At 59.8% G+C, this 459,207-nt stretch carries 431 protein-coding genes, 4 tRNA genes, 3 pseudogenes and 1 riboswitch (2 of these 439 running past the window's edge); of the genes and pseudogenes, 236 read left to right on the top strand and 202 right to left on the bottom strand.

Annotated elements, in window-relative coordinates; all coding sequences use genetic code 11:
* Positions 1-1,566 carry the 3' portion of a bifunctional phosphoribosylaminoimidazolecarboxamide formyltransferase/IMP cyclohydrolase gene (gene purH / locus BM074_RS07765; RefSeq protein ID WP_027231064.1) on the top strand. 51 nt of this gene lie to the left of the window's left edge, so only the last 1,566 of its 1,617 coding nucleotides appear in the window; the start codon falls outside the window, past its left edge; the stop codon is at positions 1,564-1,566.
* Between the two features lie 11 nt (positions 1,567-1,577).
* Here the strand turns inward: purH and BM074_RS07760 are convergent, their stop codons facing one another.
* The 5 genes from BM074_RS07760 to BM074_RS07740 form a co-directional block, all read right to left on the bottom strand.
* Complete coding sequence (locus tag BM074_RS07760) at positions 1,578-2,972, bottom strand: MFS transporter (protein ID WP_175498927.1); 1,395 nt, start codon at positions 2,970-2,972, stop codon at positions 1,578-1,580.
* A 245-nt stretch (positions 2,973-3,217) separates the two neighbouring features.
* Positions 3,218-8,008 carry an NAD-glutamate dehydrogenase gene (locus tag BM074_RS07755; protein ID WP_091920918.1) on the bottom strand — a complete coding sequence of 1,597 codons (4,791 nt, stop codon included), beginning with the start codon at positions 8,006-8,008 and terminating at the stop codon, positions 3,218-3,220.
* Between the two features lie 107 nt (positions 8,009-8,115).
* Positions 8,116-8,748, bottom strand: a complete 633-nt coding sequence (locus tag BM074_RS07750; RefSeq protein WP_091920916.1) for a TPM domain-containing protein — start codon at positions 8,746-8,748, stop codon at positions 8,116-8,118.
* 3 nt (positions 8,749-8,751) lie between these two features.
* Positions 8,752-9,543 carry a TPM domain-containing protein gene (locus BM074_RS07745; protein ID WP_244532775.1) on the bottom strand — a complete coding sequence of 264 codons (792 nt, stop codon included), beginning with the start codon at positions 9,541-9,543 and terminating at the stop codon, positions 8,752-8,754.
* A gap of 128 nt (positions 9,544-9,671) precedes the next feature.
* Positions 9,672-10,262 (bottom strand): LemA family protein, encoded by a 591-nt coding sequence (locus BM074_RS07740; protein ID WP_228019349.1) that lies wholly within the window; start codon positions 10,260-10,262, stop codon positions 9,672-9,674.
* 161 nt (positions 10,263-10,423) lie between these two features.
* Here BM074_RS07740 and BM074_RS07735 point away from each other — a divergent pair, with 161 nt between their 5' ends.
* The 4 genes from BM074_RS07735 to BM074_RS07720 are packed head-to-tail and all read left to right on the top strand — an operon-like array spanning position 10,424 to position 12,763.
* Entirely contained in the window at positions 10,424-10,672 is a 249-nt protein-coding gene (locus tag BM074_RS07735) for a hypothetical protein (protein ID WP_027231059.1), read from the top strand.
* A gap of 55 nt (positions 10,673-10,727) precedes the next feature.
* Positions 10,728-11,609, top strand: coding sequence for a pyridoxal kinase PdxY (pdxY, locus tag BM074_RS07730; protein WP_027231058.1), 882 nt, complete (start codon positions 10,728-10,730; stop codon positions 11,607-11,609).
* Between the two features lie 60 nt (positions 11,610-11,669).
* Entirely contained in the window at positions 11,670-12,338 is a 669-nt protein-coding gene (locus tag BM074_RS07725; protein ID WP_027231057.1) for a carbonic anhydrase, read from the top strand.
* Positions 12,339-12,346: 8 nt separating this feature from the next.
* Entirely contained in the window at positions 12,347-12,763 is a 417-nt protein-coding gene (locus tag BM074_RS07720; RefSeq protein WP_091920910.1) for a DUF4440 domain-containing protein, read from the top strand.
* 54 nt (positions 12,764-12,817) lie between these two features.
* Here BM074_RS07720 and BM074_RS07715 read toward each other — a convergent pair whose 3' ends face one another.
* A complete protein-coding gene (locus tag BM074_RS07715; RefSeq protein WP_091920908.1) occupies positions 12,818-13,636 on the bottom strand; it encodes a lytic murein transglycosylase in 819 nt (272 codons plus the stop codon).
* A gap of 306 nt (positions 13,637-13,942) precedes the next feature.
* On the opposite strand from BM074_RS07715, the gene BM074_RS07710 reads away from it, so the two are divergent.
* From BM074_RS07710 to BM074_RS07685, 6 genes are all read left to right on the top strand, one after another.
* Entirely contained in the window at positions 13,943-14,236 is a 294-nt protein-coding gene (locus tag BM074_RS07710) for a BrnT family toxin (RefSeq protein WP_244532747.1), read from the top strand.
* Positions 14,229-14,525 (top strand): BrnA antitoxin family protein, encoded by a 297-nt coding sequence (locus tag BM074_RS07705; RefSeq protein WP_174208241.1) that lies wholly within the window; start codon positions 14,229-14,231, stop codon positions 14,523-14,525. The genes BM074_RS07710 and BM074_RS07705 overlap by 8 nt, the downstream gene beginning before the upstream one ends.
* A 247-nt stretch (positions 14,526-14,772) precedes the next feature.
* Complete coding sequence (gene ffh / locus BM074_RS07700) at positions 14,773-16,359, top strand: signal recognition particle protein (protein ID WP_091920902.1); 1,587 nt, start codon at positions 14,773-14,775, stop codon at positions 16,357-16,359.
* 2 nt (positions 16,360-16,361) lie between these two features.
* A complete protein-coding gene (locus tag BM074_RS07695) occupies positions 16,362-16,679 on the top strand; it encodes a chorismate mutase (protein ID WP_027231051.1) in 318 nt (105 codons plus the stop codon).
* Positions 16,680-16,690: 11 nt separating this feature from the next.
* Entirely contained in the window at positions 16,691-17,110 is a 420-nt protein-coding gene (gene rpsP, locus BM074_RS07690) for a 30S ribosomal protein S16 (protein ID WP_091920900.1), read from the top strand.
* A gap of 154 nt (positions 17,111-17,264) precedes the next feature.
* A complete protein-coding gene (locus BM074_RS07685; protein ID WP_091920898.1) occupies positions 17,265-18,842 on the top strand; it encodes an alkaline phosphatase D family protein in 1,578 nt (525 codons plus the stop codon).
* A 3-nt stretch (positions 18,843-18,845) separates the two neighbouring features.
* Here the strand turns inward: BM074_RS07685 and BM074_RS07680 are convergent, their stop codons facing one another.
* The gene (locus BM074_RS07680; RefSeq protein WP_091920896.1) at positions 18,846-19,454 is read right to left on the bottom strand and encodes a TetR/AcrR family transcriptional regulator; all 609 of its coding nucleotides are present in this window, start codon (positions 19,452-19,454) and stop codon (positions 18,846-18,848) included.
* A 103-nt stretch (positions 19,455-19,557) separates the two neighbouring features.
* Here BM074_RS07680 and BM074_RS07675 point away from each other — a divergent pair, with 103 nt between their 5' ends.
* Positions 19,558-20,298, top strand: coding sequence for an SDR family oxidoreductase (locus BM074_RS07675; protein ID WP_091920894.1), 741 nt, complete (start codon positions 19,558-19,560; stop codon positions 20,296-20,298).
* Between the two features lie 9 nt (positions 20,299-20,307).
* Here the strand turns inward: BM074_RS07675 and BM074_RS07670 are convergent, their stop codons facing one another.
* Positions 20,308-20,697, bottom strand: coding sequence for a DUF983 domain-containing protein (locus BM074_RS07670; protein ID WP_091920892.1), 390 nt, complete (start codon positions 20,695-20,697; stop codon positions 20,308-20,310).
* Between the two features lie 191 nt (positions 20,698-20,888).
* Between BM074_RS07670 and BM074_RS07665 the strand changes: the two genes are divergently transcribed.
* Positions 20,889-22,259: an aminotransferase-like domain-containing protein gene (locus BM074_RS07665; RefSeq protein ID WP_036813600.1), complete on the top strand. Its 1,371-nt coding sequence runs from the start codon at positions 20,889-20,891 to the stop codon at positions 22,257-22,259.
* A gap of 15 nt (positions 22,260-22,274) precedes the next feature.
* Here the strand turns inward: BM074_RS07665 and BM074_RS07660 are convergent, their stop codons facing one another.
* Both BM074_RS07660 and BM074_RS07655 read right to left on the bottom strand, forming a co-directional pair.
* Positions 22,275-22,844: a methylated-DNA--[protein]-cysteine S-methyltransferase gene (locus BM074_RS07660; protein WP_051614714.1), complete on the bottom strand. Its 570-nt coding sequence runs from the start codon at positions 22,842-22,844 to the stop codon at positions 22,275-22,277.
* A 64-nt stretch (positions 22,845-22,908) separates the two neighbouring features.
* Positions 22,909-23,682, bottom strand: a complete 774-nt coding sequence (locus BM074_RS07655) for a DeoR/GlpR family DNA-binding transcription regulator (RefSeq protein WP_027231044.1) — start codon at positions 23,680-23,682, stop codon at positions 22,909-22,911.
* Between the two features lie 376 nt (positions 23,683-24,058).
* Between BM074_RS07655 and BM074_RS07650 the strand changes: the two genes are divergently transcribed.
* The 6 genes from BM074_RS07650 to ppa all read left to right on the top strand — a co-directional run bounded on the left by BM074_RS07650 (position 24,059) and on the right by ppa (position 32,399).
* Positions 24,059-24,976 carry a choline/ethanolamine kinase family protein gene (locus BM074_RS07650; protein ID WP_091920890.1) on the top strand — a complete coding sequence of 306 codons (918 nt, stop codon included), beginning with the start codon at positions 24,059-24,061 and terminating at the stop codon, positions 24,974-24,976.
* The gene (locus BM074_RS07645; RefSeq protein WP_091920888.1) at positions 24,973-27,414 is read left to right on the top strand and encodes a GcvT family protein; all 2,442 of its coding nucleotides are present in this window, start codon (positions 24,973-24,975) and stop codon (positions 27,412-27,414) included. The genes BM074_RS07650 and BM074_RS07645 overlap by 4 nt, the downstream gene beginning before the upstream one ends.
* Positions 27,415-27,662: 248 nt before the next feature.
* A complete protein-coding gene (gene mgtE, locus BM074_RS07640; RefSeq protein ID WP_091920886.1) occupies positions 27,663-29,048 on the top strand; it encodes a magnesium transporter in 1,386 nt (461 codons plus the stop codon).
* A 186-nt stretch (positions 29,049-29,234) separates the two neighbouring features.
* On the top strand, positions 29,235-31,061 hold the full coding sequence (gene typA, locus BM074_RS07635) for a translational GTPase TypA (RefSeq protein WP_027231040.1): 1,827 nt from the start codon (positions 29,235-29,237) through the stop codon (positions 31,059-31,061).
* 130 nt (positions 31,062-31,191) lie between these two features.
* Positions 31,192-31,698 carry a GNAT family N-acetyltransferase gene (locus BM074_RS07630; protein ID WP_027231039.1) on the top strand — a complete coding sequence of 169 codons (507 nt, stop codon included), beginning with the start codon at positions 31,192-31,194 and terminating at the stop codon, positions 31,696-31,698.
* Between the two features lie 161 nt (positions 31,699-31,859).
* The gene (gene ppa, locus BM074_RS07625; protein WP_027231038.1) at positions 31,860-32,399 is read left to right on the top strand and encodes an inorganic diphosphatase; all 540 of its coding nucleotides are present in this window, start codon (positions 31,860-31,862) and stop codon (positions 32,397-32,399) included.
* Between the two features lie 3 nt (positions 32,400-32,402).
* Here the strand turns inward: ppa and BM074_RS07620 are convergent, their stop codons facing one another.
* Positions 32,403-32,732 (bottom strand): DUF167 family protein, encoded by a 330-nt coding sequence (locus BM074_RS07620; protein ID WP_091920884.1) that lies wholly within the window; start codon positions 32,730-32,732, stop codon positions 32,403-32,405.
* Complete coding sequence (locus BM074_RS07615) at positions 32,729-33,019, bottom strand: YggT family protein (protein ID WP_027231036.1); 291 nt, start codon at positions 33,017-33,019, stop codon at positions 32,729-32,731. Before BM074_RS07615 ends, BM074_RS07620 begins: the two co-directional genes overlap by 4 nt.
* A 252-nt stretch (positions 33,020-33,271) precedes the next feature.
* Between BM074_RS07615 and aqpZ the strand changes: the two genes are divergently transcribed.
* Positions 33,272-33,958, top strand: a complete 687-nt coding sequence (gene aqpZ / locus BM074_RS07610) for an aquaporin Z (protein WP_091920882.1) — start codon at positions 33,272-33,274, stop codon at positions 33,956-33,958.
* A gap of 121 nt (positions 33,959-34,079) precedes the next feature.
* Complete coding sequence (locus tag BM074_RS07605; protein ID WP_027231034.1) at positions 34,080-35,321, top strand: MFS transporter; 1,242 nt, start codon at positions 34,080-34,082, stop codon at positions 35,319-35,321.
* Here BM074_RS07605 and BM074_RS07600 read toward each other — a convergent pair.
* From BM074_RS07600 to hemC, 6 genes are all read right to left on the bottom strand, one after another.
* A complete protein-coding gene (locus BM074_RS07600; RefSeq protein ID WP_091920880.1) occupies positions 35,318-36,073 on the bottom strand; it encodes a glutamine amidotransferase in 756 nt (251 codons plus the stop codon). The two genes, BM074_RS07605 and BM074_RS07600, sit on opposite strands and share 4 nt — an antisense overlap.
* Before the next feature lie 11 nt (positions 36,074-36,084).
* On the bottom strand, positions 36,085-36,561 hold the full coding sequence (locus tag BM074_RS07595; RefSeq protein WP_091920878.1) for a tellurite resistance TerB family protein: 477 nt from the start codon (positions 36,559-36,561) through the stop codon (positions 36,085-36,087).
* Between the two features lie 116 nt (positions 36,562-36,677).
* Complete coding sequence (locus BM074_RS07590; protein ID WP_091920876.1) at positions 36,678-38,339, bottom strand: heme biosynthesis protein HemY; 1,662 nt, start codon at positions 38,337-38,339, stop codon at positions 36,678-36,680.
* Positions 38,340-38,354: 15 nt separating this feature from the next.
* Positions 38,355-39,635, bottom strand: coding sequence for a COG4223 family protein (locus tag BM074_RS07585; protein ID WP_091920874.1), 1,281 nt, complete (start codon positions 39,633-39,635; stop codon positions 38,355-38,357).
* A 100-nt stretch (positions 39,636-39,735) separates the two neighbouring features.
* A complete protein-coding gene (locus BM074_RS07580) occupies positions 39,736-40,446 on the bottom strand; it encodes a uroporphyrinogen-III synthase (protein WP_027231030.1) in 711 nt (236 codons plus the stop codon).
* Positions 40,446-41,375: a hydroxymethylbilane synthase gene (hemC, locus tag BM074_RS07575; RefSeq protein WP_091920872.1), complete on the bottom strand. Its 930-nt coding sequence runs from the start codon at positions 41,373-41,375 to the stop codon at positions 40,446-40,448. The genes BM074_RS07580 and hemC overlap by 1 nt, the downstream gene beginning before the upstream one ends.
* A 95-nt stretch (positions 41,376-41,470) precedes the next feature.
* On the opposite strand from hemC, the gene tsaD reads away from it, so the two are divergent.
* From tsaD to BM074_RS07550, 5 genes are read left to right on the top strand one after another with little or no spacing between them, the layout of a single operon-like run.
* Positions 41,471-42,550 (top strand): tRNA (adenosine(37)-N6)-threonylcarbamoyltransferase complex transferase subunit TsaD, encoded by a 1,080-nt coding sequence (gene tsaD / locus BM074_RS07570; RefSeq protein WP_091920870.1) that lies wholly within the window; start codon positions 41,471-41,473, stop codon positions 42,548-42,550.
* Positions 42,547-43,533: an NAD(P)H-dependent glycerol-3-phosphate dehydrogenase gene (locus tag BM074_RS07565; protein WP_091920869.1), complete on the top strand. Its 987-nt coding sequence runs from the start codon at positions 42,547-42,549 to the stop codon at positions 43,531-43,533. The genes tsaD and BM074_RS07565 overlap by 4 nt, the downstream gene beginning before the upstream one ends.
* Positions 43,534-43,565: 32 nt before the next feature.
* The gene (locus BM074_RS07560) at positions 43,566-43,856 is read left to right on the top strand and encodes a YciI-like protein (RefSeq protein WP_027231026.1); all 291 of its coding nucleotides are present in this window, start codon (positions 43,566-43,568) and stop codon (positions 43,854-43,856) included.
* A 12-nt stretch (positions 43,857-43,868) separates the two neighbouring features.
* Positions 43,869-44,297 (top strand): EVE domain-containing protein, encoded by a 429-nt coding sequence (locus BM074_RS07555; protein ID WP_027231025.1) that lies wholly within the window; start codon positions 43,869-43,871, stop codon positions 44,295-44,297.
* Positions 44,294-44,971, top strand: a complete 678-nt coding sequence (locus tag BM074_RS07550; RefSeq protein WP_244532746.1) for a class I SAM-dependent methyltransferase — start codon at positions 44,294-44,296, stop codon at positions 44,969-44,971. Before BM074_RS07555 ends, BM074_RS07550 begins: the two co-directional genes overlap by 4 nt.
* 3 nt (positions 44,972-44,974) lie before the next feature.
* Here BM074_RS07550 and BM074_RS07545 read toward each other — a convergent pair whose 3' ends face one another.
* Positions 44,975-45,508 (bottom strand): L,D-transpeptidase family protein, encoded by a 534-nt coding sequence (locus BM074_RS07545; RefSeq protein ID WP_091920865.1) that lies wholly within the window; start codon positions 45,506-45,508, stop codon positions 44,975-44,977.
* Between the two features lie 129 nt (positions 45,509-45,637).
* On the opposite strand from BM074_RS07545, the gene BM074_RS07540 reads away from it, so the two are divergent.
* Together BM074_RS07540 and BM074_RS07535 are read left to right on the top strand one after the other, a co-directional pair.
* Positions 45,638-46,321, top strand: a complete 684-nt coding sequence (locus tag BM074_RS07540; protein ID WP_027231022.1) for a response regulator transcription factor — start codon at positions 45,638-45,640, stop codon at positions 46,319-46,321.
* Positions 46,322-46,359: 38 nt separating this feature from the next.
* A complete protein-coding gene (locus tag BM074_RS07535; RefSeq protein ID WP_027231021.1) occupies positions 46,360-46,818 on the top strand; it encodes a cyclic nucleotide-binding domain-containing protein in 459 nt (152 codons plus the stop codon).
* A gap of 10 nt (positions 46,819-46,828) precedes the next feature.
* Here BM074_RS07535 and BM074_RS07530 read toward each other — a convergent pair whose 3' ends face one another.
* The 6 genes and pseudogenes from BM074_RS07530 to tesB all read right to left on the bottom strand — a co-directional run bounded on the left by BM074_RS07530 (position 46,829) and on the right by tesB (position 54,341).
* Entirely contained in the window at positions 46,829-47,635 is an 807-nt protein-coding gene (locus BM074_RS07530) for an exodeoxyribonuclease III (protein WP_027231020.1), read from the bottom strand.
* An 86-nt stretch (positions 47,636-47,721) separates the two neighbouring features.
* Positions 47,722-48,276 (bottom strand): annotated as a pseudogene (locus BM074_RS07525) (outer membrane lipoprotein carrier protein LolA); the annotation flags it as partial.
* Between the two features lie 323 nt (positions 48,277-48,599).
* Positions 48,600-51,224: a DNA translocase FtsK gene (locus BM074_RS07520; RefSeq protein ID WP_091920861.1), complete on the bottom strand. Its 2,625-nt coding sequence runs from the start codon at positions 51,222-51,224 to the stop codon at positions 48,600-48,602.
* A 225-nt stretch (positions 51,225-51,449) separates the two neighbouring features.
* Entirely contained in the window at positions 51,450-52,862 is a 1,413-nt protein-coding gene (locus BM074_RS07515) for an ammonium transporter (RefSeq protein ID WP_027231017.1), read from the bottom strand.
* A 23-nt stretch (positions 52,863-52,885) separates the two neighbouring features.
* Entirely contained in the window at positions 52,886-53,224 is a 339-nt protein-coding gene (locus BM074_RS07510; protein WP_027231016.1) for a P-II family nitrogen regulator, read from the bottom strand.
* 247 nt (positions 53,225-53,471) lie between these two features.
* Entirely contained in the window at positions 53,472-54,341 is an 870-nt protein-coding gene (gene tesB, locus BM074_RS07505; protein ID WP_091920859.1) for an acyl-CoA thioesterase II, read from the bottom strand.
* Positions 54,342-54,437: 96 nt separating this feature from the next.
* Here tesB and BM074_RS07500 point away from each other — a divergent pair, with 96 nt between their 5' ends.
* Positions 54,438-55,661, top strand: a complete 1,224-nt coding sequence (locus tag BM074_RS07500; protein ID WP_091920857.1) for a ubiquinone biosynthesis hydroxylase — start codon at positions 54,438-54,440, stop codon at positions 55,659-55,661.
* Between the two features lie 41 nt (positions 55,662-55,702).
* On the opposite strand, the gene BM074_RS07495 is transcribed toward BM074_RS07500, so the two are convergent.
* Together BM074_RS07495 and BM074_RS07490 are read right to left on the bottom strand one after the other, a co-directional pair.
* Positions 55,703-56,743, bottom strand: coding sequence for an aldo/keto reductase (locus BM074_RS07495; protein WP_175498925.1), 1,041 nt, complete (start codon positions 56,741-56,743; stop codon positions 55,703-55,705).
* 26 nt (positions 56,744-56,769) lie between these two features.
* Positions 56,770-57,294, bottom strand: a complete 525-nt coding sequence (locus BM074_RS07490; protein WP_091920855.1) for a hypothetical protein — start codon at positions 57,292-57,294, stop codon at positions 56,770-56,772.
* Between the two features lie 160 nt (positions 57,295-57,454).
* On the opposite strand from BM074_RS07490, the gene BM074_RS07485 reads away from it, so the two are divergent.
* A complete protein-coding gene (locus BM074_RS07485) occupies positions 57,455-57,892 on the top strand; it encodes an OsmC family protein (protein ID WP_027231011.1) in 438 nt (145 codons plus the stop codon).
* Positions 57,893-57,961: 69 nt separating this feature from the next.
* On the opposite strand, the gene BM074_RS07480 is transcribed toward BM074_RS07485, so the two are convergent.
* From BM074_RS07480 to BM074_RS07460, 5 genes are all read right to left on the bottom strand, one after another.
* Positions 57,962-58,741: a succinate dehydrogenase iron-sulfur subunit gene (locus tag BM074_RS07480; protein WP_091920854.1), complete on the bottom strand. Its 780-nt coding sequence runs from the start codon at positions 58,739-58,741 to the stop codon at positions 57,962-57,964.
* Between the two features lie 24 nt (positions 58,742-58,765).
* Entirely contained in the window at positions 58,766-60,598 is a 1,833-nt protein-coding gene (gene sdhA, locus BM074_RS07475) for a succinate dehydrogenase flavoprotein subunit (RefSeq protein ID WP_027231009.1), read from the bottom strand.
* Positions 60,599-60,606: 8 nt separating this feature from the next.
* The gene (sdhD, locus tag BM074_RS07470; protein WP_091920852.1) at positions 60,607-60,990 is read right to left on the bottom strand and encodes a succinate dehydrogenase, hydrophobic membrane anchor protein; all 384 of its coding nucleotides are present in this window, start codon (positions 60,988-60,990) and stop codon (positions 60,607-60,609) included.
* 17 nt (positions 60,991-61,007) lie between these two features.
* Positions 61,008-61,406: a succinate dehydrogenase, cytochrome b556 subunit gene (sdhC, locus tag BM074_RS07465; RefSeq protein ID WP_091920850.1), complete on the bottom strand. Its 399-nt coding sequence runs from the start codon at positions 61,404-61,406 to the stop codon at positions 61,008-61,010.
* 371 nt (positions 61,407-61,777) lie between these two features.
* Positions 61,778-62,251 carry a GNAT family N-acetyltransferase gene (locus BM074_RS07460; RefSeq protein ID WP_027231006.1) on the bottom strand — a complete coding sequence of 158 codons (474 nt, stop codon included), beginning with the start codon at positions 62,249-62,251 and terminating at the stop codon, positions 61,778-61,780.
* Between the two features lie 185 nt (positions 62,252-62,436).
* Between BM074_RS07460 and BM074_RS07455 the strand changes: the two genes are divergently transcribed.
* The 5 genes from BM074_RS07455 (at position 62,437) to queF (ending at position 65,175) form a co-directional block, all read left to right on the top strand.
* Positions 62,437-62,847, top strand: coding sequence for a hypothetical protein (locus BM074_RS07455; RefSeq protein ID WP_091920849.1), 411 nt, complete (start codon positions 62,437-62,439; stop codon positions 62,845-62,847).
* A gap of 77 nt (positions 62,848-62,924) precedes the next feature.
* Entirely contained in the window at positions 62,925-63,635 is a 711-nt protein-coding gene (queC, locus tag BM074_RS07450; protein ID WP_091920848.1) for a 7-cyano-7-deazaguanine synthase QueC, read from the top strand.
* Positions 63,632-64,279 carry a 7-carboxy-7-deazaguanine synthase gene (gene queE / locus BM074_RS07445; RefSeq protein WP_091920847.1) on the top strand — a complete coding sequence of 216 codons (648 nt, stop codon included), beginning with the start codon at positions 63,632-63,634 and terminating at the stop codon, positions 64,277-64,279. Before queC ends, queE begins: the two co-directional genes overlap by 4 nt.
* A gap of 51 nt (positions 64,280-64,330) precedes the next feature.
* Entirely contained in the window at positions 64,331-64,717 is a 387-nt protein-coding gene (locus BM074_RS07440) for a 6-pyruvoyl trahydropterin synthase family protein (protein WP_091920846.1), read from the top strand.
* Positions 64,714-65,175: a preQ(1) synthase gene (gene queF / locus BM074_RS07435; protein WP_091920842.1), complete on the top strand. Its 462-nt coding sequence runs from the start codon at positions 64,714-64,716 to the stop codon at positions 65,173-65,175. Before BM074_RS07440 ends, queF begins: the two co-directional genes overlap by 4 nt.
* Before the next feature lie 66 nt (positions 65,176-65,241).
* Here the strand turns inward: queF and leuC are convergent, their stop codons facing one another.
* The 6 genes from leuC to rimM form a co-directional block, all read right to left on the bottom strand.
* The gene (leuC, locus tag BM074_RS07430; RefSeq protein WP_091920840.1) at positions 65,242-66,651 is read right to left on the bottom strand and encodes a 3-isopropylmalate dehydratase large subunit; all 1,410 of its coding nucleotides are present in this window, start codon (positions 66,649-66,651) and stop codon (positions 65,242-65,244) included.
* 130 nt (positions 66,652-66,781) lie between these two features.
* A complete protein-coding gene (locus tag BM074_RS07425) occupies positions 66,782-67,600 on the bottom strand; it encodes an amino acid ABC transporter permease (RefSeq protein ID WP_244532745.1) in 819 nt (272 codons plus the stop codon).
* Positions 67,597-68,388: a transporter substrate-binding domain-containing protein gene (locus tag BM074_RS07420; RefSeq protein WP_091920837.1), complete on the bottom strand. Its 792-nt coding sequence runs from the start codon at positions 68,386-68,388 to the stop codon at positions 67,597-67,599. The genes BM074_RS07425 and BM074_RS07420 overlap by 4 nt, the downstream gene beginning before the upstream one ends.
* Positions 68,389-68,557: 169 nt before the next feature.
* Positions 68,558-69,004: a 50S ribosomal protein L19 gene (gene rplS / locus BM074_RS07415; RefSeq protein WP_027230999.1), complete on the bottom strand. Its 447-nt coding sequence runs from the start codon at positions 69,002-69,004 to the stop codon at positions 68,558-68,560.
* 205 nt (positions 69,005-69,209) lie between these two features.
* Positions 69,210-69,914, bottom strand: coding sequence for a tRNA (guanosine(37)-N1)-methyltransferase TrmD (gene trmD, locus BM074_RS07410; RefSeq protein ID WP_091920835.1), 705 nt, complete (start codon positions 69,912-69,914; stop codon positions 69,210-69,212).
* On the bottom strand, positions 69,911-70,492 hold the full coding sequence (gene rimM / locus BM074_RS07405; protein WP_091920834.1) for a ribosome maturation factor RimM: 582 nt from the start codon (positions 70,490-70,492) through the stop codon (positions 69,911-69,913). The genes trmD and rimM overlap by 4 nt, the downstream gene beginning before the upstream one ends.
* A gap of 128 nt (positions 70,493-70,620) precedes the next feature.
* Between rimM and BM074_RS07400 the strand changes: the two genes are divergently transcribed.
* From BM074_RS07400 to BM074_RS07390, 3 genes are all read left to right on the top strand, one after another.
* Positions 70,621-71,577, top strand: coding sequence for a tyrosine recombinase XerC (locus BM074_RS07400; RefSeq protein WP_027230996.1), 957 nt, complete (start codon positions 70,621-70,623; stop codon positions 71,575-71,577).
* An 82-nt stretch (positions 71,578-71,659) separates the two neighbouring features.
* Positions 71,660-72,727 (top strand): TraB/GumN family protein, encoded by a 1,068-nt coding sequence (locus BM074_RS07395; RefSeq protein WP_091920832.1) that lies wholly within the window; start codon positions 71,660-71,662, stop codon positions 72,725-72,727.
* A 117-nt stretch (positions 72,728-72,844) separates the two neighbouring features.
* Positions 72,845-73,171: a hypothetical protein gene (locus tag BM074_RS07390; RefSeq protein WP_175498923.1), complete on the top strand. Its 327-nt coding sequence runs from the start codon at positions 72,845-72,847 to the stop codon at positions 73,169-73,171.
* A gap of 70 nt (positions 73,172-73,241) precedes the next feature.
* Here BM074_RS07390 and lpdA read toward each other — a convergent pair whose 3' ends face one another.
* The 9 genes from lpdA to BM074_RS07345 all read right to left on the bottom strand — a co-directional run bounded on the left by lpdA (position 73,242) and on the right by BM074_RS07345 (position 85,096).
* Positions 73,242-74,645 carry a dihydrolipoyl dehydrogenase gene (lpdA, locus tag BM074_RS07385; protein ID WP_091920831.1) on the bottom strand — a complete coding sequence of 468 codons (1,404 nt, stop codon included), beginning with the start codon at positions 74,643-74,645 and terminating at the stop codon, positions 73,242-73,244.
* Positions 74,646-74,692: 47 nt separating this feature from the next.
* Positions 74,693-75,217, bottom strand: coding sequence for a hypothetical protein (locus BM074_RS07380; protein WP_091920829.1), 525 nt, complete (start codon positions 75,215-75,217; stop codon positions 74,693-74,695).
* A 153-nt stretch (positions 75,218-75,370) separates the two neighbouring features.
* Complete coding sequence (gene odhB / locus BM074_RS07375; RefSeq protein ID WP_091920827.1) at positions 75,371-76,669, bottom strand: 2-oxoglutarate dehydrogenase complex dihydrolipoyllysine-residue succinyltransferase; 1,299 nt, start codon at positions 76,667-76,669, stop codon at positions 75,371-75,373.
* A 30-nt stretch (positions 76,670-76,699) separates the two neighbouring features.
* Complete coding sequence (locus BM074_RS07370) at positions 76,700-79,714, bottom strand: 2-oxoglutarate dehydrogenase E1 component (RefSeq protein WP_091920826.1); 3,015 nt, start codon at positions 79,712-79,714, stop codon at positions 76,700-76,702.
* Positions 79,715-79,878: 164 nt separating this feature from the next.
* Positions 79,879-80,793 (bottom strand): succinate--CoA ligase subunit alpha, encoded by a 915-nt coding sequence (sucD, locus tag BM074_RS07365; protein WP_027230990.1) that lies wholly within the window; start codon positions 80,791-80,793, stop codon positions 79,879-79,881.
* A gap of 3 nt (positions 80,794-80,796) precedes the next feature.
* Positions 80,797-81,993 (bottom strand): ADP-forming succinate--CoA ligase subunit beta, encoded by a 1,197-nt coding sequence (sucC, locus tag BM074_RS07360; protein WP_027230989.1) that lies wholly within the window; start codon positions 81,991-81,993, stop codon positions 80,797-80,799.
* Between the two features lie 64 nt (positions 81,994-82,057).
* Positions 82,058-83,020, bottom strand: coding sequence for a malate dehydrogenase (mdh, locus tag BM074_RS07355; protein WP_027230988.1), 963 nt, complete (start codon positions 83,018-83,020; stop codon positions 82,058-82,060).
* A gap of 300 nt (positions 83,021-83,320) precedes the next feature.
* A complete protein-coding gene (gene zapE, locus BM074_RS07350) occupies positions 83,321-84,508 on the bottom strand; it encodes a cell division protein ZapE (RefSeq protein WP_091920824.1) in 1,188 nt (395 codons plus the stop codon).
* Positions 84,509-84,559: 51 nt separating this feature from the next.
* Positions 84,560-85,096 (bottom strand): AprI/Inh family metalloprotease inhibitor, encoded by a 537-nt coding sequence (locus BM074_RS07345; RefSeq protein ID WP_027230987.1) that lies wholly within the window; start codon positions 85,094-85,096, stop codon positions 84,560-84,562.
* A gap of 391 nt (positions 85,097-85,487) precedes the next feature.
* Between BM074_RS07345 and dapF the strand changes: the two genes are divergently transcribed.
* Genes dapF through BM074_RS07325 form a run of 4 tightly spaced genes read left to right on the top strand, consistent with a single transcriptional unit; the run spans position 85,488 to position 89,927 of the window.
* A complete protein-coding gene (gene dapF, locus BM074_RS07340; RefSeq protein WP_091920822.1) occupies positions 85,488-86,381 on the top strand; it encodes a diaminopimelate epimerase in 894 nt (297 codons plus the stop codon).
* Positions 86,381-87,664, top strand: a complete 1,284-nt coding sequence (gene mtaB, locus BM074_RS07335; RefSeq protein WP_091920820.1) for a tRNA (N(6)-L-threonylcarbamoyladenosine(37)-C(2))-methylthiotransferase MtaB — start codon at positions 86,381-86,383, stop codon at positions 87,662-87,664. Before dapF ends, mtaB begins: the two co-directional genes overlap by 1 nt.
* A gap of 17 nt (positions 87,665-87,681) precedes the next feature.
* Positions 87,682-89,259: a signal recognition particle-docking protein FtsY gene (gene ftsY, locus BM074_RS07330; protein WP_091920818.1), complete on the top strand. Its 1,578-nt coding sequence runs from the start codon at positions 87,682-87,684 to the stop codon at positions 89,257-89,259.
* Positions 89,259-89,927: a septation protein A gene (locus BM074_RS07325; protein ID WP_091920817.1), complete on the top strand. Its 669-nt coding sequence runs from the start codon at positions 89,259-89,261 to the stop codon at positions 89,925-89,927. Before ftsY ends, BM074_RS07325 begins: the two co-directional genes overlap by 1 nt.
* A gap of 50 nt (positions 89,928-89,977) precedes the next feature.
* On the opposite strand, the gene BM074_RS07320 is transcribed toward BM074_RS07325, so the two are convergent.
* Genes BM074_RS07320 through ccmA form a run of 5 tightly spaced genes read right to left on the bottom strand, consistent with a single transcriptional unit; the run spans position 89,978 to position 92,832 of the window.
* Positions 89,978-90,580 carry a DsbE family thiol:disulfide interchange protein gene (locus tag BM074_RS07320; RefSeq protein ID WP_091920815.1) on the bottom strand — a complete coding sequence of 201 codons (603 nt, stop codon included), beginning with the start codon at positions 90,578-90,580 and terminating at the stop codon, positions 89,978-89,980.
* Complete coding sequence (ccmD, locus tag BM074_RS07315) at positions 90,577-90,747, bottom strand: heme exporter protein CcmD (protein ID WP_027230981.1); 171 nt, start codon at positions 90,745-90,747, stop codon at positions 90,577-90,579. The genes BM074_RS07320 and ccmD overlap by 4 nt, the downstream gene beginning before the upstream one ends.
* Positions 90,744-91,511 carry a heme ABC transporter permease gene (locus BM074_RS07310; protein ID WP_091920813.1) on the bottom strand — a complete coding sequence of 256 codons (768 nt, stop codon included), beginning with the start codon at positions 91,509-91,511 and terminating at the stop codon, positions 90,744-90,746. Before BM074_RS07310 ends, ccmD begins: the two co-directional genes overlap by 4 nt.
* 47 nt (positions 91,512-91,558) lie before the next feature.
* Positions 91,559-92,224: a heme exporter protein CcmB gene (ccmB, locus tag BM074_RS07305; RefSeq protein WP_027230979.1), complete on the bottom strand. Its 666-nt coding sequence runs from the start codon at positions 92,222-92,224 to the stop codon at positions 91,559-91,561.
* Positions 92,224-92,832 carry a heme ABC exporter ATP-binding protein CcmA gene (ccmA, locus tag BM074_RS07300; protein WP_091920811.1) on the bottom strand — a complete coding sequence of 203 codons (609 nt, stop codon included), beginning with the start codon at positions 92,830-92,832 and terminating at the stop codon, positions 92,224-92,226. The genes ccmB and ccmA overlap by 1 nt, the downstream gene beginning before the upstream one ends.
* 290 nt (positions 92,833-93,122) lie before the next feature.
* Here ccmA and acnA point away from each other — a divergent pair, with 290 nt between their 5' ends.
* The 3 genes from acnA (at position 93,123) to BM074_RS07285 (ending at position 97,532) form a co-directional block, all read left to right on the top strand.
* Complete coding sequence (acnA, locus tag BM074_RS07295) at positions 93,123-95,810, top strand: aconitate hydratase AcnA (protein ID WP_091920809.1); 2,688 nt, start codon at positions 93,123-93,125, stop codon at positions 95,808-95,810.
* A gap of 187 nt (positions 95,811-95,997) precedes the next feature.
* Entirely contained in the window at positions 95,998-96,771 is a 774-nt protein-coding gene (locus tag BM074_RS07290) for a DUF1223 domain-containing protein (protein ID WP_175492318.1), read from the top strand.
* Between the two features lie 389 nt (positions 96,772-97,160).
* Positions 97,161-97,532, top strand: coding sequence for a DUF2794 domain-containing protein (locus tag BM074_RS07285; protein ID WP_027230975.1), 372 nt, complete (start codon positions 97,161-97,163; stop codon positions 97,530-97,532).
* 6 nt (positions 97,533-97,538) lie between these two features.
* Here BM074_RS07285 and BM074_RS07280 read toward each other — a convergent pair whose 3' ends face one another.
* From BM074_RS07280 to BM074_RS07265, 4 genes are all read right to left on the bottom strand, one after another.
* Positions 97,539-98,096 carry a GNAT family N-acetyltransferase gene (locus tag BM074_RS07280; protein ID WP_091920798.1) on the bottom strand — a complete coding sequence of 186 codons (558 nt, stop codon included), beginning with the start codon at positions 98,094-98,096 and terminating at the stop codon, positions 97,539-97,541.
* 151 nt (positions 98,097-98,247) lie between these two features.
* Positions 98,248-99,024, bottom strand: a complete 777-nt coding sequence (locus BM074_RS07275; protein ID WP_027230973.1) for a Bax inhibitor-1/YccA family protein — start codon at positions 99,022-99,024, stop codon at positions 98,248-98,250.
* A 191-nt stretch (positions 99,025-99,215) separates the two neighbouring features.
* Entirely contained in the window at positions 99,216-101,783 is a 2,568-nt protein-coding gene (locus BM074_RS07270; protein ID WP_244532744.1) for an ABC transporter permease, read from the bottom strand.
* Positions 101,780-102,472 carry an ABC transporter ATP-binding protein gene (locus BM074_RS07265; RefSeq protein ID WP_175498964.1) on the bottom strand — a complete coding sequence of 231 codons (693 nt, stop codon included), beginning with the start codon at positions 102,470-102,472 and terminating at the stop codon, positions 101,780-101,782. The genes BM074_RS07270 and BM074_RS07265 overlap by 4 nt, the downstream gene beginning before the upstream one ends.
* 78 nt (positions 102,473-102,550) lie before the next feature.
* On the opposite strand from BM074_RS07265, the gene BM074_RS07260 reads away from it, so the two are divergent.
* Both BM074_RS07260 and thpR read left to right on the top strand, forming a co-directional pair.
* Positions 102,551-103,222, top strand: a complete 672-nt coding sequence (locus BM074_RS07260) for an arylesterase (protein ID WP_027230970.1) — start codon at positions 102,551-102,553, stop codon at positions 103,220-103,222.
* Positions 103,223-103,393: 171 nt separating this feature from the next.
* Positions 103,394-103,990 (top strand): RNA 2',3'-cyclic phosphodiesterase, encoded by a 597-nt coding sequence (thpR, locus tag BM074_RS07255; RefSeq protein WP_091920792.1) that lies wholly within the window; start codon positions 103,394-103,396, stop codon positions 103,988-103,990.
* On the opposite strand, the gene BM074_RS07250 is transcribed toward thpR, so the two are convergent.
* Entirely contained in the window at positions 103,942-104,412 is a 471-nt protein-coding gene (locus BM074_RS07250; protein ID WP_091920790.1) for a low molecular weight protein-tyrosine-phosphatase, read from the bottom strand. The two genes, thpR and BM074_RS07250, sit on opposite strands and share 49 nt — an antisense overlap.
* 134 nt (positions 104,413-104,546) lie before the next feature.
* Here BM074_RS07250 and BM074_RS07245 point away from each other — a divergent pair, with 134 nt between their 5' ends.
* The 4 genes from BM074_RS07245 to BM074_RS07230 all read left to right on the top strand — a co-directional run bounded on the left by BM074_RS07245 (position 104,547) and on the right by BM074_RS07230 (position 107,487).
* Complete coding sequence (locus BM074_RS07245; RefSeq protein ID WP_091920788.1) at positions 104,547-104,936, top strand: YkvA family protein; 390 nt, start codon at positions 104,547-104,549, stop codon at positions 104,934-104,936.
* Between the two features lie 265 nt (positions 104,937-105,201).
* Positions 105,202-105,705 carry an invasion associated locus B family protein gene (locus tag BM074_RS07240; protein WP_027230966.1) on the top strand — a complete coding sequence of 168 codons (504 nt, stop codon included), beginning with the start codon at positions 105,202-105,204 and terminating at the stop codon, positions 105,703-105,705.
* Positions 105,706-105,817: 112 nt separating this feature from the next.
* On the top strand, positions 105,818-107,056 hold the full coding sequence (gene rlmN / locus BM074_RS07235; protein WP_027230965.1) for a dual-specificity RNA methyltransferase RlmN: 1,239 nt from the start codon (positions 105,818-105,820) through the stop codon (positions 107,054-107,056).
* Positions 107,053-107,487 (top strand): hypothetical protein, encoded by a 435-nt coding sequence (locus BM074_RS07230; RefSeq protein WP_091920786.1) that lies wholly within the window; start codon positions 107,053-107,055, stop codon positions 107,485-107,487. Before rlmN ends, BM074_RS07230 begins: the two co-directional genes overlap by 4 nt.
* Here the strand turns inward: BM074_RS07230 and BM074_RS07225 are convergent, their stop codons facing one another.
* A complete protein-coding gene (locus tag BM074_RS07225; RefSeq protein ID WP_027230964.1) occupies positions 107,488-108,129 on the bottom strand; it encodes a LysE family translocator in 642 nt (213 codons plus the stop codon). It abuts the gene before it with no gap.
* A 164-nt stretch (positions 108,130-108,293) separates the two neighbouring features.
* Here BM074_RS07225 and BM074_RS07220 point away from each other — a divergent pair, with 164 nt between their 5' ends.
* The 4 genes from BM074_RS07220 to BM074_RS07205 all read left to right on the top strand — a co-directional run bounded on the left by BM074_RS07220 (position 108,294) and on the right by BM074_RS07205 (position 114,411).
* Positions 108,294-109,112, top strand: coding sequence for a phosphatase PAP2 family protein (locus tag BM074_RS07220; RefSeq protein ID WP_175498921.1), 819 nt, complete (start codon positions 108,294-108,296; stop codon positions 109,110-109,112).
* A gap of 80 nt (positions 109,113-109,192) precedes the next feature.
* On the top strand, positions 109,193-110,896 hold the full coding sequence (locus BM074_RS07215; RefSeq protein ID WP_091920782.1) for an ArnT family glycosyltransferase: 1,704 nt from the start codon (positions 109,193-109,195) through the stop codon (positions 110,894-110,896).
* Between the two features lie 100 nt (positions 110,897-110,996).
* On the top strand, positions 110,997-112,220 hold the full coding sequence (locus tag BM074_RS07210) for an argininosuccinate synthase (protein WP_091920780.1): 1,224 nt from the start codon (positions 110,997-110,999) through the stop codon (positions 112,218-112,220).
* Positions 112,221-112,359: 139 nt separating this feature from the next.
* Positions 112,360-114,411 carry a M3 family metallopeptidase gene (locus BM074_RS07205; protein ID WP_091920778.1) on the top strand — a complete coding sequence of 684 codons (2,052 nt, stop codon included), beginning with the start codon at positions 112,360-112,362 and terminating at the stop codon, positions 114,409-114,411.
* Positions 114,412-114,418: 7 nt separating this feature from the next.
* Here BM074_RS07205 and BM074_RS07200 read toward each other — a convergent pair whose 3' ends face one another.
* Complete coding sequence (locus BM074_RS07200) at positions 114,419-114,841, bottom strand: organic hydroperoxide resistance protein (RefSeq protein WP_091920777.1); 423 nt, start codon at positions 114,839-114,841, stop codon at positions 114,419-114,421.
* Between the two features lie 159 nt (positions 114,842-115,000).
* Between BM074_RS07200 and BM074_RS07195 the strand changes: the two genes are divergently transcribed.
* Complete coding sequence (locus tag BM074_RS07195; protein ID WP_091920775.1) at positions 115,001-115,480, top strand: MarR family winged helix-turn-helix transcriptional regulator; 480 nt, start codon at positions 115,001-115,003, stop codon at positions 115,478-115,480.
* Positions 115,477-116,214: a haloacid dehalogenase type II gene (locus BM074_RS07190; protein ID WP_091920774.1), complete on the top strand. Its 738-nt coding sequence runs from the start codon at positions 115,477-115,479 to the stop codon at positions 116,212-116,214. The genes BM074_RS07195 and BM074_RS07190 overlap by 4 nt, the downstream gene beginning before the upstream one ends.
* Positions 116,215-116,263: 49 nt before the next feature.
* Here the strand turns inward: BM074_RS07190 and BM074_RS07185 are convergent, their stop codons facing one another.
* Both BM074_RS07185 and BM074_RS23430 read right to left on the bottom strand, forming a co-directional pair.
* Positions 116,264-117,298, bottom strand: a complete 1,035-nt coding sequence (locus tag BM074_RS07185; RefSeq protein WP_091920772.1) for an aspartate-semialdehyde dehydrogenase — start codon at positions 117,296-117,298, stop codon at positions 116,264-116,266.
* 104 nt (positions 117,299-117,402) lie between these two features.
* Positions 117,403-117,534 carry a hypothetical protein gene (locus tag BM074_RS23430; protein ID WP_255695232.1) on the bottom strand — a complete coding sequence of 44 codons (132 nt, stop codon included), beginning with the start codon at positions 117,532-117,534 and terminating at the stop codon, positions 117,403-117,405.
* Between the two features lie 337 nt (positions 117,535-117,871).
* Here BM074_RS23430 and BM074_RS07180 point away from each other — a divergent pair, with 337 nt between their 5' ends.
* Entirely contained in the window at positions 117,872-119,758 is a 1,887-nt protein-coding gene (locus BM074_RS07180) for an MFS transporter (RefSeq protein WP_091920770.1), read from the top strand.
* A 70-nt stretch (positions 119,759-119,828) separates the two neighbouring features.
* On the opposite strand, the gene leuB is transcribed toward BM074_RS07180, so the two are convergent.
* The gene (gene leuB, locus BM074_RS07175) at positions 119,829-120,941 is read right to left on the bottom strand and encodes a 3-isopropylmalate dehydrogenase (protein WP_091920768.1); all 1,113 of its coding nucleotides are present in this window, start codon (positions 120,939-120,941) and stop codon (positions 119,829-119,831) included.
* 156 nt (positions 120,942-121,097) lie between these two features.
* Positions 121,098-121,703, bottom strand: a complete 606-nt coding sequence (gene leuD / locus BM074_RS07170) for a 3-isopropylmalate dehydratase small subunit (protein ID WP_027230954.1) — start codon at positions 121,701-121,703, stop codon at positions 121,098-121,100.
* A 156-nt stretch (positions 121,704-121,859) separates the two neighbouring features.
* Here leuD and BM074_RS07165 point away from each other — a divergent pair, with 156 nt between their 5' ends.
* Both BM074_RS07165 and BM074_RS07160 read left to right on the top strand, forming a co-directional pair.
* Positions 121,860-122,741 (top strand): HpcH/HpaI aldolase/citrate lyase family protein, encoded by an 882-nt coding sequence (locus tag BM074_RS07165; protein ID WP_091921546.1) that lies wholly within the window; start codon positions 121,860-121,862, stop codon positions 122,739-122,741.
* Positions 122,742-122,786: 45 nt separating this feature from the next.
* On the top strand, positions 122,787-122,993 hold the full coding sequence (locus BM074_RS07160) for a DUF1737 domain-containing protein (protein ID WP_027230952.1): 207 nt from the start codon (positions 122,787-122,789) through the stop codon (positions 122,991-122,993).
* Between the two features lie 44 nt (positions 122,994-123,037).
* Here BM074_RS07160 and BM074_RS07155 read toward each other — a convergent pair whose 3' ends face one another.
* The 6 genes from BM074_RS07155 to BM074_RS07130 all read right to left on the bottom strand — a co-directional run bounded on the left by BM074_RS07155 (position 123,038) and on the right by BM074_RS07130 (position 126,686).
* Positions 123,038-123,463, bottom strand: a complete 426-nt coding sequence (locus BM074_RS07155; RefSeq protein WP_091921544.1) for a metallopeptidase family protein — start codon at positions 123,461-123,463, stop codon at positions 123,038-123,040.
* Positions 123,464-123,538: 75 nt separating this feature from the next.
* Positions 123,539-124,135 carry a TetR/AcrR family transcriptional regulator gene (locus BM074_RS07150; protein WP_244532743.1) on the bottom strand — a complete coding sequence of 199 codons (597 nt, stop codon included), beginning with the start codon at positions 124,133-124,135 and terminating at the stop codon, positions 123,539-123,541.
* 75 nt (positions 124,136-124,210) lie between these two features.
* Positions 124,211-124,405, bottom strand: a complete 195-nt coding sequence (locus BM074_RS07145) for a Trm112 family protein (protein WP_027230948.1) — start codon at positions 124,403-124,405, stop codon at positions 124,211-124,213.
* A gap of 15 nt (positions 124,406-124,420) precedes the next feature.
* Positions 124,421-125,083, bottom strand: a complete 663-nt coding sequence (locus BM074_RS07140; protein ID WP_027230947.1) for an LON peptidase substrate-binding domain-containing protein — start codon at positions 125,081-125,083, stop codon at positions 124,421-124,423.
* A gap of 59 nt (positions 125,084-125,142) precedes the next feature.
* Positions 125,143-126,123 (bottom strand): thioredoxin, encoded by a 981-nt coding sequence (gene trxA, locus BM074_RS07135; RefSeq protein ID WP_091920765.1) that lies wholly within the window; start codon positions 126,121-126,123, stop codon positions 125,143-125,145.
* Between the two features lie 53 nt (positions 126,124-126,176).
* Positions 126,177-126,686: a prolyl-tRNA synthetase associated domain-containing protein gene (locus BM074_RS07130; protein ID WP_091920764.1), complete on the bottom strand. Its 510-nt coding sequence runs from the start codon at positions 126,684-126,686 to the stop codon at positions 126,177-126,179.
* 200 nt (positions 126,687-126,886) lie between these two features.
* Here BM074_RS07130 and BM074_RS07125 point away from each other — a divergent pair.
* Both BM074_RS07125 and holA read left to right on the top strand, forming a co-directional pair.
* Positions 126,887-126,961 (top strand) — tRNA-Gly (locus BM074_RS07125).
* A 141-nt stretch (positions 126,962-127,102) separates the two neighbouring features.
* Entirely contained in the window at positions 127,103-128,152 is a 1,050-nt protein-coding gene (gene holA, locus BM074_RS07120; RefSeq protein WP_091920762.1) for a DNA polymerase III subunit delta, read from the top strand.
* Positions 128,153-128,170: 18 nt separating this feature from the next.
* Here holA and BM074_RS07115 read toward each other — a convergent pair whose 3' ends face one another.
* From BM074_RS07115 to mnmE, 5 genes are all read right to left on the bottom strand, one after another.
* The gene (locus BM074_RS07115) at positions 128,171-129,055 is read right to left on the bottom strand and encodes a ParB/RepB/Spo0J family partition protein (RefSeq protein ID WP_027230943.1); all 885 of its coding nucleotides are present in this window, start codon (positions 129,053-129,055) and stop codon (positions 128,171-128,173) included.
* 41 nt (positions 129,056-129,096) lie between these two features.
* A complete protein-coding gene (locus BM074_RS07110) occupies positions 129,097-129,891 on the bottom strand; it encodes a ParA family protein (RefSeq protein WP_027230942.1) in 795 nt (264 codons plus the stop codon).
* 54 nt (positions 129,892-129,945) lie between these two features.
* Positions 129,946-130,590: a 16S rRNA (guanine(527)-N(7))-methyltransferase RsmG gene (gene rsmG / locus BM074_RS07105; protein ID WP_091920758.1), complete on the bottom strand. Its 645-nt coding sequence runs from the start codon at positions 130,588-130,590 to the stop codon at positions 129,946-129,948.
* Positions 130,587-132,458 carry a tRNA uridine-5-carboxymethylaminomethyl(34) synthesis enzyme MnmG gene (gene mnmG / locus BM074_RS07100; protein WP_091920756.1) on the bottom strand — a complete coding sequence of 624 codons (1,872 nt, stop codon included), beginning with the start codon at positions 132,456-132,458 and terminating at the stop codon, positions 130,587-130,589. Before mnmG ends, rsmG begins: the two co-directional genes overlap by 4 nt.
* A gap of 139 nt (positions 132,459-132,597) precedes the next feature.
* Positions 132,598-133,929, bottom strand: a complete 1,332-nt coding sequence (mnmE, locus tag BM074_RS07095) for a tRNA uridine-5-carboxymethylaminomethyl(34) synthesis GTPase MnmE (protein ID WP_091920754.1) — start codon at positions 133,927-133,929, stop codon at positions 132,598-132,600.
* 66 nt (positions 133,930-133,995) lie between these two features.
* On the opposite strand from mnmE, the gene BM074_RS07090 reads away from it, so the two are divergent.
* Entirely contained in the window at positions 133,996-136,002 is a 2,007-nt protein-coding gene (locus BM074_RS07090; protein ID WP_091920752.1) for a thioredoxin domain-containing protein, read from the top strand.
* A gap of 1 nt (position 136,003) precedes the next feature.
* Here BM074_RS07090 and rho read toward each other — a convergent pair whose 3' ends face one another.
* The 3 genes from rho to hemE form a co-directional block, all read right to left on the bottom strand.
* The gene (gene rho, locus BM074_RS07085; protein WP_027230937.1) at positions 136,004-137,269 is read right to left on the bottom strand and encodes a transcription termination factor Rho; all 1,266 of its coding nucleotides are present in this window, start codon (positions 137,267-137,269) and stop codon (positions 136,004-136,006) included.
* Positions 137,270-137,471: 202 nt separating this feature from the next.
* Positions 137,472-138,011, bottom strand: coding sequence for a protoporphyrinogen oxidase HemJ (gene hemJ, locus BM074_RS07080; protein WP_091920750.1), 540 nt, complete (start codon positions 138,009-138,011; stop codon positions 137,472-137,474).
* A 24-nt stretch (positions 138,012-138,035) separates the two neighbouring features.
* A complete protein-coding gene (gene hemE, locus BM074_RS07075) occupies positions 138,036-139,067 on the bottom strand; it encodes a uroporphyrinogen decarboxylase (RefSeq protein ID WP_091920748.1) in 1,032 nt (343 codons plus the stop codon).
* 410 nt (positions 139,068-139,477) lie between these two features.
* On the opposite strand from hemE, the gene BM074_RS07070 reads away from it, so the two are divergent.
* From BM074_RS07070 to dnaQ, 5 genes are all read left to right on the top strand, one after another.
* Positions 139,478-140,299 carry a pyruvate, water dikinase regulatory protein gene (locus BM074_RS07070; protein ID WP_091920746.1) on the top strand — a complete coding sequence of 274 codons (822 nt, stop codon included), beginning with the start codon at positions 139,478-139,480 and terminating at the stop codon, positions 140,297-140,299.
* 31 nt (positions 140,300-140,330) lie between these two features.
* A complete protein-coding gene (locus BM074_RS07065; RefSeq protein ID WP_027230933.1) occupies positions 140,331-140,924 on the top strand; it encodes a Maf-like protein in 594 nt (197 codons plus the stop codon).
* On the top strand, positions 140,917-141,753 hold the full coding sequence (locus BM074_RS07060; protein WP_091920744.1) for a shikimate dehydrogenase: 837 nt from the start codon (positions 140,917-140,919) through the stop codon (positions 141,751-141,753). The genes BM074_RS07065 and BM074_RS07060 overlap by 8 nt, the downstream gene beginning before the upstream one ends.
* Positions 141,750-142,337, top strand: coding sequence for a dephospho-CoA kinase (gene coaE, locus BM074_RS07055; protein ID WP_091920742.1), 588 nt, complete (start codon positions 141,750-141,752; stop codon positions 142,335-142,337). The genes BM074_RS07060 and coaE overlap by 4 nt, the downstream gene beginning before the upstream one ends.
* 87 nt (positions 142,338-142,424) lie before the next feature.
* A complete protein-coding gene (gene dnaQ / locus BM074_RS07050) occupies positions 142,425-143,135 on the top strand; it encodes a DNA polymerase III subunit epsilon (protein ID WP_091920739.1) in 711 nt (236 codons plus the stop codon).
* Between the two features lie 47 nt (positions 143,136-143,182).
* On the opposite strand, the gene secB is transcribed toward dnaQ, so the two are convergent.
* Together secB and BM074_RS07040 are read right to left on the bottom strand one after the other, a co-directional pair.
* Entirely contained in the window at positions 143,183-143,689 is a 507-nt protein-coding gene (gene secB / locus BM074_RS07045) for a protein-export chaperone SecB (RefSeq protein ID WP_051614699.1), read from the bottom strand.
* Positions 143,690-143,836: 147 nt separating this feature from the next.
* Positions 143,837-144,322 (bottom strand): FxsA family protein, encoded by a 486-nt coding sequence (locus tag BM074_RS07040; protein ID WP_027230928.1) that lies wholly within the window; start codon positions 144,320-144,322, stop codon positions 143,837-143,839.
* A 178-nt stretch (positions 144,323-144,500) separates the two neighbouring features.
* Between BM074_RS07040 and BM074_RS07035 the strand changes: the two genes are divergently transcribed.
* From BM074_RS07035 to BM074_RS07020, 4 genes are read left to right on the top strand one after another with little or no spacing between them, the layout of a single operon-like run.
* Positions 144,501-145,196, top strand: a complete 696-nt coding sequence (locus tag BM074_RS07035; protein ID WP_027230927.1) for a Tim44/TimA family putative adaptor protein — start codon at positions 144,501-144,503, stop codon at positions 145,194-145,196.
* Positions 145,197-145,216: 20 nt separating this feature from the next.
* The gene (locus BM074_RS07030; protein ID WP_091920737.1) at positions 145,217-146,317 is read left to right on the top strand and encodes a murein transglycosylase A; all 1,101 of its coding nucleotides are present in this window, start codon (positions 145,217-145,219) and stop codon (positions 146,315-146,317) included.
* Positions 146,314-146,865, top strand: coding sequence for a Smr/MutS family protein (locus tag BM074_RS07025; RefSeq protein ID WP_091920735.1), 552 nt, complete (start codon positions 146,314-146,316; stop codon positions 146,863-146,865). The genes BM074_RS07030 and BM074_RS07025 overlap by 4 nt, the downstream gene beginning before the upstream one ends.
* Positions 146,862-147,224: a helix-turn-helix domain-containing protein gene (locus BM074_RS07020; RefSeq protein WP_027230924.1), complete on the top strand. Its 363-nt coding sequence runs from the start codon at positions 146,862-146,864 to the stop codon at positions 147,222-147,224. Before BM074_RS07025 ends, BM074_RS07020 begins: the two co-directional genes overlap by 4 nt.
* A gap of 9 nt (positions 147,225-147,233) precedes the next feature.
* Here BM074_RS07020 and BM074_RS07015 read toward each other — a convergent pair whose 3' ends face one another.
* The 4 genes from BM074_RS07015 to hslV all read right to left on the bottom strand — a co-directional run bounded on the left by BM074_RS07015 (position 147,234) and on the right by hslV (position 150,750).
* A complete protein-coding gene (locus BM074_RS07015) occupies positions 147,234-148,202 on the bottom strand; it encodes a DUF1402 family protein (protein WP_091920724.1) in 969 nt (322 codons plus the stop codon).
* A gap of 163 nt (positions 148,203-148,365) precedes the next feature.
* Positions 148,366-149,673 carry an ATP-dependent protease ATPase subunit HslU gene (hslU, locus tag BM074_RS07010; protein WP_027230922.1) on the bottom strand — a complete coding sequence of 436 codons (1,308 nt, stop codon included), beginning with the start codon at positions 149,671-149,673 and terminating at the stop codon, positions 148,366-148,368.
* Positions 149,670-150,206: a GNAT family N-acetyltransferase gene (locus BM074_RS07005; RefSeq protein ID WP_027230921.1), complete on the bottom strand. Its 537-nt coding sequence runs from the start codon at positions 150,204-150,206 to the stop codon at positions 149,670-149,672. The genes hslU and BM074_RS07005 overlap by 4 nt, the downstream gene beginning before the upstream one ends.
* Entirely contained in the window at positions 150,196-150,750 is a 555-nt protein-coding gene (hslV, locus tag BM074_RS07000; protein WP_027230920.1) for an ATP-dependent protease subunit HslV, read from the bottom strand. Before hslV ends, BM074_RS07005 begins: the two co-directional genes overlap by 11 nt.
* Before the next feature lie 204 nt (positions 150,751-150,954).
* On the opposite strand from hslV, the gene hisB reads away from it, so the two are divergent.
* The 7 genes from hisB to coaA are packed head-to-tail and all read left to right on the top strand — an operon-like array spanning position 150,955 to position 155,589.
* Entirely contained in the window at positions 150,955-151,563 is a 609-nt protein-coding gene (hisB, locus tag BM074_RS06995; RefSeq protein WP_091920722.1) for an imidazoleglycerol-phosphate dehydratase HisB, read from the top strand.
* Between the two features lie 14 nt (positions 151,564-151,577).
* Positions 151,578-152,072 (top strand): DUF2628 domain-containing protein, encoded by a 495-nt coding sequence (locus BM074_RS06990; RefSeq protein WP_091920720.1) that lies wholly within the window; start codon positions 151,578-151,580, stop codon positions 152,070-152,072.
* Positions 152,073-152,074: 2 nt separating this feature from the next.
* Positions 152,075-152,725 carry an imidazole glycerol phosphate synthase subunit HisH gene (gene hisH / locus BM074_RS06985; RefSeq protein ID WP_091920718.1) on the top strand — a complete coding sequence of 217 codons (651 nt, stop codon included), beginning with the start codon at positions 152,075-152,077 and terminating at the stop codon, positions 152,723-152,725.
* On the top strand, positions 152,722-153,465 hold the full coding sequence (gene hisA / locus BM074_RS06980; protein ID WP_091920716.1) for a 1-(5-phosphoribosyl)-5-[(5-phosphoribosylamino)methylideneamino]imidazole-4-carboxamide isomerase: 744 nt from the start codon (positions 152,722-152,724) through the stop codon (positions 153,463-153,465). The genes hisH and hisA overlap by 4 nt, the downstream gene beginning before the upstream one ends.
* Positions 153,462-154,247: an imidazole glycerol phosphate synthase subunit HisF gene (hisF, locus tag BM074_RS06975; RefSeq protein WP_091920714.1), complete on the top strand. Its 786-nt coding sequence runs from the start codon at positions 153,462-153,464 to the stop codon at positions 154,245-154,247. The genes hisA and hisF overlap by 4 nt, the downstream gene beginning before the upstream one ends.
* A 14-nt stretch (positions 154,248-154,261) precedes the next feature.
* Entirely contained in the window at positions 154,262-154,585 is a 324-nt protein-coding gene (locus BM074_RS06970) for a phosphoribosyl-ATP diphosphatase (RefSeq protein ID WP_091920702.1), read from the top strand.
* Between the two features lie 47 nt (positions 154,586-154,632).
* Positions 154,633-155,589: a type I pantothenate kinase gene (gene coaA / locus BM074_RS06965; protein ID WP_027230913.1), complete on the top strand. Its 957-nt coding sequence runs from the start codon at positions 154,633-154,635 to the stop codon at positions 155,587-155,589.
* Here coaA and BM074_RS06960 read toward each other — a convergent pair.
* The 4 genes from BM074_RS06960 to BM074_RS06945 form a co-directional block, all read right to left on the bottom strand.
* Entirely contained in the window at positions 155,576-156,190 is a 615-nt protein-coding gene (locus BM074_RS06960; protein ID WP_091920700.1) for an alpha-ketoglutarate-dependent dioxygenase AlkB family protein, read from the bottom strand. The two genes, coaA and BM074_RS06960, sit on opposite strands and share 14 nt — an antisense overlap.
* A gap of 58 nt (positions 156,191-156,248) precedes the next feature.
* On the bottom strand, positions 156,249-156,707 hold the full coding sequence (gene lysM / locus BM074_RS06955) for a peptidoglycan-binding protein LysM (protein ID WP_091920698.1): 459 nt from the start codon (positions 156,705-156,707) through the stop codon (positions 156,249-156,251).
* A gap of 119 nt (positions 156,708-156,826) precedes the next feature.
* Positions 156,827-157,264: an alternative ribosome rescue aminoacyl-tRNA hydrolase ArfB gene (gene arfB, locus BM074_RS06950; protein WP_091920696.1), complete on the bottom strand. Its 438-nt coding sequence runs from the start codon at positions 157,262-157,264 to the stop codon at positions 156,827-156,829.
* A 93-nt stretch (positions 157,265-157,357) separates the two neighbouring features.
* Entirely contained in the window at positions 157,358-158,971 is a 1,614-nt protein-coding gene (locus tag BM074_RS06945) for a phosphoenolpyruvate carboxykinase (RefSeq protein ID WP_091920694.1), read from the bottom strand.
* Between the two features lie 296 nt (positions 158,972-159,267).
* Between BM074_RS06945 and BM074_RS06940 the strand changes: the two genes are divergently transcribed.
* From BM074_RS06940 to trxA (BM074_RS06885), 12 genes are all read left to right on the top strand, one after another.
* Positions 159,268-159,987 (top strand): response regulator transcription factor, encoded by a 720-nt coding sequence (locus tag BM074_RS06940; protein ID WP_027230908.1) that lies wholly within the window; start codon positions 159,268-159,270, stop codon positions 159,985-159,987.
* A gap of 146 nt (positions 159,988-160,133) precedes the next feature.
* Complete coding sequence (locus tag BM074_RS06935) at positions 160,134-161,921, top strand: sensor histidine kinase (RefSeq protein WP_027230907.1); 1,788 nt, start codon at positions 160,134-160,136, stop codon at positions 161,919-161,921.
* 8 nt (positions 161,922-161,929) lie between these two features.
* Positions 161,930-162,388 (top strand): HPr kinase/phosphorylase, encoded by a 459-nt coding sequence (locus tag BM074_RS06930; RefSeq protein WP_175498919.1) that lies wholly within the window; start codon positions 161,930-161,932, stop codon positions 162,386-162,388.
* Positions 162,389-162,563: 175 nt separating this feature from the next.
* The gene (locus BM074_RS06925) at positions 162,564-162,965 is read left to right on the top strand and encodes a PTS sugar transporter subunit IIA (RefSeq protein ID WP_027230905.1); all 402 of its coding nucleotides are present in this window, start codon (positions 162,564-162,566) and stop codon (positions 162,963-162,965) included.
* Between the two features lie 9 nt (positions 162,966-162,974).
* Positions 162,975-163,289: an HPr family phosphocarrier protein gene (locus tag BM074_RS06920; protein WP_027230904.1), complete on the top strand. Its 315-nt coding sequence runs from the start codon at positions 162,975-162,977 to the stop codon at positions 163,287-163,289.
* A gap of 160 nt (positions 163,290-163,449) precedes the next feature.
* Entirely contained in the window at positions 163,450-164,850 is a 1,401-nt protein-coding gene (gene ahcY / locus BM074_RS06915) for an adenosylhomocysteinase (RefSeq protein ID WP_091921542.1), read from the top strand.
* A gap of 204 nt (positions 164,851-165,054) precedes the next feature.
* Positions 165,055-167,583 (top strand): sensor histidine kinase, encoded by a 2,529-nt coding sequence (locus BM074_RS06910; protein WP_091920688.1) that lies wholly within the window; start codon positions 165,055-165,057, stop codon positions 167,581-167,583.
* Between the two features lie 7 nt (positions 167,584-167,590).
* Positions 167,591-169,102: a tRNA (adenosine(37)-N6)-threonylcarbamoyltransferase complex ATPase subunit type 1 TsaE gene (gene tsaE, locus BM074_RS06905; RefSeq protein ID WP_091920686.1), complete on the top strand. Its 1,512-nt coding sequence runs from the start codon at positions 167,591-167,593 to the stop codon at positions 169,100-169,102.
* The gene (locus BM074_RS06900) at positions 169,102-169,827 is read left to right on the top strand and encodes a nucleotidyltransferase family protein (protein WP_091920684.1); all 726 of its coding nucleotides are present in this window, start codon (positions 169,102-169,104) and stop codon (positions 169,825-169,827) included. The genes tsaE and BM074_RS06900 overlap by 1 nt, the downstream gene beginning before the upstream one ends.
* Complete coding sequence (addB, locus tag BM074_RS06895) at positions 169,820-172,948, top strand: double-strand break repair protein AddB (RefSeq protein ID WP_091920682.1); 3,129 nt, start codon at positions 169,820-169,822, stop codon at positions 172,946-172,948. Before BM074_RS06900 ends, addB begins: the two co-directional genes overlap by 8 nt.
* Positions 172,945-176,442 carry a double-strand break repair helicase AddA gene (gene addA, locus BM074_RS06890; RefSeq protein WP_091920680.1) on the top strand — a complete coding sequence of 1,166 codons (3,498 nt, stop codon included), beginning with the start codon at positions 172,945-172,947 and terminating at the stop codon, positions 176,440-176,442. Before addB ends, addA begins: the two co-directional genes overlap by 4 nt.
* Before the next feature lie 110 nt (positions 176,443-176,552).
* A complete protein-coding gene (trxA, locus tag BM074_RS06885; RefSeq protein ID WP_027230897.1) occupies positions 176,553-176,876 on the top strand; it encodes a thioredoxin in 324 nt (107 codons plus the stop codon).
* 46 nt (positions 176,877-176,922) lie between these two features.
* Here trxA (BM074_RS06885) and BM074_RS06880 read toward each other — a convergent pair whose 3' ends face one another.
* From BM074_RS06880 to BM074_RS06835, 10 genes are all read right to left on the bottom strand, one after another.
* On the bottom strand, positions 176,923-178,251 hold the full coding sequence (locus BM074_RS06880; protein ID WP_091920678.1) for a bifunctional folylpolyglutamate synthase/dihydrofolate synthase: 1,329 nt from the start codon (positions 178,249-178,251) through the stop codon (positions 176,923-176,925).
* A 33-nt stretch (positions 178,252-178,284) separates the two neighbouring features.
* Positions 178,285-179,217, bottom strand: a complete 933-nt coding sequence (accD, locus tag BM074_RS06875; RefSeq protein ID WP_027230895.1) for an acetyl-CoA carboxylase, carboxyltransferase subunit beta — start codon at positions 179,215-179,217, stop codon at positions 178,285-178,287.
* 45 nt (positions 179,218-179,262) lie between these two features.
* Positions 179,263-180,102, bottom strand: a complete 840-nt coding sequence (trpA, locus tag BM074_RS06870) for a tryptophan synthase subunit alpha (RefSeq protein WP_091920676.1) — start codon at positions 180,100-180,102, stop codon at positions 179,263-179,265.
* A gap of 2 nt (positions 180,103-180,104) precedes the next feature.
* Complete coding sequence (trpB, locus tag BM074_RS06865; RefSeq protein WP_027230893.1) at positions 180,105-181,355, bottom strand: tryptophan synthase subunit beta; 1,251 nt, start codon at positions 181,353-181,355, stop codon at positions 180,105-180,107.
* 45 nt (positions 181,356-181,400) lie between these two features.
* The gene (locus BM074_RS06860) at positions 181,401-182,060 is read right to left on the bottom strand and encodes a phosphoribosylanthranilate isomerase (RefSeq protein WP_091920674.1); all 660 of its coding nucleotides are present in this window, start codon (positions 182,058-182,060) and stop codon (positions 181,401-181,403) included.
* A gap of 55 nt (positions 182,061-182,115) precedes the next feature.
* Entirely contained in the window at positions 182,116-182,757 is a 642-nt protein-coding gene (locus tag BM074_RS06855; protein ID WP_091920672.1) for a YdcF family protein, read from the bottom strand.
* On the bottom strand, positions 182,757-183,515 hold the full coding sequence (locus BM074_RS06850; protein ID WP_091920670.1) for a M48 family metallopeptidase: 759 nt from the start codon (positions 183,513-183,515) through the stop codon (positions 182,757-182,759). Before BM074_RS06850 ends, BM074_RS06855 begins: the two co-directional genes overlap by 1 nt.
* Before the next feature lie 102 nt (positions 183,516-183,617).
* Positions 183,618-184,064 (bottom strand): DUF2852 domain-containing protein, encoded by a 447-nt coding sequence (locus BM074_RS06845; protein ID WP_091920668.1) that lies wholly within the window; start codon positions 184,062-184,064, stop codon positions 183,618-183,620.
* A gap of 117 nt (positions 184,065-184,181) precedes the next feature.
* Complete coding sequence (locus BM074_RS06840) at positions 184,182-185,327, bottom strand: benzoate/H(+) symporter BenE family transporter (protein ID WP_091920666.1); 1,146 nt, start codon at positions 185,325-185,327, stop codon at positions 184,182-184,184.
* A 9-nt stretch (positions 185,328-185,336) separates the two neighbouring features.
* On the bottom strand, positions 185,337-186,152 hold the full coding sequence (locus BM074_RS06835) for an alpha/beta hydrolase (protein ID WP_244506661.1): 816 nt from the start codon (positions 186,150-186,152) through the stop codon (positions 185,337-185,339).
* A gap of 204 nt (positions 186,153-186,356) precedes the next feature.
* Here BM074_RS06835 and infC point away from each other — a divergent pair, with 204 nt between their 5' ends.
* The 5 genes from infC to pheT all read left to right on the top strand — a co-directional run bounded on the left by infC (position 186,357) and on the right by pheT (position 191,468).
* Entirely contained in the window at positions 186,357-186,893 is a 537-nt protein-coding gene (gene infC, locus BM074_RS06830; RefSeq protein WP_036813559.1) for a translation initiation factor IF-3, read from the top strand.
* A 241-nt stretch (positions 186,894-187,134) separates the two neighbouring features.
* The gene (rpmI, locus tag BM074_RS06825; protein ID WP_027230885.1) at positions 187,135-187,335 is read left to right on the top strand and encodes a 50S ribosomal protein L35; all 201 of its coding nucleotides are present in this window, start codon (positions 187,135-187,137) and stop codon (positions 187,333-187,335) included.
* Positions 187,336-187,376: 41 nt separating this feature from the next.
* Positions 187,377-187,778 carry a 50S ribosomal protein L20 gene (gene rplT, locus BM074_RS06820; protein WP_027230884.1) on the top strand — a complete coding sequence of 134 codons (402 nt, stop codon included), beginning with the start codon at positions 187,377-187,379 and terminating at the stop codon, positions 187,776-187,778.
* Between the two features lie 111 nt (positions 187,779-187,889).
* Positions 187,890-188,972 (top strand): phenylalanine--tRNA ligase subunit alpha, encoded by a 1,083-nt coding sequence (pheS, locus tag BM074_RS06815; protein WP_091920664.1) that lies wholly within the window; start codon positions 187,890-187,892, stop codon positions 188,970-188,972.
* An 87-nt stretch (positions 188,973-189,059) separates the two neighbouring features.
* Positions 189,060-191,468: a phenylalanine--tRNA ligase subunit beta gene (pheT, locus tag BM074_RS06810; protein ID WP_091920662.1), complete on the top strand. Its 2,409-nt coding sequence runs from the start codon at positions 189,060-189,062 to the stop codon at positions 191,466-191,468.
* Between the two features lie 131 nt (positions 191,469-191,599).
* Here the strand turns inward: pheT and BM074_RS06805 are convergent, their stop codons facing one another.
* Together BM074_RS06805 and BM074_RS06800 are read right to left on the bottom strand one after the other, a co-directional pair.
* A complete protein-coding gene (locus tag BM074_RS06805) occupies positions 191,600-192,367 on the bottom strand; it encodes an aspartyl/asparaginyl beta-hydroxylase domain-containing protein (protein ID WP_162737113.1) in 768 nt (255 codons plus the stop codon).
* Positions 192,368-192,607: 240 nt separating this feature from the next.
* Positions 192,608-193,603, bottom strand: coding sequence for an aldo/keto reductase (locus BM074_RS06800; RefSeq protein ID WP_091920660.1), 996 nt, complete (start codon positions 193,601-193,603; stop codon positions 192,608-192,610).
* Positions 193,604-193,703: 100 nt separating this feature from the next.
* Here BM074_RS06800 and BM074_RS06795 point away from each other — a divergent pair, with 100 nt between their 5' ends.
* Both BM074_RS06795 and BM074_RS06790 read left to right on the top strand, forming a co-directional pair.
* Positions 193,704-194,594, top strand: coding sequence for a LysR family transcriptional regulator (locus BM074_RS06795; RefSeq protein WP_091920658.1), 891 nt, complete (start codon positions 193,704-193,706; stop codon positions 194,592-194,594).
* Positions 194,595-194,631: 37 nt separating this feature from the next.
* The gene (locus tag BM074_RS06790; protein WP_091920656.1) at positions 194,632-195,618 is read left to right on the top strand and encodes a Gfo/Idh/MocA family protein; all 987 of its coding nucleotides are present in this window, start codon (positions 194,632-194,634) and stop codon (positions 195,616-195,618) included.
* 77 nt (positions 195,619-195,695) lie between these two features.
* On the opposite strand, the gene BM074_RS06785 is transcribed toward BM074_RS06790, so the two are convergent.
* From BM074_RS06785 to BM074_RS06775, 3 genes are all read right to left on the bottom strand, one after another.
* Positions 195,696-197,609, bottom strand: a complete 1,914-nt coding sequence (locus BM074_RS06785; RefSeq protein ID WP_091920654.1) for a S10 family serine carboxypeptidase-like protein — start codon at positions 197,607-197,609, stop codon at positions 195,696-195,698.
* 479 nt (positions 197,610-198,088) lie between these two features.
* Complete coding sequence (locus BM074_RS06780; RefSeq protein ID WP_175498917.1) at positions 198,089-199,576, bottom strand: S10 family serine carboxypeptidase-like protein; 1,488 nt, start codon at positions 199,574-199,576, stop codon at positions 198,089-198,091.
* Positions 199,577-200,116: 540 nt separating this feature from the next.
* A complete protein-coding gene (locus tag BM074_RS06775; RefSeq protein WP_091920651.1) occupies positions 200,117-201,277 on the bottom strand; it encodes a zinc metalloprotease HtpX in 1,161 nt (386 codons plus the stop codon).
* A 254-nt stretch (positions 201,278-201,531) separates the two neighbouring features.
* Here BM074_RS06775 and dnaK point away from each other — a divergent pair, with 254 nt between their 5' ends.
* The 10 genes from dnaK (at position 201,532) to BM074_RS06725 (ending at position 211,205) form a co-directional block, all read left to right on the top strand.
* Positions 201,532-203,454 (top strand): molecular chaperone DnaK, encoded by a 1,923-nt coding sequence (dnaK, locus tag BM074_RS06770; protein WP_091920649.1) that lies wholly within the window; start codon positions 201,532-201,534, stop codon positions 203,452-203,454.
* Positions 203,455-203,681: 227 nt separating this feature from the next.
* On the top strand, positions 203,682-204,452 hold the full coding sequence (locus BM074_RS06765; protein WP_091920647.1) for a coiled-coil domain-containing protein: 771 nt from the start codon (positions 203,682-203,684) through the stop codon (positions 204,450-204,452).
* Positions 204,453-204,460: 8 nt separating this feature from the next.
* Positions 204,461-205,009, top strand: coding sequence for a hypothetical protein (locus tag BM074_RS06760; RefSeq protein WP_091920645.1), 549 nt, complete (start codon positions 204,461-204,463; stop codon positions 205,007-205,009).
* A gap of 267 nt (positions 205,010-205,276) precedes the next feature.
* On the top strand, positions 205,277-206,404 hold the full coding sequence (dnaJ, locus tag BM074_RS06755) for a molecular chaperone DnaJ (RefSeq protein ID WP_027230874.1): 1,128 nt from the start codon (positions 205,277-205,279) through the stop codon (positions 206,402-206,404).
* 84 nt (positions 206,405-206,488) lie between these two features.
* Positions 206,489-207,085 carry a phospholipid N-methyltransferase PmtA gene (gene pmtA, locus BM074_RS06750; protein ID WP_027230873.1) on the top strand — a complete coding sequence of 199 codons (597 nt, stop codon included), beginning with the start codon at positions 206,489-206,491 and terminating at the stop codon, positions 207,083-207,085.
* Between the two features lie 46 nt (positions 207,086-207,131).
* Positions 207,132-207,716, top strand: a complete 585-nt coding sequence (locus BM074_RS06745) for an NADPH-dependent FMN reductase (RefSeq protein ID WP_091920643.1) — start codon at positions 207,132-207,134, stop codon at positions 207,714-207,716.
* A gap of 92 nt (positions 207,717-207,808) precedes the next feature.
* Entirely contained in the window at positions 207,809-208,507 is a 699-nt protein-coding gene (gene pyrF / locus BM074_RS06740) for an orotidine-5'-phosphate decarboxylase (protein ID WP_091921538.1), read from the top strand.
* A gap of 23 nt (positions 208,508-208,530) precedes the next feature.
* On the top strand, positions 208,531-208,827 hold the full coding sequence (locus BM074_RS06735) for a DUF1330 domain-containing protein (protein ID WP_027230871.1): 297 nt from the start codon (positions 208,531-208,533) through the stop codon (positions 208,825-208,827).
* A gap of 164 nt (positions 208,828-208,991) precedes the next feature.
* Positions 208,992-210,272: a polyhydroxyalkanoate depolymerase gene (locus tag BM074_RS06730; protein ID WP_091920642.1), complete on the top strand. Its 1,281-nt coding sequence runs from the start codon at positions 208,992-208,994 to the stop codon at positions 210,270-210,272.
* A gap of 318 nt (positions 210,273-210,590) precedes the next feature.
* Positions 210,591-211,205: a transglutaminase-like cysteine peptidase gene (locus BM074_RS06725; RefSeq protein WP_027230869.1), complete on the top strand. Its 615-nt coding sequence runs from the start codon at positions 210,591-210,593 to the stop codon at positions 211,203-211,205.
* A 184-nt stretch (positions 211,206-211,389) separates the two neighbouring features.
* Here the strand turns inward: BM074_RS06725 and BM074_RS06720 are convergent, their stop codons facing one another.
* The 5 genes from BM074_RS06720 to BM074_RS06700 form a co-directional block, all read right to left on the bottom strand.
* Positions 211,390-212,922: a YifB family Mg chelatase-like AAA ATPase gene (locus tag BM074_RS06720; RefSeq protein ID WP_091920640.1), complete on the bottom strand. Its 1,533-nt coding sequence runs from the start codon at positions 212,920-212,922 to the stop codon at positions 211,390-211,392.
* Between the two features lie 112 nt (positions 212,923-213,034).
* The gene (gshB, locus tag BM074_RS06715) at positions 213,035-213,976 is read right to left on the bottom strand and encodes a glutathione synthase (protein ID WP_091920639.1); all 942 of its coding nucleotides are present in this window, start codon (positions 213,974-213,976) and stop codon (positions 213,035-213,037) included.
* Positions 213,977-214,091: 115 nt separating this feature from the next.
* Positions 214,092-214,397 (bottom strand): septal ring lytic transglycosylase RlpA family protein, encoded by a 306-nt coding sequence (locus BM074_RS06710; RefSeq protein WP_051614846.1) that lies wholly within the window; start codon positions 214,395-214,397, stop codon positions 214,092-214,094.
* A gap of 487 nt (positions 214,398-214,884) precedes the next feature.
* The gene (gene uxuA / locus BM074_RS06705; protein WP_027230865.1) at positions 214,885-216,075 is read right to left on the bottom strand and encodes a mannonate dehydratase; all 1,191 of its coding nucleotides are present in this window, start codon (positions 216,073-216,075) and stop codon (positions 214,885-214,887) included.
* Between the two features lie 34 nt (positions 216,076-216,109).
* Positions 216,110-216,880 (bottom strand): GntR family transcriptional regulator, encoded by a 771-nt coding sequence (locus tag BM074_RS06700; RefSeq protein ID WP_027230864.1) that lies wholly within the window; start codon positions 216,878-216,880, stop codon positions 216,110-216,112.
* A 254-nt stretch (positions 216,881-217,134) separates the two neighbouring features.
* On the opposite strand from BM074_RS06700, the gene uxaC reads away from it, so the two are divergent.
* From uxaC to BM074_RS06670, 6 genes are all read left to right on the top strand, one after another.
* Positions 217,135-218,532 (top strand): glucuronate isomerase, encoded by a 1,398-nt coding sequence (gene uxaC / locus BM074_RS06695; protein WP_091920637.1) that lies wholly within the window; start codon positions 217,135-217,137, stop codon positions 218,530-218,532.
* Positions 218,533-218,540: 8 nt separating this feature from the next.
* On the top strand, positions 218,541-220,025 hold the full coding sequence (locus BM074_RS06690) for a mannitol dehydrogenase family protein (RefSeq protein ID WP_091921536.1): 1,485 nt from the start codon (positions 218,541-218,543) through the stop codon (positions 220,023-220,025).
* Between the two features lie 117 nt (positions 220,026-220,142).
* Positions 220,143-221,321: an ABC transporter substrate-binding protein gene (locus tag BM074_RS06685; RefSeq protein ID WP_091921534.1), complete on the top strand. Its 1,179-nt coding sequence runs from the start codon at positions 220,143-220,145 to the stop codon at positions 221,319-221,321.
* Between the two features lie 61 nt (positions 221,322-221,382).
* A complete protein-coding gene (locus BM074_RS06680; protein WP_091920635.1) occupies positions 221,383-222,450 on the top strand; it encodes an ABC transporter ATP-binding protein in 1,068 nt (355 codons plus the stop codon).
* 5 nt (positions 222,451-222,455) lie between these two features.
* A complete protein-coding gene (locus tag BM074_RS06675; RefSeq protein WP_027230859.1) occupies positions 222,456-223,367 on the top strand; it encodes an ABC transporter permease in 912 nt (303 codons plus the stop codon).
* A 3-nt stretch (positions 223,368-223,370) separates the two neighbouring features.
* Entirely contained in the window at positions 223,371-224,216 is an 846-nt protein-coding gene (locus tag BM074_RS06670; protein WP_027230858.1) for an ABC transporter permease, read from the top strand.
* 73 nt (positions 224,217-224,289) lie between these two features.
* On the opposite strand, the gene BM074_RS06665 is transcribed toward BM074_RS06670, so the two are convergent.
* The 3 genes from BM074_RS06665 to BM074_RS06655 all read right to left on the bottom strand — a co-directional run bounded on the left by BM074_RS06665 (position 224,290) and on the right by BM074_RS06655 (position 231,405).
* Positions 224,290-225,816: a UxaA family hydrolase gene (locus tag BM074_RS06665; RefSeq protein ID WP_091920633.1), complete on the bottom strand. Its 1,527-nt coding sequence runs from the start codon at positions 225,814-225,816 to the stop codon at positions 224,290-224,292.
* Positions 225,817-225,950: 134 nt separating this feature from the next.
* Positions 225,951-227,693 (bottom strand): cation:proton antiporter domain-containing protein, encoded by a 1,743-nt coding sequence (locus BM074_RS06660; protein WP_027230856.1) that lies wholly within the window; start codon positions 227,691-227,693, stop codon positions 225,951-225,953.
* A 214-nt stretch (positions 227,694-227,907) separates the two neighbouring features.
* A complete protein-coding gene (locus BM074_RS06655; protein WP_210186472.1) occupies positions 227,908-231,405 on the bottom strand; it encodes a GH92 family glycosyl hydrolase in 3,498 nt (1,165 codons plus the stop codon).
* A 287-nt stretch (positions 231,406-231,692) separates the two neighbouring features.
* Here BM074_RS06655 and BM074_RS06650 point away from each other — a divergent pair, with 287 nt between their 5' ends.
* Together BM074_RS06650 and BM074_RS06645 are read left to right on the top strand one after the other, a co-directional pair.
* Complete coding sequence (locus BM074_RS06650; RefSeq protein ID WP_091920631.1) at positions 231,693-232,652, top strand: NAD-dependent epimerase/dehydratase family protein; 960 nt, start codon at positions 231,693-231,695, stop codon at positions 232,650-232,652.
* A 61-nt stretch (positions 232,653-232,713) separates the two neighbouring features.
* Positions 232,714-233,349 (top strand): LysE family translocator, encoded by a 636-nt coding sequence (locus BM074_RS06645; RefSeq protein WP_091920629.1) that lies wholly within the window; start codon positions 232,714-232,716, stop codon positions 233,347-233,349.
* 4 nt (positions 233,350-233,353) lie between these two features.
* Here the strand turns inward: BM074_RS06645 and BM074_RS06640 are convergent, their stop codons facing one another.
* The 8 genes from BM074_RS06640 to mepA all read right to left on the bottom strand — a co-directional run bounded on the left by BM074_RS06640 (position 233,354) and on the right by mepA (position 240,924).
* The gene (locus tag BM074_RS06640; protein ID WP_091920627.1) at positions 233,354-234,298 is read right to left on the bottom strand and encodes an adenylate/guanylate cyclase domain-containing protein; all 945 of its coding nucleotides are present in this window, start codon (positions 234,296-234,298) and stop codon (positions 233,354-233,356) included.
* Between the two features lie 213 nt (positions 234,299-234,511).
* Positions 234,512-234,596, bottom strand: a tRNA-Leu gene (locus BM074_RS06630).
* Between the two features lie 156 nt (positions 234,597-234,752).
* Complete coding sequence (locus BM074_RS06625) at positions 234,753-235,373, bottom strand: 2,3-bisphosphoglycerate-dependent phosphoglycerate mutase (protein WP_027230851.1); 621 nt, start codon at positions 235,371-235,373, stop codon at positions 234,753-234,755.
* Between the two features lie 24 nt (positions 235,374-235,397).
* A complete protein-coding gene (gene dapB, locus BM074_RS06620; protein WP_091920624.1) occupies positions 235,398-236,231 on the bottom strand; it encodes a 4-hydroxy-tetrahydrodipicolinate reductase in 834 nt (277 codons plus the stop codon).
* The gene (locus BM074_RS06615; protein WP_091920622.1) at positions 236,228-238,057 is read right to left on the bottom strand and encodes an ABC transporter ATP-binding protein; all 1,830 of its coding nucleotides are present in this window, start codon (positions 238,055-238,057) and stop codon (positions 236,228-236,230) included. Before BM074_RS06615 ends, dapB begins: the two co-directional genes overlap by 4 nt.
* A 194-nt stretch (positions 238,058-238,251) precedes the next feature.
* Positions 238,252-239,280 carry a glucokinase gene (locus tag BM074_RS06610; RefSeq protein ID WP_091921530.1) on the bottom strand — a complete coding sequence of 343 codons (1,029 nt, stop codon included), beginning with the start codon at positions 239,278-239,280 and terminating at the stop codon, positions 238,252-238,254.
* A gap of 79 nt (positions 239,281-239,359) precedes the next feature.
* Entirely contained in the window at positions 239,360-239,788 is a 429-nt protein-coding gene (locus tag BM074_RS06605; protein WP_091920620.1) for a methylglyoxal synthase, read from the bottom strand.
* 116 nt (positions 239,789-239,904) lie between these two features.
* Positions 239,905-240,924 carry a penicillin-insensitive murein endopeptidase gene (gene mepA / locus BM074_RS06600; RefSeq protein WP_091920618.1) on the bottom strand — a complete coding sequence of 340 codons (1,020 nt, stop codon included), beginning with the start codon at positions 240,922-240,924 and terminating at the stop codon, positions 239,905-239,907.
* Between the two features lie 125 nt (positions 240,925-241,049).
* On the opposite strand from mepA, the gene BM074_RS06595 reads away from it, so the two are divergent.
* Positions 241,050-242,090, top strand: a complete 1,041-nt coding sequence (locus tag BM074_RS06595; RefSeq protein ID WP_091920617.1) for a zinc-dependent alcohol dehydrogenase family protein — start codon at positions 241,050-241,052, stop codon at positions 242,088-242,090.
* 9 nt (positions 242,091-242,099) lie between these two features.
* On the opposite strand, the gene BM074_RS06590 is transcribed toward BM074_RS06595, so the two are convergent.
* The 3 genes from BM074_RS06590 to BM074_RS06580 are packed head-to-tail and all read right to left on the bottom strand — an operon-like array spanning position 242,100 to position 244,852.
* Positions 242,100-242,969 (bottom strand): SDR family oxidoreductase, encoded by an 870-nt coding sequence (locus BM074_RS06590; RefSeq protein WP_091920615.1) that lies wholly within the window; start codon positions 242,967-242,969, stop codon positions 242,100-242,102.
* On the bottom strand, positions 242,969-244,111 hold the full coding sequence (gene queG, locus BM074_RS06585; protein ID WP_091920613.1) for a tRNA epoxyqueuosine(34) reductase QueG: 1,143 nt from the start codon (positions 244,109-244,111) through the stop codon (positions 242,969-242,971). Before queG ends, BM074_RS06590 begins: the two co-directional genes overlap by 1 nt.
* Before the next feature lie 48 nt (positions 244,112-244,159).
* Complete coding sequence (locus tag BM074_RS06580) at positions 244,160-244,852, bottom strand: glutathione S-transferase family protein (protein ID WP_027230842.1); 693 nt, start codon at positions 244,850-244,852, stop codon at positions 244,160-244,162.
* A gap of 173 nt (positions 244,853-245,025) precedes the next feature.
* Between BM074_RS06580 and BM074_RS06575 the strand changes: the two genes are divergently transcribed.
* Positions 245,026-245,832: an undecaprenyl-diphosphate phosphatase gene (locus BM074_RS06575; protein ID WP_091920611.1), complete on the top strand. Its 807-nt coding sequence runs from the start codon at positions 245,026-245,028 to the stop codon at positions 245,830-245,832.
* 38 nt (positions 245,833-245,870) lie between these two features.
* On the opposite strand, the gene BM074_RS06570 is transcribed toward BM074_RS06575, so the two are convergent.
* Together BM074_RS06570 and BM074_RS06565 are read right to left on the bottom strand one after the other, a co-directional pair.
* The gene (locus BM074_RS06570; RefSeq protein WP_091920609.1) at positions 245,871-246,839 is read right to left on the bottom strand and encodes a complex I NDUFA9 subunit family protein; all 969 of its coding nucleotides are present in this window, start codon (positions 246,837-246,839) and stop codon (positions 245,871-245,873) included.
* Positions 246,840-246,962: 123 nt separating this feature from the next.
* Positions 246,963-247,979, bottom strand: coding sequence for a LacI family DNA-binding transcriptional regulator (locus tag BM074_RS06565; protein WP_027230839.1), 1,017 nt, complete (start codon positions 247,977-247,979; stop codon positions 246,963-246,965).
* A gap of 432 nt (positions 247,980-248,411) precedes the next feature.
* Between BM074_RS06565 and BM074_RS06560 the strand changes: the two genes are divergently transcribed.
* Complete coding sequence (locus BM074_RS06560; RefSeq protein WP_091920608.1) at positions 248,412-248,999, top strand: hypothetical protein; 588 nt, start codon at positions 248,412-248,414, stop codon at positions 248,997-248,999.
* A 73-nt stretch (positions 249,000-249,072) separates the two neighbouring features.
* On the opposite strand, the gene rpsA is transcribed toward BM074_RS06560, so the two are convergent.
* The 4 genes from rpsA to aroA all read right to left on the bottom strand — a co-directional run bounded on the left by rpsA (position 249,073) and on the right by aroA (position 253,666).
* Positions 249,073-250,773 (bottom strand): 30S ribosomal protein S1, encoded by a 1,701-nt coding sequence (gene rpsA / locus BM074_RS06555; protein ID WP_027230837.1) that lies wholly within the window; start codon positions 250,771-250,773, stop codon positions 249,073-249,075.
* 121 nt (positions 250,774-250,894) lie between these two features.
* Positions 250,895-251,554, bottom strand: a complete 660-nt coding sequence (gene cmk / locus BM074_RS06550) for a (d)CMP kinase (protein WP_244532774.1) — start codon at positions 251,552-251,554, stop codon at positions 250,895-250,897.
* A gap of 326 nt (positions 251,555-251,880) precedes the next feature.
* Positions 251,881-252,225: a hypothetical protein gene (locus BM074_RS06545; RefSeq protein ID WP_091920606.1), complete on the bottom strand. Its 345-nt coding sequence runs from the start codon at positions 252,223-252,225 to the stop codon at positions 251,881-251,883.
* A gap of 85 nt (positions 252,226-252,310) precedes the next feature.
* Positions 252,311-253,666, bottom strand: a complete 1,356-nt coding sequence (gene aroA / locus BM074_RS06540) for a 3-phosphoshikimate 1-carboxyvinyltransferase (protein WP_091920605.1) — start codon at positions 253,664-253,666, stop codon at positions 252,311-252,313.
* Positions 253,667-253,900: 234 nt separating this feature from the next.
* On the opposite strand from aroA, the gene BM074_RS06535 reads away from it, so the two are divergent.
* The 4 genes from BM074_RS06535 to BM074_RS06520 all read left to right on the top strand — a co-directional run bounded on the left by BM074_RS06535 (position 253,901) and on the right by BM074_RS06520 (position 256,564).
* On the top strand, positions 253,901-254,290 hold the full coding sequence (locus tag BM074_RS06535; protein ID WP_027230833.1) for a TIGR02300 family protein: 390 nt from the start codon (positions 253,901-253,903) through the stop codon (positions 254,288-254,290).
* A gap of 149 nt (positions 254,291-254,439) precedes the next feature.
* Positions 254,440-254,515: transfer RNA gene (locus BM074_RS06530), tRNA-Ala, on the top strand.
* 144 nt (positions 254,516-254,659) lie between these two features.
* Positions 254,660-255,211 carry a hypothetical protein gene (locus BM074_RS06525; protein ID WP_091920603.1) on the top strand — a complete coding sequence of 184 codons (552 nt, stop codon included), beginning with the start codon at positions 254,660-254,662 and terminating at the stop codon, positions 255,209-255,211.
* A gap of 96 nt (positions 255,212-255,307) precedes the next feature.
* Positions 255,308-256,564 carry an acyltransferase family protein gene (locus BM074_RS06520; RefSeq protein ID WP_091920601.1) on the top strand — a complete coding sequence of 419 codons (1,257 nt, stop codon included), beginning with the start codon at positions 255,308-255,310 and terminating at the stop codon, positions 256,562-256,564.
* Here BM074_RS06520 and BM074_RS06515 read toward each other — a convergent pair.
* Complete coding sequence (locus BM074_RS06515) at positions 256,501-257,265, bottom strand: NIPSNAP family protein (protein ID WP_091920599.1); 765 nt, start codon at positions 257,263-257,265, stop codon at positions 256,501-256,503. The genes BM074_RS06520 and BM074_RS06515 overlap by 64 nt on opposite strands.
* 96 nt (positions 257,266-257,361) lie before the next feature.
* On the opposite strand from BM074_RS06515, the gene BM074_RS06510 reads away from it, so the two are divergent.
* The gene (locus tag BM074_RS06510) at positions 257,362-258,039 is read left to right on the top strand and encodes a TetR/AcrR family transcriptional regulator (protein WP_244532742.1); all 678 of its coding nucleotides are present in this window, start codon (positions 257,362-257,364) and stop codon (positions 258,037-258,039) included.
* Here BM074_RS06510 and BM074_RS06505 read toward each other — a convergent pair.
* Positions 258,036-258,930 (bottom strand): annotated as a pseudogene (locus tag BM074_RS06505) (LysR family transcriptional regulator). The gene BM074_RS06510 and the pseudogene BM074_RS06505 sit on opposite strands and share 4 nt — an antisense overlap.
* A gap of 127 nt (positions 258,931-259,057) precedes the next feature.
* Between BM074_RS06505 and BM074_RS06500 the strand changes: the two are divergent.
* On the top strand, positions 259,058-259,798 hold the full coding sequence (locus BM074_RS06500; protein ID WP_091920597.1) for an SDR family oxidoreductase: 741 nt from the start codon (positions 259,058-259,060) through the stop codon (positions 259,796-259,798).
* A gap of 60 nt (positions 259,799-259,858) precedes the next feature.
* On the opposite strand, the gene BM074_RS06495 is transcribed toward BM074_RS06500, so the two are convergent.
* Positions 259,859-261,784, bottom strand: coding sequence for a peptidoglycan L,D-endopeptidase MepK (locus BM074_RS06495; RefSeq protein WP_244532741.1), 1,926 nt, complete (start codon positions 261,782-261,784; stop codon positions 259,859-259,861).
* 311 nt (positions 261,785-262,095) lie between these two features.
* Between BM074_RS06495 and BM074_RS06490 the strand changes: the two genes are divergently transcribed.
* Positions 262,096-263,061 carry a DMT family transporter gene (locus BM074_RS06490; RefSeq protein ID WP_091920595.1) on the top strand — a complete coding sequence of 322 codons (966 nt, stop codon included), beginning with the start codon at positions 262,096-262,098 and terminating at the stop codon, positions 263,059-263,061.
* A 9-nt stretch (positions 263,062-263,070) separates the two neighbouring features.
* Here BM074_RS06490 and BM074_RS06485 read toward each other — a convergent pair whose 3' ends face one another.
* The 4 genes from BM074_RS06485 to BM074_RS06470 form a co-directional block, all read right to left on the bottom strand.
* Complete coding sequence (locus BM074_RS06485; protein ID WP_091920593.1) at positions 263,071-263,544, bottom strand: SRPBCC family protein; 474 nt, start codon at positions 263,542-263,544, stop codon at positions 263,071-263,073.
* A 4-nt stretch (positions 263,545-263,548) separates the two neighbouring features.
* Positions 263,549-263,881: an ArsR/SmtB family transcription factor gene (locus BM074_RS06480; RefSeq protein ID WP_027230823.1), complete on the bottom strand. Its 333-nt coding sequence runs from the start codon at positions 263,879-263,881 to the stop codon at positions 263,549-263,551.
* An 84-nt stretch (positions 263,882-263,965) separates the two neighbouring features.
* Entirely contained in the window at positions 263,966-264,160 is a 195-nt protein-coding gene (locus tag BM074_RS06475; protein ID WP_036813545.1) for an eL24 family ribosomal protein, read from the bottom strand.
* Positions 264,153-264,644 (bottom strand): OsmC family protein, encoded by a 492-nt coding sequence (locus BM074_RS06470; protein WP_091920591.1) that lies wholly within the window; start codon positions 264,642-264,644, stop codon positions 264,153-264,155. Before BM074_RS06470 ends, BM074_RS06475 begins: the two co-directional genes overlap by 8 nt.
* Before the next feature lie 104 nt (positions 264,645-264,748).
* Here BM074_RS06470 and BM074_RS06465 point away from each other — a divergent pair, with 104 nt between their 5' ends.
* Positions 264,749-265,531, top strand: coding sequence for an SDR family oxidoreductase (locus tag BM074_RS06465; RefSeq protein WP_091920589.1), 783 nt, complete (start codon positions 264,749-264,751; stop codon positions 265,529-265,531).
* Here BM074_RS06465 and BM074_RS06460 read toward each other — a convergent pair whose 3' ends face one another.
* Positions 265,532-266,218 carry a response regulator gene (locus tag BM074_RS06460; RefSeq protein WP_091920587.1) on the bottom strand — a complete coding sequence of 229 codons (687 nt, stop codon included), beginning with the start codon at positions 266,216-266,218 and terminating at the stop codon, positions 265,532-265,534.
* Positions 266,215-268,893, bottom strand: a complete 2,679-nt coding sequence (locus BM074_RS06455) for a sensor histidine kinase (protein ID WP_091921516.1) — start codon at positions 268,891-268,893, stop codon at positions 266,215-266,217. Before BM074_RS06455 ends, BM074_RS06460 begins: the two co-directional genes overlap by 4 nt.
* Positions 268,894-269,073: 180 nt before the next feature.
* Here BM074_RS06455 and BM074_RS06450 point away from each other — a divergent pair, with 180 nt between their 5' ends.
* Entirely contained in the window at positions 269,074-269,367 is a 294-nt protein-coding gene (locus BM074_RS06450) for a Dabb family protein (RefSeq protein ID WP_091920576.1), read from the top strand.
* A 7-nt stretch (positions 269,368-269,374) separates the two neighbouring features.
* On the opposite strand, the gene cueR is transcribed toward BM074_RS06450, so the two are convergent.
* The 4 genes from cueR to BM074_RS06430 form a co-directional block, all read right to left on the bottom strand.
* On the bottom strand, positions 269,375-269,764 hold the full coding sequence (gene cueR, locus BM074_RS06445) for a Cu(I)-responsive transcriptional regulator (protein ID WP_027230816.1): 390 nt from the start codon (positions 269,762-269,764) through the stop codon (positions 269,375-269,377).
* Positions 269,765-269,771: 7 nt separating this feature from the next.
* Positions 269,772-272,273 (bottom strand): heavy metal translocating P-type ATPase, encoded by a 2,502-nt coding sequence (locus tag BM074_RS06440; protein ID WP_091920574.1) that lies wholly within the window; start codon positions 272,271-272,273, stop codon positions 269,772-269,774.
* A 138-nt stretch (positions 272,274-272,411) separates the two neighbouring features.
* Positions 272,412-273,311 (bottom strand): methylated-DNA--[protein]-cysteine S-methyltransferase, encoded by a 900-nt coding sequence (locus tag BM074_RS06435; protein ID WP_091920572.1) that lies wholly within the window; start codon positions 273,309-273,311, stop codon positions 272,412-272,414.
* Between the two features lie 88 nt (positions 273,312-273,399).
* Positions 273,400-273,906, bottom strand: a complete 507-nt coding sequence (locus BM074_RS06430) for a DUF2244 domain-containing protein (protein ID WP_175492314.1) — start codon at positions 273,904-273,906, stop codon at positions 273,400-273,402.
* Here BM074_RS06430 and nth point away from each other — a divergent pair.
* Positions 273,905-274,687 (top strand): endonuclease III, encoded by a 783-nt coding sequence (gene nth, locus BM074_RS06425; protein ID WP_027230812.1) that lies wholly within the window; start codon positions 273,905-273,907, stop codon positions 274,685-274,687. The genes BM074_RS06430 and nth overlap by 2 nt on opposite strands.
* Here nth and BM074_RS06420 read toward each other — a convergent pair.
* Positions 274,680-275,396, bottom strand: a complete 717-nt coding sequence (locus tag BM074_RS06420) for a sulfate transporter family protein (protein ID WP_091920570.1) — start codon at positions 275,394-275,396, stop codon at positions 274,680-274,682. The genes nth and BM074_RS06420 overlap by 8 nt on opposite strands.
* A 154-nt stretch (positions 275,397-275,550) precedes the next feature.
* Here BM074_RS06420 and BM074_RS06415 point away from each other — a divergent pair, with 154 nt between their 5' ends.
* A complete protein-coding gene (locus BM074_RS06415; RefSeq protein WP_091920569.1) occupies positions 275,551-276,543 on the top strand; it encodes an adenosine kinase in 993 nt (330 codons plus the stop codon).
* On the opposite strand, the gene BM074_RS06410 is transcribed toward BM074_RS06415, so the two are convergent.
* From BM074_RS06410 to hrcA, 3 genes are all read right to left on the bottom strand, one after another.
* Entirely contained in the window at positions 276,503-277,183 is a 681-nt protein-coding gene (locus BM074_RS06410; protein WP_091920567.1) for a trimeric intracellular cation channel family protein, read from the bottom strand. The two genes, BM074_RS06415 and BM074_RS06410, sit on opposite strands and share 41 nt — an antisense overlap.
* 112 nt (positions 277,184-277,295) lie before the next feature.
* The gene (gene grpE, locus BM074_RS06405; protein WP_027230809.1) at positions 277,296-278,000 is read right to left on the bottom strand and encodes a nucleotide exchange factor GrpE; all 705 of its coding nucleotides are present in this window, start codon (positions 277,998-278,000) and stop codon (positions 277,296-277,298) included.
* A 66-nt stretch (positions 278,001-278,066) separates the two neighbouring features.
* On the bottom strand, positions 278,067-279,137 hold the full coding sequence (gene hrcA / locus BM074_RS06400; protein ID WP_091920566.1) for a heat-inducible transcriptional repressor HrcA: 1,071 nt from the start codon (positions 279,135-279,137) through the stop codon (positions 278,067-278,069).
* A gap of 127 nt (positions 279,138-279,264) precedes the next feature.
* On the opposite strand from hrcA, the gene rph reads away from it, so the two are divergent.
* The 13 genes from rph (at position 279,265) to BM074_RS06335 (ending at position 290,205) form a co-directional block, all read left to right on the top strand.
* On the top strand, positions 279,265-279,981 hold the full coding sequence (gene rph, locus BM074_RS06395; protein WP_091920564.1) for a ribonuclease PH: 717 nt from the start codon (positions 279,265-279,267) through the stop codon (positions 279,979-279,981).
* A 12-nt stretch (positions 279,982-279,993) separates the two neighbouring features.
* Positions 279,994-280,401, top strand: coding sequence for a VOC family protein (locus BM074_RS06390; protein ID WP_027230806.1), 408 nt, complete (start codon positions 279,994-279,996; stop codon positions 280,399-280,401).
* Positions 280,398-281,045: an RdgB/HAM1 family non-canonical purine NTP pyrophosphatase gene (rdgB, locus tag BM074_RS06385; protein ID WP_027230805.1), complete on the top strand. Its 648-nt coding sequence runs from the start codon at positions 280,398-280,400 to the stop codon at positions 281,043-281,045. Before BM074_RS06390 ends, rdgB begins: the two co-directional genes overlap by 4 nt.
* A gap of 103 nt (positions 281,046-281,148) precedes the next feature.
* Entirely contained in the window at positions 281,149-282,396 is a 1,248-nt protein-coding gene (gene hemW / locus BM074_RS06380; RefSeq protein ID WP_091920562.1) for a radical SAM family heme chaperone HemW, read from the top strand.
* A gap of 12 nt (positions 282,397-282,408) precedes the next feature.
* Positions 282,409-283,308, top strand: coding sequence for a 16S rRNA (cytidine(1402)-2'-O)-methyltransferase (gene rsmI, locus BM074_RS06375; protein WP_091920560.1), 900 nt, complete (start codon positions 282,409-282,411; stop codon positions 283,306-283,308).
* Positions 283,305-283,670, top strand: coding sequence for a YraN family protein (locus tag BM074_RS06370; protein ID WP_091920558.1), 366 nt, complete (start codon positions 283,305-283,307; stop codon positions 283,668-283,670). The genes rsmI and BM074_RS06370 overlap by 4 nt, the downstream gene beginning before the upstream one ends.
* A gap of 371 nt (positions 283,671-284,041) precedes the next feature.
* Complete coding sequence (gene cysG / locus BM074_RS06365; RefSeq protein ID WP_091920556.1) at positions 284,042-285,493, top strand: siroheme synthase CysG; 1,452 nt, start codon at positions 284,042-284,044, stop codon at positions 285,491-285,493.
* An 18-nt stretch (positions 285,494-285,511) separates the two neighbouring features.
* Positions 285,512-285,826, top strand: a complete 315-nt coding sequence (locus BM074_RS06360; RefSeq protein ID WP_027230800.1) for a DUF2849 domain-containing protein — start codon at positions 285,512-285,514, stop codon at positions 285,824-285,826.
* Positions 285,827-285,846: 20 nt separating this feature from the next.
* On the top strand, positions 285,847-287,517 hold the full coding sequence (locus BM074_RS06355) for a nitrite/sulfite reductase (protein ID WP_091920554.1): 1,671 nt from the start codon (positions 285,847-285,849) through the stop codon (positions 287,515-287,517).
* Complete coding sequence (locus tag BM074_RS06350; protein ID WP_091920552.1) at positions 287,507-288,262, top strand: phosphoadenylyl-sulfate reductase; 756 nt, start codon at positions 287,507-287,509, stop codon at positions 288,260-288,262. The genes BM074_RS06355 and BM074_RS06350 overlap by 11 nt, the downstream gene beginning before the upstream one ends.
* Positions 288,259-288,795 carry a DUF934 domain-containing protein gene (locus BM074_RS06345; protein WP_091920550.1) on the top strand — a complete coding sequence of 179 codons (537 nt, stop codon included), beginning with the start codon at positions 288,259-288,261 and terminating at the stop codon, positions 288,793-288,795. Before BM074_RS06350 ends, BM074_RS06345 begins: the two co-directional genes overlap by 4 nt.
* Positions 288,796-288,826: 31 nt before the next feature.
* Complete coding sequence (locus tag BM074_RS06340; RefSeq protein ID WP_091920549.1) at positions 288,827-289,852, top strand: NAD(P)/FAD-dependent oxidoreductase; 1,026 nt, start codon at positions 288,827-288,829, stop codon at positions 289,850-289,852.
* 5 nt (positions 289,853-289,857) lie between these two features.
* Positions 289,858-290,205, top strand: coding sequence for a 2Fe-2S iron-sulfur cluster-binding protein (locus BM074_RS06335; RefSeq protein WP_027230795.1), 348 nt, complete (start codon positions 289,858-289,860; stop codon positions 290,203-290,205).
* Positions 290,206-290,208: 3 nt separating this feature from the next.
* Here the strand turns inward: BM074_RS06335 and BM074_RS06330 are convergent, their stop codons facing one another.
* Both BM074_RS06330 and BM074_RS06325 read right to left on the bottom strand, forming a co-directional pair.
* Positions 290,209-290,772 (bottom strand): L,D-transpeptidase, encoded by a 564-nt coding sequence (locus BM074_RS06330; protein ID WP_174208292.1) that lies wholly within the window; start codon positions 290,770-290,772, stop codon positions 290,209-290,211.
* A gap of 141 nt (positions 290,773-290,913) precedes the next feature.
* Positions 290,914-291,852, bottom strand: a complete 939-nt coding sequence (locus BM074_RS06325; protein WP_091920547.1) for a nucleoside hydrolase — start codon at positions 291,850-291,852, stop codon at positions 290,914-290,916.
* 134 nt (positions 291,853-291,986) lie between these two features.
* Between BM074_RS06325 and BM074_RS06320 the strand changes: the two genes are divergently transcribed.
* Both BM074_RS06320 and BM074_RS06315 read left to right on the top strand, forming a co-directional pair.
* Complete coding sequence (locus BM074_RS06320; RefSeq protein WP_027230792.1) at positions 291,987-292,409, top strand: Hsp20 family protein; 423 nt, start codon at positions 291,987-291,989, stop codon at positions 292,407-292,409.
* A gap of 56 nt (positions 292,410-292,465) precedes the next feature.
* A complete protein-coding gene (locus tag BM074_RS06315) occupies positions 292,466-292,723 on the top strand; it encodes a BQ00720 family protein (protein ID WP_051614838.1) in 258 nt (85 codons plus the stop codon).
* An 18-nt stretch (positions 292,724-292,741) separates the two neighbouring features.
* Here BM074_RS06315 and pncB read toward each other — a convergent pair whose 3' ends face one another.
* Entirely contained in the window at positions 292,742-294,049 is a 1,308-nt protein-coding gene (gene pncB / locus BM074_RS06310; RefSeq protein WP_091920545.1) for a nicotinate phosphoribosyltransferase, read from the bottom strand.
* Between the two features lie 257 nt (positions 294,050-294,306).
* Between pncB and BM074_RS06305 the strand changes: the two genes are divergently transcribed.
* From BM074_RS06305 to preA, 4 genes are all read left to right on the top strand, one after another.
* Positions 294,307-295,470 carry an efflux RND transporter periplasmic adaptor subunit gene (locus tag BM074_RS06305; protein WP_091920543.1) on the top strand — a complete coding sequence of 388 codons (1,164 nt, stop codon included), beginning with the start codon at positions 294,307-294,309 and terminating at the stop codon, positions 295,468-295,470.
* 9 nt (positions 295,471-295,479) lie between these two features.
* The gene (locus BM074_RS06300; RefSeq protein ID WP_091920542.1) at positions 295,480-298,611 is read left to right on the top strand and encodes an efflux RND transporter permease subunit; all 3,132 of its coding nucleotides are present in this window, start codon (positions 295,480-295,482) and stop codon (positions 298,609-298,611) included.
* A gap of 206 nt (positions 298,612-298,817) precedes the next feature.
* Positions 298,818-300,272: an NAD(P)-dependent oxidoreductase gene (locus BM074_RS06295; protein ID WP_091920540.1), complete on the top strand. Its 1,455-nt coding sequence runs from the start codon at positions 298,818-298,820 to the stop codon at positions 300,270-300,272.
* An 11-nt stretch (positions 300,273-300,283) separates the two neighbouring features.
* Positions 300,284-301,594, top strand: a complete 1,311-nt coding sequence (gene preA / locus BM074_RS06290; protein WP_091920538.1) for an NAD-dependent dihydropyrimidine dehydrogenase subunit PreA — start codon at positions 300,284-300,286, stop codon at positions 301,592-301,594.
* A gap of 4 nt (positions 301,595-301,598) precedes the next feature.
* Here preA and rutR read toward each other — a convergent pair whose 3' ends face one another.
* Complete coding sequence (gene rutR / locus BM074_RS06285) at positions 301,599-302,252, bottom strand: HTH-type transcriptional regulator RutR (RefSeq protein WP_091920537.1); 654 nt, start codon at positions 302,250-302,252, stop codon at positions 301,599-301,601.
* 216 nt (positions 302,253-302,468) lie between these two features.
* Here rutR and BM074_RS06280 point away from each other — a divergent pair, with 216 nt between their 5' ends.
* The 9 genes from BM074_RS06280 to BM074_RS06240 all read left to right on the top strand — a co-directional run bounded on the left by BM074_RS06280 (position 302,469) and on the right by BM074_RS06240 (position 311,670).
* The gene (locus BM074_RS06280) at positions 302,469-303,794 is read left to right on the top strand and encodes an omega-aminotransferase AptA (RefSeq protein WP_091920535.1); all 1,326 of its coding nucleotides are present in this window, start codon (positions 302,469-302,471) and stop codon (positions 303,792-303,794) included.
* An 11-nt stretch (positions 303,795-303,805) separates the two neighbouring features.
* Entirely contained in the window at positions 303,806-305,053 is a 1,248-nt protein-coding gene (locus BM074_RS06275; RefSeq protein ID WP_091920534.1) for a Zn-dependent hydrolase, read from the top strand.
* Positions 305,054-305,056: 3 nt separating this feature from the next.
* Positions 305,057-305,518: an endonuclease domain-containing protein gene (locus BM074_RS06270; RefSeq protein WP_091920533.1), complete on the top strand. Its 462-nt coding sequence runs from the start codon at positions 305,057-305,059 to the stop codon at positions 305,516-305,518.
* A 47-nt stretch (positions 305,519-305,565) separates the two neighbouring features.
* Complete coding sequence (hydA, locus tag BM074_RS06265) at positions 305,566-307,020, top strand: dihydropyrimidinase (protein ID WP_091920532.1); 1,455 nt, start codon at positions 305,566-305,568, stop codon at positions 307,018-307,020.
* Complete coding sequence (locus BM074_RS06260; RefSeq protein ID WP_081815795.1) at positions 307,020-307,859, top strand: ABC transporter ATP-binding protein; 840 nt, start codon at positions 307,020-307,022, stop codon at positions 307,857-307,859. The genes hydA and BM074_RS06260 overlap by 1 nt, the downstream gene beginning before the upstream one ends.
* A complete protein-coding gene (locus BM074_RS06255) occupies positions 307,828-308,331 on the top strand; it encodes a GNAT family N-acetyltransferase (protein WP_244532740.1) in 504 nt (167 codons plus the stop codon). Before BM074_RS06260 ends, BM074_RS06255 begins: the two co-directional genes overlap by 32 nt.
* The gene (locus tag BM074_RS06250) at positions 308,328-309,203 is read left to right on the top strand and encodes an ABC transporter permease (protein ID WP_091920531.1); all 876 of its coding nucleotides are present in this window, start codon (positions 308,328-308,330) and stop codon (positions 309,201-309,203) included. The genes BM074_RS06255 and BM074_RS06250 overlap by 4 nt, the downstream gene beginning before the upstream one ends.
* A gap of 352 nt (positions 309,204-309,555) precedes the next feature.
* A complete protein-coding gene (locus BM074_RS06245; RefSeq protein ID WP_091921508.1) occupies positions 309,556-310,656 on the top strand; it encodes an ABC transporter permease in 1,101 nt (366 codons plus the stop codon).
* A gap of 27 nt (positions 310,657-310,683) precedes the next feature.
* A complete protein-coding gene (locus tag BM074_RS06240) occupies positions 310,684-311,670 on the top strand; it encodes an ABC transporter substrate-binding protein (protein WP_027230777.1) in 987 nt (328 codons plus the stop codon).
* 40 nt (positions 311,671-311,710) lie between these two features.
* Here BM074_RS06240 and ilvD read toward each other — a convergent pair whose 3' ends face one another.
* Positions 311,711-313,564: a dihydroxy-acid dehydratase gene (gene ilvD / locus BM074_RS06235; protein WP_091920530.1), complete on the bottom strand. Its 1,854-nt coding sequence runs from the start codon at positions 313,562-313,564 to the stop codon at positions 311,711-311,713.
* A gap of 164 nt (positions 313,565-313,728) precedes the next feature.
* Complete coding sequence (locus BM074_RS06230) at positions 313,729-313,965, bottom strand: Lrp/AsnC ligand binding domain-containing protein (RefSeq protein WP_027230775.1); 237 nt, start codon at positions 313,963-313,965, stop codon at positions 313,729-313,731.
* A 104-nt stretch (positions 313,966-314,069) separates the two neighbouring features.
* Positions 314,070-314,156: riboswitch (glycine riboswitch) on the top strand.
* Positions 314,157-314,362: 206 nt separating this feature from the next.
* Here BM074_RS06230 and BM074_RS06225 point away from each other — a divergent pair.
* The 3 genes from BM074_RS06225 (at position 314,363) to BM074_RS06215 (ending at position 322,451) form a co-directional block, all read left to right on the top strand.
* Positions 314,363-315,637 carry a D-amino acid dehydrogenase gene (locus BM074_RS06225; protein ID WP_091920529.1) on the top strand — a complete coding sequence of 425 codons (1,275 nt, stop codon included), beginning with the start codon at positions 314,363-314,365 and terminating at the stop codon, positions 315,635-315,637.
* 284 nt (positions 315,638-315,921) lie between these two features.
* Positions 315,922-317,850: an autotransporter assembly complex protein TamA gene (locus tag BM074_RS06220; protein ID WP_091920521.1), complete on the top strand. Its 1,929-nt coding sequence runs from the start codon at positions 315,922-315,924 to the stop codon at positions 317,848-317,850.
* Entirely contained in the window at positions 317,847-322,451 is a 4,605-nt protein-coding gene (locus BM074_RS06215; protein WP_091920519.1) for a translocation/assembly module TamB domain-containing protein, read from the top strand. The genes BM074_RS06220 and BM074_RS06215 overlap by 4 nt, the downstream gene beginning before the upstream one ends.
* Positions 322,452-322,886: 435 nt before the next feature.
* Here BM074_RS06215 and BM074_RS06210 read toward each other — a convergent pair whose 3' ends face one another.
* From BM074_RS06210 to denD, 9 genes are all read right to left on the bottom strand, one after another.
* Positions 322,887-323,726, bottom strand: a complete 840-nt coding sequence (locus tag BM074_RS06210) for a fumarylacetoacetate hydrolase family protein (RefSeq protein WP_091920517.1) — start codon at positions 323,724-323,726, stop codon at positions 322,887-322,889.
* A gap of 28 nt (positions 323,727-323,754) precedes the next feature.
* A complete protein-coding gene (locus BM074_RS06205; protein ID WP_027230770.1) occupies positions 323,755-324,507 on the bottom strand; it encodes an SDR family NAD(P)-dependent oxidoreductase in 753 nt (250 codons plus the stop codon).
* Between the two features lie 18 nt (positions 324,508-324,525).
* Positions 324,526-326,328, bottom strand: coding sequence for an IlvD/Edd family dehydratase (locus BM074_RS06200; protein ID WP_027230769.1), 1,803 nt, complete (start codon positions 326,326-326,328; stop codon positions 324,526-324,528).
* A 21-nt stretch (positions 326,329-326,349) separates the two neighbouring features.
* Complete coding sequence (locus tag BM074_RS06195) at positions 326,350-327,249, bottom strand: carbohydrate ABC transporter permease (protein WP_027230768.1); 900 nt, start codon at positions 327,247-327,249, stop codon at positions 326,350-326,352.
* Between the two features lie 22 nt (positions 327,250-327,271).
* Positions 327,272-328,204 carry a carbohydrate ABC transporter permease gene (locus BM074_RS06190; RefSeq protein WP_091920515.1) on the bottom strand — a complete coding sequence of 311 codons (933 nt, stop codon included), beginning with the start codon at positions 328,202-328,204 and terminating at the stop codon, positions 327,272-327,274.
* Positions 328,205-328,277: 73 nt separating this feature from the next.
* Positions 328,278-329,591: an ABC transporter substrate-binding protein gene (locus BM074_RS06185; RefSeq protein WP_091920513.1), complete on the bottom strand. Its 1,314-nt coding sequence runs from the start codon at positions 329,589-329,591 to the stop codon at positions 328,278-328,280.
* A gap of 115 nt (positions 329,592-329,706) precedes the next feature.
* Positions 329,707-330,771, bottom strand: a complete 1,065-nt coding sequence (gene ugpC / locus BM074_RS06180) for an ABC transporter ATP-binding protein (protein WP_091920511.1) — start codon at positions 330,769-330,771, stop codon at positions 329,707-329,709.
* Between the two features lie 64 nt (positions 330,772-330,835).
* Positions 330,836-331,612, bottom strand: a complete 777-nt coding sequence (locus BM074_RS06175) for an SDR family oxidoreductase (RefSeq protein WP_091920509.1) — start codon at positions 331,610-331,612, stop codon at positions 330,836-330,838.
* 3 nt (positions 331,613-331,615) lie between these two features.
* Positions 331,616-332,599: a D-erythronate dehydrogenase gene (gene denD, locus BM074_RS06170; RefSeq protein WP_091920507.1), complete on the bottom strand. Its 984-nt coding sequence runs from the start codon at positions 332,597-332,599 to the stop codon at positions 331,616-331,618.
* A gap of 153 nt (positions 332,600-332,752) precedes the next feature.
* Here denD and BM074_RS06165 point away from each other — a divergent pair, with 153 nt between their 5' ends.
* The 9 genes from BM074_RS06165 (at position 332,753) to BM074_RS06125 (ending at position 342,556) form a co-directional block, all read left to right on the top strand.
* Entirely contained in the window at positions 332,753-333,778 is a 1,026-nt protein-coding gene (locus BM074_RS06165) for a LacI family DNA-binding transcriptional regulator (RefSeq protein WP_091920505.1), read from the top strand.
* Positions 333,779-333,870: 92 nt separating this feature from the next.
* A complete protein-coding gene (locus tag BM074_RS06160; protein WP_027230761.1) occupies positions 333,871-334,635 on the top strand; it encodes a DeoR/GlpR family DNA-binding transcription regulator in 765 nt (254 codons plus the stop codon).
* 73 nt (positions 334,636-334,708) lie between these two features.
* Positions 334,709-336,298, top strand: coding sequence for a glycerol-3-phosphate dehydrogenase (gene glpD, locus BM074_RS06155; protein WP_091920504.1), 1,590 nt, complete (start codon positions 334,709-334,711; stop codon positions 336,296-336,298).
* Positions 336,299-336,376: 78 nt separating this feature from the next.
* Entirely contained in the window at positions 336,377-337,459 is a 1,083-nt protein-coding gene (locus BM074_RS06150; protein ID WP_091920502.1) for an ABC transporter ATP-binding protein, read from the top strand.
* Positions 337,460-337,468: 9 nt separating this feature from the next.
* The gene (locus BM074_RS06145; protein ID WP_091920499.1) at positions 337,469-338,533 is read left to right on the top strand and encodes an ABC transporter ATP-binding protein; all 1,065 of its coding nucleotides are present in this window, start codon (positions 337,469-337,471) and stop codon (positions 338,531-338,533) included.
* Positions 338,534-338,593: 60 nt separating this feature from the next.
* The gene (locus tag BM074_RS06140; protein ID WP_091920497.1) at positions 338,594-339,460 is read left to right on the top strand and encodes a carbohydrate ABC transporter permease; all 867 of its coding nucleotides are present in this window, start codon (positions 338,594-338,596) and stop codon (positions 339,458-339,460) included.
* A gap of 1 nt (position 339,461) precedes the next feature.
* Positions 339,462-340,367, top strand: coding sequence for a carbohydrate ABC transporter permease (locus BM074_RS06135; RefSeq protein ID WP_027230756.1), 906 nt, complete (start codon positions 339,462-339,464; stop codon positions 340,365-340,367).
* 111 nt (positions 340,368-340,478) lie between these two features.
* Positions 340,479-340,760 carry a DUF2160 domain-containing protein gene (locus tag BM074_RS06130; RefSeq protein ID WP_027230755.1) on the top strand — a complete coding sequence of 94 codons (282 nt, stop codon included), beginning with the start codon at positions 340,479-340,481 and terminating at the stop codon, positions 340,758-340,760.
* 71 nt (positions 340,761-340,831) lie between these two features.
* Entirely contained in the window at positions 340,832-342,556 is a 1,725-nt protein-coding gene (locus BM074_RS06125; RefSeq protein WP_091920495.1) for an ABC transporter substrate-binding protein, read from the top strand.
* A gap of 102 nt (positions 342,557-342,658) precedes the next feature.
* On the opposite strand, the gene BM074_RS06120 is transcribed toward BM074_RS06125, so the two are convergent.
* Positions 342,659-343,822, bottom strand: coding sequence for a dihydrodipicolinate synthase family protein (locus BM074_RS06120; protein ID WP_091920494.1), 1,164 nt, complete (start codon positions 343,820-343,822; stop codon positions 342,659-342,661).
* Between the two features lie 217 nt (positions 343,823-344,039).
* Between BM074_RS06120 and BM074_RS06115 the strand changes: the two genes are divergently transcribed.
* From BM074_RS06115 to BM074_RS06060, 12 genes are all read left to right on the top strand, one after another.
* Entirely contained in the window at positions 344,040-345,077 is a 1,038-nt protein-coding gene (locus tag BM074_RS06115; RefSeq protein WP_091920492.1) for a LacI family DNA-binding transcriptional regulator, read from the top strand.
* The gene (locus BM074_RS06110) at positions 345,074-346,075 is read left to right on the top strand and encodes a Gfo/Idh/MocA family protein (protein WP_091920490.1); all 1,002 of its coding nucleotides are present in this window, start codon (positions 345,074-345,076) and stop codon (positions 346,073-346,075) included. Before BM074_RS06115 ends, BM074_RS06110 begins: the two co-directional genes overlap by 4 nt.
* A 17-nt stretch (positions 346,076-346,092) precedes the next feature.
* Positions 346,093-347,694, top strand: a complete 1,602-nt coding sequence (locus BM074_RS06105; RefSeq protein ID WP_091920488.1) for an acyl CoA:acetate/3-ketoacid CoA transferase — start codon at positions 346,093-346,095, stop codon at positions 347,692-347,694.
* The gene (locus BM074_RS06100; RefSeq protein WP_091920486.1) at positions 347,687-348,466 is read left to right on the top strand and encodes an enoyl-CoA hydratase/isomerase family protein; all 780 of its coding nucleotides are present in this window, start codon (positions 347,687-347,689) and stop codon (positions 348,464-348,466) included. Before BM074_RS06105 ends, BM074_RS06100 begins: the two co-directional genes overlap by 8 nt.
* A complete protein-coding gene (locus BM074_RS06095; protein WP_091920484.1) occupies positions 348,466-349,971 on the top strand; it encodes an aldehyde dehydrogenase family protein in 1,506 nt (501 codons plus the stop codon). The genes BM074_RS06100 and BM074_RS06095 overlap by 1 nt, the downstream gene beginning before the upstream one ends.
* 107 nt (positions 349,972-350,078) lie before the next feature.
* Complete coding sequence (locus BM074_RS06090; protein ID WP_091920482.1) at positions 350,079-351,326, top strand: ABC transporter substrate-binding protein; 1,248 nt, start codon at positions 350,079-350,081, stop codon at positions 351,324-351,326.
* Positions 351,327-351,422: 96 nt separating this feature from the next.
* The gene (locus BM074_RS06085; RefSeq protein ID WP_091920480.1) at positions 351,423-352,301 is read left to right on the top strand and encodes a carbohydrate ABC transporter permease; all 879 of its coding nucleotides are present in this window, start codon (positions 351,423-351,425) and stop codon (positions 352,299-352,301) included.
* Positions 352,298-353,179: a carbohydrate ABC transporter permease gene (locus tag BM074_RS06080; protein WP_027230745.1), complete on the top strand. Its 882-nt coding sequence runs from the start codon at positions 352,298-352,300 to the stop codon at positions 353,177-353,179. Before BM074_RS06085 ends, BM074_RS06080 begins: the two co-directional genes overlap by 4 nt.
* Positions 353,180-353,184: 5 nt before the next feature.
* Positions 353,185-354,300, top strand: a complete 1,116-nt coding sequence (locus BM074_RS06075) for an ABC transporter ATP-binding protein (protein ID WP_027230744.1) — start codon at positions 353,185-353,187, stop codon at positions 354,298-354,300.
* A 12-nt stretch (positions 354,301-354,312) separates the two neighbouring features.
* A complete protein-coding gene (locus tag BM074_RS06070; RefSeq protein ID WP_091920478.1) occupies positions 354,313-355,836 on the top strand; it encodes a GMC oxidoreductase in 1,524 nt (507 codons plus the stop codon).
* Positions 355,833-356,597 (top strand): 3-ketoacyl-ACP reductase, encoded by a 765-nt coding sequence (locus tag BM074_RS06065; protein WP_091920475.1) that lies wholly within the window; start codon positions 355,833-355,835, stop codon positions 356,595-356,597. Before BM074_RS06070 ends, BM074_RS06065 begins: the two co-directional genes overlap by 4 nt.
* A gap of 1 nt (position 356,598) precedes the next feature.
* On the top strand, positions 356,599-358,254 hold the full coding sequence (locus BM074_RS06060) for a GMC family oxidoreductase (protein ID WP_091920473.1): 1,656 nt from the start codon (positions 356,599-356,601) through the stop codon (positions 358,252-358,254).
* Between the two features lie 51 nt (positions 358,255-358,305).
* On the opposite strand, the gene BM074_RS06055 is transcribed toward BM074_RS06060, so the two are convergent.
* A complete protein-coding gene (locus BM074_RS06055; protein WP_036813520.1) occupies positions 358,306-358,560 on the bottom strand; it encodes a DUF982 domain-containing protein in 255 nt (84 codons plus the stop codon).
* A 157-nt stretch (positions 358,561-358,717) separates the two neighbouring features.
* Positions 358,718-359,941 carry an MFS transporter gene (locus BM074_RS06050; protein WP_091921506.1) on the bottom strand — a complete coding sequence of 408 codons (1,224 nt, stop codon included), beginning with the start codon at positions 359,939-359,941 and terminating at the stop codon, positions 358,718-358,720.
* Positions 359,942-360,169: 228 nt separating this feature from the next.
* Between BM074_RS06050 and BM074_RS06045 the strand changes: the two genes are divergently transcribed.
* Positions 360,170-360,592: a DUF4864 domain-containing protein gene (locus BM074_RS06045; protein ID WP_091921504.1), complete on the top strand. Its 423-nt coding sequence runs from the start codon at positions 360,170-360,172 to the stop codon at positions 360,590-360,592.
* Here the strand turns inward: BM074_RS06045 and BM074_RS06040 are convergent.
* Positions 360,585-361,220: a transglutaminase-like cysteine peptidase gene (locus tag BM074_RS06040; RefSeq protein WP_051614678.1), complete on the bottom strand. Its 636-nt coding sequence runs from the start codon at positions 361,218-361,220 to the stop codon at positions 360,585-360,587. The two genes, BM074_RS06045 and BM074_RS06040, sit on opposite strands and share 8 nt — an antisense overlap.
* A 663-nt stretch (positions 361,221-361,883) precedes the next feature.
* On the opposite strand from BM074_RS06040, the gene BM074_RS22975 reads away from it, so the two are divergent.
* A complete protein-coding gene (locus tag BM074_RS22975) occupies positions 361,884-362,720 on the top strand; it encodes a hypothetical protein (RefSeq protein ID WP_175498915.1) in 837 nt (278 codons plus the stop codon).
* A gap of 119 nt (positions 362,721-362,839) precedes the next feature.
* Here BM074_RS22975 and BM074_RS23425 read toward each other — a convergent pair whose 3' ends face one another.
* A complete protein-coding gene (locus tag BM074_RS23425) occupies positions 362,840-362,971 on the bottom strand; it encodes a hypothetical protein (RefSeq protein WP_255453086.1) in 132 nt (43 codons plus the stop codon).
* Between the two features lie 183 nt (positions 362,972-363,154).
* Between BM074_RS23425 and BM074_RS06025 the strand changes: the two genes are divergently transcribed.
* Positions 363,155-363,556, top strand: a complete 402-nt coding sequence (locus tag BM074_RS06025; protein ID WP_027230737.1) for a YybH family protein — start codon at positions 363,155-363,157, stop codon at positions 363,554-363,556.
* Positions 363,557-363,584: 28 nt separating this feature from the next.
* On the opposite strand, the gene BM074_RS06020 is transcribed toward BM074_RS06025, so the two are convergent.
* Entirely contained in the window at positions 363,585-364,052 is a 468-nt protein-coding gene (locus BM074_RS06020; RefSeq protein WP_091920469.1) for a DUF2721 domain-containing protein, read from the bottom strand.
* A gap of 86 nt (positions 364,053-364,138) precedes the next feature.
* On the opposite strand from BM074_RS06020, the gene BM074_RS06015 reads away from it, so the two are divergent.
* Both BM074_RS06015 and BM074_RS06010 read left to right on the top strand, forming a co-directional pair.
* Positions 364,139-364,585, top strand: a complete 447-nt coding sequence (locus BM074_RS06015) for a DUF1810 domain-containing protein (RefSeq protein WP_091920467.1) — start codon at positions 364,139-364,141, stop codon at positions 364,583-364,585.
* A gap of 33 nt (positions 364,586-364,618) precedes the next feature.
* Positions 364,619-364,927: an MliC family protein gene (locus tag BM074_RS06010; protein WP_091920465.1), complete on the top strand. Its 309-nt coding sequence runs from the start codon at positions 364,619-364,621 to the stop codon at positions 364,925-364,927.
* 48 nt (positions 364,928-364,975) lie between these two features.
* On the opposite strand, the gene BM074_RS06005 is transcribed toward BM074_RS06010, so the two are convergent.
* The 12 genes from BM074_RS06005 to BM074_RS05950 all read right to left on the bottom strand — a co-directional run bounded on the left by BM074_RS06005 (position 364,976) and on the right by BM074_RS05950 (position 380,461).
* The gene (locus BM074_RS06005; RefSeq protein WP_091920463.1) at positions 364,976-365,758 is read right to left on the bottom strand and encodes a 3-hydroxybutyrate dehydrogenase; all 783 of its coding nucleotides are present in this window, start codon (positions 365,756-365,758) and stop codon (positions 364,976-364,978) included.
* A 25-nt stretch (positions 365,759-365,783) separates the two neighbouring features.
* Positions 365,784-366,542, bottom strand: coding sequence for an acetoacetate decarboxylase (locus BM074_RS06000; protein ID WP_091920461.1), 759 nt, complete (start codon positions 366,540-366,542; stop codon positions 365,784-365,786).
* Positions 366,543-366,581: 39 nt separating this feature from the next.
* Positions 366,582-367,760 (bottom strand): patatin-like phospholipase family protein, encoded by a 1,179-nt coding sequence (locus BM074_RS05995; RefSeq protein ID WP_027230731.1) that lies wholly within the window; start codon positions 367,758-367,760, stop codon positions 366,582-366,584.
* Between the two features lie 175 nt (positions 367,761-367,935).
* The gene (locus BM074_RS05990) at positions 367,936-369,468 is read right to left on the bottom strand and encodes a trimethylamine methyltransferase family protein (protein ID WP_091920459.1); all 1,533 of its coding nucleotides are present in this window, start codon (positions 369,466-369,468) and stop codon (positions 367,936-367,938) included.
* A 43-nt stretch (positions 369,469-369,511) separates the two neighbouring features.
* Positions 369,512-371,071: an ABC transporter substrate-binding protein gene (locus BM074_RS05985; protein ID WP_091920457.1), complete on the bottom strand. Its 1,560-nt coding sequence runs from the start codon at positions 371,069-371,071 to the stop codon at positions 369,512-369,514.
* A gap of 31 nt (positions 371,072-371,102) precedes the next feature.
* On the bottom strand, positions 371,103-372,131 hold the full coding sequence (locus BM074_RS05980; protein ID WP_175498914.1) for an ABC transporter ATP-binding protein: 1,029 nt from the start codon (positions 372,129-372,131) through the stop codon (positions 371,103-371,105).
* Entirely contained in the window at positions 372,128-373,126 is a 999-nt protein-coding gene (locus BM074_RS05975) for an ABC transporter ATP-binding protein (protein WP_091920442.1), read from the bottom strand. Before BM074_RS05975 ends, BM074_RS05980 begins: the two co-directional genes overlap by 4 nt.
* The gene (locus BM074_RS05970) at positions 373,123-374,034 is read right to left on the bottom strand and encodes an ABC transporter permease (protein ID WP_091920440.1); all 912 of its coding nucleotides are present in this window, start codon (positions 374,032-374,034) and stop codon (positions 373,123-373,125) included. The genes BM074_RS05975 and BM074_RS05970 overlap by 4 nt, the downstream gene beginning before the upstream one ends.
* Position 374,035: 1 nt before the next feature.
* The gene (locus BM074_RS05965) at positions 374,036-374,965 is read right to left on the bottom strand and encodes an ABC transporter permease (protein WP_051614836.1); all 930 of its coding nucleotides are present in this window, start codon (positions 374,963-374,965) and stop codon (positions 374,036-374,038) included.
* 70 nt (positions 374,966-375,035) lie between these two features.
* Positions 375,036-377,054: a CocE/NonD family hydrolase gene (locus BM074_RS05960; protein ID WP_091920438.1), complete on the bottom strand. Its 2,019-nt coding sequence runs from the start codon at positions 377,052-377,054 to the stop codon at positions 375,036-375,038.
* The gene (locus tag BM074_RS05955) at positions 377,051-378,337 is read right to left on the bottom strand and encodes an MFS transporter (protein ID WP_091920436.1); all 1,287 of its coding nucleotides are present in this window, start codon (positions 378,335-378,337) and stop codon (positions 377,051-377,053) included. Before BM074_RS05955 ends, BM074_RS05960 begins: the two co-directional genes overlap by 4 nt.
* A gap of 6 nt (positions 378,338-378,343) precedes the next feature.
* On the bottom strand, positions 378,344-380,461 hold the full coding sequence (locus BM074_RS05950; protein WP_244532739.1) for an oxidoreductase: 2,118 nt from the start codon (positions 380,459-380,461) through the stop codon (positions 378,344-378,346).
* 209 nt (positions 380,462-380,670) lie between these two features.
* On the opposite strand from BM074_RS05950, the gene BM074_RS05945 reads away from it, so the two are divergent.
* Both BM074_RS05945 and BM074_RS05940 read left to right on the top strand, forming a co-directional pair.
* Positions 380,671-381,312, top strand: coding sequence for a TetR/AcrR family transcriptional regulator (locus BM074_RS05945; RefSeq protein WP_210186471.1), 642 nt, complete (start codon positions 380,671-380,673; stop codon positions 381,310-381,312).
* 63 nt (positions 381,313-381,375) lie between these two features.
* Complete coding sequence (locus BM074_RS05940; protein WP_091920430.1) at positions 381,376-382,158, top strand: SDR family NAD(P)-dependent oxidoreductase; 783 nt, start codon at positions 381,376-381,378, stop codon at positions 382,156-382,158.
* A 6-nt stretch (positions 382,159-382,164) separates the two neighbouring features.
* Here the strand turns inward: BM074_RS05940 and BM074_RS05935 are convergent, their stop codons facing one another.
* Both BM074_RS05935 and BM074_RS05930 read right to left on the bottom strand, forming a co-directional pair.
* A complete protein-coding gene (locus BM074_RS05935) occupies positions 382,165-382,806 on the bottom strand; it encodes an alpha/beta hydrolase family protein (RefSeq protein ID WP_091920428.1) in 642 nt (213 codons plus the stop codon).
* Between the two features lie 10 nt (positions 382,807-382,816).
* Positions 382,817-383,929: a calcium:cation antiporter gene (locus BM074_RS05930; RefSeq protein WP_091920427.1), complete on the bottom strand. Its 1,113-nt coding sequence runs from the start codon at positions 383,927-383,929 to the stop codon at positions 382,817-382,819.
* 148 nt (positions 383,930-384,077) lie between these two features.
* On the opposite strand from BM074_RS05930, the gene BM074_RS05925 reads away from it, so the two are divergent.
* The 5 genes from BM074_RS05925 to BM074_RS05905 all read left to right on the top strand — a co-directional run bounded on the left by BM074_RS05925 (position 384,078) and on the right by BM074_RS05905 (position 388,418).
* Positions 384,078-384,863 (top strand): LssY C-terminal domain-containing protein, encoded by a 786-nt coding sequence (locus tag BM074_RS05925; protein WP_091920425.1) that lies wholly within the window; start codon positions 384,078-384,080, stop codon positions 384,861-384,863.
* A gap of 236 nt (positions 384,864-385,099) precedes the next feature.
* Entirely contained in the window at positions 385,100-385,615 is a 516-nt protein-coding gene (locus BM074_RS05920) for a DUF992 domain-containing protein (protein ID WP_091920423.1), read from the top strand.
* A 69-nt stretch (positions 385,616-385,684) separates the two neighbouring features.
* Positions 385,685-386,287 (top strand): DUF922 domain-containing Zn-dependent protease, encoded by a 603-nt coding sequence (locus tag BM074_RS05915; protein ID WP_244532738.1) that lies wholly within the window; start codon positions 385,685-385,687, stop codon positions 386,285-386,287.
* Positions 386,288-386,390: 103 nt separating this feature from the next.
* On the top strand, positions 386,391-386,579 hold the full coding sequence (locus BM074_RS05910) for a hypothetical protein (RefSeq protein ID WP_091920409.1): 189 nt from the start codon (positions 386,391-386,393) through the stop codon (positions 386,577-386,579).
* A gap of 150 nt (positions 386,580-386,729) precedes the next feature.
* On the top strand, positions 386,730-388,418 hold the full coding sequence (locus BM074_RS05905) for an arylsulfatase (RefSeq protein WP_091920408.1): 1,689 nt from the start codon (positions 386,730-386,732) through the stop codon (positions 388,416-388,418).
* A gap of 363 nt (positions 388,419-388,781) precedes the next feature.
* Here the strand turns inward: BM074_RS05905 and BM074_RS22970 are convergent, their stop codons facing one another.
* A complete protein-coding gene (locus tag BM074_RS22970) occupies positions 388,782-389,096 on the bottom strand; it encodes a hypothetical protein (protein WP_175498913.1) in 315 nt (104 codons plus the stop codon).
* Between the two features lie 97 nt (positions 389,097-389,193).
* On the opposite strand from BM074_RS22970, the gene BM074_RS05895 reads away from it, so the two are divergent.
* From BM074_RS05895 to BM074_RS05885, 3 genes are all read left to right on the top strand, one after another.
* On the top strand, positions 389,194-389,478 hold the full coding sequence (locus tag BM074_RS05895) for a hypothetical protein (RefSeq protein WP_175498912.1): 285 nt from the start codon (positions 389,194-389,196) through the stop codon (positions 389,476-389,478).
* Positions 389,479-389,584: 106 nt separating this feature from the next.
* Positions 389,585-389,821: a hypothetical protein gene (locus BM074_RS05890; protein WP_139217636.1), complete on the top strand. Its 237-nt coding sequence runs from the start codon at positions 389,585-389,587 to the stop codon at positions 389,819-389,821.
* 169 nt (positions 389,822-389,990) lie between these two features.
* Positions 389,991-390,326: a hypothetical protein gene (locus BM074_RS05885; protein ID WP_091920404.1), complete on the top strand. Its 336-nt coding sequence runs from the start codon at positions 389,991-389,993 to the stop codon at positions 390,324-390,326.
* 403 nt (positions 390,327-390,729) lie between these two features.
* Here BM074_RS05885 and BM074_RS05880 read toward each other — a convergent pair.
* Positions 390,730-390,820: transfer RNA gene (locus BM074_RS05880), tRNA-Ser, on the bottom strand.
* Positions 390,821-391,186: 366 nt separating this feature from the next.
* On the opposite strand from BM074_RS05880, the gene BM074_RS05875 reads away from it, so the two are divergent.
* From BM074_RS05875 to BM074_RS05865, 3 genes are all read left to right on the top strand, one after another.
* On the top strand, positions 391,187-391,510 hold the full coding sequence (locus BM074_RS05875) for a hypothetical protein (protein ID WP_091920402.1): 324 nt from the start codon (positions 391,187-391,189) through the stop codon (positions 391,508-391,510).
* A 190-nt stretch (positions 391,511-391,700) separates the two neighbouring features.
* Positions 391,701-392,696 carry a BMP family lipoprotein gene (locus tag BM074_RS05870; RefSeq protein ID WP_027230697.1) on the top strand — a complete coding sequence of 332 codons (996 nt, stop codon included), beginning with the start codon at positions 391,701-391,703 and terminating at the stop codon, positions 392,694-392,696.
* A gap of 92 nt (positions 392,697-392,788) precedes the next feature.
* Positions 392,789-393,430, top strand: coding sequence for a LysE family translocator (locus tag BM074_RS05865; RefSeq protein WP_210183725.1), 642 nt, complete (start codon positions 392,789-392,791; stop codon positions 393,428-393,430).
* 10 nt (positions 393,431-393,440) lie between these two features.
* On the opposite strand, the gene BM074_RS05860 is transcribed toward BM074_RS05865, so the two are convergent.
* Complete coding sequence (locus BM074_RS05860; RefSeq protein WP_027230695.1) at positions 393,441-393,656, bottom strand: SlyX family protein; 216 nt, start codon at positions 393,654-393,656, stop codon at positions 393,441-393,443.
* A gap of 172 nt (positions 393,657-393,828) precedes the next feature.
* Here BM074_RS05860 and BM074_RS05855 point away from each other — a divergent pair, with 172 nt between their 5' ends.
* From BM074_RS05855 to deoA, 7 genes are read left to right on the top strand one after another with little or no spacing between them, the layout of a single operon-like run.
* Positions 393,829-395,361: an ABC transporter ATP-binding protein gene (locus BM074_RS05855; RefSeq protein WP_091920401.1), complete on the top strand. Its 1,533-nt coding sequence runs from the start codon at positions 393,829-393,831 to the stop codon at positions 395,359-395,361.
* A complete protein-coding gene (locus BM074_RS05850; protein WP_091920400.1) occupies positions 395,358-395,909 on the top strand; it encodes a cysteine hydrolase family protein in 552 nt (183 codons plus the stop codon). Before BM074_RS05855 ends, BM074_RS05850 begins: the two co-directional genes overlap by 4 nt.
* Positions 395,906-397,051 (top strand): ABC transporter permease, encoded by a 1,146-nt coding sequence (locus tag BM074_RS05845; RefSeq protein WP_027230692.1) that lies wholly within the window; start codon positions 395,906-395,908, stop codon positions 397,049-397,051. The genes BM074_RS05850 and BM074_RS05845 overlap by 4 nt, the downstream gene beginning before the upstream one ends.
* Complete coding sequence (locus tag BM074_RS05840) at positions 397,051-398,022, top strand: ABC transporter permease (RefSeq protein ID WP_027230691.1); 972 nt, start codon at positions 397,051-397,053, stop codon at positions 398,020-398,022. Before BM074_RS05845 ends, BM074_RS05840 begins: the two co-directional genes overlap by 1 nt.
* Complete coding sequence (locus BM074_RS05835) at positions 398,022-398,432, top strand: cytidine deaminase (RefSeq protein ID WP_091921500.1); 411 nt, start codon at positions 398,022-398,024, stop codon at positions 398,430-398,432. The genes BM074_RS05840 and BM074_RS05835 overlap by 1 nt, the downstream gene beginning before the upstream one ends.
* A gap of 40 nt (positions 398,433-398,472) precedes the next feature.
* On the top strand, positions 398,473-399,273 hold the full coding sequence (locus BM074_RS05830) for a purine-nucleoside phosphorylase (protein WP_027230689.1): 801 nt from the start codon (positions 398,473-398,475) through the stop codon (positions 399,271-399,273).
* Between the two features lie 6 nt (positions 399,274-399,279).
* Positions 399,280-400,593 carry a thymidine phosphorylase gene (gene deoA / locus BM074_RS05825; RefSeq protein ID WP_027230688.1) on the top strand — a complete coding sequence of 438 codons (1,314 nt, stop codon included), beginning with the start codon at positions 399,280-399,282 and terminating at the stop codon, positions 400,591-400,593.
* Between the two features lie 64 nt (positions 400,594-400,657).
* Here the strand turns inward: deoA and upp are convergent, their stop codons facing one another.
* Together upp and BM074_RS05815 are read right to left on the bottom strand one after the other, a co-directional pair.
* Entirely contained in the window at positions 400,658-401,284 is a 627-nt protein-coding gene (upp, locus tag BM074_RS05820) for a uracil phosphoribosyltransferase (RefSeq protein ID WP_027230687.1), read from the bottom strand.
* Between the two features lie 32 nt (positions 401,285-401,316).
* The gene (locus BM074_RS05815) at positions 401,317-402,336 is read right to left on the bottom strand and encodes an adenosine deaminase (RefSeq protein WP_091920397.1); all 1,020 of its coding nucleotides are present in this window, start codon (positions 402,334-402,336) and stop codon (positions 401,317-401,319) included.
* A gap of 108 nt (positions 402,337-402,444) precedes the next feature.
* Between BM074_RS05815 and ubiE the strand changes: the two genes are divergently transcribed.
* From ubiE to BM074_RS05790, 5 genes are all read left to right on the top strand, one after another.
* Positions 402,445-403,221, top strand: coding sequence for a bifunctional demethylmenaquinone methyltransferase/2-methoxy-6-polyprenyl-1,4-benzoquinol methylase UbiE (ubiE, locus tag BM074_RS05810; protein WP_091920395.1), 777 nt, complete (start codon positions 402,445-402,447; stop codon positions 403,219-403,221).
* 7 nt (positions 403,222-403,228) lie between these two features.
* A complete protein-coding gene (gene ubiB, locus BM074_RS05805) occupies positions 403,229-404,806 on the top strand; it encodes a 2-polyprenylphenol 6-hydroxylase (protein ID WP_091920393.1) in 1,578 nt (525 codons plus the stop codon).
* Positions 404,807-404,873: 67 nt separating this feature from the next.
* On the top strand, positions 404,874-406,256 hold the full coding sequence (gene coaBC, locus BM074_RS05800) for a bifunctional phosphopantothenoylcysteine decarboxylase/phosphopantothenate--cysteine ligase CoaBC (RefSeq protein WP_091920391.1): 1,383 nt from the start codon (positions 404,874-404,876) through the stop codon (positions 406,254-406,256).
* Positions 406,257-406,288: 32 nt separating this feature from the next.
* The gene (locus BM074_RS05795) at positions 406,289-406,765 is read left to right on the top strand and encodes a GNAT family N-acetyltransferase (protein WP_175498910.1); all 477 of its coding nucleotides are present in this window, start codon (positions 406,289-406,291) and stop codon (positions 406,763-406,765) included.
* Between the two features lie 11 nt (positions 406,766-406,776).
* On the top strand, positions 406,777-407,364 hold the full coding sequence (locus tag BM074_RS05790) for a GNAT family N-acetyltransferase (RefSeq protein WP_091920387.1): 588 nt from the start codon (positions 406,777-406,779) through the stop codon (positions 407,362-407,364).
* A 16-nt stretch (positions 407,365-407,380) separates the two neighbouring features.
* Here the strand turns inward: BM074_RS05790 and BM074_RS05785 are convergent, their stop codons facing one another.
* The 6 genes from BM074_RS05785 to dut all read right to left on the bottom strand — a co-directional run bounded on the left by BM074_RS05785 (position 407,381) and on the right by dut (position 411,377).
* Positions 407,381-407,923 (bottom strand): SRPBCC family protein, encoded by a 543-nt coding sequence (locus BM074_RS05785; RefSeq protein ID WP_091920386.1) that lies wholly within the window; start codon positions 407,921-407,923, stop codon positions 407,381-407,383.
* Between the two features lie 17 nt (positions 407,924-407,940).
* Complete coding sequence (locus tag BM074_RS05780) at positions 407,941-408,312, bottom strand: ArsR/SmtB family transcription factor (protein WP_091920384.1); 372 nt, start codon at positions 408,310-408,312, stop codon at positions 407,941-407,943.
* Positions 408,313-408,375: 63 nt separating this feature from the next.
* Positions 408,376-409,380: a proline racemase family protein gene (locus tag BM074_RS05775; RefSeq protein ID WP_091920382.1), complete on the bottom strand. Its 1,005-nt coding sequence runs from the start codon at positions 409,378-409,380 to the stop codon at positions 408,376-408,378.
* On the bottom strand, positions 409,380-410,036 hold the full coding sequence (locus tag BM074_RS05770) for an HAD family hydrolase (RefSeq protein ID WP_091920381.1): 657 nt from the start codon (positions 410,034-410,036) through the stop codon (positions 409,380-409,382). Before BM074_RS05770 ends, BM074_RS05775 begins: the two co-directional genes overlap by 1 nt.
* Positions 410,037-410,855, bottom strand: a complete 819-nt coding sequence (locus BM074_RS05765) for an isocitrate lyase/PEP mutase family protein (RefSeq protein WP_091920379.1) — start codon at positions 410,853-410,855, stop codon at positions 410,037-410,039.
* A gap of 36 nt (positions 410,856-410,891) precedes the next feature.
* On the bottom strand, positions 410,892-411,377 hold the full coding sequence (gene dut, locus BM074_RS05760; protein WP_027230678.1) for a dUTP diphosphatase: 486 nt from the start codon (positions 411,375-411,377) through the stop codon (positions 410,892-410,894).
* 163 nt (positions 411,378-411,540) lie between these two features.
* Between dut and BM074_RS05755 the strand changes: the two genes are divergently transcribed.
* Both BM074_RS05755 and BM074_RS05750 read left to right on the top strand, forming a co-directional pair.
* A complete protein-coding gene (locus BM074_RS05755) occupies positions 411,541-412,350 on the top strand; it encodes a class II glutamine amidotransferase (protein WP_091920378.1) in 810 nt (269 codons plus the stop codon).
* 293 nt (positions 412,351-412,643) lie between these two features.
* Positions 412,644-414,233 (top strand): peptide chain release factor 3, encoded by a 1,590-nt coding sequence (locus tag BM074_RS05750; protein WP_091920376.1) that lies wholly within the window; start codon positions 412,644-412,646, stop codon positions 414,231-414,233.
* Between the two features lie 14 nt (positions 414,234-414,247).
* Here BM074_RS05750 and BM074_RS05745 read toward each other — a convergent pair whose 3' ends face one another.
* Positions 414,248-415,969 carry a long-chain-fatty-acid--CoA ligase gene (locus BM074_RS05745; protein ID WP_091921498.1) on the bottom strand — a complete coding sequence of 574 codons (1,722 nt, stop codon included), beginning with the start codon at positions 415,967-415,969 and terminating at the stop codon, positions 414,248-414,250.
* Between the two features lie 525 nt (positions 415,970-416,494).
* Between BM074_RS05745 and BM074_RS05740 the strand changes: the two genes are divergently transcribed.
* Complete coding sequence (locus BM074_RS05740; protein ID WP_027230674.1) at positions 416,495-418,129, top strand: Na+/H+ antiporter; 1,635 nt, start codon at positions 416,495-416,497, stop codon at positions 418,127-418,129.
* A gap of 5 nt (positions 418,130-418,134) precedes the next feature.
* Here the strand turns inward: BM074_RS05740 and BM074_RS05735 are convergent, their stop codons facing one another.
* Both BM074_RS05735 and BM074_RS05730 read right to left on the bottom strand, forming a co-directional pair.
* Positions 418,135-419,748, bottom strand: coding sequence for a GMC family oxidoreductase (locus BM074_RS05735; protein ID WP_091920374.1), 1,614 nt, complete (start codon positions 419,746-419,748; stop codon positions 418,135-418,137).
* Positions 419,749-419,878: 130 nt separating this feature from the next.
* A complete protein-coding gene (locus tag BM074_RS05730) occupies positions 419,879-420,322 on the bottom strand; it encodes a CoxG family protein (protein ID WP_091920373.1) in 444 nt (147 codons plus the stop codon).
* A 195-nt stretch (positions 420,323-420,517) separates the two neighbouring features.
* On the opposite strand from BM074_RS05730, the gene pgi reads away from it, so the two are divergent.
* From pgi to BM074_RS05705, 5 genes are all read left to right on the top strand, one after another.
* Positions 420,518-422,170, top strand: a complete 1,653-nt coding sequence (pgi, locus tag BM074_RS05725; RefSeq protein ID WP_091920371.1) for a glucose-6-phosphate isomerase — start codon at positions 420,518-420,520, stop codon at positions 422,168-422,170.
* 45 nt (positions 422,171-422,215) lie between these two features.
* Positions 422,216-423,274 (top strand): M14 family metallopeptidase, encoded by a 1,059-nt coding sequence (locus BM074_RS05720; protein ID WP_091920369.1) that lies wholly within the window; start codon positions 422,216-422,218, stop codon positions 423,272-423,274.
* Complete coding sequence (locus BM074_RS05715; RefSeq protein WP_091920367.1) at positions 423,274-424,014, top strand: HAD family hydrolase; 741 nt, start codon at positions 423,274-423,276, stop codon at positions 424,012-424,014. Before BM074_RS05720 ends, BM074_RS05715 begins: the two co-directional genes overlap by 1 nt.
* A gap of 115 nt (positions 424,015-424,129) precedes the next feature.
* Entirely contained in the window at positions 424,130-425,119 is a 990-nt protein-coding gene (locus BM074_RS05710) for a threonine ammonia-lyase (protein ID WP_091920365.1), read from the top strand.
* Between the two features lie 91 nt (positions 425,120-425,210).
* Positions 425,211-427,193 (top strand): PhoX family protein, encoded by a 1,983-nt coding sequence (locus BM074_RS05705; protein WP_091920363.1) that lies wholly within the window; start codon positions 425,211-425,213, stop codon positions 427,191-427,193.
* A 240-nt stretch (positions 427,194-427,433) separates the two neighbouring features.
* Here the strand turns inward: BM074_RS05705 and BM074_RS05700 are convergent, their stop codons facing one another.
* The 3 genes from BM074_RS05700 to BM074_RS05685 form a co-directional block, all read right to left on the bottom strand.
* Positions 427,434-429,683: an alpha/beta hydrolase gene (locus BM074_RS05700; protein WP_091920361.1), complete on the bottom strand. Its 2,250-nt coding sequence runs from the start codon at positions 429,681-429,683 to the stop codon at positions 427,434-427,436.
* Between the two features lie 134 nt (positions 429,684-429,817).
* Positions 429,818-432,007 (bottom strand): alpha/beta hydrolase, encoded by a 2,190-nt coding sequence (locus tag BM074_RS05695; protein WP_091920359.1) that lies wholly within the window; start codon positions 432,005-432,007, stop codon positions 429,818-429,820.
* A 709-nt stretch (positions 432,008-432,716) separates the two neighbouring features.
* Positions 432,717-433,286: a DUF2239 family protein gene (locus BM074_RS05685; protein ID WP_091920355.1), complete on the bottom strand. Its 570-nt coding sequence runs from the start codon at positions 433,284-433,286 to the stop codon at positions 432,717-432,719.
* 141 nt (positions 433,287-433,427) lie between these two features.
* Between BM074_RS05685 and lepA the strand changes: the two genes are divergently transcribed.
* Both lepA and BM074_RS05675 read left to right on the top strand, forming a co-directional pair.
* The gene (gene lepA / locus BM074_RS05680) at positions 433,428-435,236 is read left to right on the top strand and encodes a translation elongation factor 4 (protein WP_091921496.1); all 1,809 of its coding nucleotides are present in this window, start codon (positions 433,428-433,430) and stop codon (positions 435,234-435,236) included.
* A 5-nt stretch (positions 435,237-435,241) separates the two neighbouring features.
* Positions 435,242-435,460, top strand: coding sequence for a hypothetical protein (locus tag BM074_RS05675; RefSeq protein WP_091920354.1), 219 nt, complete (start codon positions 435,242-435,244; stop codon positions 435,458-435,460).
* 83 nt (positions 435,461-435,543) lie between these two features.
* Here BM074_RS05675 and BM074_RS05670 read toward each other — a convergent pair whose 3' ends face one another.
* On the bottom strand, positions 435,544-436,026 hold the full coding sequence (locus BM074_RS05670) for a hypothetical protein (RefSeq protein ID WP_244532736.1): 483 nt from the start codon (positions 436,024-436,026) through the stop codon (positions 435,544-435,546).
* Between the two features lie 227 nt (positions 436,027-436,253).
* Between BM074_RS05670 and BM074_RS05665 the strand changes: the two are divergent.
* The 10 genes and pseudogenes from BM074_RS05665 to BM074_RS05620 all read left to right on the top strand — a co-directional run.
* A pseudogene (locus tag BM074_RS05665) lies at positions 436,254-436,526 on the top strand (SelT/SelW/SelH family protein); the annotation flags it as partial.
* A 112-nt stretch (positions 436,527-436,638) separates the two neighbouring features.
* The gene (locus BM074_RS05660) at positions 436,639-437,595 is read left to right on the top strand and encodes a sugar-binding transcriptional regulator (RefSeq protein WP_091920351.1); all 957 of its coding nucleotides are present in this window, start codon (positions 436,639-436,641) and stop codon (positions 437,593-437,595) included.
* 121 nt (positions 437,596-437,716) lie between these two features.
* Positions 437,717-439,036: an ABC transporter substrate-binding protein gene (locus BM074_RS05655; RefSeq protein WP_091920349.1), complete on the top strand. Its 1,320-nt coding sequence runs from the start codon at positions 437,717-437,719 to the stop codon at positions 439,034-439,036.
* Positions 439,037-439,134: 98 nt separating this feature from the next.
* Entirely contained in the window at positions 439,135-440,007 is an 873-nt protein-coding gene (locus tag BM074_RS05650) for a carbohydrate ABC transporter permease (RefSeq protein WP_027230657.1), read from the top strand.
* 4 nt (positions 440,008-440,011) lie between these two features.
* Positions 440,012-440,842: a carbohydrate ABC transporter permease gene (locus tag BM074_RS05645; protein WP_091920348.1), complete on the top strand. Its 831-nt coding sequence runs from the start codon at positions 440,012-440,014 to the stop codon at positions 440,840-440,842.
* A gap of 18 nt (positions 440,843-440,860) precedes the next feature.
* Entirely contained in the window at positions 440,861-441,862 is a 1,002-nt protein-coding gene (locus BM074_RS05640; RefSeq protein ID WP_027230655.1) for an ABC transporter ATP-binding protein, read from the top strand.
* A gap of 15 nt (positions 441,863-441,877) precedes the next feature.
* Complete coding sequence (locus BM074_RS05635) at positions 441,878-442,654, top strand: L-iditol 2-dehydrogenase (RefSeq protein WP_091920346.1); 777 nt, start codon at positions 441,878-441,880, stop codon at positions 442,652-442,654.
* A gap of 55 nt (positions 442,655-442,709) precedes the next feature.
* On the top strand, positions 442,710-444,188 hold the full coding sequence (locus BM074_RS05630) for a mannitol dehydrogenase family protein (RefSeq protein WP_091920344.1): 1,479 nt from the start codon (positions 442,710-442,712) through the stop codon (positions 444,186-444,188).
* A gap of 1 nt (position 444,189) precedes the next feature.
* The gene (locus tag BM074_RS05625; protein ID WP_091920342.1) at positions 444,190-444,876 is read left to right on the top strand and encodes an HAD family hydrolase; all 687 of its coding nucleotides are present in this window, start codon (positions 444,190-444,192) and stop codon (positions 444,874-444,876) included.
* Positions 444,873-446,456: an FGGY-family carbohydrate kinase gene (locus BM074_RS05620; RefSeq protein WP_175498907.1), complete on the top strand. Its 1,584-nt coding sequence runs from the start codon at positions 444,873-444,875 to the stop codon at positions 446,454-446,456. Before BM074_RS05625 ends, BM074_RS05620 begins: the two co-directional genes overlap by 4 nt.
* Positions 446,457-446,483: 27 nt before the next feature.
* On the opposite strand, the gene polA is transcribed toward BM074_RS05620, so the two are convergent.
* Entirely contained in the window at positions 446,484-449,435 is a 2,952-nt protein-coding gene (gene polA, locus BM074_RS05615; RefSeq protein ID WP_091920340.1) for a DNA polymerase I, read from the bottom strand.
* A gap of 478 nt (positions 449,436-449,913) precedes the next feature.
* On the opposite strand from polA, the gene BM074_RS05610 reads away from it, so the two are divergent.
* The gene (locus BM074_RS05610; protein WP_091920338.1) at positions 449,914-451,302 is read left to right on the top strand and encodes a M20/M25/M40 family metallo-hydrolase; all 1,389 of its coding nucleotides are present in this window, start codon (positions 449,914-449,916) and stop codon (positions 451,300-451,302) included.
* A 17-nt stretch (positions 451,303-451,319) separates the two neighbouring features.
* Positions 451,320-451,937: a ribonuclease D gene (locus BM074_RS05605; RefSeq protein WP_091920336.1), complete on the top strand. Its 618-nt coding sequence runs from the start codon at positions 451,320-451,322 to the stop codon at positions 451,935-451,937.
* 14 nt (positions 451,938-451,951) lie between these two features.
* On the opposite strand, the gene BM074_RS05600 is transcribed toward BM074_RS05605, so the two are convergent.
* Both BM074_RS05600 and BM074_RS22965 read right to left on the bottom strand, forming a co-directional pair.
* A complete protein-coding gene (locus BM074_RS05600) occupies positions 451,952-453,067 on the bottom strand; it encodes an acyltransferase family protein (RefSeq protein ID WP_091920334.1) in 1,116 nt (371 codons plus the stop codon).
* Between the two features lie 346 nt (positions 453,068-453,413).
* Entirely contained in the window at positions 453,414-453,572 is a 159-nt protein-coding gene (locus BM074_RS22965) for a hypothetical protein (protein WP_155810823.1), read from the bottom strand.
* Between the two features lie 180 nt (positions 453,573-453,752).
* On the opposite strand from BM074_RS22965, the gene BM074_RS05595 reads away from it, so the two are divergent.
* Positions 453,753-455,936 (top strand): transglycosylase domain-containing protein, encoded by a 2,184-nt coding sequence (locus BM074_RS05595; RefSeq protein ID WP_091920333.1) that lies wholly within the window; start codon positions 453,753-453,755, stop codon positions 455,934-455,936.
* Between the two features lie 45 nt (positions 455,937-455,981).
* On the opposite strand, the gene glpK is transcribed toward BM074_RS05595, so the two are convergent.
* Entirely contained in the window at positions 455,982-457,472 is a 1,491-nt protein-coding gene (glpK, locus tag BM074_RS05590) for a glycerol kinase GlpK (RefSeq protein WP_091920331.1), read from the bottom strand.
* Positions 457,473-457,592: 120 nt separating this feature from the next.
* On the opposite strand from glpK, the gene BM074_RS05585 reads away from it, so the two are divergent.
* Complete coding sequence (locus tag BM074_RS05585) at positions 457,593-458,342, top strand: SDR family NAD(P)-dependent oxidoreductase (protein ID WP_027230644.1); 750 nt, start codon at positions 457,593-457,595, stop codon at positions 458,340-458,342.
* Between the two features lie 135 nt (positions 458,343-458,477).
* Here the strand turns inward: BM074_RS05585 and xylA are convergent, their stop codons facing one another.
* On the bottom strand, positions 458,478-459,207 hold the 3' portion of the coding sequence (gene xylA, locus BM074_RS05580; RefSeq protein WP_091920329.1) for a xylose isomerase. The gene runs 581 nt beyond the window's last position; only the last 730 of its 1,311 coding nucleotides appear in the window; the start codon falls outside the window, past its right edge; its stop codon occupies positions 458,478-458,480.

Raw genomic sequence — 459,207 nt, 5'->3', positions numbered from 1 at the left:
CGCGCGCTGCTTTCGGTTTCCGACAAGGCGGGCCTGACGGCCCTTGCCCATGCGCTGCACCGCCATGGGGTCGAGATCCTTTCCACCGGCGGCACGTCGAAAGCGATCGCGGCAGAGGGCATTCCGGTTCGCGACGTCTCCGATTTAACGGGCTTTCCCGAGATCATGGATGGACGCGTCAAGACATTGCATCCAAAGGTGCATGGCGGTCTCCTGGCCGTCCGCGACGACCCGGAGCATGTCGAAGCGATGAAGACGCATGAGATAGGCGGGATCGACCTCGTCGTCATCAATCTCTATCCGTTCGAAGACGTCCGCCATTCGGGCGCCGACTATGCCAATATCGTAGAGAACATCGATATTGGCGGGCCGGCAATGATCCGCGCGGCTGCCAAGAACCATGCCTATGTCGGTGTGGTCACCGATCCCGGCGACTATGACATGGTGATCGCAATGCTCGACAAGCATGAAGGATCGCTGCCCTACTCGTTCCGTCAAAGTCTCGCGGCCAAGGCCTATGCCCGCACCGCAACCTATGACGCCGCGATTTCCGGATGGTTCGCCGAAGCCTTGATGACGGAGACGCCATCCCGCCGCGCGATCGGCGGTCACCTGCATTCGGTGATGCGCTATGGTGAAAACCCGCACCAGTCCGCCGGCTTCTACCTGACCGGCGAAAAGCGCCCGGGCGTTGCCACCGCGACGCAGCTCCAGGGCAAGCAGCTCTCCTATAACAACATCAACGACACCGATGCGGCCTTCGAGCTCGTCGCCGAGTTCGACCCGGCCCGTACAGCTGCCGTCGCGATCATCAAGCATGCCAATCCATGCGGTGTCGCCGAAGGGGCGACGTTGAAGGAGGCTTACCTCAAGGCGCTGGCCTGCGATCCCGTGTCTGCCTTTGGCGGAATCGTCGCCTTGAACCGCACGCTCGACGCCGAGGCTGCCGAGGAGATCGTCAAGATCTTCACCGAGGTCATTATTGCTCCCGACGCAACCCCGGAGGCGCAGGAAATCGTGGCGGCGAAGAAAAACCTGCGCCTGCTGGTAACCGGCGGACTGCCCGATCCCCGTGCGTCCGGCATCAGCGCCAAGACGGTGGCTGGCGGCATACTCGTCCAGTCGCGCGACAGCGGCGTGGTGGACGACCTCGAGTTGAAGGTCGTGACCAAGCGTGCACCCACCGAAACCGAGATGGCTGATCTCAAGCTCGCCTTCCGCATCGCCAAGCACGTCAAATCCAATGCCATTGTCTACGTCAAGGATGGTGCTGCAGTCGGCATTGGCGCGGGGCAGATGAGCCGTGTCGACAGCGCCCGCATTGCCGCCCGCAAGGCCGAGGATGCCGCTGAAGCTGCAGGCATCGAAACGCCCCTCACCAAGGGTTCCGTGGTTGCCTCCGATGCCTTCTTCCCCTTTGCCGATGGTTTGCTCTCAGCCGTCGCCGCGGGAGCGACCGCTGTCATTCAGCCGGGCGGATCGATGCGCGATGATGACGTCATCGCCGCAGCCGATGAGCACGGCATCGCCATGGTGTTTACCGGGATGCGTCACTTCCGGCACTAGAGCAAATCTAGTTAGGTAGAACCTCTGGGCATCGCGGCCGGATAGGGCGTTCGCACGAGAATCGCCAATCCGCCCAGAAGGAAAACGATGATGGTCGCCATGCCAAGGCGCGGCGACCCGCTGAACGCGGTTACCGTCGCCACGAGGAAGGGCGCAAGGAAACTCGTCGCCCGACCCGAGAGCGCATAGATGCCGAAATAGCGGCCGGCTTCTTCAACTGAAACACTCCGCGCCATATACGACCGCGACGAAGCCTGGACCGGGCCGAACGCAACACCGATGAGGAGGCCGAAACAGATATAGGCCTTCTCGGCAGGTGTACCGAACAGGCCGCCGCTGTCAGCGCCGGGAAGCGGTATGAAACCGAAGAGCGTGTAGCCGGGCCCGGTCGAAACAATCCCGATCGTAGCGATCACAAGGACGATGAGCGCCGCCACCACAACCGTCTTCGAGCCCAGCATCGCGTCGAGCCTGCTTGCTGCAAGGCAGCCGAAGATGGCGACGACGTTGAGGATGATGCCGAAAATGCCGATTTCGGCGGTAGCCCAACCGAACATCGTCGCGGCGAAGGCGCCGCCAAGCACGACGAGGGCATTCACCCCGTCCTGATAGATCATCCGCCCGACCAGGAAGCGGAGAATGCCAGGGCGCTGGCGCACCTCAGCCAAGGTCGAACGCAAACGCGCAAGCCCGGAGGCAATGGCGGGGCGGATGGGCAAGCCGCGCGCGCCATCGGGCGTGAAGAAGAACATCGGCAGCACGAAGACAAGGTACCACAAGGCGGCGAGCGGTCCGGTTGCGCGGTCGCCCTCGCCGGCTGAGGGGTCGAGCCCAAAAATCGGTTGCAGGCCGAGCATGGTCTTGCCCGTTTCCGGCGACCCGGCCATGAAGGCAACGACGAAGATCAGCGCGATCATGCCACCGAGATAGCCGAGGCCCCACGCAATGTTGGATATACGGCCGATGTCCTTCGGCGCAACGAGGCGCGGCATCATGGAATCGTTGAACACGATCGAAAATTCCGCAGCGATCGAGGCAAGCGAAAAGAAGATGAGCGGTATGATCAGGCCCGAGCCCGGCGCCGCGAACCATAGCATGACGAGGCAGGTGATCTTGATGACGGCGAAGAAGGCGATCCACGGCTTGCGCCTGCCGGTCTCGTCGGCGATGGAGCCGAGCACAGGCGACAGCACGGCGATGAACAGGCCGGATACCGCGATGGCATAGCCCCAGGCAGCCTGCCCCAATGCCGGATCGCTCGCCATGCGCGAGACGAAATACGGCCCGAAGATGAAGGTGGTGACGACCGTGAAGAACGGCTGCGCCGCCCAGTCGAACAGCATCCACCCCCATATGCCGGATTTAGTCGAGGCAGTGGTTTCGCTTGTCAGCGGGGAGGCGGTCATTGGCACGCCCCTCCGCCCCGCCTGAAGCTTCCCCCACAAGCGGCGAAAGCGGGCTTCATCGAGACTGGCGCCATTTTGCCTCCAGGCATTGGTGATTGCGGGCGATAATTCCCTCCCCCTTTTTGGAGGGTCGCCCCGTGCGGAATTTTGAGAAGCTTATCCCAGGCCCGGATTAGTTCAAGCATTCCCCTCCCCGGACCTTCGGCCCGCCCTCCCCCAAGGGAGAGGGCAAGGGGCTACCACGACTACGACAAATCCGAAAGCAGGCCGGCAGCTACGGCGAGTCGCGATACGGTCAAATCACCGCTCTCGACGATGTTCGCCATACGCTGGCGCACTTCGTCGACACGCGCGCCACGGCTGGTCAGCCAATCCTTGGCCGGATCAGCGTTCTTGCCGTGCCGGCTGAGCGCTGCGACGGCGATACCGCGCCGCGCCTGCGAGATCAGGTCCGTCGCGCGGGCAAGTGCCAGGCCGTCATAGTAGTCGGCGACGGAAACCCCGCGTGCGGCGTCTTCGATACGGCCTATACGGAACGCCTCGGAAATATCGAAATAGGCCTTGCCGGCAGTGGCTATGTCGATATTCGCCTGCTGCGCCACCGCCGCTATATCAGGAATGATCGGCGCGACGGACAGGCGTGCCAATTGCGCGGCAAGAGCCGGTGGTGCGCCGAGCGCCGCATTGCTGGCGGTGTCGTCGCGGATCAACCCCAGCATGGAGGCTGGCAACAGCTTCTCTAGTCTTGGCTGCAGCGCGTCACGGGCTTTCTTGATCTCATCGATGGCGGTCGCGAGACTGGCCCCTGCGGTGCCATTACGTAGAACCCATGCCGTCGTCCAGTTCAGCATCTGCGCCACCTTGGCGTAGAAACCGTTCTGCGTGTCCCCTGCCACGGCATTGTCGAGGGCGTCAATCGCGGCAAAGACACTGTCGAGCGAGAAGCCGTCACGCACAATGACGTAGGCGCGCACGATCTCCGGCCCGGAACGGCCCGTAAGATCGGATAGCCGGCTAACGAAGGTCGGGCCGCCGCGATTGATGATGTTGTTCGCAAGCTGCGTTGCGATGATTTCCCGCCGCAAACGATGCGTATGAAGCTCATCGGCAAATCCCGATTGCATTTGCTTCGGAAAATAATCCATCAGCTCGCGATCGAGATAAGGATCGTCGGGCAGGGTGCTTGCCAACAACTGGTCGGACAGCACGATCTTCGCATAGGCAAGCAGGACGCCGAGTTCGGCGCGCGTCAAAGGTATGCCATCGACCTGCCGTTCGGCGAGGGCCTTGTCATCGGGCAAGGTCTCGACCTTGCGGCTCAGAAGCTTTCGCGCCTCGAGGTCGCCGATGAAGCGGGCCTGATAGGCGAGATCGGCCAGGCCGCGCCGCTGCGCCAGCGAGAGAGCCAGGGTCTGCAGATAGTTGTTGCGCAAGACGAGGTCTGCAACCTCTGCTGTCATCGATTCCAGAATCTTGTCGCGCTGATCGCGCTTGAGCTTGCCGGCGCGCATGGCCTGCGCCAGGGCGATCTTGATATTCACCTCCACGTCCGAGGTGTTGACGCCAGCGGAATTGTCGATCGCATCGGAATTGCAGCGTCCGCCAAGCAGGCCGAACTCGATGCGGCCCTTCTGCGTGACGCCGAGATTGGCGCCTTCGCCGATGACCTTGGCCCTGACATCGCTGCCGGTGATGCGGATCGCGTCATTGGCGCGGTCGCCGACTTCCGCATCGCTCTCTCCCATCGAGCGGACATAGGTGCCGATGCCGCCGAACCACAGGAGATCAACCGGTGCCTTGAGAATGGCGGTCATGATCTCGTAAGGTGTTGCCGTCGTCTTGGCGAGGCCGATGGCCTTCGCGGCTTCCTTGGACAGCGTGATCGACTTCAGCGAGCGCGAGAACACGCCGCCGCCCGCCGATATTTTCGACTTGTCGAAATCCTGCCAGCTCGATCGCGGCAGGTTGAACAGGCGCTGCCGCTCCTTGAGCGTCGCCTTGATGTCGGGCTCCGGATCGATGAAAATATCGCGGTGGTCGAAAGCGGCAATCAGCCTTGTCTGCGGCGACAGCAGCATGCCATTGCCAAAGACGTCGCCCGACATGTCGCCGACGCCGACTACGGTGAACGGGGTTTTCTGGATATCGGTTCCGATTTCGCGGAAATGGCGCTTGACCGCTTCCCAGGCGCCGCGCGCGGTAATGCCCATCTTCTTGTGGTCGTAGCCGGCCGAGCCGCCCGAAGCAAAGGCATCGTCGAGCCAGAAATCATGCGCCTGGCTGATCGCATTGGCGGTATCCGAGAATGTCGCCGTGCCTTTGTCCGCGGCAACGACGAAATAAGGATCGTCGCCATCGCGCCGCACCATGTCGGCCGGCGGCACGACGGTCTCGCCGTTCAGATTGTCGGTGACCGACAGCAGCGTAGAAATGAACGTGATATAGGCAGCGCGGCCGGCCTCGAAGATGGCGTTTCGATCGCCGCCCGTGGGCAGGCGCTTGGGATAGAAACCGCCCTTGGCGCCGACGGGCACGATGACCGCATTCTTGACCTGCTGCGCCTTAACGAGACCCAGAACTTCCGTTCGGTAATCCTGGGCGCGGTCTGACCAGCGAAGCCCGCCGCGGGCAACGGGCCCGAAGCGCAGATGCACGCCTTCGACTTCCGGCCCATAGACGAAGATCTCGCGGTAGGGACGGGGCTCCGGCAACTCGTCGAGTGCACGCGGATCGAGTTTGAAGGCGAGAGATGCGCGTTCGCTGCCATCCTCCTCTGGCGAGAAGGCATTGGTGCGGAGCGTCGATTCGATGAGATTGAGGTAGCGGCGCAGTATCCGGTCATCGTCGAGGCTCGGAACGCCTTGCAAGGCTTCCTCGATGGCCGCACGGATCGCAGCCTCCTTACGCTCCGATTGCGCGCCCTTGGCCTTGGCCGGGCTTAGCCGTTGCTCGAAGAGATCGTAAAGCTGACGCGCGATCGCAGGGTACCGATTGAGCGTGATTGCGATGAAATCCTGCGAATAGGGAATGCCCGCCTGCTGCAGGTAGCGCCCATAAGCGCGCAGGATAATGATCTGCCGCGCCGTGAGTTGGCCGCTCAGCGCCAGTCCATTATAGCCGTCATTGTCGGAGGCGCCGCTCCAGATGTTGCGGAAGACGTCCTCGAACAGGGCGCCACTGTCGCGCAGATCGATGGCCGCGCCCGAAGTGCTGACGAGTTCCATGTCGTGAACGTAGAGCGGGCTGGCATCCGCCGCAGGCAAGGCGAATGTCTGCTCGCTGATGACGCGGAAGCCCATGTTTTCGAGCAGCGGAACACGCTGCGACAGGGCAACAGCCGAGCCATAATGATAGATCTTCAGCGATGCCGCATGGGGCCCGTCTGTACGGTGGCGGTAGAAATCGACGAAGAGCGGATTGCTGCGTGAGAGACCAGCAATTCGGCTCGCATCGACGAGCGCCTCATCCGCGGAAAAGTTCTCACGGTAGGAATCAGGGAATGCTGCCGCCAGCGCAGTATATTGCGACGTACCCGTACGGTCGCCAACCTCGGCGACGGCATCGTCCCAGGTACGAACGATGGCGCGGACGCCTTCTTCCAGCATCTCACGCTTGACCTTTGGAAAATCGTCCTCGGCATGACCGATGATGAAGTGGACGCGTGCAAGGTTGCCTTCCGGGAAAGCGGGATAGTAGGCCGAGACATGCCCTTCATAGAGCGCGGCAAAGTAAGCGCCCATTTTTTCGCGCACCACGGAATCGTAGCGTTCGCGTGGAACGAAGACGATGATCGATGCAAAGCGGCCGAAGGGATCGACACGCGGCAATACCCGCACGCGGGGCCGCTCGCCGAGCGCAAGGATGATCTCCGCATAGCGCGTCAACGTCTTGACGTCGATCTGGAACAGGTCGTCGCGCGGATAGCCTTCAAGAACGTTGAGCAGCGCCTTGCCCGAATGGTCTTCGCGATTGAACCCGAGGCGGCTGATGACCGCTTCCGTCTTTGACCGCAAATAGGGGATTTTGAGTACCGAACGCGTATAGGCGCCGGAGGTAAAGAGACCTACGAAACGAAGCTCGCCGGTGATCCGACCCTCCGCATCGAAGGTCTTGACGCCGATATAGTCCATATAGCCGCGGCGATGCACCAGCGACTTCGTGTTCGCCTTGGTAACGATCAAAAGCTCGGGGCCGGTGAGGAAGGCGATGATTTGCGGCGTCGTGGTGACGCCCTGATTGCCGCGTTTCAACACGCGGACATCGGGGTCGCCGAGGATGCCAAGTCCTGTCTTGCGGGAGCGTTCGAGCTCGCCTTGGTTATTATCACCGAGGTAGTCGTATTCGCGCACGCCGAGGAACGTGAAATTGTCGTCACGCAGCCATTCGAGGAAAGAGACTGCCTCGTCGATCGCCGCCTTTTTCATCGGCAGCTTTCCGGTCTTGTAGGCATCGATCGCTTCGCCGAGACGGTCGAGCATCGGCCTCCAGTCGCGTACGGCCTCCCGCACCTGCTTCAGCACCGTCGTGAGCGCTGCGTGCATGATTTCGCGGGAAGGTCCGTCGAGCGCGGGAACGTGGATCTGCATGACGCTGACGCGCGCCACATCCTTGCCTGGCTTGTCGGGTCCTGCCGGGCCAATCGCCTTGTTTGTCTTCGCATCGACATCCATGACGGGGTGCATGACGAGGTAAACAGCGTTTGCCCGGTCGCTTATTTCACCAAGAACGGAATCGAGCAGGAAAGGCATATTGTCGTTGATCAACGTGATCACGGTGACCGGACGGCCGTCGCGATAGACAAGCGACCCCTCGCTCACATCGATGATAGACTGCCCGCTCTTGAAACGTGAGAGTGCCTCCTCGGCAAGCTTCGCCGAAGTCTGGATTGCGCTTCTATCGTAGCCGGCAAGGTCTTCGTCTGGCGCTCGGGCAAAGAGCAACTCTTCGAACAGACCAGCGTCAATCTTCTTGTCTTTGGCCTTGGGTGATTTGGGCTTCGGGGCGGCCTTTCGGTCCAATGCAGTCTGTGAAGCCATCAAAATTCCCCCCTCATTGCGTATTTTGCATGATCATAGCCATTCGGAAGCCGTTTTCGACCCCAAACTGCACCGATGCGGTGAAAATCGTATGACACGCAAGAAAATTACAATTCGACCAGATGGTCATCCAGTTCGTTGATGTCGCCGGGCCTCACCGGGAAATGTTCTTCCAGGAGCAGGCCTGCCTTTTTGATGGCCTTGAGGAAACCGCCGGGCAATTCGTCCCTGCCGGCATGGTCGATCAGAATCGCAACGATATCGTTCCATTCCTGCTGCGCCACTTTGGCGTTGATGCCGGCGTCGGCCACAACCTCCGCATATCGTTCCGCCAGCGAAACAAACAGCAGTACGCCGGTGCGCTTCGTGGTGAGGTGAACATTGCGTGCCAGGAATTGCTGGGAGGCATTGAGGTGGGCGCGGCGATAACGAATATGCTTCGGCACGAGCCACATGTGGAGATCCGGCAGCAGCCGCAACACAAGCAGGGCGGTGACAAGGGCCGACAGGATCGCCAAGCCGAAGACCGGCAGAGTAATCGTATACCAGAACCAATGGGCCGCGACTGCAACGAGCACAGCGGCGAACAATATCCCGCAGGCGACCATGAAGCCGGCAACGAAGAAATAGCTGTCGCTGCGCCGCGCCAGAACTGCATAGATTTCGCCACTTGTCCGGCTCTCCGCCTCGCGAATTGCCGCAGCAATATTGGCATGATCGGCTTCGTTCATTACCTGCATGGCCTACCAGCTCCCCGATGCGCCGCCGCCGCCGGAGGACCCGCCACCCCCGGAGAAGCCGCCGCCACCGCCGCCGCCCGACGACCAGCCACCACCGCCTCCGGTCCAGCCGCCTCCTCCGCCTGACCACCCACCGCCCGATCGCCCGCGGGTGCGATTGTCAAAGCGCATGCCGAGCCATTCGTACTGGCCGGGGCCGATCTTGCGACCAAATGCCGGCGCAAGCACAGCGGTGGCGAAACCGCCGAAAAAGATGAGCGCCCAGATGGTTATGAAAATTACAAAGAACCAGTCAATATCGGAAGTCGGCTCCTTGATATTGCGCTTGGCCCGCGCCTCGACCTCGGCCTTATCGCCGGAGAGCACGGTCAGTATGTCATCGATACCGCGCGCGATGCCTCCGGAATAGTCGCCTGAACGAAAGCCGGGTATGATCGCGTTTTCGATGATCAGCTTGGAAAGAAGGTCGGTCAGCGTGCCCTCAAGCCCATATCCGACTTCGATGCGCACCTTGCGCTCGTTTGGGGCAACGACGAGAAGAACACCATTGTTCTCCTGCTTTTGTCCGATCGCCCAGGAGCGGTAGAGCCGATTGGCATATGGTTCGATCTCTTCCCCGTCGAGACTCGGCACGGTGACGACCACCACTTGGTCGGAGGACTTTGCCTCGTAAACCGCGAGCTTTTCCGTGATTGCGGCGCGGGTAGCGGTGTCGATGATGTTGGCGCCATCGACGATGCGCCCGGTCAGCGCTGGAAGTTCGGCAGCAAAAGCGCTGACCGACAGAAATGCCAGAAGAACTGCCGCGCAAAAGAGCTGCAGCACCGGTCGAATACGTTTCACCTCACGCAACTCCCGGGAGCATATGCGCGTGGCAGCAGCGACTGCAAACATCACACAAGCCCCTTCTTTCCGGCTGATGCCTAGAACTTCACCTGCGGCGTCTGCTTTGCGGAGTCGTCGATCGTGAAGGTCTGGTAAGGCTCGTTGCCGCGGAACCAGATCCAGCTCCAGATCATCGTCGGCATGGTCTTGAGCGAGGTGTTGTAGACGCGCACGGCCTCGATATAGTCGCGGCGGGCAACCGCAATGCGGTTTTCCGTCCCCTCAAGTTGCGATTGCAGGGCGAGGAAGTTCTGGTTCGACTTCAAATCGGGATAGTTTTCGACGACGGCAAGCAGGCGTGACAAGGCGCCGGTCAGGTTCGCCTGGTTGTCCTGGAAGGCCTTGAAGGCGTTGGGATCTGTCAGTGTTTCCGGTGTAACCTGTACCTGGGTCGCCTTGGCGCGGGCCTCGACGACGGAGGTCAGCACATCCTTCTCCTGGGCCGCATAGCCCTTGACGGTCTCTACCAGATTGGGAATGAGATCGGCACGGCGCTGGTATTGGTTGAGCACCTCGCTCCAGGCAGCCTTCGCCCGTTCCTCATTGGTCGGGATGACGTTGAATCCACAGGCCGAAAGCAGCGGCAGGAGAAACGCCACGGCGAGAACGGTGAGCGCACGGCGCGGCATCGCGACTGAAGGCAAATATTGCATCGAAAATCATCTCCCAAAATACGGATACACGGGGCCGGCGGCATCAAAACGAAGCAACGCGAGCCTAGACATTTTTTTCTGCAAAAGGAACTGGCAAAGCGCTATGCTGATTTGCCTTGGAATCGAATGGATGCCTCATGCCCGAACAGAACGACAATCGGCGGCCAGATACTGAATCGAGACGGATTCTTGAGCGTATCGAGCGTGAGACCGCGGTTCATGGCAACGCAATCGTCGGCCGCGCGAAGCGCCATTTTTCTGCACAGGATGCCGACGCCGCCGACCCGATCGAAGTCTGGGGCACGCGCATCGGCCGCCTGCTGGGATTGCTAGTATTAATCGCAATGTTTATTTGGTTGATTGTCTCCATATCCGGAAAGGGATGACGTTCGGCACTGCCGCCGCCCCTTTCTCTCCAATGCCCTCGCACGAGTATTTTCAATGACCGGTTCTGCTGTTTCCTCCAACGCTGTCATCGTCATTTCGAGCCACGTCGTTCGTGGCGCCGTGGGCAATCGTGGCGCAGTTTTTGCGCTGGAAACCCTCGGCCATCCGGTCTGGGCGGTGCCTACGGTCATTCTTCCGTGGCATCCCGGCCACGGGCCCGCCAAGCGCATCGTGCCGGAGCCCCAACAATTCGACGACCTCATTGCCGATCTCGAGCGCGCGCCTTGGCTCGACGAGGTCAGCGCCATCATGACCGGCTATCTTGGCCATGCTTCGCAAGCCGCGAGCGTTGCGCGGCTGGTAAAGACGATCAAGGCACGCAGGAAATCGGTGCGCTATCTTTGCGATCCGGTTATCGGCGACGAGAAAGGCCTTTATGTTCCCGAAGCGACGGCGACAGCCATTCGCGACGAACTGATGCCGCTCGCCGATATCGCTACACCGAACCGTTTCGAACTCGCATGGCTTGCGGGGGCGGATCTTCCTGACAACAAGGCGATCATGCAGGCGGCCCTGCATGCGGGGCCGGGCACCATGCTCGTCACCTCTGCCCATCCGATGATCGCGGGCGGCACCGGCAATCTGCTGGTGACGCATTCGCTGGCCCTGCTCGCCGAGCATCGCCTCGTCAACGGTCCGACCAATGGCCTTGGCGACCTGACGTCCGCGCTTTTCCTCGCAAGGACGCTGTCTGGCCTCGAACCCGAGCAGGTCTTGCAGCGAACCACCGCATCGGTTTTCGAGATCATGGCACGCGCTGCCAAGCGCGGCGCCGACGAATTGATGCTGGAAGCGGATGCCTCAAGTCTATCGACGCCAATGGCCATGACGCAGATGCGCCGACTTGTGCACCCGAGCAAAGGCATCCGGGCTTGAGCGCGATCTTACACCTGAAGACCAATTGATCTTCGCGATGATGAGGACTACAGCAAAGCCATGACCCTGCTTCCCGATAAACTTCTTACCGGCTATCGCAACTTCATGGCGCATCGCTATGCCAATGAGACCTTGCGCTACAGACAGCTTGCCGAAAAAGGTCAAACCCCCGAGACGCTCGTTATCGCCTGCTGCGACTCCCGTTCGGCGCCTGAGATCATTTTCGACACCGCGCCGGGCGAGATCTTCGTGGTGCGCAATGTCGCCAATCTGGTGCCGCCGTATGAACCGGATGGCGAGTATCACTCAACATCCGCCGCGCTTGAATTTGCAGTGCAAAGCCTCAAGGTCAAAAATATCGTCGTCCTCGGCCATGGCCGCTGTGGCGGCATCAAGGCGGCGCTCGATCCTTCCAGCGAGCCCTTGTCGCCCGGCGATTTCATCGGGAAATGGATGAGCCTGGTTGCGCCGGCGGCCGAAGCCATTTCCGCCAACGAGCTCATGACGACGCTGGAACGCCAGACCGCGCTGGAACGTATCTCGATCCGTTACTCCCTGCAAAATTTGCGCAGTTTCCCCTGCATCGACATTCTGGAGAAGAAGGGGCGGCTAACGCTCCACGGCGCATGGTTCGATATTTCGACTGGCGAACTCTGGATCATGAATCCCGAAACCGGCGACTTCGTTCGCCCCGACCCTGAAGAGGTCGGCGCGCCAACCCTGGAGTAGGCCCTTCGATGTTGGCGCGGCTTGTTCTTGCTTTCGCCTTCATCGTTTCGCTGAGTTTTGCTGGCCGCGCGGCAGATAGCCATGAACAGCTGGTCGAACAGTGGTATTCAGCCCTTGCAACCGCCGACCACGCCATGTTCGACAAGCTCCTGGCCGACGATGCAAGGGTGATCCTCGAAGACATAGACTCGATCCAGACGAAGGACGAGTTTCTTGGAAGCCTCGACGAATGGAAGAACGCGGTGCATGGCGCGACCCTGCGCCACCGGATCGCCAGCGCCGGCAACGGGACGGTCACCGTCTTCGTCTGCTATCAATTCCCGAGCAATTCTACCTACATGCGCGAAATCTTCAGTTTCCGCGGCGAGAAGATCATCGAGAGCGCACAGAGTTCAGTCGGCGAGGCCTGCGAAGGGTTCGAATGACAAAGGCCGGCGCGATGGGCACCGGCCTTGAAATTTAGTCTGACGCGAGGCCGGCTATTCGCCGTCGATCTTCGCGCCAATGATTGCGATTGCCTGCTGATAGACGCTTGCCGCGTTCCAGCCCTGGATTGCGGCGAAATTAGCCTGCCCTGGCTGATAGCCAGCGCCTGTCTGCCAGCCGTGGCCGCGCAGGAAATTCGCCGTCGAGGCCAGCGCATCCGCCTTGGATCGCAGGTCGATGCGGCCGTTGCCATCGCCGTCCACGCCGTAGCGAAGGACGTTGAGCGGCAGGAACTGAGTCTGCCCAATCTCGCCGTGCATGGCCCCGACGGAATTGGACGAGAGCGTTCCCTGATCGACCAGCTTCAACGCAGCATTCAGCTGCTCGCGGAAATATTCCGGGCGGCGGCAGTCGAAGGCAAGCGTCGTCACGGCGGAAAGGGTATTCTGGTTACCCATGAAGCTTCCGAAACCGGTCTCCATGCCCCAGATCGCGATCAACGGGCCGGCCGGCACGCCGAACCGGCGCTCGATGCTGGCGAACAAAGCGGCGTTTTGCGCCTTCTGCGCGCGCCCACGCGAGATAATAGTCTGACCGCCGCGCACCTGCATGAACTTGTCTAGCGAATATTTGAAGCTCTTCTGGTTGCGGTCGGCATTGATGGTCTTGCTCGCATAGGAAACGCCATCGAGCGCACTGATGCCCCTGCTGCCAATTCCTTGCGCCTGCGCTTGCTGCTTGTAGGCCTGGACCCATTCCTGAAATCCGGCGGAGTTGTTTCCGCAGGAGGGAGCAGCCTGTGCGGCGCCCGCCATCAAGAGGAGGCCGGCCGTTGCGACCGCAAAAAATCTGTTTTTGGCAACAGATGCCATGAAGATCTCCTTAAAAGTTGAATCGTGGTTGGCCCTATCTGCCATTTTTCTGCAACCGTGTCATCCGGCAGAATCGCGCGCCTTAAGGTTAAAAGGACGCAATTTTATCAAGGTCGTTGTCAATTTCGCAAAAATCGCCCCCTGCCCCATGTGACGACAGACATTGGGGCCACAACCGAGAGTCGGCATTCGCGCGTGTATAAAGCCCTGGCTCCCCGCCCAACATTAGAGAGAAAGGCTTACGGCTGGTGGTCTGCAAGGTTTTCGATTAGGCTTCCATTATAATTTTTGTATATACGATAATCATTGACCAAAAGTGATTTCATGACTAGGTTTGAGTGGGATCCCGAAAAGGCAAACCGCAATTTAAGCAAACATGGCGTCTCGTTTCGGGCAGGCGAGCGTTTTGAATTTCCTTCGGCTCTAGAATTCATCGACGATAGGGAAAACTACGGCGAAGAGAGAGTAGTTTCGATCGGGTTCATTGGCGAGGTTTTACACACAATGGCATATACCGAACGCAACGGGTTGATCCGGATTATCTCGTTGCGAAAATCCACGACCGCAGAGATCAAAAGATATGCAAAAGCCTATGAGTGAAAAGGTTCGCGCTGCACATCGAGCGCGCATTGAAGCCGCCTTGAACAAGATCTCACCCGCGGAAGACGCTGCGCTCACAAACGCGGCATCCGAAGACCCTGACACCGCGCTCATCACTGAACTTACAAAGCGCCGACCCGGCAGGCCCGTGGCGGAAGTCACCAAGACGCCGGTTTCGATCCGTCTCAGCCCTGATGTCCTCGACCACTACCGGTCCACCGGACCCGGCTGGCAGGGTCGCATCGACGATGCCTTGCGTAAGGCTGCCGGCCTCAAGAAGCGGGCGTGACGGTCCTGGACGCGCGCAGCCTTGACTCCCGGGGCGAATTCCTGTTTAAGCCGCGCATCAATCCGCGACGAGTCTGGAACTCCGAGCAGCCGACCGGGACCCCGCAAGGGTTCGACGATCCCGGAGGTCAACACCCGACAGCGCCATGCGCCCTCGGGTGCCTTTTTGCTTTGAGCCATTGGCCAGGGCGCGGTTTGTGCCTACCTTTCGCGGAAACAGGTCCCTGGAAGGAAGAAGGAAAAACTGGATGTTCGAGAGCTTACAGGAACGACTAGGTTCGATATTGAACGGCCTGACCGGTCGCGGCGCGCTGTCGGAAGCCGACGTCGCAGCGGCTTTGCGCGAAGTGCGCCGGGCCCTGCTCGAAGCCGATGTTGCGCTTGATGTCGTCCGTTCCTTCACCGACAAGGTGCGTGCGAAAGCTGTCGGCGCCGAAGTCCTCAAAAGCATCAAGCCCGGCCAGATGGTGGTCAAGATCGTCCATGACGAGCTTGTCAGCATGCTTGGCGAGGAAGGCGTTTCCATCGACCTCAATGCGCCAGCGCCTGTCGTCATCATGATGGTCGGTCTGCAGGGCTCGGGCAAGACCACGACCACCGGCAAGATCGGCAAGCGCCTGACCGAGCGCGCGCGCAAGAAAGTGCTGCTCGCCTCTCTCGATACGCGCCGCCCGGCCGCTCAGGAACAGTTGCGCCAGCTTGGCGTGCAGACCGGCGTAGATACGCTGCCGATCATCGCCGGCCAGTCGCCGGTCGAGATCGCCGCTCGCGCCGTTCAGGCAGCGAAACTTGGCGGCCACGATGTCGTCATCCTCGACACGGCGGGCCGCACCCATATTGACGAGCCCTTGATGGTCGAAATGGCCGACATCAAGAAGAAGGCCAGTCCTCACGAAATTCTTCTCGTCGCAGATGCGCTGACCGGTCAGGACGCCGTCAACCTTGCCCGTTCATTTGATGAGCGCGTCGGCATCACCGGGCTCGTCCTTACCCGCATGGACGGCGATGGCCGCGGCGGCGCGGCATTGTCCATGCGTGCCGTCACCGGCAAGCCGATCAAGCTGATCGCCACCGGCGAAAAGATGGACGCGCTGGAGGAATTCTACCCACGCCGTATCGCCGACCGCATCCTTGGCATGGGTGACATCGTTTCGCTGGTCGAGAAGGCGGCTGAAAACATCGACGCTGAAAAAGCCGCGGCGATGGCCAAGAAGATGCAGTCCGGCAAGTTCGATCTCAACGATCTTGCCGACCAGATCGGCCAGATGCAGAAGCTCGGCGGCATGGGCGGCATCATGGGCATGATGCCCGGGATGGGCAAGATGAAGGACCAGATGGCCGCCGCCGGTCTCGACGATTCCATTTTCAAGCGTCAGCTTGCGATCATCTCTTCGATGACCGCGGCCGAGCGCGGCAATCCCGACATGCTCAAGCATTCGCGCAAGCAGCGCATCGCCAAGGGTTCCGGGACCAGTGCTGCGGACATCAACAAGCTTTTGAAGATGCATCGCCAGATGGCCGACATGATGAAGGCCATGGGCGGCAAGGGCAAAGGCGGCATCATGAAACAGATGATGGGCGGCCTCGGCGCCAAGATGGGCCTTGGCGGTCTCGGCGGGATGGGCGGCATGCCTGACCTCTCCAAGATGGACCCGAAACAGCTCGAAGCCCTGCAGAAGCAGGCGGAAGCCGCCGGCTTCGGCAAGGGCGGCGGTCTGCCTGGCGGGCTCGGCGGTTTGCCGGGAGGACTTGGCGGCATGGGTGGCATGGGCGGAATGCCGCGCCTGCCAGGGCTTGGTGGTGGTTTGCCCGGCCTTCCAAAGAAGAAAGGATAATCATGTCCTCATCATCCCTCCCGAAGGAACTCATCGATCTGCGCGCTTCCATCGACAACATCGATGCGGCGCTTATCCACATGCTTGCCGAACGCTTTCGCTGCACCAAGGCAGTCGGCGTCCTGAAAGCAAAGAACGGTCTTGCTCCGGCCGATCCGGCCCGGGAGAGGCGGCAGGTCGAACGCCTGCGTGCCCTCGCCCAGCAAGCCGATCTCGACCCCGATTTTGCCGAGAAGTTCCTAAACTTCATCGTCAAGGAAGTGATCAGACATCACGAAACAACGGCCGCCGAGGAAAACGGCGCCCCATCTAACACCTAAGGAGAATAACAATGTCACTGAAAATCCGTCTGGCCCGCGCAGGGTCGAAGAAGCGTCCCTACTACCACGTCGTCGTTGCTGACGTTCGCGCCCCGCGCGACGGCCGCTTCATCGAGAACGTCGGTGCCTGGAACCCGATGCTCCCCAAGGACGGCGACCGCATCAAGCTGAATGAAGAACGCATCCAGTATTGGATCGGCCATGGCGCACAGCCGACCGACCGTGTCCTGCGTTTCCTCGACCAGGCCGGCATCGCCAAGCGCGACGCGCGCACCAACCCTGAAAAGGCTGTTCCGGGCAAGAAGGCGCAGGAACGCGTTGCCCTTGCTAAGCAGGCTGAAGAAGATGCGAAGGCTAAGGCCGCTGCGGAAGCTGAAGCCGCCAAGGCCGCTGCCGAAGCTCCGGCTGAGGAAGCCGCTGCCAGCGAGTGAGCTGTCACGCTGCAGTCTTGTTGAAACGGGTGGCTCTGGCCGCCCGTTTTCGTTTTGGCCCGCGATAATTTCACGCGCCTGCAAAAAAACCGAAACAATCCCGGTGCACAAGAGGCGGGTTAGCCAGCCACTTGCATGCCAAGGGAACAGTTTCATGTCGAATCGATTTGCCTACACCCGCCGCAGTTTTCTCACGTCTTCGGGGGCTTTGGCCCTGACCGCTGCTTCCGGCCTTTCATGTCCGGCAATTTCACGCGCCGCGTCGCGCCCGGTGTTCACGCACGGTTTCCAGTCCGGTGACGTCGATTCCGCAACGGGCATGATCTGGACGCGAACCGATCGCCCGTCCCGGATCAACATCGAAGTTTCGACGACGGAAAACTTTGCAGATTCTGTCCGCCTGCCACCGCTCAATGCACTTCCCAATACTGACTTTGCCGCCAAGCAGCTCCTTACCGATCTCGCCTCCGACCAGGAAGTTTTTTACCGCCTCACTGCAGTCGATCTTAACGATCTCAACGGCGTATCCGAACCGATCGTCGGCCGTTTCAAGACCGCGCCGATGTCCAAGCGCAGCATCCGCTTTGCATGGTCGGGCGACACGGTCGGTCAAGGTTGGGGCATCGATGAGACGGGCATGAAGACCTATGCGTCGATCGCCAAGCACCAGCCGGACTTCTTTCTGCATTCGGGTGACACAATCTACGCCGACGGGCCCCTCGTTGAGGAAGTCGATCTGAAGGATGGTACCAAGTGGAAGAACCGCGTCGTCACCGACGAGAAGCGGAAAGTTGCCGAGACACTCGACGAATATCGCGGCCAATGGAAATACAATCTGCTTGACGATCACGTGCGGGCGCTGAACATGGTTTGCCCGACGTTTTTTCAATGGGACGACCATGAGGTGACCAACAACTGGTCGTCCTCGAAGAACCTTGCCGCAGACGATCGTTACAAGGAGAAATCTATTGCGCTGCTGTCGGCGCGCGCGGCTCGTGCCTTTCACGAGATGACGCCCATCCGCTATACGCCTGCGGAGCCGGGCCGGGTGTATCGCAAGATTGCCTACGGGCCCTTACTCGACGTCTTCTTCCTCGACCTGCGTTCCTATCGCGGCCCGAACGGACCCGACATGGAAGAGGCGATTACCCCGGAATCGTCAATTCTCGGCGAACGTCAACTGCGGTGGCTCAAGCGCGAGTTGCTCAATTCGAAAGCAACGTGGAAGATCATTGCTTCTGATATGCCGCTCGGCGTTATCGTCTGGGACAATGCCAAGGACAAGAAGGGCGCTGAGGCAGTCGCCAATGGCGATAATGGTCCGGCCAAGGGTCGCGAACTCGAAATTGCCGATCTGCTGCGCTTCATCAAGACCGCTGGCATCAACAACACCGTCTGGCTGACGGCAGACGTGCACTACACCGCCGCGCATTACTATAATCCCGACAAGGCGCAATTCCAGGACTTCGCACCTTTCTGGGAGTTCATTTCGGGCCCCATCCATGCCGGAACGTTTGGACCGAACGACCTCGACCAGACCTTTGGACCCGAGCTCAAATTCATCAAGGCACCGACTGCCGAGCAAGGTCAGAACGTGCCGCCCTCGGCCGGTCTCCAGTTCTTCGGGCTGGTCGATATCGAGGGCGCCAGCCAGCAACTCACGGTGCGCCTGATGGACCGTGAGGATGTCGAGCTTTACAAGGTCACACTCGACCCTGTTTTCTCATCTTAGAGGCTAACCAGCGCCGGCTATCAGCGAATCCCAGGCCGCCATGGCGGCCTGGGCGGTGCGCATCAGCGTCTCGCGCGACGCGCCGTCGCGGGCGGTGATCGACATACCATGCTGGACCGTCGCGTAGAACTCGGCAATCGGATCGCAATCGACGCTTGACGGTAATTCGCCCTCGCTTATGGCGCGCTCCAGCCGGTCGCGCAGTTTAACAGCGTTGCCAAGGCGTTGTTCCTTCAAAAGAGCGCAGGCCGGTTCCGATCCGCGTTCGCCGTGAAGCGCGCCAAGAACGACAAGGCACCCGTGCGGCTGATCGGGCTGCGAATAGGCGACCGCCGTTTCTTTGAGAAAATTAGCAAAGCCTTCACGCGCCGTGGGCGCTTCCAGGGCCTCCCAGATCTCCAGCCCCACATTCCTTTGGTAAAGTTCAAGCGCCTGCTCGAACAACCCGGCCTTGCTGCCGAAGGCGGCGTAGAGACTAGGCGCGTTGATCTCCATCACCTCGGTAAGGTCGGTCATGGAGGCGCCTTCGTAGCCGCGCGACCAGAATAGCTCCATGGCGCGAGCCAGGGCCTCTTCCCTGTCGAATGAGCGCGGGCGTCCGCGTGGCGGCATCGTTCAGAACCTTTCTGTAGTGATCAATATATAAATGGCTTGACGGTAGAGCGCAAGCATCATAGGTATTTATGTATCGACTATTACATAAAGGAAAGATTGCATGTCCCGTCTCGACAACAAAGTCGCTTTCGTCACCGGTGGTAGTCGCGGAATTGGCGCTGCGATCGCTCTGAAACTAGCGGAGGATGGTGCCGATATTGCCCTTACCTATACCAGCAGCGTGGAGAAGGCCGAGGCTGTGGTCAATTCAATCGAGGCCCTGGGACGCAAGGCAATCGCCATCAAGGCGGACAATCTTGATGCCGCGGCCGTCGAGGCTGCTGTCCAGGAAGCGCACGCCCGGTTTGGGCGGCTCGATATCCTTGTGAACAGCGCCGGCGTCTTCTCGGTGGACCAGATCGAAACGGCGAGCCTTGCGGAGTTCGACCGCGTCATGTCCATCCATGTCCGTGCCAGCTTCGTCGCCTCCAAAGCGGCGGCAGCCCTCATGAGTGCCGGTGGACGCATCGTGTCGATCGGCAGCAATCTCGGTGAGCGTGTGCCGTTTACGGGGCTCAGCATCTATGCCACCAGCAAGGCCGCACTTACGGGCCTGACGAAAGCGCTGGCGCGAGACCTTGGCCCGAAGGAGATCACCGTCAATATCGTCCAGCCCGGCTCCACCGATACGGACATGAACCCGGCCGACGGCGATCATGCCGACGCCCAGCGCGCCCTCATGGCCATTCCGCGCTTCGGCAGGGCTCAGGATATTGCCGGGGTCGTAGCCTTTCTCTCCGGCGATGAAGGTCGCTTCATCACAGGCGCATCGCTGACCGTCGACGGCGGCACCAACATCTGATCGTGCAGGTTAAAGGTCACCCTTGCGAATAAGCTTGCCTTCCTCGGCCTTGTGGAAATATTGCGAGCAGACGAGCCAGCCCTTCAACGGCCGCAACAGGATCAGGCTGCCGAGCAGCGTCAGCGGCAGTGTCGTGATGAGATGCAGCCAGATCGATACTTCGTAGGTCGTCTGCAGCCACAGCGCGAAAAGCATCGCTGGAACAGCAACGATCGTCATGGCGAAGAAGGCGGGCCCGTCGGCGGGATCGGCAAAGGAATAGTCGAGACCGCAGACCTCGCAGGACGGAGCAAGTTTCAGGAAGCCATTAAACAAATGCCCCTGCTGGCATTGCGGGCAACGTCCGAGAATGCCTGTCTTCATCGGATTCTCTGTCGCATGATAGTGAGCGTCTGACATTTGCGTGGCCTTTCGCGGCTGCAGATTGTATGGCACCTACACCCATACAAATAATCGATGTTTAAATTCAATATACGCCGTTTTCGCGAAACTTAAAGCCACGGTTGAGCAATAGCGACAAAATGGCTTGCTATCCTGCAACATCTCACCTAATTGTATGTAACATATATCCATACAATTAGGTGACCTGGATGGCATGGAAGCCCCGAATTGCTGTTGACGCCCGCTACAAGCACCAGGGCCTCGCGGATGCATTGCGAGCCGATATTGCTTCCGGTGCCGTCAAATCCGGCGATGCCCTGCCGCCGCAGCGTGAAATTGCGCGCGAACTCGGCGTTGATCTGACGACAGTAACACGTGCCCTTAACGAGGTGCGTCGGTCGGGCCACATCGAGGGCCGCATCGGTTCTGGCACATTCGTAAAGGCGCCTGCCGTTCAGGCGGCTGTGGCAACACAGGCAAATGAACTCGATTTGACCATGAACATACCTCCGCAACCCGCGGACCTGCCCGCCCGCATCGCAAACGGCATTGGCGCCCTTCTCGCCAATGGACAAAACCGGCTGTTGTCCTACCAGGAAACGGCCGGAAGCGCGTCGTCCCGAGCGGCGGCAGCGTGCTGGCTCGCTCCGCGTCTCGGTGCTGCGCCCGAAAAGGATCGCCTCGTCGTTGCCGGCGGGGCTCAGAGCGCCCTATTTGCCGTCTGCAATCTCCTCGGCCCCGGCACAACCATAGCGGCGGGGGCGGCAACCTATCCGGGACTTAAATCTGCAGCGTCATCCCTTGGTCTCAAGCTGTACCCACTCGCCATGGATGAGGCCGGCATTACGCCAGAAAGCTTCGAGGAATGCTGCCGCAATGAGCCGCCCAAGGCGCTCTACATTATTTCGTCCATTGACAACCCGACCACCGCGACGATGCCGCTTGCGCGGCGGCGGGCCATTGCTGCAATCGCCGCTCGCCATGGGGTAGCTGTCATCGAAGACGATCCCTACGCGGAACTGCTCGACAAGCCGATACCGGCGCTAGCAACGCTCGCCCCCGACCTGACATGGCACATCGCCACATTGTCGAAATGCGTAGCTCCGGCACTGCGCATTGCTTTCGTCGCCTGTCCTTCGGCGCTCGATGCCCTAAAGCTTGGTTCCAGCCTGCGTGCCAGCAATCCGGGTCCATCGCCGCTGCTCACCGCGCTCGCGGCCGATTTCATTCAGACGGGAACGCTCCGTGAGATCGCGACCACCATCAGATCGGAAAGCCGGGAACGCCAGGCCCTCGCGGCACGGATTCTTAAAGACTGGACCTTTAGAGCCGAACCTGGCGGACATCATCTCTGGCTGTCGCTGCCACAGCAATGGCACGCCGGAGAATTTGCCGCGCTCGCCATTCGCTCCGGGCTGGGTGTCGTGCCAGCCTCGGCGTTCAGCATCGGGGCACCAAGCATGGAAGCGGTCCGTGTTTCCCTCGGCGCTGCCCCCGACAGGACCAGATTGGAACAGGGTCTGGTCCTGCTGGATCGCCTTCTGCGCGAGCCGAAGTTCAGCCCTGGTATGATTGTATAGGCGCTGCGACGGTTCTCAGAACAAAGAGCCCTGAGCGGTTATCGGATGAAATGTTGGACGGGTTGCCGTAGCGGCGAAGGTGCGGTGCTCAAGGTCAATGAGGAATCGCTTGCGCCGCTGGCCGCCGCCATAACCCGTCAACGATCCATCCGCACCGATGACTCTGTGGCACGGAACCACGATAGCGACGCGGTTCTGGCCATTGGCGGCGCCGACAGCACGGCTGGCATTCGGGCGGCCCATAGCGCGTGCCATCCCTCCATAGCTCCGGGTCTGGCCGTAAGGTATTTCCCGCAGCCGCTCCCAGACTTCATTCTGGAACGCATTCCCCGGCAGGACGAGCGGCGTTTCAAATACGGTCAATTCCCCCGCAAAATAAGCAGCAAGCTCCGACTCGATCTGATCGAGGACTGCATTTCGCCCCGGCTCGATCATATAGCCATAACGTCGTTGCAACTCATCGACTTCCGAGGCAAGTGCAGGCCGGTCAGCAAATTCGAGCAGGGACAGCCCTTCGCCGCTTGCCATGGCGATCATTGGTCCAAGCTGTGTTTCGATCGTGTCGCGAAGTAAGAGCCTGATCATGTAGCGACCTCCTGATTCGGTCCAGATCGTACCATTCTGCCGAGGCCAGCCAATCCGATTCCTGTCAGGAGTGCGCCGCCGCCGATGCCACGGTCACAGTGGTGCCGGCGGCGTGAAGCGCCTGCACAATGTCGCCCGGGGGATCGCGGTCGGTCACAAGTTCGTCGATGCCGTTAAAGTCGCAAACCTGCACAAGACCGCGCCGTCCGAACTTTGATGCGTCCGTTATCGCTATTGTCCTTGCACCACGCGATAGTACCGTGCGGGCAAACTCTGCCTCTTCGAGGTCGTAGTCCGTTATGCCTCCCGGCGCGTCGAGCGCGCCCACCGAGATGACCGCATGGGCAACGCTGAAGCGGCTGACGAATTCGATAGCGGATACCCCAAAGGCGGCGCCGCTATCGCTGCGCAATTCGCCGCCCGCCATGAACACCCTGTTGCCGTTTACCGTTGCGAGCGTGCGCGCAATATCGGAGGAGTTCGTGACCACCGTCAGGTTGCGGTGCTGCAGCAACTCGCGGGCAAGAAAGCTTGTCGTGGTGCCTGTATCGAGCATCACCGACTCACCATCGCGGATTGTCGCTGCGACCCATTGGGCAATCACGCGCTTGGCGCTCGCATTTTCGCGCATGCGCATCTCGAACGGCGCCTCGCCAATATGCTGCGGCAACCCGACGGCGCCATGGATGCGCGTGAGAACGCCCGAGTCCGTCATGGGCTTGACGTCGCGCCTGATGGTTTCGAGCGAGACGCCGAGCTTGTTGGCAAGATCGGAGATCGAGATCGTGCCTTCCTCTTGCAGTAACCGCCGAATTTCGCCGCGCCGCTTTGCACTCATGCCAAAACCTCAAAATTTGATGCCTAAGCCGCACCATTACCACATATTTTACCAGTATCAGGCGATAAAGCCACATTATGCCACATAAATATGTTGACAGATGCGCGAACTTGGCAGACGATCCCATCAATGGGGTTGGTGGTAGTGCGCGGTTAGACTGGCTCACCATGAGGAGGGCCAATCCTTGCAGGTACCCAAGATACCGCGAGGATCCTGAGTGAAAGTCTTTGCCATAGACGGATTGCCTGTTACCGGAGAGTCCACAACCTTCAGGGGACAGGTTGCCTTCCTCGTGGTGAGTCAGTCTGACCGCGCACTTTTTTTCTGCTCGCCGACCGGCGCATTCCTGCCGGGCCATACACGGTAGGCGTCGCCAATGGCTCCAGCGCCTGACGTGCACCCTGGTGAGCCCGTAGCGCGGCGCATCGCGGCGCTTCCCATCTGGCAAGGCGAGATAAGGATTGCCCTTCTGAAGGGCGGCATCAGCAATGAAAGCTACGTGGTAGAGGACGCAAGCCGCAAATATGTGGTGCGCTTCGGCATGGACTATCCGTTTCACCACGTGTTCCGCCAGCGCGAGGTGATGACCGCGCGTGCTGCGCACCTCGCCGGATTTGCACCGGAAGTCTTTCACTCCGGCGACGGCGTTATGGTGACGGCATTCCTCGGTGCTCGAACCTATGACGCTCGCGATGTGCGTGCCAATATTCCGCGAATTGCCGACATGGTCCGCCAGTTCCATACGCGCATGCCTGAACATATTCGCGGACCCGGATTCATGTTCTGGGTTTTCCATGTCATTCGCGACTATGCCCGCACGCTGGAAGCCGGCAAAAGCCGCTTGGCGCATCAACTTCCCGCCTATCTGGCGATCTCCGACGAAATGGAGGCGGCGCAAAAGCCCCTGCCGATCATCTTCAGCCATAATGATCTTCTCCCTGCCAATATCCTCGATGACGGGGAAAGGCTGTGGCTCATCGATTTCGAATATGCCGGGTTCTCGACGGCGATGTTCGACCTTGCCGGGCTCGCCTCAAACGCAGGGTTTGATGCAGACGAGTCCGAGGCATTGCTGGATGCCTATTTCCGGGCGAGGCCCGATACCGCACTGACCCGCGCGCACGCCGCCATGCAATGCGCCTCGCTGCTGCGCGAGGCGATGTGGAGCATGGTCTCGGAACTGCATCTGAAGGCGCCAGGCGTCGACTACGTCGCCTACACGACCGAGAATTTACAGCGGCTGGACGAGGCGCTGGACTACTACAGAACATTATACGGAAAGACCATATCATGAGCCTGCCAACCCATGCGCAGATCGTCGTCATCGGCGGCGGCATTATCGGCTGCTCGACAGCTTACCATCTCGCCAGGGACCACAAGGCGGATGTGGTTCTCCTCGAAATGGGCCAGCTGACGTCCGGCTCGACCTGGCATGCGGCGGGACTTGTCGGCCAGTTGCGCTCGTCGGCCTCGATCACGCGGGTTCTTAAATATTCCGTCGACTTGTACAAACGCCTCGACGCTGAAACCGGTCTCGCCACCGGCTGGAAGATGACCGGGTGCCTGCGCCTCGCCACCAATGAAGATCGCTGGACTGAGTTTCGCCGGCTGGCGACCACTGCGCGCAGCTTCGGTATGGACATGCATCTGCTTTCCCCGCAGGACGTTAAATCCATGTTCCCGCTAATGGAGGTGGGCGATCTCATAGGCGCGAGCTGGTTGCCGACGGATGGTCAGGCGAGCCCTTCGGACATCACCCAATCGCTGGCGCGCGGCGCGCGCATGCACGGCGCCAAGCTCATCGAGAATGTCCGGGTCACCGGATTTGAGATGGACGACGGCCGCATCGTCAAGGTGAAGACCGACAAGGGCGACATCGCCTGTGAGAAGGTCGTCAACTGTGCGGGCCAATGGGCGCGGCAGGTAGGCGAAATGGCCGGCATCAATGTGCCGCTGCAGCCGGTCAAGCACCAGTACATCATCACCGACAGGATCGAAGGCCTGTCTGCCGAGGCACCGACGATCCGCGATCCCGACCGCCGTACCTATTTCAAGGAAGAGGTCGGCGGGCTGGTGATGGGCGGCTATGAACCGAACCCACAGGCCTGGACGACGGCCGACGTGCCGAACGACTGGCAGTTCCGCCTGTTCGACGATGATTTCGACCATTTCGAACAGCACATGATTGAGGCCATCGATCGAATACCCGCCATGGCAAACGTTGGTGTGAAGCAGATGATCAACGGGCCGGAAAGCTTCACCCCCGACGGCAATTTCATTCTCGGTATCGCACCCGAATGCGCCAACATGTTCGTCGGCGCCGGCTTCAACGCCTTCGGCATCGCCTCGGGTGGCGGCGCCGGCTGGGTGCTGGCGCAATGGGTGGTCGACGGGGAATCGCCGCTTGATCTTTGGGCCGTCGATATCCGCCGATTTTCCCATCTGCACCGCGATCGCCAGTGGGTGCTCGACCGTACCCTCGAAGCCTATGGCAAGCATTACACCATTGGCTTTCCCCATGAAGAATACACCTCAGGCAGACCGGCCATCGTCTCGCCGCTCTATGATCGCCTCAAGCAGCATCGCGCCGTGTTCGGCTCGAAGCTTGGATGGGAGCGGCCAAACTGGTTCGCACCTGAAGGGACTTCGGCCGAGGACATCTATTCCATGGGCCGGCAGAACTGGTTCAAGGCCGTCGGCGACGAGCACCGGCACGTGCGCGAGAAAGTCGGCATCTTCGATCAGTCGTCGTTTGCCAAGTACGAGCTTAGCGGCAAGGATGCCGGCAAGGCGCTCGACTACATCTGCGCCAACGACGTCTCGAAGCCAGTCGGCCGGCTTACCTATACGCAGATGCTCAACACGCGCGGCGGCATCGAGTGCGACCTGACCGTGGCGCGGCTGACGGACGACAGGTTCTACATTGTCACCGGTACCGGCTTCCGGACGCATGATTTCGCCTGGATCCGGGATCATATCGGCAGCGATCTCGATGCGACGCTTGAGGACATTACGGAGTGCTTCGGAACGCTCTCATTGATGGGGCCGGACGCGCGCAACGTGCTGGCCAGGGTGACGACAAGCGACGTTGGCAATGCCGCCTTCCCGTTCGGCCACGTGCGCGAGATCGACATCGCCGGCACCACGGTCCGGGCGCTACGGCTTACCTATGTGGGCGAACTCGGCTGGGAATTGCACATTCCAATCGCCGCGACCGGCGCTGTGTTCGATGCGCTCATGCAGGCGGGCGAGCCTTTCGCCATCAGGCCGGTAGGTTACCGCGCGCTCGAATCGCTGCGTCTCGAAAAAGGCTATCGCGCCTGGGGCAGCGACATCACCCCGAATGACTCCCCCTTTGAAGCCGGCCTTGGTTGGGCGGTCAAGCTCAAGAGCAACACCGATTTTCTCGGCAGGCAAGCGGCGGAAGCCACGCGCAACGGCCCCCTTAAGAAGCGTCTGGCGGGGATCACGGTTATCGACAGGGACGTCGTTCTGCTTGGACGCGAAACGATCCTGCGCAATGGCGAACCGGTGGGCTATCTCACCAGCGGCGGCTTTGGCTATACCGTCGATAGCCCCATCGGTTACGGCTACATCCGCAATGCAGAAGGTGTCGACGACACATTCCTCGCCGAAGGCAAGTACGAGCTCATTGTCGCCAACGAGCCATTCGCCGCAAAGGTCCACATCGAGCCACTTTACGACCCACGCAATGAGCGAATAAGAGCCTGAAGCGGCGCACGAAGATGTGTTCCCTGCCGCTTTCCGCCGGGGCTTGACATTAATCCTGGACAAGACCAAATGACAGCGCGCTGGGTCGCTCGTTTACGCCCAACGTATCTTTCAACCGGAGTTTATCTCTAATGCCCAACGACGACAGTCAAAGTCGATTGTTTGCGCCGTCATCGGCGATCGTGGCCTGTTGAGAGATCAGCTCGCCTCGGTCCCCGTGACGGCGGATCGACAGAAAGGCGAGCAAAATGAACGACCTTCGCTTTACCCAAGGAGTGGTTGATGCCGGTTCGGCACCGGCCGCAACCATTGCCGAACAGCTGGCAACCATGCAGGCTGCCGATGCCGTCGAGCTTCTCAACGAGCTCGAACAGAACGATACCGTCGGCATCATTGCCGAGATGCCGCGCGACCATGCGGTGCTTATCCTTGACCAGCCGGAATTGCATTCGGCAGGCGCCATCATCGAGGCGCTTCCCGACGTCATCGCATGCGAACTGCTCGACGCCATGTCGGCAGACCGCGTCACCGATATCTTCCATGAACTCGATGCCGAGGCGCGGGACCGGCTGTTTCCAGGCCTCGGCCACGAAACCCAGCAGGCCCTTGCAAAACTGCTGCGCTATCCGCCCCATACAGCCGGCAGCCTGATGACGACCGAATTCGTCAGCGTCCCCGCCAACTGGAGCGTTGCGCGCACGCTACAACACATTCGCGAAGTCGAACGGTCCCGCGAGACGGTCTACGCCATCTATGTGATCGATCCGGAGAACCGCAGCCTGCTGCGCGCAGTGGCCCTTCGCCGCCTGATCGCCAGCGAGCCCGAAGCCTCGATCATGACCGTGGGCCGCGACGTTGCGCCGGTCACCGTGGGACCGCTTACCGATCAGGAGGATGTCGCTCGGCTGTTCCGCAAGCACGACCTCCTCGCCGTTCCCGTAGTCAATGACGGCAACCAGATCATCGGCATCGTGACCGTCGATGATGTGATCGACGCCATGACCCAGGAGATGACCGAGGATACGCTGAAGTTCGGCGGCATGGAGGCTTTAAACAAGCCCTATATGCAGATCGGCTTTCTCCAGATGATCCGCAAGCGCGCGGGCTGGCTCGGCGTTCTTTTCCTCAGCGAAATGCTGACGGCGAGTGCCATGCAACACTTCGAGGGCGAACTCGAGAAGGCCGTTGTGCTGACCCTGTTCATCCCGCTCATCATGAGTTCAGGCGGGAATTCGGGCTCGCAGGCGACCTCTCTCTTGATCCGCGCCCTTGCCTTGCAGGAATTGCGGCTGAAGGACTGGTGGCGGGTCGCGCTGCGGGAACTCCCGACCGGCATCGTGCTCGGCACTTTCCTTGGCCTGATCGGCGTCATTCGCATCTCGACGTGGCAGATGCTCGGCCTCTACGATTATGGCGTCCATTGGCATCTCGTCGCGGCAACGGTGGGGACGGCCCTTGTCGGCATTGTCACTTTCGGGTCGCTGGCCGGCTCCATGCTGCCGTTCATCCTGCAGAAGATCGGTTTCGACCCGGCGAGCGCCTCTGCGCCCTTCGTGGCAACGCTTGTCGATGTCACCGGCCTCATCATCTACTTTAGCATCGCCCTGATGATCCTGTCGGGAACATTGCTTTGAAACTGCGCGCGGCGGACGGTTCTCGTTCGCCGCGCACGACCCCCGCGCAGAAGCGCATCTGCATGGCTGCAATGCAGCCCCCAAATGCTTTGACCCCTTTCGCAATTGCGAAAAAACATGTATGGAGCGCGCAAATGTAAAGCGGCGCATCATATGTGGCGTCCCTAATTTTCCAAAGAGAACCCAATGAAACTGCGCAACATCGCGATCATCGCACACGTTGACCATGGCAAAACCACGCTCGTTGACGAACTCCTGAAACAGTCCGGCAATTTCCGCGACAACCAGCGCGTCGCCGAGCGCATGATGGATTCCAACGACATCGAAAAGGAACGCGGGATCACCATTCTCGCCAAGGCCACGTCGGTCGTCTGGAAGGACACGCGCATCAACATCGTCGACACGCCCGGACACGCCGATTTCGGCGGCGAGGTCGAACGCATTCTCAGCATGGTGGATGGCGCGATCGTTCTCGTTGACGCTGCCGAAGGCCCGATGCCGCAGACGAAATTCGTCGTCGGCAAGGCGCTGAAGGTGGGGCTCCGTCCGATCGTCGCGATCAACAAGATCGACCGCCCCGACGCGCGCCACGAAGAAGTCGTCAACGAAGTCTTCGATCTCTTTGCCGCTCTCGACGCGACCGACGAACAGCTGGACTTCCCGATCCTCTACGGTTCCGGCCGTAGCGGCTGGATGGCCAAGAACCCGGAAGGCCCGCAGGACCAGGGCCTTGCCCCGCTGTTCGACCTCGTGCTTGAGCACGTGCCGGAGCCGACCGTCGGCGACGGCCCGTTCCGCATGATCGGTACGATCCTTGAGGCCGATCCGTTCCTCGGCCGTATCATCACCGGCCGCATTCACTCCGGTACCGTAAAGTCGAACCAGCAAGCCAAGGTTCTCCATGGCGACGGGACGCAGCTCGAAACCGGCCGCATTTCCAAGATCCTGGCTTTCCGCGGTCTTGAACGCCAGCCGATCGAAGAAGCCCAGGCAGGTGACATCGTTGCGATCGCCGGACTGCAGAAGGGCACCGTGGCTGATACCTTCTGTTCGCCGGAAGTTACCGAACCCCTGCAGGCGCAGCCAATCGATCCGCCGACCGTCACCATGTCGTTCATCGTCAACGACTCGCCGCTTGCCGGCACCGAAGGCGACAAGGTCACGAGCCGCGTCATTCGCGATCGCCTGTTCAAGGAGGCCGAGGGCAATGTTGCGCTGCGCATCGAGGAATCGAGCGACAAGGATTCGTTCTACGTATCCGGCCGCGGCGAATTGCAGCTGGCGGTCCTGATCGAGAACATGCGCCGCGAAGGCTTCGAGCTTGGCGTGTCGCGTCCGCGCGTCGTCATGCAGAAAGACGAAAATGGCAACATGCTCGAGCCGATCGAGGAAGTTCTCATCGACGTCGACGAAGAATATTCTGGCACGGTCGTGCAGAAGATGTCGGAGCGCAAGGCCGAGATGGTCGAGCTGCGCCCCTCCGGCGGCAATCGCGTACGCCTTGTCTTCCATGCGCCGACGCGTGGCCTCATCGGCTATCAGTCGGAGCTTCTGACCGACACGCGTGGCACCGCCATCATGAACCGCCTGTTCCGCGCCTATGAACCCTACAAGGGAGAAATCGCCGGCCGCAACAACGGCGTTCTGATCTCGAACGATCAGGGCGAGTCGGTGGCCTTTGCCATGTGGAACCTCGAAGATCGCGGCCCGATGATCATCGACGCTGGTGTCAAAGTCTATGCAGGCATGATTATCGGCATTCACTCGCGTGACAACGATCTCGAAGTCAACGTGCTGAAGGGCAAGAAGCTCACCAACATCCGCGCCGCCGGCAAGGACGAGGCCGTCAAGCTGACGCCGCCAATCCGGATGACACTGGAACGCGCCCTGTCATGGATCCAGGACGACGAACTCGTCGAAGTGACGCCGAAGTCAATCCGCCTGCGCAAGCTCTACCTCGATTCCAACGAGCGCAAGCGCTTCGAAAAGAGCAAGACCGCCGGCGCGGCATAAGCCAGCCGGACCAAATATCCAATTGCAGGGGCGGCCATTTGGTCGCCCTTTCTTTTTCGTGAACTCAGCCAAATTTCGGTCGCGATCCCAGTTGCCCAAGGTCGGCCCTCGGGTCTATGGTTAAGAAACCATGAACACCCATGTGATCGAGATAAGACGGGCTGAACTGGCCGACGCCGAGGCGATTTCGGACATTCATGTTGCCGCCTGGAGAGGTGCCTATACCGGCATCATTCCGCATCGCGCGCTCAATACCATGCTGCAGCGCCGCGGATCCGCGTGGTGGGCGCGCGCCATCCAGCGCTCGACGCAAATACTTGTTGCAGACATTGGCGGCGTTGTGGCTGGCTATGCGACCCTCGGTCCAAATCGCGCGCGACAATTGCCGCAGAAGGGCGAGGTCTACGAGCTCTATATCAGGCCGGAATATCAGGGCTTTGGCCTGGGCACACGCCTTCTCGGCGCGGCAAAGCGCAGCCTGGTCGACCAGGGGATGAAGGGATTGGTCGTCTGGGCGCTCGAAGACAATGGCCTTGCCACCTCATTCTACGAGGGCGCCGGCGGCCGCGATGTCGCCGAAGGCGTCGAATGTTTCGAAGGCAAGACCCTGAAGAAACTCGCCTTCGTATGGAATTGACGGCTTCCGCAATGCCAGCCCTTCAGACTAAAGTCGCTAAACTTCTGTACCGGCTGCAAGGCCGGCCTCTCATGCGCTCGCCGCGGCTCAGGCGACGCTCTTGTTGCGCCGGCTCCTAAAAGTCAGTACAGCACTCCCAAACCAACAAGGACTTTGAAAATATGCGCATCGATGCCATTCCTGTCGGCAACAATCCCCCCGAAGACGTCAACGTGATCATCGAAGTTCCGGTCGGCGGTCAGCCGATCAAGTACGAACTCGACAAGGATTCCGGCGCGCTGTTTGTCGATCGCTTCCTGCACACGCCGATGACTTATCCGGGCAATTACGGCTTCGTACCGCACACATTGTCGGATGACGGCGACCCGATCGACGTCCTGATCTGCAACACGCGCGCCCTGATGCCGACCAGCATCATCAATGTCCGCCCAATCGGCGTCCTCGTCATGGAGGACAATAAGGGCCAGGACGAGAAGATCATCGCCGTTCCCTCGCCCCACCTTACCCTTCGCTACGAGAAGGTCCACAACTACACCGACTTGCCGGATATCACGCTTAAGCAGATCCAGCACTTCTTCGAACACTACAAGGATCTCGAGCCCGGCAAATGGGTGAAGATTGGTGACTGGGGCGATGAAGATGCCGCCCGCCAGCTCATCACCGAGGCCATGGAGCGCCACAAGGCCAAGACCGCCTCGTAAAAACTATGCCTTGGGCGATCCCAGCGCTTCGATCTTCGAAGCCAATGCGTGCGGGTCGCCCAGGATTTTTACCTGTTTGAGCCGGGACGTCGCTCCCGCTACGATCGCTACCTCACGCGTGGCAACGCCAAGCTCCCTTGCCAGAAGCTTTTCCAGCGCCGCATTCGCCTTGCCATCCTCGGGGACTGCCCTGACGCGCACCTTCAGGTGAGCGTGCCGATCCGCTGCAAGCTCCACCCCTTCGACCGCATCCTTCGCGGATTTAGGCGTCAAACGTACGAATACGATGACGCCGTCCGTCACCTCACGGAAGCAGCTCTGCCGGTCGATCAAACCAGCAGCGGCGCGATTGTCGTCCACAACAGCTGGCGGATGAAGAAGATGATCAGCAGGAGCACGATCGGCGATATGTCGATGCCTCCGAGATCAGGCAGGAAGCGGCGGATTGGGCGCAGCGCCGGTTCGGTGACGCGGAACAGGAAATCGCCGACAGATGCAACGAACCGGTTGCTCGAATTGATGACGTTGAAGGCGTAAAGCCACGAGAAAATGGCGCTGGCAATAATGATCCAGGTGTAGATATCGAGGGCAAGATCGATGGTGCGGATGAGGGCGAGCATTCGTTTCTCCTAACAGTCACGCCGACATGTAGCGATTGGCCCGGCTAGGGGCAAGAGGCCGTCGTGGTCATGGCGCTTTGCGATGATTATTCATTATACTAACGTAGTATAGATTTAGTACTTGGATGATTACAACCACCCCGCCCCCCTGAGACACACTTGTGTGGGAATATTATTGAATTAAAACTATGATTAATTTTGCTTACATGATTCGATCTATTTTGTTTGGATTTTTTATTTAAGGGGGTTTCCATGTTGAATAAACTATCTGCCGAATTCTTCGGAACGTTTTGGCTTGTACTCGGTGGCTGCGGCAGCGCTGTTATTGCGGCAGCATTTCCAGATGTCGGTATTGGTTTGCTTGGCATTGCGTTGGCTTTTGGTCTTACGGTTCTTACCATGGCCTTCGCCGTCGGCAGTATCTCCGGCGGACACTTTAATCCCGCCGTGTCACTTGGACTTGCCATTGCCGGCCGGTTCGAGTTCAAAGACGTCATTCCCTATTGGGTCGCCCAACTGGCAGGCGCCATCGTCGCTGCCGCAGTGCTTTATCTCATTGCCTCCGGCAAGGCCGATTTTGCCGCTGGAGGGTTCGCGTCTAACGGCTATGGCGATCTTTCGCCCGGCAAATACGGGCTTACTCCGGCGCTGGTGATCGAGATCGTCATGACCGCTTTCTTTCTCATTATCATCCTCGGCGCGACATCGGCTGCGATACCGGCCGGATTCGCGCCTGTCCCCATCGGCCTCGGCCTGACACTGATCCACCTTGTGTCGATCCCGGTCACCAATACGTCGGTTAACCCGGCACGTTCGACCGGTGTCGCCCTGTTTGCCGAGACGGCAGCGCTCAGCCAGCTGTGGCTGTTCTGGGTTGCGCCCCTGATTGGTGCCGTGCTCGGCGCCATCATCTGGAAAGCGTTGCTCGGGAAGGATTGACCTTCAACGTTCCAAGGAGGGCGGCTCGCCGGCCCTCCTTGGATTATTTCGCAATTGCTTATCCCATTTCGGTTCGAACTGGTTTAAAAGGGCCTCCAGATTCCGGAGCCTTTCAAGCAAAATGTCCTCGCCAGAAACGACAGCGGCGCATGACCGCTACGCCGCCTTTCGCCATTCGTCCTTCACGCTCTATTGGCTAGCCCGCTTTTGCGGCTCTTTCGCCATCCAGATTATCAGCGTGTCGGTCGGCTGGCAGATCTACGATCTGACGCGCGATCCGTTCTATCTCGGCATTGTCGGCCTTGTGCAATTTGCCCCATCCCTGCTCCTGGTGCTGATCACGGGCGCCGCGGCCGATCGCTTCGGGCGCCGGCTTATCATGGGGCTTTCGCTCTGCGTCGAACTGGTCTGCGCCGTGCTGCTACTCCTTCTCACCATCGCTCACATGTTTTCGCCGGCACTGGTTTTCGTCATTCTCGCTGGCTTTGGCATTGGCCGCGCCTTCCTCGGACCGGCGTCGGCGTCGCTTGTCGTAAACCTTGTCCCGACCGAGGTTTTCTCCAACGCCGTCTCTTGGAACTCGTCCGCATGGCAGATTGCCGCGATTGTCGGTCCGGTGGTCGGTGGCCTGCTATACGGCATTTCGCCGATCGTCGCCTATGGCATAGCGAGCGCCATGCTTGCAGCCGCCGCCGCCTGCACATTCGCCATTCCAAAGCCGGCCCAGCATACGCTTTCCGAATCTCGCTCATTGCAGACGCTTCTTGCCGGCTTTCACTATATCTGGAAGGAGAAGGTTGTCCTCGGCGCAATCTCGCTCGATCTCTTCGCCGTGCTTCTCGGCGGCGCAGTCGCCCTATTGCCGGTTTATGCCCGCGACATCCTGCAACTTGGCCCCTGGGGTCTCGGCATGCTGCGCGCCGCGCCGGGCATCGGTGCTATCTTGACCGCCGTGTGGCTCACCGGTCACCCGATCCGCGATCACGCCGGAATAATCATGTTTGCCTTTGTCGCGCTGTTCGGCCTGCTGACGATCATGTTCGGCGTTTCGAACATCGCCTGGCTGTCGATCGTCGTTCTCGCCCTGATGGGTGCCGCCGATATGGTGAGCGTCTATATCCGCGAAACGCTGCTGCAATTGTGGACACCAGACCATGTCCGTGGCCGGGTGAATGCGGTCAACATGGTCTTCGTCGGGGCTTCCAACGAACTCGGTGAGTTCCGCGCCGGCATCATGGCATCGCTGATCGGTACCATACCTGCCGTCGTCTTCGGTGGCATCGGCACCGTTGCGGTTGCGGGTCTTTGGGCCTACTGGTTTCCGCAGTTGCGCAAGGCCCGCAATCTTCAAGGCAGAACCTAGAGCAGCCTGGACAGTTTGTTGGACGGGGCCGGAACGCCAAAGATCGTCGCCAGGAAGCCGTGCAGCCAGACCTTGAGCACGGCATCGTGGATCATGCGGCCCTCGAGATGCATCCTTCCATGCTGGGCGCCGCAGAGAGCAAAACGCTCGGACCCGCGAACGACCCACCGCTGCATCATCGCGCGGGTCAGCTCCGCATGGAACTGGACGCCCCAGGCATTGTTGCCATAGCGGAAGGCCTGATTGGGATAGCTCTCGCCTGTCGCAAGCAGCGTGGCGGTCTGCGGCAGCTCGAAACCCTCGCGATGGAAATGATAGACCATCGAGGGCCAATCCATCAGGGCGCTGCCGGCTTCGGTTGCCTGCAGCGGATACCAGCCAATTTCGACGAGCCCTTGCGGGTGCGGCCCAACCCTGCCGCCAAGATGATTGGCGAGCATCTGCGCACCGAGGCAAATGCCAAGGAAAGGCTTGTCCTCGGCGAGCGGGACGGCCAGCCAATCGGTTTCGGTGCGGACGAAATCATCGCGATCGTTGGCGCTCATCGGGCCGCCGAAAACGACGGCGCCGGCATGGTCTTCAAGCGTTTCCGGAAGCGGATCGCCGAGCGGCGGTCTGCGGATATCGAGTGCGAAACCCGATTCGATCAAAAGATGGCCGACGCGGCCCGGACTTGAACGTTCCTGATGCAGTACCGTGAGGATCTTCGGCCGCTGCGGCTGCCTGTTTTCCATCCAGTCCGTCTGGAACATTCGCTCCGATCCTATTCCTCGACAACCGGCTGCTTGGCGCGTTCGGCGGCTTTTTGCTTCATGGTCACGCGATCACGCGTCGATACGCCGATCAGCTCCGCCACGCGCCAGACCACGTTGTCCTCAAGTTCGTGGGCGGTGCCGTCGGCATAGACCACATCCCACATGAGTTCAATGAAACGAATGCGCGCCTCTTCGTCAAGATTGCGCTTGATGATGCTGGTGAAGCTGTAAAGATCGACGGCTTCCTGGTCGGCCTGTTCACCATCGTCGAGAAGACGCTTCAAGGCCTCGCCTTTCAGGCCGTAGGCTTCCGATATTAGCTGCGACACACGCTTGCGCTCGGATTTGCGCCGTTCACCATCGGCGTCCATGACGTGGAACAGAAGCGCCGCAGCTGCCAGCCGCGGATCGTTCTTGGAAAAATGATCCTTGTCGCCTTCGCCGGACGGCAGGGCCTTGAAGAATGTCACGAGGCGTTCGAGCATAGAATATTCTTTCGGCATCTTGTGGGAGGGCAGATCATTTAACAGATAGCGTGGCAGGCATGGTTCTGCCACTGTACATGTTGCCGCAAAAAGCGAGCACGACTACCAACGGGCAACTAGAACAGCCGGAACTTCTTGTTTGCGCGCTCTTCCTGATATTCCGGACGCACGCCCGGATCGTCAGGAACCGGGATGACCAGTTCAGCATCTTTCTGCGGTTTGTCCGGGTTAGGCGGCATTTTCGCTGTTTTTTCCACAGGTTGCGTCTTCGAAGCTGTATCTTCATCTGGCCTTGGAGTGGGCTGAAGTTGGACGATCTCAGCATCGACGACATCCGCATCGTCGCGCGACACCTTTGGGGCGGCATTGTCGCTGCCTTCGATCCTTGGAGGTATCAGCGGCTTCACATCTTCGCGAGGTGGCGCGGATGCCGCCGGAGTTTCGGCCATCGCTTCGTCGAATTCGCGCTGGTAATCGATCACAGGCCCGAGTTGCTCCACTGGAACCTTCCATTCGAAGGCGTTGAGCCTTCCGGTGACAGGCGATGCTGGCGCCCATTGGTCGGAAACATAGCCGTCGGCCGTCCATGCGGGATCGCGAGGCGCCTTGACCGCCCGCGAAAGCCACTGCCGCACGCGGCCCTGGTCGCCGGTTTGCGCTTCCTCGATATCGGCGAGCAGCAGGTAGGCACTCTCGCGCGGAGCACTGCGCAAAACAGCCTCGGCAGCTTCGCGCGCTTCCCTGAGTTCGCCGGCCGCGAGGGCCGCATTGGCAATGGCGAGATTGGATTCCGGATGGTGCGGATAGAGCGCCGCAAGGTGGCGTGCACGTTTCAACCGATCGATGGCCGAATCGCCAAGCCGGGCATGGACGAACGTCTCGGCGACGTCCGGATGCGGCTGTTTCTTCCAGACATATTCGAGGATCTTCGATCCCTTGCGAAGTTCGTTCTGCTGGAACAGCACCTTGGCTGCGATAATCGCAGCCGGGATCAAATCCGGCGCCAGTTTGTTGGCCTCGAGTGCGATCGGCCGTGCGCTGACGGGATCTGCATCGAAAAGGTCTATGGCCTTGGCGGTCAGCAGCGCTGCCCGTTCGCGCTTCACTTGGTCCTTGTCGATCTGCTTGCCTGCCTTCTGCTTCTCCAGCAGCGCCAGCGCTCCGTCCCAGTCGCCGTGGGTTGTCTTCTGGCCGAGTGCCGCCGACGTTGCCCATTCGACATTGGGCGCGAGCTGCGCAGCCTCCTCGGCATAATGGCGCGAGGCATCGCGCGCCCCGAGCCGCTGCGCTTCCAGATAGAGACCGCGCAGGCCAAGCAGCTTCGTTTCGGGATCATCCAGCATCGCCTCGAACTTTGCCCGCGCATCGTCGGCACGCCCTTCGAGCATTGCCGCCTGGGCATCAAGGAGCTTGATCAACGGTTCCTGGTCGACGTTAAGAAGCTTCTCCGCCTGTTTGACCATCCGCAATGCTGTCGGTCCATCGCCGGCACCTGCCGCGATCAACCCGGTCGAAAGCGATTGATAGCCGCGATCACGCTTGCGCGCCCGGAAATGCCGGCGCAAGGCATAGGGTGATGCGACGAGGCTCTTGATCGCCCACCAGGTCAGCATCACAGCGGCCACAACTGCAACAATGGCAGACGCGGCGACCATCAGCGTTACTTTGTATTGCATGCCGCCGAAAGTGACCAACAGATCGCCGGGCCGGTCGGCGAGCCAAGCAAATCCGATACCGAGAAGCAGAACGACAACGATGAATGTAAGAAGACGCGCCATGATCGTCGTGAACTCCTAGTTTGAAGCCGCGGGGGCCTTTGCCCCGGCAAGCGCATCGGACAGAGCCTTCGCAAGCGCCTCGTCGGCCTTCTGCCGGGCCTTCATGGCCTCCGCGAAATTGGCCGAAACTGACTTGGCGTTATCCGGCAGCTTTTCCCATTCGGCTATGGCCCCGCCAAGATTGGCAGAGCCAAGGTTGGCTTCGATGCGCGCCGTGATCGCATCGACGCTGTCGCCGGCAACCATACCAACTGGCCGCGCTTCTACCAGACCTCCGGCGCTCGCCCAGAGTCTGTCGAGAACGCTGGCATTCGGATCGACGGTCCGGGTGGTCGCGACAATTTTTGCCGCAAAGTCGCCGAATTCCGTCGCAAGCGTTCCGACCGTCGGTATCCCCTTGGCAGCAAAGGCGCGCAGGCTTTCGATGTTTTCTGTGGCCGGTGCCACGGCCGCATAGGTATCAAGTTCAGCGGTAAAGGGCGCGCCGCGATCGAGTGCGGCCTTCAATCCGGTGGCGGCCATCGCCAACGCCATATTGGCCTGGCCTGACGTATCATTGACCTTGGCTTCGAGCGCCGCCAACCTGTCGGTTGCAGCCGATGCCTGCTCGACCTGCTGCTGGCTCGCATTGAGTTTGGTCTCAAGCGCCGCGATGCGCGCGTCAATCGCACTCGTATCTGCCGAACCGGCGGCACCCACGCTTTTCTTGACCTCGTCAACACTCTGCTTGATCAGGCTCATCTCATGGGCAAGCGCCGATACCTGTTCCACGGCATTCTTGGAATTTTCCACCGCACCATTGAGCGCCAGCTCAGCGCCATCGCCGAGGTCGGGTGATGGCGGTGTTTTTTGCAAGGCGGCAATCTGTTGTTCGAGATTTGAAAGGTCGGCTTTCGGCGACGGCATCAGTCCCGCCCACTGCAAGGCGGAAACACCCACCAGGGCCACCAAACCGCCAATGACCCCCGCAGCAATCCGGCCGAACTGGTCGCCGGAATTTGGCGCCGGCGCTGGCGGTGTTTCGGTAGCGGACCTCACAGCGCCCGGGCGACCAAACGATTGCTCAGACTCCGCTGAACGTCCCGTCGAAGTTTGCTCGGGCTCGCCCGCATCTTCCGCCGCCTCTAGGATCGGGGTAGTTTGCGATCCAATAGCTGCTGGATCGAAACCCACGGGCTCAGCGGCAGGTGTTTCCTTGGCCTTTGCTTCGGGTTTGCTGACGGCCGACGGCTCCAAATCGATCGTCACCGGCTTGCGGGCGGATTTCGAATGGCGTGGAACGGACGATTTTGCCATGAGCTGTCTCTTTCGTGATCAAAAGCGGGTGAACGCCACGCTAGCAAGGAAGTTCCTGCTGCGAAACGGCCAATATCGGCGAATTGAAGGTGTCTCCTGCTTACGCTTCGCGCATGAGTTGCAACAACGCGCCTTCATCCGGCTTCGATGCGGCGTAAACCCGCCCCTGGTTCCAGTCCGTCAACACGTCGGCAATTCGTTGCGATAAACAGAATATTGCTGTGTTATCAAAGTTTTGAACCAGCTCTGGCCGACTCGCTAAAGCTGCAAATAGTTCGGCGCCCCAACGCGAATAGATCAAACAGGAGTCTATGCGCTTCTGGGCAAAAAAATCGTGCAAAAATTCAGTTGTATAACTGACTGAAACCGTATCGTAGGTCAGACTGCAGCGGAAACGGATTGCGGATTTGCGAAGGCTCTGTTCGAAGTCTGGCGAGCGAACCTTACCAGTCAGATAGAGGAGGCATCCGCCGGAGGGCAGTTCCTCGATCACGATTTGAGCGAGGGTCGCTCCGTCGCCGTCGCCCGTTGTCACCGTTTCAAAACCCCGCGCTCGTGCCGCAGCGGCTGTCGCTTCGCCGACGACAAAACACGGCACTTTTAGGAGCGGGCGCAGCAGTTCGTCGGAGGCTTCACGCAATGCGCTGGCGCTAGTGACGGCGACGGCGCAAAATTTGGCTTTTGGTCTCGATGCGTCGAGAGGAACGATTTTTGTGAGCGGCAATACGAGCGGCAGGAACCCGCTGCACAGCAGGCGCTCGGAGGTTCTGGTCGCTCCGGGCTGGGGCCGCGTGACCAGAACCGTCTTCATCAAAGCCAATCCGTGAAGAAGTGCGCGCCAGCCCGGGCGCGCACGCGCTGGGCCGCGTCTCGGCCAATCTCGGCGGCATCAGCCAGGGCACCCTCGCCAGACACCTCGTGTGCCTCACTGCCGTCGGGCAAAAGGATCATGCCGTGGAAGGAGAGCCTGTCTCCAGAAACGGTGGCAAGGCCGGCGATCGGCGTGCGGCAGGAACCGTCAAGCGCTCCGAGGAACGCCCGCTCGCAGGCGAGTGCTGTCGATGTCGGTAGGTGATTCAACGGCGCGAGCAGGCTATCCACGCGTTCGTCGCCGATACGGCTTTCCACCGTGATCGCGCCCTGGCCGGGGGCTGGCGGAAAGGCTCTCACATCCATAAGTTCGGTCACGACTTCGCCCAATCCGAGCCGCCGCAAGCCCGCATAGGCAAGGAATGTTGCATCCACCTCGCCATCCGCAAGCTTGCGCAAGCGGGTTTCCACATTGCCGCGGAAATTGACGACCTTAAGGTCCGGACGCACGCGCCGGATGAGGGCCTGGCGGCGCAGCGATGCTGAGCCGACGACCGCTCCCTGCGGCAATTCGAGGAGGGTCTTCACCGAACGTCCGATGAACGCGTCGCGCGGGTCTTCACGCTCGAGGAAAATCGACAGATGCAGCCCTTCAGGCAGGAACGTCGGCATGTCTTTCGAGGAGTGGACAGCAAGATCGATCCGGCCGTCGGCAAGCTGCTCTTCGATCTCAAGCGTAAACAGGCCTTTGCCGCCGACTTCGGCCAGCGGACGATCCTGAATCCGGTCGCCGGAGGTAGAAATAACGACGATCTCGATGTCGTCTTCACGCATTCCGTGGTGCCGCAGCAGCCTGCTGCGCGTCTCACGGGCTTGTGCGAGCGCGAGCGCGCTCCCACGTGTACCGATCTTGAGCGTTTTTGTTTGCATTGGCTGCTGTCCGTGTTACGCGATCTCGAATAGAAACGTCTGCCTAGCGAAGTTTTATTCGACCGGCAATGCGGCGAAGGATATCAGGTTTATCTATGCGTGTTCTGGGAATCGAGACAAGTTGTGACGAAACGGCCGCCGCCATCGTCGAGCGCGACGCGGACGGCCGCGGCCGCATCCTGTCGAATGTCGTTCTCAGCCAGATTGACGACCACGCACCCTATGGCGGCGTTGTGCCCGAGATCGCTGCGCGCGCCCATGTCGAAGTCCTCGACCGCTTGATCGGCCAGGCGCTGCATGAGGCGCAGATGTCGCTCGATGATATCGATGCCGTCGCCGCAACCGCAGGGCCCGGCCTGATCGGCGGATTGATCGTTGGCTTGATGACCGGCAAGGCTATCGCCATGGCCGGCCGCAAGCCGTTTTACGCGATCAACCATCTGGAAGGTCATGCGCTAACCCCCCGGCTCACTGACCAGATCGACTTTCCCTACCTGCTGCTGCTCGTCTCCGGCGGACATACGCAAATGGTGCTGGTGAAGGGCCTCGGCGACTATGAGCGGCTCGGCACGACCATCGACGACGCGCTTGGCGAAGCCTTCGACAAGACGGCCAAACTCCTTGGGCTTGCCTACCCAGGCGGACCGGAGGTGGAAAAAGCGGCCCGCCTTGGCGATCCGGCGCGCTTCCTCCTGCCGCGCCCGCTCAAGGGTGAGGAACGGCTCGATTTCTCGTTCTCGGGGCTCAAGACCGCCGTGCGCCAACTCGCCACATCGCTTCAGCCGTTGTCACAGACGGACGTCAACGACATTTGCGCCGCCTTTCAGAGTGCAGTAGCGGACACGCTCGATGATCGCGTTGCGCGCTCGCTTGCCCTGTTTCGCCGCCGCTTTCCGGATGTTGCCGCGCCCGCGCTTGTCGTTGCCGGTGGTGTTGCCGCCAACAAGATTATCCGCGATGGCCTGCAGCGACTTTGCCCCGAGCATGGCTTTCGCTTTATCGCGCCGCCCATGGCGCTTTGCACCGACAACGCCGCGATGATCGCCTGGGCAGGAGCCGAGCGGGCGAAACAGAATGCCGCCGACCCTCTCGACATCGCACCGCGGTCGCGCTGGCCGCTCGATCTGCGGTCTGCGCCGTTGATCGGTGCGGGGCGCCGAGGCGCCAAGGCATGACTTCGGGCGTCAATATCACGGTCTTGGGTGGCGGGGCCTGGGGGACGGCCCTTGCCACGATGGCAGCTGGCAATGGCATGAATGTCCGGCTCTATGCTCGAGATGCGGCGACTGTCGACGCGATCAATATCGACCATCGCAACGAACGCTACCTTCCGGGGATCAACCTTCATCCGGCACTGAGAGCGAGCACCGATGCCGCCTCGGTTCTGGCAAACAGCGACTTCATTCTGTGTGTTGTTCCGGCACAGGCGCTGTCCGCCGCCATTGGTGAATTCAAGGGCAGCATTCCGTCCGGCGCGCCGTTTGTGATCTGCGCCAAGGGCATCGAGCGGACGAGCGGACTCCTCTTGTCGGAAGTCGTTGCGAGAGCTTTGCCCGGCCAGACGATCGCCGCGCTGTCCGGCCCAAGCTTTGCCAGCGATGTCGCGAAGGGGCTGCCGACGGCGGTAACCGTCGCCGGAGACGACCAGACCATCGCAGATCGTATTGCCTCGACGCTTTCTGGCCCGACTTTCCGCTGCTATTCGACGGATGACCTGATAGGGGTGGAGATCGGTGGCGCGCTCAAGAACGTCCTCGCCATTGCAGCAGGGGCGGCGGTGGGGCGCGGCTATGGGGCAAGCGCGCAGGCAGCTCTCGTGACCCGTGGATTTGTCGAACTGCGCCGGATCGGCCAGGCACTCGGCGCCAGGCCGGAGACGATCATGGGCTTGTCCGGTCTCGGCGATCTCATGCTGACCTGCTCGACCCCGCAATCTCGGAACTATTCCTACGGGCTCGCGCTCGGACGCGGCGAAGACCTGTCGGCGAGACCACTGGCGGAAGGCGTCGCAACGGCCGCCATCGCAGCGGAACTTGCCATGAACCACGGTATCGAAGCGCCGATCATCGCCGCCGTTGCGCGGATACTCGATCGTCACATCACCATAGACGAAGCCATGGAAGCGCTGCTTTCTCGGCCGTTGAAGACCGAAGACTAGGCTGCTGGCCTGATGAGAATTGGGAGACATGAATGCTTTACGCACTGCTTTGCAACGACAAGCCCGATCACCTGCAGGTGCGGCTCGATACGCGCGCCGCGCATCTCGACTATCTGGCGGGCCTTGGCGACCGGCTGAAATTTGCTGGTCCCTTCCTCGGCGATGACGCCAAGCCGAATGGCAGCCTCGTTGTAATCGAGGCAGGCGATCTTGCCGCAGCAAAGGATATTGCGGCCAACGATCCTTACGCCAAGGCGGGCCTTTTCGCCTCGGTCGACATTCGCCCATGGAACTGGGCCATCAAAAATCCGGCAAACAGTTAAGCGAGGTCCAATATGGCATTCTGGCTGTTCAAATCCGAACCTGACGCATGGTCCTGGCAAAAGCAGAAGGCTGCCGGCGCCAAGGGTACCGAATGGACGGGCGTGCGCAACTATCAGGCCCGTAACAACATGCGGGCGATGCAGATCGGCGACAAGGGTTTTTTCTACCACTCGAACGAAGGCCTCGATATTGTCGGCATCGTCGAAGTCTGCGCGCTCGCCCATCATGATTCGAGTACGGACGATCCGCGTTGGGAATGCGTCGATATCCGCGCCGTCAAAGACGTGCCGAATCCGGTCTCGCTCAAGGACGTCAAGGCAAGCCCGAAGCTCGCCAAGATGGCGCTTGTCACGTCGATGCGGCTATCGGTTCAGCCGGTCATGCCCGACGAATGGGTCGAAGTCTGCCGCATGGGCGGCCTGACGCCCGCACCGGAATGACCGCTGCGGAGGCGCCTGTTCTCGAGCCTGGAAGCGATCGATTCCGCCGATTTGTGTTGAACAACACAGCGCTGCAATCGCCGCCGCATGTTCCCGAGATCAAGCTTCATCTCGCCGATGAGGCGCATGATCTCTGGCACCGGACCGAAGAGGAACTCGCAACGCTCGGCCTTCCCCCGCCCTTCTGGGCTTTTGCATGGGCCGGCGGCCAGGGGGTGGCGCGCTATGTGCTCGACCATCCGGCGAGCGTAAGGGACAAGAACGTCCTCGATTTCGCTTCGGGTTCCGGGCTTGTCGGCATTGCGGCGGCGCTAGCCGGCGCCCGGCATGTGGTTGCCTGCGACATTGATCCGTTCGCGTTGCCGGCTATCGCACTCAATGCGGCTGCCAACGGCGTTTCCCTGGATGCTCGGCGAGACGACCTGATCGGCAGCGACGGCGGGTGGGACGTTGTCCTCGCCGGTGATGTCTTTTACGACAAGGCGTTTGCAGATCTTTTGATCCCCTGGTTTACCAGCCTGGCTACGCGCGGCGCTGAGGTCATCGTCGGCGATCCCGGCCGTTCCTATTTCCCGAAGAACCTGCTGCATGAGCTCGGCGTCTATACCGTGCCGGTGACACGCGTCCTTGAAGATGCAGAGGTCAAGCGCACCACCGTCTGGCGCTTTGCGTAGCCTTTACCGCCGTACGCGAATAACCGTCTGATCCGACAGGTGCGGCAAGAGCCTGTCCATGTCGCCGCGACTCAAAGCGATGCAGCCTTGCGTCGGCGTATAGCCCCGCCGCGCCAGATGAAAGAAGATGGCACTGCCCTTGCCCCGCCGCCGCGGCCGGATATTCCAGTCCATGACGATACACACATCATAGAGGTCGTCTTCGCGCCACATGGTCTCGTGGCTTGCGCCATAGGGAATACGCACATGTCGGTTGTAGTTGCGGTCGTTGCCGACTTCGCACCACCCGTCATTCCGGCGCAGGGCGCGCAGCTTAAGACCAAGGCCGCCTTGAACGCGCTTGTCCGGGCGCTTGTAACCATGGAGCAATCGCATCTGCGCCAAGGGCGTCCCGCCATCGCCCTCCCGCTTGAAAGCCGTGATTCCACCGCGTCCTAGCGCACAGCGCAGCACCATTCCGCCGGCGATGAGTTGCCCCTGCGTGGCATGACCGGGGCGGGGGCGTACATCGATGATCAGCAACCGCTTTCGACTCATGATTGCCTCATAAAAAGCCTTTTTGTGTCAGACTGATGCGCCTCACAGGCAATATCAAGTCGATCCCCTTTCTTTCCTCCGTAATTCGACTTAAATTCCAATCACTTCTTTGCACTTGCGGGAGATCTGATGACAGCGCGTACTATTCTGATCGTTGACGATGATGCGGATCTGAGAGCCATTCTGGTCGAGCAACTCGGGCTCTACGAGGAGTTCCAGATCATCGAGGAAGACAACGCGACCAAGGGCGTACAGGCTGCACGGAACGGCGTCGTCGATTTGCTGATCATGGATGTAGGTCTGCCCGACATGGATGGACGCGAAGCGATCAAGCTTCTGCGCAAGGGCGGCTTCAAGGCGCCGGTGATCATGTTGACCGGGCACGACACCGATTCCGACACAATTCTCGGGCTCGAGTCGGGCGCCAACGACTATGTGACCAAGCCGTTTCGCTTCGCCGTGCTCCTGGCCCGCATTCGGGCCCAGTTGCGCCAGCATGAGCAGAGCGAGGACGCTACGTTCGTCGTCGGGCCTTATACGTTCAAGCCCGGGCAGAAGATGCTTATCGATGCCAAGGGCGGCAAGATCCGGCTGACGGAAAAGGAGGTCGCGATCATCAAGTACCTCTATCGCGCCGGCGGGAAGGTCATTACACGCGATGTGCTTCTCGAAGAAGTTTGGGGCTACAATTCCGGCGTTACCACCCATACGCTTGAAACGCATGTCTACAGATTGCGCCAGAAAATCGAGCACGATCCTTCGAATTCAACCATACTCGTCACGGAAAGCGGGGGATACAAGCTCATTCCTTGATGCCGGTGGGGCCAATCTAGGTATATGTCTGTTCATGCATGGCAATTGAAGATGATATCCGCATACTGGAGACGGTGGGGCTGTTCGAGACGTTTACGCGCGACCAGTTGCGACTGCTTGCCTTCGGGACGGAACGTCTTGTCCTCAGAGAAGGCCGCGAACTCTACCGCGAAGGTCAGTCTGCCGATTGCGCATATGTCATCGACCGCGGCGAAATCTCGCTTTTTCGCGAGGGCACGACCGGGCGCGTCATTCTGAAAACGGTCGGGCCTGGGGCCGTGCTTGGCGAAATGGCGATCATTGCTCAGACGAAAAGGCTGACAAGCGCCATGGCCGAAGCGGAGACAGAAGTTATTCGCCTCAACCGGTCCCTGTTCCGGCGCATCCTCGAGGAATATCCCGAGATCGCCGCCGCGCTGCACGACAAGATCGCGTCAGATATCAGCGAGTTGATCGACGCGATCACGCAATACGAGCACCTGTTCCAGGAGCGCTAGAGTATCCGTATCAATCCAGATTGAAGCGGGCGATGACCGGGACGTGGTCGGACGGCCGGTCCCATCCGCGTGCCTCGCGCAGGACCGTGATATCCGTCAGGTCATTTTCGAGGTCTGGTGATCCCCAGATATGATCGAGACGCCGGCCGCGATCCGCCGCTTCCCAGTCCATCGCCCGATAGCTCCACCAAGTGTAGATTTTCTCGTGTGGGGGAATGTGATGGCGCATGAGGTCGCTCCAGCCGCCATTCTTGCGCAAGGCTTCCAGGCCTTCGGTTTCAATGGGCGTGTGGCTGACGACCCTCAACAATTGCTTGTGCGACCACACGTCGGTCTCCAGCGGCGCTATGTTGAGATCGCCGACCAGCAGGGAGGCATGGCCGTCGCCATAGACGGCGTTCATCGCCTTCATCTCGTCGAGAAAGCCGAGCTTGTGCTTGAACTTCGGGTTGATCGCGGGGTCCGGCTCATCGCCGCCTGCAGGGACGTAGAAATTATGAATACGCAGGCGCTTGGTTCCTGCGGTGACGACTGTGCTTAGATGCCGGCAGTCGGCGATATCGCAGAAGCCAACCCGTGCCGGCTCCGTCAGCGGCCGGCGCGACAATGTCGCAACACCGTGATAACCCTTCTGGCCGCTGATCTCGATATGGCCATAACCTGCAGCGTACAGCGCCTCGCGCGGAAACAGATCGTCCGGACACTTGGTCTCCTGCAGGCACAGAACGTCCGGCTGATAGTCGCGCAGAAACTGCAGGACGAGCGGCAGGCGCAGGCGAACGGAATTGATGTTCCAGGTGGCAACGGAAAAGGGCATGAACACTCGCGAAAAGGCGTGGGAGGCGCAGCAAAGGTGCTGCGCGGTCATGCCAAAAGATCAACCAGAGTTCAAGCCGCCGGTGATTACTTCTTCATCGCAATGCGTGTGTAGTCGATCTTGAACATGTCGTCAGCGAAACGCACGCCGGTGCGCACATTGGTGATCATGACCGTGGTGTCGAGACCCTGCGCATCGGTGATGGTCCACTGACGCAGATCCGAGGTCTTCGGATCGAACATCATGGTGATTGTGGAGTTGCCGAAGATCGATTTGTCGCCAAGGACAATGGTCGTCATATCGGGCTCTTCCTTGACCGACTTTACCTTACCGCCGGAGAGGTCGATCGAATCGCTGAGAAGCAGCTTCAGCGGCGTCTTCGACAGCGGGTAAAGATCCCAGGTGTCAAGCTTGCGGTTGTTGATTACAACCGACTGTCCATCGGAAATGACGCGGATGGGCGAAGGCTTGTTGTAATTGAAACGAATCTTGCCCGGACGCTCGATGTAGAAGGTGCCTTCCGTCTGGTCGCCGCGCGGGCCGAACTGGACGAAACTGCCGGTCAGGGTCTTAACGCCCGAGAACTTGTTGGCGATTTCCTGGGCAGCACTGACACCGCCGGGCGCAGCTTGTGCCAGCGCCGGCGTTGCAATAGCCACTACTCCGGCAACACATGCGGTACCGACCATCGAGGCGACCGCCGACGCTCTCATAAGCGAGCCAATTGCGCGAAACGGTGCGGTCGTCATCATGGTCATATCTCCTGTCGTCGTCGTACGGTATCTAGAAACCCAGTTTGGCTTCACTGTGGCTAAGAAACGGCACAAACCCGTTTCCGTTCCTCAATGTGGTCCAGCAAGGACGTTACGTAACCGCCCTGCCCCTTATAGATAGGAACTCGCTGGGCAGCATTCCATAACGCCGCAAATTCTTGGTGTTACGGCACGCGCCTGGCATAACGTTCCTAGAACTCGTCATCCTGTGTCGGCACGAGAATTTCGCGCTTTCCGGCATGATTCGCCGGGCCGACCAGACCCTCCTGCTCCATGCGCTCGATAATGGACGCGGCACGGTTGTAGCCAATACCGAGCCTGCGCTGAATATAGCTCGTTGACGCCTTCTTGTCGCGCAGGACGACGGCGACCGCCTGATCGTAGGGGTCGTCCGAATCTTCGAGATTGCTCGTTCCGGCCGGACCAGCACCTTCGTCCTCGTCATCCTCTTCGGTAATCGAATCGAGATATTCCGGCACGCCCTGTAGCTTCAGATGCTGGACAATCTTCTCCACTTCATCGTCGCCGACGAACGGGCCGTGCACGCGCTGGATGCGGCCGCCGCCGGCCATGTAGAGCATGTCGCCCATGCCGAGCAGTTGCTCGCCGCCCTGCTCGCCAAGGATCGTGCGGCTATCGATCTTCGACGTGACCTGGAAGGAGATGCGGGTCGGGAAGTTTGCCTTGATCGTGCCGGTGATGACGTCGACAGAAGGGCGCTGCGTTGCCATGATCACATGGATGCCCGCAGCGCGCGCCATCTGCGCGAGGCGCTGGACCGCTCCCTCGATATCCTTGCCGGCGACCATCATCAAATCGGCCATTTCGTCGATGATGACGACGATATAGGGCATGGGCTTCAAGTCGAGCTCCTCCGTCTCATAGACGGCCTCGCCGGTCGCCCGGTCGAAGCCGGTCTGGACCGTCCGGGCGATGCGCTCGCCCTTCTTCTGTGCCTGTTCGACGCGCTGGTTGAAGCCGTCAATGTTGCGCACGCCCACCTTCGACATCTTGCGGTAGCGGTCTTCCATCTCCTTGACCGTCCACTTCAACGCGACGACCGCTTTCTTCGGATCGGTGACAACGGGCGTCAAAAGATGCGGGATGCCATCATAAATCGACAGCTCCAGCATCTTCGGGTCGATCATGATGAGACGGCATTGCTCCGGCGTCATGCGATAGAGCAGCGACAGGATCATGGTATTGATGGCGACAGATTTGCCTGAGCCCGTCGTGCCGGCGACGAGAAGGTGCGGCATCTTCGCAAGGTCGGCAATGACTGCCTCGCCATTGATGGTCTTTCCGAGTGCAAGCGCGAGCTTGGTCTTCGTCTGTTCGAAATCCCGGCTCGCCAGCAATTCCCTGAGATAAACCATCTCGCGTGTCTGATTCGGCAATTCAATGCCGATGGCATTGCGGCCAGGAACTACCGCGACGCGCGCGGCGATGGCGCTCATCGAGCGGGCGATATCGTCGGCAAGCGTGATGACCCGCGACGACTTGATGCCTGGTGCGGGCTCAAGCTCGTAGAGCGTGACGACCGGGCCGGGGCGAACGTGGATAATCTCGCCGCGCACGCCGAAATCCTCCAGCACGCCCTCAAGCAGCCGCGCATTCTGCTCAAGCGCTTCCTTCGAAAGGCTCGGATTGCGGACGACATTCTTCGGCTCGCTGAGGAAATGCAGGGACGGCATCTCGAAGTCATCCGACTTGATCAGCGAAGCCTGCGCTTCACGTTGAACACGCGCACCAGCCTTCGGTGCAGGCGCTGGGGTATCGATTCGCGCCGTCACCGGCCGTGCCGGAGCAGACCGTGCCGGGGCGGCCTGCGGCGCCCAGTCGTCATCATCTTCGTCGTCATCACTGAATGCTACTGGATCAAATCGCGCCGAGCGTGCGTCGAAATCGTCGTTTCCGATGTCGATCGAAGGAGCCTCTATGCGCGGCGCCGCATCGCCAAAGCCGGGCTCACGGCGGACGCCGTTCGCACCGGCTTTTTGCTTACCGCCTCCAACGTCGTCGAGGAAGTCATCAGCCCGCTGGCGTCCGCGCAGATTGCCTGCGCCGCTATGGCCGGTCAGGCGTCGGAATAGTGCCTTTGCGCTAAGAAACCAGTGGGTCAAGGCGCCGAGGGCAAGCAGACCACCGCCTTCGCGATCGTCCTCATCCTCGTCCTCGTCATCATAATCGTCTTCATCGGCGACGTGGCGCGTCGATTTCTTGGCGACCGGCGGCTCGCTGTCGCGATAGATAATGCCACTGGCAAAAGCGAATACCCAGAGGCTCGGCAATACAAGCACGGCAACGACGATCATTGCCAATCCACCCCGGGGGAACGTGCCGATGAAAATTGCCGGTATCTTCAGGACCATATCTCCGAAGACACCGCCGAGGCCTATCGGCATTGGCCAGCTCGAGGGTATGGCGAAGCAACCTGCCATCGCCGCAGCCATCAACGAAGCGCAGAACCAGGCGACGGCGCGCTTCGGCATACGGTCGATGCTGCGGCCGGTAACGAGAAAGCCGCCCCAGAAGAGCGCGGGCATCAAAGCCACCACCATGGAAAGGCCGAAGAACTGCATACCGAGATCGGCGAACACGGCGCCCGGATAGCCCAGCGCATTGTGGACCGGATTGGATGTCGCGTGACTGAAACTCGGATCGAGGACATTCCATGTCGCGAGGCTTCCGACGGCGAACGCCACGAAGCCAAACAGCGCCAGCCCCCAAAGCAGGAGAATCTGCCGCCGGAATATGGTGGTCAACCCGAGCCGTTCGCCATCGATGGCATAAGAGGCTGAATATCCTTGACGCATGAATGCTTGCCCCGCGTGAATGCATGCCCAGCGGCTGAGCCCCAGCCGCAGATTTGATTCTCACGTTAAGATGCCGATGGTTAAGGGGGCATTAACCATGGGAACCAGTGGGCCAAATTTGCTTCTACTGGCATTGTGACAAGTTTGACCCAAACCAAAATGGGCCCGGAATTTCCGGGCCCATCACACTCATTTGTCAGTACGGCAATGTGCCGCTTCTGCCGATTACATATGGTAGGCGGCTTCACCGTGCGAGGTAAGGTCGAGACCTTCGCGCTCGGACTCAGGCGATGCACGCAGACCGATGACCAGGTCGACGATCTTGTAAAGGATCGCACTGCCGATGCCCGACCACAGCAGCGTCACGAGAACGCCCTTGAACTGTGCCCAGAGCTGGGTTGCTGTGCCGGCATAGGAAGCGGCAAAGTCGGCGGTCGAATAATCGACGATGCCAGCGCCACCAAGAGCCGGGTTGACAAGGATACCGGTTCCAAGCGCGCCGATGATGCCGCCGACGCAGTGGATGCCGAAGACGTCGAGGCTGTCATCATAGTCGAACTTGTTCTTCACCACGGCTACGAAGAAGTAGCAGACCAACGTGACGAAGGCACCGAGGACGATCGCACCCATCGGGCCGACGAAGCCAGCGGCGGGCGTTACCGCAACGAGACCGGCAACTGCACCCGAAGCTGCACCGAGCATCGAGGCCTTGCCGCGCAGCCAACCTTCGAGGATGATCCACATGACCGCAGCTGCGGCCGTGGCGACGAAGGTGTTGATCATGGCAAGTCCGGCATAGGCATTGGCTTCAAGATTGGAGCCGGCATTGAAACCGAACCAGCCCACCCACAGCAGCGAGGCGCCGATCATGGTCATCGTCATCGAGTGCGGTGCCATGATGTCCTTCTTGTAGCCGGCACGCTTGCCGATCATCAGGGCGCCGACAAGACCGGCAATGCCGGCATTGATGTGAACGACGGTACCACCGGCGAAGTCGATCGCGCCGAAGCCGAAGATCAGGCCGGACGGGTCGGAATAGGCGCTCGGGCCACCCCAGAACCAGACCATGTGCGCGATCGGGAAGTAAACGAACGTTACCCAAAGGATGACGAAGAGGATCACGGCCGAGAACTTGACGCGTTCAGCAAAGGCGCCAACGATCAGCGCCGGCGTGATGCAGGCAAAGGTCATCTGGAAGCAGACATAGACCAGTTCGGGAATGGCGACGCCTTTGGAGAAGGTTTCCGACATCGTGGTCACGTCGACGCCGGAAAGAAACGCCTTGGAAAAGCCGCCGACAAAGGCATTGCCGGGGGTGAAGGCAAGGCTGTAGCCGTAGAACACCCAGATCAGCATGACGACCGCTGTGATCGTGAACACCTGCATGAGTACCGACAGCATGTTCTTGGCGCGGACGAGACCACCATAGAACAGGGCAAGGCCGGGAATGGTCATGAGCAGCACAAGGACGGTCGAGATCATCATCCAGGTGGTGTCGCCCTTGTCGACCGTCATGGCGGGCGCTGCAGCGGGAGCGGCTTCCTGGGCGAAGGCGGCGATCGCGCCGAACGCTGAAAGCGCCAGCGACCCCAGAAGGGTAGTGCGCGCTGCAGATTTCAAACTTGGCAGAATTGTCATTATTATCTCCTTGAACCCCTAAATCACAGCGCGTCGGTATTGGTTTCGCCGGTGCGGATACGAACAGCCTGTTCGATGCTGAGGACGAATATCTTGCCGTCACCGATCTGGCCGGTCTTGGCGGCCGTGGTGATGGCTTCAACCGCGGTGTCGACGAGCTCTGACGCGACTGCGATTTCGATCTTCAGCTTGGGAAGAAAGCTGACCGCATATTCGGCCCCGCGATAAATTTCGGTGTGCCCCTTCTGGCGGCCATATCCCTTCACTTCGGTGACGGTCAGGCCCTGGATGCCGACAGCGGTGAGGGCTTCACGCACCTCATCCAGCTTGAACGGCTTGATGATAGCCATCACAATTTTCATTCAACTACCCCTGCGCTAGCGCGGCACCTTCAGAGTGGAATTACCTGAAGGCATGACCGCGTTGGACCCATCGCCTCAAGCATGCGCCATTGGTGACTGGTCAGGAGTATTCAAGTTCCGTGCCAGAATCACATGAGAGATTTAAGTCATTGATATTTAATGTTTATTTTTCACAAATTAGTACTATTGCACATTTTTCCATGCGCGCTGATTAAATAATAGGCAAATGTAAGTGGCTGGTTAAATCTCACACCTTTGCATGCACACGAATTAGGCCTTCTTGCGCCGTCGAGGCGATGAGGGTGCCGTCACGGCCATAAAGAGTGCCCCGGGTAAGGCCCCGTGCGCCTGATGCGCTGGGGCTGTCTGCCGTATAAAGCAGCCAGTCGTCGAAGTTGCAGGGGCGGTGGAACCACATGGCGTGATCAAGGCTGGCGACCTGGAGGTCGCGGTCGAATATCGAGCGCCCATGCGCGTAAAGCGATGTATCGAGCAGGGTCATGTCCGAAAGATAGGCGAGAACGGCTGCCTGCACTGCCCGGTCGGCTGGCACGGGACCCGTCGTCTTTATCCATACGTTTTGCTCCGGCGGCAATTTCTCGCGCGAGAAATAATGCGTCAGCGACAACGGCTTCAATTCAATCGGACGATCCTGCTCCCAATATCTGCGAATGTTTTCAGGTGCATTCTGCAGGTACTGTTGCTTCAGATCCTTGTCGCTTATCAATTGCTCCGGCGGCGTGATATCGAGCGGACGGGGAACCTGATGCTCCAGGCCGCCCTCATCGATCTGGAAGGAGGCTTCAAGCGAAAAGATCGCATGCCCATGCTGTATTGCAACCACACGCCGGGTCGTGAAACTGGAACCATCGCGGATGCGATCGACTTCATAGATGATGGGTACTTTCGGGTCGCCAGCGCGCATGAAATAGCCGTGAAGGGAATGAACGTGGCGCGATGAATCGACTGTCCGCTGCGCAGCGACCAGCGCCTGGCCAATGACCTGTCCGCCGAAGACGCGTTGCCAGCCGACCTGCGGACTGCGACCTCGAAACAGGTTGTGTTCAAGCGTCTCAAGGTCGAGTATGGACAAAAGCTCTTTCATGGCTTTGGACATGGACGGTCATCTCCCTACGAGGCGTTTTACCTGACGCTTGCAACAGGAACGGACCGACAAGTCAAGCGTTTGCAGTAGCGGCAAGAGGAGGCAAACATGGCGCAACGAACCACCGATATTATCATAGCCGGTGCAGGCTATGTCGGCCTTGCAACTGCCGTAGCCCTCAAATCTTCTGCCGCTCATCTTAGCGTCACTGTCATTGACGCGGCGCCCAAGGGTGTCTGGCGCAATGATGCGCGTGCCTCGGCTATTGCAGCCGCGGCGAGTCGCATGCTCGACCGGCTTGGCTGCTGGGAAGAGATACTTCCAGAGGCACAGCCTATCACCGAGATGATCGTCACCGATTCGCGCACATCTGACCCCGTGCGCCCGGTGTTCCTCACATTCAATGGCGAGGTAGAGCCTGGCGAGCCTTTCGCTCATATGGTGGAAAATCGCATCCTTAATGCGTCATTGCGCAAGAAGGCCGAAGCGCTTGGCGTTACTTTTATCGAAGGAGCGCCAGTCGAAGGATTCGAACATGGCGAGGCATATCTCACCGTCCGCCATTCCGGTGACAAAACCCTCGATTCGAGGCTGTTGATTGCCGCTGACGGGGTCAAGTCGCGGCTGCGCGACATGGCGGGCATCAAGACGGTCAATTGGGAATACGGCCAGTCCGGCATCGTCTGCACCGTTAGCCACGAACGCCCGCACCATGGCCGCGCTGAAGAACATTTCCTGCCCGCCGGTCCATTCGCAATCTTGCCGCTCAAGGGCAACCGTTCGTCTCTGGTCTGGACCGAACGGACCGCGGATGCCGAGCGCCTTGTCCAGGAGGATGATTTCCTTTTCGAAGCAGAGCTTGAGCAGCGTTTCGGGCTCAAGCTTGGCGAACTCCATATCGAAGGCGGGCGCAAGGCCTTCCCGCTCGGTCTGACCTTGGCGCGCGATTTCGTCAAGCCGCGTTTCGCCCTCGCCGGCGATGCGGCGCATGGCATCCACCCGATCGCCGGACAGGGGCTCAACCTCGGTTTCAAGGATGCGGCAGCGCTGGCCGAAACGATTGTCGATGCGGACCGGCTGGGGCTCGACATTGGCTCGGTGGCCGTACTCGAGCGCTACCAGACGTGGCGACGCTTCGACACGGTGCAGATGGGGGTCACGACCGACGTGCTAAACCGGCTGTTCTCGAATGACAATTTGCCGGTGCGCGCCTTGCGCGATTTTGGCCTCGGCCTTGTCGAACGCATGCCGCGCCTCAAGGGCTTCTTCATTCGCCAGGCTGCCGGCCTCTCGACCTCGGCGCCAAAGCTTTTGCAGGGTCAGGCGATTTAATGAATGTGCGCGGCATAGGCCGCGCACATTCCGGGCAAAAATCAGAGCGGCCGCGGAAAGCGGCGATGAATAGCTTCGATCTCCGTCAGGATCTCCGGCGAGAGCGTTAAGTCCGCCGCACCGATATCAACCTTCAACTGCTCCATCGTCGTCGCACCAATTATGACCGCGGTCATGAATGGCCGTGTCAGAGCAAAGGCGATGCCGAGCTGCGCCACATCGACACCGTGCTTGTGCGCGAGATCGATATAGGCCCGCACCGCGGGCGCCGAATGCTCATTGTTACGCCACAGGCCGCCCGGCTGGATCGAGCCGCGGGTCCCGTCAGGCACCTTGCCGCCGAGATACTTGCCGGTGAGAACGCCGGAAGCCAGCGAGGAATAGGCAAGCAGGCCAACGTCTTCATGATGGCTGAGTTCGGCAAGGTCGAGATCGAAAGCGCGCTGCAACAAGCCATATTCGTTCTGCACCGAGGCGACGCGCGGCAGGTTCTCCCGTTCGGAAAGCTTGAGCCACTGGCCAATGCCCCAAGCGGTTTCGTTGGAAAGACCGATGTGGCGGATCTTGCCCTCCTTGACCATATCGTTGAGGCCCTGCAGCGCATCCTCGATCTGGACGGGCACCTCGGTCCTGTTCTGCGTGTGCGGCGCATAGTGCCAGCCATTACCGAAATGGTAGTGGCCGCGGGCGGCATAATGCACTTGATAGAGATCAATGTAATCGGTCTGCAGGCGCCGGAGGCTGCCCTCCACGGCTTCGCGCACCGAACGCCGGCTCGGCTTGGCACCATCGCGGATCCAGCCATTGCCGCCACCGGAGATCTTCGTGGCGAGGACAAACTTGTCGCGCTTGCCGGTCTTCTTGAACCACGTGCCGATATAGGTCTCGGTCTTGCCATAGGTCGCGGGACTCGCCGGTATGGCGTAGACCTCCGCCGTATCCATGAAATTGATCCCGTTATCGAGCGCATAGTCGATCTGTCGATGTGCGTCTTCTTCGGTGTTCTGCACGCCCCAGGTCATGGTGCCGAGGCAAATTTCCGTGACGTCTATATCCGTCCGGCCAAGCTTTTTCAGTTTCACGGGGTTTTCCTGTTCGGTGTCGTTGATCAGTTGACTTGAAAGCCAAGCCTTTGCCTGAGCTTTCTGACCCGCTGCTTGTAGTGCTGTGTGGGAGGCACGGCCGCAGCGGTCTCTTCCAGCATATCAAGCAATTCGCACTTTTCCACTTCGCTCAATCTTTGATTGATGAAAGGCGTGGTTTTTTCAATCACCGTGACTGTATCGCCGATCTGGTCGCATGCCCATCGGGCATAGATGACCGCTTCGTCAACCTGCAGGCAATTTGTGACCTTGAGCAGGACTTTTCTGACCGCTCCGGTATGCCGATCGTCGATCATCTCGTCTTCCGAGATAATAGCTAGAATTATGGTAGCGGCAGCATGCACCGGATCGTTGATTGCAGTGAGCGGCGAATTTTCCGCCTGCATCCTGATTTTTCGGCGCCGGAAATGGCCCCTTATCCGCCCGGCCTCATCGGCGATGTCGCTTGCCGCCCTGCCCAGGAACATGAGCCTGTACCACCAGAAAACCCCGCCGCCCAGCAACCCGAGCACAAGCAGAACAATATGCATGATCCAAAAATCCCGCGCAAATTGGCAATCTCTACGTCAAGGCAAGCGCTGGGTAAATTAGTCGATGGAATAATGCCGGGCGGTGGTTATGATGGAAACACCGTGCCGTTTGCGCGGAGCGCTTTTCGATATTACTCCAGATCAAATCAGGGAGATACCAATGGACAGACAGGCAACCGCAATCTGGAAGGGAACTCTCACGGAAGGTTCAGGCACACTCGATACACAAAGCGGTGCGCTCAAGAGCCTGCCCTATAATTTTAAGGCGCGTTTTCAGGACGAAAGCGGCACGTCCGGCACCAACCCGGAGGAATTGCTGGCAGCGGCGCATGCCGGGTGCTTTGCAATGCAATTGTCCCATTTCCTCGCCGAGAACGGCACGCCCGCCGAGAACCTCGACGCCAAGGCCAAGGTGACAATCAGCCCTGCGGCCGGCGGCGGCTTCGAGATCACCAAGAGCGCTCTTACCCTCGTCGGAACAGTTCCGGGTATTGATGACGCGACGTTCGCCAAGCTCGCCGCACAGGCCAAGGCGACCTGCCCGCTTTCGAAGGCGCTCGGTGCCATCGAAGTAACGCTGGACGCCAAGCTGGGATAATCTGTAACCCATGCAATAATAAAACGGGCGCTCAAGGCGCCCGTTTCTCTAGGTTCAACGGCAGTAGCCTCAGATCCGGCGTTCCACCATCATCTTCTTGATTTCGGCGATGGCCTTTGCGGGGTTTAGCCCCTTCGGACAAGTCTGCGCGCAATTCATGATCGTGTGGCAGCGATAGAGCCGGAACGGGTCCTCGAGGTTGTCGAGGCGCTCGCCCGTCGCCTCATCGCGGCTGTCGATGAGCCAGCGATAGGCCTGCAGCAGCACGGCCGGTCCAAGATAACGGTCGCCGTTCCACCAATAGCTGGGGCACGATGTCGAGCAGCAGGCACACAAGATGCACTCATAGAGGCCGTCCAGCTTGGCACGGTCCTCGTGGCTCTGCAGCCATTCCTTGGCGGGTTCCGGCGAGACCGTCTTGAGCCAGGGTTCTATCGAACGATGCTGTGCATAGAAGTTGGAAAGATCCGGCACCAGATCCTTCACCACCGGCAGATGCGGCAGCGGATAGATTTTTACCGGTCCCTTGATCTCGTCCATGCCCTTGGTGCAGGCGAGCGTATTGGTGCCATCGATATTCATCGCGCAGGAGCCGCAAATGCCTTCGCGGCAGGAGCGGCGGAGTGTCAGCGTCGGATCGATCTTATTCTTGATCCACAGCAGTCCGTCGAGGACCATAGGCCCGCAATCGTCGAGATCGACATAATACGTATCGATACGCGGGTTTTCGCCATCATCCGGCGACCAGCGATAGATACGATACTCACGCAGATTGTTGGCGCCCTGCGGCCTGTCCCAGGTCTTGCCCGGACGCATCTGCGAGTTCTTGGGAAGTGCAAGTTCAACCATGATGCCCTAAAGCCTTTCCCTTGCTCAGTAAACGCGCGCCTTAGGCGCGATCTTGGCGAGGCTGATGCCCCCATCCTCTTCCCGGACCAGCGGGTCGAGATGGACCGGGCGGTAGCCGAGCGTGACCTTGCCATCCGGAGCCAGCCAGGCAAGGCTGTGCTTGCGCCAGTTGACGTCATCGCGACTGGGGAAATCCTCGTGCGCGTGGGCACCCCGGCTTTCCTTGCGCGCCTCGGCGGCAACGACGGTCGTCAGGGCATTCGCCATCAGGTTTTCGAGTTCGAGCGTTTCGACGAGATCCGAGTTCCAGATCATCGAACGGTCGGTTACCTTGATATCCGGCAGCTCGCTCCAAATCTTTTCCATGCGTTCCACACCGGACTTCAGCGATTCGGACGTCCGGAAAACGGCAGCGTCCTCCTGCATGGTGCGCTGCATCTTCTCGCGCAGTACCGCTGTCGGCGTTCCGCCGCTGGCGTGGCGCAGGCGATCGAACCGATCCATGATCCTGTCGACGGAGGCGCCGTTGATGTCGGGCACCTTGGCATTGCGGTCGATCACCTCGCCGGCGCGGATCGCCGCGGCGCGACCGAAGACGACAAGGTCGATCAGCGAGTTGGAGCCAAGGCGATTGGCACCGTGTACCGAGGCGCAGCCCGCCTCGCCCACTGCCATCAAGCCGGGCTGGATACGGTCGGGATCTGCTGCGGTCGGGTTCAGTGCTTCACCCCAATAATTGGTCGGAATACCGCCCATATTGTAGTGGACCGTCGGCAAGACCGGGATCGGCTCGCGTGTCAGATCAACGCCGGCAAAAATCTTGGCCGATTCCGAAATGCCGGGCAGCCGCTCATGCAGGACGGCCGGATCAAGATGGTCGAGATGCAGGAAGATATGATCCTTGTTCTTGCCGACACCGCGACCCTCGCGGATTTCAAGCGTCATGCAACGCGAAACCACATCGCGTGACGCCAGATCCTTGGCGGATGGGGCATAGCGCTCCATGAATCGCTCGCCTTCGGAATTGACGAGATAGCCGCCCTCACCGCGCGCACCCTCGGTGATCAGGCAGCCGGCGCCATAAATTCCGGTCGGATGGAACTGAACGAACTCCATGTCCTGCAAGGGCAGGCCGGCACGTGCCACCATGCCGCCGCCATCGCCGGTGCAGGTGTGAGCGGAGGTTGCGGAGAAATAGGACCGGCCATAGCCGCCCGTCGCCATCACCACCATCTTCGCCGCGAAGCGATGGATCGTGCCGTCATCGAGATTCCAGGCGACGACGCCGGTAATGGTGCCTTCTTCATCCTGAATGAGATCGAGTGCGAAATATTCGATGAAGAACTGCGCATTGTTGCGCAGGGACTGGCCGTAGAGCGTGTGCAGGATGGCGTGGCCCGTACGGTCAGCTGCGGCGCAGGTGCGCTGCACCGGAGGTCCGTCGCCATAGTTCATCATGTGGCCGCCAAACGGTCGCTGATAGATCTTGCCTTCCTCGGTTCGCGAGAACGGCACGCCGTAGTGCTCGAGTTCATAGACCGCCGCCGGCGCTTCCCGCGCCAGATATTCCATGGCATCGGTGTCGCCGAGCCAGTCGGAGCCCTTGACCGTGTCATACATATGCCACTGCCAGGAATCCGGGCCCATATTGCTCAGCGAAGCGGCGATGCCGCCTTGCGCCGCGACCGTATGCGAGCGGGTGGGGAAGACTTTGGTGATGCATGCCGTCTTGAGGCCCTGCTCGGCCATGCCAAGCGTTGCGCGCAAGCCGGCGCCGCCTGCTCCGACCACGACCACGTCGAACTTGTGGTCAACGAATGTGTAGGCCTTGCCGGCCGTATTTTCTGTAGCTGCCATAATGTGGCTCAGCCTCCAAAGCTCAGCTTGAGGATGGCAAAGATGCTGACGACGCCAACCGCCAGCGTGAAGAAGGTGTTGAGCATCAAAAGGACGATCTTCGATCCTTCGCCATGGACGTAATCTTCAATGATCACCTGCATGCCGAGTCGCATGTGATATAGGGCGGAAATGATCACCATCAACAGGACCAATGCCGTCAGCGGATGGGAAATCGCGGCTTTCGTCTCCGCATAGCTGGCTCCATGCAGGGAAAGGATCAGTCCGATAAAAAACAGAAGCAGGGGCACGTTGGCAACGGCCGTCAGCCGTTGGCGCCAGAAGTGCTCGGTGCCTTCCCTGGCGGAACCCAATCCGCGAACCTTGCCGAGCGGCGTGCGCATGTCGCCCATCGTTCCGCCTCCTTGTTCTAGGCTATTGTGAATGCGGCGATCCAGACGAGGATCGTCAGCGTGACCGAAAGAATGAGCGAAGCCCAGGCCATCTTGGTGGTGGTTTCTTTTTCGAGGCCGCGTCCCGTATCCCAAATCAGGTGGCGGATGCCGCCGATCATGTGATGAAGGAGCGCCCAGGTGTAGCCGAGCAGAACCAGAAGACCGAGCCACGAGCCATAAATCGCATTGACGAAGTTGAAGTAGTCTTCGCCGATCGCAGCCGCGATCAACCACCAGGCAACCAGCAACGTGCCGACATAAAGCGCCGCACCGGTAACGCGGTGGACGATCGACATGACCATGGTTGGGATTGGCTTGTAGATTTGCAAATGCGGCGACAGGGGCCGGTTTGCGTGTATTGATGACTTGCTCATGGCGTTTCCAAATTGAGCGCCTCGCCTCGAATGGCGGGCAGGGCCGAAAGGCTGCGAGAGGCAATTTAGAAGGGTTTTAATCCGGTTTTTGCACTGCGTCAAAGCCCTTTCCGCACCCTCATGCTGCGAAATGGCGCCAATAGCAAGCACTTATGGTTTATTCATAAAATTCAATCGTTTAAACCGGCAAAATGGCTCCGTCACTGATAGGAACGCCATTATTGTTCACTGCAAAAAATACTTGAATTAGTCTCTCCAGTTCATATCCCTGACGCCGTCCCGAAGGCACCGCGCGGCTATTTTGGTGACGACGCAGCCTGTCTCGCGCGCGACGTGTTACACCGCGAAACAACCATTCGTTGCGGGACAATCTATTGATTGCCAAAGCGTATGATGAAGCTTGTCCAGTCGGCCGGCGCCGCGACCTGCTCGTAGAGCTTGCGACCGTCCTCTGGAATGCGCGGGGCATTAAGCGACAGCTTGGTCCAGCCGCGCTCCTCTGCCTTGTCGGCGAGGACATCGATCAATGCCTTGGCGATGCCTTTGCCGCGGTGATCGTGATGCACGTAGATATGATCGACCTGGCCGGCGCGCATGCCTGAAACCGGCTCCGGCAGATCGTAGAAGATGACAAAGCCCACGAGTTGACCATCGAGGCGCGCACCCGCGATCTCGGCGGCGCGGTCGCGCAACAGGTTTTCGGCGTAGTAATCGTCGGGGCGGCGCGGTGCGCCGCGCTTCAATGCTTGCGCGTAGCTGGCGAGCAGGGGCGCGAACTCATGGGCATGACTGAGATGGAGTTGCGAAATGTCGATTGCGTGTTCGTCGGTGGTCTTCTTGGTCATGTCGGCTTCCATCCCTTGGATCGCACCGGTCGAGCCGGTTTGTTGGCGCCAAGGATTGGTTGATTTGCCGGGCCCGTCAACCAGCAGCCCGGATGAAAATCGATTTGATTAGCAATGGGCAGGTGACAATTGTTAATAAAAGATTAATGCTGCGATCAAGGAAGCTAGCCGACGAGGGATGACAAATGACCTTGATGCAAAGTGTGTTGTTGAAATCGTCAGTTGCATCCGTTGCGCTCGCGCTGTTGCTGGTTCCGCAACTTGCGGCCGCGAACGGCAGTAATGCCAGCAACGCTTATGGCGACGAGTACGGCAACGTCGTACTGCACGAAGAGGGCGGACCAAAGATCATCTTTGTCGGCGCTTCTGCAGCAAAGTCCGATACGCTTGGCCGGGACATCCGGCGAGAGGTTCCGGTCTATAAGCGTGGCAAGGGTCCGGCGGTGATCTCGCCTGTCAGCGATCCACGTGTGGTTGGAACCGTTCCACCTCCCAATACGGGCTGTGACAGTCCGCTCGTCATCCAGGGACGCGGCTATATGTATGGCCTTGATTGGAACGAAACGCCCGTTATCGCGCACCCGGGCTGCGAGTAGACCTTTCTGCCAAGAATTGATTTGCCTTGACGAAGCGTGGCCTGTAATGGGGCCGCTTCATTGTAGGATCGTTTCCAATGGCTCGCAGTTCCGATGGCGCACTCGTTCTGTTCTCGGGCGGACAGGATTCCGCCACCTGTCTGGCCTGGGCGCTCTCACGCTTCGAGAGGGTTGAGACGGTGGGCTTCGATTACGGCCAGCGCCACCGCGTCGAGCTCGAGGTACGCGGTGCATTCCGCGAAGCGCTGACAACCGCGTTTCCCGCATGGGGCAAACGTTTGGGTGACGACCATCTGCTGAACGCGTCGATGGTCAACGCGCTTGGCGCTACTGCGATGACGGCTGACATTGCCATTGCCATGGCGGAAAACGGCCTTCCCAACACATTCGTGCCGGGCCGCAACCTCCTTTTCTTCACGCTTGCAGGTGCTCTCGCCTATCGCCGCGGCCTGCGCGTCATCATAGGCGGCATGTGCGAGACGGATTATTCCGGCTATCCGGATTGCCGAGATGATACACTGAAGGCGCTGCAAGTCGCCCTTTCCCTCGGCCTCGATCGTCGTATCACCATCGAGACGCCGCTGATGTGGCTCGACAAGGCAGAGACCTTTGCCCTTGCGCAGGAACTTGGCGGCAACCCGCTGCTTGATCTGGTGATCGAGTCCACCCACACCTGCTATCTCGGCGATCGCGCCAACCGCCACAGCTGGGGCTACGGGTGCGGTACCTGCCCCGCTTGCGCTCTGCGCGCCGGTGGCTGGGCGAAATTCAAGGCGGAAGCGGCGTGACATACGCGGTCAAGGAAATCTACCTGACGCTCCAAGGCGAGGGCAATCACACCGGCCGCGCCGCCGTGTTCATGCGATTTGCCGGTTGCAACTTGTGGTCCGGTCTTGAGCGGGACCGCGATGAAGCTGTCTGCCAGTTCTGCGATACGGACTTCATCGGCGTCGATGGCCCCGGCGGTGGCAAGTTCAAGACCGCGGATGCCTTGGCTGAAGCGGTGGCGGCGAAGCGGCCGGGCGGCGGCAAGCCTTATGTCATCTGCACAGGGGGCGAGCCACTCCTGCAACTCGACGCGGCGCTGATCGATACGTTTCATGCAAGAGGCTTCGAAGTCGGCATCGAGACCAACGGAACGATCGCCGCGCCTGCAGGGCTCGACTGGATATGCGTTTCACCGAAAGGAACCGGCTCGCTGGTCCAGACTCGCGGCAACGAGCTCAAACTTGTCTATCCGCAGAAGGAGAGCGAAGTTCACCCCTCGCGCTTTACGACGCTTGCCTTCAACCATTTCTATCTGCAACCTCTTGACGTTATCGGTGATCCGGCGCAAACCGCCGCGCATGTGGCATCTGCAGCGGCCTATTGCCTCGCCCATCCGCTTTGGCGGCTGAGCACGCAGACACATAAATTGATCGGCTTGCCTTAGAGACAAGCCTTGGCGGGCGCCTGTATTGCGCCAGAGCTGACCGAGGACAAAATGCGAATTTTTATCGACTTCAACTTTGAAGCGGCGCACCATTTGCCGCATTCCTTTCCCGACGGCCACGTGAACCAGCGGCTGCATGGCCACAGTTTCCGCGCGCGGATCACCCTTGACGGACGACCGGACCCGAAGAGCGGACTGATCACGGACCTCGGCGCAGTGAAATCCTGCGCCGACAGCGCCCGCGAAGAGCTCGATCATCGCTATCTCAATGAAGTTCCGGGGCTAGAGTTACCGACACTCGAGACCATTGCCATATGGCTGTGGCGGCGTGTGGAGCCGGATCTGCCCGCGCTCGTGGAGATCGGCATTTACCGCGACAGTTGTGGCGAGGGCTGCGAATATAATGGCGAGTTCGAGACAAGAAAGGCAGCAGCATGAGCCACTATGCAGATGAGGCAACAATGCTCGGCAAGGATGTCAAGATTCCGCAGCATCCGGATGAAGCCGTGCTTGATGCCGTTCCCAACCCACAGGCCGGAACGCTATTTCTCGCGCGCTTCACCTGCCCGGAGTTCACGTCGCTCTGCCCGGTTACCGGCCAGCCCGACTTCGGCCATCTGATGATCGATTATGCGCCGGGTGAGTTCCTGCTGGAATCGAAGTCGCTCAAGCTCTTCCTGTTCAGCTTCCGCAACCACGGCGCATTTCACGAAGATTGTACGGTGGGCATTGGCAAGCGCATCGTCGACGCCATCAAGCCACAATGGCTGCGCATCGGCGGCTACTGGTATCCGCGCGGCGGGATTCCGATCGATGTATTCTGGCAATCGGGGCCGTCACCCGAGGGTCTTTGGCTGCCTGACCAGGGCGTTCAGCCCTATCGCGGGCGGGGCTGAGCTCCAAAGCCCAAAGGCGCTGCCGACAAAAAGAGCGCCCTCCCCGGAAGGGGAGGGCAACAGCGATTATTTCCAATCGCGGATGTCGATGAAGTGACCGGCGATCGCCGCGGCTGCGGCCATTGCCGGAGAAACAAGGTGCGTGCGGCCCTTGAAGCCCTGGCGACCCTCGAAATTGCGGTTCGACGTGGAAGCGCAACGTTCGCCCGGCTTCAGGCGGTCGTCATTCATGGCAAGGCACATGGAGCAACCCGGCTCACGCCAATCGAACCCGGCTTCCTTGAAGATCTTGTCGAGACCCTCGGCTTCCGCCTGCTGCTTAACGATGCCGGAGCCCGGAACGATCATGGCATCGACGTGCTCGCTGACCTTGCGGCCTTCAACGACCTTGGCGACGGCGCGCAGATCTTCGATGCGGCCATTGGTGCATGACCCGATGAAGACGCGGTCGAGCTTGATGTCGGTGATCGGCGTTCCGGGCTTCAGGCCCATATAATCGAGCGCACGCCACTTCGAGCTGCGCTTCGTCTCGTCGGCGATGTCGTCCGGATTGGGCACGGTGCCCGTGACAGAGACGACGTCTTCCGGCGAAGAACCCCAGGAAACGATGGGCGGAAGTTCCGCCGCATTGAGCACGACAACCTTGTCGAAATGCGCACCCTCGTCGGTGTGAAGCGTCTTCCAATAATCGATCGCCATGTCCCAGGCCTGGCCCTTCGGCGCGCGCGGCTTGTCCCTGACATAGGCAAAAGTGGTTTCATCCGGCGCGATGAGTCCGGCGCGGGCTCCGCCTTCGATCGACATGTTGCAGATCGTCATGCGGCCTTCCATGGACAGGTCGCGGATCGCCTCGCCAGCATATTCGATGACGTAGCCGGTGCCACCGGCGGTGCCGATCTCGCCGATGATGGCAAGGATAATGTCCTTGGCGGTGACGCCTTGCGGCAGCTTGCCGTCGACGCGCACCAGCATGTTCTTGGCCTTTGACTGGATCAGGGTCTGCGTGGCGAGCACGTGCTCGACCTCGGACGTGCCGATGCCATGGGCGAGTGCCCCAAAGGCGCCGTGGGTGGAGGTGTGGCTGTCGCCGCAAACGATCGTCATGCCGGGCAGGGTAAAGCCCTGCTCGGGTCCGATGATGTGGACGATGCCCTGGCGAATATCCTTCTCCGAATAATATTCGACGCCGAAATCCGCAGCGTTCTTGGCAAGCGCCTCAACCTGGATGCGGCTTTCTTCGTTCTTGATGCCGTTGACCCGGTCGGGCGAAGTCGGAACATTGTGGTCGACCACGGCAAGCGTCTTTTCCGGATGACGCACCTTGCGCCCGGTCAGGCGAAGACCTTCGAAGGCCTGCGGGCTTGTCACTTCATGGACAAGATGGCGATCAATATAGAGGAGGCATGTGCCGTCTTCCTGTTGATCGACCAGATGGTCATCCCAAATCTTGTCATAAAGTGTGCGTGGCGCAGTCATAGTTCTATCCTCGGCACGGTTTTGTGCTTTTCAATTATTTCGTGGACATATGCACTTGAGGTCCAGTTACGTCAAGAAACAAGCGAGAAAAGTAATATTCCGGCGACAATGCGCCGCTCTTCGCGCAGGTTCAGCGACGGTCGGACCGCCCCAGTCTTCGTTCGATCCATCGCAATGCAAGGGACAGGCTGATAGTCAGGAGAAGATAGATATAGGCAACGACCGAATAGGTTTCAAAAAAGCGGAATGAACCGGAGGCATAGACTTTGCCCATCTGCGTGACGTCGACCACGCCGAGCACCGAGACCAGCGACGAATCCTTCACCATCGAGATAAAATCATTGCCGTAAGGTGGCAGGATCGTACGGATGGCCTGTGGCATGACGATCAGCCGGAAACGCTGCAACCGTGTGAGACCGAGCGCCTTGGCTGCCTCTATCTGTCCCTTGTCGACCGCCTGGATGCCTGCCCGGAATATCTCGGCAAGAAACGCTGCATAGGCGAGCATCAACGCAATGATCGCCCGCCAAAGCAACGAAAAATCCCGCACCAGGGCCGGTTCGATCAGGCCAGCGCCTTGCAACGGTTGAGAAAGAAAGTTCCACAGCGCAACCAGCGCAGGAGCGCCGACAAAGGCGATATAGAAAAGCAGCACGAGAAGCGGCACGCCGCGCACGACTTCGACGTAGAAGCGCGCAGCTTGCCTTATTGCGATATGGTCCGAGAGGCTCATGACCGCGAGCGCGAGACCGAGCACGGAAGCGAGGCAAAATGCGAGAAGCGACACCCAGACCGTAATCCAGATGCCTTGCGACACGGTCGTGAAAACTTGCCCGTAGATGGGGCTGATGAGAATGGCGATGCCGAGCGCGATGGCAATCGTTCCGGCAACAACCAGCCACCATGGGAAATCCGGCTTGGCTGCGCGCGAAGGTCTGGCGCTTGTCACTGCCCGAGCTTGTAGTCGAGGAACCATTTCTTGTTGAGCGCTTCGAATGTGCCGTCGGCCTTGAGAGCCGCAATTGCCGCATCGACGGGCGCCTTCAGGTCCGACCCCTTGGGAAATATGAAGCCGAAATCCTCGGCACCAAGCGGCCCGCCGATCAGCTTCAGCTTGCCGCCGGACGCATCGACGTAGCCTTTGCCCGCAGTGCTGTCGGTCAGGACGAGGTCGACATCACCCGTCTTCAACGCTTCGATTGTGGCGCCGAATGTCTCGAAGAGCTTGATGCGCGGATTCTGCTCATTGCCGTCAAGCACGTTATAGACAGCGACGTAGAAGTTGGTCGTCCCCGGCTGCGATCCGACCAGCGTGTCCTTTACCTCGGCAAAGCTCTTCGGATCGGTGAAGCGTTTCTCGTCGCTGCGCACGAGCATGAATTGCTCGGATCGCATATAGGGTTCTGAGAAGTCGATCTTCTGCTTGCGCTCGTCATTGATTGTGATGCCGTCCATGCCCATCTGGTACTGGTTGTCGGACACCGCCTGGATCATCGCGTCCCAACTCGTATTGAGATATTCGACCTGGAAGTTGAGCCGCTTGGCGATCTCGTTCATGGCGTCATATTCCCAACCAATCGGCTTGCCGGTCTTGGGATCAACGAACTGCAGAGGCGGGTAGGCGTTCTCGGTAACGACGGCAACCTTCTTGCCGCCAAGGTCAGGCAGGTCTGCTGCAAAAGCGGAAAACGGCAGCGCGGCGAGCATAAGCCCGGCTATCAAAACGGATCGCAACATTATCTCAGCCCCTCGTTCGTCTGAAGCGAAACAGATTTCACCTTGGCGTTGAGCCGTCAATCCCGCAAGGGTCGCAATCCTACTGTCAGTTGTGAACGGGGACAAAATTACTCCGAAAATGAAAAAGGCGGCCCGAAGACCGCCTTGTTCAAATCCATGGAGCCTGCGCTTATTCGGCAGCCGGTGCCTTGGCGACAGTAGCCTCCGAAACGGTCTCGGCAGTGCCGGTAGCCGGAACCGCGGTCTTGCCCTTGCGATTGTCCTTCTTCTCGGCAATGCGGGCAGCCTTACCAGTCAGGCCACGCAGGTAGTAGAGCTTGGCGCGGCGAACCTTGCCGCGGCGAACGAGCTCGACGCCCTCGACCAACGGAGAATAGATCGGGAAAACGCGCTCGACGCCTTCGCCGTAGGAAATCTTGCGAACCGTAAAGTTCTCGTTGAGGCCAGCGCCGCTGCGGGCGATGCATACGCCTTCATAGGCCTGGACGCGGGTGCGCGTACCTTCGGTAACGCGTACGTTGACGCGGACCGTGTCGCCCGGCTTGAAATCCGGAAGGGTGCGCTTGGCTTCGATCTTTGCCTTCTGCTCTGCGTCGAGCTGACGAATAATATCCATCGTCTTCATCCTTTACGTTCTTCTCGAACAGTCAGAGCGCTCGGCACTTGGCACGCAGCACATTTGGCCGCGTTTCTATGCCTCAAGGGAGGCAGGAGCGAATTCACCATTCATTGATTAATGGACCCGGATTTTTCCGGAGTTGGCGGGCAGATACACCATTAAAGCCGGTTTGTCACCTCCGTGCGTCAATCTTTTTGCCCAGCTATCGCTTCGTCCGTTTGCCATGGGCATCCCAGAGGTCTTGCCGCCGCTCACGCGTCAAACGCTCGGCCTCGGCACGCCGCCACTCCTCGATCGCCCCATGGTTGCCGGAAAGGAGAACATCGGGGATACGCCTTCCCTCCCATTCCTGCGGCTTGGTATAATGCGGATGCTCAAGCAATCCCGTCTCGAAGCTTTCAGTCTCACCTGACAGCGCATTGCCCATCACCCCGGGCAAAAGCCTTACGACCGCATCGAGAACGACGATCGCAGCGGTTTCGCCGCCGGAAAGAATGTAGTCGCCGATCGAGATCTCCTCGAACTGCCGCGCTTCGATCAGTCTCTCGTCGACGCCCTCGAAGCGCCCGCACAGGATAATGGCACCCGGGCCGTCGGCAAGCTGGCGCACACGCTCTTGCGTGAGCGGCTTGCCGCGCGGGCTCATGAAAAGTTTGGGCCTGCCATCGGCCACGTGATCGACCGCGCGCCCGAGGACATCAGGCTTCATGACCATGCCTGCGCCGCCGCCCGCCGGTGTATCGTCGACCATGCGGTGCTTGTCGGTGGCAAAATCGCGAATTTGCACCGTTTCGAGCGACCAGGCTCCCTCGTTCAGCGCTTTGCCGGCAAGCGAGATGCCGAGCGGGCCCGGAAACATTTCGGGATAAAGCGTCAGGACCGTGGCGCGGAACCCCTCCCTGCTCATGGCTTGGTGTTTCCCCCGGATTCTCCCCCGAGTTGCCGCCGCCGCTCTTCGGCCTCGTCGGCGTCGGGGATAAGACCCGCGGCCACGGGATCGATGACGACATGCCCCGCCTTCACGTCCACGCCCGGCACGGCTGCCTGCGTGAACGGAATAAGCATCGGGCGCTTGCCCTGCATGGTCAGTTCGAGGAGATCGCCGCCGCCGAAATCGAACATGGCGGACACCTTGCCGAACGTGTTGCCATCGGCGTCTACAGCATCAAGTCCAATCAGGTCGGAATGGTAATACTCATCTTCATCAAGGTCCTGCGGCAACTGCGAACGGTCGATGAACAGCGTCGTGCCGTTAAGCGCTTCCGCCATGTTGCGGTCGTTCACGCCGCGAAAGCGCACGACGACTACGGTTTTCGCCGGACGGATATCGAGAACCTCGAAGGGCCGGCCGGTTTCGTCGTAAAGCATGCCGTAATCGCCAAGCGCCATGGGATCGCCGGTGAATGTTTTCACTCTGAGTTCGCCTCGCGTGCCGTGTGCAGCGCCGATCACTGCCAGTTGCACCGGATCTTTCAACTTTGCCATGATGTTCCGTACTGAAGTTTCGAGTTTTTGGATTAGCCTTTCTACGGCGAAACGCCAAGCAAAACCAGAAACGAACCGGAAAGGACTCCTGTTGCACTATCGCGGCGATGGTTAAAAGGAGCGATGCAATGGGCGCAGTACCGAAGCCGGCCGAGTTTCTCGTCTCCGCCCGTCCGGATCTCGTGGACGCGCGCGAGAACTGGCTGAAATCATTGAAGAACACGCGCCGGCTCGCCGCCAATACGCTCGATGCCTATGAGCGCGATACGCGCCAGTTCTTTCAGTTCCTTACGGGACATCTCGGCGAGCCGCCGGCGCTGAAGGATGTTGCGACGTTGCGGATTGTCGATCTCCGTTCCTTCCTTGCAAGGCGGCGCAATGATGGCGCAGGCGCCCGCACGCTCGGGCGCGGCCTTGCCGGCATACGCTCGTTTCTGCGCTTTCTGGAAAAGCAGGGCATGGCCAATGCCGCCGCATCCATCGCCATCCGTTCGCCCCGCCAGCCAAAATCCCTGCCAAAGCCGCTGACCATGATCGATGCACGGCGCGTCGTTGAAAAGGGCGAACAGCTAAACGAAGAACCGTGGATTGCTGCGCGCAACGCCGCAGTACTGACGCTGCTTTATGGATGCGGCCTGCGCATCTCGGAAGCGCTTGGCCTCGACGGCGGGGCACTCACCGATCCCGACGCGCGTTCCATTCCTATCACCGGCAAGGGCGGCAAGACCCGCATGGTGCCATTGCTACCCGTCGTGCATCGCGCTGTCGCAGAGTATCGCAAGCTCTGCCCCTATGACCTTGCGGAAGGAACGCCGCTTTTCCGGGGCGCGCGCGGGGGCGAGCTTCATCCCGCGATCATTCAGCGCGACATGCAGAAAATGCGCAGTGCGCTTGGGCTGCCTGATACGGCGACCCCGCACGCACTTCGCCACTCCTTTGCGACGCATCTTCTCGGGCGCGGCGGTGATCTGCGCACCATTCAGGAGCTCCTCGGCCACGCCAGCCTTTCGACGACGCAGGTCTATACCGGTGTCGACAGCGAGCGGCTCCTGGAAATTTACGAAAAGGCGCATCCGCGCGCTTGAAATGTCGGGGCAATTCATATTCGAGACAATTTGCAGGTAGAGATTAACACTTTCTCGGCAGGCCCATTGGTAAAAGTCCGGCATGGATAACCAGGATATTTCCGTCATATTCGACCGTATAGCAGATCGCCTGCTCCAGCTGCTGGTGGCACTGAGCTGGCTCTTGCTCGCATCGTTCTTCGTCGTCGCCCTTGGCGCGGCGCGCGCCCATGCGGACGATTTAAGCTGTGGAGGCCACGATATTATCGCTGCAATGGCGAAATCAGAGCCCGCCAAGCTTGAAACATTGCAAAAGCAGGCCGCTGCAACTGAGAACGGTACGCGGCTCCTATGGAAGATTGAAAGGCCCGGCATCAAGCCGTCCTATCTTTTCGGAACCATGCATCTTACCGATCCGCGCGTGCTCAAACTGTCGGACGCAACGCAGGCTGCCTATCAGGGCGCCGATACGGTCGTCATCGAAACCGATGAAGTGCTCGATCCCAAGGCGCAATTTAAAGTTCTCGCCGAGACACCTGAACTGATGATGTTCACGGATGCAACCACGCTCGACAAGCTCATTCCGAAGGACAAGGTCGATGCCGTCAAGGCGGCGCTTCAGCAGCGCGGCCTGACACTTGCCGCGGTCAACCGCATGCAGCCCTGGATGCTGACCAGCATGCTCGCCATGCCGGCTTGCGAGCTCGCCCGCACCAAGGACGGAACCGCCTTTCTCGACATCAAGCTGGCGCGGGATGCGCAGGCGGCAGGCAAAAAGGTTGCGGGGCTCGAGACGATAAAGGACCAGCTCGGCGCCATGGCTTCGCTACCGATGCAGTTCCATATCGATGGTCTCATGGAAACGCTCGCTCTCGGTCCAAGACTGAACGACATCTTCGAGACGATGACCGTCCTCTACACGAAGGGCGAAATTGGCATGATATTCCCGCTAATGCGCTCCGTCTCGCCCGATGGCATCGAAAGCGGCAGCAGCTACGCCGCCTTTGAGGAAACGATGGTCAATGCCCGCAACCGGGTCATGGCTGATCGGGCTTCTCCGATAATAGATCAGGGTAATGCTTTTATCGCCGTGGGCGCCCTCCACCTTCCGGGCAAGGATGGGCTCGTTTCGTTGCTGCGAAACAAGGGCTATCAGGTGAGCGCGGAGTAACCGCGATCCCTCGAGCATGTGTGCATTGCAGCATAAGCAGGCGGCTTTTTGGAACTTATTTGAAAAGTAGCCGTTTTCCTTCCATTGGACGCCCTGAAACGTCATGGAGGACACGAAATGACCTATGATCCGAACCTGCAGCAACGGCCGATAGAAACCGAACCTTTGAACCCGAGAGCGACAGCGAAGTCGGGCTCAGGCGGTTTTCTTATCGCGGGTATTCTGATCGCTGCACTGATCGTTGGCGGCTATTTCTATCTGAACAGCGGTAGCAACGAGATGACCGCACCGGCACCGACTGCGCCCGCTACAACGACAGCTCCGGAACCGGCAAAGCCTGAACCGAACGCGATGGCTCCGGCAACGCCAGCACCGGCGCCTGCCGAAACTGCTCCGGCCCCGTCGACCACGCCGGCACCGGCTGCTCCGGCCCCTGCCCAGTAAGTTTTGGTACTGCAATGAATGCAAAAAGGCCCGGATATCCGGGCCTTTTTTGTAACCTTTGAACGCACCATCACATGTGAATAGCTTTGGCGAAGGTCGCAAGCGCGGCTTCGCGAACTGCCTCGGACATGGTCGGGTGAGCATGTGTGGTCCGTGCCAGATCTTCCGAAGAACCGCCGAATTCCATGAGCACGGTCGCTTCGTGGATCATCTCTCCGGCGCCATAGCCGAGGATGTGCACGCCGAGAACCTTGTCACTGGCCTTGTCGGCCAAAATCTTGACGAAACCGTCGGTGTGGAGCATGGCGCGGGCGCGTCCGTTGGCGGTGAACGGGAACTTTCCGACTTTGTAGTCGATGCCAGCCGCCTTCAATTCTTCCTCGGTTTTGCCCACCGACGCGACTTCGGGTTGGGTATAGACGACGCTCGGGATCGCATCATAATTCACATGGCCGGCCTGCCCTGCCAGGATTTCTGCAACGGCAATACCTTCGTCCTCGGCCTTGTGCGCCAGCATCGGCCCGGCGACAACGTCGCCGATCGCGTAGATGCCCGCAACGTTGGTCTGCCAATGATCATTGATCGAGACGCGCCCGCGCTCGGTGGCAATTCCGGCTTCTTCCAGACCGAGCGCGTCGGTATAGGGCCGGCGCCCAGTAGAAACGAGGACCGCATCGGCCTCCAACGTCTGGGGCTCGCCGCCTTTTACCGGTTCGAAGGTGACTTTCGCGCCCTTTCCAGCCTTCTCGACGCCGGTGACCTTGGCGCCCATCTTGAACTCGATGCCCTGCTTTTCGAGCATGCGCAGGAACTGCTTGGACACCTCACCGTCCATCGGCCCGAGAATCTTGTCCAGGTATTCGACGACAGTCACCTTCGATCCGAGACGGCTCCAAACCGATCCGAGTTCGAGGCCGATGACGCCGCCCCCGACAACGATCAGGCTTTCGGGGACCTTCTGAAATTCGAGCGCACCGGTCGATGAAACAATAACCTTTTCGTCGAACTCGACATTTACACCCGGAATGCCCGCGACATCCGAGCCGGTGGCTATCACGATGTTTTTCGTCTCGATCTCCTGGACCGTGCCGTCGTCAGCGGTCACCGAAACCTTGCCGGCGCCGATGATCTTGCCCGTACCAATGAAGGCATCGATCTTGTTCTTCTTGAACAGGAACGCGACGCCGTTGACGTTGGCCTCCACCGTCGCATCCTTGTGCGCCAGCATGGCCGGCAAGTTCAGTTTCAGCGTGCCGACGTCCACGCCGAGGGTGGCATGGGAATGTCCGGCCTCGTGGAACACCTCGGATGCATGCAGCAGAGCCTTTGAGGGGATGCAGCCGATATTCAGGCAGGTGCCGCCAAAGGTGGCGCGCTTCTCGACCACCGCGGTCTTCAGGCCAAGCTGCGCAGCCTTGATCGCGCAGACATAGCCACCCGGACCCGTTCCGATGACGACGACATCATATGCCATAACTCAATCCTTCTCTTGTGACGCTGTGCGCGATCCGCCCGGCGCGATTACTGCTCGGGCACGCATTCTTTGAAACGAAAGACTTCCCAGGGAAAAGCTTCGACAGGCTTGTCGAGCTTGAAATTGTAGCGGGTCATGGCGCTGGTAAGGTCCGGCAGCAGCAAGGCCTGCGCCGCAGGTTCCTTGGCCTTGGGCAGGAGATCCGCGTCGGCCCCCTCGGTCAGCGCATAGATGACACCCTGCCATACGGTGCAGGCATCAAGCTCCTCACCGGTCTTCGCGGGCGGACACTTATAGGAGATAGTCCCATTCGGCCGGGCAACTTCTTCGGTCCAGGCAACGACGCCATCAAGCCGAAGGTCGGTTTCGTTCAACTGGAGCGAAAACTCGTTGGAGGCATCCTCCGCATCATCGGGAACGCGCTTGAAGGTCAGCGTATAGTCGTCGTCCTTGTCGGTATAGACGGCACGATCCTGCGTGCATGCGGCAAAGGCCGGCGTTGCGAGCAGCGGCATGCTTGCTGCAAGAACAGCGGCGAGATGCAGACAGCGGAGACGCTTCCGGGACCCCATCAGTTCTGGCTCGCCTGCTGGTTTGCGAGCTTGATGCCCAGCCCGATGAACACCAATCCAGTTGCGTGATTGAGTTCGTAAATATAGTGCGACATGCTCATTCTCCGGCCGCAGGACCGCCCACTGACGATCCTGCTTGGTTGAATATTGGCACTAAAGGTCGAGTACGAGACGCTCCGGATCCTCGAGCGTATCCTTGACACGGACAAGGAACGTGACCGCCTCCTTGCCATCGACGATGCGATGATCGTAGCTCAAGGCGAGATACATCATCGGACGGATAACGATCTGGCCGCCGACGACGACCGGGCGCTCCTGGATTTTATGCATGCCGAGAATGCCAGACTGCGGGGCATTGAGAATCGGCGAGGACATCAGCGAACCATAGACGCCACCGTTCGAAATCGTGAAGGTACCGCCCTGCATGTCGGCCATCGACAGCGCGCCATCGCGGGCGGCCTTGCCGAGGCGGCCGATTTCTTTTTCGATCTCGGCGATCGACATCTGGTCGGCGTTGCGCACAACTGGAACAACGAGACCCTTGTCCGTGCCGACGGCGACACCGACATGGGCGAAGTTCTTGTAGATGATGTCGTTGCCGTCGATCTCGGCGTTGACCGCCGGGATCTCCTTCAGCGCATGGGTGACCGCCTTGGTGAAGAAGCCCATGAAGCCAAGCTTCACGCCATGCTTCTTCTCGAACAGCTCCTTATAGCGATTGCGAAGTTCCATCACCGCCGACATGTCCACCTCGTTATAGGTGGTTAGCATGGCAGCGCTGTTCTGCGCATCCTTTAGGCGCTTGGCGATGGTCTGGCGCAGGCGGGTCATCTTCACCCGCTCTTCGCGCGAGGCATCGTCGGCCGGCGAAGCGGGGCGCGCAACGGCCTTTGGCGCTTCGGATGCCTGCTGCTGCGCCGGGACACCCTTGGCGACGATATCGAGCACATCACCTTTGAGCACCTGGCCGCGTTTGCCCGAGCCTTCGACCTGCGAAACCGAAACGCCTTTTTCAGCGAGCAGCTTCGAGGCGGCCGGAGAGGCCGGCATTTCGCTTGGACGGCGTTCGGCAATCGGCGGCTCCCCGGCAACTTCGGCGGTCTTGGCTGCGGCCTCTGCGGTGGAGGCAGCAGCGCCGGCGCCGGATGCCTGTGCGACAGCCGCGGGCTTCGGCTCTTCCTTCTTGGCAGCAGGGGCGGCGGCAGTTGCGCCATCGGCAGCGCCAATCGTGCCGAGCAGCGCGCCGACTTCGACCGTATCACCTTCGTTGGCGGCGATTTCGGCCAGAGCACCGGCAGCGGATGCCGGCACTTCGATCGTCACCTTGTCGGTCTCGAGTTCCACCAAAGGTTCGTCAACGGCAATCGCGTCGCCGACTTTCTTGAACCATTTGCCAATGGTTGCTTCGGTAACGGATTCGCCCAGCGTAGGGACGCGGATTTCGGTAGCCATGTGTTCGCTCTTCCGTTGATCGTCAGTTACTTAGGAACCCAAAGCATCTTCAAGGAATGCTTCGAGCTGTGCAAGGTGTTTGGACATGAGGCCCGTTGCCGTCGATGCGGCGGCGGGACGGCCCGTATAGCGCACGCGCTGATGCTTGGCGTCGATATGTGCAAGGACCCATTCGAGATAGGGATCGATGAACGCCCAGGCACCCATGTTCTTTGGTTCTTCCTGGCACCACACCATTTCCGCGTTGCGGAAGCGGGAAAGTTCGGTGATGAGGGCCTTGGCCGGGAACGGGTAGAGCTGTTCGACGCGCAGGAGGTAAACATCGTCGATACCACGCTTTTCGCGCTCTTCGTAAAGGTCGTAATAGACCTTGCCCGAGCACAGGACGACGCGGCGGATCTTCGAGTCCTTCTGCAACTTGATCGGCTGATCCTTGAGAAGCTGCGCATCATCCCATAGCAGGCGATGGAACGAGGATTCACCGGTGAAATCGCCGATTGAAGAAACGGCCCGCTTATGGCGGAGCAGCGACTTCGGCGTCATCAGGATCAGCGGCTTGCGGAAGTCACGCTTCATCTGACGGCGCAGGATATGGAAATAGTTAGCCGGCGTCGTACAGTTCGCAACTTGCATATTGTCTTCCGCGCAAAGCTGCAGATAGCGCTCAAGACGGGCTGACGAATGCTCGGGACCCTGGCCTTCATAGCCGTGCGGCAGCAGACAGACGAGCCCGGACATGCGCAGCCACTTGCGCTCGCCCGATGATATGAACTGGTCGAAGACGACCTGCGCGCCGTTGGCAAAGTCACCGAACTGCGCTTCCCACAAGGTCAGCGCGCGTGGATCCGACAGCGAGTAGCCGTACTCGAAACCAAGCACTGCCTCTTCGGAAAGCATTGAGTTGATGACTTCGTAAAGAGCCTGGCCCTTCTGCAGATTGTTGAGCGGAATATAGCGTTGTTCGGTATCCTGATCGTAAAGCACCGAATGACGCTGGCTGAACGTGCCGCGCTCGACATCCTGGCCGGAGAGGCGCACCGGGTGCCCTTCCGTGACGAGGGACCCGAATGCCAAAGCTTCAGCCGTCGCCCAGTCGAAACCTTCGCCGGTTTCGATCATCTTGGCGCGGTTGTCCTGGAAGCGCTGGATCGTGCGGTGGACATTGAGACCGGCCGGAACTTCCGCCAACTTCTTGCCGATTTCCTTCAGCGTCTTGACCGGAATGCTAGTCTTGCCGCGCCGTTGTTCATCGGCATTGTCCGCCGTCCGCAGGCCGCTCCAGGCGCCATCGAGCCAATCTGCCTTGTTGGGCTTGTAGGCCTGGCCGGATTCGAACTCTTGCTCCAGCGTTTCGCGCCAGGTGGCACGGATCTTCTCCAGGTCGGCCTCAGTGATCAGGCCTTCCTCGATGAGCTTTGCGGCGTAGAGCTGGACAGTCGTTTTCTGGCTGCGGATCTTCTTGTACATGATCGGCTGTGTGAACGCCGGTTCGTCACCCTCGTTGTGGCCGAAACGGCGGTAGCAGAACATGTCGATCACCACCGGCTTATGGAAGGTCATGCGGTATTCAGTGGCGATCTTGGCAACGTAGACGACCGCCTCAGGATCATCGCCGTTGACGTGGAAGATCGGTGCCTCGATCATTTTCGCAACGTCCGACGGATAGGGCGACGAACGCGAAAAGCGCGGATTGGTGGTAAAGCCGATCTGGTTGTTGATGATGAAATGCACGGTACCGGCAACGCGGTGTCCGCGCAGACCGGAAAGGCCGAGACATTCCGCAACTACGCCCTGGCCAGCGAAGGCCGCATCGCCGTGGAGCAGCAGCGGCATCACCTTGGAGCGTTCGGAGAGGGGGACAACCTCATCGCGCTCGCGTCCGGCAAGGATATCCTGCTTGGCGCGCGCCTTGCCCATGACGACCGGATTGACGATCTCGAGATGCGACGGATTCGCCGTCAACGACAGGTGCACCTTGTTCCCGTCGAACTCACGGTCGGAGGAAGCGCCGAGGTGGTACTTCACATCGCCCGAACCTTCGACGTCGTCCGGTGTATAGGAGCCGCCCTTGAACTCGTGGAAAATCGCGCGGTGCGGCTTGCCCATGAATTGGCTGAGCACGTTGAGGCGACCGCGGTGGGCCATGCCGAGGACGATCTCCTTGAGACCCATCGAACCACCGCGCTTGACGATCTGCTCCAGCGCCGGAATGAGCGCTTCGCCGCCGTCGAGACCGAAACGCTTCGTGCCCTTGTACTTTACGTCGATGAATTGTTCGAAACCTTCCGCCTCGACGAGCTTGGAAAGGATAGCCTTCTTGCCTTCATTGGTGAAGGCAACGCCCTTGTCCGGGCCCTCGATGCGTTCCTGAATCCATGCCTTCTCGACAGGATCAGAAATGTGCATGAATTCGACGCCGATAGTCGAGCAATAGGTGCGCTTGAGGATATCAAGCATCTGCGGGATCGTCGCGTATTCGAGACCCAGCACATTGTCGATGAAGATCTTGCGGTCGTAGTCGGCAGGCGAGAAGCCGTAGCTCTCCGGCGAAAGCTCGTTGTAATCTTCCTTGACCTCGGCGAGGCCGAGCGGATCGAGCTTGGCATGGAGATGGCCGCGCATGCGGTAAGCGCGGATCATCATGATGGCGCGGACGGAATCACGCGCGGCGTGGATGATGTCGCTGTCCGAGGCCGTCAGAACGGGAGCAGCAACGCCATTGGCTACGGCACCGTTGGCGGACTTCGCCTTCAGCTTATCGGTTATGTGCTTTTCAACTTCGCCCCAATTGCCGTCGAGCGCCGAGACGAGTTCGCCATTGCTCGCGATAGGCCAATTCGGCTTTTCCCAGGACGCGCCCTTGGCGTTCTTGATGACGTCGTCCTTTGCATCGTCGAGATTGGCGAAAAATTCCTGCCACTCAGATCCGACCGATGCCGGATCCTTTTCGTACTGGGCATGCAGCTCCTCGATGTAGTGCGCATTGCCGCCATAGAGGAACGAGGTAAGTGCGAAGATGTCGTTGGCCTGTTCTTGACGTGCCATATGTGTGACCGGAGTACCGACTCCGTCTCCCTTTGTGCGAGCTCGCCGGGCCTTCTGAGCCGGAAACGCTCTGGGTTGAGGCCAATCGGGCCCCGGGGATTGATCGGGGCGGCGCCCGCCCCAATCGATAGTTCTCTTCATCAGGCGTCTGGCGCCAGCCGGTGTCAGCCCTTGAGGACCTCGACCAGCGTCTTGCCAAGCTGCGCCGGTGAAGGCGAAACACGGATGCCCGCTGCCTCCATAGCAGCAATCTTGTCTTCCGCGCCGCCCTTGCCGCCGGAAATGACCGCGCCCGCATGACCCATCGTCCGGCCCGCAGGGGCCGTGCGGCCGGCAATGAAGCCGGCCATCGGCTTCTTGCGGCCACGCTTGGCCTCGTCGGCGAGGAACTGCGCTGCATCTTCCTCAGCCGAGCCGCCGATTTCACCGATCATGATGATCGACTTCGTCGCTTCGTCAGCGAGGAACATTTCCAGGACATCGATGAACTCGGTACCCTTGACCGGATCGCCGCCGATTCCGACAGCGGTCGTCTGGCCGAGGCCCTCGTTCGTCGTTTGGAACACTGCTTCATAGGTAAGCGTCCCGGAGCGGGATACAACACCCACCGAGCCTTTCATGAAGATGTTGCCCGGCATGATCCCGATCTTGCATTCCTCAGGCGTGAGAACGCCCGGGCAGTTCGGGCCGATCAGACGCGATGTCGAACGATCGAGACGCGCCTTGACCCGCACCATGTCCATGACCGGGATGCCTTCGGTGATGCAGATGATCAAAGGAACTTCCGCATCGATGGCTTCGATGATGGCTTCGGCCGCTCCTGCGGGCGGCACATAGATCACAGAGGCATTGGCGCCGGTGCGGTCCCTGCCCTCGGCAACCGAGGCGAAGATCGGCAGCTGCGCGCTGGCGCCGGTCGGCAACTTGCCTTCCCAGGTCTCGCCGCCCTTTTTCGGATGGATGCCACCGACCATCTGCGTGCCGTAATAGGCGAGCGCCTGTTCGGTGTGGAAAGTACCGGTCTTCCCGGTCAGGCCCTGAACGAGAACCTTGGTGTCTTTGTTGACAAGAATAGACATGCCTTAGTTTCCCTTCACCGCCTTGACGATTTTTTGCGCTGCGTCGTCGAGGTCGTCGGCCGACGTGACGTTAAGGCCGCTCTCGTTGATGATCTTCTTGCCAAGCTCCGCATTGGTGCCTTCGAGGCGCACCACGAGAGGAACCTTGAGACCGACTTCCTTGACCGCCGCGATAACGCCCTCGGCAATGACATCGCACTTCATGATGCCGCCGAAGATGTTGATCAGGATGCCTTCCACGGCAGGATCGGCAGTGATGATCTTGAACGCCGCCGTTACCTTCTCCTTGCTCGCGCCGCCGCCGACGTCGAGGAAGTTCGCCGGCTCAGCACCATAGAGCTTGATGATGTCCATCGTCGCCATGGCGAGGCCGGCGCCGTTGACCATGCAGCCGATATTGCCGTCGAGGGCGACATAGGCGAGGTCGTATTTCGACGCCTCGATCTCCTTGTCGTCCTCTTCCGAGACATCACGCAGTTCGACAACGTCAGGGTGGCGGAAAAGCGCATTGCCGTCGAAGGAGACCTTGGCGTCGAGAACGCGCAGGCGGCCATCCTTCATGACAATGAGCGGATTGACTTCGAGCAGGCTCATGTCCTTCTCGGTGAATGCCTTGTAGAGCGCCGGGAACAGCGACTCCCCATCCTTGCGCGCTTCGCCGGTGAGGCCATAAGCGTCGCTGATCTTGGCGATATCATCCGCGGTCACGCCCTTTTCAGGATCGATCGCGACGGTGATGATCTTTTCTGGCGTATCGTGGGCGACGGCCTCGATGTCCATGCCGCCCTCGGTTGAAACGACAAAGGACGGACGGCCGACCGAGCGGTCGACGAGGATCGACAGATAAAGTTCACGCTCGATATCGGCGCCGTCCTCGATATAGAGGCGGTTCACCTGCCTGCCGGCGGGGCCGGTCTGCTTGGTAACCAGCGTGTTTCCGAGCATTTCCTTGGCATTGGCAACGACTTCCTCGACCGAGCGGGCCAGGCGAACGCCGCCCTTTGCGTCAGGGCCGAGTTCCTTGAACTTGCCCTTGCCGCGACCGCCCGCATGGATCTGGCTCTTGACCACATAAAGCGGGCCCGGCAGCGTCTTTGCCCATTCTTCCGCCTGTTCGACGGAATAGACGGCAACGCCGTTGGCGATCGGCGCACCAAAAGTGTGCAGCAGACGTTTCGCCTGATATTCGTGAATATTCATTTAGCTGTTTCCTCTCGAAAAATCCCCGCGCGGAGGATTGTTTCAGAATGGTCCGGGGCCGGATTTACTTGAGGTTCGGGGCGATGCCGATGCAGGCTTCGCAAAGACCTGCAACAGATGCGACGGAATTTTCGAAGGCCTTTTCCTCGGTCTTGTTGAGGTCGATCTCGATAACGCGTTCGACGCCGCCTGCACCGATGATGACTGGTACGCCGACATACATGTCCTTGACGCCGTACTGCCCGGAGAGGTGGGCAGCAACGGGCAGAACGCGCTTTTTGTCCTTGAGATAGGCTTCCGCCATCTGCACGGCCGATGCCGCGGGCGCATAATAGGCCGAGCCGGTCTTGAGGAGGCCGACGATCTCGGCGCCGCCATCACGCGTGCGCTGCACGATCTGGTCGAGCTTTTCCTGGCTCGTCCAGCCCATCTTGACCAGGTCCGGCAGCGGAATGCCCGCAACCGTGGAATAGCGCGTCAGCGGAACCATTGAGTCGCCGTGGCCGCCGAGAACGAACGCAGTGACGTCTTCTACCGAAACCTTGAATTCTTCAGCCAGGAAATAGCGGAAACGCGCGCTGTCGAGAACGCCGGCCATGCCGACGACCATGTTTTTCGGCAGGCCCGAAAACTTCTGCAGCGCCCAGACCATCGCGTCCAGCGGATTGGTGATGCAGATGACGAAAGCGCCGGGCGCATATTTCTTGATGCCGGCGCCGACCTGTTCCATGACCTTGAGGTTGATGCCGAGAAGATCGTCGCGGCTCATGCCCGGCTTGCGCGGCACGCCGGCCGTAACGATGACCACGTCAGCGCCTTCGATGGCGGAATAGTCATTGGCGCCGGCAAGCTTGGCGTCGAAATCATCCACTGGCGAAGACTGGGCAATGTCGAGCGCCTTGCCCTGGGGCATGCCCTCGGCGATGTCGAAGAGCACGATGTCGCCGAGCTCCTTGAGCCCGATCAGATGTGCAAGCGTTCCACCGATCATGCCTGAACCGATGAGGGCGATTTTGTTACGTGCCATGCTGGTTGCTTCCTTGATCTGAAGTCTTGACGGACGCCTAAGAACACATTTGGATAGTCAAGCCGCCAGACGGCAAACTTATGACAACATGCCCTTGCGTTGGGACGTTCGAATATTCCTCTTTGAAAAATAACTCAACCGAAAATTTTCACCCCAATAAATTCAATCGTTTAGATTTAACGGGATTTACGTAAACGTCAATTTGTTCTGAGTTTTTCGAGCGCATTCAAGCCTATTTCTATCACGCAGAACTTGTCAGATTGATGATATTGCCGGGAGTTTCAGGCTTCCCCTGGCTCCCTAAACGCCCGCCGATTTCGGCTCTGCACGCGAATGTGTTGTGCCGGTTGCAGCAATATAGTCCTCGCTCTGCATTTCGAAGAGCCGCGATGCCGTGCGGTCGAATTCGAATGCCTCGGTGCCGTTTTTGGCGTGGTAGAGTTGGTCGGGGGTAGCAGCAGCCGACATCACCAAGTGAACCTGGTTGTCGTAGAGAACATCGATGAGGATGATGAAGCGCTTCGCTTCGTTGCGACGAGGGTAGTCGAGGACGGGCACGTCGTCGATGAAGATTGTACGGTAGCGCTCGACAATCGCCATGTAGTCGGCCGCACCGAGCGGTTTTGAACATAGGTCTGCGAAGCTGAAGCGGGCGGTACCGCGAGTCGCTTGCGGGATCGAAACCGTGTGCCCCTTCACTTTCAAACTATCCGGCGTGACAACCGCTCCGTCTGTCGCCGCGTGCCAGGCCGCGTCCATCTGCCGTTTTGTTTCGTCGCCGAGCGGCGAAAGATAGACCGGCAGATGATTGAGCTTTTCCAGGCGGTAGTCGGTGCGCGCGTCGAGACTGACGACATCGACATGTGTCTTGAGAAGCTCCACGAACGGCAGGAACAATTGCCTGTTGAGACCGTCGCGATAAAGATCGTCGGGCGCCACATTCGATGTTGCGACCAGAACCACACCCCGTTCGAACAAGGCACGGAAAAGCCGCGACAGGATCATGGCGTCTGCAATGTCGGTCACCGTGAATTCATCGAAGCACAGAACCCAGGCCTGCTCGGCCAGGGCCTCGGCAACGGGTGGAATCGGATCCTCCTGCTTGGTATCCCCGTTCTTCAGCGCCTGCCGGTGCGCATTGATGCGCTCGTGCACATCCGCCATGAAATCGAGAAAATGCGCGCGTCGCTTGCGCTTTGCCGGAACAAGCTGGTGGAACATGTCCATCAGCATCGTCTTGCCGCGACCCACCTCGCCATGGATGTAGAGGCCCTTGATAAAATCCCGTCGCGGCGCCTTTCGGCCGAAAAGCCAGCCGAGGGCGCTCGATTTCGTAGCCAGACGCGTCGTGGCAAGCTCATGGATCAGCCGGTCGAAGCGATCCGCCAACCGTTGTTGCGCCGGGTCGACCTCGATGTCGCCGGCAGCCGCGAGCGCATCATAGCGCTCGCGGACCGAAGGAAAGACTTTCAGATTGTCGTGCGACATGCGCGGTGCAGTCTCCGCGGGCGCCGGCGGATGCCGGCGCGCCGTGCTTGGTTATCGCGACAGACGCAGCGACTGTCCGCCGGATGTCTGGCCGTCGAAGCTCGACTGGCCCGTAGAATAGAGCTTGGCGACCGTGCCACCCGCCGCATCAAACAGCGTCAGCTGCTTGCCGCTCACAGCCCACGACGAGAGGTTGGCGAGTTCGCCCGGGCAACGCAACGGACCGGCGCGGTAACCCTGGCCGAACTTGGTCTGCGGTGTCGCGATCTTGCAGCTCTGGCCGCCCATCGAAGCATTCCACACACCGGCGACGCTGCCGGCGGTCAAATCCGGCGCATTTTCCGGCGGGATTGCGGCAACCTGGGTGTTTGGCTGGGTACCGGTCCCCGGGGTGCCCGTGGTCGGAGCGGTCGGAAATTGATTTGCGCCACCGGGCGGCGGCAACTGGCTCGAACTCACGCTGCCCGACGGTGCAGGTTGAAGCGGGGCGGGACCCGAAGACACGGGGTCAAGCCGCGAACTCTGGCATCCTGCCAGTACCATGCCTACAGCGGCAACGGTCAGCAAATTGACTTTCAAAGACCCCATAACCTCAGCTCTCCATCTGCGCATTCGAACTCCGGAATGCGATTCCATTTGGCAAATATTAACCGCGATACAAATGTGAACTCGGCGAGATTTCAACCCGCGCATCGAAAAAACAGCCACATTCAAAGCCCAATCGGCGGCAAGAATTCGCGAAAGTAGCCGGAAATGACAATATCGCCACACCTTGCACGTGCTGACGCCCGCATACGTATATTGGCGCCATTAACCAATTCAACCATTTCAAGGTGAATAAAGTCTTATATCGAAACGCTTTGCCCGACGCCTCCGTCCGCGACACCATTGATTACTGGCGGCACTGGCAATTTTCCACCAATTCCGCCATATAGGCCCCATATGAATGGGAAGTGACGGCAACGGGCAAGCAACAGGCATGGCAGGACAGGTGCAATTTGCGAAGATGAACGGCCTTGGCAACGAAATCATCGTTGCTGACATGCGCGGCCGTGCCGATCGCATTGCCCCCCACGCAGCCATTGCACTCGACCATGATCCGGCGACGAAGTTCGATCAGATCATGGCAATCCACGACCCGCGAACCGCCGGAACCGAAGCCTATATCGAGATCATCAATTCGGATGGCAGCCAGGCGCAGGCATGCGGCAACGGTATGCGTTGCGTCGTGCAGGCACTCACCGCCGAAACGGACAAGCGCGCCTTCACATTCGAGACGATCGCCGGAATCCTCACGGCGCAGGAACATGCCGACGGCCAGATTTCCGTCGACATGGGTATTCCGCGCTTCGACTGGCGCGACATTCCGCTCGCCGAACCCTTCCACGATACGCGCCGGATCGAGCTTCAGATCGGGCCGATCGATGCGCCAGTCCTGCACTCGCCCTCCGTCGCGAGCATGGGCAATCCGCATGCCATCTTCTGGGTCGATCAGGATGTCTGGACCTACGACCTCGAACGCTTCGGACCGCTTCTCGAGAATCATCCCATCTTTCCCGAGCGCGCTAATATCTCCATCGCTCATGTGACCAGCCGCAATGCCCTGACGTTGCGCACGTGGGAACGTGGCGCCGGCCTTACGCGCGCCTGCGGTTCGGCCGCCTGCGCCGCCGCCGCTTCCGCTGCGCGTACCGGACGCACCGACCGTACCGTGACCGTTACCGTGCCCGGCGGCCCGTTGCTGATCGAATGGCTCGACAACGACCATGTCATCATGACCGGACCGGCCGAGTGGGAATTTGCCGGCAGCCTCGACCCGCAAACCGGCGCTTGGCAGCGCGAAGAAGCGGCATCGTCGCAGGGAGCCGCCTGATGGGCGTCGACGTCGTCACGTTCGGCTGCCGTCTCAATACCTATGAGTCGGAAGTGATGAAGCGCGAGGCCGATGCAGCCGGTCTCGGCACGCTGGAAAATGGCGCCATCATTTTCAACACCTGTGCCGTAACCAGCGAGGCGGTACGCCAGGCCCGGCAGGCGATCCGCAAGGCCCGGCGTGACAATCCCGCAGCACGGATCATCGTCACGGGCTGCGCCGCGCAGACGGAAGCCGAAGCATTCGCCGAAATGGACGAGGTCGACCTCGTGCTCGGCAACGAGGAAAAGCTCAAGTCGAACTCCTACCGCATGCTGCCTGATTTTGGCGTCAACCAGTTCGAGAAGGTTCGGGTCAACGACATCATGGAGGTGCGCGAAACCGCATCGCACATGGTCGACGCCATCGAGGGCCGCGCCCGCGCCTTCGTGCAGGTCCAGAACGGCTGTGACCACCGCTGCACCTTCTGTATCATTCCCTATGGGCGTGGCAACTCACGCTCCGTCCCGATGGGCGGTGTGGTCGAACAGGTGAAGCGACTGGTCGGCAATGGCTACGCCGAAGTGGTCCTCACCGGCGTCGACATGACAAGCTACGGGCCCGACCTGCCGGGAAACCTGCGCCTTGGCAAATTGGTCAAGACGGTACTGAAATCGGTTCCGGACTTAAAGCGGCTGCGTCTTTCCTCGATTGACTCCATCGAGGCCGACGACGATCTGATGGAAGCGCTCGCGACGGAGCCGCGGCTGATGCCGCATTTGCATCTCTCGCTCCAGTCCGGCGACAACATGATCCTGAAACGCATGAAGCGCCGGCATGCGCGGGAGAATTCGATCGCATTCTGCGCCGAAGTCCGGACGATCCGTCCCGACATCGTGTTCGGCGCCGATATCATCGCCGGTTTTCCCACCGAAACGGATGAGATGTTTGAAAACTCCATCCGCATTGTTGAAGAATGCGGCCTGACAAACCTGCATGTCTTCCCGTTCAGTCCCCGCAAGGGAACGCCCGCGGCCCGTATGCCGCAGATCGAACGCAGCATCGTCAAGCAACGGGCAGCACGGCTGCGCGCGGCGGGCGATGCGGCATACAACAGGCATCTCGACGGGCTCATCGGCACCACGCAGAAGGTTCTCGTTGAACGCGACGGCATGGGACGCACCGAGGGCTTCACGCTCGTCGGCATCGACGGCGGCGTTGCGGGCCAAATAATCGAGCGGACGATCGGCGGGCACGACGGTAACAAGCTGCTGGCAACCGGTCGCGACCGGCGCGCAGCATAACAGGCAAAGCAGCATTCATGGCTCTGGGGTTCATCAAGAAGATTTTCTCCTTCGGTAAGAAGGAGGTCGAAGAGGTTTCCGCAGAAGAACCGCAGGTTGCAGCGGAGGCTCAGGAAAGCCTCGCCGCGCCTGCTGATGACACCGTGGCGTCCGCGCCGTCGGTCGAGGAAGCTGTGGAAGAGGCGGCAGTTCTGCCAGCCGAAGCGCTCGGCGCCATTGAGGTTGAGTCGCCGGTTGCGGACGAGCCCGCGACGAAGCCGGAAACTGTAGCGGAATCCGAACCCGAAATTCTGCCAGAAATTGCCCCAGTCGTGGTCGAGCAGGTCGAAGCCGTAGCGGAAGCGGGCGGGCGGGCCGAACCCGAACATATACCAGCCTTCGAACCACACGCAGTCCCGGTCGAATCCGCGCCCGTTCCCGAGGAACCTGAACCCGAGCCGGAAGCTGCCGACGAACCGTCAGGGATCGCGATCGACATGATCCCTGGCCCGATGGATGACGCGGATATCGAGCCGGTCGAAATTCCGGCTCCGGAAGCGCCAACGGCGGATATCGAGCCCGCGGGAGCCGTCGATACACCGGCACCTGTCGCCAAGCCGTCCACCAACAAAGTGACAGTGACCAGGTTCGTAGAGGACAAGAAGCCGGATGAGCCCTTGCCCGCTGAGCCGGCCAGGCGACTCTCCTGGTTCGAGCGCTTGCGCAAGGGCTTGTCGCGCTCGTCGCAGCAGCTCGGCGATTCGATTGGCGGGATCTTCACCAAGCGCAAGCTCGATGAAGATACGCTGCAGGATCTTGAGGATGTCCTCATCCAGGCCGATCTCGGCATGGAAACCGCCATGCGTGTGACCGATGCATTGAGTGCGACGCGCTATGGCAAGGATATCACCACCGATGAAGTGCGCACCATCATGGCGACCGAGATCGAGAAGGTCTTGGGACCCGTCGCCAAGCCGCTTGAGCTCGACCTATCCCACAAACCGCATGTGATCCTCGTGGTCGGCGTCAACGGTACCGGCAAGACGACGACCATCGGCAAGCTTGCCGCCAAGCTGACGGCCGGCGGCCTCAACGTCATGCTTGCGGCAGGAGATACTTTCCGCGCCGCCGCGATCGAACAGTTGCACATCTGGGGCAAGCGCACCGGGGCGCCGGTGGTATCGTCCAAGCTCGGCGCGGATGCAGCGGGCCTCGCCTTCGACGCCTGGAAGCAAGCCAAGGAAGCCGGCAGCGACGTCCTGATCATCGATACCGCGGGGCGGCTGCAGAACCGCGCGGAGCTGATGGAAGAACTCGCGAAGATCGTTCGCGTGCTCGGCAAGCACGATCCCGATGCCCCGCATACGGTGTTGCAGACGCTCGACGCCACCACCGGGCAGAACGCCCTCAACCAGGTCGAAATCTTCAAGAACATCGCCGGCGTGAACGGCCTTGTCATGACCAAGCTTGACGGCACCGCGCGCGGTGGCATTCTTGTGGCCATATCGGCCAAGCACAAATTGCCTGTCTATTTCATCGGCGTCGGCGAGCAGGTCGATGACCTCGAACCCTTCGCCGCCAAAGATTTCGCCAAAGCCATCGCGGGAGTCGCATAATGGACCAATCAGTATTCGAACGCGACCCGTCGGATCCGGCACACAAGGACGTCAATCCATTCCTCAAGCTGGCGCTTGAGCTCGGCCCGCTCATGGTCTTCTTCTTCGCCAATTCGCGTGGGGAATGGCTGGTCGAACACCTTCCTTTCCTCGCCAATATTGGCGGTCCGATCTTCATCGCGACAGCCTTGTTCATGGTGGCGACGGCGGTCGCCCTCGGCGCATCCTGGCTCCTTTTCCGCACCCTGCCGATCATGCCGCTTGTATCCGGCATCGTTGTATTCGTCTTCGGCGCACTGACTTTGTGGCTTCACAACGAAACCTTCATCAAGATCAAGCCGACGATCATAAACACGCTGTTCGGCGTTATCCTGCTGGGTGGTCTCTTCTTCGGCAAATCCCTGCTCGGCTACGTCTTCGACAGCGCCTTCCGGCTGAACGCCGAAGGCTGGCGTAAGCTCACGCTGCGTTGGGGCATCTTCTTCCTGTTCCTGGCAGTGCTGAATGAAGTGATCTGGCGCAGTTTTTCGACCGACTTCTGGGTCGCCTTCAAGGTGTGGGGCACGATGCCGCTCACCCTCATCTTCACCTTTGCCCAGATGCCGCTGGTCATGAAATATTCTCTCGACCAGCCGGCTGCCGAAAAGGCAGGCAACAAGGGCAAGTAGCTCCACCACACTCCAGCGAAAGACGGGATGATTTACGCTGCGCTCGACGATTATTGATTTGCTTTGAGCGCCGCCTCAATGGCCGGCATCAGTTCGTCGCGGATCGACGTCTCGCTGAGCGGTCCGACATGCTTGAAGGCGACGTTGCCGTCGCGACCGATCAGGAAGGTTTCGGGAACGCCATAAACACCCCATTCGATCGCGGCGCGTCCGCTGTCATCCGCACCGACCACGGCATATGGGTTGCCAAGCTCACGAAGAAAGCCCAGCGCATTCTCGGTCTTGTCCTTGTAGTTGAGGCCGGCAAGCTGAAACCGCTTGTCCTCACCCAATTTCATGAGCAGCGGATGTTCCATTCGGCACGGCACACACCAGGAACCAAAGACATTGAGCAGGGTCACCTGGCCCTTGAAGGTTGTCGGATCTAGGCCGCCGACCGGCTGTCCGTTCCGGGCCAGTCCCGGGATTGCCGGCAGCGACAACGCCGGCGCAGGCTTACCGATCAGCGCCGAAGGGATGACCGATTCATCGCGCCCAGATGCGAGCTGAAAAGCAAAGATCGCGGCAAGGCCGATGAAGATGATCAACGGCAGGAATACGAAAAACGAGTTGCGTTTGGCCCGCGGCGGTTGAAGTCCTTCCTGCTGGCTCAAGGCTGCGCACCCTTCCCCTCGGAGCGGCGACGCACGCCGCGCGACTCCAGCTCACGCAGCGCCCGGTTTTGCAGGCGCTGATCGATGAAGACCCACCCGATCAATCCGGCGAGCGCAATAAATGATACGCCATAGGCGGCTATGATAAACCCTGCGTGGCTGCTCATTGCACCGGCCCCCGGTCGGCATTGCGGGCCGCGACACGGCGCATGGCGACAACCCGGCGGCGCAAGATTTCGTTGCGCATCGCCATCAGGTGCAAGGTGAAAAAGAGGAGCGTGAATCCGATGGCCATGACCAGCAGCGGCCGCAGCAGCGAACCGTCAATGGTTGACCCGCCCATGCGCAAGACCGATGCCGGTTGATGCAGCGTATTCCACCAATCGACCGAAAACTTGATGATCGGAATGTTGATGAAGCCGACAAGAGTCAGGATTGCCGTCGCCCTTGCAGATTTCGCCGGATCATCCATGGCGCGGGTGAGCGCGATGATGCCGAGATACATGAGGAACAGCACGAAGACCGAGGTCAGCCGCGCATCCCACACCCACCATGTGCCCCACATGGGTTTGCCCCAAAGCGAGCCGGTGATAAGCGCAAGAGCCGTGAAGACTGCGCCGATGGGCGCCGCGGCCTTTGCGGAAACGTCGGCGAGCGGGTGACGCCAGACCAGCGTGCCAAGCGCAGCAATGGTCATGATCGTATAGCACATCATCGAAAGCCAGGCGAAAGGCACGTGGATGAACATGATCTTGACCGTCGCGCCCTGCTGGTAATCGTCCGGCGCCTGCATCGACATCCACAGCCCGCCCGCCAGAACGATCAGCGTCAGCCCGGCAAGCCATGGCAGGATCACCCCGGCAAAGCTCATGAACCGCGTGGGGTTTGCCCAGTCGATCCAGCGACCGGTCTTTGAAACAGTCTCACTCATGCTCGTTTCTTAGCTTTCCGGTGCCTGTTGCGCAATTCACCTCTCTGTCAGTCCGCCGACGATTTTAGCGCCGCTGCAGCCGCAAGTGGTCCCAGCACTGCAAAAAACAGAGTAATCGCAGCGAGAATAAGGAAGGGTGCCAGAAACGGCGCGGGATCTTCAACTGCGCCATAGGACGCAGAGACGCCGAAGATGAGGACCGGCACAGTCAGCGGCAGGACTATGACTGATACGAGGAGCCCGCCCCGGGGCAAGGACACGGCGACAGCAGCGCCGACGGCGCCGATCAGGGTAATCGCCGGCGTCCCGACGAGCAGCGTTGCCGTGGTCGCACCAATGGCGGCAGGTTCCATGTTCATGAAGAGGCCAAGCAGCGGCGAGGCGACCACCAGTGGCAGCACGCTGACCGTCCAGTGCGCGAGGCATTTGACCAGCACCGTCAGCGTCAAGAGGTGCCGTTCGGAGGCCATGATCAGGAGGTCGAGCGAGCCGTCGTCGCGGTCTGCCTGGAACAGCCGGTCGAGACCGAGCAAGGTGGCGAGCAGAGCCCCTATCCACAACATAGCCGCACCTATGCGTGCAAGCAGTTTGAGATCGGGGCCAACGCCGAACGGAACGACAGCAATCACGGCAAGAAAAAATAGAACGCCGATGAGGATACCGGCTCCCGATCGTAGCCCAAGCCGTACTTCCCGAACAAAGAGCGCTCCCATCAGGCGGGCGCTCCCAGCCGGAGTTCACCCGCGACCTCGAGGCCAAGCGGAAGATGTGTCGCCGCGATCACGATACCGCCATTTCCAAGGTGCTCCTGCATCAGGCCGGCAAATTGCAGCTCCGACGCCTTGTCCAATCCTGCCGTCGGCTCGTCGAGCAGCCACAGCGGACGGTCGCTGACGAGAAGCCGGGCAATGCTGGCGCGGCGCTTCTGGCCGGTCGAAAGATAGCCGAAGGGAAGATGCGCGATGTCGCCGAGGCCGACCTTGTCGAGCGCGGCGATGACGGAGCGTTTTCCCGCTCCATTGAACGCGCGCCAGAACTGCAGGTTTTCTTCGATGCTGAGCACCGGTTTCATGGCGTTGAGATGCCCAAGGTAGTGGGCAAGCGGCGCCACCTCGTCCGAGTTTTCCGAACCCTCGACCACGCGCAGCGAGCCAGCGGAGCGGGCAAGCAGCCCAGCGATGATTCGCAGGAGCGTCGATTTCCCCGCGCCGTTCGGACCCGTCACCAACAGCGCCTCTCCGGCCGCCACCGTGAAGTCCAGATCGGAAAACAGCGTCTCCCCGCCGCGCTCTCCAGCCAGTTTTTCGGCGACTAACCGCATGTTTTGCCCGCTCTCGTCTATCCCCAATCGCCGCGTGATCATTTCGACGCAGCATGCATTTTTGCCAAATGTCGGTCTGGCACAGATCGGCGAAAAACTCTATATAGGCCTCAACCATGCCAGCGGTCGGTGTGGAAACAATTTTTGGCCGATCTCGGATACGGACACCCGTTGGGGAAACTGTGTCGGGACGGACAGCGGAAATGACTGCACCCGCACCTTAGCGCGTCCTTGAAACGCGGCAAAGGCGTTCGTCCCGGGTTAGGCCGCAGCATAAGGACGAACGAAGAATGTCTCAAATCGACAGTTTCAAATCCCGTAAGACCCTCACCGTCGGGGGCAAGGAATATGTCTATTACAGCCTGGTGGAAGCGGAAAAGAATGGTCTGGAAGGCATCTCCCGACTGCCGTTTTCCATGAAGGTTCTTCTCGAAAACCTGCTTCGCTTCGAAGACAACCGCTCGGTTTTCAAGAAGGACATCGAGAACATTGCCAAGTGGCTCGTCGACCGCGGCAGCGCTGGCGCTGAAATCGCCTATCGGCCCGCGCGCGTGCTGATGCAGGACTTCACCGGCGTTCCAGCCGTCGTGGACCTCGCCGCCATGCGCGACGCCATGGTCAATCTCGGCGGCGATCCCGAGAAGATCAATCCGCTCGTCCCGGTGGACCTCGTCATCGACCACTCTGTCATCGTCGATGAATTCGGCAACCCGCAGGCGTTCAAGCGCAATGTCGATCTCGAGTATGAGCGCAATGGCGAGCGTTACCGCTTCTTGAAGTGGGGCCAGCAGGCGTTCAAGAATTTTCGGGTTGTCCCGCCCGGTACCGGCATCTGCCATCAGGTCAATCTAGAATATCTGGCGCAGGGTGTCTGGACGAAGGAAGAGGATGGCGTCACCGTCGCCTATCCCGATACCTGCGTCGGCACCGATTCGCACACGACGATGGTCAACGGCCTTGGCGTGCTCGGCTGGGGCGTTGGCGGCATCGAGGCTGAGGCATCCATGCTCGGCCAACCCGTCTCCATGCTCCTTCCGGAGGTTATCGGCTTCCGCCTGACCGGCAAGGTCAAGGAGGGCGTCACCGCGACCGACCTCGTTCTCACTGTCGTCCAGATGTTGCGCAAGAAGGGCGTCGTCGGCAAATTCGTCGAGTTCTTCGGACCGGGTCTCGAAAGCATGACGCTGGCCGACCGGGCGACGATCGGCAATATGGGTCCGGAATACGGCGCAACCTGCGGCTTTTTCCCGATCGATGGCGAAACCATCAATTACATGCACATGTCGGGCCGCGACGAAGACCGGCTTGCCCTGGTTGAAGCCTATTCGAAGGCGCAGGGCATGTGGCGCGAGAGCGATTCGCCCGATCCAGTCTTCACCGACACGCTTGAACTCGATCTCGGTACTGTCGTGCCTTCCATGGCGGGACCGAAGCGCCCTGAGGGCCGTATTGCGCTGGAAGGCATCGCTTCCGGCTTCCACGAGTCCCTGCAGAAAGAATACAAGAAGACGACGCAGTTCGACGCGCGTTACGCGGTTGAAGGCGAGGACTACGATCTCGGCCATGGCGACGTTGCCATCGCTGCGATTACCTCCTGCACCAACACCTCGAATCCGAGCGTCCTCATCGCCGCAGGGCTCCTTGCCCGCAACGCGGCCGCCAAAGGCCTGAGGTCGAAGCCCTGGGTGAAGACATCGCTTGCCCCCGGATCGCAGGTGGTTGCCGCCTATCTCGAGAACGCCGGACTGCAGAAGGAACTCGACAAGCTCGGATTCAACCTTGTTGGCTTTGGCTGCACGACCTGCATCGGCAATTCCGGCCCGCTGCCGGCGCCGATCTCCAAGACGATCAACGACAAGGGCCTGATCGCGGCCGCCGTACTTTCGGGCAACCGCAACTTCGAAGGCCGTGTCTCCCCGGACGTTCAGGCGAACTACCTCGCCTCGCCGCCGCTCGTTGTCGCCTATGCGCTCGCCGGTACCGTAACGAAGGACCTCACCACCGAGCCGCTCGGCGAAGATCAGAACGGCAACCCGGTCTTCCTCAAGGACATCTGGCCGTCATCGCATGAGATCCAGGAGTTCATCGTAAAGAACGTTACCCGCGCACTGTTTGCATCGAAATATGCCGACGTCTTCAAGGGTGACGAGAACTGGCAGGCGGTGCAGGCGCCTGCCGGCCAGACCTACGCATGGGACGACCAGTCGACCTATGTGCAAAACCCGCCCTACTTCGTCGGCATGGGCAAGACGCCAGGCAAGGTCAACGATATCAAGGGTGCACGCATCCTGGGTCTCTTCGGCGACAAGATCACCACCGACCATATTTCGCCGGCCGGTTCGATCAAGGCGGCTTCACCTGCCGGCAAGTACCTCACCGATCACGGCGTCGCCCCGCTGGACTTCAACCAGTACGGCACGCGTCGAGGCAATCATGAGGTCATGATGCGCGGCACCTTCGCCAATATCCGCATCCGCAACCACATGCTTGGTGAGAACGGCCGCGAAGGCGGCTACACGATCCATTATCCTTCCAAGGAGGAAATGCCGATCTACGATGCTGCCATGCAGTATCGTGCGGAGAATGTGCCGCTGGTGATCTTCGCCGGCGTCGAGTACGGCAATGGTTCGTCGCGTGACTGGGCGGCCAAGGGCACCAGCCTTCTCGGCGTCCGCGCCGTTATCGCTCAGTCGTTCGAGCGCATCCACCGTTCGAATCTCGTCGGCATGGGAATCGTGCCATTCGTTCTCGAAGACGGCACGAGCTGGCAGTCGCTCAGCCTCAAGGGCGACGAAATCGTCTCGATCGACGGGCTTGCCACGATCCAGCCGCGCCAGAAGACATTCGCCACGGTCACCTATGCCGATGGCAGTGTCAAACAGGTGCCGCTCATCTGCCGCATCGATACGATCGACGAGCTTGAATATCTGAAGAACGGCGGCATCCTGCAGTACGTGCTGCGCGATCTCGCCGCCTGACGCTCCAATGACATGAGTATTGAAGGGCCGCCGGGTGATCGGCGGCCCTTTTGAATGAATGTGAGCCAAAACGTGATCGAATTCACCTCAAAGTGACTTCCCCTTGAAAAGTGCGGCTCCTATCAATCTTCTCGCAATCCTTTTATCCGACAACAATCCCACTCGAATTGGGAAGAGAATTTAACCCGTGTATCTGCGCAAACTTTCCAGACGCTTGCTGATCGGCGCACCGCTCATTGCTGCGGCGGCCTATGTGCTTCCGGTCTGCGCTGATGATGTTGGCAAGAAACCCGAGGGCGTTGTCGAACTCTATACGTCGCAGGGTTGCGGATCCTGCCCTCCCGCGGACGCGGTACTCAAGGAACTCGTCGCGGAAGGCAAGGTCGTCGCGCTCGCCTTTCACGTGGATTATTGGGATTATCGGGGCTGGATCGACACGCTCGCCCTGCCTGAAAACACCGAACGCCAGAATGCTTATCGCGTCGCACTGGGCCTCAACGGCGTCTATACGCCCCAGGTGATTATCAACGGCCGTGTCCACGTCAACGGACAGGATGGACAGAAGATTCGCCGCCGCATCGCCGAGATGCGCGATACCGATTCGGGCCTTACCATTCCGGTCAATATTGCCAAGGCAACGCCCGACCGCCTCGTCATCGATATCGGCCAAGGGCCAGTACCGACAAAACCTGTCCGCGTCCTCCTCGCCTATTTCAATCGCGAATCCATCGTGGCCATTCCGGATGGCGAAAATATCGGGCGTAAAGTCAGCTATGCCAACAGCGTGCGTGCGATGGAAACAGTCGGCATGTGGGACGGCAAGGCCCAGAAGATTGAAATACCGATCAGCGAAATTGCCAGCAAGAAGTCGACAGGATGTGCCGTGCTTCTGCAGGAGATGCTGGGCGAGGGTCAGCCAGGACCAATTATCGGCGCGTCGATCATGGCCGCCAAACAGTAGCCGAAAGCGCTCTCCTAAACAAAAACAGGCCGGATAAATCCGGCCTGAGATATTGGGGCATGTTGCCATTCAGGGAGACTGATGGTTCGGCCCAAACAACCCGTTGGGCGGGGGGCTTGGGGTATCGGACTGTCAAGACCGAACCGTCTCAGACAACATGCGAGGGATGTTGGGTGCGGAATCGGGCGGCAATGCGAACAGAAAATGGCGAGAATGTGTCCAATAATCACCATTGGAGACAGTGCGTATTTCTTCGTGACATCATAGCAAAACCGGTTCCTAACCCTCGTCGTCGCCTTTCGGAAATCATTCCGGACTTGTAAATCGGCGCAGAAAAGGTCACCCTGATGTCATCCAGGTGTCACACGGCATACAAAGGCGGATGATTGATGGACAGCAATGCAGGTGGCGACGAAGCGCAACAGCAGGCAACTTTAATCCCCCTCACACGCAGTAGCGAGTTGCCCGTTACCTTCAACCGGCGTGAACTGGATCAGATCCTTCGAATCTACGGTTTCATGGTTTCCGCTGGCGAATGGCGGGACTACGCCATTGACCACTTGATGGATCGAGCGGTGTTTTCCATCTTTCGCAGGGCCAGCGAGGTTCCGATGTTTCGGGTGGTAAAGAACCCGAAACTTGCCCGCAAGCAGGGCGCCTACAGCGTTATCGCGGCGAGCGGTCTTATTCTCAAGCGCGGCCACGACCTCGACCGCGTTTTGAAGGTGTTCGACAAGGGTTTGAGCCTCGTGCGTGGCTGACGCGTTTTAAGCGTCTTCGCTCCGCAAGGGCGGCTTTCCTGGAAGCGTATGCGCCCCGCCATTCATCTCCAGCTGCATCAGCACAGTATCGAGCCAGCGTCCATGCTTGAAGCCGGAGGCTCTGATTGTTCCGGAATATGTGAACCCTGCGCGGGTATGGAGCCTAACGGAAGCGGAATCCTCGTGGCCATCCCCGATGACGGCGATAAACTGCCGGAAACCAAGGGAGGTACAGTCCTTGATCAACTGGCTGAGCAGTTGCTTGCCCAAGCCCTTTCCCTTAGCGTCGGGCGCGATATAGATCGAATCCTCCACCGACCACCAATAGGCCGGACGCGTGCGGAAATAGCTTGCATAGGCGTAGCCAATCACGGCCCCGTCCAGTTCGGCGACGATATAGGGAAAGCCGTCCGTGGTGATTGCGTGGAACCGCTTCGTCATTTCCGCCTGGTCCGGCGGGTCGATCTCATAGGTCGCCGTTCCGTGAAGGACGGCATCGCGGTAAATTTCGGTGATGCTCGCGAGGTCGGCTGGCTGCGCCGGGCGGATATGAATCTCTGACATTGGCTCTCACAGGGGGAAAATGATCGTGCCCGTTTCATGCACGTCTTTGCCGGCATTTTAAAGTGGAAACGCGTTACTCTGGTGGGGAATTACGCCCAACAAAAAGGGCAGCGTTTCCGCCGCCCTTTTTGTTATTTTCCATGCTCGAAGCCTAGTTGCGGTTACCCAGGAACTGCAGCAGGAACATGAACATGTTGATGAAGTCGAGGTAGAGCCGCAGGGCGCCCATGATTGCCTTGCGGCCATAGGTGTCCGAAGCGTCGCCTTCGTAATACATTTCCTTGATCTGCTGCGTGTCATAGGCAGTCAGGCCTGCAAAGACCAGGACGCCGATTGCCGAGATTGCGAACTGCAAAGCGCTTGATGCAAGGAAGATGTTGACCAGCGACGCAAGGATGATGCCGATCAGACCCATGAACAGGAACGAGCCCATCGCGGACAGATCACGCTTCGTGGTGTAGCCATAAAGCGAAAGAGCACCAAACGACGCGGCGGTGATAAAGAAGGTCTGCACGATGCTTCCCGAGGTATAAATCAGGAAGATCGAGGACAGCGAGAGACCGACAAGTCCAGCATAAACCCAGAATGTGGTCTGCGCGGCAGATACGCTCATCCGCTCAATGCGGAAACTCAAGAAGAACACTGCGGCAAGCGGCGCGAGCATGACAACCCAACGCAGCGGCGAGCCGTAGAGGGCAACACCGAGATTGGTCAGCATCTTGCCGTTCGGCAACTGTGCGGCGGCGAGAGATGGGTCATTGGTTGTCGCGAAATAAACGGTGGCGAGCGCAGCGAGACCGGTCACTGCGAGACCGATGCCCATTAGATTGTAGACCTTCAGCATGTAGCTGCGCAGACCCTGATCGATCCCCGCGTCCACACGCATTCCGGCCGATGTGCGGGCCTGGATATTGCGATAGTCAGCCATGGTTTTCCTCATTTGCTTCGTCCCGTCGGGTGTCGGGTTATTCCCCAGGCGCCGCTGGCGGGACCCCAGCATGCCTTGCGACGAATTATGGGGATTCCTCGGGTCCATAACAAGACCTCAACTACTCAAGATTGCGTGTTAGCGCGCCAAATTATGAGTAAATTGGTAAAAATCGCACTCGTTTAACGATTTCAGAGGTTTCGCAGGATCGGCGCAGCCTTTTGTCCAAGAATTCGCCAGGTTCCGGCAAGCCCAAAACCGACCGTTAAAACGAGCGCGATAATGACGGTCATGACGGCGACTTCGGGCTGGAAATAGGCCGGCAGCGTCATGACCCGCACCACCACGTACCATGCAGCCGCACTGCCGGCGAGAAGAGCGAAAATAGCCGTCGAAAGACCGAGCAGCATATATTCAAGGCTGAAAGCCTTGATCAGCGTGCGCCGGGTCGCGCCAAGCGTTTTCAACACTACAGCATCGTGCACCCTAGCGCGGTTGCCGGCTGCGAGCGCGCCGCCGAGGACAAGAATCGAGGCGATCAGTGCCACCGAAGCTGCGGCGCGAATGGCAACGGCGAGCTGGCCGACGAGTTCGTTGGCAATGGTGATCGCATCCTTGACCCGTACCGTCGTGACCGCCGGGAACGCCTGGGTCACATTGCGCATGACAGCGGCCTCCTCCTGCGGAGTGGAGGTCGGGTCCGTCAAAGTCGCCAGCCAGGCATGCGGCGCGCCCGCAAATGTATTGGGCGAAAAAACCATCACGAAGTTGATCGCGAGCGATTCCCATTGCAGTTGCCTTAGATTGGCAATGCGCGCCGTTACATTGCGGCCAAGCACGTTGACGGTCACCGTATCCCCGACCTTGAGGCCGAGATTGGTCGCCTCTTCCGCCGAGAACGAAACCAACGGTTCGCCGGAATAGTCGGCGGGCCACCACTCGCCCTTGGTCAGCGCCGAGTTTTCAGGCACGTTCTTCGCATAGGTAATGCCGCGGTCGCCGCGCAGGACCCACGCGCCCTCTGGCGCAATGGTCATTTTGGTAACGTCCGTGCCGTTCAAGGCGATGATGCGCCCGCGCAACATGGGAGCGCTGACGATCTTGCCGTTGGGAGCCGATTTCTGCAGAACGCCTTTGAATTCGTCCACCTGGCGGCTCTGTATATCGACGAAGAAGAAATTCGGCGCCCGCTCAGGGAGATTGCCGGCGAGTTGCTGACGCAAGCTGCCATCGATGAGGCCAAGCGTAACGAGAAGCGTCAGGCCGAGCCCCAGTGACAGCACAACCGAGGGAGTAAGCGCGCCGGGGCGATGGATATTTCCGATCGCGAGCCGCAACGCCGTCGAGCGGACACGCGGAGCCCGGCGTGCCAGCCACTGCACGAATACCGAGACGCCGCGCAAGACGAGGAAGGAAAATGCCACCGCGCCAATAAAGATCGTGGCGATCCGCCTGTCGTAAGAAAAATACACAGCAAGCGCGCACAGCACCGCGATGACGGCAGCAGCGGCGATGATGTAGGCAGGCTTTGGCCAGCCTCGCTGCTCGAATCCCTGCTCGCGGAAAAGCGCCGTCGCCGGAACGTCGCGGGCCCGCCCCAATGGGAGAATGGCGAAGGCGAGTGTCGTCAGGAAACCGAACAGGGCGGCCCATGCCAATGCGCCGGGGTAAAAACCGCCTTTGGCCGCTATCGGCAACACGCTCTGCAAGGCATAGCCCGCCACATAGGGGATGATCGCGGCAAGCACGAGGCCGATCGCAATACCGACGAGCGAAATCATCAAGATTTGCGAGAGGTAAACAGCAATGACGAACCAGCCGGGGGCGCCGAGTGACTTGAACGTGGCAATGACCCCGCGTTTTCCATCAATATAGGCGCGGACCGCATTCGCGACCCCGACGCCGCCGACGATCAGCGCCGTCAGGCCCACGAGGGTCAGGAACTGCGAAAAGCGCTCTATATTGGCACTGAGCGAAGGCGCGGCATTTGTCCGGCCCCGAATACTCCAACCGGCTTGCGGAAACTTCTCCTTGGCTTCGTCGCGTATGGCGGTGAGCGCGGCTTCATCGGTCCCCGCGGGCAGCGCAAGCTTGTAGCTGTGCTCGACCAGGCTTCCGGGCTGAACGAGGCCGGCAGCCTCGAGCCCCTGCAGGGATACCATCATGCGCGGCGCAAAGCCGAAGCCGTCGGAAAGCAGATCGGGTTCGTTGCCGATGACCGCCCGCAGTTCGAACTTCGCACCTCCGACCAGAACCTGATCGCCAAGTTTGAGGTTGAGACGGTCGAGCAGAACCTGCGCGACGGCTGCGCCATAGACCCCGTTCACCTCACCGAACAACGTCTTGTCATCGCCCGCCGGCGTTGTCACCAACGACCCGTAAAGCGGATATGCGCCATCGACGGCCTTGAGCTCGACAAGCGACTGGTCCGAGCCATTCGGTAGCCTCGCCATGGACCGCATATTGGCGCTGACCGCTACGCGCCCCTTGCTTTCAAGAAAAGCGCGCTCTTGCGCATCCACTTCACGCTGATTGAGCTGAAACCTGAGATCGCCGCCGAGAATGCTCTGCCCCTGCGAGGAGATGCCGGCGCTGACCGCGTTTGCCACCGAGTTGACGCCGCCGATCGCGGCAACGCCGAGCGCTATGCAGGCAAGGAAAATGTAGAAACCGGACAGGCCGCTGCGCATTTCGCGCAGGGCAAAAGTGAAAGCAAGTTTGAGCGACGGCGCTGTCCCGGACGATGCTGCCTCGCTCATGCGGATTTCGCCAGCTCCGGCGCATCCGCATCCGCTTCGATCCTGCCGGACCGAACGCGGATTTCCCGGTCGCATCGCCCGGCAAGCGCGGCATCGTGTGTGACGAGCACCAGCGTCAGTCCAAGCTCGCGCTGCTTCTCGAACAGGAGATCGGCAATCTGCTTGCCTGTTGCCGTGTCGAGATTGCCGGTCGGCTCATCGGCGATAAGGATTTTCGGCGATGGCGCCAACGCCCGCGCAATGGCGACACGCTGTTGTTCGCCGCCTGAAAGTTCGCCCGGATAGTGGGTCACCCGGTCGGCAAGTCCGACGGCGGCCAGCACCCGTTCAGCAATGGCGAAGGCATCGGGATTGCCGGCAAGTTCCAGGGGAACAGCGACATTCTCCAGCGCCGTCATATTCGGAATGAGATGGAATGACTGGAAGACGATGCCGATATTGCGTCCGCGAAAAGCGGCCGTCGCGTCCTCGTTCATCTTTTCGAGCCTTTCGCCGGCGATCTCGACCGAGCCGGAGTCGACCTGCTCAAGCCCGGCAAGCACCATCAACAAGGTCGATTTGCCGGAGCCCGAGGGACCGACGATACCGACTGACTGGCCCGCGCTGATATTGAGTGAAACCCCCTTGAGCACATGCACCGAGGACGCGCCGCTGCCAAGCGTCAACTCAATGTGATCGAGCGCGATCATGGAATTAGTCACGAATTGACATCCTTTGCGATATGGTCGGCCGAGTCGCCGCAGTTGGTCTGATATGGGTAGCCCGAAATGAGATTCAAACCGTTGATGCAAATACTGGTTTCAATTGGCCTTGTTGCCTTGCCGTCGCTGGCCTTGGCCAATCAAAATGCCGTGTCCGATCGACCGCTCGCGGTCGTCGGTTTCGGTGACAGCCTGATGTCGGGCTTTGAGTTGCCGGTCCAGGATTCCTTCACTGCGCAGCTCGAAAAAGCCCTTAAGGACAAGGGCGTCGACGTCACGATCGCCAATGCCGGTGTTGCAGGTGAAACCACAACCGACGGCCTTTCGCGTCTCGACTGGTCGGTGCCTGACGGCACGGATATGGTGATCCTGGAATTTGGTGCAAATGACGCCCTGCGTGGCATTTCGCCGGAAATCAGCGAGAAGAACCTTGCCGAAATCATCGAGCGGCTGAAGCAGCGCAACGTCAAGGTGATCATTGCCGGGATGCTGGCGCCGCCCAACATGGGCCGCGACTACGAAGACAAGTTCAATTCCATTTTCCCGCGTCTTGCCGCCAAATATGATGTTCCGCTCTATCCGTTCTTCATGGACGGTGTCGCAACGGAAAAATCGCTGCAGCTCGAAGACGGCATGCATCCCAACGCCAAGGGCGTCGCCCGCATGGTCGAAGGCTTCATGCCGGTGATGGAAAAAACCATCGCGGCATCGAGCGAAGCTGCCGGCGGAACCCAATAGCACCATCCTCCGAAAGTTGGACGCGGTGGCCTGAGTATCGGCTCGCCACAACTTCCGGGGGACAATGCGTGTCCAATATGTCGCGCTCCAAGATAATCATAAGGAATGCCTTGCTCCCGGACTCATTCGATGATTCTCTAGAATGACAACTCGATTCGGGGAGGATGCCTTATGCCGCGTCTCTTTACTGCCCTCGAAATCCCGAGGGACGCCGCCCTCTCACTGTCGCTCTTGCGCGGTGGTCTACCAGGCGCCCGATGGATTGACGTCGAAAACTATCACATCACATTGCGGTTCATCGGAGATGTCGAAGGGCATGTCGCTGACGAGATCGCCAATGCGCTGGATCGCATTCGCCGGCCGGAATTCACGCTGAAGCTTTCGGGCGTTGGCGCGTTTGGCTCGAAGAAGCCGCACAGCATCTTTGCCTGCGTATCGCCTTCGCCTGATATCCAGGCGTTGCAGGCAGAGATCGAGCGCATCTGCCAAAGGCTGATGCTGCCGGCCGATCCGCGCAAGTTTACCCCCCACGTGACCCTGGCCCGGCTGCGCAATGTGCGCAACGAAGAGGTCGCTCACTATCTCTCGTCGCGTGGCAATTTCGCGACCACGCCGTTCAAGATCGGGCGTTTCGTCCTGATGTCGTCTCGCGACTCCGTCGGCGGCGGACCCTACATCGTCGAGGAGGCCTGGCCTCTCGAAGCGCCTCGCTCGTCGTTTCAGAACAGCCTGGAGAGGCCCTTCGAGGCAGCAAGGACCATACGGTAGACGCGATCGAAATCGGCGTCGGTTCCATAGTAAGGGTCGGGGATTTCCTCCGCCTCTCCCAGCGCCAATTCATTGAAGAGCCCGGCCGTCGCAGTAGCACCAGCGGGCTGGCGCGCGGCTATGGCCTTCATGTTCCCGCGATCCATGCCGAGGATCAGATCGAAGCTCGCAAAGTCGCCCGGTGTCAATTGCCGGCAACGCTGGTCGGAGATGTCGATGCCGTGGTGACGCGCAACGCGAATCGAGCGGCGATCCGGTGCTTCGCCGGTGTGGTAGCCGTTGGTACCGGCCGAATCTATGGATACGTGGCCGCCCTTGCCTTCGCCTGCAAGCACGGCGCGAAAGACGCCTTCCGCGAGCGGTGAGCGGCAAATGTTGCCGAGACAGACGAAGAGGACGGAACGGTAGGGTGGTTTCACCATAATGGCTTCCGGTGTGGAGAAAGATCAATCGGTCAGGCCATGATGGATATTCTCACGGCGAATTGATCGCAAGTCTTGTACGGCGCATTCGCCTTACCCATGTTGTGTAACCTGAAACCTCAGAAGGAAAAGGGATGGACGACGTCAAGATCGGTGAGATTCTGGAGCCTGGCAGCGAGGAAAAGCAACGCAGCCGCGAGGAGCGCGTGCGCGCGCAGTTCTGGAAGACCGTGCGAAAGGCTGCAAAGGCCGTGCCGTTCCTCGATGAGGTCATCGCCGCCTATTACGCTGCCCTCGACCCCGCAACCCCTACGCGGGTGCGCGGTATTCTCCTTGCCTCGCTCGCCTATTTCGTCCTGCCGCTCGACTTCATCCCGGACTTCATATTCGGTCTCGGATTTACGGATGACGCCGCCGTTCTCATGGCTGCCCTGACCGCTATCCGCACGCACATTACACCGGCGCACCGTGCCGCCGCGAAGAAAGCTCTCGACGATCTCGATCGGGATCCGGCGAAGCGTTGATGGCCGCTACCCAATCACAAGCCCGTGATGTCACAGATCGTCAAAGTGTCGCCGCTTTTCTTTGGCTGGACTTGCGGTGTGGGACTTTGAAAAAAGGACGTAACTTCTAACTCCTGCAATCGCTTTTTTGACCCTGTCTTCACCGTTTGGTAACCCAGATTAAGTCAAATTAAGAGAAGCGAACCGGACAATGCCGCGATCGGATTTTTCCGGGCCATTGCCGGTTCACGAGTTATGAAGTGAACGACAGAAACTGGTAGGTAAAATGTTTGGAAAATCAATCGTAGCGGCGTCTGTCATCATACTTGGCGTGACAGGAACGGCTCTTGCCCAAACCCCGAGTCAGATCAGCCAGTTCAATGCCTGGGGCGCCTACAGCTATCAGCAGGGCAACGGCAAGGTATGCTACGTACTTTCCGTTCCGGTCGACAAGCAGCCGGCGAAGATCGACCATGGCGACAATTTCTTCATGGTCAGCCAGAAGCCGGGGCAGAATGTCAGCTTCGAGCCGCAGTTCAAGGCAGGCTACGAACTGCAGAAGGATTCGAAGGTCACCGTGACCATTGATGAACGCAGCTTCTCCATGTTTACCAATGGCAGCCATGGCTGGATGGAAAACGCCGCGGAGGAGCCCCAGCTCGTCGCCGCCCTGCGCTCGGGCCACAAGATGACGATCAGTGCCGTGTCGAAGCGCGGGACAAAGACGAGTTACGGCTATTCGCTAAAAGGCGTCTCGGCAGCGCTTAAGGCGATAGCCACCTGCAAGTAGCCACTTCGACATCAACAGTTTGCGAAGGCCGGACGCAAGCAGTCCGGCCTTTTGCATGTCGGCCCGGAACGTGATATGAGCCGCGCTTCACGAAAGAACGTTAGAAAATCCCATGTCTGTAGCGCTTGACCTGACACATTCTGTTGCCCGGGATAAATCCCGTGACGCACGCCCGACCGCGGCAGCAGAAATGCCTTCGCTGATCGGTCTGACGCGCGCAGAAATCGGCGAGGCCCTTGTCGCCATCGGCGTCCCCGAGCGCCAGATCAAGATGCGCGTGGCGCAACTTTGGCACTGGCTCTATGTGCGCGGCGTTTCGGATTTTCCCGACATGCTCAACATTTCCCGCGATATGCGCGAGCTGCTTGCGCGCCATTTCACCATTGCCCGCCCCGAGATCGTCGAAGAACAGATTTCCAACGACGGCACGCGCAAATGGCTTTTTCGCTTTCCCCCGCGCGGTGCCGGACGGCCTGTCGAGATCGAGACGGTGTATATTCCGGAGGAAGGGCGAGGCACGTTGTGCATTTCGAGCCAGGTAGGCTGCACCCTCACCTGTTCCTTCTGCCATACCGGCACCCAGAAGCTCGTGCGCAACCTTACGGCTGAGGAAATCCTGGCGCAGTTGCTCATTGCCCGCGACCGCCTTGGCGATTTTCCCGATCGCAATACGCCGGATGGCGCGATTGTGCCGGCCGAGGGCCGCAAGGTGTCCAACATCGTCATGATGGGCATGGGCGAGCCGCTCTATAATTTCGAGAATGTGAAGAAGGCCCTGCTGATCGCCTCCGACGGCGATGGGCTTTCGCTGTCGAAGCGTCGCATTACCCTTTCGACTTCTGGCGTCGTTCCTGAAATCTACCGCACCGGGGAAGAAATCGGTGTCATGCTGGCGATTTCCCTGCACGCGGTGAACGATGACCTTCGCGACATGCTGGTCCCGATCAACAAGAAGTATCCATTGAAGGAGCTTCTTGACGCATGCCGCGCCTATCCGAGCCTCTCCAATTCCAAGCGCATCACCTTCGAATATGTGATGTTGAAGGGTGTCAACGATTCGCTCGATGACGCCAAGGAGTTGGTCCGCCTCCTGAAGGGCATTCCGGCCAAGATAAATCTTATTCCGTTCAACCCTTGGCCGGGCGTCAACTATCAGTGTTCCGATTGGGAACAGATCGAAAAGTTTGCCGATTACGTGAACAATGCGGGCTATGCCTCGCCGATCCGCACGCCGCGCGGCCGCGATATTCTTGCCGCCTGCGGTCAGCTCAAATCCGAATCGGAACGCATGAAAAAGACGGAGCGCCTCGCCTTCGAAGCGGCGATGATCGCCGGGCATGGCGAAGATTGACCCAGCTTCTGCATTGTCTCTTTCGCTTCGCCCTCGCCGTTTTTGGCTTCATCTGCGCAATCATTGCCGCGTCGATTTTCCTGAACATGCTGCTCCTCGGCAGTTCGGAGTGGATCGGCACGGAGGGTCCTTTTCTCTATACGACGGTACCGGTCTTTGCGGTCGTGATCGGCTATAGCGTCTTCGTGCCGTCCGCAATGCTGATCCTGTACGCCGAGTTGACGGGCTGGCGCGATTGGTTGTTCTACGCTCTCGGCGGCGCTGCGACGGCGCTCTTCGTCATCGTCTGGAAATGGCGGCCGCAATCAGAGGATGTCAGCACATTTGCTGCGATCCTCGCCACCGGCGTTGTCGGCGGCGCTGTCTATTGGCTGGTTTCGGGGCGAACGGCGGGGCTTGGAGCACAGCGCGCTCCCCACCGCAATATCTAGCTATTTCGCTTGCGCCATCAGGATCTTCGCGGCAAAGGCCGAAAACACGCCAGCAAACAGCCAATCGGTAATGCGAGTGACCCGCGGGCTTTTCTTGAGCAGCATCGAGAACTTGTCGGCCGCGATAATCATCGGCGAAACCACAGGCAGCGCCATGGGGATGAAGAGCACGCCCAGGAAAAACAGCTTGCCGGGCGCGTGCGGATCACTGGCCGAGACGAACTGCGGCAGGAACGTCATGAAGAAGAGAATAATCTTGGGATTTAGCAGGTTGATACCAAATCCCGTCAGCCAATTCTGGAAGAGCGTGTGCGACTGGCCGATCTTCTTTTCGGGCGAGAAAGCCGAGCCATTGCGGATCGCCTGGAAGGCGAGCCAGACGAGGTAGCCGGCGCCGACGATCTTCAGCGCGAAGAACGCGGTTGGCGACGCGACGATCAGCGCCGAGAGGCCGATGGCGACCATTGTCGTATGGACGACGATGCCGGTGCTGGCGCCGGCAAGGCAGGCAAAGCCCGCTGCCTTCCCTTCCGACAGTGCCCGCCCCACGAAGAGGGTCATATCCGGACCCGGCGTGATGGATAATACGAAGGTCGCGATGGCAAATTGCAGAATTGTGGGCCAGTCTGGAATGAAATTCATAAGAGTACTCCGTCGAAGCGGGCGGAAATTAACGCGAAAGACCGATTTTGGCTATCAGATTTCAGCTGTCCCGACGACACGAACGAAAAAACCTTGCCATAACAAGGGCACGATAACTTCCTCATCACGCCGTAATGCCGTTGCAACATAAGCATTGCACAAGAGTGCTCGAATCATCGGCCGCCAGGGAAGCCATGGTCTACTACCGGACAACCTCAAAGCCATGTGGAACGGCCCAATACGGATTCGGCGCCTGGAGCGAAGCAACTTGCCTTGCAGGGCTCCTGATCCTCTGGATGGCGCTCGCCATCCTGTTCAACAGCGCCCCCGAGTTCGACAAGGACGTCTCATCGATTTTCTTTATCGCCCGTCAATGCGCCAATGGAGCCGCCGGTTCGATATGCGGCGATTTTCCCGCAAGTTCGGTCCACCTGCTGAAAACGCTCCGCCGCGTGTTCTACGCCCTCCCAATGGTCGGAGCGAGCGTCGTCGTCACGATCGCACTACGCGATCTCGCTTCCGGACTTCGATGGAACCACGAGCGTATCCGCATCTCGACCGTGTCGCTGATTACGCTGGCGCTGGGACCCGGGCTGCTGGTGAATGGATACTTGAAAGAGTTCGTCGGCAGGCCGCGCCCGGCAGATTCGCTGCTCTTTGGCGGCGACCTGCCTTTTGTTGCTGCCGCCGAATGGTCGAAGGCCTGCCTTCACAATTGTTCGTTTGTTTCCGGTGAAGCCGCCGGTATTGCATGGATCATCTGCCTGCTGCCGCTTTGGCCGCACCATCAGCGGCAGCGGGTTTTCTGGATCATGCTGGCGATCGTGATCACGACGGATATGCTGCGCGTTGCCTTTGGCCGGCACTATATTTCCGATGTCGTTTTGGGCTCCCTGTCCACGCTGGTCATCTTCTCGGCGGTCGCATGGGCCGGGGAGTTATTGATGCGGAGGTTTTATCCAGGCGTCCGCCCCGCCTTGTAGGCTTCACATCTTTGTATTGGCGGGCATGACCGAAAGCGGCTATGTAGCCCGAACAAGAACAATAGGTGCCAAGAAGAACAATGCCTCAAGACACCATGACGGTTCCCGCGCAACCGGGCCCGTCGAGCACAACCACCTCCAGAACGAAGCTCGCAATATTTCTCGCTCTCGCCTTCATCATCGGCCTGCTTCCGCTCGGCTCAAGCCTGATCCTGCATTTTCCGGACGAACGCTACTACTCGAACGGCGCGGTCATCATGATGCAGAGTGGCGACTATCTGACGCCGCATACCGCCGAAGGTGACGTGCGCCTGAAGAAGCCGCCATTCACCTACTGGATGAGCCTGGCGGGAATGGAGATATTCGGGATCTCCGTTATTGGCTCGCGCTTCTTCTGGCTTGTCGGCGGGGCCGCTATCCTTCTCGCGACGTTTCAGTTTACCCGCATCCTGACGCGCAACGACCAGACGGCGCTGCTCGCCGTGGCCTTGCTCGCTGCCAATGGCGCGTTCCTGCGCGCCAGCTTTAATGCCATACCGGACCTGCCGCTGACCTTGTTCATGCTCCTTGGCTTCATCGGTTTCACTGGCCTTCTTTTCAAGGACGACCGCCAACGGACCTACGCCCTCCTGGCTTATGGCGGCACCGGATTTGCTGTCCTGACCAAGGGACTGCTGCCACTTGCCATGGTTGCCTATGTCATCGCCTATGCGCTTGGCGTCGCCTCGTTGCGGCCGCGCGCACGGCGGCTCTGGCAGCCATCCGTCGTTTTGCCCTCGATGGTCATCTTCGGCGCCTGGTTCGCCTATCAATCCTTCACGGCTTCGAGCGAACTTGCATCCGACTTCGTCGGCGATCAGCTTTCCGAAAAAGTCGCGATCGGGTTTGGCACTTTCGTCGATGGCTTGAGCAGCAATATTGCCGGGCTTTTTCTGCCCGTGCTTCTCTGGCTGGTGATGCTTCTCGTCGGGGCGAGGACAAGTGGCAAGCGTCCGACCGTCCAGTCCATCGGCGCGGCCGCACCGTTCATCGCCGGCTGGATCGTCACGGTTGCCATCATCTTCTCGCTCTCCCGCTATGCGTCGTATCGCTATATCATTCCCGTCATTCCGCTGCTTTGCGTTCTTCTTGCGGTAGCGCTTCAATCCGTCATGGACCAGCGGGCCGATAGTGTCCTTCGCGTCATCCTGCGCATTTCGATGATTTTGATGGCGGGCGCGCTTGCCGTGATCTTGCTGCTCGGCCTGCTCCTCCTGCCGCCAGTCATCGTCGTCGCATTGGCAATCATTGCGGTTGCCGGATTGGCCGGCCTGTGGCTCTACAGCAGGGGTGCAACCACCGAGCGGCTGGCAGCGTGCTTTGCGCTGCTTTTGCTCAGTGCCGCCTTCATCAGCACGCCGGTGCTGCGCGGATTGCTGCTGCCGGATATCGGTGCCGTCATCGCCGCCAAGGCGGGACCGCTGCATCTACCGCAGGATCAGGTGCTGTTCATAGGCTCCCACCTCGACGCGGCCAAACTGCGCCTCTACATGGATCGGGAAGCGCCCTTCCCGCAAATGCGCCGCTTCCCCGAGGCCGGCATTGCGCCCGGCATCAAGCTGGTCATGACCAACGAGCAGCCGGTGGCCGACAAGCTGAAATCATTGGGCTTCAATGTCGAAGAAGTCGTTGGCGGCTGGCGGCGGGTCGAATGGCCACCGTTTTACGCGGCACTTCGGGCTCGCGACCTGATTGGCGCCCGAAACCAATACGGTCAGCGCGGATGGATTGCGACACGCCCATAGAATGCGTCGATTCACCATGGCGCGCTGCTTGCCAACATGGCGCTAACTGTTAAAAGACCGCAACGGAACGCGTGTGGTTCCCGGCATCAGGGATAGCAAAATGAACAAGTGGAAAGACGTCAAGAAAGTCGTGCTGGCCTATTCCGGCGGACTGGACACATCGATCATCTTGAAGTGGCTGCAGACCGAGCTCGGCGCCGAGGTCGTGACCTTCACAGCCGATCTTGGCCAGGGCGAAGAGCTGGAGCCGGCGCGCAAGAAGGCCGAGCTGCTCGGCATCAAGGAAATCTACATCGAGGACGTGCGCGAGGAATTCGTTCGCGATTTCGTCTTCCCGATGTTCCGCGCCAATGCGGTCTATGAAGGCGTCTACCTGCTCGGCACCTCGATCGCCCGCCCGCTGATTTCCAAACATCTCGTCGAGATCGCCGCCAGGACCGGCGCTGACGCGATCGCTCACGGCGCGACCGGCAAGGGCAATGATCAGGTTCGCTTCGAGCTTTCCGCCTACGCGCTCAATCCCGACATCAAGGTTATCGCGCCCTGGCGCGACTGGACCTTCAAGTCGCGCACGGACCTTCTCGAATTTGCGCGTGAGCACCAGATTCCGATCGCCAAGGACAAGCTCGGCGAAGCGCCGTTCTCGGTCGACGCCAACCTTCTGCACTCCTCATCCGAAGGAAAGGTGCTGGAGGATCCGTGGCAGGAAGCGCCGGAATATGTGCACCAGCGCACGATCTCCCCGATGGAAGCGCCGGACCGGGTAACCGAGATCGAGATCGCTTTCGAAAAGGGTGATGCCGTTGCCATCGACGGCAAGCCGCTCTCGCCGGCAACCCTGCTCAAGGCGCTCAACGACCTTGGCCGGGACAACGGCATTGGCCGGCTCGATCTCGTCGAGAACCGTTTCGTCGGCATGAAGTCACGCGGCGTCTACGAGACCCCCGGTGGCACCATTCTCCTTGCCGCACACCGGGCGATGGAATCGATCACGCTCGATCGTGGGGCGGCCCACCTCAAGGACGAGTTTATGCCGCGCTATGCTGAGCTCATTTACAACGGCTTCTGGTTCTCACCGGAGCGCGAAATGCTGCAGGCCATGATCGACAAGAGCCAGGACGACGTGGAAGGCACAGTCCGGCTCAAGCTCTACAAGGGCAATGTCATGGTGTCGGGCCGGAAATCGAAGAAGTCGCTCTACTCGGATGCGCTGGTTACCTTCGAAGACGATCGCGGTGCCTATGACCAAAAGGACGCGGCCGGCTTCATCCGCCTCAATGCACTGCGGCTGCGTACACTTGCCGCGCGCAAGCGCAGCAGCTGAGCCACAAGAGCTTGAAAAGCGGGACCTTTGGTTCCGCTTTTTACTTAGGATCTTATATGTTGGACTTCGCAGCTTGTGACGGCCGCGGGTCCGCCCTAAATGTTTAAAGCCAAATTCCATACTTGATCAGGGAGCTCCCATGTCCACGCAGAAACCGGCCTTCAACCACGCGCTGACGAACTGGACCGGGCCACTTGGACTTCCCGATTTCACGGCATTCAACGACGACGATTTCGCCACCGCCTTCGACGCGGCCCTTATCTCGGACCTTGCCGACATCGATGCGATCGTCACCCACCCCGAAGCGCCGACCATTGACAATACGCTGAAGGCGCTGCAGCTTTCGGGCAAGGATCTCGATCATGTCTCGGCAATCTTCTGGCTGCGCGCGGGTGCGCATACCAATGATACGATCCAGGCTCTGGAACGTGTGATCGCGCCTAAAATGTCGCGGCATGCTTCATCGATCATGATGAATCCACATCTCTTTGCCCGCATCGATTCGCTCTTTGAGCAGCGCGACCTGCTCGGACTCGACGCGGAGACTGACCGCGTCCTCGAAAAGACCTGGAAAGGCTTTGTACGCAGCGGCGCGAAGCTCGATGAACAAGGCAAGGCGCGGCTCGCCGACATCAACGAGCGGCTGGCAAGCCTTGGCGCGCAATTCGGCCAGAACGTGCTCAAGGACGAAGCCGACTGGGCCCTTTTCATCACCGATGAAACGGAACTTGCCGGCCTGCCGGATTTCGTGCGCGACGCCATGCGAGGCGCTGCCGAGGAACGCGGCCGCAATGATGCATGGGCCGTGACGCTCTCGCGCTCGATTATCGAGCCCTTCCTGTCTTTCTCTGAGAATCGCAACTTGCGGGAGAAGGCATTCCGCGCCTGGGCAGCACGTGGCGAGAACGGCGCCGAAACCGACAATACTGCGATTGTTGCCGAAATGGTGAAGCTGCGCGCAGAAAAGGCGGGGCTCCTCGGCTATAAAAGCTTTGCCGCCTATAAGCTCGACGACACCATGGCGAAAACGCCAAAGGCGGTGATGGATTTGCTTGAGCCTGTGTGGGAAAAGGCCAAGGAACGGGCGGCGGAAGAGGAAGTGGACTTGCAGCGCCTCATTGCCGGGGAAGGCCGCAACCACAGGGTCGAGCCATGGGACTGGCGCTACTATGCCGAGAAGCTGCGCAACGAACGCTTCGCCTTCGACGAAACCGAACTTAAGCCTTATCTCCAGCTTGAAAAGATTATCGAAGCCTGTTTCGACGTTGCGACCCGCCTCTTCGGCATTCGCTTCGCCGAAAAGACCGGGATTCCCACCTGGCATCCCGATGTACGTGTCTGGGAGGTGTTCAACCCAGATGGCAGCAAGCGCGGCCTTTTCCTTGGCGACTACTTCAATCGCCAGTCGAAGCGCTCGGGCGCCTGGATGAGCGCCCTGCAGTCACAGCATAAGCTCGACGGCGGCCATGCGCCGATCATCTACAACGTCATGAATTTCGCCAAGCCGTCGAAGGGCGAGCCGGCGCTGCTTTCGCTCGATGGCGCTCGAACCCTGTTCCACGAATTCGGCCACGCCCTGCACGGGCTCTTGTCGGATGTGACCTGGCCGGCCGTATCGGGAACCTCGGTTTCGCGCGACTTTGTCGAACTTCCCTCGCAATTATATGAGCACTGGCTGACCGTACCCGCCATTCTCGAAAAATATGCCGTCCACTACCGGACGGGCGAAGCGATGCCAAAGGCGTTGCTCGACAAGGTGCTGGCCGCCAATACCTTCAACGCCGGGTTCAACACGGTGGAATTTACCTCATCTGCGCTGGTCGACATGGCATTCCACGCCGATGGCACCCCGCCATCCGATCCAATTGAATTTGAAGCCGCCACATTGAAGCAGCTTGAAATGCCGGATGCGATCATCATGCGCCACCGCACGCCGCATTTCACCCATGTCTTCTCGGGCGACGGCTATTCGGCCGGATACTATTCCTACATGTGGTCGGAAGTACTCGATGCCGACGCTTTCAAGGCATTTGAGGAAAGCGGCGACGTGTTCAACTCCGAACTTGCGGGTAAGCTGAAGCAGTTTATCTACTCGGCCGGCGGCAGCCGCGACCCGGAGGAGCTTTATAAGGCATTCCGCGGCAAGATGCCCACGCCCGATGCGATGATCGAAAAGCGTGGGCTTGCGTAAACTCTGATCAGTTAACCGAAAGACGCACGTCGAGATTGCTGCGCGTAGCCTCTGAATAGGGGCAGACAATATGCGCGGCGTCGACAATCTCACGGGCCTGCGTTGCATCGACGCCGGGCATCGTAATGGCAAGGGCAACGTCGAGGCCGAAACCCTTGCCGTCCGCGCGCGGGCCAATGCCAACCGTCGCGGTTACAGCCGTTTCCTCCGAAATTTTAACCTTGCGCTGCGAAGCGACGAATTTGATCGCGCCGAGGAAGCACGCCGAATAACCGGCGGCAAACAGCTGCTCCGGATTGGTGCCGCCAGCACCGTTGCCTCCGAGCTCCTTCGGCGTGGAAAGCGTCACTTCGAGGCGACCGTCTTCGCTCTTGGCAATGCCATCGCGTCCGCCGGTTGCCGTTGCCCTGGTGGTGTAGAGAATGCTCATCGTCGTTACCTCTGGTTGAATTCATTCGACACGCTTTAAATTGCACACAACTTAATTGTACGCAATATGAATTTCGGATATAGATGATAAAAATTAAATGGTGCGCAATCGAAGCACGCCGATTAGATTGTGCTTGCACTAAGAGCAGGAGTTTCCAGAATGAAGAAAACCGCGCCAACTGCATCGGACTCGCTGCTCAAGCTCGACAATTTCCTGTGCTTCGCGATCTATTCGACTGCAAATGCCGTGACCCGCGCCTATCATCCAAGGCTTTCCGCGCTCGGGCTTACCTACCCCCAATACCTCGTGATGGTCGTGCTGTGGGAGGAGGAGAACCAGACGGTCAGGGCCATCGGTGACAGGCTCAACCTCGATTCTGGGACGCTGACGCCACTGTTGAAGCGGCTAGAGGCAATGGACCTTATCACCCGTCGCCGCGACACCGTGGACGAGCGTCAGGTGCTGATCAATCTGACTGACAGCGGGCGCAGCCTCCGTGCAAAGGCAGAAGCGGTGCCGCTCGCGATCGGCAAGGCCTTTGGCTGCACGCTCGAAGACGCCAAATCGCTGAGAACAGAGTTATTGGACATGCGCGACAATCTCATCGCGAGCATCGAGACAAGGGATCAGCCTGCATGAACACAAAGCACAGCACGCCGCTTGAGGTACGCGCATTGTTGTTCGACGTGCTGGGCACCGTCGTCGATTGGCGCAGCGGGATCGCGCGGCAGGTATCTTCTTTCCTTGAGCGTTGCGGCGTCGTTCACGTCGACGCAGCTGATTTCGCCGATACTTGGTCGCGCCTCTACGATCAGGCGACGGACGCGGTGCGCAGCGGCAAACGCCCCTTCGCGCGGCTGGACGTGCTGAATCGGGAAAATCTCGAAGCGGCGTTCAAAGCCGTCAGTATCGAGCCAAAGCTCTTGCCGAGCGCCGACCTCGACGAACTGAACCTCGCCTGGCATCGCCTCGACCCCTGGCCAGACTCGATCTCCGGCCTGACGCGATTGAAGTCGAAATTCATCATCGGGCCACTATCCGGTGGCAATACCAGCCTCCTTCTCGACATGGCAAAGCGCGCCGGACTGCCGTGGGACGTCATCCTCGGATCGGATGTTGTCCAGGTCTACAAACCCGCGCCTCAAGCCTATTTGCGCACATGCGAATTCCTGGGGCTGCGACCTGATCAGGTCATGCTGGTTGCGGCTCACAATGACGACCTAGCCGGAGCGCGTCGCTGCGGAATGCGTACGGCCTTTATTCCAAGGCCAGCCGAGCACGGTCCGTCACAGACCACCGATCTGGCGCCTCTTGACGATTGGGACGTGATAGCCAGCGATCTCGTTGATCTGGCGGACAAGCTCGGCGCATAAAAAAGGGCGCGGTTGCCCGCGCCCTTGATTTCGAAAGTTCCAGTCCCTGTCAGGCTGCGATCTGCTTCGGCTGAATCAGTCCGCGCGCAACGAGCAGTTCGGCGATCTGAATTGTGTTGAGCGCCGCACCCTTGCGCAGATTGTCGGAAACGACCCAGAGTGACAGGCCATTTTCCACAGTGATGTCTTCGCGGATGCGCGAAATATAAGTGGCGTCTTCGCCCGCGGCTTCGTACGGCGTGATATAGCCGCCATCCTCGGCGCGATCGATGACGAGGCATCCTGGCGCATCGCTCAGGATCTCGCGGGCTTCCTGAGCGCTCATCGGGCTTTCAAACTCGATATTGACCGCCTCGGAATGGCCGATGAACACCGGCACGCGCACGCAGGTCGCCGTCAGCTTGATCTTGGGGTCGAGCATCTTCTTGGTCTCCGCAACCATCTTCCACTCTTCCTTGGTGTAGCCATCCTCCATGAAGACGTCGATGTGGGGGATGACATTGAAGGCAATCCGCTTGGTGAACTTCTTGTTCGTCACCGGATCGGCCACGAAGACGGCACGTGACTGTTCGAACAGCTCGTCCATGCCCTCCTTGCCGGCGCCGGAAACCGACTGATAGGTGGCAACGACGACGCGCTTGATCCTGGCCCTGTCATGCAGCGGCTTCAAGGCGACGACCAATTGGGCGGTCGAGCAATTGGGATTGGCGATGATGTTCTTCTTCGTGAACCCGGTAATTGCATCCGGATTCACTTCCGGCACGATCAGGGGCACGTTGGCGTCGTAGCGCCAGGCTGAAGAGTTGTCGATGACGACGCAGCCCTGTGCACCAATCTTCGGCGACCATTCCTTGGAAATGTTACCGCCCGCCGACATCAGGCAGATGTCGGTGTCGGAGAAGTCATAGGTGTCGAGCGCCTTCACCTTCAGCGTCCGGTCCCCGAAGGACACTTCCGTGCCCTGTGACCGCCGCGATGCGAGGGCAACGACTTCGCTTACCGGGAAGCCGCGCTCTTCGAGGATGGTAAGCATTTCGCGGCCCACATTGCCCGTGGCGCCAACAACCGCAACCTTGAAACTCATTTTAGCAATCTCCTGTCCCCTCTCTGCTCTTTGGAAAACCCGCTGGCCGTTGCGGGTCTCACCCCCGGGCCGGACCCGGGAGGGGGCGAGCAGGCCAAGGGAAATCAGACCGTTTTGGTGGTCGTTTTCGCAGTCTGTTTGGCCATGGTGGTGAGGACAGACGCGGGCACGCCAAGGCGTCCGGCGATCATGCCGGAACGGTTCATCAGGGCGAGAGCAATTGATTCGCTTGCCACGAGAGGCGTCTCCATATCCGTCTGTGCTTGTACGCACTTTCGTAAAAGAGTCAATCGCCCGCTCAAATGACAAGAATATGTCGTGTTCCACATGATTTTGGACAATTTACGTAAGGTGCGGGCTTTGCTTTCTTCAATATTTAGTCAACAATTTGCATGTGCATGAGGTGCATGACCTTTGGGGGGAGAAATTCCGGAGGACATTCACCGGCGCATGGTCAACACGAGCCAAGTGCATCGGGGGATATGATCATGCGCAGTGTCGACAGTGGAGAACACCGATTGGGGTTTGCTGTGGGTGTTCTTGGTTCAACTGCCGTTTTCTGGGAGGAATACAATGGCAACGACGTCTTTGGCCGACTCGTCCAGTCGGGGAATGACGCGGGAAGAGAAGAAGGTTATCTTCGCTTCCTCGCTCGGTACCGTCTTCGAATGGTACGACTTTTATCTTTATGGGTCCTTGGCAGCCTTCATCGGCGCGGCCTTCTTCAGCGAATATCCTGAAGCAACACGCAACATCTTCGCACTGCTCGCCTTTGCCGCAGGCTTTCTTGTCCGCCCGTTCGGCGCTCTGGTCTTCGGTCGCATCGGCGATCTCGTCGGCCGCAAATACACGTTCCTTGTGACAATCCTGATCATGGGCCTGTCGACCTTCCTCGTCGGTATCCTTCCAGGATCGGCGAGCTGGGGCATTGCAGCTCCGGTCATCCTGATCGCCCTGCGCATGCTGCAGGGATTGGCGCTTGGCGGTGAGTATGGTGGTGCTGCGACCTACGTCGCCGAACATGCACCGGACAATAAGCGCGGTTATTACACGAGCTGGATCCAGACCACGGCGACGCTGGGTCTCTTCCTCTCGCTCATCGTCATCCTCGTCATCCAGAATTGGCTCGGCAAGGAAGCGTTTGCGGCATGGGGCTGGCGCTTGCCGTTCATCCTGTCCTTTGTCCTTCTCGGCATTTCCGTCTGGATTCGGTTGTCCTTGAGCGAATCGCCTGCCTTCCAACGGATGAAAGAAGAGGGCAAAGGCTCCAAGGCCCCGCTTTCGGAGGCCTTTGGCCAATGGAAGAACGCCAAGATCGCGCTTCTGGCCCTCTTCGGTCTCACCGCAGGCCAGGCGGTCGTCTGGTATTCCGGTCAGTTCTACGCACTGTTCTTCCTGCAGAACGTGCTGAAGGTCGATGGGCAATCGGTCAATATCATGATCGCGATCGCCCTGTTGCTGGGTACGGGCTTCTTCGTCTTCTTCGGCTGGCTATCCGACAGGATCGGGCGCAAGCCCATCATCATGGCGGGTCTTGCACTGGCGATCATCACCTATTTCCCGTTGTTCCATGCGTTGACCTGGGCTGCCAACCCGGCATTGGCGAAGGCACAGGAAACGGTGCGGGCAACCGTTACAGCGGCCCCCGGTGATTGCAACTTCCAGTTCAATCCCGTCGGAACCCGCAAACCGGTCAGCTCGTGCGATATTGCCACCGACTTCCTGGCAAAGAGCTCGATACCCTATGACATCGTAGCGACCGCACCTGCAGGCACACCGGCAACCGTGACGATCGGCAGCGAAACCGTCTCATCGTTCGACGGCGCGACTGCCGGCGCTGATGCTGCGGCGAAGACGGCTGCCTTCACCAAGGGCGTCAACACCGCGCTCCAGGACGGAGGGTATCCGCTGGTCCGCGACCCGGCCAAGGTTGCTGATTCAAAGCTCGATGCCTTTGTAGCGGCCAATCCGAAGCTAGCACTCGACGCTGCCGCCATTCGCGGCGGAACGAAGACCATGGTACCGGTGGCGCAGGCGGTAAAGGACAAACTGATCACCGCTGACGAGGCGGCGGGTGCGACGGAAGTCGCGGTCTTCTCCGTTCCGGGCGCTGGGGCATTCAGAATGGTGGCTGATCCGGCGGCCGTCAATTGGCCGAAGGTTATCGGTATTCTGTTCATCCTCGTGCTCTACGTCACGATGGTTTACGGGCCAATTGCCGCGATCCTGGTCGAGATGTTCCCGACCCGCATCCGCTATACCGGCATGTCGCTGCCCTACCACATCGGTAATGGCTGGTTCGGGGGCCTGTTGCCGGCAACGGTGTTCGCAATGAGCGCTGCCAAGGGCGATATCTACTATGGCCTATGGTATCCGATCGTGATTGCGGCGATGACCCTCGTCATCGGCCTGCTTTTCGTACGCGATACGAAAGGCACGGATCTTCATGCCGTAGAGTGATCCCGCACAAATGAGAAAGCCCGGCGCGATTCTGTCGCGCCGGGCTTTTCTTTTGTTGGTGCGATGCTCCTCAGGCCGCAAGGGCCTTGAACTTGGCGAGAATCGCATCGCCCATTTCGACGGTGCCGACCTTGGTCTTGCCTTCCGACATGATGTCGCCCGTACGGATGCCGTCATCGAGAACGCCGGCAATCGCAGCCTCCAGCCGATCGGCTTCGGCGATCATGTTGAACGAATAGCGCAGGCACATCGCAAACGAGGCGATCATCGCGATCGGATTGGCAGCGCCTGTACCGGCAATGTCCGGCGCGGAGCCGTGCACGGGCTCGTAGAGCGCCTTTCGGCTGCCGGTCTTTGCATCGGGTGCGCCGAGCGACGCCGACGGCAGCATGCCGAGGGAACCCGTCAACATGGCTGCGATGTCGGACAGCATATCGCCGAACAAATTATCCGTCACGATGACGTCGAACTGCTTGGGCCAGCGCACGAGCTGCATGCCGCCAGCGTCGGCCAGCATGTGCTCCAGCTTGACGTCGGAATACTTGGCCTTGTGCGTCGCCGTGACGACCTCGTTCCAGAGCACACCCGACTTCATGACGTTGCGCTTTTCCATCGATGTCACCTTGTTGGCGCGGGTGCGCGCAAGCTCGAAGGCGACACCGGAAATGCGCTCGATCTCGTAGGTGTCATAAACCTGCGTATCGATGCCACGCTTCTGACCGTTGCCGAGATCGCGAATCTCCTTCGGCTCACCAAAATAGACGCCGCCGGTCAGCTCGCGCACAATCAGAATGTCGAGGCCCTCGACCACGTCCTTCTTGAGCGACGAGGAGTCCGCAAGTGCCGGATAGCAGATGGCGGGACGCAGATTGGCGAAAAGCTCCATGTCCTTGCGCAGGCGCAAAAGCCCGGCTTCCGGGCGGACATCGTAAGGAACGCTGTCCCACTTGGGCCCACCCACCGCGCCGAAGAGCACAGCATCGGCGGCCAGCGCCTTGGCCATGTCGGCTTCCGAGATCGCTGCACCATGCGCGTCATAGGCGCTGCCGCCGACGAGGCCTTCATCGAGCACGAACTCGCTGTCAAGTTCGGCATTCATGTAGGCAATGATCTTGCGAACCTCGGCCATTGCCTCGGGCCCAATGCCGTCACCTGGAAGAAGAAGGAGCTTTTTCGATGCCATCAGGGGGAAACCTCTAGAGCGGTTGAATGGAATGGCGGTTCCTTAGCGCAAGTTCGGCAAAGATGGAAAGCGTTGCGCGCAATTTTTTGAAACTTTGGCGGGTCTGCAAATGAAAAGGCCCGCCGAAGCGGGCCCGATAAGCAATCTTAAAAACACTCAAGCCCAGGGGCGCTTTTCCGCATTCGCGGTTTCGAACGTATCGATCTTGGACGCCTTCTCCATCGTCAAACCAATGTCGTCGAGGCCATTGAGCATGCAGTAGCGGCGGAACGCGTCGAGGTCGAAGTGGATCGTGCCGCCATCCGGTCCCTTGATCGTCATCTCCTCGAGATCGATCGAAAGCGTCGCATTGGCGCCGCGCTGCGCATCGTCCATCAATTTGTCGAGATCATCATGGCTGACGCGGATCGGCAAAATGCCGTTCTTGAAGCAGTTGTTGTAGAAGATATCGGCGAAGCTGGTCGAAATAACGCAGCGTATGCCAAAATCGAGTAGGGCCCACGGCGCATGCTCACGGCTCGAACCGCAGCCGAAATTGTCGCCTGCGACCAGAATCTGCGCCTTGCGATAGGCAGGCTTGTTAAGGACGAAGTCCGGATTCTCGCTGCCGTCTTCATTGTAGCGCATCTCGGCAAACAGGCCCGTCCCGAGACCGGTGCGCTTGATCGTCTTCAGGTAGTCCTTCGGGATGATCATGTCGGTGTCGACATTGACGATGGGCAGCGGAGCCGCAACGCCGGTGAGCTTGGTGAATTTGTCCATGGTGTCAGCCTGCAGAATTCCGGAAAGAGACGTATGGTTCGCTTTACACCAGCTTTGCAGCGAATCAAAGCGTTTCGCCTGTGGCACTTTGAGCGCTGCGCCGCTTCACGCAGGATTGCACTTGTCTTGATGCGGCGATCAAGGCACAAAACCGCCATGACGAAACCTTTTCGCCTGCGTCGCTCAGTTCTTTACGTTCCCGCATCGAATGCCAAGGCCCTTGCCAAGGTCGCTTCGCTGCAAGCGGATGCCGTCATATTCGACTTGGAGGACGCTGTGGCTCCCGAGGCGAAAGAGGCCGCACGAGAAAGTCTCCGTAACTATTTCCATGCCCAATCAGCAACCAGAGCGGAGCGGATCATCCGGATCAACGGGCTTGATACCGAATGGGGCGCCGAGGACCTTCTCGCCGCCCGCGCCTGTAGGCCCGACGCCATTCTCCTGCCTAAAGTTCAGACGCCGCAGGACGTGACCAACGTCGCCGAGGTTCTCGACGATACCGATGCTTCGGAAAACATCCGGTTATGGGCGATGATCGAGACGGCCCGCGGCATCCTCAACGTCGATGCAATCGCCGAGCTTGGACTGCGTTCGACCGCGCGTCTTGACTGTCTCGTCGTCGGCACCAACGACATAGCGAAGGAAACAGGAACTCGTCTGGAGAAGGGCCGCGCGTTTTTCGTTGCGTGGCTGATGCAGGTGCTGCTTTGCGCGAGGGCCGGCAAGCTGGATGTCATCGACGGTGTGTTCAATGACTTTGCTGACCTTGCGGGATCCGCCGACGAATGCGCCCAGGCCGCAGCGATGGGCTTTGATGGCAAAAGTCTCGTTCACCCCACGCAGATCGAGCCCGCCAATGTGGCATTCCTTCCCGATGAACAAGCCTTAAGTGAAGCGCGTGCCATTGTCGCCGCCTTTGCGCAGCCGGAGAACGCCAACAAGGGTGTCATCTCGCTCGCCGGAAAAATGATCGAACGCCTGCATCTTGAAACGGCACAAAAGCTCGTGACAAAGATGGAGGCTCTTGGCAAAAATTGAGCGAAGCCGGATCGGCTGGTTTCGCTTTGAACCTGGGAAAACACCATGAAACTTTATCGGCTTCTGACGGGCCCTGATGATGCGAGCTTCTGTCACAAGGTTACGGCCGCCATAAACAAGGGATGGCACATTTACGGATCGCCGACCTACGCCTTCAACTCGGCGACGGGGGTGATGCAATGCGGCCAGGCAGTCGTCAAGGATGTCGATGGCGTGGACTATGAGCCGGGTATCAAGCTCGGCGACTACTGAATCGCTCTAATGCCGGCCCGCGCTTCATCGCCTGCGGCCGGCCTCTACCCGTCGACGGTAGCCTCGATCCGTTCCATGTCCTCATCCGATAGGCCGAAATGGTGGCCGATCTCGTGGATCAGGACATGGGTCACGATATCGCCGAGGGCCTCTTCATACTCAGCCCAATAGTCGAGGATTGCACGCCTGTAGAGGGTGATGCGATTTGTCTGCTGTCCCGTCTGCAGCGAGAAACGCTCACCGATGCCCGTTCCCTCGAAAAGCCCAAGAAGATCAAACGGCGATTCCAAGCCCATATCTTCGACGATCTGGTCCTCGGGGAAATCCGAGATCTGAATGGTGATATCGCCGCAAAGGCTGCGGAAGGTTTCCGGCAGATGTGCATAAGCCTCGATCGCCAGCGATTCGATCTCGCCAAGGGAAGGTGACAATCGGTTACCCCAGTCGGCAGCTTGGTTGCTTCGGGCCATTACAACTCCATGATGACGTTCCGGCATCATATAGTGCGTTTTGCCGCCATATGCGAGGTGTGTGCTTGCCAGCATTCACGCGTTGGATTTGGCACCAAGCAGCAGCCGTTCCATACGCCTGAAGCTTTCCGCAAGCACGGTAGGGTCGCGAAGGCCATGGGCAAGCATAATACCGCCCTGCCATTCAGCCACCGCGTTGCGTGCTATCGCAAGGGCAGTGGATGGCCGAATGCCCGAGCGCCCCAGCTCCCGGCCGATGAAACCGATGAGGAGGCTGAAGGCTTCGGCCGCTCGGCTCGCCGCCTCAGGTGAATCGCGGCGAAAATCCCGGATGCCCAGCGCGATCGGACAACCATGCTCGACGCGGCTCTTGAGCGATTGGGCGAGTTTGTCGATCAGCAGTTGCAGGCGACGCCGGGGATCCTGGTCCGAGGCGACGATCTGGGTCAGCATGTCTTCGGTTTCGGCAACGAAAATGTCCGCGACGCTGCGTGCGAGATCGGTCTTAGTCTTGAAATAATAGTAGATATTGCCAAGCGGAATGCCGGAGCTGACCGCTATATCGGCGAGACTGGTCACGGTATAACCCTGGCGCCAGAACAGCCCCGCAGCCGTCGCAGTCAAAATTTCCCGTTTGTCGTTTTGCCTTGGCATCTGCGCTCGGTCAGTCATTCAACTGACTCGTATTATGGCGCAAAGCCGGCTGAAAGCCAATCGCTGGAACGATGAGACAATCAAGGAAGCCGCCTAATCCTCGATCGGCCGCGCTTCCGATGGAAGCATTATCGGAATGCCGTCACGAACCGGATAGGCAAGATGAGCGGATTTGGAAATCAGCTCGGAGTTCGCCTGATCGTAGGTCAGCGGACCCTTGGTCAAGGGACACACCAGCAGTTCCAGCAGTTTGACGTCGATGGGAGTATCGCGTTTCTCTTCGGCCATTGCGAGGTCCTCGTCCTATTGCAGGCTGCCTTCAAAGCCATCTTCATCCTTGGCGAGGGCTATTTCGGTGATGGCTATAAGCGTCTCTGCCCGGGTCTTGAGGTCGGCGGCTTCGAGCAGCGCCTGCTTTTCGGCCGCGCCGAACGGCGACATCATCGCCAATGCGTTGACAAGTGTCTCATTGCCGGCGCGGGCGATGCCGTCCCAATCCGCTTCCAGGCTGTTGGCGTCGAGATAGGCGCGGAAGACGCGCAGGAGCGCCGCGCGATCGACTTCCGACTCATCGGCTTCGTCGAGATCGGCACGCAAGGGTGCGATCTTGCATTGCCGGAAGGGCGCTCGCGTTCCAAGTTCCTTGACGATACGAAAACGGCAGATGCCTTGAAGCGTGATCAGCACGCGTCCGTCGCCCGTTTCAGCGAAGGAGGTGATTCGACCGAGGCAGCCGACTTCGCACAGCTCCGCTTCTTCACCCTCCTCCTGGTCAAAGCGCGGCTGAATCATGCCGATGATGCGCTTGCCGGAAAGCGCCGCATCTATCATCGCAAGGTAGCGCGGTTCGAAGATATTGAGCGGCAGTTGTCCGCCGGGTAGCAGCAATGCCCCCGACAGCGGAAAGATCGGCACGCTCTCCGGAATATCCTCCAGCGTCCGATAGCGCACGTTTCCTGCCTTCATCATTTTCTCCAAGCCGGATCGGACAAGTCGCGACCGACGGCTATAGTGCCTGATTTTCCTCAGGAAAACAGCAGTGATGACAATTTACGGCGCGCAGTGACGGAAGATGGATCGGTTGGGCCCCACGCGTCGAAAAACTGCAACAGCTGTTTGCGGGCGCCATCGTCGTTCCAGCCACGATCGGCCTTCATGATGGCGAGAAGATGATCGGCTGCCGCATCCCGCTCACCCTTCGCGTTCAGGATCATCGCAAGATCGAAGCGCGCCTGATAATCCTTGGGGTTTGCCTGAAGACTGGCTTCAAGCGCTACGGCATCACCGAGCGTCGCAACCTGCTCGGCAAGCGCAATCCTGGCCTCGGCGGTGCGCACACTCGCATCCTGCCGCTTGTCAGCCGGTACGAGATCCAGGCTCGCCCTCGCCTGCGCCACGTCGCCGAGTTCGACAAGCGCGGTTGCGAGTCCGGCGAGAGCTGCGACGTGATCCGGCACCTCGCCGAGGATGGCGGAATAGATTTGGGCTGCCTCCTCAAAATGGCCTGTCTCCGTCGCCTCGGTTGCGGCATCAAGCGCCGATTGAATAGCGGCGTCCCTGCCGCCATCCGGCGAAGCGATACGGTTGATGAACTCGGTGACTTTGGACTCTGGCAGGGCCCCCATAAAACCATCGACCGGCTTGCCGTCGGCAAAGGCGATAACAGCGGGGATGGATTGAATGCCAAGCTGCCCGGCGATAGCCGGATGATCGTCAATATTCATCTTGACGAGTTTCACCCGTCCGCCGGCGGTCTGCACGGCCTTTTCAAGTATCGGCGTCAACTGCTTGCAGGGCCCGCACCACGGCGCCCAGAAGTCGACCAGAACCGGCTGTTGCTTTGATTCGGCAATCACGTCCTTGGAGAAAGCTGCCGTTGTCGTGTCCTTGATCAAATCAGCGGCGGCCGCCGTACCGTTCGGCGCACTTGCGCCGAACGGTACGCTTGTTGCGCCGGTGGTTGCAGCGCCATAGCTGCTGCCAAACGGGTTGTCAGTGTTGCTCATCAATTTCTCCCGTTCTCCGTCAGGTGTTCGCAAAAGCTCGAAGACACCAGCTATCAGTTTGGGACCGATCCGTCTATTTTCAAGATCAGCGGATCATGTCCGGTCGCCTTGAGGAACGTCAAGAGATCATCGCGACTGATGGAACTCGTAGCATCATTGCTGAGGGGATGTGCGTTGATAGTGTCGTGCTGCATGAGCCCCTCGTCGAGGACCACTCTCACTTGATGCTGACCATCATTGATCACGCCAAAAACGCTCACCGCACCCGGAACGAGGCCAAGATATTCGAGCAGTTTTTCCGGCTTGCCAAAGGAAACACGGCTCGCCGCGCCAATCTTGTTGTGGATCGTTTTCAGGTCGACCTCGGCCTCCTCGTCGACCGTCACCAGGAAGAAGTTGTCCTTCTTGTCCTTGAGAAAGAGATTTTTCGTATGTGCTCCCGGTATCTGACCGCGAAGATCCTGGGCTTCGCCCACCGTGAAGACCGGCGCATGGCGAATCGTCGATATTTCGATGTTGAGTTCGTCCAGAAACTGCAGCAGCTCGTCGAAAGTCTTGGGCATGACAACGTTTTCAAGGGGTTTAGCGGGGGCTTCTGCGTTGTAGATAATGGCTTGATGAAGCGGCCTCAAGCGAAAAGCCCAGTCAGATCAGGGTGTTTTGCCGATTTTTCGCTATATCGTTCAGAAGTTGAAAAAACCCTGTTGCAATTAGCCGGCGCTTGGGCCATATAGGCCCCGCTTCGCAAGACAGACTGGTGCATGCGGGAGTAGCTCAGGGGTAGAGCACAACCTTGCCAAGGTTGGGGTCGTGGGTTCGAATCCCATTTCCCGCTCCAGTTGTCTCAATAATTTGAAGCACTTAAGCAAGGCGTCCTTCGGGGCGCCTTCTTGCTATTTAGGCCCGCCGATCCAACGGTGATACCCACATCAGCCGCTGCGCATTGCAATCTTCAACCAAAGCGGTAAATCCTAGGATCATGGCACAGAAGAAAGCGCACGAGGTCGATTCGTTCCTGAGAAGGCTCGATCGAGCCTATCCCATCATTCTCATCTATGGGCCCGACAAGGGGCTCGTCAGCGAACGCGCAGCCGCATTCATCAGGCTTACGGACCTTTCCCCGGATGACCCGTTTGCCGTAATCCGGCTCGATGCGGATGCGGTTCAGGCAGAGCCCGGAAAACTATCCGACGAAGCCAATACCATTTCCATGTTTGGCGGTGAGCGGCTGATCTGGGTGCGAAATGCCTCCGGCCAAAAGGGCCTCGCCGATGCAGTCGCCCATCTCGCAAAAAACCCGCCGCAAGCGACCTTCATTCTCATCGAAGCCGGCGACCTGAAGAAGGGCGCCGGCCTGCGTGGCATCGTCGAACAAAGCGCCAGCGCCATGGCCTTGCCCTGTTACAGCGACGATGCGCGCAGCCTCGATGGGACGATTGATGAGATGATGACGCGCTATCGACTGCAGATCAGCCTCGATGCCCGTAACCTCCTCAAGGAGAGCCTCGGCGGCGACCGGCTGGCGACGCGCGGTGAACTTGAAAAAATCTGCCTCTATGCGCACGGGAGCGAGCGCATCACCATAGATGACGTGCGGGACATCATTGGCGATGTCAGCGCCGTATCCCATGAAGCGATTATCGACGCTATCATGGTGGGCAATCTTGCCGATTTTACCCACGCCTTTGACCGGGTAATTGGCACGGGCTCATCAAGCTTTCTCATCTTGAGCACCGCGATTCGCCAGTTTCAGTCGTTACAAACGTTACGTTACGGCATGGAAACGGAGGGCAAAAATGCGGGATCGGCCGTTGCGACGGCCAAGCCGCCCGTATTTTTTGCGCGCAAAAAGCTCGTGGAGACGGCATTGCAGCGTTGGTCAACCCTGACGTGTGCCCGCGCCATCGAGCGCTTGCAGAAAACCGTTCTCGAAAGTCGGCGCAATGCGGATCTGGCTGTGCCAATTATCCGCCAGTCGCTCATTGCGCTGGCGGCGGAAGCGGCGCGGGCCGGACGGCCCGGCCGTTAACGGGATTTCGCTCGGAAATCAGCTTTGCAGGCGCCGGCAAACCTCGTCGAGTTGCTCCAGCGTCGTGTAATGAATGCGCACGTCGCCGCCCTTGTTCTGATGATTTACCGTCACGCGCATGCCGGTCACATCGGAAAGCAGCTTTTCCAAAGCCCGTGTATCGGCGTCCTTTTCGCTGTCGCGCTCGGCCCTCGGCTTCGGTGTCGGCGACTCGCCGCCGCTTTGCGCCAAGGCCTCGGCCTGGCGTACTGACAGCCCATCGCGCACGATCTTGTCCGCGAGTGCGCCGGGATTCTCGGCGGTTATAAGCGTACGCGCGTGGCCGGCGGAGAGCGCGCCATTGGTGATCATGTCGCGTACAGGCTCCGGCAATTTCAATAGGCGCAGCGTATTGGCGACATGGCTGCGGCTCTTGCCGATCACTTGCGCAAGATCAGCTTGAGTATACTCGTGATCGTCTATAAGCTGTTGATATCCCATGCCTTCTTCGATCGGATTGAGATCGGCGCGCTGGACGTTCTCGATGATCGCAAGCTCAAGCGCAACGCGATCATTAACCTCGCGAATGATCACAGGGATCGATGCCACGCCGGCGCGCTGCGCCGCACGCCAGCGGCGTTCTCCGGCAATGAGTTCATAGTGATCCGGCGAACCGCTGACGGGACGCACGACAACCGGCTGGACGATGCCGTGTTTGCGGATCGACTGCGTCAGATCCTCAAGATCGCCTTCCGTGAAAAGCCGGCGCGGATTGCGTGGGTTGCGCGTAATGAATTCGATCGGAATGTTTCGGTCCTGAGGCGCCACCGGATGCGATGCGCTTTCCTCGGGAACGCGGTCCATTTCACCGATAAGCGCCGCAAGTCCACGGCCAAGGCGCTTTTTCGAGAGATCTTCATTCATGGTCGTCAACTTTCATAATCATTTCGTCTTCGAATCGATATTCAGGCCGCGCGCAGATGGCGCTCGCGCTGGATGACTTCCGATGCGAGCTGAAGGTAGGCCTGGCTGCCTGCGCATTTCAAATCATAAAGGATAGCCGGGATACCGTAAGAGGGCGCTTCAGAAACGCGAACATTACGCGGAATGACCGTCCGATAAACTTTGTCCCCCATGAACGAGCGTACATCGTCAACCACCTGCGTCGCCAGATTGTTACGGCCGTCATACATGGTGAGGACAATGCCCTGTATATTCAGCTGGGGATTGAGCGAAGCACGAACCTGGCTGACGGTTTCCAGCAGCTGGCTGAGCCCTTCGAGCGCGAAGAATTCACACTGCAAAGGCACCAAGACCGAGTCTGCAACCGCCATGGCGTTCATCGTCAATAGATTCAGGGAAGGCGGACAATCGATCAATATATAGGAATATGGCGAGGCGGCCGGGTTGCCACGGAAGGCCTTGCGCAATCGCGTGGCCCGGTCCGCAGCGTTGGCGATTTCCATTTCGACACCAAGGAGGTCGAGTGTCGATGGAATCAAAGACAAATTCGGAACTGCTGTCACAACCGCAGCGTCCTCCACCGATGCAGTCTGCATAAGTACATCATACGAGGAAACGTCGCGATTTTTGCGATCGATACCAAGCCCGGTGCTAGCATTGCCCTGTGGATCAAGATCGACCACCAGGACGTTCTCGCCAATAGCTGCCAAGGCCGTTGCCAGATTGATTGCGGTGGTTGTCTTGCCAACCCCGCCTTTCTGATTGGCTATGGTAATGATGCGAGTCTGACTGTTCATCACTATCTTCCTGAGCAGAAACCGTATTCCAGAGGCGGACGAATCGCGCGTGTGTTAGACGCGAGGTTCGGTTGGGCGCAGATTGCTGATCTGCAAGATTACCGAATCTTTGTCGACCGCACTTTGGTGTTCTACCAGATCGAAGACCCAATCGTCACGGGTTTCCGCGATTTCTCGCCGGTAATCCCGCCCTTTTTGAAAAAGCGCGGTCGCTCCGCCTCTGAGCCACGGGCCGGCAAGAACGAAGAGGTCACTTAAAGGTGCCAATGCACGAGCCGTCACAATATCCGGCGTTGCGATCTTGCTCCATACATTGTCTATCCGCGCCGCGTGAACGATCCCGGGTGCCTTGAACTGCCCGATCGCGGTCCGCAAGAACGCCGCCTTCTTGCCGTTGCTCTCAACCAGGTCAATTTTTCCGCCATAGTGTTCATTAAGAAGAATTGCGATTACGACGCCCGGAAAGCCTCCGCCCGACCCCAGATCCAGCCACGTCTTTGCATTAGGCGCGAGATTGAATAATTGCGCGCTATCGACAATGTGACGATCCCACAGCTGATCAAGCGTAGATGGGGAGGCGAGATTGATCGCCTTTGACCATTTGCGGAATAGGTCTTCAAACCCGATAAGATCATCGACTGTTTCACGTGAAACAGTGGATAACACTTTTTTTAGACTTGCTTCGCGCTGATCACTCACGCGACGTCTCGAGCGCCTGTTGTCACCTTGCGTATCTGGGTAATGATCAGAGCAAGGGCAGCCGGTGTCATCCCATCAATGCGCTGGGCTTCCGCGATCGACCGCGGCTGTCGCTGTTTCAGCTTTTGCTTCAACTCGTTCGAAAGTCCCGAAGTCGTTGCAAAGTCAACCGACGCAGGAATCACGAGAGCTTCCTCTCGCTCCATTGCCGCGACGTCGGCCTTCTGGCGGTCGAGATAGACAGCGTACTGCGCTTCGATTTCCAGCGCTTCGGCAATGCGCGGATTGAGTTCACCAAGTTCGGGCCAAATCCGCTTGATCCGACCAAGATCAATATCCGGAAATGCCAAGAGATCGTAGGCCGACCGGCGAATGCCATCGCGGTTGAGATGAAGATCATGAGCCGCGGCGGCATTTGGTGTAATCGTCAGGCTCTGAGCAAGTTCACGCGCCGAATCGAGGTCGCGGGTCCGTGCTGCAAAGCGCGCGCGACGCGCAGCACCGAGAATGCCCAGCTTCTCAGCCACCGGCGTCAAGCGCTCGTCGGCATTGTCGGCGCGGAGAGACAGCCGGAATTCTGCACGGGAGGTAAACATTCGATAGGGTTCGCTCACACCGCGGGAAGTCAGATCATCGACCATTACACCGATATAGGCTTCTGTCCGCTGCAGAATAACCGGGTCACCAGCCCCTGCCAGGCGTGCCGCATTCAAGCCCGCTAGCAGACCTTGAGCACCAGCTTCTTCGTAACCCGTAGTACCATTGATCTGCCCTGCCAGAAACAGGCCGCCGATGCGCCGCGTCTGTAAAGCACGGTCAAGTTCGCGTGGATCGATAAAATCATATTCGATCGCATAACCAGGCTGCAACATTGTAGCGTGCTCAAGCCCGGGGATCGTCTTCAAGATATCGTTCTGTACCTCTTCAGGCAGCGACGTCGAAATACCGTTTGGATAGACTGTGTGGTCGTCCAACCCTTCGGGCTCCAGGAAAATCTGATGTCCATCGCGGTCGCCAAATTTGACAATTTTGTCTTCGACCGAGGGACAATAGCGCGGACCAATCCCTTCGATCGAACCTGAGTACATCGCTGAGCGATGCAGGTTCGCCCGGATGATGTCGTGAGTCTTAAGCGTCGTCCGGGTGATGCCACAATCAATCTGCGGGTTAGTGATGGCGTCCGTCATCAGCGAGAAGGGCAGGGGTTCTTCATCCGCCGACTGGACATCCAGTCCGTCCCAGTCAATGGTTCTACCGTCCAATCGTGGTGGGGTGCCCGTCTTAAGCCGACCCAGCGCAAACTCGTGACGCATTAGCGTATCGGAGAGTCCCAGAGCCGGCGCTTCGCCCATCCGACCCGCCGGTATCTTCTTCTCACCGATGTGGATGAGACCGCGAAGAAAAGTTCCAGTCGTCAGCACGACGGCGCCGCAAGAGAGCACGCACCCGTCCACGAGCTGAACGCCAGTCACCTTACCGTCGGCGATGATCAGGTCATTGGCTCCACCCTCGACCACATCCAGATTTGGCTGCTCTGCGATAGCTTGCTGCATTGCCAGCCGGTAGAGCTTGCGGTCGGCCTGCGTTCTCGGCCCGCGCACCGCGGGGCCCTTGCGGCGGTTGAGCAATCTGAACTGAATACCCGCAGCATCCGCCACACGCCCCATCAAGCCATCAAGAGCATCGATCTCTCGGACGAGGTGGCCCTTACCCAAGCCGCCGATGGCGGGATTGCAGGACATAACTCCAATTGTATCCGCGCGATGTGTTACCAGCGCGGTTTTCGCGCCAAAGCGCGCGGAGGCTGCCGCAGCCTCGCAGCCAGCGTGGCCACCACCGATGACGATGACATCATAGACGTCTTGCACGATACATTGCTTTCAGAGATTCGAATCCTTGCCTTGATGGGCAAAACTCAACGTGGAGTCAAGTATGGGCCGCTATACAATGTTTCACGTGAAACATCAGTATTTCGAAAAGCTCGTTTGACTCGATGTTTCACGTGAATCATTTGCCGATGCAGAACTGCGAGAAGACGACATCAAGTATATCCTCAACATCGACATGGCCCGTAATTCGTCCCAGCGCGAAGGAAGCGCGTCGCAAGAACTCGGCCCGCACTTCGAGAGGCGAATTGTCTTGTCTGACGGCCATTTCAAGTTCGTGGCTCGTTACCGCCAGAAGCTCGAGATGACGGCGGCGCGTCGGTAATGGATCACTCAAATTGCCCGCAGCCTCGGCGGCGCGTTTAGCGAAGATCGCGAGCAACGCTTCAAGTCCATCATTGTCTCGTACGGAAATCACCAGATCGCAGTCATCTCGTTTATAGGCCGGGTTCAGGTCGAACTTGGTGCCAACACGCAGCACGGCCGCGTTATCGACATCTCCCGGGAAGTCGGCGGCAGCATTGGAAAGATCGACCAGCGCGACCACCAGGTCGGCGGCCGCGGCGCGTTCTCGTGCACGATTAATTCCGATGCGTTCGACTTTCCCCTCCGTGTCACGCAAGCCTGCCGTGTCCGTCACGAGGACCGGAAGGCCTCCGAGGTCAAGTTTGATCTCAATTAAGTCGCGTGTTGTTCCAGGCTCGTCGGAGACGATGGCGACATCGCTTCCCGCAAGCGCATTGAGCAGACTTGACTTACCTGCGTTGGGCTCTCCTACTATGACCACACGGAAGCCGTCGCGAACAAGAACGCCTCGCTTGCCGTCCGCCACGTGCTTGCTAATCCGTTGGCCGAGTTCGCTAAGTTCGGTCCACACCTGATCCGAGACTGAGCCCGGCACATCCGCCTCGTCGGCAAAGTCGAGTTCTGCTTCGATAAGCGCGCGCGCGCGAATGAGCTCCTGGCGCCAACCCGAATAGAGCGACGCTTGCGCTCCCGAGGCAATGTGCAAGGCGAGCCTCCGCTGCCCCTCGGTCTCGGCAGCAATGAGGTCTGCAAGCCCTTCGGCGACCGTCAGGTCGAATTTGCCATTTGCATAGGCGCGCTTGGTAAACTCGCCGGCCTCGGCCATCCGACAACCCTCAAAGGAGTACATGCAGGTAATCATTGCCTCGACGACCGCCTTGCCGCCGTGCAGATGAAATTCGCCGCACTCCTCACCGGTGAAACTCCTCGGAGGCGGAAAATAGATAACAAGGCCTCGGTCGATAGGATTACCGTCACCATCAACGAATGTTTTCAGCGCAGCCACGCGTGGCGCTGGCAACTTACCGCAGATTGTTTCGATAACGAATCGAGTCTCTGGTCCAGACAGGCGGATGACCGCGACACCGGAAGGCAGTCTGCCACTAGAAAGTGCGAATATAGTCTCGCCGGAGACGCTCTGTTTCATTTTAATCATCCGTACTAGAATGTCTCAATAGCCATTCAAGGCTTCTTCGAAAAGGCTGCAGCGAAGATGACTGAGCAACGAAACCTACTTGGCCAGGAATCAAGCCCTTACCTGCGTCAGCACGCCACGAATCCTGTCCATTGGCGGGCTTGGGGTCCTGCTGCACTCGCCGAGGCACGGGATGTGCAAAAGCCTATCCTGCTATCTGTGGGTTATGCCGCTTGCCACTGGTGCCACGTTATGGCCCACGAGTGTTTCGAAGACACCGAGGTGGCGACTCTGATGAACGAGCTTTTTGTCAACGTCAAGGTCGACCGCGAGGAGCGACCCGACATCGACCAAATCTATATGGCCGCGCTCGGCGCTATGGGCGAACAGGGCGGATGGCCCCTGACGATGTTTCTAACGCCGGAAGCAAAGCCTTTCTGGGGCGGCACCTATTTTCCGAAGCATTCACGCTATGGCAAGCCCGGCTTTCTCGATGTCCTGCGCCTGATCAGCAAGGTGTGGCATGAAGACAGGATTCGCGTCGAACAAAACGTTCAGGCTCTAGTGAATCATGTCAGCAGTCGCCTTGATGCGCGTGCGGAGCCGTCAAAACTTGATGCAGCACTCTTTGATCAATTCGCCAACAATGTCTTCGAAATGATGGACCTCGAGAAAGGCGGCATTGCCGGTGCGCCCAAGTTTCCGAGTGCGCCGTTCATGGATGCTTTATGGCTGTCCTGGCTGCGTACTAGTGCGAAGACCCATCGCGACGCCTTTTTGACCAGCCTGCATATGATGCTGCAGGGAGGAATCTACGATCACCTAGGGGGAGGACTGTCGCGTTACTCGGTGGACGAGAACTGGCTCGTGCCGCATTTCGAAAAGATGCTTTACGACAATGCACAGATGATCCGCCACGCCACCTGGGCATATGCGGCAACTGGCGAAGATTTGTTTCGTGAACGAATCGAAGAGACGGTGGCGTGGCTGGAACGAGAAATGCGTATCGATGGCAGGTTCGCTTCGAGCCTCGATGCAGATAGTGAGGGCGAAGAAGGCCGCTTCTACGTATGGTCGAGCAAAGAGGTGCCGGGCGACGCGGATTTCGAGACCTTCCACGAAGTCTACGATGTGAGCGAAGGCGGTAACTGGGAGGGTAAAAATATCCTTAACAGATTGCGAACGCCTCGATTGGGCAGCGCCCAGGAAGAGGCAGATCTCGCTCGCCAACGGCGCAAGCTTTTTGAGTTGCGCAACGCCAGGCTGAGACCTGGCCGGGACGATAAGGCACTAACCGACTGGAATGGCCTTGCCATTCGTGCGCTTGCCGAAGCTTCGGCTCTATTTGATCGCCCGGATTGGCATACGCTTGCGATTGAAACCTATCGTTCCGTTGCCGAATCGATGGTTGAGGACCGTCTTCCTCACTCAGTCTTGGGAAATTCGCGCCAATTTCCGGGATTGTCGTCCGACTACGGCGCCATGATGAATGCCGCGCTTTCATTGTATCAGGTAACGCATGAGCACGCCTATATCGCCGACGCTCGCCGCTGGCTTGCTGCGCTTGATAATTGGTATCAAGCTCCGGACGGCGGATATGCCCTGACCGCTTCCGATAGTGGCGACGTTATCATCCGCGTGCGCGGGGACCAGGATGAGGCCATACCAAGCGCGACCGGCCAGATCATCGAGGCCATGGCGCGTCTTGCCACGCTATCCAACGACGACCAGCTGCGCGAGCGAACGGAGCGGATGACGGAAGGTGCAATCGGCCGTGTGCTGCAGCAGCGTTTCGGCCAAGCCGGGGTTCTCAACAGCGCCAGCCTGCTGCTCGAGCCTTTGAAACTCACCATTGTGACGCCAACCCTCGATCACCCGCTGGTGGAGACCGCACGGCGTTCTCCCGATCCGCGGCGCAGCGATATCTGGATTGAATTCACCGAAGGCAAGAAGGTCGAACTCATAGGCGGCGGTGGCGATGTCACAATAGAAAAACCCGCGGCCTATCTTTGCCGCGGGTTTGTATGCCTTGCACCTGTAACATCTGCCGAAGCGCTGTCTGCACTGCTTCGACCGGGCAGCTAGGTTATGTATTCATCGAGTCGAAGAACTCGCCATTGGTCTTGGTCTGCTTGAGCTTGTCGATGAGGAATTCTATCGCGTCGGTCGTTCCCATAGGCGCCAAAATGCGGCGCAGAACGAAGATCTTCTGGAGATCCTGGCGCGGAACGAGGAGGTCTTCCTTGCGCGTACCGGACTTCAGAATGTCCATCGCCGGGAAGATACGCTTGTCGGCGACCTTGCGGTCGAGCACGATTTCCGAGTTGCCGGTACCCTTGAATTCTTCAAAGATCACTTCGTCCATGCGGCTGCCGGTATCGATCAGGGCCGTCGCAATGATCGTCAGCGAGCCGCCTTCTTCGATATTGCGGGCCGCGCCGAAGAAGCGCTTAGGACGCTGCAAGGCGTTGGCGTCGACACCGCCGGTCAGAACCTTACCCGATGACGGCACGACCGTGTTGTAGGCGCGGCCGAGGCGGGTGATTGAATCGAGGAGGATGACGACGTCGCGTCCGTGCTCAACCAGACGCTTGGCCTTTTCGATCACCATCTCGGCGACCTGAACGTGGCGGGAGGCCGGCTCGTCGAATGTCGATGATACCACTTCGCCCTTTACCGAACGCTGCATGTCCGTGACTTCTTCCGGACGCTCATCGATGAGAAGGACGATGAGATAGCACTCGGGATGATTGGCGGTAATGGAATGGGCAATGTTCTGGAGGAGGACAGTCTTACCCGTACGCGGCGGTGCAACGATGAGACCGCGCTGGCCTTTGCCGAGCGGCGCGACGAGATCGATCACGCGCGCTGACAGATCCTTGGTGGTCGGATTTTCCAGCTCCATCTTGAAGCGCTCGTTAGGATAGAGCGGCGTCAGATTGTCGAAGTGGATCTTGTGGCGGATCTTCTCGGGGTCTTCGAAATTGATCGTGTTGACCTTGAGCAGCGCAAAATAACGCTCGCCTTCCTTCGGGCCGCGAATGGGACCCTCGACCGTATCGCCGGTCTTCAGCGAAAACCGCCGTATCTGCGACGGCGAAATATAAATGTCGTCTGGACCTGGGAGGTAGTTGGCGTTGGCGGACCGCATAAAGCCAAATCCGTCCTGCAAGATTTCGACGACGCCTTCGCCGATGATTTCGACTTCTTGCGAAGCCAGCTTTTTCAGTATCGCAAACATCAATTCCTGTTTGCGCATGACGCTGGCATTTTCCACCTCAAGCGACTCCGCAAAGGCGAGAAGGTCAACCGCCGTCTTGTTCTTGAGTTCTTGTAGTTTCATTTCCTGCATGTGTGGCGGAACTCTTAATTTTAATGTTGAGAAATGGGAAAGGGAAATGACGATGCCCAAACGCAGTGCCAGAAAAAAGATTTGGCTGAAGATGCTGTGGCGGTATTTCCGGAGAGGAGGCCCCTATCTAGCTAATCCAGCCAGCAAGGGCAAGTGATTTCATGATTGGTTTTGATGCTAGATTAGCAGTTTCTGTGATCAATCAAAATGGCTTTATGATGACCATGATGACGATAATGACCATGAGAAGTGTCGGAACTTCGTTCATCAACCGCCAGAAGCGCTGCGATTTAACATTTCGGTCCTCGGCAAACAACCTTACCGACTTCGAAAAGTATCCATGGACGCCTGAAAGAATGAGAACGGCCAGAAACTTGACGTGGAACCAGCCATCCACATAGGCCGCACTCTTCCAGGCGAGCCATAGGCCCGCAACCCACGTTGCCCCCATTGCGGGGTTGATGATTGCCTTAAGCAGCCGTCGTTCCATGACCTTGAAGGTCTCGGACTCGCTCGACCCCGGCTGAACCGCACAATGATAGACAAACAGGCGTGGAAGATAGAGCATCCCTGCCATCCATGAGATCACGGCGATGACATGGACAGCCTTGACCCATAAATAGGCATCGTCAGGATAGAAAACAACCAGGACCACCAGGCACAGCGCAACAGCCGCGACGATCGCGCGCGGAAGAAGCGGAACGTTGCTTGACTTCGTTTTGCCTGAACCGGAACTGCTCATCGCTCGAACCCCGTGATCGACATATCAGGGCCGCGGAGAAGCGAGGCGCACGCGGTTGATCATCTGCTCCACATGCGCGACAGGGGCATCCGGCGTAATGCCGTGACCGAGATTGAAGATCAGCGGGCCATGTCCCAAAGCTTCGAGAATTGCATCGACACCGTCGTCGAGCGGTTTGCCGCCGGCAACGACCCGTAAAGGATCGAGATTACCCTGAACCGGACCACTACCCTGCAAGGATGACGCCATGGAAAGCGGCACAGACCAATCGAGGCCCAGTGCCGTAACGCCGGTTCGCTCGCGATAATTGGCATAAAGTGCGCCTGCGCCCTTTGGAAAGCCTATAATCGGCACAGTCGGATGAACAGCCCGAACCTTCTCCACGATCCGCGCTACCGGAGCGATGCAGAATTGCTCGAACGACGCTTCGTCGAGAACACCTGCCCACGAATCGAAGATTTGCACGGCATCGGCACCGGCCCCAATTTGCCTGATGAGATATTCGGCTGAGACATCGGCAAGCTCGTCCAGCAATTTCTGAAATGCATCGGGATGGCGATAGGCGAAGAGACGAGCCGGCGCCTGGTCCGGCGTACCGTGTCCGGCGATCATATAGGTCGCAACGGTCCAGGGCGCCCCGCAGAAGCCGAGCAGCGTCGTCTCGTTAGGCAGCTGCTGCCGCAGAAGCCGAACGGTCTCGTAGACCGGCTCCAGGCGATCGGCGGCCCCTCCCGATTCAAGCCAGAATATTCCATCGACATCGATCGGCGTCATCAACGGACCGCGACCTTCTTCAAAACGAAGATCACGACCCAGTGCGTGCGGCACGACGAGAATATCGGAAAACAGAATTGCCGCATCAAAGCCGAACCGACGGATCGGCTGCATGGTCACTTCGACGGCAAGGTCGGGTGAATAGCAAAGGTCGAGAAAGCTTCCCGCGTTCTTTCTGACTTCCCGGTATTCAGGCAGATAGCGCCCCGCCTGGCGCATCATCCAAATCGGAGGAGGGAAGACAGTCTCGCCTCCAAGGACTTTCATCACTTTGCGAACCATCGTTCTCTCCACCCTGTTCTATAAAAAAGAAATTCAGATCTATTTTGGATTTTCTGATTCTTAGAGTCTGTTTGTACTGGGAATTACCGGAATGCCAGAACTTTCCCACAGCTAACAATTGAACGATTAGTCCGGGATAGCCAAACAGATTCTGGAAGGTTTTGTAAGGACTGTCGATTTTATGAATATAATTCAATGGGTTATGTTGAGGGTAACTGTGGAAATTCCTGTGAAGAAATGGCGGACAACCATGGAGAGGTTTTGAATTTCCCCATAGTGCCGCGGACCTGCGAAGCGACGCACACAGGCACGCCCGCTGTGGATGACTTGCCAAGAATTCACATGGCTGCCATCTGTTGTGGCAGGCGAGGCGTTTTATCCCCAGCCATCAACAGAGCGTGGAAATTCCTGTGACGAAACCGGTAAACTACTTCCATCTCCACATGATTTCTGATGCGACCGGAGAGACTCTCATCGCCGCTGGCCGAGCGGCCTCGGCGCAATATGCCCATGCGCGGGCGATTGAGCACATTTATCCGCTGATACGCACGGAAAAGCAGATCCGCCGCGTGCTCGATAGCATCGATGCCGAACCCGGGATTGTTCTCTATACGATTATCGATCAACGCCTTGCGACAATGATCCACGATGGCTGTGCGGCGCTTGGCGTTCCCTGCGTGTCGGTGCTGGAACCCGTTCTCGGAATTTTTCAATCTTATCTCGGCACGCCGGCGGGGAGGCGCGTCGGCGCACAACATGTCCTCAACGCCGAGTATTTCCGCCGCATCGATGCGTTGAACTTCACCATGGAACACGATGACGGCCAATTGCCGCTCGATATGGAGGAAGCGGATGTCGTCCTCATCGGCATTTCCCGCACGTCTAAAACGCCGACAAGCATTTATCTCGCAAATCGCGGCATCAAGACGGTCAATGTGCCGATCGTCGTCGGCGTTCCCATACCCGACGTTCTTGTTCATTCGCAAAGGCCGCTGGTCGTTGGACTTGTCGCATCTGCCGAACGGATATCTCAGGTGCGCCAGCACCGGGTGCTCGGCGCTTCGCAGAATTTCGATGCTGAGCAGTACCTCGATCGCGCCAACATCATCGAGGAATTGACCTATGCGAGGCAGATATGTCATCGCCACAACTGGCCGATGATAGATGTATCGCGCCGCTCCATCGAAGAAACCGCTGCCGCGGTGCTTGCCCTCCGTGCAGAGGGGCGATAACGCAACCAGCAACAATCACGAGGACGACGCCATGGATATTATCCTAGCCTCCAAGAGCCCGTTCCGCGCCACGCTCTTGAAAAACGCCGGTATTAGCTTCACGGCGCAAGCGGCGAATATCGACGAGCGCGCGGTGGAAGCGCCGCTTTACGACACCGGCGCAACACCCGAAGATGTCGCGCTTGTTCTTGCCGAAGCCAAGGCGCTCGATGTAAGCGAACGCAATCCCGGGGCCTTGGTGATCGGGTCGGATCAAACCTTGTCCCTTGGCGATGAGGTGCTGCACAAACCTGCCGACATGGATGCTGCCCGCCGGCAATTGCTCAAGCTTTCGGGCCAGACCCATCATCTGAACAGCGCTGTGGTGCTTGCCAGGGACGGCGAGACCTTGTGGCGACACGTATCGGTGGCCCGCATGACGGTGCGCGATCTCGACCCGGGCTTTATCGGTCGTTACCTTTCTCGTGCCGGCGAGATTGCCCTGCAAAGTGTCGGTGCCTATCAGATCGAGGGCGAGGGCGTGCAATTGTTCGAAAAGATTGACGGCGACTATTTCACCATTGTCGGCCTGCCCTTGCTGCCATTGCTTGTTGAACTGCGCCGGGAAGGTGCCATCGATGGCTGACGCATTGCATGCCTTTGTTGCTGGTTATCCCATTCGCCATTCGCGCTCGCCGCTCATCCATGGCTCTTGGCTGAAGACCCATGGAATTGCGGGTACCTACCGGGCGATTGAAGTTGCGCCTGATAGTTTCGCGAACTTCGTCACCGGGATGCCGGAGGCCGGTTTGGTCGGCGGCAATATTACCCTTCCGCACAAGGAAGCAGCCTTCGCTCTCGCCGATCAGCTCGACGCCGCTGCAGAGGAGATCGGCGCGGTCAACACGCTTTGGTTCCGCGACGGCGCGCTTTGGGGCGGGAATACGGATGCCTATGGCTTTGCGGCAAATCTCGATGCTTATGGCCCGGACTGGGACAAGGGCAGGAGCGCACTTGTTCTCGGCGCGGGCGGCGCCAGCCGCGCCATTGTCTATGCGCTGAAGCAGCGCGGCTTCAGCGATATCCGCATCGTCAATCGTACCCTTGGCCGTGCGCAGGAACTTGCCGACCGATTTGGCAAAGGCGTTAGCGCTCATTCCTGGGCGGCCGTGCCCGAACTGACACGGGATGCCGATCTCATCGTGAATACGACTTCGCTCGGCATGGAAGGCAAGGATGAACTGGAGATCGATCTTGCAAGTGCCAAACCCAACGCCCTGGTCACCGATATTGTTTACGTTCCGCTCGAAACACCGCTGCTGCATGCCGCACGCGCTTGTGGATTGAAGACCGTCGATGGGCTCGGCATGCTGTTGCATCAGGCGGTACCCGGCTTCGAACACTGGTTCGGGAAAAGGCCGGAAGTAACCGCTGAATTGCGCGACCTTGTGCTCGCGGACATGGCAAAGCGATGATCGTGCTTGGGCTCACCGGATCTATCGGCATGGGCAAATCCACCGCGGCGCAGATGTTCATGGATGCCGGAATTCCGGTAAATTCGGCCGATGACGCCGTGCACAGGCTTTACTCCGGCGTCGCCGTGCCCCTGATCGAAGACGCGTTCCCTGGAACGACGGCGGGCGGCACGGTTGATCGCACGAAGCTCTCGTCGGCCGTTGTCGGCAATCCCGAAGCGTTGAAGCGTCTCGAGGCAATCATCCACCCGCTCGTTCGCGACGAAGAAATCAGGTTTCGCGATGAGGCGAGGGAGCGCGGGGAAAAGTTGATTGTCCTCGACATTCCGCTGCTGTTCGAAACTGGCGGCGAAAAGCGCGTAGACAAGGTTCTCGTCGTTTCTGCGCCGGAAGAGGTGCAACGCCAACGCGTCCTCGATCGGCCTGGCATGACGCCGGAAAAGCTCGAAGCAATCCTGGCCCGACAAATGCCCGACGCCGAAAAGAGAAGGCGGGCGGATTTCGTCGTCGACACGCGTTACGATTTTGCTATCACGCGCGCCGCAGTCAACAAGATCATCGCGGCGCTGATCGCTGAGGCGTGAGCCCTCGTTCGTTGAAAAGGGGATACTGACAATCCGGACTTGCCCCACGCGTTGGTTTCATGGAACGTGGGCAAAAAAGGTGAGTCGATGCGCGAGATCATTTTCGATACGGAAACAACCGGCCTCGACCGGCTGGAAGACCGCGTCATCGAAATTGGCGGCGTCGAACTGATCAACCGGTTTCCGACCGGCCGTACGTTCCACGTCTATATCAATCCTGAAGGCAAGGCTGTTCACGCCGATGCGCTGGCGGTTCATGGCATCAGCAACGACAAGCTGCTCGACAAGCCGCTTTTCGCTGGCATCCTGCATGACTTCCTGGATTTCATCGACGGCGCCAAGCTGATCGCGCATAACGCGATGTTCGACATCGGCTTTATCAATACCGAGCTCAATCGGCTTGGTCATCCGCCGATCCATACGGACCGGGTCGTTGATACGCTGGCGCTCGCCCGCCGCAAGCATCCTATGGGTCCAAACTCGCTTGATGCGCTCTGCCGGCGCTATGGCATCGACAACAGCCACCGCACGATGCACGGCGCGCTTCTCGATTCGCAGTTGCTCGCCGAGGTCTATATCGAGCTTATCGGCGGCAAGCAGGCGGCGCTCGGTCTGACCATCGCCGAACAGGGTGACAGCGGCCGCACGGGCGGCGAGTCTCGCGTGATCCTGATTTCGCCGCGCCCAGTGCCGCTGAAGCCGCGCCTGACCGAGGCTGAAATATCCGCCCATGCACAACTCGTCACAAAGATCGGCGAAAAGGCTATCTGGAACGAACGCGTCGCCGTTCATCAATAAAAAACCCGGGACCAGCCCGGGTTCTTCTCAAATCAAACGTAGTCGGCTCAACTGACCTTGGCCTTGGCCTGTTCCTCGGCCATGCGCTGCTGAAACATCTGCGCGAAATCGATCGGATCGATCATCAGTGGCGGGAAACCGCCGTTGCGGGTGGCTTCTGCAATGATCTGGCGCGCAAACGGGAAGAGAAGGCGTGGGCACTCGATGAAGAGCAGCGGCAGCAAATGTTCCTGCGGGAAACCGACGAGACGGAAGACGCCGCCATAGACGAGTTCGGCATTGAAGAGGACTTCCTTGCCTTCGCCGGCCTTGGCCGAAAGTGTCAGAACGACGTCAAAGTCATTCTCGGCAATCGGATTGGCATTGACGTTCACGTTGATGCTGATCCCGGGTGCCTTGTCGCGCGGACGCAGCGAAAGCGGAGCGCCCGGGCTCTCGAAAGAAAGGTCTTTTACATATTGAGCCAGAATGTTCAGCGTCTGCTGCGGGCTCGTACCATTCCCATTGGTCACTTCGTTGCCGTTTTCGGCATTCTCGTCAGGCTTTTGAGCCATTGTCTGGAAACCTTCTTTTGTTGCGTCCGCTTCGGCGGTTATCGATTTGGATGTGGCTCGCTAGCATGTGTGCCTTAGCGAGGCAAGCCGCGACCTCTAATCCTATAGTTCCAGCAGCCGAAGCCCAGAGCCGTAAAACTCGCTGCCTCAAGGTTTCGGGTTCCACGGCGAATCTGGGTCCGGCTTCCTTGAAAAGTCCTCCGGATTAAGATCGATCACCCTGTCCCTCCGACCCGGCGGATCCGAACGCGGCGACCGGCGCATACCGGGCTTGACGACGACGATGCGGTCCTTGACCAGCCGCCAGCCGACATCCCGCACTGCGGGAATGAACAGAAGCAGGCCAATGATATCGGTAATGAACCCGGGCACGATCAGGAGGAAAGCCGCAACGATCAGCATGACACCGTGAACGAGTTCGCGCCCCGGTGTGCGACCGGCTGCCGTCTCGGACCGAATACGCTGGATCAGACCGAAGCCCTGTACACGTAGAAGGAAGACGCCGAGAAAGATCGACAGTATCACCAGGCCCAGCGTTGCGAGGACGCCGATCTTGCTGCCGACGATGACAAATCCGGCAATCTCCAGGAACGGCAAGGCCAGCAGGAGCAGGGGAACGAAAAGCGATCGCAAAACTAATTTACCTTTCAAAGGACATATGGGGATATTATCCATTCCCCGCGTCGATTTCATGCCTATATAGGCAAGCAAGATGAGCATTTGTATGATTGCCATTGGCAATCTATATGAATTTGGTATTTCGGCAGAAGATCGAAGACCCTAACGAACGCTGGGATGAGTGGCAGGCGACATGGAATATCTGGACTTTGGAACGATTTTCTTCTTCGTGGCGGCGGTGGTGATCTTCCTCCAGCTGCGCAAGGTCCTTGGCCGGCGGACCGGCAACGAGCGCCCTCCGTTCAATCCCTATACCCGAACAGCCGAGGTCGATGACAAGTCCAAGCCGAGCGACAACGTTGTTTCGCTGCCGCGTCGCGGCGAAGTGAAGGAAAGCAGCTTCGAAAAGGTCGATGCTGTTGCCAAGCCGGGTACCCCGCTCAATGACGGACTGCGTGCGATTCAGAATGCCGATCCGACATTCGAGCCGGCAAAATTCCTCGACGGGTCGAAAATGGCCTATGAAATGATCGTCATGTCCTTTGCCGATGGCGATCGCAAGACGCTGAAGTCGCTCCTGTCACGCGAAGTGTTTGACGGTTTCGTCGCTGCAATAGCCGATCGGGAGTCGCGCGGCGAAAAGGTTCAGTCGTCCTTCGTTGGCATCAACAAGGCTGATATTATCGGCGCCGAGATGAAGGGCACGGAATCGCACGTGACTGTGCGCATTGTCAGCGAACTCATTTCCGCAACGCTCGACAAGAACGGTACGGTCATCGACGGCGACAAGGAAGCTGTTGCCGAGGTCAAGGATGTCTGGACTTTCGCCCGTGACACACGTTCGAAGGACCCCAACTGGAAGCTCGTGGCGACCGAAGCGGAAGATTAATCAGCAATTGAGATAAAGCCATGCTGTCGCCCCTGTTCAAGCCGGTGGATTTTGCAGATTGCCCCGGTTGGCAAGACGACCACCACCTTCCAGCTTTCGAAGCCTTCCGGCGCTCCGCGCAGCATGTACTGGAAAAGCCCTATAAGAGCGGCTCCCTTGGCATCGGTTTTGAAGCGCTTGCGCCGATTTTTGCTGATTCACGTGAAACATCGGTGGAGACCGACGCGGCAGCGCGGCAGTTCTTCGAGCGCTGGTTCAGGCCGGCCCTTGTCCGGTCGGCGGATGCCGAGGATGGATTTGTAACGGGCTTCTACGAGCCAGAGGTAGTGGCTTCGCCCGTCCGCACCGATCGGTTCACTGTCCCTTTTCTCGGCCGCCCGGCCGATCTCGTCGATGTCGATGACGGCAATCGACCGCAAGGCTTCGATCCCTATTTCGCCTTTGCGCGAAAAACGCCCGAAGGCTTGACCGAATATTTCGACCGACCGGCAATCGAGAGGGGTGCGCTCGCCGGCCAGGGTCTCGAGATCGCCTTTGTCGAAAGCCCGGTTGACGCCTTCTTCATTCACGTCCAGGGCGCCGCTCGCCTGAAGATGACCGATGGTCGCCTCCGGCGGATCACCTATGCTGCGAAAACGGGGCACAGGTTTACCGGTATCGGCAGGATTCTCCTCGAACTCGGGGAAGTTGCGCCTGAAAAAATGTCGATGCAGGCTATCCGCGCCTGGCTGGCGGCAAATCCGGACAAGGCCCAGGCGCTTATGTGGAACAACCGTTCCTACATCTTTTTCCGCGAGGCCGATGTCGAAGATGAAACGCTTGGCCCTGTCGCCGCAGCCAAAGTGCCGTTGACCAACGGCCGCTCGCTCGCCGTTGACCGATTGCTGCATACATTTGGCACGCCGTTCTATATAAATGCGCCGAACTTGAAGGCGTTTGGCGGCGACGGCTTTGCCCGTTTGATGATTGCACAGGACACCGGCTCGGCAATTGTCGGCCCGGCCCGGGGCGATCTTTTTGCCGGATCGGGCGACGCGGCCGGCGAAATCGCCGGCGGCATCCGCAACCGTGCCGATTTTTATGCGCTGGTACCCCGTTCGCTGCTGGCCGCGGCGCGATGAGGAAGCGGCCGCAGGATGGATTCGCCACGCTTGAAGACCGGATCCTCTGGGAGACGGTGGCAAAGACCGCGCGGCCGTTGAAGGGCAAGACCCAGCCGCTCTTTCTCAGCGACGACCCAGAGAAGGAAGCCATCCATCCGTCCGCGCCGGCGAATACAAAGCTGACAGCCATCGGCGCTGCTGCTCCAAAAGCGCCGCCGCCGCATCGTCTGCATCCGATCGACCGTCCGACGCACAAGAAGATCGCGCGCGGGCGCGTCGACATAGAGGCGAGGATCGATCTCCATGGCCTGACGCAAAGCGAGGCATATGGGCTGCTGCTCGGATTTCTGCAAAGGGCGCATTTGCGCAAGCTGCGCTACGTGCTGGTCATTACCGGCAAGGGTTCTTCATTCGGAAGCGACGGCGTGCTGAAGCAGGCTGTGCCACTATGGTTTGCGACGCCGTCGTTCCGCCCGCTGGTCAATGGCTATGAGGACGCGGCCCGCAACCATGGCGGCAGCGGCGCAATCTATGTGCGCATGCGCCGCCTGAGCGATGCGCCATGACGCCGTTCGGGAAAAAACTTCGCGATCTCCGGGGCGAGCGGGGAATCTCCCAAAAGGAAATGGCGAAGGCGATCGGCGTCTCGGCTGCTTACCTTTCGGCACTCGAGCACGGCAATCGTGGCCAACCGACCTGGGACAAGCTGCAGCGCATCATCCAGTACTTCAACATCATCTGGGACGAGGCGGAGGAATTGCAGCGGCTCGCGATGATTTCGGACCCGCGCGTCACCATCGATACCGGCGGTCTTTCGCCGGCAGCGACAGAGCTTGCCAACCTGCTGGCGATCACCATTGCCGATATGGATGATGCGACCGCCCGCGAACTGATCGAGCGATTGAAAACCGTGCCGAAACGCTGAACCCGTAGTCTAGAACAATGCCCGCAGCTGATCGATTTTCTCGTTCACCAGCCAGCCATAATAATTTTCGGCCGGAAACTCAGGCGCCTGGCCATTGGCGATACGCGCGGCGTTGGCGTCGGCTAGCGCGCGCGCGCGTGCATCGGCACCGCCTGTATTGTACAGCGTCGCGGTGACGCCGGGATTCTTGGAAATGTCGAAATCGGCAACGCGGCGGTAGACTTCGATGGAGTGCTTCAGCGTCGCCGCCATGTAGGGCAACGTCAGATCGGGATCCATGATGGTCTTGTAGACCTCGGCCGCGTGGTCGGCATCGAGCTTGGGCAGGCCCGAATACCGATTGACCATATCGGTCATCTGCAATGCGACCAGCGGGCTAAGCTGACCGAGGCCGAAACTCTGGCCGGCATAGAAGGGCTGAAAGAACACAGTGCTGAAACGGTTGTCGGGGAAGCGCTTGCCGCCTACCGTCTTGCCGCGAAAATCATGGTCCCAAACGTCCTCCCGGCAGGTCCACAAACGTAAGCTGTCCTTGAACTGCGCGCATTCCGAAAATTGCGGGCGCTTGACGAAAGTCCCGATGGTCTCGCCTTGATAGTCGAATGCGAGGCCCTGCTGCACGTAGGAAATCGCCTTGACGTAGTAGGTTTGCAGGCGGTCATAGGCGTCGACATTATAGGTGTGCTCGCCGATCAATGCGCCGGCAATGTGAACCGGATCGATGCCATAGGTCCGGGCAACGCTGGCGATCTTCGAGCGCAGTTTGGAGTCCGTTTTCAGCAGATTGTAGATCTTCTGGTACTTGGCTTCGTAGGTGGTGTTGAGATCGCGGGTGCGTTTTGCCGACGCAGCCGGAACGCCAGGCTGGCTGGCATTGCGATTTCCTTCCGGAACGACTGTCACGGCTGTCGCCGTCGGCACGGCCGCAAAAAGCGCGAGCGCAAGGCTCATCGTGAGGCAGATCAGGTGGTTTCTCATAGCGGTCCAGAATTCCGTCGGGCGTTCCAAATAGCCTCTTGCTCACGCGAAAGCCAGAAAAACCTCATCGTCAGCGCCCCGCTCAAAAGAAAAATGCCTCCCCGGCTGGCAGGGAGGCATTGATTCGCATTGCAAAATGCGCCGCTGTCGCACTTGCAGGAAACTAGAGAATGAAGCGCGAAAGATCGCTATTCTTGGCAAGGTCGCCGACGGTCTCGCGGACATATTTGGCGTCGATCGTGTGTTCGGTCCCGGCTTTGTCCGGAGCCGAGAACGAAATCTCGTCAAGTACCCGCTCCATGACGGTTTGCAGCCGCCGCGCCCCGATGTTCTCGACGGTAGAATTGAGGTCCACCGCGATATCGGCAAGCGCGTCGATGGCATCGTCCGTAATGTTGAGCGTCACGCCTTCCGTTTCCATCAATGCGATATACTGCTTCAGGAGGCTAGCCTCCGGCTCGGTCAGGATCTGGCGCATGTCATCGCGCGAAAGCGCACTGAGCTCGACCCGGATCGGCAGACGTCCCTGCAATTCCGGCAAGAGGTCCGAGGGCTTTGCGACATGGAAAGCGCCCGAGGCGATGAACAGGATATGGTCGGTCTTGATCGGCCCATATTTGGTCGCAACAGTCGTGCCCTCGACGAGCGGCAGCAGGTCGCGCTGCACGCCTTCGCGGGAAACGCCGGCCCCGACGCCGCCGTCGCGCGCGGCGATCTTGTCGATCTCGTCGAGGAAGACGATGCCGTCATCCTCAGCCGAACGCATGGCTTCCTTGGTGATCTGTTCCTGGTCGAGCAGTTTGTCCGACTCGTCATTGATCAGAACGCCGTAGGAATCCTTGACCGTGGTCTTCACTGTCTTGGTGCGACCGCCCATGGCCTTACCGAGCATATCGCTGAGGTTGAGCACGCCGATATTGGCGCCGGGCATACCCGGCAATTCAAAATTCGGCATGCCTGAGCCGGTTTCCGCGACCTCGACCTCGATTTCCTTGTCATCGATCAGGCCGTCGCGAAGTTTCTTGCGGAAGGAGTCGCGCGTTGCCGGGCTGGCCGTCTTGCCAACAAGGGCATCGAGGACACGCTCTTCGGCGTTGACGTGAGCGCGAGCCTTCACTTCTTCGCGCTTCTTTTCGCGGACAAGGCCGATTGCGACCTCGACGAGATCACGGATGATCTGTTCGACGTCGCGGCCGACATAGCCGACTTCGGTAAATTTCGTGGCCTCGACCTTGATGAACGGTGCGCCGGCGAGCTTGGCAAGGCGGCGCGAGATTTCGGTTTTGCCGACGCCTGTCGGTCCGATCATCAGGATGTTCTTGGGCATGACTTCTTCGCGCATCTGGCCCTCGAGCTGCTGGCGGCGCCAACGGTTACGCAGGGCGATGGCAACGGCGCGTTTTGCGTCCTTCTGGCCGATGATGTAGCGATCGAGCTCAGAGACGATTTCACGGGGAGAAAATGTTGTCATTGTAATCTCGTTTCATCTGAAGAAAGTTCAGGATTGTCGCGCGCCATCATGAGGGCGGGACCATAGATGGTTGTGCGGGTGTCGAAAGCGATAAAGCCTGCTTTCTTGTAAGCTTTGACCGCGTGGGCGTTGGCCGGATCGGGATCGACGATCACCCGGGGCACGCCCTCTTCGAACAGGAGCGATACGAATTCGTCGAGGAGCCTCGGCCCGTGGCCCTGTCCGATCAGGTCGGGCTCGCCGATGAACTGGTCGAGACCGAGCGTTCCCGTCGGCTGATCCTGATAGGGATGATCGTCCTCCAGATGCGGATCATAGGTCTGCAGATAGCCGATCGCTTCGTCGCCAAGCATGATGATGAAGGGTTCCACCGAAACGCTGTCCATGCTTTCCATGATCAAGGCCATTTCTTCATCGGGGCTCTTGCCCCACCACTTCGCCACATGCGGTTCCGCCAGCCACTCCATGATCATGTTGAGGTGGCGCGGCTCAACCGGAATGAAGCGGTAGTGATAGTGTGGCTCATTCGGCATCGAGACTCTCGAGGGTAACGCTCGTATTGGTGAAAACGCAGATATCCGCGGCGATCTGCATGGCCTTGCGGGCAATTTCCTCGGCGCCAAGATCGGTGTCCGCAAGCGCGCGCGCTGCTGCGAGGGCGTAATTGCCACCTGAACCGATGGCCATGACGCCGAATTCCGGCTCCAGCACATCGCCTGTTCCTGTGAGAGCCAGCGTAACCGATTTGTCGGCGACAAGCATCATCGCCTCGAGGCGGCGCAGATAGCGGTCGGTTCGCCAGTCCTTGGCGAGCTCGACGCAGGCGCGCATCAGCTGGTCGGGATATTGTTCAAGCTTGCTTTCAAGCCGTTCGAGCAGGGTAAAGGCGTCTGCGGTGGCGCCGGCAAATCCGGCAATGACATTGCCCTTACCGATGCGGCGCACCTTGCGTGCATTGCCCTTCATGACCGTGTTGCCGAGGCTGACCTGTCCGTCACCGGCAATGACGACCTTGCCGTTTTTGCGAACCGTAACGATGGTCGTGCCATACATGGTGGAGGGATTGTGTTCTTGCATTGGGTTCTCCTTCAAGCAGGTCCGATTATGCTCCAATTGGCAGCAGGTCGAACCCCTTCTGTGCCACTTATGTATGACGCGGCCGCCGAAATGCAAATGCTGCCGGAATCTGCGCCATCAAAGCATTTGGAGATTCGCCGCCCATGTTCTAGAAGGCCACAATTGAAAGCCAGCTTGCGGATCCATGTGGCGGGAAAACAGTAGATGAGCAGCCCTAACAAACGCACGGCAAAGATCGAGCGGACCACCAAGGAAACCTCGATTGCCGTATCGGTTAATCTGGACGGCACCGGCACGTTCAACGTGGCAACGGGCGTCGGATTCTTTGATCACATGCTGGAACAGCTCTCGCGCCATTCCCTGATCGACATGGACATCAAGGCAGATGGCGATCTTCACATCGACGATCACCACACCGTGGAGGATACGGGCATTGCCATCGGCCAGGCGATCGCCAAGGCTCTCGGCGACCGGCGCGGGATCAATCGCTATGCCTCGCTCGACCTTGCAATGGACGAGACGCTGACCAGAGCGGCGCTTGACGTTTCGGGCAGGCCGTTTCTCGTGTGGCAAGTAGAGTTCTCGGCACCGAAAATCGGCACATTCGATACTGAGCTTGTTCGCGAGTTCTTCCAGGCCCTGTCGCAGAATGCCGGCATCACCTTGCACGTAACGAACCTTTACGGTGCCAACAACCATCATATCGCCGAAACCTGTTTCAAGGCGGTGGCACAAACGTTACGTAACGCGATCGAGACCGATCCTAGGCAGAAGGACGCGATCCCTTCCACCAAGGGTACGCTCAACGGCTAGCGGAGGTTTGGGTCATGGCGAGCTACCTGGTATTGACACAGCGACCAGACAATGGCGGGCGTAATGAGGACAAGACCGTCTTCATCCGCGACGGCTTTGCGTTTCTCGCGCTCCTCCTGCCTTTTGTCTGGCTGCTCTTTCACAAATTATGGTTCGAGGCGGCCATGGTGCTTGCGGCCGGTGTCGCGATTTCGGCGGTGGGCAGCTATACGGGCCACGATGGCGCCGCCGGGCTAATCGGACTTCTGGTATCGCTGCTTGTTGGACTGGAGGCGAACCATTGGCACGCGGCCGCTCTCGAGCGCCGCGGCTTCGAACTTGCCGGGGTCGTCGATGCGCATAACGCAAGCGACGCTGAAACGATCTGGTTTCTCGGAACCGAGCGTTTTCGTCCGGTCCCGGCTAAAAATCCCGTCCCGACCTCCGAAACGCCGGGTTTCGCGGCGACGCCGCGTCCGGCACCGCTCGGCGGAATGGTCGGGCTCGTCAGCCATCGCGGGGAGAATTGAGCATGCGCGTTGCCATCATCGACTATGGCTCCGGCAATCTCCGCTCGGCCACCAAGGCATTCGAGCGGGCATCGCGCGAAGCCGGAATAGATGCGGAGATCGAACTCACAGCGGATGCTGATCGGGTGCTGAGTGCCGACCGCATCGTTCTGCCCGGCGTAGGCGCCTATGCCGATTGTCTCAAAGGTCTTGATGCCGTTCCCGGAATGGTCGAGGCGATCCATGAAGTGGTGATGGACAAGGCGCGGCCGTTCCTTGGCATTTGCGTCGGTATGCAGCTCATGGCGTCGAGCGGGCTTGAGAAGACGATCTCCGTCGGTTTCGACTGGATCAAGGGTGATGTCCGCGAAATGGTCCCTTCCGATCCGGCGCTGAAAATTCCGCAAATTGGCTGGAACACCATTCGCCTGACGCGGCCGCACCCGCTCTTCGACGGAATCAGGACGGGGCCTGAGGGCCTTCATGCCTATTTCGTCCATTCCTATTTTCTCGATGCGGAGCTTGAAAACGACGTGATCGCCGTTACCGACTACGGCGGCAGCGTGACGGCCGCTGTTGCCAACGACAATATGGCGGGGACGCAGTTTCATCCGGAAAAGAGCCAGGCGCTCGGCCTGGCTCTCATCGCCAACTTTCTGAGGTGGAACCCGTGATACTGTTTCCGGCTATCGATCTCAAAGACGGGCAATGCGTGCGCTTGAGGCTCGGCGATATGGAGCAGGCGACCGTTTACAATACGGACCCGGCGGCGCAGGCGAAGGAATTCGAGGACCAGGGCTTCGAGTGGTTGCACGTGGTTGACCTCAACGGCGCCTTTGCTGGCCAATCCGTCAACGGCGGGGCGGTCGAAGCCATCCTCAAGGCGACCAAAAATCCCGTCCAACTTGGCGGCGGCATCCGCACCATCGCGCATATCGAGTCGTGGTTGGCAAAAGGGCTCGCGCGGGTCATCCTCGGCACTGTCGCCGTTCGCGATCCCGCACTGGTTATCGAAGCCTGCAAGGCGTTTCCCGGCAAGATTGCCGTTGGCATCGATGCCAAGGGCGGCAAGGTGGCGGTCGAAGGCTGGGCGGAAGCTTCGACGCTTGGCGTGATTGAACTTGCGCAGAAGTTCGAGGGTGCGGGCGTCGCCGCGATCATCTACACGGATATCGATCGCGACGGCGTTCTGGCCGGCATCAATTGGGAATCGACGCTGCAACTGGCCGAAGCAGTGTCCATACCAGTCATCGCTTCGGGTGGCCTTGCCTCGATCGCCGATATCGTGCGCATGACCATGCCCGATGCGGCACGGCTCGAAGGCGCGATTTCCGGGCGTGCACTTTATGACGGCCGCATCGATCCGGCGGAAGCGCTGACGGTGCTTCGGCAAGCAAGGGAGCGCGCCGCATGACCCTTAAAGCCCGGGTTATTCCCTGCCTCGACGTCAAGGACGGACGCGTGGTCAAGGGCGTCAATTTTGTCGATCTGATCGACGCCGGCGATCCGGTGGAGGCAGCCAAGGCCTATGACGCGGCGGGTGCCGATGAGCTTTGCTTTCTCGATATCACCGCCTCGTCGGACAATCGCGAGACGATTTTCGATGTGGTGGCTCGCACGGCCGAGCAGTGCTTCATGCCGCTGACGGTGGGCGGCGGCGTGCGTACCGTTGCCGACATTCGCAAGCTGCTGCTTGCCGGGGCCGACAAGGTTTCGATCAACACAGCCGCCGTCAAGAATCCCGAATTCATTGCCGAGGCGGCTGACAAGTTCGGCAATCAATGCATCGTCGTTGCCATCGACGCAAAGAAAGTATCAGGCGAAGGCGAGGCGGACCGCTGGGAAATCTTCACCCACGGCGGTAGGCAGGCCACGGGCATTGATGCGGTGGATTTTGCCCGCAGGGTCGTCGATCTCGGCGCCGGCGAAATTCTGTTGACCTCGATGGACCGGGATGGCTCGAAGATCGGCTACGACATTCCGGTGACGCGCGCCATTGCCGATGCGGTCAAGGTTCCCGTCATCGCATCGGGAGGGGTCGGCAATCTCGACCATATGGTCGAAGGCATACGCGAAGGTCATGCCTCCGCCGTTCTTGCAGCATCCATTTTCCACTTCGGCACGTATTCGATTGGCGAAGCCAAGGCCCACATGGCGGCAGCGGGAATTCCGGTGCGCCTTGATCCCATCCACTGAGTTGGAGACGACCCATGAGCTCATTTACCCTCAGTGACCTCGAACGCATCGTCGCAGAGCGTGCGGCCTCCGCCGATGCCGGATCCTATACGGCAAGCCTCTACGCCAAGGGCATAGGCAAGGCCAGCCAGAAGCTTGGTGAAGAGGCGGTAGAAACCGTGATCGCGGCTGTCTCCGGCGATGCCAAGGGGATTGTTTCGGAGAGTGCTGATTTGCTCTATCATCTTGTCGTTGTTCTTGGAATCTCGGGCATCAAGCTTGAAGACGTGCTTGCCGAACTCGAACGGCGGACGGCGCAAACCGGGCTTGAGGAAAAAGCCGCGCGCGGGCAGGGTTAATCGTGTTCCGGTCTTCGACGAGCGAACGGCAGAGGGAAGGGGAAGTCATGGACCAATTGGCACCCAGCGAGTTTTCGCCTTACCGCTTCTACAGTGCGGAGCGATGGGCGGAGTTTCGTGCCGATACGCCCATGACGCTGACCTACGACGAGATCAAGCGGTTGCGTTCGCTGAACGACCCGATTGATCTCGATGAAGTTACGCGCATCTACCTGTCGCTTTCACGCTTGCTGTCGGCCCATGTCGAGGCGAGCCAGCTTCTGTTCTACCAGCGTCGCCGGTTTCTCAACACCAGCGAATCCTTCAAGACCCCGTTTATTATCGGCATTGCGGGATCGGTCGCGGTTGGCAAATCCACGACGGCACGCGTGTTGAAGGAATTGCTGGCGCGTTGGCCGTCGAGCCCGAAAGTCGATCTCGTCACAACCGACGGCTTTCTCTATCCAAACGAGGTGCTTCGCGCCAAAGGCCTGATGGAACGCAAGGGTTTTCCCGAAAGCTACGATGTCGGCATGGTCCTGCGCTTTCTCTCGTCGATCAAGGCGGGCCAGCGCAACGTCAACGCGCCGCTCTATTCGCATTTGACCTACGACGTCCTGCCCGGGCAATTTCAGACCGTCGATGCACCCGACATCCTGATTTTTGAAGGCATCAACGTTCTGCAGGTTCGCGACCTGCCGGAGGATGGAAAAATGGTGCCGTTCGTCTCCGATTTCTTCGATTTCTCTATCTATATCGATGCCGACGAAGAGCAGATCCACAAGTGGTACATAAGCCGTTTCATGCGGCTGCGCGAGACTGCATTCCGCGATCCGACGTCGTTCTTCCATCGTTACTCCACGATCTCAGAAGACGCGGCGCGCGCCATCGGCGAAAGCCTCTGGGCCAACATCAACCTCAAGAACCTGCGCGAGAACATACTGCCGACACGGCCCCGTGCCGATCTTATCCTGCGCAAAGGCGACAATCACTTGATCGAGGAAGTCGCGCTCAGGAAGCTGTAACCCGGCGAAGCGTCAGGTTGATGCGACCAGTGCCTTTGAGCAGCATCGATGTTCCGGGATAGATCCTGTCGACGCCATGATAGGCGAGGCGTCCCTCGCCGCCGAGCACAATGACATCACCGCTCGATAAACGCAGCGACTGCGTCTTATCTGTTCGTTTTGTGCCGCCGAAGCGGAACTGGCAGGCATCGCCAAGCGAAACCGAAACGACGGGTGCGTTGAGATTTTGCTCGTCGCGATCCTGGTGCTGTCCCATCTTGGCGGTGTCCGAATAGAAATTCACCAGACAGGCTTCGGGCGGCATCGGGAATTCGGAGATATGATGCCAGAGCTGTTGCAGGCGCTCGGGAATTGGGGGCCAAGGTTCCCCGGTGACTGGATGCACAGGCTGGTAGCGATAGCCGCGCTCCTTGTCCGTCACCCAGCCAAGCGCGCCGCAATTGGTCATGCGCACGCTCATCTCCTTGCCGGTTTTCGGCATTGCCGGAACACAAAGCGGTGCCCGTGCAACCACCGCCCTGATATCCTCTAACAATGCAGCCTGCGCCGCCTGATCAAAATAATCGGGATAATAGCGAATTCCAGGTGCGAGCAGGATCATCGTTTTGAATGCAAAGCTTGCCGGCCCGGCAGGACCGGGCCGTGCCTAATGAAAGGGGTTATTTGAGTTCTGGAATGCGCAGCACCTGGCCCGGATAAATCTTATCCGGATGGGTGAGCATCGGCTTGTTGGCCTCGAAAATAAGCGTGTTTTTGGCGCCCTTGCCCTTGCCATACTGGGCTTCGGCGATCTTCCAGAGATTGTCGCCCTTCTTGACCGTATAGAACACCGGGGCCTTTTCAATCGATCCGGTCGGCGCATTGTCGATCTTGAGCTCGTCGGTTTCGACCTTGGAGATGCCAAGGGAATTGCCAACGGCGATAATCGCCTTTTCGAGAATTTCGTGGTTGGTCACATTGCCCTTGAGAACGGCCTTGTCGCCCTGAACCACGACCTCGACATTTTCGGTACCGAGCTCGTGGGAGTCGAGCTCCTTCTTCAGGTCTTCGGCCTTTGGCTCGTCGTCGCCGATACCGATTTTCTTGCCTACGGATTTAACGAAATCAAACAGTCCCATAACTGGCTCCTGATAATTGTTCAAACCGACATATGCAGTTGTGGCATTCCGTGAAGGACTTGAAAAGGCTAGAAAATCACCCGAGCAGATTATAGCGTCAGGTATTGGCGACCGAGACTCTAGTCGCCTGATACCCTGCCACGCATCTTCTTTACGTCGGAACGGCCGGATTTCGCCTTGAGGCGACGCTCGATCGAACCTTTCGTGGGTCTGGTCTTCTTGCGCGGCGGTGGCGGTGGCTCGGCCGCCTTGGCGATCAGCGCGACCATCCGCTCGCGCGCATCTTCCCGGTTGCGCTCCTGCGTGCGGAAGCGGCTCGCCTCGATGAGGATATGGCCGTCCTTCGTCGCGCGCTGACCGGCAAGCTTGAGGAGCCGTGCGAAGACTTCGTTGGGCAGGCCCGCATTCGCCGCAAGAAAGCGCAACTGCACTGCGGTCGAAACTTTGTTGACATTCTGGCCGCCGGGTCCAGCCGAGCGAATGAAGCTCTCCTCCAGATCGCTTTCATCGATCCAGATCCGGTTGGTGATTTTGATCCGGGTGCGGCTCTCTTCCATGCCAGATTGGTAACCCAATCTTTGATTCGCGCAAAGCTGCATCAAATGCAAAGAGCCCCGCCGCGGTGGGCGGGGCTCTTAAGAATTTCTGGCCTATTCTGCGGCGACCGGCATATGCGGCGCGGCAGCCCTGATATCGCTATCCACGTGGCTTTCGAATTTGCCGAAGTTGCGAACGAACATATCGACGAGTTTCATCGCCTGGGCATCATAGGCTGCCTCGTCGGCCCAGGTCGAGCGCGGATCGAGGATCGACTGATCGACGCCTGGCACGGAAACCGGCACGTCGAAGCCAAAGTTCGGATCCGTGCGGAACTCGACGTTCTTCAAGGAACCATCGAGCGCTGCCGAGAGGAGAGCCCGCGTCGCCTTGATCGGCATGCGTTTGCCGGTACCGTAGGCGCCGCCAGTCCAGCCGGTATTGACCAGCCAACAATCGACGCCGTGCTCGGCGATGAGTTCGCGCAGCAGGTTGCCGTATTCCGAAGGATGGCGTGGCATGAACGGCGCGCCGAAGCAAGTGGAGAAGGTCGCCTCCGGCTCGGTAACTCCACGCTCCGTGCCCGCGACTTTGGCGGTATAGCCGGAGAGGAAGTGGTACATCGCCTGCGCCGGCGTCAGTTTTGCGATGGGAGGCATGACGCCGAACGCATCGGCGGTCAGCATGATGATATTCTTCGGATGGCTCGCCTTGCCTGTCTTCGATGCATTCGGAATGAAGTCGAGTGGATAGGCGCAGCGTGTGTTCTCGGTCAGCGAACCGTCATTAAAGTCGGGCTGACGGCTTGCGTCCAGAACGACGTTCTCGAGAACGGTGCCGAAACGCTGCGTCGTCGCGTAGATCTCGGGCTCCGCTTCGGCGGACAGACGGATCGTCTTGGCATAGCAGCCACCTTCGAAGTTGAAGACGCCGTGCTCGCCCCAGCCATGTTCGTCGTCGCCGATCAGCGTGCGCGAAGGATCAGCCGACAGCGTGGTCTTACCGGTACCGGAGAGGCCGAAGAATACGGCGGTATCGCCATCAGGACCCTCATTGGCCGAACAGTGCATCGGCATCACGCCCTTGGCGGGGAGAATATAGTTCAATGCCGTGAAGACGGATTTCTTCATCTCCCCCGCATAGGCCGAACCGCCGATGAGAACGATGAGACGATTGAGGTCGACAGCGATGACCGTTTCCGTCCGCGTGCCATGGCGCGCGGGATCGGCACGGAATGACGGCAGGTCGATGATCGTCATTTGCGGCACGAAGCTCGCGAGCTTGTCGCGATCGGGACGGATCAACAGATTGCGGATGAACAGGGAATGCCAGGCAAACTCGGTGATGACGCGGGTGTTGAGCTTGTAGTCGTCATCGGCGCCGCCGACGAGATCCTGAACGAAGAGTTCCTTGCCTTTCGCCTGCGCCATGAAGTCGGCATAGAGCAATTCGAATTTTTCCGGTGAAATCGGAGCGTTGTTGTCCCACCAGACATGTGCTTCGGTGGAACCGTCGCGCACGACGAACTTGTCCTTCGGCGAGCGTCCCGTGTGCTGACCGGTCCGGGCGACCAATGCACCCTGGGCGGTTAGCTGTGCTTCGCCGCGGCGTACGACTTCTTCATAAAGTTCAGCTGCTTCGAGGTTGTAATAAACCGCCGCAAGTTCCTTCAAGCCTGAGTTGCCGAGCGCGATTGACGCGTTGTGGATACCGGTTTCTCTAGTCATGTGTCCGCCGTTGTTAGGGTCAATAGATGCATTCGCCGCATTCTTGCATCATCATACAAGAACGCGGCTACGTCTCGTCAAAAGCAGAAAAATTGAATAGTTTCAAATATTTAATCGATTTAAAGAATTTAAATATTTTTAAATCGGTTTAAGTAAGGGGAAATTTCCGTGCTCTTCCCTTTACGTAAGACAGACCCGGACCGGTCCGGGTGACACCGCCGCGGATCTGTGCCACATTTTGTACCTAATTTGTACTGCACAAGCTGTGCAGACCAATGGCATAAGGAAGGCAGCGCATGAGGGAAGTCCCCGCAATGCAAACAATCGCGCTCGTCGATGACGACCGCAACATTCTGACGTCCGTTTCGATTGCGCTCGAATCGGAAGGCTATCGCGTCGAAACCTATACGGATGGCGCCTCCGCGCTCGACGGCCTGATGGCGCGCCCGCCGAACCTTGCCATTTTCGACATCAAGATGCCCCGCATGGACGGTATGGAGTTGCTGCGCCGCCTGCGCCAGAAGTCCGACCTGCCGGTCATCTTCCTTACCTCCAAGGATGACGAGATCGATGAGTTGTTCGGCCTCAAGATGGGTGCGGACGACTTTATCACCAAACCGTTCTCGCAGCGCCTGCTCGTCGAGCGGGTCAAAGCCGTGCTGCGCCGCGTCGCCGCGCGTGATGGCACGGTCAAGCCCGGTAGCCCGCAAGCGAAATCGCTCGAGCGCGGCCAGTTGGTCATGGACCAGGAACGCCACACCTGCACATGGATGGGCGAGCCGGTGACGCTGACGGTTACCGAGTTCCTGATTCTGCATTCGCTGGCGCAGCGCCCCGGCGTGGTCAAGAGCCGCGATGCGCTCATGGATGCCGCCTATGACGAGCAGGTCTATGTCGACGATCGCACCATCGACAGCCACATCAAGCGCCTGCGCAAGAAGTTCAAGGTCGTCGACGACGATTTCGACATGATCGAAACACTTTACGGCGTGGGCTACCGTTTTCGCGAAACCTGATAGAATAGCCGCGGTATAGGTTAATTGATGGATGGGCTTGAGCGGGCCCTTTGCTTTCACAGGCGTGTGATCCGCTGTAAAACAAGGTTGTCTCGTGGCGCTATGAATGCCATGAGACGCCGCGATCAAGGTTCTTTGAGGAATAAATGGTAGCCGGGCTGCAAAGCGGCAATATTACGCGCAAGAGCGCCGTCATGCGCCGGAAGCGCTCGCTTGCTTTGCGTCGCTTCTTCAAGCCGCTTAACCGCGTCTTCGGCAACTATCTTTTCTCGAGCCTCACGCGACGCATCCTCTTCCTCAACCTCGCCGGCCTCGCCGTTCTCTTGTCCGGCATCATGTATCTCAATCAGTTCCGCGACGGTTTGATTGATGCCCGCGTCGAAAGCCTGATGACGCAGGGCGAGATCATTGCAGGCGCCATTGCCTCATCAGCGACCGTCGACACCAATTCGATCGCCATAGATCCGGAAAAGCTGCTTGAACTCCAGGCCGGCCAAAGCATCACGCCATCGCCGGACGTTCTCGACAATCTCGATTTCCCGATCAATCCGGAACGCGTTGCCCCAGTTCTTCGCCGCCTCATCTCGCCGACGCGCACGCGCGCCCGCATCTACGACCGCGACTCGAACCTGCTTCTCGATTCCCGCCACCTTTATTCGCGCGGACAGGTGCTGCGTTATGAATTGCCACCCATCGATGGGGAAGAGCCCAGTTTCTTCGAGCGTTTGACCAATCGCATGACGAGGCTGCTGCGCCGCAGCGACCTGCCGATCTACCAGGAGCAGCCGGGCGGCAATGGTTCGTCCTATCCGGAAATCGTCAAGGCGCTGACGGGTTCGCCGGCAACTGTCGTGCGTATGACCGAGAAGGGCGAGCAGATCGTTTCCGTCGCCGTTCCTATCCAGCGTTTCCGTGCTGTTCTCGGCGTTCTGCTGCTTTCCACCGAAGGCGGCGACATCGACAAGATCGTCCAGGGCGAACGTTACGCGATCATCCGCGTCTTCACGGTTGCGGCCCTGGTCATGGCGATCCTTTCCCTGTTTCTGGCATCCACCATCGCCAATCCGTTGCGGCGTCTCGCCGCCGCGGCCGATCGCGTGCGCCATGGCGTGAAGAACCGCGAAGAGATTCCGGATTTCTCCGAACGCCAGGATGAGATCGGCCATCTATCGACGTCCATCCGCGACATGACCAACGCGCTCTATGCCAGGATCGAGTCGATAGAAAGCTTTGCGGCCGATGTCAGCCATGAACTGAAGAACCCGCTTACTTCTCTGCGCAGCGCCGTCGAAACCTTGCCGCTTGCGAAGAACGACGAGTCGCGCAAACGCCTGATGGATGTCATCCAGCACGATGTGAAGCGCCTTGACCGCCTGATCACCGATATCTCCGACGCCTCCCGTCTCGATGCTGAACTGGCCCGCGAAGATTCCGAGCATGTCGACCTCAAGATGCTTCTCGGCAATCTCGTGACAGCGGCCCGCGAAGTCCGCCGCAACAAGAAAGACACGCGCATCGAGCTGGTCGTCGGCAAGCTTCCAAACAACCGCAAGGGCTTCTATGTCGTCGGCCACGATCTTCGTCTGGGCCAGGTCGTCTCCAACCTCATCGAGAATGCGCGCTCCTTCGTCCCGATCGAAGGGGGCGTCATTACCGTTTCGCTGCAGCACATGGGTGATCGCATCCGCATTCTCGTCGAGGACAATGGCCCGGGCATCCGTGTGGAGCAGATAGATCGCATTTTCGAGCGCTTCTACACCGACCGGCCTGCCGGGGAGGCCTTTGGCCAGAATTCCGGTCTCGGGCTTTCGATCAGCCGCCAGATCATCGAGGCGCATGGCGGGACGCTCAATGCCGAAAACATTCCAGATCCCAAGGATCCGGAGAATTATCTCGGCGCCCGCTTTACCGCCATTCTGCCAGTTGAGGCTTGATGGCGCGCATGCCGGAAGAACTGATCCATGCAACGGCCCTCATCGTCGCCGACCGCGGCGTCCTGATCGTCGGCCCGTCCGGTGCCGGGAAATCGTCAATAGCGCGGGCACTCATCGAGCGTACCAACGCCAGGGGCACGTTTGCCGCGCTTGTCAGTGATGACCAATGCCAATTGTACCCATCTTCGCGACGTCTCGTCTGTTCGGCACCGGCATCGCTGCGGGGCGGAATCGAGGTGCGCGGGTCGGGGCTTCACGCGGTCGAGCATGAAGGCACTGCCGTCATTCATCTTGTTGTCGAACTCGTCGATAAAGCAGAGGCAGTTCGATTTGCTTGTGAGGAGACGACACAACTTCAAGGCGTCGCAATTCAGCGTCTCCGCCTACCAAAAGGCGAGGTGGAATCCGCTTGCAGGGCCATCGAGGCGTGGCTCTTTGAGCCCCAATGGAAAAAATTAACGAGCTAATCCAGATGGTTGCCCTTTTGCACTGCGGTAAAATGACTATGCGTCTTGGTGGCGCCATTTTTCCACTTGCCTTCGCGATTCGTCCTGCCAGAATGCGACACCTGCCAAACGGGGCATTCAATGCGCGGAAAAAAGCCCAAGCTGAAGGGCGCGGCGCGACAGGAGCAGTTTCAGAATGATCGGACTCGTGCTTGTGACGCACGGAAGACTGGCCGAAGAATTTCATCATGCTGTTGAGCATGTGGTCGGCCAACAGGAATATTTGGAAACCGTATCGATCGGTGCGGATGATGATATGGAACAGCGTCGCCGGGATATCGTCGATGCAGTTGCCCGCGCCGACAATGGTTCGGGTGTTATTATCCTGACGGACATGTTTGGCGGGACGCCTTCCAATCTCGCCATATCCGTGATGGAATCGGGCAAGATCGAAGTGATTGCGGGCGTGAACCTGCCGATGCTTATCAAGCTCTCCAGCGTTCGCCTGACTAATGACATGGCGGCGTCGTTGCGCGAAGGCCAGGACGCCGGTCGAAAATATATTAACGTGGCCAGCCAGGTGCTGACAGCCAAATAGAGGTCATGAATGCGCCTGACTGCAGAAACGACCGGTACGTTCAACCCGGACAACGCGCTTGTGGAGTCATTCGAAATCATCAATCGCCGCGGCTTGCACGCGCGCGCCTCCGCCAAGTTCGTTCAACTTGTCGATGGTTTTGATGCGCATGTCCGCGTCGAGAAAGATGGCATGACAGTCGGCGGAACATCGATCATGGGCCTGATGATGCTCGCCGCTTCGCCTGGTTGCTGCATAAAAGTCAGCGCATCCGGTGTGCAGGCGCGCGAGGTGATGCAAGCGCTCGGTTCGCTGATCGCCGACAAGTTCGGCGAAGAAGCTTGAGCGTCGATAATTAAGATCGCTCAAAATTGGATATGCACGCATAAGGATTTCTTTATGTCCCATTGTGCGGCGCGCCCTAATCTGCTAGTCAACTCCATCTCCGGCCACGCTGTTCAAGCGCGCGGCCATACGGAATTTGCGAAAAATGGAGTTGGCACAGATGGCCGAGAAGCAGGATTATATCGTCAAGGACCTTGAGCTGGCCTCGTGGGGCCGCAAGGAAATCGAGATCGCCGAGACAGAAATGCCGGGCCTGATGGCGAGCCGCGAGGAATTTGGCCCGTTGCAGCCGCTGAAGGGCGCCCGGATCACCGGTTCGCTGCATATGACGATCCAGACCGCCGTTCTGATTGAAACCCTGCAGGCGCTTGGGGCCGAGGTGCGCTGGGCGTCGTGCAACATCTTCTCGACGCAGGATCACGCTGCAGCTGCAATTGCTGCTACCGGCACGCCGGTCTTTGCGGTCAAGGGCGAAACCCTTGAGGAATATTGGACCTACACGGACCAGATTTTCCAGTGGCCGGACGGTCAGCCGTCGAATATGATCCTCGACGATGGCGGCGATGCCACCATGTATATCCTTATCGGCGCCCGCGCCGAAGCTGGCGAGGACGTTCTTTCCAATCCCGGCAGCGAGGAAGAGGAAATCCTGTTTGCGCAGATCAAGAAGCGCATGAAGGAAACACCCGGCTTCTTCACCAAGCAACGCGAAGCCATCAAGGGCGTCACGGAAGAGACGACGACGGGCGTCAATCGCCTGTATCAGCTGCAGAAGAAGGGCTTGCTTCCCTTCCCGGCGATCAATGTCAATGACAGCGTCACCAAGTCGAAGTTCGACAACAAGTATGGCTGCAAGGAGTCGCTGGTCGACGGTATCCGCCGCGCCACCGACGTGATGATGGCCGGCAAGGTTGCCGTCGTTTGTGGCTACGGCGACGTGGGCAAGGGCTCTGCCCAATCGCTCAACGGCGCCGGCGCACGCGTCAAGGTAACGGAAGTCGACCCGATCTGCGCGCTGCAGGCTGCCATGGACGGTTTCGAAGTCGTGACCCTCGAGGACGCAGCGCCGACCGCTGACATCGTGATCACCACGACCGGCAACAAGGACGTCATCACGCTCGATACCATGCGCAAGATGAAGGACATGGTCATCGTCGGCAATATCGGGCACTTCGACAATGAGATTCAGGTCGCAGCGCTGCGCAATCTCAAATGGACCAACATCAAGCCGCAGGTCGACATGATCGAATTCCCGGATGGCAAGCGCATGCTGCTTCTGTCGGAAGGACGCCTGCTCAATCTCGGTAACGCGACCGGCCATCCGAGCTTCGTCATGTCTGCTTCCTTCACCAACCAGGTGCTGGCACAAATCGAGCTCTACAGCCGTGGCGAGAAGTACAAGAACGAAGTCTATGTTCTACCCAAGCACCTCGACGAAAAAGTCGCGCGCCTGCATCTCGACAAGCTCGGAGCGAAATTGTCGGTTCTTTCCGAAGAACAGGCCGCCTATATTGGTGTAACGCCGAAGGGTCCCTTCAAGTCGGACCACTACAGATATTAATTCTCGTTAGTAACGACACAAGATATGGACGCCGGGGGATTGACAAATTCTCCGGCTTTCTTTTTTACCGCCAGTTCTTCCCGTCGATTCGCTCAAGGTTTATTCTAGTGATTCGGGATAGCGCTGTTCCCGGTGGGCCAAGCGATTGAAAAATCGAAGGGAAGGAGCAGCGGGCATTCGCCAGACGGGGTAGCGACGGTTGATATGAAGATTGAAAGCGGTGTTCGCAGGAGACATCCGGCACGGGCATTTCCGGTGCTGAAGGAACTGCGGATCTTGGCGTGCCGCGCCTGCTCCTCTCTCGCAATTCTTTCGGCGTTTTCATTTCCGGCCCGCGCCGAGGATGCTTTTGGCAAGATCAGCACGCCTTTTGGGGTGGAGGTCGGCACGTTCGAGGTCATCCAGTTCGCCATGTTCCTTGGCGCCATGGGTGCCGCCTTGCTCTCGGCAGGCTGGCTGATCCGTGAACGCAGCCGCATTGCCAATGAGAACCGCCAGTTGCGCGACAAGGTCGCCGATCTCAATGTCACGGTGCAGCGCAACGAGGCCATGCTGAATCTGAAGGATCAGCGCATCATCGTCTGGGAAGGTGGATCGAGCACACCCAACCTGATCGGCAATCTTCCGCCGGAGATCGGCGTGCCGGAGCCCCGCTCGCTCTTCCTTGCCTTCGGTCGCTGGTTGCGCGTGGATTCGGTTACCTTGCTCGATCGCTCCATCGCCGCTTTGCGCGAAAAGGCACGCCCCTTCGATATCACCGTCGAAACGACAAAGGGGGCACCGCTGGAAATCCAGGGCCGTACCTCGGGCGGATATGCCATTGTTCGCTTCATCAATGTTGGCGAAGCAAGGGCCGAGCAAGCGCTGCTCAAGACCGAGAATTACCAGTTGAGCGAAGCGATCGGCACCCTGCGCGGATTGCTCGAATCGGTCGACATGCCGGCATGGAGCCGCGATGCCGATGGGCGGCTCAACTGGGCCAATCCTGCTTACGCCAAGGCAGTCGACGCGCGAGAACCGCACGCCGCCGTCAGTGAGGCGCGTGAATTGTTCGGCGCACAGGCACGCGAACGCATGGAACGGGAAAAGGCCGCGTCGCGGCGCTTCAACGAACAGTTGTCGACAGTGGTAGGCGGAGACCGGCGCGTCTTCCGTGTGACCGACGTTGCCGGCACGACGGGCTCGGCCGGTGTCGCCGTTGATATCAGCGAAGTCGAGCTTATCCGCGAGGAATACAAGCAAACCGTCCTCAATCATTCCGACACGCTGGACCAGTTGAACTCGGCCGTGGCCATGTTCGATGCCAACCGCAAGCTGCAATTCTTCAACCAGGCCTTTGCCAAGGTCTGGGGACTCGAAACGGCGTTTCTCGAAAGCCACCCTGACAATTCCATGCTGCTTGACAGGTTCCGCAGTGACGGCATTTTGCCGGAGCAGCCGGATTGGCGTCGTTGGAAGGAACAGGTTCTTTCGGCTTATCATTCGGTGGAACCACAGGAACACCTCTGGTACCTGATGGATGGCCGTACGCTGCGGGTCATCGTCAATCCGCAGCCTAAGGGCGGCGTCACCTGGGTCTTCGAGAATCTCACGGAAAAGCTCGAACTTCAGAGCCGGTACAACACGCTGATCAAGGTGCAGGGCCAGACGCTCGATCACCTGGCCGAGGGTGTGGCCGTTTTTGGATCAGACGGCAAGATCCGCCTTTTCAATCCTGCTTTTGCTTCGCTCTGGTCGCTGAAAAAGGAACAGATCGCGGAAGGCATGCATATTTCGGCTGTCCGGCGGCTGTGCGAACCGGTTTCGGATGCCGTGCACTGGGAAGCTTTCGTGACGACCGTCACCGGGTTTGACGATGAGCGGCAGTCGCTCTCCGGCCATATAGAGCTCAGCACCGGTAAGATATTGTCCTACGCGACGGCGCCTCTGCCGAACGGTCAGACCATGCTGACCTTCGTCAATGTGACCGACTCGGTGCAGGTTGAGCGAGCCCTGAAGGAGAAGAACGAAGCGCTCGAACGTACGGACGAATTGAAGAACGACTTCGTACAGCACGTCTCTTACGAGTTGCGCTCACCGCTGACCAATATCATTGGCTTCACCGAACTCCTGCAGACGCCCATGACGGGGCCGCTGAACGAGAAGCAACGCGATTATCTCGACCATATAGGAACTTCGTCGTCGGTCCTTTTGACGATCGTCAATGATATTCTAGATCTCGCCACCGTCGATGCGGGGATCATGGAACTTGATATCAGCGATGTTTCCGTGGCGGACGCGATCACGACCGCGTCGGAAAAAGTCGCCGACCGGCTGAAGGAACACAATATCCTTCTCGACATCCGCATCACGCCAGGAGCGGGCTCTTTCCGGGCCGACGCCAGCCGGGTGAAGCAAGTGCTGGCAAATCTCCTGAGCAATGCCGCCAACTATGCGCCGGAAGGCAGCACCGTAATCCTGTCCTGCTGGCGCGAGCAGGCCGAAATGGTGTTCAGCGTCGAGGACAAGGGGCCCGGCATGCCGGGCTATGTGCTCGACAGCATCTTCAAGCGATTCCAGCCCTATCCGAATGGCGGGCGCAAGCGCGGCGCCGGATTGGGCCTTTCCATCGTCAAGGGTTTCGTCGAACTGCATGGCGGCACAGTCGATATTGAAAGCGCCGCCGGCAAAGGCACGCTGGTGACATGCCGCTTCCCGCTCGAGGCGCGGACCTTCAGCATCGCTGCCGAATAAGGCGTCCATGGCACCGATCATCGTTCAATTGGCAACGACTGAGGATACTGAGCGGTTTGGACAGGACCTTGCCCTGGCGCTGCGCAAGGGAGACCTCGTGGCTCTTTCGGGCGATCTTGGAGCCGGCAAGTCGACGCTCGCCCGCGGTCTCATCCGCACGATTGCAGCGGACAATGATTACGAGGTTCCAAGTCCCACATTTACATTGGTTCAATCCTACCCGGAATTGCGACTGCCGGTCAGCCATGTCGATCTCTATCGCCTCTCCTCGGCCGAGGAAGTCGACGAACTTGGCCTGGAGGAAGCGCTGGAGGATGGCGTCGTGCTGGTCGAGTGGGCGGAGCGCGCCGGAGGCGCTCTGCCGCGCGAGAACCTTCATATCAAGCTTACCCACGTGAGGGAGGGACGAGAGGTCAGGATCGATGGTGACGCGGCGACACTTGCTCGCGTCGAACGCTCCCTCGCCATTCGCGCCTTCCTTGCCTCGTCGGGCTTTCCAACGGCGGAGCGGCGCTATCTTCTCGGCGACGCCTCGGCGCGCGGCTACGAGACGATTGCCAACGATGGTCAGTCGCCGCTGATCCTGATGAACTCGTCCTACAATCCCGGCGGTCCGATCCTGCGCGACGGCAAGACCTACATGCAGATTGCGCATCTGTCGCAGTCGGTGACCGCCTTCGTCGCGATCGACAAACTGCTTCAAGCAAATGGTTTCTCCGTTCCCGAAATCCATGCCGCCGATCTCGATGCGGGCTTTCTGATTATCGAGAATCTCGGCAACGAGGGCATCCTCGATGCGCAGGGGCTCCCGGTGCTCGGCCGGTATGAGGCGGCGGTGCGCCTGCTGGCCAGATTGCATCAATATTCGTGGCCGCAGGACATCGAAGCCGCTGACGGTTATGCACATCATATCCACCGCTTCGATCGCGACGCGATGATGATCGAGGTCGAGCTCCTGTCGGAGTGGTATGTGCCGCGAATGCGTGGCGCAGCACTCTCGCACGAGTTGAAACAGGATTATGTGGCAGCATGGGACGAAGTCTTTAGCCAACTCAAAGATGCCGAGCTGAGCCTGCTTCTCAGAGACGTGCATTCGCCCAATATTCTGTGGCGCGCCGACCGGAAAGGCATGGACCAGGTAGGGCTGATCGATTTTCAGGATGCGATGATCGGGCCTTCCGCCTATGACGTCGCGTCCCTTGTACTCGATGCGCGGGTGACCATTTCTCCGGAACTGCAGGACCATCTGCTCCTGGCATATCTGGCAGAACGACGGGCCGCCGACGCGAAATTCGATGAAGCGAAATTCCGCAAAGCCTTTGCCATCATGGCTGCGCAGCGCAACGCCAAGATTCTCGGCATTTTTGTCCGCCTCGACGAGCGCGACGGCAAGCCAGCCTATCTAAAGCATCTCCCACGCATTCAGATGTATTTTATCCGTGCGTTGCAGCACGAGGCTCTGGCGCCGATCGGAAATTGGTGCGAGAAGGCCGGCATACTCGATCCGGAGTTCCATTGATGAAATCTCCTCGCACGGCGATGGTTCTTGCAGCCGGTCTCGGTACGCGTATGGCCCCACTTACGCTCACGACGCCAAAGCCGTTGATTAAGGTAGCCGGCAAACCATTGCTGGATTGGGGCCTTGATGCCTTGCGTGCTGCGGATGTCGAGCGCGCAATCGTCAATGTCCACTATCTCGCGGACCAGATTGAACAGCATGTAGCGGGGTACAGGCTGCCGTCGATTATCGTATCGGACGAGCGGGCTGAACTTCTCGATTCCGCCGGCGGCATCGTCAATGCACTGGATCAGATTGGAAACGAACCGTTTTACGTCATCAACGCCGACACATTCTGGATCGATAGGGCGCGCTCAAATCTTGTCCTGCTCGCGGAAGGGTGGGATGATGATCGGATGGATATTCTTCTGATGATCGCGAACAAGTACCAGGCGACGGGCTATGACGGACGCGGCGATTTTCATATGGACAAGCAAGGACGCCTCAGTCGTCTAGGGAAAGACGAAACATCTCCCTATATCTATGCCGGCGCCGCAATCATCCACCCGCGCATCTTCGCCGGCGAGGCGCAAGGAAAGGCGTCGCTCAATCGCTATTTCGACGCGGCGATTGCTGCGGACCGGCTCTATGGCGTGCAGATGGACGGCCTTTGGCTGACGGTGGGTACGCCGGCGGCAATCGGCGAGGCGGAAGCGGCCATCGCCGCACATAAGGTTCATGGTTGAGCGCAGACGGCCGCGGGTATTTTCCACTGCTCCCGGCGTCCCATTTCTGCCGGCGCTGATCGAAGCCATCCAGTCCGGAACACTGATCCCGGGCTTTCCCGCCGACCCTCGCGATCCCATGGCGCTGGCGCGGGCGACGATCTACGTGCCGACGCGGCGCGCGGCGCGAACCTTGCGCTCCCTGCTCGTCGAAAAAAGCCCGGTGAAATCGGCGATCCTCCCCGTCATCCGACCGCTCGGGGATGTGGACGAAGATGCCGCCATGTTCGACATGGGCTCGGAGGCATTCTTCGATCTTTTGCCGCCCATCAATGCGACGGAGCGGCTGCTGCTTCTGGCGAGCCTGGTAAGACCTTGGCGCGAGCGTTTGCCCGACCATGTGCGTGCGCTCTTCGGCAATGAGGAAATTGCCATTCCGGCGACAACCGCCGACGCCATATGGCTGGCGCGCGATCTTGCCGGACTGATGGACCAGGTTGAAACCGAGGCGAGTGGCTGGGCGACGCTTGGCAATATCGTGGCCGAGGACCTACCGAACTGGTGGCAGGTCACGCTCGAATTCCTCGATATCGTCACCGGCGTCTGGCCGCAAATCCTGGAGGAGGGCCGTCGTTCCAATCCCGCTGCGCATCGCAATCGCCTTATCGAACTGGAGGCCGAACGTCTCTTGCGTAGCCCGCCTTCGGGGCCGGTGATCGCGGCCGGTTCGACAGGGTCGATCCCGGCCACCGCCAAGCTGCTTGCGGCGATCGCATCCTTGCCGCAAGGAGCGGTCGTTCTGCCCGGCCTCGATCGCGATCTCGACCCAGCGAGTTGGGATATCCTTACCAAGGTCGACGACAACCCCTCCATGTTTGGCCACCCCCAATACGGCCTGCGCAAACTCCTGGGGGAGCTTGGCATTCTGCGCGATGATGTCGTTCCGCTGGGGACGCCCCAACCCGGAATGCGGGCGCGTGAGCGTCTTGTCAGCGAGGCCATGCGACCCGCCGACACCAGCGAGGCTTGGGCATATCTCGACCGGGCGGGCGGGGCATTTTCCGAAGCCACTGCCGATATCTGTCTGATCGAGGCGGCGAATGAACGCGAAGAAGCGCTCGCTGCCGCATTGGCCCTGCGCGAAGCGATTGAGGATTCGGGTCGTACCGCAGCGCTCGTAACCGCCGATCGGGATCTGGCGCGGCGCGTTTCGACGGAACTCGCCCGCTTCAACATCATCGCCGACGATTCCGGCGGCCATGCACTCCGCGAGACCTTGCCGGCGACGTTGATGCGCCTGGCGCTGGAGACGGTATTCAACCCTGGCGATCCCGCTGCGCTTTTGGCACTGCTCAAGCATCCGCTGACGCGCATCGGCGGGCAGCGCGGCAAGGTGCGCAAAGTGGCAGAGACCATCGAACTCGTCGCCCTGCGTGGAGGGACCGGACGCGCGACCCTTGCGGACCTTGGAGCCTTCTTTAATCACCGGCTCGCGCAAACGAGCGGCACACCCTTCGAACCGATGTGGCTGCGGCACCTGTCAGCGACGGATATCGAGGAGGCGCGAGCGATCTGCGATGCGCTGAGCGGATGCATGGCGCCAATCGTTGCCATGGCAGGTCAGTCCGGCGCCGTCGCCTTGCCCGAAATCATTCATGCGAGTGTTACCGCGCTTGAAAATCTTGTGCGCGACGACAATGGCGATATTTCCGCGCTCTACGAGGGGCCGGCCGGCGAGCAGTTTGCGGCTTTCTTGCGCAACCTCGTCTCGGCCGATACCGGTCTGGAATTTGCGCCGGCCGAATGGCCTGCCATGGTCGAGGCGCTCCTCGCCGGCGAAGTCGTGAAGCCGAAAATCGGCGCCCATCCACGCCTCTTCATCTGGGGCGCGCTCGAAGCCCGCCTGCAAACCGTCGATACAGTCGTCATTGGCGGTTTGAATGAAGGATCCTGGCCGGGCAAGACGCGCAACGATCCTTTCATGTCGCGGCCGATGAAGTCGATCATCAAGCTCGAACCGCCGGAACGACGGACCGGCCTTGCAGCCCATGATTTCCAGATGGCGATGGGCATGGGTATGGTCGTTCTTACCCGTTCGCAACGCTCGGCAAATGCACCGACGGTGGCCTCCCGCTGGCTGCAACGGCTGGATACGGTGCTTGGCAAGGATGCCGGTGCGACATTGCGGCAGCGAGGCGGCAAGTATCTTGGCTGGGCGCGCGAAATCGATCGCGCCGTCGATGAAGATTTCGTCAAGCGCCCGGAACCGAAGCCGCCGCTCGATGCACGGCCGAAGCATTTCTCGGTGACCGAAATCGAAACCTTGCGGCGTGATCCATACGCGATTTTTGCGCGGCGCATCCTGCGCCTGCGCCCGATCGAGCCTTTGATCCGCGATCCCGACGTTGCCGAACGCGGCTCGCTCTTTCATGACATCCTCGCCGCATTCACTGGCGAAAACATCGATCCGATTGATGCCGATGCCATGGCAAAGCTCATGGATATAGGGCGGCGGCATTTTGATGCGAGCGGTCTCCCGGAAGAAATCGACGCGGTTTGGTGGCCGCGATTTCAGATGCTGGTACCGGAGTTCATCAATTGGGAGCGCGGGCGCGCGCAACTCATCGCCGAACGGCATGCGGAAATCGCATCCAAAAAGATCGCGGTTGATTCGACCGGCGTTACCTTGTCGGGGCGCGCTGACCGCGTCGATATCCGACGCGACGGAACCGTCGATATCATCGACTACAAGACCGGTTCGACACCGTCGGTTCGGCAGGCGCATGTCCTGCTGGCACCGCAGCTCGCGTTGGAAGCGGCGTTGCTGGCCCGCGGCGGATTCCATGAGGTCGGGCGGCGCAATGCAACCGACCTGCTCTATGTCCGGTTGAGGCCACGAGGGAAGGTTGTCCCCGAATCGATTCTAGAAACCCGCAACAGCAGGAAGTCCGCGCCGGACCTTGGTGAGTTGGCATGGCATCGCCTGAGCGAACTCTTGAAAGCCTACCGCGACGTCGGCAAAGGATACCTGTCACGCGCCCTGCCATTCAAGGAGGGCGATCTGACCGGCGATTATGATCACCTCGCCCGTGTGCTGGAATGGTCGGCCGGCGGCGCCGACGACGAGGGTGAAGGATCATGAAGAAGCCGCTCGCCATTCCGGTGGAAACCATTCGCGACCAGAACCGCGCCGCCGACCCGAAGGACTCCGTCTGGGTGTCGGCGAATGCCGGTTCGGGCAAGACCCATGTTCTCACCGAACGCGTCATCCGGCTGCTGCTGGATGGGACCGATCCGTCCAAGATCCTCTGCCTGACCTATACGAAGGCAGCGGCGGCGGTCATGCAGAACCGTGTCTTTGCCCGCCTGTCGGAATGGGCGACAATGGATGAGGCAGCGCTCAGCCGCACGATTGAGAAAATCGACGGGGAACGTCCGGGTCCGAAAAGGTTGACGCAGGCACGCCGCCTCTTTGCCCGCGCGCTCGAGACACCGGGCGGGTTGAAAATCCAGACCATCCACGCCTTCTGTGAAGCGATCCTGCATCAGTTTCCGCTCGAAGCGAATATCGCCGGTCATTTCGAATTGATGGACGATTTGATGCAGGTCGCGCTCGTCGGCGAAGCGCGCCGGCAACTTTTGCAAACCGCCCGGCTCGATCACAATGTCGAGCTTGCAGGCGCCTTCGGGGACGTGCTCGACGCGGCCGGTGAATTCGGCCTGCAGGCGCTGCTCGATGAAGCCATCGTGAAACGGCATGACCTCACGTCATTCATCCGCGAAGTCGGCCACGATGGATTGCGTCGCCAGACCTTCTACGGGTACTTCGGTTTTAGAGGCGATGAGGCGGAAGACGAAATAGTCGCCGAGTTCTGGCCGCTGCCTGAACTCGATGATGGGGTGCTCGGGGAACTTCTCGACATTTCCGAAGGCGCCAGGCGCGCAGTCGACTTTGCGTGGCTGATCCGGTCCGCCGAGCAGGCGAGCCGCACCGAGGAACTGGAGGACTTTCTGCGAGAAGCCTTCTACCTGAAATCCGGGGAGCCGGTCAGCGGCGCCAAGCTCGCGACCCGGGCCGTGGTCGACAGGGTGCCCGACTTCGAGGATCGCTTCGAAAGGGCGGCGGAGCGGGCGCGCGGCGGCCTTGACCGCCTCAAGCAATACAGGCTCATCGGACTGACCCTGTCCGCATTCGTGCTGGTGGACGAACTGCTCGGCCGCTATCAGGAAATGAAGCGGTCTCGCGGTCTGCTCGATTTCGACGACCTTATCGTGCGCACGGTCAATCTACTGCAACGCCAGGATGCGGGCCCCTGGGTGCAGTACAAGCTCGACAAGGGCATCGATCACATACTTGTCGACGAGGCACAGGATACGAGTCCCAACCAGTGGAAAGTTATCCGGCTGCTCAGCGAGGAATTCTTTGCCGGCAAAACAGCGCGTGAGATACGCCGCACTCTGTTTGCGGTGGGTGATGAGAAGCAGTCGATCTATTCGTTCCAGGGGGCCATTCCGGAGGATTTTGCCGCTCACGGCAGGGCAACGGAACGCAATGCCGATCAGGCGGATCTGAGCTTCGCCAAGGTCAGCCTCAATTTCTCTTTCCGCTCCGCCCCGGACGTGCTCTCGGCTGTAGACAAGGTTTTTGCAAGGGCCGAAGCGCACCGTGGTTTTGGCCGCGATCATGGATCGACTGTCCACACAGCCATACGCGGCAGCGATCCGGGCGAAGTTGAAATATGGGACGTGCTGACGCCGGACACGACCCCGGAGGTGGAGGACTGGCGCACGCCGGTCGACAGCCTGCGCGCGCCACCCGTGCGGCTCGCCGAGCAGATCGCCAGGACCATCGAACTCTGGCTGAACAACGGCGAGGTGTTGCAGGGGCAGGGACGCAGGCTCGAGGCACGCGATATCATGGTGCTGGTGCGCAAGCGCGACCAGTTCATGCATGCCCTGTCGCGCGAACTGAAACGGCGGCACGTGCCGGTCGGCGGGGCAGATCGGCTGAAGCTGACCGACCACATTGCGATCAAGGACCTGATGGCGCTTGGTCGCTTCATGTTGTTGCCTGCCGACGACCTCTCTCTGGCCGCCTTGTTGAAGAGCCCGCTGTTCAAGCTTGGAGACGATGAACTGTTCGCCCTTGCCCATGGACGCACCGAAAACGAGACATTATTCGACCGGCTGAACAGCCGTGCCGAGGACGACCTTACGTTCCATGCTAGTGCCCAGCGCCTGAAGGAGTGGCGCAGCCGCGCCGATACGCTCCCTGTCTTCGAATTCTACGCCCATATCCTTGGACCAGGCGGTGCGCGGCGCGACTTGCTGGCGCGGCTTGGCCAGGAAGCCGGTGACGTCATCGACGAGTTCCAGAATTATGCGATCGCGACCGAGCGCACCGGATTGCCGGGCCTGCAGGCCTTTCTCGAAACGCTGGAGGCGGCAACGCCGGAGATCAAGCGCGAATTCGACCAGAGCCGCAACGAAGTAAGGATCATGACCGTCCATGCCTCGAAGGGCCTGGAGGCCGCAGTGGTCTTTCTCGTTGATCCCGGCAGCGCGGCTTCGGCCGGCGGACGGAATCCCAACCTCGTCTCCTTCGATATGCGCGAACAGGACGGCTGGCAGGGCAAGGGTTTCCTTTTCGTACCGTCGAAATTCCACGCAACAGCATTCACGGGCACGTTGCTCGATACCTTGAAGCTTCGCGCCGAAGAGGAGTATCGGCGCCTGCTCTATGTTGGGATGACCCGCGCCGAAGACCGCCTGATCGTCTGCGGCTATCGCGGCATAAGACAGGCCCCCGAGACGTGGCACAATCTGGTTGATGCCGGTCTCGGCGATGCGAGCCTGCCGTTCGATCATCCTGTGGAAGGCGTCAACGCGAGGCGCTATCGCATCACCCAGCCCGACGATCGCGATATTGCGGTTCCCGAAGACCGGCCGGCAGCCACCGAGGTCGCGTTTCCCGCTGCCTTCAGAAAGCCGATGCCGCGCGAACTGGGTCTGCCGCGACCGCTCGCGCCGTCAGGCGTGTCAGTAGTGATCGAGCCGGACGATGAAGTCCCGCTGGTCACCGGATCGCCGGTTCTCGCCGGGGATCGCGGCACGTCATCCTTTGCCATCCGCCGCGGCATCGTCATCCACGCTCTGTTGCAGACACTGCCTGATCTCCCCGTTGAACAACGGATGGCAGCGGCGGACCGCTATCTGGCGCGGGCCGCGTTCGACTGGGAACCACAGGAGCTTGACGTGGCGCGGAGGTCGGTATTTGCGATCCTCGACGATGCAAAGTTCGCTGCCGTCTTTGCCGAAGGCTCGCTGGCAGAGGTGGCCGTCATGGGGACATTGCATCTGCGCGGCAAGGACCACGCCGTATCCGGCGTCGTCGACCGACTCGCCGTCGTGGGCGATCGCGTCGTCATCATCGACTACAAGACCAACCGGCCGGCACCTCAAATGCTGGCGAAAGTACCGGAAACCTATGTCGCCCAGCTTGCGCTCTACCGCGAGTTGCTGGCGCCACTTTACCCCGGCAAGACCATCGAAACCGCCTTGCTCTTCACCGAGGGCCCCCACCTCGTCGACATTCCCGAGGCGGCCATGAACGAGGCGCTCGAGCGTCTGCGATAGGCACCCACGTAGACCTTTGCACTGAATCGTGACAAGACCTAGCTTGACGAGTGTGGATAGACTCACCACATGATGTGCAACACATTCAACAAACCTACAAGGAAAAGCCTATGGCTACCGTCAAGATCGACACCAGCAATTTTCAGTCCGATGTAATCCAGGCTGGCCAGCCTGTCGTCGTTGATTTCTGGGCGGAGTGGTGCGGCCCCTGCAAGATGATCGCGCCGGCCCTCGAGGAAATCGCTTCGGAGATGGAAGGCAAGGTCACGATCGCCAAGGTCAACATCGATGAGAATCCGGAACTGGCCGCCCAGTTCGGCGTCCGTTCCATCCCGACCCTTCTGATGTTCAAGGATGGCGAACTTGCCGCCAACCTCGTTGGTGCTGCTCCGAAGAGCAAACTCAGCGACTGGATCAGAAATTCGGCTGCCTGATCAATCCGGACTGCACAATAAAAAACCCGGCCTTATGCCGGGTTTTTTATTGTGGCGGCGTGGCGTTGTCGGAGAGCACTTCGCCGGCAAGATAGAGCGAGCCGCCGATGAGGATGCGCGGCGCGGGCTCGCTGGAGTCCCAGCTATCGCGCAAGATTTTCAGGGCATTCTCCACCGAATGCACCGGCTCGGCGGAAAGACCCGCTTCATTGGCAGCGATTGCCAGCTCGTCGTGGGGGATACCGGCGCCGCTGGAGCGGATCGGCACCGTATAGACGTGGCGCGCCATGCCGGTGAATGCCTGGAAGTATCCCACCGGGTCCTTGGTATTGATCATGCCCGTAATGAGGAAAAGCGGGCGCTGGCTGCGGTCTTCAAGGGTGGCGATCGCCTCTGCGACCACGAGGCCCGCACCGGGATTGTGCCCGCCGTCGAGCCAGATCTCCGAACCGGGTACGGATAGTTCAACAAGCTTGCCCTTGACGAGGCGCTGCATGCGCGCCGGCCACTCCACGGTGGTCATGGCGCGCTCAACGGCCTGTTCGGGAACTTTAAAGCCGGCGGTCCGCACGGCCTGGATGGCCGCGGCCGCATTGGCCAGTTGGTGCCGGCCAAGAAGGTTCGGCAGGGGCAGATCCATCAGGCCGGTATTGTCCTGGTAGATCATGCGACCGCGCTCTTCGAAGCTCAGGAAATCCTGACCATAGACGGCATAGGGACAATCGCGGCGCTCGGCGGTCTCGATCAGGACCATGCGCACGGCTTCTTCGTCCTGCGCGCCAATAACGACGGGGCAACGCGGCTTGATAATGCCCGCCTTCTCGGCTGCAATGAGCTCCACACGATCGCCAAGATAGGGTTGGTGGTCGAGCGAGATCGGCATGATGACGCTGACCGCCGGCTCCGGGATTACATTTGTCGCGTCGAATCGTCCACCAAGACCAACTTCAAGGACAACGGCGTCCGCCGGGTGCTCGGAAAAAAGCACAAAGGTGACTGCCGTCAAAATTTCAAAAACGGTGATCGCCTGCCCCGCGTTGGCTTCGGCAACGCGCTTTACCGCTTCAGCCAGAACCGCATCCTCGACAATCTTGCCGCCGCCCGGCGCACCGAGCCTGTAACGCTCATGCCAGCGCACGAGATGGGGGGAGGTATGCACATGCGCGGTATAGCCCGCAGCCTCGAGCAGTGCGCGAGAGAAGGCTACCGCCGAACCCTTGCCGTTGGTCCCGGCGACATGGATCACCGGCGGGAGTCTCAGATGCGGATTGCCCAACGTGTCGAGCAGGCGTGTGATCCGGCCGAGCGACAGGTCGAAGCCCTTCGGGTGCAAGCCGAGCAGCCGTTCTATTTCCTTTTCAGCATGCGACGACATTGCACATCCGGCTTTAGGTATGGCGCAGCGGCATCAGGAATCGGCCTTGGCCGGAACCGGCAAAGCGGTGGTGGCGAGACCATTCGGCACATCGGTCTCCTCGGCAATTTCCGTCGCCGGCTGGCCCATCATCATCTTGAGGAGCCGGGCAATAGTCGTCTTGAGCTGCGGCCGCGGCACCACCATGTCGACCATGCCGTGGGTTTTCAAATATTCGGCGCGCTGGAAACCTTCCGGCAGTTTCTCGCGGATGGTCTGTTCGATGACGCGCTGCCCGGCAAAGCCGATCAGGGCGCCTGGTTCTGCAATATGGATATCGCCGAGCATGGCATAGGATGCGGAGACGCCGCCGGTCGTCGGATTGGTCAGGACGACGATATAGGGCAGGCCGGCTTCCTTCAGCATTTCCACGGCAACCGTGGTGCGCGGCAGCTGCATCAGCGAAAGAATGCCCTCTTGCATGCGCGCCCCGCCCGATGCGGCAAAGAGCACAAGCGGCTTCTTCTGTGCGATCGCTGTTTCAAAACCCTTGATGATTGCCTCGCCCGCTGCCATCCCGAGCGAACCGCCCATGAAGCTGAAGTCGTGGATCGTGACGACGATCGGCAGACCCTCGATGGTGCCGAGGGCGTTGATGATTGCGTCGTCCTGCCCGGTCTTGGTGCGATGTTCCTTGAGGCGGTCGATATAGCGCTTCTCATCGCGGAATTTCAAAGGATCGATGGCGACCTTGGGCTGCTCGAGCGTCTCGAAAATCCCGTCATCGAAGAAAAAGCGCAGCCGATCACGCGCCGGAATGCGCATGTGGTGGCCGGAAGACGGCACGACCCACTGGTTCTTTTCGAGATCCGTGTGGAAGACCATCTCTCCGGACTCCGGATCCTTGATCCAGAGATTCTCCGGCATTTCACGGCGGCCAAGCATCGAGTTGATCTTTGGCCGAACGTAATTCGTGATCCAGTTCATGATCGGTCCTGTTCTTCCGTCAAAGGTTCAGGTGATTTAGAGCTTCTACTCGGCCGCCGCAAGGCGTACAGCCCTGACGCCGCTGGACAGGCCCTGCACCATGGTGGCAACTGCCTCGGCAGGATCGGCGACCAGCGAGCCATCGGGACGGATGGTATTGGCAACGGCATTGATGATCGCCGTACCGACGACGACACCGTCGGCGGCGCTGCCGATAACCTTTGCCTGTTCTGCGGTCTTGACGCCGAAACCGACGACGACCGGAAGGTCCGTGTGCTTCTTGATCCGCTCGACGGCGCTCGCAACCTTCGACGTGTCGGGAAGCGCCGAACCGGTGATGCCGGTCATCGATACGTAATAGACGAAGCCGGAGGTGTTCTGCAGCACTTTCGGCAGGCGCTTTTCGTCCGTCGTCGGCGTCGCCAGGCGAATGAAGTTGATCCCGGCCTTGATGGCGGGGATGCACAGCTCTTCATCCATTTCAGGCGGCAGGTCGACAATGATGAGACCATCGATTCCCGCAGCAACGGCATCCTTCACGAAGCGGTCGACACCATAAATGTAGATGGGATTGTAGTAGCCCATCAGCACGATCGGGGTCGTATCGTCGCTCGCGCGAAACTGCCCGGCAAGCTCCAGGGTCTTGGTCAGGGTCATGCCTTTTTTCAGCGCCCGCAGGCCCGCAGCCTGAATGGCGGGGCCATCAGCCATGGGATCGGAAAAGGGCACGCCGAGTTCGATGATATCGGAACCCGAGACCGGCAACGACTTCATGATCTTGAGCGAGGTGTCGAAATCCGGGTCGCCGCCCATGAAGTAGGTCACGAGCGCCGGACGACCCTCGGCTTTCAGTGCAGCAAATTTCCTGTCGATACGCGTCGTCATGATCAGATGTCCATTCCAAGCAGTTTGCCGACCGTGTGTACGTCCTTGTCGCCGCGGCCGGATAGATTGACGATCATGATCTTGTCCTGCGCCATCTGCGGCGCGATCTTCACCGCGTGCGCGATGGCGTGGGCGGATTCGAGCGCCGGAATAATACCCTCTACGCGTGTGGTCAGCTGGAAGGCGTCGAGCGCCTCATTGTCAAGGATCGGCACGTAGGAAACGCGGCCCGTATCGCGCAGCCAGGAATGCTCCGGTCCGACGCCCGGATAATCGAGGCCGGCCGAAACCGAGTGGCCGTCAAGGATCTGGCCATCCTCATCCTGCAGGAGGTAGGTGCGGTTGCCGTGCAAAACGCCGGGACGGCCTGCGCTCATCGAGGCACAATGTTCGATACCGTCAAGCCCTCGTCCGCCAGCCTCGATGCCGATGATCTCGACGCTCTTGTCGTCGAGGAACGGGTGGAACAGGCCGATTGCGTTGGACCCGCCGCCGACGGCAGCAATGATCGTGTCGGGCAGGCGTCCCTCCTGTTCGAGGATCTGCTCGCGTGCCTCAATGCCGATGACGGACTGGAAGTCGCGAACGAGTTCGGGATAGGGATGGGGACCAGCGGCAGTGCCGATCAGGTAGTAGGTGTCGTCGACATTGGTGACCCAGTCGCGCAGCGCCTCGTTCATGGCATCCTTGAGCGTGCCATGGCCGGAGGAAACCGGCTTCACTTCGGCACCAAGCAGCTTCATGCGGAAGACGTTCGGCTTCTGCCGTTCGACGTCGGTCGCGCCCATATAGACGACGCAGGGGAGCCCGAAGCGGGCCGACACAGTCGCCGAGGCGACGCCATGCTGTCCGGCGCCGGTTTCGGCGATGATGCGGGTCTTGCCCATGCGCTTGGCGAGCAGGATTTGCCCCAGGCAATTGTTGATCTTGTGGCTGCCGGTGTGATTGAGGTCTTCGCGCTTGAAGTAGATCTTGGCGCCGCCATTGCCGCCCTTATCCTTGGCGAGCTGGCGCACGTGCCGGGTCAGGCCCTCGGCATAATAGAGCTTGGACGGGCGGCCGGCATAGTGCGTGGAAAGCGCCTGAAGCTCAGCCTTGAAGGCCGGATCATTCTTGGCGTCGTCATAGGCCTGCTGCAATTCAAGAATGAGCGGCATCAGCGTTTCGGCAACAAAGCGCCCGCCGAAAATGCCGAACATGCCCTCTTCGTCGGGACCTGTCTTGAATGAATTGGGCTCAACCACCTTGTTCACTGCTCCACTCCGTTCCTGGAATAGTCGCCGAAGCGACTGCCCGCCTTAAGCCGCATCGGCGCTTTTGGCAGCGCGCACGGCCCTGAAAAATTCCTTGATAAGCCCGACATCCTTAACGCCGGGCGCCGATTCGACGCCGGATGAAATATCAATGCCGCCCGGCAATGTCTCCTGCAATGCCTGGCCGATATTACCGGCATTCAGCCCGCCGGACAGAATGTAATCGAGCGAGCCGCCAAGCTCACTCAAGACCTGCCAATCGAACGCGACGCCATTGCCACCCGGCAAGGCCGAGCCTGCAGGTGCCTTGGCATCGAACATCAGCCGATCGGCGATGCCGATGTACGGTTCGATCTGCGCAAGGTCGCCGCGCTCGCGCAGCGAGAAGACCTTGATCACCGGGAGGCCATAACGCGCTTTCACCTGCCGCACGCGCGAGACGCTCTCGTGGCCGTGCAACTGCAGCATATCAGGCGCCATTTCCGAAACGATCGCATCGAGCGCGGCATCGTCGGCGTCAACGGTAACGGCAACGGCCTTTGCTCGGCCTGCGGCGGCGCGGCGCAGACGACCGGCCTCGGCAGGGTTAATATTGCGCGGGCTCTTTGCAAAGAAGATGAAGCCGATATGCGTGGCGCCACCGTCGAGGGCAGCGGCAACTGCTTCGTCGGTTTTCAATCCGCATATCTTCATATCAAGGCTCATGACCCGCCACTCGCATGAAAATGCGCCAAAGTCGAGGATTTTGCATCGGACTCTGTCACAGATGGTGGTGATAGCCCTTCGCGACAAGAAATTCGAACGCATCCGCGACGGATACGGGGATGGATTGCGCTGTCTGATAGCCCTTGATGGGGTAAATCCTCATGCGATGCACGTCGCCGACCATCTCGTTGATAAGGCCCTCAAGCGAATAGGCCGTCGTCGGTTGGTCTTCGAAACGGGTAAGTGGTGCGGTCACCAGCGTTGTAACTTCAGGCCATTGTGCATCCGCCGTGGCGCGGACGCGCCGCTGGGTCTGCGGCTTGGTGACCATAATGACCCGCTGGATATGCTCGCCGGCCATTGATCTGGCAAAGCGGATATTCTCGCCGATATTGGTGGCGTGGGGCTCGATGAGAATGGAGACGGCGGGCACGCCAAGATTGACGGCACGGTGCGCAAACGCCTCTGCCTCGCTGCTTTCATAAAGGTTGCCGGTCCAGTTGCCGGATTTGCCGGTAAAGAGAATACGCGGCGCCAGACCCTGGTGAAACAATGCGGCGCAATGGTCGGCGACGCGCAGATCGTAGCTGCCGAGCCCGATGATCAGGTCCGCCTTGGCGAGCGGATCGTAGATGTGGTGATACTCCCACAGCGTTTTTGCGGCCTGCAAAACCGGCATTGGAAGATCGACTGCCATCAGCTGAAATCGATTGCCTGCAATGCGCCGCCATTGCGCTTCAGCCAGGCCTTGCAGCGATCGGTATCGGGGCAAAGCTCGCCGCACAGCTTCCAGAATTTCGGACCGTGGTTCATTTCCTTAAGGTGTGCGACCTCGTGCGCGACCAGATAATTGATGATCGGCGGCGGGGCCATCATGATGCGCCAGGAAAAGGACAGCGTGCCATCGGAGGTACAGGAGCCCCAGCGGCTTTTCGTATCCTTCAACCGCACCGCTTTTGCGCGTCGGCCGACAGCCGCAGTATGGCGCGCGACGAGCATTTCAAGGTCGCGGCGGGCTTCCCGCTTGAGGAAATCGCCGACGCGGCGGGCAAGATGCGGGCGGTCACCGCAAACGATGAGCAATGGCCCGTCTGGTCCCGGCTCCTGCCGCACCGTGCCGCGCTTGGCGGGTTCGTGAACGATGCGATGCGGCACACCTCGCACCGGTATCTTCACGCCGGGGCGCACCTTGGGCTGGTCGGGCATCTTGGAGATGCGGGTCTCGATCCAACCCTCGTGGCGCGTGAGGAACTTGTCGATCTCTCGCGCCGGCATGCCGGGCGGCACCGTCATGCGCAGCCCCTTGCCACCGGCGTCGATCCGCAGCGTCAAGCGTGTAGCGCGAGGGTTCTCCATCACGCGCAGCGGCAGAACGCGCCCGGCTACCTCATAGCTGCGTTCAGCCGTAAGCGTGGCGGACTTTTTCGGCGGGTTCCGAAACAGGGACAGGATCATTCGGCCACTTTAGTTGATTCGAGGGGTGTCGCCAGCCAAAACAGGAGCGGCGCCGGGACATCCCGGCGCCGCCTCATACAGCAACGAACGATTGAAACAGGGTTATTCGCCGTTGCCTTCATTCACATCAGGAACCGATCCCGAAGACTTCCTGGCGTTGCGATCGGCCATGAACCGGTCGAATTCTTCCCTGTCCTTGGCGCGGCGCAGTTCCTGCGCGTAGGTCTCGAACTCGGCGCGCATCTCTTCGAGCTTGCGGCGTTCCTCGTCGAGGCGCTCCAGTTCCTTCTCGCGCCATTCGTCGAAGGCGACGTTGCCGGTGCCGAACGGACCTCTGCCGAAACGCTGCGAACGGCGATTGCGGCGCCACGCACCGCAAACGTTTTCAGCGGCATTGTTCATTTCGTGTTTGAAACCGCCAAACCGGTTGCCCCAGACAATGTAGGCAAGCATGGCTAAGCCAAGTGGCCAGAACAGCATGAAACCGATAATCATCAGAGCGATGGTCGCCGGGGTCCAGCCTGGCCGGATCAAAGCAGCATTGTTCATCTAAAGCCCTTCCTTACTGAAGAAAGCCCGACCCCGATTGGTCGATCGATTACGACATGGGAAGGAAATTTTGGCTTTTCAAGAAAACGTGACTCCAAATGCGACAAGCCTTTGGAATCAGACCGCTTTCTTTACGTGATCGAGCCAATAGACGAGCAGGCCCGCAACGAGCGCCCAGAAGGCCGCGCCGATTCCCGCGATGGAGATGCCGGATGCAGTGACCGCGAAGGTCACGATTGCGGCAAGGCGCTCCTTTTCTGTCTTGAGCGCGAGCGAAAGCGCGTTGGTAAATGCACCGATGAGGGCGAGGCCGGCGACGAGCGCGATCAGCGGCGCCGGTAGAACCGCGAAGAGCGCGACGAGGGAGGCGCCGAAGATCGCAAATATCAGATAGGAAAGCGCATAGAACGGTCCCGTCAGCCAACGCTTCTGCGGGTCAGGATGGGCATCGGGACCGGTGCAGATGGCGGCCGAGATCGCCGCCATATTGCTGGTGTGCCCACCAAAGGGCGCGCTCAGGAGCGAGACGAGGCCGGTCACCTGCAAAGCCGCGGCCGTCGGCGGCTCGTAACCTGCAGCGCGCAAGACCGCAAAACCCGGCAAGTTCTGCGAAGCCATGGTGACGAGATATAGCGGCAGGGCAAGGCCGATCATGGCGCGCAAGTCAAACACCGGCATGATCAGCGTCAACGTCGACAGTTCAACCGAGGGGACGCTAGCCACGCGCCCGCTGGCAAAGGCGTATATCACGCCGCCGAAAAGCACCGCGAGCACGGCCATGGCAGGGTTATAGAGCCGGGTGACGAAGAACAGCGCCGCCAGCGGCAAAACAAAGAGCGGATCAACCGGTATGGTTCGCGCCGCGCCGATGAGGAAGGCAAAGAGCACGCCGGCAAGCATGCCCGAGGCGATGGAAGCCGGGATCTTCGAGACGAAAGCCGAGACCGGCTTGATCAACCCCGTAAGGATGATGGCAAGGGCGGTGACGATAAAGGCACCAACGGCCTCAGGCATGGTAAAGCCGATCGATCCGCCGATAAGCGCAAGGCCGGGGGTCGACCATGCACTGATGATCGGCATTTTGTAGCGCCAGCTGAGGTAGCCGGTCGCGAAGAACATGGCGAGACAGACGGCGGTGACCCAGCTAGCGGTCTCGGCCTGTGTCGCGCCCAGCGCCTGCGCCGCCGCGATAATCAGCGCCAGTGTACCGCCAAAACCGACGACCGCAGCAACGACGGCAGAAGCAACCACTGAAAAGCGCATGAGGGTGACCTATTGAACGGGCGGGCGGGACTTTGGATGGGTGATGCGATCGACCATTGAAGACACGGTTCGCGTCAGAAGTTCAAGGTCCTGCGGGCGGGAAAGGCGGTGGTCGCCGTCGCGAACGAGGGTGATCGTCACGTCGTCGACGGGAAGATGATCGACGAGTCGCAACGCATGGCGATAGGGAACGTCGTCGTCCTTCATGCCTTGGAGAATGTGAATGGGGCAGTCGGTCTGGATGACGCCCTTCAATACCTGGTTGGTACGCCCGTCTTCGAGCAGCTTCTTCGTGTAGATATAGGGCTCCGGCGAATACTCCGACGGCTCTTCCATATAGCCAAGCTCGGCGATCTGCCGCCGCTGCTTGTTGGTCAGTTGCGGCTCTACCAGTTCCGAGGTGAAGTCGGGCGCCGGCGCAATAAGGACGAGGCCGGCGACCCGTCCGCCTTCACCGACCTTCTGCAGTTCTTCGATGAGGCGTAGGGCAATCCAGCCGCCCATCGACGAGCCGATTACGATCTGGGGCCCGGAGGTGAAATCGCGGAACACCGCCAGCGTCTGTTCGAGCCAGAGCGAAATCGTGCCGTCGCGGAATTCACCGCGGGATTCGCCGTGCCCGGAATAGTCGTGCCGAAGATAGGCAAGGCCACTGCTTGCAGCCCATTGATCGAGCCATTCGGCCTTGGTGCCGAGCATGTCCGAGCGATAGCCGCCGAGCCAGACGAGACCGGGTTCGCCTCCATTCCGCCTGCGGTAGGCAATCTCGATCCCATCGACGGTGTGGAACTGGGGCGGGGTAATGTCCATGAGCATGCCTGTCATCTATCGCTATACTGCCTTTTGCCATGTTCGCACCTGGCAATAAAGCCCGCGATATTGCATAAAACTGAAACAATCCTATGTCTGTCATGGATGATTTATCCCGAAAAAAATGGTATTCGCATGGGCCCGACGCATAGAAGCATTGCGGCGCTGGTCCGACGGTGCTATTTGCGTTGACCGAAATAATTCAAGGAGACTACTGCCATTCGCCGACCCTTTAGAGCACAGGCGGTCCAGAAAGATGGACCTCGTTCGAACCGCGATATCCGCGTACCTCAGGTACAATTGATCGATGCCGAAGGTGAAAACCACGGTATCGTTACCATTCAGGCAGCACTGGCCATGGCCGATGAGGCCGGACTTGATCTCGTCGAGATCGTCCCCAATGCCGAGCCGCCGGTTTGCAAGATCGTCGATCTGGGCAAGCTGAAGTACCAGGGCCAGAAGAAGGCCGCTGAGGCGCGCAAGAAGCAGAAGACAGTCGAAATCAAAGAAATCAAGATGCGTCCGAACATCGATACGCATGACTATGATGTGAAGATGAAGGCGATCAAGCGGTTCTTCGATGAGGGCGACAAGGTCAAGGTAACGCTGCGTTTCCGCGGCCGCGAAATGGCGCACCAGGAACTCGGCATGCGTCTGCTCGACCGGGTGAAGGAAGATACTGTCGAGATTTCCAAGGTCGAGGCGGAGCCGAAGCTTGAGGGCCGCCAGATGATGATGGTGCTCGCACCGCGCTGACAGGCGCTTTCCTCGGATCAAGAGCCGCCTTCGGGCGGCTTTTTCATTTACAATCGGCCTTGATCGATTCAGTTGTTGCGCTTTTTCAGACTTCTGGTAATAAGGCCCCGTTCAAACCGCCCGGCAGGGCATGCCGTGGCGGTTTTGTATGCTTTCAGGCTTTGGTCGGCCTGAAGTGGAAAAACAGGAGCCGCCGTTTCACAGAAACGACTTGGCTCCTTTAGAAGAATGGAGTAGCAAAATGCCCAAGATGAAGACCAAATCTGCTGCCAAGAAGCGGTTCAAAGTAACCGGGACTGGCAAAGTCAAAGCCGCCGCCGCTGGCAAACGCCATGGCATGATCAAACGTTCGAACAAATTCATCCGTGACGCACGTGGCACAATGGTTCTTTCCGATGCCGATGCGAAGATCGTGAAGAAGTTCTTGCCCAACGGCCTCTAAGCCGGGCGCGTTTTTAGTCCTTAAGACAAGGAGATCATATCATGGCACGTGTAAAACGGGGCGTTACGTCCCACGCCAAGCACAAAAAAGTTCTGAAGCAGGCCGAGGGTTTCCGTGGCCGCCGCAAGAATACGATCCGCACCGCAAAGGCTGCCGTTGATCGTTCGAAGCAGTACGCTTATCGCGACCGCAAGAACAAGAAGCGCACGTTCCGCGCGCTCTGGACCCAGCGCATCAATGCCGCCGTGCGCGAGCATGGCCTGACCTACAGCCGTTTCATCGACGGCCTGTCGAAGTCGGGTATCGAAGTCGACCGTAAGGTTCTGTCGGATCTCGCGATCCACGAGCCGGAAGCATTCGGTGCACTCGTCGCTTCTGCCAAGAAGGCGCTTGAGTACCTCAAGAATACCACTCCGAACGCTTTTGAAGGCGCTGTCCACTAAGCCCAGCGCTCCCAAAGCATTTTCGGAAAATTAGACTTGGGAAACCCGCGCTGGCTCGGCTGGCGCGGGTTTTTCGATTTTTGTCATTGACGATCAGACAGGTGATGAACGATGGACGACCTGGTAGAACTGGAAAGCGTGCTTGCCGCGCAGATTGCGGCAGCCAATGACGAAGCGGCCATCGAGGCCGTACGCATTGCTGCACTCGGCAAGAAGGGCTCGATCTCGGAGAAGCTGAAGTCGCTCGGCGCAATGTCGCCGGAAGAGCGCCAGTTCCAGGGCCCGGCCATCAATGGCCTGAAAAACCGTATTACCGAAGCGCTGACGGCCCGCAAGGCCGCCCTCAAGGATGTGGCCATCGCTCTTCGTCTCGAAAAGGAAAAGGTCGACATCACGCTGCCGGTCCGCGCCGCTCCGGTAGAGCGCGGCCGCATCCATCCGATCAGCCAGGTCATCGACGAGATCACGGCAATTTTCGCCGACATGGGCTTCTCCATTGCCGAAGGGCCAGACATCGAGACCGACTATTACAATTTCACCGCGCTTAATTTCCCGGAAGGCCATCCGGCGCGCGAGATGCACGACACCTTCTTTTTCAATCCGGATGCCAACGGCGAACGGCGTGTGTTGCGCACGCATACGAGCCCGGTTCAGGTCCGCACCATGGAGAACCAGAAGCCGCCGATTCGCATCGTTATTCCGGGCAAAACCTATCGCATGGATTCCGACGCGACCCATTCGCCGATGTTCCATCAGGTCGAAGGCCTCGTCATCGACAAGACGGCGAATGTCGCCAACATGAAATGGGTGCTCGAAGAGTTCTGCAAGGCGTTCTTCGAAGTGCCGTCGTTGAAGATGCGCTTCCGTCCATCCTATTTCCCGTTTACCGAGCCATCGCTTGAGGTCGACATCCAGTGCGATCGCTCCGGCAAGGAAGTGAAGTTCGGCGAGGGCAATGACTGGATGGAGATTCTTGGCTGCGGCATGGTGCATCCGAATGTGCTGCGCGCCGGCGGCCTCGATCCCGATGAGTATCAGGGCTTTGCCTGGGGCATGGGCATCGACCGCATTGCCATGCTGAAATACGGCATGCCGGATCTGCGCGCTTTCTTCGATGCGGATGTCCGCTGGCTTTCGCATTACGGCTTCCGCCCGCTCGACATGCCGACCCTGTTTGGCGGCCTCAGCGCGTGAGCGCAGCGCTAGAAAACCTGTTTCCGGTGCGAGCGGCTTGGCCTTGTCGAAACGCTCCAACGCTAAAATCTGAAAACGAGTGAAATCATGAAATTCACACTCTCCTGGCTAAAAGACCACCTCGAAACCGATGCGCCGCTCGACAAGATTGTCGAGACCCTGACGATGATCGGGCTCGAAGTGGAATCGCTCGACGACAAGGCGGCCTTGAAGCCTTTTGTCATTGCCAAGGTGCTGACTGCGGCCCGCCATCCCGACGCCGACAAATTGCAGGTTCTGACCGTCGACACGGGCGACGGCAAACCGCTACAGGTTGTCTGCGGCGCACCCAATGCGCGCGCCGGCTTGATCGGCGCGTTTGCGTCGCCCGGCACCTATGTCCCGGGCATTGATATTACACTGTCGGTCGGCAAGATTCGCGGTGTCGAGAGCCATGGCATGATGTGTTCGGAACGCGAATTGCAGATGTCTGACGAGCACAATGGCATTATCGACCTGCCGGAAGACGCACCTGTCGGCACCAGCTTTGCCGCCTATGCCGGGCTTGACGATCCTGTCATCGAGATCAATCTCACGCCCAACCGTCCGGATTGCACCAGTGTCTATGGCATCGCGCGCGACCTGGCTGCCGCCGGGATCGGCAAGCTCAGGCAACAGGCGATAGCGCCGGTGAAGGGAACGGGAGAGCCTCGGGTTGGCGTCTCGCTCGATGTTGATAGCCACCTTTGCCCGGGTTTCGCCTGGCGCACGGTCAAGGGCGTCAAGAACGGCCATAGCCCACAATGGCTGCAGCAGCGGCTGATCGCCATTGGCCTGCGGCCGATCAATGCGCTTGTCGATATTACCAACTACCTGACCTTCGACCGCGGCCGGCCCCTGCACGTGTTCGACGCCGACAAGGTGAAGGGCGATCTTACTGTTCGCCATGCCAGGGCAGGCGAGGAAATCCTCGGCCTCAACGGCAAGGAGTACAAGCTCGGCCCGGACAATGTCGTCATCGCCGATGCCGATGGGGTCGAGTCGATCGGCGGCATCATGGGCGGCGAACATTCCGGCTGCGACGAAAACACCACCAATGTGGTGATTGAATCGGCCCTCTGGGATGCGATGAACATTGCTCGCACCGGCCGCAATCTCGGCATCATCACCGATGCGCGTTACCGCTTCGAGCGCGGTGTCGATCCGGAGTTCATGATTCCGGGGCTTGAACTGGCAACGCAGCTTGTGCTCGATTTCTGCGGCGGAACGCCGTCGGAGGCGAAGGTCGTCGGCTATGAAGGCCACACGCCGAAGGTGGTCCGCTTCCCGCTATCGGACGTCAAGCGTCTGACCGGCATCGAGGTGCCTGCCGCAACCAGTCTCAACATCCTTTCGCGCCTGGGTTTCGTGCCACAAGGCACGGGCGAGGCTGTGGACGTGATCGTGCCCTCCTGGCGTCCCGATATCGACGGTAAGGCCGATCTCGTCGAGGAGGTCATGCGTATTCACGGCGTCGACCTCATCGAGCCGCAAGCGCTGCCGAGCCATGCGACGGTCAACGGCAAGATTCTGACAACCCTGCAGATCCGCACCCGCCACGCCCGCCGGGCACTGGCCACGCGGGGCATGATGGAGGCTGTCACCTGGTCGTTCATTTCCGAAACGGCGGCCAAGGCATTTGGTGGCGGCCAGCCGGAATTGAAGCTCGCCAATCCGATCGCTTCCGATATGTCGGATATGCGCCCCTCCCTGCTGCCCGGCCTGCTTGCCGCCGCCCAGCGCAATGCTGATCGCGGCTTCAGCGATCTTGCCCTGTTCGAGGTTTCCGGAACCTATGAGGGCGACACACCGGAAGCGCAACGGCGCGTTGCCGCTGGCGTTCGCCGTGGCACCGCCCGTCTCGACGGATCAGGCCGCCATTGGTCCGGCAATGCCGCGCCCGTTGGCGTTTTCGACGCCAAGGCCGATGCGCTCGCCGTGCTCGAGGCTTGCGGCGCGCCGGTGGACAAGCTGCAGATCGAATCCGGTGCTCCCGGCTGGTACCATCCCGGACGGTCGGGGGTGATCAAGCTTGGTCCCAAAGTGGTTCTCGGCACCTTTGGCGAGTTCCATCCGAAGACGCTGGAAACGCTCGATGTCGGCGGCACGCTCTGTGGCTTCGAGGTTTTCATCGACGCTATCCCGGAGCCGAAGCTGAAGGCGACGCGTACCAAGCCCGCGCTTAACCTATCCGATTTCCAGGCGCTTCGCCGCGACTTTGCGTTCATCGTCGACAAGGGCGTTGAAGCTGGCGCAATCGTCAAGGCCGCTCTCAACGGCGACAAGAAGCTGGTGACAGGCGTTCAGGTCTTCGACGTGTTCGAAGGTGCGTCGCTGGGCGCAGACAAGAAGTCCGTGGCGATCGAGGTGGCGATCCAGCCGCAGGAGCGCACGCTGAACGACGAGGATCTGGAGGCGCTTTCGAAGCGGATTGTCGAGAATGTCGCCAAGCAGACCGGGGGCGTCTTGAGGGGATAACCGCCCTCCCCGGACCACGTCGTTTCACTGCTATCGCGGGTCATTTGCGATCCGCCTGGGTCCTCGGGACAAGAGCCCGAGGATAATGGCAGAGTCTATTAGGCGAAGGAGAAGCACAGGCGAACCTTGCCTTACTTCTGAATGACCTTCCAGTTCTTGTAGAATACCGAATTGCTGCCCTTTAGGACGACGCCCATGAAGGCGACGACGGCGGCGAAGAATCCCGGTACGTAGGACGGGCGCAGGATATCGACGAAGAGGCAATAGCGCGTCTGGTCGGTCTGGTTCACTGACTGGTGCATCAGCGTATCATCGAAGATGAAGAGCTTGTCGTCCTTCCAGTAACTGGTGGTGTCGCCGCACCAGATATAGGCCGAGCGGTCATTCATGTCGTTGATATTGTAGAGGACGCGGATCGTTGCGCGCATCGGCCCGAAGTGCTTCGACGTCGAATTCTTCTTGTTAAAGACCGAAACCCCGATCGTCTTCACGAAGTTGTACTTCTCGTAGAACGAAGGCACGTTGGCGAAGCTTGGCTGATCCTTGCCGTACCATTTGAAGAAGAACATGCTGCGCGATTGCTGCTCGGCGCGCTGCTGCAACTGGCCGACGATATTCTCCTTCTGAGTCGCCGTAATCAGGCGCTTCACCTCCGCCTGATAGTCGGAAGGCAGGTCCTGCAGGCGGTAAACGCCCTTGTTGATATAAGGGAGCGAGAGAAGGTCGAGAATGATATTCAGCGGCGAAAGAACCCAGGTGAAAATGCCGTTGCCGAAGAAATACTGCTCGATCACCTGCAAGTTGAGATTCTTGTTGCGCGACAAATCATAGATGCCGCAGATCAGATAGAAGATCACCAGATAGGGTACGAACCAGGCGATAATTGCCAGTACAACCAATCCGATACCCCAGCGCCTAAGCGACTTTTTCGTTGCTTTTTCCATGATGTTCCAGTTGAGCGCCATTATAGATTGGCCAACGGCGCGGCTTGTTGAGACAAATCGATCCTGCGCGATATACAACCGCCGACGCATTTTTAAAAGTGGCGAACGGCGGTTATAGGCACCGGGGGTCGGCAGTCTGTCAAGCCTCTGGAAGGAATGGCAGGGCGCCCTGTCGGAAACGCCCTGCGGTTGCAATCAGCCGTTGACGAGGGCGAGAGCCGCCTCGGTATAGCGCTTGCCGGCAACGCGGTTGGGAGAGAGCGCATCACCGATCTTCGCAAGGTCCGCCGTGGACAATTCGATATCAGCCGCGGCGGCATTCTCCTCGAGGTGCTTGATCTTGCGTGCGCCCGGTATTGGTACGATGAAATCACCCTGGTGCAGCACCCAGGCAAGCGCGAGCTGCGCCGGGGTGACACCCTTGTCGCCAGCAAGGCCCTTCAGCGTGGCGATCAGCACCGCATTGGCATCCATGTTCTCGGCCTGGAAGCGCGGCAGTGTCCGCCGCCAGTCATCCGTTCCGAGTTCGTCGGGCTTGCTGATCGTGCCGGTCAGAAGGCCGCGCCCGAGCGGGCTATAGGGAACAAAGCCGATCCCCAACTCCTTGCAGACTGCAAGAACCTCGTCTTCGGGATCGCGACTCCACAGGGAATATTCGCTCTGAACAGCGGCGATCGGATGCACCCTGTGCGCACGGCGGATCGTGGCGGCACTCGCTTCGGAAAGGCCAAGCGCCTTGACCTTGCCTTGCTTTACGAGGTCGGCCATTGCGCCCACCGTATCTTCGATCGGGACGTTCGGATCAACGCGGTGCTGGTAAAAGAGATCGATCTGCTCAATGCCGAGGCGTCCGAGCGATGCCTCCGCGACTGCTTTCACGTGCTCCGGCCGGCTGTCGACGCCCGCCATGCGGGCTGCGCCCACGCCTTCGTCTGAAATCTTGAAGCCGAATTTCGTGGCGATCACCACCTTGTCCCTGCGGTCCTTCAGCGCCTTGCCGACCAGAATCTCATTCTCGAACGGGCCGTAGACCTCGGCCGTATCGAAGAAGGTGACGCCGATATCCACTGCGTGCTGCAGCGTGCGGATTGCATCGGCTTCCTCCTGCCCGCCATAGGCGAAGCTCATGCCCATGCAGCCGAGACCGACGGCCGAGACGTTGAGTTCCGTTACAAGTTTGCGTTTTTCCATCACTGATCTCCTTGTCTCGTGTGGTGAGTCGAAGATAAGGCCTGTCGGAGTGTTCGATAATTCCTTGTCGATGGCACAGCTTGTTCGATATGGTAGATCAATGGAACGATCCCGCCTGCCGCAACTTGCCGTTTTCGCCAGCGTCGCCGCTTGCGGCGGTTTTCGCGGTGCCGCCAAGGAACTCGGCATAGCGCCATCCGCAGTGAGCCATGCCATCTCCAGTCTCGAACAGGCCCTGGGCGTCAGGTTGCTGGCTCGCACCACGCGCAGCGTCACCGTCACCGAGGAAGGCGCGCTGCTGTTGAAGCGGCTGCGCCCGGCGCTCGGCGAGATCGACCTCGCGTTCGATGCGGTCAAGGAAGCGAATAATCGCGTTGCCGGCAATCTGCGCCTCAGTGTTCCGCCCTTCGCGGCCCACTGGCTGCTTGCTCCGCGGCTCGCCGCCTTCAGCACGGCCTATCCCGGGGTCACGCTGGAACTCAGGGTCGAGGAACCGTTCAATGATATCGTCGCCGCCGGTCTTGATGCCGGCATGCGCCTCGGCGAAAGCCTCGAGCCCGACATGATCGCCGTACCGCTGAGCGGTCCGATCCATGCCAATATCGTCGGGGCGCCTGCCTACCTCGATGAGCACCCGCTGCCGTTGCATCCGCGCGATCTTGCCGCGCATCGCTGTATCCGTCGTCGCTTCGCAAGCGGTCAGGTCTATCGCTGGGAGTTTGAAAAGGATGGCGAGGAGATCGTCATCGATGTGAACGGCCCATTGATCCTTGGCGATGACGGCCTGGTTATTGCCGCCGCTCTTGGCGGTGCGGGGCTCGCTTTTCTCCTCCAGCATATGGCGCAGGATGCGATTGCCGACGGTCGGCTGCGCTGCGTCCTTGAAGATTGGTGCGCGCCATTTCCGGGCGTCTATCTTTACTATCCGAGCCGCCGGCAAATGCGCCCGGCGCTGCGCGCCTTCATTGATTTCTTCCGCTTTACGACCTAGAGCAGTGCTTCCATTCGCCGAAACAGGAGAAGCCGTCATGTTCCGCTGGGGTGTTTTATCAACTGCCAAGATCGGAGTGACAGCCGTCATTCCGGCAATCTGCGACGCGGAAAACGGTGTTCTCACCGGAATTGCCAGCCGCGATCTTGCGAGGGCGCGCGCGGTTGCCGATCGTTTCGGCGCGCCGCATGCATTCGGCTCCTATGAGGATATGCTCGCGTCCAGCGAAATCGACGGCGTTTATATCCCACTGCCGACGGCCCAGCACGTCGAATGGTCGCTGAAAGCCGCCGAGGCCGGCAAGCACGTCCTGTGTGAGAAGCCCATTTCGCTCAATGCCGGTGAAATCGATGCGCTGCTGTCCGCGCGCGACAAGAATGCCGTTTTGATTTCGGAGGCCTTCATGGTCACCTATCATCCGCAATGGCTGAAGGTGCGGGAGCTTGTCGCCGACGGCGCCATCGGTACACTGCGCCAGGTGCAGGCGGCATTCACCTATTTCAACAAGGACGCCAACAATATGCGCAATCAGGTGTCGCTCGGCGGCGGCGCCCTGCCCGATATCGGCGTCTATCCGACGGTCGCGACACGCTTCGTTACCGGCAAGGAGCCGTTGCGGGTCGCCGCAAGCGTCGAGCGCGATCCCGAATTCGGCACCGATCGCTTTGCGAGCGTCCGGGCGGATTTTGACGGGTTCGAACTCACGTTCTACGTCGCCACGCAACTCGCCGCCCGCCAGTCGATCGTATTCCACGGCGACAAGGGGTTTATCGAGGTCCTGGCGCCGTTCAACACCGGCAAATACGATCATGCCAAGATCACGCTGCATAATGCCAACCATAGCAGCGCGACCGAGTTCAACTTCAGCGATGTGAACCACTACCGTCTGGAGGTCGAGGCCTTCGCCCGCGCCGCCAAGGGTGGGAAGGCTCAAATCTTCACGCTGGAGGATTCGGTGCGCAACCAGAAGCTCATCGATGCGATCTACCGCGCCGATAAGAGCGGGGCCTGGGAAACGGTTTGAGATTTTGGCGACTTTAAATAAAAAACCGGCGGTCTCTCCGCCGGTTTTCATCTTTGCTTGCCGCTTGGGCCCGCGTTCTAATTTTTTGAGGCAACGGTAGTTGCTGGTTGCGCCATGTAGAACGCGTCCAGCTCTTTCTTCATCGGTCCCCGCGCCGCCTCCGTATAGTACGTCATGTGGCCACCCTCGAATAGTTTCACGGGTATGATTTTGTCGAGCTTGGCCTGTTTCAACGTTGACTCGCTACCGAAAAAAGGCGTCGACATGTCGTAGTAGCCATGAAGCACCAGCATCTTCAATTTGGGGTCGTGCGCGAGCGCCTGCGTTATTTCGAGCACGCCGCCCGGGTTGCGTTTCATATTAAATTTACAGCCGCAATTTGTGAGGTATTTACCCTCGGTAAAATAATTGAGATATGTCGGCAATCTCGAACTGATGTGGTCGCCGAAAATCGTCTCTTCAAAGAGGTTAACGTCATAGTCATCCGCTTTCAACCGCGTGTCGTAGACCCCGCCGCCGAACCCAGGTACTTTGATGGATATATCGCCGTACTTCGTGAACGCTTCATCTGCCGTCATCGAAGGATCGCCAAAAATATTCCGCAGTTCGGTCAGTGTTGACTCCACCAAAGCAAGTACCTCAGGCGTCTTTGGCTTGTAGGCCAGCGGCTTGCCGCTCTTTCCTCCAGTTCCAGGTTCTTGAACCTTTTCGTTGTACTTCACATATGTAGGCGCGAAGCGTTCCTCGGAGAATTTGCGCAGATAGTCGGCATATTCTTCCAGGGTGCGTTTGCCGCGCCAGCTCTTCGCTGGACCCAGCAAATAATCGACCGTAAAGGCTCTGGTTGGTAAGGTTAGATAGCAACCACCGGACAAATTGAACAGGTCGCATGAACTCCCGTTCAGAAGCGGCGAGTTGAAGACCAGGCCCGTGAGCACCTTTGTCGGTCTGCCGGAAGGATCAGGCTCGTAAAGACTGATGCCAGCGTCTTCCATGAGCGCGCTGGCAAAGGCGATGCGCGAACCGCCCCAGGATTCGCCGTACAGATATTTGGGCGAACTCTGCCGGCTGTTCGTGTTGACGTAGCGTGCTACTAAGTCCCGAACTATAGCTGCGTCCGTGTCAGCGACGTAGAATTCTTCATTCTTGTGCGGCGCGATTGCTTTTGATAGCCCCGTGCCGACAGGGTCGACAAAGACAAGATCCGTATGGTCGAGCAGTGTCTCTGCATTGTCGATAAGCGGAAATTTCAGGTCCTTGGCAAGTTTTGGAATATTGGGCGTGTCTACTTTAAGGCGTTGCGGGGCCCATGAAGCAGTATGCAAATACACAGAGGAAGAACCGGGCCCACCGTTGAAGAAAAAAGTGACGGGACGGTTTTCAGGAGGCAGGTCGTCCCGCGTATAGGACATATAGAAAATCGCCGCCTGCGCGTCTTTCTTGTCTGGGTTTTTGGGGTCCTTCGGCGCAAAGGCGATATAGTGACCGGCCTTGGCGGTAAACCAGACCGTCTTGCCATTGATCGTCATCGAGTGGCGCATCGAGGATGGCGTTTCGTCGACCGGCGCCGTCGCGGTCGCAGGATGGTCCTTTTGATGGAATGCATAGTCCGCCGGAGCAATCAGCGCATAAGCCTCTTCGTCAAGCCCCGCTTCTTTCAGGACGCTTACGGCCTCGTAGGGCTTGCCCGCCTTCATCAATTCTGCGGCCTGCAGCCGGGCGGTGGCGCCGGGATCGACAGTTACGGACGGGGGAACCGGCTGCACTGGTTCGGTGACTTCAGGCACCACCTCTACAGTCGTTTCCGGCGCCACCGCTACCGGTGTTTGCGGCGTCACGGCTTGAGTGGTTTCTGGCAAAGCTGCTGCTTCAAAGGTGCCCGCCGAGGAAACTTCGACGGCGGGCGCCGCACTTGCCGGGGCCGGGTTATGGGAATTGTCGCAGGCAGCGAGGCCTAAAAGTGGAAAAAGGTAAAGTATTTTTAAGTTCATTTGAATTCCCCTATGAATGGGTGAATTCAGCAGATGAAATATGTGATGACAATTCGACCAAAGTCGCGATCTGAATGTTTTTTAGGCAAAAGAGTAAGCTATTTAGGGAAGGTTCTCTGACCTACCAATAGACCGCTGCGGGTGACATGGACTCGCGGGTCGCCGTCCGGCGTATAAAGGCTTGCAGCGCAAGCCTCGCAGTCGGCATCCTTGTCGGCAACGACCGGATGCGTCGCCTGCGTATTGATGAGTGACAGGATCTCAAGGTTGTTGGAGTTCCAGCGTCCCTATTGCTGGCCAATCTGCGGGACTGATCGCGGGCGGGTGCGAATATGCTCCTGCGGCTCAAGCGCCAGTTTGACGAGAATGTCGTCCGGCATCTTTTCGCCGCGCGCCGTAGCTGAACGTTTCGGCGCGCTGCATGCAAACCGGCGGTCGCGCCGCCGGTTTTCATCTTGTTTGCCGCTTAGGCCCAGATTCTAGTTTTGTGAGGCAACGGTCGTTGCTGGTTGCGCCATGTAGAACTCGTCCAGCGCTTTCTTCATCGGTCCCCGCGCCGCCTCCGTATAGTACATCATGTGCCCTCCCTCGAATACTTTCACTGGTACGATTTTGTCGAGCCCGGCATATTTCAATAGCGACTCGGTTTCCAGGAATGTCGTTACTATGTCGTAGTAGCCATGAATGACAAGCATCTTCAATTTGGGATCGAGCTTGAGTGCCTGCGCTATTTCAACGACACCGCCCCTCAAATGATCTTTATAACTGAACATACCGGCACCTTTGATGCCCCTGTCATCGATTGCGCAATCGCAAATATTTGTGAAATATTTATTTTCGTTGAAGTAATTGACGTATGCTGGAAGCATAGTACTGAGGTAATTACCGAAGATCGGCACTTCAAAGAGGTTTACGTCGTAATCGTCGGCTTTGGTTCGCATGTCGTAAAGGCCTCCGCCAAGTCCTGGGACTCTGACGGGTATATCGCCATAGTTCGAGAACGCTTCTTCCACCGTCAGGGAAGGATCGCCGAAAATATTCCGTAGTTCGGTCAATGTTGACTCCGCCAAAGCAAGTACCTCAGGAGTTTTAGGCTGATAAGCAAGCGGCAAGCCGCTCTTTCCTCCAGTTTTCGGTACTTTTTCCTTCTTGTTATACTGCACGAATGTGGGGGCGAAGCGTTCCGCGAAGAACACGCGCAGATAGTCGGCATATTCTTCCAGGGTGCGTTTGCCGCGCCAGCTCTTCGCTGGACCCAGAAAATAATCGACCGCCATGGCTTTGGTGGGCAAGGTCAAATAGCAATCGGGAATATTGAACAATTTGCATTCGTCGCCCGTTAGCGACGGCGAGTGAAAGACGATGCCGGTGAGCAGTTTCGTCGGTCGGCCGGAAAGATCGGGCTCGTAAAGACTGGTACCCGCGTCTTCTATGAGCGCGCCGGCATAGGCGACCCGCGATCCGCCCCAGGATTCCCCGTAAAGGTATTTGGGCGAACTCTGCCGGCTGTTCTTGCTGACATAGCGTGCAACAAAATCGCGAACTATCTCCGCGTCGGGAGTGGGGGCGTAGAATTCTTCTTTCTTGTGCGGAGCTATCGCTTCGGAAAAACCTGTGCCGACGGGGTCAACGAAGACCAGATCGGTCTGGTCGAGCAGCGTATCCGAAGTGTCGATAAGCGGAAATTTCAGGTCCTTCTTAAGTTTCGGAAGATTGGGCGTGTCCATTTTGAAGCGTTTCGGTGCCCACGAAGCAGCATGCAAAAACAGCGCGGGAAACCCTGGTCCACCATTGAAGAAGAAAGTGACGGGGCGGTTTTCAGGAGGCAGGTCATCCCGCGTATAGGACACATAGAAAATCGCAGCTTTCGCGTCTTTCTTGTCAGGATTTTTTGGGTCCTTCGGCGCATAGGCGATATAGTGACCGGCCTTGGCGGTAAACCAGACCGTCTTGCCATTGATCGTCATCGAGTGACGCATCGAGGATGGCGTTTCGTCGACCGGCGCCGTCGCGGTCGCAGGATGGTCCTTTTGGTGGAATGCATAATCCGCCGGTGCAACCAGTGCATAGGCTTCTTCGTCGAGACCCGCTCCCTTCAGAGCTTCCACGGCCTCGTAGGGCCTGCCTGCCTTCATCAATTCTGCGGCCTTAAGCCGAGCGGCGGCGCCTGGGTCGACCGTCACGTCCGGGGGGATCAGCGCCACCGGTGCAGCGGGTTCCGGCGAGACTGCTTCAGTGGTTTCTGGCGGCGCTGCCGGAGGCGATGCCTCAAAGGTTCCAGCCGAGGATACTTCGGCGGGAAGTGCTGCACCTGCCGGGGCCGGGTTATCGGAATTGTCGCAGGCAGCGAGGGCTAAAAGTGGAAAAAGGTAAAGTATTTTTAAGTTCATTTGAATTCCCCTATGAAAAGGCAAATTCAGCAGATGAAAACCGTGGTGACAATTGAACCAAAGTCGCGGTCTGGATGTTTTTTCAGCAAAAGCAGAGTTTATTTTGGGGGGAGGTACCTACCAATAAACCCCGCCGCGGGTGACATGGACTCGCGGATCGCCGTCGGGGGTATAAAGGCTTGCGGCGCAGGCCTCGCAGTCGGCATCCTTGTCGGCAACGACCGGATGCGTCGCCTGCGTATTGATGAGTGACAGGATCTCAAGGTTGTTGGAGTTCCAGCGGCCATACTGCTGGCCAATCTGCGGGACTGATCGCGGGCGGGTGCGAATATGCTCCTGCGGCTCAAGCGCCAGTTTGATGAGAATGTCGTCTCGCATCTTTTCGCCCCGCGCCACAACCGCGCAGGCATCCTTCAAGGCCTGCAACCGCGCCACCCGCGCTTCGGTCAGCGGGTGCGTGCGCAGGACCGAGGGATCGGGTATGCGCCCGCCTGGCAGGATCAGGCTTTCCCAAACCTTGCCTTGCGCCTTTTCGAGCTTCGTCAGCGCATGGGCGAGGCCTTCAGGATCGCCGGTGAGCATGGCGGCACCGAGATCGGCATTAAATTCGCGGGTACGCGAAAGCGCCATTTGCAGGAGGCCGCCGACCGTCGGAGCCACCAGCAGCACCAGAACCCCAAGCCAGGGTATCTGCGGCGTCGATCCGCTGGCGAGCCAGGTAATATTGAAAAGCAGCGAGACAATGCCGATCGTCGACATCAGCGACGTGAAGCGGGAGACCGTGTCGGCAAGCGCCATGACCCGCAAATCTTCATTGCGGATATGGCTTATTTCGTGGGCGAGAACGCCGGTAAGTTCGCGCGCGGTCAGGGTCCTGACCAACTGATCGGTAACAGCGACGACCGCCGTTTCTCTGGAGCCGACGGCAAAGGCGTTCATCATCCTCGAGGGGATGACGTGGAGCTTCGGCACGGCTGCAAGTCCGGCCCGGCGGGCGAGTTCCTCGACGATTGCCAAACCTTGCGGAAATTCCGAACGGGTGACGCGCCGCGCCTTGTACATGGCAAGCACCATTTGCGGGCTGATGCGCCTGATCGCATAAAGGCTGATGCCGCCGAAGACGAGGGCATAGGCAATGCCTGCCGGCCCTGCCAGGGTCCAGGCACAGGCGATCAGCAGCGCAAGGCTGCCTGCGAGCAGCAGCCAGGTGTGCAGCATGTTGATCAATTGGCTGCGGCGATGCTCGGGAATATGGGGGTGGAGCGCGCTTTCGGTCATCCTCGAAATATGGGGTCATCGCCGGATTTGGGCAATAGAGCGCCCCAGACCCGGTTTTTACGACTCTTTTGCAACATTTCCCCCGACAAATGCTGTAGCTTAGAACTTGCATGGCAAATTTACCCTTCTTATATAGCCCCCAACAATGTAAGTACCGCTCGCCTCGGCGGTCCCCTATTGTTGAAACCCCCTAGGGGCTGCTGAATGGAATGCTCGGCAGAGGTCCCAGCAGCCTGCTGAATGGAGATGAAGTAATGGCAAAAGTTATCGGTATTGATTTGGGAACGACCAATTCCTGCGTCGCCGTCATGGATGGCAAGAACGCGAAGGTCATTGAAAATGCGGAAGGCGCACGCACGACGCCATCCATCGTTGCATTTACGGATAGCGACGAACGCCTCGTTGGCCAGCCGGCCAAGCGCCAGGCTGTCACCAATCCGGAAGGCACCGTCTTTGCGGTCAAGCGCCTCATCGGCCGCCGCTTCGACGATCCGACCGTCGAAAAGGACAAGAAGCTCGTCCCCTATCACATTGTGAAGGGCGACAATGGCGATGCCTGGGTTGAAGTTCACGGCAAGAAATATTCGCCGTCGCAGATTTCCGCGATGGTCCTGCAGAAGATGAAGGAAACCGCCGAAGCCTATCTCGGCGAGAAGGTCGAGAAAGCCGTCATCACGGTTCCGGCCTACTTCAACGATGCCCAGCGTCAGGCGACCAAGGATGCCGGCAAGATCGCCGGTCTTGAAGTCCTGCGCATCATCAACGAGCCGACTGCGGCCGCTCTCGCTTATGGGCTTGACAAGAAGGAAGGCAAGACGATTGCCGTATACGATCTTGGCGGCGGCACGTTCGACGTGTCGATTCTCGAGATCGGCGACGGCGTCTTCGAAGTAAAGTCGACCAATGGCGATACGTTCCTCGGCGGTGAAGACTTCGACATGCGTCTGGTCGAATATTTCGCAGCCGAGTTCAAGAAGGAACAGGGCATCGACCTGAAAAACGACAAACTCGCGCTGCAGCGCCTCAAGGAAGCCGCTGAAAAGGCGAAGATCGAACTTTCGTCGGCACAGCAGACGGAAATCAACCTGCCGTTCATCACCGCCGATGCGACGGGTCCGAAGCATCTGACGATGAAGCTGTCGCGCGCCAAGTTCGAAAGCCTCGTCGACGATCTGGTCCAGCGCACGGTCGAGCCCTGCAAGTCCGCGCTCAAGGATGCCGGCCTCAAGGCTGGTGAGATCGATGAAGTGGTTCTCGTCGGCGGCATGACCCGCATGCCGAAGATCCAGGAAATCGTCAAAGCCTTCTTCGGCAAGGAACCCCATAAGGGCGTCAATCCAGACGAAGTGGTCGCAATGGGCGCCGCCATTCAGGCCGGTGTTCTCCAGGGCGACGTCAAGGACGTGCTCCTGCTCGACGTCACGCCGCTTTCGCTCGGCATAGAAACGCTGGGCGGTGTTTTCACCCGTCTGATCGAGCGCAACACGACGATCCCGACGAAGAAGTCGCAGACTTTCTCCACGGCCGAGGACAATCAGTCCGCCGTGACGATCCGCGTCTTCCAGGGCGAGCGCGAAATGGCTGCCGACAACAAGGCGCTTGGCCAGTTCGATCTCGTTGGCATTCCGCCAGCGCCGCGCGGCGTTCCGCAGATCGAGGTCACGTTCGACATCGACGCCAACGGTATCGTCAACGTTTCGGCCAAGGACAAGGGCACCGGCAAGGAGCACCAGATCCGCATCCAGGCATCCGGTGGCCTCTCCGACGCCGACATCGAGAAGATGGTGAAGGATGCCGAAGCCAATGCCGAGAGCGACAAGAAGCGTCGCGAGGCTGTCGAGGCGAAGAACCAGGCGGAAGCTCTGGTCCATTCAACCGAAAAGTCGCTGAAGGACTATGGCGACAAGGTTTCGGCTGAGGACAAGGGCGCCATCGAGACCGCGCTTGCCGATCTGAAATCTGTAATCGAAGGCGATGACGCCGAAGTCATCAAGGCAAAGACCCAGACTCTTGCCGAAGCTTCGATGAAGCTTGGCCAGGCAATGTACGAAGCCTCGCAGGCTGCGGAAGCAGCTGAAGGCGCCGCGGGCGCCGAGGCAGCGGCCAAGGCCGACGACGATGTGGTCGACGCCGATTTCGAAGAGATCGACGAGGACGGCAAGAAGAAGTCTGCCTGACGCCTTCTAAAGAACACACGGAAAAGCCCGGCCTTCGTGCCGGGCTTTTTGTTTGCCGGGTTAGACTTTCGCTCAATTGAGAGCCGAGGAAAATAGGGCTATCACGCCTATTCAATCGGTTGAATTGCTACTGGGAGGGGCAATCGAACCGGGGCCCGTATTTCGGACCCTTGCCCTCCAAGCTATTTCAGCAGGATTCATCGTTGAATCATTGGAGGAAAGTCATTTTGAAAAAGACATTTATCACCGCCCTTCTTGGGTGCACGATGCTCGCCGGCTGCAACAACGGCGACGACAAGGCCACCACCGGGAACGATCAGGGCACATTCGCTTCCCAGATCGAGACGCTGAACACCACCAACGCTGCACTGACAGCACAGGTCGGCGAGCTTAAAGCTGCCAATCAAGGTGCCTCGGACGTTGCAGTCGGGTTGTCCGCGCTTGCTGTCGAGGTAAGCGCGCTGAAGGACGCCAACCTCAAGGCTTCGACTGAGATTGCCGGGTTGTCATCGGAGGTGGGTAACCTGCAAAAAGCGGACAAAGTCGCCGACGCTGCGACGAGTGCGCTTGCCGATCAGCTCAACGATCAAAAGAATACCAGTGAGAAGAATGCGAATTCGCTGGCCGAACTGGCTCGCCAGATCAGCGAACTGCAAGCAGGCGGCAAGATGACCACTGCGTCGCTCGCTGATCTTGCAAAGCAGATCGGCGATGTGAAGACGCAGCAATCGACCTCCGTGACGACGATCGCTGCCCTTTCCAAGCAACTCGATGACTTGAAGGCTGGAACGGCAGCCACGACCACAAGCGTCAAAGAGTTGCAGGGCGCGCTGTCGTCGCTGTCGCAGATCGTCAAGACCGTGAAGCTTGAGACCATGCAGCCGCATATCGCGGATCTGCAGGCTGAACTCGGGAAGATAACCCTTCCCAATGGGGTACCGGCACCAACGACCTCCCGACGTCGATCACCCAGGACAGCAAGGTTCCGAACCCGCTGAAATCGCTGTTGCCGGTCGGCAACTACGACGTCACCGCGAGTACGGCAGATAAAAAGGATGCCATTTTCGATCGTACTTCCGGCACCGCATGGACCAGTAAAGGCGCGGGCTGGATCGAGGCGGCGAAAAAAGCGCCGACAATGATCGATGCCGTATCGCTCTACACCCTGTCGTCATCGACTGATGCGACGAAGGACCCGACGGGATGGATACTGAAAGGTTCGAATGACGGTTTGGTGTGGGTGACGCTCGACACCCGCGAAGGCCAGGGCTTCGCGTGGCGCCGGCAGACCCGTCCGTTCGCGCTGAAGGCGCCGGCTTACTACGCCAAGTATCGGCTGGAGTTCACCGGAACCAACGACGTCTCGATTGCAGAGCTCGAGTTGCTTGGCGCGACAGACGTTTCGGCCGCCCCGACGACCGCATCAACCCCAGTTCCGACGCCTCCCGTGGCACCCACGCCGCCCTCGACCTCTGGAGGCTCGACCTCGTCTGCCGGAGGCGCGGGTGGGGGGCTCGCCGATTCCGGAAAGCTCGACGGCCGGCCTCTCCGTTGATTTCAATGCGCCATTGCGACGCGGCGAAACTCTTGTGAATGAAACGAGACGAGCCCGGCCATTGCGCCGGGCTTTCTCGCCCTTGCGAAGAAAATCAAAAGCAAGGGGGAGATCCTGCCACATTCCCGCGATAATCCGCGAATATGCGGCATTTCTTGCGAATCAATGTAAGTTGGCTATGGCATTCACGGCGGCGAACACCTAAATACCGGCATTAAACAAGCTTCTTAAAGAAGCGTACGCGATTTTCACGGAACGAGTGTCTGGATGAAGGCTGACTATTACGAAACCCTCGGCGTTACGAAAGGCGCTGATGAGAAAGAGCTCAAGAGCGCTTTCCGTAAGCTGGCAATGCAATTTCACCCCGACAAGAATCCGGGAGACGCAGCCGCCGAACACCGATTCAAGGAAATTGGCGAGGCCTACGAGACCCTGAAAGACCCGCAGAAGCGAGCAGCTTACGACCGCTTTGGTCATGCGGCCTTCGAGCATGGCGGCATGAATGGCGGTGGTGGCTTCGGCGGCGCCGGTGGTTTTGCCGATATTTTTGAAGATATTTTTGGCGAGATGATGGGCGGCGGACGTCAGCGCCGCTCCGGCGGCCGCGAGCGTGGCGCCGATCTGCGCTACAATATGGAGATCACGCTCGAGGAAGCCTATACCGGCAAGACGGCGCAAATCCGGGTTCCAACCTCGATCACCTGCGACGAATGCTCGGGTACAGGTGCAAAAGTCGGCACATCGCCCGTCACCTGCAGCACCTGCAGCGGTTCTGGCCGCGTGCGCGCTGCTCAAGGGTTCTTCTCGATCGAGCGCACCTGCCCGACATGCCATGGCCGTGGCCAGATCATCAAGGATCCATGCACCAAATGCTCAGGCCAGGGCCGCGTTACCGAAGAACGCGCGCTTTCCGTCAACATTCCAGCCGGCATCGAGGATGGCACCCGCATTCGCCTGACCGGCGAGGGCGAAGCCGGATTGCGTGGCGGACCGGCGGGCGATCTTTATATTTTCCTCTCGCTGAAGCCGCATGAGTTTTTCCAGCGCGACGGTGCCGATCTCTATTGCAAGGTGCCGATTTCGATGACGACTGCCGCGCTTGGCGGGCAGATCGAAGTTGCGACGCTGGACGGTACGCAGACGCGGGTCAAGATTCCCGATGGTACGCAAAATGCCAAGCAGTTCCGCCTCAAGGGCAAGGGCATGCCGGTGCTGCGCCAGCCTGCCATGGGCGATCTCTACATCCAGATGGCCATTGAAACGCCGCAGAATCTCAACAAGCGCCAGCGCGAGTTGCTCGAAGAGTTCGAGCGCATTTCATCGCAGGATAACAGCCCGCAATCGTCAGGCTTCTTTGCCCGCATGAAAGAGTTCTTCGAAAGTCTAAGCGAGTAGTTTTATTGGATCTTTTCCCGTTGGCGGCCTTGCTTCCGTCACGTGTTGCGGCATAAACTTGTCTAACTGCGACGGAGGATGAGCATGTCGAGACCTTTGGGGAAGAAGCTGGCCGAGAAGTTCGGCGAGGAAATCCGGTTCTTCAAGGGTTGGATGCATGGTCCCAAGGCGGTGGGTTCGATTCTTCCAACGAGTTCGATCACTGCCCGGCGCATGGCGAGCGTCGTCAATCCGCATTCCGGGCTTCCCGTGCTCGAACTCGGCCCCGGCACAGGGGTAATCACCCGGGCTATTCTCAGTCGCGGCGTCGCCCCGGCCAACCTTTATAGCGTCGAATACTCGTCGGATTTTGCCGAGCATCTGCGCGAGGATTTCCCTGGCGTCAACATCATCGAAGGCGATGCGTTCGATCTCGACACCACGCTGGGCGAGAAGCGCGACCAGAAATTCGATAGCGTCATCTCGGCGGTTCCACTCTTGAATTTCCCCGTAAGTGACCGCGTTGCCATCGTCGAGGATCTGCTGCGGCGTATTCCGCACGGGCGGCCCGTCGTCCAGATTACCTATGGGCCGCTTTCGCCGGTGCCCGCCGGGCGCGGCAACTACAAGATTGAGCATCTCGATTTCATTATCCGCAACGTGCCGCCGGCACGGCTCTGGGTCTACCGCAGGGTCGATTGACTCCGCTTAATTGCGCTGCGCTGCCATTTCGATATAGAGGGTTTGAATGCTGCCGAAGATTCTGGTGTTCGCCGGGTCGAACCGTACGGGTGCCTACAGCAAGAAGGTAGCAAACGCTGCGGTCAAGACATTGGCCGAACTCGGCGCCGATGTGACGCTTATTGCGCTTTTCGATTATCCCTTGCCGTTGATGGATGAGGATCTCGAAGAGAAAAAGGGAATACCTGACAATGCCATGAAGCTTGGCCGGCTCTTCGCCGCTCATGATGGCATGCTGATTGCCTCGCCTGAGTACAATTCTTCCATTCCGCCGCTTCTCAAGAATACCATCGACTGGGTCAGCCGTATTTCGAAGGATGGCGACAAGCCGCTCAAGCCCTATTCCGGCAAGGTCGTCGGACTTTGCTCTTCATCCGAGGGCAATTTCGGCGGTGCACGCGGGCTCTATCATTTGCGATCGGTCCTGATGAATGTCGGGACGCAGATCATCACGGAACAATGCTCGGTGATCCATGCCCATGAAGCCTTCGCCGAGGATGGATCGTTTCGCAACGAGCGCACGGCAAAGTCGATGGAACGGGTCTGCCAATCGTTGATCGACCATACGCGCTTTGCCAAATCCCGCGCATAGTCGGCGTTTTGCGGCCGCTCGCGGCAATATCTGTTTTCAATCGGCTGCATCTGTGCCAATGGGATGCGATCAAACAAAAAGGGATGATTGTCATGACGGATGCGGCTTTGCGCGAGCGCCTGATCGTCGGCCTTGACGTGCCGACGCTCGACGTCGCCGAAGAGGTGATCAGCGAACTCGGCGATACGGTTTCATACTACAAGATCGGCTATCAGCTCGCCTTCGCCGGCGGGCTTGGTCTGGCCAGCGAACTTGCCCGTTCCGGCAAGAAAGTCTTTCTCGACATGAAACTTCTCGACATCGACAACACGGTGGCGAAGGCCGTTGAGAATATCGTTAAAATGGGCGTGTCGATGCTGACGCTGCATGCCTATCCGAAAGCCATGCGGGCCGCCGTCGAGGCAGCGCGGGGATCCGACCTTTGCTTGCTCGGCGTGACAGTGTTGACCTCGATGGACCAGCAGGATCTCGTCAATGCCGGCTATGAGCACGACCCGCATACGCTGGTGCTGATCCGGGCCGAACAGGCATTCAACGCCGGCATGGGCGGGATCGTTTGCGCGGCGCCGGAGGCCGAGGCTGTGCGCAAGGTCGTCGGTCCAAAGCTTGCCATCGTCACGCCGGGCATTCGCCAGGCAGGTTCCGCCGCAGACGATCAGAAGCGTGTGATGACGCCGGCAGACGCCCTGCGCGCCGGGGCGAGCCACCTTGTGGTCAGCCGCCCCATTGTCGGCGCGGGCGATCGCCGTGCGGCAGCGGAAGAGATTCTGGCTGAAATGGCCAAGGCATAATTGGACATCAAAGGAGCGAGAAAATGCCCAAGGGATACTGGATCGCGCGGATGGATGTAAAAGACCCGGAACGCTACAAGGACTATATCGCCACAGCGAAACCTGCGTTCGAGAAATATGGCGCCAATTTCCTGGCGCGCGGCGGCGCCTATCACGTGCTCGAAGGGCAGGCGCGCGGACGCAACGTTGTCATCGAGTTTCCCTCGCTCCAGGCCGCGCTCGATTGCTATAATTCGCCGGAATACCAAGCTGCCAAGGCTATCCGCCTGACAGTCGCCGAGGGTGAGATGCTGCTGGTCGAAGGCGCCGAAGCCGGCTAACTGCGGCTACGCCTTTCGATGCGAACATTTTTCTGTTCTCTCATACCTTTGTTGCATTGCAATAGCGGTAAAACCAGCTACGGTCACTGACCCGTCAAGAACATTTTCATATGTGGGCGTCATTGTTCTTGAATTGCAGCTGTGGTGATTGATCGGAAAGTGGAATGTTTTACCAACTTTATGAACTCAACCATGCCGCGCTTCAGCCTTACAGGGCTTTCGCCGATGCCACCAAGCTGTTCTACGATAACCCGCTCAATCCATTGTCCCAGACGGTAGTCGGGCGCTCCATCGCGGCGATGTGTGAGCTCTTCGAGCGCACCACCCGTGCCTACGGCAAGCCGGCATTCGGCCTGCCTACCACGGTGGTTGACGGAGTTGAGACCGACGTCAAAGAGAAGATCGTCTGGAAGAAGCCGTTCTGCAACCTCATCCATTTCAAGCGCGCCCTGCCGGCAAAGCGTGCCGCCGATCCGAGGATCCTGATTGTTGCGCCCATGTCCGGCCACTATGCGACGCTGCTGCGCGGTACCGTCGAAGCGCTTCTGCCGCATGCGGAGGTCTATATCACCGATTGGGTGGACGCCCGCACCGTTTCGCTCACTGACGGCAAGTTCGATCTCGACGACTATATCGATTACGTCATCGAGATGTTCCATGCGTTGGGCGAAGATACGCACGTGGTTGCGGTGTGCCAGCCTTCCGTACCGGTGCTTGCCGCCGTTTCGGTCATGGAAGCCAATGGCGACCGTTTCGCGCCTTCGAGCATGACGCTGATGGGTGGGCCAATCGATACCCGCAAGAATCCGACGGTGGTCAACAAACTCGCCGAGGAAAAGGGCATCGACTGGTTCCGCGACAATGTCGTCATGTCGGTTCCCTGGCCGCATGCGGGCTTTATGCGTGAGGTCTATCCCGGTTTCCTGCAGCTTTCAGGCTTCATGAGCATGAATCTCGACCGCCATATCACGGCGCACAAGGAATTCTTCATGCATCTCGTGAAGGAGGATGGCGACTCGGCAGACAAGCACCGCGAATTCTACGATGAATATATGGCGGTGATGGATTTGACGGCCGAGTTCTACCTGCAGACCGTCGATACCGTATTCGTCCGTCACGCCCTGCCAAAGGGCGAGATGACCCACCGCGGCATCCTTGTCGATCCATCCGCCATTCGCAATGTGGCGCTGCTTACGGTGGAAGGCGAAAATGACGATATCTCCGGCGTAGGTCAGACCAAGGCAGCTCAGACCCTCTGCGTGAATATCCCCAAAGAGATGCGCATGCATTACCTGCAGCCGAAGGTTGGGCACTACGGCGTGTTCAACGGTTCGCGCTTCCGTGCCGAAATTGCACCACGAATCGTCAAATTCGTTAACGATCACGCACGCGTGAACCGCCGGACGAGCAACGTTACGCCGATCGGCAAGCGCGCGGCGGGCTAGAACCTTCGGTCTAGCCTCAGGCAGTGGAGACACAGATCGATTAGTCTGTTCCACGGAAAGAGTGCGAGAAATAATTGTTGTTTTTCAGTGGTTTGAGCAGCGGCTTCGGGCTTCGCCCACAAGGTATGTTGCTTCGGAAGTCATAGAGTTTCGCAGCAATTCCACGTCGGCGCATATCAATCGAACGTGGGGATAGGCGGCTTCTCAAATTTTAACCATATATTAACAATGGCAAGACCGTGGCGCCATTGTGATTGACTCATGTCCCGTCCGGCCATTAACGTTTTGTTAACGAAGGCTGCTGGTGTGGAGTAGGGCATGTTCGGAATGGGGCGGGTTTTGAAGTCGATGGGGATCGCGGCAGCGCTCTTCACGGCCGCATTTGGGGCAAACTCCGCCTCGGCGTCTGAAGCGTTCATGACCACCGGTGGCCTCACCTCACAACCAATCGGTCATTACGAGTTGTGCAAGCGTATGCCGGAAGAATGCTCGATCCGTAGCCGCAATATCATGCCCGAAAAGATGAGCCACGATTTCTGGCAGTTGATCGTCAACGTCAACAGCGACGTGAACCAGAAGATCAAACCGCTCACCGACAAGGAAATTTACGGGGTCGAGGAATACTGGGCCTATCCGGACAAGGTCGGCGATTGCGAAGACTATGTGCTCCTGAAGCGCCGCGACCTGATGCAGCAGGGCATCTCGCCCGCCAATCTGCTGATCACCGTTGTCCGCAAGCCTGATGGCGAGGGTCATGCAGTCCTGACCGTGCGCACCGACAAGGGTGATTTCGTTCTCGATAACCTCGTTGACGGTGTGAAGAACTGGTCGGAGACCGAGTACACCTACCTGAAGCGCCAGGCGACCAACAATACCGGGCGCTGGGTCAGCATCGAAGCTCCGTCCAACATCCTCGTCGGTTCGGTCCAGTAACCGGGCGAGTCCGCGAAACTCGAACTGCCGGACCAAGGGTCCGGCAGTTTTCATTTGCGCCGTCCTTACCTAGGATTCTCGCACCAGAAAGGCGCGGCGGTCGCGCCTGATAAACGTTTCCGCATCTTTCGTGCTGACGCAGGCAAGACGCTACCTGGCTACCCTCAGCAATTCTGCCTCGATCTCACGCTGGCTCGCCCATCCTGTCGGCGATCATGCGATAGGAGATTGCTTCGGCAAGGTGAATGCGCCCGACCGTTTCCTGGCCGTCTAGGTCGGCCAGCGTGCGCGCAACCTTCAGCACACGGTGATAGGCGCGGGCCGAGAATCGCATCTGCTCGCTTGCCTGGTGCAGCAGCGCCATGCCGGAAGCATCGGGTGCGGCGACCGTTTCGATCAGCGCGACGGAGGAATGCGCATTCGTCGTGATCGAGGGAGCGCCGAGTTCTTCGTAGCGCCGCTTTTGAACGGCGCGCGCCCGTGCGACCCGCGCCGCCACTGTGACGCTCGCTTCCGACGCAGCCGGGCGGATGAGATCGCTCGCGCTCACTGAAGGCACGTCGATCCTGATGTCGATGCGGTCGAGCAGCGGCCCGGAAAGACGCGCCTGATAGTCCTGGCGGCAGCGCGGGCCACGCGCACATTGATGGCCGGGCTCGCCCGCCATGCCGCAACGGCAGGGATTCATCGCCGCTACCAGCTGGATCTGTGCCGGATAGACGATGCGGTGGTTGGCGCGCGCGATCAGGCATTCGCCGGTCTCCAGGGGCTGGCGCAGCGAATCGAGGACCTGCGGCGTGAATTCCGGGAACTCATCGAGGAAGAGAACGCCGTGATGGGCGAGCGAGACCTCACCGGGCCGGGCACGGACGCCGCCTCCGACCATCGCCGCCATAGAGGCTGAGTGATGCGGGGCGCGGAACGGACGCCGGTCGGTAAGCTTGCCGCCGAGAAGTTCGCCGGCGATCGACGCGATCATCGACACGTCCAGCAGTTCGCGCGGCAGGAGCGGCGGCAGGATCGACGGGAGCCGTTGCGCCAGCATGGATTTGCCGGAACCAGGCGGCCCGGCCATCAGGAGATTGTGCCCTCCAGCCGCCGCGACTTCGAGCGCGCGCCTGGCGCTTTCCTGTCCGCGGATGTCTGCAAGATCGGGCAGGCCGGTCGCGCTCGTCTGCATGGCCGGCTCGGGCCGGGAGAGAACCTGTGTGCCGCGAAAATGGTTGGCGAGGGCAATGAGGCTGCGCGGCGCAAGGATATCGATTTCGGGTCCTGCCCAGGCGGCCTCAGGTCCACACGGGGCCGGGCATATCAGCCCCCGGTCCTGGCGGTTGGCGGCGATGGCCGCAGGGAGAACCCCCGCCACATGCGTGATGGTGCCGTCGAGCGAGAGTTCGCCAAGGACGACATAGGATTGCAGCACATCGGCGGGGATGGCGCCGAGCCCGGCCATCAACCCCACGGCGATGGGAAGATCGTAGTGACTGCCTTCCTTGGGAAGGTCCGCCGGCGCGAGATTGACGGTCACCTTCTTCACCGGCATCGACAACCCGGATGCATGCAAGGCGGCTTGGACCCGCTCACGGCTTTCAGCGACAGCCTTATCCGGGAGGCCGACAATATGCATGCCCATCTTGCCGGGCGCGATCATGACCTGCACATCGACGGGCTGCGCATCGATACCCTGGAAGGCGACCGTCCGAATGCGGGTGACCATGATTTCGTCCTTGAAAATGCGGGCATGAAAAGAGCTGAGTGCAATAACGCAACATCAGCACATTTCATCCCACATCACAAGAACATTAAGTGAACGGTTCAGGCGGGGAGCCTTAATCGCGTTTGGCCTCGACCGCATCCCAGAACAGCGCGGCAATGTCGGCGCCGCCGAAACGCTTCACCTCGCGTACGCCCGTCGGGGAGGTCACATTGATCTCGGTCATGTAGTCGCCGATCACGTCGATGCCGACGAGAATAAAGCCGCGTTCACGCAAAGCCGGTCCGATGCGCGCGCAGATCTCGCGTTCGCGCTCGGTGAGTTCCGTTTTCTCAGCCCGGCCGCCGACATGCATGTTGGATCGCGCATCGCTATCCGACGGGACACGGTTGATTGCGCCCACGGGTTCGCCATCGATAAGAATGATGCGCTTGTCGCCGGCCCGCACGTCCTTCAGGTAGCGCTGGGCGATGATCGGCTCGCGGAACATCTGGCCGAACATTTCGAGCAGCGAGGTGAGATTGCGGTCACCATCGGCAAGGTGGAATACGCCGGCGCCGCCATTGCCATAGAGCGGCTTGAGGATGATGTCGCCGAACTCCTTGCGGAAGGCGACGATCTCCTGAGGATCCTTGGTGATCAGGGTCTCCGGCATCAAATCCGGAAACTCGGTGACGAAGATCTTTTCGGGACTGTTGCGCACCCAGGCGGGATCGTTGACAACGAGCGTCTGCGGATGGATGCGCTCGAGCATATGCGTTGTCGTGATGTAGTTCATGTCGAAGGGCGGATCCTGGCGGAGCAACACCACATCCATCTCCGACAGGTCGCGGCGGATCGGCTCACCAAGGGTGAAGTGGTCGCCTTCGACATCGCGGACGCTGAGGTCCTCGATACGCGCCGACACGACGCCGTCGCGCAGGCTGATCCGGTCGGGCGTGTAGTGGAAGAGAACGTGGCCGCGCTTCTGCGCTTCAAGGCAAAGCGCGAAGGTCGTGTCGCCGCCGATCCGGATCGATTTGATATGGTCCATCTGGACCGCGACTTGGAGTACCATCGAAAGTCCCCTAAACGAGCAGGAAATGCTCACATGGCGATGTCACGTTCGACGGTCAACGTCAATCCCATCATACGCCAACGCCGCTGGCGCATGCTTGCTTCCAGAGGCCTTATCAGAGCTGAGCCATGCAGATGTTGGTGTGTCCCTGCCCGACAAAGCCGAGCCGGTTGGCGGCACCCTTGGAGAGGTCGATCACACGGCCCTTGATGAACGGCCCGCGATCATTGATGCGCACGACAATGGAACGACCATTGCGCTGATTGGTAACCTTGACCTTCGAGCCGAAGGGCAGGGTGCGGTGAGCGGCGGTCAAATCGGATGGGTTCATCCGTTCGCCGGATGCAGTCTTGGAACGCAAGGCATACCAGGATGCGCCGCCGCAGGCTGAGCCTGCATGTGCTGAAACGGCGCCGAGCATGAGGAATAGCACCGATGCCGAAAGGACGGTGCGGATGCTTGCGATAGATACCATGGTGATGTTCGCACTTGTGGTAGCCCGCGGCAGAACTGCCGGACTGAAGACACACGCATTGAAGATTGACCCCCGGGCAAAAGATCACGGCGTGAGCGAGTAATTGCTTCTATTTTGGAGAAATGTGGCCCTGAGGTGGCCCGCCAAAGCAAGATCGGTCGAGATCAGCGGTAAAGAGCAGCCAAGTTACTAAAAAAGCTTGTCTTAATATGATTCAAAACGTGATCGGAAATGCTTCTCTATAGAAAGGTATTTCTGCCCGTTTGGCAAAATATGGCGATAATGTGATGGATATTCACCGCATTATTGCGCTCTATTTGCCCAGCAGCACAACCAGACTCATGAATATGGTTAAAATGGATTAACTATAAAGAACTAGAACGCCCCGGCTTGGGAAAGCCGGGGCGCAATATTCGGTAAAAAGTGATCGCTTTTAGACGAGAGCTTGTGGATCAAGGGCGTGAATGATGCCGCGAAGTTCGGCAAGGCCGCGCAAGCGACCGATGGCGGGGTAGCCCGGGGTCACTTCCTTGTTGAGATCGTCGAGCATGCGGTGACCATGGTCCGAGCGGAAGATGATGCTGCGCGACTTGTCGCGTTTGCGGTCCTCGGCAAGGAGTTCGCGCAAGACAGCCACCATATCGACGTCGCCTTCGAGATGCGCTGCCTCGTGGAAGGTGCGCCCGTCCCCCTCGCGCGTCGTTGCCCGCAGATGGGCAAAGTGAATGCGGTCGGCAAAGCGCCGGGCGATTGCGGGCAGATCGTTGTCGGCGCGCACGCCAAGGCTGCCCGTACAATAGCACATGCCGTTGGCGGGCGAAGGCACCGCTTCGAACAGCGCGGCATAGTCAGCCTCCGTAGAGGCGATGCGCGGAAGCCCGAACAGCGGGCGCGGCGGATCGTCGGGATGCAGTGTCAGCTTGACACCGAGATCATCGGCGACGGGGGTCACGGCCAGCAGGAACTCGATGAGGTGCTGGCGAAGCTTGTTGGCATCGATACCTGAATAGGCCTCCAGCTTGTCGCGGAACGCCGGAATCGTCAGCGGTTCGGTGGTCGAGCCGGGAAGGGCGCTGGCGATATTGCGGGTAAGATCAGCGATTTCCTGTGCGCCCATGGCGGCATAGAGCTCGGCCGCGATCTCCTGGTCGGCTTGCGAATATTCACTTGCAGCACCCTTGCGTTGCAGGATGTGCAGATCGAACACAGCGAACATGTTGTGGTCGAAACGCATCGCCGTGGACCCGGTCGGCGTGACGTAGTCGAGTTCGGTGCGGCACCAGTCGACAACAGGCATGAAGTTGTAGCAGATGACCTTGATGTCATTGGCCGCCAGAGCTTCCATACTGGCGATCCAGGCGGCAATTTCGTTCTTCGCCATGCCGCCTGTCCGTTTCACGGCGTCTGGAATTGGAATGCTTTCGACCACTGACCAGGTCAGCTGCGAGCGGCCGTCCGGCGTCGATTCGATCATTGACTTGCGCTCTTGAACCTGAGCGGTGGTCCAGGCTTCGCCGATCGGTACGTCGTGCAGCGCGGAGACGATATCGGTCGCCCCGGCCTGACGCACATTATCCAGCGACACGCCCGCCTTCGGGCCAAACCATCGCCATCCCTGACGCATGCATTCCTCCGTAGTGTGTTTTATCTCGTCCGGATCAGATGAATGATTCCGGGTGGCTTTTTCTCAATTCGTCGACATCGGGGATGACGGCGTCGAGGTGCTTCCGCATGGCAGCGCAAGCTGCCGCCACATCATGGGCCTCAATGGCGTTGCGGATGATCCGGTGCTCGGAAAGCACGTGTTCCATGCGCCCCAGAGCGGGAAGGGTCATGCGCCGCGCCCGGTCGATCTGTACCTTCACCGGCTTCAAGTAGCGCCAGATGCCGGGATGTCCCGAAATGGCAGCAATCGCCTCGTGAAAGGCCTCGTCGGCTTCATGGAATGCGCCCATGTTCTGGCGGTCGGCGAAGAATTGCTGCCGCGCCAGAACCTCGTCTAGACGTTCAATGTCCTTAGCGGTCGCTCGCGATGCGGCCCGCTCGACGGTCGCGCCTTCCAGCGCCTGCCGGATGACGACAGCCTCAGGTATAAGCGCAACAGGAATGCGAGCAACAAAGGTTCCGGACTGGGGAAACACGTCGACAAGGCCATCTTCAACGAGGCGGATCAGCGCCTCGCGAACCGGCGTCCGGCTGACACCGAAGCGTTCGGTGAGCACCTTTTCGTTCAGCGGCGTTCCGGGCGTCATCTCCATCGAAACGATGGCTGCATGGAGTTCGCGATAAATGGCTGTCGCCGTGGTGACCCGGGCAACAGGCGCTGCTCCCCCATGCCGAACGGGCCGCACATTGGTAGCGCCGGGCGTGACGATCGTCTCGGACGCCAAAAGGACGACGCTTTTTTCTCCCGCCTGCTTTGCTGCCATTCAAGCGCTCCATTTCCTCATTTTGGATCCTTCAATCCTCAATGATGGAATTCCACCCAATTCCTAGATGCTCCGATCCGCCGCGAAGTGACTTTCCGCGCGCGATCGGGTGTTGACATACTAATATATTATTCTCTAGTGTTCGCCAAGGCCAATACCGGCAAATCTCTGAAGATAATGGCCTCGCGGGCATCGGTACCAAGCTTTGGTGTCACTGGGTCCCGATATTGTAGATGCAGCAAGGAAGTTGAAGAATGGCCCTCAACCCCGACCGGTTGTTTCCAATCGAGCCTGACGCGCGCGCCATCGCGCGGCGCTTGTTCGAGACCGTGGAGCGGTTGCCGATTGTCTCCCCGCACGGCCATACCGACCCGCGCTGGTACGCGGATGATGAAGCATTTCCCGATCCGGCAAGCCTCTTCGTCAAGCCAGATCATTATATTTTTCGTATGCTTTACTCACAAGGCGTGCGCCTCGAGACGCTTGGCGTTGCGCGAAAGGACGGCGGGGCCGTCGAGACGGACGGACGCACCATCTGGCAGACGTTTGCGCGGCATTTCCACCTGTTCAGGGGAACGCCTTCCCGCCTGTGGTTCGAGCATGCGCTCGAAACCGTTTTCGGTATCGATGAACGGCTCAATGAAAAGAATGCGGACACGCTCTACGACCGGATCGCCGAACGCCTGACTGATCCGGCCATGCGTCCGCGCGCGCTTTACAAGCAGTTCGGCATCGAGGTTATTTCGACCACCGACGCGGCAACAGATGATCTTGCCGCACACGATGCGATCCTGCGCTCAGGTTGGGATGGCCGCGTTGTCCCGGCCTACCGGCCCGATGCGGTCGTCGATGCCGCGCAGCCGGCTTTTCGCTCGAATGTGGAAAATTTCGTCGCACTGGCTGGCGTTAATCTCGACTATGCCGGCTACCTCGAAGCGCATCGCCTGCGCCGCGCTTATTTCAAGGCGCGCGGCGCGACATCCACTGACCATGGCCACCCGACGGCCCGCACGGCAAATCTTTCGCCGGTGGAGGCTGCGAGCCTGTTCGATCGCGTTTTGCAAGGAGCCTCTCTTGCCGATGCAGAACTCTTCCGTGCGCAGATGCTGACCGAGATGGCGCGCATGAGCGTTGAGGACGGCCTGGTCATGCAGATCCACCCCGGCTCCTTCCGCAATCATAATCCGGAAATTTTCGGCCGCTTCGGACCGGACAAGGGCGCCGACATTCCGCGCGCCACCGGCTACGTGGAAGAGCTGAAGCCCTTGCTCGATGCATTCGGCAACGATCCGCGGCTGACGCTTATCCTGTTCACGCTCGACGAGACCAGCTACAGCCGCGAGCTAGCGCCGCTTGCCGGGCATTATCCGGCCTTGCGCCTCGGACCGGCCTGGTGGTTCCACGACAGTCCGGAAGGCATGCGCCGCTTCCGCGAACTGACGACCGAAACCGCAGGTTTCTACAACACCGTGGGCTTTAACGATGACACGCGCGCCTATCTTTCGATCCCTGCCCGCCACGATATGGCGCGCCGCGTCGATTGCGCATTTCTCGCACGCCTTGTCGCCGATCACCGGCTTGATGAGGACGAGGCGCAGGAGGTGGCGGTCGAACTTTCCTACCGCCTCGCCAAGCAGGCATACAAGCTTTAGGAATGGACATGACCGAGCAAAATCAACTGTCCGCTGACACGCTGGCTCGCCTCGGCAAGGATGTGCAAAGACCGGCTTACGATCGAAATCAGATGAATACCGGGATTGTGCACCTTGGTATTGGCGCGTTCCACCGCGCCCATCAGGCAGTCTACACCGATGCCGTGCTGGCGAGCGGCGACAATCGCTGGGGCATCCTCGGGGTTTCGTTGCGCAGTGCCGACACACGAGATGCGCTGCAACCACAGGACGGCCTCTATACGGTTGCCGTGCGTGATGGCAGCGGCGATCGTTTCAGCGTTATTGGCAGCATCACGAGCGTTCTTGTGGCGCCTGAAAATCCGCAAGCCGTTTTGTCGGCAATGGTCGAACCTTCCGCCAAGATCATCTCGCTGACGGTAACGGAAAAGGGCTATTGCTATGCGCCCGCGACCGCTTCACTCGACGAAAGTCACCCGGATATCGTCCACGACCTTGCGCATCCCGCTGCGCCGCGTTCGGCGATTGGTTTCATCGTAGAGGCACTCGCGCGCCGTCGTGAAAACGGGACGGAGCCGTTTACGCTCCTGTCGTGCGACAATCTTCCGGCAAACGGCGAAACCCTCAAGCGGGTCGTCCTGCGCTTTGCCGAATTGCGCGATCCTGATCTGGCGACGTTCATCCGCGAAAGCGTCGCCTTTCCTTCGACGATGGTTGATCGCATTGTTCCGGCGACGACCGATACGGATCGCACAATTGTCGAGCGGGCGACCGGGCTGCGCGATGCCTGGCCGATCATGACCGAGCCGTTTACGCAATGGGTGGTGGAGGACCATTTCCCATCCGGGCGTCCCGCATGGGAGAAAGTCGGCGTCACCTTCGTTGAAGACGTCGATGCGTTCGAATTGATGAAGTTGCGCCTCCTTAACGGCAGTCACTCGACTCTCGCCTATCTCGGCTATCTTGCTGGGCACGAGACAGTATCCGACGTGATGCAGGCGGAAGGCTTTTCTGCCTTCATCGAAGCGATGATGGACGAAGAGATTACGCCGACCCTGCCGCCGCTTTCAGGCTTCGACCTTTCGTCCTATAAGGCGCAGCTGCGCGAGCGCTTCCGCAATCCGGCTCTGCGCCACCGCACATGGCAGATCGCCATGGATGGCTCGCAAAAACTGCCGCAGCGGCTGTTGAACACGATCCGCAAGCGCATCGAACAGGGCAAGCCCTTCAAACGGCTGGCGCTCGGCGTCGCGGGCTGGATGCGCTACGCCACGGGGACAGACGAGCGCGGACAGCCGATCGACGTTCGCGATCCGCTGGCAAACGATTTCCGCGAACGCACGCATGGCAAAACCTCGGCCGCCGACCTTCTCGACGCCCATCTAGGGATGCAGCAGATTTTTGGCAAAGACCTTGCGGACAATGATGAGTTTCGCCGCGCCGTGGGCGGGGCACTGGAACAACTGCTACGAGATGGCGCCGCTGTGACTGTAGCAAAAGCTGGAAGAGTCTAAAGCCTTGCTATCCTGATCTGATAGATTAATATATCAAATCTCAAAACAGGCCGGTCCGGGAACCCGGTCGCAGTCTCAACGCAGGACATTGGGAAATCCAAAGGGAGGAATAATATGATCCGCATTACACGCAGACAGGCCATTGGCGGTCTGGCAGCAGTCGCCGCGCTACCCGCCACGCGGCTCTTTGCTCAGTCGAAGCTGGCACTGCCGACTTCGCCGGTCGCGATCAACGTCGCTGACGTCGCCGGCAACCTCGCATTGACGCAGGCCGCAATCGAGAACTATGCGAAGGCGAAGCCGGAACTGGTATCCAAGATCACCTTTACCAAGGCGCCGGCACCCGAACTGCCCGGCAAGATCAAGGCACAGCAGGCGGCCAATCGGCTCGATATCGATCTCGTGCTCACCGGTACGGACGCGCTCTCCGCGGGGCTCGAACAGGATCTATGGATCAAGCTTCTCCCGGATCACGCCGCATCGCTGCCTGATCTTGCGAAAATCTATCTTGAACCGGCTCATCGCATGCTGGCGCTCGGCAAGGACCATGGCGTCGTCGTTACCTATTACCCCTCGGGGCCGCTGCTTGAATACATGCCGGATCGGGTGAAGAAGGTACCGACCACAGCCGAAGAGCTGCTGGCGTGGGCCAAGGAGAACCCGAATAAGTTCCTTTATGCGCGTCCGGCAAATTCCGGTCCAGGCCGTACCTTCCTCATGGGCCTGCCCTACCTTCTTGGCGATAGCGATCCGCGCGATCCGGTCAAGGGCTGGGACAAGACGTGGGCTTACCTCAAGGAACTAGGCCAACATATCGAATACTACCCGACAGGCACCGGCGCGCTGATGAAGGAACTCGGCGAAGGTACGCGCGACATGACGGTGTCGACGACCGGCTGGGATATCAACCCGCGCGTCCTCGGCGTTGTTCCGAAGGAAGCTGCAGTCGCCCCGCTCAAGGGCTTCCATTGGGTCGCCGACGCGCATTACATGTGCGTGCCGAAAGGCGTCGCAGATGAGAAGGTTGCGGTACTCCTCGATCTTATGAGCTTCCTGCTGACGCCCGAGCAACAGGCCTACACCTACGACCAGGGCTACTTCTATCCGGGTCCGGCGGTGAAGGACGTGCCACTTTCCATGGCGCCGCAGGAAAGCCAGGACGCGATCGCCGAATTTGGCCGCAAGGAATATGCCGACTGGATTGCCAACAACCCGATCGAGGTTCCGCTCGAGCCATCGTCGATGGTGGTGGCATTCCGGCGCTGGGATGAGGAAGTCGCAGCCAAGAAGTCATAATTTATTGTTTCATCGGCGCGGCCCGGCGATGCCGGACCGCGCACAGCCATGAGGTTTCCAGATGCTGCTTGCATCATCGCCATTTCGCGAAATTCGTCTCGATCAAATGAGCCGTGCCTTCGGTGCGCATAACGCGCTGAAGAGCGTCTCGCTTTCCATTCGCAAGGGGGAATTTATCGCCCTCCTCGGCCCCTCAGGTTGTGGCAAGTCGACGGCGCTCAACTGCATTGCCGGGCTCCTGGCAACCACGGGCGGCGGCATATTCATCGACGACAAGCGCATCGACACCTTGAAGCCCGAGGATCGCGGGTTCGGCATGGTGTTTCAGAACTATGCCCTGTTCCCGCACATGACTGTGCGCCAGAACATTGGCTTCGGCCTGAAGATGCGCAAAGTCGCGAAGGCCGAAATCGACAAGCGGGTCGAAGAGGCACTGAATCTCGTGCGCCTGCAAGGTCAGGGCCACAAGCTGCCGGGCCAGTTGTCGGGCGGCCAGCAGCAGCGCGTTGCCATCGCGCGCGCCATCGTCATCGAACCTCCGCTCGTCCTCATGGACGAGCCATTGTCGAATCTGGATGCCAAACTCCGGCTCGAAATGCGCGCCGAAATACGCCGCATTCACAATCAGCTCGGCGCAACAACGATTTACGTTACCCACGACCAGGATGAGGCCTTGTCCCTGGCTGATCGCGTCGTGGTCCTGCGCGACGGAGAGATCAGGCAGGTTGGCGTTCCAAGCGATCTCTACGAACGCCCCGATCATCTGGATGTCGCCGAATTCATGGGATACCGCAATCGCCTGACCGGCAAGGTCGTCGCCAAGGAAGGCGACCGCGCAACCGTCACCGTCGGCAATGCGACCTTGACCGGCACCGCCCGTTCATCCCTGAAGCCCGGAGATACGGCCGTCATTGCCGCCCGTGCCGACGATGTCGTTGCCGGCGAAAAATCGGCGCAGACTGTCGAGGCCGTGGTCGAGACGATCGAGTATCGCGGCCGCGAATTTGTCGGGACGGCGCGGACCGCTGGCGGTCTAGAACTTGTTTTCCACGCCGGCCAGACCGCGGAACTCGGCAGTTCCATCTGGCTTTCAGTCGATCCGGCGCGTGCGCTGGCTTTTGCGGCGTGACGGCCATGGCAAGCATTACCGCATCCTCCTCTCCGTCCGAGTATCGCCTGCCGCTGCGCCAGCGGCTGGCGGTGCGCGGCATCGACGGCGTTACGCTTCTGGTCCTGCCGGCATTCTTGTTCTTGCTGGCCGTATTCGTTTATCCCTTCATCTATGGCCTGGTGCTTTCCTTTACACCAAAGGAAGGCGGCCTCTTCGGCAATTATCAGAAATTTTTCTCCGACCCGTTTCTGTACGATACGATCCTGACCACGCTTTGGCTCGCCGTACCGGTGACGATCATAAGCATCGCCATCGCCATTCCGGTTGCCCTGCGGGTGCGGCTGCTCAAGCATCAGCGGCTATTGACGACAATCCTGGTTCTTCCGGTAACATTGGGAACCGTGCTCGTCGCCGAAGGGCTCCTGAACTATCTCGGCCCGCAAGGCTGGTTCAGCCGTACCCTCATCCAGTTCGGCATGATCGACCGGCCGCTCAAGCTCACCAACAATTATTGGGGCGTGTTCGCGTCGTTGATCATCACCGGCTTCCCGTTCACATTCCTGCTGACGTTGTCCTACGTATCGGGCATCGACCCGGCGCTGGAACAGGCCGCCGCCACCCACGGCGCAAGCAGTTGGCAGCGCTTCCGCCATGTCATGCTGCCGCTTCTGGTTCCCGGCCTTGCCATCGCCTTCTGCCTGTCCTTCGTCCAGGCCTTCGCGGTGTTTCCTTCCGCGGTCTTGCTGGGCGCGCCTGCGGGACCGACCCGCGTCATTTCGATTGCGGCTTACCAAGCGGCGTTCGAGCAGTATGATTATTCGATGGCATCGGCGATCGCCATGATCATGGCGGCTGTGCAGCTGTTGATCGTCGTCGCCATTCTCGTCATTCGCAACATGTTCTATCGCGGCTCGACCGCTGGCGGAAAGGGCTGATCCATGATCCGCGACACAACAATTGCTGCAAAGCTCTGGATCACCGCCGTTTGGGTACTGGTGGGCTTCTTTGTCCTCAATCTCCTCGCGATGATCACTACCGTGATCTTCTCTTCCTTCGCCACCCGTTGGCTCGGCACGTGGCTGCCGGCCGGATGGACCACGAAGTGGTATTTCACCGCCTGGACCGAGTTCCAGCTCGGCGACGTCCTGCTCGTCACCTTCCAGATCGTCTTCGCCGTGGTCGCCTTGTCGGGGATACTTGGCGTGACCGCAGCCTACGCGCTGGCGCGCAGGGATTTTCCCGGCAAGAAACTGGTCATGCTGCTCTTTCTGTTGCCGCTGCTGGTCCCGCCGATCACCTTCGGTATTCCGCTCGCAACAGTGCTTTATCAGGCAGGCGTTGGCGGCACGTTCTGGGGCGTGGTTCTCGCCAATCTCGTGCCGACAGTGCCCTTCGTCATTCTGGTCATGATCCCGTTCATCGAACAGATCGATCCCAAGATCGAAGCCGCCGCACGCGTCTTCGGTGCGGGAACGTTCCAGCTCTTCATCCACGTTCTCCTGCCGATGCTATTGCCGGGTATCCTTGCGGCTCTCCTTCTCGTGCTCGTGCGCACCGTCGCAATGTTCGAGCTGACGTTCCTAACCGCCGGGCCGACGAGCCAGACACTTGTCGTCGCGCTCTACTATTCGGTGTTTGCGTCCGGCGTTCGCGCCGTGCAATCGATCGACGCCATGGCAGTGGTCTACATGATCACGACGCTGGTCTGGCTGCTCATCGCACTGCGCTTCGTCAACCCGACGCAGATCGTGGCGCGTGCCAAGCATCAGCAAACAGCCGCCTGACCGTACAGGCAGGAACGAAAGGAAACGGGAGCCATTGGCTCCCGTTTTTGTTTCAATCTCGAAGCCTTGTTGGCTACATCGTTGCGCCAATCTGCCAAGGCACGAATTCCGCATCGCCATAGCCGAGCTGTTCGGACTTGCTCGGCGCGCCGGAAGCAACCTTCAGAACCCGTTCGAATATTTCCTGGCCCTTCGCCTCGATAGAGACACCGTCGAGAATGTCACCGCAATTGATGTCCATGTCCTCGATCATCTGGTTGTACATCGGCGTATTGGTGGCAAGCTTGATCGAAGGCGTCGGCTTGCAGCCATAGGCCGAGCCGCGCCCTGTGGTAAAGGCAAGTACATTGGCGCCGCCGGCAACCTGTCCTGTCGCTGAAACGGGGTCGTAGCCGGGCGTATCCATGAAGACGAGCCCATGGGAAGTGACGGGCTCGGCATAGCCGTAGACGGCCTCGAGCGGCGACGTGCCCGACTTCGCAATAGCACCAAGCGACTTTTCGAGGATAGTGGTGAGACCACCGGCCTTGTTGCCCGGCGACGGATTGTTGTTCATCTCCATCTTGTTGCGGGCGGTATAATCCTCCCACCAGGCAATGATGGATTGCAGCCGCTCGACCGCCTGCGGGTTCGAGGCGCGCTCGATGAGGAGATGCTCGGCGCCGTAGATCTCCGGCGTTTCGGAAAGAATCGCCGTACCGCCATGCTTGACGAGGAGATCAACCGCAGCGCCGAGGGCGGGATTGGCGGTAATGCCGGAATAGCCGTCGGACCCGCCGCACTGCAAAGCGAGCATGAGTTCCGAGGCGGGAATGGTTTCGCGCCGAACGTTCGCGGCGACGGGCAGCATGTCACGGACGGCCGCAATGCCCGCTTCCATCGTCTTGCGGGTGCCGCCGACTTCCTGGATCGTCAGGCTGCGGAACGTGTCGTTCTCAACGATATTATACGTTTCTTTCCAGCGACCGATCTGGAATGCCTCACAGCCGAGCCCGACCATGAGCACGGCGCCGATGTTCGGGTTGGTGGCGTAGCCCCACTGCGTGCGCTTCAGAACTTCGTAGCCTTCGCCGTTCGTATCCATGGCGCAGCCGCCGCCATGGACGAGCGGTATGATGCCATCGATCGTTGGATATTCATCGAGAAGCCCCGACTTGCGCACCGCCTCGGCGATAAATCGCGCCACCGAGGCCGAGCAGTTCACCGAGGTAAGGACGCCGATATAGTTGCGCGTACCGGCACGGCCATTGGCGCGGCGGAAACCCTCAAAGGTGGCGCGCTGCGTCAGCGGCAGCAAACCGCTCCCATGTGGCGCGTGGCCCACATCCGCCTCACGTACGAAATCGCTGTAGTTCAGATTATGTTCGTGCACCCATTGGCCAGGCTCGATCAGCTTTGATGCCGAGCCGATGATCTGGCCGAACTTGCGCACAGGCTCGCCCTCGGCAATGACTCGCGATGCCAGTTTGTGGCCGCGCGGCACCCGATCGGCAACCGTGACGCCCTCGATTTTTTGCCCGGCCTGAAACGAGTCGACGGCAACGACGACGTTGTCGCTGGCGTGCAGCCGCAAATGACGAGGGGCGGTAAGCGTGTCCATGAAATTCTCCAGGTTGAATTAATATATTAGTTGGAGAGGGTAGCAGTTTCAATGCGTCATGTTAGCGTTGCCCGCATCATAGCACCGCGGGGACCTTTCGGGGGCGAGAACTTGTAGCCAATGCGCGGGCTGGTTCAGGTCACATCGAGTGACTGGTCGTCCCGTTTGCGGCGGGAAACGTTCATTTCCGCACGCTCGCGCGCCATGTTGCTCACGGCCTTGCGCAGTGCCGGGTGACGAGACATGAAGACGTTGAAGTCGCGGCGCTCAAGCACGAGGAACGCGCAAAAGTCGACGGCAATAACATCTGCCGTGCGCCTGCCGCCGCTGAGGAGCGCCATCTCACCAAAAAAAGCGCCGGCGTCCAGCCGGACATTGTCATCCGCCAGTTCAACCTCGACCGCGCCGGAAGCAATGAAATAGAGCCCGTCCGGACGATCGCCCTTGCGCAGGACGCGCTCGCCGGGTGATGCGGATTTCGGCCGGAACAGTAGCAAGAGTTCCTCCTGCGAATTCTCGTCGACCTGGGAGAAAAGCGGAAATGTCTCGCAAAGCTGCTGCATCTCCAGCTGGTGCTGCCGGTTGCGCTCGTCATTGGCGGCGCGGATCTGCTCGACCGCGTGATTAAGCTTTTCAAACTTCACCTTGCCGTACGTCGCATACACTGTTGGCCAGGTTGCCTGCAGCTTCTTCTGGATGGCCTCACCGGCGAGCAATACCAGCGGGTTGAGCGTGATCGACAGAATGGCCCCGGCGAGGATAAGGTCCTGCCCCTCGCGGGGAAGCAAGCCAAGCGTGACGCCGAGCCCGGCAAGGATGAAGGAAAATTCACCGATCTGGGCGAGACCGGTCGATATGCGCACGCCCATGCCCAAGGGGTAGCGCAGCACGAGCACCACCAAAAAGGCGATCAGCGATCTGCCGATGATGATCAACACGAGAACGGCGATCACCGCGATCGGCTCGCGAACGATGATCGAGGGATCGAAGAGCATGCCGACGGAAACAAAGAACAGGACGGCAAACGCATTTTGCAGCGGCAGGGAATCGGCGGCGGCACGGTGGCTGAGGCGCGATTCACTCATGACGACGCCGGCAAAGAAGGCGCCGAGCGCAAAGGAAACGCCGAAGATTGCCGCGGACCCGTAGGCGATGCCGAGGGCGAGGGCGAGCACGGACAAGGTGAACAGCTCTGAGGAGCCGGTGCGGGCAACCAGCGTCAAAAGCCATGGCACGACCTTCGGCCCGACAAAGACGGCGATGCCGGTAAAGGCTGCAACCTTGAGCAAGGTGATGGAAATCGTTGTGGCAATCGAAAGATCGCTGGCCGCATGGGCGACGGCATGGCCGCCCAGGACTTCCGCAAAGGCCGGCAAGAGCACGAGAGCCAGCACCATCGCCAGATCTTCGACAATGAGCCATCCAACGGCCACGCGGCCGCCGACGGATTCGATCAGGTTGCGCTCCTCCAACGCCTTCAGGAGCACGACCGTGCTGGCAACGGACAGGCTGAGACCAAAGACCAGTCCGGCTCCGAGACCCCAGCCCCATAGCGACGCAAGGCCCATGCCGAGCAGGGTTGCAAGTACGATACGACCAAGCGCGCCCGGCACGGCAATGCCGCGCACGGCCAAGAGATCAGCTGCGGAAAAATGCAGGCCCACACCGAACATCAGCAAAATGACGCCCATTTCCGCCAGTTGGCCGGCCAGCGACGCGTCTGCCATGAAGCCAGGCGTGTAGGATCCCATGAGGATGCCAGCGACGAGATAACCGACGAGGGGCGGAAGGCGCAGCCTGTCCGCGGCATAGCCGAGGATGGCGGCGAACACGAAGCCAACGGCAACGGTTGCGATCAATGCGACTTCCTGGTGCACCCTCAGCCTTCGATTGTTTGGTGTTTTCCCACGAGACAGGTTGCGGTCGAACAACCGTGCCGCCTCAGGGTACAACCTAACCTTGATGCTTACATGCTGCCATAAAAATTTTCAGATGCGGATAACAGGTACCGGGCTTTCCCACGCCTGAAGCGATCAAGGATGCCGAGACCACGTTACAAGGAAGGGTCGCCGAAACGGCCCCGCCCTGTTCCTATTGGATAAGCTGAACGCCCGGCAGCGGATTGGCTGTCGGCTTCGAGTAGTCGCCGGCCGGGCCCGAAGGCGGCGTCCACTCCGCACCCCATTCGGTGGGAGTGGTGGATAGGTCGAAGTTCAGCTTGCCACCGTCCTTGATCTTGTCGAGCGGAAGCCAGGTGCCCTGATAGGTCGCCCCATTCAGTTTCATCTCCTTGATATATCGGGCGTCTTCAGCGACCGGTGCGGCGTGGCCGAGCATCGCCGGCCGGTCGGTCGAAATGCGCAGCTTCTTCCCGTTCCCGAGCCACATCGAGATACCCTTGAACTGCGGAGTGGAAACCGCAAGACCGGGTTCGGACGGGATCACAGGATAGAGGCCGAGCGTCGCCAGGACGTACCATGCGGATGTGGCGCCCATGTCGTCATTGCCTGGCAAACCGCCTGCGGCCAGCGAGAAGTTTTTTCGCATGATGGTCGGGATGATGTACTGCGCGTATTTCGGTGCGCCTGCCCAATTATATGCCCAAGGCGTCTGGAAGGACGGTTCGTTGCCAATATAGTACGTCGTGCCGCTTTCACTTGCGTTCAGTTGACCACCCTCCGGCTCCTTGCCGAACGGGTTGGCCTTGTCGAGCGCGAACAGGCTGTGCAGCCGCGTCAACGCTGCCTGTTTGCCGCCGAGCTTGTCCATCAGCGAGGCCCAATCGTGGGCGAAGGCCCAGATGTAGTGGGGCTCCGTACCCTCATGGAACACGCCATCCTCCCATACGCCGGCCTTGTTTTTGGCGCGTAGCTTCAACTGACCAGCCGTCGTGTCGAAGATGTTGGACCAGTTCTTCGAGCGCGCATAGAGCTGGGAGATCTGGTCCTTGTCGGTGGATGCTGTCGGCAGCCGCGACAGGAACGATGCGGCAGAGCGATCGGAGGTCACCATCTCGACCGTTGCCGACGATTCCTTCCAGTCCGCGACTGCGTCCGTCGGGATGTAGCCATATTGGAGCCAGTCCGGCAAGGCGGGCTTATCGGCATTACGGCCGACGCTGAGCTTGTCGTTGCACGCGCTCTTGGGGTCGAAAGTCGACTGGATCACATATTTGCGGGCGGTCTCGGTGTCGAATTTCTTGGCGCCGAATACATACGAGCCTGCAACGACATTCAAGCCATGGTCGCCCTGCATCGGGATTGTGTCTTCAGAGCCGTCGACCCAGTGTGGGAACGCTCCACACTGCTGCGCATCGGCGACGAGCGACTGCATCATATCGCTCGCCTCGTCCGGCGCGATGAGAGCGACAAGTTGCGCGGCCGAGCGATAAGTATCCCACATGGAGAAGCCGGAATAGTGGGTCGTATACCCGGCGTCCTTGCCGTCGATCTTGAACCTGTATTTCGACACGTTCTCGACCTCGCGCGCAGGCAGCGACCCGCTCGCAGCTTTGAGATCGGCCTGTTTCATGCTGCGATAGTCGCCGTTGAGATCGCTATACACGGTCGGGCCGCTGAAGACCCGATAGAGGGTGGTGTAGAATTTGGTGAGATTGTTGATCGCAGCCTGTTTGAGATCGGCGCTGGCCAGCCTGTCCGCCTCACCCGGCTTGGCGAGATCGATCTGGATCGTGTTCAACCGCTTGTTCCACATATCGAGCGCCTGCTTGCGCATGTCGTCGAACGACCAGGCGGTGTTTTCGCCTTTCAGGTTTTTTGCTGCATCGCCGAGAAGATTGGCCTTGGCATTTTCGATGCTGACCGAAGAGACGCCGATCTTAATCTGCACCGTCTTGTCCGTATCGCTCAGTGCAAACTGCAGCGTTGCCACGTCACTGCCCGCATCGGCCGTGCCACTGGTGAGGGGCTTATCAAAGGTTGCGTAGAAATAAACCGGTTGGTTCCAGGTGCCATCGCAGAACTTGCTGGCGACAGCGTTCCCGGAGATCGTTCTGGCGTCGACATCGACCTTCAGCCCAGCTTGATCCTTAGGCACACCTGAAGACTTGTTCGAGTTGTTCAACAAGGAATTCAGTATGAAGTAGGCCTTCGTGGCATTGGCATAGGTTACCCGCATCATGCCAGTGCGCGTCGTCGCGGCTGTCTCGACGGTGATGTTGTTATCGAACTTGACCTTGTAGTAGCCGGGTTCGGCGCTCTCATTGTTGTGCGAGTACGAAAGACCCGAAGAGAGGCTCTGCGTCGCCGATTCCGCGGGCAGCATCGCAACGGTACCCTGGCCACGGCAGCCTGGACCATTCAGATGCGTCATGCTGAAGAATTGAATTGAGGAGTCGCCGTAGTAGTAGCCGCCCGAACCATAACCCCAGCCCTGGCTGCTGCCTCTCGTGTCCGGCCCGAAGCTGACCATTCCAAAGGGAGTTTGTGCACCGGGATTGACGTTACCGGAGTGTCCAACTCCGGTGTCGGACATGGACGTCCCGATGAAAAGATTGACATATTTCGTCAGCGGGGCGTCGGAGCGCGGGCGCAGGAATTCGAGGCTTTCTTCCCATGGGCCCGAATAGGGAGCCAGGCGCTTGTCGAGCGTTGCCGTGGTATCGGCGATTTTCTTGGCGAGGGTTTCGAGGGTCTTCGGCAGCGCTTCGAGCTCAGCCGAAAGCTTGGCTGCGGTCTCCTTGTCGCCGCTGGCAAGAGCAGCGCTGACCTTCTCGGTGAGCAGGCGGGCGTCGCTTGTGCCCTTGTCGAATTCGGCGAGCGACGTCTTGAAATCGTCGTTGATCGATGCCGCCTGCTTGGCGAAATCGGCGATCTTGGCCTTTTCGTCGGCCGAGAGGCTGGACATCGCCTGAACGGCGGCAATATCCTTTATCGTCTGATCGAGGCGCGGCAGCAGCGCCGCGAAAGACTGGCGGGCTGCGTCAGCGGCCTTCAGGCGGTCGGAAGCTGCCGGAAAGTCGATGGTGCTGATCTTGGAGGCCGTGGCGGAAACGGTCAGCTTGTGATCGGCTTGCTGCAGGTCGGACAGTGTCGTGAGGCTCGTCTTCAATGCGGCAAGGTCCGATGCCAGCTTGTCGAGCTGTTCCTTGGTGGCTGCCTTCTTTTCGAGCGCGGCAATGTCGGCGCCAAGGGTGGACTTCACCCCGGCGAGGCCGGTGGTGAGCGTATCGAGCTGTTGCTTGGTGGCGGATGACTTGTCGAGGGAGGAAAGGGCGGTGGTGAGCGCGTCAAAGCGCTCCTGCAGCAATTTGAACTCACCGGCCAGCGCCCCGCCCTCCGTCTCGCCTGCACTGGCTTTGGCCTGCAAGGTGGCCAGGTCGGTTGTAATTTTCTGCAGATCGCTCTGCAGTTGGCCAACCGTGACGCTCACCGTGGCCGTGCCGGCAGCCGCCGCCTGCAACTCGCCAACCTTGGCATTGAGCTTGGCATTGTCCTGTTTCAGCGCATCGACATCACTGGCGAAAGTGCTCGATCCTGCACCCTCGGCGTCTTTCTTGTCATCCGAATCGCACCCGGCAAGCATGGAGCAGCCGAGCAGGCCCGCAAGCACGGTCCGCGTTATGGTCATGAATTCCTCCAAATGAATAGGTAAATGAAGCCTTTGTTTAAATCGATTTAGAATATGCGTGAGTTTATAGATCCGCAGGCAATGCCACAGAAGTGGATTGCTGTGCTCTTAATGGAATCAAACGTATATGGCTGCGCCTGGGCCTCCCTTCCCACGCATTCCTCCAGAGTTGGCGACAATAGTCGCGCTGTCATTAAAGCGTCAATTATCCCAAAGTCTAACGGCTCTCCTTCGAATTATTGCAGGCGGGGATTGAACATTGCGGGCCCGCAAAGCAGTCTTGCGGCATGAATAATCGAGGCGACATTCTGGTAACGGGCGCGGCGGGTTTCGTAGGCCGTGAAACTGTAAGACATCTGCTGGCCAAAGACTGGCACGTCCGTGGGCTGGTACGTTCCGAAGTGCGAAAGGAATCTGCGCCGCACGCCCGTTTGTCGCTGCATAAGGTGGGTGATATCAGCGCTATTTCCGACTGGTCGCTACTTGTGTCCGGTTGCCGGGTCGTCATCCATCTTGCAGCGCGCGCACACAAGACCGGCGAATCTCCCGACGCTTCGCAGGCGCTCTTCCGGCGCACCAATGTCGACGCCACGATTGCGCTGGCGCGCGCGGCGCTCGCCGCCAAGGTAAAGCGTTTCGTCTTCGTGAGTTCCGCAGGCGTCATGGGCGATTTTTCGCAACGCCCCTTTACCGAAGCCGATCTGCCGCAACCTGCCAGCGCCTACGCCATGAGCAAATGGCAGGCGGAACAGGCGCTTCAGGATATCTGCCGCCAAGGCGCCATGGAACTTGTGGTTCTCCGCCCGGTCCTCGTCTACGGTCCGGGCAATCCCGGCAATCTGGAGCGTCTCATGCGCTTGATTAAGACCGGCATGCCGCTGCCGCTGGCTTCAGTCGACAACCGGCGCAGTCTGCTCAATGTTGGTCACCTGGCGGCGATCATTGCAGAGGCCGCGCAGTTGCCTGCTGCGGCCGGAAAGACCGTGCTTCTCGCCGATGGCAACGACGTATCGACCCCTGAGTTGTTGCGCGCTTTTGCCGAGGGCATGGGCGTCAAAGCGAGGCTTTTCCCTATGCCCTCTTCCTTCTTGCTCACCATGGCGCGATTGCTTGGCAGGTCGCGCGATGCGGAGCGCTTGCTCGGATCATTGCAGGTCGATACGAAATTGAAAACCGAGCTTTTTGGTGCATTTCCGCGTGATGCGACAATCCGCGGTCTCATCGAAACCGGACGATCCGAACGGTAGCGGCCTTGACATTTGAATAGGCATGAGAGTGTTTTACCTTACGCCGAAGATGGGGGGATAGATGACACACCTGACAGTCCTGGCATTTGCCGTGGTTGCCTTCATTGGCATTGCGACGCCTGGTCCAACCGTGATCCTCGCCCTGACGAATGGCTCGCGCTTCGGCGCCAGGACCGCCTGTTTTGGCATGGCGGGGGCGGTGCTTTCCGACTTTGCCCTCATCGGCGCGGTGGCGCTTGGCCTTGGCGCTCTACTCGCGGCGTCCGAGTTCTGGTTTTCCGTCGTCAAGTGGATCGGCGTCGCCTATCTCACCTTTCTGGGTGTGATGCTGATCCGATCAAAGGGAACGCTCGAACTGTCCAATATAACTGCACGTGCCGCGACATCCGTTTCGGTGCGGTCGGTGTTCCTGAAAAGCTTCGCGGTCGCGGTCACCAATCCCAAGGGCTATCTCTTCTTCTCGGCCTTCCTGCCCCAGTTCGTTGATCCAGCTTTGCCGCAGCTACCGCAATACATGGTGTTGGCCGCAACATTCGCCGCCATCGATTTCATGGTGATGTTCGGGTATGCGATGCTCGGTTCGCGCGCTGCGCGCTTTCTGCGCAGGTCCGGTGCCTTATGGCTCGATCGCGTGTGTGGCGGGGCCATGCTGATGCTGGCGGCTTCGCTGGCATTCTATCGCCGCGCAAATGCCTGAGGGCTTATGAACGGGCTGCGCCCTGCCGGCGCATGGCCCATTTGAGCCCCGCAATCACGGCGAGCGCAAACATCGGCCACACGGCCCAGAATGTGCCTGACCACGAGAACAGATTGATCGCCGCAAGGCCAAGCCCGATGACGGCCAATGTGCCGATGCCGCGGTTGATCGTCCTTGTCCCGCGCACCCAGATCAGCGCCGCCAACGTGGCGAGGGCAAGGATCGGCCACTGCGCCCAGAATTCACCTTCCCATGTTAGAAGATTGATGCCCGCGAGCATGGCGGCAATCACTGCGAGCACGCCGAAGCTGCGCCGGGGCGCCGATTGTGCCGTGGACGGCTCCCTTAGGACTGACTGCAAGGGCGCTGGCCGGGCATCGCGTCCGTAGGGGCTTTCCGGCTGCCGCGGCGCGTCAGCGTTGCCGAGTCCGCCGATACGCACCGCATAACTCGGCACGCCCTCTTCGATGTTCTTCACATTGAGCGCGCCGAGAAAATCAAAACCGACCGCAACCTTGTTGCGCACCTGATCATAGACGGTATGCGAGATGACGATGCCGCCCGGCCGAGCGCTCGCTTGCAGGCGCGCAGCGATGTTGACGCCGTCGCCATAAATGTCCTCGCCCTCGGCGATGACGTCGCCGAGATTGAGCCCAATGCGAAACAGCATGCGGTCACCTTCGGAGCGGTCACCATTATAGCCGGCAAGCTCGTTCTGGACGTCGATCGCAGCGCGCACGGCCTCGACCACGCTCGGGAACTCGGCGATCACGCCGTCGCCCCAGGTATTGATCACACGCCCGCCATGCAATGCGATGAGGCCAGCCATCGCGTCGCGATATTGCTTCAGCGTATCGAGGGTGCCTTCCTCGTCAGCCTGCATCAGCCGGGTATAATCCTGGACATCGGCGGAAAAGATGGTCGTCAGCTTGCGGCGCGTTTCGGACATCGTTCACTCTCGTTGCGAGCGAGCGACTGAAGCAAGAAGGCTCCGGTCACGCTATGAGATATAGCGATTTAAGATGGCCGGGTAAATGCGCAAACGGTTCAAATAGCCGCGACGGTGCTCGAAGGTGGCTCCGATCGCTTGGGTCAGAAGCCCAACGTCGGCCTTAACGACATCGAACGGCCAAATGTCGAATGAAATTGAAATATTGGGAAATGGTGCCCAGAAGAGGACTCGAACCTCCACGCCTTGCGGCACACGGACCTGAACCGTGCGCGTCTACCAATTCCGCCATCTGGGCAGCGGGGTCTCATGTAAGGGGCAGCTTTGAGTCTGTCAATCCATTTAGAGCGCTTCGCGTTTAAATAGAACGCGTTGTGCAATTTCGCGCCCTTTGAGCCTCGTTGGTGCCGAAAAAGGCCGGCGCCAGCGCCAGCCTTTGCTAATCACAACACGGTCAGCCCGCCAGCACTTCCTTCGAGGCGACCGTCGAGTCCGCATTCAGCTTGTAAACGATTGGAACGCCCGTCGCGAGTTCTTGCGAGACGATCTCTTCGCCCGTCAGGCCGTCAAGCGCCATGATTAGCGCCCGCAGCGAGTTGCCGTGGGCCGCAACGAGAACGGTCTCGCCACGCAGGACATGCGGCTGCACGTCGTGCAGGTAATAGGGCCATACTCGCGCGCCGGTATCGCGCAGGCTCTCGCCTCCGGGAGGCGAGACGTCATAGGAGCGGCGCCAGATGTGAACCTGCTCCTCGCCCCATTTGGCGCGGGCATCATCCTTGTTGAGACCGGAAAGATCGCCGTAGTCGCGCTCGTTCAACGCCTGATTGCGAATGGTCTCGAGGCCCGTCTGTCCGACTTCTTCCAGGATATGGTCGAGCGTCGCCTGCGCGCGCGAAAGAACCGACGTATAGGCGATGTCGAATTGCAGGCCTTTCGCCTTCAGGCGCTTGCCCGCTTCGATCGCTTCCTTATGGCCGAGTTCCGTGAGGCCCGGATCGCGCCAACCGGTGAAAAGGTTCTTCAAATTCCATTCGCTCTGGCCGTGGCGGACAAGGACGAGGGTTCCGGACATGGGATTACTCCTGTGAGACAATCGTTATGGGTTGAGGCCGAGCACGTCGAGCATCGAATAGAGGCCGGGTTTGCGGCCCTTGCCCCAGAGCGCTGCCTTGATGGCGCCGCGGGCGAAAATGCTGCGATCCTCAGCGTGATGCGATAATGTGATGCGTTCGCCTGGTCCGGCGAGGATCACCGAATGGTCGCCGACCACCGAACCGCCGCGAAGGGTGGCAAAGCCGATCGCGCCAGCCTCGCGCGGGCCGGTGTGGCCATCGCGAACCCGCACGCTGTGCTGGCCGAGGCCGATATCGCGGCCATCCGCTGCGGCCTCACCCAGCAGCAGCGCTGTGCCAGATGGCGCGTCGACCTTGTGCTTGTGATGCATCTCCAGGATTTCTATGTCGAAATCGTCCGAGCCGAGGGCCTTTGCCGCCTGCTTGACGAGAACGCTGAGAAGATTGACGCCAAGGCTCATATTGCCGGACTTGATGACGACCGCATGGCGCGCGGCTGCGTGGATCTTGGCATCGTCTTCCGCCGAGCAGCCGGTCGTGCCGATGACGTGGACGATACGCGCCTGGGCCGCCAGCTCGGAAAATTCAACTGTGGCGCCTGGGGTGGTGAAATCGAGGACGGCCTCGACGCCGACAAATACACCCAGCGCATCGTCGGTCACTTCGACGCCAAGGGTCCCCACGCCGGCAATCTCACCGGCGTCGCGGCCGATATGCGGCGAGCCGGCCCGTTCCACTGCGCCGGCGAGAACGGCGCCGGGTGTCTCGTTGATAAGACGGATGAGCGTCTGGCCCATACGGCCGCCGGCGCCGACCACGGCAAGCTTCATCGGCGTGGCGGGCTGTTCGGCACTCATGTGGCGGTTCCTGTGATTTCTGCGGGCTGCAATTCGGTATCGTCGATGATGGGCGACTCTTCCTTGCCTTGCAACTGGTAGAAACGCGCATAGACGCCGTTCGGAATGGCAAGGAGGCTGGCGTGCACGCCCTCCTCGACCACGCGCCCGGCCTCCATGACGACGATGCGGTCAGCATTGACGATTGTCGAAAGCCGATGCGCGATGACGATCGTCGTGCGGCCGCGCATCACATAGTCTAGCGCCTGCTGCACGCGTTTTTCAGATTCATTGTCGAGCGCCGAGGTCGCCTCGTCGAGGAGAAGGATCGAGGCGTTGCGAACGATGGCGCGGGCGATGGAAAGGCGCTGGCGCTGTCCGCCGGAAAGGTTCGCCCCGTTTTCGCCGATCTCGGTGCCGTAGCCTTGCGGCTGACGCCGGATGAACTCGTCGGCATTGGCGAGCTTTGCCGCCTCGATGACTTCGTCGTCTGTGGCATCAGGGCGGCCATAGCGAATATTGTCGGCGATCGTACCCTCGAAGAGATAGGGCTGCTGCGACACATAGGCGATCGATTGCCGCAGCGAACGCTTGCTGACATGGGCGATATCCTGCCCGTCAATGAGGATACGCCCGCCATCTATGTCGTAGAAACGCTCGACAAGCCCGAACAGCGTCGACTTGCCGGCGCCCGAAGCGCCGACGATGGCGGTGGATTTGCCGGCTTCCGCCGTGAAGCTGATCCCGTGCAGGACCGGGATTTCTCCATAGCTGAAGCGGACATTGTCGAACTTGACCTCGCCGGAGGGCACGGTGATCGGTACCGCGCCAATGCTGTCGGCCTGCCGCGGCTCGATGTCGAGGATTTCGTAGATCATGCGCGCATTGACGAGTGCGCGCTCGAGCCCGACCTGGACCCGTGCGAGACGCCGCACCGGATCATAGGCGAGGAGGACCGCGGTCATGAAGCCGAACATTGCGCCGGGTGGCTCCGCATTGAGAACGGCGCGGTAGCCGGTATAGGCGATCATCGAGGCGATCGCGAGGCCGGCTATGAGGTCGGTGATCGGCGTCAGCCGCTCTTCGACGCGTGCGATCTTGTTGGAGCGCTCCTCGGCGCGGTTGATCAGGGTCGTCACCTTGCCGCGCAATTGCTCTTCCATCGTGAAGGCCTTGACGATGGTAATCCCCTGCGTCGCTTCCTGCATGGCGCCGAGAAGATGCGAGTTCAGCGTCACCGACTCGCGGTGGATGCTACGCAGGCGCTTTGTCAGGTACCGGACGGTGAGCAGCACCGGCGGCCCGATCAAAAGGGCAAAGAGCGAGAGCACCGGGTCGAGATAGATCATGCTGCCGACCATCGAGACGAGGGTCGGAATATCCTTGCCGACTGTGGTCACGATCAGCTGCAGAAGGTCGCGCACGCCTGAAATGTTCTGGTTTATCCGCGCTGCAAGCTGCGCCGAACGATTGTCATGGTAGAAATCGAGCCCGAGACGCATAAGCTGGTCGAAGATGCGGCGCTGATAGCGCGCAACGATATTGTTGCCGATCTTCGCCATGTAGACCGAATAGATATAGGTGGCGACACCGCGAATAATGAACGCGGCAAGCACGCCGAGGCTGATCGGGATGATCAGGTCCGCACGTTGCTCGTAGTAGATCTTGTTGATCACATCACGGAAAATGATCGCGACGAAAGCCATGGCGCCGGCTGTCGCCAGCATGGCTGGCACCGCGACCGCATACGACCCGCGCTGTTCATAAAGGTTCTCGCGCAGAACCCTTCCGATGACGCGGCGCGCCTCGTTCATATCGATCTTTTTCTTCTTGGTCTGACCATCCATGCAGGCGTCAACTCGCTGGTACAAAAAGACTTCCCGGCAAGGGAAGACCCTTGCCGCTGAAATTGTCCCTATAGCCTTATTGATCCGCCTTGCCTATCGGTTTTGGGCCTCGGCACCGCGTCTGGGCGCCGAGTGTTGCCATTGTGCTGCGGCCTGCGCCTCCCGTGCGGTCGGCGCGAGAGCCACGAGGCGGTTCAGTCGCGGCGCCAGCGGCGTCCTTCGGTCGAGACGCCGAAACGGGTGGGCGTCCGGGAAAAGGCAGAAAGGCCGCTCAACGCCGCCAGGGGATGAGTAATGATATAGACCGGGGTTTCGCGCAGGATTTCGCCGTGCGGCGCCTTATCCTCGAAAGCCTTGCGGAACGAGGGATCCTTTAGCGGCTGCACGATCTTCTGCACGATGCCACCAGCAAGATAGACGCCGCCACGTGCCATGAAGGTCAAGGCGAAATCGCCGGCAAGGCGGCCGAGATAGATGACAAAAAGCGCCAGCGTTTCCTTGGCTTCGGGCGATTCGCCAGAAAGCCCTGCGGCGGTGATTTCCGCCGGCGTCTGCAGCGTCGCGTCAGTGCCGCTTACCTTGCAGATGGCCCGGTAGATATTCTGAAGTCCGCGACCGCAAAGCAATTGCTCGCCGGAAATGCGCCCTTCGATGTGTTCGACATGCGGGAAGATTTCGAGGTCGCGCGCCGTGCGCGGTCCCATGTCCACGTGGCCGCCTTCGCCGGGCACCGGAACCCAGCTATTGCGCGAACGCACCATGCCGGCGACGCCGAGCCCGGTTCCGGGTCCGAGAACAGCCCGGCTGCCATGGGGGTCGCCCGCACCACCGCCGAGCTTTTCGAGGTGCTTCGGCTCGAGGGAGACGACAGCCAGCGCCTGCGCTTCGAAATCGTTGAGCACGGTAATGTCGCTGAGACCGAGGGTCTCCATCATCTGCCGCGGCTTTACGACCCAGGCACAATTGGTGAGGTCGATCTCGTCGCCTTCTACCGGACCGGCGATGGCAAGCACAGCAGAGCGGGGTTGGATCGAAGTATGATCGAGAATGGCATTCTGGATCGCCTCGTCGATTGTCGAGTAATCCGCGGTCTGGATGATCGGGAATTCCTTGGGTTCGGCATTGGCATCCACCAGTATCGCAAAGCGCGCATTGGTGCCGCCGATATCGCCGACCAGAATCGGAAATTTCATGATGTGGTCGGTATCTGCCTGTGTCACCATATCGCTGTCCTCGCGTCGCCCCTTCTTGAGTATGACCATTGGATCATACGCTTTTAGCCTTGTCGCTGCACGCTTGCGCTCAAGTGGCGCTCGCCGCAGTGATTGTGTTGTCTGCTGCGTCATCACGCAGCAAGCCTCGTTTTTGCACCAGAACCTCGGCTGTAGCCCGGTTCAATGCCATTGGAATGTCGTAAACACTGCCGAGCCGCATCAGGGCCTTGACATCGACGTCGTGCGGCATCGGTGACATCGGGTCGACGAAGAAGATGAGCCCGTCAATTTTCCCTTCGGCAATGAGCGCGCCGATCTGCTGGTCGCCTCCGAGTGGTCCGCTTTTGACGCGGCGGATAGTGAGGGATGGGCACGCTTCCTGGATCAATCCGCCGGTCGTGCCCGTGGCAACGATTTCACACGGCGCCAGCAGCTTTTCGTAGGTGCGGGCAAACGCCACTATGTCGGCCTTTTTCTGGTCGTGAGCGATCAGCGCGAGGCGGAAAGGCTGTGTCATCAAATCTCTAACTTGGGTCCGGGCCCTAAATCGATTGAAACCCTATACTCAATTCATGACAGCATGAAAAGGCCGCAGCGAAAAAAGACCGGCTCGCGGCGGAAAGACGATCCGTCTCAGGGCTTCTGCCCGGGAACCGGTACGTCCTCGGGCAGCGTCTCATCGTCCGGCGCATAGGCGGCAGCAGGAGCGGCAGCCTTGGCTGGCGCAGCGACGGTACCGCCGGCGCCATAAGTAACCTCAGCGGCGGAATTCGGTCCGGGTGCATTGAGCACCTGCGCGCAGACCTTGGGCAGGTCAGAAAGCATCATGACGCGCGGTTTGACCGGCTTGGCCGGCTCGGGCTTTTTCTTCCACGGCTCGTCCGTGAACCACCAGGCGAGCGGCTTGCCGCAACCGTCGTCGATGCCGGTCGGCTCCTGCGGCTTGCAATTGGGCGACCCGGCTTGGCATTTGATGCGGATATGGAAATGGTAGTAGTGCCCCCAATAGGGACGGATCTTTGCCATCCAGCTGCGATCGCCCTGGACGGTGTCGCAGAGCTTCTTCTTGATGCCCGGATGGACGAAAATCCGCTCGACCTCCGGATAGCTCGCCGCACGCTTCAAAAGGGCGGCGCGGGACGCCGACCACTTGTCCGGATCGACGAAGAGCGTGTCGCCCTTGAGCATCGATGTGGCCTCGACAGTTTCGCGCTCCTGGTTGGTGAAACGGCGCTTTGGCATTGGGGTCAACCAGACGTCGGCATCGAGCCCAACCTGATGTGAGGCGTGGCCCGTGAGCATGGGACCGCCGCGCGGCTGGGAAATGTCGCCGACGAGCAGGCCAGACCAACCATCCTTGGCCGCGGCATCGCGCGACAAGCGCTCCAGCAGGCTGATCATTCGTGGATGGCCCCAGCGCCGATTGCGCGACAGGCGCATCACCTGCCAGGTCGGCCCGTCAACCGGGAGGGCTACACCGCCCGCAAGGCATCCCTTGGCATAGAATCCGTCCGATTGCGGCGCACCGAGGGTCGGCAACGGCTGCGCGCCGAACAATTGCTTGGCCGGACCGTCTTCTGCAATCGCCCCCGCTGTCATGCCGAGTGAAACGAGCGCGCCAAATATCAGGCGCAACAGGACTTTGGGTGTCATAATCGCTATCCCACAGGTGATCCCGGTAAATTTGCGTCGAGGATCGGGGCTTTATGATGGCCAGATTCGCCGCCAAGTCGCAATATGCGATCGGATCCACACTCTGATTCGAAGGGGTACTTACTATGCGAGCTGTCATCTTCGAAAAGTTCGGCGAGACGCCGCGCGTTGCAAACGTCGCCGATCCACGCCCGGCGGATTCCGGCGTGGTCATAAAGGTCGAAGCCACGGGTCTTTGCCGCAGCGACTGGCACGGCTGGATGGGGCATGACGCGGACATCGTCCTGCCGCATGTGCCGGGTCACGAACTTGCTGGAACCATTGCGGCAGTCGGCAGGCACGTGAAGCAATGGCAGATCGGCCAGCGCGTAACAGTGCCGTTCGTCGGCGGCTGCGGTCATTGCTTCGAGTGCAATTCCGGCAACCATCAAGTCTGTGAGAACCAGTTCCAGCCGGGATTTACCGCCTGGGGTTCATTTGCAGAGTTTGTCGCTGTCGACTATGCCGATACCAACCTGGTCGGCTTGCCGGATTCTCTCGATTTCGCGACGGCGGCGAGCCTTGGCTGCCGGTTCGTCACCTCGTTTCGCGCAATCGTCGATCAGGCCAGGGTCAAGCCCGGCGAGTGGGTTGCCGTGCACGGCTGCGGCGGCGTCGGGCTGTCGGCGATCATGATCGCCACTGCCATGGGCGCCAATGTCGTCGCGATCGATCTTGCCGACGAGAAGCTCGCTTTTGCGAAGGCGCTGGGTGCTGTCGCCATTGTGAATGGCGCCGAGCGAAGAGACGTCGTTGGCGCCGTCCGTGAAATCACCAAAGGCGGCGCGCACGTCTCGATCGATGCGCTCGGTCATCCATCGACCTGTTTCAACTCCGTCGCCAATCTGCGCCGCCGCGGCCGGCATGTGCAGGTCGGACTGATGCTGGGCGACCATGCCCATGCACCGATCCCGATGGACAAGGTCATCGCGCATGAACTTGAAATATATGGCAGCCACGGCATGCAGGCGTTCCGTTACAAGGCGCTGATGGACATGCTCGAAAACGGCAAGCTCGCGCCGCAGAAGTTGATCGGCAAGGAGATCACGCTCGACGATGCTCCTGCCGCCCTCATGGCCATGGATCGATTTGAGGGCACGGGCATCAATGTGATCACGAAGTTCTAGCAGTCCGCGTCAGCGCCAGCTGTCGCCCCGCCACATGGCTGAAAAGGCGGTTCCATAGTCCGGGTAGCGGAACGTATAGCCCAGCGCCTTGATCCTTGCATTGGAGACGCGTTTGTTCTCGCCGTAGAAGGAACGCGCCATTGGTGTGAGCGGCGCTGTCTCGAAGTCGGATTCCTCGGGCGGTTCTACGCCCATCAATTCGGCCGCGTAGGCGACCACGTCCTGCGGTGGCGCCGGTTCGTCATCGGTGATGTTGAAGATGCCCCCCTCGTTGCGGGTCGCGAGAAAGCGGAGGGCCCCGGCAATATCGTCGACGTGAATACGGTTGAAAACTTGTCCAGTCTTGTTGAGCCGGCGCGCGGTGCCGTTCGAGAGATTGACGAATGCATTGCGGCCCGGCCCATAGATGCCGGACAGACGCAGGATGGCAAGCGGCACTTCCCGCCGGTTCGCGAGCTCCTGCCATCCTTTCTCCGCATCGACGCGCTCGACAGACCGGGCGGAGACCGGGTGGCACGGCGTCGTTTCATCAACCCACGCGCCCCCATGATTGCCGTATACGCCCACCGTCGAGAGATAGCCTATCCATTGCAGCTTCGGCATCCCGCGCGCAATGGTCGGCGCGAACTGGGCCAGTACCGGATCGCCGCTTTGGCCCGGTGATGTCGAAACGGCGATATGGGTTACGCTCGCCAGCGTATCGACGATTTCCTGCGAGGCATGGGTCCCATGGAAAAGATAGGGCGTTATGCCGTCCTGCTTAAGCGCGGCGAATTTGCTCGCGTCACGCGTCGTCCCGCCGATAAAGTCCGCTTGACCGGCCATGATCCTGGCGAATGCGCGTGCCGAATATCCGGCCCCGAAAAGAAAAATCTGCATTATTGATTTTTCACAGCATTCCGCCATTCGGTCAAGACGTCCAGGTCGTTCTCATGGGCTGCGTGGCGCATTCGCAAGGCCGAAAGTGGTTCCGGTTCCGAGAGTTCGCCGAGCGCCCACACTGCCGCGCCCCGCACCAGCGGCGAAGGGTCGGCGAGATGCGCTTCCACACGTTCGATGAGTTCCGACCTGCCCGAATTGCCGCTGGCGATCAGGACGTTGCGGATGAAACGATCGCGGCCGATGCGCTTGATTGGAGAACCGGTAAAGAGCTCGCGAAATGCCGCGTCATCCAGGCCAAGCAGCGACGCGAGACCAGGCGACTTCAGATCTTGGCGCGCCTTCAACTTCGCCTCGCGCGCACTTTCGGCAAACTTGTTCCAGGGACACACGGCAAGGCAATCGTCGCAGCCATAGATCCGGTTGCCCATCGCCTTGCGGAATTCCGGCGCGATCGGTCCCTTGTGTTCGATCGTAAGATACGAGATGCAGCGGCGCGCATCGAGCTGATAGGGTGCGGGAAAAGCCTGAGTCGGGCAGGCATCGAGGCAGGCGCGGCACGACCCGCAATGGTCGGAGTCGGGCTCGTCGGCGGGAAGTTCCGCCGTCGTGAAAATCGTGCCCAGAAACAGCCAGGAGCCGTGGCTCCGGCTGACGAGATTGGTGTGCTTGCCCTGCCAGCCGACGCCCGCGGCTTCGGCGAGCGGCTTTTCCATCACCGGCGCCGTATCGACGAAGACCTTCACGTCCGCGCCTGCCGCGCGCGCAACGAAACGGCTGGCGATGCCCTTGAGCTTGCCTTTGATGATGTCGTGGTAGTCCCGGTTCTGCGCGTAGACAGATATGGCCGCCTTGTTCCGTTCTTGGAGAAGCACAAGCGGATTGCTGTCGGGCCCGTAATTCATGGCGAGGACGATGACGGAGCGCACCTCGGGCCATAGCGCGTCTGGGCGCGACCGCCTGAGTGCCGTTTCCTCCATCCAATCCATCGTGGCATGGCGGCCTAGCGCCAGATACTGGCGGAGCCGTTCCTCGGCTTGCGGAATGGCGTCGGGACGCGTCACCGCAACGAGGTCAAAGCCGTGCGCACGGGCCTCATCGATGATGAACTGTTTCAGCTTATCCGGTTGGCCGGCACGCATGGCAAAGTCCCGTGGACCCTTGAACTCGCTAGCTTGCAGCGGTTTGGCTCAGAAATCCAGATCGCCATAATGCGATGCAGGTGGAAGTCCGCGCACGCGGTCGGAAAGCAGAGGCCGGAACGACGGGCGCGATTTCATGCGCGTATACCAGTCGCGTGCGGCCTTGTACTCGGCCCATTTGATCTCGCCGAGATAATCAAGGATCGAAATCGATGCTGCGGCCGCCATGTCGGCATAGCTCGGCGTTGGACCGGCAAGCCAATTGCGGGTCGCCGAAAGCCAGTCGATATATTTCATGTGCTGTGTGATGTTCGAGCGTGCCGCGCGGATGGCGGTAGAGTCGGGAGCGCCGCCGCCCTGTTCGGCCGTCATGTGCAGCTTGAAGATGCGCTCGCGCGCCATATGGCGCGTTACTTCGTTTTCGAGTTTCGACAGGAACCAGTCAATCAGCCGGCGCACTTCGGCGCGGTTCAGCGAATCTTCCGGAAACAGGCGGCGGCTGCGCTTCAGCGCGCCGCGCGTCTCATCGATATATTCGGCGATTACGGAGGCCCCCGAGATCGGCACGTCGCCTTCGGCGAGGAGCACCGGTAGTGTCCCGGCGGGATTGAGCGCCAGGAATTCCTTGCGTCGCGCCCAACTGTTCTCCTCGATCAGTTCCGCCTCGATGTCATATTCATTGAGGATGAGGCGCGCATAGCGTGAGCCGGTGGACATGGGATGATGGAAGAGCGTCAGCATCTTTGTAAGCGGATCTTTCAAACTGGCATTTTATTCGGCGTCGTCGTATTTCTCGGCACCGCTTTGAGTCTGCGCCCAAAGCTATAGGCGCAAGCGCTGCATGAGACAAGTAAACACGATTTCACCAATAGCCGGTTACCAACCGCTCCCGGCGCCGTCATGAAAGCGATATCATGGAATCACAGACGATTGTCGAAGCCCTTTTCCTTGGTCTGCTGGAAGGGTTAACAGAGTTTATACCGGTCTCGTCAACCGGCCATCTGTTGCTTGCCGGGCATTTCCTCGGCTTTGAATCAAACGGCAAGACCTTCGAGGTTTTGATCCAGCTCGGCGCGATTCTGGCTATCCTCACCGTCTATTTCAGCCGTCTCCTCAAGATCGCACGCGATCTGCCGAGCGATCCGAAGACGCGCCGCTTCGTCGCCGGCGTGCTTATAGCTTTCCTGCCCGCCGTGGTCATCGGCGTTCTCGCGCATGACGTGATCAAGACCGTGCTGTTCGAATCGCCGATGCTCATCTGCGTTATGCTGATTCTTGGCGGCCTGATCCTGCTCTGGGTCGATCGCCTCGAACTGAAGCCGCGCTATACCAACGTCATGGATTATCCACTGTCGCTGTGCTTCAAGATCGGGCTTATCCAGTGTTTCGCCATGATTCCGGGAACGTCGCGTTCGGGCGCCACCATCGTCGGCGCGCTGTTGCTCGGAGCGGACAAGCGTTCGGCGGCGGAATTTTCGTTCTTCCTTGCCATGCCGACCATGGCGGGCGCGTTCGCCTATGACCTCTTCAAAAACCGCCATATCCTGACCTTCAACGATGCATCTCTCATCGTGGTCGGTTTTATCGCAGCCTTCATTTCGGGCGTCTTCGTGGTTCGCTATCTGCTCGACTACGTGTCACGCCACGGTTTCGGCCTGTTCGCCTGGTGGCGTCTTGTCGTTGGAACGCTGGGCCTCGTCGCCCTTATCCTCATGCGCTGAGACGGCGGACCTTCAATGGGTCTCCCGTTGCGGGCGACCTAGGCGGGCTTCTGCGCTGAATACTGCCCGTGGACGCGGAAGCGCCAGAGATAGGATGGCAGGATAATCTCGACTGTTTCCGGCTGAATGCCGAGGCCCTCCAGAGTCCGCCCCTCGGCCTTGGCAGCATGCGACACCACATTATCCTTTTGCAGCAGCAGAACCTGGTCTCGCGTCAGCATCGGGTTGGGGAGCATGCCCATGATACGCCCCTGCAGGCGGGCAACCCAGAAGGGAAGCGAGACGAACCAGCGCTTGCGGCCGATCACGCGCAGGACGATGTCGAGGCACTGCTTGAATGTCAGCACTTCATTGCCGCCAAGTTCATAGGTCTCGCCGGGCTTCAAGGCCCCGTCAACGGAGCGCGCAATAACCTCGGCAACATCGCCGACATAGACCGGCTGAAACTTGGTATGTCCGCCGCCGATCAAAGGCAGGAACGGCGACAACCGCGCCATATTGGCGAACTTGTTGAAGAAATTGTCCTCAGGGCCAAAGACGATCGACGGCCGGATGATCACGGCGTCCGGCAGAATATCGCGCACCGCAGCCTCGGCGCGGCCCTTGGTGCTGGCATAGGCCGAGTGTGACTTCAGGTCTGCCCCGAGGGCCGACATATGGGTCAGCGGAACGCCCGCCGCACGGCAAGCCTCGGCGACGGCACGCGCGCCAAAATCATGCACGGTGCCGAACTTTTGATTGCCGCCTTCGAACAGGAGTCCAACGAGATTGATCACATGGTCTGATCCCGCGACGGCGCGATCCACTGACCAGCGATAGCGCAGATTGGCCTGGACAGCCTGGATCTGGCCGACGCCGCCGAGGGGCTGCAGGTGAAATGCGAGCTCCGGATGACGGACCGCGACGCGAACCCGATAGCCGCGCTTTGTCAGCGCACGCACGACATAACGACCAATAAAGCCGGAGCCTCCGAAAACGGTGACGAGTTTTGGCTTGGTGATTGTCATCGAACGCTCCTATGGGAATGAAACTGCGGCCGCATATTTCCAAGCTGTTTACTGCCTTTTTGGATGAAGGCAAAGGGTCGTTGCGCCGCATTCTTCGCGGCGCGTTGCCGCGCTCGCATCCGGTCAGGCCGACATGCGCAGCTTGATTTCCGCATTAAGAAGGATGCGGGAATCCACCGGCAGGGGCGTTTTGGAGTCCTGGTTCTCGCCGAGCTTATTGAACAGCAGTTCGATCGCAAGCCGGCCGATCTCGTTGTAGTTTTGCGCCACTGTCGTCAGCGGCGGACACATATAGCGCGACAGCGGCTGGTCATCGTGCCCGGCGACGCGCAGTTGGCAGTCGGGTCCGCGTCCGACCTTCAGTCCCGCCTGGTATGCAGCAGCCACCACGCCGAACGCGATCCGGTCATTGGCGCAAAATACGGTGTTGGTGGGGAATCCCCCTTCCTTCAGGATGCGCGTCGTCCGGTCGAAGGCATATTTCTCGAAATCCCAATTGGCATGCTCTTCGATTGGAATGGCGCGGGGCTCGAAATTAAGGTCAGTCATCGCCTCCGTATAGGCGTCGCGCCGCTCCAGTGCGTTGTTGTTGACGAGCGCCATGCCGAAATAGCAGGGCGGCTCGCCGGAACGCGTCAGATAATCGACGATCAGCTTGAAGCTCTGGCGATTATTGGTGCCGACATAGGCCGAGGTGGCATCAAGCGGTGAATCGACATAAACGAGCGGAATTGAATCGCCGAGCTTGCGCAGCTTTTCATGATGCGACTGCACGCCGAGAGGGCCGATGATCACGCCCGCGACGTTCATCGACTTGAAGGTCTCGATGGCGCGTTCTTCAAGTTCCGGTTTGCCGTCGGAACTCAACACAAAGGCAAGGTAGCCCGCCTGTTCGGCAATGCCTTCGATCCGGCGCGTCAACGCCATATAAAATGGATCGGTCGAATTCGGCACGATGATGCCGAGTATATTCGTGCGGCGGCGATTGAGATTGACCGCAAAGATGTTGGGCCGAAACCCAGACTGCTTGACGGCGGCCTCGATGATGGCGCGTGTGGAACTTCGGACGGAATTCGGATCGTTGAAATATTTCGAAACCGTCGGACGCGACAGCCCGACGAACTCGGAAAAATCTTCCATCGTCTTGATAGGTTTTTTCACCGTCTGGATTCCCTGCTTGCTGTCAGCTTGCTCTCAAAAAAGCCGGTGCGTGCGGAAATTGCCGCTTATCATCACAATGATTTTTTGCTCAAAACTAAGACGGCGCAATACATCACCTGATTGATGGGGCGCGATCAATTTTTCGGAAAGTTGCAGAGAGCCTCACGCGCGTCAAGATCTTAATTACTCCGGATCAATTCCTGGAAAACATTATCATGAAACTAATTCTTGCGAAGAGGGCAAAGCTAATACCTTTGAGCTATAGAAATATTTCGGATGCCTTTGCAACGGCAGGCACGAAACCTGACACCTTCGCGGGGGGGGGGCGTTTGAGCCCGGTGGTTTGCATCAATCTTCCACTCAGCTAGCATAAAGCTTCCAGTTCATGCTTACGACGGGGGAGGATACGCATTGGAAGGCCGCATACCCGATCCGGAAGTCTTCACCCATGTGCGCGTCATCATCGGCATCATCCTCGGCCTGAGCGTCTCGCGACTGCTGACCGGCGTCGCACGTATCATCCAGCACCCGCAGCGCAAAAACATATTTGCCGTGCATCTCGGCTGGGTGCTCTTTACATTTCTCACCGTCGTGCACTTCTGGTGGTTCGAGTTTTACCTGCACGAACTCGTGCAATGGACTTTCGAGGCCTATCTCTTCGTCATCTTCTTCGCGAGTATTCACTTCCTTGCCTGCGCGCTGCTTTTCCCCGACAGCATGGAGGGCTATTCCGGCTATGAAGACTACTTCATGTCACGAAGGGCGTGGTATTTCGGCATATTGATCGCGATTTTTGTCGTCGATTTCTTTGATACTGCGATGAAGGGCAAGGCGCATTTTGGCTCGCTCGGCCCTGAATATCCCTTCCGCAATCTGTTCCTCATCGCCATTGCGGGCCTTGGCATTTATCTTCGCCGTCCGAACGCGCAGATCGTTCTCGTCTGCCTCGCCCTTATAGTCCAGATCGCCTTCATCCTCGTGCAGTTCGACACGATCTGACACTGCCAGACGCCCATAGAAAAACCCGCCGGCTTGCACCGGCGGGTCATTGGTTTTCGGCTGGAAAAGACGCTTAGTTCTTTTCCTGCTTCTTCAGCGCAGCGCCGAGAATGTCGCCGAGCGAAGCGCCGGAGTCGGTCGAACCGTACTGTGCGACAGCTTCCTTCTCTTCGGCGATTTCAAGCGCCTTGATCGAGACCTGCAGCTTGCGGGTCTTCTTGTCGAAGGCGATGACGCGGGCGTCAACCTTTTGACCGACCGTGAAGCGTTCCGGACGCTGTTCGTCGCGGTCACGCGAGAGGTCAGCGCGACGGATGAAGGTGTCGAGGTCGTGGTCGACCAGACGAACTTCAAGGCCGCCATCGGTGATCCCGGTGACTTCAACGGTTACAACGGCGTTCTTGCGCAGTTCGCCCGAGGAAGCGGCTTCGCCGACCTTGTCGCCGGTAAGCTGCTTGATGCCGAGCGAGATACGCTCCTTCTCGACGTCGACGTCGAGAACCTGAGCCTTGACGACATCACCCTTGTTGTACTCTTCGATGACCTGTTCGCCCGGACGGTTCCAGTCGAGGTCGGAGAGGTGAACCATGCCGTCCACGTCGCCGTCGAGGCCAATGAACAGGCCGAATTCGGTCTTGTTCTTGACTTCGCCTTCGACGATCGTGCCGACCGGGAACTTCTCTGCAAAGGTCGTCCACGGATTGTCGAGCGTCTGCTTGAGGCCGAGGGAGATGCGGCGCTTGACCGGATCCACTTCGAGAACAACGACTTCGACTTCCTGCGTGGTCGAGAGCAACTTGCCGGGATGCACGTTCTTCTTCGTCCAGGACATTTCCGAAACGTGGATCAGGCCTTCGATGCCGGGCTCGATCTCAACGAATGCACCGTAGTCGGTGATGTTGGTGACGGTACCGGTGATCTTCTTGCCGATCGGGTACTTGGCACCGATGCCATCCCACGGATCGCTTTCGAGCTGCTTCATGCCGAGCGAAATACGATGGGTTTCCTGGTTGATACGGATGATCTGGACCTTGACGGTCTGGCCGATCGACAGGATTTCCGACGGATGGTTGACACGGCGCCATGCCATGTCGGTCACATGGAGCAGACCGTCAATGCCGCCGAGATCAACGAACGCACCGTAATCGGTGATGTTCTTGACCACGCCCTCAACGACCTGGCCCTCTTCGAGGTTCTGGACGATTTCGGAGCGCTGCTCAGCGCGGCTCTCTTCAAGAACGGTACGGCGCGAGACAACGATGTTGCCGCGACGCTTGTCCATCTTGAGGATTTCGAATGGCTGCGGGTTGTGCATGAGCGGGGTGACGTCGCGGATCGGACGGATGTCGACCTGCGAACGCGGCAGGAAGGCAACGGCGCCGTCGAGATCGACGGTGAAGCCACCCTTGACCTGGTTGAAGATGACACCGTCGACGCGCTCGCCGCGATTGAACTTCTCTTCAAGGCGGACCCAGCTCTCTTCGCGGCGTGCTTTTTCACGCGACAGAACGGCTTCGCCGAGAGCGTTTTCGATACGCTCGACATAGACTTCCACGAGATCGCCCGGCTTGAGCGAACCGTCCTTGGCCTTGGCGCCGAATTCCTTCAGCGGAACGCGGCCTTCAACCTTGAGGCCGGCGTCGATGATCGCCATGTCTTTTTCGATGGCGACGATACGGCCCTTTACAACATAACCTTCAGCAAGGTCGTTGGTGGCAAAGGACTCGGCGAGAAGAGCTTCGAAATCTTCGCGCGTTGGATTGGCTTGAGACATACATACTCCTGGAGTGTCCGGAAAATACATCGGACACAGCACCGGTGGTTCGTGTTGCGGTTCATTTGCATGCCAACCCGCCCTTTGAAGGGCAATCCGGTGCATGGGATGGCGGCAAATGTTATCGTTTAGAATGCGTGTTTCGCGCCAAGGCCTGATCGATCAGGGTTTTGGCACTGAGAAACGCGGTCTCTATATCCATTTCTGTCGTATCAAGCAAGTGCGCGTCGCCAGCGGGCTTCAGAGGCGAATCGGTTCGGCCCATGTCGCGCGCGTCGCGGCGTCGCAAATCATTGAGGATATCCTCGTACGTCGCCGAACCGCCATTCAACCTGATCTCGTCGTAGCGGCGCCTGGCGCGCGCCTCGGGCGAGGCAGTTATATAGAGTTTTACCGGTGCATCCGGGCAAACCACCGTGCCGATATCGCGGCCATCGAGCACCGCGCCCGGTGAGCGTGCCGCAAAACTCTGCTGTGCAGCGACGAGTGTGCGCCGCACCGCCGGCATCACCGCGACACGCGACGCGCCCTCGCCAATATCGTGGGCGGCAAGGACATCCCGGTCGAGCCTCGAAAGATCAACGCTGCGCGCTGCCTTTTCGGCAAGGAACTCGTCGTCGAGCGGCATGTTCTGGTCCATGAGCGATTTCGCCACCGCGCGGTAGGTAAGGCCTGTATCGAGGTGGTGGTAGCCGTAGGCATCAGCGATACGGCGGGCAAGCGTGCCCTTGCCGGAAGCGGCCGGTCCGTCGATCGCAATCGTGAAATGCGTCTGCGGCAGCGCTGCGTCTTCTTTTTCTTCCTTGTCGAAAGCCCATTGCCAGAGCGCAAACAGCGAGTAGGCAGCCGCAAGAACCAGCGTGATGATCGGGGTGATGCCTATCGTCACAAAAGCAAACCCGCCGATGGTCGACAGCATTGATTCCAGCCAGCCGGGCAGGGTGGCGGCAAAATTCTGCAGTATCGTATCGATGAGGAAAATGAGAACGAACTGAAAGATGAAGAGCCAGAAAAGCAGCGCAAACAGGCCAAAGCGGACCCGAAGGCCCACGCGTTCGACCGCATAGGGAATGGCGACGATGGCAAATGACGTCAGCAGGAAAAACATCAAGCGACCCTTCTCTTGCCCATGATAAAGCCTATGCCGTAGCCGGCGATCGAACCGAGCGCCGATGGCAAGAGCAGAAACTGATAGGGCATCCAATCGCTGGCGCCTTCAGCCTCTGCATTCACTGCACCGGATGCAGTGTCAGACACATTCCACGCATAAAGGAAGATCAAGAGCAAAGGAAGCGCAACCCACAGGATTGTTCTGGCCGTGCCCGGCCATGGCCGGGGCTCCCTGCTGGCGATCGTGCCGGCATAGGCGCTGCGTCCCGCCCAGACCAGGCAGGGAACGCTCGACATGGCGTAGAGGAAATAGACCGTGAAGGCCGAAAGGAGCGCGCTCATTGCCCGAGGCGCTCCCAGTCTGGCGCACGGCATGCTGATAGTCCTGCGGATTGTTCAGATGCAATCATGCGCAATCGGAACCGATCTAGCCTTGCGCGCCGTCTTCGGAAATCTCCGCGCCCATTCTGGTCATCATCTCCATGAACTCCGGGAAGCTCGTCGCGATCATCGTCGCGTCGTCGACAGTCACCGGCTTTTCGGCGGCAAGCCCCATGACGAGGAAGCTCATGGCGATCCGGTGGTCGAGATGCGTCTCGACGGTACCGCCGCCAAGGCCCTTGCCGTCCGGACGGCCGCGCACATTGAGGCTTTCCGGACCTTCCGTGCAATCGACCCCATTGGCTTTCAGCCCGTTGGCGACAGCCGAGAGACGATCCGATTCCTTGACGCGCAGTTCATCGAGTCCGTGCATGAGCGTCTCGCCCATGGCAAAGCTCGCTGCGACCGCGAGGACGGGATATTCGTCGATCATCGAGGGCGCACGTTCCGGCGGCACGCTGACGCCCTTGAGTTCGGACGAGCGCACGCGCAGGTCGGCGACGTCTTCGCCGCCGGCAAGACGCGCGTTGAGAACCTCGATATTTGCGCCCATTTCCTGCAATGTCAGGATGAGGCCGGTGCGCGTCGGGTTCATCAGCACGTTGCGAATGGTAATGTCGGAGCCGGGGACGAGCAGCGCCGCGACCAGCGGGAAAGCCGTCGAGGACGGATCGCCGGGCACGTCGATTACCTGTCCGGTAAGCTTGCCCTGGCCCTCGATACGAATATGGCGGACGCCGTCCTTGTCCGTCTCGACCGAAAGATTGGCGCCGAAACCCTGTAGCATCTTCTCGGTGTGATCGCGCGTCATTACCGGCTCGACCACGGTCGTTATGCCCGGAGTGTTGAGGCCGGCGAGAAGCACGGCTGATTTGACCTGCGCTGACGCCATCGGCACGCGATATGTGATCGGGGCCGCCGCCTTGGGACCGCGCAACGTTAACGGCAGGCGGTCGCCATCCGCGGCCGAGACCTGCACGCCCATTTCTCGCAAGGGATTGAGCACGCGGCCCATCGGGCGTTTCGAGAGCGAGGCGTCGCCGATGAACTTCGTCTCCATCGCATAGGTGCCGACGAGGCCCATGGTCAGGCGTGCGCCGGTTCCGGCATTGCCGAAGTCAAGCGGGGCCTCCGGCTCGAGAAGGCAGCCATTGCCCGTACCCTGAATGATCCACACATCTCCGTCCTTGGCGATCTTCGCGCCCATGGCCTGCATGGCGCGACCGGTGTTGATCACGTCTTCGCCTTCGAGCAGGCCGGTAATACGGGTTTCGCCGGAGGCAAGGCCGCCAAACATGAAGGAGCGATGCGAGATCGACTTGTCGCCGGGGATGCGGATATCGCCCGAAAGGGCCTTCGAGCGACGGGCGGTAGCGGGGCGGGGCAATGAAGTGTGGGACATGGAGCAATCACAATGAAAAGGGCTGGCAGGGTGCGGCCGCGTTGGTAACACAGCTTGAAGATGCGGTCATCTCGCAAATGCATTCGCGTGTGCGGGCTTTTTTCACTTTGACAAATACGCTGAATTGCGTTTATGGGACCAGAAATCCATTTTTGATGAGCGCTTGCATGCACGGTCGGGTTTAGGACCTGAATGTTGACCGGATGCGGGCGCAGCCAGAACGCGAGGCAAAACGTGGCAAATCCCAAACTTGGCACCAAGCGAATTGACCCGGAGACCGGGCAGAAGTTCTACGATCTGAACCGCGATCCGATTGTTTCGCCGTATACGGGCAAGAGCTACCCGCTCAGCTACTTCGATTCGACCGCGGCCGCCGCGCGCGAAGAGGAAGAAGAGGTCGAAACCGAAGAACTCGACGTTGCGCTCGAGAAGCCGGAATTCGTTTCGCTCGAGGATGCGGATGCCGACAGCGGCGAGGATGTTCCGGACCTCGGCGATGATGTCGATGTCGAGGTGGAAGATTCCGACGACGACGATACGTTCCTTGCCGAAGACGAGGAAGACGAGGACGACGACGTCACCGATATCCTCGGCGGCGGCATTGGCGACGACGACGAGAATTGATTTCAAATAATCCTGTTCGTCGAAAATAACCGGCGAACAGGACTTGATCTTCCCGGCGGCGGGAGATAAGTACCCGCCCGGGCAAGGCGCCAGACCTTGCCGAACAGTTTGCCGGTTTACCCGGCGCGGCCTTTCCGGCCGATTGGAATGGGGCCATAGCTCAGCTGGGAGAGCGCTTGCATGGCATGCAAGAGGTCAGCGGTTCGATCCCGCTTGGCTCCACCAAATTTCATAAAACAATCCGATCTCTTTTGGAAATCTCACATCGGAGCACCCGAGCCCAGTTTGGTGTGCCAATGCGATTTGTTAAGAATGCCAGTTTACAACAGGGCGAGTTCTTTCTCCTGAGAAAAACCGCGATCTGTATTTATGACCGACTTCGGCAGGATTGTAACCGTTCTCTCAATGGTCCTGGGGCTGGGGGTGACACGCCTTCTGCTTGGCTTGGTCACTGTGTTCCGCATCCGGCGCGAAAGTCCACATGACTGGGTGTCGCTCGCATGGGCGGCAATCCTGTTCACTATCCAACTTCAATACTGGTGGGCCATTACCCTGCTGCCATCTGTGAAGCCAACGTTTTCTTTCCCAGATTTTATCTTCCTTGTTCTCCTCACTCTGATGCTCTTCCTATCGGCAGCGCTTATGCTGCCGAGCAGAAGTGAGGATGAAAAAAACGGGCTGCGCGCCTATTTTGAACATGACGGGCGATACGCTCTCCTATCGCTGACTGGTTTCCTCCTGCTCGCTTTCCTCGTGAATATTTTCTTTTTCAAATCGTCGCCTTTGTCTGCATGGGCTTTGACGGACGTTCCAATGATTGTACTGCCCGTCGCAACCTTCTTCGCCAGGTCGCGCAAGGTATACGCAGCGCTGACAATTGCGTATTTGCCGCTTGTGGCCTGGGACGTTTATATATCGTGATCGCTTTACGAGTAGATGTGCCGCCCGCACGGGCGTTGCATCGCTCCGGTTTATGTGCGAATGGCGGGTAAATTCTCCATCGTGGGCCGCTCCTGAATGACCGTTTATGCCATTTGGCCATCATTCGTCGCTATTGGCTTGGTCATGCTGCTCGCTTGCCTGCCGGTCTTCGATCGAGCGGGATTCGGTCCAGCCAGGGGTCGGCGCATCGATGCGGTGGATGGGCTGCGGGGATTTCTGGCACTTGCCGTCGTGCTCCACCATTCCATCATTTACTATGAGTTCATGCGCAATGGCGCCTGGGCAGTGCCACCGTCGCGCTTCTACACCCTGGCCGGACAATTGGGTGTTGCCTATTTTTTCGTGATCACGGGCTATCTGTTCTGGGGCAAGATCGTCAGGGCGAGGGGATCGCTTGATTTTGCCAGTCTCATGCTAGGCCGCCTGTTCAGGTTGGGCCCGGTCTACCTGCTTGTCGCCTCGATCGCCATGGCCATCATGTTCGTCAGGTCCGGCGCGCGGCTGAACGTGCCAGCGCCGCAGTTTTTCATGGAACTCGTCCAAAACCTGTCCCTTGGTATCTTTCCGCTTGTCGAGATAAATGGTGCCCCGGGCATAGGCACCCTGACGGCCGGGGTCACATGGACCTTGCAATATGAATGGCTTTTCTATTTCGCGCTGCCGTTCCTTGCAATTTTTGCGCGGCGTGATCGCCTGCACCTGCCCTTCGCGGTGCTCGCAACGATGCTGGCGCTGATTTTTGCCTTGATCTCGCCGGACCGCCAGTTTGCACTCTATTCGCTCTTTGGCTTCGGTATGGTGTGCGCATCGCTTGAAGATGAAAGTTTGGTGCTGCGACTGCATCCCGCGTTTGCGTCGATCGGCATTGCCGCGATACTCGCAGTCATAGGAATGAATTATGAAACATCCTATCGCCCGGATGTGTCTGTCTTAATCGGAGCGTCCTTCTACTTGATGTTAAGCGGCGGCACGCTTTTCGGGCTGCTGGTCGCGCGGCCTTCGATCCGGCTCGGAGAAATCAGTTATTGCATTTATCTGATGCAGGGCCTCGCGCTGTTTTCAATCTTCGCCATTCCGCCGTTGCGTGCATTCGCTCTGGCCGCCGACGCATACTATTTGATCATGATATGCGTGGTCATGGTTGTGCTGGTTCTCGCGGCGCTGGCGGCGCACGTTCTGGTCGAGCGGCCTGGCATCGAACTCGGTCGCAGAATTCAGCGCAGGGAACGCGACTCGGTCGCCGCAGCTGGTGAGCGCCAGCCGCAGGTTCAGCGCAACGCGGAGCGGCCCGTCGGCGAAAGCCTTGCTACGATGGAATCCGCGATCAAATAGCTTTCCAGCGCCTCCTGCACGCGCTGCCATGCAGTGTCGTTTGTCAGTCGTCTGTTGAAATCGGCATGGGCGGCAAGATTGTCGAAGCGCGAAAAGACCACGAAAACATTTTCTCCGAGCCGCACGGGAAGCCGAGAAAAAGTGTTTTTACTGTGCTCCGAAGTCAAAATTGCGATGCGTATATCGCCCATCCGGTCCAGAATCGGCTGCAGTTCATTGCGGTGAAATGAGAGAAACGCGTTTTCGGCGGGTTCCTTCAGTCTATATGTCAATGCCTGATAGATTGCCGGGGAGGGCTGCTCGCAGCCATGCCCGGGTCGGGCATCTGGAAACCTGAAGCCTCCCGAATCGCCTGCGGGATGCAGGAGAAACACATCATCGGAATCGAGCATGGTCGCGTTGGCAGCGTCGCGATGTCTTGTCCAGACGGGCCCGTCATAGAATGCTGTCAGCGCAGCATGCCGTTCTCGCATACCGGAAAATCCCCTTAGCCAGACAAATGCAATAGGATCGTCGAGATCACGGAACTGGCCAATGACACGCATGCCGCAGGCTTCCTGGGTTTCAATGAATTCAGCATCGAAGAGTGTGATCAGTTCGTCGCGTCGCCCTGGATACAACCTGTAGCGGCGTAGCTCCATGATCGGGCTTTGCGCCGGCTCGCCGTCCGTAGGATGGGCGGTTTCAACAGCCGTGAACATTCATCCTCCAAAACAAACAGGGCGTCCTGTTTTAATAAAAGACCGGTTGTCCTGTTTTGTCAATCTCGTTATCCTTGATGGAAAGGAGAACTGATCGTGGCCGAGAACGAACTGAAAACGCGCGGTGTGGCGCCGTCGAGCGAAAAGCATCGCCGCGGAGCCCCGGCCGGGGCTGCTGCAGGCAAGCCGAAGCGCACCAATAATCCGCAGGCAATGCGGGCTCGCATCCTTGATGTTGGCGCGGACCTTTTCCAACGGCACGGCTACAATGCAACGAGCGTGCATGACGTCGTGCGGGCAGCGGGCACCACCGGAGGCGCGCTGCACCATCATTTTGCGACAAAGAAGTCGCTTGGCCTTGCCGTCATCGCCGAGCGGGTGGCGCCGGAAGTCGAGGCGACCGCCATCCAGCCGGTTTCAAATGCATCATCGGCCGCGTCGGGGATACGTGCGGTGTTCAACGGTGTTGCTGATACGCTCGAGCATAACCGGGCAGTGACCGGTTGCCCGCTGAACAACCTCGCGCTCGAACTATCCTTGGCCGATTCGGACTTTCGCGAAGCGGTCAACGCCGTCTTCGATCGTTGGCGCGCCGCGCTTTCCTTCCGCTTGCACGCTGATCATCCGGAAATGGACGAAGCACGCGCGCACGACCTCGCCACGCTCGTGGTTGCCAGCTATTCGGGGGCGATGGCGATGGCCAAGACCAGCCAGAGCGCGGCGCCGCTGCGCGCCTGCGCAACCCAACTCGAGACCTTGCTGCGCAGAACCTAGAGCGGCGCCCTGGCGAATATTTCGGTCAGCCAGTCGGCGAAGACGCGCACGCGCGATGAAAGCTGGCGGTTCTGCGGATAGAGCACCGAAACGATCATTGGCGGTGGCGGGCTACCGGGGAGAACGACGCGCAGGCTTCCTTCAGCAAGTTCATTCGCGATACGATAACGTGGCACCTGGATGAGCCCGAGGCCGGCAATTGCGGATGCGGCATAAATATCCGCGCCCGTCACCGAAACGGGTCCCGGCAAGTTCACCAGTCTGAGACCTGTATGCGTGGCGAATTCCAGCGGAAACGGCTTGCCCGTACCGCTTGAAACATAATTGACGGCCAGATGTCCGGCGAGGTCATCCAAGCTCCTTGGCTCGCCATGCCGGGCAAGGTAAGCCGGGCTCGCACAGGTTACCTGCTGCATTTCGGCAATCTTGCGTCCGACCATGGTGGAATCCTGGAGTTCGCCGGCGCGCAGGACGCAGTCGACCCCCTCCTGAACGAGATCGACAAGCCGGTCGCCTTCGCCGATGCTGAGTTCCAGGGCGGCGTAACGATTGAGGAAATCGGGCAGTGCCGGTATCACGAAATGTCGAGCCAGCGTGCCTTGCAAGTTTACCCGCAAAAGACCCTTCGGCGCCGAGTCGCGGAACGATGCTTCCGCTTCCTCCATGTCGGCGAGAAGGCGCAGGCAACGGTCGTAATAGGCTTCGCCGTCGAGTGTCGGGTTGACCTGGCGCGTCGTGCGGTCGAGCAGGCGCGTACCCAGGCGCTCTTCAAGGCGCTGTATGGCGTTGGTCACCGTCGCGCGCGGAATGTGAAGATCGTCGGGCCGCATTGGTGAAACTGCGCCGCTCGACGATGCGTACGAAAATCTGCATATCGCGAAAGCGATCCATGCCCGCGCCTACTCTCGTTCAATTGTTATAGATTATCGAATAGTCCTGCCAATTATTTGCTAATTATGCAGAAAGCGATTTGCGGCATAGTGGAGCAAATGTCAACGTGACAGAGGAGTTCCATCGAATGGCACAGACCGATAAACGGATTGCAATCATCACGGGCGCAGCGCGCGGTATTGGTGCGGCGGTTGCAGAGCGGCTCGCAAATGACGGTTTTGCCGTCGTCATCAATTATGCGAACAGCGCCAGGGAAGCCGAGGCGCTTGCGGCAAAGTTCAGCAAGGCCGGCCAAAGGGCGATCGCCGTGCAGGCGGATGTTGCCAAGGCTGAGGAAGTGCGCCGCATGTTCGATCTTGTCGAGGCGGAACTCGGCAAGGTCAGCGTTCTCGTCAACAATGCCGGCATCATGAAAGTTCAGCCGCTTGTTGCAACCAGCGACGCGGTTTTCGAACAGCAGTTTGCCACGAATGTTCAGGGCACATTCAACACGATGCGCGAGGCTGCCGGCAGGATGGGCGATGGCGGCCGCATCATCAACTTTTCAACTTCGGTGGTCGGGACCAACCTTCCTGGTTACGCCGTCTATGCCGGTACCAAGGCGGCGGTCGAAACATTCACCCGCATCTTCGCCAAGGAACTGCGCGGCCGCAACATAACGGTTAATGCCGTTGCACCGGGGCCGGTTGCGACCGATCTCTTCCTTGCAGGCAAGAGCGATGAACTTGTCCAGCAGCTCAGCAAGGCTGCGCCCATGGAGCGGCTTGGACAGCCGGATGATATCGCCCGCATCGTCTCGTTTCTCGCGGGTCCCGATGGCGGCTGGATCAATGGACAGGTCGTGCGCGCCAATGGCGGGCTGGTCTGAGCCCAAACAAAAACGGCGGCTGTGAAGGCCACCGTTGCTCATCACGGATTTTTGCAGCCGTTACATGCCGCTGATCGGCTGGAAGCGCGCAATCTGCATGAAGGTCACGGCCTTGCCGGTAAACTTGTTGGCGTCAGCAACAGGCAGTGCTTGCTGGAAGCCGGCGGTATAGACCGTCGTCGGCGCCTTGCGCATCGAGCTGTTGCGCAGAACCGCCGGCACCACCTCTGGCGCTGTGGCGGCGACCTGTTCGGAGGATAACGCCCTATCCGATAGGTCGGAGGACACCTGGATTGCCTTTGCCGTCTGCCCCTGCGCCGCCTGGCGGTGCGGCTTGGCCTTCTTGCTGGTGGTCTTCACGCCGCTGTCGAGCATGGCGACCGGGTCGCCCTTGGCTTCGAGCATTGTGCGACGGAGGGACGTCTGTGGTTGAACTGCCGCCATTTGAACATTCTGCTGCGGCTGCAACCGTCCGCCTGTGGTGCCGCTCGTCGTGGGCATCGGCGCGACGAGGTCTGCGGAATCGTCGTCATGGTCGACATCCGCCTGAGCAATGATGGCCTCCGGGCTAAGACTGTCATCGGGAACGGCAATGACGTCTTGTTCTGCGGCGGCAGGGGCAGGTGCTGCGGCCACGACTGGGCGTTGGCCGGGGACGACCGAAGCAACCTTCATGTCTGGCTGCTTCGGCTTGTCGAAGGGCACGGGAACGAGGGCGTTGGCCATGGCCGGTTGGGACTGATCGGAGGCCTCGGCGGGCTGCTCGATATTTGCTGCGATGAGTTCGCGGATCGCGCTGGCGCTGTCGTCGGGTCGCGTCTCGGGCACGGCGACCGCGGCAGTGTTCTGTGCGAGCGCATTAAGTGTCGAAGGATCGCCCGGCGCGGGTGTCGGCGCGTAGTCTGGACGGCGCAGCGGTACCGGCACTGCAAAGGCGAGAGCGGCATTGTCTTCGGGCGTTATGGCGACGGGCGCCGGTGCTTCCTGGCGCGGCGCGGCCAAAGGCTGCGGAACCCGGGCGGGTAGCTCCGGGGCAGCCGGTGTTGCGGTTGCCGCAGGCGCTGCCGCCGGTTGCGGCTGTGCCGCCACTACCGGAGCCGCACCGCCATCGTCCGCGTCCTCGCCTGCCGGAGCCTGGGCAACGGCGCGCGAGGGTTTGGCCGTAGAAGCGACCGCGACAGAGCTCTCGCTCGAATCCTCTTCCTCGTCCGCACCGCCGCCAAAGAGCAGGCCGAACAGGGTCTTGCCTTTCCGGCTGGAGCCCGATGACGAGCTTGCAATCTGTATCGAGCTGCCGTTGCGACGGCGGGCTTCATAGGCGGCGACCGCCTGTTCATAGCCGGGCAGCGGCCGTCCGTCGGATGGAACATGGATCGTCTTGCCGTCCGGGAAGACCGCGAGAAGTTCCTTGCGGCTCATGCGCGGCCAGTGGCGGACATTGCCGACGTCGGTGTGAATGAAGGGCGATCCCGAACGAGGATAATAACCGACGCCGCCAGCCTCGTAGCGCAGGGCAGTGGCACGCAGGGTCGCAAGCTTCACGCCGGGCAGGTACCAGTCCATGGCTTTGCCGAGCATGTGCTGGCTCTTGCGGGCGACACCGCGCGTACGTGAGCGCAGCATGGAATTGGTCGCCGGTGAGCGGTAGGCCGAAACAACGTGGATATAATCGCGCCCGCCGACCCTGTCATAGACCTGCCAGACGAGATCGAACAGGCGGGGGTCCATCTTCGTCGGTTCGTTGCGGCGCCAATCGCGCAGGAAACGGTTCAACTTGTTGAGGCCGTCCTGCTGATAACGGCCGTTCCGCTTGAAGGTTATTTCGGCGCGTTCATTGGTGTGGACGAAATAGAGCCGCAAGGTGCGGGTCTCGGCAAAGGCCTCGGCGGAGGAAAACAGCATCGACAGGAAAAGGACAAAGGGTCCAAACCAGCGGCCGCTGATCGGGAAAACTGTCTTCGATAGGCCGGTTTTTGCTTCACTCACGCTAGACAATATCGTTCCAATCCTGACCGTTTTCCAAAGCACCGAATAGCTGGACTATCCGATTTATTGGTTAATGACCACTTTATTGATGCACACGAGCATCCGATTTGAATGTTTATGAACGCTTCCCCAGACAAGCTGTCTTCCCTAAAAGGACAAATTCAAGTCGAGATTATGGCTGACATTGCAAATGGTTGGGCTAAATCTGCTTATTTTTGCGCCACATGTGGGCTTTTGGTTGTTTGGGCTGGATTGGCCAAGAAAAATAGCGCAAACCAGCCGGACTAAAAATCTCCCCAGGATAGAACCGAATGTCCGCTCCATCGGATACCCATATTCACGCATCCGCATCGCCTGCAGCCCGCAACGGCGTCGTTTTGATGCTGCTTGGCATGCTTATGTTTTCCCTCAACGATGTGATGGGCAAATGGCTGGTGTCGACCTATTCGGTGGGGCAGGTGGTTTTCATCCGCAGCGTCGCCGCGCTCATCATCCTGGCGCCGTTCATATGGTTCAACGGTCCGGAGAAACTGTTTCAGGTCGATCGCCCGCGCCTGCAGCTGCTGCGCGCGGTTCTCTCGACCGTGGAGGTATTCGCCTTCTATTTCGCCGTGGTCTACCTGCCGCTTGCCGATGTAATGACCTACTGGCTCGCGGCGCCCATCTATGTGGCCGCGGTCTCGCCCTTCATCCTGAAGGAGCCCGTCGGCTGGCGTCGCTGGAGCGCTATCATCATTGGCTTTGTCGGCGTGGTCATCGCGCTCGAACCGTCGTCTCAGGCTTTGACACCGCAGGCGATTATCTCGATTTTAGGCAGCGTGGCGTTTGCCTTCATGCTGCTGCTTGGCCGGTCCTTGCGCGGGACACCTGATACGACGCTGGTTTTCTGGCAGATCGTCGGTGCCGGCGCGGCGGGGCTCGTCGCCATCGTGTTCGACTGGAAGCCGGTCAGCGTGCGCGATCTGCTGCTCCTCGGCCTTCTCGGCGTCGTCGCCATGCTCGCCCATGTCCTTGTCAACCGTGCTCTCAAGCTAGCGGACGCGGCAACCGTAGCGCCGCTGCAGTATACGTTGCTGTTCTGGGCAATTGTCTTCGGCTGGCTGGTGTTCGGTGACGTACCGCGCATGTCGATGTTGATCGGGTCGGGCTTCATCGTGGCTTCCGGCCTCTTCATCTTCTTCCGCGAACAACAGCTGAAGCGTCAGGGGCGGATCAAAACGCTCAATCAGACAGTGGTTGCCGGATCGGGCGATGGCGCCGGACCCGGCAACGGTTAGTGATTTCGCTCAGGCGTTTGCTGGCACGGCTTCAAGGGATGCGCCGAGTGCGTCGAGCAGCGAGCCCATCCCACCCCGACGCACGGCCGGATCGTCGAACTCGTCGAGGAAGGCGCCCTGTTCAGTCAGGACCAGCCGCGTTCCGGTGCCTTCCGGCTTCAGTTCGAGCGTTGCCAGCGATACGGAGATGCGCTTGCCGTCGAGATGCATCTCGTATGTGTAGATAATGCGCTGGTCAGGCACGATATCCTGGTAAATTGCATCGAAGCGGTGCTGCGGTCCTTCCTTGGGGCCGCCAATGCTGACTTCGCGTCCGCCGACCCTGAAATCTATCTGGTGCTGTGCCGGCCCCCATTCCTCGGGGCCCTTGAACCATTTTGCCTTCGCTTGCGGGTCGCTCAATGCGAAGAACACCCGGGCGGGCGCAGCCGGATAGCTGCGCTCGAGAGTAAAAGTATCATGCGTCACGGATCGCTTGGTCATGCTTTTATCCCTTTGTTTGATCGGCGAGGAAATCGCCGAGCCTGTCGAGGCGCAGTTCCCACGTCCTGCGCCGATCCATCATCCAGTCCTCGGCCGTCTGCAGTGCCACCCAGTCGACACGGCAGGTGCGCACGCGCCCGACCTTCTCAGATCGCACCAGCCCGCTCGCTTCGAGAACCTGCAAATGCTGCACCACGGCCGGCAGCGACATTGTGAGGGGCTTGGCGAGTTCGCTGACCGAGGCTGGTCCCTTGCTCAACCGCTCGATCATGCTGCGCCGGGACGGATCCGCGAGCGCCTGAAACATGAGATCGAGCTTGTCCTGTTTGTTAAGCATATACTTAAGTATCGCAACATCGGCAGGCTGTCAATCGGCGAGTGGCGGAAATCACTCGGGGGTGTTGTTAAAGCAAGTCCGGTTCTAAGGATTCGCGTGCGCTACGCGCGCCAGGGCCGCTTCGAAATGGTTGACCGCCTTTTCGAACTTGTCGCGGCAGCCGGGGTTGCAAAAGCCAACGACCGCGCCCTTGTAGAGCGTGAGGCTATCCTCCTTGATGGGATCGCCCGACCAGGGACAATTCCTGTTGACCGCGTCGCTAATCCTCAGTTCATGCATCGTCTTGTTCCTCCCTGGCGCCTTTAACGGCTTCGACCACGACGTGCGTGAGCACGGAATTGGCGATGAAGCATTGTTCGTGGGCTTCGTGATGGATGCCGGCTTCGGTGTGGCGATCTGGGGCCGCGCCAACGTAGGTTATGCCCGGTTTCAACGTAACCCGGCTCACATAAAGCCGTCCGCCTTCATTCTTGGCAAGTTCGCCCTCGGCAGCGTCACGATACTGGCGGACGACAAAGCCTTTCTTCGCTGCAATGGAAAGAAAGAACAGCATGTGGCAACTCGCCAGCGATGCAACGAAGGCTTCTTCGGGGTCGACATTCGCGGGCTCGGAGAAGGGAAGGCGGACAATGTGGGGCGACGACGAAGCGGGAATTTCGGCGCCGCCATCGAACTGCCAGACATGGGCACGGCTATACTTGTTATCGGTGAAGGGTTCGCTGCCCTGCTTTTCCCAAAGGACTGTCGCGCCGAAAGTGGTCATTGCTGCATTTCCCGGATCTGCCGCTGATTTGATCAACCAGAGCTTGTCAAAGCGGCCAAGAATTGTCGATAACCAGTGCCCGGAAAAGAATCGGCGAGGATGAGATGGATCTTGGTATCAAGGGCAGACGCGCTATCGTCTGTGCGAGTTCGAAGGGGCTGGGGCGCGGCGTAGCAGAAAAGCTTGCTGAGGCGGGTGTCGATCTGACTTTGAATGCGCGCACCGAGTCGACCCTCAAGGCGACTGCGGATGCGATAGCGGGCAAGTACGGCGTCAAGGTTCAGATCGTGGCGGAAGATGTCACTACGGAGTCCGGACGGCAAGCCTTGCTTCAGGCGGAACCGCAGCCTGACATCCTTATCAACAATGCCGGCGGTCCGCCTCCCGGCGTCTGGTCCGACTGGGGCGAAGAAGAGTGGCTGAAGGCGATCAACAACAACATGCTGACGCCGATCCTGCTCATGAAGGCGATTTTGCCGGGTATGATCGAGCGCAAATGGGGGCGTGTGGTCAACATTACCTCGGGTTCCGTCAAGTCACCGATCGCACAGCTCGGGCTTTCCAACGCCGCACGCAGCGGCCTTACCGGCTTTGTCGCGGGAACGTCACGTCAGGTCGCGCGCCATGGCGTCATCATCAACAACCTCCTGCCCGGATCGCATGACACCGACCGAACCAAGGGTTTCATCGAACGCTCCGCCAAGGAAAAGGGCATATCGATCGAGGAAGCGCGGAAAGAGGCCTATGCCGATAATCCCGCAGGACGCTATGGCACGGCTGAGGAATTCGGCGCGGCTGCGGCATTCCTCTGCAGCCAGTATTCCGGCTTCATCGTCGGCCAGAATCTTTTGCTTGACGGCGGCGCCTTCAATTCAACGCTCGGTTGATCACTCGGAGATGAAGCGGTAGCCGACGCCGGGCTCGGTGCGAATGAACTGCGGGTTGTTCGCATCGTCCTCGATCTTTGCCCGCAACTGCCCGACGAACACACGCAAATATTGCAGATCCTCGACGTGGGCCGCTCCCCAGACAGAAGCGAGCAGCTGGCGATGGGTCACGACCATGCCCGCATGGAGCACAAGGTGAACCAGCAACTGGTACTCCTTGCGCGTCAGGTGCACTTCCTGATCGTTGCGCGTCACGATGCGCTTTGCGGTATCCACGACGAGACCATTCACCTCGAAGCGCGAGGGAACGCTCGCCCCCGCCACCTGACGGCGCAGGCTGGTGCGGATGCGTGCCAAAAGTTCGCCGATGCCGAAGGGCTTTTCCACATAGTCATTGGCGCCGAGATCGAGCGCGGCAATCTTTTCCGCCTCGCGGTCGCGTGCCGAAAGCACAATGATCGGAACATCGGAAAATGCGCGCACAGTCGCGATGACGTCCTTGCCGTCCTTGTCCGGCAGGCCAAGGTCGAGGATGACGAGGTCCGGCGCGCTCGTTGCGACCAGGCGCTCCGCCTCGCCGCCGGTCGCCGCCTGAATGACCTCGTAACCCGACGCCGTCAGTGCCGGATGCAGGAACCGCTGTATTTGCGGCTCATCGTCGACAACGAGGATGCGATGCTGGTTCATTCCTGCGCTCCCGCTGGATTGACGACGGGCAGGCGGATGATGAATCTGGTGCCACGCTTGCGCACGGCAGGGCTTTCCGCCTTGATCGTCCCGCCCATCGACTCGACGAAGCCGCGCGCGATCGAAAGCCCGAGGCCGGTTCCGGGTGCGCGGCCATCGCCCTTGGTACGGCGATAGAACTTGTCGAAAATCTTGTCGAGATCCTTGGGCGGAATACCCTTGCCCTGGTCGGTGACGCTGATGGCCACCGCGCTGTCGTCCTGGCGCGCATAGATGGTAACCGGGCCGTCGCCGGCATATTTCGCTGCATTGTCGAGGAGATTGAACAGGACCTGCCCGAGCATTGCGGCGTCACCTTTGACCATCGGCAGGTCGGGGGCGACGCTGATATCGACGACAATATCGGGCTTGAGCTTCTTAATGCGCTCGATCGAGGCGGTGATGACCTCCGACGCATCGACCGGCGCGTTCCTGATCTTCAGGGTGCCGGCCTCGATACGGGTCATGTCGAAGAGATTGGCGACGAAACGTGTAAGGCGTCCGGCCTCTTCCTCAATCGAAAGCAGAAGATCATCCCGGCTCTCCTGCTTTATGCGATCGCCGAGCTGGCGCAGGGTCGTGATCGCACCGGTGATCGAGGCAAGTGGCGTCTTGAGGTCATGGGAAAGCGATGAAAACAGCGCCGTATGCAGCTGTTCGCTCTCCTGCAGGGCGGTCGTCTTCGCGTTTTCCTTTACAAGTTGTGCGCGATCGATGGCAATGGCCGCCTGATCGAGGATCGCTGTCAGCATGCGGTCGTCCTCCTCGGTCAGAACGTCGCGGTCGTCCATTTCGAGACCAATAACGCCTGCAACGCCATGCGAGGTGAGGATGGGCAGGAATTCCCACCCGATCTGCGGCAAGGTTGCGGTGTCATGGCCAGCCCGCTCGTTCTTCTCAAAAGCCCAGCGCGCTGCGGTCATGTCGGTGCCATCGAGGTTTGAATCCGGCGGCCAGGCCGCCTGCACGCTCAATTCGCCCTCGTCCGGAAGCAGGATGGCAGCGCCGGTCCCGAAGGTCGCGTGCAAGTGGGTCGCCGTCGAGAAAAGCACGTCATCCAGTCGCGCCGTACCCGAGAGCTTGCGCGAAAATTCGTAAAGTGCCTGCGTGTTCTTCGCCTGTTGGCGAGAGCGGCCCACCTGTTCGCGCAAACGCCCGGTGAGGTCGCCGATCATCAGCGCGACGGCGAGGAATATGATCAGCGACAGCAGCTGGTGCGGCTTGGCGATGCTGAGATCGTGTATCGGTTCGAGAAAGAAGAAATTATAGAAGACAAAGGCAAGGCCAGCCGCGATCACGGCCGAAAGACGCCCGCAGATCATGCCGGAAAGGATGACGGCAACAAGGAATACCATCGACAGATTCTGCGGATGCACGACATTGCTGGCCGTCAGGCCGAGCAGTGTCGTCGCACCCGTCGTTGCCACGGGCACGCCAATGGCGAGGGCGAGTTCCAGCGGTGAACGCTTGCGCAGTCTGGGCGGCGCATAGGAAACGTCCTGTTCTTCGCCGGTGACGATATGAACGCCGACATCGGTAAAGCGTTTGATGATTTCATCGGGGAGGGACCGGCGGAACGGATTGGCGAGCCGCCTTGGCTTGGGCCGGCCAACGACGATCTGCGTGACGTTCTCACGTCGGGCAATGCGGAAGATCTCCTCGACGAAGTCGTCGGCGATGACGCGCCGTGTTTCTGCGCCGAGACGTTCGGCAAGATCGAGCAGGGCATCGATGCGCTTGCCGGTATCGCCGCCGAGATCACTGGTCTGCGTCATCGAAACGACAAGCCAGCGCGCATTGAGACCGGAAGCGAGACGACTGGCGGTGCGCACAACCTTGTCGGATAGACTGTCTGGACCGACACAGACGAGGAGGCGCTCGCCCGTCGCCCACGGACCTTCGATCGCCTGCTGGCGCAGGATATCGATCATCTGATCGTCGACGCGATCGGCAGTACGCCGCAACGCAAGCTCGCGCAGGGCAGTGAGGTTTGCAGGCTTGAAGAAGCCTTCGGCCGCCCGCTCCGCATTGCCGGGGAGATAAATCTTGCCCTCTCTCAGGCGTTCGATCAGTTCCGCCGGGGGCAGGTCGACGAGAAGGACATCGTCGGCGCGTTTCAACACCGTGTCGGGGACAATCTCCCGCACAGTAACGCCGGTGATGCTGGATACGATGTCGGATACGCTTTCGAGATGCTGGACGTTCATGGCTGTCCAGACGTCAATGCCGAGCCAGAGCAGTTCCTCGACATCCTGATGACGCTTGGGGTGGCGGCTGCCGGGAACGTTGGTATGGGCGAGCTCATCGACAATAAGCACTTTCGGCTTGCGCGCGATGGCTGCATCGATGTCGAACTCCTCGAGGAGCCGCTCGCGATAGGTCACTTCCTTGCGCGGGATAACGTCCAGCCCCTTGAGCAATTCGGCGGTCTCGGCGCGTCCGTGGGTTTCGGCAATGCCGACGACGATATCCTCGCCCTCTTCCTTGAGGCGGCGGGCGCGCTGCAACATGGCGTAGGTTTTGCCGACACCGGGTGCCGCGCCAAGAAACACCGTGAGCTTGCCACGCGTTTCGCGCGTCGCAAGTTGCAGAAGTCTGTCGGGATCGGGTCTGTTTTTTTGACCGTAATCGGCCATGGATGCCTCAAGCTGTTTTATGCGGCCCATACTCAAATCTCAGGGACAGGCCAGAACGTTTACCCCAGCTTTGTCGGAAAAGCCAAGGCGTGGATCGGCGGGGCTGCGACAGCACATCTATTGACGCAACCGGCCGAGTGTGGAAAGTCCCGCGCAAACTATGCAGCAGGAAGCCTAGCCGTGATCCGTCATATTGTGTTTTTCAGTGCCCGGAACAAGGAAGACGTGGGAGCAATTGTCGAGGGCTTGAAGCGCCTCGGCGAAATTCCGCATTCGCAGGTGTTCGAAGTGATGCAGAACACGAAGACGGATCCGATCTCCGGTGAGATCGATGTCGTGGTCTATGGCGAGTTCAAGGATTCCGAAGCGCTGGCGGCTTACAAGGCGCATCCGATCTATAGCGAGACGACGGCCGTGGTCCGGCCGATGCGCGAACTGCGCATTTCCGCCGATGTTGTTTCGACGCTTGTCTGACCTTCCGTCAGTTCCTTCCTGAAATCGTCTCGAGGATCGGGCAGTCAGGCCGCTGGTCGCCGTGACAATGAGCGACCAGATGTTGCAGCGTGTGCTGCAACTCGCGTAGTTCCAGAATCTTGCGTTCGATCTCGCCGAGTTTCGATTGCGCGATTGCCTTTACGTCGGCGCTGGCGCGCTCCTTGTCCTCATAGAGCGCAAGGAGCTGTCGACATTCCTCGACGGAAAATCCAAGGCCGCGCGAGCGCTGCAGGAAGCGCAGCTTGTGCACGTCGGACATGGAATAGTCGCGATAGCCATTTTCCGCGCGCCCGGGCTTCAGCAAGCCGATATCCTCGTAATAACGGATCGTCTTGGGCGGCAGGCCGGATTTGTCGGAAGCGGTTCCGATATTCATGGCAACCTCACAGTTTGACGGTGCGCAGGCGCAGCGCGTTGGCAATGACCGAAACCGACGAAAGGCTCATTGCTGCGGCGGCAAGCATCGGCGAAAGCAGAAGGCCGAAGACCGGATAGAGCACGCCCGCGGCGACCGGCACGCCGAGCACGTTGTAGATGAAGGCGAAGAAGAGGTTCTGCTTGATATTGCGAAGCGTCGCCTCGGCCAAATGACGCGCACGGACAATGCCGTTGAGGTCGCCCTTGACGAGGGTTATGCCCGCGCTTTCCATGGCGACGTCCGCGCCCGTACCCATGGCGATGCCGACATCGGCTGCGGCGAGGGCCGGCGCGTCGTTGATGCCATCGCCAGCCATCGCAACCCTGGCGCCGCCATGACGCAGTTCATCCACCAGCGCCTTCTTGCTCTCGGGCAGCATATCGGCGCGCACCTCATCGATGCCAAGCTGCGAAGCCACGGCCCGAGCGGTCACGGCGTTGTCGCCTGTCGCCATGATGATCTTCAGACCCGCAGCGTGCAGCAGGCGGATCGCCTCAGCGCTCGTCGCCTTGATCGGATCGGCAACGGCAACAATGCCGGCGGCCTTGCCGTCAACGGCGATGAACAGTGCGCTCTTGCCTGCGGCGCGCAACGCGTCGGCGCGCTCCTGAAGCGGCAGAACATCGGCGCCGACATCCTGCATCATGGCGCGGTTGCCGAGCGCGACGGTGCGCCCGCCGACAATACCGGTAACGCCCTTGCCGGTCACGGCTTCGAAACCGGTTGCGTCGGGGACTGTAAGACCGCGATCCCTGGCGCCATCGACGATGGCTTCGGCCAGCGGATGCTCAGAACCTTTTTCGAGGCCTGCGGCGAGTGCCAGGAGTTCGCCGTCATTGAAAGGCGGCTGCGCGATGAGATCGGTCAACCGTGGCTTGCCTTCGGTCAGCGTGCCGGTCTTGTCGACGATCAGCGTATCGACGCGGGCAAAGCGTTCGAGCGCTTCAGCATCCTTGATGAGAACGCCTGCATGGGCGCCACGTCCCGTTGCCGTCATGATCGACATCGGCGTTGCCAGACCAAGCGCGCAGGGGCAGGCAACGATGAGCACCGAGACCGCGGCGACAAGGCCGTGGATCATGCTCGGCTCGGGGCCGAGAAGCGCCCAAGCGGCGAATGCCAGCATGGCGACGAGGACGACGGTTGGAACGAAATAACTCGCAACGCGATCGGCGAGGCCCTGTATCGGCGCGCGCGAACGCTGCGCCGCCGCGACCATGCCGACGATCTGCGACAGCACCGTATCCGCGCCGACCTTCTTGGCCTCGATGAGCAGCGTACCGTTGCGATTAAGCGTCCCACCCGTGACCTGGTCATGCTCGGCTTTCTCGACTGGCAGCGATTCGCCGGTAATCATGGATTCGTCGATCGAGGTGCGCCCCTCGAGCACGATGCCGTCCACAGGAATGCTTTCGCCAGGACGAACACGTAGCTTGTCGCCCACTGCGACCTCGTCGAGCGGAACATCCATCTCTGCGGCGTCCGCACCGACACGCCGTGCCGTCTTCGGCGCAAGGTCGAGCAGGGCGCGAATTGCCGAGCCGGTCCGTTCGCGCGCCTTGAGCTCCAGCACCTGGCCGAGAAAGACGAGGGCAACGATCACCGCGGCGGCTTCAAAATAGACCGGAACCATGCCGCCATGGCCACGGAAGGAATGCGGGAAAATATCCGGAAACAGCGTCGCGACGACACTGAACGCGTAGGCCGCGCCAACGCCGATGGCGATGAGCGTCCACATGTTAGGGCTTCGATTGACGAATGAGGCAAAGGCGCGCTCGAAAAAGGGGATAGCCGCCCAGACGACGACCGGCGTCGCCAGCGCAAACTCGATCCATACGGCGAGGCGCTCGCCAAGCCAGTCGCGGAACGGGAGACCGAGCATCGGCCCCATGGTGATGACAAGCAGCGGCACCGAACAGACAGCGCTTATCCAGAAGCGGCGGGTGAAATCGACGAGCTCCGGATTGGGGCCTTCGTCGCCGGTCGGTATGCCCATAGGTTCGAGGGCCATGCCGCAGATCGGGCAGGCGCCGGGACCGTCCCGAACGACCTCGGGGTGCATCGGGCACGTATATTGCGTTCCGGCTGGCATAGGCTTCGGCAGGGGGCGGCCGCCGAGATAATCCTCCGGGGCTTTCTCGAACTTCGCCATGCAGCCCGCCGAACAGAAGTAGTATTTCTCGCCTTCGTGGCGAAGGAAATGCTTGGCGCTCGCCCGGTCGACCTTCATGCCGCATACCGGATCCGTTGCCTCGATATAGGCTTCCGGATCCTTGACGAACTTCGCCTCGCAGCCGGCCGAACAGAAATGGAAAACGCGCCCGCCATGTTCGGTAGTTGGCTTGCCCGCGTCAGGATCCACCACCATGCCGCATACCGGATCGCGAACGACCTCGGCCGATACGGATTCATGCCCGCCGCAGCAACTATGGCCGTGGTGCTGGTGGTTCGCGTGTTCGTGCTTCATGGTCCTGCTTTCCGTCTTCAAGTAAGTAATGCAGGAAAGGTAATCTTTCCAGTGACTGGAAGGTCAAGGGGCCATGTTGCGATAAGGTGCAACGCAAAAGCCCGGCACGCGGCCGGGCTTTCTGGGAGAAGACGGTTCTCAGCCTGCCTGGCTGTGCGGCGCATCCTGTGCGAGCTGCCCTGCCTCCCAGCCGAGAATAGCGCGCTTGCGGGTGAGGCCCCAATGATATCCGGTCAAGGCTCCCGACTTTCCGACAGCCCGGTGGCAGGGAACAACGAAGGAGACAGGGTTGGCGCCGATCGCCGCACCGACGGCGCGCGAGGCGTTGGGCGAGCCGATGTCAGCGGCGATATCAGAGTAGGCGACGCATTTGCCCATCGGAATCTTGAGCAGCGCTTCCCAGACTCGCAGCTGAAAATCGGTGCCGATCGTCACGACTTTCAATGGCCGGTCGGCGCGCCATTCCGCCGGATTGAAAATCCGCCCGGCATAGGGGGCTGTGGCGGCCAGATCCTCGACGTAGGTGGCGTTTGGCCAGCGCGAGGACATGTCGGCGAGCGCTTCTCGCTCCTTGCCGGCGTCCGCAAAGGCGAGGCCGGCAAGACCGCGATCCGTCACCATGATGAGCGCCAGCCCGAACGGCGAAATGAGAAAGCCATATCGGATCGTCAGGCCTGCGCCGCGGCTCTTATAGTCTCCCGGCGACATGCCTTCATGGGTAACGAAGAGATCGTGCAGCCGGCCAGGGCCCGAAAGTCCGGTCTCATAGGCGGTTTCGAGCAGCGGCATGCCCTCGTCAAGCAGCCGGCGCGCATGATCGATCGTTACCGCCTGCAGGAAACCCTTCGGTGAGAGGCCGGCCCAGCGCGTAAAGAGCTTCTGCAGCGCAGTCGGCGAAAGTCCGGTGTCGCGCGCCAGAGTTTCAAGCGAAGGCTGGTCGCGATAATCCTTGCTGATGCGTTCGATGATGTGGCTGACGATGGCATAGTCGTCGCCGGTCGGAGTGATGTCTTTTTGAAGTATGGCGTGCGGTTTCATGAGCTTTTACCTCTTGTGTTGAGGATATATGACCACGCACCCGCCTTCGCCGCCACCCGATTCTTGACGGCCGAACCGGTCGGAAAGATTAGCGTCCCTTCGCCGTCGCAAGCGCTGTCTGAAAGGCCGAGGCAAAGCTTTCGCGGTCGTCGGGATTGAGGAACGAGCCGATGATGACGGCCTTGCCCTGTCCCTCGACGCGCATCGAGGTAATGCCGATCTCGGCATGACGGGCAATGCTGAACCGGGTCCAGTAAGGGTTGAATTCGTGCTGCCTTGCCCGTCCCGAAGGCGCGACCTGACGGATATGCAGGGCAACGCGCGAAATGCTGACTTCTTCGTGTGCTTTCGCTGCAGCGTAGTTCATGCGAAACGCCACGTAGACGATGACGACGTCCAGCCCGAAAAAGCCGAATACTGGCCAGGCGCCGATCGACAGAAAGAAAAGGCCGGTCATAAAACTGCTGACCCCAAGCGTTCCCATAAGAACAAGAAATCCGAAACGGCCAAGCGATCGATGTGGCACAAGAAGCGCACGGAAGATTTCTTCTTCGTTCATCGCGGCCGGGTCAATCGGGTTTGTTGTTTGGCTCATGGGGCTCAAGTATAGAGGGGTCATGGAAAATCCCAAGCCGAAAATCGATCAGAACGCTGTGACCGCCAGGCCCGCCAAGGAAGAGCGGCGTGTGCCGGGGACGCGCTACACGGCGGCGGAGATCCACGAGATATTTCGCCGGTTTTCGATCCAGCGGCCGGAGCCAAAGGGGGAACTCGAACACGTCAATCCGTTCACCCTGCTTGTCGCCGTGGCACTTTCGGCGCAGGCAACCGATGTCGGCGTCAACAAGGCGACGCGCGCGCTCTTCAAGGTTGCCGACACGCCCGAAAAGATGGTGGCCCTAGGGGTAGAGAGGCTTGGCGAATATATCCGAACGATCGGGCTGTGGCGCAACAAGGCCAAGAATGTCGTCGCGCTATCGCAAGCACTGGTCGAAAAATTTGGCAGCGTCGTTCCCGACGATCGTGACGAACTGGTCAAGCTGCCGGGGGTTGGGCGCAAGACTGCCAATGTCGTCCTCAGCATGGCGTTCGGCCAGGCTACGATGGCGGTGGACACGCACATCTTCCGCATCGGCAACCGCCTTGGCCTTGCGCCCGGCAAGACCCCGGACGAGGTGGAGGCGAAGCTGATGAAAATCATTCCGTCGGAATATCTCTATCATGCGCATCACTGGTTGATCCTGCACGGCCGATATGTGTGCAAGGCGCGTAGGCCGGAATGTTCGGCCTGTGTCATCGCCGATATCTGCAAGGCAGCGGAAAAGACCTCGGAAATCCCGGCGCCGCTGGTGCCGCTGCCGCCGCAGGCTATCTGACGGCTACAGGCCGTGCCGCACTGGCGACGGCTTTGTGGAGGTGCACCATGAGCGCTGCGGCAAAGAGCGGCGTCAGGAGGTTGAGCAATGGCACGGCCATAAATGCGGCGATGACAAGGCCCGCGAGGAAGACCGTACCGGCATTCTGCGCCCGCAAGGCCTTTGCCTCGGCTTCGGATCGAAAACGCATCGCGGCGAACTCGAAGAACTCGCGGCCCAGCAGATAGCCATTGACGATGAAGAATGCGATCAGGTTGACGCCGGGGATGAGCAACATCAGCAGCGCGGCAACATTGCCGAGAATGACGACGCCAAAGAAGCGGATCGAAAGGACCATCGAGCGCATGGCAGGCAGCGGCTTTCCGGCCGGGTCGCCAGGGTAGTCTTCCTTTTCGACGACCTCCGCAACATCGTCAAGAAAAAGCCCGGCTACGATGGCGGTAACTGGAGCAATCAGCAACGCCAGTCCCAATGCGAGCCCGATGCTGGCAAAGAGGCCGGCGATGAAGCCGATCCAGCCCGTCCAGGATGGCAAATCCGGCATCATTCCTTCGAAAAAAGGGAGCGCGAGCCATTCGAAGATTTCGCGCAGCCCAAACCATGCGCCGACGAGCAGCAGCAATGTCAGCCCCAGCGATTTCCACAGGACAGCGCGAAATTCCGGACGGAAGAGGTGACTGGCGGCGGCGCGGGCGCTTTCGACGATCATCGGGCATTTTGCTCCATGGCGTAGGTTCCCGACATAAGTGCAACTGACCCTTCGGACAAGGTGTTCGCCCAAGTGGGGGGTGGTCAATTCTGTCGCGACGGGGTAGAGCAGGCAAAACAACGCCAACAGGTTTGCGATCTATCCCGGAGTTTCCATGTCCACTTATGACGTGCTTTGCATAGGCAACGCCATTGTCGATATCATTGCCCGCACCGATGACGATTTCATCATCAAGAACGGCATTATCAAAAATGCAATGAACCTGATCGACGCCGATCGGGCCGAGTTCCTCTACGAGCGCATGGGTCCCGCGATCGAGGCGTCGGGCGGCAGCGCCGGCAATACCGCGGCGGGGGTTGCCAGCCTTGGCGGACGCGCCGCCTATTTCGGCAAGGTAGCGGACGATCAGCTTGGCCACGTTTTTACCCATGATATCCGTTCGCAAGGAGTGGCCTTCGACACGCGTGTGCTGGCTTCACCGCCACCCACCGCGCGCTCGATGATTTTCGTGACGCCCGATGGCGAGCGCTCGATGAACACCTATCTCGGCGCCTGCATCGAGCTCGGGCCGGAGGATGTCGAGAGTTCCAAGGTTTCCCAGGCCAAGGTCACCTATTTCGAGGGCTATCTCTGGGATCCGCCGCGCGCCAAGGAAGCCATCCGCCTGTCGGCAAAGATCGCTCATGAGCACAAGCGCGAAGTCTCGATGACCCTCTCGGATCCGTTTTGCGTCGATCGCTACCGCGAGGAGTTTCTTGATCTGATGCGCTCCGGCACGGTCGACATCGTTTTTGCCAACGAGGCGGAAATGAAATCGCTGTACCAGACGGACAATTTTGAAGAAGGCCTTGAGCTGATCCGCAGGGATTGCAAGCTCGCTGCCGTCACCCGTTCGGAAAAAGGTTCTGTGGTCGTTGCCGGCGACGAGACTGTCGCCGTTCCCGCCATCGAGATCGAGGAACTGGTCGATACCACAGGCGCGGGCGATCTTTATGCTGCGGGTTTCCTTTTCGGTTACACCAACGGCCGCTCGCTGACCGATTGCGCCCGCCTTGGCTCGCTGACGGCGGGGCTTGTCATCCAGCAGATCGGTCCGCGTCCGCAGATCAATCTGAAGGCCGCGGCGGAGCGGGCGGGGCTGCTCTGATCAAGCCTTCCCGCTCAAGCTCGTCCGCACTGCGGCCGGGCTTGTGATAGGTCGGCAGATACCAGCCGAAATAGAGCGCGCCGCCTCGGACCGTGAAGGCGGCAAGCGCCGCGACGAGCGCGGAAATCTCCGTCCCGACGGCAAACCGGTGCAGCACGATATAGACAAGTGAGCCGGCGAGCGCCGCCGTGACATAAATTTCGCGGCGCATCACCACTGATGGCTCCCCCGAAATGATATCACGCAGGATACCGCCGAATGTCGCCGTCATGATCCCGGTCACCACCGCAATGGTCGAGTCGAAGCCGAGTGCAAGGCTCTTTGCCGCGCCCATCACGCTATAGGCGGCAAGCCCGACCGCATCGAGCCAGAGGAGAACGCGATAGCGTGATTCAAGCAGATTGGCGGTGAAATAGACAAGGATTGCCGCTGCGGCGCAGACAAGTAGGCTCATCGGATCCTTCACCCAGAAGACGGGAACGCCGAGGATGAGGTCGCGCAACGTCCCGCCGCCGATCCCGGTGACCGCGGCGAGAAAGATGAAAGCCATGATGTCGAGCTGGCGCCGCGAGGCCGCCAGAGCTCCCGTCGCGGCGAAAAGGAAAATTCCGGCATAGTTGAACAGCTGAATCATGGTCACCGGCAGTTTCCCCTCGCCGTTATTTTGTCCCACGATAGAGCATGACCGGAAAATGAAAAGAGCCGCATTCCGGTCAGGGAAATGCGGCTCCTTGGAACGTCGTTAAGACCGATCAGGCGTCTTTTTCAGCCTGCGGATTGATCGGGCCGGGTTCCGGCTGAGCTTCGCCGGCGGCCTGCTTGGGTCCGCCCCGCGACACGCCGACAAGCGCCGGCCGCAGCACGCGGTCGCCGATGACAAAGCCAGCCTGCGCAACCTGCACCACCGTATTATGCGGAACATCCGCATTCGGAATTTCGAACATCGCCTGGTGGAAGTTCGGATCGAACTTCTGACCCTGCGGCTCGATTTTCTTGACGCCGTGGCGTTCCATAGCGGTGAGCATGGAGCGTTCCGTCATCTCGACGCCCTCGACGAGGCCTTTAAGGCCGGCATCGCCGCCTGCAAGTGCATCGGCGGGAACAGCTTCGATGGCGCGCTTCAGATTGTCGGATACCGCAAGCATGTCGCGGGCGAAGTTGGCAACCGAATAGCTGCGCGCGTCATGGACGTCGCGCGCGGTCCGCTTGCGCAGGTTTTCCATATCTGCGGCAAGGCGCAGCAACTGGTCCTTCAGATCGTTGTTTTCGGCGCGCAGCGCGTCGAGTTCGGCGGTCGTTGCCTGCTCCTGGTCTTCCTCGGCAAGCGCATATTCCTCGGCCTTGCGCGATTTAAGAAAATCATCGGCAGCGCGCTTCAGCGCATCGCGATCGCGCGGATTCTTCAGGTCGCGCTGATCGAGATCCGGGGTGTCGTGAAGTTTCTTGTCTTCAGCCATCTATCCTGTCCGTTCATTTTTCGAAGTTGCGCTGGATATCGACGTTCGGCTCTTGAAAATCAAGTCTTATCGCAAAAGGCGGGATACGAGCTGGGCGGTATAGTCGACCATCGGCACGATCCGGGCATAGTTGAGCCGGGTCGGGCCGATGACGCCGAGGGCGCCGATGATGCGCTGCTCCGAGTCCCGATAGGGCGCGATCACCAGCGACGAACCCGACAGCGAGAACAGCTTGTTTTCTGACCCGATGAAGATGCGCACGCCGGGTCCCGCCTCGGCGAGGTCGAGAAGCTGTAGCGTTCCTTCCTTGGTTTCGAGATCGTCAAAGAGGTGGCGCAGCCTGTCGAGATCGGCCTCGGCGTTGATCGAATCGAGAAGATTGCCGCGCCCGCGCACGATCAGGCGCGGCGGCTGCCCGCTGCCTGCGCCGCCCCAGACCGCCAGCCCCTGTTGCACCAGATGTTGCGACAAGGCATCGAGTGCCTGCTGGGTCTCGTCCTTGAGCCGGCCGATTTCCTGGCGCGCCTCGCTGATCGTGCGGCCCTGGATATGCGCATTGAGAAAGTTCGAAGCTTCGATGAGCTGTGAGGGCGTCACGCCAACGGGCAAATCGATAACGCGATTTTCGATATCCCCGCTCTGGCTGACAAGAACGGCCAGGGCCTTGGTCGGCTCGAGGCGCACGAACTCGATGTGTTTCAGCGCGCCTTCCGCCTTGGTCGCAAGCACAAGACCGGCGCCGCGCGACATGCCGGAGAGGATTTGGCTCGCCTGCGTCAGCACAGTTTCAGTCGACTGGTCTTCGCTTGAGGCACGAACCTGCGCCTCGATCGAGTTGCGCTCAGCGGCGGAAAGATCGCCGACTTCCATGAAGGCGTCGACGAAGAAGCGCAGCCCAAGCTGCGTCGGGAGGCGTCCGGCCGAAATATGCGGTGCATAGACCAGTCCGAGATGCTCGAGATCGCTCATGACGTTGCGGATCGTCGCCGGCGACAGCGACACGGGGAGAATCCGCGAAAGGTTGCGCGAGCCGACCGGTTCGCCGTCGCCAAGATAGCTCTCGACGATGCGCCGGAAAATGTCGCGCGACCGCTGGTCAAGCGACTGATATGCCTCCGGTACCACGGCCCGTTTCATCTTGCCTCGTATGTCTGCTTGTTACAGCCCTGATATAAGCATTGTCCGGGCAATCATCAAAGCCTTTGCTTCGATCTGCCATCACGGCTAAAAGGCCGGACCACAGATTTTCAAAGAGGTCTTTCCAATGCGTCCTTCCAAGCGAGCCCCCGACGAGATGCGCGCCATCTCCTTCGAACGCGGCGTTTCCAAGCATGCCGAGGGCTCGTGCCTAGTCAAATTCGGCGACACCCACGTTTTGTGCACAGCGAGCCTTGAGGAAAAGGTGCCAGGCTGGATGCGCAACACCGGCAAGGGTTGGGTAACGGCCGAATACGGCATGCTGCCGCGCTCGACCGGCGATCGCATGCGCCGCGAGGCATCCTCGGGCAAACAGGGCGGTCGCACGCTGGAGATCCAGCGGCTGATTGCCCGCTCGCTGCGTGCGGTCGTTGACCTTCAGGCGCTTGGCGAAGTGCAGATCACGGTGGACTGCGACGTTATCCAGGCCGATGGCGGCACGCGCACGGCTGCCATCACCGGCGGTTGGGTCGCTCTGCACGAGTGCCTTCGCTGGATGGAAGCGCGCCAGATGATCAAGGTCGAAAAAGTGCTGAAGGACCATGTTGCGGCGATCTCATGCGGAATTTCCAACGGCACGCCGGTGATCGACCTTGATTATCAGGAAGATTCGACGGCACAGACCGACGCGAACTTTGTCATGACCGGCAAGGGTGGTATCGTCGAGGTCCAGGGAACCGCCGAAGGCGAGCCCTTTTCCGAGGAAGAACTGCTCGCCCTTATAAGTCTTGCCCGCAACGGCATCGGGCGGCTGGTCAACCTGCAGCAGATGGCTGTGAGCTAAAAGCCCGAGACCATGCGACCATCCGGTATCCTTGAAACGGCGCTTTATGTTACGGACCTTGCGGCCGCCAAGGACTTCTATGCCGGCATTCTCGGGCTCGAGATCATATTGGAGACGCCGAAGCGGTCCATCTTCTTTCGCTGCGGCGCCGGTGTCCTCATCCTGTTCGATCCCGTGCTTATCAACGAGCGCCCGCCCGGCAGCCTGCCTATCCCCTCGCATGGGGCAACAGGCCCGGGCCACGTCTGTTTCAAGGCGACACGGGATGAAATCGCCGGATGGAAATCCCATCTTGAGGCAAATGGCATCGAGATCGAAAGCGAGTTCGATTGGCCGAACGGCGCGCGCTCGCTCTACTTCCGCGATCCCGCCGGAAATTCGATCGAATTCGCAGAACCGAAATTATGGAATTTGGAATGAGAAAACTCGAAAAGGGCAAACTGCTCGTCGCAAGTCACAATCAGGGCAAGATCAATGAGATGATCGACCTTCTGGGACCATTCGGCTTTGAAGTGGTTTCCGCTGGCGATCTCGGCCTGCCGGAGCCGGATGAGACCGGAACCACGTTCGAGCAAAATGCCTATATCAAGGCCTATGCAGCGGCGAAGGCGACCGGCCTCGTTGCGCTCTCCGATGATTCCGGCCTTTGCGTCGACGCGCTCGGCGGCGATCCCGGCGTTTACACGGCGAACTGGGCGGAACTTCCCGATGGAAAGCGCGATTTCAGCCACGGCATGGAAAAGGTGGAAAAGGCCTTGCAGGATAAGGGCGCGACAAGCCCCGACCAACGCAGCGGGCGTTTCGTATCCGTCATCTGCCTCGCCTGGCCGGACGGCGAAGCCAATTACTATCGCGGCGAGGTCGAGGGCGAGATCGTCTGGCCGCCGCGCGGCAGCGCTGGCTTCGGTTACGATCCCGTATTCAAGCCGGAAGGCTATGAGGCGACCTTCGGCGAGATGACAGCTGAACAGAAGCATGGCTGGAAGCCGGGTGACGAAAAGGCGCTGTCGCACCGCGCCCGTGCCTTCCAGCATTTCGCCAGGGATTGTCTGGACGCAGGATGACCCGCAACGATCCGATCACACGCCGGAGTTTTGCAGTTTGGCTCCCACCCTTTCCCCGTCTGGGAAGGGTCATTGCTGTTCAACGGGGTAGGGGACGGGTCTGATGGCGTCCTTGCCAGTGATTCCCGCCGACCCGGACCTGCGGTCCGACCTTCTCCAAGAGTTCGAGGGTAAGGGAGGGCGCACGAAATCGCACCCCGACAAGGGCGAGAGCGGGTTTGGGGTCTATGTGCACTGGCCATTCTGCATGGCAAAGTGTCCCTACTGCGATTTCAATTCGCATGTGCGGCATCAGCCGGTGGACCAGAAGCGCTTCGCCGTTGCCTTTGCCCGCGAGCTCGCGACAATGCGCCAGCGCACCGGCGAGCGCACAGTGTCCAGCATATTTCTCGGCGGGGGGACTCCCTCGCTGATGCACCCCGATACGGTCGGCTCGGTTCTGGATGCGATCGCGCAGAACTGGCACGTGCCCGCGGGCATCGAGATCACCCTCGAAGCCAACCCCACCAGCGTGGAAGCGGATCGGTTTCGCGGCTATCGCGCCGCGGGCGTGAACCGGGTTTCGCTTGGCGTGCAGGCATTGAATGATGCCGATCTGCGCCGCCTCGGCCGCATGCATAGTGTCGATGAGGCACTTGCGGCGATCGGCCTTGCACGCGAAATCTTTCCGCGGCTGTCCTTCGACCTGATCTATGCGCGGCCGGACCAGAGCCTCGAGGCATGGCGGGAAGAACTTGTGCGTGCCATCTCTTTCGCCGCCGATCACCTCTCGCTTTATCAGTTGACCATCGAAGAAGGCACGCCCTTCTACAATCTTTGGAAGGCAGGAAAGCTCGTTACGCCGGATGGCGATCATGCGGCCGCGCTCTATGCCGAAACGCAGGATGTGACTGCAAAGCACGGTCTGCCAGCCTACGAGATTTCCAATCATGCCATTCCCGGCGCCGAGTCGCAGCACAATCTCGTCTACTGGCGCTACGGCGAATATGTCGGTGTGGGACCCGGCGCCCATGGGCGCTTTGTCGAGGACAATATCCGCGCCGTGACGATCACCGAGCGCCATCCTGAAACCTGGGTCGAAAAGGTCGAGGCAGCGGGACACGGCATTATCGAGGAAGAGCGTCTTGATCGCGAGCAGGAAGGCGACGAATTCCTGCTCATGGGCTTGCGGCTTGTCGAGGGGATCGACCTTGCGCGCTACGAACGCCTTACCGGCCACAGCGTCAAGGAGAAGCGGGTAATTTCCCTCGCCGAGCAGGGGCTTATCGAGTATGTCGGCAATAGCCGCATACGCACGACCCCGCAGGGCGCGATCGTTCTCAATGCGGTCATCGCCGATCTCGCGGCTTGAGGGGAAAAACAGGTGTCCGAAGCTGAAACCGGCGACCGGCATTATCAGATCGGCAGCGCCAGCTTCCGGGCTCGTCCGCTCGAGCCGGCGCTCTACATCGTGGCGACGCCCATCGGCAATCTCGGCGATATGACGATCCGCGGCGTCGAAACCCTTGCCGCCGCCGACATCATTGCCTGCGAGGATACTCGGGTGAGCCGCGTCCTGTTGGAGCGCTATGGCATTTCACGCCGCCCTTTCGCCTATCACGAGCACAATGCCGAAATCGCCGGCCCTAAACTGATCGAGGCGTTGCTTGCCGGTAAGAGCGTTGCGCTCGTCTCTGATGCGGGAACGCCACTCGTCGCCGATCCCGGCGGCAGGCTGGTGCCGGAGGCCAAGGCGGCCGGAATCCGGGTGGTGCCGATCCCCGGCGCCTCATCTGTCCTCGCCGCGCTGACGGCATCGGGCCTCTTCAAGGACTCATTTTACTTTGCCGGCTTTTTATCGTCGAAACAGGGACAGCGTCGCGCCCGGCTGGCGGAGCTCAAGGCGCTCGATGCGGCGCTGGTTTTCTTCGAATCGCCCAACCGGGCTGCCGCGACGCTTGCGGATATGGCCGATATATTCGGGGCGGAACGCCCGGCTTCCCTCTGCCGCGAGTTGACCAAGACCTATGAGACCATCGTCACCCTACCGCTGAAGCAGCTGGCCGAGACGTTCGCGCACGAGGATCGCATCCGCGGCGAGGTGGTTCTCGTCGTCGGTTCTCCCGTCGAGGATGCGAATATTCCCCGCTCCGACGAAGATGTCGACGCGTTGCTGCGCGCGCTTGTCCTCGAAATGTCGCCGGCAAAGGCGGCCGGAGAGGCGGCGCGCATGACCGGGCGGCCCAAGGGCGAGCTCTATCAACGGTTGCTGGCAATGAAATGAGCGCGCGGGGCGGCAGGCGCACGGCATACCGCCGCGGCCATTCCGCCGAGCGGCTCGCCGCGCTCGCCCTCATGCTGAAGGGCTATCGCATAGTCACCCGCCGGTACCGCACCAAGGTCGGCGAGATCGATCTGATTGCCCGCCGCGGCAATATCGTCGCCATTATCGAGGTGAAGGCACGGGCACGGCTCGACCAGGCGATGGACTCGGTAAACATCCTCGCGCAGCGCCGCATTGAGGCGGCAGCCGATCAATGGCTGGCGCGCCAACCGGATCAGGCGTTGCTGTCCGTGCGGTTCGATCTTGTGGCGATCCTGCCCTGGCGCTGGCCGGTACATGTGCCTGCAATTTTTACAAGCTGAGGGTCAGCTGCAATTCCCCAGCGGACCCGATGGCTGGCTCCAGATTGTTTCCATCGCGACGCCGTCAGAGTGTTGAGAATTTCATGGCGCCGAGATGGCAAAGTCGGCCGCGCCAGTTCTACCTAAAAAGGGTGCTTGCATTTTCTGATTAACACTATAAAAGTGGTCGTGTATCGGTTGAAATTGCGCCCGCTTTGTTCCACCCTGAGGTGAGCGGGGCTGCTTGCTGTTTGATTGATAGAACGAGAATCTGCAAGCCCCCGGTTTTTCAGAAATTCCATGCTCCGCCTTCAGTTTCGGCGCATTTCTGTTCCTTATAAACCGCTGACCTTTCATGGATAATCCCTGCAACCATTGGGATTATCGCATTCATGTCCATCAGCAAGACCCAGCTTTCTGTCTTTCCAGCCTTTTTCCGCGTGCGGAATGAAGTGCTTGTGGTCGTGGGCAATGGCGAAGAGGCGCTTAACAAAGCGCGACTGCTCGATCAGACGAATGCGGCAATTCGCGTTGTCGCCGATGCGCCCGAACCGGAACTCGCGGCCTTCCTGCGCGATGGCGGATATGAACATGTCGCGGAAAAATTTGCTCCCAAGCAACTGACCGGTGCAAAACTGGTCTTCATCGCTACCGGCGATGAAGACCAGGATCGAGAGATTGCCGCCGAAGCACGCCGCCAGCACATTCCAGTCAACGTCGTCGACCGTCCCGACCTTTGCGATTTCTTCACGCCTGCCATCGTCAACCGCGCGCCGCTCGCAATCGCCATAGGTTCGGAAGGCACCGGTCCCGTTCTGACCCAGATGATCCGCGCCCGTATCGATGCGGCGTTTTCGCCCCGCCTTGGCGATCTTGCGCGCCTCGCCAACGCCTATCGGCCCGCGGTGGAGCGGCTGGTCATGAAGGGCTTGCCGCGTCGTTTGTTCTGGCGATCATTTTTTTCCGGTGATGTCGCAAGCAGTGTCTACAACAATGATCTTGCCGGCGCCCAAGCGGCGGCGGCGGCGCTGCTGGGCAACCAGGAAACGGGCCAAGGCTATGTCTGGCTGGTCGGCGCAGGCCCGGGCGCGGAGGATCTGCTGACCTTGCGGGCTCATCGCGTCCTCATGGAAGCCGATGTCATCGTTTATGACGCGCTGGTGCCGGACGCGGTTGTCGGCATGGGCCGCCGCGACGCCGCGCGCATTTCCGTCGGCAAGCGCAAGGGCTGCCATTCGAAGAGCCAGGGTGAGATCAATGATCTGCTCGTCGCGCTCGGCCGCGAAGGCAAGCGCGTCGTGCGGTTGAAATCAGGCGATCCGCTCGTCTACGGTCGCGCCGGCGAAGAGATGGCCGCGCTTCGCGATGCCGGAATTTCCTTCGAGATCGTTCCCGGCATCACCTCGGCCTTTGCCGCGGCTGCCGATATGCAACTGCCTTTGACTTTGCGCGGCGTTGCCTCCTCGCTCGTCTTCACGACGGGCCACGACATGACCGGCGAAGTCCTGCCGGATTGGGCCCGCCTTGCCATCTCTGGCGCGACGATCGCCGTCTATATGGGCCGCAGCGTCGCAGCTTCGGTGGCAGAGCGGCTGATCGCCGCTGGTCTTCATGCCGATACCGGGGTTGCCGTCATTGAAAATGCTGGGCGGACCGACCGTCGCATGTTCCACGGCACGTTGAACGACCTGCCGTCGCTTGAGCGGCGCGGGGATTTGAGCGGTCCCGTCATGGTCGTCATCGGTGACGCCGTTGCTGGCGCCGCCATCGACAAGGCCGAGGCGCTTTCCGCCCGGAACCAGAATTCCGTGGCGCCGCGCCACCTTGAAACCAATGCTGCCTGAACGCGAAGGATCACGATCATGAGTGTCAAAGTTCTTACCGCAAATCGCCTGACCGACGGTGAAGCCGTCTGGCTCGGCGCCAATGGCGAATGGCTCGAACAGATCGATGGTGCGCTAATCGCCCGTCACGCCGAGGCGGTGACCGCGCTTGAGGAAGCGGGCAAGGCAGCGATCAAGTCCAACCTCGTTATCGACGTTAATGTGATCGATGTCGAAGAGCGCGGCACTAATCTGTATCCGCTGCGTCTGCGCGAACGTATCCGCCAACTCGGTCCCACCATCCGCCTCGATCTCGGCAAGCAAGCTGAAAAGCCCAAAGCCTCGGCCGCTTAAATTCCTGAAGGTTCGCATTCATGTATCGTTATGACGAGTTTGACCACGCATTCGTTTCTGCCCGCGTGGACCAATTCAAGGATCAGGTGGAGCGCCGTCTCGCCGGCGAATTGACCGAGGACCAGTTCCGGCCGCTGCGGCTGATGAACGGCGTCTATCTGCAGCTGCATGCCTATATGCTGCGCGTCGCCATTCCCTATGGCACTCTGTCGAGCCGCCAGATGCGCAAGCTCGCCCATATCGCCCGCCATTACGATCGCGGCTACGGTCATTTCACGACGCGGCAGAACCTGCAGTACAATTGGCCGGCACTGAAAGACATGCCCAAGGTTCTCGATGAACTGGCATCGGTCGAGATGCACGCGCTGCAGACCTCGGGCAATTGCATTCGCAACGTGACGGCGGACCATTTCGCCGGTGCGGCGGCTGACGAGGTCGCCGATCCGCGTCCCTATGCGGAGATCCTGCGTCAGTGGTCGTCGATGCACCCCGAGTTTTCGTACCTGCCGCGCAAGTTCAAGATCGCGGTGACAGGAGCCGAGCGCGATCGCGCCGCCATCCAGGTGCACGACATCGGCCTCCATCTAAAGAAGAACGAAGCCGGCGACCTTGGCTTTGCAGTCTATGTCGGCGGCGGGCAGGGCCGCACACCAATGGTGGCCAAGAAAATCAGGGATTTCCTCCCGGTGGAGGATCTCCTGACGTATACGACCGCGATCATGCGCGTTTACAATCTCAACGGCCGCCGCGACAACAAATACAAGGCCCGCATCAAGATTCTGGTGCATGAGACCGGGACTGAGGAATTGACCCGCCAGGTCGAGACCGAGTGGCAGGTGCTCAAGGATAGCGACCTCAAGCTGCCGCAGCAGGACGTCGATGCAATCGACAGCTATTTCCGTGCGCCCAACCTGCCGCAGCGCCCGGAAGGGTGGTCGGGCCTTGCCGCCGCGCGCAAGGCAGATCACGCCTTCGCGACATGGGTGGATCAGAACGTCACGCCGCACAAGAACCCGGATTACGGCGTCGTAACCATCTCGCTGAAGCCCATCGGCGGAATTCCGGGCGATGCAACCGACGCGCAGATGGACCTCGTCGCCGATATTGCCGAGAAGTTTTCGCAAGACGAGATCCGCGTCAGCCACGAGCAGAACCTTGTTCTTCCGCATGTTGCGATCGCCGATCTGCGCATCGTCTATGACCTGCTTTTGACCGACGGCCTTGCAACGGCCAATGCCGGGCTCATTACCGATATCATCGCGTGCCCCGGCCTCGACTATTGCGCCCTCGCCAATGCCCGCTCGATCCCGGTGGCTCAGCGCATTTCCGAGCGCTTCGGCCAGCCGGATCGCCAGGCGGATATCGGCGAGCTCAAGATCAAGATCTCGGGCTGCATCAACGCCTGTGGCCACCACCATGTTGGCCACATCGGCATTCTCGGCGTCGAGAAGAAGGGCGAGGAGCTCTATCAGATTTCGCTGGGCGGCTCGGGCGACGAGATCTGCACCATCGGCGATATTACCGGCCGCGGCTTCTCGTCCGAAGAGATCGTCGATGCGGTCGAGACCATTGTCGACCGTTATCTTGAAATCCGCAGCGACAAGGAGGAAACGTTCCTTGCCGCCTACCGTCGTGTGGGAGCCGCGCCGTTCAAGGATGCGCTCTATAGCGAGGCTGCAAATGCTGCTTGAGTTCAACGAGCAAACGGTGGCGGATGAAGCACGCTCGCTCGAAGCCCGGTACGGCAATCTCGAGCCGCTGGATGTCATCGAACTAGCCATCGACCACCTCTTCAATGAGGAGATCGCTGTTGTCTCGTCGTTCGGGGCGGAATCCTCGGTATTGCTTCACATGATCGCGCAGATCGATCGGGCAACGCCGGTGCTTTTTCTGGAGACAGGCAAGCATTTTCCCGCAACTTTGCGCTATCGCGACCAGCTGGTCAGCGAGCTTGGCTTGACTGACGTGCATGACATTCACCCGCTCAAGCAGAGCCTGAAGGATGAAGATCCCTTTGGCGCGCTGTCCATGACCAACAAGGACCGCTGCTGCTATATCCGCAAGGTCGAGCCGATGGCGCGCGCGGTTGCGCCCTATCGCGCCTGGATGACGGGCCGCAAGCAGTTCCAGGCCTCGACACGCTCCAGCCTGGCAATCTTCGAGTCGGTCGGCTCGCGCGTCCGTATCAATCCGCTGGCCCACTGGACCTCGGCCGACCTCAAGGCCTATATGGGCGCGCATGAATTGCCGCCGCATCCGCTGGTTGCCGAAGGCTACCGTTCGATTGGCTGCATGCCTTGCACGTCGCCGGTCAAGGACGGCGATGACGACCGGGCCGGGCGCTGGGCCGGGTCGGACAAGACCGAATGCGGTATTCACCTGACTGGCCTTACCGACCAGTTGAGCAATATTTCACTGACGGATTCGAATTTATGAGCGACATTTCCGAAAAGCCCGCTGGCGAGCTCTGGGGCCGCGAAGGATTTCGCGAAGATCCCTATATCACGGCTCCGTCTTTGGATGAGGCCGGCGACGCGCCGGCGGTCATCTTGCCGCTCGCCGTCTGGCTTGGTCTTGAGGACGATGTGCGTTTTGCAACGAACCGGCGCATCGGCGTATCCGTGGCGCCCGGCGAGAACATCGAGCCGCTGCTGGGCTTGCTCGACCGAATTCCGCTGATCGCCCTCGAATTTCCCGCCTTCAATGACGGGCGCTCCTACTCGAAGGCTGAAATGCTGAAAAATCAGCGTCACTTCAAAGGCGAGCTGCGCGCGGCGGGTGATGTCCTGATCGATCAGGTCGCCTATATGTTGCGGACCGGTTTCGATACGCTGAAGGTGTCGCATGCGGTCACGCTGGAGCGGCTTGCCGATCACAACCTTCACGATGCGCCGGTCTATTACCAGCCTGGCAGAGGATCGCATACCGCCCCCGGAACCTATAGCTGGCGCCGCCTCCCGGTCGCCTGAACCCCTTCACGACATCACCTGGAAAGCACTTATGTCCGACACGATTGAAACAGATGTGGTTATTGTTGGCGCGGGTCCCGTGGGCCTTTTTGCTGTGTTCGAACTCGGCCTGCTCGATCTTCGCGCCCATGTCATCGACATCCTCGACCGGCCGGGTGGTCAGTGCGCCGAGCTCTATCCTGAAAAGCCGATCTATGACATTCCGGGCCTGCCCGAGGTGACCGGTCAGGCCTTGACCGATAATCTCTTGAAGCAGATTGCGCCCTTTGACCCGCAGTTCCATTTCTCGACCATGGTAACCGCGCTGACCAGGCTTGAAGACGGCCGCTTCCGCGTCGAAACCGATGCGGACGAGGTGTTCATCACCAAGGTCATCGTCATTGCCGCCGGCGGCGGGTCGTTCCAGCCGAAGCGTCCGCCCGTGCCGCATATCGAGCATTATGAGGGAACGAGCGTCCACTATGCGGTTCGCAAGATCGAAGCTTTCCGCGGCCATGACGTCGTCATCGTCGGCGGCGGCGACTCGGCGCTCGACTGGACCCTTAACCTCGAGCCTGTGGCGAAATCGGTAACACTCGTGCATCGCCGCCCGGAATTCCGCGCCGCGCCCGACAGCGTCAACAAGATGTGGGCACTGGAGAAGGAAGGCCGCGTAAGGTTCCGTATGGGCCAGGTCAGCAATCTAGAGGGCGCCGACGGGCAACTGTCCAAGGTTGTCATCAAGGGCGCCGAGGGCGACGAGCATCTGCAAGCTGGCCGCCTGCTGCCGTTCTTCGGCCTCACCATGAAGCTCGGCCCGATCGCCGATTGGGGCCTCAATCTTGATCAGAACCTGATTGCGGTCGACACGGAGAAATTCGAGACCTCCGAACCCGGCATCTTCGCCATTGGCGACATCAATACCTATCCCGGCAAGTTGAAGCTCATCCTGTCGGGCTTCCACGAGGCCGCGCTCATGTCACAGGCGGCAAAGCGGATCGTATCGCCTGGCGAGCGTATCATCTTCCAGTATACGACATCATCCACCTCCCTGCAGAAGAAGCTGAAGGCAGCATAGGACTGATGAGCGACGACGCCCTCTATATCCACGTCACCGATCAGCACGGCAAACGCCATACGCTCGAGGCCCTCGAAGGCTTTCGTGTGATGGAGGTCATTCGCGATTGGGGACTGGACATCAAGGCCGAGTGCGGCGGCGCCTGCGCCTGCGGCACTTGCCATGTCTATGTCGGCGAGGATTGGACGGAAAAGCTTTACGAGCCACAGGATGAGGAAATCGACCAACTCGACGTGACTTTCCACGTCGAGGATAATTCGCGCCTGTCCTGCCAGCTGATCATGACGCCGGAACTCAACGGACTTGAAGTCACGCTCGCACCGGACACGCAGCGTGCTAGCGTCGCGGCCTAGCTTCTAGATCACAACGACGCGTGCGCCGAGCGGCACCCGCGCATATAGATCCATCACATGCGCGTTGATCATGCGGATGCAGCCATTGGAAACGGCGCGGCCAATGCTCCACGGCTCCGTCGTGCCGTGGATGCGATAATAGGTGTCGCGGCCGTTTCGGTAGAGGTAGAGCGCCCGCGCGCCGAGCGGATTGTGGGGTCCCCCCGACACGCCGCCGGCGTAGCGCGCATATTTGTTCGGCTGGCGGCTGATCATGCCCTGGGTCGGTACCCACCTGGGCCACACTTCCTTGCGCCCGATCTTGGCGCTGCCGTGGAAGGCGCGTCCGGCCCGGCCGACGCCGACACCGTAGCGCCGCGCTGTAAACCCGTCCTCGACCAGATAGAGAAAACGGCTGCGCGGGTCGATGACGACCGTGCCCGGCGCATAGGACGAATCGAAGGAAACATATTGCGGCTGGAAGACCGGGTTGATGACGAATGGTTTGCGGGCTGGCTTCGCAAGTGCTGCCTGCGGCGCTGCCGCCGCTGCAAGAACACCGGTCAAGAATAAGCGTCGCGTCAGCATCTCATCCCCCAACTTGGCTGCTGTCCGTCAAAGGACACTACACTTTTGGGAGGATTCTGTCCGGAAATTACTGAGCCATGGTTTACGCCGGCTCAACTTTTTGTGATGAAATGGCGGCCGTCAACGGCCGCCATCGGAGCGTCAGGAAATACGTCCTATGCGCTCGATCAAAAGGTCGAAGAAGCCTTCATCATCGACGTCACGGATGTAGTAAGCATTGTTTGGCCGGTCGGTAACGCCCCACCAGTCGACCACGGTCATGCCGAGCGTCAGCTCATTGGCTGTCTCCACCGTCACATTGCAGGTGCGGCCTCCATAAAGTTCCGGCTTGAGCAGATAGGCGATCACATTCGGGTCATGCAGCGGCCCGCCGTCGCTTCCATATTTTTCCTCGTCGAATCGCTCGAAGAATTCGAGGAGCTCGACGCAAGCATCGCCGGCGCGCGTTCCCATATTGCGGAAGCGGTCGACCCGCTTTGCCGTCGAAAGCGCCTTGTGCGTCACATCGAGCGGCAGGATCGTGACGGGAACGCCGGATTGCAGCACGATCTGCGCCGCGTGGGGATCGACGTGGATATTGAACTCGGCAGTCGGCGTTATATTGCCGCCTTCGAAGAAGCCCCCGCCCATGAGCACGATCTCGCGGATGCGCGGAGCAAGTTCCGGCGCCCTGATGAGGACCTGCGCCACGTTTGTGAGCGGGCCGAGCGCGCAGAGCGTGACGCTGCCTGGCTCCTCGCAGCGCAATGTCTCGATGATGAAATCGACCGCGTGCTGCGCTTGGAGCGGCATAGTCGGCACCGGCAGGTCGGGCCCGTCAAGTCCGGTCTTGCCATGAACATGTTCGGCGGTGATCAGGGGGCGCAGCAGCGGCCGATCCGCCCCGGCAAAGACTTTCGCATCGGGGCGGCCAGCGAGTTCGCAGATCTTGCGCGCATTGAGCTCAGTCAGCGCCAGCGGCACGTTTCCGGCGACTGCGGTTATGCCAAGCACGTCAAGTTCGGGGCTGGAAAAGGCTAGAAGGATGGCAAGGGCATCGTCTTGGCCGGGGTCGGTATCGATTATGATTTTACGCGTCATTTCCTACTTTCTCGCGACCTGGATCCGGCCCTCTCTTGAACTCCGTGATTCGATCGACCATATCATTTGGCAAAGGCGAAATGCTGTCGAACACGGGTTTCGCTTTTAGGTCGCTTTTATCAAGGACTGCACCAATGACACGAATGACGCCATTTTCAAGCCCCTTGCTGCTTGGTTTTGACTCGATGGAAAAGACGCTGGAGCGCATAGCGAAATCCGGCGACGGCTATCCACCCTACAATATCGAGCGCATACGCGGCGCGAACGACCGCGAACAGCTTCGCATCGTTCTGGCAGTGGCCGGTTTCTCCAACGAAGACCTCGAAGTCACGACGGAGGACAACCAGCTGGTCATTCGCGGCAGGCAGGCCGATGAAGGCGAACGGGAATATCTGCATCGTGGTATCGCCGCGCGCCAGTTCCAGCGGATTTTCGTACTTGCCGATGGAATGCGCGTAAGCGCCGCCTCGCTGAAGAATGGGTTGTTGTCGATCGACCTCGATCGGCCGGAACCCGAACGGTTGGTTAAGCGCATAAACATTGCGGTAGAGGACTGACCGTAGCTCTAACAGGACAGGGCTTCGAAATAGACTGTCCGAATATGGAGGCTGACATGCAAAACACTGTTCACAAAAGCCCGTTCTCGGATCTTGAATTTGCACGGCTTGGCGCCGGACAGGTCGCCTATATGCGCAAGGTCAAGACCGACGAGCTCGCCCACAGCTTTCCGGCGCTGCCGCCGATGACGCCGGGTGTCGAGCTCTGGGCCCTCTTTGGCGCCAATGGCGATCCGATCGTCCTCTCCGATGAGCGCGACAATGTCCTCGTCGGCGCCCAGGAACATGAACTGCGCACAGTAATGCTGCAGTAAAAATTGGATAAGCGTGGTTCAGACCTTGACGGCCTGTTCCACGCGATCCTCCGCCCCAAACACTTCCAGATAGCGCTTTATCTCCGCCGGATCGCCCGTCGCTTTCTTCGGGTTGTCGGAAAGCTTGACCGCCGGCCGACCATTGGTTTCGCTGACCTTGCAAACCAGCGAGATGGCGTTGAGCCGGTCATTGTAGCGCGGCGCGCAATCCTCGAAATCATTGGTGAGGTTGGTGCCCCAGCCAAAGCTCATGCGCACCTTGCCGCGAAAATGGTGATAGGTCTCCTCGATCGTATCGACATCGAGACCATCGGAGAAGACCAGCAGTTTCTGGCGCGGGTCCTTTCCCTTCGACCGCCACCAGGCGAGGATCTTTTCGCCGCCCTCGACCGGGGGCGCGCTGTCGGGGCGAAATCCAGTCCAGTCAGCCACCCAGTCAGGCGCATCGCGCAGGAAGGCGGCCGTGCCGAATGCATCGGGGAGCACAATCAGCAGGTTGCCACCATAATAGCGGTTCCAGTCCTGCAGGACCTTGTAGGGTGATTTGAGCAGCTCCGCCCTCGTCGTGCTGAGCGCCGCAAGCACCATCGGCAACTCGTGGGCATTGGTGCCGAGAGCCTCGAGATCATTGTCCATCGCCATCAGAACATTGCTCGTACCGGTGAAAGCAGGGCCGATCCCCTCCTTCAGCGCCTCGACGCACCAGCGCTGCCATAAAAACGAGTGGCGCCGCCGCGTGCCGAAATCGGAAATCCGGATATCGGGGAGCGCGCGCAGGCGTTCGACCTTCGACCACATCTTGGCCTTGGCGCGGGCATAAGTGACGTCGAGTTCGAAGCGCCCCATCTGTTTCATGGCGGCGCGCGAGCGCAACTCGTTGATGATCGTCAGCGCCGGGATCTCCCACATCGTCGTATACATCCACGGCCCATAGAAATTCAGGACGTATTGCCCGTCCTGCCGCGTAAGCTCATATTCGGGCAATTGGAAATTCGTCAGCCATTCGAGGAAATCCGGCTCGAATATCTGCCGCTTGCCGTAGAACGTATTACCGCCGAGCCAGATCATTTCCTTCTTGCTGAAGCGCACCGTCCGCGCGTGGTCGAGCTGGGCCCGGAGTTCCTGCTCGTCGATTTCATCGGCAAGCCGGACCCGCGTCGTCCGGTTGATCAGGGTGAAGGTGGCATCGACCTTGGGATAGAGCCCCCAGATCATCTGCAGCATCAGAAGCTTGTAGAAATCCGTGTCGAGCAGGCTGCGGACGATGGGATCGAGCTTCCATGTGTGGTTGAACACACGCCGTGCGATGTCGGTCTTGGTCGCCATATGGCCGCTCTCCTTCCGAATATTCCGCCAGCCATGTTGCACGGCAACTATCCGCCTTCAAGCGGAGCTGGCTAAATTCAGCGAAGCGGCTCTTCCATTAAATATTTGTAACCTCACCGAATTGTCATTAACGGTTCAGGCAAAGCACCCTATCTTTCGCTCCACATTCGCCTGTTCGCGCTCGATGACGCGTTGAGGTATAATCAATTTAGGCGCTGGCTCTGCTTTGACGCGGGACCGGCGTTTTGGAGTGACGTATGAAGGTTTGGAAACAACTGGCTCTGGCTTTGGTAATCCTTGGTGCTGCCGGGGCAGGCTGGCTGTACCTCTTTCCTGGCGCAAGTGATTTCCTGAAGAAGGCCGGCATCGATCGCGGCGCAACCACGGCGGCGACCGCGCCGGCCGGCGGCCAAAAGCAGAAGCGCAGCGGACAGCCCTTGCCGCTCGTCACGGTTCGTGCGGCCGCCGATGCGAAGATCAATGACCGGCTGACGGCGATCGGAACGGGCAAGGCCAAGAGCTCCGTCTCCGTCACGCCCTATGCCGCCGGCCGTCTTACCGAAATACTCGTTACCTCCGGCAGCCACGTGCAGAATGGCGACGTCATTGCCCGGCTCGATTCCGAATCGGAAAGCATCCTGGCAGACAAGGCGCGAACGGCCCTCAAGGATGCCGAGACCAAGCTGAAGCGCGCCCAGAATCTCTCGACGACCAACACCGTCTCGGCGGTCCAGGTATCCGACGCCGAACTCGTCGTTGAAAATGCAAGGCTGAACCTGCGCGAAGCCGAACTTGCCTTGGATCGCCGCGCCATCAGGGCGCCGATCGGCGGCACCGTCGGCATCTTCCCGATCAATGCCGGCAACTACGTCGTCACCACCACGCAGGTTGCCTCCATCGACGACCGGTCGGAACTCCTTGTCGATTTCTGGGTACCCGAACGGTTTGCGCCGGCCGTGACCATTGGTGCCGAGGTTTCGGCAAGCTCGATTGCCCGCCCTGGAGAATCCTTCAAGGGCGCAGTCAGTGCCATCGACAACCGGGTCGATCCGACGAGCCGTACGCTTCATGTCCAGGCGAAGATCACCAACCCGAAGGATACGCTCCGCGAGGGCATGGCATTCCAGGTGTCGCTCGGTTTTCCGGGCGAGACCTATCCGACGGTGGATCCGCTGGCGATCCAGTGGGGGACGGATGGCGCCTATGTCTGGCGCATTGTCGAAAACAAGGCATCCCGGGTGCCGGTGCGGATCGTCCAGCGCAACACCACCAACGTACTCGTCGACGCCGATATCAAGCCGGGCGACCAGATCGTCGCCGAAGGCGTGCAGTCGGTGCGGCAGGACGGTCTCGTCCAAATTCAGGGCCAGCCCGCTCCTGACCAGGCAAGTCCCTTGGCTTCCGTCGGCGAACAGGGCTGAGGCAGCGCCATGAGCAGCTCGAAAGGCCAGGCCGACTTTACCGCCCTTTTCATTCGCCGTCCGGTCCTGTCGCTGGTGTTGAACGCCCTGATCGTCGTTGCCGGACTGGCGGCGTTTTACGGCGTCGATGTCCGTGAACTGCCCGACGTCGACCGTCCTGTGGTGACCGTCAGTACGGATTTCACCTCTGCGGCAGCAGAAACAGTCGATCGCGAACTGACATCCGCCATCGAAGGCGCTGTTTCCCGCGTCTCGGGCGTCAAGTCCATTTCGTCGAGCTCGTCCTTCGGCAATAGCCGCGTGACGGTCGAGTTCAACGACAATGTCGACCTCAATGTCGCCGCCGCCGATATGCGCGATGCGATCAGCCGCATCTCCAACACGCTGCCCGACGAAGCCGACCCGCCGCGCATCGTCAAGGCGGATGCCAATTCCGACGCTGTCATGCGCCTCGCGGTCACGTCCGACACAATGGCGGTGGAGGACATGACGGTACTCGTCGAAGACCAGATCGAAGACGTGCTGGCCTCGGTTCCCGGCGTCGCCGATGTTCAGATCAACGGCAACCGCAGCAAGATTTTCCGCATCGATATCGACCAGGGCAAGCTTTCCGGTCTCGGCATGAACATCGCCGATATCCGCAACGCGCTGAACACCATGGCCTTCGACACGCCGGCAGGCCAGCTCAACAGCAATGACCAGAGCATTGTCGTGCGTGCGCAGGCGCCGGTGACGACGCCCGAAGATTTCGAGAACATCATCATCAAGAACCAGACGCGCATCCGCGATGTCGCCACCGTCACGCTTGGGCCCGATATCGGCACCTCGTCGCTGCGCGCCAACGGCAAGACCGGGATCGGCCTTGGCATTATTCGTCAGGCGCAGTCGAACACGCTCGACATCTCGAAGGGCGTGCGCGCCGCAGTGGAGGAACTGCAAAAGACGCTGCCGAAGGGCGTCGACATTCGGGTGACCAGCGATGATGCCGACTTCATCAACGGCGCCGTGCACGAGGTCGAGATCGCGCTTGGCGCGTCTGTCCTCATCATCATCCTGATCATCTATCTCTTCCTTTGGGATTTCAAGGCGACCTTGATACCGGCAGTCAGCATGCCTGTTGCGCTGATCGGCACGATCTCGGCGATCTATCTCGCTGGTTTCTCCATCAACATTCTGACGCTGCTCGCTCTCGTTCTCGCAACCGGCCTCGTCGTGGACGATGCCATTGTTGTCCTTGAAAATATCGTTCGCCGCCGCAACCAGGGCATGGGGCCGCGCGCCGCGGCGGTGCTCGGCACGCAGGAAGTGTTCTTTGCCGTCATCACCACCACGGTGACCTTGGCGGCAGTGTTCGTGCCGCTTTCCTTCCTCCCCGGGCAGACAGGCGGGCTTTTCCGCGAGTTCGGCTTCGTGCTCGCCATCTGCGTACTGCTCTCGGCCGTCGTCGCCCTGACGCTTTGCCCCATGCTTGCTTCGCGGCTCTTGAGCGCCAGCGAGCGGCGGCATGAGGAAGTTGCCCACGCGCCCGGTGTTGTCGGCCGCATTGGCAGCTGGTTTGGCGGCCTCTATGCGCGCATGCTGCATGCCTGCCTCGCCGCCCCGTGGATCGTCGTCATTGTCTCGGTCCTGTTTGCCGGCGCCGCCTTCGGCGCATTTTCGCTGCTCAAGCAGGAACTGACACCCACCGAGGATCGGGCCGCAGCCTTCCTGCGCATAACCGCACCGCAGGGCGTGAGCCTCGAATATCTCGGCGATGAAATGCGCAAGATCGAGGCGCTGATCCAGCCGTTGCGCGATGCCGGCGAGATCGAGAACACCTTCTCCATCGCCGGGCAGAACGGCAACACCAATCGCGGTTTCATGGTGCTGAGCCTTGCCAAGTGGAAGGAACGCCACCGCAGCCAGCAGGAAATCGTCGCCGACGTTTCGCGCCTTGTGCGCGATATTCCCGGCATCCAGGTCTTTGCGGCGCAGCCCAATTCGCTTGGCATTCGCGGGGCAGGCAATGGTCTGCAATTTGCCGTCGTCGGCAGCAGCTATTCGGACCTTGGGACCACCGCGGCGAAGATCGTCTCCGAACTGGAGAAAGACCCTCGCTTCGACCGGCCGCGCCTGACCAACGAGCCGACGCAGCCCCAACTCGCCGTATCGATCGACCGCGAGCGCGCCTCCGATCTTCGCATCGACATCAGCGGGCTGGCGGAAGCGCTGCAGTCGGTCCTTGATGGCTACAAGGTCGGCTCGGTCTATATCGAAGATCGCAGCTTCGACGTGAAGCTCGTCGCGACCATCAACCCGATCAACGATCCGACCGATCTGGAGAACGTCTTCCTGCGCACCGGCGATGGTCGTTTCGTGCCCATGTCGACAATCGCCAAGCTCACCGAGGTGGCAGTCCCGCCTGCACTTACCCGTGAACAGCAGATGCGTTCGGTTGCGGTCACCGCCGGACTGCGTGCGGATTTTGCCCTCGGCGATGCCTATAAGGTGGCGCAACAGGTGGCTGCGCCGTTGCTGCCGCCCGGCTACCGTCTCATTCCGCTTGCTGAAGCGGCGACGCTCGGCGAAAATTCGGCAAGCATGATGGTGACCTTTGGCTTCGCCCTCTTGATAATCCTGCTTGTGCTTGCAGCGCAGTTCGAAGGCTTCATCAGCGCCATCATCGTCATGGCGACGGTGCCGCTCGGTCTTGCCTGTGCCGTCTTCGCCATGGTGATGACGGGCACCAGCATGAACGTCTACAGCCAGATCGGCCTGGTGCTGCTCGTCGGTATCATGGCCAAGAACGGTATTCTTATCGTCGAGTTCGCCAATCATCTGCGCGACCAGGGCAAAGGCGTGCGCGAGGCCATCGAAGAGGCGTCAAACATCCGCTTGCGTCCCGTCGTGATGACGATGCTCTGCGCGATCCTCGGCGGCGTTCCGCTCGTCCTTGCCAGCGGCGCCGGCGCTGAAGCGCGCATCGCGCTCGGCTGGGTGATTGTCGGCGGGCTGGGTCTCGCCACCGCTTCGACGCTGTTCCTGACGCCGGTCGCCTATCTCCTGCTCGCGGGCTTCTCCAAGCCGAAGATCGAGGAAGAGGCGCGTCTAAACCGCGAACTGCTCGAAGTCGATTCTCGACCCCGCCTCGCCGCCGAATAGCCTTCTCCGCAACATTCCAACGCCTGTCTCGACGTAGACGGCCGTTGGTTGCAGTCTGCTCGGAAAAATATTGACCGTTTGATAAAAAATTTGACCTTCTGTCAAAATATGGCATTCTTCCCTTAGAGGAGCCGGACGAACCGGCCCACGAAAATGGCAGCGAACCCTGGGAACCGGACGCGGCCGGAAAGAGGAGATGCGATTTTATGGGATCGATCGATTCTGCAATCCGTGACGTCAGGACCGGACGTCTTCCAGCCGAAGACTATCCGGATGTCTTTTCCGACCTCCATCCGCCTCTGACACGGCACGAGGCTTTCGTTGAATCTGATCGCTGCTATTTTTGCTACGACGCTCCTTGCATGAATGCGTGCCCGACCGGCATCGACATTCCGCTCTTCATCCGCGAGATCAACGCCGACAATCCGACCGGATCGGCCAAGACCATTTTATCGGAGAATATTCTCGGTGGAATGTGCGCCCGCGTCTGCCCGACCGAAACCCTTTGCGAGCAGGCCTGCGTGCGTGAAATCGCTGAAGGCAAGCCGGTCAAGATCGGCCTGTTGCAGCGTTATGCGACCGACCACCTGATGGCGAACGGTAAACATCCCTTCCAGCGCGCAGAACCGTCCGGCAAATCCGTGGCGGTAGTCGGGGCAGGACCGGCAGGGTTGTCTGCAGCGCATCGCCTGGCGATGCGCGGCCATGACGTGACGATCTTCGAGGCCCGACCCAAGGCCGGCGGTCTGAACGAATATGGTATCGCCGCCTATAAGACACCGGATGATTTTGCCCAGAAGGAACTCGATTTCATCCTCGAGATCGGCGGCATTACCATTCAGAACGATAAGGCGCTTGGACGCGATGTAAGCCTCGATGCATTGCATGCGGGCTTCGATGCCGTCTTTCTCGGCATCGGCCTGCCGTCCGTCAACGAACTCGGGCTCGAAGGCGAAGATGCGGCCGGCTGTATCGACGCGGTCGACTACATCTCAGTGCTGCGCCAGAGCGACGACCTTTCGGAAATTGCCGTCGGTCGCGACGTGGTCGTCATTGGCGGCGGCATGACGGCTATCGACGTCGCCGTGCAGACCAAACTGCTTGGCGCCGAAAATGTCATTATCGCTTACCGCCGCGGCCCGGAGCATATGAATGCCAGCGCCTTCGAACAGGAACTGGCGCTGAAGAACGGGGTCATCATCCGCCATTGGCTGCAGCCCCGAGAACTTACTCGCAACGAACATGGCGAAGTCTGCGGCATTACCCTGGATTACACCGCCATCACGGATGGCCGTCTCAGCGTGACAGGCGAAAGCATCACGCTCGCCAGCGACCAGATTTTCAAGGCTATCGGCCAGGCTCCGGCCGCCACCCTTCTGGCAGAGGCAGGCATTGCGCTTTCGCGCGGCCGTATCAGTGTTGACGAGGAAGGCAGAACCTCGATCCCGGGGATCTGGGCCGGCGGCGACTGCGTTGCCGATGGTGAGGATCTGACCGTTGCGGCGGTGCAGGACGGCAAGATTGCCGCCGAATCCATTCATCGCGCCTTGATGCAGAAGCCGGAAAAGGTCACGGGGTTTGTCGAGGCCGTCATGGCCGACAATGCCAAGGCGACCGACAGTACGCATAAATCCAGTCACCCACGCCACGTGGCGGGCTGAAGGAGATCGACATGGCTGATCTATCGACGAATTTCCTCGGCATCAAATCGCCCAATCCGTTCTGGCTGGCTTCGGCCCCACCGACCGACAAGGCCTATAATGTGGAGCGCGCCTTCAAGGCCGGCTGGGGCGGCGTCGTCTGGAAGACCCTAGGTGAGGAGGGCCCGCCGGTCGTCAATGTCAATGGCCCGCGCTATGGCGCCATACACGGGCCGGATCGCCGACTGCTGGGCTTCAACAATATTGAGCTCATCACGGACCGTCCGCTTGAAGTAAATCTCCGCGAAATGACAGAGGTGAAAAAGAAGTGGCCCGATCGCGCCTTGATCGCGTCGATCATGGTGCCGTGCGAAGAGCAGGCGTGGAAGGCGATCCTGCCGCTAGTCGAAGCAACGGGCGCTGATGGCATCGAGCTGAATTTCGGCTGCCCGCATGGCATGTCCGAGCGCGGCATGGGATCTGCCGTCGGCCAGGTGCCGGAATATATCGAAATGGTCGTGCGCTGGTGCAAGCAGTACACCCGCATGCCGGTTATCACCAAGCTGACCCCAAATATTGCTGATATCCGCAAGCCGGCGCGCGCGGCGAATGCGGGTGGAACGGATGCCGTATCGTTGATCAATACGATCAATTCCATCGTCTCCGTCGATCTCGATAATTTCGCCCCGGTCCCGTCCATCGACGGGCGCGGCTCGCATGGCGGTTACTGCGGCCCGGCGGTAAAGCCGATTGCGCTCAACATGGTGGCGGAGATTGCCCGCGATGGCGAAACCCGGGGCCTGCCCATTTCCGGCATCGGCGGCATAACCACCTGGCGCGACGCGGCGGAATATATTGCCCTCGGTTGCGGCAATGTGCAGGTATGCACGGCGGCCATGACCTATGGCTTCAAGATCGTGCAGGAGATGATCTCCGGTCTTTCCGACTGGATGGATTCGCGCGGCTTCAAGACGATCGAGGATTTCCGCGGCCTTGCGGTCCCGAACGTATCGGACTGGCAGTACCTCAACCTCAACTACATCACCAAGGCGCGGATCGACCAGGACCTCTGCATCAAGTGCGGCCGCTGCTACATCGCCTGCGAGGATACCTCACACCAGGCCATCACCTCCATGGTCGATGGGGCGCGGCACTTCGAAGTGATCGATGAAGAGTGCGTCGGCTGCAATCTCTGCGTCAATGTTTGCCCGGTCGACAATTGCATCAGCATGGTGCCGATGACGGCAGGCGTCGATCCGCGCACGAAGCAGCCGATCAGGCCGGACTATGCCAACTGGACGACCCATCCGAACAACCCGATGGCAAAGGTCGCCGCGGAGTAGGGAGCTATCCCCGCGGCTTTATCCCATTGAGGATGATGCTGAGCACCGCCTGCGCCGTCTGTTCGCGAAAGCCCGGACGGCCGACCTGGCTGCCCATGATCGCCCGGACCTGGACATCGAAATCAGCGTAGTGCTGCGTGGTCGCCCAGATCATGAAGATCAGGTGGTAGGGATCGACCGGGGCAAGCTTGCCTTCGCCGACCCAACGGCGAATGACTGTCGCCTTCTCGTCGACGAGCGGCTTAAGATGCGTGGTCAGAAACTCGCTGATCGCCGGCGCGCCATGCAACACTTCGTTGGCAAACAGCCGCGACGCCGCCGGATGGCTCTCCGACATACTGATCTTGAGCGTGATATACTTGCGCAATTGCTCGATCGGATCGCCGTCAGGATCGATATCGGCGAGCGGTGCCAGCCACTCCGCCAGCGTCTCTTCGAGAAGGGTCACATAGATGTTCTGCTTGCGTGGAAAATAATAGAGGAGGTTCGGTTTCGACATGCCGGCTTTCTCGGCAATCTGGTCGATCGTGGTGCCGCGAAAGCCATAGGTGGAAAAAGCGTCGAGCGCGGCGTCGAGGATGAGGCGGCGATTGATTTCCTGTATGCGCGTCGTCTTTTCAGGAACCGCGCCTGCGCTGGTTTTGGCCGCTCTCCCCATGCACCCGCTCTCCTTTCAGACCGCGACAAGATGACAGTTCTGTTGCCGGCCGCCACGGCCGGAAAAACCGACAAAGCGCTTGACCGCTTTCCTATGCTCTTCTAGCCTGCATTTTGACCAACTAGTCAAGTTTTTGATTGTGCCAGACGCACAGTCATCCGGGAACAAAAAACAATCGGCCCCAAACGGGCCATCTGCGATCAGGAGGCGAGTCACATGTCCAAGGCGGCAATGGGGACCAATAATCTCGACGCGTTCTGGATGCCGTTCACGGCAAACCGCCAGTTCAAGCAGGACCCGCGTCTGCTCGTCAGTGCCAAGGACATGCATTTCAAATCGCATGACGGCCGCGAGATTCTCGACGGCACCGCGGGCCTCTGGTGCTGCAATGCCGGTCACGCCCGGCCGAAGATTGTCGAAGCGGTGCAGAAGCAGGTTGCAGAACTCGACTACGCGCCCGCCTTCCAGATGGGCCATCCCAAGGTTTTCGAGCTTGCAGCACGCCTCGCGGCCATGCTGCCGTCGCCGATCGACCATGTGTTTTTCACCAATTCGGGTTCTGAGGCGGTCGATACTGCGCTCAAGATCGCAATCGCCTATCACCGCGCCAAGGGCAACGGCACGAAGGTCAAGCTTATCGGCCGCGAACGCGGCTATCATGGCGTCGGCTTCGGCGGCATTTCCGTCGGCGGCATATCGGGCAATCGCAAGACGTTCGGCAATGCGCTCGGCGGCATCGATCATATTCGCCACACGCATGATCCGGCACGCAATGCGTTTACGCGCGGCGAGCCCGAATATGGCGTCGAATTCGCCGATGATCTCGAACGGGTCATCGCGCTTCACGATGCCTCCAATATCGCCGCGGTCATTGTCGAGCCGGTGGCTGGCTCAACCGGCGTCCTGATACCGCCAAAGGGATACCTGAAGCGCCTGCGTGAAATCTGCACCAAGCACGATATTCTTCTGATTTTCGACGAGGTCATTACCGGTTTCGGCCGGCTCGGTGCGCCCTTTGCCGTGGATTATTTCGGCGTCATTCCGGATCTCGTCACAACTGCGAAAGGCATCACCAGCGGTGTCATCCCGATGGGCGCGGTCTTTGCCACGCGGCAAATTTACGAGGCCTTCATGACGGGCCCGGAAAACATGATCGAGCTTTTCCACGGCTACACCTATTCCGGCCACCCCGTCGCCTGCGCCGCTGCGCTCGCAACCCTCGATACCTATGAGGACGAGGGCCTGATGACGCGCGCGGCTGATCTTGCCGATTACTGGGGCGACGCGCTGCATGCCTTGAAAGGCCTGCCGCATGTCGTCGATATCCGCAATCTCGGATTGATCGGCGCCGTCGAACTCGAGCCGATCGACGGCGCGCCGACGAAGCGCGCCTTCCAGGCGTTCCTCGATTCCTACGAAAAAGGCCTGCTCATCCGCACGACCGGCGATATCATCGCCCTGTCGCCGCCGCTGATCATCAGCAAGGGGCAGATCGAACACCTCTTCGATACGCTGGCCGACGTTCTGAAAAATCTCGCATAGAGGCACGCCCGATGACGCTCACTGGAAATCTCAGGATCAATGGCGACCGTCTCTGGGACAGCCTGATGGAAATGGCAAAGATTGGGCCGGGCCTGCGCGGCGGCAACAACCGCCAGACCCTGACAGATGAGGACGGCGAAGGCCGGCGCCTGTTCCAGGGGTGGTGCGAAAAAGCCGGCCTGTCGATGGGTGTCGATACGATGGGCAACATGTTCTTCATGCGCCCGGGAACTGACACCGACGCTCTGCCTGTCTATGTCGGCAGTCATCTAGACACGCAGCCGACGGGCGGCAAGTTCGATGGCGTTCTCGGCGTGCTTGGCGGGCTCGAACTCGTCCGCACGCTGAACGATCTCAATATCCGGACCAAGCACCCGATTGTCGTCGTCAACTGGACCAACGAGGAAGGCACGCGCTTCGCTCCTGCCATGCTGGCGTCCGGGGTCTTTGCCGGCGTGCTCGACCAGGATTGGGCCTATCAGCGCGAGGATGCCAAGGGCAAGAAATTCGGCGACGAGCTGGAGCGGATCGGCTGGAAGGGCGACGAGAAGGTCGGCGGGCGCAAGATGCATGCGCTGTTCGAATTGCACATCGAGCAGGGTCCGATCCTGGAGGCCGAGGGCAAGGACATCGGCGTCGTCACCCACGGGCAGGGCCTGTGGTGGCTGCAGATTACCCTGACCGGCAAGGAAAGCCATACCGGCTCGACGCCCATGCCTATGCGCAAGAATGCCGGGCTCGGCATGGCGCGCATCACCGAGCTTGTCCATGAGGTCGCAATGGCGCACCAGCCGAGCGCCGTCGGTGCTATCGGTCATGTCGACGTCTATCCGAACTCGCGCAACGTGATCCCGGGAAAAGTCGTCTTTACCGTCGATATCCGCTCGCCCAATATTGCCACGCTTAACGCCATGAAGGCGGAAATCGAGGCGAAAGCAGCCGGGATCGCCAAGGAGCTCGGCCTGGGCATAGAGATCGCGGAAGAAGGCCATTTCGATCCGGTCGCATTCGACGCCGGCTGCGTGACGGCGGTGCGCAACGCCGCCGAGCGGCTCGGCTACAGCCATCGCAACATCGTCTCGGGCGCTGGCCACGATGCTTGCTGGATCAACCGCGTGGCGCCGACGGCCATGGTCATGTGCCCTTGCGTCGACGGTCTCAGCCACAACGAGGACGAGGACATCAAGAAGGAGTGGGCGACAGCCGGCGCCGACGTGCTGCTGCATGCGGTGCTGGAGACGGCGGAGGTTGTCAGCTAAACCATGATTTTGTCGGTGCTGCCCCCCTCATCCGGCCCGGTCAACAAACGCCGGCCCGGTGCCACTCAAAAGGCGAGATTTCTTCGGCGGAGCGAAACAGAGCCCGAATTTCGCTTGTGGAGCGACCTGCGCAACCGGCTGCTGAACGGGTACAAGTTCTCGCGGCAGGTCCCAGTGGGACCCTACGTCTGCGACTTTGTTTGCCGCGCTAGGCGGCTTATTGTCGAACTGGATGGCGCTCAGCCTGCCGATAGCCTGCATGACCACAAACGCACGCAGTGGCTGAACGCTAAAGGCTACTCACTGCTCCGGTTCTGGAATCACGAAATCCTGACCGAGCGCCGGCAGGTGCTGGATACAATCCTGGCAGCGCTTGAAGGACATTATTCGGCTCGATGTGAAATCCTGCGTTTCTATCCCGCGAACAAAACGGCCAACGGGGTTTCGCATGAGGGTGATTTGTAAGATCCAGGCAGGATTGTTCGGAAAAAACCAAAAAGGGGAACGGACACATGGCGACGAAAGTGATCAAGGGCGGTACCATCATCGCCGCGGATCGCACCTACAAGGCGGATGTGCTGATCGATGGCGATACCATCGCGGCGATGGGGACTGACCTTTCGGGCGATGAGGTTATCGACGCCACCGGTTGCTATCTGATGCCGGGCGGCATTGACCCGCACACCCACCTCGAAATGCCGTTCATGGGAACCCATTCCTCCGATGATTTCGACACCGGCACGGCGGCGGCGCTTGCTGGCGGCACAACGATGGTGGTCGATTTCGTTCTGCCCGGGGCCGATGGACTGCTCGCCGCCCTGCAGGACTGGTTCCAGAAGGCGGGCAAGGCGCGCACCGACTATTCCTTCCACATGGCGATCACGGGCTGGAACAAGCAGGTTTTCGATGAAATGCCGAAGGTGGTCGAGCGCGGCATCAATACCTTCAAACACTTCATGGCCTATAAGGGCGCGCTGATGGTGGACGATGACGAGATGTTTGCCTCGTTCACGCGCTGCGCCGAGATCGGCGCTATGCCGCTGGTCCACGCCGAGAATGGCGACGTCGTCGCCCAGCTCCAGCAGAAGCTCCTGGCAGAAGGCAACAACGGACCCGAGGCGCATGCCTATTCGCGCCCGCCGGAAGTCGAAGGCGAGGCAGCCAACCGGGCCATCATGATCGCAGACCAGGCTGGTGTTCCGCTATATATCGTCCACGTCTCCTGTGAGCAGGCACACGAAGCCATTCGCCGCGCCCGCCAGAAGGGCATGCGTGTCTACGGCGAACCCCTCATCCAGCATCTCGTCCTTGATGAAAGCGAGTACAAGAACGAGGATTGGGACTATGCGGCGCGGCGCGTCATGTCGCCGCCGTTCCGCGACAAGATCAACCAGAACGGGCTCTGGGCCGGGCTCGCATCAGGCAGCCTGCAGGTCGTTGCGACCGATCATTGCGCCTTCACCACCGAGCAGAAGCGTTTTGGCGTCGGCGATTTCACCAAGATTCCGAACGGTACCGGCGGGCTTGAGGATCGCATGCCCGTGTTGTGGACGCGCGGCGTCCGCACCGGCCGGCTGACACCCAACGAGTTCGTCGCCGTCACCTCGACCAATATTGCGCAGATTCTCAACATTTATCCGCGCAAGGGCGCAATCCTTCCCGGTTCCGACGCGGACATCGTCATCTGGGATCCCGAGGCCAGCAAAGTCATTTCCGCCACGTCGCAGAAGTCCGCCATCGATTACAATGTGTTCGAGGGCTTCGAGGTCACGGGTCTGCCGCGCATGACCCTGTCGCGCGGGCGCATCGCCTACAAGGACGGCGAAGTTGTCGCCCCGACGGGCAGCGGCCGTTTCGTCGAGCGCGAGGCCAACCCGCCTGCCAACCGCGCACTTTCCACTTGGAAGGAGTTGATGGCGCCGCGTAAGGTGGATCGCGATCCGAAGAACATTCCGGCGGGCGTCTGATGACAGTCGTCGCCCTTAGGCCCAAGGCGAAGACGATGTCCGAAGCGGCACCCAAGAATGTCATTGACGTCAAGGACCTGTCGCTGGTCTTCGAGACCAATGACGGCCCCGTAAATGCGCTCTCCCATATCGATCTTACGGTCAATGCCGGCGAGTTCGTGTCCTTCATCGGTCCGTCCGGCTGCGGCAAGACCACGCTTCTGCGTGTAATCGCCGATCTTGAGCAGCCGACATCGGGCAGCATAACCGTCAATGGCATGTCGCCTTCAGAAGCCCGCCAGAAGCGCGCCTATGGCTATGTATTCCAGGCGGCGGCGCTTTATCCCTGGCGCACCATCGGCGGCAATGTTTCGTTGCCGCTGGAAGTGATGGGCGTGCCGCGCGAGGAGCGCAGGCAGCGTATCGCCAAGAATCTCGACCTCGTGAATTTATCCGGCTTTGAGAAGAAGTTTCCCTGGCAATTATCGGGCGGCATGCAGCAGCGCGCTTCCATCGCCCGCGCCCTGTCTTTCGATCCGCATCTGCTTTTGATGGACGAACCCTTCGGCGCGCTCGACGAAATCGTCCGCGACCACCTCAACGAGGAGCTTCTCAAGCTGTGGGCGAAGACGCAGAAGACCGTCATCTTCGTTACCCATTCGATTCCCGAGGCAGTGTTCCTCTCGACGAAGATCGTCGTCATGAGCCCGCGCCCCGGCCGGATCCATGAGATAATCGATTGCGACCTCGGCAGCGAGCGTACGCTCGACATTCGCGAGACGCCGAAATTCCTCGAGATTGCCCACCGGGTACGGGAGGGGCTGCGCCATGGCCATTCCTACGACGAGGCGCATCTATGACGAGGCTCGCCTGATGATCATCCGGGCGGCCAGATTGCGCGACATGTCGGCCTGCGCGGATATCGTCAACACATGGATCGATGCGACCGACTGGATGCCGCGCGTGCATTCGCCTGATGAGGTGGCCGAATTCTATCGGGATACGGTTTTCGAACGCTTCGAGGTTTTCGTGGCCGACCGCGACGAACAAATCGCCGGCATGGTTGCGCTGGCGCCGGACAACATGGTGAGCGCGCTCTATGTCCACGCGGATGCGCGCCGGCAGGGCGTCGGCAAGGCACTGCTCGACCGCGCCAAGCGTGAGGCGACAGGTCCCGTGCAGCTCTGGACCTTCGTCGCCAACCGGGCAGCCCAGGCGTTCTACAAGCACGAAGGATTTACGGAAGTGCGGCGCACGGAGGGCGACAACGAGGAGCAGCTTCCCGATATCCTCTATGTCTGCCGTGAGGACGGGGTGAGAGCTACGCCATGAATTTCATCCGCAACAGTGTCATTCCGGTCTCGACGGTCCTCTTCGCCATTCTGGTGCTCTGGTACGTATTCGCAGTCATTCTCAATGCGCCATTCGAGCGCGATCAGGCGGCGCGTGCCAATACGACCCTTTCGACGCAGCAACTCATCGCCAATACCATGGCGCAGGAGCGGCCCGTGCTGCCCGCGCCGCATCAGGTGGCGGCGGAAATACGCAAGACCGTCTTCGACATCAGTCCGACCTCGAAGCGCAGCCTCGTCTACCATGGCTGGATTACGCTTTCTTCGACCCTGCTCGGCTTCGCGCTCGGCACGCTGCTTGGCATCCTGCTGGCCATCGCCATCGTCCACTCGCGGACCCTCGACAAGAGCCTGATGCCGTGGATCATCACCTCGCAGACCGTGCCAATTCTCGCAATTGCGCCGATGATCATTGTGGTTCTCAATGCGGTCAACATTACCGGCCTGCTGCCCAAGGCGATGATCTCGACTTACCTCTCGTTCTTTCCCGTCGCTGTCGGCATGGTGAAGGGTTTGCGCTCGCCGGAGATCATGCACCTCGACCTGATGCGCACCTATAACGCCTCGAAAATGCAGGTGTTCTGGAAGCTGCGCTGGCCGGCTTCGATGCCCTATCTATTCACCTCCATGAAGATCGCCGTCGCCATCAGCCTTGTTGGGGCGATCGTCGGCGAGTTGCCAACGGGGGCTGTCGCCGGTATCGGCGCAAGGCTCCTCGCCGGCTCCTATTACGGGCAAACGGTGCAAATATGGGCAGCATTGATTGCGGCGGCGCTGATGGCAGCAGTGCTTGTCAGCCTGATCGGCCTGATTGCAACCCTGGTCAACCGGCGCATGGGGGTGCGGGCATGAGACTGGGCAGGACAAGCATTGGATCGTTGCGCGGCACCGCTTTCATCCTGCCCCATCGCGCGGAGGGTCGTCGCGCAGCGGCGCAGTGGGGGGCTCTGCAGCGATCGGCGGTTGATTGTTGGTTGGGCCTTTTCCCCCACCCCGGATCTCCGATCCGACCCTCCCCACGCCGGGGGAGGGTGGGGCTGCGGCCTTACTTCCCAATGGAGGGCGTGGACTTACACGCGGACGAAAAAAAAGACCGACCAACGCTCGCCGCCGTTCTTACCCTCCCCCGACGTGGGGAGGGTCGCCGCGCAGCGGCGGGGTGGGGGGCGAACCCGCAACCATGTTCCACAATCGGGGTGCGGACATGAAGCGGTCGCCTCTCGCCATTCTCGCCTTCCTGCTTGCGGCTGCATCGCTGGTACTGCCGACCGGCGCGGATGGTCCGGGCGCCCTTTTCTTCGTAGCACCCGCCATCCTCTTCGCAACAGCAGCGGTTGGGCTCTTCGTGGTCCCGTCTCTAACCTCACTGGTTGCCTTGCTGATCCTCGTCCATATCGCGGCGGCATGCCTCATCGCGCTCCTCGGCTCGTTCACGATAAGCGGTCCGGCGATTGGCTATGGCTGCATGGTGGTGTCCGCCTGGCTGCTTGCCTGGCTCGCCGTCCAGCGACTTGCGGCGCTACGCCTCAAATCTGCCGGTGCGCAACGTTTCGTCAATCTCGCGCTGCCGGTGCTCTTCGGCGCCTGGCTGCTGATCCTCTGGGAGATCGTGGTGCGCGGCTTCGGCGTCCCGACCATTCTGCTGCCGCCGCCCTCCATGATCGCAGGGCGCATTGCTGGCTCCGTCCCGACCCTATGGGCAGACTTCCAGCAGACATTCCTCAAGGCCGCGATCGCCGGCTATGCCATCGGCTGCGGCTCCGGGTTCATTGCCGCCATCATCGTCGATCGCGTGCCCTTCCTGCGCAAGGGGCTTTTGCCGATCGGCAATCTGGTCGCCGCCCTTCCCGTTGTTGGCATCGCGCCGATCATGGTCATGTGGTTCGGGTCCTATTGGCAATCGAAGGCTGCGGTCGTCGTCATCATGACGTTCTTTCCAATGCTCGTGAATACTGTCGCGGGTCTCGCCGCCTCTGGCGCGATGGAACGCGACCTGATGCGCACCTATGGCTCCAATTATTGGCAGACCCTCGTCAAGCTGCGCCTGCCCGCGGCGATGCCTTTCATTTTCAATGCGTTGAAGATCAATTCGACCCTTGCGTTGATCGGCGCTATCGTTGCCGAATTCTTCGGCTCGCCCATCGTCGGCATGGGCTTTCGCATATCGGCCGAGGTTGGCCGCATGAATGTCGATATGGTGTGGGCCGAAATTTTCGTTGCGGCGCTCGCCGGATCGCTATCCTACGGACTGATTACACTTATCGAACGGGCCGTCACCTTCTGGCACCCGTCCTACCGTGCATAACAAACAAGAACAGAGGAGAACTGAAGCATGAAGAAAACGTTGGCACTCTCACTGGGCCTCGCCATGACCCTGATGGCCAGCTCGGCGCTTGCTGCGGACAAGCTCGTCCTGCAGCTGAAATGGGTCACGCAGGGCCAGTTTGCCGGCTACTACGTCGCCAAGGATAAGGGCTTCTACGAGGAGGCCGGCCTCGACGTCGAGATCAAGCCGGGCGGACCCGATGTCGCGCCGCCCCAGGTCATCGCCGGCGGCGGCGCCGACGTGGTCGTCGACTGGATGCCTTCGGCGCTCGCAACCCGCGAGAAGGGTCTGCCTCTCGTCAATATCGCCCAGCCGTTCAAGCGCTCGGGCATGATGCTGACCTGCCGCAAGGAAACCGGGATCACCAAGCCGGAGGATTTCAAGGGTAAGACGCTCGGCGTCTGGTTCGGAGGCAACGAATATCCGTTCCTCTCCTGGATGAACCATCTCGGGCTCAAGACCGATGGTGGACCCGATGGCGTGACCGTTCTCAAGCAGGGTTTCAACGTCGATCCGCTGATCCAGAAGCAGGCAGACTGCATCTCGACCATGACTTACAACGAATATTGGCAGGTGATCGATGCCGGCATCCCGGCGGACCAGCTCGTCACGTTCAAGTATGAGGATGAAAAGGTCGCGACGCTGGAAGATGGTCTCTACGTGCTGCAGAAGAGCCTCGACGATCCGAAGATGGTCGACAAGCTTGCGCGTTTCGTCAAGGCTTCGATGAAGGGCTGGGAGTATGCCCGCGCTAATCCGGATGAGGCTGCGACCATCGTCCTCGACAATGATGCAAGCGGTGCGCAGACCGAGAAGCACCAGAAGCGAATGGTCGCGGAGATCAACAAGCTGACGGAAGGCTCGACGGGTGTTCTCGACGTGGCTGCGGCAGAGCGGACGGTCGAAACGCTGCTCGGCGGCGGTTCAGATCCGGTCATCACCAAGAAGCCCGAAGGCGCCTGGACCTCGAAGATTACCGACGCTGCGAAGTAACCGAAACGGCCCTCCGTGTTCTCGGAGGGCCGTCTACCGCCTAGTTCCAATCGTCGGGAATTTGCCGGACCGCCCCGCGGGCAGCACTTGTCGCCATGGCGCCATAGGCGCGTAGCGCGGTCGTTACCTTGCGCTTGCGCTTTTCTGCAGGCTTCCAGGCGGCGGCGCCCCGGGCTTCCATGTGGGCGCGGCGATCAGCAAGTACAGCATCGTCCACCGCGAGGTGGATCTTGCGGTTCGGAATATCGATATCGATCATATCGCCCTCCTCGACGAGGCCGATCAATCCGCCCTCGGCGGCTTCCGGTGACACGTGTCCGATCGAAAGGCCGGAAGAACCGCCGGAGAAACGCCCGTCGGTGATCAGGGCGCAGGCTTTGCCGAGACCCTTCGATTTCAGGTAGCTCGTCGGATAGAGCATTTCCTGCATGCCAGGTCCGCCGCGCGGGCCTTCATAGCGGATAAGCACAATGTCGCCTGGCTTGACGCCGCCATTCAGGATGCCGAGCACGGCGCTGTCCTGGCTTTCGAAGATGCGGGCCGGGCCGGAGAATTTCAGGATCGAATCGTCGACGCCCGCGGTCTTCACGATGCATCCGTCCTCGGCGAGGTTGCCGTAGAGAACCGCAAGGCCGCCGTCTTTGGAATAGGCATGCTCGGCGCTGCGGATCACACCCTTCTCGCGGTCGAGATCGACCGTTTCGAAGCGGCGATCCTGGCTGAACGCGACTTGCGTCGGCACGCCGCCCGGCGCTGCCCGGAAGAAGTCGTGCACCGACTTGTTGGAGGTGCGGGCAATGTCCCAGCGGTCGAGCGCTGCGGCGAGATTGGCCGAATGCACGGAATAGACCGACGTGTCGAGGAGGCCGGCGCGATCGAGTTCGCCGAGAATGCCCATGATACCGCCGGCATGATGCACGTCCTCCATGTGGACATTGGCGACGGCAGGGGCGACCTTGCAAAGCACCGGCACGCGGCGCGAGAGCCGGTCGATGTCGCTCATGGTGAAATCCACCTCGGCCTCATGCGCCGCAGCAAGCAGGTGCAGAACCGTGTTGGTGGAACCGCCCATGGCGATATCGAGCGTCATCGCATTTTCGAAAGCGGCAAACGAGGCAACCGCGCGCGGCAAGACGGTTTCGTCATCCTGTTCGTAGTAGCGACGAGCGAGATCGACGACGAGATGGCCGGCCTCGACGAAGAGGCGGCGGCGGTCCGCATGGGTGGCGAGCGTCGAACCATTGCCAGGCAGCGACAGGCCTAGTGCCTCGGTGAGGCAGTTCATCGAATTGGCGGTGAACATGCCGGAGCACGAACCGCAGGTCGGGCACGCCGAGCGCTCGATGACCTGGACTTCCTCGTCGGAAATGCGGTCGTCGGCCGCCGCTACCATGGCATCGACGAGATCGAGCTTCTTTTCCTTGTCGCCCCAAACGACCTTGCCGGCTTCCATCGGGCCGCCGGAAACAAAGACGACGGGGATGTTGAGGCGCAGCGCAGCCATCAGCATGCCGGGGGTGATCTTGTCGCAATTGGAGATGCATACCATCGCATCGGCGCAATGGGCGTTGACCATATATTCGACGCTGTCGGCGATGATCTCGCGCGAAGGCAGCGAATAGAGCATGCCGTCATGGCCCATGGCGATGCCGTCATCGACAGCGATCGTATTGAATTCCTTGGCGACGCCGCCCGCACTTTCGATCTCGCGCGCAACGAGCTGGCCGAGATCCTTGAGATGGACGTGGCCGGGAACGAACTGTGTAAAGGAATTGACCACTGCAATAATCGGCTTGCCGAAATCCTCGTCCTTCATTCCGGTCGCGCGCCAGAGCCCGCGGGCACCAGCCATGTTGCGGCCATGTGTGGTTGTGCGTGAACGATAGGGAGGCATTTGGGATCATCCTGATGGTCGTGGTCGAAAAAGCATCTCTACAGACAAACAGAGCCGATGGCAAAATGGCATTTGTTTCCTGCGGGGCGTGCAAATTGTTGCATTTATTTCATAGTGGACTTCATCTCTGCCCGAAACGGGACGTAATGTCTCGGGGCTCGCGTTCAAAACGCCGTGAAAGTCATCGTCGTCAAGGAACGGGCAATTCCCGGAATTCCGAGCACGTTGTCGTTGATGAACTTGCCGACGTCCTTGTCCTCGGCGATGTAGATCTTTGCTAGGAGGTCATAATCGCCGCTTGTCGAATAAAGCTCCGATACGATTTCACGCTCGTAGAGGGCAGCTGCGACCTCATAGGTCTTGCCGGGGAAGCACTGCAGCTGCAGGAAGACGGGTTTCATTTATCTGCTCCGGTGGTCTGAACTGGTGCAATCAACATAATGGGTCCGGGCTTCGTTAGCCAGTTGTTCTCGTCTCGCGGTTGCGATATAAGCAGCCCGTTCGCACAGGCTATCTGGGAGAGACCGGTAAAACCGGCGCCGATGGAGCAACCGCCCCGGAAACTCTCAGGCAAAAGGACCAGACTAGCGTCGGACATCTGGAGAGTGGCGTGGCTTCGAAGGCTTCGCCCACCGAAGGAGAAAGCCCTGACCGGCGCAAGCCGGTAACGCAGCCGAGACAAGGGATGGCAAACATCCGGCAGGTGCGTAAGGGCCAAACTCTCAGGTCCCGTGACAGATGGGGTTTCGTGCCGCTCGCGGCGAAACTGGAACCATTTGTGCTGAAGGACTAACTGCCATGACCTCGATCGCCATTATCGGCGCTGGTATCACCGGCGTCACCACCGCCTATGCGCTTGCCCGCCAGGGGCACACCGTCACCGTTTTTGATCGCAACCGCTACGCGGCGATGGAGACGTCGTTTGCCAATGGCGGCCAGCTTTCGGCGTCGAATGCCGAAGTCTGGAACAGTTGGGGCACCGTGCTCAAGGGCATGAAGTGGATGCTGCGCAAGGATGCGCCGCTGCTCATGAATCCAAAGCCATCGTGGCACAAATATTCGTGGATGGCGGAGTTCGTCATGAACATTCCGCACTATGAGAAGAACACGATAGCGACAACCAGACTCGCCATCGAGGCGCGCAAGCGCATGTTCGAAATCGCTGCCGAAGAGAACATCGATTTCGACCTCGAGAAGCGCGGCATCCTGCATATCTATCGTTCGAAGTATGGCTACGACCATGCCGTCAAGGTCAACAAGCTGCTTGAAGCAGGGGGCCTAGACCGCCGCTCGGTCACGAACGAAGAAATTCACCACATCGAACCAGCGCTCGACGGCACGTTCCATGGCGGCTTTTTCACGCCCTCAGATTCGACGGGCGACATCCACAAGTTCACCCGGGGCCTTGCCGAAGCATCGACGCGCCGTGGCGTTCGCTTCGTAGGCGACGCCAATGTGCAGACGCTGAGGCATGAGAAGGATGGCATCGTTGTTGCCTGGAACAGCGCCTCACAGGCGCTTTCGCCGGTCGAGAGCGAGCGCTTCGATGCGATCGTCATCTGTGCCGGCATTGCCAGCCGCAAATTTGCTGCGCAGCTTGGCGACAGGGTCAACATCTATCCGGTCAAGGGATACTCGATCACCATCAACCTCGGTGACGAGGCAAGCCGTACGGCAGCGCCGTGGGTGAGTTTGCTTGATGACGATGCCAAAATCGTCACCAGCCGGCTCGGCGCGGGACGGCTGCGTGTCGCCGGCACCGCCGAGTACAATGGCGAAAACCGTGACATCCGTCACGACCGCGTCAAGCCGCTGGTCGGTTGGAGCCGCGATCTCTTCCCGGGCATGGATACATCGAATGTGGTGCCGTGGGCTGGCCTTCGCCCGATGATGCCGAACATGCTGCCGCGCGTCGGCAGCGGCAAGCGGCCAGGTGTCTTCTACAATACGGGACATGGCCATCTTGGCTGGACGCTCTCGGCTGCAACTGCGGAGATCGTTGCCGGTCATATCAGCGCGGCGATGCCGGCGGAAAAAACCGGGCAATCGGAGTGGCTGGCCGCCGCGGAATAATTGAACTGCAGAAGCGCCGGCCTGACCGGCGCTTCGTCGTTTCAAGCCGGTCTGTTGCATTGTTCTAACAAAAAGTGATCCGCACCCGGCAGAGTTCTGTGGCGATATGGCCACAAGAAAACCCCTAGGCGCCCAGAGCGTGGTCTTAGCGGGTTGGCCCACCCTGACCGGCATGTTATCAATTTCTTAAGCTCGGGAGAGGATTTTTAACAATCCGTGGGGATGTGTCTCCATGCCTGCGGGCGTAATGTGTGTCATTTTTTGAGTAAGGATTTTGCTGGTTGATGGAATTGAGGCGCCCACAGGCCAAGCTTTTCGGCGCCGCTTTGCTGGCCTTCACCGCGCTTGTTTCGCCGGCGCAGGCGTTTGACCTCTTCGGCATTCATCTATGGGGCGAGCGCAAGACGGATGACGCGGATGCCGTCATTGCCGACCCGCACCGCTACAGCGTCGAAAATGCGCAAGGCGAGGACAAGGCGACAACCAAGCTCGTCGCGGGGGCATCGAGCCTTGTCGAGGATGAAGATAAGCCTGCCTCCGGCGCGGCGGGCCTGATCGCCAAGGCACGGGGAGACTACCGACGCATTCTGGGCGCGCTTTATGCCGATGGCCGCTATGGCGGCACGATCAGCATCAAGATCGACGGCCGGGAGGCAGCGGATATTCCACCCGATGCCGATTTGCCCAATCCTTCCACGGTCGTGATCGCCGTCGATCCCGGACCGCAATTTCTGTTTGCATCGACGCGCATAAAGAATATGGCGCCGCTGCCTATCGACCCCAAGGACGTCGTTGACAGGCCCGAAGATCAAGGCTTCGCACCAGGCGATGTTGCGACATCGACGGCGATCCTGAAGGCGGAACGCCTCGCCGTTGACGCATGGCGCGAACAGGGCCACCCCAAGGCCCGGATCATATCGCGCGACGTCGTTGCCAATCACGATGACAACAGGATCGATGCCACCATTGATGTCGAGCCCGATCGCCGCGCCGCCTTCGGTCCTGTGACCGTAAGGGGTACCGAACGGATGGATCCGGAGTTCGTGGCCTTCATCACCGGATTGCAGCCGGGGGTGGAGTATGATCCGGACGAAATCGAGCGCGCCAAGAAGCGGCTCTCCCGTCTTGAAGTGTTCCGCTCCGCCCGCATTGAAGAAGCCGACGCGATCACACCGAACGGGCTGCTGCCGATCACCGTTGCCGTGCAGGAACAGAAGCTGCGCCGGTTCGGCCTCGGCGGCAGCTATTCGACGCTCGACGGCGCCGGTTTCGAGGCCTATTGGCTGCACCGCAATCTCTTCGGTCACGCCGAACGATTGCGCTTCGATGCGAAGATCGGCGGCATTGGTGGCCAGTCGTTCAATCCGCAGGACTATAATTATCTTCTTGGCGTGACCTTCACCAAGCCGGGCGTTTTCAATCCGGATACTGATTTCGTCACGTCGCTCATCGGCGAGCGCCAGGTTCTCGATGCCTATACGCAGACGTCGATTACGGCGCAGGGCGGGTTCACGCGGATTTTCTCCGATGAACTGACCGGCAAGATCATGGCCAACGTCGCGAAATCGCGTTTCGACGACGATTTTTTCGGCAAGCGTGATTTTCTGACGGCGGGCTTTATCGGTGGGCTCACCTATGACAGCCGTGACAACAAGGTCGATCCTTCGAAGGGATATTACCTCGAAGGCCTGATCACGCCCTTCTACGAGTTCGAGTACGGCAATTTCGCCAGCAAGTTCACCGCTGAAGGCCGCACCTATTACAGTTTCGATGCCGACAAGCGCTTCATCCTGGCCGGACGCTTGAAGCTCGGCAGTATTGTCGGAGCCGACATCGCCGAATTGCCGCCAGACCAATTGTTCTTTGCCGGCGGCGGCGGCTCGATTCGCGGCTATGCTTATCGCAATGTCGGCGTGAACGTGACGCGCGACGGCGAGGATTTCGTCATTGGCGGGCGTTCGCTCGTCGAAAGCTCGGTCGAAGCGCGGGTACGCATGACCGATACGATCGGTGTCGTCGGCTTCGTCGATGCGGGCTATGTCGGCGAACAGTCCTATCCGGACTTTTCCGAACAGCTCCGTGTCGGCGTTGGCGCAGGCCTGCGCTACAATACCGGCCTTGGACCGATCCGCCTCGACTTCGCGGTACCGCTCGACCGCACCCACGACGACCCCGATTTTGCTCTCTATGTTGGCATAGGACAAGCGTTTTGACCCGGTTCCTCGTAAGTCTCTTCCTGCTGCTTTTTGCAGCGCCGGCCCTGGCGCAGGATAGCGCCGAGGCGGAGAAGTCCTACTTCCTGAGTTTCGTTCAGAACCAGCTTTCGACCCCTAACCGGCAGATCGCCATTTCGGACATCCAGGGCGTGCTTTCCTCCGAAGCGAGCATCGGCAGCATAACTGTGGCGGACCGCGAGGGCGTCTGGCTCAAGATCACCAATGCCCGCATTGTCTGGAGCCGCCTCGCGCTTCTCAGAGGCCGGCTCGATATCAACACGCTTGCCGCCGACCGAATCGACGTCTTCCGCAAGCCGCTTCCCGACGACAGCTTGCCTTCGCCGGAAGCCAAGGGTTTCAGCCTGCCGGAACTACCGCTAGCTGTCATCCTCCAGGATCTGCAGGTGGCGCGCATTGCCTTCGGCGACGGTGTATTCGGGCTTCGGTCGGAAATCTCCATCGCGGGCAACCTGAAGCTTGAAAGCGGATCGCTTGATACGACGCTTGCCGTCAAACGCCTGGATGGACCCGGCGGCGAGTTTAATATCAAGGCGGCTTATGCCAATCAGAGCCAGCAGCTCGACCTCGATCTGACCTTGAACGAGCCGCAGAACGGCATCGTTGCCAACCTTCTTAATATTGAAGGCAGGCCCCCCGTCGCGCTGGCGCTGAAGGGATCGGGGCCGGTAAGCGACCTTGCCCTGCAGTTGACGCTCGACGCGGCCGGCAAGCGCGTTCTCACCGGCGATACCAAATTCGACCGCCAGCCGGATGGCCTCGCCTTCAAGGCAACGATGAACGGCGAAATCGCTACGCTGGTGCCCCCCATCTTCCGTGATTTCTTCGGCAACGAGACCGCACTCGTCGTCAATGGCGTCGCCCGTGACGGTGGCGGTGTCGCGCTCGATCAGCTCAGCATCAGGAGCAATTCGCTCACGCTCAACGCCACTGGCGATACGACCGACGATCTCTTCCCGCGCCGCCTGAAGATCGATGGCACTATTGCCAATCCGTCCGGCAAGAAGGTGATCCTTCCGGTCAAAGGCGGGCAGACCACCGTCGACAAGGCCGTGCTTGCCGTCTCGTTCGGCGCCAGCGCCACCAACGACTGGACGAGCAGCATCGAGATCACCAACCTGACGACGGAGAGCTTTGCCGCCCGTAACGTCAATCTTCTTGGCAAGGGCATTGCCGAAAATCTCGACAGCCCGACCGCTCGCTCGCTCACCTTTGACGTAACGGGCGACGTTTCCGGCATTACCGCGACGCGCGCCGATGTTGCCGAAGCGCTCGGCGATAAGATCCAGCTCAAGATCAATGGCGACTGGAAGGCAGGTACCCCCGTTAACCTAAGCCAGGCTCTCATCGCGGCGAATGGATTCAGCGCTGGCCTTGAAGGCACGATCCAGAATTTCGCCTACCAGGGCGATATTCTGGTCAAGGCATCGAGCCTTGCACCGTTCTCCGCCCTTGCTGGGCGCGACCTTGCCGGCTCGCTCGACCTCAAGGCCAATGGCTTGATCGAGATGCTGAAGGGCGGGTTCGATCTCATGCTCGACGGGCAGGCAACTGGCATGAAGCTCGGCATCGACGCTGCCGACAAGGTGCTTGCCGGCGAGACGCGCCTCACCGGTGGTCTTGCCCGCGGCGAAGCCGGTCTTAGCGCCAGGAACTTCCGCGTGGAGAATCCACAAACGCTTCTAACGGCCAACGGAACCTTCGCGACTGGCGCAGCGAACTTCGATTTCGGCCTCGATCTAAGCGATCTCGCCCTGCTTTCCGAAAAGGCAAAGGGCGCTCTCAAGGTAAAGGGCAGCGCCCGCGGCCAGGACAATATCATAGCGCTCGCCTTCAATGCCGGCGTGCCGCAAGGCGCGCTCTCGGGGCGCAAGCTGACCGATGGGGCCCTGACCTTCAATGGCACGCTGTTCAATGGCAATGTCGACGGCAGGGTTTCCGGTCTCGCCTTCCTCGACGACAAGCGGGCAGACCTCAGCACGAATATCGCAATCCGTGCTGACGAGAAGCGCTTGAGCGATATCCAGTTCATCGCCGGCGGGACCAGGCTGCGCGGCGATGTCACGCAGAACCTGAAAGGGCTGCTGCAGGGTAATTTTACCCTTGCATCGACGGATCTTTCGACGGCGGCGGCCCTGTTCCTCGTCAATGCCACCGGTAAGGCGGATGCAACGATTGCGCTTACCCACGATGACGAGAAACAGAATGTCGAGGTCAAGGGGCAGGTCAACGGCTTGAAGGCCAATGATATCCGTGTCGGCAAGGCAGCGATCGCCCTGACGGCGCAGGACATCTTCAAAGTTCCTTCCGCCAATGGTTCGGTGACCGCGACTGATGTATCGGCGGCCGGTATCGATATCACCGTGGCCGAAGCGCGCGCCATGCAGTCGGGCCGAACGACCAATTTCGTTGTTGGCGCAAGTCTCGCCAACAGCGCGCACATCGCCACGACCGGCGCACTGCAACCCACGGACAACGGTTTCCAGTTGTCGCTTGCCAAGGCTGAGCTGACACGCGGCGACGTCGCCGCGAGGCTGACCGCACCGGCCGCGATCAATGTGGCTGGCAGCAATATTTCCTTTGGCGATATCCTGCTCGATATTGACGGGGGCAAGGTCACCGTCAGCGGTGATGTTGCCGAAACGCTGAGCTTGACCGTCGCCGCACAGCGATTGCCGCTCAGCATCGCCAATCTGATCAAGCCCGACCTTGGGCTCGGTGGCGAGATCAACGGCCAGGCGCGGATCGGCGGAACACGCCAGAAACCGGACGTGAATTTCGATGTGCAGGCACGCGGCATTACCGCTGCCGCGCTGAAGCAGGCGGGTGTCGACGCCGTCAATGTCGATGCCAAGGGGACCTCGACCACCGACCAGCTGAACGTCGACGCACATGTGACCGGCGCCGGCGGTATCGATGCGTCGGCAAAAGGCTCCGTTCCGCTTGCCGGTGGCCAGCTCGGCGTTGATTTCAACCTGCGCAGCCTGCCGCTGCGGGCGCTCAACGGCGTCGTCCGGGACCAGAATCTTGGCGGCGATATCTCGGGCAGCGGCCGTGTCACCGGCACATTGAGCCGGCCCGATGTGGAGTTCAACCTGAAAGGTGCCGGCCTTACCGCACGTCCCCTGCAGGACAACGGACTGGCGCCATTGCAGCTTGCCGCCGCGGGCCGTTTTGCCAACAACGTGCTGAACCTTTCTTCCGCCAAGGTGGACGGGCCGCAAGGCCTGACCGTATCGGCCGACGGCAATGTTCCGCTGTCCGGATCTGGTCTCGGCGTCAACGTCACCGGCCGGATTCCGCTTTCGCTGGTCAATCGTTCCCTCGCCGAGCGCGGGACGCAGGCCAAGGGCACCATTGAAGTGTCAGCCGCTGTTTCGGGAAGCTTCAGTCAGCCGCAGATTCGCGGCAACTTCTCCGCCAATGGCGCCGAGGTGCTCGACCCGCAGACGAATCTTCGGCTGCAACGCATTACGTTGCTTGGCGATATGGCGGGAACGACGGTGACCATTCGAAGCTTCAACGCCGCGCTTTCGACCGGCGGCTCGATCAGCGCCAGCGGCACGATTTCGACGGACGCTGCTGCGAATTTCCCCGCCAATATCGATATCCGGCTGGATAAGGCGCGCTATGTCGATGACGACCTGCTCGTTGCGACCGTTACGGGCGCGCTTACAGTCCGCGGTCCGCTGACCCGCGATCCGGTCATTGCAGGCAACATCGATGTCAATCGTGCCGAGATCACCGTGCCGGAAAACTTCGGCGGTTCTGCCGCAATGATCGATGTGCGCCACAAGGACCCGTCGAAGGCGGTGGTGAAAACGTTGCGCCGCGCCGGTGTCGATGGAACGCGGAAGGCTGGCGAATCGACGGCGCGGCCGAGCATCGTTCGTCTCGATATCAACGTGAACGCGCCGAACAAGATCTTCATTCGCGGTCGCGGCCTCGATGCCGAGATCGGCGGTTCGGTGCGCCTGACTGGTCCTGCCACCGATATCCAGCCGGTCGGCGCCTTCGATCTCATCCGCGGCCGGCTCGGCATTCTTGGCCAGCGCATCACCTTTACCGAGGGCCAGGTCACGCTCGTCGGCGATCTCGACCCCGAAATAAACTTCGTTGCAACAACCCAAGGGTCGGACATTACCGTCAATGTCATGGTGAGGGGCCGGGTATCCGACCTCAAGATCACCTTCTCGTCGCAACCGGAACTGCCGCAGGACGAGGTTCTTGCCCGGTTGATATTCAAGCGCTCCATCGGCGAATTGTCGCCGCTGCAGGTGGCGCGCCTCGCTGCTGCTGCAGCGGAACTCGCCGGTGGCCAGCGTTCGTCGCTGCTCGATAATCTGCGCAAGAGTACGGGCCTTGATGATCTCGACGTCGTCACCGACGCCAAGGGCAATACCGGCGTGCGCGCCGGGCGCTATATCCGCGATAATGTCTATCTCGGCGTCGAGGCGGGTTCGGGTGGATCGAGCAAAGGCACCGTTAATCTCGACATCACGCCGAACTTAAAGGCGCGAGGCTCCGTCGGTGCCGACGGCGATTCGGGCGCAGGACTATTCTACGAAAAGGATTATTGAGGGCCCGCCACCCGGAGAGGACGGCGGCGAGGCTACCGTCTGGCGGGTGAGTGTGGCGGCCAGGAAATCAAGAAACGCGTCCCGGCATCCGTTGCCACTTGAATGCAGTCGGGAATGGCGGCTGACAGGCCTCTCCGGGCTGCGAAGCTACGCCAAACTCGGCGCCTGGCCTCACCTACTCACCGCCAGCACCACTGCCATTGCCATCCTTGTTCACAACGGTCAGCATCATGCTCGTCCACAAACTTCCGCCATCCTCCCCATCACGCTGCCGCCATCCTCACCACCAGGCTGGCGTCATCCTCGCCACCACACTGCCGTCATCCTCGGGCCCTTATCCCGAGGATCCATGCCACTGGCTAAGCCACGATGCAAAGAGTGGATCCTCGGGACAAGAGCACGAGGATCCGATGCGAAAAGCGAAAATCCGCCGGACTAACCCTGGACGACCTTCTGATGCTGTTCGCCGAGGCCTTCGATCCCGAGTGCGATCACGTCTCCGGCCTTGAGAAACACGTTCGGCTTCTGGCCGAGGCCGACGCCGGGTGGTGTGCCGGTCGAAATGATGTCGCCCGGATGCAGGCTCATGAACTGCGACAGGTACGAGACGAGGTATTTGACGCCGTATACCATCGTCGCCGAGGAACCGTCCTGGTAGCGGTGGCCGTTGACATCGAGCCACATCTTGAGGTTCTGCGGATCGGCGACTTCGTCCTTGGTGACGAGCCAGGGACCGGTCGGGCCGAACGTGTCGCAGCTCTTGCCCTTCGTCCACTGGCCCTGACGCTCGGCCTGGAACGCTCGCTCGGACACGTCGTTGATCAGGCAATAGCCGGCAACGTAATCAAGAGCCTCATCCTCGCTCACATATTTCGCGTGCTTGCCGATGACGACGCCAAGCTCGACCTCCCAGTCGGTCTTTTCCGAGCCGCGCGGAATCTCGACATCGTCGTTCGGACCGACGATCGCCGACGTCGCCTTCATGAAGATGATCGGTTCGGGCGGCACCTTGGCGCCGGTTTCGGCAGCGTGATCGGAATAGTTGAGACCGATGCAGATGAATTTGCCCGTTACCGCCACACAAGGGCCATAGCGGTCGGCCTCGACCAGCGGCAGCGACGCCGGATCAATTGCAGCAAGCTTCTTCAAGCCTTCCGGTGATATGGCATCGCCGGCGATATCCTTCACGTGGGCAGAAAGATCGCGGACCTTGCCGTCCTTGTCGACAAGGCCCGGCTTTTCCTGGCCCGCAGGACCATAGCGCAAGAGTTTCATGGTTTTACCTTTTCCTGACTGGAGGGCGTCAATAGGTGGCGCGGCCACCCGAAATATCGAATACGGCGCCCGTGGTGAATGAGCATTCCTCGCTGGCGATCCATGTGATCAGCGAAGCGAGTTCATCGACCTTGCCAAAACGCTGCATCGGGATCTTCGAAAGCATATAGTCGATGAAACTCGGTTGCAGTTGCTGGAGAATTGGCGTGTCGACCGTCGCTGGCGTGATCGCATTGACCGTAATGCCATCCTGAACCAGTTCCTTGCCAAGCGATTTGGTGAGACCGATCACAGCCGCCTTGGAAGCGCTGTAGGCCGAGGCATTGGGATTGCCCTCCTTGCCGGCGATCGAGGCGACATTGACGATGCGACCATAGCCGTTCTTCTGCATGATCGGAACGACGAAGCGGTTGCAATAGAAGAGCCCGTTGACGTTGATGTCGAAGACACGCTTCCATGCGTCGATCGGGTAATCGGCGACCTTGGCATTGGGACCGGTAATGCCGGCAGAGCAGATCAACACGTCAATCTTGCCGAACTTCTCTGCCGTCGACTTTGCAGCCGCTGCCACTTCGTCTGGAGCCGAGACGTCCACCCTGATACCGTGGGCGCCATCGCCGAGCGCCGCCCGGGCTTCTTCTATCTTGCCGGCGTCGACATCCCACAGGCTGACCGTGCCGCCCTCCGAGACAATGCGCGCGGCCGTGGTCAAGCCTATGCCCGAAGCGCCGCCGGTAATGACCGCATGCCGCCCTTCATAGCGCCTTATTGCATTCGCCATGGTGTCCTCCCTGGACGCTCAGTGGTTGTCGCGCGGCAACCCCTTCGTCTGGGCAATGCGCTGGTAATTGACCGCGGGCTTCAGCACCATGCCTTCATCGAGCTGACCGACCATGCCGCGCTGGATTTCCTGCCAGGGCGTCTGGCTCGCCGGATATTTGTATCCGCCGGCGGCCTTCAGGTCGTCCTTGCGCTTCTGAAGTTCCTCGTCGTCGATAAGGATATCGGCCGTGCCCTTGAGGAGATCGATACGTAGATGATCGCCGGAGCGTACCAGTGCGAGCCCGCCATTGACCGCGGCTTCCGGGGAAGCATTGAGGATGGATGGCGAGCCGGACGTTCCGGACTGGCGGCCATCGCCAAGACACGGGAGCGCGTGAATTCCCTTTTTCAACAGATAGGCCGGTGGCTGCATGTTCACGACTTCAGCCGCTCCCGGATAGCCGATAGGCCCGGTACCGCGCATGATCAGGATGCTGTGCTCGTTGAGCGCGAGCTTCGGATCGTCGATGCGATGGTGATAGTCCTCGGGACCTTCGAATACCTCGGCGATGCCTTCGAAAGCTTCCGGATCATCCGGATTGGATAGATAGCGCTCACGAAATTCTTCCGAGATCACACTGGTCTTCATGATGGCGCTGTCGAAGAGATTGCCCTTGAGATTAATGAACCCGGCCTTCTTCTTGAGCGGCGCTTCGAACGGCTTGATCACCTCGGTATTCAGGTTCTCGGCATTCTCGCAATTGCTGCCGATGCTCTTGCCGTTGACGGTCAGCGCGCCGGGATGCGGCAGCTTGCCCGCCTTCATCAGCTCGGCGACGACTGCCGGGACGCCCCCCGCCCTGTGGTAGTCCTCGCCGAGATATTCACCGGCTGGCTGCAGGTTGACGAGCAGCGGAACGTCGTGGCCGAGTGTCTGCCAGTCGTCATTGTCGAGCGGAACGTCGAGGTGGCGGGCAATTGCGTTCAAGTGGATCGGGGCATTGGTGGAACCGCCGATGGCCGAGTTGATGACGATGGCATTCTCGAAAGCCTGACGCGTCATGATATCGGAGGGCTTCAGGTCCTCGCGCACCATTTCAACGATGCGTTTGCCGGTATCGTAGGAGATCTGGCCGCGCTCGCGATATGGCGCGGGAATTGCCGCACAGCCGGGCAATTCCATACCGAGCGCCTCGGCGAGCGAGTTCATCGTGGTCGCCGTGCCCATCGTATTGCAATAACCAACGGATGGCGCCGACGAGGCGACGATATCCATGAACTCGTTGTAGTCGATTTCGCCTTCGGCGAGCTTCTCGCGCGATTTCCAGACGATGGTTCCAGAGCCTGTGCGCTCGCCGCGATGCCAGCCGTTGAGCATGGGGCCAACGGACAGCGCAATCGCAGGAATGTTGACCGTTGCGGCGCCCATCAGCATGGCGGGCGTGGTCTTGTCGCAGCCGATGGTAAGGACGACGCCATCGAGCGGGTAGCCGAAAAGCACTTCGACGAGGCCGAGATAGGCGAGGTTGCGGTCGAGCGCAGCGCCCGGACGCTTGCCGGTCTCCTGAATCGGATGCACCGGAAATTCGAAGGGAATGCCGCCGGCCGCAATGATGCCGTCGCGCACGCGCTTGGCGAGTTCGATATGGTGGCGGTTACAGGGCGAAAGATCGGAGCCAGTCTGGGCAATGCCGATGATCGGCTTGCCCGACTGCAGTTCCTCGCGGGTCAGGCCATAGTTCAAATAGCGTTCGAGATAGAGCGCGGTCATCCCCGGATTGTCGGGATTATCCCACCATTCCTGCGAACGGAGCTTTTTCGGGGTGCTGGACGTCGTCATTTTGAAAGAACTCCTGGTGAGTTACTCCTTGACCGCGCCGGTCATGGAGGAAACGTAATAGTCAACGAAGAACGAGTAGAGAATGACGACGGGCAGCGACCCGAAAAGGGCGCCCGCCATCAGTGATCCCCACTCGAAGACATCGCCTCGAACCAGCTCCGTCAGGACACCGACTGGGACAGTCTTGTTTTCCGAGGATTGGATGAAGGTGAGTGCATAGATGAACTCATTCCACGACAATGTGAAGGCAAAAATGCCCGCCGAGATCATTCCCGGCACCGCCAGCGGCAATATGACCCTGACGAGGATCTGCCAGCGGGACGCGCCATCGACGAGCGCACTCTCTTCGAGCTCGAAGGGTATGGAGCGGAAATAGCCCATGAGCAGCCAGGTGCAGAAAGGAATGAGGAACGTCGGATAGGTGAAGATCAAGGCCCAGCGCGTGTCGTAGATGCCGAACTTGAAGACGATAACGGCAAGGGGAATGAAGAGGATCGAAGGCGGAACCAGGTAGGCGAGGAAGATCATCAGGCCGACCGAGCGCGACCCCGAAAACCGGATGCGTTCGATGGCATAGGCTGCAAAGACCGAAGCGGCGAGTGAAAGGAAGGTTGCGCATACAGAAATCACCACCGTGTTCCACAGCCAGCCTGGATAGGAGGTCTCGAACAAAAGGTACTTGATGTGGTCGAGCGTCGGGCCGACCACCCAGAACGGGCTGAAATTGCTGTAGTCGGTCAGCTGCGAATTCGGCTTCACCGCGGTGATCGCCATCCAGTAGAACGGAAAAAGCAGCACGAAGACGAAGACCGCAAGCGGCAGGTACAGCACCACAATGCGTCGCGGCAGGCGATTGAGATAGCTCATGCCCTGCGCATCGTCGGTAAGCGGTTGGGCGTTGCTCTGTTCGGTAATGCTCATGATGCTGTCCTCCTTGTTCCGCTCAATCCTGTCCGCCCTGTTGCCACTTGCGGCGCTGCAGGCCGAAGAAGCTGAACAGGATCGAAGCAAGCAGGAACGGGATCATGGCAACCGCAATCGCGGCTCCCTCGCCGAGCTGGCCGCCGGGGATGCCGCGCTGGAACGACAGCGTTGCCATGAGGTGCGTGGCATTGACCGGGCCGCCCTTGGTCAGAACGTAGATCAGCTGAAAATCGGTGAAGGTAAAGAGTACCGAGAAGGTCATCACCACCGCGATGATCGGCGTCAGCATGGGCAGTGTGATGAAGCGGAAACGCTGCCACGGTGTTGCCCCATCGAGCGAAGCCGCCTCATGCAGCGACTGCGGGATCGTCTGCAAGCCGGCAAGCAGCGAGATGGCGACGAAGGGAATGCCGCGCCAGACATTGGCGGCGATCACGGAAGCGCGCGCATTGTTGGGTTCGCCGAGGAAGTTGATCGGGGTGTCGATCCAGCCGAGCTGTATGAGCGACCAGGAGATGATCGAGAACTGCGCATCATAGATCCACCAGAAGGCGAGGGCGGAAAGGACGGTCGGCACGACCCAGGGCAGAAGGATGATCGCCCGGAAGAACGACTTGAACGGCAGGTTCTCGTTGAGAATGAGCGCGAGCCACAGGCCAAGGATGAATTTCAGGATCGAGGCGAAGAGCGTGTAGAAGACGGTGTTGCTGACGGCCATCCAGAACACCGAGTCGCCCGCCAGCGCCTCGTAGTTTTCGAGGCCGATGAAGACGCCGTCGCGCCCGATCTTCGCATCGGTGAAGCCGAGCCAGACCCCGAGGCCGAGCGGATAGGTCAGAAAGCACAGGAGAAAGACCGCTGCAGGCAGCATGAACAGTGCGCCGATGGCGGTATTGCTGCGCGCGAAGGAGCGGAAGGCGGATTCCTGCTTTGCGGTTTGCGTCATTGTCATCGGAAGTCTCCGGTTTCCTCGTCAGCGCTGGAGGATCTTCCGCCGCGCTGGCGGCGGAAGATCGTTCGCATGCCTAAAGCGTGTAGTAGCGGTTGGCGCGCTTTTCCGCCTGGGCGATGGCGTCTTCCGGTGACATCTGGCCGGTAACGGCCGTCGCATACATGTCGACGAGCACGTAGTCGGCCATCACGCCGGCCGAAGCGGTTCCGAGCGGACCGGCATAGCCGTTCGGCCGCAGCGTCTCGGATGCCTTGGCATAGGCGGCATGGATCGGGTTCGATGTCCAAACCGGATTTGCTGCAAATTCCTTCAGCGGCTGGCAGCAATAGGCACTGGCCCCCGTGATCCAGGCGTTCATGTTGTCGGCCTGATACATGAACTGCAGATAGGCTTTTGCTGCTTCCGGATATTTGGTGTGCTTGAAGATCGAGATCGTCGAAGTCTGGTGCAACTCGACCGACTGTCCGACCGGACCGATCGGCAGGTTGACCGAGCGCATGTCGTCGGCAATCGCCTTCATGGCCGGATCCTTGATCGCGGCATAATACACCGAAACGCCGTTGGCGGTCAGCGATACCTGGCCGGCAAGGAATGCACGGTTGTTGTTGACGTCCTGCCAGCTTTCGGTGCCCGGAATGAAGGTCTTGTATAGCTCCTGCGCGTACTTGACCGATGCAAGCGTCTCGGGGCTGTTGATGACAACCTTGCCGCTCTCGTCGACCATCTTGCCGCCATGGCTCCACAGCAGCCAGTGAGCGTAGTTGTTGCCGTCGCCGACAGCCTTGCCGTGCGGGAAGCCGGCGGGCGTTCCCTTGGCATGCAGGGCCTTGCAGAGCTCGAGGAAGCCCGCCGTGTCTTTCGGAAACTCGCTGAAACCCGCAGCCTTCATGTGGCTGTCGCGATAAACGACGGCATTGCCGATGGCGCAGAGCGGCAGCGCGATGAACTTGCCATCGCGCTTGGCATAGCCTTCAAGACCCGGATACCAGCCGCCATGCGCCGAGCCGAGATATTCGCCAAGCTCCGTCACGTCGACGAGCTTGTCAGGATATTGCTGCGGATCGTCGAACCAGCTCATGACCATGTCGGGACCGGAGCCGACATTGGCGGCGACAGCCGCCTTCGGGCGAACGTCTTCCCAGCTTTCCTTGTCGATGCGCACCTGAACGCCGGTGGCGTCGGTGAACTTCTTGGTGTTTGCGAGCCAGGCCGCCTCTTCGGCCGGAACGAACGGCACCCAGCGCAACAGACGCAGCGTGGCGCCTTCCTCCGGCTTGTATGCCGGCGCCGACTGGGCGAAGGCTGGGGTGAGGCCGAAGCGATTGAGCCCGGCAGCCGCGACGAGCCCTGCTGACGCGCCAAGAAGATGTCTTCTATTGATGGTCATTGATTCTCCTCCATGGTTTAAGTCCTCTCCCGGAACGCTCCCACGTTCCCGGCAAATTGCATTCGGGGACAATCATGCACGGCGCCTGCTGCCCCGAACGGCAGGCAGCCGCTTGTCAAACCAGGCGCTGGCCCGTTTCCGCGTCGAACAGATACGTGGCTTCCGCGTGGATGGAGAGCCCGATTGTTTCGCCGGGCTTGGCGCTGACGCGCTGGTGAAAGACGCCGGTAATATCATCGCCGCCAATACGCATAATCATCTGGGTTTCCGAGCCGGTCGGCTCGATGACCACGACCTCTGCCGGGATGCCACCACTGCTGATGGTCATGTGTTCGGGGCGCAGCCCATAGATCAACGCGCGTCCCTTGGCGCTCTCCGGCGCCTTCGCGACGGGGAGGACGATGCCCTTGTCGGTCACGAACTTGGCATTGTCGTTCGGATCGAGCTTGCCCTTGATCATGTTCATTGCAGGCGAGCCGATGAAGCTTGCCACAAACAGATTAGCCGGCTGATCGTAGAGTTCGAGCGGCGCACCGATCTGCTCGACGATACCGTCGTGCATGACCACGATCTTGTCGGCCATGGTCATGGCTTCGATCTGGTCGTGCGTCACATAGACTGTCGTGGTCTTCAGGCGCTGGTGCAGTTCCTTGATTTCCGCCCGCATGGCAACGCGCAGCTTCGCGTCGAGGTTCGACAGGGGCTCGTCGAAAAGAAAGACCTGCGGGTCGCGAACGATGGCGCGCCCCATCGCGACACGCTGGCGCTGGCCGCCCGAAAGCTGCCGCGGAAAACGTTCGAGAAGATGCGACAGGCCGAGGATTTCCGCAGCGGGCTTCACACGCTTGTCGATCTCCGACTTTGGTGCGCCCTTGAGCTTGAGCGAGAAAGCCATGTTGTCGGCAACCGTCATATGCGGATAGAGCGCATAATTCTGGAATACCATGGCGATATCGCGCTCTTTAGGCGCGAGACCGTTGACGACCTGGCCGCCAATGCGGATTTCGCCGGCCGAGATGTTTTCAAGTCCGGCCAGCATGCGCAGCAACGTGGACTTGCCGCAGCCTGACGGGCCGACAAGAATAACGAATTCGCCATCGGCAATCTCGATATCGACGCCCTTGATGACCGGGTGCGTCCCGAATGATTTTCGTACGTTGGCGAATTCAACCGATGCCATGCGTTCTCCTCCAAATACTGTCCATGTGGCGGCGATTCTCCCGACCGCTGCCGTCGATGTCGAATTAGCCGCGTCCGACGAGCGGCATCTTCGTTGCCATGATCGTCATTGTCAGCACGTTTGCTTCCAGAGGCAGGCTCGCCATGTGCACGACGGCGTCACCAATATGGTGGGCAGGGATCGTCGGCTCGCTTGCCGTCTCGCCGTTCGCCTGCAGGACACCGCTGGACATTTTCGACGTCATTTCCGTGCCGGCATTGCCGATATCGATCTGCCCGCAGGCAATGTCGAACGGACGGCCGTCGAGCGCGGTCGATTTGGTAAGACCGGTCACGGCGTGCTTTGTTGCGGTATAGGGCGCGGAATGGGGCCTGGGCGTCTGCGCGGAAATCGAGCCATTGTTGATGATACGTCCGCCGCGCGGCGTCTGCGCCTTCATCAGTTTCATGGCTTGCTGCGTGCAGAGGAACACACCGGTCAGGTTTGCCCCGACAATGGCGTTCCAATGATCGAAAGTGAGTTCTTCCATCGGAATGTTCGGCACATTCACGCCGGCATTGTTGACGAGGAGATCAAGACGTCCGAACTCTGATTTGATCGCATCGAAGAGACCTGAAACCGATTGGGGGTCGCTGACATCCGCAGTGATCGCCTTGACTTTGCCGCCTGTCTCGGCGGCGAGCGCCTTTGCCGTATCCTCAAGCACATCCTCGCGCCGCCCGGAGATGACGACCGTATAGCCCGCACCGAGAAGCGCTGCCGAAATTGCTCGGCCAACACCTGTGCCACCGCCGGTGACGAGGGCAATCTTGCCCTTGCCGGATTCCTGATTGTAAGCCATGCCCTAAATGTTCCCGCCGAGTTCGTCTTCGATATGCGCCTTGATGATGTCATCGAAGGCGGTTTCAGCCTTGAAGCCTAATGCTGTGGCCCGTTTCGTATCGAAATCCGTGGCCCAGCCTGCAACGATCTTCTGGATTGTTGCATCCGGCTCGCGCCGGATCAACCTTACAGCTTTTTCCCCGGCAACGCGTTGCAGAGCCGCAATTTCCTCGCCTACCAGGGCGGAGAGGCCAGGCATGGAAAGATTGCGCCGGTCGCCGACCTTTTCGAGATCAAGGCTTGCAGCGTGAAGGAAGAACCCGACGGCGGAACGCGGGCTTGCGAACCAGTGGCGAACGCTTTCATCCACGGGCAATACCGCTTCCTGGCCGACAAGCGGTTCGCGCAGGATATTGGAAAAGAAGCCGGACGCCGCCTTGTTGGGCTTGCCCGGGCGGATGCAGATTGTCGGCAGGCGAATGCCTATGCCATCGAAGAAGCCGCGGCGGCTATAGTCTGAGAGCAAAAGTTCGCAAATAGCCTTCTGCGTGCCATAGCTCGTCAGCGGTGTCGTGAAGAACTCGTCGCCGATCTTTTCCGGGAAGGGCTGTCCAAAAACCGCGATGGACGAAGCAAAGACGACGCGCGGCTTGTAGGGCGACTTGGCGCTCTCGATCCTGATCGCTTCGAACAACTGCCGGGTGCCATCAAGGTTTACCTTGTAGCCTTTTTCGAAATCGGCTTCGGCTTCGCCAGAAACGATCGCAGCGAGATGAAAGATGAGGTCGGGGCGGCTCGCAATCAGTGATTCGGCGACGCCGGGTTCCGAAAGGTCGGCAGCACGCGAGGTCGAAATGCTTGCGAGCGAAGCTGGAGCATCAGGCTTGATGACATCGACGAGAATGAGCTTTTCAATGTCCCTGCCAAGCGCGCCCGGCTGCGATGCGATCTTATCGAGCAATTTGCGGCCAACCATTCCGGCTGCACCGATGACCAGTACGTGCATGGGCAAGAATCCTCCGAAGGGCCTCTCCCAAGACCCGAAAACACTAAACAATGACAGCGCTGTCATAAAGTTATGCACACTGACTAGCATTCATCAAGCGCTTTATGGTAGCGCTGTCATAAAATAAATTTCGTCAGCCGTCCGGATTGACACATGCCGCGCAAACGCAACGCTCATCGCAGCCCTGACCTGCCGACCCTGGCGGATGTCGCGCGTCTTGCCGGCGTCAGCGAAATCACGGCGTCGCGTGTCGTTCGCGATCGTGGACCAATCGCCGATTCCACCCGCACGCGCGTCCTCACCGCGATCGCCGAGCTTGGCTATATTCCAAACCGCGCCGCCGGCAGCCTCGCCTCTGCCGGCTCGACACTGATGAGCGTGCTGCTGCCGTCCCTCTCCAACATCGTCTTTCCAGACGTTCTGCGCGGAATTCATTCGGCGCTGACACATACGGCCTACCAGCCCGTCATCGGCGTGACAGACTACGATCCGCTGATCGAAGAGCGCATCCTGCTATCGTTTCTAGCCTGGCAGCCTGCGGCAGTGATCCTCGCGGGGTTGCACCATACCCCGACCGCGCGCCGTCACCTCGAACATGGTCGGTTTCGCGTCGCCGAACTCATGGACATAGACGGCGACCCTGTCGATATCGCCGTCGGCATGTCACACCGGCAGGCGGGCTATGAAACCGGCCGCCACCTGGTTCAGCGCGGCTATCGCCGGTTTGGCTATGCCGGTCATAGCGTCGCTACGGATGATCGCGCCAGCGCGCGCTACGAAGGGCTTTGCACCTCTTTGCGGGAGGCCGGGCTTTCGCTTATTGCCGAGCACAGGCAGCCTGGTCCGAGTTCGACGAAGGCGGGGCGGGAGTCGCTGGAAATTCTCCTTGGTGCCGAGCCTTCCCTCGACGTTGTGGTCTTCCCCAACGACGATATGGCGATGGGCGGCATTTTCCATTGCATGCACAGCGGGATCGCAGTCAGGGAAAAGCTCGGTATCTTTGGCTTCAACGGGCTCGACATAGGGCAGGCCATGCCGATGCCACTTTCGACCATTCTGTCCCGGCGTTTTCTCATCGGGCTCACGGCGGCCGAGAAGCTCATTGAAAGCCGTGAAAGGCCGCAGGAAAAGACGATTATCAACACCGGCTTCGATATTATCGAGGGCGCCACCGCCTGAAAAAGGCGCAGTTTCGCATCGGGCTCGATTGACATGTGATCATTTTCGTTTTCGTATGATGCGTGAAAAAACGAAAATGAAAGTCCACGTCCATGTTCCTGTCCTCCCGGCACGCCGAAATCATCGAAATGGCCAAGGAACATGGGCGCGTCCTCGTTGACGATCTCGCGCTTCATTTCAATGTGACCCCGCAGACGATCCGTAAAGATCTGAACGACCTCTGCGACCAGCGCCTGCTCAACCGTATCCATGGCGGCGCTCTTTTTCCGTCAGGCATTCAGAACCTGGAATATGAATCGCGCCGCCTGATTGCCGCAGCGGAGAAGGAAGCAATCGGACGCGCCGCCGCCGGCCTGATACCTGACAATGCATCGCTCTTCGTCAACATCGGAACGACCACGGAAGCGGTTGGACAGGCCCTGCTTGATCGCAAGGGTCTCATGATAATCACCAATAATATCAATGTTGCCAATAAGTTACGTGTCTACCCCGATATCGAGGTGGTCATCGCTGGCGGCGTCGTCCGGGGCTCGGATGGCGGCATTGTCGGTGAGGCGGCGGTCGATTTCATCCGCCAGTTCAAGGTGGATTTTGCCGTCATCGGCACCTCCGCCATCGATGCCGACGGCGCGCTTCTCGACTTCGATTTTCGTGAGGTGAAGGTGGCGCAGGCAATCATGGCGAATGCGCGCCATGTGATTCTCGTTTCCGATTCCACCAAGTTCGAGCGCACCGCGCCGGTACGGATCGGGCATCTTTCGCAGGTCCACACCTTCATCACCGATCGATGCGAGAGCGAGGCCATCCGCAGAATTTGCGCCGATGCCGACGTACGCCTGATTGAAACATCGGCTTGATTGGGGCTCTTGTGCGGGGCGAAGTTGCGCTATATAGTTCATTTCAGTTTCGTATTGCTTTCGTAATCGCCTCATGTATGTTTCGCAATTGCGAACAAATGGTGCGCTGCGAAATCATGGGTGGGGATTGCTGGGCTTGGCTGAACAGATCTACGATATCTTCGTGATCGGCGGTGGCATCAATGGATGCGGCATAGCCCGTGATGCCGTCGGCCGTGGCTTTTCAGTGTTCCTCGCGGAGATGAACGATCTTGCCAGCGGCACGTCCTCCGGTTCGACCAAGCTCATCCACGGCGGCCTGCGTTACCTTGAATATTATGAATTCCGGCTCGTACGTGAATCATTGATGGAACGCGAGGTGCTTTGGGCCAACGCGCCGCATATCATCTGGCCGATGCGTTTCGTCTTGCCGCACCATGCGGGCCTTCGCCCTGCCTGGCTGTTGCGGCTCGGCCTCTTCCTCTACGACCATATTGGCGGGCGCAAGAAGCTGCCGGCAACGCGCACGCTTGACATGACCCGCGACCCGGCAGCCAAGCCGCTTAAATCGCTTTATACCCGCGCCTTCGAATATTCGGATTGCTGGGTCAATGATGCGCGCTTCGTTGCGCTCAATGCGCGCGATGCCGCGGATCGCGGCGCTGTCGTGCGTACACGCACCCGCGTCGTCAGCGCCCGGCGCGACGCCGAGACTTGGACCTTGACCCTGAAGGACGGTTTGACCGGCGAGACGGAGGAGGTTCGCGCCCGTCTCGTCGTCAATGCCGCGGGACCCTGGGTCGACGAGGTTTTGACTGGCGTCGTCGGCGCCAATGACGCCCACAATGTGCGGCTCGTGCAGGGTAGCCATATCGTCGTGCGCAAGAAGTTCGACGATCCGCGCGCTTATTTCTTCCAGAACACCGATGGCCGCATCATATTCGCCATTCCCTACGAGCAGGATTTTACCCTTATCGGCACCACCGACCAGGATTATCACGGCAATCCCGCCGAGGTGAAAATCAGCGACGCCGAGATCGATTATCTTTGCGCCGCGGCGAGCGAATACTTCGTCGAACCGGTCAAGCGCGAACATGTCGTGTGGACCTATTCCGGCGTGCGCCCGCTTTATGACGACGGTGCGTCCAAGGCGCAGGAAGCGACCCGCGACTACGTCCTCAAGGCCGACGCGGTGGAAGGTAAGGCGCCGCTTCTCAACATCTTTGGCGGCAAGATCACGACCTACCGACGGCTGTCGGAACATATGCTGGAAAAGATCGAAGCGTTTCTCGGAAAGCGCGGCCAGCCCTGGACCGCTGCCGGCAAGCTGCCCGGCGGTGATTTTGCCGCGACGGCGTTCGACGCAGAATTGCAGAAACTGAAAACCGACTACCCCTTTCTGGATGCGGCGCATGCACGGCGGCTGTTCCGCCTTTACGGCACCAAGGCACGCACGCTGCTTGGCAAGGCCACGTCGATCGAGGACCTAGGCAAGAATTTCGGTTCCGATCTCTACGAGGCCGAAGTACGCTACCAGATTGCACATGAATGGGCGGTCACGGCGCAGGACGTGCTGTGGCGCCGCACCAAGAAGGGTTTGCACCTGACTGCCGACGAGGCTGCCGCGCTCGACCGCTTCATGGAAGATGCGGTGGACCGGCGGCGCAGGCTGGCGGCGGAATAGACTGGAATGAAATCGGGCGATGGGACGGAGGGTCCACATCGCCGGGGCGGCAAGCGTCGCTCAAAGGGAGGACCACGAATGCTTGAATTGCGCGATGTATCGAAGGTGGTGGGCGGCAAGCCCCATCTCAGCGATATTTCGCTGACTTTGCAACACGCCACGCTGAACGTGCTCCTCGGGCCGACCCTGTCGGGCAAGACCAGCCTGATGCGCATCATGGCCGGCCTTGACGTGCCGACCTCGGGTTCGGTGTGGTTCGACGGCAAGGATGTGACGGGTATTCCGGTGCAAAAGCGCTCGGTTGCGATGGTTTATCAACAGTTCATCAATTATCCGGCCTTCACCGTCTATGAGAACATTGCCTCGCCGATGCGCGTTGCAGGTCTGGACGCCAAGACCATCGATCGCGAAGTGCGCAAGGCGGCCGAGCTGTTGAAGCTGACGCCATATCTCGACCGCACGCCGCTCAATCTTTCGGGCGGCCAGCAGCAGCGCACCGCGCTCGCGCGTGCCATCGTCAAGAACGCCAAGCTCGTGCTCCTTGATGAACCGCTGGCCAATCTCGACTACAAGCTGCGCGAGGAACTGCGGCAGGAACTGCCGAAGATTTTCGCGGAGTCGGGCACGATCTTCGTCTACGCGACAACCGAACCGCATGAGGCGCTCCTGCTTGGCGGAAATACGGCAACGCTGGCTGAAGGCCGCATCACCCAGTTCGGGCCGACTATCGACGTCTTCCGCCGCCCGGATGATTTGATCACCGCCCAGACTTTTGCCGACCCGCCGCTCAACACCATCGCGCTGGCAAAGTTCGGCAAGGCCTTCCAACTCGAGGGCGGGGTGACACTGCCGGTCCCGCCCCATCTCGCTGATTTCGCCGACGGGACCTATACGATCGGTTTCCAGCCGCACCATATCGAGACAACACGGGCTCATCCCGATGAGATCGCCCTGAAGGCAACGGTCACGGCGACTGAGATCACCGGTTCTGAAAGTTTCGTGCACCTATCCTTCGCCGATGCGCGCTGGACCATGCTGACCCATGGCATTCATATCTACGCACCCGATGAACAGATCGACATTTTCATCGACCCACGCAACCTGATGATTTTTGACGCGGCCGGCAATTCCGTCACCCGCGGTCAGAAACGCGCGGCATAGGGGCTGGCCATGGCACGCATCGACCTCAATCATATTCGCCACGCCTACGTCCCCAACCCGAAGTCGGACAAGGATTATGCACTGAAGGAAGTGCACCACAGCTGGGAGGACGGCGGCGCCTATGCCCTGCTCGGTCCCTCCGGCTGCGGCAAGACCACGCTCCTCAACATTATCTCGGGTCTCCTCCATCCGTCGCACGGGCAATTGCTGTTCGATGGCGAGGACGTCACCAACCTTTCGACCCAGGAACGCAATATCGCGCAGGTGTTCCAGTTTCCGGTCATCTACGACACGATGACCGTATACGATAACCTCGCCTTTCCCTTGCGCAACCGCGGCGTTCCAGCGGCCGAAGTCGACCGCAAGGTCAAGGAAACGCTGGAGATGATCGATCTGGCGAGCTGGGCCAACAAGAAGGCGCGTGGCCTGACGGCGGACCAGAAGCAGAAGATTTCGCTCGGCCGCGGCCTCGTCCGCTCCGACGTCAATGCCATCCTCTTCGACGAGCCGCTCACGGTCATCGATCCGCACATGAAGTGGGTGCTGCGCTCCCAGTTGAAGGTGCTGCACCAGCGCTTCGGCTATACCATGGTCTATGTCACCCACGATCAGACCGAAGCCCTCACCTTCGCCCAGAAGGTGGTGGTTATGTATGACGGCGAGATCGTGCAGATCGGCACGCCGGAAGAATTGTTCGAGCGGCCAAAACACACTTTCGTCGGCTATTTTATCGGCTCTCCCGGCATGAATGTGATGCCGGTCGAGATCGAGTCCGGCGCCGCCCGCATTGGCGAGCATCAGATTCAGCTGCCGTCGCCATCGGCTCCCATAGCCGGCAAGGTCGAACTCGGCATCCGCCCGGAATATGTGCGGCTCGGCCGCCTCGGCATGCCCGTTAAAATCGCCAAGGTCGAGGATATTGGCCGCCACAAGATCGTGCGCACCCGCCTCGGCACGCAGGAGATCGCCGTTATTGTCGGCGAAGGCCAGGAAATTCCGGCCGAACCGCACATCGCCTTCGATCCGAAGGGCATCAATATCTACGCCGATTCCTGGCGCGTGGGAGGGAACTGATAATGCATGGTATGACCTTTTGGTCCGCGACCCTCCGCACACTGGCAGGAGGCAATAGCCATGGATAAGACCTGGAACAACAAGGCCTGGTTCATGGTGCTGCCGGTGCTGTTGCTGGTGGCGTTTTCGGCCGTCATTCCGTTGATGACCGTCGTCAATTATTCGGTGCAGGATACGTTCGGCAACAATCAGTTCTTCTGGGCCGGCACAGAATGGTACGAGGAAATCCTGCATTCGGACCGCTTTCACGCAGCGCTCGGTCGCAATCTCGTCTTCTCTTTCATCATCCTCGCCATCGAGGTGCCGCTCGGCATCGTCATCGCCCTGAATATGCCTCGCCGTGGCTGGGGCGTTCCCGTCTGCCTCGTCCTGATGGCGCTGCCGCTGCTCATTCCCTGGAACGTCGTCGGAACGATCTGGCAGGTCTTCGGCCGCAACGATATCGGCCTTCTCGGCCATACGCTGGAAAGCCTCGGCATCAAGTACAATTATGTGCAGAACCCGCTGCACGCCTGGTTCACGGTCATAATCATGGACGTGTGGCACTGGACGAGCCTCGTCGTACTCCTTTGCTATGCCGGTCTCGTCTCGATCCCCGATGCTTTCTACCAGGCTGCCAAGATCGATGGCGCGTCGCGCTGGGCGGTCTTCCGCTACATCCAGCTGCCGAAGATGAACCGCGTGCTGCTCATCGCCGTGCTCCTGCGCTTCATGGACAGTTTCATGATCTACACCGAGCCCTTCGTCGTCACCGGCGGCGGTCCCGGCAATTCCACGACATTCCTGTCGATCGACCTCGTCAAGATCGCCATTGGCCAGTTCGACTTGGGGCCGGCAGCAGCAATGTCGATCATCTACTTCCTGATCATCCTTCTCCTGTCATGGATATTCTATACCGTCATGACCAACTACGATGCGGAGCGCTGACATGTCGGTGCAGAACGAAACCCTTGCACGCACAAGCGGACGGCCTGCCGCCGAGCAGCGGCAGATCGACAAGGCGCTGGCCCGCAGGATGCGGCGGCGTGGCGACGAGTCGAAATTCTGGTGGCTGGTCCCGACGCTGTACATCATCTTCCTGCTGCTTCCGATCTATTGGCTCGTCAACATGAGCTTCAAGACCAACCAGGAGATTTTGACCACTTTCACGCTGTGGCCGCAAAATCCGACACTTCACAATTACGCGGTGATTTTCACCGACCCGTCATGGTATCGCGGCTACATCAATTCGATCATCTATGTCGTCATGAACATGGTGATTTCGGTGCTGGTTGCCCTGCCTGCGGCCTATGCCTTCTCGCGCTATCGCTTCCTTGGCGACAAGCACCTGTTCTTCTGGCTGCTGACCAACCGCATGGCGCCGCCAGCAGTGTTTGCGCTGCCGTTTTTCCAGCTCTATTCGGCATTCGGCCTCATTGATACACATATCGCGGTGGCGCTGGCGCACTGCCTGTTCAACGTACCGCTCGCCGTCTGGATCCTCGAGGGTTTCATGTCGGGCGTGCCGAAGGAGATCGACGAGACCGCCTATATCGATGGCTATTCGTTCCCGCGCTTTTTCGTGAAGATCTTTGTGCCGCTTATCGCGAGCGGTATCGGCGTCGCCGCCTTCTTCTGCTTTATGTTTTCTTGGGTGGAGCTCCTGATCGCCCGTACGCTGACGACAACCGATGCCAAGCCGATTGCGGCAACGATGACACGTACGGTTTCAGCGTCAGGCATGGATTGGGGGCTGTTGGCCGCCGCCGGCGTGTTGACCCTGATCCCGGGCGCCATCGTCATCTACTTCGTCCGCAACTATATCGCCAAGGGCTTCGCCCTGGGGAGGGTGTAATGACGGGCTTGGAGAAGCGTGCGCTGAGGATAGCGGAAGCGCGCGTGCTCGGGAGTGCGCCAAGAATAGCATCCCGTTCTGACTTTAGATTTGCACGGAAGGAGGCCTGACATGGACCTTTCATGGATGGCATGGACCGTGCCGACCGCGCTGTTCTTCATGACGATCTTCCTTCTGCTGATCGGCATGGCGGTGTGGGAATACTTCTCGCCGGGCGGCAATCCGCGCATCGGCATATTGCGCTTTGAAACGACGCGAGGCGACCGGCTTTTCGTGTCGCTGCTCGGCGCCGCCTATATCCATCTTGCCTGGCTTGGCCTCGTTGGTCCCAACCTCTGGTGGGCTCTGGCAATTTCGGTGGTCTACGCCATAGGCGTGTTCCGCTTCGTCTGACTTATGAAATTGAGACAGGGCATTCCGCCCTGTCCCAACAATGCAATCGCAGCAACTCTGGGAGGACAACCATGCGAACGCGATTATTGACGACAACGACAGCAATGGTGCTGTTGTTCGGCGCAGGCAGTGCCTGGGCCGGAATCGATGAGGCCAAGGCGTTCCTCGACAAGGAAATCGGCGACATGTCGACCCTTGATCGCGCTGCTCAGGAAAAGGAGATGCAGTGGTTCATCGATGCCGCCAAGCCCTTCGCGGGCATGGAAATCAAGGTGGTGTCGGAGTCACTGACGACCCACAGCTATGAATCGCAGACGCTGGCCCCGGCCTTCACCGCGATCACCGGCATCAAGGTCACTCACGACATCATCCAGGAAGGTGACGTCGTCGAAAAGATCCAGACGCAGATGCAGACGGGCCAGAACCTCTACGACGCCTGGGTCAACGACTCGGATCTGATCGGCACGCACTGGCGCTACCAGCAGGTGCGCAACCTGACCGACTGGATGGCCAATGAAGGCAAGGACGTGACCAATCCCGGTCTCGACGTCGACGACTTCATCGGCACCAAGTTCACGACTGCGCCGGACAAGAAGCTTTATCAGCTTCCCGACCAGCAGTTCGCCAACCTCTATTGGTTCCGCTACGACTGGTTCAACGACGAGAAGAATAAGGCCGATTTCAAGGCGAAATATGGCTACGATCTCGGCGTTCCGGTCAATTGGTCTGCCTATGAGGACATTGCCGAATTCTTCAACGGTCGCGAGATCGACGGCAAGAAGGTCTATGGTCACATGGACTACGGCAAGAAGGATCCGTCGCTCGGCTGGCGCTTTACCGATGCCTGGCTTTCCATGGCTGGCAATGGTGACAAGGGCCTGCCGAACGGTCTCCCGGTCGATGAATGGGGCATCAAGGTCGATGCGCAGTCACGTCCGGTCGGCTCGTGCGTTGCCCGGGGCGGCGATACCAACGGACCGGCTGCGGTCTATTCGATCCAGAAATATCTCGACTGGCTGAAGGCTTATGCACCGCCGGAAGCTCAGGGCATGACCTTCTCCGAATCGGGTCCGGTTCCGGCGCAGGGCAATATCGCCCAGCAGATTTTCTGGTACACCGCCTTCACCGCCGACATGGTCAAGCCAGGCCTTCCCGTCGTCAATGCAGATGGCACCCCGAGATGGCGCATGGCGCCCTCGCCGCATGGTGTCTACTGGAAAGACGGCATGAAGCTCGGCTACCAGGACGTCGGCTCATGGACGCTGATGAAGTCGACGCCGGAGGATCGCGCCAAGGCCGCATGGCTCTATGCGCAGTTCGTAACCTCGAAGACCGTGGACGTGAAGAAGAGCCATGTCGGCCTCACCTTCATCCGCGAATCCACCATCCAGGACAAGAGCTTCACCAAGCGTGCGCCTGAACTCGGCGGTCTGATCGAGTTCTATCGTTCGCCGGCTCGCGTTCAGTGGTCGCCGACGGGCACCAACGTTCCTGACTATCCGAAGCTGGCACAGCTCTGGTGGCAGGCCGTGGGTGACGCTTCTTCCGGTGCCAAGACCGCTCAGGAAGCCATGGACTCGCTTTGCGAGGAGCAGGAAAAGGTGCTCGGCCGCCTCGAGAAATCAGGCGTCCAGGGTGATATCGGTCCGAAGCTGGCCGAGGAGCATGACCTTGCCTACTGGAACGCGGAAGCGGTCAAGGCTGGCAATCTCGCTCCGCAGCTGAAGATCGAAAACGAAAAGGAAAAGCCGCAGACCATCAACTACGACGAACTGGTCAAGAGCTGGAACAAGTAAGCTTCAAAGATTGGAGCGGGGAGGGGACGGTGCTCCGGCACCGTCCCTTTTTCTATCGGGAGAGAGGACCTCTGGCTTAGCCCGAGAACCCATGGACGTGCATTACACTCCATAAACTTGCAAAAGGCTCTTCATCCGGGCCACTGCAAGGTCAGGCTTGTCGAGCACATTGGCCGCATCCGCAAGCCGGAAGATGTCGGCGTAGTACACGATGCCACGCGCGGACTGCATACCGGCCGGCATGACGAAGTGGCTTTGGTGGCCATTGAGCCAGGCGAGGAAGACGACACCGGCCTTGTAGTACTGCGTCGGTGCCTCGAATATCTTGCGCGAGAGCGGCACGGTCGGCTCGATCGTCTCGCGAAATGCCTCGGCATCGCCCGCTGCGAGGTGCGCGAGCGCTTTCGATGCCGATGGGGCAACAGCGTCGAAAATACCGAGTAGAGCGTGGCTGTAGCGCTTTCCGTCGCCCTCGATCAACTCGGCATAGTTGAAGTCGTCGCCGGTAAAGCAGAGGACGTCGTCGGGCAGGCGCTTGCGCAGCTCGATCTCCTTCGCATTGTCCAGCAGCGAAATCTTGATGCCTTCCACCTTGGCTCTATTGTCGTTGATGACGGCAAGGACAGTTTCGAGCGCGTCTTCAAAACTTGCCGAACCCCAATAGCCGGCAAGATGGGGATCGAACATGTCGCCAAGCCAATGCAGGGTCACCTTTTCCCGCGTCTGCGAGAGGATGGCGTTATAGACGGTGCGGTAGTCATCGGCAGAGCGGGCGACACGTGCGAGTGCACGGCTCGCCATCATCACCGAGCGTCCGCCTTCGCCTTCAATGAAGCCGATCTGGGTCTCGTAGGCGTCGATGACATCCTGAAGCGATTTCGCATCCTGGGGCAACAGCTGGTCCGTTCCGCCACCGCAGGCAAGATCCGCGCCCGAAACGGTCCGCGCCTCGGCGAGCGAGCGGCGGATCAGCTCCTGCGCGGTAGCCCAGTCGACGCCCATGCCGCGCTGCGCCGTGTCCATCGCCTCGGCAATCTTGAAGCCGAGCGACCACAGGTGATGGCGAAATGCCATCGTCGCATCCCAGTCGATCGCGGGCGAGGTCCAGGGATTGGCATCGCGGCGCGGATCGGAAACGACATGCGCCGCGGCATAGGCGATGCGATTGAACGAGGGCGGGGACGATGGTTTGGCAAGCGGCTCGCCGCGCAGGCTATAGGCAGCGCTTGCTCCATCTGAAGTCGGCAGGTTGAGGCTTATTGTCATGCGTTCGGTCCCATACTGACGTCGGCTTTTTAATTTGGAACGTTCCAAAACACAAGTGGCAAGCCGAAAAATTATCGGAATAGCCAGACTAACCCCCAGAAAGAGGTGCGGTGAGGGCAAAACCCGCGTAGAACAGCGCCTTTGCGGCATCATGAAGAAATCTCTTGACATATTTGGAACGTTCCAATTAACTGTGCGGCGACTGGGAGAGATCACCTTGAGCAAGACACGGACAAGTATTGTGGACATTGCGCGCGCCGCCGGCGTGTCGAAATCCACCGTGTCGCTGGTCCTTCAGGGCAGTCCGCTCGTTAATGAAAAGACCCGCGAAAAGGTCAGCGCGCTCATCAATGATCTGGGCTATGTCTACAATCGCGGGGCTGCCAATCTGCGCCAGTCGAAATCGAAAATCATCGGCATCGTCGTCAACGATCTGACCAACAGTTTCTTTGCGGAACTGGCTGTCGGCGTCGACATGGTGGTGCAGTCGGCAGGCTATGTGCAATTCCTCGCCCATAGCGGCGAAAGCGTCGACAGGCAGCGCCAGGTCATCGCCTCGATGCGTGAAAACGGCATCGCCGGCCTTATTCTGTCACCGGCACGCGGAACCGACGCAAGTGACGTCAAGCCGCTCGCCGACAGCGGCATTCCTGTTGTGGTCGTCGTGCGCAATCTGCCGGGTGTGAAGGTTTCGACGCTGCTCTCCGACAATTACGCCGGCGCGAAAGCGGCAGTCCGCCACCTCATCAATCTGGGGCACCGCCGCATCGCCTTCATGGGCGGCTTTGCCGACACGGCCGTGTCGTCCGACCGGGTGCGGGGCTATCGCGATGCCCTGATGGAAGCCGGTATTCCCCTCAACCAAAACTTCGTCATTCATTCCGCGCCCTCGCGCGCCGGCGGCGCCACCGCGGTAGAACGCATGATGTTCTTTGACGGGCGCCCTTCTGCGGCGCTGTGCTTCAACGATGCAGTCGCCTTCGGCGTGTGCGATGGCCTTCGCTCCAACAATATCGAGCCGGGCAAGGGTTTTGCAGTCATCGGATTCGACGATGTCATCGAGGCAAAGACAGCGGTTCCCGCCCTGACGACCGTCTCGGTCGATCCGCAGGGCATGGGCCAGCGGGCGGCACAACTTTTGATGAAGCAGATCAATGCCGGGCAGGTCGACCAGGAAACACTGGTTACGTCGGTGCGCCTCGTCGTGCGCCAAAGCTGCGGCGCGCCTGTCAGGCAAACGGAGGAATTGGCATGATACGCTGGGGTCTGATTGGTGCGAGCACCATCGCGCATGAATGGGTCATCGATGCGATCCGCGCCAGTGGCGGCGAGATTGTCTCTGTCATGAGCACCAATGCCGAGCGCGGGCGCAAATATGCCGACGATCACGCAATTCCCCATTCGGTCACAACGCTCGACGCGTTGTTCAGCGAACAGCCGATCGATGCGGTCTATATTTCGACGACCAATGAACTGCACAAGGACCAGGTGCTCGCCGCAGCGAAGGCGGGAAAGCATGTACTGTGCGAAAAGCCGCTCGCAACGAGCCTTGAGGATGCGCGGGCCATGGTCGAGGCCTGCCGCGCCGCCAATATCGTCTTTGCCACCAACCACCACCTGCGTAACGCGGCAAGCCATACGGCGATGCGCGATGCCATTGCTGCGGGCAAGATCGGCAAGCCGCTCGCCGCCAAGGTCTTCCACGCCGTTTATCTTCCGCCGCATCTGCAGGGCTGGCGCCTGGATCGCCCGGAGGCAGGCGGCGGCGTGATTCTCGATATCACCGTCCACGATACCGATACGCTGCGCTACGTGCTTGGCGACGACCCGGTCGAGGCCGTCGCCTTCGGCCAGAAGAGCGGACTTGCCAAAGAGGGCCTGGAGGATGGTGTGATGGGCGTGATGCGCTTCAAGTCGGGGCTGATTGCTTTGTTCCATGACGGCTTCACCACGAAATACTCTGAAACGGGCTTCGAAGTGCACGGCACGGAAGGCTCGCTGGTCGGGCATAATGTCATGACGCAAAAGCCGGTCGGGACGGTCATACTCCGCAATGCCGACGGCGAAAGCGAACTCAAGCTCGACCACAAGAATCTCTACGAGACGGGCCTTGCCAAATTCCACGCCGCCATTGCCGGCGACGGCAGACCTGCGGCGTCGGGCGAGGACGGTATCTGGTCGCTTGCCGCCGGTATCGCCGTTACGGAAGCGGCGCGGACAGGAGCCGCCCAAAAGATCAATCCAGGCCTTTGAAAGCACGATCCAAGAGCATGAACAAGCACATTACCCCCGAAGAGGCCGCGAACCTCATTCCTGACGAAGCCATCGTCTCCGTTTCATCGTCGAGCGGGCTCGGTTGCCCCGACCTGATGCTGAAGGCGATCGGCGCGCGCTTCGAGGCTACGGGTCACCCGCGTGATCTGACGACCCTGCATCCGATAGCCGCCGGCGACATGAGCGGGATCAAGGGGGTCGACTACATTGCCAGGAAGGGCCTTTTGAAGAAGATCGTCGGCGGCTCCTACCCGTCGGGTCCGTCCAGCGCCGAACCTCCATTGATCTGGCAGATGATCGGCAATGACGAGGTTGCCGCATACAATGTGCCCTCAGGCATTCTCTTTGACATGCACCGTGAGGCTGCCGCCAAGCGTCCGGGCGTCTTGACCAAGGTCGGGCTCGACACATTCGTCGATCCGGACCGCCAGGGTTGCGCCATGAATGCATCCGCCGCGAAGGAACCGTTGGTGCGCAAGATCGAATTCGATGGCGAAGAATGGTTGTTCTTCAAGCCGATCGTGCCGCAGGTGGCCATCATCCGTGCAACGACCGCCGACGAGCGCGGCAACCTCACCTACGAGCATGAAGGTGCCTATCTCGGCGGCTTCGACCAGGCGCTCGCAGTGCGCAACAATGGCGGCATCGTCATTGCTCAGGTCAAGCGGATCACCAAGAGCGGCTCGATGAAGCCGCACGACGTGCGCGTTCCCGGCATCCTTGTCGATTATGTCGTGGTCGATCCGGAACAGAAGCAGACAACACAGACGCTGTATGATCCGGCCATTTCCGGCGAGATCTTCCATCCGCTCGAAGATTTCGAACTACCGGATTTCAATATCCAGAAGGTTATCGCGCGACGGGTCGCGACGGAACTCGAGGCGGGCAGCGCCGTCAATCTCGGTTTCGGCATCTCGGCAAACGTGCCGCGCATCCTGCTCGAAGAGGGTTTGCATGGTGCCGTCACCTGGGTCATCGAGCAGGGTCCGGTCGGCGGCATTCCGCTCCTCGACTTTGCCTTCGGTTGCGCCTCGAATGCCGAGGCTTTCGTGCCGTCGCCGCACCAGTTGACCTATTTCCAGGGCGCTGGTTTCGATGCGTCGCTGCTCTCGTTCCTGGAAATCGACAAGAGCGGTTCTGTCAACGTATCGAAACTGAGTTTCCGCCCGCATGTGACTGCTGGCGCCGGCGGCTTCGTCGATATCACGGCGCGCGCTCGCAAGATCGTCTTCTCGGGCATGTTCAATGCCGGGGCGAAAGTACATGTCGAAGGCGGAAAGCTGGTTATCGAAAAGGAAGGCAAGCTCAAGAAGCTGGTCAACGAGGTTGAACACGTCACTTTCTCCGGTCGCCGCGCCATCGAGCAGGGACAGGACATCACCTATGTGACCGAGCGCTGCGTCATGGCGCTGCGTCCCGAAGGCGTCGTGCTGACTGAAATCGCCCCCGGCGTCGATCTGCAGGCGCATATTCTCGACCAGTCCGAGTTCCCGCTGGTTGTCGCGCGCGACCTGAAACAGATGGATGCCCGCCTCTTCCAGCCGCAGCCGCTCGGCCTCGAATTGCCGCACAAGCCACAGAGGACGATCCATGGCTGACCCGCGCATCACCGTCACTTTCGCCGGTCACGTCGCCACGATCACCGTGTCGCGCCCGGAAAAGCTCAATGCCTTCGATCTCGATATGCTGAAGGAACTGGGCGCGGCCTGCGACGCTGTCGAAGCCAACGCCGAAACGCGCGTCGCGATCCTGACCGGCGCCGGCAAGGCGTTCTCGGCCGGCGGCGATATCAAGGCCTGGGCAGCGATGACGCCCAATGAGTTCGGCCATGCCTGGGTGCGCTTCGGTCACCGCGTGTTCGAGCGCCTTGCGACCTTGCGCGTGCCGCTTATCGCCGCGCTCAATGGTCATGCGCTGGGCGGCGGGCTCGAGCTTGCTGCAACTGCCGATATCCGCATTGCGGAAGTCCAGATCAAGCTTGGCCTGCCGGAAACCGGCCTCGGCATGGTGCCGGGATGGTCGGGAACGCAGCGCCTTGTCCGGCGCTTCGGCGCGCAGGTCGTGCGCCGCATGGCGCTCGGCGGCGAAATCTTCAGTGCAGGCGAAGCCTTGGGCCTCGGCCTTGTCGACCACGTCGTCGAAACGGGCGGGGCGGTTGCAACGGCAACGGCCTACGCGGAACGTATTGCCAAGCGCGGGCCGGCTGCCGTCGAAGTGGCCAAACTGATGATTGCCTCGGCCAATGGCGAAGACAATGGAACGGCGGTCGAAGCGCTGGGCTCGATCCTCGTCGCAAAGACAGCGGACCTTAAGGAAGGTGTTTCGGCCTTTGCCGAAAAGCGCGAGCCCGCATTCAAAGGAGAATGGTAATGACGATTCTGGTGCGCCCACGGGCGCTCGAAGATTTCAAGGTGCGCGAATTTCAGCTGCTGATCGATGGCCGGTGGGTCGATGGTTCCGGCGGCGCTTCCATCGAGCGCAAGAGCCCGGGACATGGTGTCGTCGTCTCCCGCTATCAGGCCGCAACGAAAGCCGACGCGGAACGTGCCATCGCCGCAGCGCGCCGCGCCTTCGATACGGGTACCTGGTCCCGCATGACCGGCGCAGAGCGCTCGAACATTTTGCTCAAGGCTGCCGAACTGATTGCCGCGCGTTCCGATGAACTCGCCTATCTCGATTGCATCGAGTCGGGCAAGCCGATCAGCCAGGCCAAGGCCGAACTCGGCGGCGCCGTGGATATCTGGCGCTATGCCGCTGCGCTCGGCCGGGATCTCCATGGCGAGAGCTATAATACGCTCGGTGAAGGCACGCTCGGGGTGGTCCTGCGCGAAGCGATCGGCGTCGTTTCGATCATAACGCCGTGGAATTTCCCGTTCCTTATCGTCAGCCAGAAACTGCCTTTCGCCCTGGCGGCTGGTTGCACGGCCGTGGTCAAGCCATCGGAGCTTACTTCCGGCTCGACGCTTGTGCTTGGCGAGATACTGATGGAAGCCGGCGTTCCTGCCGGTGTCGTCAATATCGTGACGGGAACCGGCGCGGAAGTCGGTGCGCCCATGACCGTCCATCCTGACGTCGACATGGTGTCCTTCACCGGCTCCACGCTGGTCGGCAAGCTCACCATGGCCAATGCCGCGCAGACCTTGAAAAAGGTCTCTCTGGAACTCGGCGGCAAGAACCCGCAGATTGTGTTTCCCGACGCGGAACTCGATGATTTCATCGACGCGGCGGTCTTCGGCGCCTATTTCAACGCCGGCGAATGCTGCAATGCCGGTTCACGCCTTATCGTTCACCGCGATATTGCTGACGACGTCGTCGCCCGCATCGCCGCTCATTCCGCCAAGGTAAAGGTCGGTGATCCGCTCGATCCGCAGACCAAGGTTGGCGCCATCATCACACCCGAGCACCTGGCGAAGATCGACGGCTATGTGCGCAATGCAGCAACCGGCGGAGCCAATATCAGCCATGGCGGCGAGCCGCTGGAACTCGGCATGGGACAGTTCATGTCGCCGACCATCCTATCGGCCGTGCAGCCGGACATGGCAGTCGCACGCGAGGAGGTTTTCGGCCCGGTTCTCTCCGTCCTGACCTTCGAAACGCTCGATGAAGCGGTTCGCATCGCCAATTCCATCGATTATGGTCTGTCGGCCGGGGTTTGGAGCCGCGATTTCGATACGTGCCTGACGATCGGGCGCCAGGTTCGTGCCGGGACGATCTGGATGAACACCTTTATGGACGGCGCTTCGGAATTGCCGTTCGGCGGCTACAAGCAGTCCGGTCTCGGCCGGGAACTGGGCAGGCATGCGGTTGAGGATTACACGGAAACGAAGACACTCAACATGCATCTGGGTAGGAGGAAAGTCGTATGGGGGAGCTGATTAAATCGATTGTAAAGCCCCTTCCGCCTATTGTAAGAATGCTCCGGACTTGAGGAGTCTCAGTCGGATATTTTGGATATTTTCTTTTTTCAAATGGGAGGCCTGAAATGAAAAAGTGGATGAATACGGTCGCCGCCGCAGCGATGCTGCTCGGGACTGCAACGGCGGCCCGCGCTGCTGAAAACGTCGAGGTTCTGCATTGGTGGACTTCCGGCGGTGAAGCAACGGCGCTCGAAGTCCTGAAGAAGGATCTCGAGACCAAGGGCATCACCTGGTCTGACATGCCCGTCGCCGGTGGTGGCGGTTCAGAAGCCATGACCGTGCTGCGCGCCCGTGTTACCGCCGGCAATCCGCCGACGTCGGTGCAGTCGCTCGGTTTCGACATTACCGACTGGGCAAAGCAGGGCGCACTGACCAATGTCGATGAAGTCGCCGACAAGGAAAAGTGGGGCGACGTCATTCCCGAGGCACTGCAGAAGTTCTCCAAGTATGACGGCCACTGGATCGCCGCGCCGGTCAATGTTCACTCGACCAACTGGGTATGGATCAACAAGGCGGCCCTTGACAAGGCTGGCGGCAAGGAACCTGCCAACTGGGACGAGCTGATCGCTCTGCTCGACAAGTTCAAGGAACAGGGCATCACGCCGATTGCCCATGGCGGCCAGCCCTGGCAGGATGCGACCATCTTTGATGCCGTCGTTCTTTCCCTCGGCAATGACTTCTACAAGGCGGCATTCATCGATCTCGACCCCAAGGCCTTGGGCGGCGACAAGATGAAGGAAGCATTCGACCGCATGACCAAGTTGCGCAGCTATGTCGACGACAATTTCTCCGGTCGCGACTGGAACCTTGCTTCGACCATGGTTATCGAAGGCAAGGCCGGCATGCAGTTCATGGGTGACTGGGCCAAGGGTGAATTCGTGAAGGCAAAGAAGGAGCCCGGCGTGGACTTCGTCTGCATGCGCTTCCCGGGCACCCAGGGGTCGGTAACCTTCAACTCCGACCAGTTCCTCTTCTTCAAGAAGAGCGATGCTGACCACAAGAACCAGCTGGTAATGGCATCGGCCATCGAGAGCCCGAGCTTCCAGTCGGCGTTCAACGTGGTCAAGGGTTCGGCTCCGGCTCGCACGGACGTTCCGGATACCGCTTTTGACGCTTGCGGCAAGAAGGCCATCAAGGATCTTGCCGAAGCCAGCAAGGGCGGCACGCTCTACGGCTCCATGGCCCATGGCTATGCGGTTCCTGCTGCCGTGAAGAACGCGATCTATGACGTCGTCACACGTGAATTCAACGGTGAACTGAGCTCCGAAGACGCGGTGAAGGAACTCGTTTCCGCCGTTGACGCTGCGAAATAAGCTTAGTCCTCTATCCGGGGCACACATGCCCCGGATAGAATTCTCCGCCCCGTCGCGGCAACGATATAAAACGATATTGATTTAAGAGGTGAGGCTATGGATACCCGCAGCCGCATACAGGACCTTATACCCAAGCTGGTTCTCGGACCGAGCTTTTTGATCGTCCTGATCTTCGTCTATGGCTTTATCATCTATACCGGCATTCTGTCGTTCACGGACAGCAAGATGTTGCCGTCCTATGGATTTGTCGGCTTTGAAAATTACCGCAAGCTGTGGGCGCTGCCGCATTGGTGGCGGGCTATTACCAACCTTGGCATATTTGCCTCGCTCTACATCGTCATCTGCACGGTACTCGGCCTGGGTCTCGCCATCCTTCTCGACCAGAAGATCCGCATCGAAGGTGTCCTGCGTCCCATCTATCTCTATCCCATGGCGCTGTCGTTCATCGTCACCGGCGTCGCCTGGAAATGGTTTCTCGATCCCGGCATCGGTCTTGAAAACACCATGCACCAGTGGGGCTGGGAAAGCTTTCAGTTCAACTGGATCAAGGACTCGAAGATGGCGATCTATACGGTCGTTATCGCTGCGGTCTGGCAATCCTCCGGCTTCGTCATGGCCATGTTTCTCGCCGGCTTGCGCGGCGTCGACAATGAGATCATCAAGGCGGCTCAGATCGACGGCGCATCGACCGGCATGATCTACCGGCGCATCATTATTCCACTGATGCGGCCCGTGTTTCTTTCTGCCTTCGTCGTTCTCGCGCATCTTGCGATCAAGGCATACGATCTGGTCATCGCCCTGACCGGCGGCGGGCCTGGCCAGGCTACCGAATTGCCGGCGACGTTCATGTATTCCTATACGTTCACCCGCAATTCCATGGGCATTGGCGCCTCGTCGGCCATCATCATGCTGATCACGATCTTCGCGATCATCATCCCCTACCTTTATTCCGAAATCAGGGGAGGCAACAAATGAGCGCTCCAAGCCCCGACAATGTGATCAACAGCGGCAAACTCACCCGCGTCGTCATCTATATCGCCCTTCTGGTTTTCGCGTTCTACTACCTGCTGCCACTCTACGTAATGGTGGTGAACTCGCTGAAGACGCTCGATGAAATTCGTCAGGGCGGCATGCTGTCGCCGCCGCACGAATGGACGATCCAGCCCTGGCTCTCGGCCTGGTCGACCGCGCAGATCGGCGTGCAGCCGACGGGTCTGCGCCCCTATTTCATCAACTCGATCCTGATGGTTATTCCCGCAGTCGCCATATCGACAGTCATCGGCGCGCTGAACGGCTATGTCCTGACGAAATGGCGCTTCCGCGGTTCGAACGTCATGTTCGGCATGCTGCTGCTCGGCTGTTTCATCCCGTTTCAGATCGTGCTCATACCGATGGCGCGTGTCCTCGGTTTTCTCGGCATGGCCGGAACCATCCAGGGGTTGATCCTCGTCCATATCGTCTATGGCCTCGGCTTCACGACGCTCTATTTCCGTAACTACTACGAGGCATTTCCGACCGAACTGGTGCGCGCGGCGCAGATCGATGGCGCGAACTTCTTCCAGATTTTCTGGCGTATTCTCCTGCCGTCGTCTGGGCCGATCATCGTCGTATCTGTGATCTGGCAGTTCACCAATATCTGGAACGACTTCCTTTTCGGCGCATCGTTCTCCGGCTTCAGCAGTACGCCCATGACGGTTGCGCTCAACAACCTCGTCAACTCGTCGACGGGCGTGAAGGAATACAACGTGCATTTCGCCGGCGCCATTCTCGCCGCTCTGCCAACTCTCATCGTCTACATCGTTTCCGGGCGGTATTTCGTCCGCGGCCTCATGTCCGGCGCCGTGAAGGGATAAAATCAATGTCATTTCTCAAGATCCAAGACCTGCATAAGTCCTACGGCAACGTGCCGATCCTGAAGGACATCAATATCGAGATCGATGAAGGCGGCTTCCTCGTCCTCGTCGGACCCTCCGGATGCGGCAAGTCGACCCTGCTCAATACCATTGCCGGGCTGGAACCGATCACGTCAGGCGACATCTCGATCAAGGGCAAGTCGATCAGCGGACTGCACCCCTCCAAGCGCGACATCGCGATGGTGTTCCAGTCCTATGCGCTCTACCCGAATATGACCGTGGCCGGAAACATCGCCTTCGGCATGGAAATTCGTGGCATCGCCAAGGAGGAGCGAGAAAAGGCCATCAAGCAGGTCGCCGACATGCTGCAGATCGGGCATCTGCTCAACCGCAAGCCGAGCCAGCTTTCCGGCGGGCAACGCCAGCGCGTGGCAATGGGCCGTGCGCTCGTGCGCAATCCGCAGGTGTTCCTCTTCGACGAGCCGCTCTCCAACCTCGATGCCAAGCTGCGCGTCGATATGCGTACCGAGATCAAGCGCCTGCACCAGCGCATGAAGACGACGATCGTCTATGTGACCCACGACCAGATCGAGGCGATGACGCTGGCAACAAAAATCGCGGTCCTGAAAGACGGCGTATTGCAGCAGTTCGGCACACCGGCGGAAATCTACAACAATCCAACCAACATCTTCGTCGCCGACTTCATGGGCTCACCGGCCATGAACCTGCTCAAGGCCAAGATCGAAGGCGGAGCCAACGATCTCGCGGTCGTGCTCGAGCGCCCCGACATGGAACCGTTGCGCCTGCCGATCAAGACCAATAGCGCCCTCGTTGCGTTCACGGGCAAGGATGTGATTTTCGGCATCCGCCCGGAAGCGTTGACCGATCCTGATGGCGCGGATCGTAACGCGGGTTCACTCGTCGAAGGCGAATGCTTCATCGAAGTGGTTGAGCCTGCAGGCTCCGACACTTTCGCGGTCACCAAGCTCGGCGGCAAGGAGGTCGTCGCGCGCCTGCGTGCGGATGCGCCAATATCCGCCGGCACGAGAACGGCGCTCGCTTTCAATCTCGACAAGGCGGTTTTCTTCGATCCGCAATCGCAATTGCGCATCGGGGCCTGATCGACCCGCGTCATGACCACCAACCCCACACCGAACGCGGCCGCAGATATCATTATCATCGGCTCAGGCATCGGCGGCGCCACGATCGCCGCCGGGCTCGCCGGTTCGGGAGCAAGGATCACTATCCTGGAAGCGGGCGATCATCTGGCGGACCGGCCCGAGAACCGCGATCCGCGCGCCATCTTCCAGCGTGGTTTCTTTCGGCCGAAGGAAAGCTGGTACGACGAGTCCGGCAAACCCTTCAACCCGGGCAATTACTATAATGTCGGTGGCAATTCGAAGTTCTATGGAGCGGTGCTGACGCGTTACCGCGCCCAGGATTTCACGGAGATGCAGCATCTCGAAGGTGTCTCGCCAGCATGGCCTTTTGCTTACGAGGAACTCGAGCCCTGGTACAGCAAGGCCGAACAATTGTTTCAGGTGAGAGGAACACTCGGCGAAGACCCGACCGAGCCGTTTCATTCAGTACCCTACAACTTCCCACCCGTGCCAGACGAAGCGCCCATCGCCGCGCTTCGCTCCCGGTTGAAGAAGGTTGGCGTTCATCCGGCATCCCTGCCATTGGGCGTCGACATCGATACCTGGCTGAAGCACGGCAAAACGCCTTGGGATGCCCATCCGAACAGCTTCAACGGCAAGATGGATGCGGAAACGACCGCTCTCGCCGCCGCCGTGAAACACGAGAATGTCCGGCTCGAAACGAATGCGCGGGTCACTCGCCTCGAGACCGCGGCGGATGGCAAGTCAATCGCAGCGGTGCATTACGAGCAGAATGGCGCAAGGCATATCGCGCGACCGAAGCTCGTCGTGCTCTCGGCCGGAGCGGTCCAGTCCGCCGTGCTCCTCTTGCGCTCGGCCGACGCTGCCAATCCTGCCGGGCTCGCCAATCGCTCGGATCAGGTTGGCCGCAACTTTATGAACCACAACCTTTCGGCCGTCATCGGGTTCGATCCGCGCTTCAGAAATGACAGCGTCTACCAGAAGACATTCGGCTTCAACGATTTCTATCTGTCCGATGGCGATGGCGGCGCGCCGCTCGGCAATGTCCAGTTGCTCGGGCGGATCAGCGGCGCGGTTTTGAAACCCGATCTTCGGATGGTGCCGGAATGGGGGCTTGATCGATTCTGCGCGCATACGGTGGATTTCCTTGCCATGAGCGAGGATGTCCCAAAGCCCGAAAGCCGGGTGCGCATTGATGGCGACAAGATCATTCTCGAGTGGATCCGCAGCAACTGGCCGGCCCATTTGAGGCTGGTGGCCCGGATCAAGTCCACCCTGCGCGCGGCCGGCTTCCCGCTTGTGATTTCAAAGGCCTTCGACCGCAAGACGCCGTCGCATCAGTGTGGCACCGTCCGAATAGGTAGCGACCCCGCGACCGCGCCGCTCGATATTTATTGCCGTGCCTTTGACCACCCTAACCTGTTCGTTGTCGATGCCGCGTTCCTGCCGACGTCGGCAGCGGTCAACCCGGCGCTCACAATCGCGGCCCAGGCCCTGCGCGTCGCAGATCATATCGTCCGAAAGGATTTGTCATGAAGCCGGTTGCACTCGTCACCGGAGCGCGCCGTGGGATCGGCCTTGGCATCGCCAGGGCGCTGGCGGGCAAGGGTTTCGATCTCGCCATCACTGATATTGCCAATGACGAAACGGCTGAGGCGGCGGTCGCAACACTGGCCGGACTCGGCGCCAAAGTCTCGTTTCACACGGCCGACATTGCCGATCTCGCCGGCCATGCCGCGACGATTGAGGGCGTGCTCGACACCCATGGCCGCATCGACTGTCTCGTCAACAATGCCGGGATCGGTTCGAAGGTTCGGGGTGACTTCCTCGACCTTGAGCCGGCTAATTTCGACGCCATCGTCTCCGTCAATCTGCGCGGCACCGTTTTCTTCACGCAAGTCGCCTTGCGCGTCATGCTGGCGCAACAGGAAAGCGCCACATCGCGCACGATCATCAACGTTACCTCGGTTTCCGCAGAGATGACATCGCCCGAACGTCTCGACTATTGCCTGACGAAGGCGGCGCTCGCGTCCTTCACGCAGGGGCTCGCGGTGCGTCTTGCCGATCAGGGAATCAGCGTTTTCGATGTGCGGCCCGGGATCATCCGTTCCGACATGACCGCCGTTGCCGCTGCAAAATACGACAAGCTTATTGCCGAGGGCCTTGTTCCGATGAAGCGCTGGGGCGAGCCGGACGATCTCGGCCGTATCGTGGCCGCTCTTGCCAGCGGCGATTTCAACTTTGCCACGGGCTCGATCATCAATGCCGATGGCGCCCTTTCGATAAGCAGGCTCTAGAATGACCTATGATTACATCATAACCGGCGCCGGACCCGCAGGCTGCGTTCTCGCCAATCGCCTGAGCGAAGATCCGGACGTTTCGGTACTGCTGCTCGAAGCCGGGGGCGGGGACTGGAACCCGCTTTTCCATATGCCAGCCGGCTTCGCCAAGATGACCAAGGGTGTCGCCAGCTGGGGCTGGTCGACGGTGCCACAGAAGCACATGAACAACCGCGTCTTGCGTTATACGCAAGCAAAAGTCATTGGTGGCGGATCAAGCATCAATGCCCAGCTTTATACGCGGGGAAATGCAACCGACTACGACCTGTGGGCACGGGATGATGGTTGTGCCGGGTGGAGTTATCGCGACGTTCTGCCTTATTTCAAGCGCGCCGAGGACAATCAGCGCTACGCCGACGATTATCATGCCTATGGCGGGCCGCTCGGCGTCTCAATGCCCGCGGCCACCCTGCCGATCTGCGATGCCTATATCCGGGCAGGACAGGAACTCGGCATTCCATACAACCACGATTTCAACGGCCAGCAGCAAGCGGGCGTCGGGTTCTACCAATTGACGCAGCGCAATCGCCGCCGCTCGTCGGCGTCGATGGCCTATCTCGCTCCAATCAGCGAGCGCAAGAACCTCACAATCCGCTTGGGCGCGCAGGTGTCCCGGATCCTTGTCGAGAAGGGGCGGGCGGTCGGCGTAGAGATCATCAAGGGCAATGCGCGCGAGACAATCCGCGCCGAACGCGAGGTTCTCGTCAGTTCGGGTGCAATCGGATCGCCGAAGCTGCTCCTCCAGTCCGGCATCGGCCCGGCCGATCATCTGAAGAGCGTAGGCGTGCCGGTAACGCATGATCTGCCCGGCGTCGGCGAGAACATGCAGGACCACCTTGACCTTTTCGTCATTTGCGAATGCACGGGCGACCATACCTATGATGGCGTGGCCAAGCTGCACCGAACACTGTGGGCGGGCATCCAGTACGTGCTGTTCCGTACCGGTCCGGTTGCGTCGAGCCTGTTTGAAACGGGCGGCTTCTGGTATGCGGATCCCGATGCGCGCTCTCCGGACATCCAGTTCCATCTCGGACTGGGCTCGGGTATCGAAGCTGGCGTCGAGCGGCTCAAGAACGCCGGCGTCACCTTGAACTCAGCCTATCTTCATCCCCGTTCGCGCGGGACGGTGCGGTTGCAATCTTCCGATCCGAATGCCGCTCCCCTGATCGACCCCAATTACTGGAGCGATCCGCATGACCGGAAAATGTCGATCGAAGGCCTGAAGATCGCCCGCGAGATCATGAGCCAGGCGGCACTTAAACCCTATGTGATGGCGGAACGCCTGCCGGGGCCGAGGTATAATTCCGACGAGGAACTCTTTGAATATGGTTGCGCCAATGCGAAGACCGACCACCACCCTGTCGGCACCTGCAAGATGGGTTCGGACAATATGGCTGTGGTCGATCTCGAACTGAAAGTCCGCGGCATCGAGGGGCTGCGCGTGTGCGACAGTTCGGTGATGCCGCGTGTTCCCTCGTGCAATACCAATGCGCCGACGATCATGATGGGCGAGAAGGGTTCAGACATTATCCGGCAGCGCACACCATTGCCGCCGGCGATCTTCAGCCATGAAATGAATGAAAGGCGTCCGCGGGCGCGGGCAGATATTCGCTGAACGGGAGTCGGGCGGCCGATGCCGCCCGCATATGTTGGCTCGAACGCCTTATCAATGCAAATGTGGGTCGAGGAAAACGCCGGCTTCACGCGCGGCGCTGATGAAGGCATGCCGCGCCTTGTGCGCAGGCTTCCAGCCGTCGAGTGCGTCGAGGCAGGCTTGCAATGCCCGCCTGTAACTTGGTCCCTTTTTCGTGGGCCAGTACGTTCGAAGGCATTCTATCGCTTCCCATACCGTGGACACGGCGCGTTGTCCGGCCGCTCCAACTGTGATCATGACGGGGATGGGAAACCGCTTGTCGTTCATTACTTCCTCCATGGAATGTAGGACAGTCTAGTTGCAACAAGTTGCAGGCTAAACTGACCACGGTAATGCGTCGGGAGTCAGTCTGGTTCCATGACAATCTGGCGAATTTTTCGTGATCGTCATCGCTTACGAATCACTCGGTACTTCGGCGAGCGTATCACCGTTCTTTGGGGCGTACCAACCAGCCATAGACGGCCGCACCGGCGAGGAGCAAACTCGTGCCGAGGAATACCGCGCGCATGCCGATGTGACCGCCGACGAAGCCACCAGCCAGTGGTCCCACAACCTGTCCGACATATTGCGAGGAGGTGGCATAGCCAAGTATGCTGCCGGCCGCATTATCGGGGACATTGTGGCGGATCACCGCGGTGATGCACGGCAACAATCCGCCCAGGGAAAGCCCCATCAGGAACCGCAGCACGATCAACTGCCAGCTCTCGGTTACGAAGGCTTGGGGAACGAGAAGCAGCGCTGATACGCCGAGCGCCCCGACGATGATGTTCCAATGGCCCACCCGGTCAGCCAGTTTGCCGAGCTTGGATGCGGACAGGATGCTGCCAAGCGCCGCCGCCGACATGACGACGCCGGCAACGAGCGTGATCTTGGCCGGATCGGCGACCAGCTGCGCCACGTAGACGGTGATGATCGGTTCGATCGACATATTGGCGAGCATCAGCAGCATGCCGGCAAGCAGCATCACGACAACCGGCCGCTTGTCGGGAATGGTACTCCATCCGCCTGACCGTTTTTCTGACCGGGCCTTGGGCGGCCGCCACTCTTCCTTGATGAAGAAGCTTGTGGCGAGGAAGGTAATGAAAATCACCCCGCCAGCCAGCCAGAAAGTCTGGCGAATGCCGATAAGCGGCGGCAGCGCGCCGCCGATGAGCGGACCGACGAGATTGCCTGCCATGATGCCGGCGGAAAGCGTCCCGAGTGCCCAGGCGGTGCGCGCCTTTGGTGTTTGCGTCGCAACCAGGACTGTCGAGCCCGAGGCATAGCCGCCGAGCAGACCCGTGAGCAAGCGCAGGAACACAAGCATCCAGATGTTTGTCGCCATCCCGATCAGCGACATCGCGATCGCCATGCCGAGGCTGGCACGGATGAGCATCAGCTTGCGTCCATAGAGATCGGCGAGCCGGCCCCACAGCGGCGCAACAAGGGCGGCGGTGAAGAACGTCGCGCCATAGGCGATGCCGGACCATTGCACGATCGCCGCGTGGTCGCTCACACCGAGCTCTTCGACATAGAGCGGCAGAAACGGCAGGATGAGCGTCATTGCAACGATGGTGGTGAACGAGCCAAGCAGGCAGACAACGAGGTTCTGCCGCCAATAACGCGATTCCGTCACGCTTTGGCCCGAGGCCGGGCGATTGTCAGTCATGATCTGTGAAGGGGCTTTGTGCGGGTGGGCATGGAGAAACAAGTTCGCGCCGGGAGCCTGGCGCGCCTCTCATTGCAAGAGCGTGATTGTGGGCGTAGTTTTTCACCACTGCGCCGCAAATAGCAATCGCAGTTGGCGCCCTCGGCGGCAACAAATAGCAAGACCCTGCAGCGGGAGCGATACGCGCATCTACTTCAAGTGGCACTGGGATGTAAGGAGGAGACCATGATGATCAGGGCATTCGGCTTTAGCGCGGCTTTATGCGCTGCTCTTGTCCTGGGCGGACCGCTGCGCGCGGAGGAACCCGTCGATTCGGCGCAGCTCATCATCAGGAACCAGATCGCCGCCTTCCTCAGCAACGATGCCGCTACCGCCTATTCGTTTGCGTCACCCACGATCCAGGAGAAGTTCCTCAACCAGAACCTCTTCTTCGATATGGTGAAGCGGGCTTACCAGCCGGTTTTCCGGCCGGGAAACTTCGCGTTTGGACGCAGTAGGATCGAGGGTGACCAGGTCATACAGGAAGTATTGATCACTGGCCCGGACGGCAAGGATTGGACCGCCATCTACCAACTGGTGAAGCAACCGGATGGCGGCTACAAGATCAACGGGGTGCAGATCCTTCAATCCGCACCCGGCCCTGCTATTTGATGCTGGCGGTGGTGGTGTAGTCGAGTTTGACCTTGGCGGTGGTCGTCACAGGAATTGCTCTCCCAATACGTTCCCAGCCTGCCGATGTCTGCGACTGGCGCGCATAGTAGCGATAGGACGTGCTTGACCAGTCACGCACTGAATTGCTGCGGCTGTCGAGAATAAGATCGCCGTCGGAGGTGCGTGCTGTCAGGACGACATGGCCTTCATTGCTGAATGGCAGCCGCGCGACGGTCAGCAGCAACGAGGCCGCGGGCCAACCGCGCCGCATCAGCTCGCGCTTCTTCAGGATGGCGAAATCCTCGCAATCACCCGCCTTGGTCGGGATCGTCCAGACGTCGTCGACGCCGTTCGTCTGCATGTCGCTCTGTTGTCGGATCGAGGAGTTGACGCTCATGTTGACGGCTTGCAACTGCTTACGCTTTTCACCTGTAAGTTGCACCACCTTGGCGCCTGAGCGCGTGTTGCAAAGGCTCGCATAATGATTGCAGAACGATTGGAAGGCAGGCGGACCAAATCCCTTGCCCTTGAGCTCCATTTCGGTCCCGTCGGCACGGGCGGGTATTGAAGCAAAGACCCCCAGGCACCAGCCTGCGGACAGGATCACGAGCGAAAATATGCGCAACATGCTGTGTTCTCCCAAAGATCGGCAGGGACGAATTGGCGCGTCAGGGCGGTAAAATCGTGTCTAAGATCCTGAATTTGTGAATCAACGGTTAACACGGCGTTACGCACTGATCGTCGCGACTTTGACGCCGTCTTTTTCTTAAACGTACTTATTTATGGTTACGAAAGTATGTACTGGAACACAGGACGCCTCATTACCCGGCGCTTACTCCCGGGTTAGATAATACGGTATAACCCCCCGTTTTGCATCAATCTTTTTACATCGTTTATAAGCAGCATTGTTATGTATCAATACCACAACCTTAAGTTTACATATTTGGCAAGCAATAAAGCCATCAATGGCTAGGTGATAGATAACAACATTACCCTGATGTGTGGAGTTGCTTAATAACAATAACACTTGGGGAAATGTCACATGCGTATAACAAACAACAATAAAAACCAGAGCAGACGCAGCGTTTTATTCGCCGTTATGACGATTTCAACCTTGGGTCTGGTTTCAACTCTCCTTCAGACGGCGCCAAGCTATGCTGAGGGCCGGCGCGCATTGTTTGCGAGCGCCGCACAGTGCAGGCAGCTCAACGACGGTAATGTTGGGCTTTGCTGCTATGCCTTGAATAAACGGTCAATCCTCAGCAAGCAGCAACTTGACATGTGCCCGCCCATGACCACGGCGGCCATCAGCCAGCCATCGAGCTGGACCCATGACAATGGCAACGTATCGGACAATAGCCGCAGCGGTCGTTCAAAGGGCGGCGCGGGCAAGGGCGGTTCAGGCACGTCCGGCGGTACCAATTCGGCAAGCAATAATGGTGGCGGTACGGGTGGTAGCCCGAGCGGTACCGGTGGAACAGGTGGCACCGGCGGTGCTGGTACTGGCGGAACTGGTGGCGCTGGCGCCGGCGGAACAGGCGGTACTGGCGGTACTGACGGAACGGGCAGCACTGGCGGAACGGGCGGCACTGGCGGTACGGGCGGAACGGGCGGCACTAATGGTACGGGCGGAACCGGCGGAACGGGCGGCACTGGTGGTACGGGCGGAACCGGCGGCACTGGTGGTACGGGAGGCACGGGTGGCACGGGTGGCACGGGCGGTGACGGTGGCACTGGCGGTACTGGCGGAACCGGTGGTACCGGCGGCGACAATGGCGGCGATCCAGGCAATTGCGGACCGGGCGAACACGGCGGCAAGCACGGTCACGGCAAGGGCGATAAGGGCGACCATGGCGATCGTGGTCATAAGGGCGACCGAGGAGACAAAGGCGGCTGGGGCGACAAAGACCACAAGGGTGACGACAAGGGTCACAAGGGCGATGATCGTGACCACAAGGGCGACAAGGACAAGGACAACCACGACAAGAACGATAAGAACGATAAGAACGATAAGGATAAAGACGATCGCGGCAAAGGCGATAACGGCAAGAGTGACAACGGCCGCGGCGACAACAATGGCCGCGGCGGCAACAGCGGTGGTGGCGGCCACGGCAATGGCGGTCACTGATTGCTAATCCAGTCGGTCCATAAGGCATGAAAATAGAAAAGCCCCGTTCTCGCGACGGGGCTTTTTACTGCAACTATCAAACACGGAAATCGACACAATGGATTTGCAGCCGGCACACCCTACGGGCGAAGCATCCAACCTGCGGAGATGACGAGCGTCGTTGTTATGATGAAGACGATGACGTAGGGAAGCACCGGCGTAAGGTAGGGTTCGTACTCCGCCCTTGGCGGAGTGGGATCATCCGGTTCCATCTCCACTACCTCGAAAAGAATGAAAGAGGCCCGGCCAGGCAAATATTCAGGGGGTATGGGAAACCGGGCCCCTGCTGGGGTCAATCAGCCGTTTGAGTGTGCACGCATGTCGGGGCCCCTTCAATTAATCGCCGTCTCGCTATAATTTCTTAGGACCGAGCTAACGTGGACTGGGAGAGACAGATGAGCGACGACGAGCAGGCGATTCGCACCCTCGTGGAAACCTGGTTTTCCGCAAGCAAATCTGGCGATAGCGCGACGATTCTCGATCTCATGACCGACGATGTTATCTTCATGGTCTCCGGGCAAAAGCCCTTTGGCAAAGCGGCATTTGCTGCGACGATGAAATCGATGAAGCAGGTTCGCATGGACGGCGCCTATCACATTCAGGAAGTCAATGTGCTGGGCGAATGGGCATACTTGCGTAACTATATCAGGCTGGAAGTTACGCCCGCCGACGGTGCCACCGTCCATCGTTCTGGCTATACGCTGACCATCCTGCGCAAGGAAAGCGATGGCCGGTGGCGTTTGGCGCGCGACGCCAATCTGCTCAGCCGCGAGGAGGCCTATTCCACCTTCGCGTGATAGTGGATGGGCTCAGCGATGCGTTCTCCTATCTGCGCTGGCGCTGGTCGCGGGCTATCTGGCGCAACATGCTTTGGCTTGCTGTCAGAATTTCGAACAGGAATGCGATTAGCGCGCCGACCAGGGCGAAGACGGCTCCGGCAAAAAGCCAGTACAGCACGTGTTCGCGAAAGCCCGAGCGGCCGATGGCACCGCCGAGCAGCGATACAATCGCAAGGCAGGTCAACACGCCCGCGAGAGTGCCAAACACCACGGCGATTTCCAGCGCGAGCGTGCGGAAGCGCAGGTAACTGAGTTGTGTCAGCCGTGCTGTACTGAGCTCGTGGTCGGTGCCGATCAAGTCCGAGATCTGATTGACGCGATCGGAGAGACGGGCGAGGCGGGAGACAAAGGCATTGAGGAAGCCCGCGGTGCCGGCAAGCAGGAAGACCGGCGTCAGCGCCGTCTCCAGCGTATTGACGATTGATACGATGACAGGCGACGACGTGGCATCCATAAGCATTCCCCCAATGTATACATCGTTGCCGCTGCACCTTACATTATTCCAGTCAAGATGGCTTGAGCAACACGGAGGAGGTCCATATGCCGCCGGAGGATCCCTTCAACCTCGCGCGATTTGTGACAGCGCAGGCCCCCGTCTATCAGCAGGTGCTGCTTGAATTGCGCGCGGGACTCAAGCAGAGCCACTGGATGTGGTTCATCTTCCCGCAATTGCGCGCACTTGGCCGCTCATCGACTGCGAAATTCTATGGCATCGCTTCGCTTGATGAGGCGCGCTCCTATCTCGACCACCCCCTCCTGGGCGGCCGGCTCGCAGAATGCACCAACACCGTCCTCGCTATCCGCGGGACGACCTTGCATGGGATATTCGGTTCGCCCGACGACATAAAGTTTCGCTCGAGCATGACATTGTTTTCGCTGGCAGCGCCCGTGACCGACAGTCCCTACCAACGGGCCCTTGACTATTGGTGCGACGGTGTACCTGATAAAAACACGCTGGCGTTGATCGACAACGGCAACGGCGGATAGCTCGCCTGACATCTAGCCGAGGGGTATAGCGGAATGAATTCAAGGTTGATCTTCGGGATTTGCGGGCTTGCTCTGGCGTTCGTGCCGGTAGCGGCGCTTGCAAAGGACGTGAAATACAAGTGTGCCGACGGCTCCCGCCTGACCGCCAGCTTTACGCCACCGGGCGATGGCTTCGGCACGGTCGATCTCGTCTTCGCCGGAAGCGGCGATACCTATACCCTGCCGCAGGCGCTCTCCGCCGACGGCGGGCGCTATGCCGATGAAAATACCGAGTTCTGGACCAAGGGCAGGGAAGCGAAACTGACGCGCAATGGCAGCAGCACGACCTGCCAGGAGGAGTAGACCGCGGGGAGTCTTCCCCATGAACTGGAAAGACCCCACTTATCCGATCTATTGCATGAACCAGCCGTGGCTCACGACCAGCGATTGTCCGGTCAACGCATTTGTCCTGGAGCCGGCAAAGTAAAGTACGGCGTCCGCCACGTCGTCGGTGGTCGTAAATTCGCCGTCGACCGTATCCTTCAGCATGACATTCTTGATGACTTGCTCCTCGGTTATGCCGAGTTCCTTGGCCTGTTCGGGTATCTGCTTCTCGACCAGCGGCGTGCGCACGAAACCGGGGCATACGACATTGGCACTGACATTGTGCTCGGCACCCTCCTTGGCCACCACCTTGGCAAGACCGATAAGGCCGTGTTTGGCCGTGACGTAAGGCGCCTTGAGTTTGGAGGCTTCCTTGGAATGGACGGAACCCATGTAGATGACCCGGCCATAATTGGCTGCGTACATGTGCTTGAGACAGGCTCTTGTCGTCAGGAAAGCGCCGTCGAGATGGATCGACAGCAGCTTCTTCCAGTCGGCAAATGGAAAATCGACAATCGGCTTGACGATCTGGATGCCGGCATTGCTGACGAGGATGTCGATCTTGCCATATTTGGCGATGACGTCGGCAACGCCCTTTTCCACTTCCGCTTCGTCGGTCACATTCATTGCCACGGCAAAAGCGTCACCGCCATCTGCCTTGAACTCATCGGCGGCGGCGTTGGCGGCGTCAATGTTGAGATCGGCAATCACCGGAGTGCCGCCCTCAGCGGCAAAGCGCAGCGCGATCTCCTTGCCGATGCCGCTTGCAGCGCCCGTTATGATCGCAACTCTTCCTGTAAAGCGAGACATGCTCCACCTCTTTGCTGTTCGGAAATCAATCCTGTTTCAGATAATCGAAAACGACTTCGCCAAGGCCAAGGGTCAGGTCGGCAACGTAGTGGCTCGCCGAGATCACTTCGCGCACCGGAAGCCGGGCGACGTCGCACATCGCGTGTTCGTAGAGCTGCAGGGCAGCCGGGCCAGACCATGCGCCTTTCAAGGTCACGTCCTCGAAATAGTAGCGCACCAGTTCGCAAATGCGCGGCGTGCAATCGACATGCGGAATGATCTTGATCATGAAGGCCGGTTTTGTGAGCGCCTTCCTTAAGGGCTCGAGATCGAGCTCCCTGTGTTTGTAGCCCATCGTTGCCGTGACGCAGAGGACGCTGCCATAGTGCAGCGTGCCGACGATTGTCTCTTGTTCATGGCTGAGCTTTGGCGATGCAAGCTTTTTCGGAAAACCCCATATCTCGCGCCCGCCGGCAATCGGCGAGTTGTCGTCGAGATACATGGCGTGAACATAGCCGCCTTCCTGCACCTCGCCGGAAGGAGTTCTGAAACGAACAGGAATGACCTGGCCGGTTTCCGTGTAGTCGCCGAAGCCGGTCGAGTCCGGCATGCGGATAAATTCATAGGCGACAGTATCGCCGATGACTTCAAGCGGTTCGGGCACCACGGCGCGCAAGGCGTCGGGATCGGTCCTGTAATTGATAACAACAAACTCCCGGTTGTAGAATTTGTAAGGCGGCTTAGGATATGCCGGATCGTTGAGCGGCATGGCGAAGGCTTTGGCGCGGACATCTTCGATATTCATGGGTGTGCTCGCTGCTCGTTGGGAGACGGGTTTGATAGTCTAGGCTAAGTCAAACGTGGCGACACCGTCCGGCGTATCGGGGCGTTCCAGCACTTCGGGATGCCGCAGCGTACGAACCGCGTCATTGTACCCCGAAGCCCAGTGCTCCTCCATCGTCAGGCGGGAAAATTCATAGTCCTTGGAAGTTCCCTCATAGGATCGTGCGCGATAGATCAGTTGCACGATGTTGTAGACGGTTTCATCGGCCTGCTCGATCAGAAGCTTGGTCTCGTCATCGGCCGCGGCCAGCGTTTCCTTGGGCACCATCTTGAGCAGATGCTTGAGCGCCCGACGTAGGCGCTGGGCCCGCTTGAACTGGTCCGTGGCGGCGCGGGTACGGCTCGAAAAGCGTATTTCCTTCTGGCGCAGCTCTATGCCTACAAGGTCGCGCGGGATTTCACCGCGTGCGCTCCAGAGGTCAACCTGGAAAGCCAATGTATCCTTGCGCGGATAGCTCTCAAGCACCCATTGCAGGGGCGTGTTGGAGATCAGCCCGCCATCCCAATAATATTCCCCTTCGATCCGCGTCGCCGGGAAGCCCGGCGGCAGCGCGCCGCTCGCCATGATATGGTCGGGCGTGATGTGGTGGGTCGTGCTGTCGAAATATTCGAAGTTTCCCGAGCGAACATTGACCGCACCGACGCTGAAGCGTGTTCCCCCTTCATTGATCCGGTCGAAATCGACCAGCTCTTCCAGCGTTGCCTTGAGTGGCGCGACATCATAGAAGCTCTCGGCCTCCATGCTGCCAGCTGGCGAGATGAAGGGTGGCAGCGGCCGCGGGATGAAAAAGCCCGGCGCGCCGCCCACCATGGTGACAAAGGCCTGTGCCTGGTTGACGAAGCCATGGGCCATGTCGCCCCTTGCAGCAAGCTTGCCGAGCCAGGCCGAAGCCAGTGACGCGACGCCAAGCGGCGGCTCGGTGACCGCTTCCCAGAATTTGCGTAGCGCATCGACGCGCCGCTCGGGCGCATTGCCGGCAATGAGAGCCGAATTGATGGCGCCAATCGAAATGCCGGCAACCCAGTCGGGGTGAAGGTCCGATTCGGCGAGCGCCTGGTAGACGCCGGCCTGATAGGAGCCGAGCGCGCCGCCGCCCTGGAGGAGCAGGGCGATCCGCTCGAAGGGTGGACGCTTGCTTGTATGGTGGGTCTTTTTTCTCGGCGTGCGATTGACGGTCATGCGGGCCAATCCGGTTTATGAGAGGTCGCTTCGATCACGCCCGCGGAAAGGTTTGCGGCTGGCGTGATGACAGCCGGCATCGATCCCACAAGACTTGTCCGGACTATATACAGGAAATCAAAAGCCGAACAGGCCACATCGATGCGACCTGTTCGCTACTATCGGCTCGCGACGGTCAAAACTTGCCGGCGTGGATTTCCTCCTTGCGCCTTGCCACATAGGCTTCCAGCGCTTCATCGACGCCGGGGTCGAGCGGCGGCTGCTCATAGGTGCGCAAAAGGTCTTTCCAGATCGCATTGGCGCGGTCCGTGCCGCTGCGCCCCCCGCTTTCCGACCAGTTCTCGAAATTGCGCCAGTCCGAGAGCATCGGCTCGTAGAACGCGTTCTCGAAGCGCGCGAGCGTATGGCCCGTGCCGAAGAAGTGACCACCGGGTCCAACCTCGCTGATGGCATCGACCGCAAGACTGTCCTCATCGACGAGAATAGGATCGAGGAAGCTGCGCATCATCTGCAGCATTTCAGCATCGAGAATGAGCTTCTCGAACGAAGCCGTCAGCCCGCCTTCGAGCCATCCGGCGGCGTGTTCGATCAGGCTTACTCCGCCCATGATCGTACTCCATAGTGACATCCCGCTCTCATAGGCGGCCTGTACGTCCACCAGATTTGAGGCCGTCACATTCGATGAGCGGAAGGGCACGTTGTAGCGCCGCGCCAGCTGGCCAGACGCAATTTGCGCCTTGGCATATTCCGGCGTACCGAACGCCGGTGAACCGGTGCGCATGTCGACATTGGAGGTGAAACCGCCGTAAAGCACGGGCGCGCCTGGTGCGACGACCTGCGACAAGGTCATCAGGGCAAGGGCTTCGGCATTTTGCTGGGTCAGGGCGCCGGCGATCGTCACTGGACTCATGGCACCCGAAAGGGTGAAAGGTGTGAGCGCCACCGGCTGGCCGGCGCGGGCCATGGCGCAGAGGCCCTCGCCCATTGGAATATCGAGCCGCAATGGCGAGTTGGAGTTGACGACGGTGAGCGCCGCCGGCTTTGCCCGCAGTTCCTCGCGCGTCTGGCCGAGCGTGATGCAGAGCATTTCGATCGCATCCTCGACGCGGTAGCCGCCAAGCGCCCAGCACTGCCAGTTCTTGTCGGTGAGCCGGATCGCGGCAAGATAGAAATCGAGATGGCGCGAATCAGGTGGCAGATCGGTCGGCTCGCACGGACATCCGCCCTCCTGATGGATCACATTCAGTTGCTGGACGACCCGGATATAATCGCACATATCCGCATAATTGCCGGCGCGCCGGCCCCGGTCGGTATCGTGGACGAAGGCCGGACCGCCGGTCGCGGCAAAGATCAGGCTGCCATCGCCGACGGTCAGATTGTGTGCCGGATTGCGCGCCTGCAGCGTAAAGCTGGAAGGTACGGTCCGTATTTTTTCCTCCACCATCGCCGGATCGAACCGCACCCGCAGATTGGACATATCGATGTCCGCTCCCGCCGCTTTGAGAAGCGTGCGGCTTTCGTCATGCAGGATCTCGATCCCGGTCTCCGACAGAAGCCGCAATGAAGCGCGGTGGATCGCTTCGATCTCGTCCGTGCTCATGATCGCAATCGGCGGATAGCGGTTGGTGACACCGCCAAACGGCATCTGGCGCACCGACCCCGCGCTCGCAAGGCGGCGCTCGCGCCTGTTCAACATGCTCCGGGCCATGATGGCCTCCTTTTCATGCCGGGTTGCCCCGAACCCTGGGGGATCAGCTCTTGCCGAACCGCGTTACGTCGAGATAGCCGTCAGCCATGATGTAGGGCTTCAACCCCTTGCGCACGACCGCAGCAAACGTCTCGTGCGTGAGGAAGATGAAGCCGCCGGATTGCTCCATGATGTCCTGCATCTTCTTGTAGATGACGGAGCGCTTGTCCTTGTCGGTTTCCTTCATGCCGTCGAGGTAAAGCTGTTCGAACTCCGGGCTGTCGAACTGCGACCAGTTGTAGACGCCGATCTGCGACGGGCGGAACCAGGTAAGGTTCTCGGATGGATCGACGCCGCCGGCAAAACTCATCAGCACCATCTCGAGCGTCTTGTAGGTATCGCCCGAACTCTTGTCGCCGAGTGTCCAGTAGACGCCGTCATCATAGGTCTTGATGTCGACGGTAACGCCCACGGCACCGAACACCGCCTGGATAATCTGGCACGTCAGCTGGCTGGTCTTGTCGTTTTGCGCCGCGAGCTCGATCTTCAGGTCAGAAACGCCGGCTTCTTCGAGCAGCGCCTGCGCCTTGGCGGCGTCGGCCGGGAAGAGGATCGCCTCCCGATGGCCTATCATCGAAGGCGGCACGACACCCGTCGCCGGGGCCGCTAGCCCGGAATAGGAACCATCCATGATCTGGTTGACGTCGAGGGCATATTGCAGGGCGCGCCGAACCTTTTCGTCGGCAAACTTCGGGTTGCCGAGATTGATCGCGAGCCAGACGAAGCGGTTGCCGTTCATCTCGATGAGTTCCGTATCGGCCGGAAGCTTTTCGCGATAGTTGGCGAGCGTATTGAGGCTGATCTTCGTGTATTGCAGCGACTTCGATTCATAGGCGAGGGCGGCAGAGTCGTCGTCCGTCACGATCTCGAAGCGCACCTTCGGGAATGTCGGAGCAGGCCCTTTCCACTTCGGGTTGGGCGCGAGCGTGATATTCTGTTTCGGTACCCATTTCTCGATGATGTAAGGACCGGCGGTGGCAGGAGCTTCGGTGGTGAACTTGCCGCCTGCCGCCTCGACAGCCTTCTTGCAGACGATATGGCCCATGTAATAGGGCAATGTCGTAACGAAGAACGGCGCTGACGGCGCCTTCAGATGAATGATGCCCGACCGCTCGCCTGTCACCTCCACCTTGTCCAGTGCATCGAAGGCGTAGGCCCAGGCGGATTTGTTTTCAGGATTGGCGACGCGTTTGAACGAGAACTTGACGTCTTCCGCCGTCACCGGACCGAAATCGCCGGTCCATTCCAGCCAGTCGTTGAGCTTGAACTCGATTTCGGTCGGGGACTTCTGGTTGAGTTCGCTTGCGCCATACAGCGTCCAGTTCGCCGCGCCTGAGCGCACATCATCAAGGCGATTGAGCGAGACGAAGAGGCAACGGCCGATCTCCTCCTCGAGCAGCCCGTTCTGGAAAGCCGGGTCGAGAACTTCGATGTCCGAGGCGCCGCGTACGACGAGCGTGTCACCCTCCACGGCATAGGAAAGACCCGGCCGCATGGCGAGGGCGGACATGCCCGCCGCGGCGCCGAGAAGGAAGTGTCTGCGATTGAGCGAAATTGCATGCATTGTTCTGATCCCTCTTTTGTTATGCTTGATTTTATCTGTTTGCGGTCTTCGGCAGGCGTTGTGGCGGCGGACCGACGACGGTCAGCCGCGGCGTCAGCGGATAGTGGCAAGCCACTTCGTGCTCTGCCGATATTGCCGTCTGGAGCGGCCGTTCATGGCGGCAGCGATCCTGCGCGAAGGCACAGCGGGTGTGAAATTCGCAGCCGCTTGGACGTGCCGCGAGACCAGGCACCTCGCCGATCACCGGGGGCGCTTCGCGCCGCTTCGCCGGGTTGGGTATCGGCTCCGAGTCGAGCAGTGCGCGGGTATAGGGATGGCGCGGGGCGCGAAAGATCTCGCGGGCCGGCCCGCTTTCAAGCACGCGACCGAGATAGAGAATGACGATGCGGTCCGAGACGTGGCGGGCGATGGAAAGGTTGTGCGTGATGATAAGAAATGACGTGCGAAATTCTTCGCGAATGTCGAGGAAGAGGTTGAGGACGCCGCCCTGAACCGAAACGTCGAGCCCGGCCGTGGGCTCATCGGCAACGATCAGTCGCGGCACGACCGAAAGGGCCCGCGCCACCGCCGCGCGCCTTGCCTGGCCGCCGCTCAGTGCATGCGGAAATTTCGATAGAAGCGGGCTCACAAGCCCGGCCTTGCGCGCAAGCTCCTCAATCTCCGATCGCGCCACGCTTCCGCTGCGGGCGATGCGGCGTGGTTCGGCGAGGATCGACGCGATGCGCTGGCGCGGATCGAACGAAGTCACCGGGTCCTGGAACAAGAGTGAAGCCTCGCGCCGGATACGCTTGAAACTTGCCGGCGAGAAATCCGATAGAGGCGTGCCGTCGAAGACGATCTGTCCCGCCGAGGGACGCACAAGGCCGAGCAAAGCCCGGCCGAAAGTCGTCTTGCCTGAGCCGCTCTCGCCGACCATGCAAACTATCTCGCCGGGTTTTACGGCAACCGAAATGTCGACCAGAATATCGAGGTCCGGCTTTCTCGAGGGGAACCAGCGCGATGATCGCGGCACCGCGACCGAAAGATTGTTGGCCTCGATCAGTGCCGTCTCCCGCATCATGGCGCACTCCGATGGCAGCGTGAGAAGTGGGAGACGTTGCCGGCGCCGACAGCGACCCATGGAGGCGTCGCGTTGCAACAGCATTCGAGCACCTGCGGGCAGCGCCCCGCAAAACCACACCCGATCCGTACGGGGCGGGGCACTTCGCCACCGATTACCGGAAGCCGCGTCGCCCCAGTTTCAATGAGCGCCGGCTCGCAGGCAAACAGCGCCTTCGTGTACGGATGGCGCGGATCGGCGAAAATGACATCGACCGGACCGTCTTCGACGATGCGTCCGGCATACATTACCGCGACGCGGTCGCAGATTTCGGCAATGACGCCGAGATGATGAGAAATCATCAGGATGGAAACGCCGGCGTTGCGGCGAATCTCGCGCATGAGATGCAGGATTTGGGCTTCCATGGTCACGTCGAGGGCGGTGGTCGGCTCATCGGCAACGAGCAGCGAAGGGCGCATGAGCAACGCCGCGGCAATCGCAACACGCTGGAGCATGCCGCCGGAGAGCTGGAACGGATAGGCTTCAAGCCGCGCGGCCGGGTCAGGAAGGCCGACATCCTGCAAGGCCTTCAGAATCTTCTGGCGTTTTTCCTGATTTGAAAGGCCGCGCTCGCGCCAGAGCAGATCCATGAGCTGGCGACCGAGCTTATGCATGGGGCTGAAGGTCGTCATCGGATTCTGGAATATCATCGCCGCCGCCGGGCCGCGCAACTGGCGCATGGCTTGTTCCGGCGCGCCAAGCATGTCGATGCCGTTCAATGAAAGTGTCTTACCGGAGATCTGGGCGGAGTCTGGCAGGAGGCCAAGGACCGAATGCGCCAGCGTCGACTTGCCAGAGCCGCTTTCGCCGATGATGCCGACGATTTCACCGGGCATGACCTTGAGATCGACGCCGACGACGGCAGGTACGATGCCGCTGTAGCTGATTGAGACATCGGCAAGCTCGAGCACGGGCGCCGGGTTGACGGGCGTTGCGGTTGCAGGGCCAGGGGTCATGGCTTGCGCTCCCGGGCAAGCTTCGGATCAAGCGCATCGCGCAGCGCCTCGCCAAAGAAGGTGAAGCCGATCGTCGCGAGGATAAGCGGTGCGCCGCCGGCAATGACCGGGAGCGCGGTCGAGCGTATGACCGAGAACCCATCGCTCAGGATGTTGCCCCAGCTTGGCACCTGCGGCTTGACGCCAAGACCGAGGAACGAGAGCCCTGCCTCCAGCGTGATGACAGTGGAAATATCGAGGCAAGCGAGAATGAGCAGCGGCCCGATGACATTCGGCAGGAGATGATTGAACAGGATGCGCGGCGTCGAGGCATTCATGGCCTGCTCCGCCTTGATGAAATCGCGCGACTTGAGGCTCAGCGTCTGCGTGCGCACGAGGCGCGCATAGCTCGGAACGGAATATAGCACGATTACGAGGATGACGGTCGGGATGCCGGGCCCGAGAAGAACGACGATGGCAAGCCCGAGCATGATCATCGGCAGCGAACTCAGACTGTCGAAGACGAGGATCAGCGCGGCGTCGAGCCAGCGTGGTCCATAGCCGGCGATGAGCCCGAGCGGCAACGCGGCGACAAGGGCGATGGAAAGCGCCGATATCGCAACCATCATAGCCGTTTGCGTGCCGACGATGACCCGTGAGAAGAGGTCGCGTCCCAATTGATCGGTGCCGAGAAGGTGGGCGAAGGACGGACCGGCGAGGCGTTCCTTGACGCTGATTGCAGTCGGATTGTAGGGCGCGATCCATTGGGCGAAGACCGCGACGACAAGGATCAGGACGACGAGGGTGATGCCGATGCCGCCAAGCGGCGTGTGGAAAATGTCCGAGACAACGCGGCCCGATCGGCGCAGCCAGCCGGGCTCTTTGGTTTGCGATTGGAGCGGGTTCGTATCTATGCCGATGACCGCCATATCAGAGCGCGCTCCTGACGCGAGGGTCGATCCAGGCGGTAACGACGTCGGCAATGATCATGCAGGTGACGTAAAGGCCGGAGGTCACGAGGACGGTGCCCATGACCAGCGGATAATTGCGTGACATCACCGCGTCATAGGTCATCTTGCCGAGCCCAGGCCTCGAAAAGACGATTTCGGCAAATACGGAGCCTGTCAGCAGGCCGCCAAATCCGATCGCGATCACTGAAAGCACGGCAATCAGCGCCTGCCGCAAGGCGTAGCGGAAAATGATCCGGCGTTCGGAAACGCCGAACGAACGCAGCGTGCGGGTATAGTTTTCGCCCATGGCTTCGATCATCGCAGCGCGCACCAGCCGCGCAACGTAGCCAACCCAGCCGAGGCCTATGGCGAAGGAGGGCAGGACGAGCGCCTTCAACTGGCTGACGATATCGCCGGGCGTGCCGGCGCCGATTGCCGGGAGCCAGTTGAGGCTGACGGCGAAGATCAGCAGCGAATAGAGCGCGACGACGAAGGAGGGAACGGCGACGAAACCGACGGAGAGGATGCCGATCAGCCAGTCCGGCCACTTGCCGTGATGGACGACGGCGAAGCAGCCGAGCAATATGCCGAGCGTTACCGCCCACAGGAAGCTCGCCACGGCAAGTGTCGCCGTATAGGGAAGGACCTCGAAGATCATGGTCAGCACCGGCCGCTTGCTCCAGACGTCCTCGCCGAGATTGCCTTCCGCGAGCCGGCCGAGGAAAAGTGCGAGCTGTTTCAGGATGGGCTGGTCGAGACCCATCATCTCGCGAAAAGCTTCGCGCATTTCCGGTGTCGAGCGAGGCCCGAGCGCGACCACGGTTGGATCGCCGGGAATAAGGTGCATCATCGAAAATAGAAGTATTGCCACGATCAGCAGGATGATGGCGGCAAGGCCAATGCGACGCATGATGAAGCTCGTCACCGGCGGACCCTCCGCCACGGCGCGGATCTGGAAACGTGCCCTACGGGATAGGAAGCTACAGGTGATCGCGGTCGATCCATTCGTCCCCCTCCCGTTCAAAAATCAGTTCGTTGCGCTCATAGGCTTCGAGCCGCCACTGCAGGCGGAAACGTTCGGCATCCGCCGTAAGCGTCACCGAGGAGCGTGTTTCCGTATCGGCATCGCTGCTTTTGAAACCAAGGACCCAGCCGGTATCGAGCCGTGCCGAGAGTGGATCGCCGTCCACGATTTCCATCCTGTCGACAACACAGGCCGATGTGACAATGGCGCGGTCGGTCAATTGCTGGCTACCGAAGTCGCTTGTCAGCGTGATCGTTTCCCTGCGTGCGCCGACATCGATGGCAATGTCGCGGCGATGCGCTTCGCTGCTGAGTTCGATCATCTGCACCGGCGTCGCAATCTCTGCCGGCGCAAAGGTCGGATGCACATCGTTTGCCGGCGCATGACGCAAAGGCAGGCTGAGCGTCGAGATGCCGGCGTCGATGGTAAATGTCGGCATCGTCGGCGATGGCCACAGGATCGGCCAGTGCTGGTTGGATAGGATGAGGCGAATGCGGCTGCCCGCGGCAAAGCGACGGCCGACATGATTGAGTTCGAGCCTCACCGTTAGCGGCTCGCCCGGAACAACCGCTTGCGGATGCTCATGTCCGTTGCGGTGCGCGAGGTTCAGAACGCCCCAGGTGACAAGGGTCGATGCTCCGTCGGGGGCGACATCGCAAAGCCGTGCCACGACAAAGCCTTGCGGCGCGTCGGAAGTCAGGACCAGCGAAACGCTTGGCGCGCCGAGGAGATCGATATCCTGCATCAACGGCGCGGTATCGAACTGCAGTCCAATCCCGTCCTCGCGCCGCTGGTCGACGGCAAGATCCGGGACGATGCCGCCGTAGCCGCCATAGCGTCCGCAATCCCGACCGGCGGTCACCGGCGAGCGCAGGATCATGCTCGTCCCGACCTCGGCAACCTCCTCGAGGGCGCCGCGATTGAGATAGAGGCGGTTTTCCCTGATGTTTGGCGAGGGCCACGACGGCTCGGCAACGAAATGTCCGGGGTGTTCCTCGTAAAATGGCGCCGGCGCGTGCGGGTCGTTGATCCATGCCGTGTATTTCGGCTCGTCCATGATGCCGGTGTCGATGCCTTCGAGCCAATGGCGCCACCAGCGTATTGCTTCCTGCAGATAGTTGATGGCAGGGCCCGGTTCGCCGAGGAACGGATAGGCGTGGGTCCATGGACCCACCAGTCCCTTGCACGGCGCGGTGAGACCTTCAAGCAGCCGCGGCACCGCATTCGAATAGGTGTCGTCCCAGCCGCTGATTGCATAGACCGGGATGTCGATGGCGGAAAAATCCTCGCAGACCGAGCCGCGCTTCCAATAGGCGTCGCGGCGCTGATGCCGCATCCACTCGGACGACCAGCATGTGGTTGCGTCGAGTCGTCCGTGCCACATCTCGCGCCAGCGATCACCGACGATCTGCGGGTCCGGCGGCAATGCGCCCAGTCCGAGGATAAACGAGGACCACATGGCGTCCTCGGTCAAAAGACAGCCGCCGAAATAGTGCACATCGTCGGCAAAGCGGTCGTCGGAACAACAGAGCGCGATAATCGCTTTCAGCGCCGGGGGGCGGCGTGCAGCCACCTGCAGCGCGTTGAACCCGCCCCACGAAATGCCGGTCATGCCTACCGCGCCGGTTGACCAGGATTGATGTGCCAGCCAATCGATGATCGCACAGGCGTCGTCAAACTCCTGTTCGGTGTATTCGTCGGCAAGCAGCCCTTCCGAATCGCCGGACCCGCGAATATCGACCCTGCAGCAGGCAAAGCCGTGGCCGGCAAGATAGGGATGCATCTTGAGGTCGCGAAACACCGTGCCGTCGCGACGACGGTAGGGAATGAGTTCGAGGATTGCCGGAACCTTGTTCGTCTCGGCGTCCTCGGGCAGCCAGATCGTCGCTGCGAGCCGCGTTCCGTCCGGCATCGGTATGAAGACAGGGTCGATGCAGCGCACCTTGTGCGGGAATGTCTCGATAACGCGCGTCATGGTTTTGATGTCTCGCTGGATTCTGGGGCATCCGTTTCGGCAGGGGAACCGATCTCCTTGCGCGGCACCCACTCGTAGACCGCCGGCGATGTCTGGGGATAGGTGACGAACTCATCGCGCGTGCCGACGATTGGCTGGCGGAACTGCCGCCAGAGGGCGAAGGATGCGAAAGTGAGCGAGAGTCCAATCCCGTACCAGAAGAAGGAATGCGCGCCGAGATGTTCGACGCCGGTCGCGGCGATGGCCGGCCCGATGGTGCCACCAAAGGCCCAGATCAGCAGAAGGTTCGATGAGAGCGTAACGAATTGCGACGACGAAGCGCGGTCATTGGCGTGCGCCACGCCGAGAGGGTAAAATATTTCCGAAATGCCGCCGAAAACCGAGAACAGGATGAGGAAGGCCCAAAGCGGCGTGTTGCTGTCGACGAGCAGGAACATGCCGCAGACGCCGGCGAGAATGAGCGCAAGCCACAACATCATGCCGCGCCGGTCGAGCCGGTCGGAAAGGTAGCCGAGCGGGAACTGCAAAAAGAGAGCGCCAAGGGCGACGGCCGCCATCAGGATGACGATCCTGTCCTGGCTGAAGCCGAGCTCCAGGCCGTATAGCGGGCCGATGCTCGAGAAGGTCGATGATACGAGACCGGTCAGCAGGCAGGCGAGGGCTCCGAGCGGCGAGGTGCGAAAGGCGCCGAGGAGATCGATGCCCAACGGCGCATGGAGTTGCGGCTCCCCGACCCAAATCGCCGTTACCGGGACCAGCGCCAGGGCATAGAATGCCGCGGTAATCATCAACATGGCATTGCCGGCAGGCGCGATATCGCGCGCAAGCAACTGCCCGAGACCGTAGAAGAGACCGAGCACCAGCACATAGAGGGTAAGCGCGCGGCCGCGGCCCTCATTGGGCACCATCGCATTGAGCCAGCTTTCGATCACGACCGACTGGCCGGCATTGGCGAAGCCGACGACCGCCTGTATTGCCATCATCACGGCGAGTTCCGGCCCGGCTCCCAGGGCAAGCACAAGTACGGAGGATGAAGCGGAGAGCGCAGCATAGGCGCGGACCTCGCCGACCGAGCGAATGAGCCGCACCGAGCCGATGCAGCCGATGAGAAAGCCGGCACCCTCGGCCATGACCACGAGACCGACTGCGTCGGCGCCGTAGCCGTTCTCGATCAGGCGCAACGGCAGCAACGTGTGGAACAACCCTGACCCCGCGGCATGCAGCGCCCCGCCGGCAAGCGGCGAAGCGATCGACCAGGGGGAAAGGGCGGGACGCTCGCTCATGGCCGCCTATTCCGCCGCTGCGCGAGATTTGAATTCGGGCTCGGCATCGACGATCGGCGTATCGCGCCGATATGGCGCGTATTGCCTGCCACCAAGCTCCTGGGCGCAAGTATGGCCGCTATGGACCGCATGCGCGATAGCGCCGGGCGCAAGGCCGTCGCCGATGCGGCGAATGCTTTTGATACCTGCCGCCGAAACGTCTTCGCTGCGCGCGGTCAGGGCCTCGAAGAGTTCGTTGCGCGGCATGCGCAGGCCGACGACAAGGACCGACCGGCATTTGATGCGGAACGTTTCGCCGGTGAAGAGGTGGGTAAGCGTTGCCATCGCACCGTCGAAGGCGGTGAGCATGTGCAGCGTCGTGACCCGGACGTTGCGCCGCGCCAGCGCCCGATGCACCAATGGCAATTCGTTGGTCATTATCGTCCATGCCGATGCCTGCCCGGCGGGCGTCACATAGGTGACCTCATTGCCCTGCTGCGCAAGATATTCGGTGAGAACGCCGCCCATGTAGTAGTTGTCGAAATCAAAGACCAGCGTCGGCCCTTCCGGCAGGCGCCCCGCCGCGATGTCGTCGGGCGTATAGACGCGCGGATGATCGAGCTCACCAACCGGTATTTCCATGGATGAGTAGAGCATGCGGGTCCAGCGGGCGCCGGTCGCGAGGACGAGGTGATCGGGCGCGAGATCGATGATTTCGTCGACGCCAATATCGCTCTCGAGATACATCGACACGTTGGTCATTTCGTTGAGACGGCCGAGCCGGTATTCTGCGACGCGGTTCCAGGTGGAGAGGCCCGGAAGCCGTGTTTCGAATGTGAGCCGGCCGCCGAAGCTCGTGCCCTTGTCGGCGAGCGTCACCTCGTGGCCGCGACGGCCGAGGGTGAGCGCACATTCAAGGCCGGCAGGCCCCCCGCCGACGATCAATACCTTTTCCGGCTTCTTGGCTGCGTCCACCCGTTCGGGATGCCAGCCTCGCCGCCACTCCTCGCCCGCTGTCGGGTTCTGGGTACAGCGCACCGGTACGCCGTCATGCCAGCTCGAAATGCAGATATTGCAGCCGATGCATTCGCGGATCTCGTCGTGGCGGCCTTCCTTGATCTTCGCCGGCAGGAAGGGATCGGCGATCGATGGCCGTGCCCCGCCGATGAGGTCGAGGACGCCGCGCCGGATTTGCGAGACCATCGTATCGGGCGAGGTGAAGCGCCCGACTCCGACGACGGGCTTCTTGGTCAGCGCTTTGACGAAGTCGATGACCGGTTCGTGGCTGCCTTCGCCCGTGAAACGCGATGCGGAGCAGTCAGTCGGGCTCGAATCCATCTTGACGTCGAAGAGGTCGGCGTAGTCGGCGAGGAGTTCGATCACCTCGTGCGCCTCGGAGGGCTGGTGTGTACCCGGACGACCCCGCAGTTCTTCAAGGCTGATGCGCAAAGCAACGCCGCAATCCTTGCCGACGGCATCGCGCGTCACATCCAGAAGCTCGCGGACGAAGCGCACACGGTTTTCCAGCGAACCGCCATATTCGTCGGTGCGATGATTATATTCGGGCAGCAGGAATTCATAACCGAGATAGCCCATGCCGGCATAGACATAGACGATGTCGAAGCCCGCGGTGCGCGACTTCCGCGCGCCTTCGGCCTGCCAACGCAGGACATCGCGAATGTCCGACTTATCCATCGTCTTCGGCCGCGCATTGCCCATGAAACCCACATGCGTCGCCATCCACGGAATGCCGGAGGGCGATAGGGGCGGAATGCGGCTGGTGCGGTTCATCACCGAGGCACCGCCATGCCAGAGTTCGACACCGGCGAGAGAGCCGTGGCGGTGGACAGCCTCCGTCATCATCGCATGGGCGCGGATATCATTCGTGTCCCACATGGTAGCGAAGGGAAGCGGAGAATCGTCGGAACTTGGATCGGTGGAGCATGCGCCGGTGCATATGACACCCCAGCCGCCCTCGGCCTTGGTTTCACGAAATGCAGCGCGAACGCGGGGCAGCGCATTGGTCATGCCACTGGCATGCGGCACCTGGTAGAAACGGTTGGGCGCGGTGACCGGCCCGATCGTCACCGGCTCAAATAGGACGTCGTATCGGGGATCCCGCTTCATGCCAAACCTCGTTCCCATTGTCCGCATCCGGGGCGGATCGTTGGAAAAAGGATATGCAGGAATTGCGTGTTCCGCAAGAGAAATTATATGATCGTATAATTTCTCTATTAGTATTTGAATTAGTTATGTTATTTTGATATTAAGCATGAACTAAGTGAGTCGGTTGGCTAAGATTTTCGCCTCTTCGCCCCTGATTCCTCGATGTGATTAAGCAACGGGAAATGATCTTGGCCAAGTCCAAATCAGGTGTGAGAATGCGGGCCGGGTTCCGCCGTGAAGCTCCGGAGGATCGCCGCCGGCAATTGGCCGAGGCGGCTCTGCGCTGCATCGTCCGGCATGGAAATGCCGGGGTATCGGCGCGGCAGATCGCCATGGAGGCCGGCGTCACGCAAGGGCTGATCACACATCATTTCGGCGAGATAAACGAATTGGTGGCCCATGCCTTCGACATCATGTCCGATGGCATGCTCGATACGGTCATGACGGCCGTTGACAGCGCTTTGCCCGAGCCCAAGGCGAGGCTGGAGGCCTTTGTCGAGAACTCATTCTCGCCGGCGCTGTTCGATCGCGACGTGCTCGGCGTTTGGGTCGTTTTCTGGGGCCTGATCCTGCACTCGCCGCGCATGAGCGCCTCGCAGAAGGGGGAATATACCGCCTATGTCGTCACCGTGGAGAAACTGATTACGGACTATGCCGAGGCGGAGGGCTGCGCGATAGCCAGTCCGCGTCTTGCCGCGATTGGCTTCACGGCGCTGATGGACGGCCTCTGGCTCGCTTGGTGCTTGAATCCCGAAGCATTCCAGCCCGAGGAAGGCATCAGGATCGGCAAGAACTGGATCGAGGGATTGCGGCTCGGCGCCTTCGCCTGACCGTCTCTAGGCCGATTTCACACCTCCATGCTATGGTCTGCCTTGGGAGAACGAGGAGGATAAATCGTGGCACAGCCGAGCGAACATGCACCCAACTTCAGTCTGGACGGCAAGGTAACGCTGGTCACCGGCGCATCGCGCGGCATAGGCAGAGCCTGCGCACTTGCCTGTGCTGCCGCTGGCTCCGACATCGTCCTCGGCTTGCGCGACATTTCGGGTTCATCCGATCTGATCGCTGAAATCGAAGCCATGGGGCGCAAGGTCCTGCCGGTACGACTCGATATTTCGCAGCGCGCGGACATAGAAAGTGCGGTCGAGACCGCTCTGAAACAATTCGAGCGCATCGATGTGCTCGTCAACAATGTCGGCGTTGCGCCAGGCGATCTTGCCGAACGCGTCTCGGAAGCGGCGGTCGACGAGATTCTGCAGGTCAATATCAAGGGCACGTTCTTGATGACCCAGACTGTTGCCCGGCACATGATCGACCGCAAGGCAGGCCGCATCATCAGCATCAGTTCGCAGGCGGGAACCGTTACGCTGCGCGGCGAGGCGATATATTGCATGAGCAAGGCCGCGATCAACCATTTGAGCCGGTGCCTTGCCGCTGAATGGGCGCCCTATGGGATAACCGTCAACACGGTCGCACCAACCTTCATCTGGACAGACGGGACCCGGCCCGCCCTTGCGGACAAGGATTTCCATGACCAGACGCTCGCCCACATCCCACTCGGACGAATCGGCGAAACCCGCGATGTTGTGGGCGCCGTCGTTTTCCTGGCATCACCGGCCGCATCATTGATCACAGGGTTGAACCTGCTCGTCGACGGGGGCTGGTCAATCGCCTGACACGACCTAACGCTTTAGGCCCTCCGCCCAGCCCGCCACTGTGGCGGCCAGTGTCTTCAGGTGATCGGCGGCCGAAAAGCCGGATATGCTCTTGCGCGGCTTGAGATCGTGGTCGCCATCTTCAAGCCAGAGGATTTCGATCTTGTCGGAAAGGTCATAGCCCGCGACCTCCTCCCTGGTGCCGAATTCGTCGCGCGTTCCCTGGCAAATCAAGGTCGGCGTCATCAATCCTGCAAGATGCTTCGTACGCAATTGGTGCGGTTTGGCCGGCGGGTGGAATGGATAGCCGAGGCAGAGCAATCCGCTGATCGCGCCAGCCGCATAGAGTTCATCGGCGATCATGCTGGCAACCCTGCCGCCCATCGATTTGCCGCCGATAATCAGGTGCTGCGGTTTGCCGAGCGCGGCGATGGCGTCGACATACTGGGGTTTGAGCGTCTCGGCACGCGGTGGCGGCTTGCGTCCTGCCGAGGTGCGCCGCGCCGCCATATAGGCAAACTCGAACCGCGCCACCCGAAAGCCCGCTTCGGCGAGAGCCTTGGCCGTCGCGGTCATCGAAGCAGAGTCCATCGGCGCGCCAGCGCCATGTGCCAGAAGAATGGTGACCGGCGCATCGTTACTGCCGTCGAAGAGGAACCTGTCCTGCATTTCAGTCTGCCTATTTGGTGGTGACGAGAAGGATGAAGGCGACGAAAACCACGAGATGAACGAGACCCGTCAACACGTTGGTTCGTCCTGTCCCGAAACTGTGGATGCTGATGCCGAGAATAAGGGCAAGCAACACCGAATCGCCCCCTGGCAGGCCGAGCGTCAGTTCGCGGCCGGTAATGACGCTGGCAATGCCGATGGACGGGATTGTCAGGCCGATCGTCGCGAGCGCCGATCCGAGCGCAATGTTGAGACTGCGCTGCAATTCGTTGTTCATGGCGGCGCGGATTGCCGACAGGGCCTCGGGCAAGAGGACAAGCGTTGCAATGAGCGCGCCGACTATGGCGTCCGCTTGTTGGACTCCGATCGCATCGAGACCGTTCTCGACGCCGATTGCCACCCGTTCGGCGAGGAGGACAATTCCGAAAAGCCCGATCATCAAAAGGACGGCGTTGATCCACGAACCTTCGCCGGGATGTGCGTGCCCGGCATGTGTGCCTTCGGCGTCACCAATGTCATCGACGAAATCATCGCGGTGCCGAACCGTCTGCGCGAAGACGAAGCTTCCGTAGAGCAAGGCAGAGCAAATGCTCACGAAGGTGAGCTGCAAACGCGAAAATGTGCCTGGTGCGTCATGCAGGGTGAAATTCGGCAGGATCAGCGTCAGGACGGCAAGCGCCGTAAGCACGGAAAGAATCGCGCTCGTGCCTTGCCGTTTCATCTCCTGCTGGCGGTGCTGCATACTGCCAAGCGTAAGGCAAAGACCCACGACGCCGGCACAAACGATCATGACCGTCGAGAACACCGATTCCCGCGCCAGTGTCGGGTTATTTTCCCCATGCAGCATCATGGCGAGGATGATCGAAACTTCCACAGTGGTAACGGCAAAGGTGAGGAGCAATGTGCCGTAAGGTTGGCCGAGGCGTAGCGCCAGGCCTTCCGCATGCTGCAGGACGACAAACACGGTGGCGAGGAGCAAGGCGATTGCAAGCGCGGAAACGACAATGCCGATGCCGTGACGCCCGGCGCCGACCGGCACCTTCGCCACTTGAATGCCGACCGCAAGGGCAAGGCAGGCAATCGGGATAAGATAGCGATGGATTGAAATGGGTCGTGGGGCCATGAACGATCCGGGTCAAGCGAGTGCACGCTATTCCTACCACTCCTCCCGGAACAGGCCTAGCCCGACCTGCATCCAGAGATTGCATTTCGTATTTTGCCAAGCCGTGCGAAGATCGAGTTGCGTATTAGGGGAGTCGCGCGGGGGAAACATGAAGCGCTTGCTCATCGGGGTTGCAGTCGTGGTCGCGGTTTACCTCCTGCTGGCCTATGTGATTCTGCCAGCCGCCTGGACCCACTACGAGCGCCAGCCCGGTCTTGCACGTCGCGCCATGGTGACGATGACGGCGGGCGGCATGCCTGGCGATCCCTTGAATGTTGGCCTGATCGGCAGCCGCGAGGATGTCGTGCGCGTCATGCACGCTGCTGGATGGTATCCTGCCGATCCGGTCACCCTGCGCTCGAGCATCGATATCATCGGCAGCGTCGTCTTCGACCGGGCATATAAGAGCGCGCCCGTAAGCCCGCTGTTCTACGATGGGCGCCATGAGGACCTTGCCTACGAAAAACCCGTAGGTGACAGCGCTCGCCATCGCCACCATGTCCGCCTGTGGGAAGTGCTGCAATCAGGCGAGGAAGGACGCCCGGTGTGGCTGGGTTCTGCGACGTATGATGCGCATGTTGGCGTCAGCGAATATACGGGCCAGGTGACGCATGACATTTCACCCGATGTCGACCGGGAGCGGGACTTTTTCGCGGGCAGTCTCAGTGAGGCGGGGATGGTCAACGCCATCTACGAGGTTTCCGGGGTCGGCCCGACGCTGAATGGGCGCAATGGCGAAGGAAGCCGATATTTCACAGACGGTGAAATTCACATGCTGGACCTGGTCAAGGACGGACAGAAGCGCAGCGCGCCGCCGCAGGTGCTGCCGCCTCCGCCTTTTATCGAGGCGAAGGACCAGGCCTGGCACGGCGTCAAGAACATGCTCGGCTTTTGATGCGTGATGTTGCGCTTCTCGAATCAAATTACCGCAGCTTATCAACGCGATGCCTTCAAATTGACCCAAAGGAGGAGGTACCATCAAGTTTCTGAAATTTGCGCATCCAGACATGCTGTTGACATCATCCGTTCCAATTGTCCCAATTGGAACCGTTCTGCGTGGAAACCGTTGCCCCAACCGTAGCCGACGATCAAATACCCAAGGTCCGCAGGCCGAATCTTAAGGAGAAAATCATGAAAAAGACCTTTGCAATGGTGCTTACTGGAGCTTTGCTGGCAGGCGTTGGAGCGAGCTCCGCCAATGCCGCTGATATGGCGCGCTACCAGAGCCCGGATGCGCGCGGCGGCGTCAGGATCGGCTATCTCGACTGCACGATCGGCGGCGGTGTCGGCTATCTTTTAGGGTCGGCGAAAGAGATCGACTGCATTTTCCGTTCCAGCCTGACGGGTGATCGTTCGGAGCGCTACTCCGGTGCGATCAGGAAACTCGGCGTCGATGTCGGGTTCACGACACAAAGCCGCCTGCTGTGGGCGGTGTTCGCACCAACGGCCGGCTATCACCGCGGTTCGCTGGCCGGCGTCTACCGCGGCGCGACAGCGGAGGCCACGATCGGTGCGGGTATCGGGACCAATGTGCTCTTTGGCGGCACGGCAGGTTCAATTCACCTGCAGGCAATCAGCGTGACCGGGCAGATTGGGTTGAACTTGGCCGCAACCGGAACGTCGATGACGCTCGCTTCGGCGAACTGAACCTTCAGTTGCCCCTTCCGCTCACCGGAAGGGGCATTTCGATCAATGTTGAATTGGGCGGGGGCTCACGTGAACAGGAACGTCCAGCGCGCGCTCGTTGTCGCCTGCCTTATTGTGCTTCCAGCAACGGCCAACGCTGACTGGCAGGCGGTCGAACAGGTCGAAACCTATGCAATCAGGGGCAAGTCGGGCGCCGAACTCTACGCCTCTATTGGAGAGCGCGGTCCGCAACTTGGGGGTGGCAAGGTCCGCACCATCGCCCATACCAACTTCAAATTGACATGGCGGCGAAACTATCAAAATCAAGGCACCGCCTGCACACTGGTGTCGGCGCAGCCGAAGCTGATCATCACCTATACGCTTCCGAAGCCTGCCGAACCTCTGCCGCCATCGGTTCGAGCCGGTTGGGAAACCTTTATAAGCGGCATCGAGACCCATGAAAGGGTCCATGGCGATACGATCAAGGAGATGGTCAAGGCAATCGAGGCTTCTACGGTCGGACTGTCCATGCCCGGTGATCCCAAATGCCAGAAGATCAGGTCCGAGATGACCAGTCGTCTCTCCGCATTGTCTCTGGCGCAGCGGCAGAAGAGCCGGGATTTCGACAAGGACGAAATGAGCGAGGGCGGCAATGTTCGCCGTCTCATCCTGCAACTCGTAAACGGGTCCTGAGACGCGAGGCGCGTCATTCCACCCTGCCCAAAGGGATGCCCTGACGGCACTTTACCGGCGTGATATTCTGAGCCTGATCAAGTTTTGATCGGGGGACACACGAATGAAAGCCTTTGCCTTGACGCTTGCAGCGCTCGCGCTCGTCGGCTGCATGGGAAACAAGATCGAACCGCCCTATATCACGCCGCAATCATCGATCTATGGGGCACCGCAGGCAAGGCTGGCAGGACGTTGCTTGCCGGCGGTCAACGGCCATGGGAAGGCTGCTGTCTGCATCAAAAAGTACCCGTGACAAGGTACGCGGGGGCGCGCTCCGGGTGTAGCCTACCGTAAGTTACCTGTCTGGCCTTCTTTATTGCAGTAACCTTTCCATGCGCGTGGCCCATCACAGCCAAAGCCTCTGCCCGGCAGCGTGGGCCCGCCGCCAACGGAGGTTACGGTTATGGGTTCAAGTAGGCTCAAATACTTTGCCGCGGCAGTGGCATTGACTGGTACGTTTCTATCGCCGGTCGCAAATACGGCGCACGCTCAAAACAGCAAGCCCAATATTGTCGTCATCATGGGCGACGATGTCGGCTGGTTCAATGTCGGCGCCTATCACCGGGGCATCATGTCCGGAAAAACGCCCAACCTCGACAAGTTGGCGTCCGAGGGCATGATGTTCACCGACTACTACGCCGAAGCGAGTTGCACGGCCGGCCGGGCAAGTTTCATTACCGGTGAAATACCGTTGCGTACCGGGCTGACGACGGTTGGCCAAGCCGGGGCAGATGTCGGGATGCCCGACAAGGCCGCGACCATTGCTGCCGCCCTCAAGACGGAAGGTTATGCAACGGGTCAATTCGGGAAGAACCATCTCGGCGATCTGAACAAGTTCCTGCCGACGCTGCATGGCTTCGATGAGTTCTTCGGCTATCTCTATCATCTTGATGCCATGTCTGATCCTTACTGGTATTCCTTCCCCGACGATCAGTCATACCGCGATAAGGTCGGGCCCCGTAATCTCGTGCATAGCTTTGCGACGGACACCGATGACGCGACCGAACAGCCGCGTTGGGGCAAGGTCGGCAAGCAGCGCATCGTCGACGAGGGTCCACTGGCGCCTTACCCGGACATGTCCAATGTACCGAACATGCACGACATAACGCCTAAGGCGAAGTACGACATGGGAACGTTTGACGAAGTGCTGGTCAAGGCTTCCTGCGACTTCATGGACAAGGCCAAGACGGAAAACAAACCGTTCTTTGTTTGGCACAACACGACGCGCATGCATGTCTGGACGTTTCTTTCGCCAAAATACCAGGCGCTCATGAACAGCACGTCCAACTATGGGCTCGAAGAAGCCGGGATGGCGCAGCTGGATGACAGCGTCGGCGCCATCCTGAAATGCATCCAGGATTCGGGCGAGGCAGACAATACCATCGTCCTCTTTACGACTGACAATGGTGCTGAAGTATTTACCTGGCCTGATGGGGGCATGACGCCTTTCAAAGGCACGAAAGGCACCGTGATGGAAGGCGGCTTCCGGGCGCCGGCCATTATCCGTTGGCCGGGGAAGGTCAAGCCCGGGACGGTCGAAAACGGCATCTATTCCGCGCTTGATTGGTTCCCGACGCTGGTGGCGGCAGCGGGAAACCCCGATATCACCGACCAGTTGCTCAAGGGTGTGAAACTGGGTGAAACCACCTTTAAGAACCATCTCGACGGCTACAATCAGATGGACCTCTTGCTGGGCAAAGGCCCGTCCGCACGCCACGAATTCTTCTATTTCGGCGGACCCCAGCTCGGTGCAGTACGCATCGATGATTTCAAGTTCCAGTTCTTCCAGCAGCCACAAGGTTGGCCCGGTGCAAAGGTTACGACCGACATGCCGACCATGGTCAATATCCGCCAGGACCCGTTCGAGCGGACACCATCGATTGGCGAGCAGAGCCTCAACGATCTCGGCGGCGGTTATATGAACGACTTCTTCGCTCGCGAGTTCTGGAGGTTCGTCAGTGTCCAGCAGGAGGTCGGGAAACTCGCGCTTACGGCCGTCGACTACCCGCCAATGCAGGACCCGGCGTCATTCAACCTCGATGCTGTCAAGCGGCAGATCGATGCCGCAATCAAGAACAAGCCCGGCAACTAGGCCGGTCTGGATTGTATGAAGCGGGCGGCTCAAAAGGCCGCCCGTTTGCCTGTGCACGCAGTAGCCTATTCGTCGTTGGAAGGTCGTCCTCGCATTCGCCGCCGGACGATGAAAAAGGCCCAGACGAGCACGATCAGGAACATCGCGCCGAATGCGTAGCTCAGAATATTCGTTGAGAAAACATTGGCTGAATAAGTCATCATTGTTTTTGCAATCTTGAAAAAAGCGCGCCATTACAGAATTTTTCACAATTATGCTTTTGAATTCGGCGCATGTCATATTTCAAACTGAGCAATCAGACTTTTGTTCCGCACCGCCTTACAAGTCAAATCGAAATCGCGTCCACAATATTTGGTTTATTATTCAATCTTTTGGCCACGAACCGCAATTAAAGCGCAATTGCCGCTCAAGCTCCTGTTCTCGTCTTTTGGCCACAATCTGGCTCTTCGCGCAAATCCTCGACCCGCCATGGCTCTCCAAATCGCCGAGTGCTGCTTGTGATGGAGGAATTTGCATGAACCGCGTACCAAACGTTTGATTGCTCATTTCTTGGAACCCTTCGCCTTGCGCGGATTGGACGGGGTTCAGCCCCCCGGCGAATACGATGTCGATGTAGACGAGGAAATGATCGAAGGCCTGTCCCGGCTCGCTTATCAGCGCGTGGCGACCTTTATCCACGTTCCGGCAAGGGGTTGAAAGCCCATCGAACGCAGCTTGTTGCGATCGACTATGACGAACTCGAAATGGCACTCAAAAGAGAACAGGAAACAAACAAATGAATATCCACCGACGCTACAAGTTGCCGGTAACCCCGCCGCATCGATTTGCAATCGGCCAGCACGTCCGCCTGCGCAGCGGCGGCGGCGCAGCGATGAAGAGCACTGCAACCTTCGAGATTCTTGCGAGGCTTCCGCCGCTGGGTGGCTCGTTCCAGTATCGTATCCGCGACGCAGAAGAGAAACACGAACGGATGGCCACTGAAGATAGTCTTGAAGCCATCGATATCTGGAGCAGCGGCGACCGCGACAGTTTGCGGGCACTTGCAGACGTGCATTCATGAATGGCCCAACAGCAGGAATTTAAAGGGCCGATGCGCGGACCCTGCTGCGCGGTTTATCCAACCCGGAGATCATGGCGAAAGGACTGGTATTTTGGCGAGGAATACCGTGCGGACAGCCCGCCACGCCTTCATCGAAAACCTCAAGCTTGTCATTGCCGAGTATCAGGCAACAATGGAGCGCCTTATTGCTGGAACCGATCAGGTGTTCAGTACCGGAAAGTACGGAGGCGAAGACATTTCCGTCGAAACGGCGGCACACTATAAGCAGCTTATATCGCACTATAAGGCCGCCGTCCTGCGCTTCGAGAACGAGCAGATACGCAAGGTCCAGCCAAAACTTTGAGTTGGTATGCTTATGCGCGCGGTCACTTGAAACCCAAAGACAGCAATGTGATCGAAGCATGATTGACTTAACGGTGATTTGAGCGCGTTAGTCAGTGGTCGTCAGGCATGCAATGGCCGCTGACGCTTGAGAGTATCTGCTCCCGCCTTTTAACCGCGAGGAGACAGACATGTTGCCTATCGATCATACCATAACCAGCCCCCATCTCCTGCTCGCCGCCGACTGGCTTGTGCTGCAGGCTGCCCATGAAAGCGCATCGAAGAACCTTGGTCGATCGCCGAACGGTCACCGCTACTCTGACCGCTTGGCCAGGCAGGTTTTACGCCTGTTTGAATTGGGGCATCGCGACATAGCCATCATCGCGGCAGTCGCCGCACAGACGGAACGGGCCCAGGCCCAGCATTCGTACAGCCTGAACAAGATTCTGACGCTCGTTCCCGCGAATGAGCAGGCGCGGCAATACCGGTTGTCCGGCTGCGGGCAGAGCCTTGACGGTTACCACTGACTGTTCCGGTTTTTACTGGTCGCTGGCGGCAGCCATCCACTTCTAAAGAAGTGGGCTAGGCCCGCGTGATCACGGTGTTAGAGGCGCATCATGGCCCAAAAAATTGACGGGAAACTCCAGTGCGAGGAATGCCGGACGATTTATCTGAGCATCCCCCGAATAGACAACGATGACGGCCCGGTCTTTTGCAGCGAATGCGGAGCGTATATGGGACGTTGGCGGGATGTCCGATCGGAATTTTCCGCGCAAGGCGGCCAAAACGGCGTGTTCGAATTGTCGAATGGTCAAATCATCCGCATCGAGTTTTATGGCAAGATACCGCGACGCGGACCCTAGTCGCCGAGCTGCAAACGGGATGTTCGGGAAGTAATGGGAGAGTGGCGTTCCTAGGTCTCAGTGAAACTGGCGGAGAGAGCGGGATTCGAACCCGCGTTACGCTTTTGACGTAAACACACTTTCCAGGCGTGCGCCTTCAACCACTCGGCCACCTCTCCGCAGAACGTCCGGCATCTGCCAGGCGGGTCGATAATATCGGCCGCAAATGCCGGCCGTGAGCACCGTCAAACCATCGGTCACTCTTTTTTGAAGCATGCACGGCGCTGTCGATGGTTAGCCGACAGCGACCCCGTGCGGCGCGCAATATAGTCAGAACAGGCACTTGTTCAACACCTATTTCAGTTTTATCGCGCTTTGCCGCAATTTCTCAAATTTGACGCTGATTTTACTGGGAGTTTTCGCGAAAATTTCATCACGTGCCGTCAAAATGCCGGTAAGGTGGCGTTCATTCGTGTCCTCTTACGATCGCCGGCGGTGCCTGTCGACCCGATCGCGATCAGGGCGCAAGATTCTGGAGTGGTTGAGTGATCCGTGCGTTTCTAAGGCTGCTTGCCTACATTTCCCTGAGCTTGGCGATCATCGCCGCAGTCCTGGACGGTGCCCGTTCCGTCGGGGCGTCGCGTCTGGTCATGACATCGCTGCGCGACAGCTGGCAGTCCTTCTCGCCTTCAACCCTTGTCCCAGCCGAGGACTATATCCGCTCGCATCTCTATCCCATGCTATGGGATCCCCTGATGCTCTGGATCTTCGAAACGCCGACCTTCATCATCTTCGCGGCGCTGGCTTTTGTGCTTTACGCGTTCGGTCACCGGCGCGAGCAGCGGGCAGGGCGCTTTGCAGCCCGCTGATCCGATCTAACCAACTGACATAACTCGATATTTGCGCAATATTTGACCGGTCAGCAAAATTCCGCGTGAATTTTGCCTGCGGGCATGCCAGATTGAATTTTGGGGCGGGGGCCATCGTGGGTTGCCGCCACGATTTCGAGGATCGACGGCAGGTTGGTTCTTTCAACAAAAATCCAGAGGGTTGGTTCAAATGAAGCGCATTCTTCTCGGTCTCATGGCCGCTACAGCATTGTCAGTCTCGGCTTTTGCCGCCGATGACAAGCCGGCCGTGATCTATGATCTGGGCGGCAAGTTCGACAAATCATTCAACGAGGCCGCGTTCAACGGCGCCGAGAAATACAAGACGGACTCGGGCGTCAAATATCGGGAGTTCGAAATCCAGAACGAGGCACAGCGCGAACAGGCACTGCGCAAGTTTGCTTCTGACGGCAACTCACCGATCGTCATCGCCGGTTTCTCCGCCGCTGCCGCGATCGAAAAGGTCGCAACGGAATTTCCTGACACCAAGTTCGTCATCATCGATGCGGTCGTCGAGAAGCCCAATGTTCGCTCCGTGGTCTTCAACGACAATGAAGGCTCCTACCTCGTCGGCGTGATCGCCGCCAAGGCTTCGAAGACCGGGACGGTCAGCTTCATCGGCGGCATGGACGTTCCGCTCATCCGCAATTTCGCCTGCGGCTATGTCGGCGGTGTCAAGGCCACGAACCCCGATGCAAAGGTCATCCAGAACATGACCGGTGATACCCCGGCTGCATGGAACGATCCGGCCAAGGGCGGCGAAATCGCCAAGTCACAGATCGACCAGGGCTCGGATGTGGTCTTTGCTGCCGCTGGCGGCACCGGCATCGGTGTACTGCAGGCCGCCGCTGATGCGGACAAGCTCGCAATTGGTGTCGATTCCAACCAAAACGGCCTGCATCCGGGCAAAGTTTTGACATCGATGATGAAGCGCGTCGACGTTGCTACCTATAATGCCTTCAAGGACGGCGCTGACGGCAAATTCACCGCGGGTGTCAATGTCCTTGGTGTCAAGGAAGGCGGCGTCGATTATGCGGCGGATGAAAACAACGCCAAGCTTTTGACCGATGACGTCAAGACGGCGGTTGAGGCGGCCAAGGCCGATATCATCTCCGGCAAGATCAAGGTTCACAACTACAACACGGACAATGCCTGCCCCTACAAGTAAGCGTTAATCCATAAGCACTTGAGAAGCCGCCGATAGTGACATCCGGCGGCTTCGTCGTTAGTACTGGGCGCATTCAAACCAAGGAGCTCGCCGTGACTGCTTTTGCCGTACTCCTCAGCATTCTCGCCGCCATCGCCATCGGCGCAATGAGCCCGGGCCCCAGTTTTGTCCTCGTATCGCGCATTTCCGTCGCATCATCGCGAAGCCATGGGCTCGCATCGGCGCTCGGCATGGGGGTCGGGGGCGCGTTCTTTGCGGCGCTCGCCGTCCTTGGACTAACTGCGCTGCTGCTCAAGTTCGAATGGCTTTACGTGGTATTGAAGCTTCTCGGTGGGGCCTATCTTGTCTACCTTGCCATCAAGATTTGGCGCGGCGCATCCGAACCGCTCGCTGTGCCGGGTCCGAGCGGCGAGGGCAGAGGTCTTTCCGTGCGGCGGGCATTTCTCGTCGGCCTTTTCACCCAGCTCAGCAATCCGAAGACGTCGATCGTCTATGCCAGCATCTTTGCCGCTCTCATGCCGCAATCGCCGCCTCTCTGGCTGCTTCTCGCACTTCCGCCCATGCTATTTTGCGTCGAGGCCGGATGGTACACGATCGTGGCACTCGCCTTTTCGGGTACGCGCGCCCGCCTCGTCTATATGCGCTTGAAACGCTGGATCGACCGCGGCGCGGGCGCCGTCATGGGCGCCCTCGGCGTGAAGCTGATGGCGGAAGCGATCACGTCCAAAGCCTGATTGCCCGCCCTTAATAATGCGGCGGCTTGGTAATTGGGATATCCGGTGTCGCCTGTTCTTCGAGAACAAGGAAGCGGTCGGTCAACGCCCCGAGCTGGCGGCGCATGGCTTCGATTGTCTTCCACTGCTCGGTGATCTGGCCGGAAAGTTCCTCAATGGTCTTCTCCTGCTCGGTGACGATAATCTCGAGGCGCGTCAAACGATCTGGCCGGTCTTCCGTCGTCATTGCTCGTCTCCATTGCCGTGCGGTTTACTCTCTAGGCGGTGGGCGATCCCGGTGCAAGGCGCGTCGCCCGATGGCTGTTGAATCTTGCGTTTCTTGACTGGAAAGAAAAAAATCCCGTGTTAGGGTCGAAACGCGAAAAGACGATAAAAGCTGCGAAACAGCGGATGGGGATATGGCCGAACCGGCAATCGAACTTGTTGGAATTGATAAGCGCTTTGGTGCCGTACACGCCAATCGCGACATCCATATGCTTGTCGAAAAGGGCACGATCCACGGCATTATCGGCGAGAACGGCGCCGGCAAATCGACGCTGATGTCGATTCTCTATGGTTTTTACCAGGCTGACAGCGGCGAGATCCACATTAACGGCGTGCCGGTGAAGATTCCCGATCCGAATGCCGCCATCGGCCTTGGTATCGGCATGGTGCATCAACATTTCATGCTGGTCGAGAACTTTACGGTCCTCGAAAATGTCATGCTCGGCGTCGAGGGCGCGCCGCTCCTGAAGAACGGCATTGCCAAGGCAAGGGCGGAACTGAAGCGGCTCGAGCGCGAATACCAGCTCGATGTCGATCCGGACGCGCTGATCGAGGAACTGCCCGTTGGCTTGCAGCAGCGCGTGGAAATTTTGAAGGCGCTCTATCGCGGCGCGGAAATTCTGGTTCTCGACGAGCCGACTGGGGTTCTGACGCCGCCCGAGGCGGATCACCTCTTTCGCATTCTCGAACAATTGAAGGATCAGGGCAAAACCATCGTGCTCATCACGCACAAGCTGCGCGAGATCATGGCGGTGACCGACAATGTGTCGGTCATGCGCCAGGGCTCCGTCGTGGCAACGCGAAAGACCGACGAGACGACGGTGGAGGAACTCGCTGAACTGATGGTTGGCCGCCGCGTGCTCCTGCGCGTCAAGAAGGGCGAGGCAAAGCCGGGCGAGACCAAGCTTTCAGTCGAGCACCTTACCGTGCGCGACAGCCGTGGCGTCGTCATGGTGGACGACGCATCCTTTACCGTACGCGCCGGCGAGATCGTCGGCATTGCCGGTGTCGCCGGCAACGGCCAGTCGCAGCTTATCGAAACCATCGCAGGGATTCGAACGGCAATTTCCGGCCGCGTGCTGCTCGACGGCCAGGTCATCGATATCACTGGTGCTGCCGACCCTGGCGAACTGCGCGATCGCGGCCTCGCGCATGTGCCGGAAGACCGGCACCACATGGGTCTCGTCCTTGCCTTTGAGGAATATGAAAACTCGATCCTCGGCTACCATGACGACCCGCTTTATCTTCGCGGACCGTTTCTCGATATCGAGGCGATCCAGGCGGACGCGCGCAAGAAGATCGAGAAATACGATATCCGTCCCGGCGATCCGCGCCTGAAGACGGCGAACTTCTCCGGCGGCAACCAGCAGAAGATTGTGCTCGCACGCGAGATGGAGCGCGATCCCGGTGTGCTCATTATCGGCCAGCCGACGCGCGGCGTCGATGTCGGCGCCATCGAATTCATCCACAAGCGCATCATCGAAATGCGCGACGCCGGCAAGGCGGTGCTTCTTGTTTCCGTTGAGCTCGACGAGATACGCTCCCTCTCGGACCGCATTCTTGTGATGTTCGCCGGCCGCATCGTCGGCGAAAGGGATTCCGATGCCAGCGAAGGCGAGCTCGGACTGTTGATGGCGGGTGTCGAAGCGAAGGAAGCAGCCGAATGACGACCCAGGCACTCCTCATCATCGACGTTCAAAAAGCGATTGATGATCCGAAATGGGGCCGGCGCGGCCAACCCGGTGCGGAGGAAGCGATAGCACGTTTGCTCGCCGCCTGGCGCGAGCGACGTTTGCCGGTCATCCACATCCGCCACGATTCCACCGATCCGCAGTCCCCCTACCGGCCCGGCACCGACGGCAATGACTTCAAGCCGGAGGCCGAACCGCAATTGGGCGAGCCCGTCGTCGACAAACGCACCAACAATGCCTTCATCGGCACCGATCTGATGGATGTGCTGGACGAATTGCAGGTCCGCAGCCTGGTCATTGCCGGCGTGCTTCTCGAAAACTCTGTCGATGCCACGGTGCGCATGGCCAGCAATCTCGGGTTCGAGGTAACGATCCCCGAGGATGCGGTCGCAAGCATCGACCGCAAGGATCGGAGCGGCAAGCTATGGAGCGCCGAAGACGTGCATGCGCTGTCACTGGCCATTCTCGATGGCGAATATGCCCGCATTTCAATGACTGACGCGATCATCGAGACCTTGCCATGAGCCAGCCCTTCGCCAAATTGCCTGCCTGGGCCGATTACGGGCTTCTGCCACTGATCAATCTGATCGTTGCATTTCTTGTGGCAGGCCTCGTTGTGATGCTTGTCGGCGAAAGCCCGATCGACGCCGCGGTTCTGATGGTAAAGGGGGCCTTCGGCTCCGGCGACGGTGTCGGCTACACGCTCTACTACGCCACCAACTTCATCTTTACCGGGCTCTGCGTCGCGGTCGCGTTTCATTGCGGCCTCTTCAATATCGGCGGCGAGGGCCAGGCCTACATTGGCGGGCTGGGCGTGACCATTGTCGGTCTCGGACTTGGCAATTCCCTGCCCTGGTGGCTGGTATTTCCGCTCGCGATCCTCGCCTCGGCACTGGTCGGCGCTCTCTGGGCCCTGATCCCGGCATGGCTGCAGGCAAAGCGCGGCTCGCATGTCGTCATCACCACGATCATGTTCAACTTCATTGCCGCCAGCATCATGGTCTACCTTCTGGTCGGCGTTCTGAAGCCGCTCGGCAGCCAGGCTCCTGAAACCCGCGTCTTCGGCGACGGCGGCCAATTGCCGGGCCTCGGCTGGCTGCTCAATATCATCGGCCTCGAGATGCGCTCGGCCCCTCTCAACATCAGTTTCCTGCTCGCGCTTCTGGCCGCCTTCCTGGTCTGGCTGCTGATCTGGCGCACCAAGCTCGGCTATGAAATTCGCACCATGGGCTTCAGCCCGAAGGCGGCCCGCTATGCAGGCATCAGCGAGTTGCGGATCATCATTATCACCATGATGATTTCCGGCGCCCTCGCCGGAATGATGGCGCTGAACCCGATCATGGGCGCCCAGCACCGCATGCAGCTCGATTTCGTGCAAGGCGCGGGTTTCGTCGGCATCGCCGTCGCGCTGATGGGGCGTTCCCATCCGGTCGGCATCGTGCTCGCGGCAATTCTCTTCGGTATGCTCTATCAGGGCGGCGCGGAAATCGCCTTCGACATGCCGAATATCTCGCGCGACATGATCGTCATCATCCAGGGTCTCGTCATTCTTTTTGCCGGCGCGCTCGAGCATATGTTCCGCCCGTCGCTGCAGCGCATTTTCCAGCGCGTGGGCCGGGTGAAGCGGGAGACTGCATCGGTGGTCACAGCTGGGGGTGGGCAATAATGGATTTTCTGATCACCCTGCTGCAGCTCTTTGATTCAACGATCCGCCTCTCTGTGCCGCTGCTGCTCGCCTGCCTGGCGGGTCTCTATTCCGAGCGATCAGGGATCTTCGATATCGGGCTTGAGGGCAAGATGCTGGCCGGAGCCTTTGCGGCCGGCACGGTTGCGGCCTGGTACGGCTCCGCCTGGGCGGGGCTTCTCGCTGCCGTCCTTGTATCCGTGGCGCTCGGTCTCGTGCATGGCTTTGCCTCGATCACCCATCGCGGCAACCAGATTGTCTCGGGCGTTGCCATCAACTTCATCGCGGCGGGAACCACCGTCATCCTCGGACAGGCATGGTTCAGCCAGGGCGGGCGCACGCCGTCCTTGCCCAATACGGCACGTTTCAATCCGATCAATCTTCCGGGCGCCGAGGCAATGCGAGGTGTCCCGATCATCGGCCCGATCTATTACGAACTGATCTCGGGTCATTCGATCCTGGTCTATCTCGCCTTCTTGCTCGTCCCGTTCACCTGGTGGGTGCTCTACCGCACGCGATTCGGCCTGCGTTTGCGTGCCGTGGGCGAGAACCCGGCGGCGGTCGATACCGCGGGCGTATCGGTGCCCTGGCTGCGCTATCGTGCCGTCATCTGCTGCGGCGTGCTTTGCGGCGTTGCCGGTGCCTATCTTGCCACCGCCCAGGGCGCCGGCTTCGTCAAGGACATGACAGCCGGCAAGGGCTACATAGCGCTTGCGGCATTGATCTTCGCCAAATGGCGTCCGGTGCAGGCAATGTTCGCTTGCCTGCTCTTCGGCTTTCTCGATGCCGTTGCCATTCGCATGCAGGGCCATCCCATGCCCCTGATCGGCGAGGTGCCCGTGCAATTGATGCAGGCGCTTCCCTATATTTTGACCATCGTGCTGCTCGCCGGCTTTATCGGCAAGGCGATCCCGCCCAAGGCCGGGGGCGTTGCCTACGTGAAAGAAAGATGATGACCAACAGCAAGGACCTTTTCGACGCGGCCTATGCCGCGATGCAGAAGACGCATTCGCCCTATTCGCAGTTTCCGGTTGGCGCCGCGATTCGCACCAGCGACGGGCGCATTTATTTGGGTTGCAATATCGAGGTTGTCTCCTATCCGGAAGGCTGGTGCGCCGAAACGACGGCGCTCTCACACTTCGTCATGGGCGGCGGCGGCACGATCACCGAAATCGCTGTCGTCGCCGAGAAGAAGGCGAAATGCACCCCCTGTGGGGGCTGCCGCCAGCGGCTAGCGGAATTTGCCGGCCCCGATGTGCTGCTCCACCTTTGCGACAATGACGGGATTGTCGAGACCTTGACGATGAAGGAGATTTTCCCCTTCGGCTTCGAAGCGGAAGTCCTCGGAGGAGCAAAGGGATGATGAACATCCATGACGTTGCTCTCGCCCCTGTGGGTGCCGCATGATCGCACCTGCAACCGGCGCTCTCATCAAGAAGCTCAATGGCCTTGCGCCGCGCGTGGCACTGGTGCTCGGTTCGGGGCTTGGCTCGTTGGTCGATGCCGTCGAAAATCCGGTCCGTATCCCCTATGCCGACCTGCCGGGCTTCCCGCATAGCGGCGTCTCCGGCCATGCCGGAGAAGTCGTTGCCGGTTATCTGTCCGGCAAGCCGGTCCTTATGCTGGCTGGGCGATCGCATTATTACGAGAAGGGCGATGCATCGGTCATGCGCCCGGTAATTGCAGCGCTTGCGGACCTCGGCATCGAGATGTTGATCCTCACCAATGCCGCAGGTTCGGTGCGCCACGATATTGCGCCGGGCAGCGTCATGCTGATCGACGATCACATCAACTATTCGGGGCTCAATCCGCTGATCGGCGAACCCTCGGATCAACGCTTTGTCGGCATGACCACCGCCTATGACCAGAAGCTCAGGGACGCCATCATCCTTGCCGCCAGCGAGGCGGGAGAGAAGATCACCTCCGGCGTCTATATGTGGTTTTCCGGCCCATCCTTCGAAACGCCGGCCGAGATTCGCATGGCCCGCACGCTCGGCGCCGATGCGGTCGGCATGTCGACAGTGCCGGAAGTCATTCTCGCCCGGTTCTTCGGCCTGCGCGTTGCGGCCTGCTCGGTCGTCACCAATTACGGTGCCGGCATGACCGGCGCTGAACTCTCGCACGAGGAAACCAAGGACATCGCACCGATGGGTGGCGCGCGCCTGCAGAAGATTATCCGGGTGCTGATCCGGGAGATTGGCTGACCCATGCTGTTGCCCCAGGAAATCATTCGCCGCAAGCGCGATGGCGAGACACTCGACGCCGCCGACATCACCGCTTTCGTCAATGCCATGAGTTCGGGCTCAATCACCGAGGGCCAGGTCGCTGCATTCGCCATGGCCGTATTCTTCAACGGCATGAAGCGCGACGAAGCTGTGGCGTTGACCCTCGCCATGCGCGATTCCGGCGATATTCTGGACTGGTCCGATTTGCCCGGACCCGCTGTCGACAAGCACTCGACCGGCGGCGTCGGCGACAATGTCTCGCTGATGCTGGCGCCGATTGCTGCGGCCTGCGGCGCCTATGTGCCGATGATCTCCGGCCGTGGGCTTGGCCACACGGGCGGCACTCTCGACAAGATGGACGCGATCCCGGGTTATCGCAGCCAGCCAGACAATGCCTTGTTTCGCCGGGTGGTGCACAGCGTGGGCTGCGCAATCATTGGCCAGACGGCAAACTTGGCGCCAGCCGACAAGCGCTTTTATTCGATCCGCGACGTCACCGCGACGGTGGAATCGATCCCGCTGATCACCGCCTCGATCCTATCGAAGAAACTGTCGGCTGGGCTCAACGCGCTCGTGCTGGACGTCAAGGCTGGCAATGGTGCGTTCATGGCGAAGACCCGCGACGCCGTCGCTCTCGCGGAAAGCATCGTGGGGGTGGCGCAGGGCGCCGGGCTCATGACGACGGCGTTGCTCACCGATATGAACGAGCCGCTGGCTCTCGCGGCTGGAAATGCCGTTGAGGTCAAGATTGCCGTCGATTTCCTGACCGGCGACAAGCGCGACAGCAGGCTTGAGGATGTGACCCTTGCGCTTGCCGCCGAAATGCTGGTTTCGGGCAAACTGGCTGCCAACCACAAGCTGGCAATGGAGAAGGCCCGCGAAGCGCTTCACAGCGGCAAGGCGGCGGAGATCTTCGGGCGCATGGTGGCTGCCCTCGGCGGTCCAACCGATTTGATGGCGCGGCCCCGCCACTATTTGCCGGTTGCGCCCATTACCCGTGAAGTGAAAGCGCCGGCCCTGGGCTTCGTCTCGTCAATCGATACGCGCGGCATCGGCGTCGCTGTGGTCGCGCTCGGTGGCGGGCGCATCCGCCCCCAGGATCCCATCGACCATGCCGTCGGCATCACCGACCTGCAGCCGATTGGTGCCAGAATGGAAGCGGGCGAGCCGATTGCATTGGTCCATGCGCGCAGCGACGACGATGCGGCAGCAGGCGTTCGCGCCATCGAGCAGGCGTTCAGCTTTTCGGAACGCAAGCCACGCACCGTAAGCCCCGTCCTGCGGCGCGTCGGCGGTTAAGCACCAAACTTTCAGAGGTTTGTGATCTCACGTCCCCCTTGCAGGGGCGAGGTTCCCCGGAAGGCTATTTCGTCCCGTACATGCGATCGCCGGCATCGCCGAGACCCGGCACGATATAGCCCTTTTCGTTCAAATGATCGTCGATCGCCGCGGTAAAGACCTGCACGTCGGGATGCGCCGTAGTGAAGCGCTCGATACCTTCGGGGGCCGCGAGGAGGCACAGGAAGCGGATGTTGCTCGCGCCGCGGTCCTTCAGCTTCTGAATCGCGGCAATGGCGGAGTTTGCCGTTGCGAGCATCGGATCGACGACAATAATAAGCCGGTTAACGATGTCTTCCGGCGCTTTGAAGTAATATTCGACCGGCTGCAGCGTTTCGTGATCGCGGTAGAGCCCGATATGCGCAACGCGCGCCGCCGGGACGAGATCGAGCATGCCTTCGAGAAGGCCGTTGCCGGCGCGCAGGATGGAGGCGAAGACCAGTTTCTTGCCCTCGATCACCGGCGCATCCATCTCGGCCAGCGGCGTCTGGATCTTGATCGTGGTCAATTGCAGGTCGCGCGTCACTTCATAGCAGAGCAGCAGGGAAATTTCCTTCAAGAGCCGCCGGAAGCCGGCGGTCGAGGTATCCTTGTCGCGCATGATGGTTAGCTTGTGCTGGACAAGCGGATGAGAAACGAGCGTCACGCCCATGGAAATCCCCTTCACTCTTTTACGCGGCGATCTTAGCCTTTCGGCGCCGGTCCCGCAAAGATCTCAACCGAAGCGCGCACAGCTTTGTCCGCTGCGAGACGTTGGATCAATGAACGCCTCGTATCCTCGTCGATGAATGCCGCCTTGAGGGCCGTCTCGGTCACGGCGACGAGGCCCGCGTCGTCATAGCCAAAATTGTTGGCCGCGATGGCATATTCGCGGGCAAGATCCGTATGGAAATAGGGCGGATCGTCGGCATTGAGCGTTACCGGGACGCCGGCGCGAGCCAGCACCGGCAAGGGATGGGCGGCAAAGTCAGGATAGACGCCGAGCGCAACGTTCGATCCCGGGCAGCATTCAAGGACGATCTGCTCGGCGGCAAGGCGCTTGACGAGGTCCGGATTCTCGATGGCCCGCACTCCATGGCCGATGCGCGTGGGCTTGATGGCATCGAGCGCGGCGGCCACGCTTTCCCAGCCGCAAAGTTCGCCCGCATGCACTGTTATGCCGAGGCCTGCGTCGCGGGCGAGATTGAACGCGGCGGCAAAATCACCCGGGCGATGCATGCGTTCGTCTCCGGCCATGCCGAAGCCGGTGACCAGCGGATGCGGGTTCTCCACGATATAGCGGGCCGCCGCCAATACGGCTTCGGGACCCTTGTGGCGCAGGCCCGTCGCGATCAGGCGCCCCTCAATCCCGGTTGCTGCCTTGGCGCGGCTCATGCCCTCGGCAAGGCCCTCGATGTAGGCGCGCTGATCGAGACCGGCGCTGATCGCATGATCAGTGGAAATGAACACTTCGGAATAGATGCAATCCTGCCGGCTAAGCGCTAAAAGGTAATCTTCGGCGAGGTCGGCATAGTCTTCTTCCGTGCGAAAAAGCATGGATGCCTGGTCATAGGCATGAAGGAAAGACGTGAAATCATCCCAAACGAATTTTTCGTCCTGTATGAAGTCGGAAACATCGGCGCCGTATTTTGCCGCCTTCCGCTGCACCAGCGGCACGGATGCGGCGCCTTCTATATGGCAGTGCAACTCAGCCTTCAAAACCATCAAGCCACCCGACAACAAACGCGTCGCTTCATCGCGCAAGAGGACAATAGCGTTGCGCGAACTAATCTTCTATGGTTCGCCGCAAATAGAGTAGATCAGGTAATCGAGATGAGCCAGCAACGCACCGGCGCCCATGGCGGCATGGAAACTTCATTCGGGTTTCAGGACGTCAGCGATGGCGAAAAGCAGTCGCGTGTCAACGATGTATTTCACCGCGTTGCCAAGCGCTACGACGTGATGAACGATCTCATGTCGGGCGGCATGCACCGCGTCTGGAAGGACTCGATGATTGCCTGGCTGTCGCCTTCGCGCACGGCCAACTGGAAAGTCCTTGACGTTGCCGGCGGTACCGGAGACATCGCGTTCCGGATCGTGGAAGCCTCCGGCCGCAACGCACATGCAACCGTGCTTGACATCAATGGTTCCATGCTCGGCGTCGGGCGCGACCGCGCCGTGAAGAAGGGCCTCGCGGAAAATCTCGAATTTGTCGAAGCCAATGCCGAAGAGCTTCCCTTTGCCGATGCGAGCTTCGATGCCTATACGATTGCCTTCGGTATCCGCAACGTTCCGCATATCGATCGTGCCCTGGCCGAAGCCTTCCGTGTCCTGAAGCCGGGCGGGCGCTTCATGTGCCTCGAGTTTTCCGAGGTGGAACTGCCGATCCTCGACAAGGTCTATGATGCCTGGTCGTTCAACGCCATTCCGAAGATCGGCAAGGCGGTGACCGGCGATGCCGACAGCTACCAGTATCTTGTCGAATCGATCCGTAAGTTTCCGCGTCAGGCCGATTTCGGCGAAATGATCCGCAAGGCAGGCTTTGAGCGCGTTACCTGGCGCAATTTCACCGGTGGAGTGGCCGCCCTGCATTCCGGCTGGAAGTTGTGAATTCTGAATGAGTAAGCTAGCAGCGACATTCCGCCTGATGCGGGCCGGATGGATCATGACGCGCGAAGGCGTGATTTCCGCATTGCCCGCGGAAGGCCTGAGCGGTCTTCCCGCCTTTGGCCATCGCGTCGCCGGCCTTCTGGCGCGCCGGCGCGCCATGACCGCGCGTCGTTCGGAGCGCATGTCACGGGCCATCAATAAGCTCGGACCATCCTACGTAAAGCTCGGGCAATTTCTGGCCACGCGTCCCGATGTGGTCGGCACGGAAGTTGCAGACGATCTGGCGCTGCTGCAGGACCAGCTGGATTTCTTCCCGATGGAAGCCTCGGTCAAGGCCATCGAAGGTTCACTCGGCCGGAGGCTCGACGATCTTTATGTAAGCTTTGACGCACCAATAGCGGCGGCATCTATTGCGCAGGTTCATCCCGCCTATGTCAATGTTGCTGGCGCGGTTGAGAAGGTTGCAGTCAAGGTGGTACGGCCGGGCGTGCGTCAGCGCTTCAACAACGATCTTGAGAGCTTTTTCCTGGTCGCGCAGTGGCAGGAACGCTACGTGCCGGCGACGCGCCGCCTGCGGCCCATCGAAGTTACCCGCACGCTCGCCCAGACCACGCGCATAGAAATGGACCTGCGTCTCGAAGCCGCCGCCCTTTCGGAGATCGGCGAGAACACCAAGGATGATCCTGGCTTCCGCGTGCCAAAGGTTGACTGGGAGCGGACAGGCCGGGATGTGCTGACGCTCGAATGGATCGACGGTATCAAGATGTCGGATATCGAGGGGCTGCGGGCGGCGGGTCATAATCTGATCGGCCTCGCCGAAACGCTGATCCAGTCCTTCCTGCGCCACACGCTGCGCGACGGCTTCTTTCATGCCGACATGCATCCGGGAAACCTTTTCGTCGATGACGAAGGCCATATCGTCGCCGTGGATTTCGGCATTACCGGCCGGCTCGGCAAGAAGGAACGGCGGTTTCTCGCCGAAATTCTCTATGGCTTCATCACCCGCGATTATGCCCGCGTCGCCGAAGTTCATTTTGAGGCCGGCTACGTCCCGCACCACCATGACGTTGCGAGCTTCGCTCAGGCGATCCGCGCCATTGGCGAGCCGATACACGGCCAGCCGGCCGAAACGATCTCCATGGCGAAGCTCTTGACCTTGCTCTTCGAGGTTACAGAACTCTTCGACATGGAAACCCGTCCAGAACTCGTCATGTTGCAGAAAACAATGGTGGTGGTGGAGGGCGTATCGCGCACGCTCGACCCGCATTTCAACATGTGGAAGGCGTCGGAGCCGGTTGTCGGAGGCTGGATAAGACAGAATCTCGGGCCGCAAGGCATCCTTATCGATGCGCGGGATGGCGCCCACGCGATCCTGCACCTTGCCCGGCAGGCGCCGGATCTGGTGGCGCGTGCCGATCGCCTTTCGCGCGAGTTCGATACGATGGCGGCAAACGGCCTTCGCTTTGACGAGCAGACCGCCAAGGCAATCGGCAAGGCCGAAGCGCGTCACACGCGATCTGGGAGAATCGCGCTTTGGGTGATTGCACTGTGCTTTGTTTTGATCACCTATAAGCTCTTTGCTTAGCTTTTACCGCGTTTTGTGCTAGCAATGATTGCATATTTTATCCATGCGACCCAAAGAGTGCAATCAAATGGCCAGTATTACCATTCGCAATCTGGATGATTCCATCAAGGAAAGATTGCGGGTGCGCGCCGCAGCCCATGGCCGTTCCATGGAAGAGGAGGCACGGATCATCCTCGGCGAGCTGGTGGAGCACGTCCCCCCGCCAGTGGCTGCGGAGACGCCGATCCAGCGTGGTTCGCTTTCGGGCCGGCGAATCCTGCTCATCATCGGCGGTGGTATTGCCGCTTATAAATGCCTTGATCTGATCCGTCGGCTTCGGGAACGTGGTGCACGCGTCCGGCCGGTGCTTACCAAGGCGGCGGAGGAATTTGTCACCCCGCTTGCTATAGGCGCGCTTGCCGCCGACAAGGTTTTCACCGAGCTTTTTTCGCGCGAGGACGAATACGATGTCGGTCATATCCGCCTGTCACGTGAGGCGGACCTTATTGTGGTCGCGCCTGCAACCGCGGATCTCATGGCGAAGATGGCCAATGGTCTGGCAAATGATCTGGCGTCGGCTGTGCTGATGGCGACCGACAAACGCGTGCTGATTGCGCCGGCGATGAACCCGAAGATGTGGGACCATCCGGCAACCAGGCGCAACCGCGCAACCCTCGCAAAAGACGGCATCCAATTTGTCGGACCCGGGACAGGAGAAATGGCGGAAAGCGGCGAGAGCGGCGCTGGACGCATGGCCGAACCGCTGGAAATCGTGGCTGCAATCGAGAAATTGCTGGACAGGAGGCCGAGGCCTCTCACCGGCAAGACGATTATCATGACCTCGGGTCCGACGCATGAGCCTATCGATCCCGTTCGCTACATCGCCAATCGGTCTTCGGGCAAGCAGGGCCACGCCATAGCCGCGGCGCTTGCGCGCCTTGGGGCCACCGTGCGTCTGGTTTCCGGTCCCGTCACCATTCCGGATCCGGAAGGCGTCAGCGTTGTTCACGTCGAATCGGCGCGGGAAATGCGGGATGCGGTTGAGCAGTTTTTGCCTGCCGACGCAGCGGTCATGGTTGCGGCAGTTGCAGATTGGCGCACGGCCAACGAGGCTGGCGAAAAGATCAAGAAGAAGCCGGGTGAAACCGCGCCGGCGCTGCAGATGGTCGAGAACCCCGACATTCTTGCCGGCATTGGTCATAGCAAGTTGCGACCGCGCCTCGTCGTCGGATTTGCCGCTGAAACGCAGGATTTGCTGACCAATGCGCGCGTGAAGCTTGACAAGAAGGGCGCGGACTGGATCGTCGCCAATGATGTCAGCCACGAAACCGGCGTCATGGGCGGCGACCGCAATGCTGTGCGCATTGTCACCCGCACGGGCGTCGAAGAATGGCCCGACATGAGCAAGGATGAAGTCGCAGAACGGCTGGCCGCAAGGATCGCAGCCGCCTTGCAAATGGTGGAAGTGTGAGCTCCACCATCCGCCCGGCGGGGAGGTCCGATGTGTTGAATCTCGCCGCCCTGTCAATTCAGGTCTGGCTTCACACCTACGCGTCAGCCGGCATACGAGACGTTTTCGCCCATTATGTCTTCAGTCAGTTCAATGAAGAACGTCTGGCCAGCGAGTTGGGGGATGAATCGAAGGTTTTTCTCGTCAGTGAAGTTAAGGGCCATCTCGTCGGCTACGCCAAGGTCGCATTGAATGCCCGATGCCCAAACCGCGGAATCTCCATGCCGGAAATCGAAACGCTCTACGTACAGGAGCATTTTGTTGGCCGTGGCATCGGCAGCGCCTTACTGGACGCAGTGACGGAAGCGTGCCTTTCATCGGGGCATCAGGAAATCTGGCTAACGGTCAACCAGGAAAATCTCAGGGCAAAAGCTTTTTATGAACGCAAGTCGTTCAAGAAGGTTGGCATTTATAATTTCGAACTCGATAATGAGCAGTATGCCAACGACGTACTTACTAAGATTCTTTGACAGGAGTTAGCTTGTCTCCGACCAATAATCTCGTTCCCATCCTCGAAACCGATCGTATCATCCTGCGCGCGCACCGCAGCGAGGATTTCGACGCAGTGCATGCCATGTGGCAGCATCCGGCGATCTACGAACAGATCACGGGCAAGCCATCGACCCGCGAGCAATCCTGGGCGCGGCTTCTGCGCTATGGCGGGCTGTGGAACATGATCGGCTTTGGCTTCTGGGCCATGGAACACAAGGCGAGCGGGGAATTCATCGGTGAGATGGGCTATGCCGATTTCAGGCGCGAGATTACGCCCGGTTTCGGCGACGCACCGGAAATGGGCTGGGTTCTCGCGCCCAACGCACACGGCAAGGGCTATGCGAGCGAAGCGCTGTCACGCGTCGTGGCGTGGGGCGACACGTTCTTCAAGCAGGAGCGCGCGGTCTGCATCATTTCACCGAAAAATACTGCCTCTCAGCGGCTCGCGGCGAAGAATGGATTTGTGAAGGTTCTGGAGACGACCTATACCGACGAGCCGGTTTTCCTTCTGGAGCGCAAGTTCGAGGTTGGGAATGGAGCAGAAGCCGGCCTGTCACCGGCTCCTGCGGTCAGGTAAGTCGAGGCTAACGCAATTAATCCTTGATGACCTGGCTGTATTGGTCGCGAACGCGCTGGAAGTTGCTCCAGAAGCCGGCGGGCGCTTTGCCCTCAAGGTGGTCGATCAGGACACCGAGATGTGCGTGCCATCCGCTTGCGACGCTGACCATCGAATCGGTGCTGGCGAGGCGCGTATGCGTAAGTTTCAGAAGCGTATCGCTGCCACTTGCCGAAAGTTCGAACGTCACTTCAGAATCCTGGCCACCATCGGGCCAGGTGATGACAAGCAGATGCGGCGGCTCATAGCGCAGCACCTTGCTCTCAAAGCCCGAGCCTTCATATTTCTGAAATTCTGCCGGCGTCTTTTCGTCCGACAAATGCGAATGTTGGAAGGTCAGCTTGACTGGCCCACCGACAAAGTCGGCCATGGGGCCGCTCGCCAGCCATTTGGCGCGCTTGTCGGATTCGGTTAGATAGGCCCAAACTCGCTCCACCGGGCCGGGTATAAGGCGTTCGAGGCGAAGCGTTCGCGGTGCGGTGACAACGCCGAGACGATCATTTCCAATATGCTGGTCCATTTCGTTCTCCTTTGATTTCATGGTTTTGCTGGTTTGGTCGGCCCTGATTCCGCCGATGTGCGATCTTCGTCGCGAAGCAGCTTTTCGAGATCGTCGAGGCGCGTCGTCCAGAACCGCTCGTAATGCCGCAGCCATTCCTGCGCTTCGGCGAGCCGCGCCGCCTGAAGCTCGCATATATGGGTGCGGCCCCAGACATTGCGGCGCACGAGCCCGGCAGATTCCAACACGCGGATATGTTTCGACGCTCCGGCCAGCGACATGTTGAATGGCGTGGCGAGTTCACTGACCGTGTGTTCGCCATTTGAAAGCCGGTGCAGCATTGCCCGCCGTGTTGGATCGGAAAGAGCGTGGAATACAGCGTCGAGATGGGGTGTCTGAAATTCAACCATACGGTTTAATATCAGTGGAGAAAATAATAGTCAACCAGTTGGTTTAATAATATTGGTAGTTCGTTAAAGAACGAGGAATCCTTGCCCAAGCGGATCGTCCGCCTCGACAAGGAATTCGGCCTTGCCGCTGTAATAGGAGTGGCCGGAGACGCGAGCGGTGATGGCATCAAAATTGCCCGCCTTTGTCTGCGAGGCGACAAACCCGGCAAAGCGCGATCCGACGATGCTTTCGAAGATGCGTGCATTGCCATCGCGGATTTGACCCTTGGCGTGCATGGCGGCAAGCCGGGCCGTCACGCCAGAACCCGTGGGCGAACGATCGAGCTGCGCATCGGCAAAGATGCAGACACTCTTCGTCGGCGCCTCATTCCACATGTCGTTGCCGTCGGTGAGGATCGAGCCATAAAGAAAAGCAAGGTCCTTGTGATCGGGATGATCGAGCGGGACGGCTTCTTTAACAGCTTCGGTCAAGGCGGTCGCCGCATCGATGAACCTGCGTGCCGGGTCGCGTCCGAATTCGAGGCCGAACTGGGTCGCATCGGCAAGCGCGTAAAACGCGCCGCCATAGGCGACGTCGAATTTTACGGGTCCGAAGGCCGCCAGGTCCACCTCCTGGTCGGCGGCAAAAAGGAAGGCCGGAACGCTTTCGAAGGAAACCCCGCCGGACTTGCCGTCGTTTACTTCTACGGAAGCAACCACCATGCCGCAGGGACATTCGATATGGACGGTCGTCACCGGTTCGACCTTGGGCACCAGGCCGTAATCGACAGCATAGCGGCCGAGCGCGATGATCGCGTGGCCGCACATGGTTGAATAGCCCTCATTGTGCATGAACAGGACCGCAAGGTCCGCCCCCGGCAGGTTTGGTTCCACGAGAACAGCGCCATACATGTCGAAGTGACCGCGCGGTTCGAAAATAAGGATCTTGCGCAAATTGTCGTAGCTATCGCGGACCTGGGCGCGCTTTTCGAGGATGGTGCTCTTCGGCAAGGCGGGATAGCCCGACGTCACGATCCGCAAGGGTTCGCCGCCGGTGTGCATGTCGATGACTTTGAGGAGGTCCGCCATCAGGCAATCCCCAGGAGCGCAGGCAATTTTCGCATATCGTCAAAGAGAATGCCGCCAGCCGCCGCCAGCCCCTCATGGTCGGCATGCTCGTCGCCGCAATAGGAGAATACCCGCATGCCCGCCGCCGTGCCGGCGGTGGTCCCCGCGACACTGTCTTCGATCACGACCGCGCGGCCGGGTTCGACACCCATTTCGCTCGCGGCATGCAGGAAGAGATCGGGGAAAGGTTTGCCGCGCGCCACCATGGAGGCGCTGTAGAGGACGTCTGCGAAATGCGCGATCAGCCCGCTCTTGCCGAGCGTAAGGTGCATCTTTTCGACATTGGCGGATGAGGCGACACAGTAGGAAAGGTCGGCCTTCTTGACGGCGGTTATCACGGTTTCAATATGCGGGATCGCTTCGACGCCCGCTTCGAAGATGATCGGCATGGCTCTATACCAGCGATCGACAAAATCATCGCCGAGAAGATGGCCTTCGGCTTCAACCCTGTCCTTGACTGCGCGCATTGGCATGCCGCACAGGTTCTTGCGCGCTTCCTCGAAAGTAATGCCATAGCCGCAAGCGTTAAGCATCTTAACGAGGTGCCGGTTTGCAAGCGTTTCTGTATCGACCAGAACCCCGTCACAGTCGAAAATCACCAGATCGGGGCGCGTCATTCAGTTGTCCTTGTCCATGCCTTGAGAGAAGAGCCCCTGCAGGTCGCCAAATGGCACCCCCGCTTGCGAGAAACCGAATGTGCCCTTGTCAAGAACTTCGCGCACGGCATCCCGGATCGCGGTGAAGGCGGCAGTCGTCAGGCGCGGTCCGAGCGATATGCGCCGCACGCCGATGGATGCGAGTTCGCTGACCGACAAGGGTGCCGGGGCAAGCACGCTCACCGGCTTCGAGACGGATTTGCATATCGTTTCTATGCTTTCACGGTCGGAAATGCCGGGCGCGAAGAGCACGTCGGCGCCGGCCGCTTCGAATGCCTGTAGCCGCCTGATCGTATCGTCGAGATCGTTGCGCCCGTGCAGGAAGTTTTCGGCCCGCGCGGTGAAGACGAAATCACCCTTCAGGGCGCGCGCGGCTTCCGCGGCGGCGGCCACACGTTCGACCGCATGGGAAAACTCGTAGATCGGCTGTGCCGGATCGCCGGAAAAATCTTCGAGCGAGCAACCGGCGAGCCCAGCGGCCTCCGCCGCAAATATGGTTTCTCCAGCGCTGTCGGGACTGTCGCCCTTGCCTTTTTCAAGGTCGCCGGAAATGGGCAGGTCAGTTGCCGCCACGAGATCGCGGCAATGCTGCATCATCACATCGAAGGTGATCCCCCCATCGGGGAGGCCGCGCGAGAAGGCGAACCCGGCGCTGCTGGTCGCCAGCGCCTTGAATCCCATGGAGGCAAGGAATTTAGCGGTTCCCGGATCCCATGGATTGGGCATGATGAAGGTCTCGGGACTTTCATGCAGCTGACGGAAAACCAAACCCTTGTCCATAACGGCCTCCAATTGGACGCTGAGAGTCTCGTCCTGTTATGATGTTCCCGTTGATCCGAAGCCGCCGGCACCCCGTGCCGTCTCGCTGGCATGTTGCCGCTCTTCGATCGCAAGCTGCACCACCGGCGCCACGACGACCTGCGCAATGCGCATGCCGCGCTCCACATAGAAGTCGTCTTCGCCGAGGTTGATCAGGATTACTTTTACCTCACCACGATAGTCGGAATCAATCGTCCCCGGGGTGTTGAGGCAGGTAATTCCATGCTTGAGGGCAAGGCCCGATCGCGGGCGCACCTGCGCCTCGAAGCCCTGCGGTACCTCGAAGATCAGCCCGGTCGGCACCAGGGCCCTCCGCCCCGGCAAGAGCAGGAGCGGACGATCGGCCGGAACCGCGGCGCGCAGATCCATTCCCGCAGATCCCGAGGTTTCATAGGCGGGCAGGTCTATATCCTGACCGTGCGGCAGCCTAACCAGGCCGAGAGCAGGATTTCTTGGGCGAACGGAATCGTTTTCTTGGGACATGAGAGACCTTTTTCACCAGTGGGCGGCACGCGTCAACTCACAAGATTTGCAGCATCCATCCTTTGCACACAATCCCCTTCTACCGAGCTACTCCAATCGAGGCGATTCACAATGGCGCAATTGCAGGCTATTGTGAGCCGACTTGCTCTTAACCAGGTGATTCATGTGTCGTTGGGCAGCCTATCTTGGACCGCAGCTCTATCTTGAAGATGTCATTGCTTCTCCCTGCCATTCCCTGATCGCACAGAGCCATGATGCGCACGAAGCCAAGACCCGAACCAATGGCGACGGTTTCGGCGTTGCCTGGTATGGCGAACGCGACGAGCCCGGTCTCTACCGCGATATCCTTCCAGCCTGGTCGGACCAGAACCTGAAAAGCCTGTCGCGGCAGATCCGCTCGCACCTTTTCCTCGCCCACGTGCGTGCCTCGACCGGCGGGGCGACGAGCCGCGCCAATTGCCATCCCTTCGTGTCGGGTCGATGGAGCTTCATGCACAATGGCCAGATCGGCCATTTCGACAAGCTTCGGCGCGGGTTGGAGGCGCGTCTCGACGATGGCCTCTATGCGCAAAAGCTGGGCTCCACGGATTCGGAGCTGATCTTTCTGCTCATGCTGCAACACGGTCTCGACGATGACGCCCCGACGGCCCTGACGGGCACGGTCAATGCCATCACTGCCGAAGCCGAGCGGGCGGGCGTGCCCGCCTTCATTCGACTGACGGCCGCCTTTTCCGACGGCCGGCAGCTTTACGCCGTGCGCTATGCCACGGACCGCTTCGCTCCTTCGCTCTATACTGCAAGCCTTGCGCCGAGCGCCGGGCTCTGCGTTGTCTCCGAGCCGCTCGACGGCGAGGCCGGCAACTGGATGCCGGTGCCACCCAACAGTTTCGTGACTGTGCGAAACACGAAACGCATCGCCATCGAGCCATTCATGGCCGAAGAAGCGGCAGCGAGGCGTGTCGAGGTCGTGTAGCGCCAAGGCAGGAGAGGCAGTTTAAGCGCATTCGAGCGGGCAGCCTTCGGGAGCACCTGCGGCTTTTCTTGCCCGTGGAGCACTCACGCGGTCGGAGCTCGGCCCTCTCCACTTTTATCCTCCGCTCCACCTTGCCGTCATATTCGGGCTATTGTCCCGAGGAACACCTTCTTGCAACTCCCTTAGTGGCCAGAGCCGCTGTGCCACCCTTCGCCAAATCCAAGTGTCGACGTGGAAGGCATTGGCTGATAGAAGGCGCGCAATCCTTTCACTACAAAGTTCGAGCCTTCCTCATGTCTTCTGCCGACCATCCTGTCACCAAGCGCCGTACCTTCGCGATTATTGCGCACCCTGACGCCGGTAAAACCACCCTCACCGAAAAGCTGCTGCTGTTCGGCGGGGCGATCCAGCTTGCCGGCGAGGTCAAGGCCAAGAAGGACCGCATGCAGACGCGCTCCGACTGGATGAATATCGAACGCGACCGCGGCATTTCCGTCGTTACCTCGGTGATGACCTTCGAGTACAAGGATTGCATCTTCAACCTCCTGGATACGCCAGGCCACGAGGATTTCGCCGACGACACCTACCGCACGCTGACGGCTGTCGACAGCGCCGTCATGGTCATCGATGCCGCCAAGGGTATCGAGTCGCGGACCTTGAAGCTCTTCGAGGTCTGCCGCATGCGCGACATTCCGATCGTGACTTTTATCAACAAGATGGACCGCGAGAGCCGCGATCCGTATGAAATTCTCGATGAGATCGAGCAGAAGCTTGCGCTCGACACGACGCCGATCACCTGGCCGATCGGGCGCGGCAAGAGCTTTGCCGGCACCTATAATCTCAAGGACAATACGGTGCGCCGCCGCGACGAGGAAGAAGTGCCGACGCCGGTCAACGGCCCTGAAGCGGATGCGGCCTCGGGGCTCTTGCCCGAAAACGAGCGCCGGGACTGGATCGACGAGGTGACGCTGGCTCGCGACGCCTGCAATCCCTTCGATCTCCAGGCCTTTCGCGAAGGCCATCTGACCCCTGTCTATTTCGGCTCGGCGTTGCGAAACTACGGCGTGCGCGATTTGATCGAAGCCTTCTGCGATTTCGGTCCAAGCCCGCGCGACCAGGACGCCGATACGCGCAAGGTCGCGGCCGAAGAAGAGAAGATGACCGGCTTCGTCTTCAAGATTCAGGCAAATATGGACCCGAACCATCGCGACCGTATCGCGTTCCTGCGCGTGTGTTCGGGCAAGCTTTCCCGTGGCATGAAGGCGAAGCTCGTGCGCACCGGCAAGCCGATGAGCTTGTCGGCGCCGCAATTCTTCTTTGCGCGCAGCCGCCAGATCGCCGACGAGGCCTGGGCCGGCGATGTCGTCGGCATTCCCAATCACGGCACGCTGCGCATCGGCGATACCCTCACGGAAGGCGAGGATCTTCTCTTCCGTGGCGTGCCGAACTTTGCGCCGGAGATCCTGCGCCGCGTGCGGCTCGACGATGCGATGAAGGCCAAGAAATTGCGCGAAGCTTTGCAGCAGATGGCGGAAGAAGGCGTCGTACAGCTGTTCCTGCCCGATGACGGCTCGCCGGCCATCGTCGGTGTGGTCGGGGCGCTGCAGATCGATGTCCTTACTGAGCGGCTGAAGGTGGAGTACACCTTGCCTGTCGGATTCGAGCTGGCACGCTTTACCGTTGCGCGCTGGATATCGGCCGACGACCCCGCCGAGTTGCAGCGCTTCATTAACGCGCACCGCGCCGATATCGCCCATGATCTGGATAATGATCCGGTGTTCCTCGCTCAAAACAGCTTCTCGCTGTCCTATGAGGCGGAACGCTGGAAGGCGATCCGCTTCACGGCGATCAAGGATTATCAGGTGCGCGAGAAGGCGGCCTGACGGTCGCCAAGGCTCTAGCCGCGCAGTTCCCGCCGCAAAATCTTGCCGACATTGCTCTTCGGCAATTCGTCGCGAAATTCGACGGAGCGCGGGCGCTTGTAGTTGGTCAGCCGCTCGGCGCAGAAGGCGCGCACGGCTTCCTCGGTGAGGGCCGGGTCCTTGCGCACGATGAAGAGCTTTACGCTTTCGCCGGAATGATCATTGGGAACGCCGATCGCCGCCGCTTCGCGGATACCGGGATGCTCCATCGCAACTTCCTCGATCTCGTTCGGGTAGACATTGAACCCGGAAACCAGGATCATATCCTTCTTGCGGTCGACGATCTTGGTGAAGCCGCGCTCATCCATGAAACCCATGTCACCTGAGCGGAAGAAACCGTCGGCCGTCATCACCTTTGCGGTTTCGTCAGGCCGGTTCCAATAGCCGGCCATCACCTGCGGGCCGCGAATACAGATCTCGCCGACCTCGTGCAGGGCAAGTTCCTTGCCGTCGTCATTGCGGATCGAAATGTCGGTGGAAGGGACGGGGAGGCCGATCGTCCCGGAAAATTCGGTGGCATCGAGTCGGTTGGCCGATGCAACGGGCGAGGTTTCCGAAAGGCCGTAGCCCTCGGTGATCACGCATCCGGTAATCTCTTTCCACCGATCGGCAACGGGCTTTTGCACAGCCATGCCGCCGCCGAGCGAAAGGATGAGCTCTTTGAAGTCGAGCTTGCGGAAATCCTCATTGTTCATGAGGCCGTTGAAGAGCGTGTTGAGGCCGGGAAAGATGTGCATCTTGTGCTTGCGAAGCTCCTTCACGAAGCCCGGTATGTCACGCGGATTGGGAATGAGAATATTCACCGCGCCATGCTGCATGCCCATCATCGCGTTCACCGTCAGCGCGAAGATGTGGTAAAGGGGCAGCGCGCAGATGAAGGTGAGATCCTTCGGCCGGCCCTTGAGGCGATAGGCAACGTCGCACCAGACGTTCATCTGCGCCACGTTGGCGACGATATTGCCATGGGTGAGGATCGCGCCTTTTGAGATGCCGGTCGTGCCGCCGGTATATTGCAGGAAGGCAATATCCGTCGCCTTGAGTTCCACATGCCGCATGCTTTGGGCGCCGCCCTTGGCGAGCGCTGTCTTGAACGGTACATGCCCCGGCAGCGACCAGGCCGGCACCATCTTCTTTACCCGGCGCACGACGAGATTAACGACGTGCCCCTTGAGACCCATCATGTCGCCCATGGCGGCGACAACGACGTGCTGCACCGGCGTTTTGGTGATGACTTTCTGCAGCGTTGCCGCGAAATTTTCGAGAATGACGATCGCCTTGGCGCCGCTGTCCTTGAGCTGGTGTTCGAGTTCGCGCGGCGTGTAGAGCGGATTGATATTGACAACCGTATAGCCCGCCCGGAGGATGGCGGCGATGGTGATCGGGTATTGCAGGATGTTGGGCATCATCACCGCGATGCGGTCGCCCTTTTCGAGCCCGCGTGACTGAAACCATGCCCCAAGCGCACGGGAATAATTCTTTAGCTGCGTGTAGGTGATGCTCACGCCCATGCAGTTGAAAGCAGGCCTTTCGGCATAGTCGCTGAATACGCGCGTGAAAAGATCGGCGATGGATTCGTACGGCGAGGTCACTTCGGCCGGAACGCCGTCCGGATAATTGCTCACCCAGAACTTGGGTGTCGGCTGGGCCGAGGCGTGGGCGACTGGCTGCGCAGCCTGCTTTGCCCTTTTCGGCTGCATTGCCGGCTTGGCGTTAACAGGTTTTGGCGCGGCTATCGTGGCCGCCTTCTTTGTGGCCGTGCCAGGCTTGGCAGCAGCCTTCGGTTTTGTCGTATTGGCGGCAGCCTTGGTCCTCGCTGCCGGTTTGCCCGCGGCCTTCGCCACACCATCGGCACTCGCCTTCGCGGCGGTTCCGGACGTCCTTTTGACGGGCGCCGGAGCAGTCTTCGCTGCTTCACGGTCCGTGGACGGCGCGGATTTGCTCCTGCGTGTTGTCTCTTTGGCCACACTAAACCTCCCTGCTTGCTTCCCAAACCCGAACGCAATCTCCCCACCGCGTTCGATGCTACCCAACTCTGCTATCTATTGCGAGAGGCGCGGCGCTGGCAAGTATTTACATTAACGTAAACGTAAAAACTGGATGTCCGGCATTTTTACCCAAGTCTGGCGATTCATCGATTTGGTGACATCCGGGCACAAAGTTGCCAAGGTTCGTCTCGACAAAGCAGTGGCAACCTGAAATCACCGGATCGAATCGGATCAACTGTGGAAACCATTACCGTCATCCTGTTGATGCTCCTTGCCGTTGTGGTCAGCGACTCCATCGTGCGCGCGCTGCCCCTGCCAGTGCCGCTGCCGCTGGTGCAGATCGGGCTCGGTGCACTCATCGCCTCGGTGACGACCATACGCGTGGAACTCGATCCGGATATCTTCTTCCTCCTGTTTCTGCCGCCGCTGCTCTTCCTCGATGGCTGGCGCATCCCGAAGGAGGGGCTCTTTCGCGACAAGGGCATTATCCTCGAAATGGCGCTCGGCCTCGTTGTCTTCACGGTGGTAGGCCTCGGCTATCTCATTTACTGGATGATTCCCTCGATCCCGCTTCCCGTCGCCTTTGCGCTCGCGGCGATCGTATCGCCCACGGATCCGATCGCCGTATCGGGCATCGCCGCGCGGGTACCGATACCGTCGCGCATGATGCACATTCTTGAGGGCGAATCGCTGTTGAACGATGCGTCCGGCCTCGTCTGCATGCGCTTTGCCGTCGCTGCCATGCTGACGGGTGCTTTCTCGATTTCGGACGCATTCTTCACCTTCCTTTGGCTGGCGATCGGCGGCATCGCCATTGGCGTCGGCGTCACGCTCGGCGTAACGAGGGGCAAGGCCTTCCTCGCCCGCCATCTTGGTGAAGAAAGCGGCTCGCAGATCCTGATCAGCCTGCTCATCCCGTTCGGCGCCTATCTTCTCGCCGAGCATGTCCATGCCTCGGGCATCCTCGCCGCCGTCGCCGCCGGCATCACCATGAGCTATGCCGAGATAACCGGTCAGGCACTAGCTGTCACGCGAGTGCGCCGCACGGCAGTCTGGGATACGGTGCAGTTCGCCGCAAATGGCGCGATCTTCGTCCTGCTCGGCGAACAGCTTCCCGGCATCTTTTCTGGAGCGGTCGAGAACATCGCGGCGGGTCGCTCGTCGCCCTGGTGGCTGGTCGTGTATATCGTGGTCATCACGCTTGCGCTCGGCGCGCTGCGTTTTGCCTGGGTCTGGGCGTCTTGGAGCATTACCCTGTCGCGAACGGCAGGAACGCGCGAGCAGATCCTCGTGCGGCCGAGCTGGCGACTTGTCGCCACCATGTCGGTTGCCGGCGTTCGCGGTGCCATAACGCTTGCCGGCATACTGACGTTGCCGCTTTTCCTCTATGATGGCAGCCTGTTTCCGGCGCGTGATCTCGTTATTTTTCTTGCGGCCGGCGTCATCATCCTCTCGCTAGTTGTTGCCAGCATCGCCCTTCCACGCCTGCTGAACAATATCGAGGTTCCTGTCGAGGCCTCGCATCGCAAGGAGGAAGATTACGCCCGTATCGCCGCCGCAGAAGCGGCCATCATGGCGGTCGAGCGCGCGCAGCACGATCTCGCCGCTGGCCGCCCGGATGCCGATCTCTACGCGGATGTGGCGGCGCAGATCATGGAACTCTACCGCAAGCGCATTGACGGCCGCATGCGTCTCGGTGAAGAGCGTGAGCAGACCGCGCAGACCGACGAAGTCGAGAAAGTGCTGTTCACGACGGCGCTGAAAGCGGAGCGCCAGGAGATCTATCGGCTGGTGCGCGCCCGGCGGCTAGAGACTGCCGTCGCAACGAAGATGGTGCGCGATATCGATCTGCTAGAGGCTCGGTACGGGTAGGCCATTTACTGCAAATCCTCGAGCACCAGCGCCGCGCCCTTGGCGCCAACCATCATCGCGGCGGCGTTGGTGTTGCCGCTAATGATGTTCGGAAAGATCGAGCAGTCGATGATCCTGAGGCCATCTACGCCATGCACTTTCAGCCGCGGATCGACGACCGACTGGGCCGGATCCGGTCCCATGCGGCAGGTCGACACCGGATGGTAGACCGTGCCGCTGCGCTTGCGAAAATCGGCGATCAATTCCTCGTCGCTTCGGCAGCCGGGTCCCGGCAATAATTCCTCGACGATCAGCTTCGACATGGTGGGCGTCGCCGCCACCTTGCGCAGGAATTTGACCGCGTCGAGCATTTCGGCAACGTCATGCTCGGTCGAGAAGGCATTCGCCACGATCTGCGGCGCTTGCATCGGATCGACGGAACGGATGTGAATCGAGCCGGTGCTGGTCGGGCGGCAGTTCGACAGGCCAATGGAAAATCCCGGCCAGGGGTCGGGCGTCAGTATAGGACGCTCGCCGTTCTTCGGCACAATCGTCGAAAACGCCTGAAAATAGAGCTGCATATTCGCACGCGTCCGTGACGGATCGGTGCGGAAGAAACCGCCCCCCTGGTTCATGCTGATCGAAAGCGGTCCCGTGCGCAGCAAGAGATACTCGATACCGGCAATCGCCTTGCCCCACCACGGCCTCAGCACCTGATTGAGCGACGGAACATTGGCGCGATAGGTATAATTGATGCCGAGATGGTCCTGCAGGTTTTCGCCGACATTCGGGTTTGCGTAAACGACGTCGATGCCGAGTTGTGACAGCCGCGCCGGATCGCCGATGCCGGAAATTTCGAGCAGCTGCGGCGTGTTCACCGACCCGCCGGAAAGAATGACTTCGCGGCCCGCCTTAACTGTTTCGCTGCGGCCATTCCTCGTAAATGCCACGCCCGTGGCCCGCTTGCCCTCGAAGAGGATGCGGGTCACCATGGCGCCGGTCAGTACTGTCACATTGGGCCGTTTCATCGCCGGACGCAAAAAGGCCCGCGCCGCCGACATGCGCCGGCCACCCTTCGTCGTCAATTGAAAGGCGCCTACACCCTCCTGGCTCGGACCGTTGAAATCGGGATTGTAGGCGAGGCCTGCCTCCTGCGCCGCGATAATCAGCTTGTTGGCAAGCGGGTGAAACAATTTGGAGCAATCGCTGACATGCAGCGGCCCGCCACGGCCAAGAGTGTCCGACGGGCCGTCATGGTCCTCCAATGCCTTGAAGATGGGCCAGACATCGGCAGCGCCCCAGCCCGGATTGCCGCGGTCACGCCACTCGTCGAAATCCTCGCTAGCGCCCCGGACATAAACCATGGCATTGATCGAACTCGATCCGCCGAGCACCTTGCCGCGCGGCCAGTAGTCGGCATTGCCTGCAAGGCCGGGGTCCGGTTCGGCGCGGTACATCCAGTTGACGGATTTGTCATAGAAGGTCTTGCCGTAGCCGAGCGGCATGGCGATGAAGAATCGCCGATCGGAGCCGCCCGCCTCGAGCACGAGCACGGAGTAGCGCCCATTCTCCGAGAGGCGATTGGCAACGACTGAGCCGGCAGAACCGGAACCGACGATGATGAAGTCAAAGGAGCGCATAGATGCCTTGCCCGAATGCGAATATGTCCGGGAAAGATACCCGCCTTCGATCCCCTAAACCCAAACGGCTTTCCGTCACGGCCTATGGAAAATGCGACAGGAAGCAGGATCCGCGCATTTCTTGCCTGCTCTACCCGCCGCTCACCGCCGCATTGAAGTTCTCGAAGAACTGCGTCGCGAGCTTTTTTGAGGTCGATGCGATCAGGCGGCTGCCGAGCTGGGCAATCTTGCCGCCGACATCGGCATTGACGACGTAGGCGAGCACGGTCTCCGCGCCCTGGTCGATAAGCGTTACGTCGGCTCCGCCCTTGGCAAAACCCGCAATCCCGCCGGTGCCTTCGCCGGAGATTGTATAGGATTGGGGCGGATTGAGATTGGAAAGCTCGACCTTGCCTTTGAAGCGTGCCTTGACCGGTCCCATCTTGACGCCGACAACTGCTGCAAGCTCGGTATCTGAGATCCTCTCCAGACTTTCACAGCCCGGGATACACGCTTTCAAAATCTCCGGATCGTTCAGCGCTTTCCATACGGTATCGCGCGGTGCGACGATCCGTTCCTCTCCAGTCAAATCCATGATTGGCTCCTCCCGAAGCGGAGGCTAGATGGTTTTGCGGTGAAAATGAAGCGGCGCGTGCCGCAGTTTTCCCGCAATTGGCAAGGCATGTTCGCCGCAGCGAAGAAAGCATGAGATTCTCCCTTCGATGAATTGAATTCAAACCGTTTGAGTGGCAGTTTGCCCACGCCCGAAGCATTGTTGCAGGAGACGAAAATGGCGTCAGAACAAGCGAACGAAGTAAAACGTTCGGTCAAGGCTCTCAAGGATCACTGGAAAAACGGCGCCCCGCGCAACATGCGCAGCGCCTTCGCCGAGGATCCGAAGCGCTTTTCCCGCTATTTCCTCGAACTCGATGATCTCCTGCTCGATTGGTCGAAGTGCCTCGTTAATGACGATACCATGGCTCTGCTTGCTGACGTCGCCAAGGCGGCGAAGGTCGAGGAGCGTCGCGACGCGATGTTTGCCGGCAAACCAATAAACAATACCGAGGGCCGCGCGGTACTGCATGTCGCCCTGCGCAACCGGTCCGGCAAGCCGATCAAGGTCGACGGTGAAGACGTCATGCCCGGCGTCAAGGACGTGCTTGAGCGCATGGGCGCGTTTGCCGATGGCTTGCGTTCGGGTGCGATCAAGGGTTCGAAGGGCAAGCCGATCACCGATATCGTCAATATCGGCATAGGCGGGTCCGATCTCGGCCCCGCCATGGCGACGCTTGCGCTATCGCCCTATCATGACGGCCCCCGCGCCCATTTCGTCTCCAACGTCGATGGCGCCCATATTGCCGATACGCTCGTCAAACTCGACCCCGCAACGACCCTGATCATTGTTGCGTCGAAAACCTTCACGACCATCGAAACCATGACCAACGCCAAGGCGGCACGCAAATGGATCGCCGATGCGCTTGGCGAAGAGGCTGTCGGACAGCATTTTGCGGCCGTATCGACAGCGCTCGACAAGGTCGACGCTTTCGGCATTCCGGCCGATCGCATCTTCGGTTTCTGGGATTGGGTCGGCGGCCGCTATTCGATCTGGTCGGCAATCGGCCTGCCGCTGATGATCGCGATAGGACCGGAGAATTTCGGCCGTTTCCTCGATGGCGCCCACGCCATGGACGAGCATTTCCGCAAGACGCCGTTGAAGAAAAACCTGCCGATCATGCTCGGCCTTGTCGGCTACTGGCATCGCGCCATATCCGGCTATACGAGCCGCGCGGTCATTCCCTACGATCAACGCCTCGCCCGGCTCCCGGCCTATTTGCAGCAGCTCGACATGGAATCGAACGGCAAGGGTGTGACGATCGACGGCAAGCCGGTCGCCGGTCCGACCGGCCCTGTGGTGTGGGGCGAGCCCGGCACGAATGGACAGCATGCCTTCTTCCAGCTTCTGCACCAGGGAACCGATACGATTCCGGTGGAATTTATCGTTGCGGCCACGGGGCACGAGCCCAATCTCGACAACCAGCATGAGATGTTGATGGCGAACTGCCTTGCCCAGTCGGAAGCGCTGATGAAGGGACGCACGTTGGAGGAGGCGGCAGCGCAGCTTGCCGCCAAGAACCTATCGAAATCCGAGGTTAAGCGGCTTGCGCCGCACCGAGTTTTTACCGGCAACCGGCCTTCGATCACCATCATTCACGACAAGCTCGATCCCTATACGCTTGGCCGGCTGATCGCGCTCTACGAGCACCGCGTTTTTGTCGAGGCGCAGATTTTCGGGATCAACGCCTTCGATCAATGGGGCGTTGAGCTCGGCAAGGAACTGGCGACGGAGCTGCTGCCGGTGGTCTCCGGAGCGGAAACGGCAAAGGACAAGGACGCTTCGACGCAAGGTCTTGTCGCCCACCTGCGCAAGCGGCGTGGCAAATAGGCCTAAGGTTCCAACAATCATACCAAGCATACTCGGGAGAGAACGATGAAGACCGAAACGATCACGCTGGCCGGCGATGTGCCGGGCAACAGCATTCAATTGCGCGTCCTGCGCTTTGAGGGCGAGGACGACAAGGCCGTCACTGCCTATCTGCAATCATCATTGCACGGCTCCGAGCTTCCCGGTCAGGCTGCCTTGCATTTTCTTATTCCGATGCTGGAGAAGGCTGAGCGCGAGGGCCGCCTTGCCGGCAATATCACGGTCGTCCCCCAAGCCAATCCGATCGCCTCGGCACAATGGCTGGCGCACGAACATCTCGGCCGCTTCGACTATTTCTCGAGCGTGAATTTCAACCGGTCCTTTCCCTTGCTTGAAGGCTTCGACACGTCGGGTCTTCCGGGCGTGGATGCGCCAAAATCTCTGGCTGAAAGGCTGAAAGCCCAGCTTCTGCGCCTGGCCCTGCCGCATGAAATCGTCCTCGATCTCCATTGCGATGACGAAAGCGAAAGCTATGTCTATATCCATCAGGCATTCCTGCCCGAAATGTACGATCTGGCGTCGGCGCTCGGATCGACCGCTATCCTTTCCTGGAGCAGCACCGCAGATGCCGCATTCGAGGAGGCCTGCGCGCATCCGGTGATCCAGCTGTCAAAAGAGGAACGCAATGTGAATCGCCGGGCGGTGACGACCGTAGAGTTTCGCGGCATTGCCGATGTTGGCGTTGAGACGGGCAGGTCGGATGCCCTTGGTCTCTACCGTTTCCTCGTGCACCGCGGCGTCATTACCGATGCGGCAGTGAAACTCGATATCGATTTCAAAGGGCCGGTGACCCCGCTCGAAAATGTCGAAATGATCCGCGCCCCGCAGGGCGGCATGATTCTCTTCCACGTCGAGATCGGCGCAGAGGTCAAGGAGGGCGACAAGCTCGTGACGGTTGTCACTATTCCGGGCGATGCAGGCGGCGACATTGTCCTGACCGCACCGCAGGCCGGGCGGATCCTGACGCGGCGCAGCCACCGCTATACCCGCCGCGGCGATGACCTGCTGAAACTCCTCGGCTCGAAGCGCTCGGAGACGGCGCGACCGGGCTCGCTGGAGGCATGATGGCAACCACCCGCTCGGCGCAGATTCGTGGAATTCTGTTCGACAAGGACGGAACGCTTGTCGATTTCAACCGCACCTGGTTCGGCATCACCATGGAGATTGCCCGCGAGGCGGCTGCAGGCGATGAAGCAAAGGCGCGGGCGCTCGTCGAGGCGGGCGGGTACGATTGGGAGATGGAAAAGTTCCGCGGCGGCTCTGTTGTCGCTGCCGGAACGATTCACGATATCGTCGACCTTTGGCATCCCGAACTGACGCTTGAGGAAAAGCGCGAACGCATTCGCGCCTACGACGATTATGCGGTGAGCGAAGGCTCCCGCCGCGCTGTCGGCATTGACGGCTTGCGCGAAACTCTGGAAGCGCTGGTGGCGCAAGGCTACGTGCTCGGCATCGCCACCAATGATTCCGAGGCCGGCGCACGCGCAACAGCCGAGGCACTCGGGCTGACTGCCCTGTTTACCCTTATAATCGGTTACGATTCTGTCGCCCGCGCCAAACCCCATGCCGACCAGCTGCATCTCTTCGCCGAGCGTACCGGTATCGCACCCCCCGCCATCGCCATGGTTGGCGACAATGCACATGATCTCGAGATGGCGCATGCCGCAGGCGCGGGCCTCGCCATTGGCGTTCTCTCGGGCAACAGCACGCTTGACGATCTCGGTCCGTTGAGCGACGCCATTCTCGGTTCCATCGCCGAACTGCCGGCGTTTCTTGCGCATCGGGCTGAAGCCGATCGGACTTGAGAAGGCCCGGCGCGCCAGCGCCGATCCTGCTACAATGATGACAATGATTTGGGTGCTGTGAGCCGATCGCAGTGCTATGAATTCGCCATTGCCATTATTCGCCAGCGAGGGCCGCATGGACAGTCAGGATTTTGCCGTTGGTATAGAAGATGTAAAGGCCGCCGCCGGGCGGCTTCAGGGACAGTTGGCATCGACGCGCCTTGTCGAATCGGAAGCGCTCAATGCCAAATACAAGGCGCGCATCCTGTTCAAGCCGGAATGCCTGCAACGAACCGGTTCGTTCAAGTTTCGCGGCGCCTATAATCGCATAAGCCAGTTTAACGAAGCCGAGCGCGAGCGGGGCATCATCGCCTATTCCTCCGGCAATCACGCGCAGGGCGTTGCGAGCTCCGCAAAGCTCTTTGGCATCAACGCAGTAATCATCATGCCAAGCGATGCGCCACAGACCAAGATCGCCAATACGCGCTCCTACGGTGCGGAAGTCGTCCTCTACGACCGCTACAACCAGAACCGCGACGATGTCGCGACACCCTTCATCGAGGACCGTGGGATGATTCTCGTTCCTCCCTACGACGACCCCTCAATCATGGCGGGGCAGGGCACCATCGGCCTCGAACTCGTGGCGGAAGCGAAGGAGCGTGGCTTCGAAATCGATGACCTGTTCGTGCCGACCGGGGGCGGTGGTCTGATCAGCGGCATCTCGGTCGCGGTCAAGGCCGGTTCGCCGAGGACGCGAATCTGGGGCGCGGAACCGGAGCATTTCGATGATTTGCGCCGCTCGCTGATTGCTGGAGAGCGCGTCACCAACGAGGCTGGCCACCGTTCGATCTGCGACGCCATCCTGACGCCGCAGCCGGGCGAACTCACCTTCCCGATCAACAAGCACAATCTCGCCGGCGCAATCGCAGTGTCGGACAGCGCGGTGCGCAGAGCCATGCGCGACGCGGCCAATCACCTGAAACTGATCGTCGAACCGGGCGGCTGTGCGGCCTTCGCGGCGCTCGCCAGCGGCGAGGTCGATATCGAAGGCAAGACCGTCGTCGTCGTCCTTTCGGGCGGAAATGTCGATCTCGACATCTATGGCGGGATGATCGCAGCGGCTTGAGGCAAAAGACCGGTGCGGTTGTTACTTGGTCGTCACAAGAGGGCGGTAGGCTTGGGTTTCGTCCCCCCAGCCAGATAGCCAGAGGTGAGCCATGAACGACCAATCCCAACCGTTTCGCACCAGCCTGCTCGAAGAAAACGACGGGCCGGGCCATAACCCGACCGACAACCCTACGATGGGCGAGATCATCGCTTCGCGCTTTTCGCGCCGCGGTTTCCTGAAAGGCTCGCTCGCGGTTTCGGCCATCGCGGCGACCGTCAGCCCGATGGCCCTCATGCTTGCTGACGATGCCCGCGCCGAGGAGAAATCGGCTTTCGTCTTTGAGGAAGTCGAGGCCGGCATCGACCAGAAACACCACGTGGCTTCCGGTTACGATGCGGATGTGCTGCTGCGCTGGGGCGACGCCCTCTTCCCCGATTCGCCGGAGTTCGACCCGAAGAACCAGAGTCCCGAAGCCCAGGCGAAGCAGTTCGGCTACAACAACGACTATGTCGGTTTTATCCCGATCGACGGCTCTTCCGAGCACGGCCTGCTTGTGGTCAACCACGAATATACGAACGAGCATTTGATGTTCCCCGGCATCGTCAAGGTTGTCGAGGGCAAGATCGAAGTCGCGCCGGCCGACCAGAAACGCGTCGATATCGAAATGGCGGCCCATGGCGGCACCATTGTCGAAATCAAGAAAGTCGACGGCAAGTGGCAGGTGGTGAAGGATGGCAAGCTGAACCGCCGCATCACGGCCAATACCGAAATGCAGCTTACCGGACCCGTCGCCGGCCATGACCGTGTCAAGACCAACGCCGATCCCTCCGGTACCAAGGTCTTCGGCACGATGAACAACTGCGCCGGCGGCGTCACCCCTTGGGGCTCCTATGTGATGTCGGAGGAGAATTTCAACGGCTACTTCAGCGGTGAACTGCCGAAGGACAGCAAGGAAGCTGCCAACTACAAGCGGCTCGGCGTTCCCGAAACCGCCTATGAGTGGGGCAAGTTCCACGATCGCTTCGATCTTGCCAAGGAGCCGAACGAGGCCAACCGCTTCGGCTGGGTCGTCGAGGTGGATGTCAACGACCCGGCGTCGGTACCGAAGAAGCGCACGACGATGGGCCGATTCAAGCATGAGGGCGCTGAATCGATCGTCGCGAAGGGCGGTCAGGTCGTCTTTTATCTCGGCGATGATTCCCGCTTCGACTATGTCTACAAATTCGTCACATCCGGCAAATTCAATCCGGACGATCGTGCCGCCAATATGGACCTTCTCAACGATGGCACGCTCTATGTCGCGAAATTCGATGCGGAAGGCGGCGTCGAATGGCTGCCCATCGTCCATGGCTCGGGTCCGCTCAACGCGGAGAACGGTTTTGCCTCGCAGGCCGACGTGCTCATCGAGACCCGCCGGGCCGGCGATCTGCTTGGGGCGACCAAGATGGATCGACCCGAAGATATCCAGCCGAATAGCGTCAACGGCAAGGTCTATGTGATGTTGACCAACAACACCAAGCGCAAGGACGACCAGATCGACGCCGCCAATCCGCGCGCCAAGAACGCCTTCGGCCACATCATCGAAATCACCGAGGACGGGGGCGATTTTGCCGCCACCAAGGGCAAGTGGGACATCCTGTTGAAATGCGGCGATCCATCCGTGGCCGATGTCGGCGCGTCCTTCTCGACCGACACGACCAAGAATGGCTGGTTCGGCATGCCTGATAATTGCGCCGTCGACGCCGACGGCCGGCTCTGGGTCGCGACGGACGGCAACTCGCCGAAGGAAACCGGCCGCACGGACGGTATCTGGGCGGTTGATATCGCTGGCCCGGCGCGCACCACATCGAAACTCTTCTTCCGCGTGCCAGTCGGCGCGGAAATGTGCGGCCCGCTGATGCTGCCGGACATGGCAACGATGATGGTGGCGGTGCAGCATCCCGGCGATGGCGGCGAGGACTGGGAAGGCTTCGGCCGCCCCTCCTACTATGAGGACCTGTCGACGCGCTGGCCGGATTTCAAAGATGACATGCCGGTTCGCCCCTCCGTCGTTGCCATCACCAAAAAGGGTGGCGGCAAGATCGGCGTTTGACATAGCCGTAAAGTCATAATCCGGCTTGAGCTTCGTCGTGGCCCTGTACCTAGATACATGGCCACGGCATTTCTTTGACAGCAGGGCGATCGATACGCCCTCTTCGATCGGGCCTCGAACTAAACATCATTGCCTGCCCCCAATTCGAGATCAGCCAAAACAAAAACCCCGGCTCCAGCTTGGCTGGAACCGGGCCCTGAAATATAGGCCTCCCGCGCCCATGGCGCGGGAGGCCTGATGCTAGTTCTGCGCTGTCGTCGCTGATTTCGGCGCGCGGCCGAAGTTCTGCAGTTCGATATCGTTGATCGCCAATCCGCCCTTCTCGCGGGGCATTTCCAGCTGAAGCGCGCTAAGCTTGGTCGTATCGATATCCTTGAAGGCGCTGAGCGGGATCGCAACCATATTCATAGCACGGTAGATCGAGCTCATCTCCGGCATCAGATCAGCCGGGTTGTCGACCATGGGGATCATACCAGCCTTGGGCCGGGGGATATCGTAAAGCGCATCCGTGTAGTCACTCGCTGTGACGGTGGCTGTCTTACCATCGCTGTCGGTGAGCGACACCAGGATTTCCTGGCCCACCGTCTCGGTCACCGCAACGCGAAAGGTGAGATAATCCATGCCGGCGGTGGAAAGGTTTTTCAGGTCGGTGGTCAGCTTCGCACCAGGCGCATTCCAGGAAACTTGAAGCAGTTCGGTTGCTGAGCCGATGTACTCGAAGTTCGTTAGTGCCTTGGGCAGGCAGCCGCCTTTTCTGTAGTACCATTGCTCCATCGAAAGTGGGCACAGTGCTGTCTTGTCGAAGCCGGTCATGACGAAGGCGCCGCCGACGCGGTTAGTCTTGGCCTCCTCGGGTGTTTTCTGGTCGAAACGCTGGATTACCACCCGGTCCTTTGCGCTCTTCTGAATGCTGAGCACGATGCTCTCATCGCACGTGCCCTGTCCCGCAGGGCAATTGGCTGAAGGGAACCTTGCCAGGCCATTCCAGTAGTTTGCGAATTTTTGTTCGCCGCCAACGTGATAGCGCATGTAGGAATTGATGATGAAATGGGCGGCTCGGCGCTGCTCTTTCTCGTTCAATAATATGTGGTTCTCGGCGCAACCCGACCTTAATGAGTCACGCTCGCGCCATTCCGTGCTGAAGAAATTGTGGTTGGCGCCGCGCATCCAAAGTTGATAGTGCGAGGATGGGTCCTTATCGACGCTATAGCGATTGCGGTCGAAGAAGGCGAGGCCGGACAACGATTGCACGTCGCCGTCGCAACTGCCGACGAGCGTTGCGAACGGCACATCGCTTATGCCCATGAGCGGTAACGTCTGAGTCGGCGCGAGAAGAAAGGCTCCCTTGAATTTATAGGGCGGCGCATCGCCGGCAACAAAACCGATACCGTATTTCTTGGCGGCTGCTTGCAGTTTCGCCTCATCGACCGTCGCGGTCGCTTTGCCATCTGCGTCCGTGGTGGTAGTCGTCGCCGCGAAGAGGTCCGGATAGTTGACCATCTCGTGGAAATAGCCGGTATAGCTAAAATTGATCAGGCTTGCGCGGGCTTCAGCGACATAATTTTTAAGATCGGTAAAAGTGGTGCCTTTCCGTGCCACATTCTGCAGGAGCGTCGTACCGATCGCCATGCCACCGCGCGAATGGCCCATGATGCCGAGACGGTCAAAATCGAGCTTGCCCTTCAGCACGTTGAGAATGCCGGGATTACCAAAACCATCGACCTGGCCGGTCTCGTTGACCTGCCGCAGCTTGTCAAGCGTCGCAAGCATGAGCTGTGCCCGCCCGCGATTGGCGCCGTCCATGCCAGTTTGCATCGACATGTTGATCGTATCGGCATCGATCGAAACGACGACATAACCTTGGGTAACGAGGTCCTTGCCTAGATAGTCATAACCGAGGTGGCTGACGTCGCCATTGTGCTGGCCGTGCAAGAAGACGATAAGTGGATATTTGGCACCATCGCCCTTCACCACTTCCTCAGGATAGCGGATGCTGCCGCGGATCGGCGCGATTAGTCCGTAGGGAATGCCCTTGCGTTTGGCAAGTTCATACTCTGGGTCTTTTGCTTCTATCGAATCAGCCGGCTGGACAAAAACCCTGCCGAGTTCATAGGTGAACAGCAGGGACGACTTGTATTTTCCGGTATCGAATGTGTCTGGCGCGACCGAGAGGAAACGCGCCGTTGCTGTATCGGCTGCCGATAGTACGGGTGGCACGACGGGCAGTGGTTTATCAATCAACTCGGGCAATTGCGCGGCCGGAACCGGGGCGACAGTCCCGACGACGGGCCCTGTCGCCGGAGGTTGTTCCGTGGGGTTTGCCGCGACATTTGCCTGAGCAATCTCGGGCTGCTGTGCCAACTGGTTGGCGGCCGTGCCGAAAGTCGATGTGGGCTCTTCGGGCCCTCTGTCGTCGCAAGCGGTGACAGCGGCAAGAAGCGCGCCGAAAAGGCATGCACGGCTTGCGCGTGGGTTCATCCATTGCATCATTTTCAAATACTCCCTGGTCAGCGAGGCGACCCGCGGCGGCGGATCGGTCGCCCTTCAAAATTTGCTAAATCAAATGATTTCCACCCGCCGGCGGCCAAAAGACCCGGCCGCAAGGTCGGGTCCTTTCGTCGGCATCAATTACGCGCAATTGTATCGGTGAAGCGGCCAAAGTTCTGCAGTTCGATCTCGCCGAGCGCGATGCGACCGACTTCCTTCGGTAAAACCAATTCGAGCTTGCTTAAATTGGTTGTATCGATCCCTTTGAATGCACGAAGCGGAATGGCGATCATGTGCAGATTTTCCTTATAGCCAAACATGGTCGAAGGCATGTCGAGCGGGTCGATGATCATCGGCCGGCCATCGCCCTTCGGGCGTGGTGTCTGATAGAGCACATCGGTGAAGTCGCTAGCCTCAACGGTGGCGGATTTGCCCTTGCCGTCGGTCAGGGTGACGAGAATCTCCTGGCCGATCGCGAGATCGTGCACGAGCGCCGCACGGAAGGTCAGATAGTCCCTACCGGCAGTGGAAAGCCCCTTGAGCTCGGTTGTTATGGTTGCATTCTTGTCCCACCAGAACAACTGGTACCTATCGGACGCCGTCTGGAGATTGTCGAACAGCTTCGGCATCCAGCTATAGCAACCTTCCGGGGCCATCGGGCATTGGACGGCTTGTGTGAAGCCCTTGAGCGAGAAGACGCCGCCAAGCTGGTTTACCGTTGCCGCGGCCGGCGTCTCGTAGCGTTGAATCAGCGTCGTGTTGCCCGCATCCTTCTGTATGGTCAAGAGCACGCGCTCGTCGCACGTGCCCTTGCCGCCTGGACAGGCCGAAGGCGGAAGCTGGGCCTGGCCGTTCCAATAGGGAGCGAAGGCTTTTTCGCCGCCGACAAACAGGCGCATGAAGGAACCTATGATGAAGCGCGCATTGTTGCGCTGATCGTCCCCGTTGAGAGCGAGTCTAGGCCCGAGGACCGGGTGGTTGCAGACCGTGGCGGCCGCCGGCTCGGGTTTCTGTATCGTGTTGTAGGCGCCGCTGTTCGCGCCGCGGATGAAAAGCTGGAAGTGCGGTGACGCGTCCTCGGCGGGCCCGAAACGGCTGCGGTCAAAGATGGGACCACCGGCGAGGTTCCCTGCCCCGGTGTTGATGCCGAGGGCAGCTTTGTCGCAACCGGCAACGACGACGGCCCAGGGCATACCCGTCAACCCGGTAACGGCTTTGCGGTCCGAAGGTGCCAGCATGAGGGCGGCCTTGATGTTGTGAGGTGCCGCTTCTCCGGTGCCCGCAGCGTAAGATATGTTGAGTCGCTTGATGATGTCCTTGAACTTGGCATCGTCGATGACAGCCGGGTCTCCGGAAACAGTGTTGGCGAGTTCGCTGAAAGGCTCAGTGGTATACTTCAGGACTGAACTTGCGTCCGCCAGAAGCGCAGCCTTCAGTCGGCCCTCGGTCGCCCCCAGGCGCGTTTTGTTGAAATTGATTGCGTTGGCCACCGCCGCACCGCCGCGGCCATGGCCCACGAGGCCGATACGCTCAAGATCAAGCTTGCCTTTCAGCACATTGAGCACGCCAGGGCTATTGGTAGAATCGCGGTCTCCCTTTTCATTGACGAAGCGTAGCTTGTCGAGCGTCGCCATCACCAGCTGTGCCCGAGCGACGCCGGTCTTGTCGTATTCGGATTGTAAGTTGTTGCCAGAAAACTCTGTCCAGCTGTTGATCTCCTCGGCATCGATCGAAAAGACCACATAGCCCTGGGAAACGAAGTCGGAGACCAGGTAATCGAACCCCTGATGATGATTCTTGATCACCTTCTTCGCGTCGGTCGTATCGGTGTCGTGCACGAGGATGATGACCGGATATTTGGCACCGTCCTCGTTCTTGATCTCATCGGGGTATCGCACGGACCCGCGAATAGGCGTGAGCATCGTGCTAACGCCCTTCAGCTTGCTGCCCGGATAATCTTCCGGCGTGGTGACGAGGTTGCCGAGGTTGTAGTAGAACATTAATGACGGGGTGTATTTCCCGGCCGTAATATCCGGCGCAACCGATGTGAAGCGCGTTATCTTCTCGTCGCTTTCGGGCGTGAGAGTAGGCGTCGGCTCGATGGGTGTGACGCTCGGCACCTCGGCTGTGGACCCGCTTGGCGCGATAGGTTCGGTCAACGGGGTCGAATCGGGCTTGGCGGAGTCGATCTTTGCCGCAAAGGTGGATTCTGGCGGCAATTGCGCATCGTTGCTGCTTTCCTTGTTGCAGCCGGCTAGGGCGGTCGTGGCGAGCAGCACGCCGATGAGGCATGCCCGTGTCACTTCCAATTTCATCCATTGGATCATCTGGAAAACTCCTGATTAGGCAGTCGGGTACATGAGGGCGACTACCCTTGGAAAACAATAAAATCGGTATGAGCCGAATAAATTATTCGGATAATAAATTTTGTTCGTTCAATCGAAACTCTGGGTCTTTCATTTGATTACTAATGCGCGGCGCTTTTACCCCAGATGAAAAAGCAGGGTCAATACTACAAATCCGCATCGAATCTAAATTCATCAAAATGTTACATAAGTTTGCTATTGTTAGAGTGGGCTAATTTGTTCATTCGAATGCTCATGCAGTCAGCTGTCAGCCGTGCTCGCACATCTGCCAGTCCTGCTGCTGCTGGATCAGTGAGTCGATTAAAGTTAGCCGAATAAATATCAAGCTTCGCGCGGTGAGTCCCGGCCATCGTCGTCTTGAAGCGGCGAGGGTCGCCATCTTGCCGGTGCTTGCCGTGAGTGTAACGAACACCTCCTGGCCCATCGGGCGCACGACAACAATTCGGAATGTGAGCGCATCGTAATCCTTCCCGGTGAGATCGGTTGTGATCGTAGCACCTGGCTTCGACCACACCAGTGGAACATGGTCGGTGATTGATCGCAGTCCACTGGATCCATCTGCGCGGAACTCGGAGCCTCCCAGTCGCTTGGGTGTGCAAGGTTATCGCAATTTTCGTGCCAGTTGAGCGAACAATCACCTGGTCGCTGATGGGTTGGCTTGCGCCACCGATCAGGCCGGGAAATCAGTCCGGTCAAAAGCTGCATCGCTCAGGCGCCGCGCATGGTTGCGCACGTCTTGCGGCCAGGACTCCGTGTGCTCGGCGAAACGCGGGTAGTCACCGGCATACAGCGCGCGTGCTGCTTCCTCATAGTGTGGAAGATCCCCGGCCATCGCCATCATGAAACGGTCGGCGGCTTCCTGTGCCTGCCGCTTGCGCTCGCGCGCCGAGGTCGTGTTGCGCGCGGCGTCGACGAGCTTGCGCAGCGTAACCGATGCGCCACCAGGCTGGCGTGCGAGCCATTCCCATTGCCGGGGCAGGAGTGTCACTTCCCGCGCAGTAACGCCGAGCTTCGGCCGGCCGGGTCCGCGCTGCGCGGTGGGATCGAGCCGCGCGACGATCTCCGCCTCGGTCCCCGAGACGTCGAAGTCTACCTGCCGGCCCGTGGAGTCCTCGAAGATCAGGATGGCGGCGCCGTCGCTGCCTGCGTCCCTTGCCTTCAGCGCAACTTCGGTCGCTGTGCCACTGGCGGTTTTCTCCACGCCCTTGAAGGCTGTGTATGTTTCTTGCGCGTTTTCCATGATTGTTTCCTTGTTCGATGGCTGCTTTTACCCGGGTAAAATAGCGTCGTCAATATACCCGGGTAAAATTATCTGCGCTGAACCATGCCGCCGTGCCGCCGCGCCCTTCCAAATCGGCGGGAAATGCTCTATGTGGCGCTCATGACCACACCACTTGATCACATTCGCAATTTCTCCATCGTCGCCCATATCGACCATGGCAAATCCACCCTTGCCGACCGCCTGATCCAATCGACCGGCGGGCTCGATCTGCGCGACATGAAGGAGCAGGTGCTCGACTCGATGGATATCGAGCGCGAGCGCGGCATTACCATCAAGGCGCAGACCGTACGGCTCAATTACAAGGCAAAGAACGGCGAGGACTACGTCCTTAACCTGATCGATACGCCCGGCCATGTCGATTTCGCCTATGAGGTGTCGCGGTCGCTTTCGGCCTGCGAGGGCTCGCTCCTCGTCGTCGATGCCAGCCAGGGCGTCGAGGCGCAAACGCTCGCCAATGTCTACCAGGCCATCGACAACAATCACGAGATCGTCGTGGTATTGAACAAGGTCGATCTTCCGGCCGCCGAGCCCGAGCGCATTCGCGAGCAGGTAGAGGAAGTCATCGGCATTGATGCAAGCCAGGCGGTGCTGATCTCGGCCAAGACCGGCCTCGGCATTCCGGATGTGCTTGAAGCCATCGTCAACCAGCTGCCGCCGCCGCGCGAGGGCGACCGCAACAAGCCGCTGAAGGCGATGCTGGTCGATAGCTGGTATGATGCCTATCTCGGCGTCATCGTTCTCGTGCGCATCATCGACGGCGTGCTGAAAAAGGGCCAGACCATCCGCATGATGGGAACGGACGCCAGATATCCCGTGGAGCGGACCGGCGTGTTCACGCCGAAGATGCTGGCTGTCGAGGAACTCGGCCCCGGCGAATTCGGCTTCATCACCGCTTCGATCAAGGAAGTTGCCGATACGCGGGTCGGCGATACGATCACCGAGGACAAGCGCCCGACCGCCGAGATCCTGCCCGGCTTCAAGCCGGCGCAGCCGGTCGTCTTCTGTGGCCTCTTCCCGGTCGATGCGGCGGATTTCGAGGATTTGCGCGCCGCCATGGGCAAGCTGCGCCTCAACGACGCTTCGTTCTCCTTCGAGATGGAAAGCTCGGCAGCGCTCGGCTTCGGCTTCCGCTGCGGTTTCCTCGGGCTGCTCCACCTCGAAATCATCCAGGAGCGGCTGGAGCGGGAGTTCAATCTCGATCTCATCGCCACGGCGCCGAGTGTCGTCTACAAGCTCAACATGACCGACGGCACGCAGCGCGAACTGCATAATCCCGCCGATATGCCGGAAGTGATGAAGATCGCCTCCATAGAGGAGCCGTGGATCCGCGCGACGATCCTGACGCCCGATGATTACCTCGGCGCGATCCTCAAGCTCTGCCAGGATCGGCGCGGCATCCAGATCGATCTGAACTATGTCGGCAAGCGCGCCATGGTCACCTACGACCTGCCGCTCAACGAAGTGGTGTTCGACTTCTACGATCGCCTGAAATCGATCTCCAAGGGCTATGCCTCGTTCGACTATCACCTGTCTGACTATCGCGAGGGCAATCTCGTCAAGATGTCGGTGCTGGTTAATGCCGAGCCGGTCGATGCGCTGTCGATGATGGTGCACCGTTCAGCGGCAGAAAAGCGCGGCCGCGACCTTTGCGAGAAGCTGAAGGATCTCATCCCCAAGCACATGTTCAAGATCCCGATTCAGGCGGCAATTGGAGGCACGGTCATCGCGCGCGAGACCATCTCGGCGCTGCGCAAGGACGTGACCGCCAAGTGCTATGGCGGCGACGTGACGCGCAAGCGCAAGCTTCTGGAAAAGCAGAAGGAAGGCAAGAAGCGCATGCGCCAGTTCGGCAAGGTGGAGATTCCGCAGGAAGCGTTCATCCAGGCGCTGAAGATGAGCGACAACTGAGCAAGGTGAGCGACAGCGCCAGCTGCAATTTCGGAACGGCGCTACGGCAAGCCCGCCATGTCGCAGCAATTGGGCTCATCTTCGCCGCGCTTTCCGCCTGTACGACGGTAAATCACGTTGGTCCGCCACCCGCGCCGGTCGTCGAAGGCGACCGCCCCGAACCTCCAACACCCGGCATCAAGCCTCTGACGGTGGAACAGGAAGAGCAGGTGAGCGGCAGTTGAGTTCTACCCCAAGCCGGCCGAAGCGCGGGCTTGGGAGGATGTCCGCGACTTCGGTCAGGCTCGGCGTAAAACGCGGCACGGTTTCAGCCGCGCTTTGTGAACTCCATCAGCCAGTTGGTTTCCCAGGTCTCGCCGCCATCCTTGGAAAAGGCCTGGGCCCAGAGCGGCTTTTCGGGCGACGGGGTCCAAAGGAAGCGGACGCGAACCGGCACGCCGTCATCCGTGTCGTCACCGTAAAAGATACCCTTGCCGCAATCGAAATGGCCGATAACCGGCGGAAACAGGCAATTGCTGCGGCTGTCGGCCCAATGCAGCGACCAGGAACCATCGCGCGGGTTGAAGAGGCGCAGCGTCAGGCCGGCAAATCCCTTCTCCGGAATATCCATCTCGTCGATATTGGCGGTGTCCTGCAGGAGTTTGCGGACGCGCGATGTCGCCGGGAACTCATCCCATTCATCCGAGCCGACAAATCGATGTTTGAGCCGCTGGTTGCGGATGTTCCAGTCGCCGATGAGGAAATCGAAATCAGTGGCACTGCCGATTGTCTCGGGCCTCGCGTCCATCATCGTTTCCTCCCGCTTATTGTGTCCTCAAACAGAAATATAACGCAGGCCTCCTGACAACCTCCTGTCAGGAGGTGGCGGGAAGAACGGGATTGAGAATTGCGGGAGGGATTACGTGTAGGGGCGGCTAGACGGACACGATGGCGAGGGCACTGATAAGCCTCAGGCATTCGGATGCCCTTTTCATGCTCCTGCTTCCAATAGGAAAGGAAAGTGATATCTAAAGAAGCATGACGTCAAAACCGCGCATTACCATTCGATATTGTACGCAGTGCAATTGGCTCCTGCGTTCCGCCTGGATGGCACAGGAACTCCTGTCGACCTTCGGTGCCGATCTTGGTGAGGTGGCGCTTGTTCCAGGAACCGGTGGCATTTTCGAGATCCAGGTCGATGCCGAAAGCATCTGGGAGCGCAAGCGCGATGGCGGCTTCCCCGAGGCGAAAGTCCTGAAGCAGCGCGTGCGCGACATCGTCTGGCCCGAGCGTGATCTCGGTCATTCAGATGGGCATCCCCGGGCCCCCGCCAGCGACGAGCACAGCGAGGAGCTTAAGGGCGGGGCAGAGACCATCCCCGCCAGCGACGAGCACAGTGAGGACCTTAAGGGCGGGGCAGTCAATGAGTAAGCCGGAGGTTACCACAACGCGGCTCGACGATGCGGCCCGTGCAGGCTGGCTCTACTATGTGGCCGGCAATACGCAGGATGAGATCGCAGCCAAGCTCGGCATTTCGCGCCAGTCGGCGCAGCGCATGGTCTCGCTCGCCGTCTCGGAAGGTCTCGTAAAGGTAAGGCTTGACCATCCGATTGCGCGCTGCCTCGACCTCGGCGCGCAACTGCGCGAGCGTTTCGGCCTGAAGATGACGGAGGTTGTGCCGACCGATCCGGGCTCGACTTCGACGACACTCGGTGTCGCCGATGCGGCCGCAGCCGAAATGACGCGCTGGCTGAGATCGGAAACGCCGATCGTGCTCGGCATCGGCACCGGACGCACGCTCAAGGCGGCGATCGAGCAGCTGTCGCCGATCGAATGCCCGCAACACAAGGTAGTATCGCTGACCGGCAATATTTCGCCGGATGGCTCGGCGGCCTATTACAACGTCATTTTCAATATTGCCGACAAGATCAAGGCGCGGTCCTTCCCGATGCCGCTCCCGGTCATCGCCTCTTCTCCGGAGGAGCGCGAACTTCTGCACGCGCAGGCGATGATCCGTCCGGTGCTGGAACTTGCCGCCATGGCCAATGTGGCGTTTCTCGGCATCGGTGATCTTGGCTATGAGGCGCCGCTTTTTGTCGACGGCTTCATTTCGCGCGAGGAACTCGACGCCCTGCGCCGCGCTGGAGGCGTCTGCGAGATCATCGGCCGCGCCTTCGACCGTAATGGATCGCCCATTGCCGGGCTGACGAACGAGCGCGTGGCCAGCGCGCCGATCCCTTCTTGCGAGACCGCCATGGTCATCGCCACCGCCATGGGCGCGCGCAAGATGCAAGGAATTTCGGCGGCCATAAAAGGCAAGCTTATCAATGGTTTGATTACCGACGAGCAAACTGCGGAAATGCTTCTCGGCGAAAAGTAAATATCACCCTGTTTGGTCTTATGTTGCAACGCAGCGACGAATTGCGCTTGACTTGTTTTGCCATTGTGTGAGTATTTGCCCAACAAGCTAGCAAATGCTCATAACATTCGGGAGGAATGAAATGTTAACGAGAACGCTTCTGCTCGGCGCTGCATCGGTGCTCGCCATGGCGAGTTTCGCGCACGCGGAAACCACGCTGACCATCGCCACCGTCAACAATGGCGACATGGTCCGCATGCAGAAATTGACCGACGACTTTTCCAAGAAAAATCCGGATATCAAGCTCGAGTGGGTAACGCTCGAGGAAAACGTGCTGCGCCAGCGTGTGACGACCGATATCGCCACCAAGGGCGGCCAGTACGACATCCTGACCATCGGTACTTACGAGGTGCCTATCTGGGCGAAGCAGAAGTGGCTGCTACCGCTTGATGGACTCGGCCAAGCGTATGATGCGGACGACTTGCTGCCTGCGATCAAGGATGCGGTCTCGGTCGACGGCAAACTCTATGCCTCGCCGTTCTATGGTGAGAGCGCCATGGTCATGTACCGCAAGGATCTCGCCGAAAAGGCGGGCGTCACCATTCCTGAAAAGCCGACCTGGGACCAGATCGCCGAAGCCGCCAAGAAGATGACGGACAAGTCCACCGAGACTTACGGCATCTGCCTGCGCGGCAAGGCGGGCTGGGGTGAGAACATGGCGCTTTTGACCGCCATGGCCAATTCCTTCGGCGCGCGCTGGTTTGACGAAAAGTGGCAGCCACAGTTCGATCAGCCGGAATGGAAAAAGGCGCTTACCTTCTACGTCGGCCTGATGAAGGAAGCCGGACCTCCCGGAGCATCCTCCAACGGGTTCAATGAAAACCTTGCACTGTTCCAGACCGGCAAGTGCGGCATCTGGATTGACGCCACGGTTGCTGCGTCCTTCGTGACCAATCCGAAGGACTCGAAGGTCGCCGACAAGGTGGGTTATGCGTTGTTCCCCACCGGTGACGCTGGGCCTGACAATCACGGCAACTGGCTCTGGGCCTGGAATCTCGGCATTCCTGCTGGCACCCAGAAAGCGGAAGCCGCGCAGAAGTTCGTCTCCTGGGCAACCGACAAGGCCTATACGGAACTCGTCGCCAGCAAGGAAGGTTGGGCCAATGTTCCTCCGGGCACGCGCAAGTCGCTCTATGCCAACCCGGAATATGAAAAGGCGGCGCCCTTTGCCAAGATCACACTCGACGCGATGAATGCGGCAAATACCAGCAAGCCGTCCGTCAAGCCTGTGCCCTATACGGGCGGCCAGTTCGTCGCGATCCCTGAATTCCAGGGTATCGGTACGGCCGTGGGCCAGCAGTTCTCGGCAGCGCTTGCGGGCTCCGTCAAGGTCGATCAGGCGCTGACTAGCGCCCAGCAGCTCACCACCCGCGAAATGACCAAGGGCGGCTATATCAAATAGGGATCCTCCTGGCCTCGGACGGTTCGCTGACGCAAATGTTGGCGGGCCGCCCGAGCCTCCTTTGCTTCTCGTAACGGCAAACGCATCGGAACCTGACCATGGCCACGCACCAGACGCGCGCAACTGCCCGTATCATGATGTCACCGGCTGTCATCCTGCTGTTTCTCTGGATGATCGTACCGCTCGTCATGACGCTGTATTTCTCGTTCCTGCGCTACAATCTGCTCATGCCGGGAACCGAGGAATTCGTCGGGTTCCTCAATTACAAATACTTTCTGACCGACCCCTCATTCTTCACGGCGCTCGGCAATACGCTTACCCTTGTCGGCGGCACACTGCTCATCACCGTTATCGGCGGGATCCTTCTCGCATTGGTGCTCGACCAGCCGTTTTTCGGACAGGGCATCGTACGGCTTCTCGTCATCGCACCGTTCTTCGTCATGCCCACCGTCTCGGCGCTCGTGTGGAAGAACATGCTGATGCATCCGGTGAACGGGCTCTTTGCCTGGATCGCCCGATCGTTCGGCTTTCAGCCCATCGACTGGTTCGCTGAAGTCCCGCTATTTTCGATCATTCTCATCGTCGCCTGGCAGTGGCTGCCGTTCGCGACGCTTATCCTCCTGACCGCACTGCAATCGCTCGATGGCGAGCAGATCGAAGCGGCGGAAATGGATGGCGCCGGCGCCTTGTCGCGCTTCTTCTATCTGGTGCTGCCGCACATGTCGCGTGCGATCACCGTGGTGATCCTCATCCAGACGATCTTCCTTTTGAGCGTCTTTGCCGAAATCCTCGTCACGACCAATGGCGGACCGGGCATCCAGACGACGAACATCACCTACCTGATCTACGCGCAGGCACTGCTGCAGTTCGACGTCGGCGGCGCTTCGGCAGGCGGTATCGTCGCGGTGATCCTTGCCAATATCGTCGCCTTCTTCCTCATTCGCCTCATCGGCAAGAACCTCGAGAGGTAAGATCATGGCCAGAGCAATCTCGACACGCCGCAAACTGACCTTTTCCATTCTTGGCTGGGCGATCGGACTTCTAATCTTCTTCCCGATCCTGTGGACGTTCCTGACAAGCTTCAAAACCGAGGGCACCGCCATTGCAACGCCCCCGCAGTTCCTGTTCTTCGACTGGACGCTTGAGAACTATCACGAGGTGCAGGCGCGCTCCGATTACATGAAGCATGTGACCAATTCCATCGTGATATCGGTTGGCTCGACCCTGATCGGCCTCGCGCTCGCCATACCGGCCGCCTGGGCCATGGCGTTTTCGCCGACAAAGCGTACCAAGGACGTCCTGATGTGGATGCTGTCCACAAAGATGATGCCGCCGGTCGGCGTTCTGGTGCCGCTCTATCTGATCTTTCGCGATTGGGGCCTGCTCGATACGCGGCTTGGTCTTGTTGCGGTCCTGACCATGATCAACCTGCCGATCATCGTCTGGATGCTCTACACTTATTTCAAGGAAATCCCCGGGGAGATCCTTGAAGCGGCGCGGATGGACGGCGCATCGCTTATGAAGGAAATCGTCTATGTGCTGACACCCATGGCGGTGCCCGGCATTGCCTCGACCATGCTGCTCAATATCATTCTCGCATGGAACGAGGCGTTCTGGACGCTCAATCTCTCCGCCGCGAATGCTGCGCCGCTTACAGCATTCATTGCGTCCTATTCCAGTCCCGAAGGCTTGTTCTGGGCCAAGCTGTCGGCTGCATCCACAATGGCGATCGCCCCCATTCTGATCATGGGCTGGTTCTCGCAAAAGCAATTGGTACGCGGCCTGACATTCGGCGCGGTGAAATAAGATTTCAGGGAGGACATGATGGGAAGCATCACACTGCAGAAAGTATCGAAGTCGTTTGGAACGACATCGGTCATTCCGGAAATCGACCTGGATATCAATGATGGCGAGTTCGTCGTCTTCGTCGGGCCGTCAGGCTGCGGAAAGTCCACGCTGCTGCGCATGATCGCCGGCCTCGAAGACTTGAGCGGCGGGCGCATCGTCATCGACGGCAAGGACATGTCCAACGAAGCGCCGGCCAAGCGCGGGCTATCCATGGTGTTCCAGTCCTATGCGCTTTACCCGCATATGAGCGTTTACGGCAACATCGCTTTTCCGCTCAAGATGGACGGACAGGACAAGGCCGCGATCGACAAGAAGGTTCGCGACGCGGCGAACATTCTTAACCTCACCAACTATCTCGATCGCCGGCCGGGCCAGCTCTCGGGCGGCCAGCGCCAGCGCGTCGCCATTGGCCGCGCGATCGTGCGCCAGCCCAAGGCGTTCCTTTTTGACGAACCTCTGTCGAACCTCGACGCGGCACTTCGCGGCAACATGCGCCTCGAAATCAGCGACCTGCATCATCAGCTGAAGACGACGATGATCTATGTGACGCATGACCAGATCGAGGCGATGACCATGGCCGACAAGATCGTGGTGCTCAATGCCGGCCGGATCGAGCAGGTGGGGTCGCCGCTCGAACTCTACCGGAATCCGCGCAACCTGTTCGTCGCCGGCTTCATCGGCTCGCCGCGCATGAACTTCATTGAAGGCGCACATGCCGCCACGCTGAATGCCGCGACGGTGGGCATACGTCCCGAACACATGCGTATCTCGACAACCGAAGGCACATGGCCGGGTACTGTTGGCGTCACCGAGCATCTCGGCTCCGACACCTTGATTCATGTCCAGTCCGATGGGATCGGCAAGATCACTGTACGGACCGACGGCGATTTTCCGGTCGAGCACGGGCAGAAGGTCTTCATCACGCCTGAGGAGCGGCGCGTCCATCGTTTCGATGCGAACGGACAGGCCATCCAGTAACCAAGAGCAATTCCAATGAACAGACTGCAAGGAAAGACAGCATTCATCACCGGGTCAGCCCGCGGCATCGGCCGATCATTCGCCGAAGCCTATCTGCGCGAGGGCGCGGCTCATGTGGTTATCGCCGATATCGATCTCGACCGGGCCAGGCAGACGGCAAGCGAGCTTGGTGAACGTGCCCATGCCGTTCGCCTCGACGTAACCGACCAGGCTTCGATTGACGCCGCCGTCAAGGAGGCCGTCGACAAGTTCGGCGGGATCGACGTGCTTATCAACAATGCTGCGCTTTTCGACCTGGCCCCGATCGTCGACATAACGCGCCAAAGCTATGACAAGCTGTTTGCCGTCAATTTTGCCGGCACGCTGTTCACCTTGCAGGCTGTCGCCAGGGCGATGATCGCACGCGGCAAGGGCGGCAAAATCATCAACATGGCGAGCCAAGCCGGCCGACGCGGCGAGCCGCTCGTTGCGATCTACTGTGCGACGAAGGCTGCGGTGATCAGCCTGACGCAATCTGCCGGGCTCAACCTTATCGAGCATGGCATCAATGTGAACGCCATTGCGCCCGGCGTTGTCGACGGCGAGCATTGGGACGGTGTCGATGCTCTGTTCGCAAAATATGAAAACCGCCCGCGCGGCGAAAAAAAGAAGCTCGTTGGTGAGGCGGTGCCCTATGGGCGCATGGGCACTGCCGACGATCTGACAGGAATGGCGATATTTCTTGCCAGCAGCGAGAGCGATTACATCGTTGCCCAGACCTATAATGTCGATGGCGGCAACTGGATGAGCTGATCTTCCCGGCGCTGATTTGCCGGTTCAAATGACACAAGAAGAGGGGTTAAGCCCGATGACTGTTAAACTCTCGCAAGCAGCGCTCAAGCAGATGCCGCAGAATGTCGGCGTTCCGCGCTATGACCAGGCCAATCTGAAGGCAGGTATCGTTCATTTCGGCATCGGCAATTTCCATCGCGCACACCAAGCGGTCTATCTCGACGAACTGTTCAATGGCGGTTCGGATCACGAATGGGCCATCGTCGGCGCGGGCGTTCTTCCTTCAGACGAAACCATGCGCCAGAAGCTTTCCGACCAGGATTGGCTGACGACGGTTGTCGAGCAGGATAGTGGCCACCGCGTGGCCCATATCACGGCATCGATGATCGACTATCTTGAACCGGCTGACACGGAAGCCACGATTTCGCGCCTTGCGGACCCGACAATCCGCATCGTGTCGATGACGATCACCGAAGGCGGCTATTTCATCGATCCGGCCTCGGGCGTGTTCAATCCCAAACATCCCGCGATCGTGGCAGATGCGGCGAATATCAAGAGCCCCAAGACTGTCTTCGGCCTTATTCTTGCCGGGTTGATGCGGCGCCGCGACGAGGGCACCGAGCCCTTCACCGTCATGTCCTGTGACAATATTCCGGGCAACGGTCATGTGACCAGCGATGCGGTGAGCGGACTTGCAGCTCTGATCGATCCGGGCCTTGCGAAGTGGGTCAAGGACAATGTGGCTTTCCCGAACAGCATGGTCGACCGCATCACTCCGGCAACCACCGACCGCGAGCGCCAGATGCTGGCGACGGATTTCGGCGTGGAGGATAATTGGCCTGTGTTCTGCGAGCCGTTCAAGCAATGGGTACTCGAAGATCACTTCCCCACCGGCCGCCCGGCACTCGAAAAGGTCGGGGTTACCTTCGTCAAGGATGTGGCGCCGTATGAGCTCATGAAAATACGCATCCTCAATGGCGGTCACGCAGCAATCGCCTATCCAGCCGCATTGATGGACATTCATTTTGTCCACGAAGCCATGGAGGAGCCACTGATCCGTGATTTCCTCACCAAGCTCGAGCGCGATGAGATCATTCCCGTCCTGCCGCCAGTACCCGGCATGCCGTTCGATGAGTATTTCGACCTGATCGTCAGGCGCTTTTCCAATCCCAAGATCGGCGATACGATCCAACGCCTTTGCCAGGATGGTTCCAACCGGCAGCCGAAATTCATCCTGCCGACCACCGCCGACCGGTTGAAGGCCGGCAAAAGCATCACCGGGCTTGCGCTGGTTTCAGCGCTCTGGTGCCGTTTTTGCGCGGGTACCACCGACACGGGCAAGCCGACGAATTATCTTGATGCCAGCGCCGAGCGGCTGAAAGTTGAGGCGCTCAAGGCAAAGGACGACCCCAAGGCGTTCCTCGCAATGAGCGACATTTTCGGCGAGGTCGGGACCGCTCCCACGTTCGTTGAAACCTTTACCCGCCACTTGCGCACACTCTGGGACAAGGGCACGCGCGAAACGCTGACGCTCTATCTCCAGGGCAAGCTCTGAGATGGGCAAGCCCGCACTCGTCATCTTCGATTGCGATGGCGTGCTCGTCGACAGCGAGCCCATTTCCATCGCCGTCCTGCTCGATATGATCGCCAAGAGCGGCACGACCTTGTCCGAGGACGATGCTTATGACCGCTTCCTCGGGCGCAGCATGACGACGATCAGCAAGATCCTGCACGAGGATTACGGCTTTGCCGCAAGCGATGCCGATCTCGATGAAATGCGGGCGAATCTCTTCGCGCGGTTCAAACGTGACCTCAAGCCCATCCCCGGGATAGCCGATACGTTGCGGGTACTCGACATACCGCGTTGCGTCGCGTCGTCGAGCCAGCCCGATCGGATCCGCCTGTCGCTGCAACTGACCGGGCTGATCGATTTGCTTGACCCCCATATTTTCAGCGCAACCATGGTGAAGCATGGCAAGCCTGCGCCCGACCTCTTTCTCCTCGCCGCGCGCACCATGAACGCTGATCCGGAAGATTGCGTGGTGGTGGAAGACAGTCCCGCCGGCATCGAGGCGGCAAAAAGTGCCGGAATGCGGGTCTTCGCCTTCACCGGCGGCACACACTCGCGCGGGGGCCGGCTGGAAGCGGCACTTGCGTCTCTCGGCCCAGACCGTATATTCAACGACATGTTGCAATTGCCCGGCTTGCTCGCCTCGCAGGAAGCCACACCGAAAGTTCGTTGATGCCGAAATTCGTCTGTGCGGTCGATGTTGGTACCGGAAGCGCCCGCGCGGGTATTCTTGACGTAAACGGCAATCTGCTCGGGCGTGTCGAACATCCAATCCTGATGAACCGGCCTGTTGGCGACCATGCCGAGCACGATTCGGAAGACATCTGGAAATCGGTGTGCATCGCCGTCCAGGGCGCCATCGTGCAGTCGGGTGTCAGCCCCTCGGACATCGCCGGCATAAGCTTCGACGCAACCTGCTCGCTCGTGGTCCGCGACGCGGACGGTGCTCCGCTCACGGTATCGACATCGGGCGAAAACCGCTGGGATACGATCGTCTGGCTCGATCACAGGGCACTCGCGGAGGCTGATGAATGCACCGCAAGCCGCCACAAGGTGCTGGAACACCTGGGCGGCGTCATGTCGCCAGAGATGGAGACGCCGAAGCTGATGTGGCTTAAGCGGCACCTTCCGGAAACATGGAAGCAAGCTGGCTACTTTTTCGACCTTGCCGACTATCTGACGTGGAAGGCAACAGGCTCGCTCGCGCGTTCCCAATGTACGCTGACCTGCAAGTGGGCCTATCTGGCACATGAGGAGCCGGGCTGGCAGCCGGACTTTTTCGAGGCCATGGGTATTGCCGACATGCTCGAGCGCGGCAGCCTGCCGAAGCGCGCGAGCCCCGTCGGGTCCGATGTCGGCGCCTTGACGCAACATGCCGCCGATGCGCTCGGACTAACGACGCAATGTCACGTCGGGGCGGGGTTGATCGATGCTTACGCGGGCGCGCTTGGTGTTCTTGCCGGGTTCGCCGGCGACCTGTCGCAGATCGACCGCCACCTTGCGCTGATTGCCGGGACCTCGAGTTGCCTCATGGCGCTGTCGCCGGAGCCGATCTCTTTCAGCGGCGGATGGGGCCCCTATTACGGCGTCGCCTTGCCGGATTGCTGGCTGAGCGAGGGCGGACAATCCGTAGCGGGCGCGCTGCTCGACCACATGATCCGTTGGCATGGCGCCGTCGGCGAGCCGAATGCCGCGCTTCACAAGAAGATAACAGACCGTGTCATGGAACTGCGTGCGGGCGAAGGCCTGGATCTTGCGGGACGCTTGCACGTGCTCCCGGACTTCCATGGAAATCGTTCGCCGCTTGCCGATCCGCATGCGGTGGGCGTCATCAGCGGCCTGACGCTCGACACCTCCTTCGACAGTCTTTGCCGGCTGTACTGGCGCACCTGCGTCGCAATCGCCCTTGGAGTGCGCCATATCCTCGATGCGCTGAACGACAAGGGCTATGCGATCGACACGATGCATGTCACCGGCGGCCACATCAAGAACCCGCTGCTCATGGAGCTATATGCGGATGCCACCGGTTGCACGGTCGTGACATCCGCTGCCGAGGATGCGGTGCTGCTTGGCACAGCGATGGTCGCCGCCACGGCGGCTGGCCTTTACCCGGATCTGCCCTCGGCGTGCCTCGCCATGAAGCAAGGCGGCCGCGAACGGCAACCAAATCCAGATGCGCGCCCGCGTTTCGACCGCGACTACCGCATTTTCCTCGAAATGCACGCGCAACGGCGCGTACTTGATTCGCTCTAGCGCAATTCTTTCCAGGCAAGCACGGCTCTAATGTGCTTCATCCCAATTGTGCGCCGCGCGCGCATCGACCTTGAGCGGCACGGATAGCGAGACGGCAGGCATTGCCGCATTCTCCATCACATCGCGGATCACCGGTATCGTCGCCTCGACCTCCGCTTCCGCGGTTTCGAAGATCAGTTCGTCGTGCACCTGCAGCAGCATCCGCGCTGAAAGCTTGGCTTCGTCAAGGGCGGATTCCATCCGCACCATGGCGCGGCGGATGATATCGGCAGCCGATCCCTGTATCGGCGCATTAATGGCGGCGCGCTCGTTGAAGGCGCGGTGCTGCGGATTCGACGAGCGGATTTCGGGGTAATGCGCGCGGCGTCCGAAGATCGTCTCCACATAGCCGTATTGGCGTGCAAAGGCCTTGGTGGATTCCATATAGTCCCTGATTCCGGGAAATCGCTCGAAATAGGTGCGGATATATTGGCCGGCTTCCTCGCGCGGGATCGACAACTGGTTGGCAAGACCAAACGCGGAAATGCCGTAGATGATGCCGAAATTGATCGCCTTGGCGCGGCGGCGCACTTCCGCTGGCATGTCCTTGACCGGAACGCCGAACATTTCCGAGGCGGTCATTGCGTGGATGTCGATACCATCCGCAAAAGCCTGAGTAAGCTGCGGAATTTCCGCAACATGTGCGAGCACGCGTAGTTCGATCTGGCTGTAGTCGGCTGAAATCAGCTTGTTGCCGGGCTCTGCAATGAAGGCGGTGCGGATCTTGCGGCCTTCAGCCGTCCGCACCGGAATATTCTGCAGGTTCGGCTCGGATGAGGAGAGGCGGCCAGTCGATGTCGCGGCAAGCGCATAGGATGTGTGGACGCGCCTGGTGTGCGGATGGATATAACCGGGGAGGGCGTCCGTATAGGTCGATTTGAGTTTCGTCAGCTGGCGCCAATCGACGATCTTGCGGGGGAGTTCGTGGCCTTCCGCAGCCAGTTCCTCGAGCAATTGCGCCGTAGTTGACCATTGGCCGGTCTTGGTCTTGGTGCCGCCGGGAAGGCCCATCTTGCCGAAGAGGATATCGCCCATCTGCTTGGGTGAGCCGATATTGATCCGCTCGCCTGCGAGCTTGTAGATGTCGTCTTCGATCGCCGCGGCCGTCTGGGCAAAATCGCCGGAGAGGCGGGAAAGGATTTGCCGGTCGACCGAAATGCCGCGCTCTTCCATGCGTGCAAGCACGGGAATGAGCGGCCGCTCCAGACGTTCGTAGACCGAAGCGATGCTGTCGGCCGCAAGGCGCGGCTTCAAAAGACGCCACAGCCTTAAGGTCACATCGGCATCCTCGCCTGCATATTCGGCGGCGCGCTCGATCGGCACCTTGTCGAATGTAACCGATGACTTACCAGAGCCGATCAACTCCTTGTAGGCCATGGGCTTGTGACCGAGCCAGCGATCGCACAGCGCATCCATCGAATGGCTGCCCTCGCCGGCGTCGAGCACGTAGGAAATAAGCATCGTGTCGTCGAGCGGGTGAAGGTCGATGCCATGGCGATGCATGATCAGCCATTCATACTTCATCCCATGCGCGATCTTCAGAACAGAACGGTCTTCGAGGAGTGGCTTCAGCCTGGCAAACACCTCCTGCTCTGGTATCTGCCGCTCGACCAGTCCGCCGCCAAGAAGATCGCCGTCGCCGGATTTATGGTTGATCGGTATATAGGCAGCACGACCCGGACGCGTTGCCAACGAAATGCCCACGACATCGGCCTGCATGGGATCAGGTGAATTCGTTTCGGTATCGAAGGCGATGATGCCTGAGGTCATGGCCTCGTCGATCCAGACCTGCAAGGTCGCGACATCGCGGATGGTAACATAGGCGCTCCTGTCGAAGCGCGCCGCAAGCGCCTCGTCGGTGCGCGACTTGACCAGGTCAGCCGGCGTTGCCGTGAAATTCTCCATACCCGACCGCGCCGTGGGCGATACCGCCGACGGCGACTTGATCTCTACGGGCTCGAAATCTCCAGCCTCGACGTCGAGATCCGGGCCATGGGCTTCGGCAACCGCTTCGATTTTCAATTGGGCGGGGGCAATCGAGCTGGCGTCCACGCCAGTCGCTTCCGCGGCGCGGCGCGTCAGCGCGTTGAATTCCATCGCCTTGAGGAAAGCGATGAGTTTCTTTCCGTCCTGCGGCTCGAGACCGAATTCCTCAAGCCCGACCTCGACGGGCGTGTCCTTTTTCAGCGTGACGAGCTGGCGCGAAATGCGCGCCTGCTCGGCGTGCTCGATGATGTTTTCGCGGCGCTTCTGCTGCTTGATATCCCCCGCGCGCGCCAGAAGCGTATCGAGATCGCCGAACTCTTCCAGCAGTTGCGCGGCCGTCTTTGGCCCAATGCCTGGTATGCCCGGCACGTTGTCGGTCGAATCGCCGGTAAGCGCCTGCAGGTCGATCATTTTCTCCGGTGGCACGCCCCACTTTTCGACAACGTCCGCGATGCCGATCTGCTTGTCCTTCATGCTGTCATACATCGACACGTTCGGCGTCACGAGCTGCATCAGATCCTTGTCCGACGAAATGATGGTGACTTCGGCGCCGGCTTCCTCGGCCATGCGCGCATAGGTGGCAATGAGGTCATCGGCCTCGTAGCCGTTCATTTCGATGCACGGCAGGTTGAAGGCCTTGGTCGCCTGGCGGATGAGACCGAACTGCGGAATGAGGTCCTCCGGCGGCGCCGAACGGTTGGCCTTGTATTCCGGATAGATTTCCTTGCGGAAGGTGTGCGAGGAATAGTCGAAGATGACGGCAAAATGTGTCGGGGTATCGCGCACCGATGTGTCGCGCGCCTCTCGCAACAGCTTCCACAACATGTTGCAGAAGCCCGCTACCGCGCCAACGGGAAGGCCGTCGGATTTGCGCGTCAGGGGAGGGAGAGCATGATAGGCCCGGAAGATGTAGCCGGAGCCGTCGACGAGGAAGAGATGATCACCTTTTTTCATGGGCGATAGGATTAAATGATGATCCTCAAAAATGGAATGACATGGCGATTTCTTTCAACGAAAGATCCGGAGGCACCTGACGCATCCTGACAGGAGTGCGGTTCTTTCCACAGCCAGCAAGGGCATCCAGCGGGGTCTAAGCCGGCTCACCAGACCATCACACGTTTGTTACAAAGATGTAATCTTCCGTGCCCTTGAATTGCCACGGTTTGCCTCCCAAATTCAGGGTGTCGACGTTAGATCGATGTCCGGATTTAAGGCTCGTCCCCCGCCTGACCCCGGACTGCGGCCAACCTCATCCCCCTCTCCAGGGTTGACCGCAAATGAGTGTAGTGATCTGGTCGCCTGTGGTCCCCCCGCCACGGCGACCATTTCTTTTTGGCCTTCCGGATGGCCAGTTTTTTCTGCCCCTCCTGATAAAATGCGCTAAGAAGAACTCCCTTTACGAGTCCCGGTCCACAAATAATCAGGAAATGCCATGCCAGCTCTCGAACCCGTCTTGAACGCACTTGATATCAATCTCGACAACAGCCTGGAGCGGCTTTTCGACCTGTTGCGGATCAAGTCGATCTCCACGGATCCGGCCTACAAGGATGAATGCCGCAAGGCGGCGGAGTGGCTCGTCGCCGACCTCAAATCCATAGGCTTTGACGCGAGCGTGCGCGATACGCCGGGGCACCCGATGGTCGTCGCGCATCACGATGGTCCAGGCGCTGATGCGCCCCACGTGCTGTTTTACGGCCACTACGATGTGCAGCCCGTCGATCCGTTGGAGCTTTGGGAAAACGATCCCTTTGACCCGGCGATCAAGGATGCCGGCAATGGCCGCAAGATACTGACGGGCCGCGGAACATCCGACGATAAGGGCCAGCTGATGACCTTCGTCGAGGCATGCCGCGCTTACAAGCAAGTGCACGGCCAACTGCCGGTGAGGGTGTCGATCCTCTTCGAAGGCGAGGAAGAATCCGGGTCGCCTTCGTTGAAGCCCTTCCTGACGGCCCACAAGGATGAGCTCAAGGCGGATTTCGCGCTGGTCTGCGACACGGGCATGTGGAACGTGGAAACGCCGGCCATCTCGGTTGGGCTGCGCGGCCTCGTCGGCGAAAACATCACCGTCAAGGCGGCCGATCGTGATCTCCACTCCGGCATGTTCGGCGGCGTCGCCGCCAATCCGATTCACATTCTTGCGAAGGCGCTCGCCGATCTGCACGATGAGAACGGCGCGGTGACTGTCCCCGGCTTTTATGACGGCGTCGAAGAAACACCGACGCAGATCCTGCAGATGTGGAAAGGTCTTGGCACCACGCCGGAAAACTTCCTCGGACCGGTCGGTCTTTCGATCCCTTCCGGCGAAAAGGGCCGCTCGGTCCTCGAACTCGTATGGGCGCGCCCAACGGCCGAAATCAATGGCATTACCGGAGGCTATACCGGTGCCGGCTTCAAGACCGTGATTGCGGCGGAAGCGTCGGCGAAGGTGTCGTTCCGTCTCGTTCACAAGCAGGATCCGGCGAAGATCCGCGAGGCCTTCCGCGCTTTTGTCCGCGAGCGGATCCCCGCCGACTGCACGGTGGAGTTCCACGAGCATGGCGGCTCGCCGGCAATCCAGCTTGCCTATGAATCACCGCTTTTGACCAAGGCGAAGAATGCACTGAGCGCCGAATGGCCGAAGCCGGCAGTACTCATCGCCATGGGGGGTTCCATCCCGATCGTCGGCGATTTCCAGCACATGCTGGGCATGGATTCCCTGCTCGTTGGCTACGGCCTGGAGGATGACCGAATTCACTCCCCCAACGAAAAATACGAACTCACCTCGTTCCACAAGGGACAGAGGTCCTGGGCGCGCATCCTCGATGCGCTGGCCCGCTAAGTGAAAGAGACAGGCCGATGACAATTCGCTTCCACCGCAACGATCTTCCCGATCTCAGCCGCTACCAGGTCGATGCGGTTGCCATAGATACGGAGACGCTGGGCCTCAATCCGCATCGCGACCGCCTGTGTGTGGTGCAGATATCACCCGGCGATGGCTCCGCCGACGTCATCCAGATCGACCGGGACCAGAAGACGGCGCCGAATCTCGTCAAGATTCTGGGCGACAATGCCATTACCAAGATCTTCCACTACGGCCGGTTTGATGTTGCGGTGCTGTTCCACACCTTCGGCGTGATGCCAAAACCCGTATACTGCACCAAGATCGCATCAAGGCTGTCGCGCACCTATACGGACCGGCACGGCCTCAAGGACCTGTGCAGCGAACTGCTCGAGGTCAACCTGTCAAAACAGCAGCAATCGTCCGATTGGGCGGCGCCGGATTTGTCACAGGCCCAATTGGAATATGCTGCGTCCGATGTGCTCTACCTGCATCGGTTGCGCACGATCCTTCAGCACCGTCTCGTGCGCGACGGGCGGGCGGAAGAGGCGGCAGCCTGCTTCGAATTCCTGCCGACCCGCGCCAAGCTCGACCTCATGGGTTGGGACGAGCAGGATATTTTCGCCCATAGCTAAGTAAAGCTGCAGTTCTATTCGGCCGAAGCCATCGCCTCACGTGGGGCGGGGGCGCGGTCGATATGGGCCCATTGCGGCCGCTTGAACAGGAATTGCCCGTAGCCGGTCCACTGGATCAATCCATAGAGGATGACCGGACCGATCACGCCGCAAATCACGGTGAGGAGCGAAATCGTGCCGATATCGGTGATGATGCCAAGCTTCAACAGGATCGTGCGGGCAAGCGCCATCGGCAGGAAGAAGGCGAGGTAAACGACGATCGAGTGCGCGCCGAGCCAGCGCAGCGGTTTGACGAGCCAGGCTTGCGAAGCACCCAATCTGGCGAGCAGTGCCGAAACCGATACGATGGCGAGGGCCCCGGCAAAGCCGGCGGCGAGCGAGATTATCGGTACGCTGCTCCAGCCGCCAAGGCCGCCGGACGTATAGGATTCTTCCGGGATCCACGCTGCGAATGGTTGCGTTGCCGGATGAAAGACGAGCCAGCCATTGACGAGCGCCCAGACGCCGAGCACGCCGAGCGCCATTGCCGGACGCCCACGCAGCCAGGCGGCAAGACGGAAGATGACAGGCGCGAAGGCGTAGCCTGCAAAGAAATAGACGTAGCGGCTGCAGAATTCATCGATGACCAGCCAGCCGGTGTGAATCGGCAGCGTCTCGAGAGCGGCAGCAATGATAAGCACGACCCAGACATTCACGTGTCTGATAAGGCGCGTGACGACGAAGAATAACGGCAGCAGATAGATGAACCACAAGGTTCCAAACGGCTGGATGAAGGACAGAAGATACGCGGAGATGGCGCCGTCGCCGCCGCTTTCCGCAACGATACCCGGCGCCTTGAACAGGAACTGGATCGTCAGCCAGAGCACGTAGAAATAGGCAAAATGCACGATTTTGCGGTCGGCATAGCGCAACCACGGGCGATCGATGACAAGGCCGAGGAAAAGGCCGGAGATCATGAAAAAGTCCGGCATGCGGAAGGGCTGGGCAAAGGCGACAACCGCATGCATCCAGCCGCGCCCGCCCGCCTCGTTCTCGACGCCGAGCACCGAATGCATCATCACAACGAAGATGATGCAGATTCCCTTGGCAATATCGACCCAATCGACGCGCGTCTTTTCAATAGTATTCATGAATGTTCTTCCCAAGCCAACCGGCACCTACATATAGGAAAAAACAAAAATCGAAATAAAATTCAGGTGATGCGCAGAAGCTGATTGCCAATAAGTCCCAAAAACAAAAGAGCCGGGCTAAGAGCCCGGCGAATTGTGAACGCTAATGCGTCCAGAGGGGAACACGCAACGAGCGAAAAATGGGAGGAGAACCACTCGTTACGCAAGAATTAAAATAGAACCGGGCCCAAATCTTTTCAAGGGCCGCAAGATAATATTTTACGCGTGGCATTATTTGGAAATCGCGAAGAGGGTTTGCCGTGGCTTTGATCCCAAGTCAGAAGCTCTCTCTAGAGCGCCCACGGAGCTATTGCGGAAGGTCCTTGCACACGCCATGCCCGCGCAGCTGGCAACCGCCAAGACGGTATTGCGCCTCCGCGTCGGGCTTCGGGTTCAGCCGTTCGATAGCCCCGCCGCCACAGCCGCTCAACAGGATGCCAAGTGCGGCCAGAATGAAAAGACGCATGTGTATGCTCCGAGTGATGCTTTCCCGACCGTAACGATCGCCCACAGCATTCTCAACCACCCCGTGGCTGCGATTTTCCCACATCACGCACAATTTAACCGCACCTTAAATCGCCGCATTTACCCTGCAACGGGTCGCGGGATCATTCTTCGAACGCATACGGGGCGAGACTACTCATTCATGGCACGCGGCACGGGCAAGCAACGTATCGAACCGCGCTTTGGTTCGGATCGCCGTTCGGGCGACGATTTGCGCGCAGATCCGGAGGACAGGCCAGTGGCAAAACGCAAGACGACGCGCAAGCCCGCCGCATCCAGGCGGCGCAAGACGCGTCGTAGCGGAGGTGGCGGCGGCTTCCTCGGCCTCGTGCGCCGCATGGTCTACTGGTCGATGGTCCTTTGCCTGTGGGGCGGTATCGGCCTTGCCGGCACTGTCATCTATTTTGCCGCGAAGATGCCGCAGACGACGACCTGGGCCATCCCGGATCGTCCGCCAAACGTGAAAATCGTTTCGGTCGAGGGCGATCTCATTGCCAATCGCGGCGCTTCCGGCGGCGAGGCCATCAGCCTGCACGACATGTCGCCTTATATTCCCGAGGCCGTCGTCGCCATCGAGGACCGGCGGTTCTATTCGCATTTCGGCGTCGATCCGATCGGGTTTGCCCGGGCGATGGCAACCAATCTGATTTCCGGACGGCTTGTGCAGGGCGGCTCCACCATTACCCAGCAGCTTGCCAAGAACCTGTTCCTGACGCCCGACCGGACCATCGAGCGCAAGGTGCAAGAAGTGCTGCTCGCGCTGTGGCTGGAGCGCAAATATACCAAGGATCAAATCCTCGAAATGTATTTGAACCGGGTCTATCTCGGCTCGGGTTCCTATGGCGTGGCGGCCGCGTCCCGGCGCTATTTCAACAAATCCGCCAAGGAGGTGACGCTGCCTGAGGCAGCGCTCATCGCCGGGCTCCTCAAGGCGCCGTCACGCCTTTCGCCGGCGCGTGATCCGAAAGCCGCTCGCGAGCGGTCGCAGCTCGTGCTCGCGGCCATGCGCGAACAGGGCATGATCGGCGACAAGGAGCTGAGCTTTGCCATGAAGCAGCCGGCCACCCGGGCTGCCTCCTATTGGAGCGGCTCGGAGCAATATGTCGCCGATCGCGTCATGGAGGAATTGCCGGGGCTGATCGGCGACGTGCGCAGCGATGTCATCGTCGATACGACGGTCGATCTCGGCTTGCAGAAGCTCGGCGAAGCGTCGATACGCGACCTCATCAGCAAGAACGGCGAAAAGCTCAATGTTTCGCAGGGCGCGATGGTGTCGATCGACGGCACCGGCGCGGTGCGGGCGCTGATCGGCGGCTATGACTACGCCAACAGCCAGTTCGACCGCGCCAGCGAGGCCAAGCGGCAGCCGGGCTCGGCCTTCAAGCCCTTCGTTTACCTCTCCGCCCTCGAGCAGGGATTCACACCGGAATCGGTGCGCAATGACGCGCCTATCCGCATCGGCAACTGGACCCCAGGCAACTTCAACGGCAAGTATTTCGGCAAGGTTACGCTTGCCGAAGCCCTGGCGCGCTCGCTGAACTCGGTGTCGGCGCAGCTCGTCATGGAAGTTGGACCGAGCACGGTGGTGTCGACGGCGCATCGGCTCGGCATCGAATCGAACCTTACCGCCAATGCATCGCTCGCGCTCGGCACGTCCGAAGTGACCCTCCTCGAACTCACCGATTCCTTCGTGCCCTTTGCCAATGGCGGCTACAAGGCGCCGATCCACCTCATCCGCCGCGTGACGACCAACGAGGGCAAGGTGCTCTACGAGTTCAAGCGACCGCAGCCGTCTCGCGTTATCGATGAGCGCAATGTCGGCATGATGAATGCCATGTTGCGCCAGACCGTTGACAGCGGAACCGCCACCAAGGCGAAGTTCGGCTGGCCGGCGGCGGGCAAGACCGGCACAAGCCAGAATTTCCGTGATGCCTGGTTCATCGGCTATACGTCAAACCTGACCACCGGCGTATGGTTCGGCAATGATGACGGCAAGCCGACCAAGAAGATCACCGGCGGATCGCTGCCCGCCATCGCCTGGAAAGATTTCATGGTCGCCGCGCATAAGGGCGTGCCGGTGGCGCAGCTTCCCGGCGATTATCAGCTGCATCAGCAGGTCATCGAGGGCAATGATGTTCTTCCCGGATCAGGCGACAGCGTTCCCGCTGCTGAGGGCGTGCCGTCGGCCCAGCTCGATCCGGCAGGCCAGATGCCGCCAGCCGACCTTGGCGATCAGACTGGATCGACCCATCCCGTGCCGCCCGGCAGTGTCAGTGGCGGCAAGGGGCGCAAGACAACCTTGTTCGATCTGATCATGGGCAATTGATCGATGTTTTGCGCGGTTTTGCATCGCGCAAGCATCGATCACAACTTACTGGCTCAAGGTACGCTTGACGGCCGTTTTCCAGCCCGCGATCTTTGCCTTGCGGGTCTTCTCGTCCATCTTCGGCGTGAACTGCGTCTCGCGTTCCCAGGTCTTGGCGAAATCGCGTCGGTTCGGCCAGATGCCTGCTTTCGATCCAGCGAGCCATGCGGCTCCAAGCGCTGTCGTTTCCAAGATTACCGGCCGGTCCACGGGTGCATCCAGGATGTCAGCAAGTCGCTGCATGGTCCAGTCTGACGCGACCATGCCGCCATCGACGCGCAGCACGGTCTTTTTGTCCGATGCCTTCCAGTCCTTGCGCATGGCGTCGAGAAGATCGCGGGTCTGGTACGCGACGGATTCAAGCGCCGCGCGGGCAAACTCTGCCGGGCCGCTGTTGCGCGTGAGGCCATAGATCGCGCCGCGCGCTTCCGCATCCCAGTGCGGTGCGCCGAGCCCGACGAAGGCCGGCACGAGATAGACGTCCTGGCTCGGATCGGCCTGATCGGCGAGTTTGCCGGTCTCCGGCGCCGAGCCGATGATCTTGAGGCCGTCACGCAACCACTGGACGGCCGCGCCGGCAATGAAGATCGAGCCTTCGAGTGCATAGGTGGTCTTGCCGTTGAGGCGGTAGGCGATCGTCGTCAGCAGGCGGTTCTTCGAAAGGACCATATCGCTGCCGGTGTTGAGCAGGGCAAAGCAGCCGGTTCCGTAGGTCGATTTGAACATGCCGGGTTCGAAGCAGGCCTGGCCAATGGTCGCCGCGTGCTGATCGCCGGCAACGCCGAGGATCGGTATTGCCGCACCGAGCAGCGAGGCTTCGGCAGCGCCGTAGTTGGCGGCGCAATCCTTCACCTCTGGAAGCATCGCGCGCGGAATGCGCAGGATCTCAAGAAGCTCGTCATCCCACGCATTGGTCGCGATATTGAAGAGCAGCGTGCGCGACGCATTGGTGGCGTCGGTCGCGTGCACCTTGCCTCCGGTCAAGCGCCAGATGAGGAAACTGTCGATGGTGCCGAACAACAGCTCGCCATTGGCCGCGCGCTTGCGGGCACCGGGTACCTTGTCGAGCAGCCATGCGAGCTTGGTGCCGGAAAAATAGGGGTCAAGCAGCAGCCCGGTCTTGCGCGTGAACGTCTTCTCCAGCCCCTGCTTCTTCAGCTTTTGGCACAATGACGCCGTCCGGCGGTCCTGCCAGACGATGGCGTTATGGATCGGTTTGCCGGTCGTTCGATCCCAGACGATAACTGTCTCGCGCTGGTTGGTTATGCCGATGGCGGCGACGTCGCCGGCCTGAATCCTGGCGTTTTCGATGGCGACTTCGCATGTGCTGAGCACCGACTGCCAGATTTCGTCGGGATCATGCTCGACCCAGCCCGACTGCGGGTAGATTTGGGTGAATTCCTGCTGGCTTTTGCCGACCACGTGGCGATTGTGATCGAAGACGATGGCGCGACTCGAAGTCGTGCCCTGGTCGATGGCCAAAACATATCCGTTCATGCTTCCCCCCTGATTTGGCGCTAAGATATTTGCTTGGTTGGGCCAGATCAATCGCTGCGACATGATAAGCCTCGAATTTAGGCTGATCTTGCTCTAAGGCTGATGCAACGGAGTATCGCCATGTCCAATGATGAGCCACGCAAGGTCCTTGTCCTTACCGGAGCAAGCCGCGGTATCGGCCACGCTACTGTCAAGCGCTTTTCGCGCGCCGGCTGGCGCGTGATCACTTGCTCGCGCCAGGATTTTTCCGAAAACTGCCCATGGCCTGCGGGTCCTGACGACCATATCAAGGTCGATCTTGCCGATCCTGCCGACGTCGATCACGCTGTCGCGGAGATCCGCAGCCGCCTCGCGGCCGAGGGCGGCAGGCTGAACGCACTCGTCAACAATGCCGGCATATCGCCGAAGAACAGCGCCGGCGACCGGCTCGATTCGATCGTTACGCCGATGCAGACGTGGATGACGGTGTTCCAGGTCAATTTCTTCGCGCCGATCATGCTCGCGCGCGGCCTGTTCAATGAACTCGAGGCTGCCCAAGGTTCAGTGGTTAACGTCACGTCGATTGCCGGCAGCCGCGTCCATCCATTTGCTGGTACGGCCTATGCCACGTCGAAGGCCGCACTTGCTTCGCTGACGCGTGAAATGGCTTCGGATTTCGGACCGCACGGCATAAGGGTCAACGCGATCGCGCCGGGCGAGATCGACACGGCCATCCTGTCACCGGGGACGGATAAGCTCGTCGAGCAACTGCCGCTGCGCCGGCTCGGCAAGACCGCCGAAGTTGCCGAGACGATCTATTTCCTCTGCACTGAATCCTCATCTTATGTGACCGGCTCGGAGATTCATATCAACGGCGGCCAGCACGTTTAGCGCAGGCACGATGGGGCGGCGGAAAGTTTCATCGCCACCCCGGACCTCCGCCCCACCCCCTCCCCACAGGGGGGAGGGAAGGGAGCGGGCACCGCAGTGTTGTCGGCGACCCACCGTACCGAAGGCATCGAACGGTCAAACGTAGCGGTTGACGATATTTTCCAGGTATTCCTGCCGGCCGGAGCGCGGCTGCGGCTGGATGTTCTTGTCCTCGACCCGTTTGGCGATCGCGTCGAGCGATTCGTTGCCCGAGAGCATCGCCTGCGCCTCCGGCGTCGACCATCCGGCATAGCGATCGTCGACGAAGCTCGTCAGCGCCTTGTCCTCGATCATCTTTGCCGCTGCCTTGAGGCCGCGCGCGCAGGTATCCATGCCGCCAATATGGGCGATCAGAAGATCCTGCGGGTCTATCGACTGGCGGCGCAGCTTGGCGTCGAAATTCGTGCCGCCTGTGGTGAAGCCGCCGGCCTTCAGCACCTCGTAGTAGGCGAGCGCGATTTCTGGAACATTGTTCGGAAACTGGTCCGTGTCCCAGCCCGACTGGTAGTCGTTGCGGTTCATGTCGATGGAGCCGAATATGCCGAGCGCCGCCGCTGTCGCCAGCTCATGTTCGAACGAATGGCCGGCAAGGATGGCATGGCCCTGTTCGAGGTTGACCTTCACTTCGTTCTCCAGGCCGAAACGCTTCAGGAAGCCGTAGACCGTCGCCGCATCGTAATCGTACTGGTGCTTGGTGGGTTCCTGTGGTTTCGGTTCAATGAGGATCGTGCCCTTGAAGCCGATCTTGTGCTTGTACTCGACGACGAGGCTCAGGAACCGGCCCATCTGGTCGAGTTCACGCTTCATGTCGGTGTTGAGCAGGGTC

Source organism: Phyllobacterium sp. CL33Tsu, assembly GCF_900113985.1.
Lineage (GTDB): Bacteria > Pseudomonadota > Alphaproteobacteria > Rhizobiales > Rhizobiaceae > Phyllobacterium > Phyllobacterium pellucidum.
Note: the sequence above shows the minus strand (reverse complement) of the source record. Positions and strands in the feature narration are given on the sequence as shown.

Excerpts from the sequence above, each read along its gene's own strand:
- ubiE (WP_091920395.1), top strand. The coding sequence starts at position 402,445 with ATGAGCCAGCAACGCACCGGCGCCCATGGCGGCATGGAAACTTCATTC.
- BM074_RS07725 (WP_027231057.1), top strand. The coding sequence starts at position 11,670 with ATGACCCTGCTTCCCGATAAACTTCTTACCGGCTATCGCAACTTCATG.
- BM074_RS06185 (WP_091920513.1), bottom strand. The coding sequence starts at position 329,591 with ATGACCATCAATAGAAGACATCTTCTTGGCGCGTCAGCAGGGCTCGTC.
- BM074_RS07020 (WP_027230924.1), top strand. The coding sequence starts at position 146,862 with ATGACGCCGTTCGGGAAAAAACTTCGCGATCTCCGGGGCGAGCGGGGA.
- pncB (WP_091920545.1), bottom strand. The coding sequence starts at position 294,049 with ATGGCGACCAAGACCGACATCGCACGGCGTGTGTTCAACCACACATGG.
- BM074_RS05710 (WP_091920365.1), top strand. The coding sequence starts at position 424,130 with ATGGACAGTCAGGATTTTGCCGTTGGTATAGAAGATGTAAAGGCCGCC.
- coaE (WP_091920742.1), top strand. The coding sequence starts at position 141,750 with ATGATCGTGCTTGGGCTCACCGGATCTATCGGCATGGGCAAATCCACC.
- BM074_RS05990 (WP_091920459.1), bottom strand. The coding sequence starts at position 369,468 with ATGGCCCGGAGCATGTTGAACAGGCGCGAGCGCCGCCTTGCGAGCGCG.
- BM074_RS06680 (WP_091920635.1), top strand. The coding sequence starts at position 221,383 with ATGCTGCTTGCATCATCGCCATTTCGCGAAATTCGTCTCGATCAAATG.
- grpE (WP_027230809.1), bottom strand. The coding sequence starts at position 278,000 with ATGGCTGAAGACAAGAAACTTCACGACACCCCGGATCTCGATCAGCGC.
- BM074_RS07500 (WP_091920857.1), top strand. The coding sequence starts at position 54,438 with ATGGCGCAACGAACCACCGATATTATCATAGCCGGTGCAGGCTATGTC.
- BM074_RS07705 (WP_174208241.1), top strand. The coding sequence starts at position 14,229 with ATGAGTGAAAAGGTTCGCGCTGCACATCGAGCGCGCATTGAAGCCGCC.
- BM074_RS06845 (WP_091920668.1), bottom strand. The coding sequence starts at position 184,064 with ATGAACAATGCTGCTTTGATCCGGCCAGGCTGGACCCCGGCGACCATC.
- sdhC (WP_091920850.1), bottom strand. The coding sequence starts at position 61,406 with ATGAGCAAGTCATCAATACACGCAAACCGGCCCCTGTCGCCGCATTTG.
- BM074_RS06110 (WP_091920490.1), top strand. The coding sequence starts at position 345,074 with ATGATACGCTGGGGTCTGATTGGTGCGAGCACCATCGCGCATGAATGG.
- BM074_RS07240 (WP_027230966.1), top strand. The coding sequence starts at position 105,202 with ATGTTTGGAAAATCAATCGTAGCGGCGTCTGTCATCATACTTGGCGTG.
- BM074_RS06350 (WP_091920552.1), top strand. The coding sequence starts at position 287,507 with ATGCTGCTTGAGTTCAACGAGCAAACGGTGGCGGATGAAGCACGCTCG.
- BM074_RS07370 (WP_091920826.1), bottom strand. The coding sequence starts at position 79,714 with ATGGCACGTCAAGAACAGGCCAACGACATCTTCGCACTTACCTCGTTC.
- tsaD (WP_091920870.1), top strand. The coding sequence starts at position 41,471 with ATGCGTGTTCTGGGAATCGAGACAAGTTGTGACGAAACGGCCGCCGCC.
- BM074_RS06545 (WP_091920606.1), bottom strand. The coding sequence starts at position 252,225 with ATGAGCGCGCTCCTTTCGGCCTTCACGGTCTATTTCCTCTACGCCATG.
- BM074_RS06105 (WP_091920488.1), top strand. The coding sequence starts at position 346,093 with ATGAACAAGCACATTACCCCCGAAGAGGCCGCGAACCTCATTCCTGAC.
- BM074_RS05910 (WP_091920409.1), top strand. The coding sequence starts at position 386,391 with ATGAAAGCCTTTGCCTTGACGCTTGCAGCGCTCGCGCTCGTCGGCTGC.
- BM074_RS07540 (WP_027231022.1), top strand. The coding sequence starts at position 45,638 with ATGACAGCGCGTACTATTCTGATCGTTGACGATGATGCGGATCTGAGA.
- BM074_RS05870 (WP_027230697.1), top strand. The coding sequence starts at position 391,701 with ATGAAGCGCATTCTTCTCGGTCTCATGGCCGCTACAGCATTGTCAGTC.
- odhB (WP_091920827.1), bottom strand. The coding sequence starts at position 76,669 with ATGGCTACCGAAATCCGCGTCCCTACGCTGGGCGAATCCGTTACCGAA.
- BM074_RS06225 (WP_091920529.1), top strand. The coding sequence starts at position 314,363 with ATGACCTCGATCGCCATTATCGGCGCTGGTATCACCGGCGTCACCACC.
- BM074_RS06005 (WP_091920463.1), bottom strand. The coding sequence starts at position 365,758 with ATGTCTCGCTTTACAGGAAGAGTTGCGATCATAACGGGCGCTGCAAGC.
- BM074_RS07515 (WP_027231017.1), bottom strand. The coding sequence starts at position 52,862 with ATGACAATTCTGCCAAGTTTGAAATCTGCAGCGCGCACTACCCTTCTG.
- BM074_RS06435 (WP_091920572.1), bottom strand. The coding sequence starts at position 273,311 with ATGAAACCGCACGCCATACTTCAAAAAGACATCACTCCGACCGGCGAC.
- coaBC (WP_091920391.1), top strand. The coding sequence starts at position 404,874 with ATGGCCAGTATTACCATTCGCAATCTGGATGATTCCATCAAGGAAAGA.
- BM074_RS06075 (WP_027230744.1), top strand. The coding sequence starts at position 353,185 with ATGTCATTTCTCAAGATCCAAGACCTGCATAAGTCCTACGGCAACGTG.
- secB (WP_051614699.1), bottom strand. The coding sequence starts at position 143,689 with ATGGCTCAAAAGCCTGACGAGAATGCCGAAAACGGCAACGAAGTGACC.
- BM074_RS07580 (WP_027231030.1), bottom strand. The coding sequence starts at position 40,446 with ATGAAGACGGTTCTGGTCACGCGGCCCCAGCCCGGAGCGACCAGAACC.
- BM074_RS07550 (WP_244532746.1), top strand. The coding sequence starts at position 44,294 with ATGACCGCTGCGGAGGCGCCTGTTCTCGAGCCTGGAAGCGATCGATTC.
- coaA (WP_027230913.1), top strand. The coding sequence starts at position 154,633 with ATGGACCAATTGGCACCCAGCGAGTTTTCGCCTTACCGCTTCTACAGT.
- BM074_RS06720 (WP_091920640.1), bottom strand. The coding sequence starts at position 212,922 with ATGGTCACCCGCATTCGGACGGTCGCCTTCCAGGGTATCGATGCGCAG.
- BM074_RS06000 (WP_091920461.1), bottom strand. The coding sequence starts at position 366,542 with ATGAATATCGAAGATGTCCGCGCCAAAGCCTTCGCCATGCCGCTCAAC.
- BM074_RS05995 (WP_027230731.1), bottom strand. The coding sequence starts at position 367,760 with ATGACCGTCAATCGCACGCCGAGAAAAAAGACCCACCATACAAGCAAG.
- BM074_RS06465 (WP_091920589.1), top strand. The coding sequence starts at position 264,749 with ATGGATCTTGGTATCAAGGGCAGACGCGCTATCGTCTGTGCGAGTTCG.
- BM074_RS07615 (WP_027231036.1), bottom strand. The coding sequence starts at position 33,019 with ATGCTCGCCCTCATCCGCACCATCGATCTTGCCCTCGATATCTACACC.
- tesB (WP_091920859.1), bottom strand. The coding sequence starts at position 54,341 with ATGTCCAAAGCCATGAAAGAGCTTTTGTCCATACTCGACCTTGAGACG.
- typA (WP_027231040.1), top strand. The coding sequence starts at position 29,235 with ATGAAACTGCGCAACATCGCGATCATCGCACACGTTGACCATGGCAAA.
- BM074_RS06340 (WP_091920549.1), top strand. The coding sequence starts at position 288,827 with ATGTCCGACACGATTGAAACAGATGTGGTTATTGTTGGCGCGGGTCCC.
- BM074_RS05840 (WP_027230691.1), top strand. The coding sequence starts at position 397,051 with ATGGATTTTCTGATCACCCTGCTGCAGCTCTTTGATTCAACGATCCGC.
- BM074_RS07250 (WP_091920790.1), bottom strand. The coding sequence starts at position 104,412 with ATGGTGAAACCACCCTACCGTTCCGTCCTCTTCGTCTGTCTCGGCAAC.
- BM074_RS06665 (WP_091920633.1), bottom strand. The coding sequence starts at position 225,816 with ATGGACACGCTTACCGCCCCTCGTCATTTGCGGCTGCACGCCAGCGAC.
- BM074_RS05640 (WP_027230655.1), top strand. The coding sequence starts at position 440,861 with ATGGGAAGCATCACACTGCAGAAAGTATCGAAGTCGTTTGGAACGACA.
- arfB (WP_091920696.1), bottom strand. The coding sequence starts at position 157,264 with ATGGAAGAGAGCCGCACCCGGATCAAAATCACCAACCGGATCTGGATC.
- BM074_RS06640 (WP_091920627.1), bottom strand. The coding sequence starts at position 234,298 with ATGTCCGAAACGCGCCGCAAGCTGACGACCATCTTTTCCGCCGATGTC.
- BM074_RS05885 (WP_091920404.1), top strand. The coding sequence starts at position 389,991 with ATGTTGCCTATCGATCATACCATAACCAGCCCCCATCTCCTGCTCGCC.
- BM074_RS07740 (WP_228019349.1), bottom strand. The coding sequence starts at position 10,262 with ATGCCGCGCCGTGCGCTCACCGTTCTCGCCGTGGCGTTTCTCCTGCCG.
- BM074_RS06990 (WP_091920720.1), top strand. The coding sequence starts at position 151,578 with ATGGCGAGCTACCTGGTATTGACACAGCGACCAGACAATGGCGGGCGT.
- BM074_RS07205 (WP_091920778.1), top strand. The coding sequence starts at position 112,360 with ATGTCCACGCAGAAACCGGCCTTCAACCACGCGCTGACGAACTGGACC.
- BM074_RS05930 (WP_091920427.1), bottom strand. The coding sequence starts at position 383,929 with ATGGCCCCACGACCCATTTCAATCCATCGCTATCTTATCCCGATTGCC.
- dnaK (WP_091920649.1), top strand. The coding sequence starts at position 201,532 with ATGGCAAAAGTTATCGGTATTGATTTGGGAACGACCAATTCCTGCGTC.
- BM074_RS06675 (WP_027230859.1), top strand. The coding sequence starts at position 222,456 with ATGGCAAGCATTACCGCATCCTCCTCTCCGTCCGAGTATCGCCTGCCG.
- BM074_RS07455 (WP_091920849.1), top strand. The coding sequence starts at position 62,437 with ATGACCTTGATGCAAAGTGTGTTGTTGAAATCGTCAGTTGCATCCGTT.
- BM074_RS06135 (WP_027230756.1), top strand. The coding sequence starts at position 339,462 with ATGTCGGTGCAGAACGAAACCCTTGCACGCACAAGCGGACGGCCTGCC.
- BM074_RS07665 (WP_036813600.1), top strand. The coding sequence starts at position 20,889 with ATGGCATGGAAGCCCCGAATTGCTGTTGACGCCCGCTACAAGCACCAG.
- BM074_RS05980 (WP_175498914.1), bottom strand. The coding sequence starts at position 372,131 with ATGATGCGGGAGACGGCACTGATCGAGGCCAACAATCTTTCGGTCGCG.
- BM074_RS05655 (WP_091920349.1), top strand. The coding sequence starts at position 437,717 with ATGTTAACGAGAACGCTTCTGCTCGGCGCTGCATCGGTGCTCGCCATG.
- BM074_RS05845 (WP_027230692.1), top strand. The coding sequence starts at position 395,906 with ATGAGCCAGCCCTTCGCCAAATTGCCTGCCTGGGCCGATTACGGGCTT.
- sucC (WP_027230989.1), bottom strand. The coding sequence starts at position 81,993 with ATGAATATTCACGAATATCAGGCGAAACGTCTGCTGCACACTTTTGGT.
- BM074_RS07145 (WP_027230948.1), bottom strand. The coding sequence starts at position 124,405 with ATGGCCGAAGAGAAACGCGATACTCCCATCGACGTCAAACTGCTGGAA.
- BM074_RS05815 (WP_091920397.1), bottom strand. The coding sequence starts at position 402,336 with ATGGTTTTGAAGGCTGAGTTGCACTGCCATATAGAAGGCGCCGCATCC.
- denD (WP_091920507.1), bottom strand. The coding sequence starts at position 332,599 with ATGCACGTACTGGTCATCGGTGCAGCCGGAATGGTTGGCCGCAAATTG.
- hrcA (WP_091920566.1), bottom strand. The coding sequence starts at position 279,137 with ATGAAACGGGCCGTGGTACCGGAGGCATATCAGTCGCTTGACCAGCGG.
- BM074_RS06090 (WP_091920482.1), top strand. The coding sequence starts at position 350,079 with ATGAAAAAGTGGATGAATACGGTCGCCGCCGCAGCGATGCTGCTCGGG.
- rimM (WP_091920834.1), bottom strand. The coding sequence starts at position 70,492 with ATGGCAAAGTTGAAAGATCCGGTGCAACTGGCAGTGATCGGCGCTGCA.
- BM074_RS06475 (WP_036813545.1), bottom strand. The coding sequence starts at position 264,160 with ATGCATGAACTGAGGATTAGCGACGCGGTCAACAGGAATTGTCCCTGG.
- BM074_RS07675 (WP_091920894.1), top strand. The coding sequence starts at position 19,558 with ATGTCCCGTCTCGACAACAAAGTCGCTTTCGTCACCGGTGGTAGTCGC.
- BM074_RS06645 (WP_091920629.1), top strand. The coding sequence starts at position 232,714 with ATGACACACCTGACAGTCCTGGCATTTGCCGTGGTTGCCTTCATTGGC.
- BM074_RS05595 (WP_091920333.1), top strand. The coding sequence starts at position 453,753 with ATGGCACGCGGCACGGGCAAGCAACGTATCGAACCGCGCTTTGGTTCG.
- BM074_RS06595 (WP_091920617.1), top strand. The coding sequence starts at position 241,050 with ATGCGAGCTGTCATCTTCGAAAAGTTCGGCGAGACGCCGCGCGTTGCA.
- BM074_RS05610 (WP_091920338.1), top strand. The coding sequence starts at position 449,914 with ATGCCAGCTCTCGAACCCGTCTTGAACGCACTTGATATCAATCTCGAC.
- BM074_RS06920 (WP_027230904.1), top strand. The coding sequence starts at position 162,975 with ATGCGCCTGACTGCAGAAACGACCGGTACGTTCAACCCGGACAACGCG.
- BM074_RS06320 (WP_027230792.1), top strand. The coding sequence starts at position 291,987 with ATGACACGAATGACGCCATTTTCAAGCCCCTTGCTGCTTGGTTTTGAC.
- BM074_RS06580 (WP_027230842.1), bottom strand. The coding sequence starts at position 244,852 with ATGCTGACGCTCTTCCATCATCCCATGTCCACCGGCTCACGCTATGCG.
- BM074_RS06940 (WP_027230908.1), top strand. The coding sequence starts at position 159,268 with ATGAGGGAAGTCCCCGCAATGCAAACAATCGCGCTCGTCGATGACGAC.
- BM074_RS05685 (WP_091920355.1), bottom strand. The coding sequence starts at position 433,286 with ATGGAAAACGCGCAAGAAACATACACAGCCTTCAAGGGCGTGGAGAAA.
- ccmA (WP_091920811.1), bottom strand. The coding sequence starts at position 92,832 with ATGCGGTTAGTCGCCGAAAAACTGGCTGGAGAGCGCGGCGGGGAGACG.
- BM074_RS05695 (WP_091920359.1), bottom strand. The coding sequence starts at position 432,007 with ATGATCCAATGGATGAAATTGGAAGTGACACGGGCATGCCTCATCGGC.
- BM074_RS06480 (WP_027230823.1), bottom strand. The coding sequence starts at position 263,881 with ATGCTTAACAAACAGGACAAGCTCGATCTCATGTTTCAGGCGCTCGCG.
- BM074_RS07185 (WP_091920772.1), bottom strand. The coding sequence starts at position 117,298 with ATGAGTTTCAAGGTTGCGGTTGTTGGCGCCACGGGCAATGTGGGCCGC.
- BM074_RS06245 (WP_091921508.1), top strand. The coding sequence starts at position 309,556 with ATGAAGCGGTCGCCTCTCGCCATTCTCGCCTTCCTGCTTGCGGCTGCA.
- BM074_RS07655 (WP_027231044.1), bottom strand. The coding sequence starts at position 23,682 with ATGAGTGCAAAGCGGCGCGGCGAAATTCGGCGGTTACTGCAAGAGGAA.
- glpK (WP_091920331.1), bottom strand. The coding sequence starts at position 457,472 with ATGAACGGATATGTTTTGGCCATCGACCAGGGCACGACTTCGAGTCGC.
- BM074_RS06860 (WP_091920674.1), bottom strand. The coding sequence starts at position 182,060 with ATGAGCCTTGATATGAAGATATGCGGATTGAAAACCGACGAAGCAGTT.
- BM074_RS06930 (WP_175498919.1), top strand. The coding sequence starts at position 161,930 with ATGCCGGAAGAACTGATCCATGCAACGGCCCTCATCGTCGCCGACCGC.
- BM074_RS07480 (WP_091920854.1), bottom strand. The coding sequence starts at position 58,741 with ATGGTTGAACTTGCACTTCCCAAGAACTCGCAGATGCGTCCGGGCAAG.
- BM074_RS06670 (WP_027230858.1), top strand. The coding sequence starts at position 223,371 with ATGATCCGCGACACAACAATTGCTGCAAAGCTCTGGATCACCGCCGTT.
- rutR (WP_091920537.1), bottom strand. The coding sequence starts at position 302,252 with ATGGGGAGAGCGGCCAAAACCAGCGCAGGCGCGGTTCCTGAAAAGACG.
- BM074_RS06855 (WP_091920672.1), bottom strand. The coding sequence starts at position 182,757 with ATGGCAGTCGATCTTCCAATGCCGGTTTTGCAGGCCGCAAAAACGCTG.
- ugpC (WP_091920511.1), bottom strand. The coding sequence starts at position 330,771 with ATGGCATCGGTTGAATTCGCCAACGTACGAAAATCATTCGGGACGCAC.
- BM074_RS06910 (WP_091920688.1), top strand. The coding sequence starts at position 165,055 with ATGAAGATTGAAAGCGGTGTTCGCAGGAGACATCCGGCACGGGCATTT.
- BM074_RS06360 (WP_027230800.1), top strand. The coding sequence starts at position 285,512 with ATGAGTGTCAAAGTTCTTACCGCAAATCGCCTGACCGACGGTGAAGCC.
- BM074_RS06800 (WP_091920660.1), bottom strand. The coding sequence starts at position 193,603 with ATGGAAAAACGCAAACTTGTAACGGAACTCAACGTCTCGGCCGTCGGT.
- BM074_RS05835 (WP_091921500.1), top strand. The coding sequence starts at position 398,022 with ATGACCAACAGCAAGGACCTTTTCGACGCGGCCTATGCCGCGATGCAG.
- BM074_RS07155 (WP_091921544.1), bottom strand. The coding sequence starts at position 123,463 with ATGGCCCGAAGCAACCAAGCTGCCGACTGGGGTAACCGATTGTCACCT.
- cueR (WP_027230816.1), bottom strand. The coding sequence starts at position 269,764 with ATGAATATCGGAACCGCTTCCGACAAATCCGGCCTGCCGCCCAAGACG.
- ahcY (WP_091921542.1), top strand. The coding sequence starts at position 163,450 with ATGGCCGAGAAGCAGGATTATATCGTCAAGGACCTTGAGCTGGCCTCG.
- BM074_RS06455 (WP_091921516.1), bottom strand. The coding sequence starts at position 268,893 with ATGGCCGATTACGGTCAAAAAAACAGACCCGATCCCGACAGACTTCTG.
- BM074_RS05750 (WP_091920376.1), top strand. The coding sequence starts at position 412,644 with ATGTCTTCTGCCGACCATCCTGTCACCAAGCGCCGTACCTTCGCGATT.
- gshB (WP_091920639.1), bottom strand. The coding sequence starts at position 213,976 with ATGGTACTCCAAGTCGCGGTCCAGATGGACCATATCAAATCGATCCGG.
- BM074_RS06835 (WP_244506661.1), bottom strand. The coding sequence starts at position 186,152 with ATGACAGGCATGCTCATGGACATTACCCCGCCCCAGTTCCACACCGTC.
- BM074_RS06795 (WP_091920658.1), top strand. The coding sequence starts at position 193,704 with ATGGAACGATCCCGCCTGCCGCAACTTGCCGTTTTCGCCAGCGTCGCC.
- BM074_RS06060 (WP_091920473.1), top strand. The coding sequence starts at position 356,599 with ATGACCTATGATTACATCATAACCGGCGCCGGACCCGCAGGCTGCGTT.
- mepA (WP_091920618.1), bottom strand. The coding sequence starts at position 240,924 with ATGACACCCAAAGTCCTGTTGCGCCTGATATTTGGCGCGCTCGTTTCA.
- BM074_RS06370 (WP_091920558.1), top strand. The coding sequence starts at position 283,305 with ATGAGCGCGCGGGGCGGCAGGCGCACGGCATACCGCCGCGGCCATTCC.
- BM074_RS06935 (WP_027230907.1), top strand. The coding sequence starts at position 160,134 with ATGGTAGCCGGGCTGCAAAGCGGCAATATTACGCGCAAGAGCGCCGTC.
- BM074_RS07215 (WP_091920782.1), top strand. The coding sequence starts at position 109,193 with ATGCCTCAAGACACCATGACGGTTCCCGCGCAACCGGGCCCGTCGAGC.
- BM074_RS07090 (WP_091920752.1), top strand. The coding sequence starts at position 133,996 with ATGACTGAGCAACGAAACCTACTTGGCCAGGAATCAAGCCCTTACCTG.
- lepA (WP_091921496.1), top strand. The coding sequence starts at position 433,428 with ATGACCACACCACTTGATCACATTCGCAATTTCTCCATCGTCGCCCAT.
- lysM (WP_091920698.1), bottom strand. The coding sequence starts at position 156,707 with ATGGGACTGTTTGATTTCGTTAAATCCGTAGGCAAGAAAATCGGTATC.
- BM074_RS07270 (WP_244532744.1), bottom strand. The coding sequence starts at position 101,783 with ATGAGCGAGGCAGCATCGTCCGGGACAGCGCCGTCGCTCAAACTTGCT.
- BM074_RS07630 (WP_027231039.1), top strand. The coding sequence starts at position 31,192 with ATGAACACCCATGTGATCGAGATAAGACGGGCTGAACTGGCCGACGCC.
- BM074_RS05605 (WP_091920336.1), top strand. The coding sequence starts at position 451,320 with ATGACAATTCGCTTCCACCGCAACGATCTTCCCGATCTCAGCCGCTAC.
- BM074_RS07285 (WP_027230975.1), top strand. The coding sequence starts at position 97,161 with ATGGACAGCAATGCAGGTGGCGACGAAGCGCAACAGCAGGCAACTTTA.
- BM074_RS07650 (WP_091920890.1), top strand. The coding sequence starts at position 24,059 with ATGGCTCCAGCGCCTGACGTGCACCCTGGTGAGCCCGTAGCGCGGCGC.
- BM074_RS06130 (WP_027230755.1), top strand. The coding sequence starts at position 340,479 with ATGGACCTTTCATGGATGGCATGGACCGTGCCGACCGCGCTGTTCTTC.
- addB (WP_091920682.1), top strand. The coding sequence starts at position 169,820 with ATGGTTGAGCGCAGACGGCCGCGGGTATTTTCCACTGCTCCCGGCGTC.
- BM074_RS05920 (WP_091920423.1), top strand. The coding sequence starts at position 385,100 with ATGAAAAAGACCTTTGCAATGGTGCTTACTGGAGCTTTGCTGGCAGGC.
- trmD (WP_091920835.1), bottom strand. The coding sequence starts at position 69,914 with ATGAGCAGGGAGGGGTTCCGCGCCACGGTCCTGACGCTTTATCCCGAA.
- leuD (WP_027230954.1), bottom strand. The coding sequence starts at position 121,703 with ATGGACAAATTCACCAAGCTCACCGGCGTTGCGGCTCCGCTGCCCATC.
- BM074_RS05745 (WP_091921498.1), bottom strand. The coding sequence starts at position 415,969 with ATGCAGCCGAAAAGGGCAAAGCAGGCTGCGCAGCCAGTCGCCCACGCC.
- rpsP (WP_091920900.1), top strand. The coding sequence starts at position 16,691 with ATGTCACTGAAAATCCGTCTGGCCCGCGCAGGGTCGAAGAAGCGTCCC.
- hydA (WP_091920532.1), top strand. The coding sequence starts at position 305,566 with ATGGCGACGAAAGTGATCAAGGGCGGTACCATCATCGCCGCGGATCGC.
- BM074_RS07265 (WP_175498964.1), bottom strand. The coding sequence starts at position 102,472 with ATGATCGCGCTCGATCACATTGAGTTGACGCTTGGCAGCGGCGCGTCC.
- BM074_RS05645 (WP_091920348.1), top strand. The coding sequence starts at position 440,012 with ATGGCCAGAGCAATCTCGACACGCCGCAAACTGACCTTTTCCATTCTT.
- BM074_RS07110 (WP_027230942.1), bottom strand. The coding sequence starts at position 129,891 with ATGAACAGTCAGACTCGCATCATTACCATAGCCAATCAGAAAGGCGGG.
- leuB (WP_091920768.1), bottom strand. The coding sequence starts at position 120,941 with ATGGCATCGAAAAAGCTCCTTCTTCTTCCAGGTGACGGCATTGGGCCC.
- BM074_RS06500 (WP_091920597.1), top strand. The coding sequence starts at position 259,058 with ATGGCACAGACCGATAAACGGATTGCAATCATCACGGGCGCAGCGCGC.
- BM074_RS06230 (WP_027230775.1), bottom strand. The coding sequence starts at position 313,965 with ATGAAACCCGTCTTCCTGCAGCTGCAGTGCTTCCCCGGCAAGACCTAT.
- BM074_RS07130 (WP_091920764.1), bottom strand. The coding sequence starts at position 126,686 with ATGCCCAAGACTTTCGACGAGCTGCTGCAGTTTCTGGACGAACTCAAC.
- BM074_RS07225 (WP_027230964.1), bottom strand. The coding sequence starts at position 108,129 with ATGAATTTCATTCCAGACTGGCCCACAATTCTGCAATTTGCCATCGCG.
- BM074_RS07735 (WP_027231059.1), top strand. The coding sequence starts at position 10,424 with ATGCCCGAACAGAACGACAATCGGCGGCCAGATACTGAATCGAGACGG.
- BM074_RS07685 (WP_091920898.1), top strand. The coding sequence starts at position 17,265 with ATGTCGAATCGATTTGCCTACACCCGCCGCAGTTTTCTCACGTCTTCG.
- BM074_RS07065 (WP_027230933.1), top strand. The coding sequence starts at position 140,331 with ATGGATATTATCCTAGCCTCCAAGAGCCCGTTCCGCGCCACGCTCTTG.
- BM074_RS05960 (WP_091920438.1), bottom strand. The coding sequence starts at position 377,054 with ATGACGCGCGTTATCGAGACATTCCCGCACAAGGTGCGCTGCATCGAC.
- BM074_RS06325 (WP_091920547.1), bottom strand. The coding sequence starts at position 291,852 with ATGACGCGTAAAATCATAATCGATACCGACCCCGGCCAAGACGATGCC.
- rpsA (WP_027230837.1), bottom strand. The coding sequence starts at position 250,773 with ATGTCTCAAGCCAATCCAACGCGCGAAGATTTCGAAGCTCTTCTCGCC.
- BM074_RS06900 (WP_091920684.1), top strand. The coding sequence starts at position 169,102 with ATGAAATCTCCTCGCACGGCGATGGTTCTTGCAGCCGGTCTCGGTACG.
- BM074_RS06520 (WP_091920601.1), top strand. The coding sequence starts at position 255,308 with ATGACCGTTTATGCCATTTGGCCATCATTCGTCGCTATTGGCTTGGTC.
- BM074_RS06205 (WP_027230770.1), bottom strand. The coding sequence starts at position 324,507 with ATGGCGAATGCAATAAGGCGCTATGAAGGGCGGCATGCGGTCATTACC.
- BM074_RS06735 (WP_027230871.1), top strand. The coding sequence starts at position 208,531 with ATGCCCAAGGGATACTGGATCGCGCGGATGGATGTAAAAGACCCGGAA.
- BM074_RS06140 (WP_091920497.1), top strand. The coding sequence starts at position 338,594 with ATGGATAAGACCTGGAACAACAAGGCCTGGTTCATGGTGCTGCCGGTG.
- aqpZ (WP_091920882.1), top strand. The coding sequence starts at position 33,272 with ATGTTGAATAAACTATCTGCCGAATTCTTCGGAACGTTTTGGCTTGTA.
- trpA (WP_091920676.1), bottom strand. The coding sequence starts at position 180,102 with ATGACGACGCGTATCGACAGGAAATTTGCTGCACTGAAAGCCGAGGGT.
- BM074_RS07660 (WP_051614714.1), bottom strand. The coding sequence starts at position 22,844 with ATGATCAGGCTCTTACTTCGCGACACGATCGAAACACAGCTTGGACCA.
- BM074_RS06415 (WP_091920569.1), top strand. The coding sequence starts at position 275,551 with ATGTCCACTTATGACGTGCTTTGCATAGGCAACGCCATTGTCGATATC.
- BM074_RS05735 (WP_091920374.1), bottom strand. The coding sequence starts at position 419,748 with ATGCGCTCCTTTGACTTCATCATCGTCGGTTCCGGTTCTGCCGGCTCA.
- BM074_RS06490 (WP_091920595.1), top strand. The coding sequence starts at position 262,096 with ATGTCCGCTCCATCGGATACCCATATTCACGCATCCGCATCGCCTGCA.
- BM074_RS05785 (WP_091920386.1), bottom strand. The coding sequence starts at position 407,923 with ATGGACCAGCATATTGGAAATGATCGTCTCGGCGTTGTCACCGCACCG.
- BM074_RS07245 (WP_091920788.1), top strand. The coding sequence starts at position 104,547 with ATGGACGACGTCAAGATCGGTGAGATTCTGGAGCCTGGCAGCGAGGAA.
- BM074_RS06095 (WP_091920484.1), top strand. The coding sequence starts at position 348,466 with ATGACGATTCTGGTGCGCCCACGGGCGCTCGAAGATTTCAAGGTGCGC.
- mnmE (WP_091920754.1), bottom strand. The coding sequence starts at position 133,929 with ATGAAACAGAGCGTCTCCGGCGAGACTATATTCGCACTTTCTAGTGGC.
- BM074_RS05775 (WP_091920382.1), bottom strand. The coding sequence starts at position 409,380 with ATGGCGGACCTCCTCAAAGTCATCGACATGCACACCGGCGGCGAACCC.
- BM074_RS07760 (WP_175498927.1), bottom strand. The coding sequence starts at position 2,972 with ATGACCGCCTCCCCGCTGACAAGCGAAACCACTGCCTCGACTAAATCC.
- hisF (WP_091920714.1), top strand. The coding sequence starts at position 153,462 with ATGACCCTTAAAGCCCGGGTTATTCCCTGCCTCGACGTCAAGGACGGA.
- BM074_RS06840 (WP_091920666.1), bottom strand. The coding sequence starts at position 185,327 with ATGCGCTTTTCAGTGGTTGCTTCTGCCGTCGTTGCTGCGGTCGTCGGT.
- BM074_RS05855 (WP_091920401.1), top strand. The coding sequence starts at position 393,829 with ATGGCCGAACCGGCAATCGAACTTGTTGGAATTGATAAGCGCTTTGGT.
- BM074_RS07600 (WP_091920880.1), bottom strand. The coding sequence starts at position 36,073 with ATGTTCCAGACGGACTGGATGGAAAACAGGCAGCCGCAGCGGCCGAAG.
- BM074_RS06210 (WP_091920517.1), bottom strand. The coding sequence starts at position 323,726 with ATGAAACTCTTGCGCTATGGTCCTGCGGGCCAGGAAAAGCCGGGCCTT.
- BM074_RS07165 (WP_091921546.1), top strand. The coding sequence starts at position 121,860 with ATGACGAAACCTTTTCGCCTGCGTCGCTCAGTTCTTTACGTTCCCGCA.
- BM074_RS06010 (WP_091920465.1), top strand. The coding sequence starts at position 364,619 with ATGAATTCAAGGTTGATCTTCGGGATTTGCGGGCTTGCTCTGGCGTTC.
- pheT (WP_091920662.1), top strand. The coding sequence starts at position 189,060 with ATGAAATTCACACTCTCCTGGCTAAAAGACCACCTCGAAACCGATGCG.
- BM074_RS06615 (WP_091920622.1), bottom strand. The coding sequence starts at position 238,057 with ATGGATGGTCAGACCAAGAAGAAAAAGATCGATATGAACGAGGCGCGC.
- BM074_RS06700 (WP_027230864.1), bottom strand. The coding sequence starts at position 216,880 with ATGGCAGCAAAGCAGGCGGGAGAAAAAAGCGTCGTCCTTTTGGCGTCC.
- BM074_RS23425 (WP_255453086.1), bottom strand. The coding sequence starts at position 362,971 with ATGGAACCGGATGATCCCACTCCGCCAAGGGCGGAGTACGAACCCTAC.
- lpdA (WP_091920831.1), bottom strand. The coding sequence starts at position 74,645 with ATGGCATATGATGTCGTCGTCATCGGAACGGGTCCGGGTGGCTATGTC.
- BM074_RS07260 (WP_027230970.1), top strand. The coding sequence starts at position 102,551 with ATGAGATTCAAACCGTTGATGCAAATACTGGTTTCAATTGGCCTTGTT.
- BM074_RS07530 (WP_027231020.1), bottom strand. The coding sequence starts at position 47,635 with ATGCCCTTTTCCGTTGCCACCTGGAACATCAATTCCGTTCGCCTGCGC.
- BM074_RS07200 (WP_091920777.1), bottom strand. The coding sequence starts at position 114,841 with ATGAGCATTCTCTACACCACCAGGGCAACGGCAACCGGCGGACGCGAT.
- BM074_RS06070 (WP_091920478.1), top strand. The coding sequence starts at position 354,313 with ATGACCACCAACCCCACACCGAACGCGGCCGCAGATATCATTATCATC.
- tsaE (WP_091920686.1), top strand. The coding sequence starts at position 167,591 with ATGGCACCGATCATCGTTCAATTGGCAACGACTGAGGATACTGAGCGG.
- BM074_RS05625 (WP_091920342.1), top strand. The coding sequence starts at position 444,190 with ATGGGCAAGCCCGCACTCGTCATCTTCGATTGCGATGGCGTGCTCGTC.
- BM074_RS06850 (WP_091920670.1), bottom strand. The coding sequence starts at position 183,515 with ATGATCCTGTCCCTGTTTCGGAACCCGCCGAAAAAGTCCGCCACGCTT.
- BM074_RS07275 (WP_027230973.1), bottom strand. The coding sequence starts at position 99,024 with ATGGCTGACTATCGCAATATCCAGGCCCGCACATCGGCCGGAATGCGT.
- BM074_RS05585 (WP_027230644.1), top strand. The coding sequence starts at position 457,593 with ATGTCCAATGATGAGCCACGCAAGGTCCTTGTCCTTACCGGAGCAAGC.
- trxA (WP_091920765.1), bottom strand. The coding sequence starts at position 126,123 with ATGAGCAACACTGACAACCCGTTTGGCAGCAGCTATGGCGCTGCAACC.
- BM074_RS05860 (WP_027230695.1), bottom strand. The coding sequence starts at position 393,656 with ATGACGACGGAAGACCGGCCAGATCGTTTGACGCGCCTCGAGATTATC.
- pmtA (WP_027230873.1), top strand. The coding sequence starts at position 206,489 with ATGTCGAGACCTTTGGGGAAGAAGCTGGCCGAGAAGTTCGGCGAGGAA.
- BM074_RS06045 (WP_091921504.1), top strand. The coding sequence starts at position 360,170 with ATGATCAGGGCATTCGGCTTTAGCGCGGCTTTATGCGCTGCTCTTGTC.
- leuC (WP_091920840.1), bottom strand. The coding sequence starts at position 66,651 with ATGACTGCGCCACGCACACTTTATGACAAGATTTGGGATGACCATCTG.
- BM074_RS06120 (WP_091920494.1), bottom strand. The coding sequence starts at position 343,822 with ATGACAATAAGCCTCAACCTGCCGACTTCAGATGGAGCAAGCGCTGCC.
- BM074_RS07005 (WP_027230921.1), bottom strand. The coding sequence starts at position 150,206 with ATGCCGAATGAGCCACACTATCACTACCGCTTCATTCCGGTTGAGCCG.
- BM074_RS07150 (WP_244532743.1), bottom strand. The coding sequence starts at position 124,135 with ATGACTGACCGAGCGCAGATGCCAAGGCAAAACGACAAACGGGAAATT.
- BM074_RS07060 (WP_091920744.1), top strand. The coding sequence starts at position 140,917 with ATGGCTGACGCATTGCATGCCTTTGTTGCTGGTTATCCCATTCGCCAT.
- ccmD (WP_027230981.1), bottom strand. The coding sequence starts at position 90,747 with ATGAGCAGCCACGCAGGGTTTATCATAGCCGCCTATGGCGTATCATTT.
- BM074_RS06015 (WP_091920467.1), top strand. The coding sequence starts at position 364,139 with ATGCCGCCGGAGGATCCCTTCAACCTCGCGCGATTTGTGACAGCGCAG.
- BM074_RS06050 (WP_091921506.1), bottom strand. The coding sequence starts at position 359,941 with ATGACTGACAATCGCCCGGCCTCGGGCCAAAGCGTGACGGAATCGCGT.
- polA (WP_091920340.1), bottom strand. The coding sequence starts at position 449,435 with ATGAAAAAAGGTGATCATCTCTTCCTCGTCGACGGCTCCGGCTACATC.
- BM074_RS06650 (WP_091920631.1), top strand. The coding sequence starts at position 231,693 with ATGAATAATCGAGGCGACATTCTGGTAACGGGCGCGGCGGGTTTCGTA.
- BM074_RS07420 (WP_091920837.1), bottom strand. The coding sequence starts at position 68,388 with ATGTTGCGATCCGTTTTGATAGCCGGGCTTATGCTCGCCGCGCTGCCG.
- BM074_RS05720 (WP_091920369.1), top strand. The coding sequence starts at position 422,216 with ATGAAGACCGAAACGATCACGCTGGCCGGCGATGTGCCGGGCAACAGC.
- BM074_RS06460 (WP_091920587.1), bottom strand. The coding sequence starts at position 266,218 with ATGAACCAGCATCGCATCCTCGTTGTCGACGATGAGCCGCAAATACAG.
- BM074_RS07460 (WP_027231006.1), bottom strand. The coding sequence starts at position 62,251 with ATGACCAAGAAGACCACCGACGAACACGCAATCGACATTTCGCAACTC.
- dut (WP_027230678.1), bottom strand. The coding sequence starts at position 411,377 with ATGTCCCAAGAAAACGATTCCGTTCGCCCAAGAAATCCTGCTCTCGGC.
- BM074_RS07565 (WP_091920869.1), top strand. The coding sequence starts at position 42,547 with ATGACTTCGGGCGTCAATATCACGGTCTTGGGTGGCGGGGCCTGGGGG.
- BM074_RS06390 (WP_027230806.1), top strand. The coding sequence starts at position 279,994 with ATGCGACCATCCGGTATCCTTGAAACGGCGCTTTATGTTACGGACCTT.
- BM074_RS07645 (WP_091920888.1), top strand. The coding sequence starts at position 24,973 with ATGAGCCTGCCAACCCATGCGCAGATCGTCGTCATCGGCGGCGGCATT.
- BM074_RS06430 (WP_175492314.1), bottom strand. The coding sequence starts at position 273,906 with ATGAGCCAAACAACAAACCCGATTGACCCGGCCGCGATGAACGAAGAA.
- BM074_RS06485 (WP_091920593.1), bottom strand. The coding sequence starts at position 263,544 with ATGACCAAGCGATCCGTGACGCATGATACTTTTACTCTCGAGCGCAGC.
- BM074_RS05770 (WP_091920381.1), bottom strand. The coding sequence starts at position 410,036 with ATGACGCGCCCCGATCTGGTGATTTTCGACTGTGACGGGGTTCTGGTC.
- dnaJ (WP_027230874.1), top strand. The coding sequence starts at position 205,277 with ATGAAGGCTGACTATTACGAAACCCTCGGCGTTACGAAAGGCGCTGAT.
- BM074_RS06960 (WP_091920700.1), bottom strand. The coding sequence starts at position 156,190 with ATGATCCTGCTCGCACCTGGAATTCGCTATTATCCCGATTATTTTGAT.
- BM074_RS06080 (WP_027230745.1), top strand. The coding sequence starts at position 352,298 with ATGAGCGCTCCAAGCCCCGACAATGTGATCAACAGCGGCAAACTCACC.
- BM074_RS07325 (WP_091920817.1), top strand. The coding sequence starts at position 89,259 with ATGGACCAATCAGTATTCGAACGCGACCCGTCGGATCCGGCACACAAG.
- ppa (WP_027231038.1), top strand. The coding sequence starts at position 31,860 with ATGCGCATCGATGCCATTCCTGTCGGCAACAATCCCCCCGAAGACGTC.
- BM074_RS22975 (WP_175498915.1), top strand. The coding sequence starts at position 361,884 with ATGACCACGGCGGCCATCAGCCAGCCATCGAGCTGGACCCATGACAAT.
- rph (WP_091920564.1), top strand. The coding sequence starts at position 279,265 with ATGCGTCCTTCCAAGCGAGCCCCCGACGAGATGCGCGCCATCTCCTTC.
- BM074_RS06025 (WP_027230737.1), top strand. The coding sequence starts at position 363,155 with ATGAGCGACGACGAGCAGGCGATTCGCACCCTCGTGGAAACCTGGTTT.
- BM074_RS06655 (WP_210186472.1), bottom strand. The coding sequence starts at position 231,405 with ATGACCATAACGCGGACCGTGCTTGCGGGCCTGCTCGGCTGCTCCATG.
- BM074_RS05895 (WP_175498912.1), top strand. The coding sequence starts at position 389,194 with ATGAATATCCACCGACGCTACAAGTTGCCGGTAACCCCGCCGCATCGA.
- BM074_RS07545 (WP_091920865.1), bottom strand. The coding sequence starts at position 45,508 with ATGAGTCGAAAGCGGTTGCTGATCATCGATGTACGCCCCCGCCCCGGT.
- nth (WP_027230812.1), top strand. The coding sequence starts at position 273,905 with ATGGGGCTCAAGTATAGAGGGGTCATGGAAAATCCCAAGCCGAAAATC.
- BM074_RS07750 (WP_091920916.1), bottom strand. The coding sequence starts at position 8,748 with ATGCAGGTAATGAACGAAGCCGATCATGCCAATATTGCTGCGGCAATT.
- rplS (WP_027230999.1), bottom strand. The coding sequence starts at position 69,004 with ATGGATATTATTCGTCAGCTCGACGCAGAGCAGAAGGCAAAGATCGAA.
- BM074_RS07210 (WP_091920780.1), top strand. The coding sequence starts at position 110,997 with ATGAACAAGTGGAAAGACGTCAAGAAAGTCGTGCTGGCCTATTCCGGC.
- BM074_RS06730 (WP_091920642.1), top strand. The coding sequence starts at position 208,992 with ATGTTTTACCAACTTTATGAACTCAACCATGCCGCGCTTCAGCCTTAC.
- pyrF (WP_091921538.1), top strand. The coding sequence starts at position 207,809 with ATGACGGATGCGGCTTTGCGCGAGCGCCTGATCGTCGGCCTTGACGTG.
- BM074_RS06525 (WP_091920603.1), top strand. The coding sequence starts at position 254,660 with ATGACCGACTTCGGCAGGATTGTAACCGTTCTCTCAATGGTCCTGGGG.
- upp (WP_027230687.1), bottom strand. The coding sequence starts at position 401,284 with ATGGGCGTGACGCTCGTTTCTCATCCGCTTGTCCAGCACAAGCTAACC.
- BM074_RS22965 (WP_155810823.1), bottom strand. The coding sequence starts at position 453,572 with ATGCGTCTTTTCATTCTGGCCGCACTTGGCATCCTGTTGAGCGGCTGT.
- hemC (WP_091920872.1), bottom strand. The coding sequence starts at position 41,375 with ATGCAAACAAAAACGCTCAAGATCGGTACACGTGGGAGCGCGCTCGCG.
- BM074_RS06165 (WP_091920505.1), top strand. The coding sequence starts at position 332,753 with ATGCCGCGCAAACGCAACGCTCATCGCAGCCCTGACCTGCCGACCCTG.
- BM074_RS07160 (WP_027230952.1), top strand. The coding sequence starts at position 122,787 with ATGAAACTTTATCGGCTTCTGACGGGCCCTGATGATGCGAGCTTCTGT.
- BM074_RS05850 (WP_091920400.1), top strand. The coding sequence starts at position 395,358 with ATGACGACCCAGGCACTCCTCATCATCGACGTTCAAAAAGCGATTGAT.
- BM074_RS06745 (WP_091920643.1), top strand. The coding sequence starts at position 207,132 with ATGCTGCCGAAGATTCTGGTGTTCGCCGGGTCGAACCGTACGGGTGCC.
- BM074_RS06970 (WP_091920702.1), top strand. The coding sequence starts at position 154,262 with ATGAGCTCATTTACCCTCAGTGACCTCGAACGCATCGTCGCAGAGCGT.
- BM074_RS07380 (WP_091920829.1), bottom strand. The coding sequence starts at position 75,217 with ATGGGGTCCCGGAAGCGTCTCCGCTGTCTGCATCTCGCCGCTGTTCTT.
- preA (WP_091920538.1), top strand. The coding sequence starts at position 300,284 with ATGGCTGATCTATCGACGAATTTCCTCGGCATCAAATCGCCCAATCCG.
- BM074_RS07030 (WP_091920737.1), top strand. The coding sequence starts at position 145,217 with ATGCTGTCGCCCCTGTTCAAGCCGGTGGATTTTGCAGATTGCCCCGGT.
- BM074_RS05905 (WP_091920408.1), top strand. The coding sequence starts at position 386,730 with ATGGGTTCAAGTAGGCTCAAATACTTTGCCGCGGCAGTGGCATTGACT.
- addA (WP_091920680.1), top strand. The coding sequence starts at position 172,945 with ATGAAGAAGCCGCTCGCCATTCCGGTGGAAACCATTCGCGACCAGAAC.
- BM074_RS07195 (WP_091920775.1), top strand. The coding sequence starts at position 115,001 with ATGAAGAAAACCGCGCCAACTGCATCGGACTCGCTGCTCAAGCTCGAC.
- BM074_RS06605 (WP_091920620.1), bottom strand. The coding sequence starts at position 239,788 with ATGACACAGCCTTTCCGCCTCGCGCTGATCGCTCACGACCAGAAAAAG.
- dnaQ (WP_091920739.1), top strand. The coding sequence starts at position 142,425 with ATGCGCGAGATCATTTTCGATACGGAAACAACCGGCCTCGACCGGCTG.
- sdhA (WP_027231009.1), bottom strand. The coding sequence starts at position 60,598 with ATGGCAGCTACAGAAAATACGGCCGGCAAGGCCTACACATTCGTTGAC.
- zapE (WP_091920824.1), bottom strand. The coding sequence starts at position 84,508 with ATGTCGCACGACAATCTGAAAGTCTTTCCTTCGGTCCGCGAGCGCTAT.
- BM074_RS07490 (WP_091920855.1), bottom strand. The coding sequence starts at position 57,294 with ATGCATATTGTTCTGCTTGTGCTCGGGTTGCTGGGCGGCGGGGTTTTC.
- thpR (WP_091920792.1), top strand. The coding sequence starts at position 103,394 with ATGCCGCGTCTCTTTACTGCCCTCGAAATCCCGAGGGACGCCGCCCTC.
- BM074_RS07025 (WP_091920735.1), top strand. The coding sequence starts at position 146,314 with ATGAGGAAGCGGCCGCAGGATGGATTCGCCACGCTTGAAGACCGGATC.
- glpD (WP_091920504.1), top strand. The coding sequence starts at position 334,709 with ATGTATGTTTCGCAATTGCGAACAAATGGTGCGCTGCGAAATCATGGG.
- BM074_RS07035 (WP_027230927.1), top strand. The coding sequence starts at position 144,501 with ATGGAATATCTGGACTTTGGAACGATTTTCTTCTTCGTGGCGGCGGTG.
- BM074_RS06085 (WP_091920480.1), top strand. The coding sequence starts at position 351,423 with ATGGATACCCGCAGCCGCATACAGGACCTTATACCCAAGCTGGTTCTC.
- queF (WP_091920842.1), top strand. The coding sequence starts at position 64,714 with ATGAGCCACTATGCAGATGAGGCAACAATGCTCGGCAAGGATGTCAAG.
- BM074_RS05635 (WP_091920346.1), top strand. The coding sequence starts at position 441,878 with ATGAACAGACTGCAAGGAAAGACAGCATTCATCACCGGGTCAGCCCGC.
- BM074_RS06065 (WP_091920475.1), top strand. The coding sequence starts at position 355,833 with ATGAAGCCGGTTGCACTCGTCACCGGAGCGCGCCGTGGGATCGGCCTT.
- BM074_RS06590 (WP_091920615.1), bottom strand. The coding sequence starts at position 242,969 with ATGCAGATTTTTCTTTTCGGGGCCGGATATTCGGCACGCGCATTCGCC.
- rlmN (WP_027230965.1), top strand. The coding sequence starts at position 105,818 with ATGTCTGTAGCGCTTGACCTGACACATTCTGTTGCCCGGGATAAATCC.
- BM074_RS06610 (WP_091921530.1), bottom strand. The coding sequence starts at position 239,280 with ATGGTGACACAGGCAGATACCGACCACATCATGAAATTTCCGATTCTG.
- BM074_RS05715 (WP_091920367.1), top strand. The coding sequence starts at position 423,274 with ATGGCAACCACCCGCTCGGCGCAGATTCGTGGAATTCTGTTCGACAAG.
- hisH (WP_091920718.1), top strand. The coding sequence starts at position 152,075 with ATGCGCGTTGCCATCATCGACTATGGCTCCGGCAATCTCCGCTCGGCC.
- aroA (WP_091920605.1), bottom strand. The coding sequence starts at position 253,666 with ATGTCCCACACTTCATTGCCCCGCCCCGCTACCGCCCGTCGCTCGAAG.
- BM074_RS05780 (WP_091920384.1), bottom strand. The coding sequence starts at position 408,312 with ATGGTTGAATTTCAGACACCCCATCTCGACGCTGTATTCCACGCTCTT.
- BM074_RS05600 (WP_091920334.1), bottom strand. The coding sequence starts at position 453,067 with ATGAATACTATTGAAAAGACGCGCGTCGATTGGGTCGATATTGCCAAG.
- hemJ (WP_091920750.1), bottom strand. The coding sequence starts at position 138,011 with ATGAGCAGTTCCGGTTCAGGCAAAACGAAGTCAAGCAACGTTCCGCTT.
- BM074_RS06625 (WP_027230851.1), bottom strand. The coding sequence starts at position 235,373 with ATGTCCGGAACCCTCGTCCTTGTCCGCCACGGCCAGAGCGAATGGAAT.
- BM074_RS06785 (WP_091920654.1), bottom strand. The coding sequence starts at position 197,609 with ATGAACTTAAAAATACTTTACCTTTTTCCACTTTTAGGCCTCGCTGCC.
- uxaC (WP_091920637.1), top strand. The coding sequence starts at position 217,135 with ATGGCCCTCAACCCCGACCGGTTGTTTCCAATCGAGCCTGACGCGCGC.
- hslU (WP_027230922.1), bottom strand. The coding sequence starts at position 149,673 with ATGACAACATTTTCTCCCCGTGAAATCGTCTCTGAGCTCGATCGCTAC.
- dapB (WP_091920624.1), bottom strand. The coding sequence starts at position 236,231 with ATGAGTGCCGAACAGCCCGCCACGCCGATGAAGCTTGCCGTGGTCGGC.
- queG (WP_091920613.1), bottom strand. The coding sequence starts at position 244,111 with ATGCGTGCCGGCCAACCGGATAAGCTGAAACAGTTCATCATCGATGAG.
- BM074_RS06470 (WP_091920591.1), bottom strand. The coding sequence starts at position 264,644 with ATGACCACTTTCGGCGCGACAGTCCTTTGGGAAAAGCAGGGCAGCGAA.
- ftsY (WP_091920818.1), top strand. The coding sequence starts at position 87,682 with ATGGCTCTGGGGTTCATCAAGAAGATTTTCTCCTTCGGTAAGAAGGAG.
- BM074_RS06775 (WP_091920651.1), bottom strand. The coding sequence starts at position 201,277 with ATGACCGAAAGCGCGCTCCACCCCCATATTCCCGAGCATCGCCGCAGC.
- accD (WP_027230895.1), bottom strand. The coding sequence starts at position 179,217 with ATGAACTGGATCACGAATTACGTTCGGCCAAAGATCAACTCGATGCTT.
- BM074_RS07590 (WP_091920876.1), bottom strand. The coding sequence starts at position 38,339 with ATGGCGCGTCTTCTTACATTCATCGTTGTCGTTCTGCTTCTCGGTATC.
- cysG (WP_091920556.1), top strand. The coding sequence starts at position 284,042 with ATGTCCATCAGCAAGACCCAGCTTTCTGTCTTTCCAGCCTTTTTCCGC.
- BM074_RS07400 (WP_027230996.1), top strand. The coding sequence starts at position 70,621 with ATGGGCGCAGTACCGAAGCCGGCCGAGTTTCTCGTCTCCGCCCGTCCG.
- acnA (WP_091920809.1), top strand. The coding sequence starts at position 93,123 with ATGTCTCAAATCGACAGTTTCAAATCCCGTAAGACCCTCACCGTCGGG.
- BM074_RS05705 (WP_091920363.1), top strand. The coding sequence starts at position 425,211 with ATGAACGACCAATCCCAACCGTTTCGCACCAGCCTGCTCGAAGAAAAC.
- ccmB (WP_027230979.1), bottom strand. The coding sequence starts at position 92,224 with ATGGGAGCGCTCTTTGTTCGGGAAGTACGGCTTGGGCTACGATCGGGA.
- BM074_RS06125 (WP_091920495.1), top strand. The coding sequence starts at position 340,832 with ATGCGAACGCGATTATTGACGACAACGACAGCAATGGTGCTGTTGTTC.
- BM074_RS06055 (WP_036813520.1), bottom strand. The coding sequence starts at position 358,560 with ATGAACGACAAGCGGTTTCCCATCCCCGTCATGATCACAGTTGGAGCG.
- BM074_RS06780 (WP_175498917.1), bottom strand. The coding sequence starts at position 199,576 with ATGACGATCAATGGCAAGACGGTCTGGTTTACCGCCAAGGCCGGTCAC.
- BM074_RS06240 (WP_027230777.1), top strand. The coding sequence starts at position 310,684 with ATGAAGAAAACGTTGGCACTCTCACTGGGCCTCGCCATGACCCTGATG.
- BM074_RS06200 (WP_027230769.1), bottom strand. The coding sequence starts at position 326,328 with ATGACGACGTCCAGCACCCCGAAAAAGCTCCGTTCGCAGGAATGGTGG.
- BM074_RS07115 (WP_027230943.1), bottom strand. The coding sequence starts at position 129,055 with ATGAATGAAGATCTCTCGAAAAAGCGCCTTGGCCGTGGACTTGCGGCG.
- BM074_RS06330 (WP_174208292.1), bottom strand. The coding sequence starts at position 290,772 with ATGCTGACGCGACGCTTATTCTTGACCGGTGTTCTTGCAGCGGCGGCA.
- BM074_RS06250 (WP_091920531.1), top strand. The coding sequence starts at position 308,328 with ATGAATTTCATCCGCAACAGTGTCATTCCGGTCTCGACGGTCCTCTTC.
- BM074_RS06420 (WP_091920570.1), bottom strand. The coding sequence starts at position 275,396 with ATGATCGTCGAAAGCGCCCGCGCCGCCGCCAGTCACCTCTTCCGTCCG.
- BM074_RS05970 (WP_091920440.1), bottom strand. The coding sequence starts at position 374,034 with ATGGCGGTCATCGGCATAGATACGAACCCGCTCCAATCGCAAACCAAA.
- trxA (WP_027230897.1), top strand. The coding sequence starts at position 176,553 with ATGGCTACCGTCAAGATCGACACCAGCAATTTTCAGTCCGATGTAATC.
- BM074_RS05975 (WP_091920442.1), bottom strand. The coding sequence starts at position 373,126 with ATGACCCCTGGCCCTGCAACCGCAACGCCCGTCAACCCGGCGCCCGTG.
- mdh (WP_027230988.1), bottom strand. The coding sequence starts at position 83,020 with ATGGCACGTAACAAAATCGCCCTCATCGGTTCAGGCATGATCGGTGGA.
- BM074_RS06100 (WP_091920486.1), top strand. The coding sequence starts at position 347,687 with ATGGCTGACCCGCGCATCACCGTCACTTTCGCCGGTCACGTCGCCACG.
- pgi (WP_091920371.1), top strand. The coding sequence starts at position 420,518 with ATGGCGTCAGAACAAGCGAACGAAGTAAAACGTTCGGTCAAGGCTCTC.
- BM074_RS06305 (WP_091920543.1), top strand. The coding sequence starts at position 294,307 with ATGAAGGTTTGGAAACAACTGGCTCTGGCTTTGGTAATCCTTGGTGCT.
- BM074_RS05965 (WP_051614836.1), bottom strand. The coding sequence starts at position 374,965 with ATGCGTCGCATTGGCCTTGCCGCCATCATCCTGCTGATCGTGGCAATA.
- sucD (WP_027230990.1), bottom strand. The coding sequence starts at position 80,793 with ATGTCTATTCTTGTCAACAAAGACACCAAGGTTCTCGTTCAGGGCCTG.
- BM074_RS07670 (WP_091920892.1), bottom strand. The coding sequence starts at position 20,697 with ATGTCAGACGCTCACTATCATGCGACAGAGAATCCGATGAAGACAGGC.
- BM074_RS06575 (WP_091920611.1), top strand. The coding sequence starts at position 245,026 with ATGGAATCACAGACGATTGTCGAAGCCCTTTTCCTTGGTCTGCTGGAA.
- ffh (WP_091920902.1), top strand. The coding sequence starts at position 14,773 with ATGTTCGAGAGCTTACAGGAACGACTAGGTTCGATATTGAACGGCCTG.
- BM074_RS07440 (WP_091920846.1), top strand. The coding sequence starts at position 64,331 with ATGCGAATTTTTATCGACTTCAACTTTGAAGCGGCGCACCATTTGCCG.
- BM074_RS05830 (WP_027230689.1), top strand. The coding sequence starts at position 398,473 with ATGATCGCACCTGCAACCGGCGCTCTCATCAAGAAGCTCAATGGCCTT.
- BM074_RS05700 (WP_091920361.1), bottom strand. The coding sequence starts at position 429,683 with ATGATGCAATGGATGAACCCACGCGCAAGCCGTGCATGCCTTTTCGGC.
- BM074_RS07015 (WP_091920724.1), bottom strand. The coding sequence starts at position 148,202 with ATGAGAAACCACCTGATCTGCCTCACGATGAGCCTTGCGCTCGCGCTT.
- BM074_RS05630 (WP_091920344.1), top strand. The coding sequence starts at position 442,710 with ATGACTGTTAAACTCTCGCAAGCAGCGCTCAAGCAGATGCCGCAGAAT.
- BM074_RS07485 (WP_027231011.1), top strand. The coding sequence starts at position 57,455 with ATGGACAGACAGGCAACCGCAATCTGGAAGGGAACTCTCACGGAAGGT.
- BM074_RS07280 (WP_091920798.1), bottom strand. The coding sequence starts at position 98,096 with ATGTCAGAGATTCATATCCGCCCGGCGCAGCCAGCCGACCTCGCGAGC.
- BM074_RS06195 (WP_027230768.1), bottom strand. The coding sequence starts at position 327,249 with ATGAGCATTACCGAACAGAGCAACGCCCAACCGCTTACCGACGATGCG.
- BM074_RS06355 (WP_091920554.1), top strand. The coding sequence starts at position 285,847 with ATGTATCGTTATGACGAGTTTGACCACGCATTCGTTTCTGCCCGCGTG.
- BM074_RS06260 (WP_081815795.1), top strand. The coding sequence starts at position 307,020 with ATGACAGTCGTCGCCCTTAGGCCCAAGGCGAAGACGATGTCCGAAGCG.
- BM074_RS07715 (WP_091920908.1), bottom strand. The coding sequence starts at position 13,636 with ATGGCATCTGTTGCCAAAAACAGATTTTTTGCGGTCGCAACGGCCGGC.
- BM074_RS06175 (WP_091920509.1), bottom strand. The coding sequence starts at position 331,612 with ATGGCTTACAATCAGGAATCCGGCAAGGGCAAGATTGCCCTCGTCACC.
- BM074_RS05935 (WP_091920428.1), bottom strand. The coding sequence starts at position 382,806 with ATGCAGGACAGGTTCCTCTTCGACGGCAGTAACGATGCGCCGGTCACC.
- BM074_RS06040 (WP_051614678.1), bottom strand. The coding sequence starts at position 361,220 with ATGTTGCGCATATTTTCGCTCGTGATCCTGTCCGCAGGCTGGTGCCTG.
- BM074_RS06515 (WP_091920599.1), bottom strand. The coding sequence starts at position 257,265 with ATGTTCACGGCTGTTGAAACCGCCCATCCTACGGACGGCGAGCCGGCG.
- BM074_RS07535 (WP_027231021.1), top strand. The coding sequence starts at position 46,360 with ATGGCAATTGAAGATGATATCCGCATACTGGAGACGGTGGGGCTGTTC.
- BM074_RS06145 (WP_091920499.1), top strand. The coding sequence starts at position 337,469 with ATGGCACGCATCGACCTCAATCATATTCGCCACGCCTACGTCCCCAAC.
- BM074_RS06725 (WP_027230869.1), top strand. The coding sequence starts at position 210,591 with ATGTTCGGAATGGGGCGGGTTTTGAAGTCGATGGGGATCGCGGCAGCG.
- BM074_RS06255 (WP_244532740.1), top strand. The coding sequence starts at position 307,828 with ATGGCCATTCCTACGACGAGGCGCATCTATGACGAGGCTCGCCTGATG.
- ilvD (WP_091920530.1), bottom strand. The coding sequence starts at position 313,564 with ATGCCTCCCTATCGTTCACGCACAACCACACATGGCCGCAACATGGCT.
- BM074_RS06790 (WP_091920656.1), top strand. The coding sequence starts at position 194,632 with ATGTTCCGCTGGGGTGTTTTATCAACTGCCAAGATCGGAGTGACAGCC.
- BM074_RS05650 (WP_027230657.1), top strand. The coding sequence starts at position 439,135 with ATGGCCACGCACCAGACGCGCGCAACTGCCCGTATCATGATGTCACCG.
- BM074_RS07585 (WP_091920874.1), bottom strand. The coding sequence starts at position 39,635 with ATGGCAAAATCGTCCGTTCCACGCCATTCGAAATCCGCCCGCAAGCCG.
- hslV (WP_027230920.1), bottom strand. The coding sequence starts at position 150,750 with ATGCAAGAACACAATCCCTCCACCATGTATGGCACGACCATCGTTACG.
- BM074_RS05670 (WP_244532736.1), bottom strand. The coding sequence starts at position 436,026 with ATGATGGACGCGAGGCCCGAGACAATCGGCAGTGCCACTGATTTCGAT.
- BM074_RS07345 (WP_027230987.1), bottom strand. The coding sequence starts at position 85,096 with ATGGGGTCTTTGAAAGTCAATTTGCTGACCGTTGCCGCTGTAGGCATG.
- BM074_RS06690 (WP_091921536.1), top strand. The coding sequence starts at position 218,541 with ATGACCGAGCAAAATCAACTGTCCGCTGACACGCTGGCTCGCCTCGGC.
- BM074_RS07595 (WP_091920878.1), bottom strand. The coding sequence starts at position 36,561 with ATGCTCGAACGCCTCGTGACATTCTTCAAGGCCCTGCCGTCCGGCGAA.
- BM074_RS05925 (WP_091920425.1), top strand. The coding sequence starts at position 384,078 with ATGAAGCGCTTGCTCATCGGGGTTGCAGTCGTGGTCGCGGTTTACCTC.
- BM074_RS05765 (WP_091920379.1), bottom strand. The coding sequence starts at position 410,855 with ATGGACAAGGGTTTGGTTTTCCGTCAGCTGCATGAAAGTCCCGAGACC.
- BM074_RS06710 (WP_051614846.1), bottom strand. The coding sequence starts at position 214,397 with ATGCTCGGCGCCGTTTCAGCACATGCAGGCTCAGCCTGCGGCGGCGCA.
- uxuA (WP_027230865.1), bottom strand. The coding sequence starts at position 216,075 with ATGCGTCAGGGATGGCGATGGTTTGGCCCGAAGGCGGGCGTGTCGCTG.
- BM074_RS06150 (WP_091920502.1), top strand. The coding sequence starts at position 336,377 with ATGCTTGAATTGCGCGATGTATCGAAGGTGGTGGGCGGCAAGCCCCAT.
- rplT (WP_027230884.1), top strand. The coding sequence starts at position 187,377 with ATGGCACGTGTAAAACGGGGCGTTACGTCCCACGCCAAGCACAAAAAA.
- BM074_RS06275 (WP_091920534.1), top strand. The coding sequence starts at position 303,806 with ATGACGCTCACTGGAAATCTCAGGATCAATGGCGACCGTCTCTGGGAC.
- BM074_RS06160 (WP_027230761.1), top strand. The coding sequence starts at position 333,871 with ATGTTCCTGTCCTCCCGGCACGCCGAAATCATCGAAATGGCCAAGGAA.
- queC (WP_091920848.1), top strand. The coding sequence starts at position 62,925 with ATGGCTCGCAGTTCCGATGGCGCACTCGTTCTGTTCTCGGGCGGACAG.
- BM074_RS07720 (WP_091920910.1), top strand. The coding sequence starts at position 12,347 with ATGTTGGCGCGGCTTGTTCTTGCTTTCGCCTTCATCGTTTCGCTGAGT.
- BM074_RS06345 (WP_091920550.1), top strand. The coding sequence starts at position 288,259 with ATGAGCGACATTTCCGAAAAGCCCGCTGGCGAGCTCTGGGGCCGCGAA.
- BM074_RS07310 (WP_091920813.1), bottom strand. The coding sequence starts at position 91,511 with ATGAGTGAGACTGTTTCAAAGACCGGTCGCTGGATCGACTGGGCAAAC.
- BM074_RS06190 (WP_091920515.1), bottom strand. The coding sequence starts at position 328,204 with ATGACAATGACGCAAACCGCAAAGCAGGAATCCGCCTTCCGCTCCTTC.
- BM074_RS07695 (WP_027231051.1), top strand. The coding sequence starts at position 16,362 with ATGTCCTCATCATCCCTCCCGAAGGAACTCATCGATCTGCGCGCTTCC.
- holA (WP_091920762.1), top strand. The coding sequence starts at position 127,103 with ATGGCACAGAAGAAAGCGCACGAGGTCGATTCGTTCCTGAGAAGGCTC.
- BM074_RS06300 (WP_091920542.1), top strand. The coding sequence starts at position 295,480 with ATGAGCAGCTCGAAAGGCCAGGCCGACTTTACCGCCCTTTTCATTCGC.
- BM074_RS07605 (WP_027231034.1), top strand. The coding sequence starts at position 34,080 with ATGTCCTCGCCAGAAACGACAGCGGCGCATGACCGCTACGCCGCCTTT.
- BM074_RS06280 (WP_091920535.1), top strand. The coding sequence starts at position 302,469 with ATGTCCAAGGCGGCAATGGGGACCAATAATCTCGACGCGTTCTGGATG.
- mtaB (WP_091920820.1), top strand. The coding sequence starts at position 86,381 with ATGGGCGTCGACGTCGTCACGTTCGGCTGCCGTCTCAATACCTATGAG.
- hemE (WP_091920748.1), bottom strand. The coding sequence starts at position 139,067 with ATGGTTCGCAAAGTGATGAAAGTCCTTGGAGGCGAGACTGTCTTCCCT.
- BM074_RS06565 (WP_027230839.1), bottom strand. The coding sequence starts at position 247,979 with ATGGAAGATTTTTCCGAGTTCGTCGGGCTGTCGCGTCCGACGGTTTCG.
- BM074_RS06880 (WP_091920678.1), bottom strand. The coding sequence starts at position 178,251 with ATGTCGTCGCATGCTGAAAAGGAAATAGAACGGCTGCTCGGCTTGCAC.
- dapF (WP_091920822.1), top strand. The coding sequence starts at position 85,488 with ATGGCAGGACAGGTGCAATTTGCGAAGATGAACGGCCTTGGCAACGAA.
- BM074_RS05955 (WP_091920436.1), bottom strand. The coding sequence starts at position 378,337 with ATGAGCGAGCGTCCCGCCCTTTCCCCCTGGTCGATCGCTTCGCCGCTT.
- BM074_RS06270 (WP_091920533.1), top strand. The coding sequence starts at position 305,057 with ATGATTTTGTCGGTGCTGCCCCCCTCATCCGGCCCGGTCAACAAACGC.
- sdhD (WP_091920852.1), bottom strand. The coding sequence starts at position 60,990 with ATGGGCGACATGCGCACGCCGCTCGGCAAGGTTCGCGGATTGGGTTCC.
- hemW (WP_091920562.1), top strand. The coding sequence starts at position 281,149 with ATGGCGTCCTTGCCAGTGATTCCCGCCGACCCGGACCTGCGGTCCGAC.
- BM074_RS07180 (WP_091920770.1), top strand. The coding sequence starts at position 117,872 with ATGGCAACGACGTCTTTGGCCGACTCGTCCAGTCGGGGAATGACGCGG.
- pheS (WP_091920664.1), top strand. The coding sequence starts at position 187,890 with ATGGACGACCTGGTAGAACTGGAAAGCGTGCTTGCCGCGCAGATTGCG.
- BM074_RS06570 (WP_091920609.1), bottom strand. The coding sequence starts at position 246,839 with ATGACAATCACCAAGCCAAAACTCGTCACCGTTTTCGGAGGCTCCGGC.
- BM074_RS07555 (WP_027231025.1), top strand. The coding sequence starts at position 43,869 with ATGGCATTCTGGCTGTTCAAATCCGAACCTGACGCATGGTCCTGGCAA.
- mgtE (WP_091920886.1), top strand. The coding sequence starts at position 27,663 with ATGAACGACCTTCGCTTTACCCAAGGAGTGGTTGATGCCGGTTCGGCA.
- BM074_RS05950 (WP_244532739.1), bottom strand. The coding sequence starts at position 380,461 with ATGGGAACGAGGTTTGGCATGAAGCGGGATCCCCGATACGACGTCCTA.
- rpmI (WP_027230885.1), top strand. The coding sequence starts at position 187,135 with ATGCCCAAGATGAAGACCAAATCTGCTGCCAAGAAGCGGTTCAAAGTA.
- BM074_RS05755 (WP_091920378.1), top strand. The coding sequence starts at position 411,541 with ATGTGTCGTTGGGCAGCCTATCTTGGACCGCAGCTCTATCTTGAAGAT.
- BM074_RS06020 (WP_091920469.1), bottom strand. The coding sequence starts at position 364,052 with ATGGATGCCACGTCGTCGCCTGTCATCGTATCAATCGTCAATACGCTG.
- BM074_RS06295 (WP_091920540.1), top strand. The coding sequence starts at position 298,818 with ATGGGATCGATCGATTCTGCAATCCGTGACGTCAGGACCGGACGTCTT.
- pdxY (WP_027231058.1), top strand. The coding sequence starts at position 10,728 with ATGACCGGTTCTGCTGTTTCCTCCAACGCTGTCATCGTCATTTCGAGC.
- BM074_RS06925 (WP_027230905.1), top strand. The coding sequence starts at position 162,564 with ATGATCGGACTCGTGCTTGTGACGCACGGAAGACTGGCCGAAGAATTT.
- BM074_RS07680 (WP_091920896.1), bottom strand. The coding sequence starts at position 19,454 with ATGCCGCCACGCGGACGCCCGCGCTCATTCGACAGGGAAGAGGCCCTG.
- BM074_RS07190 (WP_091920774.1), top strand. The coding sequence starts at position 115,477 with ATGAACACAAAGCACAGCACGCCGCTTGAGGTACGCGCATTGTTGTTC.
- BM074_RS07755 (WP_091920918.1), bottom strand. The coding sequence starts at position 8,008 with ATGGCTTCACAGACTGCATTGGACCGAAAGGCCGCCCCGAAGCCCAAA.
- BM074_RS06220 (WP_091920521.1), top strand. The coding sequence starts at position 315,922 with ATGGAATTGAGGCGCCCACAGGCCAAGCTTTTCGGCGCCGCTTTGCTG.
- BM074_RS06335 (WP_027230795.1), top strand. The coding sequence starts at position 289,858 with ATGAGCGACGACGCCCTCTATATCCACGTCACCGATCAGCACGGCAAA.
- BM074_RS07520 (WP_091920861.1), bottom strand. The coding sequence starts at position 51,224 with ATGCGTCAAGGATATTCAGCCTCTTATGCCATCGATGGCGAACGGCTC.
- BM074_RS07395 (WP_091920832.1), top strand. The coding sequence starts at position 71,660 with ATGGATAACCAGGATATTTCCGTCATATTCGACCGTATAGCAGATCGC.
- BM074_RS05730 (WP_091920373.1), bottom strand. The coding sequence starts at position 420,322 with ATGGATTTGACTGGAGAGGAACGGATCGTCGCACCGCGCGATACCGTA.
- rho (WP_027230937.1), bottom strand. The coding sequence starts at position 137,269 with ATGCAGGAAATGAAACTACAAGAACTCAAGAACAAGACGGCGGTTGAC.
- ubiB (WP_091920393.1), top strand. The coding sequence starts at position 403,229 with ATGAGTAAGCTAGCAGCGACATTCCGCCTGATGCGGGCCGGATGGATC.
- BM074_RS05660 (WP_091920351.1), top strand. The coding sequence starts at position 436,639 with ATGAGTAAGCCGGAGGTTACCACAACGCGGCTCGACGATGCGGCCCGT.
- BM074_RS06945 (WP_091920694.1), bottom strand. The coding sequence starts at position 158,971 with ATGACTAGAGAAACCGGTATCCACAACGCGTCAATCGCGCTCGGCAAC.
- BM074_RS07140 (WP_027230947.1), bottom strand. The coding sequence starts at position 125,083 with ATGAAGGCAGGAAACGTGCGCTATCGGACGCTGGAGGATATTCCGGAG.
- BM074_RS07510 (WP_027231016.1), bottom strand. The coding sequence starts at position 53,224 with ATGAAAATTGTGATGGCTATCATCAAGCCGTTCAAGCTGGATGAGGTG.
- BM074_RS05985 (WP_091920457.1), bottom strand. The coding sequence starts at position 371,071 with ATGCATGCAATTTCGCTCAATCGCAGACACTTCCTTCTCGGCGCCGCG.
- hisB (WP_091920722.1), top strand. The coding sequence starts at position 150,955 with ATGAGCAGCCCTAACAAACGCACGGCAAAGATCGAGCGGACCACCAAG.
- BM074_RS07560 (WP_027231026.1), top strand. The coding sequence starts at position 43,566 with ATGCTTTACGCACTGCTTTGCAACGACAAGCCCGATCACCTGCAGGTG.
- BM074_RS06315 (WP_051614838.1), top strand. The coding sequence starts at position 292,466 with ATGCAAAACACTGTTCACAAAAGCCCGTTCTCGGATCTTGAATTTGCA.
- BM074_RS07390 (WP_175498923.1), top strand. The coding sequence starts at position 72,845 with ATGACCTATGATCCGAACCTGCAGCAACGGCCGATAGAAACCGAACCT.
- BM074_RS06440 (WP_091920574.1), bottom strand. The coding sequence starts at position 272,273 with ATGAAGCACGAACACGCGAACCACCAGCACCACGGCCATAGTTGCTGC.
- rdgB (WP_027230805.1), top strand. The coding sequence starts at position 280,398 with ATGAGAAAACTCGAAAAGGGCAAACTGCTCGTCGCAAGTCACAATCAG.